General features: G+C 64.6%; 382 protein-coding genes, 5 tRNA genes, 3 rRNA genes, 1 other RNA gene, 9 pseudogenes and 1 riboswitch (2 of these 401 running past the window's edge). Of the genes and pseudogenes, 151 read left to right on the top strand and 249 right to left on the bottom strand.

Annotated elements, in window-relative coordinates; all coding sequences use genetic code 11:
- The 6 genes from sucB to FB389_RS02420 all read left to right on the top strand — a co-directional run.
- On the top strand, nt 1-1,425 hold the 3' portion of the coding sequence (sucB, locus tag FB389_RS02395; protein WP_142111194.1) for a 2-oxoglutarate dehydrogenase, E2 component, dihydrolipoamide succinyltransferase. The gene continues 387 nt to the left of window position 1, outside the view; only the last 1,425 of its 1,812 coding nucleotides appear in the window; the start codon falls outside the window, past its left edge; the stop codon is at nt 1,423-1,425.
- Nucleotides 1,426-1,564: 139 nt separating this feature from the next.
- On the top strand, nt 1,565-2,464 hold the full coding sequence (locus FB389_RS02400; protein ID WP_142111195.1) for a TIGR01777 family oxidoreductase: 900 nt from the start codon (nt 1,565-1,567) through the stop codon (nt 2,462-2,464).
- Between the two features lie 28 nt (nt 2,465-2,492).
- Nucleotides 2,493-3,455: an ADP-ribosylglycohydrolase family protein gene (locus tag FB389_RS02405; protein ID WP_142111196.1), complete on the top strand. Its 963-nt coding sequence runs from the start codon at nt 2,493-2,495 to the stop codon at nt 3,453-3,455.
- Between the two features lie 19 nt (nt 3,456-3,474).
- A complete protein-coding gene (gene lipB / locus FB389_RS02410; RefSeq protein ID WP_142111197.1) occupies nt 3,475-4,164 on the top strand; it encodes a lipoyl(octanoyl) transferase LipB in 690 nt (229 codons plus the stop codon).
- A 117-nt stretch (nt 4,165-4,281) separates the two neighbouring features.
- Nucleotides 4,282-5,259: a lipoyl synthase gene (gene lipA, locus FB389_RS02415; RefSeq protein WP_211345000.1), complete on the top strand. Its 978-nt coding sequence runs from the start codon at nt 4,282-4,284 to the stop codon at nt 5,257-5,259.
- A 32-nt stretch (nt 5,260-5,291) separates the two neighbouring features.
- Nucleotides 5,292-5,987 carry a DUF4191 domain-containing protein gene (locus tag FB389_RS02420; protein ID WP_142111199.1) on the top strand — a complete coding sequence of 232 codons (696 nt, stop codon included), beginning with the start codon at nt 5,292-5,294 and terminating at the stop codon, nt 5,985-5,987.
- Between the two features lie 34 nt (nt 5,988-6,021).
- Here FB389_RS02420 and FB389_RS02425 read toward each other — a convergent pair whose 3' ends face one another.
- Nucleotides 6,022-6,426, bottom strand: a complete 405-nt coding sequence (locus FB389_RS02425; RefSeq protein WP_142113446.1) for an RDD family protein — start codon at nt 6,424-6,426, stop codon at nt 6,022-6,024.
- Between the two features lie 209 nt (nt 6,427-6,635).
- On the opposite strand from FB389_RS02425, the gene glnA (FB389_RS02430) reads away from it, so the two are divergent.
- The 3 genes from glnA (FB389_RS02430) to FB389_RS02440 all read left to right on the top strand — a co-directional run bounded on the left by glnA (FB389_RS02430) (nt 6,636) and on the right by FB389_RS02440 (nt 10,077).
- Nucleotides 6,636-8,060: a type I glutamate--ammonia ligase gene (glnA, locus tag FB389_RS02430; protein WP_142111200.1), complete on the top strand. Its 1,425-nt coding sequence runs from the start codon at nt 6,636-6,638 to the stop codon at nt 8,058-8,060.
- A gap of 224 nt (nt 8,061-8,284) precedes the next feature.
- Complete coding sequence (locus FB389_RS02435; RefSeq protein ID WP_142111201.1) at nt 8,285-9,523, top strand: MFS transporter; 1,239 nt, start codon at nt 8,285-8,287, stop codon at nt 9,521-9,523.
- Between the two features lie 41 nt (nt 9,524-9,564).
- Entirely contained in the window at nt 9,565-10,077 is a 513-nt protein-coding gene (locus FB389_RS02440; RefSeq protein ID WP_142111202.1) for a methylated-DNA--[protein]-cysteine S-methyltransferase, read from the top strand.
- Here FB389_RS02440 and FB389_RS02445 read toward each other — a convergent pair.
- From FB389_RS02445 to glnA (FB389_RS02465), 5 genes are all read right to left on the bottom strand, one after another.
- Complete coding sequence (locus tag FB389_RS02445; protein ID WP_142111203.1) at nt 10,054-11,070, bottom strand: class C sortase; 1,017 nt, start codon at nt 11,068-11,070, stop codon at nt 10,054-10,056. The genes FB389_RS02440 and FB389_RS02445 overlap by 24 nt on opposite strands.
- Before the next feature lie 63 nt (nt 11,071-11,133).
- Complete coding sequence (locus FB389_RS02450; RefSeq protein WP_142113448.1) at nt 11,134-12,750, bottom strand: SpaH/EbpB family LPXTG-anchored major pilin; 1,617 nt, start codon at nt 12,748-12,750, stop codon at nt 11,134-11,136.
- An 80-nt stretch (nt 12,751-12,830) separates the two neighbouring features.
- Nucleotides 12,831-15,926, bottom strand: a complete 3,096-nt coding sequence (locus FB389_RS02455) for a DUF7507 domain-containing protein (RefSeq protein WP_142111204.1) — start codon at nt 15,924-15,926, stop codon at nt 12,831-12,833.
- 109 nt (nt 15,927-16,035) lie between these two features.
- The gene (locus FB389_RS02460) at nt 16,036-19,107 is read right to left on the bottom strand and encodes a bifunctional [glutamine synthetase] adenylyltransferase/[glutamine synthetase]-adenylyl-L-tyrosine phosphorylase (protein WP_142111205.1); all 3,072 of its coding nucleotides are present in this window, start codon (nt 19,105-19,107) and stop codon (nt 16,036-16,038) included.
- A gap of 3 nt (nt 19,108-19,110) precedes the next feature.
- Nucleotides 19,111-20,448: a type I glutamate--ammonia ligase gene (gene glnA, locus FB389_RS02465; RefSeq protein WP_142111206.1), complete on the bottom strand. Its 1,338-nt coding sequence runs from the start codon at nt 20,446-20,448 to the stop codon at nt 19,111-19,113.
- A gap of 374 nt (nt 20,449-20,822) precedes the next feature.
- Between glnA (FB389_RS02465) and FB389_RS02470 the strand changes: the two genes are divergently transcribed.
- Both FB389_RS02470 and panB read left to right on the top strand, forming a co-directional pair.
- On the top strand, nt 20,823-22,664 hold the full coding sequence (locus tag FB389_RS02470) for an NAD+ synthase (RefSeq protein ID WP_142111207.1): 1,842 nt from the start codon (nt 20,823-20,825) through the stop codon (nt 22,662-22,664).
- Nucleotides 22,661-23,491: a 3-methyl-2-oxobutanoate hydroxymethyltransferase gene (panB, locus tag FB389_RS02475; protein WP_142111208.1), complete on the top strand. Its 831-nt coding sequence runs from the start codon at nt 22,661-22,663 to the stop codon at nt 23,489-23,491. Before FB389_RS02470 ends, panB begins: the two co-directional genes overlap by 4 nt.
- Before the next feature lie 70 nt (nt 23,492-23,561).
- On the opposite strand, the gene FB389_RS02480 is transcribed toward panB, so the two are convergent.
- Nucleotides 23,562-23,762 (bottom strand): SPOR domain-containing protein, encoded by a 201-nt coding sequence (locus tag FB389_RS02480; RefSeq protein ID WP_142111209.1) that lies wholly within the window; start codon nt 23,760-23,762, stop codon nt 23,562-23,564.
- A gap of 117 nt (nt 23,763-23,879) precedes the next feature.
- Between FB389_RS02480 and map the strand changes: the two genes are divergently transcribed.
- The 5 genes from map (at nt 23,880) to FB389_RS02510 (ending at nt 27,977) form a co-directional block, all read left to right on the top strand.
- Nucleotides 23,880-24,755 (top strand): type I methionyl aminopeptidase, encoded by an 876-nt coding sequence (gene map, locus FB389_RS02485; protein WP_142111210.1) that lies wholly within the window; start codon nt 23,880-23,882, stop codon nt 24,753-24,755.
- Nucleotides 24,752-25,546, top strand: a complete 795-nt coding sequence (gene ppgK / locus FB389_RS02490; protein WP_142111211.1) for a polyphosphate--glucose phosphotransferase — start codon at nt 24,752-24,754, stop codon at nt 25,544-25,546. Before map ends, ppgK begins: the two co-directional genes overlap by 4 nt.
- A 304-nt stretch (nt 25,547-25,850) precedes the next feature.
- Nucleotides 25,851-26,227, top strand: an RNA gene (gene rnpB, locus FB389_RS02500) — RNase P RNA component class A.
- 220 nt (nt 26,228-26,447) lie between these two features.
- Complete coding sequence (locus tag FB389_RS02505; protein ID WP_142111212.1) at nt 26,448-26,891, top strand: STAS domain-containing protein; 444 nt, start codon at nt 26,448-26,450, stop codon at nt 26,889-26,891.
- 288 nt (nt 26,892-27,179) lie between these two features.
- Complete coding sequence (locus FB389_RS02510) at nt 27,180-27,977, top strand: YaaA family protein (RefSeq protein ID WP_170207838.1); 798 nt, start codon at nt 27,180-27,182, stop codon at nt 27,975-27,977.
- Nucleotides 27,978-28,025: 48 nt separating this feature from the next.
- On the opposite strand, the gene FB389_RS02515 is transcribed toward FB389_RS02510, so the two are convergent.
- Both FB389_RS02515 and FB389_RS02520 read right to left on the bottom strand, forming a co-directional pair.
- Nucleotides 28,026-28,769, bottom strand: coding sequence for a zinc ribbon domain-containing protein (locus FB389_RS02515; protein WP_142111214.1), 744 nt, complete (start codon nt 28,767-28,769; stop codon nt 28,026-28,028).
- A gap of 33 nt (nt 28,770-28,802) precedes the next feature.
- Nucleotides 28,803-29,960, bottom strand: a complete 1,158-nt coding sequence (locus FB389_RS02520; RefSeq protein ID WP_211344934.1) for a Nif3-like dinuclear metal center hexameric protein — start codon at nt 29,958-29,960, stop codon at nt 28,803-28,805.
- A gap of 89 nt (nt 29,961-30,049) precedes the next feature.
- Here FB389_RS02520 and FB389_RS02525 point away from each other — a divergent pair.
- Nucleotides 30,050-30,126: transfer RNA gene (locus FB389_RS02525), tRNA-Val, on the top strand.
- Nucleotides 30,127-30,296: 170 nt separating this feature from the next.
- Nucleotides 30,297-31,535 carry an IS256 family transposase gene (locus FB389_RS02530; RefSeq protein ID WP_425467265.1) on the top strand — a complete coding sequence of 413 codons (1,239 nt, stop codon included), beginning with the start codon at nt 30,297-30,299 and terminating at the stop codon, nt 31,533-31,535.
- Here the strand turns inward: FB389_RS02530 and FB389_RS10890 are convergent.
- The 5 genes from FB389_RS10890 to FB389_RS02560 form a co-directional block, all read right to left on the bottom strand.
- Entirely contained in the window at nt 31,528-32,415 is an 888-nt protein-coding gene (locus tag FB389_RS10890; protein ID WP_342776010.1) for an SCO6880 family protein, read from the bottom strand. The two genes, FB389_RS02530 and FB389_RS10890, sit on opposite strands and share 8 nt — an antisense overlap.
- A 295-nt stretch (nt 32,416-32,710) precedes the next feature.
- On the bottom strand, nt 32,711-33,322 hold the full coding sequence (locus tag FB389_RS02545) for a MarC family protein (protein WP_142111216.1): 612 nt from the start codon (nt 33,320-33,322) through the stop codon (nt 32,711-32,713).
- 170 nt (nt 33,323-33,492) lie between these two features.
- Nucleotides 33,493-33,855, bottom strand: coding sequence for a YrdB family protein (locus FB389_RS02550; protein ID WP_170207839.1), 363 nt, complete (start codon nt 33,853-33,855; stop codon nt 33,493-33,495).
- Nucleotides 33,856-33,943: 88 nt separating this feature from the next.
- Nucleotides 33,944-34,528 carry a TetR/AcrR family transcriptional regulator gene (locus FB389_RS02555; RefSeq protein WP_142111218.1) on the bottom strand — a complete coding sequence of 195 codons (585 nt, stop codon included), beginning with the start codon at nt 34,526-34,528 and terminating at the stop codon, nt 33,944-33,946.
- Nucleotides 34,528-35,103, bottom strand: a complete 576-nt coding sequence (locus FB389_RS02560) for a sugar O-acetyltransferase (protein ID WP_142111219.1) — start codon at nt 35,101-35,103, stop codon at nt 34,528-34,530. The genes FB389_RS02555 and FB389_RS02560 overlap by 1 nt, the downstream gene beginning before the upstream one ends.
- Nucleotides 35,104-35,141: 38 nt before the next feature.
- On the opposite strand from FB389_RS02560, the gene FB389_RS02565 reads away from it, so the two are divergent.
- From FB389_RS02565 to FB389_RS02575, 3 genes are all read left to right on the top strand, one after another.
- Nucleotides 35,142-36,344 (top strand): MFS transporter, encoded by a 1,203-nt coding sequence (locus tag FB389_RS02565; protein ID WP_142111220.1) that lies wholly within the window; start codon nt 35,142-35,144, stop codon nt 36,342-36,344.
- An 86-nt stretch (nt 36,345-36,430) separates the two neighbouring features.
- Entirely contained in the window at nt 36,431-38,164 is a 1,734-nt protein-coding gene (locus FB389_RS02570; RefSeq protein WP_142111221.1) for an ABC transporter ATP-binding protein, read from the top strand.
- Complete coding sequence (locus FB389_RS02575) at nt 38,164-40,137, top strand: ABC transporter ATP-binding protein (protein WP_142111222.1); 1,974 nt, start codon at nt 38,164-38,166, stop codon at nt 40,135-40,137. Before FB389_RS02570 ends, FB389_RS02575 begins: the two co-directional genes overlap by 1 nt.
- 212 nt (nt 40,138-40,349) lie before the next feature.
- Here the strand turns inward: FB389_RS02575 and FB389_RS02580 are convergent, their stop codons facing one another.
- Nucleotides 40,350-40,664 (bottom strand): DMT family transporter, encoded by a 315-nt coding sequence (locus FB389_RS02580; RefSeq protein WP_142111223.1) that lies wholly within the window; start codon nt 40,662-40,664, stop codon nt 40,350-40,352.
- A 10-nt stretch (nt 40,665-40,674) separates the two neighbouring features.
- Nucleotides 40,675-40,740, bottom strand: a riboswitch (guanidine-III (ykkC-III) riboswitch).
- Nucleotides 40,741-40,787: 47 nt separating this feature from the next.
- Here FB389_RS02580 and FB389_RS02585 point away from each other — a divergent pair.
- The gene (locus tag FB389_RS02585) at nt 40,788-41,603 is read left to right on the top strand and encodes a hypothetical protein (RefSeq protein WP_142111224.1); all 816 of its coding nucleotides are present in this window, start codon (nt 40,788-40,790) and stop codon (nt 41,601-41,603) included.
- Nucleotides 41,604-41,638: 35 nt separating this feature from the next.
- On the opposite strand, the gene FB389_RS02590 is transcribed toward FB389_RS02585, so the two are convergent.
- From FB389_RS02590 to FB389_RS10390, 9 genes are all read right to left on the bottom strand, one after another.
- A complete protein-coding gene (locus FB389_RS02590; protein ID WP_246043481.1) occupies nt 41,639-42,133 on the bottom strand; it encodes an NUDIX hydrolase in 495 nt (164 codons plus the stop codon).
- A gap of 38 nt (nt 42,134-42,171) precedes the next feature.
- On the bottom strand, nt 42,172-43,080 hold the full coding sequence (gene pdxS / locus FB389_RS02595) for a pyridoxal 5'-phosphate synthase lyase subunit PdxS (RefSeq protein ID WP_142111225.1): 909 nt from the start codon (nt 43,078-43,080) through the stop codon (nt 42,172-42,174).
- 96 nt (nt 43,081-43,176) lie between these two features.
- Nucleotides 43,177-43,854, bottom strand: a complete 678-nt coding sequence (locus FB389_RS02600; RefSeq protein ID WP_142111226.1) for a hypothetical protein — start codon at nt 43,852-43,854, stop codon at nt 43,177-43,179.
- Nucleotides 43,851-45,095 (bottom strand): glycosyltransferase family 4 protein, encoded by a 1,245-nt coding sequence (locus FB389_RS02605; protein ID WP_281282016.1) that lies wholly within the window; start codon nt 45,093-45,095, stop codon nt 43,851-43,853. Before FB389_RS02605 ends, FB389_RS02600 begins: the two co-directional genes overlap by 4 nt.
- Nucleotides 45,092-46,045: a phosphatidylinositol mannoside acyltransferase gene (locus FB389_RS02610; RefSeq protein WP_142111227.1), complete on the bottom strand. Its 954-nt coding sequence runs from the start codon at nt 46,043-46,045 to the stop codon at nt 45,092-45,094. The genes FB389_RS02605 and FB389_RS02610 overlap by 4 nt, the downstream gene beginning before the upstream one ends.
- Nucleotides 46,042-46,671, bottom strand: a complete 630-nt coding sequence (gene pgsA, locus FB389_RS02615; RefSeq protein ID WP_142111228.1) for a phosphatidylinositol phosphate synthase — start codon at nt 46,669-46,671, stop codon at nt 46,042-46,044. The genes FB389_RS02610 and pgsA overlap by 4 nt, the downstream gene beginning before the upstream one ends.
- Nucleotides 46,668-47,243: an HIT family protein gene (locus tag FB389_RS02620; protein WP_246043482.1), complete on the bottom strand. Its 576-nt coding sequence runs from the start codon at nt 47,241-47,243 to the stop codon at nt 46,668-46,670. Before FB389_RS02620 ends, pgsA begins: the two co-directional genes overlap by 4 nt.
- On the bottom strand, nt 47,240-49,231 hold the full coding sequence (gene thrS, locus FB389_RS02625) for a threonine--tRNA ligase (RefSeq protein ID WP_425467266.1): 1,992 nt from the start codon (nt 49,229-49,231) through the stop codon (nt 47,240-47,242). Before thrS ends, FB389_RS02620 begins: the two co-directional genes overlap by 4 nt.
- Nucleotides 49,232-49,347: 116 nt before the next feature.
- A complete protein-coding gene (locus FB389_RS10390) occupies nt 49,348-49,524 on the bottom strand; it encodes an Rv0909 family putative TA system antitoxin (protein WP_170207792.1) in 177 nt (58 codons plus the stop codon).
- Between the two features lie 149 nt (nt 49,525-49,673).
- Here FB389_RS10390 and glgX (FB389_RS02630) point away from each other — a divergent pair, with 149 nt between their 5' ends.
- Nucleotides 49,674-52,022 carry a glycogen debranching protein GlgX gene (gene glgX, locus FB389_RS02630; protein ID WP_142111230.1) on the top strand — a complete coding sequence of 783 codons (2,349 nt, stop codon included), beginning with the start codon at nt 49,674-49,676 and terminating at the stop codon, nt 52,020-52,022.
- Between the two features lie 191 nt (nt 52,023-52,213).
- On the opposite strand, the gene hisS is transcribed toward glgX (FB389_RS02630), so the two are convergent.
- Nucleotides 52,214-53,587: a histidine--tRNA ligase gene (gene hisS / locus FB389_RS02635; protein WP_142111231.1), complete on the bottom strand. Its 1,374-nt coding sequence runs from the start codon at nt 53,585-53,587 to the stop codon at nt 52,214-52,216.
- 41 nt (nt 53,588-53,628) lie between these two features.
- Nucleotides 53,629-54,372, bottom strand: coding sequence for an MBL fold metallo-hydrolase (locus tag FB389_RS02640; RefSeq protein WP_142111232.1), 744 nt, complete (start codon nt 54,370-54,372; stop codon nt 53,629-53,631).
- 203 nt (nt 54,373-54,575) lie between these two features.
- Between FB389_RS02640 and FB389_RS02645 the strand changes: the two genes are divergently transcribed.
- Together FB389_RS02645 and FB389_RS02650 are read left to right on the top strand one after the other, a co-directional pair.
- Nucleotides 54,576-56,072: a DUF349 domain-containing protein gene (locus tag FB389_RS02645; protein ID WP_170207840.1), complete on the top strand. Its 1,497-nt coding sequence runs from the start codon at nt 54,576-54,578 to the stop codon at nt 56,070-56,072.
- A gap of 74 nt (nt 56,073-56,146) precedes the next feature.
- Nucleotides 56,147-56,815, top strand: a complete 669-nt coding sequence (locus FB389_RS02650) for a hypothetical protein (protein WP_170207841.1) — start codon at nt 56,147-56,149, stop codon at nt 56,813-56,815.
- A 123-nt stretch (nt 56,816-56,938) separates the two neighbouring features.
- Here FB389_RS02650 and FB389_RS02655 read toward each other — a convergent pair whose 3' ends face one another.
- The 10 genes from FB389_RS02655 to pdxT form a co-directional block, all read right to left on the bottom strand.
- Complete coding sequence (locus FB389_RS02655; RefSeq protein ID WP_142111235.1) at nt 56,939-59,257, bottom strand: RelA/SpoT family protein; 2,319 nt, start codon at nt 59,255-59,257, stop codon at nt 56,939-56,941.
- A 62-nt stretch (nt 59,258-59,319) separates the two neighbouring features.
- Nucleotides 59,320-59,895, bottom strand: a complete 576-nt coding sequence (locus tag FB389_RS02660; protein ID WP_142111236.1) for an adenine phosphoribosyltransferase — start codon at nt 59,893-59,895, stop codon at nt 59,320-59,322.
- On the bottom strand, nt 59,895-60,992 hold the full coding sequence (secF, locus tag FB389_RS02665; protein ID WP_142111237.1) for a protein translocase subunit SecF: 1,098 nt from the start codon (nt 60,990-60,992) through the stop codon (nt 59,895-59,897). Before secF ends, FB389_RS02660 begins: the two co-directional genes overlap by 1 nt.
- Entirely contained in the window at nt 60,992-63,163 is a 2,172-nt protein-coding gene (secD, locus tag FB389_RS02670) for a protein translocase subunit SecD (RefSeq protein ID WP_211344935.1), read from the bottom strand. The genes secF and secD overlap by 1 nt, the downstream gene beginning before the upstream one ends.
- Nucleotides 63,164-63,256: 93 nt before the next feature.
- Nucleotides 63,257-63,673: a preprotein translocase subunit YajC gene (yajC, locus tag FB389_RS02675; RefSeq protein ID WP_142111238.1), complete on the bottom strand. Its 417-nt coding sequence runs from the start codon at nt 63,671-63,673 to the stop codon at nt 63,257-63,259.
- 92 nt (nt 63,674-63,765) lie between these two features.
- A complete protein-coding gene (gene ruvB / locus FB389_RS02680) occupies nt 63,766-64,830 on the bottom strand; it encodes a Holliday junction branch migration DNA helicase RuvB (RefSeq protein WP_142111239.1) in 1,065 nt (354 codons plus the stop codon).
- A complete protein-coding gene (gene ruvA / locus FB389_RS02685) occupies nt 64,823-65,428 on the bottom strand; it encodes a Holliday junction branch migration protein RuvA (RefSeq protein ID WP_142111240.1) in 606 nt (201 codons plus the stop codon). The genes ruvB and ruvA overlap by 8 nt, the downstream gene beginning before the upstream one ends.
- 62 nt (nt 65,429-65,490) lie before the next feature.
- On the bottom strand, nt 65,491-66,048 hold the full coding sequence (gene ruvC / locus FB389_RS02690) for a crossover junction endodeoxyribonuclease RuvC (protein ID WP_142111241.1): 558 nt from the start codon (nt 66,046-66,048) through the stop codon (nt 65,491-65,493).
- 37 nt (nt 66,049-66,085) lie between these two features.
- Nucleotides 66,086-66,844, bottom strand: coding sequence for a YebC/PmpR family DNA-binding transcriptional regulator (locus tag FB389_RS02695; protein WP_142111242.1), 759 nt, complete (start codon nt 66,842-66,844; stop codon nt 66,086-66,088).
- 5 nt (nt 66,845-66,849) lie between these two features.
- Nucleotides 66,850-67,452 (bottom strand): pyridoxal 5'-phosphate synthase glutaminase subunit PdxT, encoded by a 603-nt coding sequence (gene pdxT, locus FB389_RS02700; protein ID WP_246043483.1) that lies wholly within the window; start codon nt 67,450-67,452, stop codon nt 66,850-66,852.
- A gap of 17 nt (nt 67,453-67,469) precedes the next feature.
- On the opposite strand from pdxT, the gene rlmD reads away from it, so the two are divergent.
- The gene (gene rlmD / locus FB389_RS02705) at nt 67,470-68,621 is read left to right on the top strand and encodes a 23S rRNA (uracil(1939)-C(5))-methyltransferase RlmD (RefSeq protein WP_246043484.1); all 1,152 of its coding nucleotides are present in this window, start codon (nt 67,470-67,472) and stop codon (nt 68,619-68,621) included.
- A gap of 24 nt (nt 68,622-68,645) precedes the next feature.
- Here rlmD and FB389_RS02710 read toward each other — a convergent pair whose 3' ends face one another.
- Nucleotides 68,646-69,065 carry a DUF3052 domain-containing protein gene (locus tag FB389_RS02710; RefSeq protein ID WP_142111245.1) on the bottom strand — a complete coding sequence of 140 codons (420 nt, stop codon included), beginning with the start codon at nt 69,063-69,065 and terminating at the stop codon, nt 68,646-68,648.
- A 386-nt stretch (nt 69,066-69,451) separates the two neighbouring features.
- Between FB389_RS02710 and aceE the strand changes: the two genes are divergently transcribed.
- The 6 genes from aceE (at nt 69,452) to fabF (ending at nt 77,215) form a co-directional block, all read left to right on the top strand.
- A complete protein-coding gene (gene aceE / locus FB389_RS02715) occupies nt 69,452-72,196 on the top strand; it encodes a pyruvate dehydrogenase (acetyl-transferring), homodimeric type (RefSeq protein WP_142111246.1) in 2,745 nt (914 codons plus the stop codon).
- A 119-nt stretch (nt 72,197-72,315) separates the two neighbouring features.
- The gene (locus FB389_RS02720) at nt 72,316-73,566 is read left to right on the top strand and encodes a PucR family transcriptional regulator (RefSeq protein WP_142111247.1); all 1,251 of its coding nucleotides are present in this window, start codon (nt 72,316-72,318) and stop codon (nt 73,564-73,566) included.
- Between the two features lie 55 nt (nt 73,567-73,621).
- A complete protein-coding gene (locus tag FB389_RS02725; RefSeq protein ID WP_142111248.1) occupies nt 73,622-74,578 on the top strand; it encodes an ACP S-malonyltransferase in 957 nt (318 codons plus the stop codon).
- On the top strand, nt 74,575-75,570 hold the full coding sequence (locus FB389_RS02730) for a beta-ketoacyl-ACP synthase III (protein ID WP_142111249.1): 996 nt from the start codon (nt 74,575-74,577) through the stop codon (nt 75,568-75,570). The genes FB389_RS02725 and FB389_RS02730 overlap by 4 nt, the downstream gene beginning before the upstream one ends.
- Before the next feature lie 51 nt (nt 75,571-75,621).
- Nucleotides 75,622-75,870, top strand: a complete 249-nt coding sequence (locus tag FB389_RS02735; RefSeq protein ID WP_142111250.1) for an acyl carrier protein — start codon at nt 75,622-75,624, stop codon at nt 75,868-75,870.
- Between the two features lie 103 nt (nt 75,871-75,973).
- Entirely contained in the window at nt 75,974-77,215 is a 1,242-nt protein-coding gene (fabF, locus tag FB389_RS02740; RefSeq protein WP_142111251.1) for a beta-ketoacyl-ACP synthase II, read from the top strand.
- 238 nt (nt 77,216-77,453) lie between these two features.
- Here fabF and def read toward each other — a convergent pair whose 3' ends face one another.
- Both def and FB389_RS02750 read right to left on the bottom strand, forming a co-directional pair.
- Entirely contained in the window at nt 77,454-77,942 is a 489-nt protein-coding gene (def, locus tag FB389_RS02745; protein ID WP_142111252.1) for a peptide deformylase, read from the bottom strand.
- Between the two features lie 124 nt (nt 77,943-78,066).
- Nucleotides 78,067-78,139: transfer RNA gene (locus tag FB389_RS02750), tRNA-Asn, on the bottom strand.
- A 229-nt stretch (nt 78,140-78,368) separates the two neighbouring features.
- Between FB389_RS02750 and FB389_RS02755 the strand changes: the two genes are divergently transcribed.
- From FB389_RS02755 to FB389_RS02780, 5 genes are all read left to right on the top strand, one after another.
- The gene (locus tag FB389_RS02755) at nt 78,369-79,367 is read left to right on the top strand and encodes a bile acid:sodium symporter family protein (RefSeq protein ID WP_246043485.1); all 999 of its coding nucleotides are present in this window, start codon (nt 78,369-78,371) and stop codon (nt 79,365-79,367) included.
- A 150-nt stretch (nt 79,368-79,517) separates the two neighbouring features.
- Nucleotides 79,518-79,591, top strand: a tRNA-Ile gene (locus FB389_RS02760).
- Between the two features lie 964 nt (nt 79,592-80,555).
- Nucleotides 80,556-81,056 (top strand): DUF3145 domain-containing protein, encoded by a 501-nt coding sequence (locus tag FB389_RS02770; protein ID WP_142111254.1) that lies wholly within the window; start codon nt 80,556-80,558, stop codon nt 81,054-81,056.
- Nucleotides 81,057-81,311: 255 nt separating this feature from the next.
- Complete coding sequence (locus FB389_RS02775) at nt 81,312-81,518, top strand: CsbD family protein (RefSeq protein ID WP_142111255.1); 207 nt, start codon at nt 81,312-81,314, stop codon at nt 81,516-81,518.
- Between the two features lie 6 nt (nt 81,519-81,524).
- Nucleotides 81,525-81,788, top strand: coding sequence for a GlsB/YeaQ/YmgE family stress response membrane protein (locus FB389_RS02780; protein WP_142111256.1), 264 nt, complete (start codon nt 81,525-81,527; stop codon nt 81,786-81,788).
- Nucleotides 81,789-81,904: 116 nt separating this feature from the next.
- Here FB389_RS02780 and FB389_RS02785 read toward each other — a convergent pair whose 3' ends face one another.
- From FB389_RS02785 to FB389_RS02815, 7 genes are all read right to left on the bottom strand, one after another.
- A complete protein-coding gene (locus tag FB389_RS02785) occupies nt 81,905-82,462 on the bottom strand; it encodes a TetR/AcrR family transcriptional regulator (protein WP_142111257.1) in 558 nt (185 codons plus the stop codon).
- A 16-nt stretch (nt 82,463-82,478) separates the two neighbouring features.
- A complete protein-coding gene (locus tag FB389_RS02790; RefSeq protein WP_142111258.1) occupies nt 82,479-85,061 on the bottom strand; it encodes a YhgE/Pip domain-containing protein in 2,583 nt (860 codons plus the stop codon).
- 2 nt (nt 85,062-85,063) lie between these two features.
- Nucleotides 85,064-85,828, bottom strand: a complete 765-nt coding sequence (locus FB389_RS02795) for an ATP-binding cassette domain-containing protein (RefSeq protein ID WP_142111259.1) — start codon at nt 85,826-85,828, stop codon at nt 85,064-85,066.
- 293 nt (nt 85,829-86,121) lie between these two features.
- A complete protein-coding gene (gene dnaG, locus FB389_RS02800) occupies nt 86,122-88,008 on the bottom strand; it encodes a DNA primase (protein WP_142111260.1) in 1,887 nt (628 codons plus the stop codon).
- Nucleotides 88,009-88,036: 28 nt separating this feature from the next.
- Nucleotides 88,037-89,338 carry a deoxyguanosinetriphosphate triphosphohydrolase gene (locus FB389_RS02805; RefSeq protein ID WP_142111261.1) on the bottom strand — a complete coding sequence of 434 codons (1,302 nt, stop codon included), beginning with the start codon at nt 89,336-89,338 and terminating at the stop codon, nt 88,037-88,039.
- The gene (dusB, locus tag FB389_RS02810; protein WP_281282045.1) at nt 89,322-90,473 is read right to left on the bottom strand and encodes a tRNA dihydrouridine synthase DusB; all 1,152 of its coding nucleotides are present in this window, start codon (nt 90,471-90,473) and stop codon (nt 89,322-89,324) included. Before dusB ends, FB389_RS02805 begins: the two co-directional genes overlap by 17 nt.
- Before the next feature lie 43 nt (nt 90,474-90,516).
- On the bottom strand, nt 90,517-91,911 hold the full coding sequence (locus tag FB389_RS02815) for a glycine--tRNA ligase (RefSeq protein WP_211344936.1): 1,395 nt from the start codon (nt 91,909-91,911) through the stop codon (nt 90,517-90,519).
- 300 nt (nt 91,912-92,211) lie between these two features.
- On the opposite strand from FB389_RS02815, the gene FB389_RS02820 reads away from it, so the two are divergent.
- The 4 genes from FB389_RS02820 to FB389_RS02835 all read left to right on the top strand — a co-directional run bounded on the left by FB389_RS02820 (nt 92,212) and on the right by FB389_RS02835 (nt 97,653).
- Nucleotides 92,212-93,402 carry an ROK family transcriptional regulator gene (locus tag FB389_RS02820; RefSeq protein WP_142111263.1) on the top strand — a complete coding sequence of 397 codons (1,191 nt, stop codon included), beginning with the start codon at nt 92,212-92,214 and terminating at the stop codon, nt 93,400-93,402.
- Nucleotides 93,403-93,586: 184 nt separating this feature from the next.
- Nucleotides 93,587-95,161 carry an ATP-binding cassette domain-containing protein gene (locus FB389_RS02825; RefSeq protein ID WP_142111264.1) on the top strand — a complete coding sequence of 525 codons (1,575 nt, stop codon included), beginning with the start codon at nt 93,587-93,589 and terminating at the stop codon, nt 95,159-95,161.
- A gap of 34 nt (nt 95,162-95,195) precedes the next feature.
- A complete protein-coding gene (locus FB389_RS02830; protein ID WP_142111265.1) occupies nt 95,196-96,428 on the top strand; it encodes a sugar ABC transporter permease in 1,233 nt (410 codons plus the stop codon).
- Between the two features lie 94 nt (nt 96,429-96,522).
- A complete protein-coding gene (locus FB389_RS02835) occupies nt 96,523-97,653 on the top strand; it encodes a substrate-binding domain-containing protein (RefSeq protein WP_142111266.1) in 1,131 nt (376 codons plus the stop codon).
- Between the two features lie 135 nt (nt 97,654-97,788).
- Here FB389_RS02835 and FB389_RS02840 read toward each other — a convergent pair whose 3' ends face one another.
- The 16 genes from FB389_RS02840 to lepA form a co-directional block, all read right to left on the bottom strand.
- Nucleotides 97,789-98,574 carry an isoprenyl transferase gene (locus FB389_RS02840; RefSeq protein ID WP_142111267.1) on the bottom strand — a complete coding sequence of 262 codons (786 nt, stop codon included), beginning with the start codon at nt 98,572-98,574 and terminating at the stop codon, nt 97,789-97,791.
- Nucleotides 98,571-99,329 carry a DNA repair protein RecO gene (gene recO / locus FB389_RS02845; protein ID WP_142111268.1) on the bottom strand — a complete coding sequence of 253 codons (759 nt, stop codon included), beginning with the start codon at nt 99,327-99,329 and terminating at the stop codon, nt 98,571-98,573. Before recO ends, FB389_RS02840 begins: the two co-directional genes overlap by 4 nt.
- A 30-nt stretch (nt 99,330-99,359) precedes the next feature.
- Nucleotides 99,360-101,102 carry a 2-isopropylmalate synthase gene (gene leuA / locus FB389_RS02850; RefSeq protein ID WP_142111269.1) on the bottom strand — a complete coding sequence of 581 codons (1,743 nt, stop codon included), beginning with the start codon at nt 101,100-101,102 and terminating at the stop codon, nt 99,360-99,362.
- A gap of 208 nt (nt 101,103-101,310) precedes the next feature.
- On the bottom strand, nt 101,311-103,659 hold the full coding sequence (locus FB389_RS02855) for a variant leucine-rich repeat-containing protein (protein ID WP_142111270.1): 2,349 nt from the start codon (nt 103,657-103,659) through the stop codon (nt 101,311-101,313).
- 132 nt (nt 103,660-103,791) lie between these two features.
- Nucleotides 103,792-104,712, bottom strand: coding sequence for a GTPase Era (era, locus tag FB389_RS02860; RefSeq protein WP_142111271.1), 921 nt, complete (start codon nt 104,710-104,712; stop codon nt 103,792-103,794).
- Nucleotides 104,705-106,024, bottom strand: a complete 1,320-nt coding sequence (locus FB389_RS02865) for a hemolysin family protein (protein ID WP_142111272.1) — start codon at nt 106,022-106,024, stop codon at nt 104,705-104,707. Before FB389_RS02865 ends, era begins: the two co-directional genes overlap by 8 nt.
- Before the next feature lie 7 nt (nt 106,025-106,031).
- On the bottom strand, nt 106,032-106,484 hold the full coding sequence (ybeY, locus tag FB389_RS02870; protein WP_142111273.1) for an rRNA maturation RNase YbeY: 453 nt from the start codon (nt 106,482-106,484) through the stop codon (nt 106,032-106,034).
- Between the two features lie 8 nt (nt 106,485-106,492).
- Nucleotides 106,493-107,446 carry a PhoH family protein gene (locus FB389_RS02875; RefSeq protein ID WP_142113461.1) on the bottom strand — a complete coding sequence of 318 codons (954 nt, stop codon included), beginning with the start codon at nt 107,444-107,446 and terminating at the stop codon, nt 106,493-106,495.
- A gap of 53 nt (nt 107,447-107,499) precedes the next feature.
- On the bottom strand, nt 107,500-107,856 hold the full coding sequence (locus FB389_RS02880; RefSeq protein WP_142111274.1) for a histidine triad nucleotide-binding protein: 357 nt from the start codon (nt 107,854-107,856) through the stop codon (nt 107,500-107,502).
- Between the two features lie 18 nt (nt 107,857-107,874).
- Complete coding sequence (locus FB389_RS02885) at nt 107,875-108,633, bottom strand: 16S rRNA (uracil(1498)-N(3))-methyltransferase (protein WP_142111275.1); 759 nt, start codon at nt 108,631-108,633, stop codon at nt 107,875-107,877.
- The gene (gene dnaJ / locus FB389_RS02890; RefSeq protein ID WP_142111276.1) at nt 108,630-109,745 is read right to left on the bottom strand and encodes a molecular chaperone DnaJ; all 1,116 of its coding nucleotides are present in this window, start codon (nt 109,743-109,745) and stop codon (nt 108,630-108,632) included. The genes FB389_RS02885 and dnaJ overlap by 4 nt, the downstream gene beginning before the upstream one ends.
- A 35-nt stretch (nt 109,746-109,780) precedes the next feature.
- Nucleotides 109,781-110,821 (bottom strand): heat-inducible transcriptional repressor HrcA, encoded by a 1,041-nt coding sequence (hrcA, locus tag FB389_RS02895; RefSeq protein WP_246043486.1) that lies wholly within the window; start codon nt 110,819-110,821, stop codon nt 109,781-109,783.
- A 97-nt stretch (nt 110,822-110,918) separates the two neighbouring features.
- Nucleotides 110,919-111,788, bottom strand: a complete 870-nt coding sequence (locus tag FB389_RS02900) for a DUF3097 family protein (protein ID WP_142111278.1) — start codon at nt 111,786-111,788, stop codon at nt 110,919-110,921.
- A 5-nt stretch (nt 111,789-111,793) separates the two neighbouring features.
- A complete protein-coding gene (locus FB389_RS02905) occupies nt 111,794-113,731 on the bottom strand; it encodes an acyltransferase family protein (protein WP_142111279.1) in 1,938 nt (645 codons plus the stop codon).
- Between the two features lie 83 nt (nt 113,732-113,814).
- A complete protein-coding gene (gene hemW / locus FB389_RS02910; RefSeq protein ID WP_142111280.1) occupies nt 113,815-115,083 on the bottom strand; it encodes a radical SAM family heme chaperone HemW in 1,269 nt (422 codons plus the stop codon).
- The gene (gene lepA / locus FB389_RS02915; protein ID WP_281282017.1) at nt 115,080-116,972 is read right to left on the bottom strand and encodes a translation elongation factor 4; all 1,893 of its coding nucleotides are present in this window, start codon (nt 116,970-116,972) and stop codon (nt 115,080-115,082) included. The genes hemW and lepA overlap by 4 nt, the downstream gene beginning before the upstream one ends.
- A gap of 228 nt (nt 116,973-117,200) precedes the next feature.
- Between lepA and FB389_RS02920 the strand changes: the two genes are divergently transcribed.
- Nucleotides 117,201-117,983: a maleylpyruvate isomerase family mycothiol-dependent enzyme gene (locus FB389_RS02920; RefSeq protein ID WP_170207842.1), complete on the top strand. Its 783-nt coding sequence runs from the start codon at nt 117,201-117,203 to the stop codon at nt 117,981-117,983.
- Between the two features lie 48 nt (nt 117,984-118,031).
- On the opposite strand, the gene FB389_RS02925 is transcribed toward FB389_RS02920, so the two are convergent.
- The 4 genes from FB389_RS02925 to FB389_RS02940 all read right to left on the bottom strand — a co-directional run bounded on the left by FB389_RS02925 (nt 118,032) and on the right by FB389_RS02940 (nt 122,976).
- The gene (locus FB389_RS02925; protein WP_142111283.1) at nt 118,032-119,504 is read right to left on the bottom strand and encodes a glutamate synthase subunit beta; all 1,473 of its coding nucleotides are present in this window, start codon (nt 119,502-119,504) and stop codon (nt 118,032-118,034) included.
- A gap of 99 nt (nt 119,505-119,603) precedes the next feature.
- On the bottom strand, nt 119,604-120,449 hold the full coding sequence (locus FB389_RS02930; protein WP_142111284.1) for a transglutaminase family protein: 846 nt from the start codon (nt 120,447-120,449) through the stop codon (nt 119,604-119,606).
- A complete protein-coding gene (locus FB389_RS02935; RefSeq protein ID WP_142111285.1) occupies nt 120,446-121,378 on the bottom strand; it encodes an alpha-E domain-containing protein in 933 nt (310 codons plus the stop codon). Before FB389_RS02935 ends, FB389_RS02930 begins: the two co-directional genes overlap by 4 nt.
- Entirely contained in the window at nt 121,372-122,976 is a 1,605-nt protein-coding gene (locus FB389_RS02940) for a circularly permuted type 2 ATP-grasp protein (RefSeq protein WP_142111286.1), read from the bottom strand. Before FB389_RS02940 ends, FB389_RS02935 begins: the two co-directional genes overlap by 7 nt.
- A 231-nt stretch (nt 122,977-123,207) precedes the next feature.
- Between FB389_RS02940 and rpsT the strand changes: the two genes are divergently transcribed.
- Nucleotides 123,208-123,468 carry a 30S ribosomal protein S20 gene (gene rpsT, locus FB389_RS02945; RefSeq protein WP_142111287.1) on the top strand — a complete coding sequence of 87 codons (261 nt, stop codon included), beginning with the start codon at nt 123,208-123,210 and terminating at the stop codon, nt 123,466-123,468.
- An 89-nt stretch (nt 123,469-123,557) separates the two neighbouring features.
- Here rpsT and holA read toward each other — a convergent pair whose 3' ends face one another.
- The 8 genes from holA to FB389_RS02985 form a co-directional block, all read right to left on the bottom strand.
- Nucleotides 123,558-124,562, bottom strand: a complete 1,005-nt coding sequence (gene holA / locus FB389_RS02950) for a DNA polymerase III subunit delta (protein ID WP_142111288.1) — start codon at nt 124,560-124,562, stop codon at nt 123,558-123,560.
- Nucleotides 124,559-126,187 (bottom strand): ComEC/Rec2 family competence protein, encoded by a 1,629-nt coding sequence (locus tag FB389_RS02955; RefSeq protein ID WP_142111289.1) that lies wholly within the window; start codon nt 126,185-126,187, stop codon nt 124,559-124,561. Before FB389_RS02955 ends, holA begins: the two co-directional genes overlap by 4 nt.
- On the bottom strand, nt 126,184-127,107 hold the full coding sequence (locus tag FB389_RS02960; protein WP_142111290.1) for a ComEA family DNA-binding protein: 924 nt from the start codon (nt 127,105-127,107) through the stop codon (nt 126,184-126,186). Before FB389_RS02960 ends, FB389_RS02955 begins: the two co-directional genes overlap by 4 nt.
- A gap of 183 nt (nt 127,108-127,290) precedes the next feature.
- Nucleotides 127,291-128,148: a DegV family protein gene (locus tag FB389_RS02965; protein ID WP_142111291.1), complete on the bottom strand. Its 858-nt coding sequence runs from the start codon at nt 128,146-128,148 to the stop codon at nt 127,291-127,293.
- 7 nt (nt 128,149-128,155) lie between these two features.
- Entirely contained in the window at nt 128,156-131,110 is a 2,955-nt protein-coding gene (gene leuS / locus FB389_RS02970) for a leucine--tRNA ligase (RefSeq protein WP_142111292.1), read from the bottom strand.
- A 155-nt stretch (nt 131,111-131,265) separates the two neighbouring features.
- Nucleotides 131,266-131,865, bottom strand: a complete 600-nt coding sequence (locus FB389_RS02975; protein ID WP_170207843.1) for a vitamin K epoxide reductase family protein — start codon at nt 131,863-131,865, stop codon at nt 131,266-131,268.
- 92 nt (nt 131,866-131,957) lie between these two features.
- Nucleotides 131,958-133,166, bottom strand: coding sequence for an MFS transporter (locus tag FB389_RS02980; protein ID WP_246043488.1), 1,209 nt, complete (start codon nt 133,164-133,166; stop codon nt 131,958-131,960).
- Nucleotides 133,167-133,504: 338 nt separating this feature from the next.
- The gene (locus FB389_RS02985) at nt 133,505-135,184 is read right to left on the bottom strand and encodes a metallophosphoesterase family protein (protein WP_142111294.1); all 1,680 of its coding nucleotides are present in this window, start codon (nt 135,182-135,184) and stop codon (nt 133,505-133,507) included.
- Between the two features lie 286 nt (nt 135,185-135,470).
- On the opposite strand from FB389_RS02985, the gene mqo reads away from it, so the two are divergent.
- The 3 genes from mqo to FB389_RS03000 all read left to right on the top strand — a co-directional run bounded on the left by mqo (nt 135,471) and on the right by FB389_RS03000 (nt 137,917).
- Nucleotides 135,471-136,907: a malate dehydrogenase (quinone) gene (gene mqo / locus FB389_RS02990; RefSeq protein WP_142113465.1), complete on the top strand. Its 1,437-nt coding sequence runs from the start codon at nt 135,471-135,473 to the stop codon at nt 136,905-136,907.
- Nucleotides 136,900-137,352 carry a ribonuclease HI gene (rnhA, locus tag FB389_RS02995; protein ID WP_211344937.1) on the top strand — a complete coding sequence of 151 codons (453 nt, stop codon included), beginning with the start codon at nt 136,900-136,902 and terminating at the stop codon, nt 137,350-137,352. Before mqo ends, rnhA begins: the two co-directional genes overlap by 8 nt.
- 121 nt (nt 137,353-137,473) lie before the next feature.
- Nucleotides 137,474-137,917 (top strand): Dps family protein, encoded by a 444-nt coding sequence (locus FB389_RS03000; RefSeq protein ID WP_142111295.1) that lies wholly within the window; start codon nt 137,474-137,476, stop codon nt 137,915-137,917.
- Between the two features lie 93 nt (nt 137,918-138,010).
- Here FB389_RS03000 and FB389_RS03005 read toward each other — a convergent pair whose 3' ends face one another.
- Nucleotides 138,011-138,868 carry an aldo/keto reductase gene (locus tag FB389_RS03005; RefSeq protein ID WP_142111296.1) on the bottom strand — a complete coding sequence of 286 codons (858 nt, stop codon included), beginning with the start codon at nt 138,866-138,868 and terminating at the stop codon, nt 138,011-138,013.
- Nucleotides 138,869-139,032: 164 nt separating this feature from the next.
- Between FB389_RS03005 and FB389_RS03010 the strand changes: the two genes are divergently transcribed.
- Entirely contained in the window at nt 139,033-139,401 is a 369-nt protein-coding gene (locus FB389_RS03010) for a GntR family transcriptional regulator (RefSeq protein WP_246043489.1), read from the top strand.
- On the opposite strand, the gene FB389_RS03015 is transcribed toward FB389_RS03010, so the two are convergent.
- On the bottom strand, nt 139,398-139,613 hold the full coding sequence (locus tag FB389_RS03015) for an SCO4848 family membrane protein (protein ID WP_142111298.1): 216 nt from the start codon (nt 139,611-139,613) through the stop codon (nt 139,398-139,400). The genes FB389_RS03010 and FB389_RS03015 overlap by 4 nt on opposite strands.
- A 56-nt stretch (nt 139,614-139,669) precedes the next feature.
- Between FB389_RS03015 and FB389_RS10820 the strand changes: the two genes are divergently transcribed.
- Nucleotides 139,670-140,614, top strand: a complete 945-nt coding sequence (locus tag FB389_RS10820) for a GTP pyrophosphokinase (RefSeq protein ID WP_211344938.1) — start codon at nt 139,670-139,672, stop codon at nt 140,612-140,614.
- Here FB389_RS10820 and FB389_RS03025 read toward each other — a convergent pair.
- From FB389_RS03025 to FB389_RS03090, 14 genes are all read right to left on the bottom strand, one after another.
- Nucleotides 140,611-141,300, bottom strand: a complete 690-nt coding sequence (locus FB389_RS03025; RefSeq protein WP_246043490.1) for a CE1759 family FMN reductase — start codon at nt 141,298-141,300, stop codon at nt 140,611-140,613. The two genes, FB389_RS10820 and FB389_RS03025, sit on opposite strands and share 4 nt — an antisense overlap.
- Nucleotides 141,301-141,310: 10 nt before the next feature.
- Nucleotides 141,311-141,769: a MarR family winged helix-turn-helix transcriptional regulator gene (locus tag FB389_RS03030; protein ID WP_211344939.1), complete on the bottom strand. Its 459-nt coding sequence runs from the start codon at nt 141,767-141,769 to the stop codon at nt 141,311-141,313.
- A 28-nt stretch (nt 141,770-141,797) separates the two neighbouring features.
- Complete coding sequence (locus tag FB389_RS03035) at nt 141,798-142,985, bottom strand: CE1758 family FMN-dependent luciferase-like monooxygenase (protein WP_142111300.1); 1,188 nt, start codon at nt 142,983-142,985, stop codon at nt 141,798-141,800.
- Nucleotides 142,986-143,227: 242 nt separating this feature from the next.
- Nucleotides 143,228-144,172 carry a GGDEF domain-containing protein gene (locus FB389_RS03040; protein ID WP_142111301.1) on the bottom strand — a complete coding sequence of 315 codons (945 nt, stop codon included), beginning with the start codon at nt 144,170-144,172 and terminating at the stop codon, nt 143,228-143,230.
- A gap of 81 nt (nt 144,173-144,253) precedes the next feature.
- A complete protein-coding gene (locus FB389_RS03045; RefSeq protein WP_142111302.1) occupies nt 144,254-145,378 on the bottom strand; it encodes an ATP-dependent 6-phosphofructokinase in 1,125 nt (374 codons plus the stop codon).
- Nucleotides 145,379-145,440: 62 nt separating this feature from the next.
- A complete protein-coding gene (locus tag FB389_RS03050; protein ID WP_142111303.1) occupies nt 145,441-146,088 on the bottom strand; it encodes an NAD(P)H-binding protein in 648 nt (215 codons plus the stop codon).
- Between the two features lie 101 nt (nt 146,089-146,189).
- On the bottom strand, nt 146,190-146,621 hold the full coding sequence (locus FB389_RS03055) for an OsmC family peroxiredoxin (protein WP_142113470.1): 432 nt from the start codon (nt 146,619-146,621) through the stop codon (nt 146,190-146,192).
- Between the two features lie 115 nt (nt 146,622-146,736).
- On the bottom strand, nt 146,737-147,153 hold the full coding sequence (locus tag FB389_RS03060; RefSeq protein WP_246043491.1) for an acyl-CoA thioesterase: 417 nt from the start codon (nt 147,151-147,153) through the stop codon (nt 146,737-146,739).
- Between the two features lie 85 nt (nt 147,154-147,238).
- A complete protein-coding gene (locus FB389_RS03065; RefSeq protein ID WP_142113474.1) occupies nt 147,239-148,627 on the bottom strand; it encodes an MFS transporter in 1,389 nt (462 codons plus the stop codon).
- Between the two features lie 175 nt (nt 148,628-148,802).
- Nucleotides 148,803-150,722, bottom strand: coding sequence for a glycerophosphodiester phosphodiesterase (locus tag FB389_RS03070; RefSeq protein WP_170207844.1), 1,920 nt, complete (start codon nt 150,720-150,722; stop codon nt 148,803-148,805).
- Between the two features lie 68 nt (nt 150,723-150,790).
- Complete coding sequence (locus FB389_RS03075) at nt 150,791-151,978, bottom strand: pyridoxal phosphate-dependent aminotransferase (RefSeq protein WP_142111305.1); 1,188 nt, start codon at nt 151,976-151,978, stop codon at nt 150,791-150,793.
- Nucleotides 151,979-152,074: 96 nt separating this feature from the next.
- Nucleotides 152,075-153,802 carry a lipase family protein gene (locus FB389_RS03080; protein ID WP_142111306.1) on the bottom strand — a complete coding sequence of 576 codons (1,728 nt, stop codon included), beginning with the start codon at nt 153,800-153,802 and terminating at the stop codon, nt 152,075-152,077.
- A 20-nt stretch (nt 153,803-153,822) separates the two neighbouring features.
- Nucleotides 153,823-154,692: a histidine phosphatase family protein gene (locus tag FB389_RS03085; protein WP_142111307.1), complete on the bottom strand. Its 870-nt coding sequence runs from the start codon at nt 154,690-154,692 to the stop codon at nt 153,823-153,825.
- Nucleotides 154,693-154,911: 219 nt separating this feature from the next.
- Entirely contained in the window at nt 154,912-155,556 is a 645-nt protein-coding gene (locus FB389_RS03090) for a cysteine hydrolase family protein (protein WP_142111308.1), read from the bottom strand.
- A gap of 224 nt (nt 155,557-155,780) precedes the next feature.
- On the opposite strand from FB389_RS03090, the gene FB389_RS03095 reads away from it, so the two are divergent.
- Both FB389_RS03095 and FB389_RS03100 read left to right on the top strand, forming a co-directional pair.
- Nucleotides 155,781-156,536, top strand: coding sequence for a siderophore-interacting protein (locus tag FB389_RS03095; RefSeq protein ID WP_246043492.1), 756 nt, complete (start codon nt 155,781-155,783; stop codon nt 156,534-156,536).
- Nucleotides 156,537-156,710: 174 nt separating this feature from the next.
- A complete protein-coding gene (locus FB389_RS03100) occupies nt 156,711-158,450 on the top strand; it encodes an alpha/beta hydrolase (RefSeq protein ID WP_170207845.1) in 1,740 nt (579 codons plus the stop codon).
- Here FB389_RS03100 and FB389_RS03105 read toward each other — a convergent pair.
- The 3 genes from FB389_RS03105 to FB389_RS03115 form a co-directional block, all read right to left on the bottom strand.
- On the bottom strand, nt 158,428-159,096 hold the full coding sequence (locus FB389_RS03105) for a CueP family metal-binding protein (protein WP_142111310.1): 669 nt from the start codon (nt 159,094-159,096) through the stop codon (nt 158,428-158,430). The genes FB389_RS03100 and FB389_RS03105 overlap by 23 nt on opposite strands.
- Nucleotides 159,097-159,196: 100 nt before the next feature.
- Complete coding sequence (locus FB389_RS03110; protein ID WP_142111311.1) at nt 159,197-159,640, bottom strand: hypothetical protein; 444 nt, start codon at nt 159,638-159,640, stop codon at nt 159,197-159,199.
- 201 nt (nt 159,641-159,841) lie between these two features.
- The gene (locus FB389_RS03115; RefSeq protein ID WP_246043493.1) at nt 159,842-161,875 is read right to left on the bottom strand and encodes an amidase; all 2,034 of its coding nucleotides are present in this window, start codon (nt 161,873-161,875) and stop codon (nt 159,842-159,844) included.
- 352 nt (nt 161,876-162,227) lie between these two features.
- On the opposite strand from FB389_RS03115, the gene FB389_RS03120 reads away from it, so the two are divergent.
- A complete protein-coding gene (locus FB389_RS03120) occupies nt 162,228-163,256 on the top strand; it encodes a LysR family transcriptional regulator (RefSeq protein WP_142111312.1) in 1,029 nt (342 codons plus the stop codon).
- A gap of 97 nt (nt 163,257-163,353) precedes the next feature.
- Here FB389_RS03120 and FB389_RS03125 read toward each other — a convergent pair whose 3' ends face one another.
- From FB389_RS03125 to FB389_RS03165, 9 genes and pseudogenes are all read right to left on the bottom strand, one after another.
- The gene (locus FB389_RS03125) at nt 163,354-164,295 is read right to left on the bottom strand and encodes an NAD(P)-dependent alcohol dehydrogenase (protein WP_170207846.1); all 942 of its coding nucleotides are present in this window, start codon (nt 164,293-164,295) and stop codon (nt 163,354-163,356) included.
- Nucleotides 164,296-164,364: 69 nt separating this feature from the next.
- On the bottom strand, nt 164,365-165,390 hold the full coding sequence (locus tag FB389_RS03130) for an NADP-dependent oxidoreductase (RefSeq protein WP_142111314.1): 1,026 nt from the start codon (nt 165,388-165,390) through the stop codon (nt 164,365-164,367).
- 52 nt (nt 165,391-165,442) lie between these two features.
- On the bottom strand, nt 165,443-165,829 hold the full coding sequence (locus tag FB389_RS03135; RefSeq protein ID WP_142111315.1) for a DUF1304 domain-containing protein: 387 nt from the start codon (nt 165,827-165,829) through the stop codon (nt 165,443-165,445).
- A gap of 598 nt (nt 165,830-166,427) precedes the next feature.
- The gene (locus FB389_RS03140; protein ID WP_142111316.1) at nt 166,428-167,798 is read right to left on the bottom strand and encodes a CAP domain-containing protein; all 1,371 of its coding nucleotides are present in this window, start codon (nt 167,796-167,798) and stop codon (nt 166,428-166,430) included.
- 266 nt (nt 167,799-168,064) lie between these two features.
- Nucleotides 168,065-168,358 (bottom strand): annotated as a pseudogene (locus FB389_RS03145) (restriction system modified-DNA reader domain-containing protein); the annotation flags it as partial.
- A 51-nt stretch (nt 168,359-168,409) separates the two neighbouring features.
- Complete coding sequence (locus FB389_RS03150) at nt 168,410-169,345, bottom strand: HNH endonuclease family protein (protein ID WP_142111318.1); 936 nt, start codon at nt 169,343-169,345, stop codon at nt 168,410-168,412.
- Nucleotides 169,346-169,421: 76 nt separating this feature from the next.
- Nucleotides 169,422-171,725 (bottom strand): annotated as a pseudogene (gene mobF, locus FB389_RS03155) (MobF family relaxase); the annotation flags it as partial.
- 94 nt (nt 171,726-171,819) lie between these two features.
- Entirely contained in the window at nt 171,820-172,002 is a 183-nt protein-coding gene (locus FB389_RS10665; RefSeq protein ID WP_246043494.1) for a helix-turn-helix transcriptional regulator, read from the bottom strand.
- Nucleotides 172,003-172,130: 128 nt separating this feature from the next.
- A complete protein-coding gene (locus FB389_RS03165; RefSeq protein ID WP_142111319.1) occupies nt 172,131-172,811 on the bottom strand; it encodes a Crp/Fnr family transcriptional regulator in 681 nt (226 codons plus the stop codon).
- Between the two features lie 173 nt (nt 172,812-172,984).
- Between FB389_RS03165 and FB389_RS03170 the strand changes: the two genes are divergently transcribed.
- The 4 genes and pseudogenes from FB389_RS03170 (at nt 172,985) to FB389_RS03185 (ending at nt 176,876) form a co-directional block, all read left to right on the top strand.
- Nucleotides 172,985-173,224, top strand: coding sequence for a heavy-metal-associated domain-containing protein (locus tag FB389_RS03170; RefSeq protein ID WP_142111320.1), 240 nt, complete (start codon nt 172,985-172,987; stop codon nt 173,222-173,224).
- Nucleotides 173,225-173,325: 101 nt separating this feature from the next.
- A complete protein-coding gene (locus FB389_RS03175; RefSeq protein WP_142111321.1) occupies nt 173,326-175,341 on the top strand; it encodes a heavy metal translocating P-type ATPase in 2,016 nt (671 codons plus the stop codon).
- Nucleotides 175,342-175,435: 94 nt separating this feature from the next.
- Nucleotides 175,436-175,863, top strand: a pseudogene (locus FB389_RS03180) (cupin domain-containing protein).
- 107 nt (nt 175,864-175,970) lie between these two features.
- The gene (locus FB389_RS03185) at nt 175,971-176,876 is read left to right on the top strand and encodes an NADP-dependent oxidoreductase (RefSeq protein ID WP_142111322.1); all 906 of its coding nucleotides are present in this window, start codon (nt 175,971-175,973) and stop codon (nt 176,874-176,876) included.
- 587 nt (nt 176,877-177,463) lie between these two features.
- Here the strand turns inward: FB389_RS03185 and FB389_RS03190 are convergent.
- The 4 genes and pseudogenes from FB389_RS03190 to FB389_RS03205 form a co-directional block, all read right to left on the bottom strand.
- Entirely contained in the window at nt 177,464-177,835 is a 372-nt protein-coding gene (locus tag FB389_RS03190; protein ID WP_142111323.1) for a fluoride efflux transporter FluC, read from the bottom strand.
- Entirely contained in the window at nt 177,832-178,296 is a 465-nt protein-coding gene (locus tag FB389_RS03195; RefSeq protein WP_246043495.1) for a fluoride efflux transporter FluC, read from the bottom strand. The genes FB389_RS03190 and FB389_RS03195 overlap by 4 nt, the downstream gene beginning before the upstream one ends.
- Nucleotides 178,297-178,371: 75 nt before the next feature.
- A pseudogene (locus FB389_RS03200) lies at nt 178,372-179,562 on the bottom strand (IS3 family transposase).
- A gap of 199 nt (nt 179,563-179,761) precedes the next feature.
- Entirely contained in the window at nt 179,762-180,118 is a 357-nt protein-coding gene (locus FB389_RS03205) for a hypothetical protein (RefSeq protein ID WP_142111324.1), read from the bottom strand.
- Nucleotides 180,119-180,361: 243 nt separating this feature from the next.
- Here FB389_RS03205 and FB389_RS03210 point away from each other — a divergent pair, with 243 nt between their 5' ends.
- On the top strand, nt 180,362-181,453 hold the full coding sequence (locus FB389_RS03210; protein ID WP_142111325.1) for a Fic family protein: 1,092 nt from the start codon (nt 180,362-180,364) through the stop codon (nt 181,451-181,453).
- A 42-nt stretch (nt 181,454-181,495) separates the two neighbouring features.
- On the opposite strand, the pseudogene FB389_RS03215 reads toward FB389_RS03210, so the two are convergent.
- The 6 genes and pseudogenes from FB389_RS03215 to FB389_RS10965 all read right to left on the bottom strand — a co-directional run.
- A pseudogene (locus tag FB389_RS03215) lies at nt 181,496-181,997 on the bottom strand (IS30 family transposase); the annotation flags it as partial.
- A 210-nt stretch (nt 181,998-182,207) separates the two neighbouring features.
- Complete coding sequence (locus FB389_RS03220) at nt 182,208-183,350, bottom strand: Wadjet anti-phage system protein JetD domain-containing protein (RefSeq protein WP_142111327.1); 1,143 nt, start codon at nt 183,348-183,350, stop codon at nt 182,208-182,210.
- Entirely contained in the window at nt 183,347-186,739 is a 3,393-nt protein-coding gene (locus tag FB389_RS03225) for an ATP-binding protein (RefSeq protein ID WP_142111328.1), read from the bottom strand. The genes FB389_RS03220 and FB389_RS03225 overlap by 4 nt, the downstream gene beginning before the upstream one ends.
- Entirely contained in the window at nt 186,736-187,356 is a 621-nt protein-coding gene (locus FB389_RS03230; RefSeq protein ID WP_142111329.1) for a DUF4194 domain-containing protein, read from the bottom strand. The genes FB389_RS03225 and FB389_RS03230 overlap by 4 nt, the downstream gene beginning before the upstream one ends.
- Before the next feature lie 4 nt (nt 187,357-187,360).
- Complete coding sequence (locus FB389_RS03235; protein WP_142111330.1) at nt 187,361-188,821, bottom strand: DUF3375 domain-containing protein; 1,461 nt, start codon at nt 188,819-188,821, stop codon at nt 187,361-187,363.
- 39 nt (nt 188,822-188,860) lie between these two features.
- Nucleotides 188,861-189,121, bottom strand: a complete 261-nt coding sequence (locus FB389_RS10965; protein ID WP_425467267.1) for a type II toxin -antitoxin system TacA 1-like antitoxin — start codon at nt 189,119-189,121, stop codon at nt 188,861-188,863.
- A 531-nt stretch (nt 189,122-189,652) separates the two neighbouring features.
- Here FB389_RS10965 and FB389_RS03245 point away from each other — a divergent pair.
- Nucleotides 189,653-190,657: an ImmA/IrrE family metallo-endopeptidase gene (locus FB389_RS03245; protein ID WP_142111332.1), complete on the top strand. Its 1,005-nt coding sequence runs from the start codon at nt 189,653-189,655 to the stop codon at nt 190,655-190,657.
- Between the two features lie 541 nt (nt 190,658-191,198).
- Here the strand turns inward: FB389_RS03245 and FB389_RS03250 are convergent.
- The 6 genes and pseudogenes from FB389_RS03250 to FB389_RS03275 all read right to left on the bottom strand — a co-directional run bounded on the left by FB389_RS03250 (nt 191,199) and on the right by FB389_RS03275 (nt 196,434).
- Complete coding sequence (locus FB389_RS03250) at nt 191,199-191,930, bottom strand: YwaF family protein (RefSeq protein ID WP_142111333.1); 732 nt, start codon at nt 191,928-191,930, stop codon at nt 191,199-191,201.
- Between the two features lie 11 nt (nt 191,931-191,941).
- Nucleotides 191,942-193,048, bottom strand: coding sequence for an Ig-like domain-containing protein (locus tag FB389_RS03255; protein WP_142111334.1), 1,107 nt, complete (start codon nt 193,046-193,048; stop codon nt 191,942-191,944).
- Between the two features lie 176 nt (nt 193,049-193,224).
- Nucleotides 193,225-193,572, bottom strand: coding sequence for an AAA family ATPase (locus FB389_RS03260; RefSeq protein WP_142111335.1), 348 nt, complete (start codon nt 193,570-193,572; stop codon nt 193,225-193,227).
- Between the two features lie 20 nt (nt 193,573-193,592).
- Nucleotides 193,593-194,171, bottom strand: a complete 579-nt coding sequence (locus FB389_RS03265) for a type I restriction endonuclease subunit R, EcoR124 family (protein ID WP_342776042.1) — start codon at nt 194,169-194,171, stop codon at nt 193,593-193,595.
- A gap of 11 nt (nt 194,172-194,182) precedes the next feature.
- A pseudogene (locus tag FB389_RS03270) lies at nt 194,183-195,437 on the bottom strand (IS3 family transposase).
- 73 nt (nt 195,438-195,510) lie between these two features.
- A complete protein-coding gene (locus tag FB389_RS03275; protein WP_142111336.1) occupies nt 195,511-196,434 on the bottom strand; it encodes an Abi family protein in 924 nt (307 codons plus the stop codon).
- Between the two features lie 213 nt (nt 196,435-196,647).
- On the opposite strand from FB389_RS03275, the pseudogene FB389_RS10970 reads away from it, so the two are divergent.
- Nucleotides 196,648-197,516, top strand: a pseudogene (locus tag FB389_RS10970) (IS1/IS1595 family N-terminal zinc-binding domain-containing protein).
- 167 nt (nt 197,517-197,683) lie between these two features.
- Here FB389_RS10970 and FB389_RS03280 read toward each other — a convergent pair.
- The 14 genes from FB389_RS03280 to rplU all read right to left on the bottom strand — a co-directional run bounded on the left by FB389_RS03280 (nt 197,684) and on the right by rplU (nt 212,285).
- Nucleotides 197,684-197,756: transfer RNA gene (locus tag FB389_RS03280), tRNA-Ala, on the bottom strand.
- 292 nt (nt 197,757-198,048) lie between these two features.
- Nucleotides 198,049-199,107: a 2,3-butanediol dehydrogenase gene (locus tag FB389_RS03285; RefSeq protein ID WP_142111337.1), complete on the bottom strand. Its 1,059-nt coding sequence runs from the start codon at nt 199,105-199,107 to the stop codon at nt 198,049-198,051.
- Nucleotides 199,108-199,251: 144 nt separating this feature from the next.
- Nucleotides 199,252-201,129 (bottom strand): ATP-binding cassette domain-containing protein, encoded by a 1,878-nt coding sequence (locus FB389_RS03290; protein ID WP_142111338.1) that lies wholly within the window; start codon nt 201,127-201,129, stop codon nt 199,252-199,254.
- Nucleotides 201,130-202,044: 915 nt separating this feature from the next.
- On the bottom strand, nt 202,045-202,695 hold the full coding sequence (locus FB389_RS03295; RefSeq protein WP_246043496.1) for a histidine phosphatase family protein: 651 nt from the start codon (nt 202,693-202,695) through the stop codon (nt 202,045-202,047).
- Nucleotides 202,692-203,156 carry a ribosome silencing factor gene (gene rsfS / locus FB389_RS03300; RefSeq protein WP_142111339.1) on the bottom strand — a complete coding sequence of 155 codons (465 nt, stop codon included), beginning with the start codon at nt 203,154-203,156 and terminating at the stop codon, nt 202,692-202,694. The genes FB389_RS03295 and rsfS overlap by 4 nt, the downstream gene beginning before the upstream one ends.
- 96 nt (nt 203,157-203,252) lie before the next feature.
- Nucleotides 203,253-205,409 carry a hypothetical protein gene (locus tag FB389_RS10400; RefSeq protein ID WP_170207849.1) on the bottom strand — a complete coding sequence of 719 codons (2,157 nt, stop codon included), beginning with the start codon at nt 205,407-205,409 and terminating at the stop codon, nt 203,253-203,255.
- Between the two features lie 94 nt (nt 205,410-205,503).
- Complete coding sequence (gene nadD / locus FB389_RS03315; protein ID WP_281282019.1) at nt 205,504-206,100, bottom strand: nicotinate-nucleotide adenylyltransferase; 597 nt, start codon at nt 206,098-206,100, stop codon at nt 205,504-205,506.
- A gap of 54 nt (nt 206,101-206,154) precedes the next feature.
- Entirely contained in the window at nt 206,155-206,310 is a 156-nt protein-coding gene (locus FB389_RS10405; protein ID WP_170207793.1) for a hypothetical protein, read from the bottom strand.
- A gap of 150 nt (nt 206,311-206,460) precedes the next feature.
- Nucleotides 206,461-207,810: a glutamate-5-semialdehyde dehydrogenase gene (locus FB389_RS03320; protein ID WP_142111344.1), complete on the bottom strand. Its 1,350-nt coding sequence runs from the start codon at nt 207,808-207,810 to the stop codon at nt 206,461-206,463.
- A gap of 13 nt (nt 207,811-207,823) precedes the next feature.
- Nucleotides 207,824-209,050 carry a glutamate 5-kinase gene (proB, locus tag FB389_RS03325; RefSeq protein WP_142111345.1) on the bottom strand — a complete coding sequence of 409 codons (1,227 nt, stop codon included), beginning with the start codon at nt 209,048-209,050 and terminating at the stop codon, nt 207,824-207,826.
- 23 nt (nt 209,051-209,073) lie between these two features.
- Nucleotides 209,074-209,952 carry a nitroreductase family protein gene (locus tag FB389_RS03330; protein WP_142111346.1) on the bottom strand — a complete coding sequence of 293 codons (879 nt, stop codon included), beginning with the start codon at nt 209,950-209,952 and terminating at the stop codon, nt 209,074-209,076.
- A gap of 76 nt (nt 209,953-210,028) precedes the next feature.
- Complete coding sequence (obgE, locus tag FB389_RS03335; RefSeq protein WP_142111347.1) at nt 210,029-211,546, bottom strand: GTPase ObgE; 1,518 nt, start codon at nt 211,544-211,546, stop codon at nt 210,029-210,031.
- Between the two features lie 90 nt (nt 211,547-211,636).
- Nucleotides 211,637-211,894: a 50S ribosomal protein L27 gene (gene rpmA / locus FB389_RS03340; RefSeq protein WP_142111348.1), complete on the bottom strand. Its 258-nt coding sequence runs from the start codon at nt 211,892-211,894 to the stop codon at nt 211,637-211,639.
- A gap of 82 nt (nt 211,895-211,976) precedes the next feature.
- A complete protein-coding gene (rplU, locus tag FB389_RS03345; RefSeq protein ID WP_142111349.1) occupies nt 211,977-212,285 on the bottom strand; it encodes a 50S ribosomal protein L21 in 309 nt (102 codons plus the stop codon).
- Nucleotides 212,286-212,562: 277 nt separating this feature from the next.
- Between rplU and FB389_RS03350 the strand changes: the two genes are divergently transcribed.
- Nucleotides 212,563-213,486 (top strand): AEC family transporter, encoded by a 924-nt coding sequence (locus tag FB389_RS03350; RefSeq protein ID WP_170207850.1) that lies wholly within the window; start codon nt 212,563-212,565, stop codon nt 213,484-213,486.
- Between the two features lie 30 nt (nt 213,487-213,516).
- Here FB389_RS03350 and FB389_RS03355 read toward each other — a convergent pair whose 3' ends face one another.
- Nucleotides 213,517-216,573 carry an Rne/Rng family ribonuclease gene (locus FB389_RS03355; RefSeq protein WP_246043497.1) on the bottom strand — a complete coding sequence of 1,019 codons (3,057 nt, stop codon included), beginning with the start codon at nt 216,571-216,573 and terminating at the stop codon, nt 213,517-213,519.
- Between the two features lie 496 nt (nt 216,574-217,069).
- Between FB389_RS03355 and FB389_RS03360 the strand changes: the two genes are divergently transcribed.
- The 7 genes from FB389_RS03360 (at nt 217,070) to FB389_RS03390 (ending at nt 228,488) form a co-directional block, all read left to right on the top strand.
- Nucleotides 217,070-218,572: a cytochrome ubiquinol oxidase subunit I gene (locus FB389_RS03360; protein WP_142111351.1), complete on the top strand. Its 1,503-nt coding sequence runs from the start codon at nt 217,070-217,072 to the stop codon at nt 218,570-218,572.
- 39 nt (nt 218,573-218,611) lie between these two features.
- A complete protein-coding gene (gene cydB / locus FB389_RS03365) occupies nt 218,612-219,652 on the top strand; it encodes a cytochrome d ubiquinol oxidase subunit II (RefSeq protein WP_142111352.1) in 1,041 nt (346 codons plus the stop codon).
- 13 nt (nt 219,653-219,665) lie between these two features.
- A complete protein-coding gene (cydD, locus tag FB389_RS03370) occupies nt 219,666-221,357 on the top strand; it encodes a thiol reductant ABC exporter subunit CydD (protein WP_142111353.1) in 1,692 nt (563 codons plus the stop codon).
- Nucleotides 221,350-223,011, top strand: coding sequence for a thiol reductant ABC exporter subunit CydC (gene cydC / locus FB389_RS03375; RefSeq protein ID WP_142111354.1), 1,662 nt, complete (start codon nt 221,350-221,352; stop codon nt 223,009-223,011). The genes cydD and cydC overlap by 8 nt, the downstream gene beginning before the upstream one ends.
- Nucleotides 223,012-223,185: 174 nt before the next feature.
- Nucleotides 223,186-224,436, top strand: coding sequence for a GAF domain-containing sensor histidine kinase (locus FB389_RS03380; RefSeq protein ID WP_246043498.1), 1,251 nt, complete (start codon nt 223,186-223,188; stop codon nt 224,434-224,436).
- 219 nt (nt 224,437-224,655) lie between these two features.
- On the top strand, nt 224,656-227,505 hold the full coding sequence (locus tag FB389_RS03385) for a glycoside hydrolase family 76 protein (protein ID WP_170207851.1): 2,850 nt from the start codon (nt 224,656-224,658) through the stop codon (nt 227,503-227,505).
- Between the two features lie 92 nt (nt 227,506-227,597).
- Nucleotides 227,598-228,488, top strand: a complete 891-nt coding sequence (locus FB389_RS03390; RefSeq protein WP_142111357.1) for a hypothetical protein — start codon at nt 227,598-227,600, stop codon at nt 228,486-228,488.
- A gap of 51 nt (nt 228,489-228,539) precedes the next feature.
- Here FB389_RS03390 and FB389_RS03395 read toward each other — a convergent pair whose 3' ends face one another.
- The 8 genes from FB389_RS03395 to coaD form a co-directional block, all read right to left on the bottom strand.
- A complete protein-coding gene (locus FB389_RS03395; RefSeq protein WP_142113489.1) occupies nt 228,540-229,166 on the bottom strand; it encodes a response regulator in 627 nt (208 codons plus the stop codon).
- A 140-nt stretch (nt 229,167-229,306) separates the two neighbouring features.
- A complete protein-coding gene (gene mutM / locus FB389_RS03400; RefSeq protein ID WP_142111358.1) occupies nt 229,307-230,209 on the bottom strand; it encodes a bifunctional DNA-formamidopyrimidine glycosylase/DNA-(apurinic or apyrimidinic site) lyase in 903 nt (300 codons plus the stop codon).
- The gene (rnc, locus tag FB389_RS03405) at nt 230,202-230,933 is read right to left on the bottom strand and encodes a ribonuclease III (RefSeq protein ID WP_211345003.1); all 732 of its coding nucleotides are present in this window, start codon (nt 230,931-230,933) and stop codon (nt 230,202-230,204) included. The genes mutM and rnc overlap by 8 nt, the downstream gene beginning before the upstream one ends.
- 59 nt (nt 230,934-230,992) lie before the next feature.
- Entirely contained in the window at nt 230,993-231,184 is a 192-nt protein-coding gene (rpmF, locus tag FB389_RS03410; RefSeq protein WP_142111361.1) for a 50S ribosomal protein L32, read from the bottom strand.
- Nucleotides 231,185-231,186: 2 nt separating this feature from the next.
- Nucleotides 231,187-231,699 carry a YceD family protein gene (locus FB389_RS03415; protein ID WP_142111362.1) on the bottom strand — a complete coding sequence of 171 codons (513 nt, stop codon included), beginning with the start codon at nt 231,697-231,699 and terminating at the stop codon, nt 231,187-231,189.
- Between the two features lie 166 nt (nt 231,700-231,865).
- Nucleotides 231,866-233,089, bottom strand: a complete 1,224-nt coding sequence (locus tag FB389_RS03420; protein WP_142111363.1) for a hypothetical protein — start codon at nt 233,087-233,089, stop codon at nt 231,866-231,868.
- A 137-nt stretch (nt 233,090-233,226) separates the two neighbouring features.
- Nucleotides 233,227-233,772, bottom strand: a complete 546-nt coding sequence (locus FB389_RS03425) for an ATP synthase subunit B family protein (RefSeq protein WP_246043499.1) — start codon at nt 233,770-233,772, stop codon at nt 233,227-233,229.
- A gap of 2 nt (nt 233,773-233,774) precedes the next feature.
- The gene (gene coaD / locus FB389_RS03430) at nt 233,775-234,305 is read right to left on the bottom strand and encodes a pantetheine-phosphate adenylyltransferase (protein WP_342776012.1); all 531 of its coding nucleotides are present in this window, start codon (nt 234,303-234,305) and stop codon (nt 233,775-233,777) included.
- An 85-nt stretch (nt 234,306-234,390) separates the two neighbouring features.
- Between coaD and FB389_RS03435 the strand changes: the two genes are divergently transcribed.
- Nucleotides 234,391-235,128 carry an N-acetyltransferase gene (locus FB389_RS03435; RefSeq protein ID WP_142111366.1) on the top strand — a complete coding sequence of 246 codons (738 nt, stop codon included), beginning with the start codon at nt 234,391-234,393 and terminating at the stop codon, nt 235,126-235,128.
- A 61-nt stretch (nt 235,129-235,189) separates the two neighbouring features.
- Nucleotides 235,190-235,759: an NADPH-dependent FMN reductase gene (locus FB389_RS03440; protein ID WP_142111367.1), complete on the top strand. Its 570-nt coding sequence runs from the start codon at nt 235,190-235,192 to the stop codon at nt 235,757-235,759.
- A 28-nt stretch (nt 235,760-235,787) separates the two neighbouring features.
- Here FB389_RS03440 and rsmD read toward each other — a convergent pair whose 3' ends face one another.
- The 3 genes from rsmD to FB389_RS03455 are packed head-to-tail and all read right to left on the bottom strand — an operon-like array spanning nt 235,788 to nt 240,258.
- Entirely contained in the window at nt 235,788-236,363 is a 576-nt protein-coding gene (rsmD, locus tag FB389_RS03445; RefSeq protein ID WP_142111368.1) for a 16S rRNA (guanine(966)-N(2))-methyltransferase RsmD, read from the bottom strand.
- 18 nt (nt 236,364-236,381) lie between these two features.
- Entirely contained in the window at nt 236,382-238,655 is a 2,274-nt protein-coding gene (locus FB389_RS03450) for an ATP-dependent DNA helicase RecG (RefSeq protein WP_211344941.1), read from the bottom strand.
- Nucleotides 238,645-240,258, bottom strand: a complete 1,614-nt coding sequence (locus FB389_RS03455) for a DAK2 domain-containing protein (RefSeq protein WP_142111370.1) — start codon at nt 240,256-240,258, stop codon at nt 238,645-238,647. The genes FB389_RS03450 and FB389_RS03455 overlap by 11 nt, the downstream gene beginning before the upstream one ends.
- Nucleotides 240,259-240,584: 326 nt before the next feature.
- Here FB389_RS03455 and rpmB point away from each other — a divergent pair, with 326 nt between their 5' ends.
- A complete protein-coding gene (gene rpmB, locus FB389_RS03460) occupies nt 240,585-240,776 on the top strand; it encodes a 50S ribosomal protein L28 (protein ID WP_142111372.1) in 192 nt (63 codons plus the stop codon).
- 219 nt (nt 240,777-240,995) lie between these two features.
- Here rpmB and FB389_RS03465 read toward each other — a convergent pair whose 3' ends face one another.
- The 4 genes from FB389_RS03465 to FB389_RS03480 form a co-directional block, all read right to left on the bottom strand.
- On the bottom strand, nt 240,996-242,111 hold the full coding sequence (locus FB389_RS03465) for a branched-chain amino acid aminotransferase (protein ID WP_142111373.1): 1,116 nt from the start codon (nt 242,109-242,111) through the stop codon (nt 240,996-240,998).
- 126 nt (nt 242,112-242,237) lie between these two features.
- Nucleotides 242,238-243,281, bottom strand: a complete 1,044-nt coding sequence (locus tag FB389_RS03470; protein WP_142111376.1) for a 3-isopropylmalate dehydrogenase — start codon at nt 243,279-243,281, stop codon at nt 242,238-242,240.
- Nucleotides 243,282-243,336: 55 nt separating this feature from the next.
- Entirely contained in the window at nt 243,337-243,765 is a 429-nt protein-coding gene (locus tag FB389_RS03475) for a VOC family protein (protein WP_142111377.1), read from the bottom strand.
- Nucleotides 243,766-243,790: 25 nt separating this feature from the next.
- A complete protein-coding gene (locus tag FB389_RS03480; protein WP_142111378.1) occupies nt 243,791-244,630 on the bottom strand; it encodes an HAD family hydrolase in 840 nt (279 codons plus the stop codon).
- A gap of 80 nt (nt 244,631-244,710) precedes the next feature.
- On the opposite strand from FB389_RS03480, the gene ppk2 reads away from it, so the two are divergent.
- Nucleotides 244,711-245,514, top strand: a complete 804-nt coding sequence (ppk2, locus tag FB389_RS03485) for a polyphosphate kinase 2 (RefSeq protein ID WP_142111379.1) — start codon at nt 244,711-244,713, stop codon at nt 245,512-245,514.
- 31 nt (nt 245,515-245,545) lie between these two features.
- Here ppk2 and FB389_RS03490 read toward each other — a convergent pair whose 3' ends face one another.
- The 5 genes from FB389_RS03490 to FB389_RS03510 form a co-directional block, all read right to left on the bottom strand.
- Entirely contained in the window at nt 245,546-246,379 is an 834-nt protein-coding gene (locus tag FB389_RS03490; protein ID WP_170207852.1) for an alpha/beta hydrolase, read from the bottom strand.
- Between the two features lie 171 nt (nt 246,380-246,550).
- Entirely contained in the window at nt 246,551-247,579 is a 1,029-nt protein-coding gene (gene ilvC / locus FB389_RS03495; RefSeq protein WP_142111383.1) for a ketol-acid reductoisomerase, read from the bottom strand.
- Nucleotides 247,580-247,614: 35 nt separating this feature from the next.
- The gene (gene ilvN, locus FB389_RS03500; RefSeq protein ID WP_142111384.1) at nt 247,615-248,139 is read right to left on the bottom strand and encodes an acetolactate synthase small subunit; all 525 of its coding nucleotides are present in this window, start codon (nt 248,137-248,139) and stop codon (nt 247,615-247,617) included.
- 17 nt (nt 248,140-248,156) lie between these two features.
- Entirely contained in the window at nt 248,157-249,977 is a 1,821-nt protein-coding gene (locus tag FB389_RS03505) for an acetolactate synthase large subunit (protein WP_142111386.1), read from the bottom strand.
- A 491-nt stretch (nt 249,978-250,468) separates the two neighbouring features.
- Entirely contained in the window at nt 250,469-251,764 is a 1,296-nt protein-coding gene (locus FB389_RS03510; protein ID WP_142111389.1) for a hypothetical protein, read from the bottom strand.
- Nucleotides 251,765-252,064: 300 nt separating this feature from the next.
- Here FB389_RS03510 and FB389_RS03515 point away from each other — a divergent pair, with 300 nt between their 5' ends.
- Nucleotides 252,065-252,631, top strand: coding sequence for a hypothetical protein (locus FB389_RS03515; protein ID WP_142111391.1), 567 nt, complete (start codon nt 252,065-252,067; stop codon nt 252,629-252,631).
- A gap of 130 nt (nt 252,632-252,761) precedes the next feature.
- On the opposite strand, the gene FB389_RS03520 is transcribed toward FB389_RS03515, so the two are convergent.
- The 10 genes from FB389_RS03520 to FB389_RS03565 all read right to left on the bottom strand — a co-directional run bounded on the left by FB389_RS03520 (nt 252,762) and on the right by FB389_RS03565 (nt 267,211).
- Entirely contained in the window at nt 252,762-253,349 is a 588-nt protein-coding gene (locus FB389_RS03520; RefSeq protein WP_246043500.1) for a GNAT family N-acetyltransferase, read from the bottom strand.
- Nucleotides 253,349-254,854, bottom strand: coding sequence for an Asp-tRNA(Asn)/Glu-tRNA(Gln) amidotransferase subunit GatB (gatB, locus tag FB389_RS03525; protein ID WP_142111393.1), 1,506 nt, complete (start codon nt 254,852-254,854; stop codon nt 253,349-253,351). The genes FB389_RS03520 and gatB overlap by 1 nt, the downstream gene beginning before the upstream one ends.
- Nucleotides 254,855-256,369, bottom strand: a complete 1,515-nt coding sequence (gene gatA, locus FB389_RS03530) for an Asp-tRNA(Asn)/Glu-tRNA(Gln) amidotransferase subunit GatA (RefSeq protein WP_142111395.1) — start codon at nt 256,367-256,369, stop codon at nt 254,855-254,857.
- A 2-nt stretch (nt 256,370-256,371) separates the two neighbouring features.
- Nucleotides 256,372-256,665: an Asp-tRNA(Asn)/Glu-tRNA(Gln) amidotransferase subunit GatC gene (gene gatC / locus FB389_RS03535; RefSeq protein WP_142111397.1), complete on the bottom strand. Its 294-nt coding sequence runs from the start codon at nt 256,663-256,665 to the stop codon at nt 256,372-256,374.
- Nucleotides 256,666-256,909: 244 nt separating this feature from the next.
- Nucleotides 256,910-257,022 (bottom strand): 5S ribosomal RNA (gene rrf / locus FB389_RS03540).
- 90 nt (nt 257,023-257,112) lie between these two features.
- Nucleotides 257,113-260,231 (bottom strand): 23S ribosomal RNA (locus FB389_RS03545).
- 378 nt (nt 260,232-260,609) lie between these two features.
- Nucleotides 260,610-262,128 (bottom strand): 16S ribosomal RNA (locus FB389_RS03550).
- The 16S, 23S and 5S rRNA genes sit together here, the layout of an rRNA operon.
- A 591-nt stretch (nt 262,129-262,719) precedes the next feature.
- Nucleotides 262,720-265,146 carry an NAD-dependent DNA ligase LigA gene (ligA, locus tag FB389_RS03555; RefSeq protein ID WP_142111399.1) on the bottom strand — a complete coding sequence of 809 codons (2,427 nt, stop codon included), beginning with the start codon at nt 265,144-265,146 and terminating at the stop codon, nt 262,720-262,722.
- 68 nt (nt 265,147-265,214) lie between these two features.
- The gene (locus FB389_RS03560; RefSeq protein WP_425467243.1) at nt 265,215-266,867 is read right to left on the bottom strand and encodes a SulP family inorganic anion transporter; all 1,653 of its coding nucleotides are present in this window, start codon (nt 266,865-266,867) and stop codon (nt 265,215-265,217) included.
- Entirely contained in the window at nt 266,864-267,211 is a 348-nt protein-coding gene (locus tag FB389_RS03565) for an ArsR/SmtB family transcription factor (RefSeq protein WP_142111400.1), read from the bottom strand. Before FB389_RS03565 ends, FB389_RS03560 begins: the two co-directional genes overlap by 4 nt.
- Nucleotides 267,212-267,468: 257 nt before the next feature.
- On the opposite strand from FB389_RS03565, the gene gdhA reads away from it, so the two are divergent.
- The gene (gene gdhA, locus FB389_RS03570) at nt 267,469-268,833 is read left to right on the top strand and encodes an NADP-specific glutamate dehydrogenase (protein ID WP_142111402.1); all 1,365 of its coding nucleotides are present in this window, start codon (nt 267,469-267,471) and stop codon (nt 268,831-268,833) included.
- A gap of 104 nt (nt 268,834-268,937) precedes the next feature.
- On the opposite strand, the gene FB389_RS03575 is transcribed toward gdhA, so the two are convergent.
- The 5 genes from FB389_RS03575 to FB389_RS03595 are packed head-to-tail and all read right to left on the bottom strand — an operon-like array spanning nt 268,938 to nt 274,115.
- A complete protein-coding gene (locus tag FB389_RS03575; RefSeq protein ID WP_142111404.1) occupies nt 268,938-269,954 on the bottom strand; it encodes a uroporphyrinogen decarboxylase/cobalamine-independent methonine synthase family protein in 1,017 nt (338 codons plus the stop codon).
- Nucleotides 269,951-271,066, bottom strand: coding sequence for a tRNA 2-thiouridine(34) synthase MnmA (gene mnmA / locus FB389_RS03580; protein ID WP_211344942.1), 1,116 nt, complete (start codon nt 271,064-271,066; stop codon nt 269,951-269,953). The genes FB389_RS03575 and mnmA overlap by 4 nt, the downstream gene beginning before the upstream one ends.
- Nucleotides 271,063-272,262 (bottom strand): cysteine desulfurase family protein, encoded by a 1,200-nt coding sequence (locus tag FB389_RS03585; protein WP_142111405.1) that lies wholly within the window; start codon nt 272,260-272,262, stop codon nt 271,063-271,065. The genes mnmA and FB389_RS03585 overlap by 4 nt, the downstream gene beginning before the upstream one ends.
- A gap of 43 nt (nt 272,263-272,305) precedes the next feature.
- Nucleotides 272,306-273,289 (bottom strand): electron transfer flavoprotein subunit alpha/FixB family protein, encoded by a 984-nt coding sequence (locus FB389_RS03590; protein WP_142111406.1) that lies wholly within the window; start codon nt 273,287-273,289, stop codon nt 272,306-272,308.
- A gap of 22 nt (nt 273,290-273,311) precedes the next feature.
- A complete protein-coding gene (locus FB389_RS03595) occupies nt 273,312-274,115 on the bottom strand; it encodes an electron transfer flavoprotein subunit beta/FixA family protein (protein ID WP_142111407.1) in 804 nt (267 codons plus the stop codon).
- 109 nt (nt 274,116-274,224) lie between these two features.
- Between FB389_RS03595 and glgX (FB389_RS03600) the strand changes: the two genes are divergently transcribed.
- Complete coding sequence (glgX, locus tag FB389_RS03600; RefSeq protein WP_142111408.1) at nt 274,225-276,456, top strand: glycogen debranching protein GlgX; 2,232 nt, start codon at nt 274,225-274,227, stop codon at nt 276,454-276,456.
- Nucleotides 276,457-276,466: 10 nt separating this feature from the next.
- Nucleotides 276,467-277,213 carry an SOS response-associated peptidase gene (locus FB389_RS03605; RefSeq protein WP_142111409.1) on the top strand — a complete coding sequence of 249 codons (747 nt, stop codon included), beginning with the start codon at nt 276,467-276,469 and terminating at the stop codon, nt 277,211-277,213.
- On the opposite strand, the gene FB389_RS03610 is transcribed toward FB389_RS03605, so the two are convergent.
- Together FB389_RS03610 and FB389_RS03615 are read right to left on the bottom strand one after the other, a co-directional pair.
- Complete coding sequence (locus FB389_RS03610; protein ID WP_142111410.1) at nt 277,210-278,274, bottom strand: adenylate/guanylate cyclase domain-containing protein; 1,065 nt, start codon at nt 278,272-278,274, stop codon at nt 277,210-277,212. The two genes, FB389_RS03605 and FB389_RS03610, sit on opposite strands and share 4 nt — an antisense overlap.
- A gap of 42 nt (nt 278,275-278,316) precedes the next feature.
- Complete coding sequence (locus FB389_RS03615) at nt 278,317-279,186, bottom strand: biotin--[acetyl-CoA-carboxylase] ligase (RefSeq protein ID WP_142111411.1); 870 nt, start codon at nt 279,184-279,186, stop codon at nt 278,317-278,319.
- 116 nt (nt 279,187-279,302) lie between these two features.
- Here FB389_RS03615 and FB389_RS03620 point away from each other — a divergent pair, with 116 nt between their 5' ends.
- The 3 genes from FB389_RS03620 to FB389_RS03630 are packed head-to-tail and all read left to right on the top strand — an operon-like array spanning nt 279,303 to nt 281,691.
- A complete protein-coding gene (locus tag FB389_RS03620; protein ID WP_425467244.1) occupies nt 279,303-280,907 on the top strand; it encodes an acyl-CoA carboxylase subunit beta in 1,605 nt (534 codons plus the stop codon).
- The gene (locus tag FB389_RS03625; RefSeq protein ID WP_142111413.1) at nt 280,904-281,446 is read left to right on the top strand and encodes a hypothetical protein; all 543 of its coding nucleotides are present in this window, start codon (nt 280,904-280,906) and stop codon (nt 281,444-281,446) included. The genes FB389_RS03620 and FB389_RS03625 overlap by 4 nt, the downstream gene beginning before the upstream one ends.
- Nucleotides 281,443-281,691, top strand: a complete 249-nt coding sequence (locus tag FB389_RS03630) for an acyl-CoA carboxylase epsilon subunit (protein ID WP_142111414.1) — start codon at nt 281,443-281,445, stop codon at nt 281,689-281,691. The genes FB389_RS03625 and FB389_RS03630 overlap by 4 nt, the downstream gene beginning before the upstream one ends.
- 16 nt (nt 281,692-281,707) lie before the next feature.
- On the opposite strand, the gene FB389_RS03635 is transcribed toward FB389_RS03630, so the two are convergent.
- Nucleotides 281,708-282,388, bottom strand: coding sequence for a vitamin K epoxide reductase family protein (locus FB389_RS03635; protein WP_246043501.1), 681 nt, complete (start codon nt 282,386-282,388; stop codon nt 281,708-281,710).
- A gap of 316 nt (nt 282,389-282,704) precedes the next feature.
- Here FB389_RS03635 and FB389_RS03640 point away from each other — a divergent pair, with 316 nt between their 5' ends.
- The 3 genes from FB389_RS03640 to FB389_RS03650 all read left to right on the top strand — a co-directional run bounded on the left by FB389_RS03640 (nt 282,705) and on the right by FB389_RS03650 (nt 285,775).
- Nucleotides 282,705-283,316, top strand: a complete 612-nt coding sequence (locus FB389_RS03640; protein WP_142111416.1) for a Maf family protein — start codon at nt 282,705-282,707, stop codon at nt 283,314-283,316.
- 129 nt (nt 283,317-283,445) lie between these two features.
- Complete coding sequence (locus tag FB389_RS03645) at nt 283,446-285,257, top strand: acetyl/propionyl/methylcrotonyl-CoA carboxylase subunit alpha (RefSeq protein ID WP_246043502.1); 1,812 nt, start codon at nt 283,446-283,448, stop codon at nt 285,255-285,257.
- Nucleotides 285,258-285,259: 2 nt separating this feature from the next.
- Complete coding sequence (locus FB389_RS03650) at nt 285,260-285,775, top strand: NUDIX hydrolase (protein ID WP_142111417.1); 516 nt, start codon at nt 285,260-285,262, stop codon at nt 285,773-285,775.
- 14 nt (nt 285,776-285,789) lie between these two features.
- Here FB389_RS03650 and deoC read toward each other — a convergent pair whose 3' ends face one another.
- From deoC to cysC, 4 genes are all read right to left on the bottom strand, one after another.
- Entirely contained in the window at nt 285,790-286,467 is a 678-nt protein-coding gene (gene deoC, locus FB389_RS03655) for a deoxyribose-phosphate aldolase (RefSeq protein WP_142111418.1), read from the bottom strand.
- 105 nt (nt 286,468-286,572) lie between these two features.
- On the bottom strand, nt 286,573-287,460 hold the full coding sequence (locus FB389_RS03660; protein ID WP_142111419.1) for a hypothetical protein: 888 nt from the start codon (nt 287,458-287,460) through the stop codon (nt 286,573-286,575).
- Nucleotides 287,457-287,912 carry an RrF2 family transcriptional regulator gene (locus tag FB389_RS03665; protein ID WP_142111420.1) on the bottom strand — a complete coding sequence of 152 codons (456 nt, stop codon included), beginning with the start codon at nt 287,910-287,912 and terminating at the stop codon, nt 287,457-287,459. The genes FB389_RS03660 and FB389_RS03665 overlap by 4 nt, the downstream gene beginning before the upstream one ends.
- A gap of 52 nt (nt 287,913-287,964) precedes the next feature.
- A complete protein-coding gene (cysC, locus tag FB389_RS03670; RefSeq protein ID WP_211344943.1) occupies nt 287,965-289,167 on the bottom strand; it encodes an adenylyl-sulfate kinase in 1,203 nt (400 codons plus the stop codon).
- An 82-nt stretch (nt 289,168-289,249) separates the two neighbouring features.
- Between cysC and FB389_RS03675 the strand changes: the two genes are divergently transcribed.
- From FB389_RS03675 to FB389_RS03690, 4 genes are read left to right on the top strand one after another with little or no spacing between them, the layout of a single operon-like run.
- Nucleotides 289,250-290,560 carry a hypothetical protein gene (locus FB389_RS03675; RefSeq protein ID WP_142111421.1) on the top strand — a complete coding sequence of 437 codons (1,311 nt, stop codon included), beginning with the start codon at nt 289,250-289,252 and terminating at the stop codon, nt 290,558-290,560.
- 57 nt (nt 290,561-290,617) lie between these two features.
- On the top strand, nt 290,618-291,400 hold the full coding sequence (locus FB389_RS03680) for a 3'(2'),5'-bisphosphate nucleotidase CysQ (protein ID WP_142111422.1): 783 nt from the start codon (nt 290,618-290,620) through the stop codon (nt 291,398-291,400).
- Nucleotides 291,397-292,299, top strand: coding sequence for a sulfate adenylyltransferase subunit CysD (gene cysD / locus FB389_RS03685; RefSeq protein WP_142111423.1), 903 nt, complete (start codon nt 291,397-291,399; stop codon nt 292,297-292,299). Before FB389_RS03680 ends, cysD begins: the two co-directional genes overlap by 4 nt.
- A gap of 2 nt (nt 292,300-292,301) precedes the next feature.
- Entirely contained in the window at nt 292,302-293,555 is a 1,254-nt protein-coding gene (locus FB389_RS03690) for a sulfate adenylyltransferase subunit 1 (protein ID WP_142111424.1), read from the top strand.
- A 67-nt stretch (nt 293,556-293,622) separates the two neighbouring features.
- Here the strand turns inward: FB389_RS03690 and FB389_RS03695 are convergent, their stop codons facing one another.
- On the bottom strand, nt 293,623-294,849 hold the full coding sequence (locus tag FB389_RS03695) for an amidohydrolase (protein ID WP_142111425.1): 1,227 nt from the start codon (nt 294,847-294,849) through the stop codon (nt 293,623-293,625).
- A gap of 56 nt (nt 294,850-294,905) precedes the next feature.
- On the bottom strand, nt 294,906-296,027 hold the full coding sequence (locus FB389_RS03700; RefSeq protein WP_142111426.1) for a mannose-1-phosphate guanylyltransferase: 1,122 nt from the start codon (nt 296,025-296,027) through the stop codon (nt 294,906-294,908).
- Between the two features lie 202 nt (nt 296,028-296,229).
- On the opposite strand from FB389_RS03700, the gene sdhC reads away from it, so the two are divergent.
- From sdhC to FB389_RS03720, 4 genes are read left to right on the top strand one after another with little or no spacing between them, the layout of a single operon-like run.
- Nucleotides 296,230-296,610 (top strand): succinate dehydrogenase, cytochrome b556 subunit, encoded by a 381-nt coding sequence (gene sdhC, locus FB389_RS03705; protein ID WP_142111427.1) that lies wholly within the window; start codon nt 296,230-296,232, stop codon nt 296,608-296,610.
- A gap of 4 nt (nt 296,611-296,614) precedes the next feature.
- Nucleotides 296,615-297,064 (top strand): succinate dehydrogenase hydrophobic membrane anchor subunit, encoded by a 450-nt coding sequence (locus FB389_RS03710; protein WP_142111428.1) that lies wholly within the window; start codon nt 296,615-296,617, stop codon nt 297,062-297,064.
- A 48-nt stretch (nt 297,065-297,112) separates the two neighbouring features.
- Entirely contained in the window at nt 297,113-298,966 is a 1,854-nt protein-coding gene (gene sdhA / locus FB389_RS03715; RefSeq protein WP_142111429.1) for a succinate dehydrogenase flavoprotein subunit, read from the top strand.
- Nucleotides 298,966-299,733 (top strand): succinate dehydrogenase iron-sulfur subunit, encoded by a 768-nt coding sequence (locus FB389_RS03720; protein ID WP_142111430.1) that lies wholly within the window; start codon nt 298,966-298,968, stop codon nt 299,731-299,733. Before sdhA ends, FB389_RS03720 begins: the two co-directional genes overlap by 1 nt.
- On the opposite strand, the gene FB389_RS03725 is transcribed toward FB389_RS03720, so the two are convergent.
- Complete coding sequence (locus FB389_RS03725) at nt 299,730-300,635, bottom strand: YihY/virulence factor BrkB family protein (protein WP_142111431.1); 906 nt, start codon at nt 300,633-300,635, stop codon at nt 299,730-299,732. The two genes, FB389_RS03720 and FB389_RS03725, sit on opposite strands and share 4 nt — an antisense overlap.
- Before the next feature lie 56 nt (nt 300,636-300,691).
- On the opposite strand from FB389_RS03725, the gene FB389_RS03730 reads away from it, so the two are divergent.
- The gene (locus FB389_RS03730; RefSeq protein WP_142111432.1) at nt 300,692-300,937 is read left to right on the top strand and encodes a hypothetical protein; all 246 of its coding nucleotides are present in this window, start codon (nt 300,692-300,694) and stop codon (nt 300,935-300,937) included.
- Between the two features lie 92 nt (nt 300,938-301,029).
- Here the strand turns inward: FB389_RS03730 and FB389_RS03735 are convergent, their stop codons facing one another.
- The 3 genes from FB389_RS03735 to FB389_RS03745 all read right to left on the bottom strand — a co-directional run bounded on the left by FB389_RS03735 (nt 301,030) and on the right by FB389_RS03745 (nt 303,138).
- The gene (locus tag FB389_RS03735; protein WP_142111433.1) at nt 301,030-301,614 is read right to left on the bottom strand and encodes a 2'-5' RNA ligase family protein; all 585 of its coding nucleotides are present in this window, start codon (nt 301,612-301,614) and stop codon (nt 301,030-301,032) included.
- A gap of 3 nt (nt 301,615-301,617) precedes the next feature.
- A complete protein-coding gene (gene trpS / locus FB389_RS03740; RefSeq protein WP_425467245.1) occupies nt 301,618-302,655 on the bottom strand; it encodes a tryptophan--tRNA ligase in 1,038 nt (345 codons plus the stop codon).
- A 117-nt stretch (nt 302,656-302,772) separates the two neighbouring features.
- Entirely contained in the window at nt 302,773-303,138 is a 366-nt protein-coding gene (locus tag FB389_RS03745) for a twin-arginine translocase TatA/TatE family subunit (RefSeq protein WP_142111435.1), read from the bottom strand.
- Between the two features lie 119 nt (nt 303,139-303,257).
- Here FB389_RS03745 and FB389_RS03750 point away from each other — a divergent pair, with 119 nt between their 5' ends.
- The gene (locus FB389_RS03750; RefSeq protein ID WP_246043504.1) at nt 303,258-303,845 is read left to right on the top strand and encodes an O-methyltransferase; all 588 of its coding nucleotides are present in this window, start codon (nt 303,258-303,260) and stop codon (nt 303,843-303,845) included.
- Nucleotides 303,846-303,987: 142 nt separating this feature from the next.
- Here FB389_RS03750 and FB389_RS03755 read toward each other — a convergent pair whose 3' ends face one another.
- The 4 genes from FB389_RS03755 to dapE are packed head-to-tail and all read right to left on the bottom strand — an operon-like array spanning nt 303,988 to nt 307,718.
- Entirely contained in the window at nt 303,988-305,598 is a 1,611-nt protein-coding gene (locus tag FB389_RS03755) for a leucyl aminopeptidase family protein (protein WP_142111437.1), read from the bottom strand.
- 1 nt (nt 305,599) lies between these two features.
- Nucleotides 305,600-305,767, bottom strand: a complete 168-nt coding sequence (locus FB389_RS03760; protein WP_142111438.1) for a DUF3117 domain-containing protein — start codon at nt 305,765-305,767, stop codon at nt 305,600-305,602.
- A gap of 45 nt (nt 305,768-305,812) precedes the next feature.
- Nucleotides 305,813-306,577, bottom strand: a complete 765-nt coding sequence (locus FB389_RS03765; protein ID WP_142111439.1) for an LOG family protein — start codon at nt 306,575-306,577, stop codon at nt 305,813-305,815.
- Nucleotides 306,578-306,587: 10 nt separating this feature from the next.
- Nucleotides 306,588-307,718, bottom strand: a complete 1,131-nt coding sequence (gene dapE, locus FB389_RS03770) for a succinyl-diaminopimelate desuccinylase (protein WP_142111440.1) — start codon at nt 307,716-307,718, stop codon at nt 306,588-306,590.
- Nucleotides 307,719-307,811: 93 nt separating this feature from the next.
- Here dapE and dapD point away from each other — a divergent pair, with 93 nt between their 5' ends.
- Both dapD and FB389_RS03780 read left to right on the top strand, forming a co-directional pair.
- Nucleotides 307,812-308,789 carry a 2,3,4,5-tetrahydropyridine-2,6-dicarboxylate N-succinyltransferase gene (gene dapD, locus FB389_RS03775; RefSeq protein ID WP_142111441.1) on the top strand — a complete coding sequence of 326 codons (978 nt, stop codon included), beginning with the start codon at nt 307,812-307,814 and terminating at the stop codon, nt 308,787-308,789.
- Entirely contained in the window at nt 308,786-309,667 is an 882-nt protein-coding gene (locus FB389_RS03780; protein ID WP_142111442.1) for a hypothetical protein, read from the top strand. Before dapD ends, FB389_RS03780 begins: the two co-directional genes overlap by 4 nt.
- Before the next feature lie 8 nt (nt 309,668-309,675).
- Here FB389_RS03780 and FB389_RS03785 read toward each other — a convergent pair whose 3' ends face one another.
- From FB389_RS03785 to fdxA, 3 genes are all read right to left on the bottom strand, one after another.
- Complete coding sequence (locus FB389_RS03785; RefSeq protein ID WP_246043505.1) at nt 309,676-310,971, bottom strand: citrate synthase; 1,296 nt, start codon at nt 310,969-310,971, stop codon at nt 309,676-309,678.
- Between the two features lie 195 nt (nt 310,972-311,166).
- Entirely contained in the window at nt 311,167-312,294 is a 1,128-nt protein-coding gene (dapC, locus tag FB389_RS03790) for a succinyldiaminopimelate transaminase (protein WP_142111443.1), read from the bottom strand.
- Between the two features lie 37 nt (nt 312,295-312,331).
- The gene (gene fdxA, locus FB389_RS03795) at nt 312,332-312,649 is read right to left on the bottom strand and encodes a ferredoxin (protein ID WP_142111444.1); all 318 of its coding nucleotides are present in this window, start codon (nt 312,647-312,649) and stop codon (nt 312,332-312,334) included.
- 48 nt (nt 312,650-312,697) lie between these two features.
- Between fdxA and FB389_RS03800 the strand changes: the two genes are divergently transcribed.
- Nucleotides 312,698-312,973, top strand: a complete 276-nt coding sequence (locus tag FB389_RS03800) for a hypothetical protein (RefSeq protein ID WP_211344944.1) — start codon at nt 312,698-312,700, stop codon at nt 312,971-312,973.
- Here FB389_RS03800 and FB389_RS03805 read toward each other — a convergent pair.
- The 8 genes from FB389_RS03805 to FB389_RS03840 all read right to left on the bottom strand — a co-directional run bounded on the left by FB389_RS03805 (nt 312,970) and on the right by FB389_RS03840 (nt 323,025).
- Nucleotides 312,970-313,962 (bottom strand): prephenate dehydrogenase, encoded by a 993-nt coding sequence (locus FB389_RS03805; RefSeq protein ID WP_342776013.1) that lies wholly within the window; start codon nt 313,960-313,962, stop codon nt 312,970-312,972. The genes FB389_RS03800 and FB389_RS03805 overlap by 4 nt on opposite strands.
- Nucleotides 313,956-314,915 carry a prephenate dehydratase gene (locus FB389_RS03810; protein ID WP_142111446.1) on the bottom strand — a complete coding sequence of 320 codons (960 nt, stop codon included), beginning with the start codon at nt 314,913-314,915 and terminating at the stop codon, nt 313,956-313,958. The genes FB389_RS03805 and FB389_RS03810 overlap by 7 nt, the downstream gene beginning before the upstream one ends.
- Entirely contained in the window at nt 314,903-315,745 is an 843-nt protein-coding gene (locus tag FB389_RS03815; RefSeq protein ID WP_142111447.1) for an ACT domain-containing protein, read from the bottom strand. Before FB389_RS03815 ends, FB389_RS03810 begins: the two co-directional genes overlap by 13 nt.
- Before the next feature lie 4 nt (nt 315,746-315,749).
- A complete protein-coding gene (locus tag FB389_RS03820; protein WP_142111448.1) occupies nt 315,750-317,516 on the bottom strand; it encodes a VanW family protein in 1,767 nt (588 codons plus the stop codon).
- Complete coding sequence (locus FB389_RS03825) at nt 317,513-318,046, bottom strand: DUF6113 family protein (RefSeq protein WP_142111449.1); 534 nt, start codon at nt 318,044-318,046, stop codon at nt 317,513-317,515. Before FB389_RS03825 ends, FB389_RS03820 begins: the two co-directional genes overlap by 4 nt.
- On the bottom strand, nt 318,043-319,026 hold the full coding sequence (locus FB389_RS03830) for a PIG-L family deacetylase (protein WP_142111450.1): 984 nt from the start codon (nt 319,024-319,026) through the stop codon (nt 318,043-318,045). Before FB389_RS03830 ends, FB389_RS03825 begins: the two co-directional genes overlap by 4 nt.
- Entirely contained in the window at nt 319,027-320,937 is a 1,911-nt protein-coding gene (gene typA, locus FB389_RS03835) for a translational GTPase TypA (protein ID WP_142111451.1), read from the bottom strand. It lies immediately after the preceding gene.
- Nucleotides 320,938-321,231: 294 nt separating this feature from the next.
- Complete coding sequence (locus FB389_RS03840) at nt 321,232-323,025, bottom strand: ABC transporter ATP-binding protein (RefSeq protein ID WP_142111452.1); 1,794 nt, start codon at nt 323,023-323,025, stop codon at nt 321,232-321,234.
- Nucleotides 323,026-323,129: 104 nt separating this feature from the next.
- Between FB389_RS03840 and FB389_RS03845 the strand changes: the two genes are divergently transcribed.
- Complete coding sequence (locus FB389_RS03845; protein ID WP_142111453.1) at nt 323,130-323,561, top strand: hypothetical protein; 432 nt, start codon at nt 323,130-323,132, stop codon at nt 323,559-323,561.
- Nucleotides 323,562-323,565: 4 nt separating this feature from the next.
- On the opposite strand, the gene FB389_RS03850 is transcribed toward FB389_RS03845, so the two are convergent.
- The 3 genes from FB389_RS03850 to FB389_RS03860 form a co-directional block, all read right to left on the bottom strand.
- Nucleotides 323,566-324,678, bottom strand: coding sequence for an ABC transporter permease (locus FB389_RS03850; protein ID WP_142111454.1), 1,113 nt, complete (start codon nt 324,676-324,678; stop codon nt 323,566-323,568).
- Nucleotides 324,675-326,201: an ABC transporter permease gene (locus FB389_RS03855; RefSeq protein WP_142111455.1), complete on the bottom strand. Its 1,527-nt coding sequence runs from the start codon at nt 326,199-326,201 to the stop codon at nt 324,675-324,677. Before FB389_RS03855 ends, FB389_RS03850 begins: the two co-directional genes overlap by 4 nt.
- Nucleotides 326,202-326,389: 188 nt before the next feature.
- Nucleotides 326,390-328,240 carry an ABC transporter family substrate-binding protein gene (locus FB389_RS03860; RefSeq protein WP_246043506.1) on the bottom strand — a complete coding sequence of 617 codons (1,851 nt, stop codon included), beginning with the start codon at nt 328,238-328,240 and terminating at the stop codon, nt 326,390-326,392.
- A 490-nt stretch (nt 328,241-328,730) separates the two neighbouring features.
- Here FB389_RS03860 and FB389_RS03865 point away from each other — a divergent pair, with 490 nt between their 5' ends.
- The 4 genes from FB389_RS03865 to FB389_RS03880 all read left to right on the top strand — a co-directional run bounded on the left by FB389_RS03865 (nt 328,731) and on the right by FB389_RS03880 (nt 333,464).
- Complete coding sequence (locus FB389_RS03865) at nt 328,731-330,965, top strand: fibronectin type III domain-containing protein (RefSeq protein ID WP_246043657.1); 2,235 nt, start codon at nt 328,731-328,733, stop codon at nt 330,963-330,965.
- A gap of 258 nt (nt 330,966-331,223) precedes the next feature.
- Nucleotides 331,224-332,123: a sulfurtransferase gene (locus FB389_RS03870; protein WP_142111457.1), complete on the top strand. Its 900-nt coding sequence runs from the start codon at nt 331,224-331,226 to the stop codon at nt 332,121-332,123.
- 136 nt (nt 332,124-332,259) lie between these two features.
- Nucleotides 332,260-332,712, top strand: a complete 453-nt coding sequence (locus FB389_RS03875) for a SufE family protein (protein WP_142111458.1) — start codon at nt 332,260-332,262, stop codon at nt 332,710-332,712.
- A gap of 11 nt (nt 332,713-332,723) precedes the next feature.
- Nucleotides 332,724-333,464 carry a hypothetical protein gene (locus FB389_RS03880; protein WP_142111459.1) on the top strand — a complete coding sequence of 247 codons (741 nt, stop codon included), beginning with the start codon at nt 332,724-332,726 and terminating at the stop codon, nt 333,462-333,464.
- Nucleotides 333,465-333,634: 170 nt separating this feature from the next.
- Here FB389_RS03880 and FB389_RS03885 read toward each other — a convergent pair whose 3' ends face one another.
- Nucleotides 333,635-335,149, bottom strand: coding sequence for an NCS2 family permease (locus tag FB389_RS03885; RefSeq protein WP_142111460.1), 1,515 nt, complete (start codon nt 335,147-335,149; stop codon nt 333,635-333,637).
- A 106-nt stretch (nt 335,150-335,255) separates the two neighbouring features.
- On the opposite strand from FB389_RS03885, the gene FB389_RS03890 reads away from it, so the two are divergent.
- From FB389_RS03890 to FB389_RS03905, 4 genes are all read left to right on the top strand, one after another.
- On the top strand, nt 335,256-335,711 hold the full coding sequence (locus FB389_RS03890; protein WP_142113510.1) for an S-ribosylhomocysteine lyase: 456 nt from the start codon (nt 335,256-335,258) through the stop codon (nt 335,709-335,711).
- Entirely contained in the window at nt 335,704-336,384 is a 681-nt protein-coding gene (gene mtnN, locus FB389_RS03895; RefSeq protein WP_246043507.1) for a 5'-methylthioadenosine/S-adenosylhomocysteine nucleosidase, read from the top strand. Before FB389_RS03890 ends, mtnN begins: the two co-directional genes overlap by 8 nt.
- Before the next feature lie 95 nt (nt 336,385-336,479).
- On the top strand, nt 336,480-337,337 hold the full coding sequence (locus tag FB389_RS03900) for an ABC transporter ATP-binding protein (RefSeq protein WP_142111461.1): 858 nt from the start codon (nt 336,480-336,482) through the stop codon (nt 337,335-337,337).
- On the top strand, nt 337,334-338,122 hold the full coding sequence (locus FB389_RS03905) for an ABC transporter permease (protein WP_142111462.1): 789 nt from the start codon (nt 337,334-337,336) through the stop codon (nt 338,120-338,122). Before FB389_RS03900 ends, FB389_RS03905 begins: the two co-directional genes overlap by 4 nt.
- Here the strand turns inward: FB389_RS03905 and FB389_RS03910 are convergent.
- On the bottom strand, nt 338,112-339,230 hold the full coding sequence (locus FB389_RS03910; RefSeq protein WP_142111463.1) for a VanZ family protein: 1,119 nt from the start codon (nt 339,228-339,230) through the stop codon (nt 338,112-338,114). The genes FB389_RS03905 and FB389_RS03910 overlap by 11 nt on opposite strands.
- 46 nt (nt 339,231-339,276) lie before the next feature.
- Here FB389_RS03910 and FB389_RS03915 point away from each other — a divergent pair, with 46 nt between their 5' ends.
- On the top strand, nt 339,277-339,642 hold the full coding sequence (locus tag FB389_RS03915; RefSeq protein ID WP_211344945.1) for a DUF488 domain-containing protein: 366 nt from the start codon (nt 339,277-339,279) through the stop codon (nt 339,640-339,642).
- Here the strand turns inward: FB389_RS03915 and nrdI are convergent.
- Nucleotides 339,609-340,043, bottom strand: a complete 435-nt coding sequence (nrdI, locus tag FB389_RS03920; RefSeq protein WP_246043508.1) for a class Ib ribonucleoside-diphosphate reductase assembly flavoprotein NrdI — start codon at nt 340,041-340,043, stop codon at nt 339,609-339,611. The two genes, FB389_RS03915 and nrdI, sit on opposite strands and share 34 nt — an antisense overlap.
- Nucleotides 340,044-340,217: 174 nt before the next feature.
- Between nrdI and FB389_RS03925 the strand changes: the two genes are divergently transcribed.
- The 3 genes from FB389_RS03925 to FB389_RS03935 all read left to right on the top strand — a co-directional run bounded on the left by FB389_RS03925 (nt 340,218) and on the right by FB389_RS03935 (nt 341,894).
- Nucleotides 340,218-340,772 (top strand): fluoride efflux transporter FluC, encoded by a 555-nt coding sequence (locus FB389_RS03925; protein ID WP_142111464.1) that lies wholly within the window; start codon nt 340,218-340,220, stop codon nt 340,770-340,772.
- The gene (locus FB389_RS03930) at nt 340,769-341,134 is read left to right on the top strand and encodes a fluoride efflux transporter FluC (RefSeq protein ID WP_142111465.1); all 366 of its coding nucleotides are present in this window, start codon (nt 340,769-340,771) and stop codon (nt 341,132-341,134) included. The genes FB389_RS03925 and FB389_RS03930 overlap by 4 nt, the downstream gene beginning before the upstream one ends.
- Before the next feature lie 103 nt (nt 341,135-341,237).
- Nucleotides 341,238-341,894, top strand: coding sequence for an HAD-IA family hydrolase (locus FB389_RS03935; RefSeq protein ID WP_211344946.1), 657 nt, complete (start codon nt 341,238-341,240; stop codon nt 341,892-341,894).
- Nucleotides 341,895-342,014: 120 nt separating this feature from the next.
- Here FB389_RS03935 and FB389_RS03940 read toward each other — a convergent pair whose 3' ends face one another.
- A complete protein-coding gene (locus FB389_RS03940) occupies nt 342,015-343,271 on the bottom strand; it encodes a hypothetical protein (protein ID WP_142111466.1) in 1,257 nt (418 codons plus the stop codon).
- A 76-nt stretch (nt 343,272-343,347) separates the two neighbouring features.
- Between FB389_RS03940 and FB389_RS03945 the strand changes: the two genes are divergently transcribed.
- Together FB389_RS03945 and FB389_RS03950 are read left to right on the top strand one after the other, a co-directional pair.
- Nucleotides 343,348-343,836 (top strand): NUDIX hydrolase, encoded by a 489-nt coding sequence (locus FB389_RS03945; RefSeq protein WP_246043509.1) that lies wholly within the window; start codon nt 343,348-343,350, stop codon nt 343,834-343,836.
- A 136-nt stretch (nt 343,837-343,972) separates the two neighbouring features.
- Complete coding sequence (locus FB389_RS03950) at nt 343,973-344,836, top strand: hypothetical protein (protein ID WP_142111467.1); 864 nt, start codon at nt 343,973-343,975, stop codon at nt 344,834-344,836.
- Between the two features lie 165 nt (nt 344,837-345,001).
- Here the strand turns inward: FB389_RS03950 and FB389_RS03955 are convergent, their stop codons facing one another.
- Nucleotides 345,002-346,186 carry a M20/M25/M40 family metallo-hydrolase gene (locus FB389_RS03955; protein ID WP_142111468.1) on the bottom strand — a complete coding sequence of 395 codons (1,185 nt, stop codon included), beginning with the start codon at nt 346,184-346,186 and terminating at the stop codon, nt 345,002-345,004.
- Between the two features lie 98 nt (nt 346,187-346,284).
- Between FB389_RS03955 and FB389_RS03960 the strand changes: the two genes are divergently transcribed.
- The 4 genes from FB389_RS03960 (at nt 346,285) to FB389_RS03975 (ending at nt 349,887) form a co-directional block, all read left to right on the top strand.
- Nucleotides 346,285-347,109, top strand: a complete 825-nt coding sequence (locus tag FB389_RS03960) for a GNAT family N-acetyltransferase (RefSeq protein WP_142111469.1) — start codon at nt 346,285-346,287, stop codon at nt 347,107-347,109.
- Between the two features lie 4 nt (nt 347,110-347,113).
- Nucleotides 347,114-347,803, top strand: coding sequence for a MurR/RpiR family transcriptional regulator (locus tag FB389_RS03965; RefSeq protein WP_142111470.1), 690 nt, complete (start codon nt 347,114-347,116; stop codon nt 347,801-347,803).
- On the top strand, nt 347,800-348,927 hold the full coding sequence (gene menC, locus FB389_RS03970; RefSeq protein ID WP_142111471.1) for an o-succinylbenzoate synthase: 1,128 nt from the start codon (nt 347,800-347,802) through the stop codon (nt 348,925-348,927). Before FB389_RS03965 ends, menC begins: the two co-directional genes overlap by 4 nt.
- Nucleotides 348,928-349,011: 84 nt before the next feature.
- Nucleotides 349,012-349,887 carry an aminodeoxychorismate lyase gene (locus tag FB389_RS03975; RefSeq protein WP_142111472.1) on the top strand — a complete coding sequence of 292 codons (876 nt, stop codon included), beginning with the start codon at nt 349,012-349,014 and terminating at the stop codon, nt 349,885-349,887.
- Between the two features lie 3 nt (nt 349,888-349,890).
- Here the strand turns inward: FB389_RS03975 and FB389_RS03980 are convergent, their stop codons facing one another.
- Complete coding sequence (locus tag FB389_RS03980) at nt 349,891-350,340, bottom strand: GNAT family N-acetyltransferase (RefSeq protein ID WP_142111473.1); 450 nt, start codon at nt 350,338-350,340, stop codon at nt 349,891-349,893.
- Nucleotides 350,341-350,718: 378 nt separating this feature from the next.
- Here FB389_RS03980 and FB389_RS03985 point away from each other — a divergent pair, with 378 nt between their 5' ends.
- From FB389_RS03985 to FB389_RS03995, 3 genes and pseudogenes are all read left to right on the top strand, one after another.
- A complete protein-coding gene (locus FB389_RS03985) occupies nt 350,719-351,411 on the top strand; it encodes a MarR family winged helix-turn-helix transcriptional regulator (RefSeq protein ID WP_142111474.1) in 693 nt (230 codons plus the stop codon).
- Nucleotides 351,411-352,050, top strand: a pseudogene (locus FB389_RS10670) (ATP-binding cassette domain-containing protein). The gene FB389_RS03985 and the pseudogene FB389_RS10670 overlap by 1 nt, the downstream one beginning before the upstream one ends.
- A gap of 2 nt (nt 352,051-352,052) precedes the next feature.
- A complete protein-coding gene (locus FB389_RS03995; protein WP_142111475.1) occupies nt 352,053-352,868 on the top strand; it encodes an ABC transporter permease in 816 nt (271 codons plus the stop codon).
- 495 nt (nt 352,869-353,363) lie between these two features.
- On the opposite strand, the gene FB389_RS10410 is transcribed toward FB389_RS03995, so the two are convergent.
- Nucleotides 353,364-353,510 (bottom strand): hypothetical protein, encoded by a 147-nt coding sequence (locus FB389_RS10410; protein ID WP_170207856.1) that lies wholly within the window; start codon nt 353,508-353,510, stop codon nt 353,364-353,366.
- Nucleotides 353,511-353,560: 50 nt separating this feature from the next.
- Here FB389_RS10410 and FB389_RS04000 point away from each other — a divergent pair, with 50 nt between their 5' ends.
- A complete protein-coding gene (locus FB389_RS04000) occupies nt 353,561-354,439 on the top strand; it encodes a hypothetical protein (RefSeq protein ID WP_142111476.1) in 879 nt (292 codons plus the stop codon).
- 218 nt (nt 354,440-354,657) lie between these two features.
- Here FB389_RS04000 and ychF read toward each other — a convergent pair whose 3' ends face one another.
- On the bottom strand, nt 354,658-355,743 hold the full coding sequence (gene ychF, locus FB389_RS04005) for a redox-regulated ATPase YchF (protein ID WP_142111477.1): 1,086 nt from the start codon (nt 355,741-355,743) through the stop codon (nt 354,658-354,660).
- Between the two features lie 160 nt (nt 355,744-355,903).
- Here ychF and FB389_RS04010 point away from each other — a divergent pair, with 160 nt between their 5' ends.
- Nucleotides 355,904-357,403 carry a DNA recombination protein RmuC gene (locus tag FB389_RS04010; RefSeq protein ID WP_142111478.1) on the top strand — a complete coding sequence of 500 codons (1,500 nt, stop codon included), beginning with the start codon at nt 355,904-355,906 and terminating at the stop codon, nt 357,401-357,403.
- 278 nt (nt 357,404-357,681) lie between these two features.
- Here FB389_RS04010 and FB389_RS04015 read toward each other — a convergent pair whose 3' ends face one another.
- The 3 genes from FB389_RS04015 to FB389_RS04025 are packed head-to-tail and all read right to left on the bottom strand — an operon-like array spanning nt 357,682 to nt 360,919.
- A complete protein-coding gene (locus FB389_RS04015) occupies nt 357,682-359,220 on the bottom strand; it encodes a hypothetical protein (RefSeq protein WP_142111479.1) in 1,539 nt (512 codons plus the stop codon).
- The gene (locus FB389_RS04020; RefSeq protein ID WP_142111480.1) at nt 359,205-359,945 is read right to left on the bottom strand and encodes an ABC transporter ATP-binding protein; all 741 of its coding nucleotides are present in this window, start codon (nt 359,943-359,945) and stop codon (nt 359,205-359,207) included. The genes FB389_RS04015 and FB389_RS04020 overlap by 16 nt, the downstream gene beginning before the upstream one ends.
- Complete coding sequence (locus FB389_RS04025; protein WP_342776014.1) at nt 359,945-360,919, bottom strand: 4-hydroxy-3-methylbut-2-enyl diphosphate reductase; 975 nt, start codon at nt 360,917-360,919, stop codon at nt 359,945-359,947. Before FB389_RS04025 ends, FB389_RS04020 begins: the two co-directional genes overlap by 1 nt.
- Before the next feature lie 30 nt (nt 360,920-360,949).
- Between FB389_RS04025 and xseA the strand changes: the two genes are divergently transcribed.
- The 5 genes from xseA to FB389_RS04050 are packed head-to-tail and all read left to right on the top strand — an operon-like array spanning nt 360,950 to nt 365,419.
- Nucleotides 360,950-362,179 carry an exodeoxyribonuclease VII large subunit gene (gene xseA, locus FB389_RS04030; RefSeq protein WP_142111481.1) on the top strand — a complete coding sequence of 410 codons (1,230 nt, stop codon included), beginning with the start codon at nt 360,950-360,952 and terminating at the stop codon, nt 362,177-362,179.
- An 8-nt stretch (nt 362,180-362,187) separates the two neighbouring features.
- Nucleotides 362,188-362,427: an exodeoxyribonuclease VII small subunit gene (locus FB389_RS04035; RefSeq protein ID WP_142111482.1), complete on the top strand. Its 240-nt coding sequence runs from the start codon at nt 362,188-362,190 to the stop codon at nt 362,425-362,427.
- The gene (locus FB389_RS04040) at nt 362,424-363,419 is read left to right on the top strand and encodes a carbohydrate kinase family protein (RefSeq protein WP_170207858.1); all 996 of its coding nucleotides are present in this window, start codon (nt 362,424-362,426) and stop codon (nt 363,417-363,419) included. Before FB389_RS04035 ends, FB389_RS04040 begins: the two co-directional genes overlap by 4 nt.
- Entirely contained in the window at nt 363,412-364,038 is a 627-nt protein-coding gene (locus tag FB389_RS04045; protein WP_170207859.1) for a carbonic anhydrase, read from the top strand. The genes FB389_RS04040 and FB389_RS04045 overlap by 8 nt, the downstream gene beginning before the upstream one ends.
- Nucleotides 364,039-364,042: 4 nt before the next feature.
- A complete protein-coding gene (locus FB389_RS04050) occupies nt 364,043-365,419 on the top strand; it encodes a class II fumarate hydratase (protein ID WP_142111485.1) in 1,377 nt (458 codons plus the stop codon).
- On the opposite strand, the gene FB389_RS04055 is transcribed toward FB389_RS04050, so the two are convergent.
- Nucleotides 365,389-366,000 (bottom strand): alpha/beta hydrolase-fold protein, encoded by a 612-nt coding sequence (locus tag FB389_RS04055; RefSeq protein WP_170207860.1) that lies wholly within the window; start codon nt 365,998-366,000, stop codon nt 365,389-365,391. The two genes, FB389_RS04050 and FB389_RS04055, sit on opposite strands and share 31 nt — an antisense overlap.
- Here FB389_RS04055 and FB389_RS10415 point away from each other — a divergent pair.
- Entirely contained in the window at nt 365,965-366,813 is an 849-nt protein-coding gene (locus tag FB389_RS10415; RefSeq protein WP_170207794.1) for a hypothetical protein, read from the top strand. The two genes, FB389_RS04055 and FB389_RS10415, sit on opposite strands and share 36 nt — an antisense overlap.
- A gap of 146 nt (nt 366,814-366,959) precedes the next feature.
- On the opposite strand, the gene phoH2 is transcribed toward FB389_RS10415, so the two are convergent.
- Nucleotides 366,960-368,276, bottom strand: coding sequence for an RNA 5'-3' helicase PhoH2 (gene phoH2, locus FB389_RS04065; RefSeq protein WP_142111488.1), 1,317 nt, complete (start codon nt 368,274-368,276; stop codon nt 366,960-366,962).
- Between the two features lie 191 nt (nt 368,277-368,467).
- On the opposite strand from phoH2, the gene FB389_RS04070 reads away from it, so the two are divergent.
- The 3 genes from FB389_RS04070 to FB389_RS04080 all read left to right on the top strand — a co-directional run bounded on the left by FB389_RS04070 (nt 368,468) and on the right by FB389_RS04080 (nt 372,733).
- The gene (locus tag FB389_RS04070; RefSeq protein ID WP_142111489.1) at nt 368,468-369,268 is read left to right on the top strand and encodes a TetR/AcrR family transcriptional regulator; all 801 of its coding nucleotides are present in this window, start codon (nt 368,468-368,470) and stop codon (nt 369,266-369,268) included.
- Between the two features lie 26 nt (nt 369,269-369,294).
- A complete protein-coding gene (locus tag FB389_RS04075) occupies nt 369,295-371,847 on the top strand; it encodes an MMPL family transporter (protein ID WP_142111490.1) in 2,553 nt (850 codons plus the stop codon).
- A gap of 82 nt (nt 371,848-371,929) precedes the next feature.
- Nucleotides 371,930-372,733, top strand: coding sequence for a polysaccharide deacetylase family protein (locus FB389_RS04080; RefSeq protein ID WP_142113524.1), 804 nt, complete (start codon nt 371,930-371,932; stop codon nt 372,731-372,733).
- A 671-nt stretch (nt 372,734-373,404) separates the two neighbouring features.
- Here the strand turns inward: FB389_RS04080 and FB389_RS04085 are convergent.
- The 4 genes from FB389_RS04085 to FB389_RS04100 form a co-directional block, all read right to left on the bottom strand.
- A tRNA-Met gene (locus FB389_RS04085) sits at nt 373,405-373,481 on the bottom strand.
- Between the two features lie 201 nt (nt 373,482-373,682).
- The gene (locus FB389_RS04090; RefSeq protein ID WP_142111491.1) at nt 373,683-376,910 is read right to left on the bottom strand and encodes a UPF0182 family membrane protein; all 3,228 of its coding nucleotides are present in this window, start codon (nt 376,908-376,910) and stop codon (nt 373,683-373,685) included.
- 114 nt (nt 376,911-377,024) lie between these two features.
- The gene (locus tag FB389_RS04095; RefSeq protein ID WP_142111492.1) at nt 377,025-378,143 is read right to left on the bottom strand and encodes a YlbL family protein; all 1,119 of its coding nucleotides are present in this window, start codon (nt 378,141-378,143) and stop codon (nt 377,025-377,027) included.
- Nucleotides 378,140-379,129: a Rossmann-fold NAD(P)-binding domain-containing protein gene (locus FB389_RS04100; protein WP_142111493.1), complete on the bottom strand. Its 990-nt coding sequence runs from the start codon at nt 379,127-379,129 to the stop codon at nt 378,140-378,142. The genes FB389_RS04095 and FB389_RS04100 overlap by 4 nt, the downstream gene beginning before the upstream one ends.
- Nucleotides 379,130-379,270: 141 nt before the next feature.
- Here FB389_RS04100 and FB389_RS04105 point away from each other — a divergent pair, with 141 nt between their 5' ends.
- Nucleotides 379,271-380,668, top strand: a complete 1,398-nt coding sequence (locus tag FB389_RS04105; protein WP_142111494.1) for a zinc-dependent metalloprotease — start codon at nt 379,271-379,273, stop codon at nt 380,666-380,668.
- On the opposite strand, the gene FB389_RS04110 is transcribed toward FB389_RS04105, so the two are convergent.
- The 3 genes from FB389_RS04110 to FB389_RS04120 form a co-directional block, all read right to left on the bottom strand.
- Nucleotides 380,665-381,204 (bottom strand): M48 metallopeptidase family protein, encoded by a 540-nt coding sequence (locus FB389_RS04110; protein WP_142111495.1) that lies wholly within the window; start codon nt 381,202-381,204, stop codon nt 380,665-380,667. The two genes, FB389_RS04105 and FB389_RS04110, sit on opposite strands and share 4 nt — an antisense overlap.
- 159 nt (nt 381,205-381,363) lie before the next feature.
- The gene (locus FB389_RS10825; RefSeq protein WP_281282020.1) at nt 381,364-381,711 is read right to left on the bottom strand and encodes a WhiB family transcriptional regulator; all 348 of its coding nucleotides are present in this window, start codon (nt 381,709-381,711) and stop codon (nt 381,364-381,366) included.
- Nucleotides 381,712-382,283: 572 nt separating this feature from the next.
- Complete coding sequence (locus FB389_RS04120) at nt 382,284-384,317, bottom strand: ATP-dependent helicase (protein ID WP_142111496.1); 2,034 nt, start codon at nt 384,315-384,317, stop codon at nt 382,284-382,286.
- A 122-nt stretch (nt 384,318-384,439) separates the two neighbouring features.
- Here FB389_RS04120 and FB389_RS04125 point away from each other — a divergent pair, with 122 nt between their 5' ends.
- Nucleotides 384,440-384,712, top strand: a complete 273-nt coding sequence (locus FB389_RS04125) for a glutaredoxin domain-containing protein (RefSeq protein WP_342776015.1) — start codon at nt 384,440-384,442, stop codon at nt 384,710-384,712.
- Here FB389_RS04125 and nudC read toward each other — a convergent pair.
- Complete coding sequence (gene nudC / locus FB389_RS04130) at nt 384,709-385,773, bottom strand: NAD(+) diphosphatase (RefSeq protein ID WP_170207861.1); 1,065 nt, start codon at nt 385,771-385,773, stop codon at nt 384,709-384,711. The genes FB389_RS04125 and nudC overlap by 4 nt on opposite strands.
- 74 nt (nt 385,774-385,847) lie before the next feature.
- Between nudC and FB389_RS04135 the strand changes: the two genes are divergently transcribed.
- A complete protein-coding gene (locus tag FB389_RS04135; protein ID WP_142111499.1) occupies nt 385,848-387,023 on the top strand; it encodes a phosphotransferase in 1,176 nt (391 codons plus the stop codon).
- Here FB389_RS04135 and FB389_RS04140 read toward each other — a convergent pair.
- Entirely contained in the window at nt 387,017-390,334 is a 3,318-nt protein-coding gene (locus FB389_RS04140; protein ID WP_142111500.1) for an ATP-dependent helicase, read from the bottom strand. The genes FB389_RS04135 and FB389_RS04140 overlap by 7 nt on opposite strands.
- Complete coding sequence (locus FB389_RS04145) at nt 390,327-393,752, bottom strand: UrvD/REP family ATP-dependent DNA helicase (RefSeq protein ID WP_170207862.1); 3,426 nt, start codon at nt 393,750-393,752, stop codon at nt 390,327-390,329. The genes FB389_RS04140 and FB389_RS04145 overlap by 8 nt, the downstream gene beginning before the upstream one ends.
- Nucleotides 393,753-393,889: 137 nt before the next feature.
- Here FB389_RS04145 and FB389_RS04150 point away from each other — a divergent pair, with 137 nt between their 5' ends.
- From FB389_RS04150 to FB389_RS10420, 6 genes are all read left to right on the top strand, one after another.
- Nucleotides 393,890-394,345, top strand: a complete 456-nt coding sequence (locus FB389_RS04150; protein ID WP_142111502.1) for a DoxX family membrane protein — start codon at nt 393,890-393,892, stop codon at nt 394,343-394,345.
- A 37-nt stretch (nt 394,346-394,382) separates the two neighbouring features.
- Entirely contained in the window at nt 394,383-395,729 is a 1,347-nt protein-coding gene (gene aroA, locus FB389_RS04155; protein WP_246043510.1) for a 3-phosphoshikimate 1-carboxyvinyltransferase, read from the top strand.
- 5 nt (nt 395,730-395,734) lie between these two features.
- Nucleotides 395,735-396,796, top strand: a complete 1,062-nt coding sequence (gene rsgA / locus FB389_RS04160) for a ribosome small subunit-dependent GTPase A (RefSeq protein ID WP_246043511.1) — start codon at nt 395,735-395,737, stop codon at nt 396,794-396,796.
- A gap of 4 nt (nt 396,797-396,800) precedes the next feature.
- Complete coding sequence (hisN, locus tag FB389_RS04165) at nt 396,801-397,589, top strand: histidinol-phosphatase (protein WP_142111503.1); 789 nt, start codon at nt 396,801-396,803, stop codon at nt 397,587-397,589.
- Between the two features lie 198 nt (nt 397,590-397,787).
- The gene (locus FB389_RS04170) at nt 397,788-402,458 is read left to right on the top strand and encodes a GH92 family glycosyl hydrolase (RefSeq protein ID WP_142111504.1); all 4,671 of its coding nucleotides are present in this window, start codon (nt 397,788-397,790) and stop codon (nt 402,456-402,458) included.
- 220 nt (nt 402,459-402,678) lie between these two features.
- Nucleotides 402,679-405,429: a hypothetical protein gene (locus FB389_RS10420; RefSeq protein WP_170207863.1), complete on the top strand. Its 2,751-nt coding sequence runs from the start codon at nt 402,679-402,681 to the stop codon at nt 405,427-405,429.
- 122 nt (nt 405,430-405,551) lie between these two features.
- Here the strand turns inward: FB389_RS10420 and FB389_RS04180 are convergent, their stop codons facing one another.
- Nucleotides 405,552-406,022, bottom strand: a complete 471-nt coding sequence (locus tag FB389_RS04180; RefSeq protein ID WP_142111505.1) for a DUF6912 family protein — start codon at nt 406,020-406,022, stop codon at nt 405,552-405,554.
- On the opposite strand from FB389_RS04180, the gene FB389_RS10675 reads away from it, so the two are divergent.
- Complete coding sequence (locus FB389_RS10675; protein ID WP_246043512.1) at nt 405,915-406,616, top strand: Rv3235 family protein; 702 nt, start codon at nt 405,915-405,917, stop codon at nt 406,614-406,616. The genes FB389_RS04180 and FB389_RS10675 overlap by 108 nt on opposite strands.
- Nucleotides 406,617-406,684: 68 nt before the next feature.
- On the opposite strand, the gene FB389_RS10975 is transcribed toward FB389_RS10675, so the two are convergent.
- From FB389_RS10975 to mtrA, 7 genes and pseudogenes are all read right to left on the bottom strand, one after another.
- Nucleotides 406,685-407,038: an SEC-C metal-binding domain-containing protein gene (locus FB389_RS10975; protein ID WP_425467268.1), complete on the bottom strand. Its 354-nt coding sequence runs from the start codon at nt 407,036-407,038 to the stop codon at nt 406,685-406,687.
- A 6-nt stretch (nt 407,039-407,044) separates the two neighbouring features.
- Nucleotides 407,045-409,540: pseudogene (secA, locus tag FB389_RS04185) on the bottom strand (preprotein translocase subunit SecA); the annotation flags it as partial.
- Nucleotides 409,541-409,735: 195 nt separating this feature from the next.
- Entirely contained in the window at nt 409,736-410,371 is a 636-nt protein-coding gene (hpf, locus tag FB389_RS04190; RefSeq protein ID WP_142111507.1) for a ribosome hibernation-promoting factor, HPF/YfiA family, read from the bottom strand.
- Between the two features lie 146 nt (nt 410,372-410,517).
- Entirely contained in the window at nt 410,518-411,279 is a 762-nt protein-coding gene (locus FB389_RS04195; RefSeq protein ID WP_170207864.1) for a ComF family protein, read from the bottom strand.
- Nucleotides 411,280-411,347: 68 nt separating this feature from the next.
- Entirely contained in the window at nt 411,348-413,099 is a 1,752-nt protein-coding gene (locus tag FB389_RS04200) for an LpqB family beta-propeller domain-containing protein (protein ID WP_142111509.1), read from the bottom strand.
- Entirely contained in the window at nt 413,096-414,838 is a 1,743-nt protein-coding gene (gene mtrB / locus FB389_RS04205) for an MtrAB system histidine kinase MtrB (protein WP_142111510.1), read from the bottom strand. The genes FB389_RS04200 and mtrB overlap by 4 nt, the downstream gene beginning before the upstream one ends.
- Nucleotides 414,839-414,850: 12 nt before the next feature.
- The gene (mtrA, locus tag FB389_RS04210) at nt 414,851-415,546 is read right to left on the bottom strand and encodes an MtrAB system response regulator MtrA (protein WP_142111511.1); all 696 of its coding nucleotides are present in this window, start codon (nt 415,544-415,546) and stop codon (nt 414,851-414,853) included.
- Nucleotides 415,547-415,659: 113 nt separating this feature from the next.
- On the opposite strand from mtrA, the gene FB389_RS04215 reads away from it, so the two are divergent.
- The 5 genes from FB389_RS04215 (at nt 415,660) to FB389_RS04235 (ending at nt 421,296) form a co-directional block, all read left to right on the top strand.
- Complete coding sequence (locus FB389_RS04215; RefSeq protein WP_142111512.1) at nt 415,660-416,832, top strand: DUF7847 domain-containing protein; 1,173 nt, start codon at nt 415,660-415,662, stop codon at nt 416,830-416,832.
- Nucleotides 416,829-417,479 (top strand): DUF4129 domain-containing protein, encoded by a 651-nt coding sequence (locus tag FB389_RS04220; protein WP_142111513.1) that lies wholly within the window; start codon nt 416,829-416,831, stop codon nt 417,477-417,479. The genes FB389_RS04215 and FB389_RS04220 overlap by 4 nt, the downstream gene beginning before the upstream one ends.
- 107 nt (nt 417,480-417,586) lie before the next feature.
- A complete protein-coding gene (locus FB389_RS04225; RefSeq protein ID WP_142111514.1) occupies nt 417,587-418,669 on the top strand; it encodes a DUF4350 domain-containing protein in 1,083 nt (360 codons plus the stop codon).
- Nucleotides 418,666-419,904 carry an AAA family ATPase gene (locus tag FB389_RS04230; protein WP_142111515.1) on the top strand — a complete coding sequence of 413 codons (1,239 nt, stop codon included), beginning with the start codon at nt 418,666-418,668 and terminating at the stop codon, nt 419,902-419,904. The genes FB389_RS04225 and FB389_RS04230 overlap by 4 nt, the downstream gene beginning before the upstream one ends.
- 39 nt (nt 419,905-419,943) lie before the next feature.
- Nucleotides 419,944-421,296, top strand: coding sequence for a DUF58 domain-containing protein (locus tag FB389_RS04235; protein WP_142111516.1), 1,353 nt, complete (start codon nt 419,944-419,946; stop codon nt 421,294-421,296).
- Nucleotides 421,297-421,308: 12 nt separating this feature from the next.
- Here FB389_RS04235 and FB389_RS04240 read toward each other — a convergent pair whose 3' ends face one another.
- Nucleotides 421,309-422,298 carry a stage II sporulation protein M gene (locus tag FB389_RS04240; RefSeq protein WP_142111517.1) on the bottom strand — a complete coding sequence of 330 codons (990 nt, stop codon included), beginning with the start codon at nt 422,296-422,298 and terminating at the stop codon, nt 421,309-421,311.
- Between the two features lie 68 nt (nt 422,299-422,366).
- Between FB389_RS04240 and FB389_RS04245 the strand changes: the two genes are divergently transcribed.
- From FB389_RS04245 to FB389_RS04255, 3 genes are all read left to right on the top strand, one after another.
- Nucleotides 422,367-423,248 carry an RDD family protein gene (locus FB389_RS04245; RefSeq protein ID WP_142111518.1) on the top strand — a complete coding sequence of 294 codons (882 nt, stop codon included), beginning with the start codon at nt 422,367-422,369 and terminating at the stop codon, nt 423,246-423,248.
- A gap of 439 nt (nt 423,249-423,687) precedes the next feature.
- On the top strand, nt 423,688-425,097 hold the full coding sequence (locus FB389_RS04250; RefSeq protein ID WP_142111519.1) for a SpoIID/LytB domain-containing protein: 1,410 nt from the start codon (nt 423,688-423,690) through the stop codon (nt 425,095-425,097).
- A gap of 745 nt (nt 425,098-425,842) precedes the next feature.
- On the top strand, nt 425,843-426,922 hold the full coding sequence (locus FB389_RS04255) for a zinc-binding metallopeptidase family protein (protein WP_142111520.1): 1,080 nt from the start codon (nt 425,843-425,845) through the stop codon (nt 426,920-426,922).
- 114 nt (nt 426,923-427,036) lie between these two features.
- Here the strand turns inward: FB389_RS04255 and FB389_RS04260 are convergent, their stop codons facing one another.
- The 3 genes from FB389_RS04260 to FB389_RS04270 form a co-directional block, all read right to left on the bottom strand.
- Nucleotides 427,037-427,723, bottom strand: coding sequence for a phosphocholine cytidylyltransferase family protein (locus tag FB389_RS04260; RefSeq protein ID WP_246043513.1), 687 nt, complete (start codon nt 427,721-427,723; stop codon nt 427,037-427,039).
- Between the two features lie 69 nt (nt 427,724-427,792).
- Nucleotides 427,793-428,782, bottom strand: a complete 990-nt coding sequence (locus FB389_RS04265; RefSeq protein ID WP_142111521.1) for an ABC transporter ATP-binding protein — start codon at nt 428,780-428,782, stop codon at nt 427,793-427,795.
- Nucleotides 428,769-429,734 (bottom strand): ABC transporter permease, encoded by a 966-nt coding sequence (locus FB389_RS04270; protein WP_142111522.1) that lies wholly within the window; start codon nt 429,732-429,734, stop codon nt 428,769-428,771. Before FB389_RS04270 ends, FB389_RS04265 begins: the two co-directional genes overlap by 14 nt.
- A gap of 121 nt (nt 429,735-429,855) precedes the next feature.
- Here FB389_RS04270 and FB389_RS04275 point away from each other — a divergent pair, with 121 nt between their 5' ends.
- Nucleotides 429,856-431,148, top strand: coding sequence for a CDP-glycerol glycerophosphotransferase family protein (locus FB389_RS04275; RefSeq protein ID WP_170207867.1), 1,293 nt, complete (start codon nt 429,856-429,858; stop codon nt 431,146-431,148).
- A gap of 42 nt (nt 431,149-431,190) precedes the next feature.
- Here the strand turns inward: FB389_RS04275 and FB389_RS04280 are convergent, their stop codons facing one another.
- Nucleotides 431,191-432,465, bottom strand: coding sequence for a CDP-glycerol glycerophosphotransferase family protein (locus tag FB389_RS04280; protein ID WP_170207868.1), 1,275 nt, complete (start codon nt 432,463-432,465; stop codon nt 431,191-431,193).
- A 98-nt stretch (nt 432,466-432,563) separates the two neighbouring features.
- On the opposite strand from FB389_RS04280, the gene FB389_RS04285 reads away from it, so the two are divergent.
- A complete protein-coding gene (locus FB389_RS04285) occupies nt 432,564-433,667 on the top strand; it encodes a glycosyltransferase family 2 protein (RefSeq protein WP_142111525.1) in 1,104 nt (367 codons plus the stop codon).
- 106 nt (nt 433,668-433,773) lie between these two features.
- Here the strand turns inward: FB389_RS04285 and FB389_RS04290 are convergent, their stop codons facing one another.
- From FB389_RS04290 to FB389_RS04300, 3 genes are all read right to left on the bottom strand, one after another.
- On the bottom strand, nt 433,774-436,359 hold the full coding sequence (locus tag FB389_RS04290) for an N-acetylmuramoyl-L-alanine amidase (protein WP_170207869.1): 2,586 nt from the start codon (nt 436,357-436,359) through the stop codon (nt 433,774-433,776).
- Nucleotides 436,360-436,422: 63 nt separating this feature from the next.
- Nucleotides 436,423-436,554, bottom strand: a complete 132-nt coding sequence (locus tag FB389_RS10830; RefSeq protein WP_281282021.1) for a hypothetical protein — start codon at nt 436,552-436,554, stop codon at nt 436,423-436,425.
- A 52-nt stretch (nt 436,555-436,606) separates the two neighbouring features.
- A complete protein-coding gene (locus FB389_RS04300; protein ID WP_142111528.1) occupies nt 436,607-436,993 on the bottom strand; it encodes a DUF3499 domain-containing protein in 387 nt (128 codons plus the stop codon).
- Between the two features lie 169 nt (nt 436,994-437,162).
- On the opposite strand from FB389_RS04300, the gene FB389_RS04305 reads away from it, so the two are divergent.
- Nucleotides 437,163-437,597: a metallopeptidase family protein gene (locus FB389_RS04305; protein WP_142111529.1), complete on the top strand. Its 435-nt coding sequence runs from the start codon at nt 437,163-437,165 to the stop codon at nt 437,595-437,597.
- A 104-nt stretch (nt 437,598-437,701) separates the two neighbouring features.
- Here the strand turns inward: FB389_RS04305 and FB389_RS04310 are convergent, their stop codons facing one another.
- Genes FB389_RS04310 through FB389_RS04320 form a run of 3 tightly spaced genes read right to left on the bottom strand, consistent with a single transcriptional unit; the run spans nt 437,702 to nt 442,810 of the window.
- Nucleotides 437,702-439,390, bottom strand: a complete 1,689-nt coding sequence (locus FB389_RS04310; RefSeq protein WP_142111530.1) for a DUF5719 family protein — start codon at nt 439,388-439,390, stop codon at nt 437,702-437,704.
- Complete coding sequence (locus tag FB389_RS04315; RefSeq protein WP_142111531.1) at nt 439,387-442,587, bottom strand: glycosyltransferase; 3,201 nt, start codon at nt 442,585-442,587, stop codon at nt 439,387-439,389. Before FB389_RS04315 ends, FB389_RS04310 begins: the two co-directional genes overlap by 4 nt.
- Complete coding sequence (locus FB389_RS04320; protein WP_170207964.1) at nt 442,556-442,810, bottom strand: WhiB family transcriptional regulator; 255 nt, start codon at nt 442,808-442,810, stop codon at nt 442,556-442,558. Before FB389_RS04320 ends, FB389_RS04315 begins: the two co-directional genes overlap by 32 nt.
- A gap of 337 nt (nt 442,811-443,147) precedes the next feature.
- On the opposite strand from FB389_RS04320, the gene FB389_RS04325 reads away from it, so the two are divergent.
- A complete protein-coding gene (locus tag FB389_RS04325) occupies nt 443,148-443,864 on the top strand; it encodes a TIGR03089 family protein (protein ID WP_142111533.1) in 717 nt (238 codons plus the stop codon).
- Between the two features lie 136 nt (nt 443,865-444,000).
- Entirely contained in the window at nt 444,001-447,561 is a 3,561-nt protein-coding gene (locus FB389_RS04330; RefSeq protein ID WP_142111534.1) for a CDP-glycerol glycerophosphotransferase family protein, read from the top strand.
- Nucleotides 447,562-447,662: 101 nt separating this feature from the next.
- Here the strand turns inward: FB389_RS04330 and FB389_RS04335 are convergent, their stop codons facing one another.
- Nucleotides 447,663-449,417 (bottom strand): CDP-glycerol glycerophosphotransferase family protein, encoded by a 1,755-nt coding sequence (locus FB389_RS04335; RefSeq protein WP_142111535.1) that lies wholly within the window; start codon nt 449,415-449,417, stop codon nt 447,663-447,665.
- Nucleotides 449,418-449,627: 210 nt separating this feature from the next.
- Here FB389_RS04335 and FB389_RS04340 point away from each other — a divergent pair, with 210 nt between their 5' ends.
- A complete protein-coding gene (locus FB389_RS04340; RefSeq protein ID WP_142111536.1) occupies nt 449,628-450,554 on the top strand; it encodes a polysaccharide pyruvyl transferase family protein in 927 nt (308 codons plus the stop codon).
- Nucleotides 450,555-450,586: 32 nt separating this feature from the next.
- Here the strand turns inward: FB389_RS04340 and FB389_RS04345 are convergent, their stop codons facing one another.
- The 7 genes from FB389_RS04345 to wecB form a co-directional block, all read right to left on the bottom strand.
- The gene (locus FB389_RS04345) at nt 450,587-451,957 is read right to left on the bottom strand and encodes a bifunctional cytidylyltransferase/SDR family oxidoreductase (RefSeq protein WP_211344948.1); all 1,371 of its coding nucleotides are present in this window, start codon (nt 451,955-451,957) and stop codon (nt 450,587-450,589) included.
- A 270-nt stretch (nt 451,958-452,227) separates the two neighbouring features.
- Nucleotides 452,228-453,370, bottom strand: coding sequence for a glycosyltransferase (locus tag FB389_RS04350; RefSeq protein WP_170207870.1), 1,143 nt, complete (start codon nt 453,368-453,370; stop codon nt 452,228-452,230).
- Between the two features lie 401 nt (nt 453,371-453,771).
- Entirely contained in the window at nt 453,772-457,404 is a 3,633-nt protein-coding gene (locus FB389_RS04355) for a bifunctional glycosyltransferase/CDP-glycerol:glycerophosphate glycerophosphotransferase (RefSeq protein WP_142111539.1), read from the bottom strand.
- A gap of 179 nt (nt 457,405-457,583) precedes the next feature.
- Nucleotides 457,584-457,709, bottom strand: coding sequence for a hypothetical protein (locus FB389_RS10835; RefSeq protein WP_281282022.1), 126 nt, complete (start codon nt 457,707-457,709; stop codon nt 457,584-457,586).
- Between the two features lie 45 nt (nt 457,710-457,754).
- The gene (locus FB389_RS04360) at nt 457,755-458,825 is read right to left on the bottom strand and encodes an acyltransferase family protein (protein WP_142111540.1); all 1,071 of its coding nucleotides are present in this window, start codon (nt 458,823-458,825) and stop codon (nt 457,755-457,757) included.
- The gene (locus FB389_RS04365; protein WP_142111541.1) at nt 458,812-460,104 is read right to left on the bottom strand and encodes a nucleotide sugar dehydrogenase; all 1,293 of its coding nucleotides are present in this window, start codon (nt 460,102-460,104) and stop codon (nt 458,812-458,814) included. The genes FB389_RS04360 and FB389_RS04365 overlap by 14 nt, the downstream gene beginning before the upstream one ends.
- Nucleotides 460,101-461,168, bottom strand: coding sequence for a non-hydrolyzing UDP-N-acetylglucosamine 2-epimerase (wecB, locus tag FB389_RS04370; protein ID WP_211344949.1), 1,068 nt, complete (start codon nt 461,166-461,168; stop codon nt 460,101-460,103). Before wecB ends, FB389_RS04365 begins: the two co-directional genes overlap by 4 nt.
- 42 nt (nt 461,169-461,210) lie before the next feature.
- On the opposite strand from wecB, the gene FB389_RS04375 reads away from it, so the two are divergent.
- A protein-coding gene (locus FB389_RS04375; protein WP_246043514.1) for an acyltransferase family protein crosses the window boundary here: on the top strand, nt 461,211-461,373 show its start. It continues 935 nt past the right edge of the window; 163 of the gene's 1,098 nt are visible here — the first part of the coding sequence; the start codon lies at nt 461,211-461,213; the stop codon falls past the right edge of the window.

Consider the following 461,373-nt stretch of genomic DNA (forward strand, 5'->3'; position numbering starts at 1 on the left):
GCGGCTCCCGCCGCGGGCGGCGACGCGGAAGAAGTGCGCCTCCCCGCGCTCGGCGAGTCCGTGACAGAAGGAACCGTCACCCGCTGGCTGAAGGCCGTCGGAGACAGCGTCGAAGTGGATGAACCGCTCGTCGAAATCTCCACGGACAAGGTCGACACGGAGGTCCCGTCGCCCGTCGCCGGGATCATTCAGCAGATTCTCGTCCAAGAAGATGACGAGGTCCCCGTTGGCGCGGTTCTGGCCATCGTTGGTTCGGGTGCGCCCGCACCCGCACCCGCAACCGCTCCGGTCGCCGCGGCTCCCGCGCCGGCTGCCCCGGCACCGGTGGCGCCTGCTGCTCCCGCGGCTCCCCCGGCACCCGTGTCTCCCCCGGCACCCCCGGCACCGGTGGCTCCCCCGGCACCCGCACATGCGGCCCCGCCCGCACCGGCACCCGCCGCAGCGGCACCCTCCGCACCGGCTCCCGCAACGCTCGCGCCGATCCCCGCAAGCACCGCCGGATCGGGATACGTGACGCCCGTTGTCCGAAAGCTCGCATCGTCCAAGGGCGTGGACCTGTCCAAGGTCACCGGGACGGGTGTGGGCGGACGCATCCGCCGCGAGGACGTCCTGGCGGCCGCGGCCACCGCGGCTCCTGCGGAAAGCTCCGCGGCGCCGGCGCAGGCCTCGTCGGTACAAACACCGTCCACCATTTTGCCGGTGTCCCCGCTTCGCGGAACCACGGAAAAGGCCTCGCGACTGCGCAAGATCATCGCGGAGCGTATGGTCGAGGCGCTGCAAACCCAGGCGCAGCTGACCACCGTTGTCGAGGTCGACGTAACGCGGCTATACAAGTTGCGTGCGGCCAACAAGGAAGCCTTCAGGGCGAAGCACGGCGCGAACCTGACCTTCCTGCCGTTCTACGTGCAGGCAGCCACGGAGGCACTCAAGGCCTACCCCAAGGTGAACGGCGTGCTTGCCGACGGCATCATCACCTACCCGGGTTCCGAGAACATCGGAATCGCAGTCGACACCGAGCGCGGGCTGCTTGTTCCCGTCGTCCACGAGGCCGGGGAAAAGTCGCTGCCGCAGATCGCCGCGGCGATCGGCGACCTGGCCGGGCGCACCCGGAACAACAAGGTGACCCCCGATGAGCTTTCGGGTGCCACCTTCACGATCACCAACACGGGTTCGGGCGGCGCGTTGTTCGACACCCCGATCGTGCCCGCTGGAACATCGGCGATCCTGGGAACGGGAACCATCGTCAAGCGTCCGGCCGTCGTCAAGGGCCCGGACGGGGACGAGGTCATCGCTATCCGCCAGTTCACCTACCTCTCGCTGTCGTACGACCACCGCTTGGTCGATGGCGCCGATGCAGCCCGCTACCTCACCGCGGTCAAGAACCGCATCGAGGAGGCGGCATTCGAGGGTGACCTGGACCTCTAGGGCACGCCGGTTTAGCACCACTGCCGGGCGGAACCACGCGGTTCCGCCCGGCAGTTCTTTTTTACGAAGAGTGCGGCGGCCGCCCGTTCGTCCCCGGGCCGTCGGGCCGACAGACCGCATGCGCGGTAGCGTTGCATGCATGGCAACGATACTGATCGCCGGCGGTTCGGGATTCATCGGTTCGGCTCTGACCCGCGCCCTGCGCGAGCGCGGCGACCGGGCGATCATCCTCACTCGCGCGCCGCGCGGGTTCGCCGACCAGCGCGCCTGGGACCCGGCCCGGGCGGAACTCGACGCATCGGTGCTCGATGGCGTGGACGCCGTGGTGAACCTGGCGGGCGCCGGGATCGCCGATCGACGGTGGACCGCCGCCCGCAAAACCGAGTTGATCGCTTCGCGGGTGGGCCCCACCGATCTGCTGTCCCGCGCCATCGCTGCGCACCAGGGCGTAGGCGTCCTGGTGCAGGGATCGGCCATTGGCTACTACGGCGACAGGCCCGGCGAAACCCTTACCGAAGAGTCCGGGCCCGGCAAGGGGTTCATTGCGGACCTGGTGCGGTCTTGGGAGGGCGCGGCCGCGCCCGCGCGCGACTCCGGGATCCCCGTGGCATTCCTGCGCACGGGGATCGTGCTCGCCCCGCGCGGCGGAGCCCTGGCCAGGCTGCTCCCGCTCATTCGCTTGGGCCTGGGCGGCCCGCTGGCGGGCGGCCAAGCCCACTGGGGGTGGATCACCCTGCGCGACCACGTGCGCGCCATCATGCATGTGCTGGACCAAGGCACCGACGGGCCGGTCAACATCGTTGCTCCGACCCCGGCCACCAACGGCGAAGTTATCGGCGCATTGGCGCACGCGTTCAACCGCCCGGCTTGGTTGCGCGTACCAGCACCCGCCCTGCACCTGGTGATTGGGGAGTTTGCCGGCGAGATTTTGGCCGACCAGTTGACCCTCCCCCGGGTGTTGCTTGCCGCGGGCTTCCCGTTTCGCGATCCCACCCCGCAGGCGGCGGCGAAGTGGATCGCGCGTTCCGCGCCGCGGTGAACGTGCGCGCGTGGATACAATGCTTCCTATGACATTGCTGTCCGACCACTTTCGCCGCGACGCAACGGTCGGCAGCCTCATGGGATTGGCGATCGGCGACGCGCTCGGAACGACCATAGAATTCGCCTCCCGCGACCAAGTCCCCGAAGTCACGGATCTGGTCGGCGGCGGCCCGTTCGACCTGCAACCGGGACAGTGGACCGATGACACGTCGTTGGCGCTCTGTATCGCCTCCTCCCTGGCGGAAACCGGCGCATACGACCCGATCGATCAACTTGAGCGTTTCGTCGCGTGGCGCGATCACGGCTTCATGTCGAGCACGGGGGTTTGCTTCGACATCGGCTACCAAACTTCGCACGGACTCGATGAGTTCTTGCGCACCGGCAACCCGTACCGCAACAACGACAACGACAGGAGCGCGGGCAACGGGTCGCTGATGCGCCTGGCTCCGGTCGCCCTGGCCTTCACCGAAAGCCCCGCGCACGCGGCCCGGCTGGCGGCCGATTCATCGCGCACCACCCACCCCGCGACCGAATGCGTTGACGCGTGCTTTGGATTCGGTTGGTTGATTGCCGTCGCGACGCTCACCCGCAGCAAGGAAGCCGTCTTTGCCGCGGCCACGGAGGTGGCCACGATGATTAAATCGCCGACTATTGCGGCCATCCTCGGTGGGAGCTTCAAGGACAAGTCGCGCGACCAGATTTCATCGTCCGGGTATGTGGTCAACACGCTCGAAGCGGCGCTGTGGGCGCTGTGGGTAACCGAGAGCTTCGAGGAAGGGGCGGTGCTCGTCGTAAATCTTGCCGACGATTCGGACACCGTCGGGGCGGTGTATGGGCAGCTGGCGGGGGCAATCTACGGCATCGAGGCTATCCCCAAGCGGTGGATCGAGCGGGTCTATGCGCGTGAACTCATCGAAGACCTTGCGTTGGCGATCTATTCGCGCGGCGGCAATTTCACCGTTGCGCAATCGGCCGCAACCGTCGCCTAGACGCACTACCCTGGTGCGTATGGATGTCGTATCACTGCTGCCCGACGGCCCGCGCGACTACGAAGAGGTCTGGGATTTGCAACGGCAGATCCACGCGGAGGTTGCCGACGGCAAACGCGCAGACACCATCATTGCCGTCGAACACGAGGCGGTATTCACCGCAGGCAAGCGCACCAACAACTCGGACCGGCCCACCGACGGTTCCCGCGTCATCGACGTGGATCGCGGCGGCAGGATCACGTGGCACGGCCCGGGCCAACTGGTTCTCTACCCGATAGTGCGGCTCGCGGCGCCGATCGATGTCGTTGCCTACGTGCGCGCGCTCGAGCAGGCCGTCATGGACGTGTGTTCGCAGTTGGGAGCCGCAACGGTTCGCGTGGAGGGTCGCTCGGGTGTGTGGTTTCCAGCCAACCAGTTCATGCGCGATCGCAAGGTGTGCGCCATCGGGGTGCGGGTCGCCCGCGGCACGACCATGCACGGGATCGCTCTCAATTGCGACGCAAACCTGGCCGACTACGGGCGCATTGTGCCGTGCGGAATCACCGACGCAGGGGTGACGACGCTGACCCGCGAACTGCGCCGGCCGGTGTCGATCGCCGACGTCACCGAGCCCCTGCTCGCAGCGGTGAACCGCACCGTGGGACCGCTTGCTAAGGGCGGCGCAACCGCCCCCGCGGACGTTGCCCACGTCACACCGTCCGGTGCGTGAAATGTCACTCGCGCGCTCGGACACTGTCGTAGGCTAATCCCCATGGCTCCGCACTGTGGCTCTGGCCCCGTTTCCGCCCCGCCCGGCAGCACCGCGCACGCCCCTGGTGAGCGCAAAATGCTGCGCATCGAGGTTCGCAACGCCGAAACGCCGATCGAAAAGAAGCCGTCCTGGATCAAGACCAAGGCAACGATGGGCCCGGAGTATTCCGACATGAAGTCGCTGGTACGCGGCGGCAACCTGCACACCGTGTGCGAGGAGGCGGGCTGCCCGAACATCTTCGAATGCTGGGAGGACCGCGAGGCAACGTTCCTGATCGGCGGCGATCAGTGCACGCGGCGCTGCGACTTTTGCCAGATCGATACCGGCAAACCGGCCGACTTCGATGCGGATGAGCCGCGCCGCGTCGCCGAATCCGTGCGCGATTTGGGCCTGCGGTATTCGACCGTGACCGGGGTGGCGCGCGATGACCTGGCAGATGGTGGGGCGTGGCTGTACGCAGAGACCGTGCGGCAAATCCACGCGTTGAACCCCGAAACCGGCGTGGAACTGCTGATTCCGGACTTCAACGCGATCCCCGAGCTGCTGAACGTCGTCTTCGATTCGCGCCCCGAGGTCCTGGCCCACAACCTCGAAACCGTCCCGCGCATTTTCAAGCGCATCCGGCCCGGGTTCCGCTACGAGCGTTCCTTGTCGGTCATCACGCAGGCGCGCGAGGCGGGCCTCGTCACTAAATCGAACATTATTTTGGGGATGGGTGAAACTTTCGACGAGGCCGCCCAAACCTTGGCCGACCTGCACGAAGCGGGCTGTGACCTCATCACCATCACGCAGTACCTGCGCCCGTCGGTGCGCCACCACCCGGTTGACCGGTGGGTCAAGCCGGAGGAATTCGTTGCCCTCTCCGATGAGGCCGAACGCCTCGGGTTTCTGGGCGTCATGTCGGGGCCGCTGGTGCGTTCTTCCTACCGCGCGGGTCGCCTGTGGGGTCAGGCGATGAATCGACGAGGCCTGCCCATCCCCCCGCAGCTGTCTCACCTGGCGCAACCCATCACCGCCCGTCAAGAAGCTCGCTCGCTGCTCGCGGATTCCTAACGTGCGGCCGATCTCGACTAGGATGTTCCACCGTGGCTCGTAAAGACAAAGACGTAAGTGAAAAGAAACCACGCTGGTACAAACTGGTGTGGCAGGCGTACACGTTCACCCGTTCGCAAAATCCGGCGATCACCTGGCAAATCCTGGGGATCATTGTCGGGATCATCGCGCTCGGATTCGGGTTCGGATTCGCCGTTCACCAGGTGGCGTTCTGGGGCGCCCTGTCGATCCCGTTGGGGTTGCTGGCGGGGTTGATGTTCCTAACCAACCGTTTCACCAAGGCGCAATACGCCGCGCTCGACGGTGAGATCGGCGCGTCGCGGGCGGTGCTTGGGACGCTCGGCAAGGTGTGGACGTTCGCCGAGGAGCCGGTGGCCATCGACGCCAAGACCCAGGACATTGTTTTCCGCGGCGTGGGTCGGCCCGGGATCGTGCTCATCGGGGAGGCGCGCATTTCGCGCATTCAGAAGCTGATCGCCGACGAGAAGCGGCGCCTGGCGCGAGCAGTCAAAGAGGTGCCCGTGACCGTGCTGGTCGTGGGCGATCGCGAGGGGCAAGTCCCGCTGTCCAAGCTCCCCAAGACGGTGCGCAAGCTCAAGCCGAAGTTGACCAAGGCCGAGGTTGGCGAGGTCGAGCGGCGCCTGCGCGCGCTGGGCGGCATGCAGCTGCCGGTCCCCAAGGGGATGGATCCGACGCGCGCGCGCATCAGCCGCAAGGATGTGCGCTAAGCGCCGCTGCGAAAGCGACAAATCTGGCGAGCCGTCAGGACCGTACCAACACGGTCTTGGCGGCTTTGTCGTGCAAGCCGCGCCCATCCGCGTCCCACACTGCGGCGGGAATCACCAGGCACAACAGCGCGGTGCGGATCAGGGCGGCTAGGCCAGACGGGCGGACCAGCGTGGAGGGCGCGCGGCCTGCCAAGGCGCGCACTTGCATGGAGCATATTCGCTGCCCGAACGATGCCCCCATGGTCCAGATCAGCAGCCACTGCGTGAACGCAAAAATCCCCAGGACGGCCATTTCGTTGCCCCGAAATAGCAGGTATCCGACCAGCCACGAGGCCCACCAGTCGATGAACAGCGCGATGATGCGCCGGCCCAATCGGGCGCGCGAACCGGGCCCCTGCGGGGGAAGCCCGAGGGTGTTGGTTGACCCGCCCTCACCCATTGGCGTCCCGGTGATCCAATTCTGGATATCTTTACGTTCCACGGCTCAAGGGTAGCGAACGCGGCTGCGACCCACGCCTCGTCGATGTAACATTCACCGCACTGTCGTAACATTCCCGAAACATTCTAAGAATGAGGGCGAAACGGTGGGCGCGTAGTTTTGATGATGTCGCTCAAACTAGCGGTCCCCTCTACTCAAGGAGTACACGGATGTTCAAAACTGCGGAAGAGGCAATTGCCTTCACGCGGGAACAGGGCGTCGAGTTCGTTGACGTTCGGTTCACCGACCTTCCCGGCATTCAACAGCACTTCAACGTTCCTGCTGAAGAGTTTGCCGACACCGCCTTCACTGCGGGCCTTGCCTTCGACGGCTCGTCCATTCGCGGTTTCCAGGCGATCAACGAATCCGATATGAAGTTGATTCCTGACGTCACCACCGCCTATGTTGACCCTTTCCGTCGCCACAAGACGCTGATCGTCAACTTCTCGATCGTGGACCCGTTCACCGACGAGGCCTACTCGCGTGACCCCCGCAACGTCGCGCTCAAGGCTGAGGCTTACCTCAAGTCGACCGGGATCGCAGACACCGCGTTCTTCGCCCCCGAGGCAGAGTTCTACCTCTTCGATGACATCCGTTTCGCTACGTCGGCTCACGAATCGTTCTACTCGATCGATTCTGTCGAGGGCGCGTGGAACACCGGCGCCGAGGAAGCGGGCGGCAACCTCGGTTACAAGCCTCGCTACAAGGGTGGCTACTTCCCCGTATCCCCCACCGACCACTTCGCTGACATCCGCGACGACATGGTTGCGTCCCTGCAGGACGTCGGCCTGATCCTTGAGCGCGCCCACCACGAGGTTGGAACCGCTGGCCAGCAGGAAATCAACTACCGGTTCAACACGCTGACGGCGGCCGGCGACGACCTGATGAAGTTCAAGTACATCATCAAGAACGTTGCTTGGGAGCACGGCAAGTCGGCGACCTTCATGCCGAAGCCGATCTTCGGTGACAACGGTTCGGGTATGCACACCCACCAGTCGCTGTGGAAGGACGGCGAGCCGCTGTTCTACGACGAGTCCGGCTACGGCGGCCTGTCCGACTTGGCTCGCTGGTACATCGGTGGTCTGCTCAAGCACGCACCTTCGCTGCTGGCGTTCACCAACCCGTCGGTCAACTCTTATCACCGTTTGGTTCCAGGGTACGAGGCCCCCGTCAACCTGGTGTACTCGGCCCGTAACCGGTCCGCTTGCATCCGCATCCCGGTCACGGGAACGTCCGCCAAGGCCAAGCGCATCGAGTTCCGCGTGCCCGACCCGTCGAGCAACCCCTACCTGGCATTCGCGGCGCAGCTACTTGCCGGTCTGGACGGTATTGCCAACCGGATCGAGCCGCCGGAGCCCATCGACAAGGACCTGTACGAGCTGCCTCCCGAGGAGCACGCACAGATCCAGCAGGTTCCCGGGTCCCTTGAGGCCGTCATCAACAACTTGGAAGAGGACCACGAGTTCCTCACCGAGGGTGGCGTGTTCACCGAGGACCTGATCCAAACCTGGATCGACCTGAAGCGCGAAAAGGAAATCGACGCCCTGCGTCTGCGTCCGCACCCGCACGAATTTGAGCTGTACTACGACGTCTAAGCCGTAGCATCGCTGGCAAGCCGGCCCCTGACCTTCGAAAGCGAAGCGTCAGGGGCCGGTTTGTTTTAGGAGCCACGAGTGGTTCGTGGGTGGGTCCGCGTCTTTACGCACGGTGCGAAAAGTGCGAGCTCCGGGACGCCGCGGCCAACGTGTTGTAGGATCGAACAGTTTGCTAAACCGGTTTAGCACCGTCTCTCCCCCATGGCCACCGATAAGGAACATGGTTGTCAACTCCCCTCATGCACTCGCACCCGTCAGACCCGCAGGCGGTCGCCCGCCGCACCCAACGGATCGTCCTGGCGCAGTTTGCCATTTTTGGAGTCGCCCAAGCTGCCTGGTTCGCACGAATGCCCGCTACTAAGGCTCGTTTTGAGCTCACCGATTCGCAATTCGGGACGTTGCTACTGGTCATCTCGATCGGCGCGTTGATAGGAATGGTCACTTCCGGGGCGATCGTCGCCAGCATCGGCGTGCGCAAAACGGCATACCTGGGCGGGGGGCTACTCGCCCTGGGGATGGGGCTATCCGGAATTGCCCTGGCACAGCTCAGCATCACTATCTTGGTCGCCGGGTTCGCAGTTGCGGGACTGGCCGGGGCACTGGTCAATATACCGCTCAACATCGCCGCATCGATATCCGGTAAGGAACTGCGCAAAGAAAACCTGTCGCAGTTTCATGCTTTGTATTCGGTCGGCTCAGTAGCGGGATCGGCGGCGGCTTCCGTTTCAGCGCATGCCGGGATTTCGCCCGCCGCACACCTAATCGGGCTAGCGGTGCCGTGCGCTCTGGTGATAGTCGTGCTGGCACGCCAGATTCCCCCACCGAGCCCCACCAATAGCGCCGACGCGGGTGCGTCCCACGGCAACCGCGGGCCAGCAAAAGGAGCGCTTACTGCCTGGCGGGAAAAGCGGACCTTGCGGATCGGGGTGCTGATGTTCTGCGGTTCACTGTCAGAGGGCGCCGCGAATAGTTGGCTAGCCCTGGCGCTAATGACGGGGCTAGATGTTAGCGAGGCAACGGGAGCGTTGGCTCTTAGCGTCTTCACGGCGGCCATGACCGCGGGGCGATTTGCCGGGCCCTGGGTGATCGGCCGTTTGGGTCGGGTGCGCACGGTTGTCGTCACCGGATGCGTTGCGCTGATGGGCTTGGTCGGCGTCATCACCGCGCCCACGGTCACGCTGGCCTTCGCTGGGGCCGTGGCATGGGGTCTTGGAGCGGCGCTTTCCGGCCCGGTCGCCATTTCGGCTGCCGCGGATGATCCCCTGCACGCCCCGGCGCGAGTCGCCATGGCCTCCGCGTTTGGGGCCGCGGCGCAGATCGCTACTCCCCCGGTGTTCGGTGCTTTGGCAAACGTGATCGGGGCTCGTCCCATGCTTGGAACGATTTCCATCGGATTGCTTGCAACATTGGGATTGTCGAAATCGGTGGCTCCCGACTCCCGCACGCCCGGCATGGATGGGTAAACTGGTTGGGTCCGGTTCGATGGGTTTGAGGGGATGATTCGATGATCCGTCGGCATATCGTGGTTGCTTCGCCGCTGGGGGCGCTGACGCTGGTCGCGCAGGGCCAGGCGCTGGTGGGGCTGCACTTTGAGCGCCAGTCGCACTTCCCGGATGCGGCGTCGCTAGGGGAAGCCGCATCCTTGCAATCGGATTCGATACTGGCACACGTCGCAAACGAATTGGACGAGTATTTCGCGGGCGATCGCACCACATTTTCCTTCGAGGTTCAGACGTTCGGCGATGACTTTTCCGAACGGGTCTGGCGGCTGCTGCGCTCTATCCCCTACGGGGAAACCACGACCTACGGGCAACTGGCGCGGGCGATGGGGAACCCCGGGCTGGCGCAGCGGGTCGGCGGCGTGGTGGGCCGCAACCCGGTCGGGATCGTTATCCCGTGCCACCGGGTGATCGGCGCGGACGGGTTGCTGACGGGGTACGCGGGCGGCCTGGACCGCAAGCGTTGGCTGCTGGAGTTGGAGGAACCCGAGGCGCTACGCGCCTCGCGCCTCTTCTGACGGCTCCGCGTCGCGCTGGTCTGCGGGCTTCTTTTTGCGCTTGCGCGCAACGGGCACCCCGGCCCAGGCAACGTACCCGGCCCCCGCAACAACGATTGCTCCCATCCACACCGCCCACCAGGGGAACTTGGGCAGGTTGGACTTTTGCCCTTGCGTGTCAATAGCTTCTTGGGGTGTGGGAAGAACCCGTTCGCCTGTAACAAGAATGCGTTGGGTGTTGATCCCCAGCGGCGTGCAGGTCACCAGCGTGACGATATCGCGCCCGGGCTGCTGGCGCAGCGCCTTGGTTTCGTCCGGCTGGACGATCTTGATGTCGTCGACGCGATATTCCAGGACGCGACCAAAGACCTCGATCGTGAACGTGTCGCCGATCTTGACCTTATCGAGGTTGGTGAACAGCGTCGAACTGGCCAAACCCCGGTGACCGGTCAGGACTGCGTGCGTTCCCACGCCTCCAACCGGCAACGAGGTCCCCTGCAGGTGGCCGATGCCGTGTTCCAACGTGTCGTCGGCCGTCCCGTGGTAGATAGGCAGGTCAACGTCGATGGATGGGATCTCGATGCGAGCCATGACACCACTGGGGACTGCGTCCAACAGCTTCCAATAGTCCAGTGTGTTGTCGGTTGATGTCCCGTCGCCTTCTGGGATGCGCTTGTCACCATCGACAATGGCGCCCGCGCTTAGGGCCGCGTTGTATTCCTCGGCCTGGCGCAGCACAACCGTGGCGTCGGGGTTTGTGCCCTGTTCGACTTGCTGAGAGTAGGAGTCGACAAGCATGGACTGTTCGCGTTGCGCAAACCACGCCGCAGCCTGCGGATACGTGAAGGTAGATGCGCCACCTAGTCCCAGGATCGTGATGAGCAATGCCGACCACGACAGGGTCCACCGGCGCCGCGCGCTGCGGTGGCGTGGCCTGGGCTGATCCATGGTGGCTTGGTTGTTCCTTACGACGCTGAGTTCGGGTGGGAATGCGTAGGTGGTGACCGCCCGCATGGGGCGGCCACCACCTACGTCAGTACATGCCGCGCGGTATCTGCCTGCGCGGCACGGCTTGGGTTAGTTTGCCCGCACCTTACGGCTGCGACGAACAAAGACAAACCCGATGGCGATGGCGAACAGACCCGCGCCGATCGCCGTCATCAGAACCTGCCCGGCCGCACCGGTCAGCGGCAGGTTGGGTGACGTCTTGCGCGTGTTCGTGATTTCAATATCGATGCCTGCTGACGTACCTGTGGTCACAGCGACAGGGGTGTATTCACTTCCTCCAGCGGGCAACACGTACCCTGCGGGGGCCGTCACCTCTTTCAGGACATAGCAGCGCGAAGTTGCATTAGAGCCGTCCACGTCACTGCTCACAAACAGGCCGGGAATTGTGATCGTACCGTCGCTCAGTGAGGTGAAAGTTGAGTTTCCGCTTACCGTCAGCTTCGTGCCTGAGTAACTTACCGTCGAGCAGTTCGTGGCATAAGGGGTGTCTGCCGCGTAAACCTCAAATACGGCGTCCTTCAGGCCTGCAGAAGTCTGTCCCGCGTCTTCCTTCTTGATCGTCAGGTTGCCCCAGTTAGTCGTGGCGTCATCGGAAGAATTGGGAGTGTTGTAATCGGGCGTGCCGGGGGTCGTGGGAGTCGTTGCGGAGGTGATCGTGCTCGAATACACCTTGGCGGTGTTAGTGAGCGAACCGGTTCCGCTAACAGTGCCGGTGATCGTAACCGTAATATCCTTCTCAGCGTATGTGTTCTTCAACTTGCCCAACCCGGTCGCAGTGAACGCCAGTTTAAGGTCGCCTGCGTTCGGTGAACCGGACATAACCGTGTAGTCGGTCCCCGAAGTGAGTGTCGTGGCATCAGCCACAACGCTCGTTACAGCCAAGTTGGTCAATCCGGTGGGCGGTGCGTCCACGATCTCGTAATAGTCGAAATAGGCATCACTAGGGATCGTCGGTACGGAAGTCTTGACCGTGTAGGTTGCAGTTGAACCTAGGCCTAGTGCTGTCGCGGGTTGCGTGACCGGCGTCTTTTCGACCGGGTTGAGTAGGCCGTTCTTGGGGTAGACGTTAACGTCGTAAAGCCACGTTTCGGAAGCGGGCGTGGCTACCTTGTACGAGTACGGGATCGTCACGATAAAGGGCTGCGCCTTGTCGATGACGTTCGCGGGGGCGTCCGTTTCGCACACCAGGTAGGCGCCAACAGTCACGCCCGTAGTCCCGTCCGAAATAGTCGCCTTCCCTTGGGCATTTGTGGCCGATTCAGCTGGGATGCCACTTCCGAGTGTGTGGCTAGTGCCCCCGATATTCGACGTCGTTGGCGCGGCACATGCTGCGGCCAGATCCGCATTCGATGCACCTCCAACCACGCCGGTAGAAGCGACCAAATCCCAGCCACTGTTCGTCGTAAGATCAACGCCGGCAATTTTGTACGCGGTGAATGTGACCCCTGCAACCGGATCAGAAGTGATGGCACTTGTTGATCCATCCGGCTTGTCGCTGACGACGGTCCCGGTCTGTGTCTTGTGCTTGTGAATAATGATCGAACCGGTCTCAGTTCCATCGATGTTGCCGTAATCGGCCGCCTGCGCGCTGCCGGCGACCGCTACAGCGCCCACCAGCAACGAAGCGACGCCAAGGGCGCCGGCGACGCGCAACGCGCGCCCGGATCTATAGGTGTTTTGTATCATGATGTGTGTCCTTTCAATCGCGGCCGGAGGCTCCGGCTCGCTCTCCTAAACTGTGGTGCGGGCATCGAACTGGTAGTGATTTAGATGCGCCTCCTTCGCTGCCGGAGGCCACCGAGCAGGAGCGTCACAATGACCGTCCCCCCGCCCAAGATCAGGTAAAAGTCTGCGCTGTCGCCGCCGGTAAGCGGGATGGTGGGCGAGTTGCGCTGGTGGTTAACAATGCTGCCGAGGCTCACAATAACGCTCGACGCACCGATGGTGATAGCGCGCGACGTCGTATCGAGCGCATAGCCGGCAGGCGCCTTGGTTTCGGTGAGCGTGTAACTCCCCCACGCAAGACCCGTGATCGTAAACTGCCCGGCCACCGGATCCGTGTCATGGATGCCACTACCCGTGCAGGCGCCACCGCTCCCCGTCGCGCAGTCAGTAATGGTCGTTGTCGTCGATCCGCTTCCGCTGGGTCCGACAAGTTGCCATTCGGATGCGCCCAAAAGAGTTGAGGACGAGTCCGCCCCCACCTTCTTCCACGTCACCGTTCCGGGAATCCGTTCGTTGGTGATCGCGCCGAGCGCGACCCCATCGGCTGCGTTCGAACCGGAAATCGTGATCGAAGCCGTATTGGGGTTCGCCGTGTATCCCTGTGGCGCGGCCGACTCCGTGAGCGTGTAACTTCCCCACTCCAGGCCATCGACCTTAAACTGCCCGGCGACCGGATCAGTGTCATGGATGCCGCTGCCTGTGCAGGCGCCACCGCTACCCGCCGTGCAGTCACTGACCGCGACGGTCGCCGATGATCCATCTGTCGGCCCGGTGAGGGTCCAACTCGATCCACCGACCAACGCACCGGAGGTTGCGTCCGTCTTGCTCCAGGTTACGAAGCCCGGGATCCCGGTGTTGGTGATGCTGCATTCAATATCCATATCCTTCATGAGAATTACCTTGAACCACTGGTTCGTGGGGTCTACGCCGACCGAAGAGTTGTTGTGAGCCACATCGATGCAGTTCCAGTCCCCCGCGCTGTATCCGGGCGGTGCGGTGACATTCGACCATGCGGATGCCCCGCCATCCTTACCGGCCTCTTTCAAATAGAAGTCCCCCGGTTGTACCCGCGTTCGATCGACCCCGCCCAGGCCGTTCACAGGGACCTGTTCACCCCGGTACCAAACGGACCCGTTCGGTTCAAAACCGAGTTGCCATGCCGCCGGGAGCTGCGCACCAACCGTGCCGATTTTCGAATTGTCGACGATTTTTGTCAGCTTTATATACGCGGCGGGGAAGTTCAGGTCGTAAGTGTCGCCGTCATGCACCTGCTCAAGCGGCGATGCGGGGGTCCCGTAGGCAGTCACGGTGTTGGAACGGTGGCCCGCCGCCACATCGGAACCGGTCAGCGTGTATGTGCCGGTACAGGTCGTCTGGGCGCCCGGCGCCAGCGACGGCTGTCCGCAGGTATGCAGGCTCGACGACGTCCACCCCAACAGTTGGTCAGCGAGCCCGACGTTGTTCAAGGTCACGTTGCCCACGTTCTTAACCGTAAACGTGTAGGTGACCGTGTTCCCGGTCCGAGCAGCACCCCCGTACGTCGAATCTGCGTAAGGCCCATTGTTGTTGCGTATGCCGGTCTTTGTAACCTCAATCGCGGGATTTGGCGCAACCAACGTGGCGTTCACCGAACCGGTATCAGAAAACGCAGTGGTTCCGTAATAAGCTTTGGCGGTAGCGGTATTTGGAAGTTGATAACTATTAGATGCAGCATTCGCCGCTTCAGCTGCCGTAACCACGTGGGTCCCCCTACACGTCACAGTTGACCCCGACTCCCCCGATTTTGCCAACGTGGTCGACGGGCAACTGATATTGGCCACAAGTGGATCAGTTACCGTGAGACCAGTAAGCCCGACCGCGCCACCGTTGGTGACGGTGAAGGTGTAGGGGATGGTGTCGCCCTCTGCGTAGGCCGCTTTGTAATGGCTATCACTAGCATCGATGGACTTCACAAGTGTCAGGTTTGCGAGCGGGTCTACGGTTTCCACCTTGAGGTTGCGAATCAAGTGAATGTCGGTGCTGCCGCCGGTGGAGGCGGCGAATCCGAACTTATACAGTGAGGGGGCAGCCACCGTCGTCGTGTAGCTAAGGACGTTTGTCCACCCAAGAGAAGCACTTGGGCCGTCGAAATCAATGTCGACGGTGACGGTAGTGTATCCGTTGGAATCCGCGGGGCTCACAGTGATTCGAACGGTCCTGGCTGCATTATTTGCCCGCGTGCCCCCCGTACTAGCATCCGAATCGGAACCACGCAGACCGTAGGTCTTCAATTTGGGAACGACGGTCGCTGCTGTAGGAGTTGGCTGTTGATTGGCTGCTTTTGATTCCCCGACCGCCGTTTTCCAAAGGCAGTAACCTTTTAGCCATTTACCCTGATTGGTCCCGGCAGCCACCTGTTGACCTGGGCCTCGAATGCTCACATTCGGTCTGAAGTCGTTCACACTACTAGACGTTGCGTAGCCGCTAGATTGCGGGCTGGTGCAGCCATCGCCACGACCTTCGTCCCCGCGTGGGTAGTTACCCCACGCATCGAGAGCGACACCCAAGAATCCGCCCGTGACACCCTCGACACCGGTCTTTTGGGCGTAACCAAGTGATCCGCCGGTGGCACCCGTCGTTGTGAGATTGTAGGCACCATCCGACAGGAAAAAACTGATTCCGTCCGCTCCCGAACCGCCGTACTGAGCTTGTTCGAATTCAACGACCAGTCCGTTAGTAGCTGGCAGCGCCTGATTGTAAATGATGCCGCCCGAGCGACTATTTGCAACATCGGTGAACTGCAACCAGCCGGGTGTAGTTCCCCGTGGGGGAACCGATCCAACCGGGTGGGCCGAACAGTTGCTGAGTGCGCTCTGCCCCGGGGGAGCCGTTGACCCATCGGCTGCACCCGTCAGGCAGGCATCCCCCAACGGCTTGATGTTGGGGTCGGTTACCGACGTCCCCGTAAACGATTCGTTGATTAGGACAGTGCCCGCGGCGGCGGCTTCGGGCTGGCCGGAGGCCACCCCGGACACCAAAGACACCGCGATGAGGAGCGCGGTGGAAAGCAGCGCCGCCGCGCGGTGCAGCAACACCAATCCCCCGACGCCACCACCTCGGTGCGCGCCGGTTGGTCGATCCTGCCCCGTGCCGAACATGCCCCCCCTAATCGCAAGTATGGGTTTAGTGTCCCATCGAACAACTCGCGATATCAAGGGCAACCCATATGGCTCATGTCACAAACGGGCGCCGATTGGGTGATATCACCTATTCCGAGCCAGAATTATCATCGCCAACCCCGTAAAACAATCCATTTACAACGCCGCGGGCGCGCCTTGCCAACCGTAAATAGTGTTCCTCGAGCTCGTTGCCGTTCCCCGCGAAGCCCACCGTCTGCGCCAGGCCCGTCAGGTCCCGCCGATCCGTAGGCAACAGATCCAGCTTCTGGCCGGTTGTTCGCCCCGACCACAAAACCAACCCCGCGCGCAGTTGCGAAGCCAGCAACCAGGCGTCCCGCAACCGGTCGGCGTCCTCGGGATCCACCAACCCTGCCCGCACCGCCGCGTCAAGCGCCGCCAACGACCCCGTGGTGCGCAGCGCCGGGTGCTCACCGGCATGTTGCAATTGCAACAACTGCACCGTCCATTCGACGTCCACAATCGCCCCCGGCCCCAACTTCAGGTGCCGCTGCGGGGAAACACCGCGCGGCAACCGCTCGGCCTCGACGCGCGCCTTGATCCTACGGATCTCGCGCACGTGTGAGATGTCCAGCCCATCGGCCGGGTAGCGCAACGGCGCGATGAGGTCTAAGAAGTCCCCCTGCAGTTCGACGGACCCGGTCACGGGCCGGGCACGCAGTAGCGCCTGGCGTTCCCAAACCTCGGCCCACCGGTCGTAATACTCCCTGTATGACGCAAACGAACGCACCAGCGGCCCGTTCCTCCCCTCGGGGCGCAGGTCCACGTCAACTTCGAGGGTCGGCTCGGTGCCGTGCTTACCCAGCAGCGTCCCGACCCGTTGCGCGATAGCCTTGGCGTAGTCGTTCGCCTCCGCATCACCGACACCTGGCCGGGCCCGATAAACGAACATCACGTCCGCATCCGAACCGTACCCCATCTCCATGCCCCCCAGGCGACCCATCGCCACGATCATGAAGTCGACGGGCGCACCGTCCGCGGGCAGGGACTTTTCACCGAAAACGGAGAATTGGGCGATGCGCTGGGCGCCCACCAGCGCCATATCGGTGGCGCGGGCAATGGCAGCCTGTGCCTCGGATTCGCTAATGATCCCCAACAGTTCGCCGGCCGCGGTGCGACCAAGCTCCCGGCGCCGAATCGCGCGCAGCGAATTGATGGCGGCTTCCTCCGCGTCGGCGCGCGTCAGCACCGCGTCGACCTCACCGGTCAGCCGCTCCCAGGAAAGCGGTTGCAGGGACTCGTTGTCGGCAAGCCAGTGCACGGATTCCGGTGACCGCGCCAGCTGGTCGGCCATGTACTGCGAGTTGGACAAAACTTTGGCCAGATACACCGCGGCGGAAGGCGAATCGCGGAGCAGCTTCAGGTACCAGTGCGCAGAACCCAGTTCATCGGATAGCTTGCGGAACGCCAGCAGCCCGCGGTCCGGATCGGCGCCCTCCGCGAACCAACCAAGCATCACCGGCAGCAACTGGCGTTGTATCGACGCGCGCCTCGACAGTCCCTCGGTGAGCGCATCGATGTGCCGCATGGCCCCGGCCGGATCCCTGTAACCGATTGCGCCAAGCCGCTCGCGGGCAGCTTGCGGGGAGAGGGCGGCCTCGTCCGTCGAAAGCTGCGCAACCGCGGGAAGCAGCGGCCTGTAGAAGACCTCTTTGTGCAGCGCCCTGACCTCGCGGCGGGTGGCGCGCCACCGTTGCAGCAGGCCCTCGCTGCCGTCCAACCGCATCCCCGTGGCCCGCGCAAGGCGACGCAGATCGGATTCGCTGGTCGGCATCAGGTGCGTGCGGCGCAACTTCGATAGCTGAATACGGTGTTCAAGCACGCGCAAGAACCGGTAACACACCGCCAACTGGCTCGCGTCTGCCCTCCCCACATAGCCGGCAGCCGACAGCGCCGCCAGCGCGGTCAACGTGTTCGCGCTGCGGATCGATTCGTCGGCCCGCCCGTGCACCAATTGCAACAATTGCACGCTAAATTCGACGTCGCGCAGCCCGCCCTTGCCGAGCTTGATTTGTCGGTCTGCTTCCTGGGCGGGGACGTGGTCCTCGACGCGCCGGCGCATCGCGCGGGCATCTTCCACGAAGTTGTCGCGGCCCGCTGCCTGCCACACCATCGGCTGCAACTCATCGCGATATGCCTGCCCCAAAGCCATATCGCCGGCCACAGGACGCGCCTTGAGCAACGCTTGGAACTCCCAGGTCTTGGCCCAGCGTTCGTAATAAGCGACGTGTGAAGCCAGTGTCCGCACCAACGGACCCTGCTTACCCTCGGGGCGAAGCGCGGCGTCAACGGGCCACAGCGGCGGCTCCCCCGCCGTTCCGGAGCACGCGTGCGCCAAACCGCTCGCAAGCTTGGTGCCAACCGCCAGCGCATCCGCTTCCTCGACGCCCGCGGCCGGCTCGACCACGTAAATCACATCGACGTCGGAGACGTAGTTCAGTTCGCGCCCGCCCGTCTTGCCCATCCCGATCACGGCGATCCGCGCCTCCAGGCCGCCGCCAGGCTGAGCCGCCCGGGAAATGGCCAAGGCCGCTTCCAGCGCCGCCGCAGCCAAATCCGCCAGCGCCGCCGCCACCGCGGGAAGCAACGACAGCGGTTCGCGCGACGTCAGATCGGATGCGGCGATCCGCATCAGGCGCAGCCGGTAGGCAAGGCGCATAGCATCGATGGCCGCGGTGTCGCCGCTGGCGGCAACGGGCACCTCCGCACCTGGATCGGCCCCAACCCCCATCAGTAGTTCGGCCCGGACCTCATTGGCATCCGCGCCGATCGATAGGGTTGTGGCCGACAGCGCGGCAAGGGCCTGGGCCGGATGCCGCACGACCGTGTCCGCCAGCGGCCCGGAACCCCCGAACACGGCGATGAGGCGCGCGACATTTTCCGGGTCGGCGACAAAACGGTGCCATTGCGCGTTCGCCGCCGGGTGATCGGTGACCGCTTCGGCCATCCGCACCAACGCCAGCAGCGCGTCGTCGGGGCTGGCGGCATCGCCCAGCGCGTCCAACCATTCGGCGGCCGTCGGCCCACCGTCGAGCGCCAGCAGGTCCTGCAAAGTGCTGTCCTGCCACAGTGTTTCGGCGCGGCGCACGTCATCGAATCCGAGCCGGATCATCCGGCTGGACAGCTTCATTTCACGTGTCATCGCTCAGAGGGTGTTAAGCAGGCGCTGCAACTCGAACGGCGTCACCTGCGATCGGTAGTCCGCCCACTCCTGGCGCTTGTTGCGCAAGAAGTATTCAAAGACGTGCTCGCCCAGGGTTTCCGCGACAAGTTCCGAGGTCTCCATGATCTTCAGCGCGTTACCCAAGGAGGATGGCAACGGCTTGAATCCAAGCGCGTTGCGCTCAGCGTCGGTGAGTTCCGCGACGTCGTCCTCGGTCGGGTCAACCAGGTCGTACTGCTCCTCGATGCCCTTCAAACCGGCCGTGAGCACCAGCGCGAATGTGAGGTACGGGTTCGCGGCGGAATCAATCGCGCGGTATTCGATCCGCGAGGAATTCCCCTTGCCGGGCTTGTACATCGGGACCCGGACCAGAGCGGACCGGTTGTTGTGCCCCCAGGACACCCAGCTCGGGGCTTCGGCGCCGCCCCACAGTCGCTTGTACGAATTGACGTACTGATTGGTGACGGCGGTGATTTCGGCACTGTGATGCAAAATCCCGGAGATGAAGTGGCGGGCCGTACGCGAAAGCTCGAAGCGGGCGCCCGCCTCATGGAACGCGTTGCGATCGCCTTCGAACAAGGAAAGGTGGGTGTGCATGCCCGATCCGGGGTGCTGCGCCAGCGGCTTCGGCATGAAGGACGCGAAGAGGTTGTGTTCGATGGCGACCTCTTTGATGACCGTGCGGAACGTCATGAGGTTATCCGCCGTGGTCAGCGCGTCGGCGTAACGCAGGTCGATCTCGTTTTGGCCCGGCCCCGCCTCGTGGTGCGAAAATTCGACCGATATCCCCATCGATTCCAGCATCGTGATGGCGGCACGCCGGAAATCGTGGCCGGCCGCGCGCGCGACGTGATCGAAATAGCCGCCCTGGTCAACCGGAATCAGCGGCTTGTCGGGCGAAACGGGCTGTTCGAACAGGTAGAACTCGACCTCGGGGTGGGTGTAGAACGTGAACCCCATCTCCGCCGCCTTGGCCAGCGCCCGCTTGAGGACGTTGCGTGAATCGGCCAGCGACGGCTCCCCGTCGGGGGTCAAAATATCGCAGAACATCCGGGCGGTGCCCTGGGTCTCCCCGCGCCACGGGAGCAACTGGAACGTCGTGGGGTCGGGTTTTGCGATCATGTCGGCCTCGTACACGCGGGTAAGGCCCTCGATGGCCGACCCATCGAATCCGATGCCTTCAGCAAAGGCCGACTCCAACTCAGCGGGCGCAATGGCTACGGACTTCATCATCCCGAGCACATCGGTGAACCAGAGCCGGATGAACCGGACGTCGCGTTCCTCGATGGTGCGAAGCACAAACTCCTGCTGCCTGTCCATGAATACCATCCTGCCTAAAACGGTGTGGGCACATGACCGCGCGGCACGCCGACGTGGCGCGTCACAACGATTACTGCATACCTTAGCCGCCATAGATAACGGCCAGGTGAAGAATCGCCTACGTGGCTCCCAGCAGACTACCGGTTCTGAGGTAAATGCAGATGATGGACGAGGCCCGCGCGCCCCGATCAGCCCCCGCCGATAGGGATGCGCCCCGCCGCAAAGCGGCCGCGGCCGCGCGGGAGCACGCTGCCCGTGCCGGGAAGGTCGCCGTGCGCTCCCGCGCGCCGCGGCCACCGGCAAACCGGACGCGACCCCACCGGGCCCCGACTTCGCGTTCGTGGCGGCCCCCGTTCGGTAGGTAGGCTGGTGCCATGTCTGCACTGCGCATTGGTATGGCTCAGATCGATACAACCGTCGGGGACGTGGAAGGCAACTCCGCCGCCGTCATCGCGTGGTCGCGCCGGGCGCACGCCAAGGGATGCGACGTCGTCGTATTCCCGGAAATGACGCTGACCGGTTACCCGATCGAGGACCTGGCGCTGCGGGCATCGTTTCGCCGCGCCGCGCACCGAGCGGCCGATACCATCGCAGTCGATTTGCAGCGCGCCGGGCTCGGCGACCTGACGGTCGTCCTGGGCACCGTGGGCCCGGAACGTCCGAACAAAGACGGCCCGCACCCGCTGCCTACCAACCGGGCCGTGGTCATTCGCGGTGGGTCCGTCACAGAAACCTACGACAAGCACCACCTGCCGAACTACGGGGTCTTCGACGAGTTCCGCATCTTCGCCGCGGGCGACCAGGTCACGACGTTTGAGGTCGGCGGCCGCACCCTGGGCCTGGCGATCTGCGAGGACATCTGGCAAGAAGGCGGCCCCGTGGCGGCCCTAGCCGACGCCGGCATCGACGCCCTGCTGGTGCTGAACGGCTCCCCCTACGAGCAAGGGAAGGGGCACGTGCGCACCGAGTTGGCGGCCCGGCGCGCTGCGCAGGTGGAAGCGCCCCTGGTTTACGTGAACCTAGTCGGGGGGCAAGATGACCTCGTCTTTGATGGCGGTTCGTTTGTGATGAGCCCCACCGGGACCGAGCTGGTTCGCCTGCCTCAATTTGTCGAACACCTGGCGACCTGGGATCTGCCCGCCGCAGGTGATCGCGATGCGGACGCAAACGGCGCGCGCGGCGCGCTATTCCCTGCGCTTTCGGAACCCGAAGAGGTGTACCGGGCCGCGACGCTGGGCCTGCAAGGTTACATCCGTAAGAACGGCTTCAAGTCTGTAGTTCTGGGGCTGTCTGGGGGCATCGATTCGGCGCTGGTTGCCGCCATGTCGGCGGACGCGATCGGCGGGGAAAACGTAGTCGGGATTTCGATGCCTTCGGTCTACTCGTCACAGCATTCCAAGGATGATGCGTCGGATATGGCGCAGCGGATCGGCGCCGACTATCGCGTCGTGCCAATCGCCCCGATGGTCGAGGCCTTCCACTCCCAGCTCCCACTCGATGGGGTCGCGGCCGAGAACCTGCAAGCGCGCGTGCGCGGCATGATTCTGATGGGGCTGTCCAACCAAGAGGGGCACCTGACGCTCGCCACCGGCAACAAATCCGAGCTGGCGACGGGCTACTCGACGATCTACGGGGACGCCGTTGGCGGCTACGCGCCGCTGAAAGACATTGACAAGTCCCTGGTGTGGCAACTGGCGCGGTGGCGCAACAATGCCGCGATCGACGCCGGCCAAATCCCGCCGATCCCGGAGTCATCCATCACCAAGCCGCCGTCGGCGGAATTGCGTCCCGGACAGGTCGATCAAGATTCCCTTCCCCCCTACGACCTGCTCGACGAGGTGCTGGATGCCTACATTGAGCACGCCGAGGGACGGGCCGAGTTGCTGGCGCGCGAATTCGACCCGCACATCGTGGATAAGGTCGTCACGCTCGTTGATCGGGCCGAGTGGAAGCGGCGGCAATACCCGCTGGGGCCAAAGGTGACCGCGTTGGCGTTCGGGCGCGACCGGCGGTTGCCGATCACCAACCGGTGGCGCGAGCCCGCGGACGGCGCGGGGGCGTCCGCGGGGGCGTCCGCGGGGGCGTCCCCGTCGGGTTCCGTCGCCCATTCCGCGGCGCAACCACCCGTCGCCCATTCCGCGGCGCAACCACCCGCCGCCCATTCCACGCCGCAACCACCCGCCGCCCAGTCCGCAGCGCACAAGGAGAACCAGTGAACCAGCCGCAATCCCGCGCGATCGAGGACGTCGCAAAGGTGCGCGTGCACCACCTGCAGGCCGCGAAAGGCCAGGGCAAGAAAATTGCCATGCTCACCGCCTACGACGCGCTCTCGGCCGCGATTTTCGATGCGGCTGGCGTGGACATGTTGTTGGTCGGCGATTCGATCGGCGACAACATGCTGGGGCACGCGAACACGTTGCCGGTGACGCTCGACGAAATGATGCCGCCCGCCCGCGCGGTCGCGCGCGCCGCCAAGCGCGCCTTTGTCGTGGTGGATCTGCCGTTTGGCTCCTACGAGGACTCCCCCACCCGCGCATTTGAATCCGCCGTCCGCGTCATGAAGGAGACCGGCGCCGACGCTGTCAAAATCGAGGGCGGCACGCGCGTCGCCGACCAGGTCCGCCTGCTCACGCAATCGGGCATCCCGGTCGTAGGGCACCTGGGATTCACGCCGCAGTCGGAAAACATCCTGGGTGGCAAGCGGATTCAGGGACGAGGTGACTCAGCCGGACAATTACGCGCCGACGCGTTGGCGCTGCAAGCCGCGGGAGCCGTTGCGATTGTCCTGGAAATGGTTCCGGCACCGCTTGCCGGGCAGGTTACCGCGGAACTGGCGGTGCCCACCATTGGGATCGGCGCCGGCGCTGCGTGCGACGGCCAGGTTCTTGTCTGGACCGACATGGCGGGCATGCGCGAATGGTCGCCCCGCTTCGCGCGCCGCTTCGCGGAGCTTGGGGCGGCGCTCACCGCGACAGCCAGCGAATACGTGCAAGCCGTGCGCGCGAGCCAGTTCCCGGCTCCCGAGCATGGCTACGACTCGTAGCGGCTAGTCGTCTTGCCCGCAACCGCTGACGCTCTTCGCCCACAACAGTAAGTCGTCTTGCCCGCAGCCGCTAGTCGTCTTCCTCGTCGCCCCAGCGTTTGTCCTCGTCGTCCCAGTCCTTGGTTCGCTGGCGGGCCGTGTCGAATGCGTGCTGGGCCGCTTCGGGGCTGGGGTATGGGCCCATGAGGTGCGTCCAGGACGACAGCTGTCCCCGCTCGACTTTGCCCGTCAAGGTGTTGAAGTAGTACTCGTCCGTACTGGGTGAACCCATGGGGATCGCCTCCTTGATCATGTAACGGTAAAGATAGTGTCTCACTGCGCCCCATCGGGTTCGACCCGCCGGGCAGCGGTGTGCGCGGCACCACAAATACCTCGTAGACTCATACACATGCATGCTTCTTTACTTCATGGACGCAAGCCGGTATCGCCCGGCATCGTTGGCCCCGAACGATGCGTTCCAAAGAGTATCGAGAGACCGGAATACGTGGGACGCAGCGGCCCTCGTCCTTATAACGGACCTGACGTCGTAGACCCTGCAACTATTGAACGCATTCGGGAATCTTCCCGCATCGCCGCTCAGGCGCTCAAGCTCGTCGGGGAGGCCGTGGAACCGGGAGTTACCACTGACGAACTCGACCGCATCGGGCACGAATTCATGCTGGACAACGGCGCCTACCCCTCCACGCTCGGATACCGCGGGTTCCCAAAGTCGCTGTGCACGTCCATCAACGAAGTCATTTGTCACGGCATCCCGGACTCGACCGTCCTTGAGGAGGGGGACATCGTCAACATCGATGTCACCGCCTATAAAAACGGTGTCCACGGTGACAACAACGCCACGTTCGGTGTCGGCGAAATCAGCGAAGAAGCGCGGCTTCTCATCGAGCGTACGCACGAGGCGATGATGCGAGGCATCAAGACCGTCATGCCGGGACGCCAGGTCAATGTCATCGGGCGAGTCATAGAAAAATACGCTGCTCGCTTTGGCTACGCGTCCGTTCACGACTTCACCGGCCACGGCGTCGGCGAAGCCTTTCACAGCGGCCTGATCATCCCCCATTACGATTCCGCGCCGGCGTACGACACGACTATCGTCCCGGGGATGGTCTTCACCATTGAGCCTATGCTTACACTTGGTCTCGACGAGTGGGAGCAGTGGGATGACGGCTGGACTGTCGTTACCAAAGACCGCGGTTTGACCGCGCAGTTTGAACACACCCTATTAGTTACCGATTCCGGAGCGGAGATTCTTACGCTGCCATGAGCACTCACACATCTGATTCCTCGTCAACGCCGAACCAGGTCAAGGTAGCCCTCGGCATTGATATTGGGGGTACGGGCATCAAGGGCGCACCCGTGGACATCGCCACCGGTGAGCTGCTCAGCAAACGTCACCGCATACCGACCCCCGAGAATTCGACCCCCGACGCGGTCGGCGCGATCATCGCGGAGATGGTCAACTACTTCGACCTGCCGAGCGATGCGCCCGTCGGTGTCGCCTTCCCCGCGCCGATCCGTCACGGCGTAATAAAGTTCATCGCTAACCTCGACAAATCGTGGAAGGGCGTCAACCTCGAAGAGGTTGTTTCGCAGGCCGTCGGGCGGTCCGTGTCCGTCCTCAACGACGCAGACGCGGCTGGCTACGGCGAGGCTCTGTATGGGGCGGCGAAGGAGGAGGAGGGCACGATACTCGTCCTTACTCTTGGTACGGGCATTGGGTCGGCGCTCATCGTCAATGACACGCTGGTGCCGAACACAGAGTTTGGCCACCTCGAAATGAACGGCGGCGACGCTGAAAAGGAAGCGTCCGCGGTGTCGCGCGAACGCAATGAACTCGACTGGGATGTGTGGGCCAACGGACCGCTGCAACAGTATTTCTCGATGGTCGACATGCTGCTTTCGCCAGATCTGATCGTGGTTGGCGGCGGCGTTTCGAAGGCCCACGAAAAGTGGATGCCGCTGCTGAACGTCGAGTGCCCGATCATTCCCGCCGAGCTGCGCAATAACGCGGGTATCGCCGGCGCGGCCGCGTGGGCGGCGGAGCACATCGGGTAGCGCTGCGCCTCGCTGGTTGGTAGCGCGCGCTCGCCCCGCATACAGCGAGCGCGCGTATCGAGACCGCCCCCCGCACAAAACCCCGCTGGTCGAGTTGCCCGCGCAGCGGGCGTATCGAGACCGCACTCGGACCAAAACCCCCGCCGGTCGAGTTGCCCGCGCAGCGGGCGTATCGAGACCACCCCTGCACAAACCACCGCACTCGAACCAAAACCCCGCACTCGACGACCCCGGCCACCCCCGCACGCGCCGACCGCGCCCCTTTCAGTCACGCACCCCCACCGACTACACTTATGCAGGCGGATGAGTCGACCAGGCGGCCGCGTGCGGGCCCTCAGCAGCCCGCCCGAGGAACGTCCGGGCTCCACAGGGCACGGTGGTGGGTAACGCCCACCCGGGGTGACCCGCGGGAAAGTGCCACAGAAAGTAGACCGCCGCGCGCATGCGCGGTAAGGGTGAAAGGGTGGTGTAAGAGACCACCAGCGTCCCAGGTGACTGGGGCGGCTAGGTAAACCCCACCGGGAGCAAGACCAGACAGGGTGCGCTCGAGGGCTGCTCGCCCGAGCATCCGGGTAGGTCGCTAGAGGGTGTCGGCAACGGCAACCGTAGATGGATGGCCGTCCCCCGGCGGTTGGCAACGACTGCCGGGAACAGAACCCGGCGTATCGGTCGACTCGTCCGCTTCATATCGTTGCCCAATGATGCGATGTCGATTTTGACGACCGTTCAAAGCACACAAGAACGAGCGCCGCCAACGCCCTGAGCATGTCGACAATCGCACACAAAATATCGGGAGGCGCACCACCTTGCCTCCATTGGTTGCACATACTAGGGACACATGTTTCCGAAATGCTGACCGGATTGCTAGGTTTCTTCCAGGTTCAAGTGTCAAGATAAAGTCATGACAGAGCAAGGTAGCGGCCTCGACGTTGCGGCCCCATTGCACCCCGGATTCGATCGCAGGTCGACCAGCGATCCAGTCCACTCAACGTCAACCACAAACGTTCTCACCGCATCTTCGCGGGGCCTGCGACCCTCGGAGGGCTTTATTTCGCTTGGCGATGAGGGCCAGGCCCGACTCGTGCGCATGGCGGGCAACATCACCGTGACGCTCCGCGACCAGGCTAGTGCGGCACTGGTCGGCGTCGCCCTGTCTAGCCTGCCCTTGATCGTGGACATGCACGATGTGACAAGCATTGATGACTCGGGCATTGCCTTCGTGTACCAATTGGCAACTGTTGAAGCGGAAAACAGCCGCCCCGTCGTTCTTCGCGGCGCGCCTGCACAAGTTATAGACATGCTTGCCGATTTGGGAGTGCTCGACAGGTTTGTCGTTTCTGCTTGAAGTGACCTGTTCTGCCCGCACGGCCTTATGCCTCGCTCATCGCCGGCGACGTCCCAGGGAAGTTCCTGTCTCCGCGAGCGCGCCCCGGCGCACGCGGAAATGAGCCCGTGAAATTGTGCGGGCCCGGAGCGAGCCACGCACGCACACGCACGCACACACCCGCCGCGCATCGCGAACCACGCACGCACACACCCGCCGCGCATCGCGAACCACACACGCACACTCACGCGCACACCCGCCGCGCGCGCCCGCTCGAATAGCGCGGGGAACATTCGGTAGTGTGTGCTGGTGCTTGTACTGCTGCCGCCGTCCGAATCGAAGAACGTCCCGCCCGCAGGCACGCGCCTGTCCTTGCCGGAACTTAGCTTCCCCGAGCTGACGGCCGCGCGATCCGAAGTGATCGCGGACCTGGAGCAAGTCAGCGCCCGCGCCGACGCGCACAAGGTCCTCAAGGCGCCCGCGGCGGCCCAATCCCTCATCGACGGCAACCTGCGGTTGCGTACGGCGCCCGCGGGGCCCGCCGCCGCAATCTACTCGGGCGTGCTGTTCGACGCGGCCGGCATCGACGTATCAGATCCGCACGCCGATCGGATACTCGTGTTTTCCGCCCTGTGGGGCCCGCTATCGATCGCGGACGTCATCGCCCCCTACCGCCTATCTGCCGGCACTACCCTGCCGAACTGCGGGCGGATCGAATCCTACTGGCGCACGCTGCTAATGCGGGAAATGGCGGGTTTGGGGGACGGGGAACTCGTCATTGATTGTCGTTCTGCCGGCTATGCAAACATGTGGACACCGCCGGATCCGGCCCGCCACGTGGGAATTAGGGTCGAGCGCCAGGTCGGCGATAGGCGCGCGGTCGTTTCGCACCACGCGAAATACCTGCGCGGCATGCTGGCCGGCGCATTGGCGCGGGAGGCTGCCTCCCCCGCGACCGCCCAGGATCTGGCCGATGCGGCCCGCGATCTGACGCGGCCGCCCTTTCGGACGACCACGGGCGAATCGATCGTGGACATTGAAGTTCGCCGCGGCCCCAAATCAACGACGCTCACTTTCGTCGCTCTGCCGGATGAAGAAAGGCGCTAACGATTTCGAACCGTTAGCGCCTCTCCCCACTACTCGAGGTGGTTTGCTCTATGCGTCTTGGCCGATCGGCCGGACCAGCAGCCTGCCGCACTCCTCGCACCGCACCAAGGTTTCGGCCGAAGCCGCTGCGATCTTGCTCAGATCCACCGGGTTGAGCTCCATGCGGCAGCCCCCGCAGCGCCGTCCCTCCAGGCGCGCGGCGCCAAGCCCGCCCAGTTGGTCGCGGAGCCGCTCGTAGGTCGCAAGCAGCGTAACGTCTAAGCCTTCTACGGCCGCCGCCCGCTCACGTGCCACGTCCTTGCGCTGCGCGTCGATCGCCGCAACCTCATCGTCGCGTTCACGCACGGCGCGGTTGCGGTCGGCCACTGTGCCGTCGTAGGCCTGCTCCAGCTGCGCCAGGGTTGCCTGGTGCGCTTCGAGGCGCTCCATGACGTCGAGCTCTACCTCTTCGAGCCGCCCCTGACGCACCTTGAGCGAATCGAGTTCCGCAAGCAACGCCTGCGCTTCCTTCGCGGACACCTTCCCCGCGTCCAGCAGTGCCTGGTCGCGGACCGCGCGCTCGCGCACCAGCGCGACCTCGTGTTCGGCCTTTTTTGCCTCTAACGTCAGGTCCGCTGCCTCCGTGCGTGAAGCCACCAACGCCCGCTCCAGGTCGGCGAGCCGTTCGCCGTATTCGGCGATCTTCGCGTGAATCGGCAACGTGCGCCGCTGATGAACCAATTGCTGCGCACGAGTATCGAGCGCCTGCACTGCAAGAATCGTCTGCTGATCAGCGACGGAAGCGGTTGCCATCTCACGTACCTCTCATTGATTTGTGTAACTAGATCATACGGAAGGAAACACCGTGGTCCACGGATCGGTTCGCACCTCGCAGTGCGCGACCTCGAAAAGGGGTGCACCGGCCCCGCGCGCGGCGTGCGCGCGCAGGCGTTCGGCAAGTCTTGGGAGCCACACCGATTCGCTCGCAAAATGCGCGGTGTCGATCAAGAAGGGTTTGCCGCCGTGGGCCCGTTCGCGGGCCTCGGATGTCGGGTGGTGGCGCAGGTCGGAGGTCACGTACACGTCCGCCCCGGCCCGCTCAGCCAGGGCGATCATCGAATCCCCCGAACCGCCGACCGCGGCCACCGTGCTTATCAGTGCGTCAAGGTCGCCTGCGGCACGGATTCCCTGCGCCGTCGCGGGTAATGCTGCCGCCACGTGCCTCGCGAAATCACCGAGGGTCATGGGGACCGGCACCCGCCCGATGCGGCCCAGGCCAAGGCCGCTGTCCTGCGGGACCACTTCGGTGACGGTGAATGCTGGCTCCTCGTAGGGATGCGCGTCGCGCAGCGCCGCCTCGATCCGCGAGCGCAGTGCCGCGTCGGCGATCATTTCCACGCGCGACTCCGCAACCTGGGTGGTCTGCCCCGGCGCCCCGATCGCGGGCGAGGCGGCCGTCGACGCGGTGAATGTCCCCACCCCCGCGGTGTGCCACGAACAGTTCGAATACTCACCGATCTGCCCCGCCCCGGCCCGCGCCATCGCCGCCGTCACCAGTTCGGTGTCGCGAACCGGGACGTACACGGACCACAGGTGGCGCGCATCGGTTGTGGCCGGGTCAAGGGGCCGGACATCGACCAGTCCCAGCGCCTCGGCAAGGGAATCGGCCACCCCGCCTGCGGCGCGATCCGCGTTAGTGTGCGCGTTGAACAGGGCGCAACCGCCGCGAATCAATCGATGGACGAGCGCCCCCTTGTACGTCCCAGACGAAACCTGATGGACGGGTTTGAGGAAAAGCGGGTGGTGTGTCACCAAAAGATCGGCGCCGTACGCGAGCGCCTGCTCGACCGTGTCTTCGACCGGGTCCAGCGCGACCATGATCTTGCGGATCGGTGCGTCCAGGTCCCCGACGATCAAGCCCACCGAATCCCACGGTTCCGCCAGGTGCGGCGGGTACCACTCGTCAAGCAGGCGGACCATATCCCGTAGCTTCAGCGCTTCCACACGATCGACTTTAGTGCACGGCGCGTGCGCGCCGCCGACTAATTTCCGTTCGGTCGCGCAACCAGGTACTCTAGGTGGGCCCGCTTGAGGGGCCTATAGCTCAGTTGGCTAGAGCGCCACGTTTACACCGTGGATGTCGGGGGTTCGAGTCCCTCTGGGCCCACCACGATGCTCTTACTCGAACCCTCGACATGAGCAATGAACTGATCGGACAGTACGTCCAGGGAGAGCCCGCCGGTTTCGGCGGGCTTTTTCGTTTGCCCCGGGAGTGTCAGGAAAACGGTGGATCTGGGACTGGCCTGACCGAAAGGAAGGGCAATGAGTCAGGCTATCGAGATGATCGATCCTGTGACGGGAGAGATCATCGATCAGCAACAGATCGCCGAGCAGCTGCTTGCGCAGGCGAAGGAACAGGGCGTCAGCCTCGTCGGGCCGGGAGGCCTGCTCGGCGGGTTGACGAAGACGGTGCTCGAGACTGCGCTCGAGGCGGAAATGACCGAGCACCTCGGCTACGAGAAGCACACGGTCACCGAGAGCGAGAACGCCCGTAACGGGACCCGGTCCAAGACGGTGCTGACCGAGATCGGCGCCATCGAGATCGACGTCCCCAGGGACCGTGACGGGTCGTTCCAGCCCAAGATCGTCCGCAAGCGTCAGCGCCGCCTGGACGGGATCGACGAGATCGTGCTCTCGCTCACCGCCCGGGGGCTGACCACGGGTGAGGTCGCCGCGCACTTCGACGACGTCTATGGTGCCAGTGTCAGCAAGGACACGATCTCGAAGATCACCGACAAGGTCATCGAGGAGATGACCGAGTGGCAGAACCGTCCGCTGGATCGGGTGTACCCCGTCGTGTTCATCGACGCGATCGTGGTGAAGGTTCGGGACGGGCAGGTGCGGAACAAGCCGTTCTACGTCGCCATCGGCGTCACCACGACCGGGGAACGCGACATCCTCGGGATCTGGGCCGGCGACGGCGGTGAGGGCGCGAAGTTCTGGCTCGGCGTGCTCACAGATATCAAGAACCGCGGTGTCGAGGATGTCTGCATCGTGGTCTGTGACGGACTCAAGGGGCTGCCCGAGTCGATCAACACGACGTGGGAGTTCGCGACGGTGCAGACGTGCATCATCCACCTGATCCGCAACACCTTCAAGTTCGCGTCGCGGAAGTACTGGGACCAGATCGCCCGCGACCTGCGGCCCGTCTACACAGCTCCGACCGAGGCCGCCGCGAGGGCGAGGTTCGAGGAGTTCGCGGAGAAGTGGTGCACGATGTATCCGGCGATCCGGCAGCTGTGGGAGAACGCGTGGAGCGAGTTCATCCCATTCCTGGACTACGACGTCGAGATCCGCCGCATCATCTGCTCGACGAACGCGATCGAGTCCCTCAACGCCCGCTATCGTCGCGCGGTGCGGGCCCGCGGCCACTCCCCTAACGACGCGGCCGCGCTGAAGTGCCTCTACCTCGTGACGCGGTCGCTTGACCCGACCGGCCGGGGTCGGGCACGCTGGGTAACCAGGTGGAAGCCCGCACTCAACGCCTTCGCGATCACCTTCGAAGGCCGAATCAACTGAAATGTGCCAGGCCAGATCCACCGCTTATCTGACAGACCCACGGGGCTTGGATCGCAGCTTGCTCGATCGCGGCGACTGCGGCGTCGAGTTCCTCCACTGTGGGAGCGGAGACGGCGATTAGTCCGGTGTAGCGGAGGATGCCGTGGCCGGCGGTGAGGTCGGCTTCTTGTTGGAGCACGTCGTGGTATTCGGCGGTTTGGGAGGCGTCTTCGATCTGGCCGATCTTGGCTCGTTGGGCTTGGTCGGAGATGTGCTCAACCTTCTTCTTGCGGATGTCTCGGGCGGCTTGGTCGGAGCGATCGGGGTGCAGATCAGCGAAAACGGCCGCTGAGTGCCGGTGGACAGCAGCACCGGCGACAAGAACCCCGGATACACCAGCGACCTGGGCCATTCGCTGACCCACAGCATAGCGTGGTGGGCGGAGTCGGTGCGCGTCGGTGAGCAGCCGCAGCGAGTCGTGGAGGAACGCCCGCGCCCCCGAGTGGTGTTCGTCGTGCTGTGTGAGGCGATGCTTGATGTCGACGAGCCCGGCACGGATAGGGTCTTGGTGCCGTTTCAGCGTGGGCAGGTCGATGGCGTCGGCGAAGTGTGCCGCCAGCAGTTTGTCGCTTTCTCCTTCGAGCATGGCGCGGTTGGCGGTGAGGTCGGTGAGCTCCTGATCCCTACCGGCGCTCTGCTCGTCGAACGCCGCATCGACTTCGGCGGCGAGGTGCCGGTAGTCGGCTTCACTGATCGTGATGTCGCGGTAGGAGTCTTGGACCAGCCGCTCAGCGACCTGGACGGGGACGGCGCGTCGGGTGCAGGTGGTCTTCTTCGCTGCGCGCACCGAGCAAATGAAGTACGCGTAAGTCGTCCCGCGGGGGTTTGTCGCGAAGTCCAACAGCAGACCCCTGTGTCGATGGTGGTGGGTAGCCCGAGAGTGCAGTAACCCCGGAGACGTGCTCTCGCAAATGCCATCCGGGGTCTTCGCGAATGACGTTACCACCGGGTGCGGAAGTAACCGAGAGCGGCACCTGTGTGGCCCACGTGACCATCCTGCTCCCTACCGAGCAACTCGCCGCACCCACCACGGCGCTCCGGCCCGCACGCCCTCAGGAACGGGTTGTCCACCGCGTGCGGATCCACAAACGGGATCTCTCTGCCGACACCCTCGCCATCTACCGCGTGCTCCGCCGTCACGAGGAAAATGCGGCGCGGACTCCGTGGACCAGCAGTTCAACGCCGATGGCGAGGATGAGGAATCCCATCACCCGCGTCAGCGCGCCTATCCCCGTCGCGCCCATCCGGTCCACCAACGGCGTCGCGTACCGGAGGAAGACGGCGACGACAGCACCCAGGATGATGGCAGCCGCCACGATGCCGAGCCTTTGATCCCAATGCGTGTGCCGGGCGGCCAATCCTATGACCACACCGATGGCACCGGGCCCGGCGATGAGCGGCAGCGCCATGGGGGAGAAGCTCACGTCCTCCTTCGTGGTGGAATGAGCCTGTTCGGCGTCGGTGATCTTGGGGCGCAGGACGATCATGGAGAACCCGGAGTGCATCACCACCAGGCCGCCGGCGATCTGGAGGGCGGGGATGCTTATCCCGAACGCCTGCAGCGCTGTCGCCCCGAGCAGAGCGAAGACGACGAGGATTCCGGCGACATAGACGCCTGTCATCCATGCCTGCCGCCGCTGCTCGGATGCCGCCATTCGCTCGGTCATGCTCGCGTATGCGGCCACGGCGCCCAGCGGATTCGCGATCGGCAGCAGCGCGGCCAGTGAGGCGAGGAAAATCGAGAGCACGATTCCATCTTGGCATCCCGCGCGCGTGAAGTGTACGAGGATTAGGTCCGGTGAGCCGGAGCACGATGTCCTGGGCGCGTGATGTGTGTCGCGGCAACGATCCGCTGTAGCCTCCCGGCTGGCCGGTCCCGTCACTCAGGCCGGCGATTCCGCAGGCCCTGCTTTTCGCCTCAGCGCTGAAGCACCGCGAGCGCGATGCGGTCGGCGAGCCAGGCAGCGAAGCCGATCACGGCTAACGTTCCAGACCCCGTGAGGAACAGGGCCGTCCCCACACCGAGGAAAAGGATCGCTTCGATCAGCAGGGCGACGACCGGAGGTAGCGCGATCGGTGCCTTAGGGGAAAGGAACAGCCCCCAGACGGTCGCAACGGCTACGACGGCCAGCATTGCGGCAGGCAGGCGCCACCCACCTGACACATGCTGCCACGTAACAGCGGCCACCCCGGCAAGCAACGCGAGTTCGAGCAGGAACCGGACGATCAGTGCAAGCGCGAGCGGCCGACCCGCTCCAACGAACGGGTCGGTGTCACTCATAGCGACCATCCTAGGAGCGCGGTCGCGCAGACCCTGGTCTCAACGATCTCAACCAGCAGCGGGCGCGACCGCGTCACGCACGACCCCGTCAGTCCCCCAGCACCCGGTCCAGAGCGGCGGCGACCATCTCGCGCGGCTGCGGCTCGATGTCGAGCGCCCGGTGCAGGGTGAGTCCCTCGATCGTCGCATCCAGCACGCGCACGGTCAGCGGATCGAAGTGCTTCTCCAGTGCCACCCGGCTGCGCAGCATCCAGCGTGCCGTGAGGTCACGGAACGACTTGTTGCGAGCGGCGACCGCGTAGAGTTCGGTCGTCAGCACGAGGTCGCGGTCGTTTCCCAGCACGTCCTCGCTGATGATCGCCTCGATGGCAGCTCGCGCCTCGCGGGGATTCGCCGCGGCGGCCATCCGCCGCTCGAACCGGTCGGCGACGATGTCCGTGAACCGCCGGAACGACCGATGCAGCAGGACTTCCATGCTCTCGAAGTGATAGGTGATCGATCCGAGCGGTACGCCCGCCTGGGCTGCTACCCGCCGCGCCGAGGTACCGTCCACGCCACGCTCGGCGATGACGTCGAGGCAGGCGGCGACGATCCTCTCCCTCCGGTCCGGGTCGTAACGCGGGTTCGGGCCATGATTCTGAGCATCGTCGCGCCCCCGCCCTGGCGTCACCATCAGATGCTCCGAATCACTCGTGCGGGATTGCCGACCGCGACCACGTTCGCGGGAATGTCCCTCGTGACCACCGATCCCGCGCCGACAACCGAGTTCTCGCCGATCGTCACGCCCGGGCACACGATGACTCCCCCGCCGAGCCACACGTTGTCGTGCAGCGTGATCGGCGCGGCGGTCTCTAATCCGGCCCGGCGCGGTTCGGGCTCGATCGGATGAATCGGAGTGAGCAGTTGCACGTTGGGTCCGATCTGGCAGGCAGCCCCGATCGTGATCGGTGCGATGTCGAGAGCCATCAGGCCGAAGTTGATGAACGTTCCCTCCCCAACGGCGATGCGCTCGCCCAGATCCACGGTGATCGGAGGGCGAACGACAACGCCATCGCCCACATGCCCCAGCAGATCGCGCAGGATCCGCCCAGCTTCCGCTGGATCCGCGAGCCATGCCTCACCATAGGCGCGGGCCAGCCGCGCGGCGCGCAGGATTCTCGTATCTACCTCGGGATCTCCACCGCGGTACATCTCACCCGCGAGCAACTTCGCCAGGTTGGTCTTAGGCTCACGCCCGATCTCACTCATGGGTACGATCGTACACAATCACATGTACGATCGTACCCATGACCGGATCCATCCCCACCATCGTGGACCAGCAAAGCCGCCGCGCACGAGCCGCAGTAGCCGCCCTGTTCTTCACCAACGGAGCCCTGTTCGCCAATCTGCTCCCCCGCTACCCGGAGATCAAGGCGAGCCTCGGCCTGTCCAACACCAGCTTCGGAATCGCCGTCGCGGCGTTCCCCGTGGGTGCCATGGTCGCGGGGCTCGCGGCTGGTGTCCTGATCCGCCGCTTCGGCTCTGCCAAGGTCGCGGTAGCAGGGACGATTCTGACCGGACTCGGCGTGCTGCTCGCCGGTGTCGCCCCATCCTTCGCGATCTTAGCGCTCGGCCTGTTCGCGGGCGGGGCCATGGATTCGATCACCGACGTGGCGCAGAACGCACACGGCCTGCGCGTCCAGCGCCTCTATGGCCGCTCGATCCTCAATTCGTTCCACGCAGTCTGGTCCATCGGCGCCGTCACCGGCGGCGCAATGGCGGCTGGAGCCATCGCGCTTCACTTACAACTGTGGGTTCACCTGACAATCTCGGCCGTCGTCTTCACCGTCGTCGCGATCATCGCGCTGCGCTTCTGCCTCACCGGCCCGGACAGCGAGGCCGCGACGGAGGACTCGTCCGAAAGACTCGGTAAAGCCATTGCCCGCACCGCCGGGCGGCCCATCGCCCTGACCATGGCGGCGCTCGTTCTCATCGCGGTGGTCGCCACGATGGTCGAGGACGCGGGCAACTCCTGGGCGGCGCTCTACCTATCGAGCGACCTCGGCGCGGCGGCCGGCGTCGCCGCCATCGGCTACATCGCCCTGACGGGGGCACAGTTCATCGGCCGCCTGCTCGGCGACCGCATGGTCGATCGGTTCGGTCAGCGCGCAGTCGCCCGCGCGGGCGGCCTGATCGTCCTGGCGGGAATGGGCACGGCCCTCGCATTCCCCTCCCTGATCGGCACGATCCTCGGGTTCGCCGCCGCCGGGTTCGGTGTCGCGACGCTTGTCCCAGCCGCCATGCACGAGGCCGACGAACTCCCCGGACTGCGTCCCGGCACCGGCCTGACCGTGCTGTCGTGGCTGATGCGACTGGGATTCCTCGTCTCACCACCGCTCGTCGGCCTGATCGCCGACAACGCCGGGCTTCGGGCGGGACTGCTGACCGTCCCCGTCGCCGGAATCGTGGTCATTCTGCTCGCCGGGGTACTGCGCACGAAACGCCGATAGCGAACATTTCCACACCGCAGCGAAAATCCCAGGACGGCTCCGACACCGCGGCGTAGGATGGCCGTCATGCTTACGGTGGTTCACTCTTGACGCTCATCCGGCTCACAGGAAAGTACCTGCGCCCCCACTGGCACCTGCTCGCCGCGGTCATCGTCTTTCAGGCGATACAGACTCTCGCGTCGCTATACCTGCCAACCCTCACGGCCGACATCATCGACCGCGGCGTCGCCGTCGGAGACACCGGCTACGTGCTGCGCATGGGCGGCATCATGCTGATCTTCTCGGGCGTGCAGGTCGCCACCCAGGTGGCAGCGGTGTTCTTCGGCTCCATGGTGGCGATGCGTTTCGGACGAGATTCCCGCGCCGCGATCTTCAATCACGTCGGCGACTTCTCGGCGCGCGAGGTAGCGGCCTTCGGCACTCCGAGCCTGATCACGCGCACCACCAACGACATCCAGCAGGTGCAGACGCTCGTGCAGATGAGCACCACGTTCCTGATCTCGGCGCCGATCATGGCGGTCGGCGGCGTGATCATGGCCCTCCGGCTCGACATGAAACTGTCGTGGATCATCGCGATAGCCGTGCCGGTCCTGCTGGTGGGTGTGTCGCTCGTCATCTCGCGCATGGTGCCGTTGTTCCAGCGTCAGCAGCGACTCGTCGACAGCGTCAACCGCATCCTGCGCGAGCAGCTCACGGGCATGCGCGTGCTGCGCGCGTTCGTGCGAGAGCCGTACGAGGAGAATCGGTTCGACGAGACGAATCACGAACTCACGGACATCTCCACGCGTGCGGGACGCCTGTTCGCACTGATGTTCCCGTTCGTTCTGCTCACGCTCAACGTCTCAAGCGTGGCCGTGATCTGGTTCGGCGCATTCCGCGTCCGCGACGGCCTTGAGGTGGGAACGCTTTTCGCCTTCCTGTCCTACATCGTGCAGATCCTCATGGCGGTGATGATGACGACGATGCTCACCGCCATCGTGCCGCGCGCCGCCGTGTCGGCCGAGCGCGTGACCGAGGTGCTGGACACGAACACCTCCGTCCCCGACACCGTCGGTGCCGCCATCTCCGCTCGCGGCCCCGCGACGCTGGCGTTCGACCATGTGACCTACCGGTACCCCGGCGCCCAGGATCCCGTCCTCGTGGACGTGTCCTTCACCATCCCCGCGGGTTCCACGACGGCGATCATCGGCTCCACGGGCGCCGGCAAAACGACCATCGTCAATCTGATAGCGCGCCTCATGGACGCCACGGACGGCAGCATCCGGGTCGATGGCGAGGACGTCCGCGCACTCGAGCCCGAGTCGCTGTGGGCGCGGATCGGGCTCATTCCGCAAAAGCCGCTGTTGTTCTCCGGCACCGTCCGCTCGAATCTGCAGTACGGGAATGCCTCGGCGAGCGACGACGAGATCTCCGCCGCGCTTGAGATCGCCCAAGCCGATGGATTCGTAGCCGAGATGGACGGCGGTCTCGATGCCCCGATCAATCAGGGCGGTACCAACGTCTCGGGTGGCCAGCGTCAGCGCCTCGCCATCGCGCGGGCGCTGATCAAGCACCCGGACCTGTACGTGTTCGACGATTCCTTCTCGGCTCTCGACACGAGAACGGATGCCGCGCTGCGTGCGGCTCTCACCGAGCGCGTCCCGCACGTGACCAAGCTGATCGTGGCCCAGCGGGTCGCCACGATCACCGATGCCGACCAGATCATCGTGCTGGACGACGGCAGGATCCTCGCCATCGGAACGCACGAGGAACTGCTGGCCACCTCGCAGACGTACGCCGAGATCGTCTCCTCTCAGCTTCAAGCATCGGAGGCCAGCTGATGGCGGAACAGAAATCCGGTGCCCCTCGCCACCCGCGCCCCGGCGGCGGACCCGGGCACGGCGGTGCGGCCCTGGCCATGCCCGTCGAGCGTTCGGCGAACTTCTGGCCGATCATCAAACGCCTGATCGGCCTCCTCCGCCCCGAACGGCTCGGAATGATCACCGTGCTGGGCTTCACGGTCCTGTCGGTGACGCTGTCCGTGATCGGGCCGCGCATACTGGGGGCTGGTACCGACCTCATCTTCTCGGGCGTCGTCTCCGCCCGGCTTCCCGCCGGGACGACGAAGGAACAAGTGGTCGACCAGCTCCGTGCCGCTGGCGACACGATGAAGGCGGACATGATCCAGGGCATGGATCTGGTCCCCGGCGCAGGTATCGACTTCGGCCAGTTGCGGAATGTGCTGCTCGGCGTGCTGGCGATCTACGTCCTCGCATCGCTCTTCGGGTACCTGCAGGGCTACCTGCTGAACGGCGTGGTGCAGCGCACCATGTACCGGCTGCGACGGGACGTGGAAGCGACCCTCAACAAGGTGCCGCTGAGCTACACGGACCGGATGCAGCGCGGAGAACTGCTCAGCCGCGTGACGAACGACATCGACAACGTCGCGCAGTCACTTCAGCAGACGCTCGCGCAATTGCTGACGAGCGTGCTGACCGTGGTGGGAATCGTGGTCATGATGGTGGTGACCTCTCCCCTGCTGACGATCATCGCGGTCGTGAGCATCCCAATCATGCTCTTCGTGACGCGGGCGATAGCGAAGCGGTCCCAAAAGCACTTCATCGCGCAGTGGAAGCACACTGGGGAGCTCAACGCGCACGTCGAGGAGAACTACACTGGCCACTCGCTCGTGAAGGTGTTCGGTCACACCAAGACCTCGCGCAAGGAGTTCGCGGACCTCAACAGCGAGCTGTACGAGGCGAGTTTCAAGGCGCAGTTCATCTCCGGCATCATCATGCCCGCGATGATGTTCGTCGGGAACCTGGTCTACGTCGCGATCGCCGTGGTCGGCGGCATCCAGGTGGCAGGCGGCCACATGTCCCTGGGACGAGTGCAGGCCTTCATCCAGTACTCCCGCCAGTTCACGCAGCCGCTCAGCCAGATCGGCGCGATGATGAACCTGCTCCAGTCCGGCGTCGCCTCCGCCGAGCGCGTGTTCGAGGTCCTCGATGCCGAACCTCAGCGCCCAGATCCCGTGAACCCCGAGACAGCCGCGGGCACTCACGGCCATCTCGTGTTCGATCACGTGAAGTTCAGCTACACCCCGGATGAACCGCTCATCGAAGACCTGTCGTTCGAGGCCAAGCCCGGTCAGACCATCGCGATCGTCGGTCCAACGGGGGCCGGCAAGACGACACTCGTGAACCTCATCATGCGGTTCTACGAGCTGGACGGCGGCCGGATCACGCTCGACGACGTGGACATCTCGAAGATGACGCGCGCAGACCTGCGATCGCGCACCGGCATGGTGCTGCAGGACACATGGCTGTTCGCCGGAACGATCCGCGACAACATCGCGTACGGTCGCATCGACGCCACGGACGAGGAGATCATCGACGCCGCGCGCGCCACCTATGTCGATCGCTTCGTGCGCTCGCTGCCCGACGGCTACGACACCGTGCTGAACGACGAGGCCACGAACATATCGATCGGTCAGAAGCAGCTCATCACGATCGCTCGCGCGTACCTGGCTCGTCCGAGCATCCTGATTCTGGACGAGGCCACCTCGAGCGTGGACACGCGCACGGAAGTGCTCGTCCAAAAGGCGATGAACGCGCTCCGCGCGGACCGCACGAGCTTCGTGATCGCCCACCGGCTCTCCACGATCCGCGACGCGGACCTGATTCTCGTGATGAACCGCGGCGCCATCGTCGAACAGGGCACCCACGCAGAACTGATTGCACTCGGCGGCGCCTACGCCGACCTGTACGAGGCGCAGTTCGCCGCGCCTGCCACAGACGAGGTCACCGGGTAATACGCTTCTGCGCGTTTCAGACAGCCGCTCCGACCAGAGCAAGAAGCCCAGCCCTCCACGCAATGCCGCAAACACCCGTTACGGTTCCAGAACACCCGCTATAAAGGGTGTCGCAGAACCCCAACCGGTGTCCATCGGGGGACGGGGATGCGAGGTGTGGGCGTGAGGTGGGGACGCGTGCTGTGGCCGCGAGCGGCAAGCCCACGACAGTGCTAGTGCGCGAGTTTGAGGCCGACGACGCAGCCGACGATGCCCGCGACCAGCAGGATACGCACGACCGAGATGGCCTCGGCACCCGAGATCATCGAGTAGGCGGCAGTCAGCGTGGCACCGATGCCGACCCACACCGCATACGCGGTTGAGGTCGGCAGGTCGCGCATCGCGATGGCGAGCCCGAACATAGACGCCGCCAGCGCGATGAAGAAGGTGATGGTCGGGCCGAGTTTGCTCAGGCCGTCGCTACGGCCGAGGGCGAGTGCCCATACGGATTCGAGCACTCCAGAGACAATGAGAATGAGCCAGGACATGACAACTCCTTGAGGGTCGTCTTGTCGCTGGCCGGGTACGACACCGCTCGTCCGGGAGATCACTTCCGATCTCTTCATCAGGCTAGCACGCGGGAAATTCAACCGCCGCCTACCATGGTCGCTATGACGAACTACCCGCCGCCGCAGTACGGCACTCCACCGCCATTCGCTGGACCGCAAGCGCCCCCGAAGACGGCCACCGGCGCCGGAAAGGTCCTGACATTCATAGGCATCGCGCTCACGCTCGTGTGCATCGGCCTCATTGCGGTCATCATGGTGAACGTCACGGGGATGCCCAAGGAGATTCGCTCGGGCGCCGTCGCGGACTACGACAACGGCTACACGGCCAATGGTCTGCGCTCAGGGCGCACCTACGTCGTCTTCCCCTCCGTGTCGTCCTCGACCAGTTACGAGCGTGGCGGAGGTGAGAGCAGTTGGTCCAGTTACAACGCGTCGAACCTCGGCATCATCCTCGTGGATTCATCGTCCGACGCTGAACTCCCCGTCGCGAAGGCCGACTTCGCCACACTGGGCGGGATCATACAGGAGGTCCTGACCCCGCTCGGACAGTTCACGGCGTCCAGTGACGGCCGCGTTGACGTGTATTTCGAGTCATCGATCGATCCTCCCGCTGGCTTCGAACTCGCGTTTGTCGATCAGAGCACCGTCGACGGCATAGCCGCCAAGGCACGCACGGCCTTCATCGCCCTCATCGGAACAATCGTCGTGGGTTTCTTCGCCAGCATCTTCCTGATCTGGGGAATCATCCTGTGGGCCGTGCGCGCATCCCGCAAGCGCAAACTGGAACAGCAGGCTCGGATGTGGGGCGATGGGCCGCCGCCGGCCGGAAACTGGGTCGGACCGCAACCTCCCCAAGAAGGAACATGGGGCGGGGCGCCACCACCCGCAGAGCCTCAACCGCAGCCCTACAACGAATAGCCCACTGCCGCGGGGTGCGCGTGTGCTCTCGAACCCTAGTCCCGGGCCACCCCGAGTTCCCGGACCCGGCCGTCCCAGCCACTGGCAAGATCGTCGATGAGGTCAGGCAATTCGGCGGGAAAGTACTCAAGCCCTTGAGCGCGCAACTCGGCGCCACTCCACCAGGCGAGTTCATCGAGTACGTCGCGCTCGGCTTCCGTCCAGCCGGAATTATCCAACGCCGCAAGGGCGTCGTTGTCGAGCCACACGGCGAAGATCAGTTCGTGCTGGCGACATGTCTCGCGAAAGAAATCGAAGATTCCGGTCCTGCTCACGATCGGGCCGATGAGCGCATCGAGATTGAGGACGATGCCCGTCTCCTCGCGGACCTCGCGCACAGCAGCGGCGCGAGCATCTTCGCCGGGTTCGATCCCGCCGCCGACCGTGAACCACCACGATCGTTCGGGCTGGTCGGTGTCGTGGCCGCGAACAAGAAGAGCGCGCCCCCGAAGGTCCATGAGCACGACGCGAGCAGCCTCGCGTTCGCGCACACCGTCGGGGGCGACGCTCCAGGAATCTAGTGGGTGGGTCACCAACCGCGCTCGGCGAGCCGGTGCGGCACCGGAATGTCGTCAACGTTGATGCCGACCATGGCCTCACCAAGTCCGCGCGACACGTCCGCGATGACCTGCGGGTCGTCGAAGCAGGTTGTCGCCTTGACGATGGCGGCCGCGCGCTCGGCGGGGTTGCCGGACTTGAAGATGCCCGATCCGACAAAGACGCCCTCGGCCCCAAGTTGCATCATCATCGCGGCATCGGCTGGGGTCGCGATCCCGCCGGCGGTGAAGAGCACAACGGGCAGCTTGCCGGTGGTCGCGATCTCCTTGACCAGTTCGTAGGGGGCCTGGAGTTCCTTGGCAGCGACGTACAGTTCGTCCTCGGGAAGCGAGGTGAGGCGCCGGATCTCGTCGCGAATCTGGCGCATGTGGGTGGTGGCATTGGACACGTCGCCAGTCCCGGCCTCCCCCTTGGAGCGGATCATCGCCGCCCCCTCGGTGATGCGACGCAGCGCCTCGCCGAGGTTGGTCGCACCGCACACGAACGGAACGGTGAAGTTCCACTTGTCAATGTGGTTCGCGTAGTCCGCCGGAGTCAAAACCTCCGACTCGTCAATGTAGTCAACGCCAAGCGCTTGCAGCACCTGCGCCTCGACAAAGTGACCGATGCGCGCCTTCGCCATGACGGGGATCGAGACGGCGTCGATGATGCCCTGGATCATGTCGGGGTCGCTCATGCGGGCAACACCACCCTGCGCGCGGATATCGGCGGGCACGCGTTCTAGGGCCATAACGGCCACGGCACCTGCGTCTTCGGCGATCTTCGCCTGATCGGGCGTGACGACATCCATGATGACGCCGCCCTTGAGCATTTCCGCCATGCCCCGCTTCACGCGCGAGGTGCCGATCTCGACAACCGCCGATTCGTTGGTAACCGTCACTAGATCCTCATTTCACGATGATGTTCATTAGCCTCGGGTGCGCGGCACCCACGGTCACACATTCTACGCTGAACCGGCCAAGCATCCGCAGCGTGCTCACACCGTGGAGGCGCCGTCCGGCGACCGCAGGTTCTTGGGCCACGCATCGTCCAAATCGACGGACTGCGGAAGGGGGGCATGCCCCGCAAGGTGCAACGCGCGCACCACCAAACGCGCCCGCACCTGCTGCACCTGGGCGACCGATTCGTTATGGAACCGGCGAGCCAACTGGCTGCGGTACCAATAAGATGCGAGCGATTGCAGATCCCCCGAACTGTCGGGGCACCGGTCAAGGGCTGCGACCTCGCCCGCATCGCTCAGCGCCTCGCGCAGCGTCAACGACAGGTCGCTTTCCGCCTCGATGCGGCGTTGCGTGAAGCCGGTTTCCTCAAGGCCGGTCGCAACGGCTTCCCGCGATGGACCGTCGCCCGGGTGCGCGAGCCGTTGCGGGATATCCGGTCCCAGTTGATCGGGATCGATGGTGCCGCTTGAGGAAATCACCTCATCGGTGCATTCAAGGACGAGTACCGCCGTCACCGGATCAAAGTATCCGGCATGCGCCATGCGCGCGGCGCTGAGCGCCCGGCGCACCAGTTGCGCATCGAGTGCCATGCGCGAAGCCAGCACCTTGCGGTGCAGGCGGTCCAACCGCCGCGCGTACCGGCTCGCGCTGAGGCCCAGAATCAGCAGGACGATCAAGACTGCGAGCGTTATCTCGGCCCATCCCGCGTTCATCCGTTTTCCCCTTCGGGCTGCGCGCCGCGCAGATCACCGCGTCTGCGGACAAGTCCGACGCGCGCCGCCGGATCCTCCTTCACGGCTCCCAGTGCGGCGGCTCCCACCAACACGGTTTCGTAGACGTTGAGGATCTGCCCGGCGACCTGTGACCAGTCAAAACGTTGCGCGAACCGTGCGCCCAGCGCGGCGCGCGCCGCGCGCTCCCCCGGCTCGCGCAGCCACCTCACCAGCGTCCGCGCGAGCGCCTGCGAGTCCCCGTTGGGGAAAAGCACGCCAGCGGAGCCCTCGTCCAAAACCCGTTCGAACGCGGGGAGATCGCTCGCGACCACAAGGGTCTGCGCGCTCATCGCCTCGACAAGCACGATCCCGAAGCTCTCGCCGCCGGTCTGCGGGGCGACGTATGCGTCAACCGACCGCAGCAGGCTCGCCTTCTCGCTGTCGCTGACACCGCCCAGGAATTCGACGTGATCGGTCAGCGGTCCCAGCGCCGCGCGGGCAGCCTTCTCTCCCTCGTCTCCGCGCCCGGCTATCAAGAACCGCACGCCCGGTATCTGTTCGACGACGCTGCCGATCGCCTCGGTCAGGACGGGAAGCCCCTTGCGCGGTTCGTCCAAGCGTCCCAGGAACGCGACGGTGGGGCGGGTCGGGGTCCCGCTCCAGGCGGGATTGGGTTTCGCGGTGCGGAAATCGTCGACAAAGACTCCGTTGGGGATGACGATGGCGTCACCGCCCAGGTGATCGATGAGGGTGCGCCGCGCGTCTTCCGATACGGCGATGCGGGCGTCGATCTTCTCGAGCGCCGGGCGGACCCACGGCGACGCCACCTCCAGGGCACGCGATCGCGCCAGCGACGTGTGGAAGGTTGCGGTGATCGGCCCCTGGGCGATCCACAGCGCCAGCATCGACAACGATGGCGTCGCCGGCTCGTGCAGGTGCAGGATGTCGAAGTTCCCTTCGCGCAACCACCTGCGCACGCGCATCGCGGCCCTGGGGCCGAATGCCAACCGCGCCACCGACCCGTTGTACCGCACCGCGAAGGCGCCCCCGGCGCTTTCGACGTGCGCGGGAAGTTCCGTGTCGTCCTCGGCGGGTGCTAGCACCGACGCGTAGTGGCCCTCATCCGTGAGCGCCTTGGCGAGGTCGCGGACGTGGAATTGGACCCCACCAGGCGCGTCGAACGAGTAGGGGCACACGATGCCGATCCGCAGCTGCCTCCCCGGCCCCGATTCGCTCATCATGGTTCCCCCGTGATGGAACGGTACCGATCCGGGTCTAGGTCAGAGATGAACACCTTTTGGAGCATATGCCAATCCTGCGGGCTGCGCTCGATGCACGCTCCGAGCGCATCCACCCACCGCTGCGTCACGACGCGAACCTTCTCGCGGGTCGGCCCGGTCACGTCATCGACGGCGATCTGGTGCGAGAAGTCCAGGACGATTCCCCAACGGCTGGCGGCGGCCCTGCGCCGCGAGCCACGCAGCCTCTCGTAGCGGATCCCGAGAGCAAACAACGGGGCGCCGGTGCTGATGGCCAGCGCCGCGGGACCGGCCGCGACCCGCACCCGTTGGCCGGACAGCGTGGCCTCAACGCCGCTGCGCCCCAGGTCACGATCGGCCAGGAGCGGAACGATCCTGCCGCCGGCGCGCGCGGCGCGCTGCAACTCCCGGAACACGCCATCGTCGCCGAATGCGAGTATCTGCATGCCGAGCGATTCGCGAAACGCCACGAACTCATCGAAAACTTCGGCGGGTTTTAGCCGTTCGGCAACAGTCGTGACGGGCGCGAAATGGGTGGCAGACCATGCACCCGCCAGGTCCCAATTGCCCATGTGCCCCAGCGCAAGGACAACCGACTTTCCCTGCGCGATGTGTGCGCGCGCTGGCTCGATTCCGACCGGTCGCACCCGCGCCGCGATCTGCCCCGCGGACATGCCGGAGAGGGCGAACGCCTCGACAAAATACCTGAAGTACGAGCGCATCCCGCGCCGCGCCAACCACCGCACGCCGGAGCCTGCATCCGCCGGCCTGACCCGCGCCAGGTTCGCTTCGAGGCGTCTCACCCCCGTTCCGCGCGCCGCCCAGACAACGTCGGCCGCGACGTCGGCCAATGCCAAAGTGAAGTCGTGCGGAAGGCGCGGCAGTATCTTCCAAGCCAGGTGGAAGGCGGTTGCCGCCGAAGGCTTCCTCACGCCGCCTCGGCCGCTGCAGCGGCTGCCTGCTTGCGCACCGTCGCCATGCGCTGGCCCACGGTGATGATGCTTGCCACAGCGATCAGCGCCAGGACGACCACAAGCGAGATGACCGGCACGCCAATCCCGACGATTCCGGTCACGACCAGCGCGATGACCAGGCGCTCGGAACGCTCCGCGATCCCGACCGCGGCCTGGAACCCAAGCCCCTCGGCGCGGGCACGCGCGTAGGACACCGTGAAGCCGAATACGATGCACGCGGCCGCGCTCGCCGCCCCCGCGGTCGCCAGCGTCCCCTCCTGTTGGAGCAGGAAGTAGGCGGCGATCCCGCTAAATATCGCCCCGTCGGCGACCCGGTCGAGGGTCGAATCCAAGAAAGCTCCCCACGGACCGGAGCGACCGGAAAGCCTGGCCATGGTCCCGTCCAGGGCGTCGGACAGCGCGAACAGGCCAATCGCGGCCGCTCCCCAGAAAAGGTGTCCGCTGGGCAGCAGCGTGAGCGCCGCAACGACCACACCGATCGTCCCGGTGATCGTGACGGCGTCCGCCGTAACACCAATCTTGAGCAGCGCCCGCGCGATCGGCGTCATAACGCGCCCCATCACTCCCCGCAGCGATGTGATCACTTGTATTCCTTTTCGATATGCCACGCCTCGGCCAGCCGCCTGCGAGTGTCCGCCAAGAGCTGAGGCATCGCCTTAGTTTGGGCGATGATCGGGAAGAAGTTAGCATCTCCGGACCACCGCGGTACCACGTGCTGGTGCAGGTGCGCCGCGATGCCTGCTCCGGCAACATCGCCCTGGTTCATCCCGAGGTTGAACCCGTCGGGTCCCATCACGGACCGCACGACCACCATCGCCCGCTGCGTGAGTTCGGCAACCTCATCGCGCTCCGGCACGGTCAGATCCGTGTAGTCCGCAACGTGGCGATACGGGCAGATCAAGAGGTGCCCCGAGTTGTAGGGGAACAGGTTGCAAATGACGTAAGCGAGCTTCCCGCGCGCGACGACGAGGTGCCCCTCGTCGTCGTCCGCGTTGGCCGCGGCGCAAAACGGGCACTGGCGCTCGCTGCGGTCAGCGGGCTTGGCCTCGCCGTCGATGTAGGCCATCCGGTGAGGAGTCCACAGTCTCTCCAGGCCGTCCGCGTCCCCGGCGAATACAGCCGCGCGGTCAACCTGCGGGGCACGTTCCTTCGTCACACCTGCGTCCGATCCGCGATTGATGCGAGCACGATTTCGATGGCCTCGTCCTGCGGAATCCCGTTGCGCTGGGAGCCATCCCTGAATCGGAACGATACTGATCCGGCCTCCGCGTCCTCCCCGCCCGCAATAACGACAAACGGAACCTTCTCCTTGGAGGCGGTGCGGATCTTCTTCGGGAACCGGTCGGAGCCCTTGTCAACCTCGGCTCGCACTCCGCGCGCCCGTAGCTTCGCCACGAAATCGTCGAGGTACCCATCGAACGCCTCGGCCACGGGTATCGCCTTGACCTGAACGGGAGCCAACCAGGTCGGGAAGGCACCAGCGTAGTGTTCGACCAGGATCGCGAAGAACCGCTCGATCGACCCGAACAGAGCGCGGTGAATCATGACCGGGCGCTGGCGCGTGCCGTCGGGTGCGGCGTATTCGAGTTCGAAGAGTTCGGGTTCGAAGAAGTCCAACTGGATCGTAGAGAGCTGCCAGGTGCGGCCGATGGCGTCCTTCGCCTGCACCGAGATCTTTGGACCGTAGAAGGCGGCTCCACACGGGTCGTCGACCAAGTCAAGCCCGGACTCCGTGGCCACCTGACGCAAAGTCTCCGTGGCCTCTTCCCATGTCCGATCGTCGCCGACGGACTTTTCCGGGTCCCGCGTCGATAGCTCCAGGTAGAAATCGTTGAGGCCGTAGTCGCGCAACAAATCCAGCACGAAGGACAGCAAGGATGCCAGTTCCTCGCGCATCTGTTCGCGGGTTGTGTAGATGTGCGCGTCATCCTGGGTGAAACCGCGAGCGCGGGTCAGGCCGTGGACTACACCCGACTTCTCGTACCGGTACACCGTCCCGAATTCGAACAGCCGCAGGGGCAGTTCGCGGTAGGACCGCCCGCGGGAGGCGAAGATGAGGTTGTGCATGGGGCAGTTCATGGGCTTGAGGTAGTAGTCCTGGGCCGCCTTGCGGATGATTCCGTCCGCGTCGCGCTCCTCGTCAAGCTTCATCGGCGGGTACATGCCGTCCGCGTACCAGTCCAGGTGCTTGGAGGTTTCGAACAGCTTGGACTTGGTGATGTGCGGGGTGTTAACGAAGGAGTACCCCGCCTCCACGTGCCGCTTGCGCGAATACTCTTCCATGGCCATGCGGATGATCCCGCCCTTGGGGTGGAATACCGCCAGCCCGGATCCGATTTCGTCCGGGAAGCTGAAGAGGTCGAGCTCGGTTCCAAGGCGCCGGTGGTCGCGGCGTTCGGCTTCCGCCAACCGGTCCAGGTGGGCGCGCAGCTCGTCCTTGGTGGGCCAGGCCGTGCCGTAGATTCGTTGCAGTTGCGGGTTCTTCTCGCTGCCGCGCCAGTACGCGGCCGCCGACCGCATGAGCTTGACGCCGTTGGCAATCAGCCGCGTGTTCGGCAGGTGCGGGCCGCGACACAGGTCCTTCCAGGCAACGCTACCGTCGCGCCGAACGTTGTCGTATATGGTGAGTCCGCCGTCGCCCACCTCGACGCTGGCGCCCTCCCCGGCCGAATCGGCCGTAGACTTCAACCCGATGAGTTCGAGCTTGTAAGGCTCGTTCGCAAGCTCGGCGCGGGCCTCGTTATCGCTCACCTCGCGGCGGCGGAAGGTCTGCCCTTCCTTGACGATCCGCGCCATGGCCTTATCCAGGGCGGTCAGATCCTCCGGGGTGAACGGCGTCTCGACGTCGAAGTCGTAGTAGAAACCGTCGACGATCGGCGGCCCGATCCCCAGCTTTGCCGTCGGATTGATCTGCTGGACCGCCTGCGCCAGCACGTGTGCCGCCGAGTGTCGCAACACCGCAAGACCGTCTGGCTCGTCAATGCGCACCGGTGAAACGGAGTCTCCCGCGCTCAGCGGCGTGCTGAGGTCCCTTAGTTCTCCGTCGATCCTCGCCACGACGATGGCGCGATCACCTGCGAACAAGTCCGCAGCCGTCGATCCTGCCGGGACCTCACGCGACTCGCCGTCTACGGTGACGGTCAGGGCAGCATCAGTCGGCTCTAACGGGTTTGACACGGGAAAACTCCTTATTACGCGCTTGTTTGGCGGGCACTTGTCCGGTTTGGGAGCACCGGCCGGTGGACGGCGCGCCCTGCCTGCTAGTTGTTGAGGTCTTTCGCTTTGTCCGCGATTGAGTCGATCGTCGCGTCGATGTTGTCGGGTGCGACCTTCTTCAATGCGTCGGCCGCTTGCTCAATGCGTTCGTCGGTCGCCTGTTCTTTCGCCTGCGCAAGCAGGCCCTCGGCCTTGTTCTTCAGTTCGCCAAAGTCAACCACTGCCGTTCCCTTCGTTCGACCGGTGTGGTGCGCTCAGTGCGCACCTTTACACACTCTAGTCTTCCAGATACGGATGACACTCATCGCCACTCGCCGTGTTCGGCTCGGCGATGAAGACAAGAGGGCCCTCGGTAGTGCAATGTAGAAGCATGCAAATCTGGCCCGGTCATTCATACCCTCTCGGCGCCACGTTCGATGGCTCAGGCACGAACTTCGCGCTGTTTTCGGAAGTGGCCACGCGCGTGGAACTATGCCTGATCAACGACGACGGAAGCGAAACGCGCATCGACCTTCCTGAGGTGGACGTGTTCGTGTGGCACTGCTACATTCCCGGCATCCAACCCGGGCAACGCTACGGCTTCCGCGTATACGGCCCCTACGACCCCGCCAAGGGGCTGCGTTGCAATCCTTCCAAATTACTGCTCGATCCCTACGCAAAGGCCATCGACGGCCGCATCGACGGGCATCGATCGCTTTTTTCTTACGACTTCAATGATCCATCGCAGCGCAATGACGAGGACTCCGCCCCCCACACGATGGTTTCCGTGGTGGTGAACCCCTACTTCGATTGGGGTCAGGACCGTCCTCCGGGGCACGAATACCACCAGACGGTCATCTACGAGGCGCACATCAAGGGGCTCACTCAGACGCACCCGGATGTGCCCGACGAGTTGCGCGGCACCTACGCAGGGATGATGCATCCCTCGATCGTGAAGCACCTGAAGGACCTTGGCATCACCGCGGTCGAATTAATGCCGGTGCACCAGTTCGTTGACGATCCCAACCTCCAAGAGCGCGGTCTGCACAACTACTGGGGCTACAACACGATCGGCTTCTTCGCGCCGCATGGTGCCTATGCCGCCTATGGCTCGCGCGGCCAGCAGGTCCAGGAGTTCAAGACACTGGTCAAGACCCTCCACCAGGCCGACATCGAGGTCATTCTCGACGTCGTTTACAACCACACCGCCGAGGGCAACCACCTGGGACCGACGCTTTCGTTCCGCGGCATCGACAACCAGGCCTACTACCGCCTTGTGGATTCGTCGCCGGAACACTATTTCGACACGACGGGGACGGGGAACTCGTTATTGATGCGCAATCCCCAGGTGCTGCAGCTCATCATGGATTCGCTGCGCTACTGGGTGCAGGAGATGCACGTTGACGGGTTCCGATTCGACTTGGCGTCCACGCTCGCGCGGCAGTTTCACGAGGTCGACAGGCTGTCGGCCTTCTTCGACTTGGTGCACCAGGATCCGATCGTCGGGCGCGTCAAGCTGATCGCCGAGCCGTGGGATCTGGGCGACGGCGGTTACCAAGTCGGCGGTTTCCCCCCGCTATGGTCGGAGTGGAACGGGCACTACCGTGACACCGTGCGCGATTTCTGGCGCGGGGAACCCGCACAGTTGGGTGAGTTTGCGAGCCGTATCGCCGGGTCGTCGGATCTCTATTCGCACACGGGACGGACGCCGAGCGCGTCGGTGAACTTCGTCACCGCGCACGATGGTTTCACCCTGCGCGATCTGGTGAGCTACAACGAAAAGCACAACGAGGAGAACGGCGAAGGCAACAACGACGGCGAATCTCACAATCGGTCGTGGAACTGCGGGGTCGAGGGCCCCACCGACGACCCCGCCATCCAGGACCTGCGCTGGCGACAGATGCGCAATTTCTTGCTCACGCTCATGGTGTCGCAGGGCGTCCCCATGATCGTCCACGGGGACGAGTTGGGCCGGACCCAGGGCGGCAATAACAATACGTATTGCCAAGATAATCCGATTTCTTGGATCGATTGGGATCTGTCCGAGGCGGAGAAAGTGCACCTCGAGTTCACCCGTGCGATCGTCAAGTTGCGCAGGACGCACCCCGTCTTGCACCGCCGCCGGTTCTTTGCGGGAGATCAGGATCCCGCCGATGGGCTTCCGGGCGACATCGCCTGGCTGATGCCCGATGGCGAACAGATGCACGATGAGTCGTGGCGCGACGGCTACGCGCGCGCCATGGCGGTGTTCCTCAACGGGTCCGCCATCACTGAGACGGATGCGCGCGGCCAGCGAATCGTCGACGACTCATTCTTGGTGATGTTCAACGCGCACACCGAACCGGTCAGTTTCACCGTGCCGAACTCGACCTACGGCCATGCCTGGACGGTGAAGGCCTCGACCACCGCTCCCCTCCTGATGAAGCCGGGAAAGGAACACGGCCCCGCCCAGCCGAATCCAGGCGATGAAGACGCCCGCCCGCACGGTAGCGGGCCCGCATCGACGACCGAGCTGACCGATCCCTCCCCGCGCACGGTGGTTGAAGCCGGTCAAACGATCTCGATCGCCGCGAATTCGATCCTGCTGCTCTCAAGGCCGCCGGTGGCGGCCGCCGCAGCTCGCCCCTCGGCGGTGCCAGCCACGCAAGAACGTGTCGACTCGACGTCAGGCGCGGGGACCGCAGACGATGCGGTCCCACCCGTGGAATGCCTGGTCGACGAATCCGGTACTAGCGCGTAGGTCCGGGCCGCCAGGCCCGCAACGAAACGCCGGGCCACGCCACCGCGCGCAGGCCCGCAACGAAACGCCGGGCCACGCCACCGCGCGCAGGCCCGCAACGAAACGCCGGGCCACGCCACCGCGCGCAGGCCCGCAACGAAACGCCGGGCCACGCCACCGCGCGCAGGCCCGCGCCGCCCGTTCACGCTTTCTCAGCTGGGCTGGGCCGCCACGACCCGTGGTACCAGGTCCTCAGCCGCTGGAACCCATTCGGTCGCGACAGCGCGAACCTGGTCCCCGGAACGAATGTCCTTGACTTCGTCTGCACCCGAACCGTCCGTGGCGGGGAACCACACGTACGGGATCCCCCTGCGATCGGCGTATCGAATCTGCTTACCGAACTTTGCGGCGTCCGGCGAGGTTTCGGCCGCTATTCCCCGCGCCCGCAAGGCGACCGCAACCTCATTGGACCGTTCGCGGTGGGCCTCGTCGCAGACCGCCACGACCACCACCGTCGGAACCGACCGCGTGGTGGTCGTCAGGTCCGCGTTGATGAGGCGCGAGACCAACCGGGTGATACCGATCGACAATCCCACACCCGGGTACGTTTGCTTGCCATCGCTGGCCAACGTGTCGTAGCGACCACCCGAACATATCGAGCCTAGGTCTTCGTGACCAACCAGGACGGTCTCGTACACCGACCCCGTGTAGTAATCAAGCCCGCGCGCTATCTTCAGATCGGCAACGACGACGCCGGGGGCTCGCACGGATGCAGCCGCGATCAGTTGCTGCAATTCCACCAAACCGGTTGCGAGAAGATCGTTGTTCGCATCGAATTTCGCGGCTAGAGCACGAATCTGGTCGATCACGGATTCGTCGGCTCCGCTGATCGCCGCCAGTTCGATGCACGCCGCTGCCTGCTCGCTGCTCGCTCCGGCCTTTTGCTGCAGCAGTTCGCTGACCGCCGTTTCACCAATTTTGTCGAGCTTGTCGATCGAGCGCAGGACCTCTTGCGGATCGAAGAGCCCCAGTCCGACGTAGAACCCCTCGGCGACCTTCCGGTTGTTGACAAGGACCTTGACCGGCGGCAGCCCGATGGGTCGCAAGGCGGTGAGCGCTTCCGCCATGATCAGCGGCAGCTCGACCTCGTAGTGATACGGCAAGGACCCTTGCCCTACCACATCTATGTCCGCCTGCATGAACTCTCGGAAGCGACCGTCTTGCGGCCGCTCGCCGCGCCAAACCTTTTGTATCTGGTATCGCTTGAACGGGAACGCCAGATGCCCCGCATTCTCCACGACGTACCGCGCGAAGGGCACGGTGAGGTCGAAGTGAAGCCCAAGCCTCTTCGAATCGCTGTCACGGTGCGCGGCGGCCTCGTCCTGCAGGCGAGAGAGCAGGTAAATCTCTTTGGAGGTCTCCCCCTTTTTCAGAAGTTGCGAAACGGGCTCGACGGCCCGCGTCTCGATTCCCGCGAAGCCGTGCAGTTCAAAGGTTCGCCGGACAGTCTCGAGGACGTGGTTTTCAATGATCCGTCCGTTCGGAAGCCATTCGGGAAAGCCTGAAAGGGGTGTGGGTCGTGCCATGGTTCCTCATTTTGTCAGAATGTCGTGCGTCGCCACAAAGCCTAGGGCTGGTTCGGCTTGGGAAGATACGGGTTCGTACGGGACTCTAGTTCCATTGTCGTCGTCGGTCCGTGACCAGCGACGATCGTAGCCGCGGCGGGGATTGACCGCGAAAGCATGAAGAGCGTGTTCTTCATGACCGCGCTGTTGCCGCCCGGCAGGTCCGTTCTGCCGATGGACGACTTGAATATGACGTCACCGGTGCAAACCAGCGGGGAAGGTGCGTCCAGCCCGAACTCGTACACCGTCGAGCCGGGGGTGTGTCCAGGGGAGGCAATTTTGCGCCATCGCTTTTGCCAGATACTGTCCAGGTCCTTCTCGACGGCGATCGACGCTGTCGACCCCCACTCAACGATGTCGCGCGGAGTCCTGAACGATTCGGCGCGCAATCCGGCCGCACCAAAGGCGTGTACAAGCATGTCGTTGGGATCACGCCGCTCGGGCCTACTCGGGTTGAGTCCGAACGGATCGTCAAGGTAATACCGGTCGTGGGTGGAAATGACGACCGGAATGTCTAGGGAATCTTGGATCGTTGCGGCGTCCCAGGTGTGGTCCACATGCCCGTGCGTGATGAGCAGTGCCACGGGTTCCAAGCCCTTGTCGGCAACAGTCTGAATGACCTTATGCGCAACCCCCGCGCCGGCATCCACGATGACGGCCTTGCCGTCGCGTTCGGCAATAACGGTGTTGGTCGCGAACACGCGAGCCACGCGGATAGTCCATTCAACGCTGCGATCAGTGCCCATACATCGAGCCTAACCGCACCCACTGACATGCGCGGTCACCCATCAAGGCCTGTTCGCGAAAATGATGTGCCGATCACACCAGAAACATTCATACAATAGGCTTTGACAGTAACCGCAATTCATTCGTTTCCCATCGCCCGATCGGAAACCACTGCCGCAGGTCGCCGAGGGCGTCGTGCGCATGCATAGGAGTCATGACCGTCATGAGCGAAAGCCCCGAGACCGCCGCCAACACCGAAGTTACAGCGGACGTTTCAGCAGCCAATCCGGCGCCGGCACCAGAGCCTGTCGGCGATGCCGGGAACTCAGCGTCCCAGCCAACGGCAGCTCCGAAGCCTGCGATTCCGACCCCGCGCCCGATTCCCAAGCCCACCTCATTTAAGCCATCGCCGCGGCCGTCCGCAGCACCTGCCGCGCCCGCGCCCGCGCCCACCACCGACGATTCCGAACTCGTCGCCAAGGCCAGCGAGTTCGGATCGGTTGCCGCCGATGGAACCGTCTTTGTGCGCGACGGTGATTCCGAGCGAGTGGTCGGCCAGGTGACCGACGCGACGGCAACTAATCCCCTGGATCTCTATATCCGCCGCTACCTGGACCTGCGCACCAAAGTTCTGCTGTTCGAAACCCGCCTGCACGCCGGGTCCATCTCCGCAAACGATGCCCATTCCACGCTCGCTTCGCTGCACGAGGAACTCGCATCCCCCAACGCCGTGGGCGACCTGCAAGCGTTGCGCACCAAGGTGGAAGACTTGCGGTCTGTGGCGAAGGAGCAAGCGGCGAAGGCCGAAGCCGAACGCCAGGCTGCGCGAGAGGCGGCCATAGCCAAACGCACGAAGATCGTCGAGGAGGCGGAGGCCCTGGCGGCCCAGGATTCGGCTAACGTTCAGTGGAAGTCAGCGAGCGACACCATGCACGGCCTGCTGGAGCAGTGGAAGCGAGCGCAAAAAGAGGGTCCTCGCGTGGATCGGCCGACGGAAGACGCCCTTTGGAAGCGTTTCTCCCACGCTCGCACGACATTCGACCGCGAGCGTCGCCATTTCTTCGCGGCCCTCGAAGAGCAGCACTCGGCGGCGAAGGCCGCAAAAGAAAAACTCATTGCCGAAGCAGAAAAGCTCTCCACGTCAATCGCGTGGGGCGAAACCGCGGCGGCGTACCGCGAGTTGATGACCGAATGGAAGCGGGTCGGCCATGCCGGACGACGCGACGACGACGCCTTGTGGAGCCGTTTCCGTGCAGCGCAAGACAAGTTCTTCACCGCGCGGGATGCGGCCAACAAGGAAATCGACGCTGAGTACGCGGCCAACCTCGTGACGAAGGAGGCGCTACTCGCAGAAGCGGAAGCGCTCGTCCCCGTGAAGGATCTGGGGTTCGCGAAGTCGCGTCTCAGGGATGTGCAGGACCGTTGGGAGGCCGCCGGTAAGGTCCCTCGCGAGGCAATCCAGCGCGTAGAGTCGCGGTTGCGCGCTGTCGAGCAGGCGATCCGTTCCCACGAAGAGGACCAGTGGAAGAAGTCGAACCCTGAGGTGAAGGCGCGCGCAACCGGTCTATCCGCGCAATTGCATGATGCGATTGCCCGGCTCGAGGTGGACCTGGCGCAGGCGCAGGAAGCGGGCGACGACAAGGCTGTTCGTGAAATCGAGGAAGGCCTCAACGCTCGCCGTGCCTGGCTCGCGCAGATCGAGAAGGCTGCCACCGAATAGCTCGAGTCGGAAAGTTATCCACAGATTCGCGGTTGGGCGCTCGGCAACGCCATTTTTGCGACATAGTCGTTCGTGTGAAAGCGACATACGGCCCGCGCAGTGCGCTCGTACCAACCGTTCCGTTAGCGTTCAAGTCGGACTTCCTCGACCCCCGTGCGTGGGACTCGCTGGTGGCAACTGACCACCTAGTGCCGCTCACCGAGGACATCGCGCGGGCGGCATCAGCGGAAGCTACCGCGCGCTTGCGCGCAATAGCATTGGCCACGATGTGCCCGCCGCGAGCGGTCATCGGCACCTTTTCGGCAACGTGGGTTTACCTGCCACGGACCGGGGCCAAGCTGAGTGGGCTCATGCCCAAGGTGGTGACCGTGCCTCACCGTCGAGAGATGCACCGCGGACGTGTCACGTGCCTCTATCAGCGCGGCACTGCCGCGCCCGCGCGGTCGCGGCTAGGTGCGTGCACCCTGCGCCAGACGCGGTTGTGGAAGCGGGACGTGCGGGTCGTGGAAGACCCGGCACTCGAACTCGAGATCCGGATCACGACCCCCGAACGCACCCTGCTCGATATCGTGTGCGCGCAGGGACCATCGACGATGGCGCTCCTTGCCGCGATCCGCGCATTTTCAGAACTTGGGGTGGACCCCGGCGCGGTACGTGCGCGACTGGAGGCGTTGAACAATTGGCGCGGAAGGGTGCAGGGTCTAAGGGTCCTGCACCACTACCTGACGTTGAACCGGCTGTGACGCGCGATCGTCCGCCGGGGACGGCCTAGGCGATCCGTCCAAGCCCAGGCGGCACGGCACTGCGGAAGCTACCGGTCGGGATCATCGGTGGCTTTGTCATTGCGCGATGTGATCGGTCGCTTCTTACGTCAGCAAGTGCGGGGCATGATCCGAGGCCCGCGAGCCGGTTATTCGATACACGTCAAAGACGCCATCGATCTTCCTGACAGCAGCCAGGACCGTCTTCAGGTGCCCCGGCTCGGCCATTTCGAATACGAACCGCGAAATCGCCACCCGATCAGATGATGTTGTAACGGTCGCCGACAGGATATCGACGTGATGATCGGAAAGCACGCGGGTGACGTCCGACAGGAGCCGCGCGCGGTCAAGCGCCTCGACCTGGATTTGAACTAGGAAGGATGACCCACCCTCATCGGACCAAGCAACCTCAACGAGACGTTCGGGCTGGTTTCGCAAACCATCTACGTTGGCGCAGTCGGCGCGGTGGATGCTGACCCCACTACCGCGCGTAATGAAACCAACGATCTGGTCCCCGGGCACAGGCGTACAGCACCGCGCGAGCTTCACCCACACGTCGCCGACTCCCTTGACGATGACGCCGGGATCACCGCGGCGGTTGCCCCGGCGTTCCCGGGCTCCCGGGCGTGTAACCTCCGCGATGTCCTCTTCAGCGCTGGTGGTGCCGCCGATAGACTGGACCAGGCGGTGAACCACATTCGCAGACGAGATCAGGCCATCGCCGACCGCCGCGTACAGCGACGAAACATCCGCATACCGCAGCTCATTGGCAAGCGCCACCAAGGATTCGTGCGACAAGAGCCGCTGGATTGGCAGGTTCTGCTTGCGCATCGCCTTGGCGATGGCTTCCTTTCCCTGCTCAATCGCTTCCTCACGCCGTTCCTTCGAGAACCATTGCCTGATCTTGTTACGCGCGCGCGGGCTCTTGACGAAAGCCAGCCAATCGCGGCTGGGTCCCGCAGTTTGTGCCTTCGACGTCAGGATGTCGACCGTGTCACCATTTTCCAGCGTCGAATCGAGGGGCACAAGCTTGCCGTTGACTCGCGCGCCCATCGTCCGGTGACCGACCTCGGTGTGCACCGAGTAGGCAAAATCCACCGGGGTCGAGCCCTGCGGCAGCGCAATCACTTCGCCCCGGGGGGTGAAGACATACACCTCGGATCCCGATATCTCGAACCGAAGTGAATCCAAGAACTCCGTCGGATCGGCGGTCTCCTTTTGCCAGTCGACGAGCTGCCGCAACCACGTCATGTCACCAGTGCTGCCGACGGACGCCGTCTTCTCGCCGCGTCCATCCGCCTTGTATTTCCAGTGCGCCGCCACGCCGTATTCGGCGCGCCGGTGCATGTCGTACGTGCGAATCTGGATTTCTACCGGCTTGTTATTGGGACCGATGACCGTCGTATGCAGCGACTGATACATATTGAACTTCGGCATCGCGATGTAGTCCTTAAACCGCCCGGGCACGGGCTTCCACCGCTCATGCAGGATGCCAAGGACCGCGTAGCAGTCACGCACGCTTTCGACCAAAACTCGCGTCCCGACCAAGTCATATATTTCGCTGAATTCGTGCCCGCGAACGATCATCTTTTGGTACACGGAGTAGTAGTGCTTCGGGCGACCCGTGACTGTGGCCTTGATCTTGGCAGCGCGCAGGCTCTCCCCGATTTGGCCGCGTACCAGCGCCAGGTATTCCTCCCGCGCCGGGGCCCGTTCGGTAATCAGGTTCACGATCTCCGCGTAGATCTTCGGGTAGAGGGTTGCGAAGGCCAGATCCTCGAGCTCCCATTTGACGGTGTTCATACCGAGTCGGTGTGCGAGCGGCGCGTAGATCTGCAACGTTTCGTTCGCCTTCGCTTCGGCGGAGGCAGCCGGCACGAACTTCCAGGTGCGCGCGTTGTGCAACCGGTCAGCGAGTTTGATCACCAACACCCGGATGTCGCGCGCCATGGCCACAACCATCTTTCTGACGGTTTCTGCCTGCGCCGCGGACCCGTAGGTCACCTTATCGAGCTTTGTCACCCCATCGACCATCATTGCGATCTCGGGGCCAAAGTCATCGGTCAACTGGTCGAGCGTGTAATCCGTATCCTCGACAGTGTCGTGCAGGAGTGCGGCCGCGAGCGTTGTACCGGTCATGCCTAGCTCTGCGAGAATGGTCGCAACGGCTACGGGGTGCGTGATGTACGGGTCGCCGCTCTTGCGGTACTGCCCGCGGTGCGCCCGCTCGGCAACCGCGTAGGCGCGCTCGACCAGCGCGGTCTCTTCCTTGGGGTGGTGCTCACGCAACGCCCGCAACAGCGGTTCGATTTCCGGAGCCGCTGCGCCCTTAGTTCCGAAACGTACCAGGCGCTGCCGTATCCCGCTGGTTTGCTGTGAGACAGAGCCAACCTGCTCGGTGGGGGTCCGATCGTCACTGCTCATGTGTCCCTCCAGCGCAAATAGCTAGCTCCTCCGGCGATGCGTTCTAGTCCGGTGCAGATATCTTACGCTGGCAGCGTCAAGACACTGTGCACGGGCACCCCGCCCGCATCCGGATCGTCGACCAGAGATTCCCGACCGGCCAATCCGGTCAGTTCGACCAGGAAAGAGTATCCGAGTAGCTGCGCGCCGCATTGCCTGAGCAGCGAGCCCGCGGCGCGAGCCGTTCCGCCGGTCGCGAGTAGGTCATCAACGATCAGAACGCGCTGGCCGGCCTTGACCGCGTTGTCCCGCACCTCGAATGTGGCCGTGCCGTACTCCAAGTCGTAGGTTTGCGATCGAGTTGGTGGCGGCAGTTTCCCCGCCTTGCGCACCGGCACGAAACCGACGCCGAGTCGGGCCGCCACCGTTGCCCCGACGATGAAGCCCCTGGCGTCCAGGCCGGCGATCAGCTCAACCTCACTGGGGACCTCAGCGATGATGGCGCTCGCCATGTCCTGCAACCCATCGGCGTCGGCAAAGACTCCCGATAGATCACGGAACACTATCCCTGGCTGCGGGAAGTCGGGAACGGATCTGACCAACTGCCCGATCCGCTCCCGAAGCTCTTCGAGCCTGGTGGGATGCTCCCCGTGTTCCATTAGCGCTTGCGCCGCTTCGGCTGCGCCGCGCTGCCCAGGTGATGACCTGGAATGAGCTTCTTGCCGCCCACCTCTACCAGCTCATCAACGGTGGCGTCTCCGCCCTCCTCGATGCGTTGCCGCAGTTCGACGACCCGTTCGGTGTGCGCCCCGACACGCTTGTCGTTTCGCCGCAGCGTCACGTCAATGGGCGGCGCCAGGAAGATCGAAGAATAGGCGCCAACGGCCATACCGACAAATAGCGCGAGAGCAAGGTCACGGAGTGTGCCGGCTCCGAGTATGAACGCGCCGATGAACAAGATCGAGCTGACGGGCAGTAGGCCCAGGACTGAGGTGTTGATCGACCGCACAAGCGTCTGGTTTACTGCCAGGTTCGCGCGCTCCGCGTACGTCGATTTCGTCTGGTCAAAGAGGTCATCGGTGTTCTCACGGATCTTGTCGAAGACAACCACCTTGTCGTAGACCGAGTACGCGGCGATCGTCAGGAATCCGATGACCGTCGCCGGGGTGACTTCCCACCCGACTAGGGCATACACACCAGCGGTTATGACCAGATCGTGAACCAGCGAGATGATCGCCGACGCGGCAAGGCGCCAGCTGCGGAAGTACACGACCATGACGGCAGCAACCAGGACCATGAAGCCGACCATGCCCTGGAGCGCCTTCTTCGAAACATCGCTACCCCAGGTCGGGCCGATGAACGACTTCGACACCTCAGCGGTGTCGACGTTGTAGGCCTTCGCCAGCGCCTTTTGGACCTCGGTCTGCTCCGTCTCGCTGATGGTCGCGGTTTGGACGCGCACAGCTTGGTTTCCGACCGTGGCAACCCGGGGTGCCTCGTCGGGCACCACAGACTGCACTGCGGTGATCGCCGGATCCTGAGCGGTCGACGATACTCCCGAAATGGTGAACTCAACGCCGCCCTTGAAATCGATGCCGAGGTTGAACCCACCGCGCAGGACGATCAGCAAGATGCACAGCACCACGGCCGCGCCCGAAGCGATGTAGGTGCGCTTGCGCTTGCCGATAATGTCGTAGGAACGAGTGCCCGTGTAGAGGGCATTCGACCAGCCCGCGAAGTTTTGCTTGATCGCCATCACTTTTCTCCATTCTCAGAAGAATCGTCCGAGCCGGTCGAATCCTTATCGTCTGTTTCAGCAGTCGCAACCGTCGCCTCGGCCTGCTTTTGCGCGAGCGCGCGGCGCTCCGCAATGGTCATGCGCTCGCCCTTGGGGCTGGCCGACCGACTTACGGGCGCAACGGCCGCGTCGGCGTCAGCGTCGGCGTTCGCCGCGTGTTCCGGGTCCTTCGTGTCCGCGATCGACTTGGGCTTCCCAAACTTCCCGCGTCCGCGGTATTGCACCATCTCGACACCCAACTTGCGCGGATCGAGTCCGGACCACGGGTGTCCCTCGTAGAAGAACGGCCGCTTCGCCAGAAGAACCATGAGCGGGTGGGTGAACCAGAAGATCAAGATCACGTCGATGAGCGTGGTCAGGCCGAGCATGAACGCGAAGCCCTTCACGCCGCCGACCGCCAGTTGGTAGAGCACGATGGCAGCCGCGAAGTTGACCGCGTCCGACGCAAGAATCGTTCGCTTGGCGCGGTCCCATCCCGTGTCCAGCGCCGCATCCAGCGGACGGCCGTCGCGCAGCTCGTCCTTGATGCGCTCGAAGTAAACAACGAACGAGTCAGCCGTTATACCGATGGAAACGATCAAACCGGCGATCGCAGCGAGCGATAGACGCATTCCGAGCACCGAAGGCCACGAAAGAAGCGTCACCGTGAGATAGGCAAGAACGGCGGCCACCGCCAAGGATGCCATGACAACAAGGCCCAGAACGCGGTACTGGAACAACGCATAAATGAGAACCAGCAGCATTCCGATAGCGCCCGCGATCAGACCCTTTTCGAGCTGCTCCGAACCGAGCGTCGCGGAAATCTGCTGATCCGATTGAATCTCGAAGGTGAGTGGCAAGGCGCCGAACTTCAGCTGGTTCGCCAACGTGGTTGCGGACTGCCGCGTGAATGGATCGGCAGAAGAACCGGTAATGACGGCCTGACCACCGGTGATGCCGCTGGAAGAGAACTTCGATTCGACGGACGGCGCGGAAATAACGAGGCCATCCAGCACCATCGCAAATTGGTTGCGAGGTGAATCCAGTCCGGCGATGCGCTTCGTTACCTCGGCGAACAAGGTGCCGCCCTCGCTCGTGAAGGTCATGTTGACCTGCCACGAGTTCAGCGTCTGACCGCTGTCGGTGGTTTCGAGGCTCGATGATGCCGTCGCGATGTCAGATCCTTGGATCTCGACCGGGCCCAGCAGGTACTTCGCCGTACCGTCAGACGCACACGTCGCGAAGGGCTCATCCGGGTCGTCGTCGTTGGTTCCCTGCAAGGATGCGGCCTGGGTGCAGTCCAGGTCGGCGAAGGTCTGCCAGATCGGATCATCGTCCGCAGGAAGCGCCGACGCGCCCTCATCGGCGGTCGTCGTGGAATCATCCGACGTCGTCGAGTCATCGGACGTGGTGGAGTCATCCGTGGTCGCGCCGTCGGCGGGAACGGTGTCGTCGGTCACCGCGGAGTCGGTCCCGTTGGACGTGTCAGAAGTCGCGTCGTCTCCGGCCGTGTCGCCTGCCGTCTTCACGCCCGTGGTGAAGGATGCCGGCTCGATCGCCGCCTGCTCGGCGACCCCGGCCGCCTTATCGTCGGTCTTTGCATCGTCCGATCCGGAATCGGAGGACGCACCCGAGTCCGTTGCGGTCCCATCTTCGGTCGCCGTCTGATCGTCGGTCGCCGTCTGATCGGTGTCGTCCGCAGTCCCATCGGCGGTGGCGCTATCTTCCGCCTTGGTCGTGGTGGTCACACCGGGATCTGCGATCGTCAATACCGGACGGAATCGCATCAGCGCCGACTTGGTAACTAGGTCGCGGGTCTCGTCGCTGGGCTCGCCCGGCAACGCGACGACGATGTTTGTCCCACCCTGGCTCGTGATCTCGGCCTCGGATACACCAGATGCGTCGATGCGCTGGCGGATGATCGCGATTGCCTGGTCCAGGTCGGACTGGGTTACCGCCGCCCCGGTCGTCGTCTTCGGCGTCAAGATGAACTGCCGGCCACCTGCAAGGTCGATCGCCAGGCCGGGGGCCAGGCTCTGTCCCTTGGCAAGGTACCCCGTCGCCAAGATGCCTGCAACGACAAGCACAAGTACCAGCAGTGAAACCAATTTGCGCACCGGGTGGTGCTTTGTGTGGTTGGTGGAAGCCAACGTCGTTTCTCTTCTCTAATTGGGACCGCGACCGCATTCAACAGCGAAGTGCGGCACTGACGCCACGGCCATCACGGCGGCGTCGTAGCGATTCTACTTGTCGTTCTCGCGCTTGTTGTGTTCGGTGGTGTCGGTGTGCTTATCGACGATGGAGGTGTCCTCGCCGATGAGCTTGGCTACGTTGTCGGGGATTTCGACATCGGCCGCGGTTTCGGTCGCGGCCTGCTGCGGAACTCCGGGGACCCCAGCGCCTGGCTTACGGATCGCGGCCTTAACCCATTTGGTTTGCGCACCACCCGGCACCGACTCAAGAACGATGTAGTGGTCGTCGATCGACACTATCGTTCCCACATAGCCCGCGAGCGTCATAACCTCTTGCCCAGGCTCCAAAGAATCAACGAAATTCTGTGCCTCGCGCTGTGATTTGCGCTGCTTCGTCATCATCCAGACCATGCCGATTATCAGCAGGAACAGGACGATGATCATGGGGTCAAGCTTGAATTGCGACATGTGGTTTCCGATCGTCGAACACAGGACAATAAAGAAGTCTATGCCCTTGCGCCAATGATCGAAAATTCACGGGCGGCAAATCCCGGATGCCACTACGAGAACAGGGTCGCGCCGTCGGCTGGCGGCACCAGGCCAAGATGCTGCCAGGTGGCTGCCGTCGCCACCCGCCCCCGGGGTGAGCGCGCCATGAGTCCCTCGCGAACCAGGAACGGTTCAGCGACCGTCTCGACGGTCTCCGGCTCCTCCCCCACCGACACGGCGAGCGTGCTCAATCCGACCGGTCCCCCGCGAAACCGCGTGCACAGCGCGTGCAGCACGGCCCGGTCCAGCCGGTCCAGCCCCAGCTCATCCACCTCATAGACAGCAAGGGCCGCCCGCGCCGCCGCCAAATCCATGTGCCCGCTGCCGCGCACGTCGGCCCAGTCTCGCACCCGCCGCAGGAGGCGGTTTGCGATCCGGGGCGTGCCGCGCGAGCGGGACGCGATCTCCGCCGCAGCATCCTGATCGATGGTGATGTTCAGCAAACGCGCCGAACGCAGGATTACGCGCTCCAGGTCCTGGGCGTCGTAAAACTCCAGGTGCCCGGTGAAGCCGAATCGATCCCGCAGCGGCGCGGGCAGCAGCCCTGCGCGCGTTGTCGCACCCACGGCCGTGAACCGCGGAAGGCTCAAGGGAATCGCGCTGGCCCCGGCGCCCTTGCCTACCACGATGTCGACCCGAAAGTCCTCCATGGCCACATAGAGCAGTTCCTCGGCGGGCCGGGCCAGGCGATGAATCTCATCGATGAAAAGCACCTCGCCCTCGGTGAGGGACGACAGGACAGCGGCCAGATCCCCCGCGTGCTGAATCGCCGGTCCCGATGTCACCCGCAGCGACGTGCCGAGTTCGGCGGCGATAATCATGGCCAGGGTCGTTTTCCCCAGGCCGGGCGGGCCGGAAAGCAGCACGTGATCGGGGGTGGCGCCACGGTTCATCGCGGCGTGCAGGACCAGCGAAAGCTGATCGCGCACGACGGGCTGCCCTACGAATTCCTCGAGGCGCCGCGGGCGCAGCGCCGCCTCGGCGGCACGTTCTATGTCATCAGAATTGGCCGAGACGATGCGATCCGCGTGCTCCGCGTCATCGGCGCTTTCGCTTCCGGACCACGACTCAGTCATGCGCACCACCCAAGTACTTCAGGCCCGCGCGCAGCAGGTCCGCGGTTGAGCCTGCCGGGTTCTCGGCGGCAACCGCCGCGACCGCATCCTCCGCCAGCTTCACGGACCATCCCAGGCCCACAAGCGCATCGACGACCGCGTCGGCAACGCCGTGCGCCGCACCCGCGATCGCGGCCACGGGGGCCACCGCGCCGTCGGATGGGCCGAGTTTGCCCGCCAGTTCCAGCACCAGGCGCTGCGCACTCTTCTTGCCGATCCCGGGCACGCGCTGCAGCGCCGTCAGGTTCTCTTGATCCACGGCGGCGCGAATGGCGTCGGGCGTCAACACCGCCAGCATCCCGAGAGCTAGGCGCGGCCCAACCCCGGACACGGTTTGCAGCCTTTCGAACGTTGCTCGCTCATCGCTGTCCGCGAACCCGAAAAGCGTCATGGAGTCCTCGCGGACCACGAGCGAGGTGTGGGCGGTCACCGACTGGCCGACCGGCCATTGGCTCAAGGTAGCGGGGGTTGCATAGACCAGGTAGCCCACGCCATTGCACTCAATGACTGCACTGTCGAGCCGCGCGGCCTGAACCGTCCCGGTCAGTGATGCGATCATTCGCCAACCCTCCGTAAGCGTACATATGTTCTACCGGTCCGAGGATACCAGCCGCCCGCGACCTACTTGCGCCGCGCTGCCTGCTCGGCTGCGGCCCACGCACGCTGCGCGGCGGTCAGCGGCAGCGTGTCAGCACCCTCCAGCAGCCCGGCCGGTCGCCACAAGTGGCATATAGCAAGGGCCGCGGCGTCGGCCGCGTCGGCGGGTTTGGGGGCGGCCTCCAACCGCAGGATCCGCGCAACCATGAACTGAACCTGCTGCTTGGCGGCGGTGCCGCTCCCGGTCACCGCCGCCTTGACCTCGCTCGGCGTATGCTGCGCGACGGGAACCCGCCGGCGGCGGGCGGCGACCAGCGCCAAACCCGCGACCTGGGCCGTGGGAATGACGGTGGAAACGTTGTGTTGCGCAAACACTCGTTCAACAGCCAAAACGTCCGGAACGTACTGGTCGAACCAGCGCTCCAACCCCTCGGCGATGGTGAACAGGCGATCGTCAAGCGGGGAGGCGGGACTCGTCCTTATCACCCCAGCGGCAACGAGGTCGGCCCGCCGTCCCGCGCGTCCCTCCACGACGGCGACGCCGCAACGGGTCAGGCCGGGATCGACGCCAAGCACCCTCATCGCCGAGTTCCCAGGTCCCGCACGGCCGCGCAGCCGATCAGTCCTCCTCGAGCTCGGCCATGACCTCGTCGGATGCATCGAAGTTAGCGAATACGTTTTGCACGTCGTCGCTATCCTCGAGCGCCTCAATCAGGCGCAGAATCTTGCGGGCTCCCTCCGCGTCGACCTCGATCTGGGTCGCGGGAACGAACTGCACCTCTGCGGAATCGTAATCAATGCCGGCTTCCTGCAGCGCGGCTCGCACCGGCACCAGATCGGTGGCCTCGGAAATAACCTCCAGGGCGTCGCCCAGGTCGTTGATTTCCTCGGCGCCGGCATCCAGCGCGGCCTCGAATACTGCGTCCTCGGTCACGCCCTCGGAAACCGGAACGATCACGACACCCTTGCGCGTGAACAGGTAGGACACCGACCCCGGGTCCGCCATCTGCCCGCCGTTGCGGCTAAATGCGGTGCGCACCTCCGCGGCCGCACGGTTCCGGTTGTCGGTGAGGCACTCGACCAAGACGGCAATGCCGCCGTTTCCGTAGCCCTCGTACATGATCGTTTGGTAGTCGGCCCCACCGGCGACCAAACCCGCACCCCGCTTGACGGCATTGTCGATGTTGTTGTTGGGGACCGAGCTCTTCTTCGCCTTTTGGATAGCGTCGTAAAGCGTCGGGTTCCCCGCGGGATCACCGCCGCCGGTGCGCGCGGCGACCTCGATGTTCTTGATGAGCTTCGCGAATAGTTTTCCGCGCTTGGCGTCGATCGCCGCCTTCTTGTGCTTGGTGGTGGCCCATTTGGAGTGACCTGACATGCGCTCTATAGCTCCTTACGTGCAATTTTGACGAAAAGTTCGTGGATCCGGCGATCCCCCGTGACCTCCGGATGGAAGGACGTGGCCAAAAGGTTCCCGCTACGCACCGCTACGATTCTATCGCCCGCCGCACCGGCCGCAGTGCGACCGATCACATCGACGCCCTGCCCGACCTCCAAAACCGCCGGGGCGCGAATGAAAACGGCGCGCACGGGCGGCCCCTCGATTCCGGCAATGTCGATGTCTTCCTCGAAGGAATCGACCTGGCGGCCGAACGCATTGCGGCGGACCACGATGTCCAGTCCCCCGAACGTTTCCTGGTCGCTGGTTCCGCCCTCGATCCGGTCGGCGAGCAGTATCATTCCCGCGCACGATCCGTAGACGGGCATCCCCGCCGCGATCCGTTCGCGGATCAGGTCGCGCACCCCGAAGGCGCGCGCCAGCTTATCTATGGTCGTCGATTCGCCGCCCGGCAGGACGAGGGCCTGGCACCTACCCAGCTCCGCCGCGGTCCGCACGGCCATAGCATCCGCCCCGATCGCGCGCAGCGCTTGCAGGTGTTCCCTAAAATCGCCCTGCAAGGCCAGGACGCCGATGGTGTCATTCACTCGCACAATTCTACGCAATGGACTCGTACGATAGGCGGATGCAGTGCGACTACTACGCGGCCGGGCGGTGCCATTCGTGCCAATGGATGGACATTCCCTACCCCGCGCAGGTGCGCCGCAAGATTGAGCAGGTCGCATCGCTCATCCCAGCTTTCCCTGCGTCGCGGATCGAGGCCCACACCAGCGCTGAGTGGAATTTCCGCAATAAAGCAAAGATGGCGGTCGGGGGAACCCTCGATGAGCCGACTTTGGGACTAACGACGCTGCACGGCGATTCCACCGATTTGAGCCATTGCCCGCTCTACCCACCCCACATCCACGAGGCGTTTGCCCACATCAAGTGGTTCATCACGCTTGCGCGATTGACCCCGTACGACCTGCAAACGGGGCGCGGGGAACTGAAATTCGTGCTGGTCACGACCTCGCCCGCGGGCGACCTTTTGGTCCGTTTCGTTGTGCGCTCAACCGAATCACTGACGCGGGTTCGCAAGTTCCTGCCGCAATTTCAAGAACGAGTGCCGAGCTCCCGTGTGGTGACCATGAACGTTTTGCCGCAGCATAAGGCCGCAACGGAGGGCGATCGCGAGATCTATCTCACCCGGCGCCGCGAGCTTCCCATGCAGCTCGGGGGCATCACCCTGTATCTGCGGCCGCAAAGCTTCTTTCAGACAAACACCTCCATGGCCCAGGCGCTCTACCTTCGCGTGAGCCAGATCGTCGACGCCATCGCGCCCAAGGCCTTGTGGGATCTGTATTGCGGTGTCGGCGGGTTTGCTCTTCATGCGGCGCGCCCCGGACGCTCCGTTGTCGGTATCGAGATTTCCGAGTCGGCGATTGAATGCGCGCGCCTGAGCGCGGCCCAAGCCGGCCTCCAGGATGTCACGTTCATGGCCGGGGATGCGCCGGAGCGGGCGATCAGCGCGCTCAAGGCGGGTGCCGGTCCAGAGGTCGTTATCGTCAACCCGCCGCGTCGCGGGATCGGTGACGAACTTGCGCATGCGCTGCGCGCTGCAAAAATCCCCGCCGTTGTTTACTCGAGTTGTAATCCGGTGAGCCTTGCGCGCGACATTGAGGCCCTGGGCTGCTATCAGCCTGAATCGGTAGAGATCTTCGATATGTTCCCCCACACGGGACACACCGAGGTTCTTACGGTCCTGCGACGCCGGTGACCGGGCGGTACCAGCGGCGCGGGGCTACTGGAGGCGGCTGCGGCCGCGCGCGGCAAGCTTTGTCCCGCTCCACTGCGGGCACGCGGGGAACGTAGTCGTAGCATGCAGCCCGGCGGTTGCGGCCGCCTCCACGATGTCACCCTGCGAGACGTGTCCGGCGCGGCCCGCCTTCGGCGTCAGCACCCAAATCAGCCCCCCCTCGCGCAACAGCGTCTGCACGTCCACCAGGAAGTCCGTCAGGTCCTCGTCCCCGTCGCGATACCAGACGATCACTCCATCGACTACCGAGTCGTAGTCTTCATCGAGCAGCTCGCTGCCCGACAGCTCCTCAAGGGCCGCGCGAAGTTCGTTATCGGTGTCCTCGTCCCATCCAAATTCTTGGACTAGTTGACCCGGTGCAAACCCGAACGTGGTGACGTCGAGCGAGTTGGTGCCTGAAGCCACGACTGCGCTGTTCCTTCCGGTGAGGGCGATACCGCCCAGATTCTTTTACTTTCGATGTAAAGGCTATTACACCGATTCCTCACTGCATGTTATCCGTTTGCTTCGGCCTTGTAACACTGCGGGCCGGTGCTGCATCAGGTCGGTAATCAGAATGTAGCCTAAATCACGGACCTATTTTCCGCGCGCATGTGACTTTGGACCGCTTTGCGCGCAAGAATAGGCGCTACGTCGGATCGAAGCGCCGTAACGCTTGACCCTCGCTCAGCCAATGGCGCCTTAGTGTGGCCACACCCGGTTGCGCGGCCCTCATGACCGGTTCAATCCGACCAGACCGCTAATAATGTCTGCGTATCAGCGCGGACTCTGACAGACATCGAGGTTGCTACGTGGTTTCTCTTGAAGAGACTGGACCGCTCATCAACGGACTGCTGAGCCAGGTTCCCGACTATGACCCTGCGGAGACGGGCGAATGGCTCGAATCGCTAGATGGTCTTATTGCCGAAAAGGGCGGTCCTCGCGCGCGGTACATTTTGCTGAGCCTGCTGCGCCGCGCCCGCGAGCGCAATGTCGCGATTCCGACTTCGGTGAACACGCCGTACGTCAACACGATCGGCGTCCATGACGAGCCGTACTTCCCCGGCGACGAGGCCGTGGAACGCCGGTACCGCGGGTGGATCCGGTGGAACGCAGCAGTCATGGTTACGCGCGCCCAGAAGCCCGGTGTCGGGGTGGGCGGGCACATTTCTTCGTATGCGTCGGTTGCGACGTTGTACGAAGTGGGGCTGAACCACTTCTTCAAGGGCAAGGACCACCCCAGCGGTGGCGACCAGGTCTACTTCCAGGGTCACTCGGCTCCGGGACAGTACGCGCGCGCGCTGCTCGAAGGACGGCTGTCCGAGCACCAGCTCGATGGGTTCCGCCAGGAGCTATCGCACCCCGGTGGCGGCCTTCCCAGCTACCCGCACCCGCGCCTGATGCCGGACTTCTGGGAGTTCCCGACGGTCTCGATGGGTCTTGGCCCGGCCTCGGCGATTTACCAAGCCTGGACGAACAAGTACCTGCACAACCGCGGAATCAAGGACACTTCTCAGCAGCGCGTGTGGGCGTTCCTGGGTGACGGGGAAATGGACGAGCCCGAATCCCGCGGCGCGTTGCAGCTGGCCGCGCAGCAGGGTCTGGACAATCTGACCTTCGTCGTGAACTGCAACCTGCAGCGCCTGGACGGTCCCGTTCGCGGTAATGGCAAGATCATTCAGGAACTGGAGGCCCAGTTCCGCGGTGCCGGCTGGAACGTCATCAAGGTTATTTGGGGTCGCGAGTGGGACGTCTTGCTCAACGCCGATAAGGACCGCGCGCTGGTCAACCTCATGAACGTGACCCCCGACGGTGATTTCCAGACCTACCGCGCGGAGAACGGCGCGTTTATTCGCGAGCACTTCTTCGGGCGCGATCCGCGCACCAAGCAGTTGGTTGCGAACATGACCGACGACGAGATTTGGGCGCTCAAGCGCGGCGGGCACGACTACCGCAAGATCTACGCGGCGTACAAGGCCGCGTCCCAACACACCGGCCAGCCGACCGTCATTTTGGCGCACACCATCAAGGGATACTCGCTCGGGCCGAGCTTCGCGGGCCGCAATGCCACGCACCAGATGAAGAAGCTCAAGACCGACGACCTCAAGCTGCTGCGCGATTCGCTCCACATCCCACTGACGGACGCGCAGATCGGGGACAACCCCTACGAGGCGCCGTACTTCAACCCCGGGCCCAAGACTCCCGAAATCGAGTACCTCCTGGACCGCCGCCGCTCGTTGGGCGGCTTTGTCCCCGAGCGCCGCAGCAAGTACACGCACATCAACCTCCCGGACGAGAAGCACTACGAGCTTTTGAAGAAGGGATCGGGCACGCAAGAAGTCGCCACAACGATGGGTCTGGTCAGGTTGTTCAAGGACCTGATCAAGGACAAGGAGTTTGGTAAGCGCATAGTTCCGATCATTCCGGACGAGGCCCGCACATTCGGCCTCGATGCCATCTTCCCCAGCGCAAAGATCTTCAACACGCAGGGGCAAAACTACATGGCGGTTGACCGTGAATTGATGCTGAGCTACAAGGAGTCCGACGCGGGGCAGATCATGCACACCGGCATCAATGAAGCGGGATCCGCTGCCGCCTTCCAAGCCGTTGCCACGTCCTACGCGACCCACGGCGAACCGCTCATTCCGTTCTACATCTTCTACTCGATGTTCGGGTTCCAGCGCACGGCCGATCAGTTCTGGGCCGCAGGCGATCAAATGGCCCGCGGATTCCTGATCGGAGCGACCGCGGGTCGCACAACGCTCACCGGTGAAGGCCTGCAACACGCGGACGGGCACTCGCCCCTGATCGCGGGAACCAACACGGCCGTCGTCCAATACGACCCCGCGTACACGTACGAGATTCGACACATCGTGCGCGATGGTTTGCAGCGCATGTACGGCGAAGGCGACCCCCGCGACCCGAACGTCATGTACTACCTCACCGTCTACAACGAGCCCATCGTGCAGCCGGCGGAGCCGCAGGACGTGGATGTCGAGGGGATCCTCAAGGGAATCCACAAGATCTCGACAGCGAGCGGCGAGGGTCCCCGCGCGCAATTGCTCGCGTCCGGGGTCGGGGTGCCGTGGGCCCTCGAAGCCGCGCAGTTGCTCGCCCAGGACTGGGGCGTGCAGGCCGACGTGTGGTCCGTGACCAGTTGGAACGAGCTTCGCCGCGATGCGCTTGAGGCCGAGAGCGCGGCGTTCGGAGAGCCCGACGGTCCGCTAAGGGAGCCATACCTCACCGCGAAGCTACGTGGCGCTGCTGGTCCATTCGTCGCGACCTCCGACTACGACCACCTGGTCCCCGACCAGGTTCGCAAGTGGATTCCCGGCGACTACGCGGTGCTAGGCGCCGACGGGTTCGGGTTCTCCGACACCCGCCCCGCCGCCCGCCGCCACTTCAAGATCGACGGCCCTTCGGTCGTCGTCAAGGTACTCCAGGAGCTGGGCCGCCGCGGCGAGATCGACCCCGGCGCGCACCGCGCGGCGATCGCCAAGTACGACCTGCACAACGTCTTGGCGGGCACTTCCGGAAACTCGGGGGGCGACGCCTGACCTCGGGTCCGCGAGGAACAACCGGGTGAACCTCCGAACGTAGGGTGGGGGCGGATCGATATCGATCCGCCCCCACCCTATTTGTACGTAATGAACAACTTCGGCGTATGCTCGTGCCCATGTCGCGAACCGCCCCCCGCGCTCCCGGCCGCGCGCAACAGGTCGAGGCGCCGCCGCCCAAGCAGACCACCGGGACCCCGGAAAACCTGCAACGGCTCCGCGATGCCATCGGTCCGCTGACCACGGTTGCCATGCGCCGGCTCGAACAGGATCTGCCCTGGTACAGGTCGCTCAGTTCCGTGGATCGCTCCTACGTGGGGCTAGTCGCCCAAAGCGGCATCAACGCGTTTGTGACCTGGTACAACGACCCATCGCAACCCCCCAGCGCCGTCGGAGAGATGTTCGCCGCCGCGCCGCCGGAACTGACACGCTCGATTTCGCTTCAGCACACCCTGCACATTGTCCGATCGATCGTCGAAGTTGTCGAAGCTCACGCCGATCAGATAGCGCAGCCGGGCACGGAGCGCGACCTGCGCGAAGCCGTGCTGAGGTACTCGCGCGAGGTGGCGTTCTCGGCGGCGGAGGTGTACGCCCGCACGGCTGAGGCGCGCGGGGCCTGGGATGCCCGCCTGGAGGCCCTGGTGGTCGACGCGATCGTGCGCGGCGACACCAACGAGTCGGTGCAATCGCGAGCAGCGGCGCTCGGCTGGACGGGGCAGGGCAAGGTGTTGGTCGTGGTTGCCGGGGGTAACGACGCACTCGATGACATCAAGGTGGCGGACCTGCGCCGGGCGGCGCGTCGTTCCGCCCGCGATGCCCTGGTTTCTATGCAGGGTTCGCGTGCGGTGATCGTTCTGGGGGGCGAGGGAGACCTGGTCGCCGCGGCCAACCAGTTGGTTCCCAAGCTCGGTTCGGGCCCCATCGTGATCGGACCCGCGGCCGCGGACCTGGCAAGTGCATGCAATTCCGCGACCGCGGCGCTGCGAGGCATGGATGCGGTCGGCGCGTGGTCGCACGCCCCGCGGCCCGTTCTGGCCGATGACCTGCTCCCAGAGCGGGTCTTGATCGGCGATCAGCTGGCGCGTGCGACGCTGATTGCGTCCGCCTACGCCCCGCTGGCAAGGGCCGGTGGCACCGTGCTAGAGACACTGCGGGCGTACCTCGGCACGGGCCGTTCCCTAGAAGCGGCGGCGCGCGATCTATACATTCACCCCAATACGGTGCGGTATCGGTTGCGAAAGATATCGGAGATCACCGGATGGGATCCTTTGGAGCCGCGGGAGTCCTTTGTCCTGCACATCGCCCTCGCGATAGGCGAACTGACGGCCACCGAGACGACTTTTGTAGGAAACCCACAATCGAAATCGTAAGACTTGTGCGGGTCGTAAACGTGAAAACCGCCCCCCAATGGGGCACGCTTGTTTAGTGCTAGCCCTACTTAGCCCCGGACAGGGGTCGCAAACGCCCGGAATGCTGACCCCGTGGCTCGAAATCCCCGGCATTGCGGAGCTGGTCGACCAGTTCAGCGACGCGGCCCAGATCGATCTGCGCGCGCACGGCACCAGCTCGGACGCGGATACGATCAAGGACACCGCAATCGCCCAACCGCTGATCGTGGCGTCCTCCCTCATCGCGGCGCACGTCCTTTCTTCGCGCGGCGTCACGCCGGCAAGCATCGGCGCGACCGGCGGTCATTCTGTTGGAGAATTCGCGGCGGCGGCATTAGCTGGGGTTTTCACTGCCGCCTCGGCGGTGGCGTTAGTCGGCAAGCGGGCCACGGCCATGGCCCGGGCTGCGGCCGCCGCGCCCTCCGGAATGAGCGCGGTGCTAGGCGGAGACCGAGAAGCGGTGCTGGCCCGGTTACGCGAGCTGGGCCTGACGCCAGCGAATATGAACGGCGGCGGACAGATCGTCGCGGCCGGGTCCCTAACGGCGCTGGCGGAACTCGTCGCTAATCCCCCAGCGAAAGCGCGCGTGATCCCGCTCGCCGTGGCCGGGGCCTTTCACACCTCCTATATGGAACAAGCAAGGGACGAGTTCCGCGCCGCCGCCGCCGACTGGCCGGTTGCGCCACCGCGCGTCCCGCTGCTATCGAACGCGGATGGCGCCGTGCTGCACGCGGACACCACCGGTGCGCAGGTTCTGGAAAGACTCATCAACCAGGTCGCGTCGCCGGTGCGGTGGGATCTGTGCCAAGACGCGCTCCTGGCCACAGGCGTTTCGGGTATCGTCGAGTTGTTGCCCGGTGGGGTGCTGACGGGTCTGGCTCGCCGCAGCCTCAAGGGTGTGCCGGCGGTCGCAATCAAATCGCCCGACGACATCGACAAGGCAGTGTCACTCATCAATGAGGTGGCATCGGCAGAAATCGGAGAAGCTCAGTGACAGCCCTCAAGCAGGCGCCCACGACACAGTATTCACGCATTCTGGGCATCGGCGGGGTCCGCGGTGGCAACGTCGTGCCCAACGCGGACATTATCGGTCCGATCGACTCTTCCGACGAATGGATCCGGCAACGCACCGGGATAATCTCGCGCGTACGGGCCGGATCCGATGAAGACGTGTTGGACCTTTCCGAAGGTGCCGCACGCGCCGCCCTGGAGCACGCGGGCGTCCAAGCAGATGAGTTGGACACCGTCATCGTTTCGACCGTGACCTACTTCCGCCAAACGCCTGCCGCCGCCACCCAGATCGCCGATAGGATCGGCGCCACGCCCGCCGCAGCGTACGACATTTCCGCCGCGTGTGCCGGCTACACCTACGGGATCGCGCAGGCCGACGCGCTGGTGCGGTCGGGAGTCGCCCACAAGGTACTTGTCATCGGTGCCGAAAAGATGTCCGACTTCATCGATCCGACGGATCGGTCCATCTCCTTCCTTTTGGGGGACGGCGCGGGAGCGGCCGTCATCGGCGCATCCGACTTCCCCGGCATTGGGCCAACGGTCTGGGGGGCGGACGGCGGGCGAGCCGACCTGATATACCAAACACAAGGGTGGCGCGACGCCGTCGCCGATGGTCAATGGCCGACCCTGCGCCAAGAGGGGCCGGCCGTATTCAAATGGGCCAGCTTCCAAATGGCCAAGGTCGCGCAGCGCGCGATCGAGGCGGCGGGCCTGACCCCGAACGACATCAAGGCGTTCATTCCGCACCAGGCGAACATGCGGATCATCGATCAGATGGCCAAGCAGCTCAAACTTCCCGATGGCATCGCCATCGGGCGGGATATTGCCGAGACAGGGAACACCTCTGCCGCGTCAATTCCACTGGCAACCGAGCGACTGTATCGCGAGGGACTGGTCGCCTCCGGCGACCTAGCCCTTCAGATCGGGTTCGGCGCCGGACTTGCCTATGGCGCGCAGGTTGTCGTACTGCCCTGACGTGCACGGCTCTATCACTGAAGTCACCTTCCACAATCCAAGGAGAAACCCATGGCACTGTCCGAAAACGAAGTTCTTGCTGGCCTGACCGAGATCATCGTCGAGGAGACCGGCATCGATGCTGACGACGTCGAGCTCGGCAAGTCGTTCACCGACGACCTGGACATCGACTCGCTGTCGATGATGACCATCGTCGCCCAGGCCGAGGACAAGTTCAGCGTCACCATCCCCGACGACGAGGTGAAGAACCTCGCGACCGTCGGCGACGCCGTTTCGTTCATCACCGGCGCCCAGGCCTGATCGCGACGGGGCCGGTACGCCGACCGGCGGCCGGCCCCGTTTCGTTACCACCACACTTGTGCGCGGTCAGCACCGCTCACCCCCACTGCAGCAGGAGATCACCATGGAACGTCCCGACGTTGTTGTCACCGGCCTGGGTGCGACCACTCCCCTCGGCGGCGATATCGCATCGACCTGGAAAGCCGTGTTGGCGGGCACCCCCGGTGCCCGCACGATGGACAACGATTGGGCCGACAAATACGGCATACCAGTCAACTTCGCTGCCACCATCGCCGTGCAGCCGTCCGAGGTCCTTACCGTCCCCGAGACGAAGCGCATGGACCCATCCGCGCAGTATGCCCTGGTCGCGGCCCGCGAGGCGTGGGCGGATGCAGGCGCGCCCGAGGTAGACAAGACCCGCCTGGGAACCGTTGTGTCGAGCGGCATCGGCGGGATCTGGACGACCCTGAACGGCTGGGACACCCTGCGCGAACGCGGTGCGCGTCGCGTGCTTCCGATGACCGTTCCCATGCTCATGCCGAACTCCGCAACCGCGTACATCTCGCTCGAGTTTGGGGCCCAGGCCGGCGCCCATGCGCTCGTGTCGGCGTGCGCATCGGGCGCAGAGGCCATCGGCTATGCGGTCGATATGATCCGGTCCGGTCGCGCGGACATAGTTGTTGCCGGCGGGACCGAGGCGACCATCCACCCGCTGCCGATATCCGCATTCGCGGCTTCACGCACCCTATCGACCCGCAACGATGACCCGGCGGGAGCGTCGCGCCCCTACGACATCGATCGCGATGGCTTCGTGATCGGCGAGGGAGCCGCGATCGTCGTCCTGGAATCCGCTTCGCACGCCGCACAACGCGGCGCCAAGGTCTACGCCAAGGTTGCCGGTGTCGGCCTCACCTCGGACGGTTACCACATCACCTCGCCCGACCCCGAGGGCACCGGGCAGATCCGCGCCATGTCGGCGGCCCTACAGGACGCCGGTGTGAGCGCAAAGGATGTATCACACGTCAATGCGCACGCAACGTCAACTAAGGTCGGCGACCTCATTGAGGCCCGCTCGATCCGCGCCGTCTTGGGCGACGACGCCGACCACGTCGCGCTTTCCGCCACCAAGTCAATGACCGGGCACCTGTTGGGGGGCGCCGGCGCGCTGGAGACAGTTTTCACGGTGCTTGCCCTGCACGACCGCCAGGCTCCGCCGACAATCAATGTCGCCAACCCCGACCCGGAACTGACCCTCGATCTGGTTCGTGACACGCCGCGCGCATTACCGCAGACCGACACCGCGGCGATCAACAACTCCTTCGGATTCGGCGGGCACAACGTCGCACTGGTTGTGACGTCCGCGTAGCAGGAATCCGTTTTCCTGCACGAATGGGTGAGGGGGTGCGCAGCGCGCACCCCCTCACCCATTTTGAAGGCGGCCCGCGCCGTGTCGGTGGGCGGCCCGCGCCGTCGGTGGGCAAGCCGCGCCGTGTCGGTGGGCGGCCCGCGCCGTCGGTGGGCAAGCCGCGCCGTGTCGGTGGGCGGCCCGCGCCGTCGGTGGGCAAGCCGTGCCGTGTCGGTGGGCGGCCCGCGCCGAGAGGAACTCAGAGTTGCTCGCGGATGACCTTCATTGCCTTCTTGCGCACGGCTCGGTCCAAACGGTCTAGATACAACAGCCCATCCAAGTGGTCGCATTCGTGTTGCAACGCGCGCGCCATGAGTTCGGTGCCCTCGACAGTCACCTTGTTGCCATCAAGGTCAATGCCCTCGACCTTGGCGTACCAGGCCCTGCGGGTCGGGAACCACAGTCCCGGTACTGAAAGACAGCCCTCATAGCCATCTTGGTACTCGTCCTCAGAAAGATCGACGATTCTGGGGTTCAGTACGTATCCGATCTCGTCCTCGATGTTCCACGAAAAGGCTCGTAGCGACACGCCAATCTGGTTCGCCGCCAGGCCCGCACGGCCGTCGTCATCGACGGTGTCAAGCAGGTCCTGCACCAATGACCGCACCGAGTCGTCAATGGTGGTAATTTCCTCGCACTTTGTGCGCAGGACGGGGTCGGGGATCACGCGAATGTCACGAACAGCCATGGTGGATATTCTTCCACGTTGTCGCCCGATTCGACGAACCGCATCCCGTCTCGCGCGTGGCGCTCCAACCCGCTCAAATACGCGAGAACCCCCACCGCGGCTATGCCGGGGTGGGGGTTTTGGGCTCCTGCGACTGGACTTGAACCAGTGACCGTCCGATTAACAGTCGGATGCTCTGCCAACTGAGCTACGCAGGATCGCGTAGATAACTTTAGCAGGATTTTCGAGATGTCCAAATCGCCGATTTCACCGCGCACGTCGCCCAACCCCAAGGCGTCGCGCTGCCACTCGCGCTCCGCACTCGCGGTTCCGCGTTCCCCATTACGTCGCTGCGCTAGAATCGCCTACAGCGCTGAGCTCGCCGACCCATGTGAACACGTGCGGGGCCGGCGCCGCGACCCGATCCGGCAGTTGGGAACGACCACCTTGGCTAAGAGACTGAGCAACGCCATAGATCCATTTCTCATCGCCATGGTCGCCACGATCGCCATCGCCACCGTCTTGCCCGCGCGCGGCGGCGGCCTCGCTATCGCTCAGGGAGCGTCAAACATCGCGGTGGCCGGATTATTTCTTCTCTACGGCGCGCGCCTGTCGTTCGCAGAAACGATCGCGGGAATCCGGCACTGGCGACTGCACGCGACCGTGCTCGCGGCGACCTTTGTGCTCTTCCCTGCCTTGGGCCTGGCCGTGAAGGCCACCGCCGGCCCCCTCATGGGACGCGATTTGGCGCAGGGACTGCTGTACCTCACGCTCGTCCCGTCGACGGTGCAATCCTCGATTGCGTTCACCGCTATCGCCCGCGGAAATGTGCCCGGAGCAATTGTCAGCGCGTCGGTATCGAACGTGGCCGGGGTCTTCCTGACTCCGCTGCTCGTGGTCGCGCTGATGTCGAGCGTCGGTACCGCTCCCCCGCTTTCCGCGGACGCGGTCATCAAAATAGCGTTCCAGTTGCTGGTTCCGTTCGTGATCGGCCAACTCATCCACAGGTGGGTCGGATCGTGGCTGATCGCGCACAAGTCTCCCACCAAATTGGTCGAAAGAGGCTCGATTCTTTTGGTGATCTACGCGGCATTTAGCGCCGGGATGGCGCAGCACATCTGGTCGCAGGTATCCATTGGAAGGATGGTCGCACTCTTGGGCGCTTGCGCGGCGATTCTGGGAGTCGTGATGACGATCCTGTGGTGGGCCAGCGCCCGACTGGGGTTCGCCCGAGCCGACCGCATCGCGTTGTTCTTCTGCGGTTCGAAGAAGTCCTTGGCGTCGGGGATGCCCATGGCGGCAGTGTTGTTCAGCGCCAGCCAGCTGGGGATAGTCGTGCTGCCCCTCATGATGTTCCACCAGCTCCAGTTGCTGATTTGCGGCATCATCGCACCGCGTCTCGGCCGGTTCAGGGACGAGGCCCCCACCGCTCCACCAGCCGCCTAGCTCGTCTTGCCGCATTCCTTAGTTCCCACCGTTTCGCTCCGGAACCGCAAAGCGCCCAGCGGGCGACGAATCGGTTCGCGTTGGACCCCATGCGCTCGCACCGGGTAAGATTTCATGCGGCCCGGCAGCCAGTTGGAGGAGCCGGGCAGAGGGGCGATAGCTCAGTCGGTTAGAGCAGCGGACTCATAATCCGTCGGTCCTGGGTTCAAGTCCCAGTCGCCCCACTTGAAATTGCAACGGCTTCGGGGGTTGGCTACAGGGACTGTTGTAGCCAAAACTGTAGCCAATCGCAATATGCCCGCACCGAATGGGCGAGGGGAAGCATAGAGCAAAACAAGCCCCCGACCGCACGCGCCGAGCGCGCCCGCTCGCCGGTCGAGTACCGCGGATCCCCGCCGGTCGAGTACCGTGGATCCCCGCCGGTCGAGTACCGCGGATCCCCGCCGGTCGAGTACCGTGGATCCCCGCCGGTCGAGTACCGTGGATCCCCGCCGGTCGAGTACCGCGGATCCCCGCCGGTCGAGTACCGTGGATCCCCGCCGGTCGAGTACCGTGGATCCCCGCCGGTCGAGTACCGTGGATCCCCGCCGGTCGAGTACCGTGGATCCCCGCCGGTCGAGTACCGTGGATCCCCGCCGGTCGAGTACCGTGGATCCCCGCCGGTCGAGTGCGCGCGAAGCGCGCGTATCGAGACCACCACCGCACTCAAACCAAACCCCCGCACTCGGCGTCCCCGGGCACCCCCGCGCGCGCCGACCGCGCCCCTTTCAGTCAAAACCCCTGCACAAACCACCGCACTCGAACCAAAACCCCGCACTCGACGACCCCGGGCACACCCGCGCGCGCCGAGCGCGCCCCTTTCAGTCACACACCAGTGCAGGAAATCCCGTACTCGGACTAAACGGGCGCACTCGAACCAAAACCCCGCACTCGACGAGATCGCACCCCCGCACTCGGCGTCCCCGGGCACCCCCACTTGAGCCGACTGTACGCTCGATCAACGAGACCGTCCCGGCCCGCCATTCGCCCCGCGCAAGGCGCGGCGACACGCCGCCGAACTTTCGCTTCGCTTTGCCACCACGCTGCGGTAACCTTGCAACGTACGCCGTGTAAAGCCGCGAGCTGCACCTCGTGTTGAACGCCGAGAACGTTGGGGAAGACGACTCTCGGACCCAACAGGAGGCTCTCATGGCAGGTATTTTGACCCGCGGTGTTGTTTTCGTGCACTCTTCACCGCGTGCTTTGTGCCCACACCTAGAGTGGGCTGCGAGTAATTTGCTCGGTTACAGCGTTCACTTCGATTGGACTGACCAGCCAGCCGAGCCAGGCTCGATGCGTGCCGAATTGTCTTGGCGCGCCGAACAGGGCACGGGGGCAAAGCTGGCTTCCGCCATGCGCGGATGGGCGCACCTGCGGTACGAAATCACCGAAGACCCGTCGGCAAACTGCGACGGCGGTCGCTGGAGCCACACGCCCGAACTGGGCATCTTTCACACGCCGATCGACGTCGCCGGAAATGCTGTCATCCCAGAAGACCGGATTCGCTCCGCGATGTCCCACGCACAAGATCCCCGCCGCATGAAAGCAGAACTTGATCTGGCGCTGGGCACCGCGTGGGATGCCGAACTGGAACCGTTCCGTCATGCCGGGGCGGGGGCACCGGTTAGGTGGCTACATCGAGTCGGATAGGGCTCCCCTACACCTACGCAGACCGACACCAGCGCGGCGCAGGTGGCTACATCGACTCGGATACGGCTCCCCTGCACCCCAGCCCAGACTTGGGGCGCCTCGAAGCGCCTGACTCCACGATGTGAGCATCAGGCGCGGGTGGCCAGCGCAAATCCAAAAATACCGCAGCTCGGTTCGCTAAATAATGCGGGGTGTCCTGATACGCGGTAGCGTGAGGATCCCATATCGCCAGATATGAATCGAAAGGGGTCTGTCATGGGCTTTAAGGAGAAGTTCGAGAATGCCGCGGAAGACGCGCTTGGTAAAGCCAAAGAGTCGACCGGCAAAGTAACCGATAACTCTCAGTTAGAAGCAGAAGGCAAAGCCGACCAAGCAAAGGCATCCATCAAGGATGCAGTCGAGGGCGTCAAAGACAAGGCATCCGAACTGTTCAACAAGGCATCCGAGAGCGAAGGTAAGTGATCGAAAATGGGATTTCTAGCCTACATTTTCCTCGGCCTGATTTGCGGGTCAATAGCAAAGGCGATTCTGAGCGACCGCGCTGTCGGTGGCTGGGTCGCTAGCATCGTCATCGGCGTCATCGGCGCGGTAGTCGGCGGATGGATCGGCTCCGCAATTTTCGATGTTGGCCTAGGTGACCTCGGTGACTTCCGCACCTGGATCCTCGCACTTGTCGGTTCACTCGTCGTGCTGTTCGTGTTCACCGCGGTGACCGGCAAGCGGGCAAAGTAGTCGTCGCCCGCGTCAATTCCCCGAGAGGGCAGATGCGCGTGGGGGCGCGGGACCAGTGGGTCCCGCGCCCCCACGCGCTCTATGAGAATGACGTGGCGGGCCAGCGGCCCTCGTCCCTAAGCTCTTTCAAGCCCCGCGACGAGGATATCTATCGCCGCCTGGACGTCGTCGAACGACCTATCGGGCTGAAAAACGACCCATTCCAGGCCGGTCACCAGTATCGATCCGAAGACGGCCCCCGCCACCAAATCGGCGTCCAGGTCGGGTCGCATTTCAGAAATCACGCTAGAGAATTGGGAGATTGCCGAGGCGCGCACTTGGCCAACGGAATCCTCCCATTGCCTCCCGACCCGAAATACCTCGGCCGCGAGAATTTTCGCAAAATCGGTGTGGTTACGAATTTGCGCTAGCATTTCCCGGACCATTACCGCGAGAGCGGGCTGACCGCTCAGTCCGCGGCGCGCCTGCGCGAGGCTAGATCCCAGGCGCATAACACCGCGGTCCAAAACCGCCTCGATGACATTGCTTTTCGAACCGAAATTGTAAAATACGCTGCCCTTTGCGACTCCGGCTTTTGAAGCAATATCGTCGACAGAGGTCGCCGTATATCCATTCTCGGCAAAGAGCTTGGCAGCGGCATTCAGGATCTGGTCGCGCGTATCGGACCGACTCATCGCGCGCACTCCCGGGTCACAGTGACACCGACGGGTGCAAGCGGTCCAGGGACCAGGTGCGCATGCGCCCGGCGCGCACGCCCGTGACCACCCACGAAACCACCAGGAGCCCCACAAGGTAGGCGATCGACACCAGCAGCCTGGAATCTGCGCCACCGGTGATCAGTTGCCGAAGGCCCGTCACGGAGTAGCTCATCGGTAGCCACGGGTGCAGCGCTTGGAAGAACCCCGCCGTGGTGGGAACCGGGTAAGTTCCACCCGAAGATGCGAGCTGGAGCATCAAGAACGCGAGTATGACCACCTTGCCAGCGGCGGGACCGAACAGCGCTATGAACATTTGCTGTAGCGCCAGGAAAGCAGCGGCTATGAGCATCGTGAAGAGCACTACCCCCGCGGGGTTGGCGAGGTTGAGACCCAACCCGAAGTGGATGACTGCGAGCATGACCAGCACCTGACCGACGCCTATCGTGAAGGCTGGTAGGTAGCCTGCGAGCATGATTCGCCCGCCTGACACCGGGGCAGCGAGGCTGCGCGAAGGTATCGGGCGCAGCAGCAGCCAGGTGATGAGCGATCCTACGAAGAGCGCTAGGGAGATGAAGAACGGCGCGAATCCCTCGCCGAATCCCTCGGCCTTGGCAAGGTCGGTATCCGCAACAGAGACGGGCGCCGATATTGTCGTGGCGCGCGCCGCCCGCCGGGTGGCCGTATCGTCGGGTATCTGCTTGGTTCCGTCCGCGAGTTTGTCGGACAGTTCTTGGGCCCCAGCCGTCGCCTTTTCCGATCCGGTCTGCAACTTGTTGGCGCCCTCAGCAAGCGAGGTGATCCCGTCCGCCAGTGTGCCCGCGCCCTTGACGGCCGATGTCGTGCCGCTCGCCAGCTGGGACGCGCCGCTGGCCACTTTCGCCGCTCCCAAGGCTGCCGAGGACGCACCGGTCGCAAGTTTTCCGGTCGCGCCGCTCACCTTTGTCGCGCCTTTAGCCGCGGACGAGGCACCCGTCGCCAGTTTCTTAGCTCCACTTGACAGGGCCTGCGCGCCTGAATCGACGGTGGTAGCCCCAGCGGCAAGCTTCTTCGTGCCGGCCGCTAGGCTCGATGCCCCGGCGGCGCTTTGCGAAGCCCCGGTCGAAAGGGTCTTACTGCCGGCCGCCAGCTGATCAATGCCATCTCGCAGCGTCGGTGACGTGGTTGAGCCGGTGGAGGTAAGCTGCCCCTCGATTGTGCTGACTCCGCTCGATACCGCCTGCAACGACTGCGCAAGGTACGGCAGCCCTGCTGACTTATCCGCGAGCGCCTGCGCGCCCGCTACGGCAGCGTCGTACTTGGTATCGAGCCCCGATTGCGCCAGCTGCGAAAGCTGTTTCAGCGCGGCCGCGTTCTGCTGCCGCAGGGCGTTGGTGGCGGGAACGCCTGCACCCTCCAATGCCGCGTCGTTGGCGCTGATCAGCGTCGCGATGTTACCGAGTTGGGTCGGCAGTTGGTCCACGGTCGCCTGGCTTGCCGCGAGTCCCTCCGCTAGCTCCGTTGCACCCTTGCTTGCTTTCTTTGCGCCAGAAAGGATGCCGTTGTCGCTGGTGAAGCCCTGCGACATGGTCGATACGGCGACGCGCAGTTTTTCTGCGCCTTCCCGGGTGCTCGCTGCGCCGTCGCTGAGTTGCGATGCGCCGGAGGCAATCCGTTTGGTGCCGTCGGCCAGGCTGGATGCACCGGTGGCGGCCGATGAAGCGCCGGAGGACAGCGATGAGGTGCCTGCGGCCAGCTTTTTCGACCCGTCGGACGCGCTTGCCGCACCTGTCGACAATTTCTTCACGCCGCTAGCAAGTGAGGAGGTTCCCTTGTTGAGCGCGCTTGCGCCGCTGGAAAGCTGCGAGGTGCCGCTGGACAGCGATGATGCACCGGCGGCCAGTGTTTGCGCTCCCCTATTGAGCTTTCCGGCCCCGGTGGCGAGGCTGCCGGCGCCGTCCGCCGCCTTCGCGGATCCGTTTGCCAGTTGCGAGGCTCCGGCGGTGATTTTTTCGCCGGCGTCGGCCAGCTGCAGCGCGCCATCGGATCCCTGCGCGAACCCGTCGCGCGCATCCGAGAGCCCGACCAGAACCTTGTCGACCGCTTGATCCGATATCTTCTCCCGGACGGCGCTTTCGACCTGCGTCATGGCGCTGCGGCCCAAAGTCGTGGCCAGGAAAGAGTTTGCGTCGTTGTAGGTGACGTTAATCTTTGCCTGTGCGGGGTCATCACCGGCGGCCGACGCGATCTGCTGGGAGAAATCTTTCGGGATCGACACCGCGAAGTAGTACCTGCCGTCCTTGACCCCCTGCAGGGCTGTGGCGGCATCGGTTTCTTCCCATTTGAGGTCGCCCGATTTCACGAGCTCGTCGGTGACCTGGTCCCCGGCGTCGACGGTCGTCCCGTCGACTTCGACGGACTGATCCTCATTCACTAGCGCGACCGGGAGATTGTCGAGCCGCCCAGTCGGATCCCAGAACGCCCACAAATACAGCGCCCCGTACAGAAGCGGAATCAGGACCATCGCAATGATGGCGAGTTTCGGGACCAGGCCCTTGCGGAATCGCCGCAGCTCCGTCCCAGTGCTAAGCGCGGACATCCTTATTCTCCCTCCGAGCCCGTTGCGGACCCAACAAATTCATCACTTCCGGCCTTCCCGCGGCGCGGTATCACAATTGATAGGGGACGAGATCCGCGCCAGTCGACGCGATCAATCTCGCCGGCGGATGCTACTGCCGCAACGATGGTGAGTCCCTGCGCGGCCATCGCTTGGAGCCGATTCCAGATGTAGCATCGGCGTTCGAAGTCATGGACCTGGTCCAGGTCGTCCACGACCAGCAGCCGCGGCCTTTGCACCAGCGCGATAACGATTCGCAGCAGCATTTGATCGAGCTCGTCTAGATCCCAGATGTATGTCTCGAGTTTGGGGGGTTTGCGGTCGCCGAATACCGCGGCAGCGTAGTGCGCGTATGTGCGGTAATTGAGCCGCGGTGCGGGCCGGTACCACGGGCTGAGCCAATCGATCCTTTCGCGCAACGCCGCACCAACGGTCACTCCGCCGTCCACGGTGTCGATTCCGTCGAAACCGGCGATCGCCGCGACCCGCTGAACCTCCTTGCGCTGCGCGGGTAGGCGGTGGCCCAAGACGGTGAGTTCCGAACCCTTGTTGGGCTTCATACGGCCTGCGATGGTGAGCAGCAAGGAACTGCGTCCGCTTCCCTGCGGGCCGATAATGACGGAGAGTTCCCCTTCGGGTATTTCCAGGTCCAGGGGCCCGTACACGGGTCCGCGAGGACCGCTGAGCGTGACCGCTGTTGCGTGAACGGCTAGGCGCGCGTCGCTTGGCGACGAATCTTTATCAGGCATCTCTTCCTCATCAATACTGACCGGTCAGTACAATTCTACGCTCGGATGCAGTCGACATGCCCGCGCAGTGGTGTGAGATACCAGACAAAGCGGACCGCTAGCTCGCTCGGTCGGTGAGCGGCGCCCCAAGTCACACAGGCACGGCGCCGACGCCCCAAGTCACACGGGCACGGCGCCGACGCCCCAAGTCACACAGGCACGGCGGCGACGCCCCAAGTCACACAGGCAGGGCGGCGACCCTGGTCACGCGGCCGCCCGCCCGGGGCGGCGGCCGCCGCCCCGGTGGGTCGCGCCTAGTTCTGATCGCGCAACGCGCGGCGATGATTCTCCAGTGCGAAGAGCGACTCCATTGCCGCATCGAATTCCGCGGACCCCGGCCCAGAAAGCCGCCCCAGGCGGCCGCGTTGCTCGGCGATGCGCCGCGTCAGAACGACGTCAACCAGCTTCACGACCAACCCGTGCACGTAATCGGGAAGGCCGTCTTCGCGATCTTGCGGAAGTGGCGCCGCAGCCATCTGCGAAATGAGCGGGCGTATGGCCTCGGGGGCCTCGTCGGTCACCATCTCGAGCCAGTGTGCGACGTCCCCGCCGGCGCTTGACACTCCCCCGACGGACAGGATTGCCGCGTGCACGGCGCGCGCGGAGGGGACGGTAAAGGTGTCGAGGTCGATGGCGTCGTAGGTTTCCGCCGGGGCCAGATCCGGGTGTTGCAACACCGCGGCCAAGACATCGTATTCGAGCCTCGCTATCGGATCGCTCGCCGCGCGGCGGTGAGGTTGCTGCGCTGCCACCGAGCCGGCTTTGTGCCGCCTGCCTGCGCTGCGCCGCCGCTGCCCCACGATTTCGACAACTTCCGGTACCGGCATTCCGACTAGCCCCGCGAGGTTCCGCTCGTATTGCGGAAGCAGCGCGGCGTCGCGAATGTGCTCCAGGACCGGAGCCACCTCACGCACCGCGGCCGTCCTGCCTTCGGCAGTGTCAAGGTCGTGCTCCGCAACGATGCTGGAAATGACGAATTCAAACAGCGGCTTGCGGTGAGTGACAAGGTCCTGGACCGCACCCGGGCCGCGCTCCATCCGCAGTTCGCACGGGTCCATCCCGTCCGGCGTCATGGCGACGAACGTCTGCGCGAAGAACTTCTCGTCTTCCGCGAAGGCGCGTAGGGCCGCCTTTCGTCCGGCCGCGTCACCATCGAAGGTGAAGATCACCTCCCCGCCCATTGAGCCGCCGTCGGCTAGGCGCACCCCCGCCCCGCTCGTCGTATCTCCCATCATCCGGCGCACCACGCGCGCATGATCGGCGCCGAACGCCGTTCCGCAGGTGGCAACGGCGAAATCGACCCCCGATAGGTGCGCTGCCATAACATCGGTGTATCCCTCGACAACCACGATCTTGCGTTGCTTCGCGATCGGCCGCCGGGCAAGATCGATGCCATAAAGGACGGTGGACTTCTTGTAAAGCGGGGTCTCGGGGGTGTTGAGGTATTTCGGACCCGGATCCTCCTCGAACAGTTTGCGTGCGCCAAAACCGATGACCTCGCCGGTGACGTCCCGAATCGGCCAGATCAGCCGGCCCCGGAAGCGGTCGTAGATTCCCCGCTGCCCCTGGCTGACCAGCCCGCTCGCGGTCAGTTCCGCCTCGGTGAAACCACGTGAACGCAGGTGCCGCAGGAGATTGTCCCAGCCGTTGGGGGCGTAGCCGACCCCAAAAAGCTCGGCGGCGGACTTATCGAAACTCCGCTCGGCCAGGAAACGCCGCCCGGCCTTCGCCTCGGGCGTGGACAGGTGCTCGGCAAAGTACTGTTCCGCGACGCGATTGGCGTCGAGCAACCGCGACCGGGTACCCGGTTCGATGCCGCGGCGCTCGGTTCCTCCCGATTCGTATTCGACGGTCACGCCGTAGCGCCCGGCCAGGTATTCGACCGCGTCGGCGAACCCCATGGCGTCGATGCGCTGGACGAACGAAATCACGTCGCCGCCTTCGCCGCACCCGAAGCAGTGCCAGCGCCCGAGCTGCGGGCGGACGTTGAAGGACGGCGACTTTTCGTCGTGAAAGGGGCACAATCCCTTGAGGGCGCCGATCCCGGCGGGTTTGAGAGTGACATGTTCGGCCACGATCTCGTCAATGCGCGCGCGCTGGCGCACCGCATCGACCACCTCGCGCTTGATTAAACCGGCCACGGCTAAAGTCTAGTGCCGTCGGTCAGGCTTACTGGCCCGCCCACAGGCGTCCGTGCCACGCGACCGCGGACACATCGGTGAGCGACGCGACCTGATCGATTACGACCCGCAACCGTTCCGCATCCGATTGCGCGACCGCCCAATCCCCCGCGAAGGCCGGTTCAAGAACGCGCGGCGCGCGGTCCAGTACCACGTCAACCAGCTGCCGCAACAATGCGCGCTGCGCCGGGTAGACCGGTTCGTGTTCTCGCGGCGCCATAACGTAGGCGACGGCCGTACCCTTGAGCACAAGAATCTCCGCCTGCGTTTCGCGCGGCACAATCAAGTCGGCGCCGTACCTAGACAGCGGCCCTGCCCCGAACTCGCGGCGGGTGGCGGCTTCGGCGGCGTTCACAAATCTTCCGATAAGCGCGCTGGTGACGTTCTTGAGCTCTGCAAGCGCCGCCCGCGATCCGTCGAACCCGCGCAACAACAACCCCTCGTTGCTCAGCCGCACGATCGCGGCGCGCAATTCATCCGCCGGGATGATCCCGCCGTACCAGGCCTCGACCGCTTCGATGACCTTGGTCCGGCCCTCATCGGCCGCGAGCTCGGTCATGAGCATGCGCCCTGAAGCCACCGCATCTTCGACGTCGTGCACCGAATAGGCGACGTCATCGGCCAGATCCATGATCTGCGCCTCGAGGCACTTCTTGCCCGCGGCGGCACCTTCACGCAGCCAGGTGAACACCGGCAAGTCGTCCTGGTACACACCGAATTTCTGCGTGGGGCGACCGTTCAATCCCATAGGTCGATCAAAATACGACCACGGATACTTCACGGATGCGTCAAGGCTAGCCCTGGTGAGGTTCAGGCCCGCAGACCGGCCCTCGGCATCGATAACCTTCGGTTCCAGGCGCGTCAAGAGCCGCAGCGTCTGGGCGTTGCCCTCGAACCCGCCGATGCCGCTGGCCAGCTCGGAGAGGGCCTGCTCGCCGTTGTGCCCAAACGGTGGATGGCCCAGATCGTGGGCCAAGCACGCAGTGTCAACGACGTCCGGATCGCACCCCAGGGCCTTGCCCAATTCCCGCCCCACCTGCGCGACCTCGAGCGTGTGCGTGAGTCGGTTGCGCACAAAATCATCGCTTGCGGGCCCCAACACCTGGGTCTTCGCGCTGAGCCGCCGCAGCGCCGAGGAATGCACCAATCGCCCGCGATCGCGCTCAAATGCGGTGCGCGCCGGATTCTTGGCAGGCTCGGGAACCCACCGCGCAGTGTCATCGCGACCGTACTGCGCTCTCACGGCCGTAACAAACGCGGCGCCGCCCGGATCGCTAGCCACCTGAAACATCTAACTCTGCCTCGGCGAGCCTGCTGCGATGCTCCTCAGTCAATTCCCGAGAATCGAGCCAGCCGTACGGCAGGTGTGGCTGCTTCGGGGTACCGGCGCGCCCGCGCTGCCCCTCCGCGGCGGCGCCGGGGTAGGGCGAATCAAGGTCCAAATCGTCGAGCGTCCTGCGCAATTGCCGCAGTGATTCCACCATCGCCAGCGCCCGCCGGGCCTCGCCCCCGACGGGATATCCCTTGAAATACCAGGCCATATGCTTGCGCAGGTCGCGGCACGCCTTGTCCTCATCGCCGTAAAACTCCGCCATCAATTCGCCGTGGCGATAAACGGTGTCGGCGACGTACCGCAGATCGGGCCTGATGCGCTCTTGCGACCCGCGCATCGCCGCCTCCAGATCCGCAAACAACCAGGGCCGCCCCTGGCACCCGCGCCCGACAACCACACCGTCGCAGCCCGTTTGCTCGATCATCGCCACAGCGTCTTCCGCGGACCAAATGTCACCATTGCCAAGAACGGGTATTTTCGTTACGGCTTCTTTAAGTGTGCGAATCGCTTCCCAATCGGCGTGCCCCGAGTAATGCTGGGCCGCCGTCCTGCCGTGGAGAGCCACCGCGGCCACTCCCAATTCTTGCGCGACGAGGCCCGCCTCCACATAGGTTTCGTGATCGTCATCGATGCCCTTGCGCATCTTGATCGTCACCGGGACGTCCCGCTTGGCCCCGGCATCCACCGCAGCGGCGACAATGCGCTTGAACAGTTCGCGCTTCCACGGAAGCGCGGCGCCCCCGCCGCGTCGCGTCACCTTGGGCACGGGGCACCCGAAGTTGAGGTCAACATGGTCCGCGCGGTCCTCGTCGACAATGATCGCCACCGCTGCCGCCACGGTTGCGGGATCGACGCCGTACACCTGCGCGGAGCGGGGCGCCTCATCGTCGTCAAACGTAACGATGCGGACGGCGGCCGGGTTGCGCTCAACCAGCGCCCTAGACGTCACCATTTCGGCCACGTAGAGCCCGCCGCCGTGTTCTCGGCACAGGCGCCTAAACGCCGCGTTGGTGATCCCGGCCATGGGCGCCAACACCACCGGGACCTCGGCGGTGATGGAACCTATCCGCAGCGCAGGGCGCGCGGGGCCCAGCCCCGCGCGCGCGTCGTTTCCCGCGAAGCCGGTGCCAGATGCGTCACGCACCGAGGAGCCGCTCCCCCAAGTAGGCCGCAACCTTGTCAAGTCCGATCCGTTCCTGCTTCATGGTGTCGCGCTCGCGGATGGTCACGGCCTGATCCTCGAGCGTGTCGAAGTCCACCGTCACACAAAACGGCGTGCCGATTTCGTCTTGGCGCCGGTATCGCTTCCCGATCGCCTGCGTCACGTCGTAGTCCACGTTCCAGTGCTGGCGCAGTTCCTGCGCCAGCTTCTGCGCCGTAGGCAGCAGTTCGGCCGACTTCGAAAGCGGCAGAACCGCAGCCTTGACGGGCGCCAAACGCGGGTCCAGGCGCAGCACGGTCCGTTTGTCGACACCCCCCTTGGCGTTGGGGGCCTCGTCCTCTTCATATGCCTCAACAAGGAATGCCATGAGCGACCGCGTGAGCCCCGCGGCCGGCTCGATGACGTAGGGAACGTAGCGTTCCCCCGATGCGGGATCGAAGTAGGAAAGGTCCTTGCCGGAGTGCTTCGAGTGGGTCGAAAGGTCAAAGTCAGTGCGGTTGGCAATCCCCTCGAGCTCCCCCCACTCGGACCCCTGAAAGCCGAACCGGTACTCAATGTCGACAGTCCGCTTGGAATAGTGCGACAGCTTCTCTTGGGGGTGCTCGTAGTGGCGCAAGTTGTCACGGTTGATTCCCAGGCCGACGTACCAGTCAGTCCGGGCATCGATCCAGTACTGGTGCCATTCCTCGTCGGTACCGGGCTTGACGAAGAACTCCATTTCCATCTGCTCGAATTCGCGGGTGCGGAAGATGAAATTCCCGGGTGTGATTTCGTTGCGGAAGGATTTACCTATCTGCCCGATCCCGAACGGCGGTTTGCGCCGCGCGGCGCCCATCACGTTGGCAAAGTTTACGAATATGCCCTGCGCGGTTTCCGGTCGCAGGTAGTGCAGGCCCGACTCGTCCTCCACCGGCCCCAGGTATGTCTTGAGCATCATGTTGAATTCCCGCGGCTCCGTCCACTGGCCGCGGGTACCGCAGTGCGGGCACGGCAAGTCCGCGATGGGGATTGCCTCCGGGTCCGGCAGGCCCTTGCGCTCCGCGAATTCTTCCTGCATTTGATCGAGCCGGAAACGCTTGTGGCAGCTCAGGCACTCGGTGAGCGGATCGGTAAAGACGCCGACGTGCCCAGAGGCAACCCAGACCTGCCGCGGAAGTATGACCGATGAATCGATACCGACGATGTCGTCGCGCCCACGCACCATCATCTGCCACCACTGCCGCTTGATGTTCTCCTTGAGTTCGACGCCCAGTGGCCCGTAGTCCCAAGCGGACCGAGTACCGCCATAGATTTCTCCGGCGGGGAAAACGAACCCACGGCGCTTTGCCAAGGAAATGACGGAATCCAATTTGGAAGGTGCAGCGGCCACTATGAACTCACTCCATCGAGAAGAAGGCCGCGGTTGAGGCGGCACGAAAATCGGCTGGCATTGACAGGCAATCGGCCCCGGAACGAAACCGCGGCAGACATATGCTTCTAGATTACTCGGTTCTTGGAGCCGACTACGGAACCTGTGGGTATGCGAGGGATCCTGTGCGACCAGATCCGGCGCGACCGGATCCGCCGCGTCCCGCTCGGAACCGAAGCTTGCCCCAACTTATTACACACATCGAGCCCATTTGCGTTCACAACTTGACGCCAAGGGGGGTGCTGGTACAGACTTCCCGACATGACACGCGCAAAGGCCGGCGCAGCCCCCACATCACGCGACACAGGTTCCCAGCGCGCCTTGCGGCAGCTGAACACGCGCAAGGTAGTGGACACACTTTCGCGCGCAGGCGCCCAAACCCAAGCCAACCTGGCCCGCCTCACGGGCCTGTCGGCGGGGACGATTTCGAATATCGTTCGCGACCTCGTCGACGAGGGGCGCGTCGTAACGTCCTCCGTCATCGCGTCGGGACGCCGGTCCGCCATGGTCTCGCTGGTCCCGGACCCGCGCATCGTCGTCGGGCTCGATGTCGGGCGCAGGCACATGCGCGTCCTCGCCTCGGACACTAGCCACCGCGTCTTCGGGCGAATTGTCGAGCCCATCGGCGCGGACCTATCCCCCGAGCTGGCGTTCGCGCAGGCGCGCACGATGATCGACTCCCTGCAGGCCGAATACCGCATCCCGGAAAACCAGCTGGTGCAGGTCGGCATCTCGGTGCCCGCCTCCGTCGATCCCACCACCGGCAGGGTCGTGCAAGGATCGGTCCTGCCGCACTGGGCCGGGATGGACCTGACGCGGCTCGCGACCGAAATCCTGCGCATTCCGGCGATCATCGAGAACGACGCATCGCTCGGAGCGCTGGCCCAGCTGACGTTCGGGTCCCACCCCACCGACGGGACCGTTATCTACATCAAGGTCGCATCGGGCATCGGCACGGGGATCGCCGTCAACGGCAAGGTCTACCGTTCCAAATCGGGGCTCAACGGGGAAATAGGGCACATCCAGATCTTCGACGGCGGCGAGGTTTGCTACTGCGGAAATCGGGGCTGCCTGGAGACATTGGCCTCGTCCCGCAGGATCGTTGCGGACCTGGCCCACGTGCGTCGCGACACCAACATGACCCTCGACGACGTGATCGCGGGCGCCCACGCGGACGACCCCACGGTGCGCAGAATTCTATCGGAGGCCGGCAGTGCGCTCGGCAGAATCGTCGCGACGCTCGCGAACATTTTCGGCCCGGACGCAGTGGTGCTCGGCGGGCCACTTGCCCCCGCCGGCGACTCATTCCTCACCCCGGTCGTGCACGCTGCACGCCAGCACGCCCTGCCGGCCGCTGTCGCCAATACCACCTTCAGCCTGTCGACATTTGGCGACGAAGACGAGGTGCGCGGCGCTTGCGCCCTGGCGCTACAGAAGGTCTCGGAATCGTAGGCGCCGGGTCCCGAGCATGGGACCTTTCGGCCATCGAGACCCGCGATAGGTCTCAACTTTGTAACACTCTTCCCCATTCATGCCTCAATAGTTTGACCGCAGGCACCCGACGGCGATAGCGTCACCTATGGCGCCAAGGATGGCGCGTAAACCGCTGACATGCGATGGAGCGTGAGACAGATCGATGACTGAGAACCAAGAGTCGACTGGGAAACACCCTGTGATCCTTGAAATGCGTTCGATCACCAAGGAATTCCCCGGTGTGAAGGCGCTCGACAATGTCACCATTAAGGTGCGCGCCGGTGACATTCACTCCATATGTGGTGAGAATGGCGCTGGAAAGTCCACCCTGATGAAGGTCCTTTCGGGCGTGTACCCCCACGGGACCTACGAGGGCGACATCTTCTTCCAAGGCGAGGAAATGCGCTTTGCGAGCATCAAGGCCTCCGAGCACGCGGGCATTGTCATCATCCACCAGGAGTTGGCACTTATCCCCGAGCTCTCGGTAACCGAAAACATCTTCCTCGGTAACGAGGTCAAGAACCGCTTCGGCGGAATTGACTGGACGACCGCACACGCGAAGGCCTCTGAATGGATCGCCCGTGTTGGACTGGATGTTGACCCCGCCACGCCCATCAAGCAGCTCGGCGTCGGTCACCAGCAGCTTGTGGAAATCGCACGAGCGCTCGCCAAAGACGTGAAGCTGCTGGTTCTTGACGAGCCGACATCCGCTCTGAACGAAGAAGACTCCGCGCACCTGCTCGATCTGATGCGCGGCCTCAAGGCTCGCGGCATCACCTGCATCATGATCTCGCACAAGCTGAACGAGGTCGCAGCGGTATCCGATGGCATCACGATCATCCGTGACGGCCAGACCGTTGAGGCGTACGACACGATCCCCGGGCAAGTCGACGAGGACCGCATCATTCGCGGCATGGTTGGGCGCCCGCTGGACAACCGCTACCCGGACCACACGCCGAACATCGGCGAGGTCCTGTTCGAGGTCAAGGATTGGTCCATCGAAAGCCCCGTCGTTCCCGGGCGCATGGTTTGCAAGGGCTCCACATTCAACGTTCGCAAGGGCGAGGTCGTCGGATTCGCAGGCCTGATGGGTGCCGGTCGCACGGAACTGGCCCGGTCGATCTTCGGACACAGCTACGGCATCTACCACGGCGGCGAGGCGTTCCTGCACGGCAAGCGCCTCCACGTCAACAGCGTGCGCGAGGCAATTGACGAGGGCCTGTCCTACGTCTCCGAGGACCGCAAGATGCTGGGGCTCAACCTCCTTGATGACATCAAGGGAACGATCGTCTCGGCCGACATCAAGCGCATCTGCAAGCACAACTTCATTGACCTCGACCAAGAAACGCTGGTTGCCGAGGGATACCGCAAGTCTGTCCGGATTAAGACCCCTTCGGTCGATGAAGGCGTTTCCAAGCTCTCCGGTGGAAACCAGCAGAAAGTCGTCCTCGCAAAGTGGCTGTTCACGCAGCCAGAGGTTCTGATCCTCGACGAACCGACTCGCGGTATTGACGTCGGCGCCAAGTACGAGATCTACACGCTGATCCACCGTCTCGCTGATGAGGGCAAGGCCGTCGTGGTCATCTCGTCCGAGCTTCCCGAGCTTCTCGGGATCACCGACCGCATCTACACCATCTTTGAAGGTGCGATCACCGGTGAAATTCTTACCAAAGACGCGGACCAGGAAACCCTGCTGCGCCTGATGACCGGCACCGCTCCGGCCAAATCCACCAAGTAATCTCCGCTACACTCAACGGAAAGAAAGTTCGACGATGAAGTCTTTGAAGCAGGTGCTCGGGAATGACGTGCGTCAGTACGGCATGCTCCTCGCGCTGGTCGTTTTGGCACTGTTCTTCCACTGGAAGACAGACGGCAAGGTCCTAACGCAAACCAACGCCGCCAACATCCTCAACGGTAACGCCTACATTCTCGTTATGGCCCTAGGTATGTTGATGGTCATCGTGATCGGGCAGATCGACCTCTCGGTCGGTTCCGTCGCAGCGGTCGTCGGTATCGTGGTTGCCCTGTCGATCAAGAACTGGGGAATCACCTGGTGGATGGGTATTCTGATCGGTCTTGCCATCGGTATCGTCATCGGTGCATGGCAAGGTTTCTGGTTGGCCGTCGTCGGTGTTCCAGGGTTCATCACCACCCTTGCCGGCCAGCTCCTATTCCGCGGGTTGAACCAGTACATCGGTGACTCGGTCTCCACGGCCGTCCCCGCGCAGATCAAGTTCATCGGTGGTGGGTACCTGCCCAACTTCGGTGGATTGGCTATCAACGGTTCGACTCTCTTGCTGGGCATCATCGCGTTCGCGGCAGTTATCTTCGGCGAAATTCGCAAGGCAGCCAAGCAGGCTAAGCTCAACACCGCCCGCGGCCCGAAGTGGGTTCCGATCGTCCGCGTCGCACTCGTCGGAATCGTCATCGCCTACGCCGTCTACCTGTTCGGATACGGCGAGCCCGATAAGCTGTCGTTCCCCGTTACCGGGTTGATCCTGGCCGTTCTGACGATCATCTACTACCTCATCACTGAGCGCACCCCGTTCGGCCGCGCGGTCTACGCCGTTGGTGGTAACCGCGCAGCGGCAGCCCTTTCCGGTATCAACACCCGCGCCACCTACTTCTGGACGATGACGAACATGTCGTTCTTGGCAGCAATCGCCGCCATCATGTACATCGGTCGGGCCGGCGCCTCCGGTGGTCAGGACGGAACGAACTGGGAGTTCGATGCCATTACGGCCGTCTTCGTCGGTGGTGCCGCGGTCTCCGGTGGTATTGGTACCGTGGTCGGCTCCATCATCGGTGGTCTGGTCATCGCCGTCCTGAACAACGGTCTCCAGCTGCTCGGCGTCGGCGCCGACTGGCAGAAGATGATCAAGGGTCTTGTTATCCTGGCAGCCGTGTCCTTCGACATCTACTCGAAGACCCAGGGTAAGCCGTCGATCGTTGGTATGATTCAACGCGCGTTCAAGGGTGGCGACAAGGCAAAGGCTGCCGCGTAGTAACCTCCTCACACTTTCAATCCCGGAGAAGCTCAACAGCTTCTCGACACAAACCGCACCGCTACCAGGTGGTGCACAACCGAAAGATGGTCCCATGAAGAAAATCGCAGTTGCCTTTACGGCACTGGCAGCAGTGGGTGCTGTTGCGCTCGCCGGTTGTGGCGGCGGAAGCTCCTCCTCCACGACGTCCGCCGCTGGCGGCGACACCACCAGCGCTGCTGCTGGTGGCTTCGAGGCCGGCGCAACGATCGGTATCTCGCTGCCGCAGAAGACCTCGCAGAACTGGGTCGAAGCCGAGCAGATGTTCAACGAAGGCCTGAAGGCCGCTGGCTACAACCCCGTTGTGCAGTTCGCAAACAACGGTGCTTCCGAGCAGCAGTCGCAGATCGAGTCGATGATCCAGCAGGGCGCTAAGGTCATCGTTATCGGTGCTGTTGACGGTTCGCAGCTCTCGACTCAGGTCGAGAACGCTCAGAGCCAGGGTGTCAAGGTCATCGCGTACGACCGCCTGATCAAGGAAACCAAGGCTGTTGACCTCTACGTTGCATACGACAACGAGAAGGTTGGCGAGCTCCAGGGCCAGGCGCTCCTTGAGGGTCTTGCCGCTCGCAAGGGTTCGGGCCCGTACAACATCGAGCTGATCGCCGGTTCGAACGACGACGCTAACTCGAAGCCGTTCTTCGAGGGTGCAATGTCCGTTCTGCAGCCGAAGATCGACGACGGCACGCTGAAGATCCTGTCCGGCCAGACCACGCAGGACAAGGTCGCAACCGAGGGCTGGGACCCGGCCAAGGTGCAGACGCGTATGGACGCCATCATCTCGGGCTTCTACAAGTCTGAGCCGCTGGACGGCATCCTGTCCCCGAACGACACCCTGGGTCGCGCGGCCATCCAGTCGGCCACCGACGCTGGTCTCGACACCCCCGTCGTAACCGGCCAGGACTCCGAGGACGAGTCGGTCACCTCTGTTGCCGAGGGCAAGCAGTACCAGACGATCTACAAGGACACCCGCGGTCTGGTTGACGCTGTTCTGAAGCAGATCGAGCTCGCCAAGGACGGCAAGGCGTTCGAGTCGAACGGTTCCGCCAACAACGGCACCATCGACGTCCCGGCTGACTACCTGACCCCGGTCTCGGTCACCCAGGCGAACATCCTCCAGGCTTACGCGAACGACGCAACGCGTCTGAAGCTCGCTGAGGCTTCTTGCACCGACGCTTGCAAGTGATTCGCGTAGCCGGTTAGCGATTCATCGTTAGCCGTTCTACACAACACGGGCGGGGCCCGAACCAGAAATGGTTCGGGCCCCGCTCTCGTTGTTTTTTGTGTTATCCGGTGGATCAACGCGTGGCGGCAGCGCACCTCACTGGCTCGCCAGATCGACAGCTCCCCCAAAGCGGCGCTCGCGCCCCGCGTATTCCTCGATGGCGCGCCACAGGTGCCTTCGGTCCACATCGGGCCAGGGTTCGGGCAGGAAGATAAACTCGGCATACGCGGACTGCCAAAGCAGGAAGTTAGAGATCCGTTGCTCGCCCGAGCTTCGCAAGAACAGGTCGACATCGGGGATGTCGGGCTCGTCCAGGTGGTGCTGAATCGTTTTTTCCGAGATTCGATTCGCCTTGAGCTCGCCGCGGGCCACGCGGTCAGCTATCGCCCGGACCGCGTCGGTGATCTCCGCGCGACCTCCATAGTTGACGCACATGGTCAGGGTGCAAACATCGTTTGCGCGGGTCAGCTCTTCGGCCCTTTCGAGCTCTGAAACAACAGAGCGCCACAGGCGCGGTTCGCGCCCGGACCAGCGCACGCGCACCCCCCAACTGTTCAGTTGGTCTCTTCTCCTGCGGATGACGTCGCGATTGAATCCCATCAAGAATCTGACTTCTTCCGGGGAACGCTTCCAGTTCTCGGTCGAGAACGCATAGGCAGACACGTACTTGACCCCCATTTCTATGGCGCCAGCGACGACGTCCAGCAGGGCCGCCTCCCCGGCCTGGTGCCCCGCGGTGCGGGGCAGGCCGCGGGCGTTGGCCCAACGCCCATTTCCGTCCATCACAATGGCGACGTGCCTGGGGACGAGTGCCGGGTCGATCGAGGGAGCTTCGGCTCCCGAGGGATGAGCGAACGGCTTTTCAAATGCCTGTGGCGTCATGTGTTCTTGTCTCCACTAGTCGGGGCGATCGATTCGGCAAGTGGCAGCGACCGAAGGGAGCGCTCCAGGTGATATTGACAGTACGCCGCAACGAGGCCCGACACTCGCCGGGCATCTCGCTGATCGGCGCGGTCGATGGTGTCCCACTCCCCCGTGAGCAGCGCTGCCAGGAGCGCGAATTCTTCCCGGCCCGGCGCGGCCGAACCGCTCGGACGGCACTTGGCGCACACCGCGCCTCCCCACGCCGGCGAGAATCCGGTGAGCGGACCGGCGCTGCCGCACTTGGCGCACCTATCGAATGTGGGCGCGTAGCCCGCCACCGCCAAAGCGCGCAACAGGTAGGAATCCAGGATCGATCGCGGGGCGTGCGTTCCCGTCGCCAGTGATTTCAGGGCACCCACAACCAACCAGTACTGCGGCCTAGCCGCCTCACGCTCAGCCACCACTATCTTGTCGGCGGCTTCAAGTATTACCGTGCCGGCCGTGAACTTCTCGTAGTCGCGACTGATTGGGCCGGCGAACGCGTCGAGCGTTTCCACCTGTGTGACAGTGTCCAATGCGCGCCCGATGAAGAACTGCACATCCGCGTGCATGAATGGTTCAAGGCGCGCTCCATACCGAGAGGCGGTGCGACGCACACCCTTAGCCACCGCGCGGACCTTCCCGTGGTCCCTGGTCAGCAGTGTGATGATCCGGTCGGACTCACCCAGCTTATGGGTGCGCAGCACCACTCCTTCATCGCGAAAGAGCGGCACTAACGCATCCATCCATCGCGGATCAGGAGATTAGCTATTGCGACCACGCCGGTTTACCGCCGAGATGATGGCCTTGAGCGACGCTGTCGTAATGGATGGGTCGATCCCGACGCCCCACAGGACGTCTCCGTCGCCGACCTCGCATTCGACGTACGCGGCGGCCGTCGCATCCCCACCAGCCGACAACGCATGCTCGGCGTAGTCGAGGACCTTGACGTGGACACCGTGACCCTCCAGGGCGTCAACGAATGCGGCTATCGGTCCGTTGCCGGTACCACGCAGGTTAAGCTCCGCACCCTGGTCGACCAGGTCCACTTCGAGCGTGTCCGGGCCCTCGTCAGAGCTTACAGCGCGCGTGCCTCGCAACCGGAAGCGTCCCCACGGTTCCATATCCGAAGCCGGGGTAGCAGGCAGGTACTCGTCGGCGAAAATGCGCCAGATGTCGTCGCCTGTGAGCTCCTGCCCCTGGTCGTCGGTGACGTGCTGAACGACCCGCGAGAATTCGATTTGCAAGCGGCGAGGAAGATCCAGATCGCGTTCCGAACGCAGCAGATAGCTAATTCCGCCCTTGCCCGACTGTGAATTCACCCTGATCACGGCCTCGTAGCTGCGACCGACGTCCTTCGGATCGATCGGCAGGTACGGTACCGCCCACACCAGGTCATCTATCGATGCGTTGTTGGCCGTGGCCGCCTGCTGGAGACGCTCGAGTCCCTTCTTGATCGCGTCCTGGTGCGAACCCGAAAAGGCTGTGAAGACCAGGTCCCCCGCGTAGGGGTGCCGTTCGTGGACGTTGATCTGGGTGCATTCTTCGACCGTCCTGCGGATGTCGTCGATGCGTGAGAAGTCGATTTCCGGATCGATGCCCTGGCTGAACAGGTTCATTCCGAGAGTGACAAGGTCCACGTTTCCGGTTCGCTCGCCGTTTCCAAACAGGCACCCTTCGATGCGGTCAGCACCGGCAAGATACCCAAGTTCCGCGGCCGCCACCGCTGTGCCGCGATCGTTGTGCGGATGCAGGGAAACGATGAGAGATTCGCGGTTGCGCAGGTTGCGGCACATCCACTCGATCGAGTCGGCGTACACATTCGGCGTGATCATCTCAACCGTCGCGGGCAGATTGACGATCGCCTTGTGATCGGGTGTCGGTTCAAAGACACCCATGACTTCGTTGCAGATCCGGACCGCGAATTCCAGTTCCGTGCCGGTGTACGACTCCGGCGAGTATTCGTAGAAGATCTTGGTATCCGGAATAGTCTCTTCGAACTTACGGCAGCGCTTCGCGCCCTCGACGGCGATGTCGACGATCCCGTCCATGTCCTTGCCGAATACGACATCACGCTGCAAGATCGAGGTCGAGTTGTACAGGTGAACGATTGCTTGCTTGGCGCCGCGCAGCGATTCGTAGGTGCGGGCAATCAGGTGTTCGCGGGCCTGCGTCAGAACCTGAATGGTCACGTCGTCGGGAATCAACTCCCCCTCGATGAGCATCCGCACAAAGTCGTAGTCCGTCTGCGACGCCGCCGGGAAACCAACCTCGATTTCCTTGTAGCCCATCTCGACGAGCATCCGGAACATCCGGAGCTTTCGCTCGGCGTTCATCGGCTCGATAAGTGCTTGGTTGCCGTCGCGCAGATCGACCGCGCACCATTGTGGCGCCTTTGTCATGCGCTTGTCGGGCCACGTCCGATCCGGCAGATCGACGGAGATCTGCTGGTCGAATGGGAGGTACTTGTGGGTGGGCATTCCCGATGCCCGCTGAGGCTTAGACATGAAACATTCCTTTGGCTGAGATTGATTTGTCAGCCGGGCACACCTGCCACCGCGACGAGGGTCCGGCGGATCAAACCTCGTCGCGGCGAAGAAGTAGCAGAACCTCTCGGCGCGCGAACATGTATCAAGTTTACCCCGTTTGCGGCAGCGGGTGTGGCGCCGACGTCCTCGCGTCGGTCCCACATCCGCTGTCCGCGTGTCGCGCCGACTACGCGCCGCACATCATGGTGTCGGCGTAGTACTTGCCTTGGGCATCGATCGATCCTTGCACGAACGTCGTCGCATTGGGCATTTGGTACCCCCCAATGCAGTAGTCCTTCGGCCCGGTGTACGCCATGAACGCGATGGACATGTCGCTGGGTGCATCGAAGCCGTAGTCGGCCAGTTCCTGCGCATCGGGCCAGATGATGTCCTTCGAATCGGCAAGGTACTTCGCCGCCGCCTTGCGCGCCTGCGTCAGGTCCGATTCGAGTGACGCTGACGAGACGGATGCGTCGCCCGAATCGTCCGGGACGCCGAGGTCCGAAGCGGAATCATCCGCGTCCGGGTCGTCGGCACTCGGGAGCGTCCCGTCCTGTGGTTCTGAATCGGAATTCGATTCGTCATCGTCAAGCCCGCTCAGCTGGTCCTCAAGCGACGAAGCGGAAGCCGATGTGCCACCGAAAAGCTGCTGGAGGCCAGCGAAGTTGTCGGAGAACCATTGGGCGTTGAGGGTGCCTGCGTCGGCCAATTGGTACAGGTGAACGAAGACGACCGCGATCGCATCGTAGGCAGATACCGGCGTTGAGATGTACCAACCGCTACCCTCCTTGATCGCCACGAGTGAGAGATCGTCGATTCCCAGCGCGCGTAGCCCCTTGAATTCATCGTCCGCGAGGCAGAATTTCTCGCGACTCAGGTACTGTGCGAAAGCCGGAGACGAGAGGCATTCCCCCGCCCAGGTGCCCTCGATGCTCACCCCCGATGTCGTAACCTTCACGTCCGCCGTCGCCAGCTTGAGCCGGGCCAGGCCATCGTCCTGCCCGCGTTGCTCGAATGTCGCATTGGAGATCTCGATCGGAGGCACACTCCCCAGCGACTTTTCCAGTTCCGAGATATTCAATGCCTGCGGACCCGCAAACGCTATGGCGCGCGCTTCGGCGGTCGGCAGAACCTGCACCAACGCGTCGAGGGAGTGGGACGACGACAGCGCAGAGTTCACGGCACCGACGTAGGCCTCGGCGGCCGCTTGCGGAGAGTCCGCCCCCTTCCGCTTTGCAACATCGGCGATCGATCCTCGCTGCGCCGACGAATCCGATTCGGCGTAGGCGTAATCCACGGCAGTCAAGACGGGGCTGACGAACCAACGGCTCCCCTCCTTGACGGAAATGACCGACACACCATTGGGAGCCTCGGAGGTGGTTGCCTCACCCGATTTCGGCGTCGATGTCACGGATTTCCCCGAAATCTGAATCGTTGCCGGGAACTCCTTCGCGATTGATTCGCGCAGGTCGGCCTCGTCCTCGGCGGTGAACGCCGACTCGTCGGTTCCCACGTCCTGTCCGCCCAGGGTCCGGAATGCGGAGGCAACCTTGCCCGTGGCCTGCGCATTCTTCTTCACGAAGGCCACCGTCTTATCCGCATCCACGTCGACTTCGATCGTGCCTGCGTCGATGGTCGCGCGGGAGGTCTCGCCCTCCACCACGGTGGACTGCGAGTATTTCATCGACGACGCACTCAGCGCATACAATCCGGCCACGTCTTCGGGCTTGGCATTCGCGGTCACCTCGCTCAGGGCCGGCACCTGCGCAAATTGCTGCTCGATTGCCTTGACTATGTAGTTGGCATACGAAACCTCGACCGGCGAGACATTTGCCAGCAATCCCTTGGCGTCGTTGTTCGCCAGGGCGTCAACGGTTTGCTCCAGGGAGGCCGCGGGGCTGGCAGCGCCCGCCTTGTTGCCCAGCAGCTTGTACGCACCGAAGGCTCCGCCGGCAACTATCAGCGCACCGACGACGCTGAGTCCCACGATGACGGGTGCCTTGGACTTCTTGGGGGGATTGGCGCCCTCCGCCTGCACCGGGAATTGGGACGAGGCCCGCGTCTCCCCCACCGGCGTCCCGGTTGCGAATGCGGGGGACTGCTGAGGGTACTCGGCCCACTGGCCGACAGCGGGCGATGCCGGGCCGCCCAGCGGGCCCGCGTCAGGCGTTCCGGGCTGCGCCCACGCCTGCTCGCTCGATGGCGCAGGAGGCCCGGCGGGCGGCGCAGGAGGCCCGGCGGGCGACGCAGGAGGCCCAGCGGGCGACGCAGCCGACGCAACCGGCCCAGCGGGCGACGCAGCCGACGCAACCGGCCCAACGGGCGCCGCGGCGCGCCGAGCGAGGGCATCGAGGACCTGCGGGTTGCCCTGGCGCTCGAGCCACTGCAGCAGGTCCGCAGGGGCCGCGGGATTCGTCGCAAGCGCCGCGTGCAGGTCGGGGCGGGAGTTTGCTATGGCCGCAAGAACGTCGATTGGTGCGTGCGGATTCGCAGCGTCCTGCGGTCCCAAAGCGGTTGGATCGATGGGTTGTGACATGGTCTGGTCCTTTCGCGAACCTGTGTCGGCCGTGCACACAGATAGCTTCAAGGATTACCGCATTTGGGGACCAGCGCAACTGCGCATCACGCACCAACATTCATCCCACGAACCGCGCCCCGCTCCCGCCGGTTAGAAGCCGAGCCGACTCAGCTGCTTCGGATCGCGCTGCCAGTCCTTGGCGACCTTCACGTGCAGGTCGAGAAAGACTCGATCCCCCAGCAGGGCCTCGATCTCCTGCCGCGCGCGGCTACCCACCTCACGCAGCCGCGATCCCGCGCGACCGATCACTATGGCCTTTTGCGACGGGCGCTCGACGAAGAGGTTGACCCTGATGTCGACCAGCCGGTGCTGCTCGTCCCTACCGGGCCGCAGGCCCATTTCCTCCACCACAACCGCCAGCGAGTGTGGCAGCTCATCGCGGACGCCTTCCAGCGCCGCCTCGCGCACCAATTCGGCCACCATGACCGCTTCGGGTTCGTCCGTGAGCTCCCCATCGGGATACAGCTGCGGCCCCTCGGGCAGTTCGCCTATGACCAGGTCCGCGAGCGCCTGGACCTGGTAGCCTTCGCGGGCGCTGACCGGAATCACATGCGTCCACGGTCCCAATGCGTCGATGTCGAGCAGGTGGCGCGCCAGGCGGTCGCGATCCACCAGATCGGCCTTGGTTGCAACCGCAACGACTTTGGGGCCCCGCCTAGCGCGCGCCACATCGGCCAATTGCTGGGCTATGTACCTGTCACCCGGACCGACGTTTTGATCGGCAGGCAGGCAGAACACGATCACGTCCACCTCGGCGAGCGTGTCGGTTACCAAGGTATTGAGACGCTCTCCCAAGAGCGTGCGGGGCCGGTGCAGCCCCGGCGTGTCGATCAAGATCAGTTGCGTATCGGGCCGGGTGATGATTCCCCGCACCGTGTGTCGCGTCGTCTGCGGACGGCCGGACGTGATCGCCACCTTGGCCCCGATCAGAGCGTTCGTCAGTGTCGATTTGCCCGCGTTGGGCCTTCCGACCAGGCACGCAAACCCTGATCGATGCGCTGGCTTACTCATGGCGGTCTCCGGTCGTTTCGTGGTCGGGCAGCGGGGACTGGTCGGGCCGGGCCTGCACAGCGGTAAGCGATGCTATTACCGTCGAAAGCCTCTTGCGGCGCCCCTCCGAGCGTTCCGCCTGCAAGTGGATTCCGCTCACGTCGGCCTGCGAACCGGGGAGCGGGACTCGTCCCAAAGCCTTTGCAAGCAGGCCACCCACGGTGTCCACATCGTCGTCGTCAAGCTCGATATCGAAAAGCTCCCCTAGCTCGGAAACGGGGCACCGCGCGGGCACGCGGAAGCGCCCCTCACCGAGATCCTCGACCTCGGGCGCGGCCGTGTCGTGCTCATCGACCAGTTCTCCAACGATCTCCTCGACCGTGTCCTCGACGGTGACAAGGCCCGCTATCCCGCCGTATTCGTCCACGACCAAGGCAACATGCGAGGACGAGGAAGCCTGGAATTCGCGCAGCAATGCGTCAACCGGCTTCGATTCGGGAACGAACATGGGCGAACGCATGACTTCCTTGACCTGGCGTTCGTGCGCGCTGGAGCCGCTGCGGGATGAGCCCTCGTCCAGAACGCGCACCACGTCCTTGAAGTACAGCACGCCCAGCAAATCGTCGGTGGAATCTCCGATCACGGGAATCCGGGAGTAGCCCGACCGCAGAAACAACCGCTGCGCGCGCGGCAGGGTTTCTTCGGCATTGATCACGATCATGTCGGTGCGCGGGACCATGACCTCGCGCGTCATCGTGTTGGACAGCTCCACGACGCTGCGCAGCATGTCGCGTTCCAGTTCCTCAATCGCACCCGATTCCTCGGCCCGGTCGACCATTTCGACCAGTTCCCCACCGGGTCCACCCTCGCGGATGCCCGGACGGGTCGCGACCGCCCACGGCGCAGCCTTCGCAATCGTCAGCGCGACCCGCAGGATCCCGCTGGCCCAGCCCAGGGTGCGTCCCGGGCGATTGCGGCCCACCGTACGCGGGCTCAAACGCACTAACACCAGGGCAAACAGCACCGAGGCGAGCCCCGCGATGACAAGGACGAGCCACCAGGAGCTGACCAATCCCGACACCGCGATGGTGAGGCACACTGCCGCGATAGTCTCGGATATGACCCGCACGAGCGCGGCCGCTGAGGCGGTGCGTTGGGGATCGGCCATGATCGCCTCGATGCGCGATCTGCGCTGCGGGTGGCGGGCCACGGCGTCGGCAACCGCCGTGCGCGACGCGCGCAGAACCGCCGCCTCTCCGGCGCTCAGGGCGGCCGCCATGGCGTTGCCAAGGATCGTCACGATAAGCAGGACTGCTATGGGCGCGTCACTCATCGGCCATTCACCTGCCCGCTAAGAACGTGAGCAGCAGTTTTCGCTGCAGCGCAAACATTTCGCGTTCCTCTTCCGGCTCCGCGTGGTCGTAACCCAAGAGGTGCAAGATGCCGTGGGTGGTCAACAGCAGTAGTTCCTCGACCGTCGAGTGACCGGCGATCTGCGCCTGGCGCACCGCCACCTCGGGACACAAGACGATGTCTCCTAGCAGGCCCTCGGGAGCAGATTCCGCCTCCGAGCCCGGTCGCAGTTCGTCCATGGGGAACGATAGGACATCCGTGGGGCCGGGCTCGTCCATCCACTTGACATGCAAGTCGGTCATCGCGTCGGCGTCGACAAAGACAATTGCGAGTTCGGTTTGCGGGTGCAGGTGCATCTGCGCCATCACGTACTGCGCGAGCGCCGAAAACTCCGCCTCGTCCACCTCGAATCCGGACTCATTATTAACCTCAACGCCCACGCGCGCTACTACCTCCGACCAGAAACACGATTGATACGCCCATCACTTGATGTGACCTCCCACCTGCCGTATGCGTCGATGATGTCCGCCACGAGCCGATGCCGCACCACGTCCGAGGAGGTCAGATGGCAGAACGCCACATCGTCCACTCCCATCAGCACGTCCTCGATCGTGCGCAGCCCCGAGGCGATCCCGCCGGGAAGGTCCACCTGCGTCACGTCCCCGGTCACCACCATCCGCGAGTTGAAGCCCAGGCGTGTCAGGAACATCTTGAGCTGTTCGACTGAGGTGTTCTGCGCTTCATCGAGAATGATGAAGGCGTCGTTGAGGGTGCGCCCACGCATGTATGCGAGCGGAACCACGTCCACGGTGCCTTGCTCGATCAGCCGCGGCAAAAGGTCCGGGTCCATCATGTCACGCATCGCGTCATACAGCGGGCGCAGGTACGGGTCTATTTTCTCGGTCAGGGATCCGGGCAGGTATCCGAGGCGCTCACCGGCCTCCACCGCGGGCCTTGTCAGGACGATCCGACTGACCTGTTTGGCCTGCCAGGCCTGCACCGCCTTGGCGACCGCCAAGTAAGTCTTGCCGGTGCCCGCCGGGCCGATACCGAAGGTGATCGTATTGGCGTCGATCGCGTCGACGTATCGGCGTTGGCCGACGGTCTTGGGACGGATGGACTTGCCCCGGTTGGATACGATATCCATGCTCAGAACCTCGGCCGGCCGGATCGGCCGGTCGCCCCCGAGCATGGTGGCCGAACGCCGCACGACGTCGGGGTCCAGGGCCACGCCCGCCAGGACCAATTCGACCAGTTCGTCGATGAGACCGGCCGCCACCGGCACCTGATCGCGGGGACCGCGCAAGGAAAACTCGTTGCCCCGGACATGAAAATCGATGGCCGGGAAGCTGTCCTCAAGGGCCCGCAGCACGCTGTCCGAATGCCCCAGCAACGCCGCCATCGAGACGTGCGCGGGGACGGCGATGCTGTGGACGGACTGCGCAGACGACGAACTCACGCGGGTGACCACCCCAGTTGCTCACCGGCTATCACATGCGCGTGAACGTGGAAGACGCTTTGCCCGGCGCGCGGCCCGGAGTTGAATATCAGGCGGAATTGGCCGTCCGCGAGCGTCCCGGCGACCTGATCGGCCAGGCTGACCATCTCCGCGAGCAGATCGGCGTCACCGGCCGCGACCTGCGCGACGTCGCCGTAGTGCGCCCTGGGAACGACCAGGACGTGCACGGGAGCTTGCGGGTCGATATCGCGAAACGCGATCACGTTGTCGCTGGAGGCGACCACATCCGCCGGTAACTCGCCCGCGACGATGCGGCAGAACAGGCAGTTGGTGGAATCGGTGGGAGTCGTCATGGTTGTAAGCCTAGCGCGTCACGCCCATGCGCCACAGAGCGCGTTGGTTGCGGCTATGGCGGCCGCCCCGGCCGTCGAGGTGCGTAGCACGTTATCGCCGAGCTTGACTACCACGCCGCCGGCGGCGACCAGGCTTGCCGTTTCCGCGGTGCCGATGCCGCCCTCCGGACCCACCACCAACCACATCGGGGTAACGTCGGCATCGACAACACCAACGAGCGAGCGGGTCGCCTCCTCGTGGAGTACGAGGACCCGCACCCCGGTGGCTACTGCTTGCGCAACCTGCTGCGCCAATCCTCGCGAATCCACGACCGGGTGCACCCGCGGCAGCCACGACCTGCGCGACTGCTTGGTCGCCGCGCGAACCGCGTCGTGCCATTTCGCCTGGGACTTTTCCGTGCGGTCCCCGCGCCACCTCACTACGCAGTTCGCCGCCTGCCACGGGATCACCGCGCTCACGCCCAACTCGGTGGCCGTCGAGATCGCGAGTTCGGCGCGATCTGCCTTGGCTAGTGCCTGCACCAGGGTGATCTCTATCGCGGGCGGTGGCTCATGGGTCACTTGTGCGACGCGAACCGTCAACGACTTGCCGTGGTTTACCTCGACGCTCCCCGCGATTCGCAGTCCGTCCCCGTCTACCAGGTGGATGGATTCTCCCGCCCGCAGGCGTTGCACCATCGCGGCGTGGCGGCCCTCGTCCCCTCCCAGCACGATCGAGTCACCCGCGCTCGGCACGCCCCCGCCCACGGGCTTGTAAAAAAAGGTGGGCGCGCTCACTGGCGGCCAGAGAGCTTCTCACGCAGCCGCGAGAATACGCCCTTGGAAGTCGAGTGCACGCGCGCGGCCGGCCGCTCTTCGCCGCGCAGGCGCGCAAGTTCTCGCAGCAAGTCGCGTTGCTCATCGGTGAGTGCTTCGGCGATCTCGACCTCGACATGCACGTCCAGGTCACCGCGCGATTGAGAGTGCAGGCGCCCAACGCCCAATCCGTGCATCGTCAGCACCTCATCGGGTTGGGTGCCCGGTGGGATGTCGAGCGTCTGCGTGCCATCGAAGGTTTCGAGTTCGATAACGGTACCCAGTGCCGCGGCCGTCATGGGCAGCGTCACGGTGCAGTGCAGGTCATCTCCCTGGCGGGCGAAAACCTCGTGATCGAGCACGCGGATCTGCAGGTACAGGTCGCCGGCCGGTCCGCCGCCGGGACCCACCTCGCCCTTCTCGCGGAGCCGCACGCGGTTTCCGGTTTCCACCCCCGCAGGGATTTCGACCGTCAGGTCTGTCTCGGAACGCACGCGCCCCTGGCCAGCACATTCCTGGCAGGGGGAGGGCAGAACCGTGCCGTGTCCGTCGCACATGGCGCACGGCGCCGACGTCATGACCTGGCCCAGGATCGAACGCGCCACGCGATTGACCGATCCGCGCCCGTGGCATGCCTGGCAGGTTTGGGGGCTCGTCCCCGGTGCGCAGCACGAGCCCTGGCAGGCCGGGCACACTACCGCCGTGGTCAGCGGGACCGTTATCTGCGCACCGAACACGGCATCGCGCAGGTCAACCGCGACCTCCTTGAGCGCATCCTGGCCGCGACGGGTGCGCGGCACGGGCCCCTGCGAGGCGCCCCCGCCGCCGAAGAACGTCTCGAAGATGTCCTGGAAGCCAAAGCCTCCGGCGGCGCCGCCCCCCGGGGCACTGGGGTCAACGCCCATGTCGTACTGCTCGCGCTTTTGCGCGTTCGACAGTACCTCGTAGGCGTGGGTGACTTCCTTGAAGCGGTCCTCCGCCCCGGGGCCGGCGACATCGGGGTGCAGCTCGCGAGCGAGCTTGCGGTAAGCCTTCTTGATCTCTTCGAGCGATGCGGTGCGGGAAACCCCGAGCACGGAATAGTAATCAGTCACTGAGTCTTGCAGTCCTTTGTGTTGGCGTAAGTTCGCTATGCGGCGACGAATCGCGACAAGTAGCGGGCTATTGCGCGCACGGCGCTGATGGTCGAGGGATAGTTCATGTGCGTGGGCCCGATGGAGCTGATCGTGGCGACCAGATCAGCCCCGTGACCGTAACCGGAGGTCACCACCGACGCGTGGGCCAGCGCGTCAACCTGCGTTTCCTTACCGATGCGGACCGAAACCGGAGCCGTGTCGTGCGCCATCTCGGTCAAGAGGCGCAACAGCACGACCTGTTCTTCGAGGGCCTCAAGGACCGGCCCCAGCGTGCCACCGAATTCGATCTTGTCGGCCAGGTTCGCCGCCCCGGCCGCCACGATCCGTTCCTCGCGCTCCTCACCCAGGGCGTCCAGCACCGTTTGCGCCACCCCGAGAGCGAGCGGCCGGATGGCCGGGCGCACGGCCTGCGCGCATTCGTTGATCGCGGTCGCCAGTTCGGGCAGCCTCTTGCCGTCCGCGGCGCGATTCAGCTCCCCGCGCAGGTCGGCCAGGTCCTCCTCGGTTACCTGCGATTCGAGAGTAGTGATGCGTTGCTCGACCCGTCCGGTGTCCGTGATGATAACGACGAGCAACCTATCGGCGGACAACGCCACGAGCTCCAGGTGACGCAGCGAACTGCGCCGCAGGGACGGGTATTGGACGATCGCAAGCTGCCCGGTCAGCTGCGCCAGCAACTGGCTGGATCGCGCAATCACATCATCTAGATCGATGCCGCCGCCCAAGAATGCTTCCACCGCACGGCGTTCGGACGCCGACATGGGCTTGATGGTCGTGAGCCGGTCGACGAAAAGCCGGTATCCCTTGTCAGTCGGGACGCGGCCAGCAGAGGTGTGGGGCTGGGCGATGAGCCCCTCGTCTTCCAAAATCGCCATGTCGTTGCGGATGGTGGCAGGCGAGACGCCCAGCCGGTACCCCTCGGCCACCGATTTCGATCCGACCGGCTCGTGGGTTGCGACGTAGTGCTCGATGACGGCCCGCAAGACGCTAATGCGACGCTCGGCGGTCGTTAGACGCGGTCCTGTGTCCGTCACGAAGCTCCCTTCGGCGATTTTGCTTTGCGCTGGCTGCATGTTCTTGCAAGGACGAGGCCACCTCCCACCTGGCACTCACATCCTTAGAGTGCCAATCTTACGCCGGTTCCGGATCGGTAGTCACGAAATCGATGAGGTTTTCCACAGGCCCGAGCAGTTCGGGTTCGAGATCGCGATAACTGTTGACTCGCGAAAGGATGGCGCGCCAGCCGTCGGCAACGTCCTCCTGCGTCGCGTGGGCCAGTCCCAGATGCGCAAGAATTCCGCGCTTCCATTCGACAGTTCGCGGTATCTGCGGCCAGTTTTCCAGCCCCATAACCCCCGGCTTCACGGCCTGCCAAACATCGACATAGGGGTGCCCGACGACCAACAGCGCATCTTGCGGCCACTGCCGGCGAACATGCTCGACCATTATGGATTCCTTCGAGCCTGCGACCAGGTGATCTACCAAGACCCCCACGCGAGCATCGGGCGTCGGCGCGGTGACCTGCAAGACGGCCTCGAGGTGATCTACACCCCGCAATATCTCGACAACGACTCCCTCTATCCGCAGATCGTCGCCCCAAATGCGTTCGATGAGTTCCGCGTCGTGCGTGCCCTCGACCCAGATCCGCGAAGCCCTCGCCACGCGCTCGGGAGCATCGTGCACCGCCACCGACCCGGAGGCCGTACGCGTGGGGCGCGCTAGCGCTGTTCTAGTTCCGGGGGCAATCAATGTGACGGGCTTGCCGTCGATCCAAAATCCCGGGCCGAGCGGGAACGTGCGAACGCTGCCGCGCCTGTCCTGCAGGACGACAATGTGCTGTCCCCCGGACTTCTCGACGCGAACCACCGCCCCGACCCATCCGGTCATTACCTCCTCAACGACGAGCCCGCGCCGCGCGGGCACCTCAACGCTGACGGGTTTTCTTTTGTGATGCGGGGTGCGGCCCGAAAGCACGTCGGCCGAATACCGATCGAAACTCATACCCGTCAAAATACCGTCTCCGGCACTGCCTTGAGCGCGTCCACGACCAAGTCAGCGTAGATTCCGGTCTTGTTAGGGTACGGATGTATGCCGTCGGGCCCGAACGCGCCCGGGTGCTCGTTGGCAACAGCGTCCCAGTCCGCGACGAAGACGTTCTTGTATTTTTTCGGCGCGGCGCGCAACGCCCTATTTGTCGGTTTGATCCAACTGCGCTGTGCATGCCCCGTCAGAAATACGATCGCGCGGCCCTTACCTACAGCGCTTACGACGTCGGCAATGATCTCTGCGTCGATCGTGGAGTTTGTCGCCAAGGCAATGACGACATAGGGGCGCAATTCGCCGCTGTCGCGAAGATCCTTGATGATGCCGGGAGCGGCGTTCATGCTCCGTCCCACCTTTGCAAGGATTCCGATCTTGGGCAGTTCCTTTTCGAGTGCTTGGGCAGCGGCGAGCGTTACCGAATCGCCGATAATCGTGGTGTTCTTACCAATCGGTTTGGGAGCAACAGCGCTTTGTTGCGGTGCGCTCGTCTCGCCTTTCGCGGCGTCGCCTGTCTTCTTGGTGGAGCTATCCGCGGACCGGGCCCCAGCAGCGTCTTGTTCGCTCAGCGCCTCCACGAAAGCCTGCCCGGCGGCCAACTGCCGATCCAATTCCGTTTGCGTCGGGGCCGTAGCCACCGCGTGCGCCGTTCCCCCCACCGCGAGGATCGTGGCGGCCCCGATCGAGGCGACCACCCGGCGCGTGTGCGCGGGCGCGTTGGCCCGCAAGGCCTTGACCGCGCCGACGGCGGTCAGCTTGAACCCGAGCGTGCGAACGGGTTGCTCAACGAACCGATACGACAGGGCGGTGATCACGAACGTCAGCGTCACGATGAGGACCTGTCGGACCCATTCGGGCCAGCCGCCGAGGCCGTAATAGGCGATAACGACGAGCGGCCAGTGGTACAGGTAGAGGCCGTAGGAGCGCTGCCCAACCCACGCAAGCGCACCGCGTTCGGCCCGCTGCGCAAAATTGGGCAAGCACAGCAGCGCGGCGATGATCACGGCCGCGCTGAGGCTGGCGAGCGTGATTCCATAAATGTAGGTGGCCGCCGACGACCATTGCAGGTACGCCGCCGTGCCCGTAATGATGCCCGCCGCCGCGATCGCCGCCGCGCGGGCCGTCACGTGCGCCCGCGCCGTGCGCCGGGCGCGCAGAATCATGCGCCATCCGCTTCGAGACGATACCGCGGCGGCCAGAGCCGCCCCTAGCATCAAACCGGCAAGGTGCGTGTGGGTTCCGTAGTAGACCGCCGACGGGTCGTCCTTCACGCTCCCGGCGATGGCCATGGCGACTGCCGATAGGGCAGCGATGGAAAGCGAAGCCAACGCCACATACCGCAATGGTCTGGCATCGGTAGCGTCGCGCAGTCCGCGGCGCCGCCGCGAACGCATCACGCCGAGGACCACCGTGAGGATGAGCGGCCACACCAGGTAGAACTGTTCTTCCACCGCAAGCGACCACAGGTGGGTAAACATCTCGGGGCTAAAACCTGACGCATAGGACGACCCGGCCGCGATATACAACCAGTTCGAAGTGAACGTCAGCGCGCCGACGATCTGCCTGCCGATCCCGACCAGAATGTCCCCGCCGATCAGGCCCGCGATGGCCGTGCCCGCAAGCACCGCGGTCAGGAGTGCCGGCAGGAGCCTGCGGGCTCGTCGCAACCAAAAGCGACCCAGATCGATGCGCCCGTTCGCCTGCCATTCACGCAGAAGCAGGCCCGTGATCAGGAAGCCGGAAACGACGAAGAACACGTCGACCCCGATGAACCCGCCGGGCAGCCATTGCGGGAAGATGTGGTAGACCAACACCAGCACGACGGCGAGTGCGCGCATGGCATCGAGGCCGTAGATGCGCCCTGCGAAGGGGTGCGCTTCGTCTCGCTTGCTGCCTTGTTCCATCGCCGCGTTGTGCCCCCGTAGTCGCCCGCCTAAACCACCTCATGATAGGCGGGCCGTGCGACATTTCGGCGGAATTGCGGGCGTCAGTCGCGTGTCAGTCGCGTCACAACTCCGTCGGCGAGCAGCCGCCCCCTGCGGGTCAAAACCAGGAACCCCGCGATCGCCGCGTGCCCATCGATGAGCCCCTCGGCGATCAATGCGGGGATTTCCGCGCGAGCGGACGGGGGCAAGTCCTGAACCGGCATCCCCGCGCGAAGGCGTATGCCCAGCATCATGGACTCGAGTTCGCGCGCGGCTGGGTCGAGCCATTCCAGGCCCGCCGCAGGCGACAGCCCCGCCGTCACCCGCGCCGCATAGGCGCGCGGGTGCTTGACGTTCCACCAGCGGAGCCCTCGTCGGTCCTGATCGTCCCCCCTGGACAGGCCACCGAGGTAGGAATGCGCTCCCGGACCGACGCCCCACCAATCGTGCCCCCGCCAATACGCCATGTTGTGCAGGCAGCGGTGATCAGCCGCATCATCCGTGCGCGCCCAGTTGGAGATCTCGTACCAGCAATACCCCGCCGCGGTAAGCATGTCGTCCGCCAGCTCGTACTTGTCGGCCTGATCATCCGCGCTAGGCATGCCCACGGCGCCGCGCCGCACCTGCGCCGCCAACTTGGTGCCCGGCTCGACGGTCAGCGCGTAGGCGGAAATGTGGTCTGGTCCCGCCTCGATCGCGGCCCGCACGCTCGCTCGCCAATCGGCCAACGATTCACCCGGCGTGCCGTAAATCAGGTCGAGTGATACGTCCAGCCCCGCCTGCCGCGCCCACGACACGCACGGTCCGATGCGTTCGGGCGCATGGGTGCGTTCAAGGGTCGCAAGCACGTGCGGCACCGCGGACTGCATCCCGAACGACACCCGCGTGAACCCGCCGGCGGCCAGCTCTTGCAGGTAGCGCAGATCCACCGAATCCGGATTTGCTTCCGTGGTGACCTCCGCGCCGGGCGCAATGCCCCACTGCTGGCGGATCGCATCGAGCATGGCGACCAGGTCGGATGCGGGCAACAATGTGGGAGTCCCGCCGCCGAAGAACACGGTGCTTACCTGCCTGCCGGGGTATCCGGCCGCTCGCATCGCTTGCCCTGCCAGCTGGACTTCCAGGGCGGCCACCGTGGCATAGTCCCGCTGGCTCGCTCCCCCACCCAGTTCGGTCGCCGTGTATGTATTGAAGTCGCAGTACCCGCAACGCACGCGGCAAAACGGCACGTGGACGTAGACGCCGAAGGGATTGCTGGCATCGCCGAACTGACCGTCAGCCAACGGACCCCCCGCCGGAACCTCCTGGCCGGAGGGGAATGCGGGGCTCACTTCTTCTTAGCGTCCTTCGACTCTTTGGTCGATTGCTCGGAGGAAAGCGCGGCGATGAATGCTTCTTGGGGGACATCGACACGCCCGATCGTCTTCATCCGCTTCTTGCCTTCCTTCTGCTTTTCGAGCAGCTTGCGCTTACGCGAAATATCGCCGCCGTAGCACTTAGCCAACACGTCCTTGCGGATGGCGCGGATGGTTTCGCGGGCGATGACCCGCGAACCGATCGCGGCCTGCACCGGGACCTCGAATTGCTGGCGCGGGATCAGTTCCTTGAGCTTCGCCGTCATCATGACGCCGTATGCGTAGGCCTTGTCCTTGTGGACAATGGCGCTGAAGGCGTCGACCTGTTCGCCCTGCAGCAGGATGTCGACCTTGACCAGGTCGGCTACCTGCTCGCCGCTCGGTTCGTAATCGAGCGATGCGTATCCGCGCGTGCGCGACTTCAACTGGTCAAAGAAGTCGAAAACGATTTCGGCCAGCGGCAGTGTGTAGCGCATCTCGACGCGATCCGCCGACAGGTAGTCCATCCCCAGCAGGTCGCCGCGGCGCGTCTGGCACAGCTCCATGATGGCGCCGATGAACTCGCTGGGCGCCAGGATGGTCGCGCGGACCACCGGTTCGCGCACCTCCTTGATCTTACCCCCGGGGAACTCACTGGGATTGGTCACGTGTACCTCGGATTTGTCCTCCAAGACGACGTCGTAGATGACGTTGGGCGCGGTCGAGATTAGGTCCAGGCCGAACTCACGGTCCAACCGTTCGCGGACGATCTCCAGGTGCAGCAGGCCCAGGAACCCGACGCGGAAGCCGAATCCCAGCGCGACGGAGGTTTCCGGTTCGTAGTTGAGCGCGGCGTCGTTGAGCTTGAGCTTGTCCAATGCGTCGCGCAACGCCGGGTAGTCGGATCCATCGATGGGGTAGAGCCCGGAAAAAACCATCGGCTTGGGGTCGGAATAGCCGGAAAGCGGCTCGGTGGCCCCGGCCTGCAGGCTGGTGATCGTGTCGCCCACTTTGGACTGGCGAACGTCCTTGACGCCCGTGATGAGGTAGCCCACCTCGCCCACGCCCAGACCCGCCGTCGGGATCGGCTCCGGCGAAATGACACCAATCTCCAGCAGCTCGTGCGCGGCCTTGGTCGACATCATCGCGATGCGTTCGCGCGGGCGCAGCGCCCCATCGACGACGCGAACATAGGTAACGACGCCGCGGAATGTGTCGTACACGGAATCGAAAATCATGGCCCGGCACGGCCCCTCGGATTTACCCTGCGGCGCGGGCACCACCCGAACGATCTTGTCCAAGAGCGCCTCGACGCCCTCACCCGTCTTACCCGAAACCTTCAGGACATCGGCCGGATCGCATCCGACCAAACCGGCAATCTCCTCGGCGTACTTTTCGGGCTGCGCCGCCGGCAGGTCGATCTTGTTGAGGACCGGAATGATCTCCAGTTCGTTGTCGAGCGCCAGATACAGGTTCGCAAGCGTCTGCGCTTCGATGCCCTGCGCCGCATCTACCAAGAGCACCGCGCCCTCGCACGCCGCGAGCGACCTGGACACCTCGTAGGTGAAGTCCACGTGCCCGGGGGTGTCGATCATGTTGAGCGCGTACGCGCGCTCGGTGCCGTCTTCATCGCGCACCGCCCACGGCATCCGCACGGCCTGCGATTTGATCGTGATTCCGCGTTCACGCTCGATATCCATGCGATCGAGGTACTGCGCGCGCATGGCGCGTGCCTCAACCACGCCGGTGAGCTGGAGCATGCGGTCCGCCAGCGTGGACTTGCCGTGGTCGATGTGCGCGATGATGCAGAAGTTGCGCAGCAACTTAGGAGCCGTCGCGGCCGGTTGGATGGCGCGGGCGGTGGCGGGGCTCGGGATTGGTGACACGGTCTTTTCAGGCTCCGAATCGTGAGGGGTAAGGGCGACGGGCGCGCCATGCCGGTGGGCGGGCGACGCTATACGGCCTCCCATTCTTCCACGGAAAACCCGGCTCGGTCGCAACGCATTGCCGCGCGCTTACCAATGGCGCAACGCCGCCGACACCGAAATCCCGCCTCGGTCGTGGCGCCTTCGCGCGTTTGCGGTCGTGGGATGACTGGGCCGCATAATTGCCATATGACCGACGAGTTCCCCGCCTCCCCTCCCCCCGCCGCCACTGCACCCAGCACCTGGTCTGGGCCCGCTGCGCACCCCGCTGCCGCCGACCACCTATCGACGCTGCGCCTTGGCCAGTCATGGGTCCGGAACCTTCTTGGGGGTGCCGACCCCTCGGCCCCGGTGCCCTGGTGCGGAACCTGGCAGGTCGCCGACGTCGCGCTGCACCTTGGAACCGTCCACCTGTGGGCGGCCGCGATGATGCGCGGGGTTGACATCGGCGTGCACGATCCCGCAGCTCCGCGCGACCGCGAGTCGCTGGTCGACTTCTACGATTTCGCTGCGAACATTCTGTGGGATTCGTGCGTGAGCCTGGACGCGGATCGCCGCGCGCTCACCCTGGACGGTCCCGGCCCGCCGGGATACTGGTGGCGCAGGCAGGCCAACGAGACACTGATTCACGCCGCGGACATTGCCCGCAGCCTCGCCGCGGACGAAACGCTCAACCAGGTCAGCGCCGAGCAGTGGGACGATGTCACCGATGAGGTCGTGTCGTCGCTGGCGCCCCGCCAGGTGCGGTTGCAGCGGCTTGCTCCCCCGGCGACCGCCATCGCCTTCCAGTCGACCGACACTGCGGCGCGGTGGGTGTGGGGCCCCGGCGACCCGGTGGCGAAGGTCAGCGGGCCGTCCAAGGATGTGGCCCTGACCTTGTGGGGGCGCACCTCCCCGTGGTTCGCGGCCCCCGAGATCGAGGGCGATGAGGATGCGGCACGCCGAGCGCTCGCCTCGAAGCTAACGCCGTGATGCTCCCCCGCGATGGGTGAGGATCGCTTCGCGCTATCCGGCAAACTGCTACGCGCGCAGTGGCTGCTCCGTGGCGCCGATGGCGTGCGGCAGCTCCGTGCGCCCCATCAGGTACTTGTCCACCTCCGCGGCCGCAGACCGGCCCTCGGCGATCGCCCACACGATAAGCGACTGGCCGCGCCCGGCGTCCCCGGCGACGAACACGCCGTCGACCTGGGTCGAATAGTCGTCCGCGCGCTCCACGCGGCCGCGCTCATCGACGCCCAGGCCCCAGTCGCGGCCCATCTCGGCCCTATCGACACCGACGAATCCCATGGCCAGCACCACTAGCTGCGCCGGCAGCCGGATCGGGGCACTCGAAATGGGAACGAAACGTCCCGCGTCGAATTCGACCTGTTCTAGCTCGATATGCGTCACTGAGCCGGATTCGTCCCCCAGCAAACGACTGGTCGACACCTGGAAGAGCCTTTCGCCGCCCTCCTCGTGCGAGCTGGATACCTTGAAAATTGCTGGGTGGATCGGCCACGGTTGGTTAGCGGGGCGGCCGGCCGGCGGCTGCGGCATGATTTCCAATTGAGTGATGGATCGTGCGCCCTGGCGCACGGCGGTGCCGATGCAGTCCGATCCGGTGTCGCCGCCGCCGACGACGATCACGTCCAGGCCGTTTGCGTCGTAGTGCTCGGTCACGTCCTTGCCAAGCGCCTTGCGCGTCGCGGGGACCAGGTAGTCCATGGCCTGGATGACCCCACCCAGCTCTCGCCCGGGGACCGGCAGATCGCGCGGAGTCGGCGAACCGATCGCGATCACCACGGCTTCGTATTGCTCTCGCAACTGGGCGATCGTCGTGTCCTTGCCGACGTCGATTCCGCACCGGAACGCCGTCCCCTCGGCGATCATCTGATCGATGCGGCGGTCAATGACCGACGAGGCCATCTTGAACTCCGGTATCCCGTACCGCAAAAGCCCGCCGGGCGCGTCGGATCGTTCATACACGGTCACCTGGTGCCCTGCGCGCGTGAGTTGCTGGGCGGCCGCTAGGCCCGCGGGCCCGGAGCCGACCACGGCGACGCGGTTGCCGGTGTGCCGGTTGATCACCATCGGCGTTATCAGTCCGCGGCTGAAGCCCTCCTCCGCGATCGCCACCTCGATGTTGCGTATGGTCACCGCGGGGTCATTGATCGAAAGCACGCATCCGGATTCGCACAGCGCCGGGCACAGCCGACCGGTGACCTCGGGAAGATTGTTGGTCGCGTGCAGCCGCTCGACCGCATCCTCCCAGTGGCCGGTGCGCACCAGGTCATTCCATTCGGGCACCAGGTTGCCGAGCGGGCAGGAAAAGTGGCAGAACGGGACCCCGCAGTCCATACAGCGGCTGGCCTGCCGCCGGGTCATATCCAGGCCTGCCGCGCCCTCGGGCTTGCTGGGGTGCACCTCGGCAAAGTCGCGTATCCGCAAAGGTACGGGTCGGTCCAACGGCAACTCACGGTTGCGCGTCCGCAAGAACCCGCGCGGATCTGCCATCGAAGTACCCCTTTGCTAACGTGCGACTAATGTGGCAACGCTAGCGGGTGACTTGGGCGCAGGCGGGGAACGAAAGTCCCGGCGAGGGGGCTCTCGTCCCTAATTCTTTAGTGTCATGGCAACGGATACATCCAGTTCGGACCGGCCGCCGCCCGCAAACACTCCCTTGAACGGAGGGACGTCATCGTATTCGCGCCCGCGCCCGACCACGACGTGCTGGTCGCCCGCCACCACCCTGTTCGTCGGGTCGTAGGGGCGCCACGAACCGGCCCACCACTCGACCCAGGCGTGGGATTGGCCGACTACCGTTTCCTGGTCTAGATCCGCAGCCGCGCGCGGGTCGTAATAGCCGGACACATACAGCGCCGGAATTCCGACCGAGCGCAACGCCCCGACGGTCAGGTGTGCGATGTCCTGGCAGACGCCCTTGCGCTCCTGCCAGGCCTCGCTGGCCGGGGTGTGCACGGTGGTCACGCCCGGAACGTATTCCATCGCGTCGCGGATGGCGTCGCTGATCAGCAGCGCCGCCTGGTGGGGGGAATTGCCTTCGATGCAATCCAGCGCCAGCGCGCGCACGTCGTCGGGAACCACGGTGACGTGCGAATGCGTCAGGTATACCGACTGCCGGTCGCACAGCGCCGGATCGCGCAGGTCTTCCCAGGTCGCGCTCGGATCATCGAACCCCTCGGGGCCGGCCAGTTCCACCAACGATGCGGCGACGAGCGTGAGGTGATCGTGGGGGCGCAGGACCTCGAACGACACCACGCGCGTGCCCCAATAGTCCGTGTAGTCGTAGCGCGATGACAGCGGATCGATGTTGACGCTGACATCCACGATCCGTTGACCGCGTCCCGCAACGGGAATCATGCGCGCCTCGTTGTACGACGCGCGGACCGTGTCCTGGTACTTGAACGCGTTGGTGTGGACAACTTCGTAGCGGTTCACAGCGCCTCCTCCACCCATTCCATCGCGACTTCGGTCGGGAAATACCGCTTCCTGATGGCATCGGACGCGGCGGCGCACGCCAATTGGACGCGCTCCATTGCCGTCGGCAGCTCACTCATCAGCTCGTGTGGGCGCGCGTATTCCAAAGCGACCCGCGCCAGTCCGAGCTCACGCAAGGCCTCGTCCGTCACCCCGTATCGGTCTTCATTCGGGTTGAGCGCGCGCAGGCATTCCTCCGCCCGCGTCAGGGCATTCACGATCGACCTGGGAAACAACCGGTCCAGCACCAAGAATCCCGCGGCACGTTCGTCGCTGGCGCGGCCGCGGTAGGTGCGCAGGAACGCCTCGTAGGCGCCGCACGATCGCAGCATCGTCGTCCACCCCGGGCCGGTGGCACCCAGGTGAGCCTGGGAGGTGATCAGACGTGCCGTCATATCCGCTCGTTCGATGGAGCGGCCCAGGATCATAAACAACCAGGTTTCATCGTGGCTTGTGCCGGAATCCTGGACGCCGGCAACGACCGCAGCGCGTTCCCGCACCCAGGAAAAGTAGTCGTGCGGCGTCGAATTGCGGATCAAGCCCACGACGCCGTTGCGGGTGGTGTTGAGGCATTCCCACAGTTCTGTGGAAACGATTTCCCGGGCGCGCCTGGCATTTTCTCGCGCCGCGATCAACGCCCCGGCGATGGCGGATGGATTGTCGCGGTCGTGGGCAAGGATTTCCAGCAGGTCGGACTTCGTCACGAGCGTGCCGTCGAGCGGCACCGGCCGGTCCATGATCGTTAGCAACGATCGGCACGCCATGTCTTCTTCTGCCCACGGGTCCTCGGAGAGCAGCTGGACGTGCACGTCCAAGATCCGCGCCGTGTCGTCGGCGCGTTCGACGTACCTTCCGATCCAAAACAGCGATTCGGCGATGCGGCTCAGCATGTCGGCCCCCCAGATGCGATGTCGCTAGCTTGCTGTTGTTGTTGCTGCTGTTGGTTGAGAGCCAACGAGGCCACCGTCGAATCGTGCGGGTTGGTGGTCAGCGGCACGCTTTCGGCAACTCGCGAATACCCCGTTGCCGCGGGCTTATCGGGGCGCCGGCCCCGCCCCGTTCCCAGCACCCAGGTGTCCTTCGACCCGCCGCCCTGTGACGAGTTGACGACCAGTTGCCCCTCCGGCAGCGCCACGCGAGTCAGGCCGCCGGGCAGCACCCACACGTCGTCGCCGTCGTTGACCGCGAACGGGCGCAGATCGATGTGGCGGGGGGCCAGGTGCCCATCCACCCAGGTGGGTGCCGTCGACAGTTGGACGACCGGTTGCGCAATCCATCCGCGGGGGTCATCGACCAGCTTTGCGCGCAACTCATCGAGTTCTTTTCGTGAGGCGGCGGGGCCGACGACGATACCCTTTCCTCCGGATCCGTCGACCGGCTTGACGACCAATTCATCCAACCGGTCCAGCACCTCGGACAAGGATTGCGGTTCTTGGAGGCGCCATGTCTGAACGTTCGGGATAATCGGTTCCTCCGCCAGGTAGTAGCGGATCAGGTCCGGGACGTAGGTGTAAACGAGCTTGTCGTCGGCGACCCCGTTGCCTACGGCGTTCGCAATGGTGACGTTGCCCTGGCGGGCAACGTTGAGGAGCCCCGGCACGCCCAGCAGTGAATCCGCACGGAAATGTACCGGATCGAGAAATTCGTCGTCCACGCGCCGATAGATGACGTCGACACGGCGGCGCCCCTCCGTGGTGCGCATCCACACGCGGTTCGAGGCCACGAAGAGGTCCGAGCCTTCGACCAGTTCAACGCCCATGAGTCGTGCCAGCAGGGAGTGTTCGAAGTAGGCGGAGTTGAAGACGCCCGGGGTGAGGACCACGACCGTCGGTTCCGCGCTCGCGGCCGCAGGGGCCGCCTTGGTCAGGGCCTGCAAGAGATGGCGCGGGTACCCATCGACGGGCCGGATGCGCAGCTGCGCGAAGAGTTCGGGGAACGACTGCGCCATCGCCCGCCGGTTGGAAACGACGTAAGAGACGCCCGACGGGATGCGCACGTTGTCTTCGAGAACCCGAAACTGTCCGTCGGCATCTCGGATCAGATCGATTCCCGAAACGTGGGCCCTGACCCCATTCGCGGGGATCACACCGAATGCTTCGCGGTGAAACTCCGAACAGGATTGAATCAATGTGAGCGGAACGACGCCGTCGCGCACGCACTGTTGCTGCCCGTAGACGTCATCGAGAAAGGCCTCGAGCGCGCGCACGCGCTGGGCGACGCCCGACTCGATCGTCTGCCATTCGACGGCGTCAATGACCCTAGGCACAACGTCGAGGGGGAATGGTCGCTCTTCGCCCGCAAAGTCAAAAGTCACGCCCTGGTTCACGTAGCTGCGGGCAAGCGCGTCCGCGCGAGCCTGGATTTCGCCCGGCGATAGGGCCTGCAAAATCCGGTGCAGCGGCACGCTGGCGCGGTGCGGTTTCGCGTCGCGGGAGAACATTTCGTCCCAGGGCGCACCCTGTTCGTAACGATCGAAGACGGCTGCCATAGTTAGACGGTAACCCGTGTGTGTAACATCCGAGTACCAAAATCGTTTCGTGGCGCAACCGCGGGACAAACAAATACTTCCGTGCTAACATTTACCGCTGTGTGCCCGCTGGGTCGGCTGGCACAACACCGCTTCCTCTCCACGGGTTCCCCACCCCAGTCCCGGAAGCGGGAGAGCCTTCAATGACCTGTCAGATTTCGCACCCGCGAAAACACACAAGAGAGTCCAAACGTGGCGAACATTAAGTCCCAGATCAAGCGGATCAAGACCAACGAGAAGGCGCGCCTGCGCAACAAGGCGGTCAAGTCCGAACTCAAGACGCACGTCCGCAAGGTGCGCGAAGCTGTCGAGGCCGGCGACAAGGAAGCCGCCACGGCGGCTCTGACCGCTGCCTCGCGCAAGCTCGACAAGGCTGTGTCGAAGGGTGTTATTCACTCCAACCAGGCTGCGAACCGGAAGTCGGCTCTTGCCAAGGCAGTGAACAACGCCTGACACTCGGTTCCTGGCTTGTGAGGTCGGGGTCGTGAACGCTTGTTCGCGGCCCCGACCTCTCTGTTTCTGCTATCCGGTCCGGCGGGCCGTCAGCGCCGCCTCGCTTGTGCGCCAGCGCGCGCCGCAACGGCCAGGACAGCGCGCTCGACGGCGAAAACGGGATCCCGCGACATCCCTTTAACCTCGGCGTCGGCCCGCGCCGTCAGGACGATTGCTTCGGCCAAACCTGTGGGCGTCCAGTGGCGCAGATCGCGCCGGGATCGTTCCACCTGCCAGGGCGCTAGACCCAAGTCCTTGGCCGCGGAAGCGGGGCTGCCCGCGTGCGAGGCGACGAGAGCCAAGGTCCGCAGCTTCGATGCCAGCGCTCCAACCAACGGGACGGGGTCGGATCCGGTAGCCAATGCGTGCCGCAGCGCGACAATCGCGGCCGCGGGTTGCCCGGCGACGGCCGCATCCGCCACGCGGAACGAGCTGACCTCCACCCGACCGCCGTAGTATCGTTCGACGCTCGTGAGATCAACCATGCCCTCGGTGTCGTTGATGAGCTGGGCGCACGCGGCTGCGAGCTCGCGCAGGTCGGATCCCACCGCCTGCACCAACATGTCGACGGCATCGCTCGAGGCCCGACGCTTGCTGCGCTTGAATTCACTGGCAACGAATTGTGCCTTGTCCGCGTCCTTCTTAATCGCATCGCATACGACCCGCGGCACCTTGGCGGCCTTGAGCGCGTCCAGTAGCTTCTTGCCACGCACGCCACCACGGTGGACCAGGACCAGATACACGTCGGGTTCGGTCGAGCCAAGGTAGGCGATGACGTCCGGGATGAGGGGATCGGTGCAGGCTTGCACATTGTCGATGACGATGAAGCGTGGTTCGCCGAATAACGACGGGCTGGTGAGGACCTCCAGGTTCCCGCCCTGGTATGCGGCGGCATCGACGGTTGTGCGCTCCAATTCCGGATTCGCGAAGACGGCTTGCTCCCGCAACTGCGCCACCGCACGATCGACCAAGAGGCCCTCGGCACCGCTGACCAACACCACGGGGGCTAGCACGGCCTTGTCCCACGAGGTCGCGGACGGAGTCGCTGCGTTCATCGGTTAAGCCTAGCGCTTCGGGCATGGCGGCCGGAACGCTCCGATCGGGGTTGTTGACACACTCGTTTCCCCGACTCCCCGCCATACCAACGCAGCAGTGGCATCACATAGGCTTGCGTGTACCATTTCACGGCAGGCGCCTGGCGGACGATAAGAAAGCACCCGACGGCGACCACGGCCAGGAGCAGCATTCCTGCGACACCGCCGAGCCAACGGACCTCAGCCCACGGAAGATAGCGCGTCGCCCTAGCCACCCACGCAATCCACAATGCGGGCCATTGCGCCAGCCAGGCCAATCCGACCGCGATCTGTGGCACGAAGGGTGAAAGGGCCACCACAGCGGCGCTGAGCAACGTGAGCGGAACAACGAGCGGCGCCGCGGCAACATTTGCCAGCACCGCCCACGGATAGAGACTCGGCGCAATGAGGATCACCACGGGCGCGCACACCAAGTATGCCGCCAGGGCTACCGCGACCTCCGAGCGCAACCGAGTAGGCAGTAAATGGCAGCGTTCCTCAATGACGGGGGCGGCGTGAACCAAACCAAAGGTGGCCAATGCCGAAAGCGCGAAACCGATACTGACAGCAAGGGTCGGATCCGCGAGCAGTAACACCAGCGTCGTCGTTGCAAGTGCGGGGGTCGGGGTGGATCGGCGCCGCGCAAGCATTCCGACCACAGAGACGAGTGCCATCCCCGCGGCCCTGACGACCGACGCCTCGGGCCGGACCAAGATGACTAGGCCCGCGATCAGCACGACCACCGCTAGTGCCCGCACCCGTGGACCCGCCCTCGCAAACCCCAACACGCTCCACAGCATCGACGCTAGGATCGCGAAATGCGCACCCGATACGGCCGTCAGATGGGTCAGGCCCGCCCTCTTCATATCGGCAGAGAGCTGATCGCTTACTTCCGACGTATCGCCAATTGCAACACCGGGGACGAGCGCCCGCGCATCGTCCGGAAGTCCCGCGCTGGCCTGACGCGTGGCCGCTCGCGCGATGTTGGACCACCTTGTCCACGAGGGGGGACCCCGCACGACGCGCACGGTGCTAGCGCGCAGCGAATCGGTCGCCCCGCCCGGATTGACGCTGAAAGTGCCGGTACATTCCACCCATGCCAGCCAGGCAGGGGTGGGCCCAGTTCCAAAAACCGTCAGCGGGACGCTGGCGCGCAGTACCGATGCGGACCTGCCGCGTTGATCGGTTGAAGCGGCGGCCACATCGATCCGCGCCCACCAGGACGTTTTAGTTCCCGCGCGGATTCCGCCGACGTGACGCGGCTCCGTGACCACTCGCGCGATGACCGTTACGGGGTCGGCCGGTGGATTTGCCCGCAGTTGGACAAGCCACGGGTCGAGCCGCCATACGCCCAGGCCTGCGATCACTGCCACCGCCAGCAGCGCCGCGACGCAATGACCCTTGATGCCGCCGCAGGGCACTCGTGCCCACCGGCGTCGCTGCCCGACGACGCGGGACAACAACGCCGCCGCGCAGAGCAACGACGCCGCCGCGCAGACCATGAGTGCGCGGGGACCCGGCCGCACCGTAACGAGAATCGCCGACGCACCCCACGCAACGAGTGCCGTCGGTATTAGCCGCATGTCGTGCCACAGCGAGCGTCTCACGCGCCACCACCGCAGGTAATCAGGTCCTTAATCGCCTCCAGCCTGGCGTCCCCGATGCCGCTCACGGCAAGAAGGTCTGAGATGGCCTTGCACCCGCCGGTGTCCTTCCGCCACGCGATGATCCGTTCCGCCATTGCCGGGCCGATTCCCGGCAATCGCTGTAGTTGTGCGGCATCAGCATTATTGATATCGACAAGTTCTGTTCCCCCCTCACTCGCCTGACCCGATCCACTAGCGACTCCTTCGCTTCCGGCGCTGGAACTCGTCGCGTTGGATCCCGTCCCGGCCGCCTCGCCTCGCTTAGGAACAACGACTTGTTGCCCATCGCTGACGGGCTGTGCGAGATTGATCCGGCGCGCATCTGCGTTCGCCTTGAGTCCACCGGCAGCCGCCACGGCATCAACGCCACGCGCACCCGACCGCAAGTAGACCACCCCCGGCTTATTTACCGCCCCCACGACGTGGACCGCGATGGTTTCGACGGCGGAACCTGCGGTGCCCGCGCTGAGCGCGTCTTGATCTGAAATGCCGCTACTCCCAGCGGCCGGGTCGGCGGCCATGCTCCCGCTTCCGCCTTGGCCCGCGTCATCGCCCTGGGCGGTTTCGCCGGCTCCCTGGGCGGTGTCCCCCGTTGATGCCCCGGCTCCCCCGTACACCGAAATCGGCGGATCGGCCCGCCCCACCCACCACGCAAATACGGCACTTCCGGCCAGAATGAAGGCAACCGCAACTAACGCTATACGGCCCAGAGACCACCGAGAGCCGACAGCGTAGGAACGCCCGAGGGAGCGGTTATCGCGGTCGAGATCGGAATCGCTATCGGCCCCCGCAGACCCCCACCGATCACCAGCGGAATCGCTATCGACCCCCGCAGACCCCCACCGATCAGCATCGGCCGCACCGTGAGACATGTGTTTCATGACAGGAATCTAGTGGTCCCCGCCGCCCACCAGATGCGCCACCGCCGGCTGTGGATAACATCTCTCCGACCGATCTGCCCACTGCCCGCACGCAAGCATCCCGCACGCGCGGCACCTCCAACGAATCAGGAGCCACAAAGACCAAGCACCGGGAACCGCGGCCAAAAGCCAGAACGACCACGCCTAAGCACCGGGAACGACCGCGACCCCCGTCAGTCCGGGTCCCACGTGGGCACCCAAGACTCCACCGACATCGACGATCGACACCGGCAAGCCAAAACGATCGCGCAACGCAGCGGCCAACGGCTCGACCGAGCTCGGATCGGCGCAATGATATGCGATCAACGACCAATCCCCCTGCCTTTGGAGTGGCCGCTCGACGACATCCACAAGGCGCCGCTGCGCCCCCATTCGCGACCGCGCGATGTGATCCACTTCGATTTTCCCGTCACGCAAAATCAGCACAGGCCGCACCCCCAGCGCCGAGCCGACGACCGCCTGCGCGCGGGTGATGCGGCCCCCGCGGCGCAGGTGTTCCATGGACCCGACCGCGAAATACGTCACGCTGGCGCGCGCAGCGCGCAACGCCGCCTGGGTGACACTCGCGGCGCTACCGCCCAGATCGGCGGCGCGCAGCGCCGCCGTGGCCGCCACCGCCAGCCCCGCACCCGCAGTGCGCGAGTCAACGACAGTCACCGGGACATCGGCCGCGCTGGCCGCCAACGCCGCCGCGTGTACCGTGCCAGACAGTCCCCCCGAAATATGCACCGACACGACGGTGTCGCAAGTCTTCGCCGCCTCGCGATATGCGGCGGCGAAGGCCTGCGCGGACGGCTGAGATGTGCTGACAGGCAGGCCCTCCCCCAATGCCGCGAGCACCCGCGCGCTGACCGCCGAACCGGAGTCGGGGAACTCGTCCCCGCCAGCGATGATGGTCAGCGGCACGACGCGCAGATTCGGCGAGGCAGCCAGGGGCCCGGCCGCGGTCGAATCCGTTACGACACCGACCCGCGGGACCGAGCCGTCGTAGCTGGGCAGCACCGCGAAATCAGGCGGGGACGATGTTCACAAGCTTCGGCGCGCGCACGATCACCTTGCGCACCTCCGCGCCGTCCAGCGTGCGCTGCACGCCGGGATCCGCCAACGCCAACGCCTCCAACGCGGCCTCCGCTATGTCCGGGGACACATCGGCACGACCGCGCACCTTGCCCTTGACCTGGAACACGCACGTCACGGTTTCCTGTACCAGGTATTCCTCGTCGTATTCGGGGAACGGAGCGTGCGCCAACGATTCCGTGTGGCCGAGGCGCGCCCACAATTCCTCGGCAATGTGGGGCGCGAAAGGCGCCACCATCAAAATCAGGGACTCGACGACCTCGCGCGGCTTCACATCCAGCGATGTCAGGTGGTTGTTGAGCCCGATCAGCTTGGCGATTGCCGTGTTGGGTCGCATCGCTTCCATCTCGGCCTGCACGTCGGCGATGGTGCGGTGCAAGATCTTGCGCGTCTCGATCTCGGCTGCCGCATCCGCCACAATGACGTCACCGGTCCCCTCATCGAGCACGTTCCGCCACAGTCGCTGCAAGAAGCGCTGCGACCCCACGACAGCGCGCGTCTCCCACGGCCTTGACAGGTCCAACGGGCCCATCGACATCTCGTACAAACGGAACGTGTCGGCCCCGTAATCGCGGTACATGTCGTCGGGCGTCACCACATTCTTCAGCGACTTGCCCATCTTGCCGTACTCGCGGTTCACGGGTTCGCCGCGCCACGTCCAGCTCACGGACCCATCGGCCGCGGTGACTTCTTCCACTTCGTCTGCCGGGACATACATGCCGCGGGCATCGGTGTAGGCGTATGCCTGAACGTATCCCTGGTTGAACAGCTTGTGGAACGGTTCGCGGGAGGCGACATGCCCCAAGTCGTACAGGACCTTGTGCCAAAAGCGCGCGTACAGCAGGTGCAGGACGGCGTGCTCAACGCCGCCGACGTACAGGTCCACCCCGCCCGCGGCACCGGCCGTAGCATTGTGTTGGGGGCCCATCCAGTATTCCTCGAGCTGCGGGTCGACCAACGCCGCGGCGTTGTGCGGATCCAGGTAGCGCAGGTAGTACCAGCAAGATCCCGCCCAGTTCGGCATGGTGTTGGTGTCGCGCTTGTAGGCGCGCGGCCCGTCGCCCAGATCGAGTGTGACATTGACCCAATCCTGGTTGCGTCCCAGGGGCGGTTCCGGTTCGGAATCAGCGTCATTCGGGTCGAACGTTCGCGGTGAGTAGTCCGGGACCTCGGGTAGGTCGATCGGCAACATCGAGTCGGGGACCGCCACGGCGTGACCGGATTCGTCGTAGACGATGGGGAATGGTTCGCCCCAGTACCGCTGACGGCTAAAGAGCCAGTCGCGCAAGCGGTAGGTGACCGTGCGCGTCCCGGCGGCATGTTCCTCGAGCCAGGCAAGCATTCGCGCCTTCGCCTCAGGCACATCCAAACCGTTGAGGTCAAGGGTGTCGTTCGCGGAGTTGATGACCAGCCCATCGCCCGTCCACGCGCCACCGGCGAAGTCCGCGGGGGGTTGCACGGTGTAAACGACCGGCAACTCGAATTGGGTTGCGAAATCGAAGTCGCGGGTATCGCCACCGGGCACTGCCATAATCGCTCCGGTGCCATACCCCATCAGCACGTAGTCGGCCACGAAGATCGGAAGCCGGTGGCCGTTGACCGGGTTGACTGCGTAGCCGCCGGTGAACACTCCCGTCTTTGTCCCGGCTTCGGCCTGCCGCTCCAACGGTGTCTTGGCGGCCGCTGCCGCACGGTACTCAAGAACCGCCTGCGCGGGCGTCTGCGCGCCGCCGCGCCACGAACCTGGAACCTCCGCCGCAAATTCGGAGTCACCGCTTGCGATCAGCGAATCGACCAGCGGGTGCTCTGGTGCAACAACAACATAGGTGGCACCGAATAGCGTGTCGGGGCGGGTAGTGAAAACGGTAAGCGGTTCGGCGACGCCCGGCACCTCGAACGTGACGTGCGCACCCTCCGAGCGGCCGATCCAGTGGCGCTGCATCGACCGCACCTTGTCTGGCCAGTCGATCAGGTCCAGATCCTCCGCGAGCCGGTCTGCGTACGCGGTGATTCGCATGTTCCACTGCTGCAACGACTTGACGAATACGGGGAAATTCCCACGCTCGGACCGCCCCTCGGCGGTGACTTCCTCGTTGGCGAGCACGGTGCCCAGACCGGGGCACCAGTTCACGGGAGATTTGGACGTGTAGGCGAGCCGGTGGTGGTCGATCACCGCCGCCTGTTCGGCCTCGCTCAGGTCCGCCCATTGCGTCCCGCTCACGCCTTCAATGCCGCCGGGAACCGCCACCTCGCCGGATTCCAACTTGGCGCGCAGCTCCGAGATTGGCCTGGCGCTGCCGATCCCGCCATCGGGTCGCACGGCCTGCGGGTCGTACCAGGCGTTGAAAATCTGCAGGAATATCCATTGCGTCCAACGCACATAGTCGGAGTCTGTTGTGGCAAACGACCGCCTTGAATCGTGGCCCAACCCCAGGCGCCGCAGCTGCCGACGCATGTTGGCGATGTTAGCTTCCGTGGTCACTCGCGGGTGCTGACCGGTTTGCACCGCGTACTGCTCGGCTGGCAGCCCGAACGCGTCGTATCCCAGCGCGTGCAGGACGTTGTCGCCGCGCATGCGCCGGTAGCGCCCGGTGACATCGGTCGCGATGTAGCCAAGGGGGTGGCCGACGTGTAGGCCCGCCCCCGAGGGGTACGGGAACATGTCCATGACAAAGAACGAGGAATCGGTGCGCGCACCGTGGCCTTCGCCGTCGCGCAGATCACCGGATTGGGGGTCCGCGGCGAAGAACGTGCCGTGATCCTCCCAGTATTGCTGCCACTTGAGTTCGATCTTCTCCGCGAGCGCTGGCGTGTAGCGCCATGCGGGTTCGGTTGAAGAGGTTGAGGTGCCGGCCGGTTCAAAATCGTGCGTGCTCACACGCCCCATCGTATCGCCTGGCACGGTGGGGTCGGGAGTTCGGCGCGGAGCCCTCGTCCCTAATCATCGATTATTCACGGACGAGCGCCCCGCATCCCCGCCACCCGCGGAACGTACGCGAACGGCGCGCAAGCCTCGCTAGCGACAAGCGCCCCGCATCCCGGCTAGCCGGCGATGAGGCTCCACATACCGATGACGATCCACAGCGCGACGGCCACATACGTCCCGAGGATGAAAAAGGAGCGGTACGTGACGACGATCTCGCGCGCCCGCTTTGGCGCACCCAGGAACCCGCGGTCCATTGCGTACGCAACCAAGATCCACCACAGCGGGATCATCATGGCCCACACCACCATGCAATACGGGCACAATCGCTCAATCGTGTGCACGGACGTGAAGATGAGGAAGACGACGAGCGCCAGCGCCGCGGTCGAAACCACCGTAAAGGTTCGCCACAGCCATGCCGGCGGGCGCCACCCACCCGCCATGATGATCCCGATGGTCATCACGACCGGAAATGCTCCCAGACCCAAGTACGGGTTAGGGAAGCCAAAGATCGCGCCCTGCGCGGATCCCATCGCGGGTGCGCAATCCACGAAGATACTGACCGAACAACTCGGGATGTAGTTCGGGTCGATGAGCGCCCGGTAACGTTCGATGGCTAGATCGGCCGATGCCCACAGCGCGATGGTTCCCAGGATGGCGAGCCAGATTCCCGTCCGCTTGCCGTTCATGATTTCCAGAGCGCCCTTGTTTTCCGACACGTGCAATCCTGTCTGCGTGCGCGGCTGGGGCCGCTGATCTTTGGTAGTTACCTGCCCGATCGCCGCTGCGGCGTCGCAGGGTCTACTGTGCGCTAGCTTTCTGAAGGCAACCCGGGAATCGGTTGCGGGGCCTTGAGGCGTTGCACACCAAGCATGATCGCGAATCCGATGATAGTGAGTATCACGCCCAGCCATGCCAGCGCCGGATATCCCATTCCCGCGGTCAGCACCATACCGCCCAAGAACGCGCCGTTAGCGTTGCCAAGGTTCAGCGCGGAGTGGCATAGCGAGGCGCCGAGCGAGGGTGCGTTGGGGCTGAGGTCCATCAATGCGGTTTGCAGCGCCACGCCCAGGATCTGGGAGGCGAGCCCGACCAGGAATAGGCCCACCATTGCGCCCACAACCGACCCCATGGCCAGACCGAAGATCAGGAGCGAGGCCGCCGTGAGAATGAAGCCGATTCTTGTCGCCGATTTCACGGAGCGGTCCGACAGCCTGCCGCCAACAATGGCACCGACGGTCATGCCGGCGCCGAAGGAGGCAAGCGCGAACGAGACGATGACGTCGCTGGCACCCAAGCCGCGCACAAAGATTGGTTTCACGTAGCTGTAGGCGGCGAACATTCCCCCGAAGCCGACCGCGCCAGCCAGCATTCCGAGCCAGAGCGGACCATTTCCGAGTGCTTTGAATTCGGTCTTGGGTGAGGCGCCGGCAAGCGGTGGAACTTTGGGGACGTTCAAAATGACGCCAACGATTGTCACTATTCCCAGGATCCCGACGAGGCGGAACGTCCATTCCCACCCAAGCTGGTCTCCCACGATCGACGAGAGCGGCACGCCGACCACGTTTGCCACGGTGAGGCCGGCCATCATCATTGACACCGCGAACCCGCGCCGCGCGACGCCAACGACCGCGGTTCCCACCACCGCGCCGACGCCGAAGAACACTCCGTGTGACAGGCCGGTGACGAACCGCCCGGCGATGAGGACGGCGAGGTTGGGGGCGAAGGATGAGGCGATGTTACCGACCGTGTACAGGGCCATGAGTGCGATTAGCAGCGTCTTGCGTTGCATCCGTGCCGTCGTGACTGTGAGCAGCGGGCCGCCCAGCACCACACCGACCGCGTAGGCGCTGATCATGTGCCCCGCCACCGCATCCGTGACGTGGAATGCCGACGAAACGTTCGTCAGGACTCCCATCGCCGCGAACTCGGTGGTCCCGATCGTGAAGCCGCCTATCGCGAGCGCGAAAAGAGCGAGTCCGGGATGGCGGGCGATGGAGGCAGCACTCGACTGAGTCACGGGGAAACTCCCTGGAAAGTGGCGGCGTGGGAACTTTATATAACCTTACGCCCAAATATGGGACGAATGGCCCAAGGCGGAACACAAAAGGCTCACATCCGCGCAAATCCGCACCGGATCGGCGCTTTGCCCCAGCATTTTTACCCTTTTAGAGCGCCAAACATCCAAAAAGTCCGGAAGATGACCGCGGGGGGTGCACAATACCTGTGCCGCGGTCCCTGTGCCGCAGCGCTCCCTTCCTCCTCGGAATCGTCGCCCGCGCCCGCGCCCGCGCCTTTGCATACTGCGAAGACATCCGACCCGTTGCGATCTGAGTGCTCACCCACCCACCAACGCACCTACGCGAACTGCGAAGGTAGCGGGAACGCAGTTACCTCGCCGATGTCGACGGACGCATCGGTGTGAACCGTAACGACACGGTAGTCGACGATTCGCCGCTGCACTCGATCGAACGTGAGCACCGTCATTTCCGCGTCGCCGCGCAGCGGACCCAACGTTGGTTCGCCCTCCGTGGCCCCCGCCGATGACGCGTTGACGTACTCCACGCCCGACCCCCGCGCTTCAGGCCCCACGCGACGGTGCATGTGCCCCGAGATGAGGTACGGCGCGCACCCGGCGTCAAGGGCGGGACGCCCCTCGTACGGAGTGTGAATCAACAGGAGGTCGGGGGCCTCGTCGCAAGCTGTTTTTATGATCCGGGATTGAAAATCGCTTGCGCTCTCGCTCCGCGCGAGTGAAGTACCGGAACCGAAGTTGGTCTTCCATGGGTCCAGATCGCCAAGGATTCTCACCCCATCGACGCTCACGGTTTGGCCCCGCAGCACTGTCGCTCCGGCGGCCTCGAACTGGTCGGCCGTCAGGTCGGAATCGTGATTCCCGCCCGCGTACACGAGCGTTGCCTCCTTCGGAACGGCGCGCATCAAGGATTCGGGGCACGTCTGCTCGACCGCGGTGCCATCGATCGTCGCATCGCCCGCGTTCAAGATGATGCTCGCGCCCGATTCGCGCGCCAGTGTCCCGACCAACGGACTCATGGAGATATTGCAGTGCATGTCACTTATCACCAGCATCGTGACAAGATCCACGTCATTTTCCGACGAGGCCATCTCTCCCCCCGCGGCGCCGGACGGCGCCGCGGACCCCTGCGACCCAGAAGCAGCCGCATCCCCCGCGCCCGACTGCCCAGACAGACCCTGCGAACCAGAAGCAGCCGCATCGCCTGCGCCCGCGGCGTTCCCGGCGGGGCTGATCGTCGGCGTCGCCGCGGCCAGCTGCCACTGCCGTTCGAGATTGGTGTTCGCTTCGCTGTAGAACTCGTCGTTCTCTTTGAACGCGTCTATGACCTGTCCGCCGTACTGTTCGAGGACGCCGCCGAGGCGACCTGTGATCCTGGTTCCGGCGAGGGCCGTTCCGGCAAATACAGTGGCTCCCGGCACCGACCGCGCCCTCACCGCGTCGCGGCTGGCCGCCGCGGCAACGCCTGTGCCGATGAGCAGTGCGCCGACGCACACCCAAGGAGCGGTCAGCGCGGCGGCGCGCCGCACCGACGCTCCGCGCCTTCGTCCGACCAGCACCGCGACGGCACCGACCGCGACAGCCAACCAAACCGTGTCCAGAAGAAAGGTCCGGCCCGCATCGCGGATGAGGCCGGTCGCAACGAGTTGCAGGGTGTCTTGTGGGCTCGCGAAGAGGGTCAGGTACCGTTGCAGGTCGCCTGTCAGGCTCGTCGCAACATCGGTGCGTTCGAGTCCCGTGTAACTCTCCGGAATCTCGTGGACCTGCACACCTATGCCGATCGGCCCGGGGGCCGGGGAGGGGCGTTGGATAGTTCCAAGCGGCCCCAGATCGATCGTCAAAGTTCCGGACGTGGTCACGGCGTACGTCGCCATATGGGGCCCGAACGGAGCGACTGTTGTCGCGGTCAGCGCCGCGTGCAGTGCCGCCGCGATGACGAGCGCAAGCGCCACTAACAGGCCCGAAAGCCAGCGCCGGCGCGGTTTGCGGATCGATGCCATCATCCCATTGTCGCAAATCGGTGTGATAGATCCCGAATTGCCCCCAGGCGCGGCGCGCTCGGTTTGTTTAGATCGCAACTTGCCATTTCGAACGGCCGCCCCAAACCCCGAGCACAGGTCCCTACCGCGCCTAGCCGCACGGATCCACCTGGGCGGACCGCCGCCACAGGCGCCCCACTCCAGAACTCAGGAATGACCTGCAAGGGTCCAAAGGACTACGATTGCCGACATGCCCGGCAATGTTCTGGCGCCCGCGAGCGCCGCCTCACTCACCGATGAGCGCCCCATCATGTTCAACGACGATGTACCCCTAGCGGGCCAGCATTTCGATGCAGTCCTGGTGGGCGGCGGAATTATGAGCGCGACGCTCGGCACCTTCTTGTCAATTGTCGAGCCCGGCTGGCGCATCCTGCTGGTCGAGAGGCTCGATGATGTGGCACTCGAAAGCTCGAACCCGTGGAACAACGCCGGGACCGGGCACGCGGCCCTGTGCGAGCTGAATTACACCCCGCAGCGCCCGGATGGATCCATCGACGTTACTAAGGCCCTGGCGATCAACCGGCAGTTCGAACTGTCGCGACAATTCTGGGCTTCGTTAGTGCGCCGCGGTCTCTTGACGGACCCGACCAGGTTCCTGTCGGTAACCCCGCACATGACCTTGGTGCACGGGCAGGACAACGTCGACTACCTAGCTCGCAGGCACGCGGCGCTTTCAGTTCACCCGGGCTTTTCCGCGATGGAATACTCGGCCGATCCAGAGCAGATTCGCCAGTGGGCGCCTTTGCTCGTCGATGGACGCACCACCAGCACGCCGATCGCCGCAACGAGGGTTGCGCAGGGCACGGACGTCAATTTTGGCGCTCTCACGCACGACCTGATCTCGATACTGAAATCACGAGGCGCGAACGTGCTGACCGGGCACGAGGTCAAGGGACTGCGAAAGGTCGGGGATCGGTGGCGCGTGCGCCTGCGCGACGGATCGTGGAACGCCCGCCGCCGCCGGGTGGACATCACCGCGAATTTCGTGTTCGTGGGCGCTGGCGGGTACGCCTTGCCGCTGCTACAACGATCCGGGATCAAGGAGATCCGCGGCTACGGCGGGTTCCCGATTTCAGGCAAGTTCCTGCGCACGTTCAACCCGCAAGTCGTCGCGGCCCACCAGGCAAAGGTCTACGGCAAAGCGGCCGTGGGCTCCCCGCCCATGTCCGTCCCGCACTTAGACACGCGCGTCGTCGATGGCCGCGAAGCGCTCCTTTTCGGCCCCTATGCGGGCTTCAGCCCGCGGTACCTGAAATCGGGTTCCGTCTTTGACCTTGTCCGTTCCCTGCGACCATCCAACATCGTCTCAATGCTGGGCGCGGGACTGCACAACGTCGACTTGACCGGATACCTCATTGGGCAGTTGGCGGCACGCGACGAAACCCAGTTCAAGGCTCTTATGGAGTTCTATCCGCGGGCACGACCCGCTGACTGGGAATGGATCACGGCGGGTCAGCGCGTCCAGGTGATCAAGCGGGACAAGAAGGACGGTGGCCGGTTGGAGTTCGGCACTGAGTTGGTCCTCGGTGACGAAGGGTCGATCGCGGGGCTGCTCGGTGCATCTCCGGGGGCATCGACCGCCGTATCGACGATGATCGATGTCTTGCAACGCTGCTTCGTAGACCGCATCGACGCATGGCGGCCCCAGCTCGCGGAACTGGTTCCCGCGGCCTTCGGCGATGAGTGAGGAGAAGGCACCACCGCAGGTCGAAATGTGGACAGATGGTGCGTGCAAGGGGAACCCGGGCCCCGGCGGGTGGGGTGCACTGCTCAAGTCCGGGCCGCACGTCAAGGAACTGTGGGGTGGAGAGGCGGTCACCACGAACAATCGCATGGAGTTGACCGCCGTCATCAAGGCCCTTGGCGCGCTCAAGAGTCCCAGCCGTGTCACCTTGCACGTTGATTCGACCTACGTCATGAACGGCACCACCAAGTGGATTCATGGTTGGAAGCGCAACGGGTGGCGAACCAGCGACAAAAAGCCGGTCAAGAACGAGGACCTGTGGCGTCAACTCGATGCAGCGCTCGCCACGCATCAGGTCGTTTGGAAGTGGGTCAAGGGACATGCGGGTGACCCCGGCAATGAAAAGGCGGACGAGCTGGCCAACCGGGGTGTTGCCGAAATCCGCTAGGGCAATCCAGGCCTTCCCAAAGCCCCACCAAAGCCGCCCCGAATCCGCATATAAGGTGTTCCTGACCGCCGCGCCGCGGCGATCCTCGATATGCTGGATCGACCCTATCTAGGAGGTAACCATGCCAACCGCTTCGCCGCGAACCGCGGAAATTCTGCAGGCCACCCTCGTCGATCTGATCGATCTTTCGTTGCTCGGCAAACAGGCCCATTGGAATGTGCACGGACCACACTTTCGCTCGATTCACCTCGAATTGGACGAGATAGTCACCGACGTCCGCAACTCCTACGACACGGTCGCCGAGCGCCTGGCGCAGTTGGGCGTCTCCCCAGACGGTCGCGCCGCAACGATTGCTTCGTCTTCCCAGGTGGACGACATCGGCGCGGGCCCCATCGGTTCCGACAAGGTGGTGCGGATCTTCTCCGAACGCATTGATGCTGTCAGCGACCGCATCAAGGCCGTGCTTCCGGAACTGGACGAGGACATGCTCACGCAGGACCACCTGATAGCAATCGGCCAGAATCTGGACCAGCACGCCTGGTTCCTGCGCTCGCAGATCAAGTAGCAGGTAGACCGGCAAAGAGCAGCGAGGGGGCGCACCGAGCATTCGGTGCGCCCCCTCGCTGCGTCTCAACGCGAGCGTAATGCCAAAGGATTCTCAGAATTCCTCGTAGACAGCCGGATCCTGGTTCGCAAGACGCCCATCTTCGCGGCCCAGTGAGGTAATGGCGGCGATGTCCTCGTCGCTCAATGTGAAATCGAAAATGCTGAGGTTTTCCAATTGGCGCGACGGTGTGGCCGACTTCGGCAGCGGGATCGTACCAAGCTGCGTGTGCCAGCGCAGAATCACCTGCACCGGGGATTTGCCGTGCTTTGCCGCGATCTGTTGCACGATAGGCTCGCTCGCCACCGTGTTGCCGCGCCCCACGGGACTCCACGACTCCGTCTGGATGCCCAATTCCCGGTGCACCTTGATGGCATCGATCTGCGGGAAGTAGGGGTGAAATTCGATCTGGTTGATGACGGGGACCACTCCCGTCGCATCGATGACGGCGTGCAGGTGCTCGGGCAGAAAGTTGGAGACGCCCACGGCCTTGATGAGTCCGTCTTTCATCAGGTCAACCAGCGCGCGGTACGCCTCAACGTACTTGCCGACCTGCGGGTTCGGCCAGTGAATCAGGTACAGGTCGATGTAGTCCAACCCGGTGCGATACACCGATTCCTGGACGGTGGTGATCGCCTGGTCGTACTGCTGGTGGCGGCCGGGGAGCTTGGAGGTGACGAAAATCTGGTCCCTGGGAACCTGCGACGTTCGCACGGCGTGGCCGACCGTGCCCTCGTTTTCGTAGTTGAACGCGGAGTCAACCAGCCGGTATCCGACGTCCAGCGCCGAACCGATCGCTTTCGAACCATCGACACCATTCAATTTGTAGGTGCCAAGGCCAACGGCGGGGATTTGCGTACCGTTGTTGAGTCGCACGGCGGGTACAAAGGGTTGCGCGGGGGAAGTTGTCATGTTTTTCAGGTTACGCCCCTTGCGAGGATCCGGCGATGCGATGGCGAGTCCACTGCGGCCCGCACCGCCGGGCGAGTACCCGAAATATTGGCATGGCACCCGCCCACACCGCCACCGCGCGCGGGCTAAGGTTGAACCACACCCCACACGAAAGGTCGCGAACCGTGGACATCGGATACGACCCGGCCAGCCCCCTGTCCCCCTTCGAGCAGGTGCGCACGAGGATCGCCGCGATGGTCACCGGCGGGGACCTACGCGCAGGCGAACGCCTGCCCACCGTCCGCACCCTGGCTTCCGAACTGGGCCTGGCCGTCAACACGGTGGCGCGGTCCTACCGCGAGCTCGAAGCCGCGGGCATCATCGAAACTCGCGGGCGGCAAGGCACATTCGTCAGCTCGGCAGCCGACCACGCGGATCAGGCCCAGCGGCGGGCAGTCGCCGATTTCGTGCGGATTGCAACAGATCTTAACCTCGGCTGCGACCAGGCATTGACGCTGGTCGCCGAGGAGTTTGCCGCGCGAGGAGGCGACTAGGCGACAAGCGCCGCGACGACGCCCGCCAGCGAGACCAGGGTCACGACCCCGACCGCCGCGAACAGCACCCGGTGCACGCGCAGGAACTTCGTGGGCCTGCCCGCGGCATCCCGGGAGCGCTCGTCCGCATTGACTCTGCGCACAAACTGCGGCCAAACCGCGCAGTTGAAGGCGACATTGAGGGCGAGCAGGATTATCAGGACCGTGTGCATGGCCCCACCCTACTGGCATGCGCGGGCCACCCAGCAAACGTGCCTACGATAGTGACATGAGCGACACCGAAGTACCCACTCCGGCCGATCTACTCGATTTTTTCGGCGCGCCGGATGGCTTGGAGCAACTCGAATCCCTGCGCGACGAATTCACGCGCTTCATGCTCCAATACAAGTTCGCGATTGACGAAATCCTCACCAAGGTCAACATTCTTAGGGACGAGTTCTCTCATCTACACAACGAAAACCCCATCGAACACATCACCTCGCGCGTAAAATCGCCCGCCTCAGTGTTGGGGAAGATCGAGCGCAAGGGGTGCGCGGCCAATTTTGATGCGATCAAGAGGTCGATCTTTGATATCGCCGGGGTGCGAATCGTGTGCTCCTTTGTTCCCGATATCTACCGGGTTCTCGAGGCGCTAAGCATGCAGGACGATCTGACCATTTTGGAAGTCAAGGACTACATCGCGAACCCGAAACCGAATGGGTACCGCAGTCTGCACCTGATCTGCACGGTGCCGGTGTTTTTGTCGTCTGGGACGGAACACGTGCCGGTCGAAATCCAGATTCGCACGATCGCGATGGACTTTTGGGCGTCCTTGGAACACAAGATCTACTACAAATACGAACGCCAGGTGCCGCCCGAAATCGTGGCGGGTCTTACCGATTCGGCGCGCGTGGCCGCCGATCTGGACGACAAGATGATGAGCTTACGCGACCAGGTCCGCAGCCTCGCCCCCCCGCCGGGGAAGGCCGCGGCACGCCCGGATCGGACGGTGGCGCCGCACCAGGCCCTGGTCCCGCAGCTCCAGTTGGTGGAGCGCTTGGCGCAGCTGCGCCGCGCCCGCGGCGTGGGCGCGGGCACGGGCACGGGCGCAGGCGCAGGCACAGGCACAGGCACAGGCACAGGCACAGGCACAAGCACAAGCACAAGCACAAGCACAAGCACAAGCACAGGCACAAGCACAGGCACAAGCACAGGCACAGGCACAGGCAGCTAGTTAGCGGAACCGCCCGTTGCGAGCCGCATCAAATCGGTGTCAAAGTCTATGGCGTCTACTTCCCCGCGTTCGGCGGCAACAGACTCGAACGAGCGACCGTAGGCGGTGCGGTTGACGTCCAACACTCGTGCCCGAACGCCCGCGCCCACCAAGACCGCAAATTCGCCGGCGGCACGCTTGATCCGCTCGGTCAGTGCCGAGGGGCGCGCCCAATCTTCCGTAGCGGCGAATACACCGGTCGGCACGGTGAACGCCCGCAAGTAGGAAAACAGCGGCCGCATGGCCGATTCGATGACGAGCGCATGGCGCGGCGTGCCCGCGGTGGCGGCAAGCAGAACCGGCATCGCGATGAGGCTATCGTCGTCGGCGATGTCGAAGAATGACTTGAACAGCCCCGTCATCCCTGCCTTGAACACGGGCGAAACGGCGATGAGCCCGTCGGCGCCGCGGACTGCATCCATGGCGTCCCGCAAGGCTTGGGAGGTGATACCACCGGCGGCGGCAGCCGCGATATCCGCGGCGAGCGGCCGCAGGTCAATGACGCGAAAATCGACCCGCGCATCCGCGTCGCGGCTCACAATGTGGTCGCGGGCCGCAAGGCCGATTCGCTCGGCGAGCATCCGGGTGGTCGAGGGGTCGGACACACCCGCGCTTACAGCCACCAACGATAGTGTCTTCGGATCCACAGTAATTCTCCTAGGTCAGTTTCGCGGCGAGCGCGGTCAGGGTCGCCATTTCTTCTCGGTCCAGATGCTGCCACATGCGTTCGGCAACGATCTTCCCGTGCCGTGTTCCAACCGCGCGCTGCAGCTCGCGCCCGCGGTCGCTCAGTCCCAGCAGCACCGACCTGCGGTCGTCCGGATCGTCGGCTCTGGTCACCAGCCCGCGGCACACCAGGCGGTCGATCAGGCGCGACAGCGCGGGCTGGCTGAGCACGACGCCGCGCAGCACTTCGGACTGGCGCACCGGGCCGCGCGCCTTCGACAGCGTGTAGAGCACGTCGTATTCGCGCGCGCTTATCTGGTCCCAAATGTCGTCGGCCAGAAACCCGCGCATCATCGAGGCGTGCGCGCGCAGCAGGGTTTCCCAGGCCAGGTTCGCAATTTTGATCGCCTCGCGATCGAGGCCCCCTTGCGCAACCGCGGGATCAGGCATTCGTGTGTCGGAGGTAGTCATCGGCGTCTCACAGCGCCGGCATGACGGCTGGCTTCGCGGGGTCCGAATCCTGGTAGGGAGAGGTTCCGGTCACGTTATCGCCGCGATTGGCGTTGGGGCGCGGCTGGCGAGCCGGCTTGTCCCCATATTTTTTATGGACGAGTTCCCCGTGCGTCGGGGCCTCCGCCACCCCATCGGCGCGCCGCGCCGCCATTTCCTTCCGCACGACGGGGAGGATCTGCTCACCGATGATGTCGAGCTGTTCCAGGACGGTCTTGACGGGCAGCCCGCCGTGGTCGACCAGGAACATCTGGCGTTGGTAGTCACCAAAGTACTCGGGCAACTCCATGATCCGGTCGATGACCTGCTGCGGACTGCCGACAAACAATGGTGTCGCCTCGCTTACGGTTTCCAAGTCGGGACCGCCACCATAGACGGGCGACGAATCGAAGTAGGGGCGGAACTCGTTCATCGCATCTTGCGAATTGGGGCGGACAAACAGTTGCGACCCCACGCCAACAATCGCCTGCTTTTGGGTGCCGTGACCGTAGTGCTCGAAGCGGCGCCTGTAAAGCTCGATGAGTTTTTGGAAGTGGCGCATGGGCCAGAAGATCCCGTTGGCGAAGAATCCGTCGCCGTAGTAGGCGGCCTGCTCGGCGATTTCCGGGGTGCGGATCGAGCCGTGCCAGACGAACGGCGGCACGTCGTCAAGGGGGCGCGGCGTCGAGGTGAACCCCTGCAACGGCGTCCTGTAGCGCCCCTCGAAATCGACCACGTCGTTGTGCCACAGCTTGTGCAGCAGGTTGTAGTTTTCGAGGGCAAGCGGGAGCGATTCGCGAATGTCCTTGCCGAACCAGGGATACACCGGGGCGGTGTTCCCGCGGCCGAGCATCAGGTCCATCCGCCCGCCGGAGAGGTGCTGGAGCATCGAGTATTCTTCGGCGATGCGCACCGGGTCGTTCGTTGTGATCAGGGTGGTCGAGGTCGACAGAACGATTTTTTCTGTCTGCGCCGCGATGTACGCCAGGAAGGTTGTCGGCGCCGAGGTGTAGAACGGCGAGTTGTGGTGTTCGCCGGTGGCGTAGACGTCGAAGCCTGCATCTTCGGCCTTCTTGGCGATCGCCACCGCGTTGCGGATCCGTTCGGCCTCCGATGGAGTAATGCCGCTGACCGGGTCGCGCGTTACGTCGCCCACTGTGAAAATCCCGAACTGCATTGCAACCACTCCATCCGAGCGCGAGACTGCGTTCTTGTATGCGTTTGCATACAATCATACGTAACCGCGCGCGGATCAGAAATGTTCCCGGAATAATGTGGCGCTGGTCACCTTCACGCGATCATCGGGTCGCGCATCCCGGCCGGGGCCGGACCGCTGGGCCGCGCTGCCCCCGGCCCGGTTGGCTGGCTGGCCAGTTGGCTGGCTGGACAGCCAGGCGCATCAGCGCAGGTGACGGCGGGTCAGCGGCGGCGATCCGCCCGCAGCCGTTCCTCGGCCACCCTCATCAAGTCATCCGCGCTCGTGATCGTTCCGCTCGTCCAGCTCACTCCAAAATTGAAGTCCGGCCACACTGACTGCGGAATTCCCCGCGGGACGCAAGCCAAACCGCGAACCTGCGACTCCCGGATCGCGTCAACGCTCGCCGCTATGGTCAATTCGTCGGCGTCGGGGAGGGAGACTGCCACGGAAAAGACGCGGCCCGATATCCTTCCGACTTCGGCCCCCGGCGCCCGGTGATTCCCCAACGATTCACTCACCGCTCGCAGCACCGCGTCGCCCCCGTTGCTCCCGTATGCGGCATTGATCTTCCCAAGTGCACGCACGCGCACCAGCAAGAGTGCGATGCGGGCGCGCCCGCCCGCCGCCTTCTCGCACCGGCGAGCGAGGTCCGCCATAACGGCCAGCCTCGTGGGGATTCCCGTCAAGGCGTCGCGGCGCGTGCGGGCGGACAAAGCGGATACGAGCGCCCTCGTCACGTCGCCCGACTCGGCGTATCGCCACTGCTCCCCCGCCACGACAATCGGGTCGTACCGCCGTTTGAAGCCGCGCGCCATGGCCCGCGCCGCAGCGTCCGCAATAAGCACCTCGGGCCCCAGCACCAGGGGTGCAAAGTCGGTGATCTCTTCCACCCGGCGCCGCGAGTGCACGGCCCGGCCGTAGCCCAGCCGACCCGTCAACATCATCCCGTAGTGGGCGCGCGTGATGAGGCCAAAGCTGTTCGGATCGTTCCCGGCGACGCCGACGAATCGCAGGCGTTCGGCTCGAAACAGCAGTTCGAGTTCGCTCACCGGCATTTCGGCGCTGACCACGTGCAGATCCTGCGCGATTTGCCCCAGGGATCGCACTCCACCCACGGCAATCGACGGTTCCGTAAGGGGGCTATTCGCATATGTTTCGTGAAGCACCCGCCCAGTTTCGCATCGCCGCGGGGAGCCATCGGCCCAGGTCAGCGACAGTTTGGTGAGTGTTCACGATCGCTTCAAGGCCTAGTCACCTAACCCGGTGCCAACCTTCCTGGCGGCCTGGACCCACGCGTGATCCGGCGGAACCAACTTCGTCTTTCCGGAAACCTTTGCCAACGGCACCGGCACCGCTTCTTCTCCCTTGGCGGCCACCATCACACCAAATTCGCCGTCGGCTACCAGATCAGCGGCGGCAGCACCCAGTCGAGTCGCGAGGACGCGGTCCGCGGCCGATGGCGACCCGCCACGCTGGACGTACCCCAAAATCGTCACCCGCGCCTCGAGCCCCGTCGCGGCCTCGAGCTCACGCGCCAGCGTGAACGTGTGCTCCCGCTGGGTATCCTCGACATTTCGCAGGTGCGCCCGCGCGGCCCGCTGCTGCTCGGGCGTCTTCGCCGCCTTCACTAAAAGGCGCGCTGCTTCGTAGTCCGCGGAATCCTTCACGTCGCGCGCGCCCTCCGCCACCGCGACGACGGAGAAGCTGGACCCCCGCCGCGTGCGCTCCCCGATGGTGCGTGCGACCGACTCAACCGTGTACGGGATCTCGGGGATCAAGATGATGTCGGCCCCGCCAGCGATCCCCGCGCCCAGCGTCAGCCATCCGGCGCGGTGCCCCATGATCTCGGTGAGGATGATCCGGTGGTGCGAGTGCGCGGTCGAATGGACGCGGTCGATCGCGTCCGTGGCAATTTCCATCGCGGTGGCGAATCCAAACGTCGTATCCGTCTCGGCAATGTCGTTGTCGATTGTTTTCGGCAAGTGGATGACGTTGAGCCCGGCGTCGACCAGGCGCTTCGCGTTCTTCGCGGTGCCGCCGCCGCCAAGCATAATGAGGCCGTCGAGGCCCTCCCGCTCGTAGTTCTCTACGACCGTCGGCACCATGTCGACGGGGCCATCCGGGGTCGTGAACTTGTGCACCTTTTCACGCGAGGTGCCCAGGATTGTGCCGCCAATAGTCAAGATGCCCGCCAGGGCCCGGCCGTCCAGGGGTTCGTGTCGGTCCTCGACAAGCCCGGTGATGCCGTCGCGAAACCCCAGCAGCTCCATGTGGTAGTGGCCGACCGCGGTCTTCCCGAATCCGCGAATGGCCGCATTCAGTCCCGGGCTATCGCCGCCAGCAGTGAGAATCCCAACCTTCTTGGCAGCCATGGCGCTCTCCTCTTTGTGGTAAACGTGGTGGTCGAGATTCTATGCGACCGCAGACACAGCGCCTACACGGCAGCGGCGGCCTGCGCGATCGGGGTCTCCCCTGAAACCACGTCGAATTGCCGACGCTCGCCGTGCCCGGTGACCGCAAGCTCGCAAAGAAGGTCGGCGACATCCGCCCTCGTTATCTCCCCCCGCGCCAAGTCTTGGCCCAACGTTATGCGCCCGGTGGCCGCCCCGTCCGTGAGCCTGCCCGGGCGCACGATGGTCCAGGCAAGGTCGCGGGCTCGCACCGACGCATCGGCTTCGGCCTTGGCTCGCAAATAGATTTGAAACACGTCGGTGCTGCCCGGGTCCGCTAGGTCCGCTCCCATCGCGGAGACCACGATGAGCCGCGCCACTCCAGCTATTTCCGACGCGTCTGCGGCCAGCATCGCACCATCGCGGTCGACCGACCACTTCCTTTCGGCACCGGAGCCGGCGCCCGCTCCCGCGGCGAATACGACGACATCTGCTCCCCGCACGGTTTCGGTCACCTCGCCAAGGCTCGCATTCTCGATATCGAGAAGCACCCCCGTCGCACCGACCCGCTCCACGTCTGCGACGTGAAGCGGGTTACGGACGGCACTCACAACGCGCTGTCCGCGGTCCGCCAGCGCGCGCGCAAGGAGCAAGGCGACTTTCCCGTGGCCACCGATGATCACTACCTTCATAGCCACCGAGACTACCCGCATGGCCGCCGCTGTGTGGCCACCGGCGACCGCGCGAACAGCCGAAACCACCAGCGGGCGCGCAACGCCGACCGACCGCGCGGTCAGTCCTGCGCGAGCGTCGCCTGGAGCGTTATGTCGATGCCGGACAGTGCGACCGAGACAGGGCACCCCGATTTCGCTTCCGCGGCAATTCGCTGGAAATCCTGCTCCGAAATGCCCGGGACGCTTGCCGTCACCGTCAGTGCGCTGCCGGTGATGCCTACACCCGGCTTGAAACCGACGGATGCGGCGACATCGACGGAGGTGGGAGGGGTACCGAACTCCGTCAGCGCGTTGCTGAATGCCATGGCGAAACACGCCGAATGCGCCGCCGCAATCAGTTCCTCGGGAGTAGTTGTCTTGTCGGAGCCCTCTGAACGCGCCTTCCAATCGACAGGCAGGTCAGCTGCGCCCGAACTCACCAGATTCACCCGACCGGATCCCTCGAACAGGGTTCCCTGCCACTTTGTTGCAGCCTTGCTCACGACCATGATGGCCTCCTTCAATCGGTTCGGTTGTTGCATGACCACTGTTGCACACTTGTCCGGATTTATCCCGATTGCCGGGGCACCTGCGCAAAGCGGCCCGGCGGACGGCGCAACCTAACAGTTAGAAGGCGTGCAACTGCGGAACGTCCCCGCAAAACTGCTCGAACGCGGCGCGTTCCTCGGCGGTGAAGGCCCTCGGTGCGCGGGACGCGTGATCCAGCTGCACCATGCGCGACCGCGCGCGCAGGTAGGTGGTCCCAGCGGAGCCCTCGTCCATAATCTCGTATGCAAAGTCCACCGACGATGTCCCGATTCTGGGCACCCAGACCGAAACCACGAACGGCTGTTGCCGAAACGTCAACGGCGACACGTAGTCAATTTCATGCTTGACGACCACAAGCAGCGACGCCGTCATCGCCCCGGACGCGTCAACACCCATATTCGGAAACAGCGCGAAACGCGCATCATCGAGATACCTCAGAAACGCCCCGTTGTTGACGTGCCCGAATAGGTCAACGTCGGACCACCGGACCCTCATCAGGACTCGACCGGGTTCGCATTTTCTCTCCCCGCAACCTCGATCAACTTGCGGAAAGTCCTGCTTTTCCATGGTTGCCACACCCCTATTCTTTTGCCCGCGGCGCCCGCCGCCGGGCGCCCATGTCAACTAGCGCGATCAGCAGGGCCAGCGCCAAGAACCCGGACACCGCCAGCATTCCGAACCGATACCCGTCCCGGAAGACACCCAGATCGCGTGCCTGGTGGCCGCCCTCGTGGTAGATGGTCGCGTAGAAGATCGCGAGGGCGACGGCGCTGCCGATCGCGGTCCCGATGCGCTGGCCAAGTTGTCCCACGGAACCCGCCAACCCACCATCGCGGATCGGCACGTGTCCCAGCGTCAATGCCTGGTTCGGGGCAACGACCAGGCCGCCGCCGGCCCCGGCAAGCGCCATGATCCCGGCCATCACCCATTCAACTATGCCCGCGGGAGCCCACGCCGCGGCCGCACCCATGCCCACCGTCGCGGCAAGTATCACGACAAGCCCGACAACGACCACGGGCCGACCGTGGTTGATAACCAACCGCCCCCCGTACCACGCGGAAACGGCGCTGACCAGCGCGAATCCGATGCTGACCATCCCGGCGTAGACCGGTTCGACGCCGACGCCCAACTGCAAGAAGAGCGTGGTCAGCAAGAACATGGCCGGAATCGCGGAGAAATACGCCGCGATCACCAAAGTCCCGTTCCGAAACGAGGAAATGCGGAAGAGCTTCAACGGGATCAGCGGCGCCTTGCCCGCAACCGCGTAGCGCCCCTCCCACCCCACGAAGACGGCAGCGGCCAGCGCGGCAACAGCCAGCAACCACCACCGCCGTGGGTCATCCGTGCTGGCGCCCGTGGTCAGCAGGAACGGCGTCATCAGCGCCGTCACCGTCACGCCGAACAAGAGGATGCCGACGGGATCGAGCGACAGCTTTTGTTTGGGACCGGCCTGCGAGTTTGGCAGCAGCCAGATCACCCCGGCTATGACCAGGAGCGCTAGCGGAACGTTCATCCAGAACACCCAACGCCACCCGTCACGCGCGCCACCCAGCGCGATCATGAGGCCACCAAGAGTGGGGCCAAACGCGGTGGAAACACCGATCACCGACCCGAACAACCCGAACGCCTTTGCGCGCGCGGGCCCCGTGAATACCTGCTGGATGGTCCCGACGACTTGCGGCATTTGGATACCCGCCGCAACGCCCTGCGCCAGGCGCGCCAGCAGCAGTTGCTCGGGAGTTTGCGCCAGGGCGCACGCGGCGCTCATGACCGCGAACAGCGGCAGACCGACCAGGAACAGCGTGCGCCTGGACCGCTGGTCCCCGAGGCGCCCCATCGGCACAAGCGCCAGCCCGAACGCCAGCACATACCCGGAAACGATCAGTTGCAGCTGGCTCGATGAAGCCCCCAGCGACGCTTCGACGGAGGGCAGTGTGACGTTGACCTTGCTGAGGTCGAGAATGGTCATTGCCGCCACCGACGCGGCAACGGCGAATGATCGCCACTGGTGAGTTGCTGATGTCGCGGCGGCTTGATTCACCCGACCAGCCTACTGGCACCCAACGCGGACCACCCGGTCACAGCGGTGTCTAGCGCGTCACGAACCCGTGGTTTCGCTCATTGAGGAACGAGGCCCGCCCCCCTTACGACCCTTGCACGTGCGACCAGACGGACCACGGATCATCGGACGAGAATCCGCCGAAGTCTGATCGTCCGATGAGCCCGATGACCTGTCCGGATTCGGTAACGCCGTAGGGAATCACGGACCCCCCGCCGTTCTTTTCCAGATACGGCAGCACGGTCGCCGCCATGTTCTTATACGAGCACCCCAACAGATCGCGGTACCCACCAGCGAACAAGGATTTCAGGCGCGCATTGACGGTGGCCGCGGGCGCTTGGAAGAAATCGGCGGCAAGGAGGCGGCGCGCGTTGATGTTCACGCCGCGCTGTTCTCCCTGCGCAAGGGCGTTGCGCACGCCCTCATCGCTGGTCGACTGCAAAATGGCGGTGTCCGCCAGGCCGCGGTCGGCAAGCTTGTTGACGACCTGTTTGACCAGCGCGGACGATTTTATATCGGCGATAAAGAGCACCCGACCGCCGAATTCGTCAAGGAACTGGTCGAAGGTCAACGGGGTGCCCGTCGGCCCGCCCTCGTATGCGGGCCCCGTTTCCAGCCGCGACCAGGTGGCCAAGTCGATGTCTTTGAGCGCGTATGAAGCACCCGGCGCCGCGGGGTCGTAAAGCGTGCGCCCTGTGGTCGTGTCGTGGTTCACGACAAGCGTGCCGTCTGCCAGGACGCGCAGATCCACCTCGACAGCAAATCCGGCCGCCGCGGCGGCCGCGTACCCCTCTTTCGATGACTCGGGGTACCTTGCGGGGCCGCCGCGGTGCGCCACGACAAAGGGCGCCGCCAGCGATCGCGCGCTCGCGTAGCTGTCGATCCCGAGCAACGGCCCGTTGGCTTCCAGCGTCGTTGTCGCGGTCACGGACGAGGACGCTCCGCTGGTTCCGGTACCAAGCTTTTCGGGCACCTGGATCCGCCACGAACTGGTTCCAGCCGGACGTTCGGGAAGCGTGAATGTCACCTTGCTGGCCCCGGCCTGGGGGCCCGCCTTCTTGGTTTTCTGGGTGACCCACCTGCCCAACCGAACCGAATACTCCTGCAGGTTGACCGTCCTTGACCGACTGGGGTTGATAACGGCGCTCACCGTGCCGGGGGTCCGGGACGTTGCGGAAATCTGTGACGTATTCGCTGCGACGCGTGAGATTGGCAGCGGCGCCACCTCAACCGTGAAGGCGGCGACTTCGCTGCGCGCCAACGTCGTCTTGTTGGCTGTCACCCGCCAGCGGGTCTGCCCGGGGGTTGAGGCTGCCACCTGGAATTTGACGGTTGCGCGTTTCGAACCGCTGATGCGCCGGACCTGTGCGGTTTGCCATCGGCTCCCCGCCAGTCGTTGTAACTTCACGACCCGTGCGCGCGCGGGCAGCACAGAAATAGACACGGCGAGTGGCCGACCCCGCACGGTGGAGAAGTTGCGTCCGGTCGCCAGCGTATCGCCCGCGCGCGGGCCCTTCTTCTTGACGGTGACCTGTTTTCCGCGCACCTGCGCCGAGACGACTGCCACGGGTCGAAACCGCGACGTGACAGCGAATGACCCCCGGTAGGCACCCGATTTCCACGTGAGCCTGACACTGCGCGCGCCTTGGCGCCAACGTTTGGCGGGTTTCGATGACTTGCGGACGGCGACCCGCACGGTCTTGTACTTGCCCGCGTGCTTGGCGTTCACGCTGACCGAGTATCGAGACTTAATTGCTCCGCTCTTGGCGATGCGGGATGTCGCGGAAACCTCAATTGCGGGACGAGGCCCCGCCTGCGCGTTCCCCGCCGCCGCAACGTGCAGCGCCCATATTCCCGCCAGTGCAACCACGGCTACGGCCACCGCCGTAAAAAGGCGTGCGCATCGCGCGGAGCGGAAGCGGGCCGGCACGCCATGCGCCGCGCGCGGCGTCAACTGGAGTCGGGGGTTGGGCCCCAAAACTCGCGGGGTTTGGGAAGGTGGCACCCGGATAGTGTAGCCAGTGCGCCTCGCGGACTGCATTCGGGTCCGGCGGTGCAAGCGCACACGTGCCTTCACACACTTCGCGCCGGTGATAGCTCACGGCTCATCCGGGCGCGGTCCAACGCTGCGAGCAGCCGCCTGAGCCCCTCGCGGAGGGTCCCCGGCGAGGCTGTCAACGAGATACGCAGCCACCCCTGCCCGCGCTCACCGAAGGCCGTTCCCGGAGCGACGGCGACCTTGTCCCGTTCAATGAGGTCCATGGACCACCCGTAGACATCGCCGCCGCACCAATCTCGCACATCAACCCACACGTAGATGCCGCCCCCGTCTGTTGCGTAGGAGATTCCTGCCTGGTCGAGGGTGTCGCACACCAAGCGGCGGCGTTCCTCGATGGCGTTGGCAGCCGCCCCGACCGCATCCTGCGGGCCGCGCAGCGCGGCCAGCGCGGCGTATTGGGCCGGCAGATTCACGCAGGAAATCAGGGATTCCTGCAGCATCGGCATATACCGGTTGAGGGACGAGGGAACCACCAGGGTGCCCACGCGGACTCCGGTCATCGCGTAGGTCTTGGAGAATGATTCCAAGCAAAGCACTCGTCCATCATCGTCGTGCTGCAACGCGGACGCGAAGGTTCCCGCGCCCGGGAACGCGGAATAACATTCGTCGGAAAACACCCACAGGTCGTACCGGCGAGCCAGGTCGAGCAGGCGGCGCATCAGTTCCGGATCGATCACTGCGCCCAGCGGATTGGAGGGCGAATTGAGGATCAATACGCGCGTTTCGTTCGTTATGAGGGCTTCGAGCGCGGCGGGATCAGGTAAGAATCCGCCCGCGGCGGTCAGCGGATAGGGAACAACGATCCCGCCCAGCAGCGTGGTCGTGGTGGCGAATGGTGGGTAGCCCGGGTCCGGCACCAAGACCTGCGACCCGCGAGTGACGGTAGCCATGAGTGCCAGGGCGATCCCCTGCGCTCCCCCCGCGGTCACCCACACGCGCGACGAATCTATGTCCACGCCCAGCCGTTCGCTTCGCTCGCGCGCCACTTCCTTGCGTAGGTCCGCGATCCCGCCACTGGGCGTGTAGTGAGTGGCGTCGCGCTGGTAGGCGGCCATCCCGGCTTCGCGAATGTGGGCGGGAACCGCCCAATCGGGTTCGCCGACGGACAAGATCGATACGCCTGGGACCGTCCACGCCTTTTCCGTGACGTCGCGGATCTGTGAGGCGGAGGCGGTCGATAGGTGTGAAGCGGGTGCGGGCATGACCCGAGGCTAGTCGGGCAAGCGCTCATGCTTGTGGCGAGAACGTAACAGGCAGGTGTCGCGGGAGGCCAGCATCGCCACGGTGACCGCGGGCCCCTATTCGCAATGGCTCGCGCCGGAGATGTGGGCACCGTCCGGGTCCTCGAGCCAGGCGATCAGGTCGTCTACCAGCGGCGATGACTCTGAGATCACTCCCATGTGGTCGTACCCGGCGTACTCGACGGCGGTGGTGGTGGTACCCGCCTGGCAGGCCCGCTCCTTCATCGCGCGCTGGATCGCGATCGGAACCACTTGATCGTCGGTCCCCTGCCCCAGGAATAGCGGGGCGGCCATCTTTCCGCTCGCGATGTTTTGGGCTAATCGGTCGTGGACGGGGCCTGTATCAAAGTCGATCGAATACAGGCCCGTCGAATCAAACGCCGTCACCCCGGCCACCGACAGCGCCGCCGCCGTCATGAGCGGATCGGTGGCGCACCTGCTAGCCACCTGGTCAACGATGACCCGCGCCCCCGGCCGCACCATGCCCGGCAAGGAAACATCCGCGTATTCTTGCGCGTACGGCACCAGAACATAGGGTGCGACAACGCTGCCGATCAACGATCCTTTGTCGCCCATGATGTCGCGGGAAAGCGTGAGCGGGTCCGCCGCGGCGGAGAGTGCGGCGACGGCCCGGATCGTGAACTCCGGCGCGTAGGTGCCCGCAATCTGGGCCGCCCACAGCGTGGCATGGCCGCCCTGCGAATGGCCGGCCAGGTAGACCTGGTCGGTCGCCGCGACCTGCGGCAGTTCTTGCACCGCGCGCACCGCGTCCAGGGTGGCCCGACCCTCGCCTTCGCCGATCAGATACGGATACCTGCCCGCCGTTCCCTGCCCCGGGTAGTCCGTGGCGACCACGGTGTACCCGCGGTCGATGAGCTGCCCTATGCCAGGAATTGCGGTTTCCGACAGCGCCGTTGCGGTCAGGCTCGGTGCGCACTCGCGCGAGACGCCGGTCGTGCCGTGCTGCCACGCCAAGATCCGGGATTCCCCCGACTCGGCGCTGCGCGGGATCGCCGCGACGGCGCTGGCCGTGGCCGCGCTGCCGTCCGCCCGGGTTGTCGCGTAAATGAGCAGGAAGGCGTCCGCGTCCGCGGGGGCTTGTCCCGCATATGGCTCGTACGCAAGCAGCGTTCCCGGCAAGGAATTACCGGGTTGCAGCCCGTACGCCTCTGGAATGGATGGGCGGTCGGCGGCAGCGCGGATGACAACGCCAGCCGCGGCCAGCGAAATTACAAGGACGAGTCCCGCCACCGCCCACGCTGCTGTCTGCCAGACGATGCGGCGGATTCTGCGAGGCGGGCGGTCCGCCGGGACGCTGGCGGGCGCCAGCGCTAACGCAATAGCCCCGAGCGCAATGGCGTAGCTGCACGCCAGCGTCATGGCATCGGGCACCCACACGGCAAGGACCGCCCACGTCGCCGCCGTCGCGGTCCACACCCAGGCTCGCGCCCTGGCGGAAGCGGAGGTCGCGGCGGAAGCGGAAGCGGGGGCGGCGGCGGTCACGGCGGAAGCGGAGGCGGCGGCGGTCGCGGCGGAAGCAGCGGTCGCGGCGGAAGCGGAGGTCGCGGGGGCGGATCGCAGTGCTCTGTGCACCCCCACCACTGCTCCTATAGCGCCGAGCGCAACCGGGAGAAGGCGGGAGAACTCGTCCTCAAATCTGCCGGGTACAACCCAGGTTCCCGCGGCCGCAAGCGTGAGGGGTCGCACGATCAGCACGCCGGCGGCAGCGACAAGCAGCACTCGATCGATCACCCGCGACCACGGGATAGGGCGGGTATGCTGCATCGTTTAGGTCCCTCTTCGTTCTATCGTTGACGTTGCGCGTCGGCCCCATCACGCGCCACACACAAATCATCCGGCTGCGCCAACAAGTGTTCAGCTTCCGCTATCGCACCCAGCAGGTCATCATCCGTGTAGCGGCGCCGCGCGAAGTCCTGCCATTCGCTAACGTGGGTCCCCCACGTGCCGTCCGCCTCTTGCACGGGGTACGCCGACCGAACCCACCGTAACCGGTTTGCCTGTTCACCCGTGACGGGGTCAAGGCGCGTGTAGTGGAAGACGTGACAGTTGTGGATTTTGTAAGCGGGGTCCTTGTCATGCCGAACGAAGCGTTCATCGCTCCACCGCTGCAAGACTAGCCGCGTTGCCCAGATGAATTCGCCGTGCGATACAACGATGACCTTATCGCCGGAGCTTTCGCGATGCAGGGTACTGAGCAGGTTGCGCACCCTATTCTCAGCGACGTCGGCGATCGATTCCCCGCCCTCGGGCGCCCAATACAGCGGGTCCGCCTCACGCAGGGCGTAGGAGCGGGGGCGCTCCTCAATGAACTGCGACCAGGCCATGGTGCCGATGACTCCCCAGTCGCGTTCACGCACGGACCGGTTGAGTTCCCAGGCGCCGCTTAGGCGTAGGTTGCCTGCGGTTTCACGCGTACGCACGTAGGGAGAAACGATGTACCTGTCGAACCCGTCGCCGAATTCTCCCACCAGCCACCGCCCGATCTGCTGGGCCTGCGCAACACCCTGCGGCGTCAAGCGCCAGGACCTGTCGGGGAGGGTAACTAGTTGCTCGGAGTTTTCATAGAAGCTGTCGTCTCCGCGTTTGGACGCCGATTGGACAATGTTCGCTTCCGATTGTCCGTGGCGCACCAGGACTAGGTCATTGGGCATCATGAGGTCAGGCTCCTTTCTCCGCGATTCTTTCACGGTTGGATCGAAAGGAACCGGACCTTAGGTGCGGGCCAACGTCGCGTCACGTCACGTCACGATATATCGCGTCGCGCCACGTCACGTCATATCGCGTCGCATCGCATCACGACATATCGCGTCACGTCGCAAGCAAACCCGGATTGGAACCGAACTCAAGCGAAAGCCCCACCCCCGGGGCGCGGGTCAGTAACCGCGGGTTGCGTCCGCGATTTTTTCGCCGCTAAGCGAGGCGATGAAGTCGGCTGTCTCCATCGGGTTCGAAAACATCGGGTAAGTGAAGGACGTTGCCGCTTCCTGCTCGGCAAGGGAAGTGGCGGCCGTCGCATCAGTGAGAGTGACGACCTTGTACCCCTTTTCGTACGCGGACCGCATCGTTGACTCGACACAACAGTTGGTCAAAAATCCCGCCAACGCAATTTCTGTTATTCCCTTCGAACGCAAAATGAAGTCGAGGTCGGTGGACCAAAATGCGTCCAACCCCCGTTTGCCCTCGATGAGGATGTCGCCCGGTTGCGGCGAAAGCTCCTCGATGATCTCCACGCCCCAGGTGCCCTTGACAAAGGATGACGAGTCAACAACGCCTTTCAAGATTCCGTACGGGTGTTTAGTTAGCTCGCCGTACCCTTCGGCGAAGCTGATTGGGGTGTGAAACACCGTGCCACCGGCTGCGCGCACGGCCTCGGCCGCGGCCACCGCGTGATCCACCATCCCCGTCGTTTCCATGACTTCTTTCACCGCGTCATGCAGGGAGCCTCCCGGGGAAGCAAAATCGTTCTGGAATTCAATGAGGACCAGACCCAGGTCCGGTCGCTGTTGCGTGTGAGACATCGAAAACCGCCCTCGAAATATTACGGCCCTGATGCATCCGGCATCGTTGCCGTCACTTGTACTTTTCAGCATATGCCGCGAAGTCCCGCCGCGCCAGACCGAAATCGCAGGCGAATCAACACCGCAACCACCCCGCCGCAGAACCCAGGACACGACTACGTGCTTCACCCTGCGGTACGCTCAGTAACAAAGGCTTACCTAACTATTGACGATGAGGTACCGAAGTGGCTGAAACCCTCAACCTCGGCTCCGCACCCGCGGGATTCCGCTTTGAGCGCCGCCCCGCTGAGATGCGCCGACGTCTGGTGACGTTGAGTGAACGCACGTTGATTGCCCGCGATTGCGTCCGGGTCCGTGTTGCGGGCAGCGACCTGCGCGGATTCGGCGCGAACAGTGGCATCGATGACCACGTTCGGATCTTTTTTCCGGGGGATGCTGCCTCCGCCTCGGATCCGGGTGATTGGCCGAGCCGAGAGTACACCCCGGTTGCGTGGGCGGATGACTGGTTGGATTTGGAGTTTGTGCTGCACGGATCCGGCGTTGCGAGCGAATGGGCCGGCGCCGCGCCGATTGGTTCACAAGTCGTATTGGGTGGCCCGCGCGGTTCCGTTCACTTTTCCGGCAATCCCGCGCAATGGTTGATCGCGGGCGATGAATCCGCGGTCGCACAAATTCGGCGCTACGCGGCAGCGATGCCGCCTGGCGCCGACGCACGCATCGTGATCGAGGTGGCCGATTCGAACCACGAAGTACCAGTCGAAGCCCCGTGCGCCATCACCTATGTCCACCGCGGTACCCGCCCCCCGGGCGACGCGCTGGTGGCCGCACTCCGCGAAACATCGCCGCTACCCCGCGCCGAATCATTTGCCTTCGTCGCCGGCGAGCAGTCTGTGGTTTCCCCCGCCCGAAACCTCGTCTTCGACGACTGGGGTCTGTCGGACACGCAAGCTATCGTCAAGGGCTACTGGCGCCGCGCCTGACCCGAGCGGCGCTGCAAATACTGTCTACACGACGCCGTACTTGACCGATCCCTGTTCCCGGTAGGATCGGAAGTGTCTTGCACCCTCCACACGGCACAGTTGTGGCGGTGAATCCGGACCTTGATGGCCCCATCTCCCACTCCAGCAACTAGCGCCTCCGTGAGGAAATCGCCCGTGACGCCTTCCCCGCAAACAGCTTCCCCCGCGCCGGGCGCGCGCCTGCGCATCCGCTACTTCGAATACCTGCACCGGCTCAGCGTCACCGGCCTGGTGTTTGCGGCGCTGGCCGGGTTGTGGTCGTTCACTCCGTCGCTGCTGCCGCGCACGTGGTGGGTGCAGGGGCTTGTCACGGGCCTTGCGGCCATCACCGCGTATGGAATCGGAACGCTGAGCGTGTGGGTCGTGCGCGGCTTCGATATCCGCGACCGGCTGGACAGGCCCCGAGCGCGGCGAGTCGCGTTTCGGACCGTCGCCGCCGGGCTGCCCGTCCTTCTCATCCCGGTGCTGATCCTGTCGCTCACCTGGCAGATTCGCCAGCGCGAGCTTTTGAGCATGCCCGCCGTTTCGACGCTGGGTGTGATCGCGTATTTCGCGAGCGTCCTGATCGTGCCCGCGGTATTTGTGCCGGTGCTGGGTTTAGCGCGCGCGATTCGCAGATGGTCGGTTCGCTTGGGGCATTACTTCCGACGAGCGCTCCCCGCCCGGCTCGCTACCGTCACTGCCGCGATTGTGGTCGCTTCGCTCACCTATGGTGTCATTTCCGGGGTTCTGGTGCGTTCGATCGTGCGCGGTTTGGACGGCTCCTTTCAGGCGGCCGCGCACCTGGTCGACCCGGGTCTGACCGCGCCAACCAGCGCCCTGAAATCGGGCGGCCCAGACTCTGTAGTGAATTGGTCCGACCTGGGCCGGGAGGGCCGCCGTTTCGTTACCCGCGGCCCGTCCAGCGCGGACATAGCTTCGTTCGAACAGGAACGGACGGCGCCCGCAGCCGCGGCGAGCGTATCCGAACCCATCCGCGCGTACGCGGGCCTGACGGATTCCATCGATTCCGCGGCAGCCCTGGTCGTTGCGGAACTCGATCGGACCAAGGCATGGGACAGGGCCGCCATCCTGGTCGTAACAACGACCGGGTCGGGCTGGATCGACGAATCCCTGGTGTCATCTTTCGAATACCTGCATGCCGGGAACACGGCAACGGCCGCGATGCAGTATTCGTATCTGCCGAGTTGGATGGCGTTCCTGGGTGACCGAGAGACTCCCCCCGAGGCCAGCTCGGCGCTGTTTTCGGCCATCTGGGAGCGTTGGTCCCAGCTGCCAGAGTCTACGCGCCCGCGTCTCTACGTCGCCGGATTGTCGCTGGGATCGTACGGGATGCAGGCGGCGTTCTCGTCGGTGGATGACTTGGTGGCCCGAACTGACGGTGCCGTCTTTGCCGGCACGCCCTACTTTGTGCCGATGTGGAAAGACCTCACCGCCGAGAGGGACCCGGGCACGACGCAGGCCGAGCCGATAGTCGACGGAGGTACGCGGGTCAGGTTCTACACCGGCGACGCCGACCAATTGGCGGGAACGTGGCATTCCCCGCGCATCGCCTACCTGCAACACGGCACGGACGGGACCACCTGGTGGTCCCCGTCGATCATGTTCACCGAACCAGCATGGATGAACGAGCCGCGCGCTCCCGGTGTCATGCCGCAAACCCGCTGGTTCCCGGTGGCGAGCTTTTGGCAGGTAGCGTTCGATCTCTTCTTCGCTGCGGGGTCGGACGTACCGATGGGAGCGGGGCATCACTTCCAGCTCGAATACGTGGACGCGTTTGCCAAGGTGTGCCAGCCAGCAGGGTGGACCGATGCCGATTCCACCCTGCTGCGCCGGCACATTGGCGCGGAGCCTACGACAGTTTCAGAGTCGTGAGGCAGGTCAGATCCTCATCGCTCGTTGTTGCGAGCGTTGCGGTTGCCTTGCCCTGCGCCGCCTCGATCACCAGGTCGTACGATCCACCCTTCGGCAGCCAGATTCCAACGAATCCGTTGTCGTAGGTGGTCGCGTCCTCATCGATGACGGTTTGCCCCGATGCGGCGTCGGTCACCGTGACGTGAACTGGCTCATTCGCCAGCTCGCCCTTGCACGTTGCCAGGTTGTGGAAATAGCAGTCGTGATTCTTGTTCACGTACGGCGCCAGGGATACGTAGGTCTTGTCGCTGGGCATGTCGACCGTGTCTTCACCCGTCGCATCCGTGATGACAATGTTTGCGGGGCGCACCGATACGCTCAGGCCCTCCGGCCGCTGGGAGACCGGGAGCTTGTCCAGCCAGGCGATGATCTGGTCGGCGGGCAGCGCCGCGATGTTCTCGCGCGTGACGGCTTTGCCGTCGGTGGCCGCATCCGGGGCGCTGTCAGTCTGCGCCGCCGCGGGCGATGATGCTGTGGCGGCCGCCGATCCGGCGTCGCTGGCAGTCGGTTCTTGCGACCCGCATCCGGTCAGGACTGCGCCACCGAGCGCGAGTGCGATTGCGATCGTGCCCAGGCGTAGGCGCGCGGGTGTGGTTGAAAATGACATGAGAGTTCCTTTGCATAAGTTCTTGTTGACGGAAAGATCGCTCGCTGCCCCGCCGCGCTTCGACCGTGTGTCGAGGCGCCCTTGCGGGGCACGCAGCGGCCTACGTCCTGCTAATGCAAAGGTCCGCGAGGTCGGGCGCTTGCCGATCGGGTTGTTGTTCGCCGCGTCCCCGGGTGTCAGCTACGGGGCGCGGTTCGTAAAACCGCAGCCGGAATTCGCGCGGCGGCGCGACGTGAACCGGGGCGGGAGTCGACGCGGTCTGAACGCATCCACCAACCTGAGCCGATTCGCGAACCGTGCAGTTTCCGCACACATGCCCCGGGGCGTCATTTCCGGTTTGCATCCCCTCGCCTGCCCCCACGCCGTGGTGGGACGCCGCGACGGTCATGCCAGTGAGGGAAGACGCGGCTGCGGCTTGCGGCGAGGCATGCATGGTAAGCAACCCCATCACGGCAAGCGCGCCCAACATCAGACCGGCGAACAGCACGAGGTTGCGGGTCGCCTCGACCCGCAACCTCACGAAAGCCGTGCCGTAGCGCCTCATGCCGGCGAGTCTAATCCCTAGCGCTGACATCACCGTGGGGCCAACGTCCACCGCGCGTGATGCTGCCACCGCACCCGCGGCCACGCCAAACGCTCGGCGCACCCGGCCACCACACCCGGCCACCGCACCCGCGGCCACGCCCAACGCTCGGCGCACCCGGCCACCGCACCCGCGGCCACGCCAAACGCTCGGCCCACCCGACTACGGCACCTGGGGCAGCGCGATGGTGAGAATACGGGCATCCGTGTGGCCCGCCTTCACCACGACCATCACCTCGGCAAAGAGCCGGTCGCGGGCCAGGGAAACTCGTCCGCTAAAGACACCTGGATCGCCTTCCACCGGCGCCAGAATGTGACCGTCCGCCCACACGCGGATGCCTTCACCCCTCGCTCCGCTCACCTCCACGCTGACGACCCACGATCTGCCCTCCGCGCGCACGCTACCGCTGACGGAAAGGTCGGGGGCGGGGGCGGGGGCCTCGTCGGAGGTAATGACCTCGATGTGGTTGCTGGGCAGTGTAGGTGTCAGGAACGCCGGTTGCCGGTTGCGAGTCGCGGATTCGTAGGCGGCTGCGTAATCGAGCAGGGAATCGTCGCTGTAGGCGGGGCCCGCGAAGGTGAGATTCACCGGCATCTGGATGTCCTCCATGAACCCCATCGGCACCGAAACGGTCGGGATTCCCAGGTGACGGATGACCCGGTTGCCGTTCGAATACACCACCCCGTTGCGCGATGCGTCCGCAAGCGATGCGGCATTTGTGAACAGATCGACCCGGCCAACATCGCCGTTGGCGGGGAAGACGATCAGATCAAGATTCTGGTCCGTCATCCACTGCTCGAAATCGACCTTTCGCGCCTGCTCCAGGCCGCGCAGCAGGTGGTCAAAGCCCTCGATGTCCGCGAGCGAATCGGGTATACCCGCCTTGACGATTTCGGCCAGGCGCTGCCAATCGAACCCTCCCTTGGCCCGGGTGATCCACACCGACCACGGTTCGTCCGCGATCGGAAATACGGTGTCGCCGTCAACGTCGGCCCAGGTGTGCAGGTTGGGGTCGTTATTGATCCGCAAGAAGTCGTCCAGCACCTTCGCTGTCACCTCCCCGCCCTCCAGCGAACGCCAGTTTGGCGGGACCAACCCGCGGGCCGCGAGGCCCTGCGCACCCGGGCGGTCCTCTTCGTAGTTCTGCATCGCGGGGAAGTCGACCTCAATCACTTCCGCGCCCAGGGCACGCAGGTCGTCCGCCGCTGCGTCCCACAGGCGTCGCACCGTGGGGCGGATCACCGGTGGGTCGATGGGGACAAGGTCGGCACCGATGAAAATCTTCGGCACGCCGATGCGCAGGCCGTCAAGGCGTTCGGGGCGCGGGCGGGCGATCGGTTTGCTGAACACGTCCTCGGGGCGCGGCAGCGGCACGACTTGTTGTTCGCGCCAAAAGTCTCCCTCGGCCACCGGATCGGTCACCGCGAGTACCTCGAGCAACTGTTCCAAATCGTCCACCGTGCGGGTGTGGGTGACCACGACGTCGCAGGTGGGGCGAAGCGGCCAGTTGCCGCGGATCGATAGGACGCCGCGGGACGGCGTGTAGGCGACAAGCGCGTTGTTCGATGCGGGCGCGCGGCCGGAGGAAACCGTCTCTTCCGCCATGCCGAATGCGCACATGCTGGCCGCCGTGGCGGTACCCGACCCGTTCGAGGAACCGGACCCGTATGCCGCGGTGAGGTATTGAGGGTTGTACGGACTGCGCGCGTAGTCATAGAGTCCCGGCTGCATTCCACCCGCGGCCATGGGCGGCATATTCGTCTTGCCGATCAAAATTGCGCCCGCCTCCTTGAGTTGCGCAACCGTGGCGGCATCGTCGGTGGCGATCAGGTCGGCGAGCGCGGGACTGCCCGAAGCGACCGTCAGGCCCTTCGCCTTGTAGCTGTCCTTGATCGTAAATGGGATGCCTTCTAACCTGCCGATTGCCCCGGTGCGGCGGCGGCGATCCGATTCCGCGGCCTCTTCGAGGCAGTGCGGGTTGAGCACCGCGATCGCGTGCAGGCACGGTCCAGTGCGGTCGTAGTACGCGATGCGGTTCAAGTACGCGCACACCAGGTCGACGGAGGTGATCCGTCCGGCGTCAAGTTCTTGGAGCATGTCGGCGATGCTCATTTCTACGACATCGATGCGGGTCACTGCGTGGTGCCTTCCCGCCCGGCGCGCATCGCCGGGCTTGCCTGCCGCACCGAGTTTCATGTCACGCCTGCTCGGTGCGTTGTGTGGATCGGGTCGTGGCTGCCCGTGGGCCCCGTGTCACGGGCCTGCTATCGATCCTATGAATCGCAATGGCACGGTTGTGCAAGGATCGTGTTAAATCTTCGCTTCCTGCGGCTGTGGGTGGCTTGGCGCACGGGGACGCGGAGCGATGCGGCAGATGGGTGCGCGGGCGTGCCGGCTCCGAGCATCTCGCATCACGGGCACACAACACCAACAATTACCCTACTGACTTAGTATGGAATAGCATGAGGCAGCCGCCCCGACCAGGAGCCCCTATGAATCATCCGCCTTCCACCAGCGTATTGCGCATGCTGCCCGACGCTGCCTCCGCATGAGCAAATCACTGGAACTGCCCCACCTGCGCAGCCTTGTTGCCGTTGCCGATCACGGCGGGTTTTCACGCGCAGCGACGGCCCTGCACGTGAGCCAATCGACGATTAGCCAACACGTGCGGTCCTTGGAACGCGCGACCAACGCTGCCGTCGTCGAAAAGCAGGGGCGCAACGCCCGCTTCACCACACACGGTCAGCGGCTCCTCACCGAGGCCCGCAACATCCTTGCCGTGCACGATGAGGCGCTAGGAAGACTTACCGCGGCCGCTGCGCCTACCCTAGTAATCGGCGCTACCGATACCGGGTCCGACCATCTGCTCGCCACAACACTGCGAGCGCTTCACAGCGCGTACCCGCACCGAGCGATACAGGTCATCGTTGACCGCCCGGCGGCGATCGCCGCAGCGGCCGCCAGGGGAACTATCGATTTGGCTGTGGGGTTGGGCTTCCCGGGCGATTTTGCCCAGCCGACCGGGACGGTCGCGCTCCGGTGGTACCAATCCGCCTACACGCCGCCCCGGCGCGGCAAGGATCCGACGGATGGGCGACAAATAGGCGCGGAACCACCGGGCATACAAGCGGCCGATGAAACCGTCGTCGGCGCAGATCCGCAAAGTGAACCAACCGCCGGTTCGCTAGCACTGGCAACCGCTCCCCGCGCCAGCATTGCACTCGTTACACACTTCGAACCATGCAGCATCCGCCGCCTTGCAGTGGCCGCGCTCAGTGCTGCGGGATATGCGATCGAATTCACTGCAGAATCCGCTACGAGCGTCGGTGTCATCGCTGCCGCACGCGCCGGGCTCGGGGTCGCGGTGTTACCTGCGACGGAACGTATTCCAACCGGACTGGAACCGGTCGAATCGCTCCCACCACTGGGTGAAATCAGCCTGTATCTGCAGATCCGTGAGGGGTTGGATCCGGCAATCGCCGCCACCGTTCGGTCCGCTATTTCCGGCACCCTTTCAAAGTCGGCAAATTTTACCGACCTGGGTGAGCGCCGCGGCGTCGCCTCGCAAACCGTCTAACTTCACGCACCAACGCCGGCCCACCTGCCAATAACACGTGCCAATGACACCTGCCGCTGACCCGATTCCGCTGACACCAAGACGATCGACGCGCCAATCAGCCGCCTGTTTTAGGCACCCGCGCCACCAACGCGAGTTTGCCGCGCACCTTGCCTTGTTCCAACACGGCGTAGGCGTCTTGCGCCGCAGCCAACGGGAAATCACGCTCGATCCGCACGCCCAGCTTGCCGGTCGCCATCCACTCAGCCAGGGTCGCAAGGTCGGCGTGATTGACCCGGGTCATGATGGTCTTTGCCTTAAAGCCGCGCACCTTTGCTCCTAGTGCACGGCGAATAATTGGACCGCCCGGACCAAGCAACCTGCCGCCGCTCAGCGCCCCAATGGTCACGACGGTCCCGCCGGGGCGCAGCATCGAACGAAGTGTGCGCGCGGATGCGGTGCAAACCGTGTCGATGACTAGATCGTAGGGACCAATTGGGGTCTCGCCACGGGTGTAATCGAACACCGCGTCGGCGCCCAGTTCCTCCATCATGTCGACATTTCGGGACGAGCACACCGCCTCCACAGCCCCAGCCCCCATGAGGTGCGCGATTTGCACGGCCAGGTGCCCGACTCCGCCGGAACCTCCCCACACCAGCACGCGATGGCCGGGACGCATTGCGCCCGCATCACGCAGTGCCTGCAGCGCGGTCAGACCCGCGAGCGCCACTGCGGCACCGTCTTGGTCCGGGACCGAATGCGGAAGACGCGCAATCCACTGGGGTTGCGCAACCACAAAGTCCGCGATCGCACCGGCGACCTGCACTGCTGCGGGTATTGTCCCAAAAACGCGCTCGCCGACCCGGTATTCGCTGACCCCCGGTCCAATTTCAGTGATGATGCCAGCGAAGTCTTCACCAACGCCGCGCGGCTCCCCCGCCTTTGACCGTGTTTTGAGGCGAAGCACCCACGGGTCCCCGCGGTAGATGTGCCAGTCGACGGGGTTGACGGAGGCCGCGCCTACGCGCACCAGGACCTGACCCGGCCCGGGTACTGGCATTGGTAGCTCACGCCACGAAAGGCCGCGCGGATCGGTGTAATTCGCGAACGTCAGTGCCCGCATCGCGCGCTACTTTTCGGCATCACCGACGCGCACCAGCATCTTGCCGGTGTTGGCCCCGCGCATCATGGTGACGAACGCGTCCACGGTGTTGTCGATGCCGTCAACGATGGTCTCGTCGAATGAAATCTTCCCTGCGCTGAACCACGCGGTCATTTTTTCCTGGAATTCCGGCGCCAGCCCAAGATATGCGGCCAACGTGAAGCCCTTGAGGGTGAGTCCGCGGGTGATGATGTTTGACATATTGTCGGGGCCAACCGCGCGCTCGGTGGTGTTATAGGACGAGATCGCCCCGCACAGTGCGGCGCGTCCTTTGTCATTGAAAGCGTCCAAGGCTGCCTCAAGATGGTCGCCGCCGACGTTGTCGAAGAACACGTCGATGCCTTCCGGCGCCGCCTTCGCTAGTTGTCCTCGCACATCGCCGTCCTTGTAATTGAACGCCCGGTCGTAGCCGTACTTTTCGGTCAGCAAAGCCACCTTTTGTGCGCTGCCCGCCGACCCGATGACCCGCTTTGCGCCCAGGAGCTTAGCGATCTGACCGGCGGCGGTGCCCACTGCCCCGGCCGCACCGGAGATGAACACCGTTTCGCCCGGCTTCATGCCGGCCACCGCGGTCAGACCCGCGTACGCGGTCATGCCGGTCATGCCCAAGATGTGCAGGCGCAGCGAGAGGGACAGGCCGGGCACATCAGGGACGGCGCGGAACGAGTCTGCGGGGCCCTGTGCCAGATCGGACCATCCGTGCTGGTGCAAGACGGCTGTTCCGACGGGCAACTGACCCGAGCGCGATTCGATGACCCTGCCCACGGCCCCACCGGTTATCTGGGCGCCGATTGCGTAGGGAGCGACGTAGCTGCGGGTGTCGTTCATGCGCCCTCGCATATACGGGTCAACGGAGACGAACTCGTTGCGCACGCGGACCTGCCCCGCTTCCAGGTCGGGAAGGTCAACGCTGGCGACGGTGAAATTGTCGGGGGTGGGCCAGCCCTGCGGGCGAGATGCTAGTTGGATCGAGGTGCTGCGCGCGTGTGACATTCGGACAAAATTCCTTCAATTGTTGTTTGGTGGATTAGCGGGCGGTTTGCCACTAGGCGACGAGTCCGATTACGACCGCTATCACCCCGAGCGCAGGGATCACTCCCTGCTTGAGTGCGGCGCCGCGCTTCGAAGGGCTGGACAGATACAAGACCGTCGCAGCCGCGGCCATGGACCCCGCACCCGCCAGCACCAGCGCCGCGCCAACCGCTGCGCTGCCGGTGAACGCGATGACGCCGCCGACTACGACCGCGAGCGCCAGGAACAGGTTGTAGAACCCCTGGTTATACGCCATTTCCTTCGTGTCGATCGCTTCCTGTTCACTCATCCCAAACGTTGCGCGTGTCTTTTGAGAGGTCCACGCGATCGACTCCATGTAGAAGATGTAGACGTGGACCAGTGCAGCGATGAGGGCCAGGACTATTCCTGCTGTCAGCATGATTGATTCCTTGAGGGTGTTCTGTTGGTGGGTGCGGGTGGGCGGCTGCGTGTGCGGGTGTTTAGGCTGTCGGCCGTTTCAGCGGGTGGCCCGCCATCCGTTGTTGCGGGCGGGGCCACCCCGGAAACGAGTTTGTCCGGGGACGCTCTCAATGCCAACGCCGGGCATGCGCAAATAATTCCTGGGACGACTCCCCCATCGCCGGTCGAGTGGCCCGCGCTTCGCCGGTCAAGCAGCCCGCACATCCGCCGGTCGAGTGCGCCCTCAATTCGCCGGTCGAGTGCGCCCTCAATTCGCCGGTCGAGTGCGCCCTCAATTCGCCGGTCGAGTGCGAGCAAAGCTCGCGTATCGAGACCAAGCAACGCAACGATCTCGATACACGCCTCCGGCGCACTCGATCAACGAGACCAAGCAACGCAACCCGCCGGCCGAGTGCGCCCTCAATTCGACGGTCGAGTGCGAGCAAAGCTCGCGTATCGAGACCAAGCAACGCAACGATCTCGATACACGCCTACGGCGCACTCGATCAACGGGCGACGACACACTCGGTCGGCGCCGCCGTCGCGGCCCACCGCGCTGCGGGGACGCGGATCTCGTCCTATTTGCCCGCCTTGAAAAGCTTGACGGTGTACGTCACGGGCGCAATTTTGTAGGCGCCGCGCACGCTGACCCCGCTGACGGTGACCTTGACGCTCGTGGTGGCGCGGCCTTTGACCCTGCGAATCGACTTGGGCACGGTGAAACTCAACCCCCAGGTGTGGCCCAGAATCGAGGTGCCGCCGGTGCCGTACGTCGAACCTGAGCGGTAGATTATCCTCGCTCGTTTCGCCTTCCCGACCGCCGACACTTTCACCGTCGCCTTGGAAAAGTCCAGGTCAGAGCGCGTGTAATGGAAGCTCCAACGCCCGTCCGGTTCCAATTCGACCGGAAAATAGCCCGGCGTCGGCCACGCGATGGTTGCGGGGGTGGTGTTGTTTTCGCTGCCGGGGGCCATGACGTACAGCGCGCCGTACGAGCCCGCGAAGCCGACTCCCATGGTCTTTTGCTGCGGGTCGAGTATCCAGCGCCGGTGCCCGACCGCGTAGTTGTTTTCGCCGAAATCGTCCATGTATTGGGCGATATTCGCGGCGCCGATTGCTCCCATCGACAGGTTGGATGAGCTCGACGCGGTCGCCCCCAGCGACGATTTACAACGTTTATCGATGGGGAAATGGCTCAGGTATCCGTTTGAAAACTGCACGCGAGCGGCCTGGCTTGCCGCCGAATTTAGCTTCTTCGTGAAGGTAACGGAGCCAACCCCCGCCATCGCCCGCATGAAGTTGACTGCGCTGAGCGTGCGCTTTCGGGTGCCCGCCGAGGTCGCCGCGACCCTACACCCCATGACTTTCGGCATCTTCTCGGCCCTGACCTGCGCCGCATAGCGCTTGCGATACGCTTTCTTGACCTTCTTTTTAGACGAGGTTTTGATGGACGAGGCCGCCCTCCCCCGCTTCGCGGTCGACCTAAGGCGGTACGTCCCGAGGTCTTGGTTCTTGCCGGCCTGCACCGTGATTTCCTCAGTGGCAGGAAGGTCGTCGAACACAGCCGAGGTATCCCAGTAGACCAGGCTCACCGTATTCAGATTCGAGTACCACGCTCCTGGATCTGCGCTGGCGATCACTGCAACCTGGAACGTGAACCTGCCGTTCTTGTCGGTGATTGCGGTCCGTTGGACGCTATCGAGGTTGTCGCCCCACAGGGAGTCTGCCGCAATCTCGCGGTCGAAGAGTGTGGCCTCAATGCCCGGAACCGGCCAGCCGTTTTCGTCTACGAACCGCGCCGTGATGACCGATTGCCCGGTCACGCTAAGTCCGCCTTCTGTGACGCCTTGCGCGTCCTGCGCAACTGCCTGCGGGGCCGCCAGGCTCGCTGCGACAATCGCTGCGGCAAGTATCACTGCGATTCTCCGAAAACGACTGCTTGTTTCCATAGGGAGATCTTAGCGATGGTGGCGCGCCCACCCGCCGGTCGCACTCAACCGCCGGTCGCGCTCAACCGCCGGTCGCGCCCGCCCGCCGGCCGAGTGCGCCCTCAATTCGCCGGTCGAGTGCGAGCAAAGCTCCCGTATCGAGACCAAGCAACGCAACCATCTCGATACACGCCTACGGCGCACTCGATCAACGAGACCACAACCCCAACCCGCCGGTCGAGTGCGAGCGCCAGCGAGCGTATCGAGATCCGCCCGCTCACTTCGCGCTAGTCGTCTGCGCCGAGGCTCGCCAGGTAGTCGCTGCGCAGGTCGGCGAGGCTCTTCCCCGTCCCTTCCACCGCCCACCAAAACCACCCATTGATACTGCGCTGCGTGTAGGCATGAGCGGCACCCGAGGGCGTGTCGTACGCGCGCCCGTCCACATGCAGCCTCCCGTCTTGGGCGACGGTCGCCAGCGCGGCGGGGAACTCGTCCTTCATTTGGCAATTACGCAACCGCGCGCCCGGCGCCAGCCACCCGGCACTGACCAACTGTGCGACGTCGACGGTCATGACTGTGCGTGCGGTGCGCGGGGCGACCTCTAAGAGCCCGACGTGGCCGGTGGGGGCGGGTCAGACTTGCAGGATCTGGTCGATCATGGCGGACGTACGGGCTGCAATCGTGGTTTCGTCCCATACCTCGCCTGCATTCAGCGCGTCTTTTGTGATGAGGATGTCGTCGGAATGCAGGAAGTGGTTGCGCTTACTTTCCCATGACCCATTACTAACCTTGCTATTGAGTTTCTGGGTAACGAGCGTGAGGTTACCTAGCTGCTGCAGCGTGCGATCTCGGGCGACTTGCTGTTCTTCAGTGAGGTCAGCTTCCCAGTGCTCGCGCCACTTTTGCGGCATCAGGTGTTCAATCGTGCCCTTGCCGCGCACGACAGGCCCCATGGCGAGTCGCTGGCCGTTCGGATACCCGCGCTTGAGGTCTTCCAGGGCTTCAAGCACCATGCGCAGGCGGCTTTGCCGGTAGCGCCAATAGGCGGTCGCGCCGGTGAGGGCCTCACGCACCTCCTCGTCGCCGGGCCAGTACCCGACCGCGGTGTGGTTGTCGACCAGGTAGGCGTGCGCGGCGGTAGCGACCTCGCCGCCCGGCTGCCGGCTGAGGTGTTGCATCAGGTCAACGATGAACCGATTGGAACCCTGCGACGGCGCCTTGACCAGAGCGCGGCGCACGAACCAACTTTCCAGCGCGGCGAGGATCTGCGCGCGATCGGCGGCGGGAATCGCGCTTTGCTCCGGCTCTTCTAGCCAGATCAAGAGTGGACGGGCGACCTCCGAATCGAGCGTGCCAACCCGGTAACTGAATAGCTCCTCACGGGAAAGCTCGCCGCCCGCGCGCTCCGCGCCCTCGATGATCGCGCGATAGCGCACGGCGGCGGGCTTGATGCGCGGCAGCAGCGCGGCGATGCCCTCGCCGCTGGTGGTGACGTAGTACTTGAACTGGGAGAACAGTTCCCGGATGGGAAAGTCCTCGAGTGTGCGGGCGGTCAGCCACTGCCACAAAAATAGTGAGGCGCGGGAGTTCTTGATGCGACCGGAGATGATTTCTTCTTCCCACCAAGGTGTTTCAAACTCAGCCCTCCCTGCCCGGTGTCAGGGTGCCGTCGAGGATCAAGTCAGCGCGGGCGCGAATGTTCAGGGCGGTCACATCCTCGCGGCTCTCAGCGATCAGCACCGACACCAGTCCTCCGTCGCGGTCGGCGCGCCAGGCGGCGTACGCGGCCTTGGTCATTGCCTCCGCGTCACCGCCGTGGATGCGGTCATGGTCGAGGTAGGTGTCGATCACCTCGGTTCGTCCATGCCGCAAGGCAAGGGAGACCGCCTTCTCCCACTGCTGCTCGAACCGGTGCACGTCGACCAGCTCGGGCGCATCGTCACGGTCACCGACGAGCAGGGAGAAGGCGCCGCCGGCGTCGACGGACTGGAGTTGGGCGTAGTCACCGACCAGCAACATCTTCGCACCCGCATCGGCCGCGAGGGCGGTGATCCGGTCCAAGGACAGAGTTCCGGCTAGGGACGCCTCATCGACGATCACAAGCTGCCTCGCCTCGAATGTCTCACCCCGGGTGAGGTGGTTGGTCTACCACTTCGCCGTGTTCTCCGTGGCGATCCCGAGGTCGTCGGCCAAGACTTGCGCGGCCACTGCGGAGGGCGCCAGCGCGACCACCGAGCCCGAGCCGTGCTCGGCCTCCCACGCCCGCCGCAGCGCGTTCATCGCGGTGGTCTTGCCCGCATCCGCGGGGCGAACCAGCACGTCCACCACTCGGCCAGACACCGCGATCTTGGTCAGGGCGTCTGCCTGGTCCTCACCGAGCATCAATCCGTCGGCGCCGGGACGGGAAGTCATGCTCTCCACCGTCGCCATCGCAACCGTCGGCCCGGTGAGCGCGCGGGAGCGGGCAAGTAGTCGATCTTCAGCCGCGAGGAGTTCTTCGGAGGACAACACTGTGGAGTGCTTCGGCCGGAAGACGCTCGTCCCGTCGATGCGGCGGAATGCCGCTGGTGAGGTGGCGAGGTCGGGCGGGGTGAGCCGCAGCGAGGCGCTCTGGGCGGTGTCGGTGATCATCCCCACGATCGTCTCGCGATCCCGTGTGCTTGCGAACCGCCAGCCCATCGTCTGCCGTGAGGCTTCCGCGTGCAGGTTCCAGCGCCGCCACGTTGACCGCGTCTCACCCACCATGGTCACGACCGAGGCGCCGAGTTCAGCAATCAGTTCCAGCGGCGCGTCATCGGCGCGCAGGACGGACAGCGTCTCGTTGCTCATCGAGCGGCCAGCCCACGATGTTGCGTTGTCTCCGAGGATGGTGGTGGCGCGGGTGCGCCACCCAGCAGTGAGGTCAGCCAGCGACCGCACCTCTTTGTCTGGTCGGGTGGCGAGGGTGGCTTGGGCACGGAGCTTCACGATCGTCGCCGCTGACGGCCGCCGCCCATGCTTGGCCACGTGGTCGGCGATGAGCCGGTCAGCCTCTGCCTCTATGTCGTGGGAGCGGGTTGAGAACACTGCGATCAGCTCATCGGGGACGGCCGCGATTTCCCATGACGGGTTCCGGTCCCGGCCCCGCTCCCGGGCCTCCCAGCCGACGGCCAAAGTATGGGTGAGCCGATCGGCGAAAACCGCGTTGTAATGCTCGGACAGGGCGACCACGGCGGCGTGCATCGGCCGCCCGTCCAGGGACCGCCACTTCCCATCGAACGCGGTCTGAATCTTGTTGCTCACCACGACATGGGTGTGGAGCTGCGGGTCGCCGGCGCGGGAATCGTAGTGATCGAACCCGGTGGCGATCAGCCCGGTGACGTCGACCTGAGCGACCGCCCCGTCACCGGCGGTTACGCCGGTGCGGGTGGCGGCGACCTCACGCTCCATGAAGTCCACCACCTCGGCAACCGCGTCGTCGTGGGCTTCGGCGATCAACGCCTGGATTCCGGCATCGGCCACAGCCCACAGCACCGAGACGGACTTCGGGACCGAGAATGTGTAGTCGAAACCGGCCACCGCGCGCCGGGTGCCGCGCGCGACTTCTTCGGCCTCGATCAGCGGAACCGCCTCCGCCCGGCCCGCTGGCCCCAGCTCGTTGGGCAACTGTTCGACGCGCTGCCTGATCCGTTCAGCGACCGGCGCGTACTGCGGGAAGGCTCTGCCCATCGGCTCGTCGGTGATCGGGTCGCGGCCCATCCCGATCAGCAACTGAAGCTGCGCCTCCGACACGTGATCCCCGGTCGCGAGCCGGCCGCCGCCGAGGCCGGAGCCGAGCCACCGCCTAGGCGGGGTACCTTCCTCCGCGTAATAGCGCGTCAAGGGTGTCGACAACGAACGGTCACCGTCGCCAGCGGCCACGGAGCGCAGCAAGTACTTGTAGCCGTCACCGGCACTCATCACCCGCATCGACACCGTCGTGCGATGCAGGTGCGCCGCGGGCTTGCGGGTGAGGAAGGTACGTGTCGAACGACATTCGTCCAGATGCGCTGAGCGCGACGTGCTAGACCCGCTTGTCAGCCGGGCTGTCCATGACGACAGCCAGACTCGTTTCGCGCAACAGGCGGGCCAGGTGCTCCGCGCGTAGGGTCGCCAGGTAGGTCATCTTCTTCGTGCCGTAGACATCGACGAAGATCCGGCCGAACTGGGACGGCGACAGGTGCACGACGCCAATGAACTCGTGCAAGATCCACCGCCGGGGGGTGACCAGGAGGTGGGCCGTGGTGCGGGGATCGGCCCTCCGGGGGGCGGATCGGCAATGGTGTGGGAGGCCGGGGGTCGCATCGATTGGCGTACCGCTGGGGTGACCCAGCTTCAGGGGGCGGCGGTGCGTTCGAGCGCGTCGATGTCAAGGATGGTGATGTCACGGCGTCCGTGGAGTTCGATGATGCCGGAGGCGGCCAGTGCGGCGAGGCGTCGGCTCAGGGTTTCCGGTGTCGTGCCCAGGTAGGCGCTGATTTCCCGCTTGGCCATCGGTAGCCGCACTGTGGCCACGCCGTCGCGCATGTCGCCCGGTAGATCCAGCAGGTAGGCCGCGATGCGGGCGCTGACATCACTGGATGTGATCGCGGTCAGGAGCCGCTCGACGGAGGAGAGCCGGTCAGACAGGGTGCGCAGCATCCGCTGACTGATGTCGGGGTAGTCGCGCAGCAAGGCCGAGAGGTCGGAGTGGTCGAAGACGCACATCCGGCTCTCCTCCAGCGCGACGGCGAAGTCGTCCGGTTGGTGGCCCGTCAGGAAGGCCCGCTCCCCTACGACATCGCCGTCGGTCACCGTTCGCAGGATCTGTTCTTGGCCATTGGCTGCCGTATGGCTGACCTTGAGTTGGCCACTGTGTATCACCAGCAACCGGCGCGCCGGCTGCCCGGGGGCATAGACGGTTTGCCCCTTGGCTACGACCACGGGGCGCGCGAACCGCGCGACCTGCAACTGTTCCGAGCGGGTTAGCCCCTGGAAGATCGGGACGCGGGCTACGCACAGCTCATCCTCGGACATGCCTCAAGTTTATCGCGCCACGGCCGGGCACCACCGTGGCAAGCCTGCGGAACGCAACCGGGGGTCCCGGCAACCATTCGCCCGGGAATTGATCTGGGTCAAGGAGTTCCGTGCGTGCCGAACCTACAGTGAAGGCGTCAGCAAAGGAACACGAATACGAAAGGGACCCCCTGATGACTGCCTCAACCCATACTCCCACGCACACCGTCCTGAGGGCCGAGGGCTTCTCCTGCCCGTCCTGTGTCGCGAAGATCGAGAAGCAGGTCGGTCGCCTCAAGGGCGTCGAGAGCGTGAAGGTCCGCTTCGCCTCCGCCCGCATCGAGGTCGACCACGACGCAGAGCGCGTCTCCGTAGATGACCTCGTGGCCGCCGTGGCAAAGGCTGGCTACAAGGCCACTCCTACCGCCTTCTGAGGCTTCTAGGGACCTGCGCTGGCGGCCCGTGCGCCGTCGCGCTCCTCCCTCGTTGCACTCTCGGTCCGCTGGCACCAGCAGCAGAAAGGTCGTACTCGAAAGTGAACAGGCTCCAGAAATGGGTCAACGGGAACTGGTCGGTTCCCGTGGTGTCCGGCGTGCTCATCATCATCTCGTTCGCCGTCCAGCGGCTGGCCGGGGGTGCCGCCAACCTCACCGTCAGCCCCCAGTGGTGGCTCGATGCCGGTGCCCACGCCACCCACGCCAGCGCGGTCTTCACCCTCGCGGACGTCTTCATGCTCGCCGCCGCCGTGGTCGCCGGCTATGGGATCGTGGTCAAGGCGGTTCGTGCCCTACTGAGCCGCGTGATTGGGATCGACTTACTCGTCTCGGTCGCGGCCATCGGCGCGGTCATCATCGGCAACTTCTGGGAGGCCGCGGCGGTCACATTCCTGTTTGCCATCGGCCACGCCCTGGAAGCGGCCACCCTGAACAAGACCCGCTCGGCACTGGCCGAACTGGTCGCCGTAGCCCCGGATTTCGCCGTCGTCCTACGCGACGGCGAGCAGCTGGAGGTCCCCGCCGGACAGGTGAGGATGGGCGAGATCGTCCTGGTCAAGAACGGTGCGAAGGTTCCCGTGGACGGCCAGGTCGTCGCCGGCACTGGCGCCATCGACGAGGCCTCCATCACCGGTGAATCCATCCCGGTCGAGAAGGTCAAGTCGGACCAGGTCTTCGCCGGCACCGCCTCCCGAGGCGGGTTCCTACAGGTGATGGCCACTGGCATCGGCGCGGACACCACCCTGGCCCGCATCATCCACCGTGTGGAGGAGGCCCAGGACGCCAAGGCCAAGACCCAGGCCTTCATCGACCGCTTCTCCCGCTGGTACACCCCCGCGGTCATGGTGCTGGCCCTCGCGGCCGGCCTGATCAGCCGAGACGTAGTGCTGGCCCTGACCCTGCTGGTCATCGGCTGCCCCGGCGCCCTGGTCATCTCCATTCCGGTTGCAATCGTGGCCGGCATCGGCCGCGCCGCCCGCAACGGCATCCTGATCAAGGGCGGCGAGTACCTGGAGACCTCGGCGAAGATCACGGCCGTCGCCGTGGACAAGACCGGCACCCTCACCGAGGGCCGTCCTCAACTGACCGACATTGTCGTACTCGATCCCGCACTGAACCGCACCGAGGTGCTGCGATGGGCCGCAGCCGCCGAAGCCGGGTCCGAGCACCCGCTCGCCCGCCCAATCCTGGACACCGCCCGCGCCGAGGGCGTCGCCCCAGAGGGCATCCCCGGCACCGTCACCCCGGTCCCCGGCAAAGGCATCGTGTCCGACGTGGGCGGCCAGCAGGTGTTGATCGGCAACCCGCCGCTGCTGGACCAGTATGGCGTCCACGACGACAGCGACGCCGCCCAGGCGTCGGAGTCGCTGGCCTCAGCCGGCAAGACCCCGATGATCGTGGCCGTGGACGGGACGGCAATCGGTGTGGTGGCCGTGGCCGACCAGATCCGCCAGGACGCCCCCGAGATGGTTGCCCGACTGCACGATGCCGGCGTCGAGAAGGTCGTCATGCTCACCGGTGACACCCGACTGGTGGCCGAGGCTATCGGGAAGGCCACGGGGATTGATGAGATCCATGCGAGCCTGCTACCCGAGGACAAGCTGGACGTGGTCGCGCAGTTGCAACGCGAGGGCCATGTGATCGCCATGGTCGGCGACGGCGTCAACGACGCCCCGGCCCTGGCCACCGCGAACATCGGCGTGGCCATGGGCGCGGCCGGCTCGGCCGTGGCGGTGGAGACCGCGGACATCGCCCTGATGGGCGACAACCTACTCAAGCTGCCCGAGTCAATTGGCCTGGCCAAGCGAACCGTGGCCGTGATGCGGCAGAACATCACGATCGCCCTCATCACCGTGGTGGTGCTCCTGGCCGGCGTCTTCGCCGGCGGGGTGACCATGTCCGTCGGCATGCTCGTCCACGAAGCCTCCGTGCTGGTGGTCATCGCCAACGCGATGAGGCTGACGCGGAACGACAAACACTCGACCGCGATGCCGAAGTCCCAGCGCACCCGCATCAAGGAGCGCGAAACAGCAGGCGAGGCCGTCGACGCTGCCTGACGGCCGCGCCGAGGACCCGGGCCTCTGTCCGTCCCAGGCTCTCGTTCACATGAGTAACTAGCAAACGACAACGCAAATCAGAAGGGCAGAGAAAATGACCGAGACGCATTTCAGCATCCAGGGAAACGTCGAGCACTTCACCATCGCGGACATCGCGAAGGAGAACCGGGACTTCCGGAAGGTCCTCTGGACCGGTGAACACTCCCAGATCCTCCTCATGACCGTCCCGTCGGGCGGGGAGATCGGGGACGAGGTGCATGAGCACACGGACCAGATCCTGACCTTCATCTCCGGCAACGGCGAGGCCGATCTAAACGGCGAGACCCACCCGATCGACGCCGGAGACACCAGTGCGCGGTGCCTGCCGGCACCCAACACAACTTCCGCAACACCGGGGAGGAACCACTGGTGCTCTACACGATCTACTCCCCGCCGGAGCACGCCATGGACGGCGCCTACGCCACCAAGGAAGCAGCCGACGCGGCCGAGGCCGCCGGCGAGGACGATCCGCCGCAATCCTGAGCGCCATAGTGCCGTACGCGAGAGACTCGCCGGTTCCCGGCGGGGGTCCGCGTCGAAGCAGCAAACGAGAATCGCTCAGTCGTCAGCAGGAAACAGGAGGAACACAGATGTCCACAGCGCTGGTCTTCACAGACTACGGCGGCCCCGAAACCCAGGAACTCATCGACCGGCAGCAACCGGTCCCGGGGCCCGGTGAGGTGGCGATCGAGGTGAAGGCGGCCGGTGTGAACCCGGCGGATTGGAAGATCCGCGAGGGCCGGCTCGGACACCATTGGAAGCTGCCGGCACCGATGGGCCGCGAGGCCTCCGGCGTGGTCACCGCGGTCGGTGAGGGCGTGGAGGACTTCGCCGTGGGCGACGAGGTCCTCGGCCTGCCCGCCACAGGCCACGGTGGCATCGCCCAGCACACGGTGCTGTCGGCCGAGAACACCGTGCTGAAACCCGAGGAGATCTCCTTCGCCGACGCCGCGGCGATCCCCGTCGCCGGCGCTACCGCCTACGACGTCACCCACCAGATCGAGCTGGAGGCCGGACAGAGCCTGCTGATTCTCGGTGCCGGCGGCGGCGTCGGGCTGATGGCCGCCCAGATCGGCAAGGTCCACCAGTTCACCGTGCTCGGCGTGGCTAGCGCCTCGAAGAAGGAACTGGTGGAGTCCACCGGCGCCACATTCATCGAGTCGGGCGACGGCGTCAACGACCGCGTGCGCCGCCTCGCTCCGGAGGGCGTGGACCTCATCGTGGACCTCGTCGGCGGGGACGCTCTGCGAGACATTGCGTCGGTGGCCAAGGACCCGCAGAACATCGTCAGCACCGCCGACCCGGCCACCGCCACCGAACTGGGCGGCGCCGGTGTTGAGCTGAGCGGTGAGGGGTTGGCGAAGATCACCGAGGTGATCAAGTACGGGCTGGTCAGTCCAAACGTTCGCGAACGATTCAGCCTGGCCGACGCGCGGGAGGCGATGGCCGTCGTCGAGACCGGGCACACCGCCGGGAAAGTGGTCGTGGAGCCATGACGACGCCCCTCATGATCATTAGTAGGACCATACCGGGTGAACTACACATCACGCCGGTGACTTCACCGACGCTGCCGATTCGTTCAAGACGGTCTTCTTGAAAGGCGTGCAAGCGCTGATGCCCTCCACGTGGCCTAATTGGAGGGGTTGCATACGGTCATCCGAGGGCGGCGTGCGCAACTTTCTGCACGTCCACATGGCGCTCACTCGCCACCGCAGACCCGCTCGACGTTCTCGGCCCGCACGTGCCTATGCTTGCCCCGCGGCGCTAATCGCTTCGTCTGTGAACCGGGCAAGAGGGAAGTCGCGCCACCGAAAACCCAACTGTACGGCCCACCGTTCGTTCCCGGGCACCTGGCGGGCAGGTTAGACATCGAAGTCGGACTTTGGGACGTTCCCGCGACGACGCCGGAGTTCCGCGCTCCTGGGGCGACGAGCGTCCGGAAGTTCCGAGGTCGTCCGCACCCTCCCAAGCTCATACTGTAGATAGCGGACCTTGGCCTCTATCGCGGCAGCCTCTATCGGTGCAGTGGACGTATTCGAGAGGGATGAATGGGCCAGGGTACGGGGCGGCGATAGTGCGCCCGTCATCGTGCGGTGATGGCGAGCCCAAGGGTCGCCAGGGCGACGCACGCAGCGAGAACTCCGAGACTGTTGCGCGCGGTGGCTCGACGACGCCGGTCGTGAAGGAGCCGGATGGTTTCGAGGCTGGCGGTGCTGTAGGTGGTGTAGCCGCCGATGAGTCCGGTGCCGAGGATCGTGAGCCAGTCGTGGGGCAGCCAGGTGGTCGCAGTACCGGTGAGGGCTCCGAGGACGAACGAGCCAGTGAGGTTCACGATGGCGGTGCCCCAGGGAAAGGTTTGTCGGACTCGGGCGAGCAGGGCGTTATCGGTGAGGTAGCGCAGGGCCGAGCCGATCCTGCCCGCAGCAGCGACGGCCAGCACGAGCAGCGGGGTCACGCGTTGGCTCCGGGCTTGCAGGGAAGGTGTCGTCCCACGGCGATCCCGACAATGGTGGCCACGGCGCCGAGCAGGACGGTGCCGAGGCTGTGAGCGGCCGCGAGCCATGGGGTGCCGTCGCGCAGGAGGACGGCCGTGTCGGCGGCAAGAGCGCTGTAGGTGGTGAACCCACCGATGACTCCGGTGCCCAGCAGCAGCCGCAGGTCGCGCCGTCGGCCGGAATCGGGGCCGTAGCGAGCGAGGGCTTCGATGGGCCAGCCGAGCGGGAAGGCGCCGGTCAGGTTGATGGCGAAGATCCCAAATGGCGTCCCGGCTACATCGGAGATCGTCTCACCGAGCAGGTAGCGGGCCGTGGTGCTAGCGGCCCCGCCGAGGGCGACCAGCACGAGCGGACGCAGCAGCAGGCGTCGCGGGCCGCTGTCAGGGTCGAGGGGTTCGTTGCGGTCAAGCTCATCGGTCACGGAGACTCCTATCTCGGGGCGCGTGTGGGCGCAGGATGAGATAGTGAAGCGCCCTGGGTTTGTTGGAGACTCAGTTCATTTGATTTCAACCAGTTCTTTGGCGCTGGCAACACCAGCATAGAACGTGGCGTCGGACTCTGCAGGCGTCACGTCGCCGAGGTATCCATGGAGGCGCTGAGTGTTGTGCCAGTACACCCAGCCCAGCGTCGCGAGTTCGAGATCATCAATCGTTTTCCACGGCCCAGACTTCGCTGGCCCGCGCACCAACTCAGCCTTGTAATACCCGTTCACCGTCTCAGCGAGAGCGTTGTCGTAGCTGTCGCCGACAGTCCCGATCGAGGGCGTCGCCCCGATCTCTGCGAGGCGTTCGCGGTAGCGAATAGACGTGAATTGGCTCCCCGCATCGCTATGGCAGCGCAGTTCAGGGAGATGCTTCCCGCGTGACCCGCGCGTCATCTCGATCGCGTCGAGCACCGTCTCGGTCTTCATATTCGACGCGCACCGCCAACCCACGATCGCGCGACTATACGCGTCGATGATGAAGCACACGTAGGCGACGCCCTGCCACGTCGGCACGAACGTCAGATCGGTCACCCACAATTGGTTCGGCGCATCGGCCTTGAAGACCCGGTTCACGAGATCAGGATGCCTCGGCATCCTAGGGTCAGGCTTCGTAGTCTTCACCCGCTTCTCACGGCGTGCTCCCTCGATCTTGAGCACTTTCATCAGCCTGGCAACCTGATCACGACCGATATTGATGCCTGCCCGCTGCGCTGCTTTCCAGAGCTTGCGCACCCCATAAACGCAGTAGTTGTCTTCCCAGATCTTGAGCAGCATGGGCGCGACCTCTGCATCTCTGATTTGACGAGCAGAGGCTGGTCTGCTGTTCGCGGCATAGTACGTGGACGGGGCCACCTGCACAACCTTGCAGATGCGCTCGACCCCGAGCCTTCGACCGGCCACGATATCGTCTTTGTTCGCGTTGATGAATCGCACTAGCTCCGGTGGTGGCGGTCGAGCTCCGCCCCGAAGAAAGACGCCGCACGCTTGAGGATTTCATTCGCGCGTTTGAGTTCACGCACCTCTTGCTCGAGTTCTCGCATGCGAGCTTGCTCGTTGGTCGTAACTCCGGCTTTCACACCGTCATCGATATCGGGCCTGGCGCACCCAGGAGCGCACTGACTCAACGCCGTAGCCGAGCTGCTCAGCCACACGCGTCGTCGTTCCCTGACTCGTGCCGATCTCCGCGCGGAGAGTACGCACCATCCAGACCGCAGTAGCTTTCTCTTCAGCCGAATAGCAGCGTCCTATGCTCTTGCGTCGGGGGATGAATCCACTCTCGTTCCATAACTCTGGAGTCTCCAACAAACCCAGGGCGCTCCAGACGGAGAAGATGCCGCGTTGTCGAATGCATTTGGCCATCGCGTGCGGTTACACAAAGAGCGGCGAAGTGGAGACAACGCGCTCACCATCGACGGGCCCCGTCCTTGGCAACTGGCTCAGTCCCCGTTTTGCCTCGAAAGTGTGTCTTCGCAGCCTGCCCAAGCTTGATCATGAGCGAGTCGCCAGCCTCCTGCGCAATCTCACTGTCGAAGTACGCCAGTTCGCACCGCGTGGGGCGGCAGGACGCCATCGGCACGTTCGTGGGCGACTTGGTAACTGATCGCGAGCTGTGTAACACCGAATCGTGCGGCGATGACACGTTGCGATTCGCCTTGACAAATTCCGCTTCGCCCAACATGGCGCGCAGCGCGGGCACACGGCGCAGCCGCGCGATCTCGGCATCATGCGTGGCACGTTCGTACTCGACCACCAGGCTCATAGATCGATCTTATGAGCGCAACTTGGAATGCAACCCGCGCGTCCCTCCAGCGCGACTCCCCTCAGTCACCACAAGGAGCGCTAGCGGCGGAGCAGCAACGGGGAACTCGTCCTCCGCGCGAACGCCGAAGACCAGGTTGAACCAAATAGCGCCCCGCGCCCTGAAATGTAAACCCGCTTTACACGTTCCGCGAACCTGCAAACTTTTCTGCCAATTTCTTACAGGTTCGGCTATCGTGTTGGAATGCCTTGGTCGCCGAACTCCGCGTACGACTCGCTGCCGCCGCTACCACCAGCGGCCGCCGTGGAGACTCACGCTGTGCTCAAGGCGGTCATCGAAAGCCGCGCAGCACTGGCAACCTTGAGCGCATCGGCGGCCCATCTTCCCAACGCTTCCATCATCATCAATGCCATTCCACTTCTCGAGGCCCAAGCGAGTTCTGCGATCGAGAACATCGTTACGACCACAGATGACCTCTTCGCCGCCGCCGCCGCTCCCGCTCTGGAGACCTCGGCCACGCGCGAGACGCTGCGGTACCGATCCGCGCTTCGCATCGGGTGGGACGAGGTGCGTGCAAGGCCGCTCACTGCCGCCACCACCGAGCGCATCTGCGCCCAAATCCGCGGGCACGCGGTTAGCGCCCGTACCACTCCGGTCGTCATCGGCGACCCTGTATCGCAAACACGGGTGTACACGCCACCGGCCGCCCCCACAGCGATCAAGGACTTGCTGGACAACTGGTCGCGCTTCGTCAACGCCGATCTGCCCGGCACACGCGACCTAGATCCGGTGCTCGCAATGGCGATCGCGCACTATCAATTCGAGGCAATTCACCCGTTTACGGACGGCAACGGTCGCACGGGGCGCATCGTCAACGTACTCATGCTCTGCGCGGCCGGCATTCTCCCTCTTCCACTGCTATACCTTTCTCGCGAAATCATCGAAACTAAGGACGAGTACTACCGGCGCCTACTAGCTGTAACGGCCGAGAGGGACTGGGAGGGCTGGCTAGTCTACATGGCACTCCAAGTGGAGCGGAGCGCCAAGCGAACCGTTGCGCTCATTAGTCAAGTCTTCGCCGTGGAGACCGAACTGACTGACGCGTGCCGCGCGCATCTTGGCGCTGTGAATGCGGACTTTGTTCGCACCCTCATGGAGCAGCCATACACGCGTGTTCGGAACGTCATGGAGATCGCACGGGTTTCCCGGCCAACAGCGACAAAGTGGCTCAAGGAACTCACGAACGCCGACGTGCTAGACGAACGTCGCGTCGGGCGCGAGGTCCTCTACATCAATCGCTCCCTGCTCCGCACCCTCGCTTCGCACGGCGACTGATTCCCTTCGGCGAGTTTTAGCGGTAGCTGCAACACCTGCAGGTTAGCAGTTTTTGTTGATGAGTTCGGGTATAGCATCGGCGGATTTTCGCCAGCCGGTGGTCTTGCGTGGGCGGTCATTGAGTTCGTCGGCGACCGCGTCGAAGTAGCTTTCGGAGTAGGCGCTCAAGTTGGTGCTTCTTAGGAAGTATTGTTGTAAGAGCCTGTTGGTGTTCTCGTTCGCGCCACGCTGCCAGGGTGAGTGCGGGCCACCGAAGTCGACATCGAGATCAAGTGCGTTGCTGATGTCTTTATGGAGGGCAAACTCGCTGCCTCGATCCCAGGCAAGCGAGTTGCATAGGAACTCGGGCAGGTTCGCCATTTTTGGCGATGATGGCTTTTTCGACAGCTTCACAATCGTGGTGGTCAGGAAAGCCGTGCAGGAGCGCGAATCTGGTGGCGCGTTCGAAGAGCGTACCGATTGCGGATTGGTTTCGCGTCCCGGTGATGAGGTCACTTTCCCAGTTGCCGAGTCTGGCCGCGCGTCTCTCGATCGCGGCTCTCCGCAGTCACCATAAGGTGCACTAGCGGCGCAGCAGTGACAGAGAACTCGTCCTCCCCGCGAACGCCGAAGACCAGATTCAAACCAATGACGCCCGCGCCCTGACATGTAAACCCGCTTTACACATTCCGCGAACCTGTAAATTTTTCCGGCCGATTTTTACAGGTTCGGCTTTGGCGCCGGAGGTGGCGGTCTTGCGGCAAAAGCAGCGCGCTCAAAGCGCGGCCAGCACCCACTGCCACCCGATAAGTTCCTGCTCAAGGCGCACTGCCGGCCCGAACCGATCCGAGACGAGGTCGGAATACAGCGCCCGCTCGGCCGCGGTGAGCCAGGGAAGATCCGCGCGGCTCGGTGCCGGCTCGCGTACCCACCGCGCGCGGTGCTCCAACAACGTGGCCCGGTCCATCAGTACCGATTCGGCGTGCGGCACACGTGCGCGCAAGCGGCTGAGGATGCCGAAGCCCGCCGTATCAAGGTCGCCCCAGTACCGCACCTCGATTCCCGACAGCCACGGCAGGCTTCCGGCTTGCGCCACGTCGAAACCCCTGCCCCACAGGACCACGCCGTCGTCCGGCACGGGCACGCTGAGATAGGTGACCTCGTTCTCAACGATGAGCGCACGGGCCGGTGCAAGGGGCACCTGCGCAAGTTCCGCAGTGCGCACCGCCGCCTCGCTGAGCCCCAGCGGCCAACCGGGCACGCCTGCGCCCACGCGCATCCGCACGAGGCCCGGACGCGCGGCCAGCCCCAGTTCGGCGATGAATCCGTCCGCGGCACCGGAGACGCCCAGCATCTGCGCAAGCACCCTGCGGTGCCGCTCGGCGAACTTGGTATCGACACCCGGCGCACTGATCTCGCGCAGGTAGCGCGCCGATCCGCGGTGAGCGTCCAACCACACGTACGCGGCGACAATGTCTCGAAACTCGTCCGCCACATCAAGCGCCCTCAGGGGGTGCTGCACCACCCACTCGAACACCGCGGGGTGCGGGCGCGACACGCGAAGCACGGCCTCGAATCGTTCGATCGCGGCGCCCTCCCCGAGCAGATCCCACGCCTGGTCGAACGAACCAACCACCGCGCGCGTGGGGACCCGGTTGCGGCCGAAGTTACGCCCGCCGATCTGCCCCCAGACCAAGTCATACCGCCGCCCCGCACGCCCACCCGCCTCGACGGCGGCGATCCAGGCGCGCACCGCGGCCACGTCGTCTCCGATCTCGGACGCGCGGGGCCCGCGCAAGGGCACCTCGATCGGATCCAGCGCATCCCCGCGCGCCAGCGCCCGCAGGAGCGTGCCGTCGGCCCACCGGCGCCGCACCCGGGCAGCAACGTCGCCCGGGCTCGTCCATCGATCGCTCACTCGCTCCCACCCTGCCGTTCCCGGTAGTCCTCGATCGTCATGGTGCGCAGGCGCGACGCGCTCCCGGTGGGGTTGTCGACGAACCCGATCGCGCGCACGTACGGCTCTATCACGTGCACCTTTTGCAGCGGCGTCACGATCAGCAATTGCAGGCCTAGCTTCGCGAAGAGTTCCAGCGCGTATCGCGTCGATGCGTCAGACCCGCGCCCGAATGCCTCGTCGATCACCGCGAACCGGAAATCTTTCGATTTGGCCGCTCCCCATTCGAGCCCGAACTGGTACGCCAACGACGCCGCCAGGATCGTGTACGCCAATTTCTCCTTCTGCCCGCCGGATTTCCCATCCGAATCGGAATAGTGCTCAACTTCCAGGTCGCCATCCTGCTCGCGCTCGGAGGCCGCGAAGACAAACCAATTGCGCACATCCGTGACCTGCTTGGTCCATCGCTTATCCGCCTCGGCGAATCCCTCGCGCCCACGGAACCGCTCGATAATGCGCCGCACGTCAAGGAAGCGTTGCTCGGAATACTGCCCATCGGCGTCGGCCAGGGCGTCATCTGTCAGCGCCCGCAGGTCCGATTTGAACTGCACCACATCGTGGTTGGTCGTCAGTTCCTTTTCCAGGCGAATGAACCGCCCCGGGTTGAAAGGCACCGCGCTGAGCGCCTCGTTCACGGTCCTGATCCGGTCATCGATCTGTCCGGCCTGTCGCCCCAACCAGTTACTGAAACCCGCCAGTTCCTGGATGGCGTTGGTATTGAGTTGCCGCTTGAACTCATCTTCGAATCCGGGCAGGTCATCGGTGGCCACCTGGTTGCGGAAGGCGACGAATGCGCCGCGCGCGTTGACGTCCACGTCCAATTCGGCTCGCAGTTCCGGCCACCGCTCCAGCACGGTGCGCATGTGCTGCGTCAGGTTCAGGCTGTGCCCATTGAGCTCGCTGGACAGCCTTTCAATCCGGCGGTGGAGGTCCTCGGTGAGCGCCGCCTCGACCGATTCGCACTGATCCGCTAGCGCGGGGACTTCCCGGCCGAGCCGCTGCCGGATCGAATCGTATTCGGCCCGCGCCTGCGCCAGGCTCTCCTGCGACGCACGGGAGATCACCGCGAGGTCATTCGAGCAATCTTGCCGGGCGCGGTCGGCGGCCGCCAACGTCGTGGCGATGGCGGACGTGAGCGCGTTGGCTTGCACGGTGAGGCCTTTGGCCTTGGTCGCCAGGCGGACGAGTTCCGCCTCGATCTCCGCGAGCCGCGTCGACCCGGAAAGAAGCCGTTCCCTTTCCGCGACGCATTCCGCGCCCTGGTCCTCTGCCTCGGCCGCGTCCAGATCCTGCCAGCGCTCGAACCCGTCAAGATCCCGCAATGCGTCGCGTTGTTCTTGCAGTGCGCGCAAGCGCACATCCAACTCGGCTTCCCGCGCTCGCGCCACCACCAGATCCTTCTCGAGTTGCTCTCGGTCCGATTCGTGTGCGGCAATTTTGGGTTCGTTCGCCCAGCCCAGCACCCAGCGGCGGGGGTCGTTCACGGCATACCTGTCGTCCTTTTCGTGCCTCTCCCGGGACCGCACCTGGCCTTCGCGAGTCACTGCGCGCTCGGCCTGCCGAAACTCCTCGATCGTCCGCGCGCACAGGTGGTCGGCGCGCCGGGCCAATTCGTCCACCAGGTAGCCCTTAAACGGCCCCTCTTTGGTTTCCAGGCAGTCAGCAAGGACGAGTTCTGCGTTGCTCTGGCGCCGGGTCGCGATTCGTCGTTCCGGGACACGTTCGAAGACGAGTTTCGCTCCGATCGTGCCGCCACGCCGCCGCACGGTGAGGGCGCGTTCGTTGACCCACGAGGTGACGGCCGCATAGTGTCGCTGCGGGACGAGGAGGGAAAGCGCAAACCCGCGCAGCACGCGCTCCGCGGCCCCCCGCCACTGCGCGTGATCTTCGGCGACGTCGATCAGTTCCCCTGTGTAGGGCAGGTCGTTCGCGGTGAGCCCAAGATCGGCGCACAGCTGGTCGCGGAGCTGCACCTGATCATCCGGGAGGTTGCTTGCCCGTCCGCGCAGGCTGTCGATCAGGGACTTGAGCGCCCCGACTTGGGTTTTTAGATCCTCCCCGGCCGCGATCGCCGCCCAATTCTGCGCGCGGGTTTCTTCCAACGCGGTAGCCACCCGGTTTGTCTCGGCGGGCCGGCGCGCAAGGAGGGCGTGGAACTCGTCCTTCCCGGTGACGGGGCCAAACCCCGAGCGCTGCACGGCAGCGTCGAACGTGGCGCGGGAGGCCCGGCGAGTCTCGGCGAGCGCACGTGCCTGCCCGATGAGTCGTTCGAGTTCCGCGATCCGGTCGCCGCCGCTGCGCGCCCGTTCCTCAATCAGCGCTTCGCGGCGGGCGGTGAGATCCGCCGTGGCGGCTTCAGCGTCGGATCGATCCCGTTCGAGGCCGGCGATTTTGGCCTCGAATTCGGCGATCTCCCGTGCGAGGAGTTCCGCACGCAATTCCGCCATGAACAGGCGCACGGCGTCGCGCTCGCGTCCCAGCGCCGCCCTGCGGTCGATCGCATCCTCGTATTTTGCGGCAGATTCGACGACGGGAGCGAGCGCCTCGAGCTGATCCCGCGCCCGTTTGACTGCCTCGTACGCCTTCGTCAGATTATCGAAGTGACCGATGATCTCTGCGACTCGCGTGTCCGTATCGGCGGGTTCGAGCATGTGGTCGCGCACGAAGTCGTTGAGGTTCCCGACCGATTTCATGGAGACCGTCTGGTGGAAGAGTTCGAGCGCCTGGGGGGACCGCACGCCAAGCAGGCGCCGCAACTCCGTCGAGTACTTTGGAAAGTCGTCAAATATCTGTGCACCATCGCCGCGCAGCCGCTTGCGCAGGTCTTTGAGATCATTGCCGAAGTCAGCGAAATCGTCCTCGATCGACAGCGCGCGCTTCGCGGTGACGTAGAACCGATGCGGCGGCTTCCCGGGTTCGCGCTGCTGAAAGACCTGCGCGATCGTGACCTGTTCGCCGTGGCCCTCATTGACAAAGACCGCGAGCACTACCGAGTATGTACGGGCGCCTTCGCGCAGTCCGCGGGCCCGCGAGCGCCCTGACGATTCGATCCGCTCCGATTTATAGTGCCCTTCCACATAGGAACGCAGCGTGCGTTCGCGGGAGTCCGCCCCGGCCGCCCGGTTGTAGGCAACCCTGCCAGCGGGGATCAGGAGCGTGGTCATCGCGTCGACAAGTGTCGATTTGCCCGACCCGATGTCACCGGTCAGCAATGCGGTATCCCCGCCGAGCGTGAAACGCCACGCCGCTTCGTGGAACGTCCCCCAGTTGAAGACCTCCAGGTCGTGTAGCCGGTAGCCGGCGCGTGATTCGCCGCTCAATTCGACCGTCGAAAACAGACCCTCGCTCATCGCGGCCCCCGCTCATCCGCAGTGGCTTGGACCCTAGCCCTTGAGTCGTGGCCCGCGACGCCCGCGTATTCGCGCAGTGTCGCGGCGAAGTCGTTCAGGGTCTGCGCGTCAACGTACGCCTTGAGGATGCGCTTGACTTCCCAATGATCGGATTGCCCGCGGATCAACCGCAAGAAACCGAGTTCTGCCGCCTTCTTGATGGTCGTCTCCGCCTGATCAACCAAGCGGGCCTCGTTGGTGGATTCGGTTTGGAAGACGCGGATCATCTCCACGATCTGCTCCGTAGTCAGGACGAGCTTACCGTCGCCGTCCGTCGTCTCGAATTCCAAGAGCCGCTTGCGTAGCAGGATCAGCAGCAGGCTCACGTTGTAGGTCAGGGCGCGGCGGTGCACGAGCCGCCGGAACTCGTCCTCGTCCGCCTCAGGTGGCCGCGAACGCAAAAACGCGTACCCCTCGGAGTCGTCCATCACTATCTCGACGCCAATGGTCGCGAAGTGATCGCGCACCGCGCCCCCGGCGCGTTCCAATGTCAGCCAGACCGACTCGTCCGCATCCTTGTACACCACACCGCGCATGAGTTTGATGGCTGCCTCGGCCACTGCTCGCTCGTCTGTCATCGGTTCATCCTCGCTTCACCGTCACTCGGGGTAGCCGTGCCCTCTTCGTTCCGTCCGGCCTGTTCGGGTCCCGGTATTCGAGCACCGAACGCTCGGATTCGTCCATTTCCACGCTGACCTCGTCATCCGTGATGGCCAGGTAGCCCACGATCTCCGCCGCCCCCTGCTCAATCGGGTAGAGCGAGACCACGTCAGTTAGATCCGCCTCGGTGCGCGGAGATAGCAGTCCGCGAATGTTCGCGACTAGCCGTGCCTGATCGATGTAGGTCTGAGTGAAGAGCGCGTCGGCGTCGGCGGCCTGTTTCGCACCCTCGACGTGACTGTCCACGGTGACAGGCGCGGGAACCTTGTAAAGAGGGCGTTCGAATGGCAATGCGATTTCTATTCCCGGCAGATCGATTTCTATCCCGGCCGCGGGTGGGTCCTCGCGCGCGGCCAAGGCGAGCGATTCGATTTCTCGCACCAAGTCCAGCACCCGGCGGTTTTCCAGCCACACCTGGTCATCGAGGAATCGTCGCAGTTGATCGGATATCTGTCTGACAGTGCGCTGGGTGCGCTCGGCCGCTTCGGACCAGTCGTGGTGGATCGTCTGGATACGCGGTTCCACGACGATGCTGTCAAGAGTGGACACCTTGGCCAAGAGATCGGCTAGTTCCTCCTGGCGGGCGTGCGAGAGCAGGAAATCGTAGAAGGCTTGGAAGCTACGTCCCTGGTCAGAACCGGCGATTTGGGACCGTGTCCCGATGAGGTCGCCCAGCAGTTCGCCCTTAGCTCCGTCCCAGGCGGCAATCTTTTCCCGCGCACTGCGATCAAGCTGACGGAAATTCGCTTCCACCTCGCGGAAGTCTGCGAGTAGGTCGCGGGCAGTGGTGGACAGTTGTTGGTAGCGATCACGGATTCCGGTTTCATCCAAGATAGCGACGTCGCCTGCCTCAACCGAGGCGATCTCGGCGTCAATTTCGGCCCGCCGACGGTGCAGTTCGGCAAGTCGCGTCTGCGGGTCGGTTTCGGTCCCGTGTGCGATCTGGCGGAGCAATTCCACCACGGTGTGCAAGCGTGACTCAGTTCCAACGAAGGGTCGTGTCAACAGGGAATTGACCCACTGGTAGGCCTTCTCGAAGGCCGGGGTGACTTCGAAGTGGACCTCCTCGAGTTGCTGCGGATAGAACCGCCGCAGCATTCCCGCGGCTGCCCAGTCGTCCAGGTACGATGTGGCTTCCTTGGGGTAGCGCAGCGGCGCGCGGTCCGCGGCAGCCTCCCCGGTTCGGCCAAGGTCCACTCGCGTGTTCAGGTCGTAAAGATGATCGTCGAGGGCGGCAGCTATCTGGCTAACGGGCGCCGCCCCGCGGTTGTCATCGACGAAGAAGGAACCGAGGAACGACAGGATGAGGAGTGCGTTATCCGCACGCAGCACGCGCCAGGCAGCGCTGTGCTCACGCAGTCTCTCCAGTGAATCGTGGTCCATGACCATGAGTCTATGGGCGTCCACCGACATACCCTTACCTCAAGCCCCCCGCGAAGCCCGCACCAAGGCGAATTGTGCGCCCCGCAGTGCTGCGCTTGCGCCCGCTGGGTCAGCCCGGGAGCCGCCAGCGCGGCATCGAGTTGATCGCCTTTCTTCAAGCGACAGGCGCAAGAGCAGATCCTCCATGAGAACGGACCGCGCGAGGTCCAGCGCCGCCCCCAGCACGAATGAGGTCACGTCTTGGGACTGTGCGCAAGCCGCTTCGCGGAGGGTGTCAAGCGCCTCTGGAGTAATACGCATGTTGAGCCGCGCGGGACGATCGGTCGCGGCACTCGAAGATGTCGGTGTAGTCACAGTGTTTCTCTAATCTGCGCCTCGCGATTTTGGTCTCTGATGTCTTGAGCCAGTCGTCAAGGACGAGTTCTCCCGAGTGACATTCGCTGTGCTTGACTATTGATTTCTCAAACGAACGGATAACGATCATCGATCGCCTTCACTCGTCGAGCATCACGAATGCTGAGGGCCCTCCGATGCGCTCCGCGCGCACCCCGCCTAGGACAAGGTTGCCTGCCGGATCCGCAGGGTTTCCGCTCTGCCTCCAAAGTGGCCGCGCGCATCAGCTACCCGAGCTTTCACCTTCGATCCCGTGAAACGACCCACCCGCGCTCGGAATGTAGGCGCCCATGCTGCGACGGGGCACTCGTCCATATGCGATGTTTGCTGCGCGCCCCCGCACCTGAATGTCAGAGGGTCGCGGGAGCATGAGTGCGTTGGGCGGCTATTTGGAGGACAGTTGTTCCTCCGGCCGCGGGCACCCGAAAGGAACTGACCATGGGCTATGAGCATCAGGGCAGGCTCGACTTCGATGCGACACCTCTGGAAGATCCGAGCCAGATCACAGCGGGCGAACCTGCCGATTTCACCGCGGAAAGCGCGCAGGCTTCCATCGACGCGCTGGTTTCGGGGACGAGCACCTTTAGTGACCCAGCCGACTTCCGCGATTTGATCCGATTTGCGGCCCAGTTCCGGGGGTATTCGCCCTTTAACCGCATGCTGATTCAAATCCAGGACCGCGGCGCGCACTTCGTGGCAACCGACGCGGTGTGGAAACGCCGGTTCAATCGGCGTGTTCGCAGCGACGCGCGAGCAATCGTTTTGTTGCAGCCCCGCGGCCCCGTGCTCATCGTCTTCGACGTGCGCGGCACCGAACCGATCGATGAGACCACGCCGGCGCTCCCCCCGGAGGTGGTGAATCCCACCAAAGTCACCTACTGCATGTCCGAAGGAGAATTATTTGAACGCTGGATGAATACAATCCATAACGCTGCACGCGATGGGATCCGCGTGACCCTCGCCGATCAGGCGACCTGCTACTGCGGCAGCGCCAGGTACATCGGTATGAATTGCCCCGAGGTGGTGACCCGTCAGGTGCAGACCCAATCTCCCAAGCTCAGGCGCACAGAGCGCTTCCAGGTGTACTACGAGGTCACGATCAATAAGAACCTGCCGCTCAAGGACCAGTATTCGACCCTGGTGCACGAGCTGGCGCACATATTCTGCGGGCATACCGGAACGCATAACGCAAAACTGTGGCCAGACCGGAGCGTTATGCCGCACGAGGTAGTGGAAACCGAAGCGGAATCCGTTGCCCACATGCTGCTATTCAAGATCGACTCGAATGTGCAAATGGGCGATTACCTCCAAGGACACCTCGACAAGGAAGGACGGGTCCCGCCAGGCGTCAGCCTCAACGCGATGATGCGGGCCGCGGGAGAGATCGAAAGGATGGGCAACGGGCACCTAACCAAGCGCCGCGACCCAAAGGATGGTAAGTGACCGCAGTGGCGGGCCGCCCGGTCCCCGACGGACCGCATCGTGCTGATCTCGATCCGACCGGGCGCAGCCCTTCGACGGGCCCGAGCCCGCGCGGCCGCCCTGTGAGTCCCGCACGCTGACAAAAGCGAACGAGTTCACTGAAGCGATCCGAGTATCGCTGGCGAATTCGACGGCTGGCTCGCTCTTTGATTGCCCCTTCGGACGCCCAGCCCAACTTAGCGCCTACAAGCCTCAGCAACAGCTCGACGCCAAATCCGGGCCCCTCCTGGGCGGCCACCGAGCCCACGCCAGTCGGCCTTACGCCCACAGATTCGCGAATATGAATAGTGCCGGTCGCGGTTGATCCATTTGAGGCCAAGACCTACCTTTTGCACCACCGAAGGACCGAAATGGATTGAGTTCCTGCTACCGCCACCTACGGGTCTTTCCACGGTGTGGCCGACGGGGATCCGAAATCCTGCCAACCCCTCACAATAACCAAGACATCAGCGGGGCGAACGAGCCCCAGATGGTTCGCTTGATCGATCACCTGAGTGATCGATCATCCAGACCGACGTGTATCCCACCGCCGCAGCGCCCAATCGCCCGCAAACCAGGCCAGCAGCCCAACCACCAGAACGGTCAGCGCCGAAGCCAACGTGGCAATGATCCGCGCAGCCCCGGTGTAGTGCGTCAGAAATGTGAAGATCCCCCCCGGGTTACGAGAAACGAACATGTAGTCGGCTCCCCAGCGTGCGTTTGCGTACAGCGACGGTGGCACCAGCACCGCGGTCGCCACGATGACCGGTATCAGAGACCCCCACGAAGGGCGCACGCCTTCTCCGGCCCAGACCTCCAGCCCCAGCAGCACGAGTTGGATGTGAAACGTCAGTGTGTATAGCGGCGCAGGGTGCGGCAGCGCGTACCCGAACGTGTCGGGTAGCAATAATGTCACCACGCCCCCCAGGAACGCCCAGTAGAACACGATCTGTCCGATCCACCGGCGCTTCCACAACACCCACGCGAGCCCCGCAAAGATCGACGCGTCACAGGTATAGAGCGGCAAAAGATCCCCACCATGCGCAAATCCTGTGCGCAGGGCCCAGGCTACCCAGGCGGCGTGCACCACAACCATGGAGGCAACAATCCACACATCCAGCCACACCCGACGGGCCGACGTTCGGAATAGCAGCAGGTTTACGCAGGCGAGCAATGCGATGCCTAGAACGATCAGGTGTTGCGGACCGAACTGCTGCCATAGCGGGGGCGTGGCATAGGTGATCCCTGCCGGCATCACCGTCGTGATCAGCGTTTCTTGACCTTTACCTTGACGACGGCACGCTTTGCTCCGTCACGCGTGGTAGCCGTGATGGTCGCTTTACCGACGCGCTTCGCGGTGATCTTGCCGCCCTTGGATACCTTTGCGACGCGCGTATTCGACGACGTCCACGTCACCTTCTTGTCACTCGCATTGGAGGGCGTCACCTTCGCCTTGATTTTGATGGTCCGCTTATTCTTTTTTAGTCGCAGCGTGACCTTTTTCTTCGACAGTTTGACCTTCTTGACTGCGACGTACGGCTGCTTCTTGGCAATCTTGATCGAAAACTTGCCCGTCGTCTTCCCGGCTACCATAACTTGGAACAGGCCATCGAACGGAATCTTGTAATCCGCTATCTGAGCTGTGCCGTTCCAATCGGATTTGTACGTCAGCTGATTTCGGAATGAGTCATATAGGGTGACGGTGGCTTCGGTGTCAGTAACTTTTTTGAAAGTGATCGTAACCGTGTCGCCCTTGCGAGCGTTGAACGCGACACCATCGGAGTAGTTGGTGTACTTACCCGAGATCCGCCGAGTGCTCTTGTCGGTGAATTCGCCTTTCGTCGTCGAGCCAAGTGAGACAATCTTCAAAGTGTTCGGGATCGTGAAGGCGTACAGGCCGTAGACTAGTTGGTAATTGCTGCCCACGACGAGAGTGTACCTGCCAGAGCGTAGGACCGGGGTGACGCCAAGCCCGACGGTGTCGTCGTTCTCGACGGAGAAGTTGGCCCAGTCGGAGGAATTGGCACTGCTCGAAACAACATCCGTTTCGGTTTTGAATGAGTCATAGAGCTTCAGCGTGAGACTGTTGGTCGGGTTGATCGTCTGGAACTGCACTACGGAGCCAGCAGAGAGCGTCACATTGTAGCTTGCGCAGTAGTCAGCGAAGTCACACGACGGCAGCGCCTTGGTTATGGAGGCTTGCGGCACGTCCAGTAGCTTCGTCACACCGGCAATTGCGCTGTCGGCGGCCTGCGGCGGAGCGGCAAGGAGCGCCCCGACTGCCAGGACTGTCACCGCAAGGCTCGCGGTCATGAATGTCCACCGGCGACGCAGGCGAGCGGACGGCTCGGCGGTCGGGACGACTTCAGACATAACAATCCTCACAGTGCAGACAACATTTACCCTTGAATATACTCAAGGCACTTTGTTCTGTCCAAGGGCGCGGGACAAAGCACTGGGGAGTGAGCTTGCGCAGCAATTGTCGCGCTCTGACTTCGTTTGGTCTTCGCGTTCCCTAAGTTTGCTCGCCAGTTCCTTGCGGAGCGTTTCTAGCTGGCGCTCTGCGTCGGCGGGCTTTCTCCGATTGTCAGCAAGTCGGGCACATCAGCGCTACCCGCGGTGAAGTTGCGGCTACGTGCAACATAATGCTCGCTAAAGACGTGGATTCGATCAACCAAATCGTCGTCGTTGCCTCCCATCGTTTGCACTACGTCGTCGTCAATTGACAAAGAGAAACGTCGAAATCCTACGGCGTCTACCGCATTTCGTAGTCCGTCAAAGGCCCCGGCCAGCGAGGTCTTGCCTGTACCGTTCGGTCCATAGATGACGTTGATACGTGCGAGGTCGGGCAGCTTCGTGTCCCACTGGTAATTCTCGAAGAATCCACAGTTCTTCATCCACTCGATTCGCTGCTGCGTCAGTCTCCGCCCCCGGCACCCAGCCCGAAGAACCGTTCGAAGAACGCGCCGAGCCTGTGGATCATGCGTTGTTTCTTCTCGCCGTGGCCGCCGCCTGCGGCGAACCGCGACACCGGCGGCAGTATCTTCGTGATCGTGGTGCCGCTGGTGCGCAGTTGTCCGTCTCGGAACGCGGTCTCGACGAATACGCGGGTCGCTTCGGGGCGCAGGCTCTCATCGGTGATGATCGTGTCTAGTTCGGCCTCACACTTGGCGGTGATGAACGCGTTCCATTCCTGATCGATCTCACCGTCCACCGAGAGTGAGTCGACGAAATCCTCGATGAGGTCCTTCTTGTTGCGCAGGGTCGGGCTGGCGTCCACGGCGCGGGTGATCTCGGCGCGGATCTCTTTATCGTCTCCGTCCCCGCGCTGGGCGCGGTACTTGGCCACGAGCATGAGGATGTAGTCGACGTTGATCTCGACCTGCTTGATCAACTCGATCTCGAAGACGACGTCGTCGTCGATCTGTTCCTTGTCGGCGTCCTTGTCCTTGCGGAATTCCGCGTACAGGTCGAGGTGAAGCGCCCTGGGTTTAATGGAGGCTCAGTTCATTTGATTTCAACCAGTTCTTTGGCGCTGGCAACACCAGCATAGAACGTGGCCTCGAACTCTGCAGGCGTCACGTCGCCGAGGTATCCATGGAGGCGCTGAGTGTTGTGCCAGTACACCCAGCCCAGCGTCGCGAGTTCGAGATCATCAATCGTTTTCCACGGCCCAGACTTCGCTGGCCCGCGCACCACCTCAGCCTTGTAATACCCGGTCACCGTCTCAGCGAGAGCGTTGTCGTAGCTGTCGCCGACAGTCCCGATCGAGGGCGTCGCCCCGATCTCTGCGATGCGTTCCCCGTAACGAATAGACGTGAATTGGCTCCCCGCATCGCTATGGCAGCGCAGCTCCGGGAGATGCTTCCCGCGTGACCAGCGCGCCATCTCGATCGCATCCAGCACCGTCTCGGTCTTCATATTCGACGCGCACCGCCACCCTACGATCGCGCGACTATACGCGTCGATGATGAAGCACATGTAGGCGACGCCCTGCCACGTCGGCACGAACGTCAGGTCGGTCACCCACAATTGGTTCAGCGCATCGGCCTTGAAGACCCGGTTCACGAGATCAGGATGCCTCGGCATCCTAGGGTCAGGCTTCGTAGTCTTCACCCGCTTCTCACGGCGTGCTCCCTCGATCTTGAGCACTTTCATCAGCCTGGCAACCTGATCACGACCGATATTGATGCCTGACCGCTGCGCTGCTTTCCAGAGCTTGCGCACTCCATAAACCGAGTAGTTCGATTCCCAGATCTTGAGCAGCATGGGCGCGACCTCTGCATCTCTGATTTGACGAGCAGAGGCTGGTCTGCTGTTCGCGGCATAGTACGTGGACGGGGCCACCTGCAGAACCTTGCAGATGCGCTCGACCCCGAGCCTTCGGCCGGCCACGATATCGTCTTTGTTCTGGTTGATGAATGTGACTACATCTTGTGTTGGCGGTCGAGCTCCACCCCGAAGAAAGACGCCGCACGCTTGAGGATTTCATTCGCGCGTTTGAGTTCACGCACCTCTTGCTCGAGTTCTCGCATGCGAGCTTGCTCGTTGGTCGTAACTCCGGCTTTTACACCGTCATCGATGTCGGCCTGGCGCACCCAGGAGCGCACAGACTCAACGCCGTAGCCGAGCTGCTCGGCCACACGCGTGACGTCGTTCCTTGGCTGGTGCCAAGCTCGGCCCGGAGCGTACGCACCATCCTGACCGCTGCAGCTTTCTCTCCAGCGGAGTAGCGGCGTCCCTTGTTCTTGTGTTGGGGCATGAGTCCATTCTCGTTCCATAACTCTGGAGTCTCCAACAAACCCAGGGCGCTTCAGCCCTACGGCTTGCGTACGTTAGCGCAGGGACCAGAGGTCAGAGTTCTGCCAGCCCTCGAGTGCACCGATTCGCTTGAACGGTACGATCTCGTTCTCTGGGTATGTCACCAACAAGGCCGGTAAGTCGGTGGCTGCTGACAGATTCAGCTCATGGTGCAGATACTGGATCAGCGTGAGTTGGGTGAAAACACGGTTCTCGCTGCCTTTAGCAACAGCCAGCCGTGAATCGTCACTGAGCCTTGGTTTGATATCGAAAACACGGTTGAACAGCCGGGCATGGTGCGCGGAGTAGTTCCGCACGATATTCAATGACTTCAACCAAGACTCAAGTTGTGGCGCTCTTAACCCACACGCGTCAGCTACTGGGTTTCGTGCGCGCCCTGGTGCCATGCCATAGAGATGAGAAAGGGTGCCCCAGTCCATCACTTCGACAGCCGCCCAGATCGGCAGCTTGCCACCGTACATGTTCTCGTGATGGGCAACGAAATCTTCGCGTGAAGTAAGCAGCGCCGTCTCGTATTTCTTCAACCACACTTCGTAGCGAGTGTCGCCCTGCTTCGAAACGACCTGATGGGCGGGCGCTCCCAGCAGTTCCGGTTTCAAGTGGATGAATGGATCTATTGCACCGAGTTCGTGCCCGAGTAGTGCCCGAACTGCCAGCTCGATCCGCGCAAGCGAACCTAAAGCGACATGTCGGAGTTGCTCGTCGAACAAATACAGCTCGTGAACAAGATTGAATGACGCACCCGGACGAAACTCATCCAGACTCTGCCCCGTGGCGGGATCAAATCTCCGCATGGGGTGCCAGTAGCCAGAGAGACGATAGTAGTTGAGCTGGCGCAGCAGCGCTTCTGCTGAGGCTGGGTCTTCGATGGTCATGCCGCGCTGTTCAAGAAGCGCAAGCTGCTGCGCGTATGTCTTGAACTGCTTGGATTCTGCCATCGTAACCGCCTGGGAAGAAAAACGAGGACCGGCCCTGGACTCCCACCGAAGCGGGCAGCGGAACCGGTCTTGTTACCCATAAAACTAGCACAGACGCGACCACAAATGAAGACCGACTCTGGGGTTATAGGCCAGATCGTGTGGATGGGATCTGCTGGGAGCGTTGGGATGTAAGGGCTGCGGGGGTGTTGTTATGCCCTTGGACCCTTAGGTGTGACTGGTGCTTCGAATTCGACGCGTTGTGGTGTATGTGGTGCGGGCCTGATCAAGAACGGTCGCACGGCCGCGGGCATGCAGCGGTGGATCTGTCCACGGTGCAAAGCCTCCAGCGTCCGCCGACGCCCTGATGTGACCCGGGTAGGGCAACTCGAGGCGTTCGTAAGCCGGTTGACAAGTAAGGGTTCTCAAAGCGAGGTGGGGTCCTCGGCCAGGACTTTTCGGCGCACCCATCGGTGGTGTTGGAACGTGGAACCAGTGATCTCTGCCACCGCAGGGGTCCTCGATGAGATCTAAGTCGATGGGACCTACCTGCATGGCGGGTGGTGCTTGCTGGTGGCCGTCAACGGTCGTGATGGCACGGTGCTGGCCTGGCAGTGGTGCGACACCGAAAAGAAGGCCGCCTGGAAGGCCTTGCTCGAGCAGGTCCCTCCCCCGTGTGTGGTCGGCACTGACGGGGGTTCAGGGCTGACCTCAGCGCTCCGTGAGTGCTGGCCCGCCTCGCGGGTCAAGGAGCGCTCTTCATTTACCTCCAAGAAGAACTCGACGGGCTCGCGATCAACTCCACGACCGACATCATCGAAGGCGGCACCAACGCCGGCCTCAAAGCCCTGCTGCGCCAACACCGGGGAATGCCAGCCGACCACTGACGTCGCGCGTGTGAATGGTGGTGCTACCAACACTCCACCAATCCCGTACCACCACGAACCCTGATCAGGCCCGAACACACCCAGCCATCAAGGCCAGGACGCAACTCCACAAGGCACAACGAAAACGATCACCCCAAACCAGCGGAATACGACACTAACCCCACCGCTGAAGAAGGCCTCTCGGCCAGAAAAGGATGGGCCGCACGAAGTCACTAGCCCCCGCCCGAAAAGCGAAGAAAATCCCCATCAAACCACCCGCGACACGCCCAACCCATCCACACGTTTTGGCCTATAACCCCAACACAGGCGCCACCGCGGATACAGCGAAGGGCCCCGGAAACCGGGGCCCTTCGCTTACGAGTTACGTCTCAACCGTTACTCCGTGGAGCTAAGGGGACTCGAACCCCTGACCCCCTGCATGCCATGCAGGTGCGCTACCAGCTGCGCCATAGCCCCAACCTCGCCGCGCGGGCAAGATCCAACCCGCACCGCGGGCCGCGTAACACTCTAGCCGATAACAGCGATCAAATGCCAATCGCGGCCCGCGCACCGCGAACCCCACCGACGGAGCGCGGCGGGCGCGCGGATTAACGCGCGACGGGCGCGCGGATTAGAGCGCGGCGGGCGCGCGGGTGACACGCATCAAGGAAACGCTTCCCGGTTCCCCCGCGCCACCGCACCGATGTCGTACTACTGAGGGGAGGGTGCGCGGGCCTCGTCCGTAAAATCACAGCGAAACCGCGGCGCCTCACATTTCGGCGATGATCTTGACCTGCGTGTCCTTGTTGGCTGCTAGGAACTCATACCCGTCGCGCACAATATCCTGCGCCTTGATCCGCTTGGTAATGAACTGCGAAAGGTCGATCTTGCCATCTTGGACCAGCTTGATCATCCGCTCGTGGTCATTGCAGTACCCCATGGTTCCGCCGATGTTGCGCTCCAGGTACAGCAGCGAACCCATGTCGAGCGTTGGATTGTGGCTAAACAGCGCGATCACTTGCAGCCTCCCGCCCGGACGCAACGCGTCCAACAGGGCATCGAAGACGACCGGCACCCCGGCACATTCCAGCGCCACATCGGCCCCGGCGCCGCCGGTCAACTCCATGACCCGCGCGTGCAGGTCTTCCTTGGCGGGGTCAACAACGTAGTCGGCAACGCCGCTGGACAAGGCCTTGTCCTTGCGGGCCTGCGAGACCTCGGAAACGATCGTGGTAACCCCGATTGCCTTCAAGACCGCGGCCGCCAGCAACCCGATCGGCCCCGCCCCTCCCACGACCGCCACGTCGCCAGCCTTAGCCCCCGACAGCCGCACGCCGTGGCCAGCAACCGACAGCGGTTCGATCAAGGCCGCCTGATCAAGGGGGATGTCACCGATGTGGTGCACCCACCTTTGCTCGACAACGATCGCCTCCGATAGGCCGCCGCCGCGCCCCGATATCCCAATGAATCCCATCTTCTCGCAACAGTTGTACATCCCCGCCTTACATGCCGGGCACTGCCCACACACCATGAACGGCTCAACGACGACGTGATCGCCAACGGACAGGCCGCTCACATCGTCGGCCACTTCGGTGACGACGCCGGAAAACTCGTGCCCAAACACGACCGGAAGCGTCTCACCCGATAGTGGGTGCGGTTGGGAATCCGTGGGCGCCGGGGGGATTGGCCCCTCGAAGTAAAGGTGCAGGTCGGACCCGCAGATACCGCACCACGCTGGCTTGATTTTGACGGTTCCGGGTTGCAGAACGGGGTCCGGGACGTCCTCGTAACGCACGTCCTGCTTACCGTAATACCGAATGGCCTTCATCGTGACCTCCTCATCACGGCGGCGCGTGTGCCCGCATCGCGGCCCGCCCCGGCAAACGCGGCACCACCACACCGTCGAGGTCGGACCAAACGGGCCATCGGGGATCTATCCCGATTTTCCGCCTGATTCCACTTTACGCCGACTTCAGCCGTTTTGCGGGGGCCAGTCGAGGTTGATTCGCTGCCCCGTCCACGCGCTTTGCAACCACGGGTCGTGCGACGCTACGACCAGCGCGCCCGGCCAGTCCTGGAACGCGATCACCAGGTCATCGATCAGCGGAATCGACAGATGGTTCGTCGGTTCGTCAAGCAGCAATACGTCTGGGTTTTGGCTGATCACCATGGCCAAAAGCACGCGTCGCTGCTGCCCGATCGACAGTTCCCGCACGGGCCTATCCGCATCGCGTGGCGCAATCAGTGCGCCCAGGTTTTGCGCCGACGAGGCCCCCTCCCCCGCCGCCAGCTCCACCAGGACGCGCGCGCTTCGCGACTCTGCTCCAAGGGGTGTTTCTTGTTCCAGTAGCCCGACGCGCACGCGCTCCGCGCGCCCCACCACCCCGGTGCTGCCAGGCGGCAGCTCATCGCCCGCAAGCGCATGCAGCAGCGTCGACTTTCCGGTCCCATTCGCGCCCGTGATGAGCAAACGCGTGCCCGCCATGACCGCTACGCGGTCCCCGGTGGAGGCCCGCAGATCCAATCTGGGCGCGGCGATTCCGGGGATCAGCAGGTCGTCGGCCCACAGCAGTGTGCGCGATTGTGCACCCGCGGGCTGTCGCGCGGCCCGCGCTTCCGCCGGTCGAGCGGCCCGCGCAGCGGAGGCATCGAGGCCACCACCCCCAGCCCCTGACTCCGACACGCGCCCACGGCGCACTCGGTCACCGCCGAACCCGTCACCCGCGGGTTCCAACTGCAATCTGAGTTGCGAAGGCGGTCGCGGCACTTGGGCCGCCTCCAGCGCGACCAGTTTCGATTCAACGGACCTCACCCGCTTAGACACCTCGGCTTCGGTGCGAGCCGCCCGATACTTGGTAACGAATTTGTCGTTGTCGGTAGCGGCACGCCGGTGCGAGACCCGCCGCGCCGCAGTCCCCGACGCCCTACGCAGCCGCCCCAGCTCGGCCTGTTCCTCTTCGTAGCGCACCTGCCAAGCGGCTCGTTTCGCCCGCTTGTCCTGCAGGTACTGCTCTATCGTTCCGCCGTACCAGATGCCGCCGTCCCCGGCGGGCCGGCCCGGGCGCAGCTCGTCGGGCAGCCGGTGTGCGCCCCGCCCCACGGCGACCTGGTCCAGATCCACGATCGCGGTAGCGGCTTGTCCGATGAAAGCACGATCGTGGCTGGCAAACAGCACGGGGCCCGGCCAGTCGCTTATCACGGACGCCAGATATTCGCACGCGGGTTGGTCGAGGTGGTTGGTGGGCTCGTCCATAATCAGTCCGCACGGACGCCAGGCCAGCGTCAACACCAGTGCGAGGCGGCGGCGTTGACCGCCTGAAAGGCTCCGCAGAGTCCGCGCGGGCGCAATTTCCGCAAGCCCCAGCCCAGCCAGCATTGCCCCCAAATCGGCGTCGCTAGTCCACGCCCGCAGCGCGTCGGCGCGGTCGATCGCTGTTGCCAGTCTACGTTCCGCGATCGCGTCGCCGGGCCGGGTGGCGATCATGGACGAGGCCCGCTCCACCTCGCGCACGGCCTCACGCGCGGGCGCAAGCGCCGCGTCGAGCGCGTCACCGAAGGTATCCCAGGCAAGTTCGTCGACTTCCTGCGGCAGGTATCCGACCTGCGGTCGCAACACGGTACCCGCGTCGGGACTGAGGGCACCGACTGCCGCCCTGAGCAGCGTCGACTTCCCGGATCCATTTTCGCCGATCAACGCGACCGTCGCACCGGGGCCGACGGTGAATGTGACGTCGGCGAGGGCGCGGCGAATGCCGGCGAGGGTGGCAAAACTATGGGAAAGGCTTGCGATCTGGATCGCCGGCGATGGTGGATCTGATGCGGGGACCAAAAGTTGAGGGATGTGGGGCATGACGCGGCTCCGGCCTTGTGAAGGGGTAGGGGTTTCGGCGCGCGTCAGTTATCCATACGTCCCAGGCTACGTCATCTGCCGCTCGCCGGTCGAGTGGCGTGCGTTTCCGCCCGTTCGTTGGCGTGCGTTTCCGCCCGTTCGTTGGCGTGCGTTTCCGCCGAGCGCGCCCCTTTCAGTCACACACCCCGCAGAAAACCCCGCACTCGAACCAAACCACCGCACTCGGCGTCCCCGGGCACCCCCGCAAGCGCCGACCGCGCCCCTTTCAGTCAAAACCCCTGCTCAAACCGGCGCACTCGGACCAAAACCCCGCACTCGGCGTCCCCGGGCACCCCCGCAAGCGCCGACCGCGCCCCTTTCAGTCACACACCCCGCAGAAAACCCCGCACTCGAACCAAACCACCGCACTCGGCGTCCCCGGACACCCCCACGCGCGCCCAGCGCGCCCCTTTCAGTCACACACCCCGCAGAAAACCCCGCACTCGAACCAAACCACCGCACTCGGCGTCCCCGGACACCCCCACGCGCGCCGACCGCGCCCCTTTCAGTCACACACCCCGCAGAAAACCCCGCACTCGAACCAAACCACCGCACTCGGCGTCCCCGGACACCCCCACGCGCGCCGACCGCGCCCCTTTCAGTCACACACCCCGCAGAAAACCCCGCACTCGAACCAAACCACCGCACTCGGCGTCCCCAGGCACCCCCACGCGCGCCGACCGCGCCCCTTTCAGTCAAAACCACTGCGGCCAAGTGGCGTGCGTAGCGGGCGTATCGATACCAAGCCTGCGGTGGGTGGTCTCGGCACACGCCTTTGGCGGACTCGATCAACGGTGGGGCCCAGCCCTCAGCAAACAATGAAGAACGCAAAGCCCCAGCACTCAGCGAACAATGAAGGACGCGATGCCCCAGCCCTCAGTGAACGTTGAAGGCGGTGAGGCGCCAGTCGGGCATCGCTTCCGGGCGCGACCTTTCCAAACGGGCCCAGTGCACGTTGTTCATGCCGGTGAGCCCGCGCCAAGCTGACGCCTGCAGGCCGAGCATGTTGGTGATCCCGGCGGAAATGGCGGCGCCGTGCGAAACAACGACGAGCACGCCACCATCGACGGTTTGCGCAGCGTGATCCCGCAGGGCCTCGGCGATGCGCGCGGCGGCATCGTCGCGCGGTTCGGCGCCGATGATCGGCGAATCCATTCCGGCCCGCCAGCGGGCAAACTCTTCGGGGAATTCCTCGGCGAGTTCGGTGCCGGACTTGCCTTCCCAACTGCCGAACCCGCGTTCACGCAACCGTTCGTCCACGATCGGCTCAATGCCTGTCGCCGCGGTGTACGCGGCGGCGGTCTGGCGCGCACGCGTCAGGTCCGAGGTCACAAACCTATCGGCGCGGTACTGCTGCGCCAGGGCCGCCATGCCCACGGCCGCTTGCTCAAGACCGGCCTCATCGAGTTCGATGTCCACCTGCCCTTGCAGGCGACCCTCCGCGTTGTAGTGGGTGCGGCCGTGCCGCACAAGGATGATCTTCGCGGCGCCCTGCTCCTGCCACGCTTGCGCGGCCAGGCTGCTCACTCGGCAGCTCCGGGTTCCTCGCCGCCTGCCTGGTACGTGCCGGCGTAGAAGCCGAATTGGTCGTAGTCGTCGTACTCAGAAGTATCCCCGTCACCGCCGCGCGCGTCCTCGGGTAATTCCACCTCGGGGCAGTCTTTCCACAGGCGTTCGAGAGCATAAAACTCGCGGTCCGCCTCCTGCTGGACGTGCACCACAATGTCGCCGAAGTCCAGCAGCACCCAGTGTGCCTCCGCCAGTCCCTCGCGGCGGATGGGTTTCGCCCCGAGCTTGTGCAACGCCTCTTCTACGGCATCGACGATCGCCTTCACCTGGCGCTGGTTGCGCCCCGATGCGATCACGAACACGTCAGTCAGCACCAAGACTTCAGACACGTCCAGGGCGATGACCTGCTGTGCCTTCTTCTCGGATGCCGCACGCGCGGCGGCAATGGTCAGTTCAATGGCGCGATCGGTCGCAGTCACAGGTGTACCTCAATGGTTTCGGGGCGCGCTCCAGCTGTGGCGGGCACGCGGATTCTCCCCCAACTTTACGCTGATTAGCCGCGTTCCCGCGCGCACCTACGCTGTCAGCGCAAGATCAGTGCCGGGTGCAAGCAAAGATAACCGAGCCGCACTCACGACATTCGCGGACGAGGCCATCGCAATCGAATCGAAGTCGCCCTTCCAGATAACGAGCGCGAGTATCAACGCGCAGGCGACGATGATCGCCCAATGCAGCCAGTTGAGGTGCTTGTGATCCTCATCATCTAGGTCGTCGTGATCGCCGTCGGGCCTTTCCGTCGCCTCAACGCGCGCGGGGGCGACCACGGGAACGGATCCGGTTGGTGGCGACACTCGAATGACCGGAATCGACCCGGTCGCGAGGGTGTCGAGCATTGAACGCTGCGGGATTTCTTCAAGGATTGGTTCTGCGGGGATGGCCGGAGCGGCGCTCGGGCGTGCTTGTTTCGGCGCTGGCACCGTCGCCTCGGTCGCGTGCCCCGCCGCTTGCGCGGCCGACTCCGTGGGAAGTCCGGGCTGCTGCCGAACGGCCGGCTCCGCGGGAAGTCCGGGCTGCTGCCGCGGGGTCGGGGGCCCTGCCGAATCGGATTCTTGGCCGCTCGCCACCGGCAACCCGAGGGGCCGGGCGGCAGGTTGCTGCGCACGGTGCTGCTGCGGGACGGACCCCTGTGCGGAGCGACCATCCGGCGACCATTGTTTCGCGCTCTTTGCGGGAGATTGCGCAGCAGGCGGCTGAGCCCGTTGCGCCCCCGCTGCGGAAACCTCATCTGCACCCACCTGCTTGGGAGCCGGCGCCTGCACGCCGGACGGCATCCGCCCACCCGCGGGCTCACCGAATGGCGCCCCCGCTGCAGAAACCTCATCTGCACCCACCTGCTTGGGAGCCGGCGCCTGCACGCCGGACGGCATCCGCCCACCCGCGGGCTCACCGAATGGCGCCCCCGCTGCCGCTTTGGGTTCGGCGCCGCGCGTTGGCAATCCGGAATCGGCCGCAAGCTGCGCCCATTGCTCCGCGATGGCGTGAGAAGTTCCGGTACGACCCGCGATCGGCAATGCCTGCGAAGGCGGCTGGCTCACGGGGAGAACCGGCGTCAGGTTCCCTGTTTCGTCGACCGCCCGGATGGCGCCGGTCGTCGCGGGCGGTTCGACCGTGATCTCGGGAGCGGCCTGTGGGACGATCGGCAACTGACCCGTCAGCGCGAGTTCGCGGCGCGCGCGCCGCGTCGTCGGACCCGGTCGCTGCGGTGCTGCACCGGCGGTGCTGGATGCGTCCACCCGGGGCGAGCCTTGCGGGCCGGCCCCGTCGGGAACCGAACCCGATCCGGCTTCGCTACGTAAATCCGTCGGGGCGGCATTCGAGTGTTCCCGCGACGGCACAGCGCGGCTGGTCCGCTCGCCCGCAGGACCCACTCCCCCCGCAGGCTGTTCACTGAACGGTTGCGTTCGCAGCGATGCGCGCGCCCTTCGCCCGCGCCGCGTCTCGGCACGCGCGGAGGGCGGCGGCGTCGGGGCGCCTGCGTCGGGTTCGGGTGCGCTATGCGCGTCAGCGCCGGGGACCGGCTCCACGGAACCGGCGCCTGCACCCGCCGCGCCCGCGGCCTCACCGAATGCTGCAACATCGCCACCGCGACCAGAACCCCCAGCTGCAGCAGAATCCGTTGCGGCGTTACCCTGTGCGGCGCGGCGCGCCCGCCGTGTCGGCGCCGCGGGCACTCCCGTTGCCGCGGGCACTCCCGTTGCCGCAGGCACTCCCGTTGCCGCAGGCACTCCCGTTGCCGCAGGCACTCCCGTTGCCGCAGGTGCCGCGGGCACTCCCGTTGCCGCAGGTGCCGCGGGCACTCCCGTTGCCGCAGGTGCCGCGGGCACTCCCGTTGCCGCAGGTGCCGCTGGCGCTCCCGTTGCCGCAGGCGCCGCGGGCGCACCGTGACGGGACCGCGCGACGGGCTGCTCCACCGCGGCTGCATTTGCCCGCGGGGCCGGTGCCCCCTTGCCGGTTTGCCTTCCGGCGGGCTGCGTCGCGCGGCGCGCGCGCCGCGCACCGGCGGCAGCAGGCGTAGCGCCGTGCGCCGAGGCGCCAGCGGAATGCGATCCGCGGCGCGTGGCTACCGCTGCCGCCGGGCTGCCTGGCGAACCGGAGGCGGAGGCCTCGTCGGTCCCTGAGCTGTCGGCCAAACGTGCGGCGCGTTCGCGCATCTGTTTGCGAGTAAAAGGCACGCCTCCATCAGCCGCCGAAGCGCGACGTGCACGTCGCGTGGGCAACTCGATGATCTCTGGCAGGCTCCCCTGCCCCGGAGCCCCACCTTGCTCGCTAGTCACTGATCCCCCGATACAGCCCGTGCTTGCCAATGTACTGAACGACCCCGTCGGGCACCAGATACCAAACGGGCAAACCTGAATGCGCCCGCGCCCGGATCTGCGTGGACGAAATTGCCATGGCGGGAACCTCGACCATCGAAACCCGATCCGCCGGCAGACCCTCCAGACTCAGTTCATGCCCCGGCCGCGTGACACCCACAAAGCGCGCCAGCGACCACAATTCATCGACGTTGCGCCAGGTGGTGATCTGCATCAACGCATCCGCGCCCGTTATGAAGTACAGATCAGCGTCGGGCAGAGCCACGGCCAAATCCCGCAACGTATCTATGGTGTACGTCAAACCTGGACGTTCGATGTCAACGCGACTCACCATGAAACGCGGATTCGACGCCGTCGCGATCACCGTCATCAGGTAACGGTGTTCCGCCTCGGTGACCGCCCGGTCCTGTTTGAACCCCGGCCTGCCCGTCGGCACAAACAGAACCTGATCGAGATCGAACTGCGAGGCGACCTCGCTCGCCGCGACCAGGTGACCGTGGTGGATGGGGTCGAAGGTGCCACCCATGACCCCAATACGCGGTTGCGGCACGCCTACTCCATTTCCTCGGTCCCGATTGTTGCGCCAGGCGCGGTCAGTCAAACGCTAATGGCGCGAACCAACGTGCCGGAACGCGAAGGTGACCGCGAGCAGCGCGATGAGCGCCGAGAACGCGATGATCCCGAAGGCGATCGGGGGGAACGGCAATTCGTTCGTCTTCTCCGCGGCCTCGGCCAGGACGGTAACAGCTGCTGCGCTCACAAGATCCTCCAGTTGCGGCGGTACCCCGCCCTTAGAAACTACCTGCGCCGCAGGCTTCGACCAGCGGCACCGAATATGTATCGGCACGCCCGCATGGAATGTGAATCGCCCGATTGCGATACCCATGCGCCGATGCGGGCGCAATCACACCTATTGTCGTATTTGCCCCTGCCCAAAGACAACCCACTTCGACGTGGTCAATTCTCCCAATCCCATCGGCCCGCGAGCGTGCAGCTTCTGGGTGGATATCCCGATTTCCGCCCCCAAACCAAATTCGCCACCGTCCGTGAACCGCGTGGAAGCGTTCACAATAACGCACGCCGAATCGAGTTCGGCCACGAACTTGTCAGCCGCATTGACGTCGTTGGTGACGATCGCCTCGGTGTGCCCCGACGTCCACGCACGGATGTGATCGATGGCCTGGTCGATCGAGTCAACAATGCGAACCGCCAAATCCAATCCGTGGTATTCCTTGGCCCAGTCCTCATCCGTCGCGGATTCGAAGGACAGCCCCGCGGGGATTGCCGCCTTCGCGCCCGCATCCCCGTGAATGGTCACCTTTTCTTCCCGCAACGTCTCGAAGACTCGTGGCAGGAATTGTGCGGCGACATCGCGGTGCACCAGCAGGGTTTCGGCCGCGTTGCACACGGAGGGGCGCTGCACCTTCGCGTTGAGCACAATGTCATGCGCCCAATCGAGGTTCGCGGCGGAGTCAACGTAGACGTGGCAGTTTCCAACACCGGTTTCGATCACTGGCACCTTGGCCTCACGCACCACGGTCTGGATCAGGCCTGCGCCGCCGCGCGGCACCAAAAGGTCTACCAGCCCGCGCGCCCCCATCAGAGCCACGGCCCCGGGTCGCCCGTATTCGTCGACGCTCTGCACGAGGTCAGCGGGCAGGCCCGCCTCCACGAGCGCATCTCGCAGAACGTTCACAATGACCTTGTTCGATTCGGCGGCCGCCGAACCACCGCGCAGGATCACGGAGTTTCCGGACTTCAGGGCCAGACCCGCCGCATCGACGGTCACGTTTGGGCGGGCCTCATAGATCATCCCGACCACGCCCATGGGAACGCGCACCTGGCGTAGCGTCAGGCCGTTGGGCAGGCGGGAGCCCCGGATCACCTCACCAACAGGATCCGGCAGCGCGGCGACCTGCCGCAGCGCATCCGCAATCGCCTCGATCCGCTGCGTCGTCAGCGCCAACCGATCAAGCGTCGACTCGCTCATGCCGCCCGCGCGTTCGCGGTCGATGTCAACGGCGTTCGCAGCCAATATCCTGCCGCCGTGCGCGACCAGAGCATCCGCCAAGATCGCCAATGCGGCGTCCTTGGTTCCACGGGTCGCCGTGGCCAGCACCCGGCCCGCGACCTTGGAACGCCGCGCAATATCGTGCACGGCCGCCGTCACGTCAGATTCGTTGGTCTGTTCCAACGCAGCGGCCACCAGGTCGTTGGCTTGTCCGGGCACGGGAAACTCGCATTCGTTCGTCAGGCTCATCGCTTAAGGGTAACTATCTTATGGCTCCGGTGGGAACAACCCCCGCCTCGGCCCGCGGGCGGGTCCTTTCACCGTCACCGCCCGCGGGGGCGTCCGCATTGGCTGGGGCCCGCTTGCGCCCGCGTCGCAACAGGACCAGGTCGTCGCGATGGACCAGGGCCCGGTCGAACCCGTCACCGAGGCGCGCCCGCAGGTACGACGTGTGCCGACCCAGCAGGGCGGGAATGTCGGCGGAATCGTAGGCAACCAGGCCCCGGGCGATCACCTTCCCAGCCGGGTTGACCAACTCCACGGGTTCACCCGCCTCGAACGCACCCTCGACATCCAAAACCCCGGCGGGTAGCAGCGAGGCAAGCCCGCCCTGCACGGCGCGGGCGGCGCCCTCGTCCAAAATCAAACGCCCCTTGGGCGCGGCGGCGAAAGCCAGCCACAAGCGCTTGCGCGTCGTCCGCTTCCCGGTGGGTGTGAAGTAGGTCCCAACGGGTTCCCCCGCCAGGGCCGCGCGTGCGTTGCCCGCGGTCGTCAGCACGACCGGGGTGCCGCTGGCCGTGGCGATGCGCACGGATTCGAGTTTGGTCACCATGCCGCCGGTACCCACCGCGGTCCCGCGCGCCGTCACCTCGATGCCCGTCAAGTCCTCGGGCCCGCGCACAAGCGGAATATGCCGCGAACCGGGCCGGTCGGGAGGAGCGGTGAACAGCCCGTCGACGTCGGTCAAAAGCACCAGCGCGTCGGCGCGCGCCACGTGGCTGACCAGCGCCGCCAAGCGGTCGTTGTCGCCGAAACGGATTTCGTCGGTTGCCACCGCGTCGTTTTCGTTAATGACGGGCACCACACCCAGCTCCAGGAGCCGCTCTATCGAACGCTGCGCATTGCGGTAGTGATCGCGGCGCAGCGTGTCGGCGGCGGTGAGCAGCAACTGCCCCACCCTCAGCCCGTGGTCGGCGAACGCGGCGGTGTACCGGGCTATCAGCAGCCCCTGGCCTACAGATGCCGCCGCCTGCGCGGTAGCCAGGTCGCGCGGGCGACCGGGCAATCCAAGCGGAGCAATGGCGGCCGCGATCGCGCCGCTGGTGACCAAGATGACCTCGTGCCCCGCGTCTCGCCGTTCGGCCAAAACGGCCACCAGCGCCTCCAGGGCGGGAACGTTGAGCCGGCCATCGGTGCCGGTCAGGGACGACGATCCGATCTTGACGACGGTGCGGCGGGCCTGGGCGATGGCGGTGCGGGAATCACTCACCTAACCATTATCGCCCCTCGGCCCTATTTGCTGCCCATGCCGCGGTTACGCAGCCACAGCTGCATCCACGTGCGCGCGCCGATGGCGCCGCTCTTGAACAGGCGCACAAAGTTGCGTTGGATCCAACTCGGCGCCATTCCTTGGCCGGTGTAGAAGGCGCGCGCGGCGTGCTCGTACTTCAAAACCTGTTCGCGTTGACCGGCCAAATCGTAGGTTTCTTTGTGCCAAACCGCGGCGATCGGTAGGCGGGTCTTGATGCGTGTTGGCCGCTCGGGATTGGGGTGCCCCACCGTCATCCCGACCGCCGCGAACGAGTGCTCCGGCAGCCCCAGTTCCTTCGCGATCGCGGGCACGTCGTTGCGAATCGAACCCAGGTAGCAGATTCCTAGCCCCATGGATTCGGCCGCAACGGCGGCATTTTGCGCGGCGATAAGCGCGTCCCCGAACGCCACCATCGTGGTTTCCAGATTCTGCGACTCGCGCACGCTCGATTCGGCGACGAGGTCCGCCCCCACCTCGGGAACCTGGACCGCGCCGGTTGCGACATCGGCGAACACCTGGGTGGCCCGCGCCAGGTCCGCGATGAAGAACAGTACGACCGGCGCGCTGGCAAGGTGCGCGCCGTCGGTTCCCGCCAATTGGGCGATGCGTTGCTTCTTTTCGTCGTCGCGCACCTCAACGACGGACCACAGTTGCAGGTTCGATGAACTCGACGCGCTCTGGGCCGCGGCGATCATTGTCGCCAGTTCCCGGTCGGTGACGGGCCGGTCTATGTAGCGCCGCACCGAACGATGCGCAAGCAGAACGTCCACAGTCGGGTTGCCGCGGACGACCTGCGGGAACGGCCCCTCTAGGTATCGCTCGGTGAGGATCTGTTCGTGGGAAACGCTGTCATTGCTCATATAACCATTGTGCGCCGCCCCCGCCGGTGTCTACCGGGCCCAAAGTGCCAAGGTCCGGCGCTGTGCGGCCCATCGGCTAGTCCTGGTCGGGTTCGTTCCACACCCCGGATTCGCGTTCCATCCACAGTTCTTCGCGCGCTGCCGCCTTCGCATCCATCCGCTCGGTGTATTCGCGCCGCTTCTCCTTGCGGGTGGGCCGCAGGCTCTCCTGGAGTCGCTGGTCCGTCCCGCGCGGGCCGCCAAGCAGTTCCGCACCGGTCCTCATGGTCGGCTCCCAATCGAAGACGACGCAGTTTTCCGGGCGCCCGATGCGCACCTCGTCACCGGGAACTGCGCCGCGCCGGAACAGTTCCTCTTCGACGCCGAGCTTTTCGAGCCGGTCGGCCAGGTAGCCAACCGCCTCATCGTTGGTGAAGTCCGTCTGCACGACCCACCGCTCGGGTTTGCGGCCGCGCACTTCAAAGAAGTAGCCATCCGTCTCTTGCACGCGGGTGACCGTGAACTTCGAGTCGTCCGCCGCCGCGGGGCGCAACACCACGCGGGTTGGCGCCGGGGCCGGTTCGGCCGCCCGTGCGCGGGCCACAAGCTGGCCCAGCGCGAACGACAACTGCTTGAGGCCCTCATGGGTAACCGCCGAAACCTCGAACACCGGGTACCCGCGCGCCTCCAGCTCGGGGCGCACCATGTCTGCCAGGTCGCGACCGTCCGGCACATCCACCTTTGAAAGCACTACGACCCGGGGGCGTTCTAGAAGCGGCAGGCGCCCTTGCATGTCGTTGGCCGCGCTGTATTCGGCCAGTTCGTTCTCGATGACGTCAAGGTCGGTCAGCGGGTCGCGATCCGACTCCAAAGCGGCGGAATCGAGGACGTGGACCAGCACGGCGCAACGCTCAACGTGCCGCAGGAATTCAAGCCCCAGGCCCTTACCCTCGCTAGCGCCCGGGATGAGGCCAGGAACGTCGGCGATCGTGTACCGGTAGTCACCGGCCTGGACCACGCCGAGATTGGGCACCAGGGTCGTGAACGGATAGTCCGCGATCTTCGGGCGGGCCGCCGACATAGCGGCGATCAGGGATGACTTGCCCGCACTCGGGTAGCCGACCAGCGCCACGTCCGCAATCGACTTCAGCTCGAGGGAAACTGTCACCTCCTCGCCCGGTTCCCCCAGCAGCGCGAAGCCGGGAGCCTTCCGCTTTTGCGAGGATAGGGCGGCGTTGCCGAGTCCGCCCATTCCCCCGCGAGCTATCACCAACTCGGCCCCGGCGCCGACCAGGTCGGCAAGGGTTTCGCCGGCCTCGTCCTTGACAACGGTGCCGTCGGGGACGCCAATGATCAGGTCCTGGCCATTCGCGCCCTGGCGCATGTCACCCATCCCGGGGGCCCCATTGGGCGCGGCCCGGTGCGGCAGGTGATGGAAGTCGAGCAGCGTGGTCACCTGCGGATCCACGCGAACTATGACCGAGCCACCGTTGCCGCCGTTGGCGCCGTCGGGCCCGCCCAGGGGTTTGAACTTCTCGCGCCGCACGGATGCGCAACCGTGGCCGCCGTTCCCCCCGCGGGCGTAAATTACTGCGCGATCAACGAACGTGGCCATGGCGAGTTCCCCTCGTAACTTCTCTTGACAAAAACGAAGGGGCGCACCACGGATGCGTGGCGCGCCCCTTCGGCAAAACTAGCTGTCTGCTCAGGCAGACGCCTCGACGATGTCGATGACCTTGCGCTCGCGACGCTGACCGAACTGAACGGTCCCATCCTTGAGGGCAAAAAGCGTGTCGTCGCCGCCGCGGCCGACGTTGTGGCCCGGGTGGAAGTGGGTTCCGCGCTGGCGGACGATGATTTCGCCTGCCTTCACCAGTTGCCCACCGAAACGCTTGACACCAAGGCGCTGTGCGTTCGAATCCCGGCCGTTACGCGAGGAGCTCGCGCCCTTCTTGTGTGCCATTTCTGGTCCTACCTCTACTGTCGATGAAAAGTGTCAGTGACGGTGCCGACGTTCAGCCGTTCCGTCGCAAAGTCCTTGACGATCAGGCGATCGCCGTGATCTTCAGGCGGGTCAGCTTCGCGCGGTGACCCTGGCGACGGCGGTAGCCAGTCTTGTTTTTGTAACGCAGGATGTCGATCTTCGGACCCTTCTCATCCCGCACGACCTCGGCCGTCACCTTGACCTCGCCGAGCTTTGCCGCGTCGGTGGTCACAACCTCACCGTCGACAAGCAGAAGCGCGGGAAGCTCCACGCTGTCGCCCGGCTTCGAGGCCAGACGGTCGACGACGACGATGTCGCCTACAGACACCTTCTCCTGGCGCCCGCCAGCTTTAACGATCGCGTAAACCACTTTTGCTGCCCATTCTCTCTTGGATGACTGCGGAGATGCCGCCTGCGCACCACCCAGCACGTGCCTAACGGCGCCGTGGGGGTGCAAAACTTGATGGCATCCACAAAGAAGTGCGCACGGTCGCGCACCGACGTTCCACTTTACGTGGTATTCGCAGCAGGGTCAAATGCGCCTCGCATCGAATGCGCGGGCCTTAGCAGCCGCACCCGCCCCCGCCGCACGCCGATGTGACATGCGTCCTAGCTAGGTGCCGGCCTCGTCCTGAACAATGATGGCCGTGGCGGGAGTTTTATTTGGATTCGGCGTCATCGGAATTGTCATTTTTGTTGGCTATGCCGTCGCTCGCCGCCGCGTTTTGGGGCCGGACGGGCAGCGGACGCTTGCAAAACTGGCGTTCTCGATTGCGATGCCAGCACTGCTTTTCACGCAGATCGCGACCGCGGACCTGGGCAGGATTTTTTCGCGTTCCTTGATCGTGACGGCCGGGTCTGTGGTTGTTGTCGTGGCGCTCTACGTCGCGGTCGCCCGATTTGTCTGGCACCGGCCGGCGGACGAGGTCATCATAGGATCGCTCGCATCCGGCTACGTCAACGGCGGCAACCTGGGAATCCCCATCGCCGTTTACGTCCTGGGCAGCGCAACCTATGCGATCCCGGTGATGCTGTGGCAGCTATGCGTGCTGGCACCCGCGTCGATGGCGATCATAGAGCGGCTGCGCAACCGGGATGCGCGCGGCCTGCGCGCCGTGGTGCGCCCGGTGTTCCGCAATCCGCTGGTGATCGCCGCCGCCGCCGGGATAGCCGCGGCGCTGCTGCCGTGGGGCGTCCCCGAGGTCATCATGCAGCCGCTGGACCTCTTGGCCGGACTGGCCGTGCCATCCGCGTTGCTGGCCTTCGGGATGTCCCTGCACGGCGGATCGGTGCCCGGCGCGGCTCCGGTGCGCCCCGCGATATTCGCCATCGTGATCCTGAAGAACATCGTGCAGCCAGCCGCGGCGTACGCCGTAGCGCGCTACGGCGTGCACCTGGAGGGCGTCGACCTCTTCGCGGCCACCTTGTTCGCGGCCCTGCCCACGGCCCAGAACGTGTTCGTATACGCGATGCGCGCGGGGACCGGGGTGCAACTAGCCCGCGACTCGATCGTGATCACCAGCGCAATCTCGATTCCGATCGTGGTCGCGCTCGCCGCCGTTATGGTCTAAACCCAGCGACGAGCCCCCCTCTCCCGCGCCCTACGGCGCCGCAGGCGAATCGGTTCCGTCGGCATCGGGACTGTCGTTTTCCGCAACGACCTCCGCCTCGATCACGACTGCCTCGATCGCGGCCGGTTCGACGATCTCGCCCTCCGCAACCTCGCCGTCGCCGTGTTGTTCGTCGTGCGCGTGCGCGGCCGCCGCGGCTATCTGCGCCAGGGTCGCCTTGACCGCCTCGCGCTCCTTGGTCGATGACCCCGGAAGCACCGGCACCGGCGCTGCGGTCCCGCTCTCCTGATGCCCGGAGCTCTTGCGCCTGCGCGACGACTTCTTCGGCACGGGCTCTTCATCCGCTGCCTGGCTACCGTGCGACTTGCTGTGTTCGTTCGGCTCGGTGTGCACAATGAACCCACGCCCCAGGCAGTGCGAGCAGGTCTCCGAGAAGGCCTCGACGAGTCCCTGCCCAACGCGCTTGCGGGTCATTTGCACCAGGCCGAGCGACGTGACCTCCGCCACCTGGTGCCGGGTGCGGTCCCGCCCGAGGCACTCCACGAGCCTGCGCAACACAAGATCGCGGTTCGATTCGAGCACCATGTCGATGAAGTCAACGACAACGATTCCACCAATGTCACGCAGCCGCAGTTGCCGCACAATCTCTTCGGCGGCTTCCAGGTTGTTGCGCGTGACCGTCTCTTCCAGGGTTCCGCCCGTGCCGGTGAATTTACCGGTGTTGACGTCGATGACTGTCATGGCCTCGGTGCGGTCGATCACCAAGGAACCGCCCGACGGCAACCAGACCTTCCGGTCCATTCCCTTCGCCAGTTGCTCGTCGATGCGGTGCTGGGCGAAGACATCGGTGGGGTTCACCCACTTCGTCATTTTCGATTCGAGGTCGGGTGCCAACTCGTGGATATACGACGTCAATTCCTTGTAGACGCCCTTGCCGGAAACGATGAGTTCCTTGAAATCATCGTTGAAAATGTCGCGCACGACCCTGATCGCCATATCGGGTTCGCCCTGCAAAAGGCTGGGCGCGCTGGCGGTCTTCGACTTCTTCTCGATCGATTCCCACTGCGACTGCAACCTGGCGATATCCGCGGTCAGTTCCTCCTCGGAGGCGCCCTCGGCGGCGGTCCGCACAATCACACCCGCACCGTCGGGAACCACCGCGCGCAGAATCCGCTTGAGCCGCGAGCGCTCCGTGTCCGGCAGCTTGCGGGATATACCCGTCATGCCGCCGCCGGGAACGAATACGAGGTAGCGCCCGGCGAGCGTCACTTGCGACGTCAGGCGCGCACCCTTGTGCCCGATGGGGTCCTTGGTGACCTGCACAACGACGGTGTCCCCGGACTTCAGCGCCTGCTCGATCCGGCGCGGTTGACCGTCGGCCAGGCCTGCCGCGTCCCAGTTGACCTCACCCGCGTACAGCACGGCGTTGCGGCCCTTGCCGATGTCAACGAACGCGGCCTCCATGCTGGGGAGCACGTTTTGCACGCGCCCCAGGTACACGTTGCCGGCCATTGATGCCTGGGACTGCTGGGAGACGTAGTGTTCAACCAGGACGCCGTCTTCAAGTACGGCGATCTGCGTGCGGCCGTCCTTTTCGCGCACGACCATGGTCCGGTCCACCGATTCGCGGCGCGCCAGGAATTCCGCCTCGGTAATGATCTGCCTGCGTCGACCGGCGTCCCGCCCCTCGCGGCGGCGCTGCCGCTTCGCCTCCAGGCGGGTGGAGCCCTTCAGCGCCGTGACTTGGTCATTGAGAGAACGGCCCGATCCGGAATCTGCCTCCGCGTCGTTGCCGCGCGCGCCGCGCCTGCGCCGCCTGCGACGGCGCGACGAGCTGTCCGCGTCATCGTCCTTATCCCCGTCATCGCCTGCGTCCGCGGCGGCCTCCCCGTCGCCCTGCTCAGGCGCATCGGCTGCGGACTCTTCCGCATCGGCGTCCGCATTCGAATTGGTCTTGCGGCGACCGCGACCTCCGCGCCGACGGCGGCGCTTGCGCGCACCGGCGTCGTCGTCGCCGTCGTCATCGCTGTCATCGCTGTCATCGACATCGTCGGCGTCGCTGCCACCCGCGGCATCTACATGCTGCTCTTCGTCCGCTGGGGACACGTGCGCACCGGAGTCGGCGACCAGGTCTTCGGCGGCGGCGTCCTCACTCGGCTCCTCGGCAAGGGGCTCCGGGGTCGCCTTGCGTCGACGGGCGCGGGGCGATACGTCGGGTGCCTGGAACAGCAGCGTCGTCGCGGCGAGCCGAATCGGCTGGTCAGCGGGCGACTCTTCTTCCTCGGTCTCGTCGGCGGTGTCCGCGGCGCTAAACAGGGGCGCAGCCGGCGGCTTCTTCTTGCCGCGCGTTTGGCGTCGCTGCGCCTTGGCGCGGGGTGCGCCTTCTTCTTTGGGGGCGTCCGCGTCCGCGATCGGCGCGTCCTTTGCCTCATCCGCCTCATCACCAGGGTGCAAGGCACGGCTGAGCGAGTCCAGGTCGGCCTCGATCAATGAAGCAACCGCGCTGTGCTGATCGCCCTCCGCGGCCGCGCCCGCCTGCGCCGCCTTCGGAGCGCGCGCACCGCGGCGCTTGCGGGACGGCTTTTCGGCCGCCGCTTCATGGTCGACCGAAGCGCCCGCGCCGTCCTGGTCTGCCGAAGCGCCCGGGCCGTCCTGTTCCTCCGCCTGCTCGCGGACCGCCTTCTTCGGCGCGCGCTTGGATGCGCGGCGCTTCGTTACCCCTTCGAGTTCCGCGAACACGTCCAATGTCGGCTTGCCGGGGTCAGCGGCCGCAGGGTTTTGCGCGGATTGCGCGCCGGAACCGTCCGCACCCGCACCATCGGTGCCACCGCCCTCCGCCTCCGCGGATCGTTGTGACTTGCGCCCGGTCCGGTCGTCTGCGGGCCGCGTCGCCGCTTGCGGCTCGACGGCGTCCTGCCGCGCGGCGCTGGCCGCACCGGCCGCTTCGGGCGCCTTCTTGGAGCCCGCCGGGCGGGTCACGCGCCGTCGCGTCTTGCGCGCGGGGGCCGCCTCGGTGGCGTTGCCGGAACCGCGTTCGCCTTCCGGGGTGGCTGCGTTCGGTGTTGGGGTGAACTCGTCGTTATTCAATGTTTTGCTCCAGGTAGCACCGGTCCCACACGCCCGGTCCACCCACGGTGGGATCGTGCCACGCGGACACGGAAGTCTTCACGGGTGCCGCGCGAGCAAAACTCGGGCGTCAGCCAGCATCCATTTGCGGAGCGGCGACGGACCTTGAACAAGCTAGTTCGCGACCGGCACTTGGGAGGTTCCCGACGGGTGTGGACCACCGGGAGCCACTTACAAGTATGCCACACGGTGGTAAAGATATGCCGTTGGCAGGTAAAGAATATCGACGAGGCCCGCTCCCCCGCCGCCCGGCAGCCCGCATCGGAACCGCCTCTCGATGGTGCAGACACTATCCGCGGCAGTGTCATATCGAGCCCATTTCGGGACCTTAGTCCCGCCCCCAATGCGGCAGTCCGACTAGCGTCGAATGTGGAGAACGGACCACATATGTCCGGATTCGTCGCCCCCGGAACCAGGCGGGCGGTTTGGCCCTTCAACAGTTCCCAGGAGGCTCCACGTGGACGTCCTCGATCTCGCCCGCTGGCAGTTCGGCATCACGACCGTCTACCACTTCATCTTCGTGCCACTCACGATCGGGCTCGCCCCCCTGGTCGCAATCATGCAGACCGTGTGGGTGAAGACCGGGGATGACAAGTGGCTCAAGCTCACCAAGTTCTTCGGCAAGTTGCTGCTGATCAACTTCGCGCTCGGCGTGGCAACGGGAATCGTCCAAGAGTTCCAATTCGGCATGACGTGGTCTGAGTATTCGCGCTTCGTGGGCGACATATTCGGTGCGCCGCTGGCAATGGAGGCGTTGGCCGCGTTCTTCATCGAATCGACGTTCTTGGGCCTATGGATCTTCGGCTGGGACCGCCTGCCGAAGAAAATCCACCTCGCCATGATCTGGGCCGTGGCCGTCGCCGTGAACCTCTCCGCCCTGTTCATCCTCGCCGCGAACTCGTGGATGCAGCACCCGGTCGGCGCGACGTTCAATGAGACCACCGGACGCGCCGGAATGACCTCGATCGGCGACATCCTCACCAACAACACGTTGTGGGCCGCGTTCCCGCACACCGTGACCGCTTCGTTCCTCACGGCCGCGACATTCGTGGCCGGGATCAGCGCCTGGTGGATGGTGAAGAAGGCCCGCACCGGGGTCGCTAAGGACGGGACCACCGCCAAGAGCGTGTACCGAACCGGCCTGCGGTTCGGCTGCTGGATCATGATCATCGCCGGGATCGGCGTCATCTGGTCAGGTGATTCCCAAGCCAAGTTGATGTTCCAACAACAGCCCATGAAGATGGCCGCCGCCGAGGCGCTGTGCCACACCGAAGATGGTGCGGCCTTCTCGATCCTGACTATCGGCGACGTAAACAACGACTGCGAAGGCGTCACCCGCCTCATCTCGGTGCCGGGCGTGACGTCCTTCCTCGCCAACGGGAACTTCAACTCAACCCTCCAGGGCGTCCCCGAACTGCAAGCGCAATACGAACAAAAGTACGGGTACACGGACGAGGCCGGCAACGCCATCAGCTACTCGCCGAACCTCATGGTCACCTACTGGAGCTTCCGCCTCATGATCGGCTTTGCCGCTGGCTCGGTCGCCCTTGCCCTGGCCGGGATCTGGCTCACCCGCAAGGGCCGGGTTTCCGACAACAAGTGGCTGGCAAGGCTCGGCATCATCGCGATACCGACTCCGTTCCTTGCCTCCTCCTTCGGCTGGATCTTCACCGAAATCGGTCGCCAGCCGTGGGTCGTTGCCCCGAACCCAACGGGCGTAGACGGAGTGTGGTTGCTGACGGCGCGCGGCGTTTCGCCCATCGCGCCCTGGCTCGTGCTGACGTCAATGATCGTGTTCACCCTGCTGTACGGCGTGCTTGCAGTTGTTTGGTACAAGCTCATGCACCGCTACACGATCGAGGGCGCACCCGAACACGTCGAAGACGTGTCCCCGACCAAGATCGGCGGCAAACCGCGCACCGCGGACGGTGACGACGGCCCGCTGTCATTCGCATACTGATCCCGGATTCGAAAAGAAACTAGAGGGGAATAGACAACCATGGATCTCCCACTGATCTGGTTCCTGCTGATCGCAGTCCTGTGGATCGGCTACCTTGTGCTCGAAGGCTTCGACTTCGGCGTCGGCATGCTCATCCCGATCCTGGGACGCAACGACAAAGAGCGACGAGTTCTCATCAACACCATCGGCCCGGTTTGGGACGGCAACGAGGTGTGGCTCCTCACGGCCGGCGGCGCCACGTTCGCCGCCTTCCCGGAGTGGTACGCGACCCTGTTTTCGGGCTTCTACCTGCCGCTCCTGTTGATCCTGGTCGCGCTCATCGTGCGAATCTGCGGATTCGAATACCGCGGCAAGATCAACGACGCGAAGTGGACCGCATGGTGGGACCGCGCCATCATCTTCGGCTCGTGGTTGCCGGCGGTGCTGTGGGGCGTAGCCTTCGCGAACATCGTTCGCGGCGTCAACTTGGACGCCAACCACAACTACGTCGGCGGATTCTTCGCGCTTCTCAACCCGTTCGCGCTCCTCGGCGGGGTTGTCACCGCGCTGTTGTTCCTGATGCACGGCGCCGTGTTCCTGGCGCTCAAGGTGGACGGGGACCTGCGCGTGCGCGCCAACCGTTTCGCCGGAAAGGCCGCCATAGCGGCAACCGTCGCTGCAGGCGTGTGGGCCGTGTGGGCGCAGGCGGCGTTCGCAAACAGGGCCTGGACGTGGGCCATTGTCGCCGTCGCAGCGATCAGCCTGCTTGCGGTGATCTTCACGAACGCGAAGGGACGCGAAGGGCTGGCATTCATTTTCTCGGCCGTCGCCATTGCCGCCGCGGTCGTGCTGATCTTCGGCGCCATTTTCCCGAACGTCATGCCCGCGACCAACCCCGACTACTCCCTGACCATCCGCAACGCGTCCTCGACTGACTACACGCTGACGGTCATGACTTGGGTTGCGGTGGCGCTGGTTCCCATCGTCCTCATCTACCAGAGCTGGACGTACTGGGTATTCCGCAAGCGCCTGCGCACCGAACACATTCCGGCGCCAGCGGGGCTGTCGCTCACCAAGCAGACCTCCCAGGCTGCGGTGTGACACTGTTGACCTTGTGAAGCCACTCGATCCTCGGTTACTGCACGTAGCGGCGCCAGCGCGCCGCTACGTTGCTGTTACGACCGGGCTGGGCATCGCCACGGCCGCGTTGGTGATAGCGCAATGCCTGCTCATAGCCCACGCCCTCGCGCCGGTCGTGGACGGCACCGCCGACCTTTCCGCGGTCCTGCCGACGGTTTGCTGGCTCGCTGGCGTCCTGGCGCTGCGGGTCGCCGCAAGCTTTCTCCAGGAATACCTGGGGCAACGCGCCGGGACGATGGTCGTCGCGGATCTTCGCCACCAGGTGGTGCAACGCGCGGTCGCTTTGGGCCCGCGCTGGCTGTCCGGAAACAACAGCGCCGAGGTCGTGACGCTCACCACGCGCGGGCTCGATGATCTCCAGCCCTATCTGACTAGGTACTTGCCCCAGCTGTTCCTCGCGGCGACCGTTACGCCCGCGGCCCTGCTGGTGGTGCTCAAACTCGATTGGCTCGCGGCGGTCATCATCGTTGTGACGCTGCCACTCGTGCCGCTATTCATGTGGCTGGTCGGCGTCATGACGCAGGGTGTCACCGAAAAGCGGCAGGCGGCGATGAGTCGCCTCGGCGCGCAGGTGCTTGACCTTATCGCCGGCATCCCCACGCTCAAGGCCCTGCACCGCGAAAACGGCCCCGCAGCCCGCGTCGCTCAGCTTTCCGCCAGCTACCGAAAATCGACAATGGGAACGCTGCGGGTCGCGTTTCTGTCGGGCATGGTGTTAGAACTGCTCACCACGCTGTCCGTCGCGATCGTCGCAGTTGCGGTCGGCTTGCGCCTAGTCAACGGCGGGTTGGACCTCACCACCGGGCTCGCCATCATCATGTTGGCCCCCGAGGTATACCTGCCAATCCGCCAGGTCGGGACGCACTTTCACGCATCGGCGGACGGGATCGCCGCGGCCGGGCGCGCATTCTCGGTGTTAGAGGCCCCCGCACCCGACGCGGCCGCTGCCGCCCGCATCACCGCCGATAGCGCACGCGACGCGGCCTGCGGCCCCATACAGGCACTTGTTGACCCCACGATCGAGGTCGACGACGTCAGCATCCCGGTTCCGAATTCCGATTCCTACGCGCCCGCGGGGCTCTCGTTCCGCCTCTCACCGGGCGAAATCGTGGCGCTGACCGGCCCCAATGGCGCCGGCAAATCGACGGCTCTACTGGCGGTCATGGGAATGATCTCGGTCTCCCGCGGGTCGATCACGGTGGGAGGCGGCGCGGCGCGCCCGCTGTCGCAGGTCGATCCGGACCAGTGGCGAGCCACCATCACCTGGCTGCCGCAACGCCCGTGGATCGCCCCGGGGACGATCGGGGAGAATCTGCGGCTGCAAAACCCCGCCGCCAGCGACGAACTCATCGCGCAGGTCGCTCGCCTCACGGGACTTGACCGGGTGCTGCGCGAACGCGACGGCCTGGACACAAGGGTCGCCATGGGAGGCGTGGGGCTCAGCGTCGGCCAGCGGCAACGCGTTGCGCTCACGCGCGCGCTGCTATCGGCGGGCTCCGTCATCGTTATGGACGAGCCCACCGCCCACCTCGACGAGGAATCCGCACAGGTGGTCGCCGACTGCCTCGGGTTCCTGCGCGACCGCGGCAAGGCGGTGCTGCTGGTGACCCACCGGCCCGAACTCGTCGCCGTCGCCGACAGGGCCGTGGAGGTGCACCGTGGGTGACATCAGGGTGTTGCGGTGGGCGCTGTCGCTCGTCACCATCAGCTGGGCGCGGGTCGCGCGCGCGGTCCTGCTGGGGACGGCCGCTCTCGGCAGCGCGGTGGCGCTCGGCGCGTTTTCGGCGTGGCTCATCGCCTGGGCGTCGAAAATGCCCCCCGTGTTGGCCCTGTCGACGATTGTCGTTGCCGTGCGCGCCTTCGGCATCTCCCGCGGGGTGTTTCGCTACCTGGAGCGGCTCGCCTCCCACCACGTCGCGCTGACGACCATGGGGCAACTGCGCACCAAGCTCTACGAACGCCTCGCCGCCGCCCCCATCGGCGCGGTCACGGCGCTGCGCCGCGGCGACCTACTGGCGCGCGTCGGCGCCGACGTCGATACGGTCGGCGAGGTGGTCGTGCGAGCAATGATCCCCGCCGGCATCTCGCTGTGCGTGTCTGCGGCAACGGTCATTGCCATGGCAGTGCTGCTGCCCGCGGCGGGCTGGTGGTTGGCGATCGGGCTTGCCGTTGCCTCCGTGCTGGGACCCTACCTGACCGCGCTCGGAGCCCGCAGCGCCGCCCGCGCCGGCGCCCAGGCGCACGCGGACACTGCCGCGGCGGCGCTCGACCTGATCGACCATGCCACCGACATCACCGTCGCGGGCAAGACCCGCGCCTACCTTTCCGGCATCCGCGAATCGGACCGCCGGTGGATCAAGGCAACCGACCGCGGCGCCCGCGCGCTGGGCGCCGGCGCCGCAGCCGGAACCCTGGGGTTGGCCGTCGCCGTGTTGGGCGCACTAATCTGCGGCATCCCGGCCGTCTCCTCCGGGAAGCTCAGCGACATTGCGCTGGCGGTCGTGGTGCTGACCCCCCTTGCGGCATTCGAGTCGACGATGGTGCTGCCGGCCGCGGCCCTCCAGGTCTTCCAGTCGGCGGCGGCAGCGCGCAGGCTCCGCGAGCTGTGGGACAATTCGGCGCCGCGCGCCGCGCATCCGGCGGCGCAACCCCTGGTGGACCCGGACCTTCCATGCGCGCTGCGCACGCGGAATCTCGCGGTCGGTTGGGATGGCTCGCGGTCCGCCATAACCATCGGCGACGTGGACCTGCCCGTGGGGGCGTCCTTGCTGGTCACGGGCGCATCCGGGAGCGGCAAGACCACCCTGCTCGCGACGCTGGCGGGGCTGATCGCCCCGGTTCGCGGCAGTGTCGAGCGGCGCGCGGCCACCCTCATGACCGCCGAGGACGCGCACATTTTCAACACGACCGTGCTCGAAAATCTGCGCGTGGCGCGCGGCGACATCACCAGGGACGAGGCCCGCGCCGCCCTGCGCCTGGTGGGCCTGGATTCTTGGTTCGCCGCGCAGCCCGAGGGTCTGGACACCATGCTGGGCAACGACGGAATCAGCGTTTCCGGCGGCGAGAGGCGGCGGCTGCTCATCGCCCGCGCCCTGCTGGCGCGCGCGCCCATCCTAGTCATCGACGAACCCGCAGAACACCTGGACAGCGCCAGCGCCTACCGGCTGCTCGACGATCTGCTGCGGCTCCCGGCCGCGACCGCCGGATCGCGGTTCCCGGTGCTTGCGGTCGTCATCGCCTCGCATCACGTCGGGGCCCGACCGGCAGGCGTTCCCGTTGTGTCCCTGCACATCCCCGGCCTCGCGGCCAGCGCCCACTAGCGCGCCCGGCGCGCCGCCGGGGTCCCGGCGCCGCGAACCTTGCGGGTGGGGCGCTGCGGGGACGGGGGAACTCGTCCCGAAAAAGACGGATGCCCGCGAAAGCGCGCATTTTGCCGCCGACGCAAATCCGCGTACGGTGAATCTGCTTGCCCACCTCTGCGTCGAAGGAGCATCGTGCCCACCGAACCGGTTCTTGACGGACAGCGCCCCACCCGTGCCGATTACGAGGCTGCGACCCGCGAACGGTGGATCAGCGCGGGGGCGGAAATCACCACCATGCTGTTGCAGGGCGCGGACGAGGAAGATGTTCTTGAACACATCGTCAATGTCGCGATGGAGATTGGCTCGGCCGACACCGCCGCGCTGATTCTGCCGGGCTTGCAGGGCGAATTGACCGCAGAAATCGTCCACGGAAACGGCGCCGGTAACCTCCTGGGTCTGGTCATGCCGCGCGAGGGCATGTCGTGGAACGCGCTTCGCACCGGAGAGGGTCACCTGGTCGATTCGCTGGCGGCGAAACCGGATCTGCACACCGAGGCGCTGCGCGCGTACGGGCCGGCGCTGTATGCCCCCATGGGCACCGCGGAACAGCCCGTGGGCGTGCTGCTGCTCATGCGCAGCGTCGGGGGGCACGTCTTCGATGCCGCCGACCTGCGCCGCGCGCAGTCATTTGCGAAGCAAGCGGCGCTGGCCCTGGTGCTGGCCGATGCGCGGCAGGCGCAGGCCCAGGCCCGCCTGGTCGAGGAGCGCGAGCGCATCGCACGTGACCTGCACGATTTGGCCATACAGCAGCTGTTCGCCACCGGCATGCAGTTGGAAGTCGTGCGGCGGCGCGCCGGGCGGGGCCTGGACAAGGCTGGCCTGATCGCGATCGTGGACGAGGCGCTGACTTCGGTCGATTCCTCCGTCCGCGAAATCCGTTCGGTCGTGCGCTCGCTGCGGGACCCCGACGCGGCCTCCGGGGTCGTGGAACGGTTGCGCCGCGAATCGTCGCTGGCGCGCACGGGCCTGGGGTTTGCGCCCTCGCTGTTGATCACGCTCGATGGGCGGTCGGTCGGTGACGACGCCGAAGACGAAGAACTGTTCGATTCGGTGATCGTCGGGGCGCTGGCCGATGACGTTGTTGCGGTTGTGCGCGAGGGGCTGGCCAATGCCGCGCGCCACGCGCAGGCATCCTCCGTTTCCGCGCGGATTTCGCTTTCCACCCAGGGGGGCGGCGTCACTGTCGAGGTCGAGGACGACGGCATCGGGCTGGGAAACGTCTCCGGGCGCAAGTCGGGCACGTGGAACCTCGCGGCGCGCGCCCGCCAACACGCCGGGGAATCGGTGGTGCGCGATGCCCCCAGCGGGCACGGAACCCTACTGCACTGGCACGCACCGGTCACGCTGGATCCCGCTCAAGGCGCGCCGTCGCCGCGCCCCTGACCGGCAAATCGGCCCCGGGGCACGCGGGCTGGTTTTGAATCGTTCACAGGGAGTTCACCTCCCGGCCGGGTCCCTGCGGCTGCGCGCCCATGGGCGCGCGAAAGGTCACATCCGGTCCAATTATCTAGGCGTCTTCACGGCCCGAAGGCCGGCGTCTTCCGGGTAGAATCGGCGTATCCCGACAACGATGTCATGGCGAGACGAAAGCAGAGGACCACGATGAGCTCTCCATCGCGATACCCCGGCGAGGCCGTGCCCCACCACCACTTCGACCGTGCCGCTTCCGGCCGCCAACGCCCACCGCGGCGCTCGCAGCCACCTCGCTGGACCCGGCGCGGCGCTGCGCGGGTGATCGGCGGCCTGCTCTCCGCGTCCCTCCTGGCCCAACCGGCCGCCGCGATTGCGGCCCCCGCGGCGCCTGCCGCTAGCCAGGCCGCCGCCAGCGTCGAACGCATCGCCGCCACGTTTTCGGAACAGGGTCGAACCGTCAGCCTCATCATCGACGATGAGGCTCGCACCGGGCGCGTGCGGGTGACCGGCGCGCAAGGCGGGGACGCCGCCTGGATGGACTATTCGACCACGGGGTTCACCACTCACACCGGCCGGGTTAACTACACAAACCAGATTGCTAACGGGACGCTGACCTCCGCGCCGAGATCTGACCACGCGGGCACCACTGCGGGGCTCTTGCGTGCCTGCGCCAACATCAACAACCAGGCGTTTTGCACCGGCGGATCCCGCAGTGCCACGACTGATCTGGTCGCGGCGGTCAACGGGATCGACTACTTCTACGATTCGTCGACGGGCCTTTTCGACGCCGACCCCACCGGCAAGCAACCGGCTGGCGCATGGGTCAAGTGGTGGCAATCGGCCGTCGCCGTGTCCGCCCTGGTGCAGAGCGCGAAGCTGCTTCCCGAGGCCGATCGCGCGCCCGTGCTGGCCCGAATCGACCAGGTGTATCAGGCGAATAGGGGCAAGGACACCCACGGTTTCGGCGACAACTTCCGCAACGATTTCATCGACGACACCGGCTGGTGGGCAATTGCCTGGTTCGACGCCTACCAGCTCACGGGAAACCAGGACTATCTGGCCACGAGCAAGGTCGCGGCCGATTTCATGTCCCAGTGGTGGAACACCGATAGCGCTTGCGGCGGCCTGTATTGGCAGCTGGAGAAGAAGGACGGCGTGTGGGTCGGCAAAAGCCACCTTTCGGCTATTTCCAACTCACTCTATCTGCGGATCAACGCCGAACTTTTCCGTGCTACGGGCGAACAGAAGTACCTAGACCGCGCCACCCAGGAGTGGCAGTGGTTCACCGGGTCCGGGCTGATCGGCGCCGACGGGCTGGTCAAGGACGGCGTTAACCGAGATAGCTGCGAAGCCGGCGGGACGGCCTACACGTACAACCAGGGGTCATTCATTTCCGGGGCGGTCGAATACTACCGCGCCACCGGGGACCAGGTGGCCCTGGACAAGGCCCGCCAGGTGGCGAACGCCACGACGACCAGCACCGCGCTTAACCTGGACGGCTATCTGTTCGACGATTGCGAGAAACGGACCCAGGAGGAGATCGACGCTAGCCCCAACGAATACTTCGGCTACCGCTGCAAGAATGACGGCCCGACGTTCAAGGGACCGGCCATCCGCGGGCTCGGCGAACTCAACCAGATACTGGCCGACCAGCCGTTCAGCGCCTACATAGCCAGGCAGTGGGATTCGGCCCGCTCATCCAGCGTCAGCCCGCGGCTTTCCACCACGGAAGAAGGCGCCGCTGTCTTCGGGTTGCGCTGGTTCGACGGCACAAAGGCCCCCACCAACGACACCGATACCTCCAACGCGGCGCTTGCGCACATCGGGAATCAGGCAGCGGCGCTGATGCTCGCCAATGCGGCCGATGCTCCGGCAGCTTTGCTACCGACTTTGGCCGTCTCGGCATCGCAGGCCGCGTCGGCATCCGGATGGTACCCGCTAGGCGCGTCATTTTCCGCGACGAGTTCCCTGCCCGGCACGGTTAGCATGTTGCAAGACGGAGCCTGGGTGCCGTTGAGCTCGCCCAAGACATACTCCGAAGGCGGCGAATACCAGCTGACGCTGCGCGCCCCCGACTCCTCGCGAGTCGTGAACGCGCAAATCAAGATCGACGGCACCGCCCCGGTCGCGACCGCCCAGGCCGATGCCGCGCGGCACACGTTCACGATATCGGCGAGCGACGGACAAAGCGGAGTGGCCGCCATCGAATACAGCATTGCCCAGGGCCCATGGAAGACGTATTCAACGCCGGTGCACGTCCCCGAGGCGAATACTTCTATCGCCTATCGGGCGATCGACCAGGTGGGCAACGTCTCGGCTACCAAGAGCGTCACGACCGCGGACGTGCTCGAAACCTCGATCACGGTTTCGGCGACGACGGTCGAGGCGGGCACAAGCGCGAAGCTCGGCATAACGGTGGCCGCAATCGGCAGCAGCGTCGTGCCGACGGGGACGGTCGAAGTGTCCGCGGGGGCAACACGCCTGGGAGCCGCGGAGCTGTCGAACGGGAAGGCGACCATTTCGCTGCCGCGGACCCTTGCCCAAGGAACGCACCGGCTCACCGTCTACTACGGCGGCAGCAGCACCGTGGCCGCCACATCCGTCACCGTTGATGTGGTGATCAAACCGGCCAGCGACCCCGGGACAGGATCCGCGGGCGTCATCACCATTATCGTCAATGGCGGCGCCGCATCCCAGGTGGGACAAACGACCGCCCGCGCGAATGTGGCTCTCACGGTGCGGGCCCCGAAGTCGGTGCGGGCATCCAAGCGCGCCAAGGTGCGCATCAGCGCAAAGGCGAAGGGAACGAAGGTCACGGGCAAGGTGACGGTGCGCGTCAAGAGGATCGCGATCGCGAAGGGCCAAACGAAGACGGGGCGCTCGTCCTTCGTGTTCAGGGTGAAGCTACGCAAGCAAGCCGCGACCCTGAAACTGCCGCGGCTCAAGCCCGGCACCTACCAGGTCACCGCCAGCGTGAAAAAGTCGTCGAGCCACAAGAAGGCGACCAGCAAGACGATCAAGGTTCGCGTCAAGCGCTAGCGTTCGGCGCTAATTGCACGCAAAGTCCCACGGTGCAGTAAGATCGTGATCAAATCGTGATCAACGTTGACCACCACCGATGAGGACCTCGCATGACGCTTCCACGGCGTTTCGGGCGACCGGCGCGCGCCTTGCGCCGCCAGGCCAGCCCGGCCGGAACCTGGATATTCGTCGCTGGGTTGTGCCTCATAGCGGTCGCCGCGACGTTCGCAATCGTCGGCGCACTCGATACGTACCGGCACTCCGCGAGCCAGAGCATCGCCGCGGGGAGCCAACCACGGGCCGACGCGGCCCCGTACTCAACGCTGACCTCCCAGGCCCGAGGCGAGTCATCGACGACCGTGATCTCGCTGGTGCTACCGGCCCCGCACGCCGCCACCGCGGCATCGGTCGCGGCCACCGCCGCCGCGCGCCAGGGCGTCACCGCAAGCACCATCGCGGCCACCACGGGATCAGATCAGGCAACCCAAATCGCCCGCCTGACTGAGGATCAATCGATTGGCGGGTTGATCATCGAGCCGAGCGACGAACATGTGTCCGCGGCCGCGATCGCCCGGGCCAAGGAGGCCGGTAAGGCCGTCGTGATGCTGGCGATTGAACCGGGCACCGACCAAATCCAATACAGCGATGCGGACGCCATCGTCGGGTTTACGGCCGTGGCAAGCGTCGCAACTGCCGATTCGCCCGCGACGAAGCGGCGCGCTTCCCGGCAGCTCCAGGTGGCGACGGACATCGACCAGGCGATAGCGATCCTGCCCGATCTAGCGGAGGGCACGCGCGATTCGTTCCTCTACTACGATCGGGACGCGCTGATAACCCGCGCAGTTTCCGTCGCCGCCGACCTCATCAGCACCGCGCAGAACGCCACGCAACGCCACTCGACGGCGATAACGACGATCGACCCGGTGGTGGTGACAACGCAAAACGCGGCAACGGTGTTCGCCGATAGCCCGCTCGCCCTTCGCGCATTCGGGGGCGGTTAGGCCGCGACCGCCGCGCCCCGCCACACTTCGGGACGCAACCCGACGCGTCGCTCAGGCGTTATCGGAGGCGCTCCACGCGCGGTTACGTCGCGCGGCCGCCCACGCCGCAACTTGGGTTCGCCGCTGCAGCCCCATCTTCGCCAGCAGCGACGTGATGTGGTTCTTGACCGTCTTCTCGGCGATCGAAAGCCGCTCCGCGATTTCCCGGTTGGAAAGCCCCTCACCGATCAGGTTGACCACCTTCAGCTCGGAGGGAGTCAGGTCCTCGGTGGGGTCGTCGTGGTCCTTGCGGCGCCGGGTCACGGTCTTTTCGTCGAGCAGGACGCGCCCGGCACCCACCGCGCGCACCACGTCCGCGATTTCCGCGCCGCGCACCGATTTCAGGACGTACGCCACCGCGCCTGCGTCCAGCGCCGCTGCCAGAGCCACGTCGTCGTCGAACGACGTCAAGACAATGGCGCGCACCGACTCGTCGCGGGCGTGGACCGCCTTGATGAGATCGATGCCGGTGCCGTCAGGCAGTTGCAGGTCCACCAGCATGACCGCGGGATGCACCAGTTCGGCGCGGCGCAGACCTTCCGCCACGCTCCCCGCTTCGGCCACGATCGACATGCCCTCCGAGCGGTCGATGACCTCGGCAATACCCCTACGGACGACCTCGTGGTCGTCAATGATCATGACGGTCAGATCCGTGCTCTCGGCACCCTGATTTGCATCCACGGTAATAGTCTAAGCGGCGCCGGGAGCGAACCCGCACATTTCGCCTAACGATGCGGATACCCACCGAATCGGCCCTATGGATTTTCCGAAGATCACCGTCACCGCCGTCGCTGGCAGCGCGGGCAGATGTGCGAGGATCGGCCGCCGACTACAATCCGCCGGATCGGGGTGCCGCACCGCGGGCACGGCTCCCCCGTGCGCCCGTAGGCCTGCAAACTCCTGCTGAAGTACCCCGATTCGCCGTTCACGTTGACGTACAGGGCGTCGAAACTGGTGCCGCCAACCTCGAGCGCGGCCGCCATGACCGCCGCTGCGCTTTCCAGCACAAGCCTCATTTTTTCGGACGAGATCTGCCTCGCACTTTGCGCCGGATGCACCCGAGCGCGCCACAGCGCCTCATCAGCGTAGATATTGCCGATACCGGAGACGGTCTGCTGCCCCAAAAGCAGCGACTTGATCGCGGATGACCGCGTGCGCAGCGACCCGGCTACCGCGTCAATATCGAAGTGCGGGTCGAGTATGTCGCGGGCGATGTGGCTGACCCTTCGCGGGATCAGCGCCGCACCGGTGCCGGCGCCGGCCGCCAAGTGATCGCTCGTTCCGATCACATCGTCGACCACGAGGTAGCCGAAGGTGCGCTGATCGATGAAGTCGAGTTCGGTGCGGCTCGCGCCGCTGCCCAGCAGCATTGTTACCCGGGCGTGCGGATGGAGGGGGCGGGCCTCGTTCTCAAAAAATCGAAACTGACCGCTCATGCCCAGGTGAGCGACCAAGGCAACGGGCGCGGATCCGTCTTTCCTGGCGGTCATCCACAAGAACTTGCCCCGCCGCGCCACCTCACACAATGTCGATCCGACCAGCCGGTCGCGGAATTCTTGCGCGCCGCCAACCTGGTGCCTGATCGAGTAATCGCGCAAAATCGCGACGTCAAGAACCGTGTTGCCCACGACCCGCGGTGCAAGGCCCCGGCGAACCGACTCGACTTCCGGGAGCTCAGGCACCCGTGGTTGTCGCGTCCGCGGATGCCGCATCGCCGCCCTGTCGGCGTTGCAGTTCCTTGTAGGCGGCCTCGGCGGCGGCCTGCTCCGCGTGCTTCTTGGCGCTGCCGACTCCCGTGCCGTAAATCTCTTTGTCGATGCGGATAACGGCCGTGAACTCGCGCGCGTGGTCCGGGCCGATGCCCTCCACGCAGTAGTGCGGCGCCGTTCCGAATCGTTCGGCGACGGCCTCTTGCAAGGAAGTCTTCCAGTCGAGGCCGGCACCCAGGTGCGCCGCCTGGTCGATGAGCGGATCGACCAGCGCCAGGACCACCCGCCGCGATTCATCCAACCCGTGGCAAAGGTAGGTGGCGCCCAAAAGCGCTTCGACGGTGTCCGACAGTATCGAATCCTTATCGCCGCCGCCGGAGGCCGCCTCCCCCCTGCCCAGCAGGATGTATTCGCCCAGACCGATGGAGCGGGCCACCGTCGCGAGCGCGCGCTGCGAAACGGTCGCCGCGCGCATCCGCGCCAGGTCGCCTTCAGGCAGGTCTGGGAAGCGCCGGTAGAGGCGTTCCGTGACCACCAGCCCCAAAACGGTATCGCCCAGGAACTCTAGGCGTTCGTTGGTGGGGATACCGCCCGCTTCGTGCGCGAAGGAACGGTGGGTCAGAGCCAACACGACAAGCTCGGGGTCGATGGTGACCCCGAGCTTGTCGTATAGACGGGCAATCGCTCCCTGATCCAGCTGCGCTGCCTGGGAGCGTTGACCGCGATGATTGTTGCGACCAGTCACGCCAAAACTGCTCAGGCGTGCTCGCTGCGCAGCGCCTCGACGTACTGGCGACCCTTGTAGGTGCCGCAAGTCGGGCAGGCCACGTGGGACTGCTTCGGCGACTTGCACTGCGGGCACGTCGCGAGGCTCACAGCAGTTGCCTTCCATTGCGAACGGCGCGCACGGGTGTTGCTGCGCGACATCTTGCGCTTGGGAACAGCCACAGCTAGCTCTCTTTCGTCTCGTCGGCGTTCTTCGCTTCTCGAAGAACGTCCTGCAACACGGCCCATCGCGAATCGATGGACTCATGCTGGTGGTCTGGATCGTCGGCTAAACGAAAGCCACATTCGGGGCACAGCCCCATGCAGTCCGCCTGACACAACGGTTGAAATGGTAATGCAGTTACCAGCGAATCTCGAATTAGCGGCTCCAGATCGATAAGGTCGTGGTCGATGGCGTACACCTCGTCCTCGTCCTCATCGCCGGCGTCCGCGGCCGCCTGCGCGCGCTGCGGATACGCGAACAAACCCGAAAAAAGGACCAGTAGGTCATCTTCGATGTCTGCAAGGCACCGCACGCACTCGCCCGTGGCCCGAGCTTGCGCTGATCCCGTCACCAGGATTCCTTCCAGGACCGACTCGACGCGCATGCGCGCCGCGATGCTGGTCCCCGCAGGAATCGCGATGACGCTCGTCCCCCACTGCTCCGAATTGGTGAAGCGACGTTCAACCTCAATCATTTCGCCGGGGCGGCGCGGCAACTCACGGGTATTGAACGTGAACGTGCCACTGTCTCCTAGTGAAATGTCAAAGCCTCACTCTTCATCAACCGCAACCGGCGGAACGGGGCACTCGTCGATAAACGTGAGCCGACCAAACATCATACCGCAGGCGCGCCCCAATCCGCTACCCGCGGCGACGGCGCAGGGTGCGCCGTGCGCGCCTGGTCACCTCGCGCAACAGCGCACGGTTGCTGACCCGTTCGAGCGGTGGCTCCGCCGCGGCGCGGGCAAACTCATCGGCCTGTTCGGCAGGCCCGCTTTCGCTGCGCCGATCTAAATCCTGCATCTCGTGGATGACCAGCGGCGCCAATGCCGCGGTCGCGACATCGATCGGTATTACCTGCGCGCTTTGGGCCACGGGCCCGCGCGCCACGAGCGGCCGGGCAAGCGCATCCAAGTCGCCCACCACGCGCACCGACATGCCCTTGATTTCCGCCACCTGACGAGCGGCGCGCGCGATCATGACGTCCATGGCCCATGCTGGAACCCCAATGCGCGGTTCGTCGGGGGCCGGCACGCGGTTTCCCAGGATCGCGTGCACCACCCGCTTGCGGTGGACCTCGATGAACGAATCCCAGCGCAGATCCTCTTCCTTCATGACTTCGCGATTGAGCGCCCTGATCAATTCAGCTTCGGGCAGCGTCATGGACCGATTGTGATCGCGACCGGAAAGTTCCATTTCGCCGAGGGTGTTTTCGCGCAGGCCCAGCATCTGCTCGAACGCGCGAAACACGCGGAGGCGATCGCCCGGATCCAAGACAATGAGCGTGACGTTGTCGGACCCAACCACGGACGCCCACTTCTCGACCTGCATCGCCAGATTCGTGCGCTGCGCAAATAATGACGCGTTGGGCCCGTCGGGATCGGCAAGCACTTCCCGGGACCATTCATCGATATTCTTGCGCACCCCGCTCTTGAGCCGTTGCTGCCACGCGGAACGCAATACCGAGGCTTGATTCCGCAGGGTAAATACAACGTGCGCCGGCCTGCCGGCTTCCGCGACCATTCTTTCCACGGTTGCAGCAGGCAGCTCCGCAAAGAACTCATGACTAATAAAAACGCGGTCGCAGGCGGCCGACCTGATTTCCGAGGCAAGTTTGTCCCAGTGCTTTCGACCGGGAACGGCCGCCGCCTTATCCCCGCTGCTCCACCCGCGCGGGCGCTTGCTCAGAGCAAAAGAGGCATGGGAATGGTTGATTCTTTGTCCGGGGTAAAGCACCCCTTGGTCCAGCAGCTCGGGACGCTTGCCCGCGGCAGCCCGCTGCACCGCGGTCGTTGCCGATTTGGGCATCCCGACGTGGATCAACAGCGATCCGGCAGGAATTGGCGGAAGGGTTTGAGTAGACACTGCGGAATTCCGATCGGTTCTTCGGTTACGTATACAGCCCCCCGCTATTCAATTGTGTGGTTGGTTATCAACCGCGAAATAGTCTACAAAGAAATGCGCGTCTTGGCACAAGATAGGGTCTCACCGCGACATGATCGTCACGAATTGTCGAGCATTGTCGCGAGCTTTGCGCGACCCGCCTGCACCTGGGTCAAAACCCGGCCCAGGTCGATCTCAAAATCCGCGAGCCTGCGATCACAATAGTCATCCGCCTCGTGGCGCAGCCGGTCCGCGACCTCCTGCGCCTGCCGCTCGATCTCCTCCGCCCGCGCCTGCGCGGCCACCATGATCTGGTGCTTGGCAACCATCTCTTCGGCCTCCTCTCGCGCCTGGGCTAGGATGCGCTGCGCCTGGTTGTTGGCCGCGTTCAGCGCCTCGTCCGCGTCCGAAAGCACCCGGTCGGCGTGTGTCAGCTGACCCGGCAGCGCCTCGTAGATCGCATCGACGAGGTTCAGCGCATCGGTCTTATTGACCAACACCGATGACGACATAGGCATCGCCCGGGACCGCTCAATCAGATCCGTCAGCGCGTCGAGCAAGGCAGGCAGACCCCGCTGCGCACCATCATCGCCGTCCTCCTGGCCGGTAGACGCCTGCACGGCCCGCCCCTTGCCTACAGATTCCTCATTGAGGGCATTCGACATATTCATTCCTCACTCGTGTCGATGTTCGGCGCGCTGGTTGCCGCCCCCGCGCCACGGGACCCGCCGGGAAACAGCGCGGCCATGACCGCGGCCGCGACCTCCGGGGTAACCAGCCCGCCGATCTCGCCGCCATGCCTGGCGACGTCCTTGACCAAAGACGAAGCCACGTGCCCCAATCCGCCGTCGGCCGGCAAGAACAGCGTCTCGACGCCGGTCAGGTGCCGGTTCATCGCCGCCATTGGAAGCTCATCGTCCAGGTCCGATCCCGACCGCAGCCCCTTGACGATGACGTCTGCGCCCTTTTCCGCGCAAAACGCCGCGAGCAGTCCCGGCACCTCCGAAACCGTCGCACCATCGATACCCGCCACCGCGAGCGCGGCCAGGCGCAAGCGTTCGTCGAGTGGCAGCAGCGCAGACTTCGCGGCATTGCGTCCCACGGCCACGATGACCGTGTCGAAAATACCGGCGGCGCGGCGGACAACGTCCAGGTGCCCCACGGTGATGGGATCGAAGGATCCGGGAAATACAGCCACACTCACCCAACCAACGTAGACCACCACAATGTGCATTCCCCGGTGACACCCGCCGGTTGCGCGAATTCGTAGAAGAATGAGGGGCATGACCGATCCGCATGGCATCGAGCGCCTGCATGCACGCGCCGATTTCGACGATATATATGAACGAGTCCTGGTCCCTAGCTTCCCGGCCCACGAATTAGAGCAGCCGGAATCCCTGTGGCAACAAATCGCCGCCGGCGGCCTGCATGCGTTCGCCGCGCGCGGGGCGGGCGGCCGGTTCGACTCGGTGGTGATGGTGGCAGACCACGCGCCGGTCGCGCTTGTGCTCTACCTGGCCATCGACCCAACGGGGCGCGGATCGGGAACCGGCAGCCGCCTGATACGCTTCGCCACCGATTTCGCCGCGCGCGATTTGCGCGCCGATTACGTTCTTGCGGAAGTCGAAAGCCCTGCGCGCCACGGCCCGCACCCGACGTACGGCGATCCGCGCGCGCGGCTGCGGTTCTATGCGAGGCAGGGTATGCGCCTGCTCGACGCGCCCTACTTTCAACCCGGCATCGGCCCGGGCGCCCCGCGGGTTCCCGCGCTCCTGCTCGGTCTGCTTGCGGCCAAAGACGCCGTGCGCACCGATGCGGGGGTCTTGGCGCCCCCGCTGGCCGCCTTCATGCGGTCGTACCTAGTCGCAAGCGAAGGAAGGCTCGGCGACGATGGCGCAACGGTGCGGCTGCTCGCGGCCCTGGATCGGCCGGTTGTAAGGACGCTGCCCGCAAACGACTACCGGGAAGTGGCGCACGGCGACCTCGTCGGTGAGGCCGAAACCCACGCGCCCGCGCCATAAAATGTAGGTGCGTTTATCCCCGCGGGGTACTAATCACAACCGTCCTGGTAAGGAAATTGGAATGACAAAAGTAATGATCATCGTCGGATCGGTGCGCCCCGGACGCATCGGCCTACCCATCGCGCGGTGGGTCAACGAAATCGCCGAGAACGACGGCCGCTTCGAGATCGATTTCGCGGATCTGGCCGACATTGCCCTGCCGCTGATGGACGAACCCAAGCACCCGCGCCTGCGGCAATACGAACACGAGCACACGATCGCATGGTCAAAGCGCGTCGCAGCCGCGGATGCATTCATCCTGGTCACCCCGGAATACAATCACTCGTTCTCGCCCGCGATCAAGAACGCGCTCGACTATCTTTCGGTCGAATGGAATCGCAAGCCGGTTGCATTCGTAGCGTACGGCGGCGTTTCGGGTGGAACCCGCGGGGTCGTCGCGTTGGCGGAGGTGCTGGCGTGCCTGGGGATGGTCAAGACTCACGCCAACGTGGAACTGCACCTGGCAATGACGAAGGTCACCGACGGCGCTTTTGCCGGGGACGAGCGCCAAGCCGCGGGCGTCAAGGCCATTTTGGACGAGTTCTCTCAGCTCGCACCCGCGCTCGCCGAACTGCGAGCCGAAGCCAAGTAGAGCCCCATCGGCGCGGGCCCCGGACACCCTAATCGGCGTGCGCGGGGTCCGCCGCGGGGATCTCCGCGATGTGCATGGTAGTTGTGCCGTATTCGCGCATTCGCAGCGCGTTCCACGCCTGCGGCCACGCCGGGGCCGGCGAGTGGCCGTCGCGCTCGACGACGACGATTCCGTCCGCCGCTATCGCGCCGTCCAGGGCGCCCAGCAGCGCGTTGACCTGGGCGGCCGAAACGTCGTACGGCGGGTCGATGAAGACCAGATCCCACTTGCGCGGCGGCGGGGTCGCGGCGAACGATTCGGCCCGCTGCTGGGCCACAAGGGTAAGGTCCTGGACTCCCAGCGCGGACGCGTTGGCGGCAATCAGCCTCGCCGCCGCGGGCGAAGATTCCACGAGCGTTGCCGCCCGCGCTCCCCTGCTCAACGCCTCGAACCCCAAGGCCCCGGACCCGGCATAGAGGTCCAGGACGTTTGCATCCGCGATCGCACCCCAGTGCTCCAGGACGCCGAACAGGGATTCTCGCACCCGCTCCGAAGTCGGGCGGGTTCCCTTCGGGGGCACCTTGATGATGCGCCCCGACAGGCGACCGGCAACGATTCTGCTCACGCACCAACCGTAGCCGGATCAGGCCCGTTCGATGAATTCGGCGCGGCCGGCCAGCATCTCCGCGATCGCGGCCGCGAGGGCGCGGTGCCCCTCCAACGTCGGATCGTTCTGCACAATCGCGCGCGCGTCCGCGCGGGCTTGGGCGATGATTTGCGCATCGTCGATGACCCGCAGCGAGCGCAGCGACGAGGCGTACCCGGCCTGCGACTGCCCCAGCACGTCGCCCTCCCTGCGCAACGTAACGTCCACGTTCGCCAGCTCGAACCCGTCGTCGCTCGCGGCGACCGCGGCTATTCGCTTGCCGGCGGGGCTATCCGGCGCCACCGGGGAAACTAGCAGGCAGATGCCGGGCGCCTGACCGCGCCCCACCCGTCCGCGCAGTTGGTGCAACTGCGAGATCCCGAACCGGTCGGCGTCCATGACGACCATGATGGTCGCCTCCGGCACGTCGATCCCCACCTCGATGACGGTGGTGCTGACAACGACATCGATGGATCCGGCGGCGAGAGCCGCCATGATTGCGTCCTTTTCATCGCCGTTCATTCGCCCGTGCAGCGCCGCGATCCGCACGCCGGCAAGCGCCGGCAGTGCACCCAGGTACTGCACCATTTGCTCGACGCTGTGCAGGTCGCGGGGGGCCTCGTCCGCAATATCGCTTTGCTGGTCGGGTTGATCCTGCTCGCCGCTATCGACCGCTTCGCCCGGGTCGATCCGCGGGCACACCACGAACCCGCGCCGCCCCTGGCGGATCTCGTCGGCCAATCGTTGCCACGTCCGTTCCATCCAACGGGGCCTCCGCTCGTCGACCACGAACGTGGCCCGGTCGTGGCTGCGCGCCGGGGTGCCGCGCAGCACGGACACCTCCAGGTCGCCGAAGACGGTCATCGCCACCGTGCGCGGAATCGGCGTTGCGGTCATCACGAGCGTGTGCGGGACGGTTTCCCCCCTGGCACGCAGGGCGTCGCGTTGATCCACCCCGAATCGGTGCTGCTCGTCAACCACCACCAGCCCAAGATCGGCGAAGTGCACCTGGTCGCCCAGGAGCGCGTGGGTGCCCACCACGATCCCGGCCTGACCGCTCGCGATGTCCAGCAGGGCCTTCTTGCGCGCCGCCGCCCCGAGCGATCCCGTCAGCAGCGTCACGCGGGTGGCGGGCTCCGGTGCCATCAGCGTTCCGCCGCGCGCCAGATCCCCCATCAGCGATCCTATCGACGCCGCGTGCTGAGCCGCCAGCACCTCCGTGGGGGCGAGCAGTGCCGCCTGCCCGCCTGCGTCCACGACTTGCAGCATCGCGCGCAGCGCGACCACGGTCTTTCCAGCCCCGACGTCCCCCTGCAGCAATCGAAGCATGGGTGTGGTGCCGGCGATGTCCGCGGCGAGGGTGCCACCGACCTCAAGCTGGCCGCTGGTGAGGGGAAAGGGCAGCTGATCGTCGAACGCGTCGAGCAGCCGGCCCGGCCGCAGGTGCCGCGCGATGGCCTTATGGGAGCGAATGTCGGCCCGCCGACGCGCCAGCTCGGCCTGCAAGATGAAAGCCTCTTCGAATTTGGCGCGCCGTTGCCCCGCGTTCTTCTGCGCGAAGTTGCGCGGTTGGTGGATCAAACGGTACCCCTGCGCCAGCGAAACCAGGTTGCGTTCCTTGCGCACTGCGGCGGGGATCGGGTCGGCGTCGTCGAGCTCGGGCATCTGGCCGACAACGTCCCGCACGATGTGCGAGATTGCCCGGCTCGTCACCTTGCCCTTACCGCGGTAAACGGTGATGAGGTCGCTTGCCTGGGCGATGCGTTCGTTGCTGTACTCGGTGTCTTCGTCCAGCAGTTCCCAGTCGGGGCTGGTGAGTTGGACCATGTTGCGATACATCTTGGTCGGCCCCGTGAAGAGCCCCAATGCACCCGGCCGCAGCAATCTTTCCCAGTCCCGCGCCATGTAGGCGGACCCCGTGAACAGTGAAACCGCAAGCCTGCCGCCGCGGTCATCGCGCAGCATGACCGAGATGACGATCATCCGACCGTCCGCCGCGCGCCGAGAGGTGAAGGTATCGACGTGCGCGATGACGGTGACTTCCTCGCCGGGAACGATCGCCGCCAGGTCGGTGGGAACGCTGCGATCCAGGTAGCGGCGCGGGGTGTGCGCCAGCAGGTCGCGAACCGTCACGATGCCCATGGAGCGCAAACCCTTGAGGCCCTGCGCGATGGTGGCAGCGCGTTGCTGCTGCGCCGGGGTGGTCGCGTCGGGCACGCGCACAATCGAGGTGACGACCCTGTCGAGGAACGGCGTCGGGTCACTCGCCACTTGCGCGCTCCTGCCCGCCGGGCGCCTCGTCGTCCCATCCGCGGATCACGACAGCCGTCGCCGTGTTTCCGGGATTTCCCGTGGGAATCTGGATGATGTCAGCCGCTTCATCAAGGACGAGCGCCCCCCGCCCCGCGCTTCGCGCCCACCCATCGTCGTAGGCCTCGATGACCAGGTCGCTGCCGGTGACCGGCATCGCTGGGCGCGCGGTCAGCGGCGCGGTGCCCGCGGCCATCCGCTCCAGGGCGTGATGCGCCGAACCGAGTGGGAGATGGGCGACGTGGGGAACGGCGGTAATCAATGCGGCGAGGCCAGCATCGTGGCCGCGCGAGCACGAGACCACCCGCGCATCGCGCGACCCGGCGCGGGTGCGCGCCGCGGAAATCGTTTGCCTGGAAACGCGCGCATCGCCGATGAGCACCAGGCAGCTTGGCGCGTCGATGTCCCCTATGGCGCGTGCCAGGTCCGCGGTATCTATTGCCGGTCCGCCGGGGGGCTCCCACAGCCCGATCCCGCCCGCGGCGGCGATGTGGGCAAGGAACCCGGGCGAACGCGTGACGCCCACCCACGCCCAATCCCTATTCGTCCACAGGGGGTCTAGCGAGTGACACACGAACTGCGCGGGCGCCCACCCGGTCATCGCCCGCGCAACCGCGGCGGGGTCATCGGTGTGAATGTGCACCCGCGCCTGGTCCGTGACGGCAAGATCGTCGGAGGGAGAAACGACGAGGACGGAGTCGCCCAAGTCTCCCAATGCAGCCCGCAGATCCGCGAGCTCCTGGCGGGTGCGATGGCGGTCGGCGCCGACCAGGCACATCACTTCGAATGCGGCATCGCCGCGATGGGCGGTGTCGTGGGGAGCGATGCAGCCGGCTTCCCCGTGCGCATGCATGTGGTCGCCGCGCGCGGCGTCGTCCCCGGTGACGCCCCACGCCTCGGCGCGCAGGTCCAGGCGGATGTCGGGGCAGGGTTCGCCCGCCACCGCCGCGCGCAGCGCGGCTAGCAGCAGCAGCATCCCGGCGGCGCCCGAATCGACCACCCGCGCCCGCTGCAACGCATCAAGTTCGTTGGCCCCCCCGGCAATCGCTTGGCGTGCGGCGGCCACGGCGGCGTCGACAAGGCGCGCCGCGCTGGCGGCGTCGCTGGCGCTGGCGCCCGCATCCGCCGACGACCGCGCGGCGCCCGCTGCCGCCTTCGCCGCGGTGAGGATGGTTCCGGGCGCAGGGTGCGACACGGCGGCAGACGCACATGCGGATCCCTGCTCCAGGCCGCGCGCGATTTGCGGCGCCCCAAGCTCATCGGGCGCGCCGCCGCGAACGCCCAAGGAGAACCCGCGCAAGAATTCGCACAGTATGACCCCCGAATTTCCGCGGGCGCCGATCATGGCGCCCCGGCACAGCGCCGCAAGCGTTTCGTCTCGGTTCCCGTCCGCCGGCATCGCTTCGATGCCGTGCGCGAGGGTCCTGGTCATGTTCGTTCCCGTATCCGAATCCGATACGGGGAACACGTTTGCCCGGTTCAGGGGACCGGCATTGGCCTCGATAAGCGCGTGGGCGTACTGCGCCCATTGCCGCACGACGGCGCCAGCAGGTCCACCATGCACGGTGCCAACCTCCTGCTCGTCCCCTCGCGGCCCACGGCGGGCCGCCTCCTTCTACACGTATACCGTATCGCGCCCGGTTGAAGCGCTCCTGGCAACGAGCCCGGTCCGCGCGCGCTGGATCCGCCGCCGCTTCGCACATTTGTCGCCTACCCGGCGTGCGCGCCAGCCACCCCGCTTTGATTTTTCCTTCCCCCATGCCGTATTCTGTTGTGGTTGCCCGAACCGTATCCGGGCCGTCGGCACTGACATCAACCGGTCATGCCGACGACAGACCTTCATTCCGCAGGTGTTTTTGAGCGCCTGCGCACAGATATACAGGAGTTAACGTGGCTGCCAACTGCGACGTCTGCGGCAAGAGCCCCAGCTTCGGGTACAGCGTCTCGCACTCCCACGTGCGCACCAAGCGCCGGTGGAACCCGAACATTCAGCGTGTGCGGGCAGTTGTGAACGGAACCCCCAAGCGAGTCAACGCATGCACTTCATGCCTCAAGGCGAACAAGGTGACGCGCGCTATCTGAGCGAATCCCTAGTATGCCTTCCGAAAGAGGGGGCGCAGAGACGACAGTCTCCGCGCCCCCTCTTTCGTACCCGCCTAAGATTTTGCGCCCACTAGAGATGCGCGCCCGCTGGGAACCGGCTGGCTGCACAAAAGACGGTGATGCGCGGCGCGTTCCCGAACCGGAAGGCACCGCGCATCACCGACCACAATCAGTCCGCGCCGCAAGTCACAGCAATGGTCACGCCAGACGCGTCAGCCAACCGTAACGGTCCTCGACCTTTCCGGTCTGGATACCCGTCAATTCCTCGCGCAGAGCCATGGTGAGCTCGCCCGCGGCGCCACCGGAGACTACCTCATCGAAGTTCACGCCCTTGAACCGACCAATCGGGGTGATGACCGCCGCAGTCCCGCACGCGAAGACCTCGCTGACGGACCCGTCCCGCAGGCCCGCGAGCAGCTCCGCCAGAGAAATACGCCGTTCGACGACCTCGTGCCCGCGGTCGCGGGCCAACTGCAGGATCGAAGAACGCGTCACGCCCTCCAAGATCGTTCCCGTCAGTTCGGGCGTTTCGACGGTTCCATCGGACCGCACGACGAAAAGGTTCATGCCGCCGAGTTCCTCGAGGTACGTGTCGGTGACGTCGTCGAGGAATGCAACCTGCTCGCAACCTTGCTCGTAGGCTTCGATCTGCGGCAGCAGGCTCGCCGCATAGTTGCCACCGCACTTTGCAGACCCCGTCCCGCCCTTGCCGGCGCGGTGATAGTCCTGCGCTATCCATATCGACACGGGCTTGACGCCATCCGCGAAGTAGGAGCCGACCGGCGACGCGATTACCAAATACTCAACCTCGTGGCTGGACCTTACGCCCAGGAAGGATTCGGATGCGTACATGAACGGCCGTAGGTAAAGGCTGAATCCATCCGCGGACGGAACCCATTCGATGTCTTTGCGCACCAACGCCGCAAGCGACCCGATGAAGTCATCGGTGCTCAACTCCGGCAGGGCCAAACGCTTGGCGGATCGTTGGAACCGTGCGGCGTTCGCCTCCGGCCTGAAAGTCCAGATCGAACCGTCAGCGTGCCTATATGCCTTGAGGCCCTCGAATATCTCTTGCGCGTAGTGCAGCACCGCGGCCGCGGGGTCCAGCGCGAGCGGGCCGTACTCCACAACGCGCCGGTCCTGCCATCCGGAGTCCTTGCGCCAGGTGATCCGGCTCATGTGGTCGGTGAAGACCGTCCCAAAGCGGGGTGCCGCCAATTCCGCGGCGCGTTCCCCCGGCGGCGTGGGGTTACTAGTGGGGTACACCTCGAATGCCTCGACTAGGCCATCGAGGTCTTGCACGTTCTTACTCATTTTCTGGCCTTTCACCATGTGTCGGCGCATCGCGACAATGCACCGTCTACGACTTTACTGGTGAAGGCGACCGAGGGTGAAACCCTGCTGGCGTGCGGCGCCGGTGGCCATGCCACCGCGCCTGACCTAACCGTTCAGGCGCGCGACCAGGTCGGATCCGACCTCGGTCGTTGAGCGCACTCGGTCGCCTCGCTCCGCCAGGTCGGCCGCGATCGCGGCTTCGACGCGGGCGGCCTCGTCCACCAGCCCAAGGTGGTCGAGCAGCAGCTTCACCGACGCGACGGTTGCGGTCGGGTCTGCCTTGCCGGTTCCGGCGATGTCCGGCGCGGAACCGTGCACGGGTTCAAACATGGACGGCGCGGTGCGGTCGGCGTTGATGTTCGCCGAGGCAGCCAGCCCGATTCCGCCGACGATCGCGGCGGCCTGATCCGTGAGGATGTCACCGAACAGGTTGTCGGTGACGATCACGTCGAACCGAGACGGGTTCGTCGTGAGGAAAATTGTTGCCGCGTCCACGTGCAGGTAGTCCGTGGTCACGTCGGGGAATTCCGCATTCACCCGCTCGACGGTGCGGCGCCACAGGTGGCCCGCGTTCACCAGCACGTTGTGCTTGTGGACGAGCGTCAGGTGCTTGCGCTCGCGCGCCGCTGCGCGCGAGAATGCGTCGCGCACGACCCGCTCCACGCCGAACGCGGTATTGACCGAAACCTCGTTCGCCACTTCGTGCGGTGTTCCCACCCGGATGGCGCCGCCGTTGCCCACGTAGGGGCCTTCGGTGCCCTCGCGGACCACGACAAAGTCGATGTTTCCCGGGTTTGCCAGCGGCGAGGTCACGCCCTGGTACAGCTTCGCGGGGCGCAGGTTGACGTACTGGTCGAGACTGAACCGCAGCTTGAGCAGAAGGCCACGCTCCAAGACGCCCGAGGGAACGCTCGGATCGCCGATAGCCCCCAGGAGGATTGCGTCGTGCCCGCGGATCGCTTCCAGATCCCCGTCGGTGAGGGTTTCGCCCGTGCGGTGCCACCGCGCGGCGCCCAGGTCGAACGTCGTCGGGTCGATCCGCACGTCGGTGCCTGCGACGGCGGCCTCCAGGACACGCAGCCCCTGTTCCACAACCTCGATACCGATTCCGTCACCAGGGATTACTGCCAGTTTGATGCTGCGAGTCATATCAATGATTCTAGACCTCATACCGCCCACCGGACACACTCGTCTCACATTGTGGCTATGCGCCTATGATGGAGAACCTATTGCCCTCGGGATCCGACAGCTCGGCCCAGGCGGCCTCGTCCCCCTCCCCCGTCTTCACGACGGTCGCGCCCAATTCCACGATGCGCCCGACCTCGGCGTCGAAATCCTGCGGGTCTTGCGGCGAAAACTCGATCGCCAACGCCACCCCGACCCCGGCCGCATTGGGCGCGCGGAAGAACTCGATGCGCGGCGGCAGCTTACGCGTAAGGTTCCGCACGGCAAGTTCCAAGGTACCCGGCGGCACCAAGACAACGCCGTCCTCCGATTCGCTCAGGACCTCCCACACCAGCGCATCCGCCCACCAACGCCCCAGCTTTTGCGGGTCCAACGCGCCGACCGAAATTGAATGCCACCGCAACGACATGCCGTCCTCCTCGTAATAAATGCTTGCCTCTATCGTCACACGGATTCGTGCGCGCCTGCCGCCATCAGGCACCGCCAACCCACGCATCGAGGACGCGCGCCACCGCATCGTCATCGTTGGATCCGGCGTAGTGCATGGCGCGCGCCAGCACGTCCGGATGAGCCCTACCCACCGCGAAGGATCGCCCCGCCCATTCCAGCATCGGTATGTCCGCCGGCATATCGCCGAATGCCCAAACCCGCTCGCGCGGGATAGCGCGGGCCGTGCACCACCTCGCCAACCCGACCGCCTTGGTCACCCCGGGCGGATAGAGCTCCACCAGATGGGGCACCCCAGAATCAGCGAACTGCGCGCCATCCCCCGCGGCGGCGCGCACCCGCCGCCGCAGCGCGTCGGGGCTCATCCGTGGGTGTCGCACCAGAATCTTCGCGGCGCCGTTCGCGCGCTCTGCGGCCAGTTCCACTCGCCCCCGCGGCACATCGTCACGCCCCACAACCGAGCCGGTGGGTGAGGAAAGCACGGGGAACTCGTCATCGAAAACTGGACCGCTCGGCCATTCCGCCCCAATCAACACGCCGGGCAGGTCCCGGCGCAGCCTCGATGCGATCCGCACGAGCGCGTCATGCGCAAATCCGCGGGATTCGCTGACGCGGAATCCTCCGCGATCGGCCACCGCCACGCAGGCACCGCCCAGGCAAATCACCGACGCTCCCTGCGGGACCACGGGGGCGATATCGGTAAGCCACCGCAGCGGTCGCGCGGTCACGCACACCGTTTCGATGCCCGCCGCCGCCGCCCGCGCCAGGACCGCCCGCGTGAACGCGGAGATTGAACCGTCCGAACGCAGCAGGGTGCCGTCCAGGTCCGTGGCCACCACGCGCGGTTTGGCCGTTGCGCACTCCATCGCCCCATCATTGATCCTCGCGGGCGAGGTCGCAAGCCTGCGCCCGCGCCGCCGGCACTGCCCGGCGGTACGCTCGGACCATGGCTGATGAATTCCCCAAGCGGATCTATGAAAAGGAGCTGCTGAGGCTCCAGGCGCGGCTTGTCGACATGCAGGCCTGGGTGCAGGCGAGCGGCGCCCGCATCATCGTCATCTTCGAGGGCCGGGACGCCGCGGGTAAGGGATCGACGATCGCGCGCGTCTCGCAGTATCTCAATCCCCGCGTCACCCGCACGGTCGCGCTGCCCACCCCCACGGACCGCGAGCGCACCCAGTGGTACTTCCAACGCTACGTGGCGCACCTTCCCGCCGCCGGTGAAATCGTGCTCATGGACAGGTCCTGGTACAACCGCGCGGGCGTCGAGAGGGTCATGGGTTACTGCACGGAACAGGAGTATCAGCGATTCTTGCGGCAGGCCCCCGTCTTCGAACGGATGCTGGTCGAGGACGGCATAATGGTGTTCAAGTACTGGTTCTCCATCTCGGATGTGGAGCAGGAACGCCGATTCGCCTCACGCAACAACGACCCGATGCGTCGCTGGAAGCTATCCCCCAACGACGTTTCCTCCATCACCAAGTGGCAGGATTATTCGCGCGCAAAGGACGCCATGATCGCGCACACCGACATACCTGAGGCGCGTTGGTTTGAGGTCGACAACGAGGACAAGAGGCGCGGGCGGCTCAACATGATCGCGCACCTGCTCGACCACGTCCCCTACGAATTGGTCGAGCGCGATCCCATCGCCATACCTCCCAGGCCCAAACTCGGCGACTACCAACGCCCGCCGCGCGACCAGCTCAACTATGTTCCCGACTATGCGGCGACACTGCTCGCTAAGGATTAGTTAAGGGATCGTAGATTTCCGACGAGGCCCGCTACCCCCGCGCAGCGCATGCGAGGAGGAATTCGGTCATCTGCGAGAGGTTCCGTGCCCCTGCCTTGGAACTGAGATCGAACTGGTATTCGTGACCGGTGCGCGGTCGCGCGGAACGCGAAAAGAACAGCGCGCTCACCTCGACCCCGTGCTCGGTCAGCTTGGCCGCGAGCGCCTTCGACTGCGGCGTCAGATCATCGTTGTTTCCCGCTGAGATGAAAGTCGGCGGGAAGTCGCCCGAAACGTTGCCAAGGACCGATTCGCGCGCAAACGCGCTCCTCTCGTCATCGGCCCACTGCGCGGTGCCGCAGTATGCGGTCACCATATCGCGGACGACGGCCGCGAACGACCCCGTGGCTTCTCGCATCATCCGCGCATCGTAGACGCCGCACTGCAGAGCCGTGGCCACGGGACGCGCGCCGGCGGTGTGCAGGTTCCGGGTGATGCGTGATGTGCCAAGCTCTTCGGAGTAGGAGGCATCGACCAGTGCGAGCGCTGCCTGCGCGGCGATATTCGCCCCGGCGGAATCTCCGCCAAGTATGAGTTTGTCCGGTGCGAGGCGGAACTCGTCCTTCTTCGCGGCAATAAAGGCGATTGCCTCCAGCATTTCGCGCACCGGGGTGGGGTACAACGCCTCGGGGGCCAACGTGTAGTCGAAACCAACCACGTTGAAGCCTGCCCGCGCCAACTCGGCGAAGTACCCGCCGATGTCAACCTTGCTGCCGCCGATCCATCCCCCACCGTGCGCCCACACTATCGTCGGGCCGCCAGGAGGTCCGGGATACACATCGAGCAACTGCGCTGACGCCGCCCCGTATCGAATGTCTTGGTGCACGTCATCCATTGTCGCGCGCCGCGCCGCCGAGTCGCTGCCCGGCGCGCCCGACGCGAACGCCGAGGGGCCGCCGCCCGCATGTCTGCGAACGGCGGCCCCGGGGACTCACGTGACTGAGAGGCGCGGATGCCGCTAAGGCTCAGCGCGCGGCCCGACAGCGCGGGTCGTGCCTCAGCGAGCGGCAGAACCCTCGACGTAGTCGGCGTCGCGGGAGTTGCGCCACGCGAACAGCTTGCGCAGCTCGCGGCCGGTCGCCTCGATCGGGTGGGATTCGCCCTTCTTGCGCAGTTCCTTGAACTCCGGGGCCCCGGCGTCCTGGTCGGCGATGAACCGCTCGGCGAAGGCGCCGCTTTGGATGTCGGCGAGAACGGCCTTCATGTTCTCCTTGACGCGCGGGTCGATGACGCGCGGGCCGGAAACGTAGTCCCCGTACTCCGCGGTGTCGGAGATGGACCAACGCTGCTTGGTGATGCCGCCTTCCCAGATCAGATCGACGATCAGCTTCATCTCGTGCAGAACCTCGAAGTAGGCAATCTCCGGCTGGTAGCCCGCCTCGGTGAGGGTTTCGAAGCCGTACTCGATGAGCTGCGAAACGCCACCGCACAGCACCGCCTGCTCACCGAACAGGTCGGTTTCGGTCTCCTCGGTGAAGGTCGTCTTGATGCCGGCGGCGCGCAGGCCACCGATCGCCTTGGCGTAGGACAGCGCGAGCGGCCAGGCCTGCCCGGACGCATCCTGCTCGACGGCGACGATGACGGGAACCCCGCGGCCGTCCAGGAACTCCCGGCGCACGGTGTGGCCCGGTCCCTTGGGGGCTACCATCGCGATGTCGTGGCCCTCGCCCGGCTTGATGTAGCCGAACCGGATGTTGAAGCCGTGCGCGAAGAACAGGGCGGCGTCCGGCTTCAGGTTCGGGGCGATCTGCTCCGCGTAGAGCTTGCGCTGGTGCTGGTCGGGAGCCAGGATCATGACGACGTCCGCCTGGGCTACCGCGTCGGGGATGTCGGCGACCTTGAGGCCCGCCTCTTCCGCCTTCGCCCGCGAGGACGAACCCGGGCGCAGGCCCACGGTCACGTCGACGCCCGAGTCGCGCAGGTTCAGCGCGTGCGCGTGTCCCTGGCTGCCATAACCAATGATGGCGACCTTTTTCGACTGGATGATTGACAGGTCTGCATCGTCGTCGTAGAACAACTCAGCCACGGTGATTCTCCTTGAATTTGTGATGTGATTGGAACTTAGGCACTGCGGGTTGCGCGATCCAACGCGCGTTCCGTCATGGACCGCGAGCCGCGGGCAATGCCTACGATTCCCGACTTGACGATCTCACGAACCCCGAAGGGCTCTAGGGCCGCAAGCAACGCGGACAGTTTATCCGGATTGCCTGTGGCTTCTATGGTGAGCGCATCCGGTTGCAGGTCAACGACGTGCGCCCGGAACAGCTCGACGACTTCTAGGACGTGTGTGCGCACCGAAAGGTCGGCGCGCACCTTGACCAGCATGAGTTCGCGCTGCACGGATGCGTGCTCGTCGAGCTCGATGATCTTGATGACGTTGAGCAGCTTGTTCAGTTGCTTCGTCACCTGCTCCAAGGGCTGTTCGTCCACGTCGACGACGACGGTCACGCGGGAAAACCCCTCGTGTTCGGTCGGGCCAACGGCCAGCGAATGGATATTGAACGCGCGCCGGGCAAACAATCCGGCGACGCGGGTAAGGACGCCCGGTTTGTTTTCCACAAGGACGGCAAGGGTGTGTCGTGTCATCTTGCGTTACCTTCCGCTCACTCTTCGCGATCCCACGCGGGCGAGATGCCGCGGGCGTATTGGATATCGTCGTTGCTTACCCCGGCGGCGACCATCGGCCACACCATGGCATCGCGCGAAACGTTGAAGTCTATGACAACCGGCTGATCGTTGATTTCTTGCGCTCGCTTGATCGTCGCGTCGACATCGGATGCGTGCTCGACGCGCAGGCCGGCGCATCCGTATGCTGCGGCCAGCTTCACAAAGTCGGGGATGCGACGAGTCCCGTGCCCCGTGTGCAAGTCCGTGTTGGAATACCGCTTGTCGTAGAAAAGAGTCTGCCACTGCCGCACCATGCCCAGCGACGAATTGTTGATGAGCGCTACCTTGATCGGTATTTCATTTATCACGCAGGTCGCTAGTTCTTGGTTTGTCATCTGGAAACATCCGTCGCCATCGATCGCCCAGACTTCGCGGTCCGGTTCGCCTACCTTGGCGCCCATCGCCGCGGGGATGGAGAAGCCCATGGTGCCCAGCCCACCGGAGTTGATCCAGGTGTTCGGCCGTTCGTAGCGGATGAACTGGGACGCCCACATCTGGTGCTGCCCCACCCCGGCCACGTAAATGGCGTCGGGTCCGGCCAACTGGCCCAGCCTCTCTATAACGTGCTGCGGCGCGAGCAGCCCGTCCGCGGTTGGCGTGTAACCCAGCGGGTAGGTTTCCCGCCAGTCGTCGATCTGCCGCCACCACGCACCCAGGTCTGGTTTGCCGTGCAGCTCGTGCTCACGGGCCAGTTCGGGAAGCAGATCCGTGATGACTTCCTTGAGGTCGCCGACGATCGGCACATCGACCTCGCGGTTCTTGCCGATCTCCGCGGGGTCAATGTCCGCGTGAATGATGGCCGCCCGCGGCGCGAAGCTGGAAAGCTTGCCCGTAACTCGGTCATCGAACCGAGCACCGAGCGCAACGACCAAGTCGGCCTTTTGCAGCGCGGCGACTGCGGCGACCGTGCCGTGCATGCCGGGCATGCCGAGGTTCTGCGGGTGGGAATCGGGCAGCGCCCCGCGTGCCATGAGGGTGGTCACAACCGCCGCACCGGACTCGTCGGTGAGCTTGCGTAGCACCTGCGACGCACCCGAGCGGATGATGCCTCCGCCGACGTACAAGACGGGGCGTTTCGCCGCCGCGAGCAACCTCGCGGCCTCGCGGATCTGCTTTCCGTGGGGCTTGGTGACGGGCCGGTACCCCGGAAGCACGAGTTCGTTGGGCCAGGAAAACTTGGTCGTGGCCTGCAACGCCGATTTGGCCACGTCGACCAGGACCGGTCCCGGGCGTCCCGTCGCGGCAATGTGGAATGCCTCGGCGATAACGCGGGGGATGTCGGCTGCGTCCGTCACAAGGAAGTTGTGCTTGGTGACCGGAAGAGTTATGCCAACAATGTCCGCTTCCTGAAACGCGTCGGTACCGATCATGGAGGCGCCGACCTGCCCGGTGATAGCGACCATGGGGATCGAGTCCATGTTCGCGTCGGCGAGCGGCGTGACCAGGTTAGTGGCGCCGGGTCCCGATGTCGCTATGGTGACCCCGACGCGTCCGGTTGCGTGCGCGTACCCCGAAGCTGCGTGGCCGCCTGCTTGCTCGTGTCGCACCAGTATGTGCCGCAGCTTGGTGGAATCCATCAGCGGGTCGTACGCGGGAAGAATTGCCCCGCCCGGCAATCCGAAGATCACGTCCGTGCCGGTGGCCTCGATCGATTTGATGAGCGATTGTGCGCCGGTCATTTCCTGCGGGCGCACTGAATCCGCTACCGTCGCGGCGCTCGGCCCTGGCCTCGCGTTTGCGGATGCGGTGTTTGTCATGTCCTGCTCCTGGTTCTCACGTTTGCTATGCCACGGCACCGGCCGGTCCCGGCGGATACTCGCCGACCCCAGCGAGCCGATCTGGTGATCGATCGCGGCACCGAATGCAAGGTGTCTTGTGAACAACCCCTGTCACGGTCCTGCAAAGGGTGGCGCAGTATTCGTGACATGAAAAAACCCCTCGTTCCCGGTGGGGAGTATTCGAGGGGTGAGCGCGCAGTCGGTGACCTGAATCGGCAGCCTCAGGCTGCGCGCTCAGTAACTACTAGTAGTACGACCGTCTGCATGGTCACCAAGCATACGGCAAAGCTCGATGAAAGTCATATCCGCCTGCGACCCTAAGCGACCGGTCCCCGCAGAAAGACCGTGTGCGCGGCCCGCGCCGCTCGATCGCGCGCATCGCAACCCGCCCAGAATGCGGGACCGCGTAACGATCGCACCACATCCACATCGCCCCACCTTGGCCTTCGCTCCACCGCAACCGGTGCGTCCTACCGACGCGCGACCCTTGTCGTTGCCCTAGATTTGGCAACGGCGCTCGCATACCCCGCACGCTTCCACGTGATGCGCACGCGGACGGTCGCGCCTGCTTGCGGCGCGCGCAACTTCAGGGCGCGCTTTGTCGCTCCGGGGATTTTCTTTCCGTTCGCATACCACTGGTAGCTCACAGACGCCTTCTTCACCTTCGCGTGCACGGCCCGCAGCGTGCGCCCGACCCGCGCCGCGCCGCGCACCTTTGGACGCGACACCTTTCCCAGGCTTCGCGCCGCCAGGTATTGGCTCGCCGACTGCGTTGCGGTCGTGAACTTCGCCCCGCGCCCCGTCACCTCAACGACCAAATGCTTACCCCGCGCCCCGGTCGGTACGCGGTAGCTGGCGGACGTCGCCTTCTTGATCCGCTTCCCGTTCAGCAGCCACCGATAGGTCAACGTGACACCGCTGGGCCAGGTGCTGACGTCCGCACGCGCAACCGCTCCGGCGCGAGGTGTCTTTGCCCATTGCACCGAGGTCGGCACCAGCGTGCGCGGCTTTGAGCACTTATTTGCCTGCGATCGCGCGGTGTGCCCATAGGAGCGCGAACCATTCGGCACCGAGGCGGTGATCTCGAGCCGCGTCGAGGTCACGACGACCTGACGCCCGGATGCGGCGATCATGAAGCCGCATTCCAGCCCCACTCCTCCGCCCATCGGGGTGGACCAGCTCCCGTATCCGGTCACCGACTCCCGACCCGCTGCCATGAGGACAACACCGTCCTGATTCACCAGGCGCGCCGCGATCCACGGCTTCTTGGCAGACTCAGCGAAGGAATAGCCGTAGGCACCCATCCAGCTGTAATTCCACCCGCGGTCGGTTCCCTTCCGGCGCGACCACGTGACGGGGAAGGCTTCCACGGAATTCACGGGGTTAGTAAGCTTCGGAACGAGCACCAAGCGCGCCGTCGCTTGCGCCTCCGGATCGGTGACCGTTATGCGATGCGCGTCCGGGTCGGTCCGATCGCATTGTGCCCGATACTCACCGGACTCCGCGGCGCAAACGTAGTAGGTGCCGGGGCTAAACCCGAAGTGGACCTCCCCTAGCGCATCGGCCCAGTTGTTCATGCAAAACGATGCGGTTTCATCCGCGAAGTCACTGGGGCTGCAATACACGACCACGAGCACGCCGGCCGCATGCGCTCCGCCCAGATCCACTACCGCGTTGTATTCAGATGCAAGCGCCCGCGGAACGCTCACGCCGCCGATCACGGTGAGCACGGCGGCCAGCAATCCCGCTAGTGAGTTTCGCAACATCCCAAGAATCGTAGCAAGTCGGCATATTTCGCGCCCGATCACCTCGCCTTCGCCGAACCCGATTGGCCCCAACCCACCAAATCCCCGGATCGCAACGATGTCGCGCCGCGCTTTCGCACCCATCGCGTGACGAGGAACATAATATGGTCACAAAGTCTGGATAATTGGGCCTCACGGGCAATGCGGACACTTCGCGCAAATGGGACCAATTTCCCAAATACTGCGGCTTGTTATTGGGAACGATAGGTCCATGCCTTCGATAGGCATAACTGATTGCCTGCTTCAAACACGGAGGATTCCATGGACCGCAAATCGCTTGACAAACTCATATCCGCGACCGGCGCCGTTCTCGCCTTGGTTCTTTTGCTCGGCGGCGCGCTGCTGGTGTGGGCCGGTCAATTCGTTGACGCCCAGGTCGGAAGCCAGCTTTCGGCGCAAGACATCACGATGCCGCAGGGCGAGGCGATCTCTAAACTGGCGAACGAAAGCGACCGCGCCGCGCTTGAGCCGTACGCGGGCCAAAAACTCGACGGTCCGCAACAGGCGAAGGCCTTCGCCGACCACTACATCCTGGCGCACATGAATGCCGCATCGGATGGCCGCACCTACGAAGAGGTCAGCGGCGAATACACCAAGTTGAGCGCCGAAGAGAAGGCCACCGACGAGGGCAAGGCGCTCGGAGACCTGCGCCAGACGCTGTTCATGGGCAACACGTTGCGTGGCACCCTGCTGACCGCATACGCATTCGGAACCATCGGCCAGATCGCGCTCATTGCCGCGGGCGTCGCGTTCGCGGGCGCGGTCGTGCTCGGTGCTCTCTCATTCCTTGGCTTCCGGCACGCCCGGGTTGCCGCACCGACCGCCTAACCAGGCCTCCCGGTCACAGCGAGAAGGCTCTTTGCCGCCCGGAACACCCGGGCGGCAAAGAGCCTTCTCGCGCGCGGGCCGCGGTACGGCCACGCTGCCGAGTTGTCTTTACGCGGGCGGCGGGCGCGCGCTACGCCCCGGCGTGCGTTCTCGGTGTGTAGATGCTGCGGGAGGCGTCGAATTCGTCAGCGAGCAGCGACATCACGGTGGCATTCGTATAGCTCTCGCCATCGCGGGCATAGTCCCGCAAGGTTCCTTCCTCTTGGAACCCATACGATTCGTAGAGTTCCTTGGCGCGGGGATTGAGCGCCAGAACAACCAATCCCACGCGGTGCAGGCCATACCCGTGCGGGTGCGGAGCAAACGCCAACTCCAGCAGGCGGAACACGGCCTCGCGCCCGTAGCCACGTCCCCGGTGCCCGGGCAGCATCGACATTCGCATGTCAGCCCGCCCCGCAAACTCGTCCATCTGCGTGAACACGGCGTGCCCGATCAGATCATCGCAGTTCGGCGTCGTGATGGCGAAGTCGACACGATCTGCGCGTTGCCGCAGCCGCTTGGTCCAGTCATCGAAGGCTTCCCTGGACCCGGCCGGGACCAACCCGGTCAGGCGCGAGGTGACCGGATCGTGCGCGGCGTCCCACAATGCGTCATGGTCCCGGTCGGTGAGCGGGCGCAGACACACCAACTCGCCGACAGCGACCATTCCCTCGCTCACTACGCGTTCACCCGCTCCATTACGAGCTGCCGCGCGCGCCCGGCGTCGGCCTGCCCCTTCGTGGCCTTCATGACGGCACCGATGATAGCTCCGATCGGCCCCATGTTGCCGCCACGAATCTTCTCCACGATGTCAGGTTGTGCGGCAAGCGTTTCGTCGATCACCCGGAGCAACAGCGAATCGTCCGAGACGACCTCGAGCCCCCGCGCCGCCACGACCGCGGCCGGCCCGCCCTCACCGGACAGCACACCCGCGATCACCTGCCGGGCCAGCTTGTCATTGATCTTTCCTGCATCAATGAGTTCTTGCAGTTCGACGACCTGTTGCGGACTGATCGCTAGGTCGCCTAGCGCCAGATCCTGTTCCTTCGCGAGGCGGGCCAACTCACCCATCCACCACTTGCGGGCCGCGGCCGGTGTCGTGCCGGCCGCGACGGTCGACTCGATGAGGTCCAGGGCCCCCGCGTTGATAACGTCGCGCATCTCGGGGTCGGAATACCCCCAATCTGTTTGCAACCGCCGGCGCCGCGCGGCGGGCAGTTCGGGCAGCGATTCGCGAATCTGCTCAACCCACTGGCGGCTGGGGCTGACCGGAGCCAGGTCGGGCTCCGGGAAGTACCGGTAGTCCTCAGCGTCCGATTTTGGGCGCCCTGACGATGTTTCGCCCGTGTCCTCGTGCCAGTGTCGGGTTTCCTGGATGACCTTCTCGCCGGCGTCAAGGATCGCTGCCTGCCGCGAGACCTCGTAACGGACGGCTCGCTCGATCGAACGGAAGGAGTTGACGTTCTTCGTCTCGGAGCGCACGCCGAGTGGGGATTGCGGCGTCGGCCGCAACGACAGGTTGATGTCCGCGCGGACGTTGCCCTGCTCCATTTTCGCCTCGGACACTTCCAGCGCCCGGAAAATGTCACGCAGCGTCTGCACGTAAGCGCGGGCCACCTCCGGTGCGCGCGCCCCGGCGCCCTCAATGGGCCGGGTCACGATCTCGACCAGCGGGATGCCCGCTCGGTTGTAGTCAACCAGCGAGTAGGTCGCGCCGTGAATGCGGCCACCGTCCCCGCCCACGTGGGTGTTCTTTCCCGCGTCTTCCTCCATGTGCGCGCGCTCAATGTCCACCCGGAAGATCGTGCCGTCTTCCAGTTCCACGTCCAGGTAGCCGTCGAACGCAATGGGCTCGTCGTACTGCGAGATCTGGTAGTTCTTCGGGACGTCTGGATAGAAATAGTTCTTGCGAGCGAACCGGCACGTTTCAGCGATCGTGCAGTTGAGCGCCAACCCAATTTTGATGGCGTACTCGACGGCCTGCGCGTTTACTACTGGAAGAGATCCGGGCAGCCCCAGCGACACCGGTGTCGTTTCGGAGTTTGGTCGTGCCCCGAAGCTCCCCTCCGCCGGGCAGAACATCTTGGTGCGCGTCCCCAACTCGACGTGCACCTCGATCCCCAAAACCGGATCATACGACGCGATGGCCTCGTCATAATCGACTAAATCAACGACCTTCGACATTTACTTACCCTCCAACGCTGGGGCCTTGGCCAGGAGCGGTCCGCCCCACGAATCCTCGAGTAGCACTTCAAGCGCCGCACCGACGCGATACAGCCGATCGTCTGCCTTGACCGGCGCAAGAATCTGGAACCCAACCGGAAGACCGTCATCCGACAGCCCCGATGGCAGAGACATGCCGGGCACTCCTGCCAGATTCGCTGGGATCGTCGCGACGTCGTTCAGGTACATCGCGAGCGGGTCGTCGAGTTTCTCACCGAATTTGAACGCTGTCGTCGGCGCGGTGGGCGACACCAAGACGTCAACGTCGCCAAACGCGGCCAGGAAATCGCGCTGAATGAGCGTGCGCACCTTCTGCGCGCTCCCGTAGTAGGCATCGTAGTATCCGGCCGACAACGCATACGTCCCCAGAATGATCCGGCGCTTGACCTCATCGCCAAACCCGGCGCCACGAGTCGCCGCCATCACGCGTTCTGCGGTAACGGGGCCGGATTCCGGTTCAACCCGCAGCCCAAAGCGCATCCCGTCAAACTTCGCAAGGTTGCTGGATGCTTCCGAGGGCATGATGAGGTAATACGCGCTCAGCGCGAGCGGGAAGTTCGGGCAGGATACCTCTCGAATCTCGGCGCCGGCCGTGCGCAACAGGTCCAACGCTTGGTTGAAGGACGAGGCCACCCCGTCCTGGTAGCCCTCGCCCGTCAGCTCCTTGACGACACCGATGCGCACCCCGCGCAGGTCACCCGCAGCGCCGCTGCGCGCCGCTGCGACCAGCTCACCCACGGGGGCATCTAGCGAGGTCGAATCACGGTGGTCGTACCCGCCGATCACTTCGTGCAGGAGCGCGGAGTCCAAAACCGTCCGCGTGACCGGACCTGCCTGGTCCAAAGAGCTTGCCATCGCAATCAGACCGTAACGTGAAACGCCGCCGTAGGTCGGCTTGACGCCAACGGTCCCGGTTACGGATGCCGGCTGCCTAATCGACCCGCCGGTATCGGTTCCAATCGCCAGCGGAGCCTCGTACGCGCCGACAGCCGCCGCGGAACCACCACCCGAGCCGCCGGGAATCCTGTCCAGGTCCCATGGGTTGCGAGTATTGCCGTAGGCGGAGTGCTCTGTCGAAGACCCCATTGCGAACTCATCGAGATTCGTCTTGCCGAGGATCGGCAGCCCGGCAGCCTTGATCTTCTCGACTATCGTCGCGTCGTACGGGGGGACCCAATTCTCCAAGATCTTCGATCCCGCGGTGGTCTGGATGCCGTCCGTCACGACGATGTCCTTGACCGCGATCGGCACGCCCGCAAGCGGCCCCAGCACCTCTCCCGCGGCGCGCCGCGCGTCGGCGTCCGCCGCCTGCTGCATCGCCGCCTCGGCGCTCACCGTGATGAATGCGTTCAATTGCGGCTCGACCAGTTCGATCCGGTCCAGGTGCGCACGCGTCAACTCGACGCTAGAGACCTCACCCGAAGCGAACAGCGCGCCTTGGTCTGCGGCTGATAGCCGCACGACATCGTTGCTCATGCTCACTCCTCACCAAGGATCTGCGGAACCAAGAACCGGTCATCCTGGCTCGCGGGTGCCCCGCTGAGCGCCTGCTCCACGGTGAGCGGGCGCTCCGGCACATCCGGGCGGAATACGTTCGAGATGGGCAGTGGGTGGCTGGTCGCCGGAACATCGGCGGGAACTGCGCTGACTTGCGCTACCGACTCCACGATGACGTCGAGGTCACCAGCCAACTTCGCTATTGCTTCGGGACTGAGTTCAATTCGAGCCAGGGCCGCGACGCGCGCGACCTCATCTACAGAAATGGAGGACATGCATACGATTCTACGATGCCTACCCCGCGTCGCCTGCCATCGGTTGGCTGTGGTGCGGTGTGTGGTGCGTGTTGCACCGGTGCGGGCTGTGGCGCTGGTTGCGTTGCGTCGGTGCCATAGTCGCCCGTGTTGTGGTGCGGCGGCCCGTGTTATGCCGACACGTGTTGCGCGGGTGGGTGGTGTGTTTTGTTGTGGGATGCGCGAAGGCCCACCAGTGTGTGGTGGGCCTTCGTGTTTGGTTAGTGTTCGGCGGTGTCCTGCTCTCCCACCCCTAGGGGCAGTACCATCGGCGCTGAAGGGCTTAGCTTCCGGGTTCGGAATGGGGCCGGGCGTTTCCCCTTCGCTATGACCGCCGTAACATTTGTCAGAGTGTAGCAAACCATGTTTGTGTTTGGTTTGGTGGTTCTCTGGGAACCGTATAGTGGACGCTTACGTTTGTTTTGTGTTGTGTTGAGGTTGTTGGCTGATTAGTACCGGTCAGCTCCACAGGTCGTTAGTCCCTGCTTCCACGTCCGGCCTATCTACCCAGTGGTCTAGCTGGGTGCCTTCCACCATTACTGGTGTGGAAACCTTATCTTGAAGCAGGCTTCCCGCTTAGATGCTTTCAGCGGTTATCCCTTCCGAACGTAGCTAACCAGCCGTGCCACTGGCGTGACAACTGGCATACCAGAGGTTCGTCCGTCCCGGTCCTCTCGTACTAGGGACAGCCCTTCTCAAGTTTCCTACGCGCGCAGCGGATAGGGACCGAACTGTCTCACGACGTTCTAAACCCAGCTCGCGTACCGCTTTAATGGGCGAACAGCCCAACCCTTGGGACCTACTCCAGCCCCAGGATGCGACGAGCCGACATCGAGGTGCCAAACCATGCCGTCGATATGGACTCTTGGGCAAGATCAGCCTGTTATCCCCGGGGTACCTTTTATCCGTTGAGCGACCACGCTTCCACTTGCCGTGGCCGGATCACTAGTTCCGACTTTCGTCCCTGCTCGACCTGTCAGTCTCACAGTCAAGCTCCCTTGTGCACTTACACTCAACACCTGATTGCCAACCAGGCTGAGGGAACCTTTGAGCGCCTCCGTTACTCTTTGGGAGGCAACCGCCCCAGTTAAACTACCCACCAGGCACTGTCCCTGAACCAGATCATGGTCCGAGGTTAGGAGCCCAGCCCGATCAGAGTGGTATTTCAACATTGACTCCACAACCACTGGCGTGGCCGCTTCATAGTCTCCCACCTATCCTACACAAACCGGACCGAACACCAATACCAAGCTATAGTAAAGGTCCCGGGGTCTTTCCGTCCTGCTGCGCGTAACGAGCATCTTTACTCGTAATGCAATTTCGCCGAGTTCGTGGTTGAGACAGTAGAGAAGTCGTTACGCCATTCGTGCAGGTCGGAACTTACCCGACAAGGAATTTCGCTACCTTAGGATGGTTATAGTTACCACCGCCGTTTACTGGGGCTTAAATTCTCAGCTTCGCTCTCAAGAGAGCTAACCGGTCCTCTTAACCTTCCAGCACCGGGCAGGCGTCAGTCCGTATACATCGTCTTGCGACTTCGCACGGACCTGTGTTTTTAGTAAACAGTCGCTTCTCCCTGGTCTCTGCGGCCCTTACCCGCTTCCCACCGCATGGATGGTAACGGTCCGGGCCCCCCTTCTCCCGAAGTTACGGGGGCATTTTGCCGAGTTCCTTAACCACGATTCTCTCGATCGCCTTAGTATTCTCTACCTGACCACCTGTGTCGGTTTAGGGTACGGGCGGCTAGAACCTCACGTCGCGGCTTTTCTAGGCAGCATAGGATCACCCGCTTCACCCCCCAATGGGGCTCCCCATCAGTTCTCAGGCACATGAATGGCGGATTTGCCTACCATTCGCCCTACAACCTTAGACCTGGTCAACCATCGCCAGGCACGGACTACCTTCCTGCGTCACCACTGTTAACACGTTTACCTACTACAAGTTCAGTTCCCAGCCCACCACAACAAGAACAACCCCGAAGGGAAGTACCTGACGCGGTGAGGTGGTTAGTATCACAAGCCTTGGTATGGGCGGTTCTTCGCCGGTAGCAGAATATCAACTGCTTGTCCATCGACTACGCCTGTCGGCCTCGCCTTAGGTCCCGACTTACCCAGGGAAGATTAGCTTGACCCTGGAACCCTTGGTCATCCGGCGGACGGGTTTCTCACCCGTCTTTCGCTACTCATGCCTGCATTCTCACTCGTGTAGGCTCCACCACTGGGTTACCCCGCAGCTTCACTGCCCACACGACGCTCCCCTACCCATCCACGCACCTGGACCACAAAGGCCTAGCATACGCGTGAATGTCACGGCTTCGGCGGTGTACTTGAGCCCCGCTACATTATCGGCGCGGAATCACTTGACCAGTGAGCTATTACGCACTCTTTCAAGGGTGGCTGCTTCTAAGCCAACCTCCTGGTTGTCTATGCAACTCCACATCCTTTCCCACTTAGCACACGCTTAGGGGCCTTAGCCGGTGATCTGGGCTGTTTCCCTCTCGACTACGAAGCTTATCCCCCGCAGTCTCACTGCCACGTTCTCACTTACCGGCATTCGGAGTTTGGCTGACGTCAGTAACCTGGTGAGGCCCATTAGCCATCCAGTAGCTCTACCTCCGGTAAGAAACACGTGACGCTGCACCTAAATGCATTTCGGGGAGAACCAGCTATCACGGAGTTTGATTGGCCTTTCACCCCTATCCACAGGTCATCCCCCCAGTTTTCAACCTAGGTGGGTTCGGTCCTCCACGCGGTCTTACCCGCGCTTCAACCTGCCCATGGATAGATCACTCCGCTTCGGGTCTAGACCCAGCGACTATAACGCCCTATTCGGACTCGCTTTCGCTACGGCTTCCCCACACGGGTTAACCTCGCCACTGAGCACTAACTCGCAGGCTCATTCTTCAAAAGGCACGCCGTCACCCCAACTAAGAAGGCTCCGACGGATTGTAAGCACACGGTTTCAGGTACTATTTCACTCCCCTCCCGGGGTACTTTTCACCTTTCCCTCACGGTACTAGTCCGCTATCGGTCACTAGGTAGTATTTAGGCTTACACAGTGGTCTGTGCAGATTCACACCAGATTTCACGGGCCCGGTGCTACTTGGGATCCTCAAAAGGAGGCCATGAGATTTCGTTTACGGGACTACCACCCTCTATGGTCGGCCTTTCAATACCGTTCAACTATCAACACGACTTTCTCACTCCACGGGTAACTGTCAGATCACCCAATCAAGTCCCACAACCCCACACACGCAACGCCTGACAACTTGACACGCGCATGGTTTGGCCTGATCCGCTTTCGCTCGCCACTACTCACGGAATATCTCTTCCTGCCGGTACTGAGATGTTTCACTTCCCGACGTTCCCTCCACTTACCCTATATATTCAGGTAAGGGTAACTAGGCATAACCCTAGCTGGGTTCCCCCATTCGGACACCCTCGGATCACAGTTCGTTTGCCAACTCCCCGAGGCTTATCGCAGGCTACAACGTCCTTCATCGGCTCCTAGTGCCAAGGCATCCACCCTGTGCTCTTAAAAACTTCAACAAAACCAAGAAAACAACAACAAAACATGTCATCAAACTCGATCACACAAAAACAAGATGCTCGCGTCCACTATACAGTTCTCAAACAACCAACGAACCAACCAGCCCCACCCCCAAAAACAAAGGAAGCAAGACCAACACGCCGCCAAGAAACAACCACACGTGATTGCCTCAGGACCCAATAGTGTGTCCACACCATCACCACACCACCCAAGCACCCTCCACAACCCCCACCAAAATGAGGACCGGTACTAGAAACTCGAACAACGCGATAACAGCAATAGTTGATGTTCCACCCAATGAGCAACTACCCCGGCACACACTCGGCACCGAAAGATAGCCACCACCCCAAAAACCGGGGCGATCAAAAGCTCCTTAGAAAGGAGGTGATCCAGCCGCACCTTCCGGTACGGCTACCTTGTTACGACTTAGTCCCAATCGCCAGTCCCACCTTCGACGGCTCCCCCCACAAGGGTTAGGCCACCGGCTTCGGGTGTTACCGACTTTCGTGACTTGACGGGCGGTGTGTACAAGGCCCGGGAACGTATTCACCGCAGCGTTGCTGATCTGCGATTACTAGCGACTCCGACTTCATGGGGTCGAGTTGCAGACCCCAATCCGAACTGAGACCGGCTTTTTCCGATTCGCTCCCCCTCACGAGATCGCAACGGTTTGTACCGGCCATTGTAGCATGCGTGAAGCCCAAGACATAAGGGGCATGATGATTTGACGTCATCCCCACCTTCCTCCGAGTTGACCCCGGCAGTCTCCCATGAGTCCCCGGCATAACCCGCTGGCAACATAGGACAAGGGTTGCGCTCGTTGCGGGACTTAACCCAACATCTCACGACACGAGCTGACGACAACCATGCACCACCTGTACACCAGTCCGAAGACGCACCCATCTCTGAGCGATTCCGGTGTATGTCAAGCCTTGGTAAGGTTCTTCGCGTTGCATCGAATTAATCCGCATGCTCCGCCGCTTGTGCGGGCCCCCGTCAATTCCTTTGAGTTTTAGCCTTGCGGCCGTACTCCCCAGGCGGGGCACTTAATGCGTTAGCTACGGCGCAGAACTCGTGGAAAGAGCCCCACACCTAGTGCCCAACGTTTACGGCATGGACTACCAGGGTATCTAATCCTGTTCGCTCCCCATGCTTTCGCTCCTCAGCGTCAGTAGCGGCCCAGAGACCTGCCTTCGCCATCGGTGTTCCTCCTGATATCTGCGCATTCCACCGCTACACCAGGAATTCCAGTCTCCCCTACCGCACTCTAGTCTGCCCGTACCCAATGCAAGCTCACGGTTGAGCCGTGAGATTTCACACCAGACGCGACAAACCACCTACGAGCTCTTTACGCCCAATAATTCCGGACAACGCTTGCGCCCTACGTATTACCGCGGCTGCTGGCACGTAGTTAGCCGGCGCTTCTTCTGCAGGTACCGTCACTTACGCTTCTTCCCTACTGAAAGAGGTTTACAACCCGAAGGCCGTCATCCCTCACGCGGCGTCGCTGCATCAGGGTTTCCCCCATTGTGCAATATTCCCCACTGCTGCCTCCCGTAGGAGTCTGGGCCGTGTCTCAGTCCCAGTGTGGCCGGTCGCCCTCTCAGGCCGGCTACCCGTCGAAGCCTTGGTAGGCCATTACCCCACCAACAAGCTGATAGGCCGCGAGCCCATCTTCCACCGAAAAACTTTCCACCCCCAACCATGCGGAAGAAGGTCATATCTGGTATTAGCAGCCGTTTCCAACTGTTATCCCAAAGTGAAAGGCAGGTTGCTCACGTGTTACTCACCCGTTCGCCACTAATCCAGAAAGCAAGCTTTCCTTCATCGTTCGACTTGCATGTGTTAAGCACGCCGCCAGCGTTCGTCCTGAGCCAGGATCAAACTCTCCGTAAAAAACAAATCGCCACACCCACAGGTGTAACAACAATACGAAGGAACCAAAGCTCCAAAAAACCCAACACCCCAAAAAGAGCGCCAGGACAAACAAAAGACAATCAAACAACCAAACCACCACAAAAGCAGCCCAGCCATCCAACCATCATGGCATCAACTATCAAACACACTATTGAGTTCTCAAACAACCACCACACCCACAACCAACCAGAACCAAACAGTCCCAACCAGCCACGAGGCAACCTAACAACCCTACCCCACCAACCCCACCCAGTCAAACCACCAGGCAAAACCAGCAAGAACAGGGCGCCACAAAGCACGAAGCTCAAAGAGTGACTTCCCCCGGGTCCGGCCAAGACCAGCAAACCCAGTTCGCAAGTCCCGTCCGCGTCTCCCTGTCGGGGCAACGAGATAAAACATTACGCCCATGTCTCGGTTCAAGTCAAATCCGGTGGCACCGCTACGGAAACGCTGTGGTTGCAAGTGTCGGGAGCGCGCTCGATCCGCACGTCCCGCCGCCCGATCGTGTGACGCGCGACACGTCGAAGGGCGCGGCCAGCGAAGCCGCCAGGGCGCGCTACGCGGTTCCGATCATCCCTCCCTGGCGACCGGACTGTCCCCGGCGATCGCGACCGGGCTGCCCCCATCCACTGCGACAGGCCCGTTCCCGCTCAGGGCGGCCGGGCCGCCGGCGATGAGTGCCTCGAACCCGGCCTCGTCGAGCACCGCAACGCCCAACTCGCGGGCCTTGGCCTCCTTTGCCCCGGCGTTTTCCCCCGCGACGACAAAATCGGTCTTCTTGGACACCGATCCCGCCGCCTTACCGCCGCGTGCAACGATCGCCTCCTTCGCCGAATCCCGGGTGAAGCGCTGCAAGGTTCCGGTAACGACAATGGTGAGTCCGGCAAGGGTGGCGGGGGCCTCGTCCTTAATTTCTTCTTGCATCCGCACCCCGGCGGCGCGCCAGCGCTCGATCACCTCGCCATGCCAACCAGCGTCGGCCCCGTCGAACCAATCGCGCACCGCGGAAGCGATGATGTCTCCGACCCCCTCCACCTCGCTGAGTTCCGCATGCGAGGCTGAGCGGATGGCATCGATGGAGCGGAAACGGGCGGCGATCGCCCGGGCCGCCGTCGGCCCGACGTGCCGAATGGAAAGCGCCACCAGGACGCGCCAAAGAGGTTGCGTCTTCGCCTTGTCGAGTTCGGCCAGCAGCCGCGTCGTGTTCGCCCCTACCAGCGACGGTTTACCGGCGGGATTGGCCTTGGTCGGCGCGCCCGGCTTGGTCCAAAAGTACAGGCGGGGTTCGAACAAGCCCGTGGCCCTTCCGCGCGATTTGATCTCGCGCCAAACCCGCACGTCGCGCAGCTGATCCGCTGTGAGATCGAACAACTGCGCCTCATTGGTCAAAACCGGTTCCTGACGCGGCGGCAACGCCTCGGGCGGAGCCGACGATACCTTCCCGTCCAAGCGAATCTGTGCGGCCGCGGACGGCCGTCCCGCGTCTGGATCGGTCAACGCGATCGCCGCTTCCGCCCCGAGGGCCTCGATGTCGAACGCCCCGCGCGACCCCGCGTGAAATACCCGCTCGCGCAGCTGCGCCGGACAGGACCTTGCGTTGGGGCACCGCAGGTCGACGTCCCCGTCCTTCATCGGCCGCAGGGGCGTGCCGCACTCGGGGCAGTTTCGCGGCATCACGAACTCACTGCGGGGGAACCCGTCGCCACGCAATGCCACGACCGGTCCGACCACCTCCGGAATGACGTCCCCGGCCTTTCGCACCACGACAACGTCACCGATCAGCACGCCCTTGGCGCGCACGACGTCTTGGTTATGGAGCGTCGCCCGCGACACCGTGCTGCCGGAAACGACGACGGGCTCCATCACCGCAAACGGTGTCGCCCTGCCGGTGCGCCCGACACCGATCTCGATGGCCAGGAGCCTGGTATTGACCTCCTCCGGCGGATACTTGTAGGCGACCGCCCAACGCGGGACGCGGCTCGTGAACCCCAAGGTGGCCTGGAGCGCAAACTCGTCCACCTTGACGACGATGCCGTCGAGTTCGTGCTCGATGTCGTGGCGATGCTCACCGTAGAATTCGATCATCTCGCGAACCTGCGAAAGCGATTGACAAACCCTGTTGTGCGGCGAGATAGGAATGCCCCAGCGCGCGAAGAGACTGTACGCGTGCGATTGCCTGTCAAATGCCGCCGGGGCCGCGCCCGCCCACTCGACATCGCCGATACCGTGCGCATAGAAATTCAGGGGGCGCGAAGCGCTTACCCGCGGATCCTTTTGCCGCAACGACCCCGCCGCCGCGTTGCGTGGGTTCGCGAAGGGGGCCTTGCCCGCGGCGACTTGGGCCTCGTTCATTGCTGAAAAGTCGGCGACGGGGATGAAAACCTCGCCACGTATTTCTATCGTCACGGGATGGTGCGCCGGATCGCCTCCAAGCACCTGCGGTATCGCGGCAATGGTGCGCGCGTTGAGCGTGACGTCCTCACCGGTTATGCCGTCGCCGCGCGTCGAGGCGCGTGCCAGTTTGCCACCCACGTACAGGAGGTTGAGCGCAAGCCCGTCGATCTTGACCTCGGTGAGCCAATCGATGTGGGCTCCGTCGCTATCGCGCATCACCCGCGAGGCCCACTCGTCGACCTCGCCCACGGAAAACACATCCTGGAGCGAATACATCTGCTGGAGGTGACGCACGGGCGCGAAGTCCGTGGAATAGGTGCCGCCAACGCGCTGCGTCGGGGATTCGGGGGTGCGCAGGGCGGGGTAGGTGCTTTCTAGGCTCTCAAGGTCCCGGAACCACCGGTCGTATTCTGAGTCTGGGACAGTGGGTTGATCCCTGACATAGTAAGCAAATTGGGCATCGTCGATCAGATTGACGAGTTCCGCCCAACGCGTGCGAACGCTGCCGGGCAATCCGCCGCTGGTTTCGTCGCTAGCCGCGCGGTCGCAGGCTTTAGGCGCATCCGAAGTCGCGGCCTCGTCGTTGGCACCCTGTGAGTTCATGCCTCAATAATGCCAAGTATTGCCGCCGACGGTGACTTGCGGCGGCCCGAAAGGTTGCGGCCCGGCCTTCATCCTCGGGTCGGTTCACCCGTGCGCAGGTGCGAGCGGGCGGCCGCGACCGCGGGAGCGAGGTCTTCGAAGAGGTGGTTCGGGTGCCGCAGAGCTGCCACCGCGCCCACCCGCGTCATTACTTGCCGGTGGGCTGGTTTGATGCCCTTGATGAACACGGTGACATTCCGGCGTTCCAGATCGCTCACCAGTTCGGCCAGCGTGTGCGCACCCGTGGCGTCGATGTGTTGCAGGTGGGATAGGCGCAGGATCACGATCTCGACACCGCGCTGCTGCTGAACCCTTTGCACGACGCGATCGGCAACACCGAAGAACAGGGAGCCGTCCAGCCTAAAGATGGCGATCCTCTCGTCCCCGGGCTGCGCCTCGCCGGGGATTTCCTGGCGGTGGACGCCGCACGATCTACTCAGCGCGCGCAGTGCGAAGAACGCCGCTACCGCAACGCCGATTCCGACGGCGACTATCAGGTCGAAGCTCACCGTGACGACCGCCGTCACGATGAAAACTGTGGCAGCCGAACGCGTCGAAGTGACCACCTGGCGCAACGCGCCCACGTCTATCATTTTGACGGCCGTGACCATCAGGACACCGCTGAGTGCAGCGAGCGGAATACCCGAAACAAGGTTCGAGGCCAGGTAGACGACGGCGATGAGCGCGATCGCATGAACGATGGCCGCGGCGCGCGTGCGCGCACCTGCCCGAACGTTCACCGCGGTGCGAGCGATAGCACCGGTTGCGGGCATGCCGCCAAACAGGCCCGAAGCGATCGAGGCGAGCCCCTGCCCGACTAACTCACGATCGGCGTTGAACGGTCCTGTGTCGGCCATCGACGCGGCAACCCTGCCGGACAGAAGAGATTCGATCGCCGCCAGGGCCGCCACCGCGAGAATGGGACCGGCCAGGTCGCCCAGCATTGACAGGCTCAGTGCCGGCAGGTGGGGCGCTGGCAGGGAACTGGGCAGTTCCCCGATCGATTGCACCGGTACCCGGGCGAGCATGACCGCGCCGCTGACAACGACGATGGCCACGAACGAGGCCGGAATCGCCCTGCTGACCAGGCGGCTGGCCAGCATGAGCGCCACGGTCGCCGCAACGACGGCGAGCGGAATGAGCGCGTCGGGCCAATTCGCCGCCAGCGCGGCCTGCACGGCCGCGACCGCCGCATTCGTCGAATGCGGAAGCGAGGAACTCACACCCAGTGCGGTCGGGACCTGCTGCAAGAAAATGATGATCGCGATGCCGGCCGTGAATCCCTCGATGACCGGCCACGGAATGTACGAGATTGTGCGGCCGAGCCGCAACAGGCCGGCAGCGCACACCACGACCCCGGCGAGCAAAGAAACCACCACCACCGCGCTCACACCGTGCTGCGCCACGACCGGCGCCAGGACGACGACCATGGCTCCCGTGGGGCCGGACACCTGCACGTTCGAACCGCCGAAGACCGCGGCAACGATGCCGGCAACGATCGCGGTGACCAGGCCGGCCGCCGCCCCCACCCCAGCGCTGACGCCAAAGGCCAGGGCCAATGGCAAGGCGACGATGCCAACGGTGATACCCGCGACCAGATCCACCCGCCACGTTTTCGGCAAGGCCCGGTAATCCGCCGCCCCCGGCGCCAGGTCCGCGACCGCGGACCACACGCGGCTCACGCCTCCACCTGCGCGTCGAGTTGCTGCCGCGTTTGGTCGAGGATGCCGGCCAGCAGCGTCCGCGCGACGCCCAGCAGATCGGCGACTTCTGGGAACGCGAGCCTGTAGTACACCACCGAAGCGCGCCGCTGCGAAGTCACTAACCTGTGTTTGCGCAACACGGACAGGTGCTGGGACAGGTGCGAGGCTTCCAAACCCGTTTCCTCGATCAGGCTACCCACGGCGACCTCACTTGCGGGATCCACGGACAGCAGTTCCAAAATGCGAATCCGATAGGGGTGGGCCAAACCCTTGAAGAGGTTCGCCTTGATTTCGTACAGCGGTCGCTGCTGCTCTTGAATCACCGTGGTTTCACCAGTTCCGTTGCAAAATGCCACGGTGTCTGTGGGGTCCGCAGCCGATCGTCAGCCCACGACTTGATGGCTTGACACATCCATCATCCCACACCAATGCACCTCGTCAGCGCGGCGCGAGGCGTACGACGCACTTGACCGCGGGCCACGCGGGGACGAAAATTACGAACGCATTGCCATTGCGTTATCAGCATGTTGCGAACTCGCGTGGCATGCACCCATTCCTACCGAACACTTGGAGCCGATCCATGACAGCTGCCGCGCAGTCCATATCCGCCGTCTATGACACCGTCCTGCGGCGAAACCCCGGGGAACTGGAGTTCCACCAGGCAGCTAAGGAGGTGCTGGATTCCCTAACGCCCGTGGTTGAACGGCACCCCGAATACCTCGACGCCGCGATCCTCGAACGCATTTGCGAGCCCGAGCGGCAGATCATTTTCCGGGTGCCGTGGGTCGACGACTCCGGCCGCGTTCAGCTCAACCGCGGATTCCGCGTGCAATACAACTCGGCGCTGGGGCCCTACAAAGGCGGGTTGCGCTTTCACCCGTCCGTCCGCCTCGGAACGATCAAGTTCCTGGGGTTCGAACAGATTTTCAAGAACGCCCTGACCGGGCTGCCGATCGGCGGCGGCAAGGGCGGCTCGGACTTCGACCCGAAGGGTAAGTCCGATGCCGAGGTCATGCGGTTTTGCCAATCATTCATGATGGAACTGCACCGCCACATCGGAGCCGAAACGGACGTTCCCGCTGGAGACATCGGCGTCGGCGGGCGGGAAATCGGTTACCTCTTTGGCCAGTACAAGCGCCTGCACAACCGCTACGAATCCGGCGTCCTCACGGGAAAGTCCCCGGCGTGGGGCGGTTCGCTCGCGCGCACGGAAGCAACGGGCTACGGCACCGTCATCTTCGCTCGTGAAATGCTAGCGACCCGCAACGAGAGCTTCGATAGGGCTCGCGTCATCGTGTCCGGATCGGGCAACGTCGCGATTTATGCGATCGAGAAGGTCCAGCAACTAGGCGGCAACGTCGTGGCGGTATCCGATTCGTCGGGCTACGTGTACGACCCGGATGGCATCGATCTCGACCTCCTCAAGCAGGTCAAGGAGGTTGAACGCGGCCGCATATCCGATTACGTCTCTCGCCGCGGCGGGCGGGCGGAGCTTCGCACGAATGGAAGGGTCTGGGACGTCGCCACCGAGGACGGAGGCATCCAGGTGGCGCTGCCATGCGCGACGCAGAACGAACTCGACGAGAACGATGCGGCCGCGCTGATCGCGGGAGGGTGCCTGGCCGTCGCCGAAGGCGCAAACATGCCCTGCACGCCCGCCGCCGTCACCGCGCTGCAGGCCGCCGGGGTACTCTTCGCGCCAGGCAAGGCCGCTAACGCCGGAGGCGTGGCCACCTCGGCCCTGGAGATGCAGCAGAACGCATCGCGGGACACCTGGACCTTCGATTACACCGCCGATCGGCTCGAACAGATCATGATCAACGTCCACAACCAGTGCAAGGAGACCGCAGAGGTCTACGGGGCCGCGGGCAACTACGTGCTCGGGGCGAACATCGCCGGATTCGTTCGCGTGGCGGACGCGATGCTCGCGCTGGGCGTGATCTGACCGCAGGCGCCGAGCGCCGATAGGCCCCGGGAATCGCGCGGGTGGGGTCCCTTCGATAACTCGAAGGGACCCCACCGACCTCATCGGTGCCGGGCACGACCGATCTACGAGTCGGCGCGGTCCGAAAGTTCCGCCGCGACGTCAACAAGCGTGGACAACTGCGCGCCAACTTCTTCCGCGGTGGTCGCTAGCGCCAGATCCTTGGCGATGAGTCCGGTGTTGGCCAGTTGCGCACCCGTGAGGCCGACTGCGCGCCAAGGGCGCCACAGCAGGTCGGCCGTCGCGGACACCGGGGCGCCCGCGCACTGCGAACGAGCGGGCGCCGAGACCGCCCACCACAGCCGGATACCGCTTTCAACGGCTTGCGCGATCATTTCCCAACGCCGGGCGTCGTATCGACCTGCATTGAGGCCGACGGCCATGCCGCCCACCTCGCAAACCGTTTCGATGCCAGCGACCACGGGCCCCAAATTCACGACAACGTCAGCGCCGATCCGATCCCGCACTATCGCCAGTACCGCGCGAATAACCTCCCGCGGCACCCGCCGGATCCTCGACATCCCCGAGAAGTTGGGGATGGTGCCGGCCATGGCGGCTCCCAGCATCGATTCATCCATAACGAGCGTCAGGGCGTCGATCCCGGGCGCGTATTCGCGCAGCGAATCGATGTGCAAGGCGATCCCCTCCGCGAGGGAATGCGCCACGGCCTCAATTGCCGCAAAGTCGCTGACGGCCAGGTCCCCTCGTCCCAAATACAAGCGGCTCGCAAGGGTTACCGGCCCCGTTGCGGCCACCGAGAACCGGCCCCGATATCCCGCGAGCGCGATGATCGTCGCCTCGCGTTGGCGCTCCACCTCCCGCATGGCCGCGCGCACATCGCGGCCCGGGCGATCCGCCATCTTCCACCCGTGCGGCCCCAGCTCGGTGGGGAGTTGGTCCAAGAGCGCGCAGGCGCGCGCCGTGCTCGCAACGTTCGCCGGCCCCGTTCCGCGCAATTGGGCTTCGAACGGGATTCCGATGCCCTGCCCGGCGCGGCCGCGGCTGAGATCATCGAGAATGCGCAGCTGGGCGGCCAGCGGATCCGTCCCCCACAGCGGGCCGGTGCCCGTCAATGCGATCATCGCGAGCGGTGGGCGCCGACGACCGTCCCCTGCGCCAGGACCCGCGTGCCGTCGTAGAACACCAGCGATTGCCCCGGCGCGACCCCGCGCAAGGACGCATCGGTGAGGCGCGCGATCAGTCCGTCTTTCGACGTCGCACGCACCAATGCGTTCACCGGCTCGCCGTGGGCGCGCACCTGCACCTGCCCGGTGATTCCGTCGGCGGCCGCCGCGGCGAGGTCTGCATCGAACCAGCAGGCCCTATCGCATTCGATGGTGTCGACGGTCAGTAGCTCGGCCGGACCGACGATCACTTGTCCGCGCGCGGGTTGCGTGGCCACGACGTAGCGGGGTTTGCCGTCCGGCGCGGGGCGGCCCAGGTTGAGCCCCTTGCGCTGGCCGATGGTGTAGGCGTACGCGCCCTGGTGCGTACCGACCACGTTGCCATCGGTATCGACAATTTCCCCCGGTTGCTCACCGAGCCGCTCGCGCAAGAACCCCCCGGTGTCACCGTCGGCGACGAAGCAAATGTCGTATGAATCGGGCTTGTTCGAAACTGATAGGCCCCGGCGGGCGGCCTCGGCGCGCACCTCGTCCTTCGATGCGAACCCGCCGAGCGGGAAAATGGCTCGCTCCAAGTGCCGCGGACCCATGACCGCCAGCACGTACGACTGGTCCTTAGCGGTGTTGGGCGAACGGTGGAGTTCGCGCACGACCCGTCCCGCGGAATCCTCAATCATTTCAACGCGCGCGTAGTGCCCCGTTGCCACGGCGTCGAATCCAAGCGCGCTCGCCCGTTCCAACAGCGCTTCGAACTTGATGAACTCGTTGCATCTCACGCAAGGATTCGGGGTGCGCCCCGCCGCATACTCGCTCAGGAAGTCCGCGACGACGGTTTCTTCGAATTCCTCCGACAGGTCCCACACGTAGTACGGAATACCGATGATGTCCGCGGCCCGACGGGCGTCCGAGGCGTCCTCGATCGAACAGCAGCCGCGCGATCCGGTGCGGAACTGGTTGCGGCTGCGGCTTAGCGCCATGTGGACACCCACAACGTCGTGTCCGGCCTCCACCGCCAGCGCCGCCGCCACGGCCGAATCGACGCCGCCGGACATTGCCGCCAAGACCCTCACGCCACCGTCTCCTTCTTCATTCGCCCGACCTGCCCGGCCCGCCGGGCGCGTTCGATCGCCCCGGGCAGCACGGCCAGGAGGCCATCGATATCATCCTTCGTTGAGGCGCATCCGAGCGAGAATCGCAACGCGCCGCGGGCCTCGTCCTCGCTCAGCCCCATCGCCATGAGGACGTGCGATGGCTGCGGCACCCCGGCCTGGCACGCGGAACCGGTGGACGCCGAGACCCCGCTGGAATCGAGCGCGAAGAGCAGCGAATCGCCCTCGCATCCGTCAAATGTGAAAAGCGCGTTCCCAGACAATCGCCGGGTGGCATCGACCCGCGGATCAACACCACGCAGGTGAGCGTGGGGAATCTCGGCAAGAACGCGGTCGATGAGGTAGTCACGGATCTGGCGCTGCCGCGTGACCTGCGATTCCCGCCCGGCCGCCGCCTGCTCGAGGGCCGCCGCAAACCCGGCGATGGCGGGAGCATCCAGGGTCCCCGATCGCACGGCGCGCTCCTGACCGCCGCCGGACATGATCTCGACGAGCGGAAAGTCGCGGGTTGCGACCAGTGCGCCGACGCCGATGGGGCCACCGACCTTGTGCGCGGCTATCGTCATGGCGCCCAACTGCGTCTTCCCAAAATCGATGGGACACAAGCCGAGCGCTTGGACCGCATCGCTGTGCGAGGCCACCGCGCGTGCGCGGCATTCGGCAGCGATTTCAGCGATGGGTGAGATTGTCCCCACTTCGTTGTTTACCCACATCAATGAGGCGATCGCGACCCGGCCATCCGCTTCGTCGAGCACCCTGGCCAGGTCCCCCGCGTCCGTGCCGCCGTCGCCGCTGACCGGCACGTAACGCACCTGCGCACCCGCGTAGGTGGCGAGCCAGCGCGCGGAGTCCAGGACGGCGTGGTGTTCCGCCTCCCCCACCACGACCACGTCCCTGCGCGGCTGAGCGAAGAAAGCTCCCTTGACCGCCAGGTTGTCCGCCTCGGTGCCCCCCGCGGTGAAGATGACCTCCGATGGACGAGCGCCGACAATCGCGGCAATGCGCTCGCGCGATTCCTCAACGATTCGGCGGGCTACGCGGCCGCGAGCGTGCTGTGAGGATGCGTTGGCGCCGCGGCGGGCGGCATCGGCGTATGCGGCTAGGGCCTCCTGCGTCATGGGAGTCGTCGCCGCGTGGTCAAGGTAGATGTCAGTCATGGCTGGCTTTCTGTACGGGGGCAGCACACCACCGGAACCAACATCACTTGGCGGCGCGATATTCCCTGATCCGCTGCGCCGCCTGCGGCAGGACCGCGGCCAGGTCGCCCACCACGGCGAAATCGCAGATGTCGAACAGCGGCGTCTCCGCGTCGACGTTCACCGCCACGATCGTCTGCGCCGCCTGCATGCCACCGCGGTGGTGCGGCGCGCCGGAAATGCCTGCGCCGATGTAGACGAGCGGGGCGACCGTCACACCGGTCTGTCCGATTTGCGCGTCGTGATCCACCCAGCCCTCATCGACGGCGTCCCGGGTGGCGCCGACGGCCGCACCCAGCGCGTCCGCCAGGGTATTGATCGGCCCAAAGTCACCTTCCGTTCCGCGCCCGCCGGCGACCACGTAGGCGGCCTCGCTGAGCGTCGGACGCGAGGCGTCGCCGGCCGGGTGCACACTGCGCCTGGTGGTCGTGACGGCCGCTGCGCGGGCGGGAGCTTTGACGCTCAGCGACACCACGTTGAGGTTCGCCGCGTCCCCCGGGGCAGCCTGGATGGAATTGGCGCGCACGGTGATGACCGCGACGTCGGTTGTGAAGGCGGAATAGATGTCCCAGGTGCCCGCAAAAACTCGTTTGAAGGCAAGCAGGTTGCCGGCTTCGTCGAGTTGCGGCTGCGCGTCCGCGACCAGGCCCGCCCCCAGCTCCTGCGCCGCGAGCGCGGCAATCTCGCGGTTGGCGAAGGTGGTCGTTGTCAGGGCCAGATCCGCACCGACATGCCGCACGCCGGCAGCGAAACCGTGTGCGGCCGCCGGGGTGATTGTGAAGGGCACGTCGCTTTCCACCTCGACAAGCGTAGTCACGCCGTAGCGGGCCAACTCGTCTTTGGCCTTAGGCGTGAGTTCGCCGCCTGCCACGGCCGCAACGCCTCCCAGCCCACGGGCCAGGGTGATCACCTCAAGGTCGGCCGGGCGAATCCGGTCGTTCGCCGCATCGATGAGAACCGCAACGGTTCGCTTACCATGGTTCGTCATTTGTGTCTTTTCCGTTCGCCCGTCACACCAAGCCGCGTGAGATCAAAAAGTCCGCCAACGCAGTTCCGCCGTCGCCGTCGTCAACGTGAATGACGACCGGCGCCTTGGGCTCCCGGGGCTGGGCGCTGATCACCCGCGTGCCGGCGGCACCGGCGCCAACTTCCAGGTCGCCAACGCCCAGGTCCGCGAGGGACAGCGTGTCGATTGCCTTGGTGCGGGCGGCAATAATCGATGAGAAATTTGGGTACCGCGGGGCGGCTATGTGGTCGTTGACGGATACGACGACGGGCAGCGGTGCGCTCTGAAACTCCGATACGCCATCGAGTTCGCGTTCGATCGAGGCGACGCCGCCATCGACGGTGAGTTCGCGGGCTATCAGCAACTGCGGCCAGTCGAGGTTCGCAGCGAGCAACGATGGCACCACCGAACCCAGCGAGTCCAGGGCCGCCATGCCAGTAATGACGATATCGACCGGCTCGTCCTGGGCCAGGCGCCCGACCGCGGCGGATAGGACCGCGGCCGTCGAAAAGTAGTCGGAGCCCGCAATCGCGTCGTCTACCACGTGCACCGCGTTGTCGACCCCAAGTTGGTAGGCCTTGCGCAAGGCCAGTTCGGCGTCCGCCGGGCCGACGGTGAGCGCGATGACCTGGTGATCCGTCCGTTCCCCGGGTGCTGCTTCAACGAGCCTGAGAGCGGCTTCGACGGCCACCTCATCGAGTTCGTTGAGGGTTCCGTCCGTTGAACTGCGCACGACGACGCCGTCGGGGTCGAATCGTCGATCGGATTGAATGTCGGGGACATATTTCACCGGCACCACTACGCGCATACTCAAAACTCCTTGGGGTATCAAAGAAACGATACCCCTTTCGGGTACAGGTCATGACATTTCACCCCGTATCGACAGGTCCGGTGCCGAAATGCGAGACAATAGGCGCATGGCTGGCCAAGTTGTAAAGACACATGATCGTTTCCCCCCGCTCGGCGTCCGTCTGGTGGACAGCGGTGTCGAGGTTGCGGTGGTCGCCGCGCACGCCACGAAGGTGGAATTCTGCGCGCTGACCGTCACGCCCGAGGGCCTGCGCGAGGCTCGCTACGAACTTGACCACTACGACTGGGGGGTTTTCAGCGGGCACATTCCCGGCATCAAGGCCGGGCAACGATACGGTTTTCGCGTCCACGGTCCGTGGGATCCCGCGAGCGGTCTGCGCCACAATCCCGCGAAGCTCCTGATTGACCCCTATGCCCGGGGTTTCGTTGGCGAATTACGCAACGTTCCTCAAACACGCGATTTTGTTACCACGGACGATGGCCCCGCAGACGATCCTTACGGCCCCCCGGATCCGCGCGACGACGCGGAATTTGTCCCGCACAGCGTCGTCGTCGAGCCGCTCGCACCGCACCCGGACGTCCACCGTCCGCGGGTTGCGTGGGCGGACACCATTATCTATGAGGCACACGTCAAGGGTCTGACGCATTCGCTGCCCGACGTTCCACCCGAATTGCGCGGCACGTACGCCGGCGTTGCGCACCCGGCCGTGATCAACCACTTGAAGTCACTGGGTGTGACGACCCTGGAACTCCTGCCGATACACGCCTCTGCGTCGGAGACTCATCTCGACGGACTTGGCCTAAGTAACTATTGGGGATACAACACACTCGGGTTCTTTGCGCCGCACGCGGCGTACGCAACCGCCGCCGCGCAGGCGGCCGGGCCGACCGCCGTCCTCGACGAGGTTCGCGGCATGGTCCACATCCTCCACGAAGCGGGCATCGAGGTCGTGCTGGACGTCGTCTACAACCACACGTGCGAGGGCGGGGTCGACGGTCCCACTATCGGATGGCGCGGCCTGGACAACCGCTCCTACTATTTGCACGACGGCGGCTCACCCGTGCGGTACGCGGACGTCACGGGAACGGGTAACTCGTTGGATTTCCGGCGTCCGCGGGTGATTCAAATGGCGCTGGATTCGCTGCGCTACTGGGTCACGGAGGTCGGTGTGGACGGTTTTCGTTTCGACCTAGCCGTCACGCTGGCGCGCGGCAACGACGGTTTCGACCGTTTCCACCCCTTCCTGGTCGCGCTGCAAACCGATCCGGTTCTGCGCAGCGTCAAGCTGATCGCCGAACCGTGGGATGTCGGCCCGGGCGGCTGGCGCACGGGCCAGTTCCCCTCACCTTTCGCCGAGTGGAACGACCGATTCCGCGATGCCATGCGGGGGTTTTGGGTACACGACCTGGGCTCGCTCGTGCACGGCGGCCCGGCCTCGAGCTTCCGTGAATTGGCAACGCGCCTGGCCGGCTCGGCCGATCTCTTTGGCATGTCGGACCCGCCGCTGCTGCGCGGCCCCGTCGCGTCCGTCAATTACGTCACCGCCCACGACGGATTCACGATGGCGGACGTGGTCAGCTACAACGAAAAGCACAACGAGGCCAACGGCGAGGAAAACCGCGACGGGACCAGCAACAATGTCTCGTGGAACCACGGTGTCGAGGGGCCCATCGCCGTCGATACGACCGCCGACAATGGGGTCAACGCGGCCGCCATGCGCCGCAAGTCCCTGCGGAATCTGTGGGGCATGTTGATGCTGTCGGCGGGTACCCCCATGATCACCGCCGGGGACGAGTTCGGGCGGACGCAGAAGGGAAACAACAACGCCTATTGCCAGGACAGCGACATCTCGTGGATCGACTGGAACCTGGCGCAGTGGCAACGTGATCTGCTGGCTCACGTCAGGTTCCTGGGCCGTTTGCGGACGCAACACGCCGTCCTCAAGGTTGATGATTTCTTCCTCGGCGCGCCGCGGCCCAATGAGGCGCCGGAGAAGGTCGACCTGAGTTGGTTTTCTTCTCAGGCGGAACCGTTGACCCATCAGGATTGGCACGATCCCGCGCTGCGTTGCCTGCAAATGCTGCGCCGCGGATCTGACGCCGACGCCCATGTGCTCCTGGTCGTCAATGGCGAGTTGGACGACCGAAAGGTGGTCATAGCCGGAGCCCCCGTCACAGAGCGATCGTGGCAGTTGGCGTGGGATTCGGCCGCCGAAGTGCCCCTGGAGGACCCCGCCGCGGGCCCGCAACGGCGCGGCGGCGACAAGGTCAAGGTGGCGGGATTCTCGATACAGGTGTACCTGGCGCACCCGCCAGCGACTCAACTCGAGCAGCGTTAGGGGTTCTTCCGTGTGCGGACGATACGCGGATTTCAAGGCGAGCGACGAGTTGGCCGCGCTTTTCGCCGTCGACCCCGCGTGGATATCCGAGAGTGCGGCCGCGCATCGGCCGAATTGGAACGTTGCGCCGACCCGCGACGTGCGGGTCGTGGTGTCGGGCCCGGCCGACGACCCCGGTGCGGTTTCCGGGTCCAGTTCGCCGGCGCCGATGTACGTGCGCCGGCTCAACACAGCGCGCTGGGGGCTGGTTCCCGCATGGTCGGCGGATCTGTCGATCGGCGCGCGCATGATCAACGCGCGGGCCGAAACGGTCGCGACGAAGAGGAGCTTCAAGGCCGCTGCCAACAAACGGCGCTGCATCATCCCGGCGGATGCGTACTACGAGTGGCAAAGGCGCGAAGGGGGGAAGGTTCCGTTCGCGATCGCCCCGGCGGGGGCTGCTGTCTTCGCGTTCGCCGGGCTCTACGAGTTCTGGTCGCCGCGCGGCGGCGGCCCCGCGATCGCGACCTGCACCATCATCACCACCGCGGCCGCCGGCGACCTGGCACGCATCCACGATCGGCGCCCCGTGATGCTCGCAGGCGGCGACTACGGGCGATGGCTCGACCCCACCCGCGCCTTTCTCGACGTCGAGCCCCTGTTGCACACCCCGCAGCCCCCAGTTCGCTCCTGGCGGGTAAGCCCGCTGGTCGGCAACGTTCGCAACAACGGACCCGAACTCCTGCGCCCGGATCCGCCGCTCGCGCGCGACCATTAGGCGCCGGTGCGGTCCAACTCCCAGGGCGTGATGAGTCCCAACCCGGTCACCGACTTCGGTTCGTGGCGGACCGTCGTGAATTTTCCGAACGGCCGCAATGCGGTGACGGTGGCCTCGTCGATATAGACCCGGCCGGGCTGGGCGATGGACACCAACCGCGACGCGAGGTTCACCGAGGGACCAAACACATCTCCGAATCGGGACAGCACCCTGCCCCAAACAAGGGAGATGCGAACCGCCATCGGCTCATCCGACACGGCCGTACCGTGCGCCGACCAGTAGTCCCGCAACGCGAGCGCAATGTTCGCGCCCTCGCGCGCGTCGTCCGCGATGAACAAGAACGCGTCCCCGATGGTCTTGACAACGCGCCCCCCGTTGGCGGTGATCAGGTTGCGGGTCACGGATTCGAAGGTTTGTACCAGATCGGCCAGTTCGCTGGCCCGCAGGTGGGTCGTGCGCTCCGTGAACTGGACTATGTCAATGAACCCGACGGCCCGCGGCAGCGGCAATTCGACCTCGCTCGCGTCGAGTTGCGCCGCCCCGCCCCGCGTGTCCGAAAACTCCACGGAGTACCGCTGCGCCCACGCGGCAAATTGCAGGCGCCAGGCGTGGACGACCTGGGTTTGCAGGACGTGAACCAGGGCGGGCAGGTTCCTGACCACCTCCAGGCGGGCGGCGCTGCCCGGTATGTCGTTTTGGCGCGCAACATGATCGACGAGCGCCTCGATCTGCCACAACGCCAGGCGATCCATGGTGTGGCCCACGGATCTGACCAGGGTGCTGACCGTCGGCTCGTCCCACTGATGGGCGCACGCAGCGGCGGATATCTCCGCGATGGCCTGCGCATCCAGTTCCGTGAACCCCACCAGATCCGGCGCCTCGACGGGGAGGCCAAGGGCGTGCCAGTAATTATCCACAAAGCTCTGGTCAACGCCCGTTTCGGCCGCCAGTTCCGCGGCATTCAGGCTCGGCGCTTGACCGACGATAGCCTGCGCTATGTCGCGGGGTGAAAGCGGCTGCGAATGGGCCGTGTCGTCCTCGGTATTAGGGTTTGCTGCCACACCCACGAGTGTAGGGCAAACCCGCGACGTTAGTGACCTGCGTCACGTTGCCCGTGCTGAGAGCGAGGATTTCTTGGGGTGTTCGGCGGGGCGCACGTGGACAACGTCGCCCTCGGTGACGGCCACGATTTCGCCGTTGTCGCATTTCAGGACGAGTTCCCCGTCGCTCGCGAGGCCCACGGCCGTGCCGGTCAGGACATCGCCGCTGCCGCGCTCAACCCGGATCCGCATGCCGATGGTCACCATGGCACCCAGGATCCGATCCGCTTGCTCCCGATCCGCCCCCGCGGCGGCGGCACGCAGGATCGCTAGCAACCGCCCCGCGATCTGCCCCGCGAGTTCGCACCGGGAGGGGACGGCGGTTCCCGGTTCTGCGGCCAGGAGCAGCGACGTCGCATCGGGGGTGGGCAGTTGGGCCGCGCGAATCGTGGTATTCAGTCCCACGCCGATCACCGCCCTGCCCGCACCCGGCGCGGGCACGCGCTGCGCCAAAAGGCCCGCGACCTTGCGCCACCGCGCGGGTTCGCCGCTGCCGACGGAAAGCAGAATGTCGTTCGGCCACTTGATGGCGGGACGCAGCCCCCGCACCGCGGCGATCGTGTCATAGACGGCCAGACCCGCCAACAAAGGCGCGCGGCGCAAAACGTTTTCGGGGGCATCTACCAGCACCGACATAGTCAGCGCGGCTCCGGCCGGCGTCACCCATGCCCGCCCGAGACGACCGCGCCCGCCCACCTGGTGATGGGCAACCACGACGCTGCCGTGCCCCCACGTTTCGCGGTCGGCGGCGCGCGCCGCCAGGTAGCTGTTCGTGGAATCCACGGATTCCAATACCTCGACGCGCCCCGCGCGGTACCCGTGCGCGAGAATTGTCCTGCGAATCTGGTCCGCGTCGAGGTCGTTAGATGGCATCCCATCACGATAGTGCTCGCGGTCGCCGCAATTGTAGTGGCGCGCCAATCAATGAAACGTCCCTTGTGAGGGAATCGATAGAGCCACAACGCCGCGCAGCGTTTAGGCTCGTACCTGTGACAGATTCCTCACCGGCACATCGCGCCAGCACGACCACGACCAGCGCCAAGATAGACGATCTGCGGTCTCGTCTCGCGGACCTCACGGCGGAACGCGAAAACCACGCGCAGGCGAAGCAACATGCCCGTGGCAAAAAATCCGCGCGCGAACGGATCACCCAATTGCTGGACGATGGTTCGTTCGTGGAGATGGATGCCTTCGCCTCCCATCGCGCGACCAGGTTCGGCATGGGCGCCAAGGTCGCCCCCGGCGATGGCGTTGTCGTGGGGCACGGCACGATCGACGGCCGCCAGGTGTGCGTGTATTCGCAGGACTTCACGGTCTTTGGTGGATCGCTGGGCGAAGTGCACGGGCAAAAGATCACCAAGGTCATGGATCTGGCGCTGCGCACGGGCGTGCCGCTCATCGGCATATCGGATGGCGGCGGCGCCCGCATCCAAGAGGGCGTGGCGGCGCTGACGCAGTTCGCAGAGATCTTTCGCCGCAACGTCGCCGCTTCGGGGGTCATCCCCCAGATCTCGTTGATCCTTGGCCCCTCGGCCGGCGGGGCGGTGTATTCCCCGGCGCTCACCGACGTGATCGTCATGGCGGACGGCACGTCCAACATGTTCATCACCGGTCCCGACGTGATACGCGCGGTGACCGGCGAGGACGTCGGATTCGAGGAACTCGGCGGAGCTCAGACCCACAACGAGCGGTCGGGCGTGGCGCACTACCTGGCCGCCGACGAGGACGATGCATTCGAGTACGTGCACCACCTCCTGACGTTCTTGCCGCAAAACAACCTGTCGGATCCTCCCGTGTATCCGTTCGATCCCGCGGAAGCGGCGACGCAGGCCGACGAGGCCCTCAACACCCTGATCCCGGACTCCATATCGCAGCCCTACGACATGCGGACCCTGATCGAGACCGTAGTCGATGACGCGGAATTCCTTGAGATTCAACCGCTTTTCGCTCCGAACGTGCTGATCGGGTACGGGCGGGTCGAAGGCCATTCCGTGGGCATCGTCGCGAACCAGCCCCTGTCCATGGCGGGGACCTTGGACATCAACGCGGCGGAGAAGGCGGCACGCTTTGTCCGCACGTGCGACGCCTTCAACATCCCCATCCTCACGCTCGTAGACGTGCCGGGTTTCCTGCCGGGAACCGATCAGGAATGGAACGGGATCATTCGCCGCGGCGCGAAGCTCATCTACGCGTATGCAGAAGCAACGGTCCCACTGGTGACCGTGATCACGCGCAAGGCCTACGGCGGCGCCTACATCGTGATGGGGTCCAAGCAACTCGGTGCCGACATCAACCTGGCGTGGCCGACCGCTCAGATCGCGGTGATGGGAGCCGCGGGGGCGGTCAACATCTTGCAGCGCCGGGCCCTGAGCGAGGTGGCGGCGGCAGGCGGCGACGTCGAATCCGCCCGCGCCAACCTCATCGAGGAATACGAAGAAGAGGTCGTCAACCCCTGGGATGCCGCCGCGCGCGGGTACATCGACGGGGTGATCGAGCCGAAGCAAACACGCATGGAAATCACCCGGGCGCTGCGCGCATTGCGCACCAAACGCGGCACGCTACCCCCGAAAAAACATGGGAACATTCCACTATGAGCGAGTTTGAAAACCCCGAGAACGCCAACCCGGACGGCGGCGAGAACCCGGCCGACGACGCGCCGCTTGCCGTCGACGCGACCGGATTGCACGCGCTCGTGGACCAGTTGGCGGGTGCCCTGCACGACTACGTGGACACCGCCGTCGGCGTGCGTTCGGAATTCGACGCCAACACGGCAGACGACGACCCCCGGGTCGAGGCCGCGGAACGGGCCGTCGAACGGTGCAATACCGCATTCGATTCCCGGTTCGAAAAGGCGCTGGGCATGGTTTGCGCGCACACCGGGTTTGCCGACGACGATGACGACGAGGAGGACGATTCCGACGACGTGGACGAGGAGTCCGTCATCCTGGAGCTCACGTTCGGCCCCGCCACCCGCGGCGCCGACACGGCGACCATGGGCATCATTCAAGAAGCAATGGAACGGCTCGATGCGATGGCCCGCGAGTTGGCCACGGAATTCGAGCACCGCGGTGTCACGATCTCTCACTGGTCCTGCGTGCACGAGATGTACATCGATGACGAGGATGACGAATGAGCGAATCACCCTTCGCCGATGTCAGGATTCTCAGCGGTCAGCCGACCGAGGATGAGGTCGTTGCGCTAATCGCCGGGCTGGCGGCCGCGGCGCTGGCCGTGGAACCCGAACCCGAGGAGGTGACCCGCCCGCGCGTGCGGTGGCGCGACCCGGGCCGCGGATTGCGCCTCAGCCCCCTGGGGCGCAAGGGCGGCCGCGGGCCCGATGAGTGGCGTTGGTCGCTGCGGAGCATGCAGAACTGGTAGATGCGGGCCTTGTCGGTCACATGCCGAGCACCCGCGCACCGTACTTCAGGAAGATGGTTGCGGTGATCACGGTGAGCAGCACGACGGTGACGAGGGTGTCGAGGTTCATGCGCAACGCCGCACGGGCCCTTTCGTGCCACCGCGCGCTGAGGTAGAAATTGTTGTCGCGCAGGTTGACGTGCAAGAGCGTCATGAACACCGCCGTCGTGCCGAAGGTAATGACCAGGCACCAGGGGCACAGTGCGTGGATAACGAAGCTCGACTGGTAGAACAGCCAGTAGGCGAAGGTCAGGCCCAGCAGGTAGATCACCTGCGCGCTGAGCATGAACCATCGCGGAAATCTTACCCCCGCCAGGCTGGCGACCGCGATCGTTATCACAACGGGTTCGCACGCCAAGCCCAAGAAGGAATTGGGGAACCCAAATAGTTGGGCCTGATCGGATAGCGCAACCGTTCCGCAACTCAGAACCGAGTTGATGTCGCATGCCAGCACGGCGTCAGGAGTGGCGGCGAGCACCACCGCGTCGATCGAAAGGACGAATGCCGCGAGCAATGACAGCGCCGCCGACGCCAGCATCGTCCCGAACAGGTACCCATTCGAGTGGCGGAATCCGCGCAGCGGGATGCTTGCGAGCCCCCCTGCTCCGATTGCAGAATCCTCGGTCGGCACGTCAGCAACGACTTCGTTGGTAGTCACAGGTGGCCCTTTCGGTTGCTCGTTCAACCACAATAGTGCCTGGGAAAAAACGGTCATGTCGGGACATACGTCCCCAATAGGAAAGGCGCGCGCGGCGCGGCCGGGATCCAGCGGGCGAAAAAGATGACGGGCGCGTCGGCGTGAGGAGGGGGTTACACGCCGACGCGCCCGAGCACGACGAGCCGAGTTCTCGATCCCAGGAGGCACGGCTACAACAATCAGTATCGGCCCCAATTACGGTCCACCGGGTGGGCCCATCGTCCCTGCGATCCCGGCGCGCACCGCGCGCCGCGCGCGGGTGGGTTAGGCTTCGGCCGTGGTCGAGTTCATTTTGGCATCAGCATCCCCCGCCCGCCTTGCGCTGCTGCGCGCCGCCGGGATCGCACCGATAGTCCACGTTTCCGGCGTCGATGAGGATGCCGTACTGAGTTCCTTGGCGGACGCAGACCCCACGGCCGACGCAGCTACCCAGGTCCTCACTCTCAGTGAACACAAGGCCGCCGATGTTGCGCGTTTTCACGCCGGGGCGCTGGTAGTCGGGTGCGACTCCATGCTCGAAGTGGGCGGGGACGTCGTCGGCAAACCGCGCACGCCCCACGTCGCGATTCGCCGATGGCGCGACATGCGGGGCAAGACCGGCACGCTGCACACGGGACACTCGATTGTCGGTCCGGACGGCGCCACGCTGAGCCGAACCGCCTCCACCCTGATTCGGTTCGCCAACCCCAGCGATGACGAGATAGCCGCCTACGTTGCCACGGGCGAACCGCTCGGTGTCGCGGGCGGATTCACCATAGACGGCAAGGGCGGTGCGTTCATAGACGCGATTGAGGGAGACCACCACAACGTCGTAGGTATCAGCATCCCGCTATTGCGGACAATGACGGCGCAGATCGGGATAAAGTGGACGCAACTGTGGGCCGACTAGGCCACCTTCCACAAACCGTTTGTAGGTTACCTACAAACAATCGGGCACCCCATTGAGGTAGCAAGCAAAACTGCCCACCCCCACCTATGTCCGCCTGCGCACACTAAGCCGCGCGCGATAGATTAAGCCGTGACTTCATTGCAAACCGCGCCCGCGTCGCCCAAGCGAACGATCACGAAGATCCTTGTAGCCAACCGCGGCGAGATTGCGGTGCGGGTCATCCGCGCCTGCCGCGACAGCGGCATCGGTTCGGTCGCCATCTACGCGGATTCGGACCGCGATGCGCTCCACGTCAACCTCGCCGACGAAGCGTTTTCTCTCGAGGGCGAACGCGCCACCGACACGTACCTGGACATTGCGAAGATCATCGCGATCGCTCGCCGATCGCAGGCGGACGCGGTGCACCCCGGTTACGGATTCCTGGCAGAAAACGCCGAATTCGCGCGAGCCGTCATCGACGCCGGGATGACCTGGATCGGCCCCAGCCCTGCCGCGATCGAGGCTCTCGGCGACAAGGTTTCCGCGCGCCACATCGCGCTTTCAGCGGGTGCGCCACTGGCACCGGGCACCGCGGACCCGATCACGGATGCGGCCCAGCTCCACGATTTCGTACGCGAGTACGGCCTCCCCGTTGCCATCAAGGCCGCGTTCGGCGGGGGCGGTCGCGGCATCAAGGTGGCCCGCAGTGAAGAAGAAATCGACGAGCTGTACGAATCCGCGGTGCGCGAGGCCGTCGCCTCGTTCGGCCGCGGCGAGTGCTTCCTCGAACGTTTCTTGGACAAACCGCGCCACGTCGAAACGCAGTGCCTCGCCGATGAGTTCGGCACGGTCGTGGTCGTCTCGACGCGCGACTGCTCGTTGCAGCGGCGGCACCAAAAGCTAGTCGAAGAGGCTCCCGCGCCGTTTGTCACCGCAGATCAGCACGCCCAATTGGTCAGCGCATCGCAGGCAATCCTGAAAAAGGCCGGATACGTTGGAGCGGGCACCTGCGAGTTCCTGATCGGCGCGGACGGGATGATCTCGTTCTTGGAGGTCAATACGCGCCTCCAGGTCGAGCACCCGGTCTCCGAGGAGATCACCGGAATCGACCTGGTGCGCGAGCAAATTCGCATCGCCGCCGGTGAACCGCTCGGCTACACGGCGGTCGCCCCCCGCGGGCACTCGATCGAGTTCCGCATCAACGGCGAGGACCCCGCCAAGGGGTTCATCCCGACGCCCGGAACAATCACGGAATTGGTCTTCCCGCAGGGGCCTGGCGTGCGCATCGATTCCGGGGTCCGGCAGGGCGATGTCATCTCCGGCTCGTTCGATTCGATGCTGGCGAAGGTCATCATCACCGGCGCCGACCGCAAGCAGGCGCTCGCCCGCGCGCGCCGTGCGCTCCGGGAAATGACTGTCTGCGGCATCCCAACCGTGCTGCCTTTCCACCAGGCCGTGCTCGAGTCGCCCGCGTTCGCTCCACCGGGGGACGAACCCTTCACCATCTACACGTCGTGGATCGAGGACGAGTTCTCCGCCCACCTGCGCGACCTGGCCCAGGCGGAGCCCTCATTCGCGCAAGACGACGCGCCCTCGTCCCCCTCGACCGAGCGAGTGGTCGTCGAAGTCGGGGGCAAGCGGCTCGAGGTTGTCATCCCGGCGGGGCTCGGCTTTGGTGGCGGCGCGCGCCCGGCGCACCACAAGCGGGCGGCCCCCCGCCGGTCGGCCGCCGCGAAGGCCGCCAGCTCCAACGCGCTCGCCTCGCCGATGCAGGGAACTATCGTGAAGGTTGCGGCGCGCGATGGAGACGCGGTCGCCGAGGGCGACCTGATCGTCGTCCTCGAGGCAATGAAGATGGAACAGCCCTTGGTCGCGCACCGCGCCGGGAAGATCAAGAATCTCGCGGCCACCGTCGGCGAGCAGGTGACCGCAGGCACCCCCATTTGCGAGATAGTCGACTAGAAATGGGCGACGACCAGCGGCCGAGCCACAATCCCGGTGACGGATGGGTTTCGTGCCGCTGCGGGCACCAACACTGGGGGCTGCACGGGGCGGCGGGGCTGTTCGTGATCCGTCGCCGCGAAGAGCACATCGATGTTCTCTTGCAGCACCGTGCGGCGTGGAGCCACCAGGGCGGCACCTGGGGTGTGCCAGGCGGCGCGGTGGCCACGGGTGAGACGCCATTGCAGGGCGCACTGCGCGAGGCACGCGAGGAGGCCGGCGTGATTCAAGGCGATGTGCAGGTGATCGGCGGACTCGTCCTTGATCACACAGATTGGCGGTATTCGACGTTTCTTGCGGTGGTTCGCCCCGGGCGCGACATCGCTGCCGTCGCCACCGACGCGGAAAGCCAGGAAATGCGGTGGACCCCGTTGGCGCGCGTGGCATCGCTGCCGCTACTGCCCGCCTTCGCGGAACAGCTGCCGCTCTACCGCGCCGCTCTGCGCCGAGCTTTGGGAAGATCGCTCCTGCCGCGATAGCCGCCCCGCGGTTTCTACACCAGGATCGCCGCGGTGCTCGTGGTGCCGATCCGCGTGGCACCCGCCTCTATCATGGCGATTGCGTCGTCGCGCGTGCGGATCGAACCGGCGGCCTTGATTCCCATCGCACCCGCAACCGTCTGCGCGATGAGGCGCACCGCGTGGGTCGTCGCGCCGCCGGCGCGGTGGAATCCCGTCGAGGTCTTCACCATGTCGGCCCCCGCAGCCGCGACGGCATGGCAGGCACGGACTATCTCCTGATCCGTCAGGATGGCCGTTTCGATGATCGCTTTGACCAGGGGCATTGGCAAGCCCTGGTCGGCGGCCGCTTCCGCCAGCGCCAATCGAACGATCTCGATCCCATCGCAGACCCTGCCCCACTCGCCGGCCTTCGCCGCCCCGAGGTTGATGACGACGTCGATTTCCTGTGCCCCGTTGCGCATGGCGGTCACCGCCTCGACGGCCTTGACCTGCGCTGAATGGGCACCGCTTGGGAACCCGCACACGGTCACGAGCGTGGGCCCAGGGCTGGGCAGGTGCGCGCGTTCCAGGCGCGAGGGCGAGATGCACACTCCGCGCACGCCGTAGGCGCTGGCGAGTTCGATCGCTCGCTGCGCATCGGCCGCGGTAGCCGCGGGTTGCAACTCGGTGTGCTCAATGTATGCCGCGAGGTCGTGGGCGTTTGCCGCCATGAAACGAGCTCCTCGTCGTAAGCGCATGCGTTTAGGGCATGTGTGACCGGTGCGTGGCGGTGCCGCCGCTTGTCATATCCTACCCAACGATGCGGACTTCACACTCTATGTTCGCGGTAACACAAGCCACGTCAGATGCGACCACCCTCCGAAGAGTTCTCGCGCAAGGGTCGGGCCCGCGAGCGCGTCCCAAGTCGTTGCGAAGATGCGACCCGCCGCCGGCTCGAAGACGAGCGGGCCGCGAAAGGGATCGCTGGCGGGCGCCAGCAGAACGGCGTGGCGGGGCACGGCCGATCCGTATCCGTCGCGCGAGTCGCCACCGGCGTAGGCAATGACGGGTTTGCTCCTGCTCACCGCCCTCTCGATCGCGCGCCCCGCCCGCTCGCGCGCGGACGCGTCGAGATCGTTGACCATGCGGCTGCAATAGCGGCGCCCCGGGGTGCTGGCAACGCGGGCCGCGTCCCACGGCGCTACTCCCCACGCGTGCGGCCAGACCCGCACGGGTCCACGCTTGGTGGCCGCTCGCGCCAGATGCGCCACGGCCGCGGACCACCTTTGCGAACCTGACTCGCGGGCCCGTTCGGCCAGCGCGCCCCGCCCGGATGCGAACGACGGTTCACCGCGCCCGGTGGCGATCCAGGCGGCGAACACCGGATTGGTGGTGAGCATCAGCACGGCAAGGCAGGTGGGAACGCACGAGCGCTGATCCGGTTGGATCAGGTCGATGCCTGCGAAAGTCGCGGGGCCCGGGGCGAAAGTCGGGCGCACAGTGGACCGCTTTGCCCCGCCTCCCGCGCCAGCCGCGGCGTCCAATGCCTCCATCTGTTCCTGAGTCAGACCCGCCGCGCGCCCGATCGCGGCAAGGGTTTCGTGCGATTTGGTCGCCACGACCGTCGGCTCGGTCAGCGGGTACGCGCGCGGCGTCACCCCGAATGCGTCGAGCAGGGCCGTCAGTTGCGCTCCCGGCCTTGCGGATTGTTCCGGCCTTGTCACCGCCGCCGCTTCCACGCGTCATCGGTGAGCATCGCGGTGACCGCGGGCGGTATCTCACCGGCGGCAACGTCGGCGATCGTCGTTTGTTCCAACACCGCCCGCATGGCGGCCCGCACCGCAACCCACACGGTCGTCAGCGCGGTCGCGGCGCCCTGGTAGGCCACGTCCTCCCGCGGCAGCCCCCTGACGGCCGCAAGCGGCCCATCCACCGCTCGCACCACATCCGCTATCGAGATGCGGTCGGCAGGCACTCCGAATGCGTAACCTCCGAATCTGCCGCGCTGGGAAACGACCAACCCGTCGCGCTTCAAATCCCGCATGATCGATTCCAGGAATTTCGCTGGAATGTCCTGCGCCTCGGCTATCTGCGGGCCGGTGACGGAGTCGCCACCGCGCGTCGCCAACTCGACGAGCGCCCGCACGGCGTAGTCAACTCTGGCTGTGATCTGCATATTTCCCCCGTATCAATGTGCCGACAGCGAGTCCTCGCAAAGCGGCGCACGCCTACCCCACATGCATTTTCGCAGATACGGCCGCCATCACTGAATCGACAGCCGTCTCAACGTCCATGCGCGAGGTGTCCACGACGACGTCCGCGTCGAGCGGAACTTCATACGGCGACGATATTCCGGTGAAGTCTGCGATCTCTCCGGCTCGCGCCCTGGCGTAGAGTCCCTTGCGGTCGCGCTCCTCGCACACCTCCAGCGGCGTGGCAACGTGCACGAGCACGTACGAGCCCACCCGTTCGGCGCGTTCGCGGACCTGCGCCCTAGCCGCCGCGAAGGGCGCGATGGGCGCAAGGATGGCCACCCCCTTCACCCGCGACACCGCCGTGGCGACGTAGCCGAGCCTTTCGACATTGAGATCCCGCGACGCCCGATCGAATCCGAGCCCGGCGGTGAGCATCTGACGCGCCTCATCGCCATCGATCAGCACCGAACTGACGCCGTCGTGTTCGAGCCGCGACGCCAACGCCTTGGCCACCGTCGATTTACCGGACCCCGAAAGGCCCGAGAACAGCACGACGCATCCCCGCGCCGCGCGCCTGCTGCGAGAGCCGATCCACCCGTCAACAACGGCGCCAGGCGCTTGTTGGCAAGTCCAAGCGCCCAGCGTTCCCTTGACCGCGCGGACGGGTGCGGCGAGCAAACGCGCGAGCGTCGACTCTATGGTGTGCGCGGTCCCGTCCGCGCCGACGACCTTGACCAGGTCCCCGCGAGCGCGAATGAAATCGGGCACGGTGACCACAGAGCCCACAAGCTCACCATCGTCCACCGCTCGCTGCAGGCAAAGCGCGAGCCGGTCTCCCCGCTCCGCATTATCGGTGTCCCTAGAAACGGGCACGACCCACACGGGCGGCGCCGCTGCGTCCTGGAAGGCGGCGAGGTCGCGGTAGGTGGGGAATCCATCGACGACGACGATGGGGCGGTGCGAGGCCGCGGCCAGCGCACCCGCATCGGGCGACCAAGCGGATACGCCGATCGCTGCCGGAACCGGCCGTCGGATCATTTCCACGGAGCCCACCGCGCCGTATCCCGGGGAACCCGGCCGAATTCCGCCCGCGGCTAAAGCGACCCGCGCAAAGGGCGTGTTCTCGGGATCACATAAAACCAGGCATTCCTCCCTGGCGTTCGCGAGACGCAAATCTTGGGGACGCACGAAACCCAAAACAGCCGCCTCGATCAAGTCGACTTCGGACCACGACACCACTAACTCGCGATTATGCACAGTAACCTCTCAGGACGCCGGTGCGGAAATACCAATAGAAATGCGGTACGGTCTTTAATTGATGACAAAGGAACAGTTTACCGAGACACGACCGAAACTCGCGCCGATACCGCCGGAAAGCGTCCTTCTTCACGTCGGAATGCCCAAGAGCGGCACCACCGCCATCCAGTTCTCGGCGGCGAAGTTACGGCCCGAGTTGTTGCAGCACGGCGTGCGGTATCCCGGCACCGGGCACAATCATTCACTGGCCTCCTTCGCGGTGGCACGAAAGCGGCGCGGGTGGCAAAGCGGCGCGGGACGGTTGCCCATTGTACCAATGGAACACTGGAATTCCTTGGTCACCGAGATATCCGAAGACCCCGGAAATCGCATATTCGTATCGCATGAGTATTTCGCCGAAAGGTCAATAGACGTTGGCAGTAAAATTGTCAGCGATATACCCCGAGGCGTGCACGTCGTATTCACGATCAGGAATCAACCCTCGCTGCTCAGTTCCGCGTGGCAGGAATATCTAAAATCGGGTGCGACCGAAACAATAGATGAATGGCTGGAAATCGTCCTCAACGGTGCACCACATAAACACGGATATCCCAGTTTTGCGCGCCGCTCAAATCTCAGTGAAAATGTTAGTAAGTGGGCTGCACTGGTGGGCCCCGAAAACGTCACCGTCGTGGTTCTAGACAAGAAGGACCGCGGCCTGCTGAACAGGTCGTTCGAACAGCTCCTCGCCTTGCCGCAGGGATTCTTCGAGCGGGCCAAGCTGAGCGGCCGGCAAGAGAACCGATCGATGACGCGCATCGAAGCGGATCTTGTGCGCGCTGCTAATAGCCGCATAGTTGAGACGCCCGGACTCGACTGGGCAACATTTCGCGATTTCCACAAATTCGGCGCCGTGTTCTCACTCTTGCGGGACCGCGTTCCCCCCAAGGATGAATCGCGCATCATGCCCGACCGCTGGGCGCTCGAACTCATGGCACAGCGCGCGCGTGAGCACGCGCTGCAAATAGAGTCCTTAGGGGTCACCGTTGTCGGCGACCTCGCAAACGTGTACGCCCTCCCACACGATTCCGGCGTGCGGCAGCCGCCAACCACAAATGTCCCCATAGATTTGGCGGCGCAGGTGGAATTCGGCGCGTTCGTTGCCGCCCAAAAGTGGCGCGCAAAGCAGGCGCTGAGTGGAAAGGACTTCGCGCGATTCGAACCGTTGGCCACCGCGACTCGTTCCGCCGGGTCCCAGGCGGCATCCACGGACGAAATGCAGATCGCGCTTACGCAGGCACTGGGCGGGGTCCCGACTTTGGCCCTGGGTCGCTACCTCGCATCTCGTGCAGTGCGGTCGGCTACTCGAAGACTGCGCCGACGGGTTCGCTAGCCGCAGCGAACTCGCGGCAACGACTCACCTTGACTACCGATTCGGGAATGTATCTCAATGAATGACCATGAACTCGCGTCAGACCTGGCATTGCAGGCGGGCGGCGCGCTGCTCGAACTGCGCGACCGGATCGGCGACGGTGCCTACGATCCCGCGCGGCTTCGCGCGCAGGCCGACCGCGCCGCCCAAAGCGTGTTGGCCGCGGCACTGGCGCGCCACGCGCCCGGCGATGCGGTCCTTTCGGAGGAAGCCGCCGATGACCGCTCCCGCCTCTCGCGCGATCGCGTCTGGATCATCGACCCCCTCGACGGAACGCGGGAGTATTCGACAAGAACGGACGGGGCGTGGCGCGACGACTGGGCCGTGCACGTCGCTCTGTGGACGCGCGGTGGCGGTTTGACGGCTGGCGCCGTCGCCGAACCCGCCCGCGAGCGGCTGTTCAGCACCGCCTGCGATCCCGTCGCCCGCCTAGCACCCAAGACTCCCCTCCGCATCGCAGTGAGCCGCTCGCACCCCAGCGACTTTGTCCGCGCGGTGCTGGGCGAACTCGATGCGATTCCCGTTGCCATGGGATCCGCGGGCGTCAAGGCCATGGCGGTTGTCGACGGCACGGTCGACGCCTACGTGCACGCGGGCGGCCAATACCAGTGGGACTCCGCCGCGCCGGTGGCCGTCGCGCGTCACTGCGGGATGTTCACATCGCGGATCGATGGCGCGCCGATCGAATATAACCGCGAAGATCTATCAGTTCCGGATCTCATCGTGTGTCATCCGGACATTCAAGAAAGCGTGCAAGCGGCCGTAGCCCGCACGCTCAATGGGAAAGGGAAGCTTCCGTGACCGCACGAATACTCGACCAGTGGAAGACACTGGAATCCGAGAGCATTCACATCATCCGGGAGGTCGCTGCGGAAATGCAGCGACCCTGCCTGCTGTTCTCCGGGGGCAAGGACTCCATCGTCATGCTCTGGCTGGCCGTCAAGGCGTTTGCCCCGGCCCGCGTGCCCTTCCCGGTCATGCACATCGACACGGGCCTGAATTTTCCCGAGGTTTTGGAGTTTCGCGACTCCCTGGTCTCCGACCTGGGAGTTGAACTCATCGTCGCGTCAGTTCCCGACGCGATCGAACGCGGGCTGGTGAGGGAGGATTCGAGCGGGTCCAGGAATCGGATCCAGACCCCGGTCCTGCTGGAAGCGACCGAGCAGCACGGATTCGATGCCCTGTTCGGCGGCGCGCGCCGCGATGAGGAAAAGGCCCGTGCCAAAGAGCGAGTGTTTTCGTTCCGCGACGACTTTGGCCAGTGGGATCCGAAGAATCAGCGCCCGGAGCTGTGGAGCCTCTACAACGGTCGCGTGAGCCCGGGGGAACACATCCGCGTGTTCCCGCTCTCGAACTGGACGGAACTCGACATCTGGAACTACATCGAGGCGCAGAACATCCCGATCCCGTCGCTCTACTTGGCGCACGAACGCGAGGTCGTGGACCGGCAGGGAATGCTCTACGCAGTCGGCGATTTCATTGAATTGCGCGATGGCGAATCATCGAGCATCCGCACCGTTCGGTATCGGACCATGGGTGACGCCAATCTCACCGCCGCGGTCGAGTCGGACGCGGATACGGTCGCGAAGGTTGTCGAAGAGATCGAGACGGTGCGCCTAACGGAGCGGGGCGCGACCCGTGGGGACGACAAAGTGTCCGAAACGTCCATGGAAGACCGCAAGCGCGAAGGATATTTCTAAACATGGCTGACTTACTTCGGTTCGCTACGGCGGGCTCGGTTGACGACGGCAAGAGCACTCTCATCGGACGCCTCTTGTTCGATTCCAAGGGGCTTTTCACCGATCAGCTCGAAGACGTCGAGCGCATCTCTAAGCGACGCGGCAACGATTACGTTGACCTTTCGCTGCTTACCGATGGATTGCGGGCGGAACGCGAACAGGGCATCACGATCGACGTCGCCTACAGGTACTTCGCGACCCCGCGCCGCAAATTCATCATCGCCGACACCCCCGGCCACGTGCAGTACACCAGGAACATGGTCACGGGCGCGTCCACCGCGGATGTGGCCCTGATCCTCATCGATGCGCGCCACGGTGTCACGGAGCAATCGCGGCGCCACGCGTTCCTTGCCACGCTGCTTGGGGTATCGCACATTGTCTTGTGCGTGAACAAGATGGACTTAGTGCAGTGGTCACAGGATCGCTTCGATGAGATATGCGACGAGTTCCGCGAATTCGCGGCAAAGCTCACCATCCGCGACTTGACGTTCATTCCGGTCTCGGCGTTACTCGGCGATAACGTGGTGGAACGATCCGCGAACACCCCGTGGTTCGCGGGCGCCACGCTCCTGTCCTACCTCGAAAACGTCCACGTGGGGTCCGATCGCAATCTGGTCGACGTCCGCTTCCCGGTGCAATATGTCATCCGGCCGCAAACTGCCAGCCACCCGGATTACCGGGGCTACGCGGGGATGCTGGCCAGCGGAATTGTCCGCGTCGGCGACCCGGTCAGGGTCCTGCCGAGCGGCCTCGAAACCACCGTCACCGCGATTGACGGCCCCGACGGTCCGCTCACGGAGGCGTTCCCACCCATGTCCGTGACCATTCGGCTGGAAGAAGACATCGACATTTCCCGCGGCGACATGTTGGTCCGCCCCCGTAACGTGCCTCATTCATCGCAGGACATCGAGGCGATGGTGTGCTGGATGGACGACAGCGCGGAACTGGTACCCGGCAAGAAGTACGCGCTCAAGCACACGACGAAGTGGGCGCGCATGGTCGTCCGCGAGATCGAGTACCGGGTCGATGTCAATACCTTGCACCGCGACCTGGACGCGTCCTCGCTGGGGCTCAATGAGATTGGCAGGGTCAGATTGCGTTCGACTGTGCCGCTCTTCTGCGACCCGTACACGGAGAACCGGGCGACCGGATCGTTCATCATCGTTGACGAGCAAACCAACAACACGGTGGGCGCTGGGATGATCCTTCGCCGCTAGAGGCCTAACGCGGGTGGTTGGACGCTCATGCGCGGCGTCCAACCACCCGCCCCGGCACCCTCGAATTTCAGCCCAACGGGTTGTCGCTGACCAGGTCGACACCCGGACCATTGAGCGTCACGGTGCGCGCCAGCACCTTGATGCCGTTGGCGATCGCGCGCTCGTCGATGTTGAGATCGCCCTGATGTATGTCGCAGCGGCGCGAACCCGGAGTGTGCACGCCCAGGCGAACCATCGCGCCACCGACCTTGTTGAGTATCCAGGCAAAGTCTTCCCCACCCAAAGATTGTTCGGTCAGGCGCACTGCGTCGCCCCCGAGCATCTCCCTCGCGGCCATATCAACGAGGTGGACGGCGGCCTCGTCATTAACCACTGGCGGGACCCCGCGAATGTGCTGAATCTTCACGCCGACCTCGAACGGCGCGGCCACCTGCTGCACAGCGCTTTCGAGCAACTCGCCCGCGGCCTCCCATGCCCGCACGTCGAGGCAGCGCAGGGTTCCCTTCAGGGTTCCCGTCGCGGGTATTGCGTTCGCGGCGTGGCCCGCCTGCACCATCCCCCACGTCAAATTCACGCCGAATCGGGGATCCAGCCTGCGACCGATGATTGCCGGCACCTGCGTGACGATCTCGCCGAGCGCGTAAACCACGTCGCCGGTAAGGTGCGGGCGCGACGTGTGGCCCCCCGTTGAAGACACCGTCACGACAACCTGGTCGGAGGCCGAGGTAATGGCGCCGATTCGGCTGCCGATGTGGCCGACATCGAATCGCGGATCGCAGTGCAGCGCGTACGCACGCCCGACCCCCTCCAGGACCCCCTGCTCGATCACGTCCAAGGCGCCGCCGGGCATGACCTCCTCGGCGGGTTGAAACAGCAGGCGCACGGGCCGCGATAGCCTCCCCAGCCTATCGAGGTCGTGCAATACGAGCCCCGCGCCAAGGACCACGGTGGTATGCACATCGTGGCCGCATGCGTGCGAAACGCCAGGAACCGTGGAAGCGAATTCCAGGCCGGTTGTCTCTTGTATCGCAAGCGCATCCATGTCCGCGCGCAGGGCCACCCGCCGCTCGCCGCCGGAGGCGTCACCTATGTCGCAGGTCAGCCCCGTGCCGCGCAGCAGGCGCGGCTCCAAGCCGGCAGCGCGCAACGCGTCGGCCACCTTCGCGGTGGTGCGGGATTCTGTTCGCGCCAGCTCCGGGTAGGCATGCAGATCCCGGCGCAGCGCTATGAGGTCCGAATTGTGCGCCTGGACCCTTTGCTCGATGAGGGAAGCGATCGAAATGTGGTCGTTCACATCACAGAGCCTAGTACCGCTTCCCCGCCACCGGCGCCGCCGGCGAGTACGCGCGCCTACACCGGGGCATCCGGCACATCCGCCGCCACCATGGTCACGATGTCCTTCACTGCCTGCGCACGCGCACGGGTCGTGACCAGCACCGCATCGGGCGTGTCGATCACCACAACGTCGTCGAGGCCAAGCACGGCGACCACGCGTCCAGCACTTGCCGAGACTATCGATCCCGCCACCCCGTCGCGAACGATCAGCGACGAGTTCCCCAGTGCTTTGTTTCCAGCGCGATCGACGGACGGCAACAGCGCCGCGAGCGAGTTGAAATCGCCCACGTCGTCCCACCCGAATCCGGCAAGAACGATCGCCGCCTTCCCCTCCGCGGCGACCGGTTCGGCGATCGCCACATCAATGGGCACCTTTTCGAGTTGCGGCCACAGCCGGGACATGGCCTCGTCCCGCCCGTCGGTGTCCCACACGGTCGCCAGCTGGGTCAGGATGTCGTGCATCTCGGGCTTGATTCGTTGCAGGTGCCCCAGCAGCACATCGGTGCGCACGACAAACATCCCCGCGTTCCAACGGTATTTCCCGGTTGCGAGGTATTGCATGGCGGTTTCGGCGTCGGGCTTTTCCTTGAACGCCTCGACGTGGCGCGCCCGCGAACCGGGCTGGTCGCTGAGCTTTTCGCCGGACCGGACGTAGCCGAAGGCCGTGGAGGGACGCGTGGCCGGTATTCCGATCGTGACGAGATAGCCGTGGTGCGCAGCTTCGATCGCCTGCCGCACGGTTTCGTGGAACTCGTCCAAACCGCGGATGACGTGGTCGGCCGCGAACGATCCGACGACGGTGGGGCCGTGCCGGTGGTGGACAACGGCGGCAGCCAGGCCGATCGCCGCCATCGAGTCGCGCGGCGCGGATTCGACCAGCACGTTGTGGGCCACCGAGGGCACCTGCGCACGCACGGCCGGCGCGTGCGCGCCTCCCGTTACCACGAAGATTCTGTCCGGCGCGCAAAGCCCATCCATGCGATCGACCGTGGCCTGCAACAAGGACCGCCCGCTTCCCAGCAAATCGAGCAGGAACTTGGGGCGGTCCTGGCGCGAGAGGGGCCACAGGCGGGTCCCCGCCCCACCGGCGGGAATGATCGCGGTGAAACCGTCAAATGCGCTGCGAAGATCGTCCATTCGCCCAGCATATCGGCATAGTAAATCCATTGACCAATCCCAATATAGGTCCACCTAACATGGTGTGGCGAACACTACAGTGTAAGTTGGATCATACGAACCTATCGCCGGGTGTGATACGCCGAAAAAGCATGTGCCGCGGGCAACCGCGAACATGCGCGGCCAATGATCGCCCACGTAATCCCGTCACAGGAGGCGCACTGTGCCCAGCGCACCAGTCGGCACGTTGTACCGCGGCCGAGAAGGGATGTGGTCGTGGGTCGCTCACCGCGTCACAGGCCTGCTTCTTTTCTTGTTTCTTGTCGTTCACGTCCTCGACACCGCACTCGTGCGGGTTTCGCCCGAGGCCTACGACGCCGTAATCGGAACCTACAAGACGCCGATCCTGGGGCTGGGCGAGGCTGGCCTGGTGGCGGCGGTCGTCTTTCACGCCTTCAATGGTCTCCGTATCATTCTGGTCGATTTCCTGGCCAAGGGACCCCGCTACCAACGGGTCATGCTGTGGATCGTGGTCGGCCTGTTCTTCGTAACGATGGCGGGTTTCCTGCCTCGCCACCTCATGAACGTCTTCGGGGGTCACTAAAGTCATGAGCTCGACAGTCATTGCATCGCCTCGCGAAAAGTACACCCGAAAGAAGTCCACGCGCGGCAACTTCGAGTTATACACCTGGGTCTTCATGCGCATCTCGGGCGTTGTCCTGGTAGTCCTGATCTTCGGGCACCTGTTCGTCAACCTCATGCTCGGCAAGGGCGTCCACGCCATCGATTTCGCATTCGTGGGCGGAAAGTGGTCAAATCCGCTGTGGCAGGTGTGGGATTTGCTCATGCTGTGGCTCGCGATGTTGCACGGCAACAACGGCGTGCGCACCATCATCAACGACTACGTTGCCAAGGACCTACCGCGCCTGTGGCTCAAGATCGTCTTGTATGCGGTCACCGCTGTGGTCGTCGTCCTGGGAACGCTCGTCATTCTCACGTTCAGCCCCTGCCCCACCGGGGCTGCGGCGGATTTGTTGCCGAGCTTCTGCACGGCCTAGTCACCGGAACCACCGTCAGTATCAGTATCAAAGGAGAAGGCCGCAACGATGCAGACTCACAGTTTTGACGTTGTGATTGTCGGTGCAGGTGGCGCGGGCATGCGCGCAGCCCTCGAATCCTCGGCCGAGGCAAGCACGGCCGTGATCTCGAAGCTCTACCCCACCCGCTCGCACACGGGAGCCGCGCAGGGCGGAATGTGCGCGGCGCTCGCCAACGTCGAAGACGACAACTGGGAATGGCACACCTTCGACACCGTCAAGGGCGGCGATTACCTTGTCGACCAGGATGCCGCTGAGGTCATGGCAAAGGAAGCTATCGAGGCGGTAGTCGATCTCGAACACATGGGCTTGCCGTTCAACCGCACCCCCGATGGCCGGATCGACCAGCGCCGCTTCGGCGGTCACACGCGCAATCACGGTGAAGCCGCGGTGCGCCGCGCCTGCTACGCCGCGGACCGCACCGGTCACATGATCCTGCAAACGCTCTACCAAAACTGCGTGAAGCAAAAGGTCGAGTTCTTCAACGAGTTCTACGTCCTGGACCTACTAGTGGACCACGACCTGTCCCAAGGGCACGTCCCCGAGGGAGAAGACGTCAATGTCGTCGGGGTCGTCGCGTACGATCTGGCGACCGGTGAAATTCACGTCTTCCGCGCCAAGTCCGTGATTCTGGCTACGGGCGGCGCCGGCAAGATCTACAAGACGACATCGAATGCGCACACCCTCACCGGTGATGGCATGGCCCTGGCACTGCGCCGCGGCATCCCGCTGGAGGACATGGAGTTCTTCCAGTTTCACCCGACCGGCCTGGCGGGCCTCGGCATTCTCCTTTCCGAGGCCGCTCGCGGCGAGGGCGCCATCCTGCGAAACGGCAACGGTGAGCGCTTCATGGAGCGTTACGCGCCGACCATCAAGGATCTGGCCCCACGGGACATTGTCGCCCGCTCCATGGCTAACGAGGTTCGCGAGGGCCGCGGCGCAGGTCCGAACAAGGACTACGTGCTGCTGGACCTGACCCACCTGGAACCGGCGCATATCGATGCCAAGCTGCCTGACATCACCGAGTTCGCTCGCACCTACCTCGGCGTCGAGCCGTACACCGAGCCCGTGCCCGTGTACCCGACAGCACACTACGCCATGGGTGGAATCCCGACCAATATCAAAACCGAGGTCTTGCGCGATGACGAACACGTCATCCGCGGCTTGTACGCGGCGGGCGAAGTCGCTTGCGTTTCCGTGCACGGCTCGAACAGGCTAGGTACCAATTCCCTGCTGGACATCAACGTTTTCGGCAAACGCGCCGGCCGCTTTGCCGCGGCCTACGCGAAGACGGTCGGGTTCCGGGAGGTACCCGCCGACGCGATCGATGCCACCGTCCACGAACTCGAGCAAATGCGATCGCGGCCCGAAGGCGAGCGGGTCGCCGACGTGCGCAGGGAACTGCAAGAAACGATGGACCGCGATGCGCAGGTGTTCCGCACCCAGGAATCGCTGACCGATGCGCTGGCAAAGATCCGCGACCTGCAAGGCCGGTATCGAAATGTTTCGGTGCAGGACAAGGGAAAGCTCTTCAATACCGATTTGCTCGAGGCCATCGAACTGGGCTTCTTGCTGGACCTGGCCGAGGTAGTTGTGGTCGGTGCACTTTCGCGGCGCGAATCTCGCGGCGGTCACTTCCGCGAGGACTACCCCCAGCGGGACGACGCGCACTACATGCAGCACACCATGGTCTACCGGCGCCCGCTGGCCGACCACGATGCCGACTCGCCACTGATTCCCGCGGACGCACTGACACCCGAGAACGCGTTCGACCTGATCCGCGTGTTCGACGGGTACAAGTTGGTTCTCGGTTCCAAACCCGTCACCGTAACCCGCTACGAGCCGATGGAGCGTAAGTACTGATGACTGCGACAATCGAGACCGCAAGCGCCGGCCAGGCCGTGGAGGCGGTGCCCAGCTTCACTGTCACCTTGCGTATCTTGCGGTTTGACCCCGAGAACCACGGGCCGGACGCTTACTGGGACGATTTCGATGTCGAAGTGCACGGAACCGACCGAGTGCTCGATGCCCTGCACAAGATCAAGTGGGAGCAGGATGGCTCGCTCACGTTCCGGCGTTCATGCGCGCACGGAATCTGCGGCTCGGACGCCATGCGGATCAACGGCCGTAACCGGCTCGCGTGCAAGACGCTGCTCAAGGACGTTAATCCCGCGAAGCCCATCACGGTCGAACCGATCAAGGGGCTGCCTGTCATCAAGGACCTGGTCGTCGACATGGAACCGTTCTTCGCTTCCTACCGTGACATCATGCCGTTCCTGGTCGTCACGGACGGAAAGCACCCGAGCTCGGAGCGGCGCCAGAGCCCCGCGGAACGCGAGCGATTCGACGACACCACCAAGTGCATTCTGTGCGCCGCGTGCACGTCGTCTTGCCCCGTCTTTTGGACGGACGGCCAGTACTTTGGCCCGGCGGCGATCGTCAACGCGCACCGCTTCATCTTCGATTCGCGGGACGAGGGAGCCGCCCAGCGCCTCGAGATCCTCAACGACAAGGAAGGCGTTTGGCGGTGCCGGACGACTTTCAACTGCTCCGAGGCGTGCCCCCGCGGCATCGAAGTCACCCGCGCGATTCAGCAGGTCAAGCGCGCGATGATCACGCGCGCGTTCTAACGGGTCGCCTGGGCCGAGTCGGCTATCCGCCCGGAATCGTCCTCGCTGAGCCAGGCGGCCGCGTAGAGCACCGTCTGCGTGAGCAGATTCACGAGCATCAGCAGCGTGATCATGACGGCGAACGAGGCCAGCAGCGCATTCTTGCTGATCGATCCGGTGATGACTTGCGTCCCCAGGATGCGAAGTGTCTCCACCACCGCCGAAACTGCGACCGCGGAGGCGAACAGGGGGCGCCGCGCGCCCCGGTATTTGCCCATCACCCGCAAAACGTATAGGAACACGGCGACGTCGATCAGCAATCCGAAGAGGACCCCTGCGGCGGTTGCGCCCGGCCCAGCCGCGGTACCAAGGTGTTCCTGTATCCACGATTGCGCGGCCGCGATGGCGATGCTCACGCCGGCGCTGACAATGACCGCCACCGCGAGTATGACGTAGCCGCCCAGATCCTTGGCCTTCGCGATCAAGAAATTCTCGCTGACCGGTTCGGCGTGCATGACGGTTTGCACCGCGGTCCGCAGCCCGCCCATGAACGAAATCGCGCTCCAGAGCAACACGGCGCCCGCGATGACCGTTGCCACCGCGCTGCCCTTTTCTAGCAGAAGTTGCGAGGGGGTGAGCACGCCGCCGTTGCCAGTATCCACCAGCCCCGGAACGTACTGGTCGACGAGCCCAAGGGCGCGGTTTCGCAGTTCGATATGCCCACCGACGACGCGTATGAGGACGGTGTAGCCGATGACGAGCCCGGCGAACAGTGAAAACGCGGCGGAGTAGGCAACTCCCCCGGCAAGCAGGCCCCCGGCCGCGGCACCGTAGCGCTTGAGGGCGCGCCCGATTCGCGTCGAGTTCCACCACGCCATGACGGCGGCAACCCATCCGGTGAGGCGTTCGTAGGCGGACTTCATGCGGTAATCTCCGATGGTCTCAGGGTCGATAGGGGCATCGATGCTAGGTTTGGGGTATGAGTTCTGACGACGAGAACACCTCTCCCGCGACGCCGCCCGCCGTCGATGCGGACGGTGGCATCCTTCCGCCCGCCCCGATGCTTCCGGACCCCGAAGCCGAGGGCGAGGGACCGGAACTGGTGTCGGACGAAGAGGACAATCCGTGGGGCGAGCCGCAGCCGAAATGGATTCAGCGACTGGCGCTGGCGACGTCCCTCACGTGTCTGGCTGCGGCATTCATCATCATATTAGTCGTCATGTAGCAACAGCGCAGGGCGGGCAACCCGCACCGCGCTCGTTAGGCGGCGCGGGCAGCGGATCCCAATGCCCGGGCGCATCCCCCACGCCACGCACGCTAGTCGGAGGGTGCGACCTGCATTGTGGGGAAGTCGTCGTCGAACGAGGATCCCAGCGGGAATGACTCCATGGGGCGCCAGATCCCGTCCGCTCCGTGCTCATACAAAATGACGTCGTTGACCACGAAGCTCGCCTCGTAGGCTCCCATATCCGCGAACGCGACATTGAGCGCCGAGTCGGCGACGTCGTGGGCAACCGTGACGTGCGGGTGGTAGTGGAACCGAGCGGGACTTGCCAGCGGACCGGACCTAACCAGAGCTTCCAGCTTCTCGCACTCCGCTATGCCCTGCGCAACCTGGACGAACACGACTTGGGACACGGGGCGAAACGTCCCCGCCGACCGCAGGTAGACAAGGAAAGGGTCTATCTGGCATGCCATATCCCGCAGGTGCTGGTGGATGCCCGGCAACTCGGCGGAAGATACCTCGGTTGGTCCCAGAATCGTGATGTGGGGCGGGATGGCGCGGGCCTGCGTGTCCCCGAACGATTCGCGCGCGGCCGCCAGCTCCTGCGCAAACGGCGCGGGTACCGCAAGCGCCACGCCGATCTGCACGGTGTCCGTCGGCTCCGCGGTGGCACCCATCCCCTAAGCCCCCTTCTGGTCTAGGCCGACGGGCGCCAAGAGTCCGACCCTGTCGTACACGCGCTCGAGCGTGACCTGGGCAATTCGCCGAGCGCGGGCGGCTCCGTTTGCCAAGATGCGGTCCAGCTCTGCCGGATCCTCCAGGTATTCACGCGCCCTGGCCTGGAAAGGAATCAGGAAATCGACCACGATATCGGCGAGCGCCACCTTGAGCGCCCCGTATTGTTTTCCCTCATATTCGGCCACGATATCCGCGATGGGCCGGTTGGTGAGCGAGGAATAGATGGAAAGCAGATTCGAGATTCCCGGCTTTTCCGCGGGGTCGTAAGCTATCTCGTTGCCGGCATCGGTGACCGCGGACCGAATTGCCTTCGCGGCCTTCTTCGGGTCATCGAGCAACCAGATAGTTCCCTTGGAAGCGGAAACCGACTTGCTCATCTTGGCCGTGGGATTTTGCAGGTCGTAGATTTTTGCTATCGACTTCACGATGTGCGGCTCCGGCACAACGAAAGTGTCCGCACCGAACCTTGAGTTCACCCGCTCCGCGATATTCCGCGTCAGCTCCAAGTGCTGGCGCTGGTCCTCCCCCACCGGAACCAGGGCGGCGTCGTAGAGCAGAATATCGGCAGCCATCAGCACCGGATAGGTGAACAAACCAACGGTGGTGCCCTCGCTGCCGCGTTTGGCGCTCTTGTCCTTGAACTGCGTCATGCGACCAGCCTCACCGTATCCGGTTTGGCAGGCAAGCACCCAGGACAGTTCGGCGTGCTGCGGAACGTGGGACTGCGCAAAGAGCGTCGCCCGGTTGGGATCCAACCCGCCAGCGAGGTACTGCGCCGCAGTGCGCCGCGTACGCGCCCGCAGGGCGGCCGGGTCCGGGTTCACCGTCAGCGCATGCAGGTCGGCAAGCATGTAGAAGGCATCGTAGTCATCTTGCAGAGCCACCCACTGCGTCATCGCACCAACGTAGTTTCCAAGGTGCAGTGAATCTTGCGTGGGCTGCATCCCAGAGAGAATCCTGGGTCGTGACTGTTCAGGCATAACCACCATAGTGTCACTTTCGCGCCCCGGAATCGAACCGGCACGGTTCGATCGGGCCCAACTCGGGACTCCTGCTCGGGCGCCGACTATCCGCGGGTTCGCAACCGCCAGCCGCTGTCAGGTCGCGTCAACGTCCCAGGGGGGCAACTCGCCCGGGCCGAGCAAACCGCCCGCGGTGCGCACTGCCGTGCGCGGCTCGTGGCCCATCTCCCCGGCCGGCGAACGCTCTTGCGCGGGTTCGGTCAGCGCCTCGCGGACGATGCGACGCGGGTCGTATTTGCGCGGATCAAGCTGGGACCAATCGATATCGGAATCGGTGGATCCGGCGGCGGAGAACTCGTCCTTGAAACTACCGAGCTGCCCGCGCAGGCTCTTGACCAAGGATGCAAGCTGCTCGGCGTACTGCGGCAGGCGCTGCGGTCCGACCACGATCGCCACCACCACGAGCAGGACTAGGAATTCACCCCCGTTTATTCCGAACACGATCCCTCTTCGCCAGTCAGTAAGATAGAGCCAGTCAAGTCTACGACGAGTGGTTCAGCAATAGGGAGACGATCATCGCAATCGACAAGGCTCTGAGTTGGGCATTCGCGGAGGACTACGTGACGGACGCCCCCGGCATCGAGGCCGCCCGCGAGCGCGCCGGAGAATACGGAATGGCCGCAATCAGCCGGGCCACGGGCGCCGTTTTGCGGGTCATCGCGGCGGCCATGGGTGCGCGGACCGTAGTTGAGGTGGGAACCGGAGCGGGAATCACCGCGCAGTATCTGCTCGAGGCGATGCCCGCCGATGGTGTTGTTACCACCATCGATGCCGAGGCGGAGCACCAGCGTCAGGCAAAGGTGGCGCTGCGGGAAGCCGGCATAGGGGTGAACCGCACGCGCCCTATCCTTGGCCGCCCCCTGGAGGTGCTTCCGCGCCTCGCGGATGCCGCTTACGACATCGTCGTTCTCAGCGAGCGCCCCGAGATGCTCGCCGCTTACACCGACCACGTCCTGCGGATCCTGCGGCCGGGCGGAGCGGTGATCGTGCTCAATGCCCTGTGGCACGATGCCGTCGCCGATCCGGCCCGCCGCGACGAGCCCGTCGTCGCGCTGCGCCAAGTCATTCGCTCCCTGCACGATGATGAGCGGTTGTTTTCCGCAATCGTGCCAGTGGGCGCAGGGATACTAGTGGGCACCAAGCGGTGATTCGGGCGCGGCCGCGGGCGCTTGCGCGCGGTTGCCGCGACGATGCTGTTCGCAATTTGGGTCGGGCGGCGGGCACCCGCCTGCGCCGTGGCCTGCCTGCCGACGGGTACCGACCGCCGGGGCGGCCCCGCGGGGGTACTTTCTACTTCAGCTGCGCGGCAAGCAGGTTCGCGACGGTGGCGACCCCGAAGCCGGTAGCGTCCGGGGCCTCCCAGTCCGCGGGGCTCTTTGCGCGGGCGGGCCCGGCGACATCGAGGTGAACCCACGGGATTTCCCCCACGAAATGCTCAATGAACAAAGCCGCCGTGATGGTGCCTGCGCTCACCGCCGAGGTGCTTGTCGAACAGCGGTCAGCGACCGGCGACCGCAGCGAACTGCGATAGCCCTCGTGCAGGGGCAAACGCCACATCGGTTCGTGTGCCACCCCCGCGGATGCGAGGACGCCATTTGCCAGGTCGTCATCGTTCGACAGCAGTGCACCCATCTTGGTACCGAGCGCAGTTTTTGCGGCCCCCGTCAGCGTGGCAACGTCTATTATCGCGTTCGGCGACAGCGCCGTGCGCGCCCAGGCAATGGCATCGGCCAGCACCAAACGGCCCTCGGCGTCCGTATTCGCGACCTCGACACTCGAACCATCCGCCATCCAAAGTACATCTCCGGGCCGCAGCGCGGAACCCGACGGCATGTTCTCCGCCAAAGGCATCACGGCGGTAACCTCGACGGGTGCGCAGTTGAGAGCCGCTGCAACCACCGCGCCCAGCACGGTCGCCGCTCCCGCCATGTCGGTCTTCATCGCGGGCATGGTCGTGCGCGGTTTGAGGCTCAAGCCACCCGAATCGAAGGTGATCCCCTTGCCCACAAGGACCACATGCGCAAGGGATGCGGCCGGAGCGTCGGATTCGCCGGGCCGATAATGGGCCGTCACGAACCGCGGGGGCGTTGCGGCGCCAGCACCGACGGCCAGCACCCCACCGAATCCGTTTGCGGCAAGCCACTGCTCGTCCCGCACCTCCACGTCCAGGCCAATCTCGCTGCCGATGCTCTGGCAGGCGGCGGCGAAGGCCGTTGGCGTCACGACGTTGGCGGGAGCACTTCCGAGGGATCGCGCGATCCACACCCCGCGCGCAATGTTGCGCTGCACCGTGATGGCGCGTTCCAACGGCTCAAGCGCGTGCTTGCCGCACAACAAAACGACGCCGGGCACCTCGCTGCCCGTGGGGGCGAAGCCGCTCCGCGCTGCCGACCACGGACGGTAGAGCGCGGATAGGTAACCGCGGGCAAAGCTAGCGAACGCGCCAGGGCTGGTCGGGACCCCCAGGTCCACCACGACCGTGCCGTTTCCTCTCACCGCGCCGGCCAGAGCCGCCCCGGCGAGCGCAAGATCATCATCGCGCCCCGATCCCAGACCAAGGAAACCGAGCCGCCGGGTCAGGCCGTCCCAGGGTAGCTTCGCCCCCCGTCCGCCGTGAACGCGCGGCAGGGTCAGGGCCTCGCATTCCCCCGCGCGCCCCGTGATTCCCAGCGATTCGCCAAGATCCGCCAGATCGACTCCGTAGCGCAGCGATGCCGCCGTCGCGCCGCGGCTAGGCCGCACCGAATCGTCGCCGTCGGCGGGTTGGACGGTGACGAAGGCCTGCACGTCGGGTTGCGATAGCAGCCCCGTCGATTGCATGGTGCCCGGAGCCAACAGGATCTCCGGGGGTTGATTCCCATACAAGCTCGCAGCGGGCGTGGCCCGCGATTGGAACCGCACGCTACTGGACGACACCCTCAAGTGCGGCCTTCAGCGCGGTGGCCTCGTCGGCATTCATTTCAATGACGAGCCTTCCGCCGCCCTCGGCCGGGATCTTCATAACGAGGCTGCGTCCCTCCTTGACAACCTCCATCGGCCCCTCGCCGGTTCGTGGCTTCATTGCCGCCATGGACTTGTCCTCACTCTCGCGTTACGAAAACCCGTCTTCAAAGCCCTATTCTAGTCCATTAGCCGCATCACGTGCTGAAAGGAGGAACTCCACGGCCTGTTCCGGGTCGTCGACAACGGTGAATAGATCGACGTCCGAAGCCTTAATTGTCCCCCGCTCAACCAGCGAGGTTCGCAGCCAGTCGAGCAGGCCACCCCAGTACGCGGAATCGACCAAAACGATCGGGAAAGCGCCAACCTTGCGCGTCTGCACGAGGGTGAGGGCCTCGAACAGCTCGTCCAGGGTCCCAAAGCCGCCGGGGAGCACAACGAAGCCGCTGGCGTACTTGACGAACATCGTCTTGCGAGCGAAGAAATACCGGAAGTGGACTCCCAGGTTGACGTACTCGTTCATGCCCTGTTCGAAGGGCAGCTCGATGCCCAGCCCCACCGAGGTGCCACCCGCCAACGAAGCGCCCCTGTTGGCGGCCTCCATCACGCCGGGTCCGCCACCGGTTATGACCGCGTACCCCGAATCGACCAGCCTGCGTCCGATTTCCTCCGCCGCGCGGTAGTCCCAGTGATCGCGGCTAGTGCGGGCGGAACCGAAGACAGAAATTGCGGGGCCGAGTTCCGCCAGCGCCCCGAAACCCTCGACAAATTCGGATTGAATTCGCAGGACCCTCCACGGGTCGCCGTGCAGCCAATCGGCCGATTCGCTGGTGCTCAGGAGCCGTTCGTCGCTAGTCGTCAGCGGAACCTGCTCTCCCCTCAGCAGAATCGGGCCCTTTCGGTATCCACCCTCTTGGCCGGTCGTGGCATCGCTACTCATGCCATAGACACTAGCGCGTGAAATCTGCCGCGTTCGTTAGCCACGAGTGAAGCGCCGCGTAACAGTCGATGACTTGCCGAACGCTCACGCGTTCCTGGTCGTGGTGCGCAAGGGTCGGATCCCCCGGCCCGAAGTTGACGGCCGGAACGCCGAGGACGCTGAACCGTGCCACATCCGTCCATCCGACCTTCGCGACGGCACCCTTGCCGGTTGCCGCGCCGACGGCGTCGACGAATTCGCGCGCGATTGGCGCGTCGAGTCCGGGGCGCGCGCCGTCGGCCTCGTCGTCCACCTGCACCTCGTAGGGGGAAAAGAAATCACGCAGGAAGGCGATGGCCTGCGCTGCCGGCATCGACGGAGCAAACCTGTAATTGACGGTCACGGTGCACGCATCCGGAATGACGTTTCCGGCGATGCCACCCACGATCTTTACCGCGTTGAGGGACTCGCGATAGTCGAGCCCGTCCACGCAGATGGTTGCTGGCTTGTAGTCGCGCAGCCGATTGAGAACCTCGGCCGCCCCATGGATCGCGTTCACCCCCATCCATGCGCGCGCCGAATGCGCCGCGACGCCGGGGACCATGACGTGGACCCGGACGGTTCCGTTGCATCCGCCTTCGATGCCCCCGGCCGAAGGCTCCCCCAGCACCGCGAAATCGCCCGCAAGCAGTTCCGGGTACTCGGCCACCAGGTGGCCCAGGCCGTTCAGTTCCGACGCGACCTCTTCGTTGTCGTACGCCACGAGCGTCAGCTCGTGCAACGGGCGTTCACTCGCGGATACGATGTCGGCGAAAACCTGCATCATCACGGCCAGCCCGGCCTTCATATCGACCGTGCCTCGGCCCCAAATCATCGTCTCACCGCCCTCCTCAATCTCGCGAGTGGGCAGATTGTCCGCGACGGGCACCGTGTCCAGGTGCCCCGCCAAGATAACTCGGCGCGCCCCAGCCCCATTGGTCCTAGCGATGATGTTGTTGCCCAGGCGCGTCACCACGACCCGGTCCGCGGGCAGGGCACGCAGCGCGTCCTCGACCGCGTCGGCCAACTCACGCTCGTCGCCGCTCACCGATCGCGTGTCGCACAGGGCACGCACCAGGGCGGTGAGGCCACTGGAACCCCGCGTCAAATCTAGACTTGGCATGATCTCGATGCTACCGCACCGGGCGACCGCCAATTCGGGGACTTTACCTTTCCAATACCGCTCATTTGCTCAAGTGCGGTTAGGCTTGTATCTATGTCTGTCACTTCCGCAAATGACTCAACTTCGACCGGATCCGCGTGGGCTTTCGGGTTGGCCTCCGTCGACATAACGGGCGCCACTTTGGATGTCTGGTACCCAAAGCCACAACTCGGCGAACCCCTGGCGGGGGCCACGGCCGCGGATGCCCCCCAGGCACTCCACGATCTGGCCACGACCGACGATGCCCGCCGCGTCGCCACGCGCGTCGTCTTGACCCACATCGACCTCGCGGCCCCGCCCGCCAATGCGGCGGACGCCTACCTGCGGCTGCACCTCCTGTCGCACCGATTGATCAAACCCCACGGACAGAACCTGGACGGCATCTTTGGGGTGCTCACCAACGTCGTGTGGACAAGCGCGGGACCGGCATCGGTCCACGGTTTCGAAGAAACGCGCCTGCGGCTGCGCCCGCGCGGCCCCGTCACGGTGTACGGCATCGACAAGTTCCCCCGCATGGTCGACTACGTGATTCCCGACGGCGTGCGCATCGCCGATGCGGATCGCGTGCGTCTCGGCGCCTACCTGGCCGCCGGCACGACCGTGATGCACGAGGGATTCGTCAACTTCAATGCGGGCACCCTCGGGGCATCGATGGTAGAGGGACGAATCTCGGCCGGAGTCACGGTCGGAGACGGTTCGGACGTGGGCGGCGGCGCCTCGATCATGGGCACCCTGTCCGGAGGCGGCAAGCAAACGATCACGATCGGGCAACGGTCGCTGCTCGGCGCCAACGCGGGGCTGGGGATCAGCCTCGGCAACGACTGCATCGTTGAGGCGGGGCTGTACATTACCGCCGGCACCAAGGTCACGTTCGCGGGTGGTGAGCGCGCAGGCACAACCGCCAAGGCGCTCGAGCTCTCAGGCAAGGACAATCTGCTATTCCGCCGCAACTCGCTGACGGGCGGCGTCGAGGTGGTGGAGCGCGCTGGCGTCGGCATTGAACTCAATGCCGCGCTCCACGCAAACGTGTGAAACGCTTCCTTGTTTCTTTCACCGCCTTCGCTCTCGTGGCGTGCCTAGCGGTCGCCGGTGTCATTGTTTTGCTCAACAAAGTCTCCACACCGGCGACCGCCGCGCAGCGGTGCACCGCGCAGGCGCAGGGCCAGTCGTGGTCGTTGGATCCCGACCAGTCACGCTTGGCAGCGCTGATCGGAATCCGCGCCATGGAGCGCGGCATGCCGGCCCGCGCCGCAACGATCGCGCTCGCGACCGCCTACCAAGAGTCGAAGATCACCAACATCAACTACGGTGACCGCGACTCCCTGGGGATCTTCCAGCAACGCCCTTCGCAGGGATGGGGAACCCGCGAGGAGGTGACGGATCCGGTCTATGCGACCGACGCTTTCTACGACGTGCTAGCCAAGGTGGATGGGTACGAATCCATGGCGGTCACGAAGGCGGCGCAAGCCGTGCAGCGCTCCGCCTTCCCTGACGCTTACGCGGATCACGAAGACATGGGCCGCGTGTGGGCATCCGCGCTCAACGGCTACAGTCAGGCATCGCTGACGTGCATCCTGGATCCCGTGGCGGACGGCGACCCGCACACCCCGGCCGAGTTCAAGAAGATCCTCAAGACCGACCTACCGCAGGCGACAGCTTCCACCATCGATGCGCAGGAGGGCCAATTAGCCGTCGAGGTCGATCCCGAACGCGCGGCGAAGAAGCTCAACCTGGGCGCCACCCAAGCGTCGCGCGTGGGATGGGCTATAGCCCAGTGGGCGGTGGCCACCGCCCACGCAACGGGAGCCACCTCGGTCAGCTTCGAGGACATGCGCTGGGATCGCGATGGCGGCACCTGGTCGGTGGTGACGAACACGACCGACCGCGTCGTTGTCGCCTTCTCGCGGTAGCCGCCGGATCAGCGTTCGCCGATATCCACGTAGTCGCGCGTGGTTGCGCCGGTGTAGATCTGCCGGGGGCGGCCGATTTTGCTCTTGGGATCCCTCATCATTTCGCGCCACTGAGCGATCCAGCCCGGCATGCGCCCGAGCGCGAAAAGCGGGGTGAACATCGCGGGCTCGAAGCCCATCGCTTTGTAAATGATGCCGGTGTAAAAGTCGACATTCGGGTAGAGCCGGCGCTCCGCGAAGTAATCATCGCTCAGGGCGATCTCCTCGAGTTCCATCGCGATTTCGAGCAACGGATCGTCGATTCCCAGCGTCGATAGGACCGCGTGCGCCCTGCCCTTGACGATGGCGGCGCGCGGGTCATAATTCTTATAGACGCGGTGCCCGAATCCCATCAGGCGCACGCCTTCTTCCTTCGCCTTCACTCGCTTGATGAACGTCTTGACGTCGTCATCCGAATCGCGAATCGCGGTCAGCATCTTCAACACCGCCTCGTTGGCGCCACCGTGCAGCGGCCCCGAAAGCGCGCTGATTCCGGCGGAGACTGAGGCATAGAGGTTGGCGTGCGCCGACCCGGTGATGCGGACCACCGACGCCGAGCAGTTTTGCTCGTGGTCGGCGTGCAAAATCAGCAACTTATCGAGGGCCTCGACCAAAATGGGATTCGCGTCGTACTGCTCGTAGGGCACCGCGAAGGTCATGCGCAGGAAGTCCTCGACGTAGCCCCTTGAATAGTCGGGGTACAGCAAGGGTTCCCCGACGCGCCGCCGGTGCAAGTACGAGGTGATCGTCCGCGCCTTCGCGAGCAGCAGCACGGTCGCCAGTTCGACGGTGTCCTCGTCGAACGGGTCAAGCGATTCCGGATAGAACGTTGCCAGGGCGCTCACGGCCGATGACATGACCGCCATGGGGTGACTGGTGCGCGGGAACGTCCCCATGAACGTCCTAAAATCCTCGTGCACCAGCGTGTGCCGGTTGACCCGCTCGATGAACCCATCGCGCTCCGACTCGGTCGGGAGTTCGCCGTGAATGAGCAGGTACGCAACCTCCAGGAAGGACGAGTTCTTCGCCAACTGATCGATCGGATACCCGCGGTAGAGCAGTACACCCTCGTTGCCGTCAATGAAGGTGATCTTTGACTCGCACTGCGCGGTGTTCATGAAGCCCGGATCGTATGTAACGTACCCGGTCTTATTCATCAAGTCGGCGACGACAATTCCGTCGTTGCCCTCGGTGGCAGGCTGAACGGGTAGATCTACGGCGGCGCTTGACGTCGTTACTGTCACCGTGCGTGCGTGTTCCTTCACGAACGTTCCCTTCATGAGCTGCGAGACGCAACGACAGTCGAACGCGACTGCCTGCCGCATCATTGCCCGGACTTGACTCGAGATATTGGCACAATCTGCCCCAGACTGTACCCGGTCACGGCGGAACTCGGCCACCTTCGTGGCGAGAACAAAGCCTTGATTTTACAGATTCTATACCCTAGCCAGGCAATCCGATCATCTTTTGCGCAGCGCCGCTATTCGCTGCGCCGCCGCCGCAATCTGCCCATCGGTCGCGGTCAGGGAGATGCGCACGTTGCGCCGCCCGCCCTCGCCATAGAACGCCCCAGGTCCGGCGACGATCCCCGCGCGCGCCAACGCCTCGATGAGCCCCCAGCCGTCCAGCCTGCTGCGGCCATCTCGAACCCACAGGTAAAGACCCGCCTGGGAATCACAGATCTCGAGGTCCGCCTCGGCGCACGCGGAAACGAGCAGGTCACGGCGGCGCTTATAGGTGGCGCGCTGGACTCGTACATGATCGTCATCGCCTAAGGCAACCGTCATCGCGTGCTGCACCGGCGCCGGAACGATCATGCCGAGGTGGCGGCGCAGGCGAACCAGGTCGCCGATCACCCGGGAATCTCCTGCCACGAACGCCGCGCGATACCCGGCAATGTTCGACTGCTTCGACAGGGAGTATGCGGCGAGCAGGCCGGTCCGGTCGCCGTCGCACACGGCATCGTCGAGGATCGAGGGGGTCGTGGTTCCGACGTCGCACCAGTTCAGTTCGGCGTAACACTCGTCGCTGACCACGACAGCCCCGCGCTTGCGGGCCGCCTGGACAACCCGGCGCAGGTGGGCAACGCTGAGCACGCTGCCGGTGGGATTGCCCGGTGAATTGATCCAGACTAGGCGCACCGACGGGTCCGCCTCCCAGTCGCCAATCTCGTTGGTGGCCAGCGGGTGGGCCCCGGCCAGCAGCGCCCCAACCCGGTAGGTGGGGTAGGCAACCTCGGGGAATACCACCGTGTCGCCGGCGCCTAGCCCCAGCAACGACGGCAGCAACCCCACCAGTTCCTTGGAACCGATTGTCGGCAGAACCTGTTCGGCGCCCAGGCCGGTTGCGCCGCGGCGCCGACCAAACCAATCGACGACCGCCTGCCGCAGCGCCGCGGTCCCGACGGTAAGCGGGTACCCGGGCGCATTCGCCGCCTCCCGCAGCGCTTCCTGCACCACCTGCGGGGTGTCGTCGACCGGCGTCCCGATCGATAGGTCGATCGCCCCACCCGGATGCCCCGCGGCGATCTGCCTGTAGGACGCCATTTGGTCCCACGGGTAGTCTTCGGTGAACGATTCGAAGCCCACGTTGTTCCCGTCGTCGATTACAGAGCGCTGAGTCCGGTTAGGCCTGCGGCGGAAGCGCCGCAATCATCGGATCGTCGTGGTCGATCTGACCGAGCTTTGCCGCTCCGCCCGGTGAGCCAACCTCGTCGAAGAAATCGACGTTGGCCCGCGTATAGTCCGTCCACTCATCGGGGACGTCATCTTCGTAGTAGATGGCTTCGACCGGGCATACCGGCTCGCACGCGCCGCAGTCAACGCACTCGTCGGGATGGATATAGAGCGAGCGTTTACCCTCATAGATGCAGTCGACAGGACACTCCTCGATGCATGCCTTGTCTTTGACATCGACGCATGGTTGAGCGATGACGTACGTCATAGCGGTGTCCTTTCTGATTGGGTAACCCCTCTAGCCTAGTATCCAATTGTGACGAATCCTGATGCGGTCCGAAATTCGGACGTTCCCGGTCGAATTCTGCACCCCAGCGAACCGTGGCCCGTCGGGGTGCGGGTCATGGTGCGGATCATGATCGACGATCCGCGGCATAAGTTCACGGACCTGCTGGGGTACGTCCGCGCCGACGGCCCGCTCAGCGTCACCGTCGAAACGCGGTCGGGCCTGCGTACCGTTCCGCGCCGGCTGATCGAGACCGCAAAGATCATTCCGCCGCCACCGCCCGCCCGCAAACGCTCGATGAATTAAGGACGAGCGCCCCCCGCTTCTTTCGCAAGCGGTTCCAGGACGTATCCGTCCGCGTCGATCCCGACGACGGCCTCGCCCGTCCTGCCCGCCGCCCGCAGTTCCCGCGCCCAGGCGGGCCCGGCGGCGATGCTCCGTGCGCCGGGCCCGCCCGGGCGCGCTTGCTCGCCGGGCGGCGCGTGGAAGAACCACGCCGTATCCCGCCCATCCGCCAAGTCGGCGGCGAGGCGCTGCAGCCTGGCAGCGACCTCTAACAGGCAGATCGCAACCGCCTCGCCGTTGGCCTCCACCATCGCCTGCGATCGGCGCCAGTCCCCCCGCGCGACGCGGGTCCCGTCCCGGAAACTCCCGGCCGCCAACGCGCGCGCCACACTGGGGTCGCTTCCGCCGGTTGCCAGCGTCAGCAAACCCGCGGCGAGCGCGTGCGGCACGTGAGAGATCTTCGCCACGGCCGCATCGTGGACCGCGTCGTCCAGCACCAACGCCCGGGAATTCGTGCCATCGGTGACGAGTTCCACCACCCGCCTAAAGCTCCCGCTCGCCGTGTCGTCATCGATCGTGATCGCCCACACGACGCCGCGCAGCAACTGCGGCGACGTGGCCGCGAATCCGCTGCGTTCGGTGCCCGCCATGGGATGCGCCCCCACGTAGCGAGCGCCGAGTCCCGCCTGCCGGGCCAACCCCCGCACGGGCGCCTTGACGCTGCCGACGTCGCACACCGTGGTCGTATCGTCGGTGCACGCAGCAATCTGCGCGAATAGCTCGCCCATCTCGCGCAACGGCGCCGCCACGACGATCAGAGCGCCGGGCTCGCCGCACGCGCTGTCGACCGATTCCGCGATCTCGATTCCGCACTCGCGCGCTGCGCTTCGCACATCGGGATCGGGATCCCACCCGCGCACTCGCCAGTGCGCGCGCACGAGGGTCTTAGCCAATGACCCACCTATGAGCCCGAGGCCAAGGATAACCACACCGCGTGGCGGGTTCACCACAGCAGCCCCCTGGTGCGCTCCGCCGCGGTGCTCGCGGCAACAACCGACCCGGGAGGAATGCGGTCGCTGGATACTTGCGCTTGCAGGTCCTCTACCGATGGGAAGACGCCGAGAGTCTTCACCGAATCACCCGCGTCCAGCAGTTGCGCGATGAGGGAGGCAACCGGTGGATCGCCGGGCTTGCCGTCGCAGGTCACGATGAAAACATACTTGCCGGAGAGCGCCTTGAGCGGGCGAGTGATCAGGCTCGACATATTGACCCCGCGCGCGCCGAAGGCGCCGGCGATCCGCGCTAGTACCCCGGGACCCGTGACCACCGGAGTGATTGCGAGCATCGTCGACCACCCGAGGGCGGGTTCGGCGCCCGCCCCGGCCCCGCGCGTCCCCAAGCGCTCGCGGGCCGCATCCCGGCGGGTCACCAACAGGAACCGCGTCCGCGCCCCCGCGAAGTCCTGCACCGACGTCGCCACGGTCGTCAGCCCGTACAGTTCGCCGCAGATGCGCGGTCCCAGGGCGACCGCCTCATCGTCGAGGTCGCGGCAGGCCGCCGCGTTGGATGAAGCCGGAACCGGGGTCAGATGGTGGTCGCGGATGAAGTTCTTGCATTGCGCCAGGCCGTGGGGATGCGCGGTGACGCGGCTGACCCCATCCGCGCCGGAGCGCACAAAGGCATCGAACTCGATTGGCAGGTCCAGTTGATCGACCGCCACCGCGTTGCCCGCACCGATCAGCGAATCGAGCGACGGCGTCACGTAACCCTCGACGCTGTTCTCGATGGCGATCACCCCGGCGGACCACCGTCCGTCTTCGATTCCCGCTACGATCACCGGTACGCTGTCGGCGGCGATAAGGTCGCGCGGCGAAGCCCAGTGGCGCGCGGCGGCGTAGGTGAATGAACCCTCCGGGCCCAGGTACGCGGTGGCGTTCGGCCCGCTTGCGGCTACGGCAGCCACACCGGTTCCAATGCGGACGGGTCGGGCGTCGCGACCACGCGCGGAAGAACGGCGATCACGCGATGCGACACCTCCATCGCGCGGAAGGCTCCGACCAATGCGTCGAGTTCCGCTGCGGCGCTCACGTCGAAGGCACAGAAGAACACGTGCGGGCCGTCATGCGTCGGATGCGAGCGCAGATGCACCAGATTCAGCCCGACATCCGCCACGGAACCCAGCACCGAGTGAAGCGATCCGCGGTGGTCGGCGGTCGGGCCGAATGCCAGCCAAATTCGCGACGGCTCGGTCACGCGTACCTCGCCGTCGCGACGGACGAGCCCGTACCACTGGGGGCGACCACCGAGCTGATCCGAGCCTGGTATGTCGACGTATCCGGCCGGGACGTTATCGCGCTCCACAACCAACAAACCGTCGACCCCGGCCAGCGCGATTCGGTCGTCGACCGGCATCGCGGTGGGCACCAGGTGGGGGTGCACGCCCATGGCGCGCAACGTATGCCGGCAATCGCGCATGCCGGCTTCGTCGACAACCGTATGCCCCGACGCCGCCGCCGATTGCCCCACCCACGCCCAGGAGGAGGGCACGGACCGCGCCGCGACGATTCGCACCCCGGCGGGGCTCGACAAGAGCGCGTGTTCCAAATTCGGGTCCGGGCGCGAGGGGTTGCCGATGTGGACCACGGCGGCCAAGTGCGCAATGGATCCGACCGTCTGCAACGTGGCTGTCGTGCTCCCCAGGTCCAGAAGGCCCGTTTCGTCGACGAGCCAGCCGCCCTCGACTGCTGCCCGCCAGGCGGTTGACGCGGATTCCCTCGACGTTCTTCCTAGCATGACCTCAGTCGTCCTTGCTCGCGGACTTGGTCGGCTCCTTGCCGCAAACAATCGCGTTGGTTGCCTTGTAAGTCCATGTCTTCGATTCGTCTATGACAGTCTTTTTGGATGCTATTTCGGTCACCTTGCGAGATACCGTCACGGTGAATCCCGAATTACCTGCGTTGGATGCGACACAGCCCGCGGCCTGGGTGTAAACCCGCCGCGGCGCAACGATGTTCCGCTTCGGCGATGTCGTGGTTTCAACCTTGTAATACTTGGTGCTCCATGCCTGGACGTAGAAGCGCCCGTTGGCGATCCAGCCTCGCAAGAGCACTCCGTACGGCGACTCATTTCGCCACTTCATATCGAGCGTGCCGGTGTAGATCGTTGCTTCACGGCCCATCGGATATCGCGAGAACCACTCGGTGTGCGGCCGGTGCTCCACATCGACCATCCCCGCAAAGAAGCCAACGTTGTAGGTAGTGGTCGCCACCTGCGATAGGCCGCCACCCATCCCCTGCGAGTGGAATCCGTTGACGACAACACCCGCCTCCACGTATCCGCCCGCGGCAGTGACTGGTCCGACGGCTTTTTCCAGGGAGAAGGTCTCGCCGGGCTTGACTAGCGTCCCGGTCAACCGTTTGCCGGCGTTGGCTATGTTCTTGGTGCGAATTGGCTCGGAGGTCAGCGGGGTCGAGAACTCCGCGACCACTTCCTTGATACCGAGTTCCGCAAGATCGTCCGCCGTGACCTCGGGATCGGTCTGCGTCAGTTCCACCGTTCCGCTGCGGTCATCTGTGAGAGCTGCCGCCAGCACCGCCTGGGCCGCAGTTGCGCCGTCGAGGGATTTTCCCGTCGTGCCGGCCTTGATCTTTGGTTTGTTCTTCTTGTTGAAGGTGAATGACGCGTTCTTTGCCTTCTTTTCCAGGTCCTTGGTGCGCGAAACGATCGCTTTCTTGATCGCGGTCGCATCGAGCGCGGGCTTCAGTTCGCTACCATCGGCGGTGTACGACAGCGCCCCGGCGACAACGTCCTGCGGTATTTCCACCTTTTGCCCGGCGGCGTCGACCCACACGGCTCCGGACACAATCGTGTTCGCGCTCTGCATTGCCGCATCCACGGTCTGCTGCGTAATCGCCGGCGCGACCTCCTTGGTCGGCAGCGAGATCGCGTCCTTGGTGCGCATCCAGGAGTCGGCCACGCTCTGTTGCGCCTTGGTTAGGTCGACGGCGGTTCCGGATTGCGCATCGGTTGCCACGGGCTTTCCATCGACGACGGTGATCGCGCCGTTGGTTGCCTCGGTGGTCAGGGTGGGCTCGAGAGCCTCCAGCGCCGAGTACAGGGCGCTGCCGTCGATCTTCGTGTCAACGTTCATTTCCTTGGACCCGAAGATGTGCGCGATCAACCGCGCTGGGTTCAACGAGAAACCTGCCAGGTTGGCGGTCGTCGCATCGACATCGATGCGCAGGCCCGCGGTGGCCGGGTCGAGCGTGGCCTGCTTCTTGCCCGCTGTCACGATGACGGGTGTGGCCGCATCGTCGGTAAGCGCGCTCGTCAGGCTGGCCCTGGCCTGCGCAAGGGTCTGCCCGCCGATCTCGACACCGCTGACTTTAGTGCCCGCGGGCACGCGATCGGACAATGCAAATTGCGCTCCGACGTAGGCTGCCCCTAGAACCAGCACCACCGTCGTGGCGATGACCGCACCCTTTACCCGCTTGGACCGACGCGAACGCTCGGGAGCGAATCCATCGAGCGGGTCGGGTGAATCCGTTGGAATGTTGCTCGTCACTTCTTTGCGTCCTCTTTTTCGAGATCGTTTTGTGATTCCGCACGAACTTCGTCGTCCCCAGGATAGGGAACCGGATCAGATTCAATTGCGGGGCGCGCCGCTGACCGCGCACGGGTCCACCGATCGAAGCGTTTCAGCAGCAAAACCCCAGGCAGGAAGGCGCATATCGAGCCGCCGTTCATCCAGATCACTCCGGCCGCGACGGGTGCGGCCCCGAGATCGGTTCCGGCGACCAACACGTCACCGCCCGGGCCGGTTCCCGCAAGCACGAGCGCGGCCACAGACCAGCCCACGGCGTAGCCGACCAGCGCCGCGCCTCGCCGCCAGGTCACCATCCAGGTCGCCCCCAGCAGGGTCGCGAGCAGCGCAGCGACAAGCAGATAGGGGAACCATTGGCGATGGACCAGCGTCCCCAAGGTGGCAACCACCACGCCCAAGGCCGCGCCACCCAGAAGGCCAACCGCGGCGGCCGGAACCGCGCGCACCCGGGGTGATGCCCCGCTAGATTCGTGTGTTTCGCTACCCGTCACGGTGCCACGCTAACCTTTCCATCTGTGTGATCGCACGGCATGACGACAAACGACTCGCTTGCGGGCACGGCACGCAGCAATCCATCGCTCAGCGCGTAGGTCGCAATCACCGCGCGCGAGGGCGCGGGCACCCGGGCGACGCATTGCACCTGTGATCGATGCGCACGAAGCGCCTCCAGCACCCTTGCCAGCACCGGGGCAACGGGGACGTTGCGCCGGTGGCCCCGCGCCGCCGGGCCGCCGGGCGGCGGGACCTGGACACCGCGCAGCAGCTCGCGGTGACCGCCCCGCGTCTTTTCGGCGACCGGGGTTCGCTGCCACGCGGCACCGAGTTCTCGCACCAACGCGTCACCGTCCCCACCATCGCCTCCCGCCTCCGCGCGCTGCCAAATCTCGGGGCGCGGGCTTTGCGGCAGACGCGGGCCTCGTCCTTGCTCGGAGCCATTCCACGCTTCGACGATGCCGTGCACGCGAACGTGATCAGGGTGCCCGTATCCGCCGTCCGGGCCATAGGTGACCACAACCGATGGACGCTCGATGTCCAAGATCGCCGCCAGGGCCCGCACCTGCGCGCCCAGATCTCCCGCCACCAGCGACCCTGGAGGCGGGTCCACAAGTTCGCGCGCGCGGCCCGGCTGCGCATCGGACCACTCCATGCCCGAATCCGTCCAACGCTCGCCGGCCGCCGGCGATTCGTCGAGGAACCAGTGGCCGCTCACACCCAGGGCCCCCAGCGCGCGCGATAGCTCGGCGAGTCGCAGCGGCACCAGGTCGCGCGATCCCTCCAGATCGGCCAGATCGTCGCCTATAGTCTCCCCGCGTTCCCCGCGCGTTGCAGTGACCACCACGGCACGCCCGCCCGCCTCGGCCCACGCCGCGAGCACCCCGCCCGTTGAAAGGGTTTCATCGTCGGGGTGGGCGTGAACGGCCACGAGCGTGCCGCGACCAAACTCAGTGCGGTCGCGCTGCGGGTCGAGCATCTAGGAACGCCTGGCCCTCGCAGTGGCCTTGGCGCGCTCGGAGGAATCGAGGATGACCTTGCGGATTCTCACGACCTGGGGGGTAACCTCGACGCACTCGTCCTCGCGTGCGAATTCCAAAGATTCCTCGAGCGTCAGGTGACGCGGGGGAACAAGGGATTCGAAGTTGTCGGCGGTCGAGGACCGCATGTTCGTCAGCTTCTTTTCCTTGGTGATGTTGACGTCCATGTCCTCGTTGCGGGAATTTTCGCCAACTATCATGCCCTCGTAAACCTCCTGCGTGGGGTCGACGAAGAAGGAGCCGCGCTCCTGGAGGTTGATCATCGCATACGGGGTCACCACCCCGGCGCGGTCCGCGACGAGCGAACCGGTGGTTCGCGTCTCGATGGGGCCGGCCCACGGTTCGTAGCCTTCCGCGATGGACGAGGCGATACCCGTGCCGCGAGTGTCGGTCAGGAAGCGTGAGCGGAAGCCGATCAGACCGCGCGCGGGCACCAGGAATTCCATGCGGACCCAACCGGTGCCGTGGTTAGTCATGGTTTCCATGCGCCCCTTGCGCTGGGCCATGAGTTGGGTAACTGAGCCCAAATACTCCTCGGGAACGTCGATGGTCATGCGCTCCATCGGCTCGTTTATCTTGCCGTCGATGGTCTTGGTGACCACCTGCGGCTTGCCGACGGTGAGTTCAAACCCCTCACGACGCATAGTCTCGACCAGGATGGCGAGCGCCAACTCTCCGCGCCCCTGCACCTCCCAGGCATCGGGGCGGTCGGTCGGCAGAACGCGCAACGAAACGTTACCGATGAGTTCGGAATCCAGGCGGTCCTTGACCTGCCGGGCCGTCACCTTGTGCCCCTTGCCGCCCTTACCCGCGAGCGGCGAAGTGTTGATACCGATCGTCATGGAGATCGCGGGATCGTCCACGGTAATCAGCGGCAGCGGGCGCGGATCCTCGGGGTCGGTCAGGGTCTCCCCGATCGTGATGTCGGCGATACCCGCAACCGCAACAATGTCGCCCGGGCCCGCCTGCTCCATCGGCACTCGTTCAAGCGCCTTCGTTTCGAGCAGTTCGGTGACCTTGACGTTGGAGATTGTCCCGTCGTGGCGCGCCCACGCAACATTTTGGCCCTTGCGCAGTGTCCCGTTGAAGACGCGCAGCAGCGCCAGGCGGCCCAGGAACGGGGAAGCGTCGAGGTTTGTGACGTGCGCCTGCAACGGAGCGTCCTCGTCGTAGTGGGGCGCGGGAATCTTCTCCAGGATCGTGGCGAACAGCGGTTCCAAGTTCTCGTTGTCCGGCAGGCTCGCGTCGGCCGGACGTTCCAGGCTCGCGCGCCCGGCCTTGGCCGCCGCGTACACGACGGGAACGTCCAAAACGCTGTCGAGGTCGATGTCGGGAACCTCATCGGCCAAGTCGGATGCCAGGCCGAGCAAAAGATCGGTTGTCTCCGAGACGACCTCTTCGATGCGCGAGTCGGCGCGGTCAACCTTGTTGACGACGAGGATGACGGGGAGCTTCGCGGCGAGCGCCTTGCGCAGCACGAATCGCGTCTGCGGCAGCGGCCCCTCGGACGCGTCGACGAGTAGGACGACGCCGTCGACCATCGACAACCCGCGCTCAACCTCTCCGCCGAAATCGGCGTGGCCGGGGGTGTCGATCACGTTGATCGTGATGCCGTCGGGCTCCCCGACTTTGCCCGCCGAGGGTCCGGTGTAGTGCACGGCCGTGTTCTTGGCCAGGATCGTGATGCCCTTTTCGCGTTCCAGATCACCCGAATCCATGACACGGTCATCGACGTGCTGATGCGAGCCGAATGCACCCGACTGCTTGAGCATGGCATCGACGAGCGTCGTCTTGCCGTGGTCTACGTGGGCAACGATGGCAACATTGCGCAAATTGGAGCGCAGCGGCATGGGCGATTCTCGATTCACTGTGGGGTCTAGTACGGAGGGCGGTGCGGGCGACCGCTCGCCGCGACGCCCCGTGGGGCCGCCGTTATGCCACGAGCGGGGCGACCCACATCAGTCGCAACCTACCAATCTTACCAGGAGTACGGAATTACCCGTCTATGTCGCTGACCGCACCACCCGCACCGGCGCAATGCGGGCGCCGAAGGTCCGTATCCGGCCGCGCGCATCCCCGCGCGGGGGCACGGGGGCGCGGGCGCGCGGCTGCGGCGCTCGGCGCGCCCCCGCGGCGCGCCGTGTTCAGCGCGCCTTCGCCGCCAGCAGCTCCATGCGGGCCTCGCGCCGAATCCGCTGCTGCTCGGGGTTCGGGACCGGTACCGCTGCCAACAGTTCCTGCGTGTACGGATCGCGGGGCCGCTCAACGACCTGTCGCGAGGTTCCGACCTCGACGATCTTGCCGTGGTGCATGACGGCGATGCGATCAGAGAGCATCTCGACGACGGCAAGGTCGTGCGAAACGAACAGGCAGGCAAAGCCGTGTTCCCGCTGCAGGCCCTGGAATAGATCCAGCACCTTTGCCTGCACCGAAACGTCGAGCGCGGAGGTAGGCTCGTCGGCCACGAGCAGTTGCGGTTCGAGCGATAGCGCGCGCGCTATCCCAACGCGCTGGCGCTGTCCGCCGGACAGCTCATGCGGGTACCTGTTGCGCATGTGCCGCGGCAGTTCGACTTGATCCAGCAACTCCTCGACACGCTTGTTCAGCGGCGTCCCCTTGAGCCCGCGGTGCAGGTACAGCGGCTCGCCTATCGACTCGCCGATCGGCAACCGCGGGTTGAGCGAGGACCCGGGGTCCTGGAACACGATTCCGACCCGGCTGCGCAGGGGCTGCAATTGGCGGCGGCTGGCACCGACCATGTTCACGCCATCGATTTCGAGCGACCCGGCGCTCACGGGCAGCAGCCCCACGACCGCGCGCCCGATCGTCGTTTTTCCCGACCCCGACTCGCCCACAAGGCCGACTACCTCGCCCTGCACAATGTCGAGGTCCGCGTTGATGACGGCCTTGAACGGCGCACGCCTGCCCTGCTTCGGGTAGGTGATTTCCATTCCACGGGCGCTGAGGACCACGGGCCGTTCGAACACCGGCGGCGTTTGGGCGCTGCCGTCGAAGACCCGCGCCGTCACGCGCCCGTACTTGTCCGTTTCGCCCTCGCTGCCGCCTGCCGGCGCCTCCTCGGCGGCACCCGCGTGCGCACCGAGGTGCGGCACGGCAGCGAGCAGCCGCTTGGTGTAGGGATGTTGCGGATCGTGGAAGATTTGGTCGCTCGTTCCCCGTTCGACGACGCGCCCGTCTTTCATCACCATGATGTAGTCGGCCATATCCGCGACGACGCCCATATCGTGGGTGATCAGCACGATTCCGGAGTTGATTCGCGTCCGCAGATCCCGCATCAGCGACAGGATTTCGGCTTGCACGGTTACGTCGAGCGCCGTGGTGGGCTCATCCGCGATCAGTAGTCGCGGGTCGCACGCCAATGCCTGAGCGATCATCGCGCGTTGGCGCTGCCCGCCGGAGAGCTGGTGCGGATAGGAATTGATCCGCACCTCCGGTTCCGGGATTTCGACCAGGCGCAGCAGTTCGAGCGCACGCGCGCGCGCCTCGTGCGGGCCGATGTCGAAGTGGGTGCGCAGCGTCTCCTCAATTTGGAAGCCGATCGTGTAGACCGGGTTCAGGGCGGTCATCGGCTCCTGGAAAATGACCGCGATCTCCTTGCCGCGGATCTGCCTCATCTTGCGCGCTGGCATTCCGATGAGCTCGCGACCGTCCAGTTTGGCGCTCCCGGTCGTGCGCCCGTTCGGCGGCAGCAACCCGACCAGCGACATGGAGGACTGCGTCTTGCCCGATCCGGATTCACCGACGATCGCCAGCACCTCACCGGGCCTGACATCGTAGGAGACGTCGACCGCGGCCGGATACCACTGCCCGTCCACGAAGAAGTCCACCGACAGTCCGCGAACCTGCAAAACCGGCTCAGCTACCCCGCCCTGCGCGGTTTGCGCGGGGCGCTCGTCATTGGCACGCGTGTCAGGCATCGTGATTCCCTTCAGGACTTCCTGGCATTATCTGAAAGACTATGTGGGTGCCACTGATATACCGCACCCGATTTTCGAGGGTCATCGCCGTAGTCTGCGCCGCGGTGGCGACCCTGACGCCTATCACTCTCGCACTCGCCGCACTTCCGGGGGCGCTCGACAGCATTTCCCTGGTGCTACCAGCCGCGATCGTGTGGGTGTTGTTTTTTGACCCCGCCGTGATTATCGACGAGCACCGCGTCACGTTGATCGGTGTCGTGCGAACGGTGCGGATTCCCCTTTCCCGCATCCGGTTGGCCCGGGTCAGGTACTCGTTCGAGGTCGTGACCGATGCCGATGAGGTGTTCGAGGCGTGGGCGCTGCCGCGCGGTGCGCGGATGCGCGAATCAATCGCCGACGAGGCCGCCAGCGAGGTCAATGAACGCATCGCGATTGCGGAACCATCATCCGCGCCGCTCACGCGATCGTGGAACGTGCGTTCGATCCTCATAGTCGCCAGCGCGTTGGCTGTCGCCGCTGTCTCTTTGCAGCTGTAGCCCCTCATCGATTTCCGCTTTCGGCGGCGGTCGCTGCAACGATCGCAGCGGGGGTAGCGCTTTGCTTGCGAGCCGCCTTCTCCATCTTGCGGGCGGAGGGTATGCGACGCTGACGCGGGTCGAAGGCGTCGCGCAAACCATCGCCGATGAAGTTGATGCACAGTGCAATCAGGACAATGAAGAGGCCGGGCCACCAGAACAACCACGGGCGCGTGGCGAAGGCCTCCTGGTATTGGTTGATGAGCTGGCCGAGCGAGATGTTCGGGTACTTGATTCCCAAACCGATGAAGCTCAGCGAGGTTTCGAGCAGAATCGCCGAACTCATCAGGAGAGTCTGGTTGACGATGATGACGCCCACGGAGTTGGGGAGCATGTGCTTGAACATGATCCGCAGGTCGCTTGCCCCGGCCACGCGCGCGGCGTCGACGAATTCGCGCTCGCGCAGGGTGAGGAAGTCGCCGCGCACAAGCCTGGCGAGGGTCGTCCAGGACACCAGACCGAGAAAGACGGCCAGCATCAGGGCGCTCGATTTGTTCGAGGCGAGGGCACCCAGCACCGCTCCCAAAACGATGACCGGGATGGTGATGACCAAATCCGTCATCCGCATCAAGATCGCGTCGAGCTTTCCCCTGTAAAAACCGGCCAGTGCGCCGACGACGACACCGATGAGCGAAGAGACGATTCCCACCACGAACATGACGATGAGTGAGGTTTGGGTACCGCGCATGACGCGGGCAAATACGTCGCGCCCGGATTCGTCGCGACCGAACGGATAATCACCCCACACGAATCCCTCGCCGCCTAACCACGTAGGTAGGCGCAGCGTCGGGTTGCCCCCCGTCTCCGCGACGCTACCGGTTTCGAGCGGGGTGTGCTTCCACCATCCGGTCCACGATCCGATTCCCACCGAGGTGAACGCCAGCAGAACGATCAGGAAGAAAATGATGAGGGCGGCGACGGCGCCCTTGTGGCGGAAGAATCGCCGTACCACGATCTGGCCCTGCGACAGGCCCTCAACTTCTTTCAGCGCGATGTCGACGTTTTGAGATTCGGCCAATTCGGCCAGTTCTTGCTCGGTGACCTGCGGGTCGACGGGCTCTTGCGGTGTCAATGTCATGAGTTCACCCGAATCCTTGGGTCAAGGGCAGCGTAGATGAGATCGGCGACGATATTTGCGAGCACCGCGAGGGCGGCTGTCACCACCAAATAGGCCATCACGGGATCGATTTCTGCCATGCTCAACGATTTAACGAATAGCTGACCCATGCCGGGTCGGCCGAATACCTGCTCGGTAATAATCGCTCCACCGAACACCGCCACAAGGTCCATGGGGACGATGGTCGCGAGCGGAATTAGCGAGTTACGGAAGGCGTGTCGCATGACGACCGTCCGCTCGGTGAGTCCCTTGGCGCGTGCGGTGCGAATGTAGTCCTGGTTCATCACTTCGAGCATGCTGGCTCGCGAGTAGCGGGTGTATGCGGCGAAGCTGATCAGCATCAGCGCGACCGTCGGAAGCAACAGGTGCGTATACGTATCGAGGGTGGAGATCCAGAAGTCGCCGCCGAGGTTGGGGGTCCGGTCACCGACTGTCGCGATTGGCCTACCCCGTATTTGCGACATCTTTAGGTAGTCGCCCCAATACAGCATGGCCTGGTCGACGAAGGTCAGGCCACCCATCGTGATCGCGGTCAGGGCGGCGGCACGCGAAGACTGGCGCCAATCGGGCCCTCCCCACAACCGGCCGATCAAGATGCCGATGCCGGCGGCCAGGGCAGCCAACCCCAGGAGCCACCACCAGTTGAACGACTCGTTGTAAAAGACGTACTGCAGCGGGAAGTAGGCAATGACTCCGATGACGACCGTGGTGCCCGCCGCGCCCAACGCGCGGCGGTTCCGAAGCCCCGTAGACAGCAGCGTGAATCCGACCGCCGCGCCCGCCCCGAGGACGGCGAGCAGGATCGGGTTGATGTTCGGCTCCAACCACCAGTTACTGACCTGCAAGTAGGTGTAGAGGGCAGCGGTGATGCCGGCGGCGCCCGCAAAATTGATCAGGCGCCTGCGCGCATCGCCGCCGACCGCCAGCATCCAAAGCACCCCGAAGATGACGGCCATGCCGGCGATCCCAAGCGCCGACAGATAGGGGTCCTTGAGGAAGTCGTTGAAGCCGATCGCTCCCCACTGCTTGAGCAGGACGGCCACCCAGAACGCCGGCAGGGAGTAAAGCAGAAAGGACGTGAACGTGATGATGTAGTCGAATGTGCTGTATTGCCGCAATGCCGAGATGATGCCGACGCCGACACCGAGGATGATCGCCAGGACCGACGCCGCAAGGACCAGCTGGATGGTAGACACCATCGCGGTTCCGAGCTGCGAGTTCACGTGCTGACCCGTGCGCCACGCTGTTCCGAAGTCACCTTGGACAAAACTCGCCAACCACTTGAAGAACCGCACGATTACGGGCGTGTTCAGGTCCAGCAGTTCGGTCCGCTGCGCGATGAGCTGCTGCTTATTCGGCGCGCTCGATTCGATCAGGTCGTCCAATGGACGTATCGAGACGCTGACAAGCAAATACATCAAGAACGTCGACACAAATAGTGTCGCTAGCCCGGCAAAGAGGCGGCGGGCAATAAATCTAAGCATCGGCACATTTCCCCGGTGAGACTAAACACCATGTCTAAGTGGCAATCATACGCTGACTGCCGGACTCGCCCGGGACATCCTTGCTCCGGACGTATTGCACTCAAACAGGTGTCCCCGGTGGGCGCGATTGCTCCCACCGGGGACACCTGCTATTTCATGCTGTGTTTTTCTGCGCTCGACCTAGCGGACTAGGCGGCGGCCTTCCAGTTCCAGTACTGGTTGAAAATGGTCGGCGAGATGGTGCTTGCTTCGATGCCGTCGATCGCGGGGTTCCACGCCTGAATGGCGGGGAACTGGAACAGAACCGTACCGAAGGCGTCAGCCCACAATTGTTTCTCTACCTGCAATTGGATGTCGAACTGCTTGGCAGGGTCAATTTCGACTTGCAATTGATCGAACAGGGCATCGACCTTCTTGTTCGAGTACAGGCTGTAGTTGTTCACTCCGCCGGTGCGGTAGTTGGCATCCGATTCGGTCACGGCGGTCGAGGTCGACTGCCAGCCGAACAGCGATGCGTCGTACTCGCCCTGTTTCGTGGCAAGCATAGGTCCCCAATCGGTAGTTGGGGCCGAAGCGTCGACCAGGTCGAAGCCCGCCTGCTTGGCCGCATCCTGGATCAAAGCGAATTCGGAGACGCGGCGCGCGTTGTCCGCGTTGAACGCGAACCGAACCTTCACGGGGGTTTCGACGCCCGCGTCCGCCAGCAACGCCTTTGCCTTCTCGATGTCACCGGCGTCCGGGTAGGTGGACGAACCGTTGTCGGCAACCATCTTGTCGTAGTCGGGCGATCCGGGCATCAGGATGAACGAGTTGCGCACTGTCGCATCCGGGTTCGACGACTTGATCAGGTTGTCCACGATCGACTGACGCGGGATCATCTGCAGGAACGCCTGGCGCACCTTCAGGGCCTTTGCATCGTCGCCACCGTAGGTTGCTGCCGAGAACGGGCTGCCCTTCTTGAAGACCAGGTCGATGTGCTCGTAGGTGCCTTCGGTGCCGAAGTTCGTCTTGACCTTGTCGCCCAGCTTCTCGAGGGCGGAGCGGACGTCGGCGGATGCCTGCGGGCCGATCAAGTCGACCTCACCGTTTTGCAGCGCCGTGACCTGCGCCATCGGGTCCGTGATGTAGCGAACGGTCACGTTGGGCACCGAGGCCTTGTGGTCGCCCTTGTAGTTGGGGTTCGCTTCCAGCGTCAGGTACTGATCCTTGACGTAGTCCTTGAGAACGTAGGCGCCCTGCGATACGTACAGTTCGGGGTCGGTCGGCAACTGAGTGAAGTTGAAGTCGTTGTTCCAGACCTTGGAGACCTTCGCCAGCGCGGCCTTGTCGTTGTCTTTGAACGCCTTGATCAGTGCCTTGTTGGCCTCGGTCGCGTCGTCAATGCCCAAAGCGCGCTTCGCAACTACGTGCGCGGGCAGCGTCCTGCCATCGAACGAGTATTGCCAGTCGGCGTACTTCTTGGAGTACGTGAAGGTGATCGACTTGCCGTCCTCGCTGATTTCGGGGAAGTCCTTGATCAACTGCGACGATGGCACAGCGGAGTTGAACGCGACGTCGGAATCGCCGGCCTTGAGGTTCCCCTCGTCATCCAGGGCCTCGTCAATGTTGATCGTGTTGTAGTGGGTTGACGTCGCCGCCCATTCGAGCAACAGATCCGTGGCGTCCACGGGGACACCGTCAGACCAGTTTGTGTCCGCCCCGAACGTGTACTTGACCTGCAGCGGGTCGTCGGACACCTTCTCGAAGGTTCCGAACGACTCGTCGCGCTGCAGTTCGAGGTTCGAGTCGTACCAAACGAAAGAGCCATCGAGCAAAGATGCGATGACCGCGTTCTGGGTCGCATTGCCGGTGTTCGACGTGAGGTTCAGGGAGTTCAGTGGCGCTTCCCAGGCGATGGAAATCGAATCGAGGCTCGTCGCCGCGGTGCCGGTTGCCGCACCGGTCGTTTCTGCCTTCTTGCCGCCGCCGGAGCACCCGGCCAATGCCATCGCGCCCGCGGCAACAAGCGCAACCGCGCCTAGTGCTGTTTTTCTTCTCACCTTACGTTCCTCCTTGGAATTTTTTCGGTGGCTAGGAAAAGTTGCGGGAAGATTCCCCGCACATCGGACCCCAACCGACCAACGGCGGATAAATCCGAATGTACCGATGCCAATGGCCGCCTGCACCCGATCCACGAAACTGCGGAGCTATCGTTATCGACTTGATACCTAACAGATACATAGATCTCATACAGGGCGTGACCAGGGTCACGATGATATAAGGCCTATCCCCCAACCACGATACTGGCGCCGGCCGACTTCGCAACGCGGACTATTTGTCCCACATTCCCGGCGGGTCGCCATCGGACACGCGACACCGGATTCTCACATCGCGTTATCCACACCCCTCGGCAGGGCCGCTGGCACCTCGCTAGACTGGCGAAACGATGCCAAGTCAAGCCCGCTCGGCGTCGCCGGCGTGCAATGCGGCAGACCATCTGCGTACCGCCGGTTCACGACCGGACAAAAAGGGGAATGACACGTGCGCCATATGCTGGCGGGCCTCACGGCATCCGCAGTCATCATTGCCGGGGCGCTGTCGCCCGGTGCGACCCGCGCGAATGCGACCGATCTGACCCTCGCCGGCAACACCGGTCAATCTGGTTTGATGGCGGCCCCCATCGATAGTTCTGCAACCGAGCTACTGGATCTGCCGACCCCAGCATCACCCGATTCGGGTGCCGCGGCGAGGGTGAGCGCTGCCGCGCCGCAGGCGCCCTCGTCCCTCGCCTCGCTAGCCACACCGGCCGGGGAGGCTAGCAACCTGGAGGCAAGCGGCTACCAACCCGTTGTTGCGGCTTCGACGTATGGTCAAGCCGAACGGATCGTGGCGAAGCTCACTCCAAAGAAGGCAAAGAAGAAGTTACGCACGCTGATCATCCGGGTCTATTCGAAGAAGAAGAACGCGGTCGGGGCCTCCCTGATTCGCAAGCTCGCAAAGAACACGGACAAGGCGTTGCGCGCCCAGACCAACGGGAAGTGGGGACTCAAGGCCACCCAGACGCCTTGGGTGAGGGTCAGGGGAGGGTCTTGCACGGACTTCTCGGAGCTGGCGACGCAGGCGAAGCGAGCCGCCGCAAGGAAATCGGGCAAGTACAGGGCATCGAAATACGACCGCGTCGTCATCTACATGCCCACGTCCGCGCGGTGCTATTGGGCGGGGCTCGCGGAAATAGGCGGCAAGACCGTGTGGCTCAATGGCGACACGCACGCGCTGATACTGACCCACGAGTTGGGGCACACATTCGGCGCGGGCCACGCAAACTACTTGAGTTGTTCCAAAAACCGCACGATCACGTCCCGCGGCAAGGGATGCAAGATACTCGAATACGGCGACCTGGGCGACCTGATGGGGGCCGGCGCGTCGACGGGCATGATGCAGGGCGTGATCGCCCGCGCGACGCGCTGGACCAGCGCGAAGAGAATCGTGACCGTAAGGAAGCGAAACGCCACGGTGACCATAGTTCCCCGCGCCGCCACTTCGGGCAAGCGGGCCATCAAGGTGAGCGGCAAGAAGGGCACGTACTGGATCGAGTATCGCACCCGGGCCAAGCTCGACACCGTCCTCACAAAGGACCTGACCGGCGTCGTGGTGACAGTCAAATACAAGACCCGCGGGACCGGATCGGTCGCCATGGATATGCAGCCGCAGAACGACTACCAAGCGGTTTCGCTGCCGCTCGGAGCTTCCTGGACGTCACCCGACGGCGTGCGTCTCACGCTGCGCAAAATGAATGCCGACTCGGCGACGATACAGATCCAACGACGAGCGCCCCGCGCCACCAAGCCCGCCGTACAACCCGCACCGAGGGTCGTTGCGGGCGATCAATCGGCCGCCATCACGGTGACAAAGGGTGCCGACGGCGGCGCCCCGATCCAGCGGTGGCTCGTGACGGTAAGGCCCACGGCGGGCGGCAACACCATCACGCGGACAATCACCGCCACCGCCAGCACGTCTCGCACGGGGTACCTCGACGGGCTGCGAAACGGGACCAGCTACGACGTCCGGGTGCAGGCATATAACGAAAAGGGATGGTCCGCGAAGTCGGCGCCGACCCGCGTGACCCCTGCGCCCGTCGCACCGCAACTCACCGTGGCTTCCCCCGCGGACAACGCCGTGGTCGCCGCCACGCTGCCGATCACCGCGAGCGCGAAGATTCTTCCGATCTCGGGCGCATCGATCGCTTCCTTGGACGCCTACCTGGATGTGCCGTGGTCAGACCAATCGGGCTACTACGGACGCACCGGGGGCGTCGGGACCCGGTCGCTGAGCCTCAACGGCGCAATACCGCTGACCAATATGCCCGATGGCGTGTATACCGTGCGGATCGTGGCAACGGACACCTACGGGCGCACATCGGCTTCCTCGCGGAGCATTCGCGTGAGCGGCCAATCGCCCCAGCCGGTTATTGACGCCGTAGCGCCGACTGAATCCGGCGTTACCGTGACGGCGCGTGTGAACCAGGCGGTGCACCGCGCGGCCAGCGTCAGACTCTGGCTCGTCAGTCAGGCAGATGGAACTGCTGTCGAAATTGCGGGCGGTTCGGCGAATCCGCAGTCCGGTCAGGCCTTGGTGTGGGACATCGACCGCGATGCCGTGGCCGCGGGAACCTACCGCATCGTTGTACTTGCGTTCGACCAATTTGCCTACGCCCCCAACGGGGGCGCCTTTCCCTACACAACGGCCTGGGGTGTGACGCGCGCGCAGGCGACGGTCGGTTTGTGAGGAATGTGGCCTGAGCGGACGACCGCCGGCTCTCGGCGGCGGCCGCGGGCAGCGGTCCGGGGGCCACAACCGCAAATCTCACATGGTGGACACCTGGCAACCGGCGACACGGGCTCTAAATCCTACGATTGCACCGGATTGAGGGCGCTCGTCCCAGAAAGTAAGACAAACGTCCCACATGCGCGACACCGCGAGTGCGGGGCCGTAGGGTGAGTGGCGAACACTTCACAACGTTCCGCACACCTTGGAGGGGATACCATGACCGCACCAATCGATTCCGACGCCAGAATCCAGGAATACGCGCACCCTGAACGCCTCGTTACGACCCAATGGCTGGCCCAGCACCTGGGTGACGAGGGCATTGTCGTCGTCGAATCCGACGAGGACGTTCTGCTTTACGAAACAGGGCACATTCCGGGCGCAGTCAAGATCGACTGGCACACCGACCTCAACGATCCGGAAATCCGCGAGTACATCGACGGCGACCAATTCGCCGAGTTGTTGAGTTCGAAAGGCATCTCGAAAGACACCACCATTGTCCTGTATGGGGACAAGAACAATTGGTGGGCTGCCTACGCCGCCTGGGTCTTCACCATCTATGGCCACGAGGACGTGCGGCTCCTCGACGGGGGCCGCGGCAAGTGGATAGCGGAGGGTCGTGAACTCACGACGGATGTCCCGGCCCCGACCCCGGGCACCTACCCGGTCGCCACGCGCGACGACGTTACGTTCCGGATATTCAAGGATGACGTGCAAAAGCACATCGGATCCGGCCCCCTGGTCGACATCCGATCCTTCCCGGAATACACCGGAGAGCGCCTGCACATCCCCGACTACCCCGAAGAGGGTGTTCTGCGCGGCGGCCACATCCCCACCGCGCGCAACGTCCCCTGGGCGACCGCCGTAGCCGAGGACGGGACATACAAGCCGCGCGCCGAACTCGAGGCGATCTACCAGGCCGGGGGCCTGGGGCTGACCAACGACGATGCGATCGTCACCTACTGCCGCATCGGGGAGCGTTCCAGCCACACCTGGTTCGCGTTGCACTTCCTGCTGGGTCTCGACAACGTCAAGAACTACGACGGTTCATGGACCGAATGGGGCAACGCCGTCCGCGTCCCCATCGTCAAGGGCGAAGAGGCCGGGGCGCTCGTTTAGCGCACCGCGAGGGCCCTGCATCGGGTGGTCCCGGCGGTCGTCGGCCGGGACCACCCTTTTCGTCCCTGACTGTCCCATCGCCGCGCTCGCCGGTCCACCCGTGTACCAAACTCGGGATATCTGAAAGACTGTACCCATGACCCCACCTGCGACGGCCGCCGAGTTGCCACCCGTCCTCGCCGAAATCCGGGAGGACTTTCTAGCGCTCCCGGAACGAGACCGGCCCCAATTGCTGCTCGAATTCTCGCGCGAGTTGCCCGAATTGCCGGACCGCTTCAAGTTCGCGCCCGGCCTGTTGGAGCGCGTGGAAGAATGCCAGTCCCCCGTCCGCGCTTTCGCGGAGGTTGCAGACGATAACACCGTCCATCTCTATGCGACGGCCCCGCTGGAGGCGCCCACGACGCGCGGGTTCGCGTCGATCCTTGTCCAGGGCATCGCCGGACTATCGCCGCACCAGGTCCTGGCGATCCCGGACGACTACCCCAGCTGGCTCGGACTCGATCGCGCCATTTCACCGCTTCGGCTTCGCGGCATGGCAGGCATTCTTAGCCGCACCAAGCGGCAGGTCAGAGAGCAAATTTCAGCGTAAGGAACACCACCGTGGGGACTCGCACCGACCAACTCGCGACGTCACTGATCGCAGCCACCGACGCGATAGAACGGGAACTGGCCGCCCGCTGCGAACTGGACCGCGTGCACGGCCTTGGACCGGTCACGCGCGCCGCCATAGCGGCCGGCGACCCCGTGGCCACCTACTACGCGACCGCGCTGTGGCGCCTGACGGCCCACCGCGAGGCGGCCACCCACGAGCACCTGGACATAGCCGACCCCCTCGGCGTGCTCAGCGAATCGGTCGTGCACCGCGCGGAACGGATTCTGCAAGAAATCGTGCGCCCGAGCCGCGCCGTGCGGCTAGCCGCTAGCGCGATCGCCCGCGCTGCCAGCGCCGACCCCCTGGGCCGGTGGCTGACTATCATGCGATCGCGGGATATCTCGCAGCTTCCCGTGTATGACCGAGGAACGTTCGCGGGTTTGCTCACAACGAACGGGGTGGCTCGGTGGCTGGCGGACCACGTCGACGAGAACGGGGACGCCCTCATCGAGTCGGCGCGCGTGCGCGATGTGCTTCCGTTCACGGAGGTCACCGAAACCGTTGAGTTCTATCCAGTTACTGCCTCGGTTGCGCAGATTCTCGCCGTGCTGCGCCGGGTTGATGCGCCCAAGGCCGTCATCCTGACTGCGTCTGGCCGCGATGTCGATCCGCCCCAGGGGATACTGGTCCGCGCGGATCTGGGTGAGCTGGAGGCGGCGTTAGCGCTCGACGAAAGCCCCGCGGCATAACGGGAACGAGGCCCGCTCGCGCCCCCGCCACAGGGCCCGGCGGCGCATCATCGCGCCCCGGCCATCCACCGGACCTGCCCCGGCGAGCGGCCCCACCACCGGCCGCGCGAAGGGGGCGCCGATCCCGCGGGATCGGCGCCCCCTTCCCTACGGACAGGACAACAGGCGGATCAGATTCCGACCGCGTGCTTGATCGGACCGATCAGGAAGTAGAGCACGAACATCACGGTCGCCACCCACATCAGCGGGTGGATGGTCTTGATCTTGCCGACCGAAACCTTGATCAGGGTCCAGGCGATGATGCCCGCACCGATACCAGCGGTGATCGAGTAGGTGAAGGGCATCATGGCGAGCGTCAGGAACGCTGGAATGCCAACCTCGTAGCTCTTCCAATTGATTTCGAGCACCTGGGTAACCATCAAGAACCCGACGACCACCAGCGCGGGAGCGGCGGCCTCCGAAGGAATGATGTTCACGAGCGGGGCAAGGAACGTTGCCAGCAGGAACGCAACACCAGTGGTGACCGAGGCAAGGCCCGTGCGGGCACCGTCGCCGACGCCCGCGGTCGATTCGATGTAGCTCGTGTTCGACGACACCGAAGCAGCACCACCGGCGGCGGCGGCGATCGAGTCGACGATCAGAATTTCCTTCGACTTCGGGGGGTTGCCCTCCGCGTCGAGCAGCTTAGCTTCGGCGCCCACGGCCACCATGGTTCCCATGGTGTCGAAGAAGTCAGCCAACAGCAGCGAGAACACGAGAAGGATCACTGCGACGATCCCGATCTTGCCGATCGAGCCGAACAGCGAGAACTGACCAACCAGCGAGAAGTCGGGGGTGGCGACGACCGACTCGGGGGTCGAGGGCACGTTGAGGGCCCACCCGGCGGGGTTGTCTCCTCCGTTGCGGCCACCGATCTTCCCGATGGCCTCAATGATCATCGCAAGGATCGTGGAAGCCACGATCGAGATGAGGATCGCGCCCTTGACCTTGCGGACCATGAGAATGAACGCCAGCAGCAGCCCGAACGCGAAAACAAGCAACGGCCAGGCGCCAAGCGAACCGCTGATGCCCAACTCCACCGGGGTGCTCATCGACTGCGGGATGCGAACGAAACCGGCGTCGAACAAGCCAATGAGGGCGATGAACAGGCCGATGCCGACGCTGATCGCGGTCTTGATGGACCGCGGAACCGCCTTGAACACCGCGTTACGGAAACCGGTAAGGACCAGGATCAAAATGATCAGACCCTCGAGGACGACGATTCCCATCGCGTCGGCCCAGGTCATGCCCGGCAGCGCCGCGATCGAGTAAGCGACCACCGCGTTCAGGCCCAGCCCCGCCGCCAAAGCGATCGGGAAGTTGGCAAACACGCCCATCAGGATCGACATGATCCCAGCGACGAGGGCCGTGGTCGCCGCTATCACCGCGGTGTTGGGTTCGTCGCCGCCGCCCAGGTACTTGCCCGTGCCATCTTGGACGTTACCGATGATGATCGGGTTCAAGACGATGATGTAGCTCATCGTGAAGAACGTGACAAGGCCACCGCGGATTTCGGTGCCGATCGAAGAGCCACGCTCGGAAATCTTAAAGAAACGGTCTAGGAAATTGGTGGGTGTCGCCGCAGCGCTCTTGGAACTGTTTTTCGCTGGCCCCGACTTGGCGGGGCTGGGGGACTTAGAAGCCATGCATTCTAGTATTCCATCCTGATGAAGTGCTGAATGCAGACTTTCGGGTTACGAACGTAACATCTATGTGAAACTGGTGGATGTGACGAACCCAGAAACGAAACACATGAACGTCGAGTCGTTCAACCTTGACCATCGCACCGTCGCCGCCCCCTACATCCGGGTGGCCGACCGCAAGACGCTCCCGCACGGCGATGAACTGACAAAGTTCGACGTGCGTTTCACGCAACCGAACGTCGCGCATCTGCAGATGCCCGCCGTCCACTCGCTCGAGCACCTCTTCGCGGAATACTCCCGCAACCACAGCGGCCAGGTCGTCGATTTTTCACCCATGGGTTGCCAAACCGGGTTCTACCTTTTGCTGTCGGGCCACTGGGAGAGCGCGCAGGCGGCCCAGTTGGTCGCCGACACGCTGACCGACATCCTCGGCGCCGACCAGGTACCTGCCGCCAACGAGATCCAATGCGGTTGGGGCGCCAACCACTCCCTGGCCGGGGCCCAGGCCGCGGCGCGCTCCTTCTTGTCCAAGCGCGCGCAGTGGTTGGAGGTCACCCGTGGCTAGCAACGTGGACGCGATCGTCGTCGTCGCCATGGATGAAGAGGCCGCGCCGTTCTTGGCCGCGGGCGACGTCGTGAACGAAAAAATCGCCGGCAACGCGTTGCTGCGCTGGTTGCGGTATCGGGACCGGACGATCCTGCTGGTGCGTTCGGGGATCAGCTACGCGAACTCGGTCAGCGGGCTAGTCGCCGCCCTGTACGAGGCGCCGCAGACCCGAGTCGTGTTCAGCGCCGGCACCGCCGGCGGGCTTGCCGCGGGCGTGGGGCTGGGCGATGTGGTCGTCGGAGAGACATACATTCACTGCCAGGTCGACGCGACTGCGTTTGGTTATGCCCCGGGCCAGGTGCCCCAAATGCCCGCGTCATACCGGGGGGACGGGGAACTCGTCGCTGCGGCCACAAGCCAGGACTACCGCATCCATCGCGGGCTCATTCTTGCCGGGGACAGCTTCGCGTCGCCCGCTTTCGCGGCGCAACTGCTCAAGCAGTGGCCCGATGCGCTGTGCGTGGACATGGAATCGACCGCGCTGGCGCAGGTGGCCTACAACTTTGGGCTTCGCTTCGTATCGGTCAGGGCAATTTCGGACCTTTGCGCACCCGACGAGTTCGACGAGCACGTCGATGACGCCGCGCAGCGATCGGCATCGGTAGTGCTGGACCTGATCCAGAATCGCTAATCGCCCGATTGCGGGCCGGCCGAAGGACCGCAGCGCGCGGGGGCGTGGCTGGCGCCCGGTCGCCGAAGGCCGCCCGAACTGGGATGCTGGGAACCATGGACGACGCACATGTGGAGGTCGCGGGCCTGACCAAGAGGTACGGCGACAAGACGGCGATATCCGGCGTGTCCTTTCGGATCGACGCCGGGGAATCGGTCGCGCTGCTGGGGCCCAACGGCGCGGGCAAGACCACCACTATCGAAATCCTGGAGGGTTTCAGGCGGGCGACGGCCGGCCGCGTGCGGGTGCTCGGCTGCGATCCCGATCGCGCGGGGCCGACGTGGCGCGCCCGGGTGGGGATCGTGCTGCAGCAAACCGGGACTTTCGACGAGGCAACAGTCGGCGAGCTGCTGCGCCAGTTTGCCGCCTACTACCCGGCTCCGCGCGATGTTGCGGAACTCATCGAGGCCGTGGGGCTCACCGCGCAGGCGGGCACGCGCATCTCGCGGCTGTCGGGCGGGCAGCGCCGCCGGGTCGACGTGGCGCTCGGGGTGATCGGGAATCCTAGTATTTTGTTCCTGGACGAGCCGACCACCGGTTTCGACCCCGAGGCGCGACGCGAGTTCTGGGCCTTGATCCGCGCTATTCGTTCCCGCGGCACAACGATTTTGCTCACGACCCACTACCTCGATGAGGCCGCCGAACTTTCGGATCGAGCGATCGTGATCGCCGCCGGGACGGTCCTGGCGGACAGCCCGCTGGCGCAACTGGGAGGTCCCGACGCGCACAAGCCCCACGTAAGGTGGACCGATCCGTCCGGGGATCACTTGGAGATCACCGCTGATCCCGGGGCAGTGGTGACCGCGATTCACGCCCGCGGCAACTACTCAGATCTGTCGGTGACGACACCGTCGCTGGAGCAGACCTACCTGGACGTTATCGACCGAGCGCGCACCGGCGGGGTGCGGCAATGAACCCGATCCGCTTGGGGCTGGCGCGCGCGGCCTACGAAATCACGATCTATTTCCGGCGGACCGACGAAGTGTTTTTCACGTTCCTGTTCCCCGTGATGATGCTCACTGTCTTCGCCGTTGCGTTCTCGAAGACCACGTGGGAGGGAGGAATCAGCGCCGCTGAATACTACCTGCCGGCCATGCTCGCCGCCGGTATGTTCATATCCGGCACCCAGGCATTGGGAATCGAGGTGGCCACCGAGCGCCTGGACGGCACGCTCAAGCGCCTAGCGGGCACCCCTTTGACTCCCGCAGCCTATTTCACCGGGAAGCTGATCAAGGTCCTGGTGACCGGCATTGCGCAGGCCGCGCTGCTGATCCTGGTCGCCTCCCTCGCCTTCGGGGTGGGCCTGCCCTCCGCGCCCGGAAAGTGGATAGCTTTTGCGTGGCTGCTCGTGCTCGGCCTGATCACATCCAGTTGGCTGGGCATCGCGTTAGCCCGCATCCCCCGCAATCGCAAGAGCGCATCCGCGGTAGTCTTGCCCTTCGTATTAATCTTGCAGTTCATCTCCGGGGTGTATCTCCCCTTTTCGGCGCTGCCCGATTCCCTGCGGAGCGTCGCTTCCGTGTTCCCACTCAAGTGGTTCGCGCAGGGGATGCGGTCGGTTTTCCTGCCCGATTCGTACGCCGCGATCGAGCAGGGCGGAGCCTGGCATCTGGGTCAGATTGCCGTCGTGACCTGTGCGTGGCTCGTGGTCGGGGCGGTTGCGACGCGGCTGACATTCAGGTGGATCGTCAAGGAGTAGGCTGCACCGGACGCTGCAAACCGCCCGCAGAAGCGCGAGGATCGACGAGTTCTACCCGCGCCAGCCGATACGAGATTCCACGCGCGCTCTTGTCGGCGATCACGCCAATGCCAGCTAGGAGCAGCCAACAGGTTCCGAGCGCCGCAGGGATTCCCGGATCGACGTGGGGAGCGGCCGCCCACAACTGCGCCGCCGCGAACGGGGCAAAACCCGTCAGATAGCGCACCGCACGGCGCGGTCGCCCGCGCCACCGCGGCTCCAGCCAAACGAGCCTTTGCCCCACCGATGCCCCCGATCCGAGCAGGGACGGAGCCGCCATGAGGGCGGCAACGATCGCCATCGGCACGAATGAGAACATCCACGATTGCCCGGACGGAAGCGGCCTGCCGAACCCGTAGAGCCCTACCGCGCGATAGACGATGGCGAGGATGTAGGTCCCGATCCAAAACGTTGCAAGATCCAGGCCCATACCGACCAGTCTGCGCGGACGCGCGACGCGACGGGCACGATCGCGGGTCGCCTCCAGTTGCCTGGCTTGGGGCATCCATCCCAGAATGAGCGGTGCCAGCGCCGCGCCCAAAACCGCACCCGTCGTATTGGTGATGACATCGTCGATATCGGCGACCCGGTAGGCGCAACCCACCAATCCCCACACGCCCGTCAGTTGCGTGGCTTCGATCGCAAGGGACATCGCCAACCCCGAGAACGAAGCGAACGCGAACGACCTGCCGAAGTAGCGGCGTACAAGAATGCCCCACGGCACGAACAGAATGACGTTGAACACCACCTGTAGGGTCGCCGTGCTCGTCAGCGCTTGGGGTAGGGGCAGGCCGGCCGTCGCGCGCGCGATGTCATCGATCGAATGCAACGGCACGAATTCGGGACGGATCGAGTGGTTGAGGTTGCACCACTGGGGGCTGGGCATGGGGAACATCGTGTAGGAAACCAGGGCGGCCCCGTAGATTGCAACCGCGGCGGCGCCCACGATTCTGCGCGCGTTCAGGGCGCCGAATTTGCGGAACTGGACGATCAGGAGCGGCACAAAGATCAGCGCGAAGGCAATGACTCCCAGGATCACACCGATGTATGCCGACCAAACCCATGTCATGCCTCAACCATGGCACGCCCGCACGCGCGGGTACAAAATGGTAGTTATGCTACGAATCAAGCGAGTTTACGAGGCCGCCGTCCCCGCGGACGGTTTCCGGGTGCTGGTCGATCGACTGTGGCCGCGCGGCGTGACCAAGGCGCGCGCCGCCGTAGACTTGTGGGCGAAGTCGGTCGCGCCCAGCACCGAGCTTCGCCGCTGGTGGGGCCACGATCCGGCAACCTTTCCGGAATTTGCGCGCAGGTACCGTGCGGAGTTGGACGGCGACGATCTGACCGCAATACGCGCGGCAATGCGCGATCACGACCAGGTCACCTTGCTGTACGCGGCGCACGATCCGGCGGTCAATCACGCGGTCGTGCTCCGCGACTACCTCACTCAGGCCGATTCGGATTCACCGGATAGCGCCTGATCCAATTCCGTGAGGATCCGTTGGGCGTCCTGGACATCCCACTGGGTTCCCTGCAGCTCGAATTCCAGCAGCATGGGACGCCCCGACGCCTTCGCGACGCTGCGTGCCGCCGCCTGATAGTGCGCGCCGAAGTTCCGGTTCCCGGACCCAATGACGCCGACCAGCCGGCGCCTGGTCACAGCATCCCCAAGAAACCGCTTGACCGGTTCGGGGACTGTATCGTTCTCGGAATTGCCCGTCTTGTAGGACGGGGTGAGCAGCACCCATGGGCCGTCCGGAACGGTGGTGCGCACCTCGCGGTCGGCAAGGTCGAAGATCGGTCGGCACAGGCGGTGCGCGAAATCACGGACCATTCCCGACGCCGAAGAATAGTAATAAACCGGTACCTGCCGAACGCTCACTCGGTTAGCGTATCGCGCCCGCGGCCCGCGGGCGGGCCGACGCGGTCGGCGGTCGTATAATTGGGGTGCGCCCAGGCGCCCGGCGGTGGGGCTCACCGGAACCAACCTCGGCAATGCCGACAACAGTCCCTGCTTTTCGACCTCGATCTCGCGTGTCCGAAAGGTGGGCCCACCGTGCCTCACACTCCCCTGGTTTCTCCCGTGCGCAAGGCGTCAAGGCACGCTTTTGCGGTATCCGTCTCGCTAGTCTTCGCCGGCGGCGCCTGCGGCGCGATGCTCCGCGACATCGTCACGCTGATAGTTCCCGCCTACCGGTTCCCGGTCGCGATTTTCGCCATCAACATTGTCGGCGCGTTCATCCTGGGGTGGCTGGGGGAACACCTGCTTGGCAAAGTGCCCGATCCCGTTCGCCGCGAGCGCCTGCGCTTGACGTTCGGCACGGGCGTCATGGGCGGATTCACGACGTATAGTTCGTTCGCGGCGGATTCCGCTCACCTTGTGGCCCAGGGTTACCTTGACATTGCGGTCCTGTACGCATTGGCAAGCGTCGTCACCGGGCTCGCCGCGTGCGCGCTCGGCGTGTGGGCCGGCGCTCGAACCGGTCGCATCACCCCTGCGCTGACGCCCGTCAACGATGCTGACGAGCCAACGAGTGAATTGCTTGAAGAGGCAGCGGATAGGGACGAGTTCGCCGCCCCCGCCGCCCGGTCTAATGGAGAAGAATCATGAACGCCTTGGCACTGGTACTCCTCATTGGGCTGTGCGGCGGGATCGGATCGGCGCTTCGCTATCTCACCGACATCTCGTTCCCGAAGGCCTGGCGCGAACGCTACCCCTGGGGTACCACCACGGTGAACCTAGTCGGTTCGTTCTGCATGGGTCTGCTGGTTGGCGCGCCGTCATTTCTGGGTCCGTGGCACGCCGTCGTCGCGGCGGGGCTGCTCGGCGGGTTCACGACCTTTTCCTCCGCGATGGCAGATTCTATTTCCCTCATTCGCACCGGGCGGATCACGCGCGCGGTCGTGAACACCTTCGTCCAGCTCATTGCGGCCGTGGCGCTAGCCGGGCTCGGCATTGCGCTCGTGAGCTAGTTTCACCCGGCGCCGCCCCCGCCGCCTTCGGCGGGGGCGAGTCGCAGCGTTCCACGGACTTCTGACCCCGCCGCGCCACGCGGTGCGGTGACAGAATGCTTGGGTGGTCAATGTTATCTGGGACATGGGCGGAACCCTGATCGACACCTATCCAGAGGTCGACAGGGCGTTGGCCGCCGCCGTGTGGGGCACGGCCCCCACCGCGCAGCAGTTGCGACATGTGCAGGCGCTGCGAACAGTATCGATCGCACATGCCATAGATGCACTTAGCGCTGAATATGCGGTCCCGCCCCAGACCCTGCAACAGGCCTATCGAGACCTCAAGGCGCGTTGGCAAACGCATCCCGCTCCGCTCATGCCGTGCGCGCGCGATCTGCTGACGGCGGTGAGCGCAAGCGGCGGCCTGAATTTGGTCGCAACCCACCGCGATCGCGCGTCGGCCACGGCGCTATTGGATGCCCTAGGCATCCGCGTCGATGACTTGGTGTGCGCCCCGGACGGCCTGGCCCGCAAGCCTGACCCGGCGATGAACCTAATGTTGCTCTCCCGCCACCACCTCGCACCGCGTGATGTGGTCTGCATCGGCGACCGCGCCATCGATATGCAGGCGGCCGCCGCCGCGGGGTTGCGCGGTATCCTTCTCGATCAAGACGCCGCGGCCAACGGGGCGCGAGCGCCGAAGCACGAGCGGGTGCAGACCCACCAAACTCGCGTCGACGTCGTCGCTTCATTGTGCGAGGCATTGGCGCTTCTCGATTGACGGTGCGCGGTCACGGCGCGGTCACGGCGCGGTCGGCGAAACGGCGGGCGGTCCCTGCAAGGGCGGGGCACTCGTGCCTCTTCGCGATTCCGTAGGCCCCCTCACTAGCAGCACCGATGCCTACCGATTGACACGAATGTACGTGACCGAGGCCACCGCCCTCTTTGTGGTCGCCGACCCCGCGTAGGTCACGCGAACCGCGTAGTTCCCCTTGCGCTTGAATCTTTTCAGCTTTATGGAGGCCTTCCCGGCCGACCCCAGCGTCGCTTTGTAGGTGCGGCCGCCGGCTTTCACCGTCACGGTTCCGAGAGGGACGATGCCGCTGGCGCCGACCTTGATTTTCACCCTCGCCCGCTTCGATCTGGATAGCGTCCGCGGCGAGGTCACGGAGACAGTGGCCGTTGCCTTGCCCACGCGCTTATCGACCGTCGGCACTACGCCGATCGCGCCGTGGCCCGCGAGCACCGGCACGACGCGGACGGAGACCAGCTTCCCCTTGTCAGCCGCCGTCAGGGTGTAGGTCGGGGCCGAGGCTCCCGCTATCGCCGCTCCCGCTCGCAGCCACTGATAACGAAATGCGGTGGGGCGCGGCGACCACGCCCCCGTGCGCACTGAAAGGGTCGATCCGACCTGCGGCGATCCCACCAGCGTTGGCGTCATGACCGGGAATGGGGGTGTCCCCAGGGCCACGGTTGCCTGGAGGCTGTCGGCAAACGTTCCCGTCACCGCGATGCTCGCGTGGCCCGCCTGCCGGACCACGATCGTGAGCCGCGGACTGGTGCCCAACGCCAGCGCGGGCAGCGTAACGTAACGCTGCGTTCCAAAGATCTCGGCGCCATTCGACCAATAGTAGGAAAGGGAAATCTGTTGCGGATCCACCTGCGCCAGTCCGCTCAGCGAAGCTGAAACCGTCGCCCCCACGCGGCTTTCACCCGCGAGTTCCACTGTCGGCTCCGCAGGCGCCTGAGCTGGCTGGGCGCGCAACACCGTGGGTTCGTCAACCGCGCGCAGTTCCCGTCCTTCGCCGACCAACTCGGCGACCGAAATCTCACCTTCGGCATTCCCTCCTTGCAGGCCCTGGACAAAATAGACGTCCTGGTCTCGCGTTGCGATGCTCACTGCCAGACCGCCCGCCGCATCCGTGAGGGCGCTGGTAGAGAGCCTCTCGCCCGTGGTGAGGTTCACGGTCACGACGTCGAGAGGGCTTTCTGCAGCGAAGCCCGCGAAGGTGACCTGCGACGCGTCCGCGATCGCCCCACTCGAGTGCAACGCGATTGTGGGCGCGTTGGCTGTGGCTGCGGTGGCGCCAGCCAGCGACGCCGCCAGGGCGGCGGCCGCAATCGGCGCGAACCAGCGATGATTTCCGGAAAATTGCATGAGAAGTGCCCTCTGTTCGATCCAGCGCCCCCCGCACACCGCCATCCTGCCATTGCCGCGGCGATAGTATCGAACTATGTCCGAGGGAACCATGGACCGTTTTGCCGATCCGCTCGCAGTCGATTCGGTCCCATCGCCCGCCGATGCCGGGTTGATCAAAGTGGCAGCGGTGGTGCTGCTGAGCGAGGCGGCAGCCTTGACCGTCAGAAAGCGATCCAGTTCGCTGTTCCAGCTTCCCGGCGGGAAAGCCGAGCGAGGCGAGACCTGGCTCCAGACCGCTATCCGCGAGTGCCGCGAAGAAACCGGCATCGAACTCGATCCCCGCGAACTGACGTACCTTGGGCGATTCGACGCAACAGCGGCGAACGAACCCGGGATGCGGGTCGAATCGACCGTTTACCTGAGCCGGGTCGACCGCGCGCGGCTGAGCCCGACTCCGCAGGCAGAAATTGCCGAACTCCGGTGGACTCCGCTCGGCGCAGACCCCGCGGATTTGGCTCCTTTGCTCGCGACCCGCATATTTCCCGCCCTGATTGGCACCCAATGCGGCGATGTCGAACTTTAATGCGTAAGTTACGGACGCGTCTGCGCAGGTTGTCATAAAAGAGATCAAATGAGTGGGCCCGAGGCTTGTTGTCGAAGATTACGCCTTGCTACCCTGATGACACGCGAAGTAAGACAACGAAGTCTGAGGAGCGGTCATGGGAATCTTTTCTCGAACGAAGAAGTTCGATTTAGCGACCGAGATGGTCAACGGAATCGTCGCGACCATACCCCGACCCGCTTTTCCGCACGCCGTTGCGGAAAAGCGACGCTTTCCACTTGGGGTCGCGGGGTCGACAAATGCGGTGTGGGATACAACGCAGCGCCCGAATCTTTTCGCCGTCGGGGCGGGCAAACTGGGCCGCAGCACCCTGGTACGTACGCTCGCGGCCCACGGGTACGAATTCGCGGATTCATGGGAGATCCGGATCATTCACAGCGCAAAGGCGGCGGACAACGCGGCCAGGACCATCGAGTACCAATCGGAATATGCCGCGCGCGTTGAGTCCTACACCGACAACCAGGACTTTTCGCGCAAGGTGATGGCCCTGCGCCGCCTGGTTGCCGATCGCTCGGCGCACATGCACACGCCTGGCAGTTCGCCGCTGTTCCCGATCCTGGTGATCATCGACGACCTGGATCTGTTCATTCACCCCGATTTCAGCCGGGAGGGATACGAGTCGGTGGAGGTGGCACACCAACTTTACGAGCTGATCCCGAACGCCAACGCGGTCAACATCCACTTCGCGATCCTCAACAAGGGCGCGGCATTGGACCGCATCGTTGGCTCCGATCTGGCGGCGTCCTTCATGCCGGTATCGCTCTCCAGCACGAACGAACGCGATTCGCTGATGTTGTTCAAGGACTACATTGCCGCGCGGGTTCCGAGCCGCAACTACTTCCGCGAGCGCGACAAGTCGCTTCCGCCCTTGCTGGGTCGTGGCGTGACGCTGCTCCCGTCCGGGGAACCGGCGGAAACGCAGTTCTACAAGACGATGGCCGAAGAAGAAGTCTGGGTTTAGGCGTCCGCGGGCAGCTTCCGCCGCGGACCAGAGAGCGGGAAACGGGCGGCCGCGTCCAGGCGATCGGGGTTCTTGGCCCGCCGGCAATTCACGGAGTGTCGGCGGGCGACGCTCTGCGGCGCGAGGGCGCGAGGCCGCCGCCCCTTCGCCTCCCCACACGCAAGGTTACGAGGTTGCCGCGGCCGTTCGGGTGAGGTAGGTCGCCAGCGCGAGCGCCCGCTCGGCCATTGAGCGGGCGCTCGCGTGTTCCCCCGCCGCGTGTGCTCCCGCCCCGTGCGGGCCGAATCCGTCCACCGTCGCAACGCCCATCGCGCCAAGATTGTTGGCGTCGCCCGCGCCCGCGGCGGGCCGCCCGCCAAGTTCCAGGCCTGCTTCGTGAGCACTAATCGCCAGGTCCGACATCAGACGCAGATCCTGCTCGCTGGCCTTCCACGCCGGCCGATGACTGAGGACCTCGACCTCGACGTGCGCGCCGGGGCGCACCGCGTGTAGATTCCCGACAGCATCCAGGACGGCGCGCTCGGTTTCCGCATCAACGAACCGGAAGCCAATTTCCGCCTCGGCGTGGGCGGCGATGACGTTCGCGCGGGTTCCCCCCGCTAGGGTCCCGATGTTGCATAGCACCTCGCTAGATCCCCCACCTGCCCCTGCAGCGATCGTTCGCACGTGGGCCAGTTGGTCGATGATCTCGTCAATCGCAGATACCCCCTTGTCGGGATCGAGCGCCGCGTGCGCGGGCACGCCGGCAACGCTCAGGCGCACGCGCGTGCTACCGCGCCGCCCGACCTTCAGCGCGCCGTCGGGGTGCGGGCACTCGAACCCCACCGCGCACGCAGCATCGCGCGCGGTTTCCCGCAAAAGCCCCGCGCTCGACGGCGAACCGATCTCCTCATCGCACACCAGGATCACCCTCACCGCCCGGTGATCCATTCGCGCGATCATCGCCATCGCTTGAAACATGATGACGATGCCGGATTTCATATCGAGCACCCCCGGCCCGCTGACGCGGTCGCCCTCGACGCGCCAGGGTACCTGCTCCGCCAGCGCGCCCACGGGCCACACCGTATCCGTGTGCCCCACCAAGAGAACCGGATTCTCCCCGCCCCGACCGCCCCAATCGGCGATGAGGTTGGTTCCCTGCTCCGACTCGACCAGACGCACGGCGGCCCCGATGCTCCCGAACCACCGCGCCAGGACGTCGGCGATCAGCGCGCTGGCGCCGCGGTCACCCGACGGCGTTTCGATCCGCACCAGATCCTCTAACCGATCAACCATGTCTTCGGCGCGGGGAAGGATTAGTACGCGACCGGCATCCGCGCAGTCGGCGCGCAACTGGTTATCAATAGGCATATCCGTACCATAACGCATGCACGCTTGGGAGCGGAACCCGCATCACTCGCGCCACAGCCCGTCACAAACCCGAAACATATGTAACGTATCCTGACTGCATGACAGCAGCCGCGACCAGCGACCTACCGGCCCCGCAGGGCACCAGCGCCGATTCCGCCTCCATCGAGTGGAGCGGCGACCTCAACACATTCGAGTCGTTCCGCGAGGCCGGCGACCTGTACCGCCGAGTATTCGGATACTACGACCCCGACCTATCCATAAACGCTAATCTGATGTCCGCCCTGGTGATGAACGGCGGCAGCGTGGTCGGCGCCCGCGACGCGGAAGGAACCCTGGTCGGATTCGCGTACGGCTTCCCCGCTATCGAAGACGGGCGGGTCTATCACTACTCCCAGGCCGCCGTCGTCGATCGCGCGTGCCAAGGCAAGGGCGTGGGCCGCACACTTAAGAACCGCCAGCGCGAATCCGCGCTGGCGCATGGGCAGACGGCCATGCGGTGGGCGTTCGATCCGCTCCTGGCCCGCAATGCGCACTTCAATCTGGACGTGCTCGGGGCTAGCGCTATCCGGTTCGTGCACGACTTCTACGCGCGCACGTCCTCTGATCGGCTCCTGATCGAATGGGACCTCACCGCCGCAGAAGCCGACCGCTCTGCCGGCCTTGCAGCGTCGCAGCCGCCGCCCGACATGAGCCAGGTTCCGTGGTGCGAACCGCTCGTTGACAACGCCGGTAGCACCTGGATTCGCATGCCGTCCAGCATCGGGATCGCCGAGAAAACGCGCGACGTGGCGGACCTGCGCGCGGTCCTTCGCCGCACCCTCGACGGGGTGTACGCGCAAGGGCAAAGCATCGTTTCCTGCCGCCGCCTGGACGCTTCCTCCTCGCTGTTCCTCGCGGCTCCCGGGGCAGCCTCGCTAGCCTAAGACCATGTCGATCGACCGCAGCATTGCCCCGTCTCACGCACTGTCATCGCCCGCCGACAGGTTCGGGGCTAGGCTCCGCACCAACGTTTCCGCGGAGAATTTGCAGGCGGATGTTATGGCGGCCGAGGCGAACTCGCTTGCGCACACGTTCGCACAGCTGGCCGCATCCGCAAGCGTGCCCGCGGCATCGCAGATCCTGCTCGGCGCCCGCCGCCGGTACTTTTCCGGGGCCGGGAAATCATCCGCCTACGCGAACCTGCTCACCCACGATCTCTCGTCGACGCTGGCCAACGTGTTCCTCGTCGATGGGCACGCGCTAAGTTCCCTCACCGTGCTCTCGGACGTGCGTGCAACCGACGCGTTGGTGCTGTTTTCCGTGCGGCGTTACCGGGAGGAGACTGTCAAGTTCGGTACGGAGTTCGCTCGCGCGGGTGGCAGCGTTGTGCTCGTGACGGATTCAGCGGACTCGCCCCTGGCTGGTATCGCCGCTGTGGTCATCACCGTCGACACGGGATCGGTGTCCTACGCCGATTCACCGACCGCGATCGCGGCCGTCTGCCACCTACTGAGCACCTTGACCGCGGCCAGCGCCAAGGGCGCGCGCCGACGCCTGGCCGCCCGTGAAGAAATCGCAATCCGGCTTGGTCTCTACCATCACGACGAGTCCGCCTCCCCCGACCCCCAGGAGCCATGAAGGTGCACATATCCACAATTCGCCTGCACCAGGTGACGCTGCCGCTGGTGCATTCGTTCCAGACCAGTTCACATCGCAAGTCCTCGCTAACCCACATACTGGTGGAGGCGTCCGACAAGGACGGAAATACCGGCTGGGGCGAGATCGCCTCGCCAACCGACCCGTTTTTTTGCGGCGAAACGACGCACGGCGCGTGGGACATCAGCGTGCGGCACTTAGTTCCGCGGATGCTCGGCGCGCAATGGGAACACCCCAGTGAAATCGATGCGGCATTCGCGAAGATCCGCGGCAACGAGTTCGCCAAGGCGGGGTTCATCGCGGCGGCCTGGGCGTTGTGGGCGACAGCCAGTGAGATTCCGCTGGCGGCGGCGCTCGGGGCGACCCGCAGCGAGGTGGCGGCCGGGGTTTCTTTGGGCATCGAACCAACAATCGATGCGCTATTGGCGCAGGTGGACCGCCACCTTTCCGACGGCTACAGGCGGGTCAAGCTCAAGATCGCCCCGGGCTGGGACATCGCGCCCGTGCGCGCCGTGCGCGCGGCCTACCCGGACGCCGACCTGCACGTTGACGCCAACGGTGCGTATCCGTCTACTCCCGAGGCGGCGGCCCTGCTGGCGCAGTTGGACGAATTTGGGCTCACCATGATCGAGCAGCCCTTTTCGCCCCGCGACTTCCTGGCCCATGCGGCATTGCAGTCGCGTATCGCGACCCCGATCTGCCTGGACGAATCGGTCGTCGACGTGGCGGACCTGGCGACCATGATCCACCTGGATGCGGGGCGCGTCCTCAACATCAAGGTTTCGCGTATGGGCGGCCTGACGCAGGCACTCGCGGCGCACGACGCCGCGCAGCGGGCGGGCATCCCGGTGTGGTGCGGCGGAATGCACGAATTCGGCGTGGGCCGCGCGGCCAACGTCGCCCTCAGCGCGTTGCCCGGATTCACGCTGCCGTCCGACGTGTCGGGCAGCGACAAGTACTTCGCGCGGGACGTCATCACCGCGCCCGTGGTGGCGGTATCCGGCATGGTCACAGTGCCGCAGGCCGCGGGCCTGGGCTTCGAAGTGGACCGAGAATGGATAGCGGCCAACCGCAACGCCTTCTTCGACACCGCGACCGCTAGATAGCAGGGCAGCGCGCGCCGGGCCCCCACCAACCAAACTAGTATCCCAACGATTTTCACAAACAGTCGGAACCGAATCGAGCATCACATGTCACAGCAAGCATTGGTCCTAGTCACGACGCCGGTCGCGGGGATCGAATCCGCATCCGCGTTCAAGGTTGTAGACCCTGCGACTTTCCACATCAGCGCCATGGACCTTGCCGTCACTCGCGGCGACGGCATCTTCGACGTATTCGGCGTGCGCGATGGCGCCCCGGTGAACATGGACGCCCACCTCGCGCGCTTCGCGCGGTCGGCCGCGATGTTGGATCTGCCCGCACCCTTGGAATCCGCCTGGCGGCCGGCCATCGAGGCGGCCATCGAGGCGTTCGGCCCGGGTTACGGTGCCGTCAAGCTCGTGATGTCGCGCGGGATTGAGGGCTGTGGAGTGCCCACCGGCTTCATCTATGTTTGGTCAGTTGAGGACGAGGCCGCCCTGGATCTTTCCGGAGGCATTTCGGTGGTGACGCTCGACCGCGGCTACCGTCACGATGTGGCGCTGACCTCTCCGTGGCTGTTACAGGGCGCGAAGACGTTGTCGTATGCGGTGAACAAGTCTGCCCTGCGGGAGGCCGCCCGGCGCGGCTTCGACGATGTCCTGTTCGTTAGCTCGGACGGGTACCTGCTGGAGGGGCCGACCTCGTCCCTAATCTTGCGCATCGACGGTGAGCTGTTCACCCCCAAACACGACCTGGGAATTTTGCCCGGTACCACTCAGATCGCAAGTTTCCAGGTCGCGAACTCGCTCGGTCTGACGGCGCGCGAGGAGTTGCTTGCGGTCGATGCATTGGATCGGGCGGATGCGGCGTGGCTCACCTCGTCGATTCGCGGCGCCGTACCGCTGCGCAAGGTGGACGACCGCGAGTACGAGATCGACTCGGACCTGACCGCCCGGCTGAACGCCACAGTCATCCGCCCCAGCTGATGCTCAGTTGGGCACGTCGAGGCGGAAATGGTGCGAGATGATCGCCATTCGGTTCGTCAGGTAGAAGCGGTGCGCAGCGAATCGCTGCACACCCGAATCCAGGTCGAGCGCCGCCGCCCCCGCATAATGCGCCCGCCGGCGCATTTCGGCAAGCATCTTCGCCCCGAAGCCGGCGGAGCGGCGGGTTGAGTCGACCACCAGATCATCGACGTACAGGACCAGCCGCGCGTCCGTTTTCGCCATGAGCCGCCAGCCCGCCACCGCCGCGCACCGGTCCTCGACCATGAGCGCGGTGAAGGTGGGTCGCTGCCCGATCTGGCTTTCGAGCACGGCCCTCACATCAGTCATGGTGATGCCGATGCGAAGCTGACCAAGCACCGGCAGCACGGCTTCCCACAATGGATCATCGCCGTCGATCACGTCGACGAACCGGCTTGTGTTGTTAGCGGGCATCGGTTCCCCTTCGGTGGCGCCAGCGCCGGTGGCTGCGGCTTATTCGCGAGCGCGATTCCCGCTCGCCCCCGCTCGTATATAAGACAAGTATGCCCGCTAATTCGCGGGCGCCTCCCTGCGCACCGCCGCGCGGTGCCTGTCTTCGAGGCGCGCCAGGCCGGCGGGGAAGGTCGTGGCGCTTCGCGCGCGGCATGGCCTTCCCCCACATTCCCGGCCCCCATCGAAGCGATGCGCGCCCCCGATGACACGTCGGGGCTGCCACGACGGCTCCTGCACCCGGAAAATAAAGGTAGGTACCTGTTGACTTTGCGTAGGAACCTGCACATACCAGGAGGGTCGTAGGTGAGAAGGATCCTACGCAACTAGAGAGGCGGTCACATGACCGAACACGACAAAACGCCGCTGCAGGCACATTCTCCTGCCAGCGCCAACACCGAAGTGCCGTCACCGCTGAACATCCTGGGTCGCTTGATGTACCTAACGATTCTGATGCGCGTGACCGATGGGCGCTTCCGCCACGGGCACGGCCGTTCGGCTGGGGTGCTGAAGGGCCAAGGACGAGCGCTCCGCATCCTGCAATTGCAGTCACCCATATCGCAAAAGGAACTCGCGTACCTGCTCGGGATCAGGTCCCAGTCACTCAGCGAACTGATTACGAAGCTTGAGGACGGCGGGCTTGTGAAGCGGTCCCCCGACCCCGGCGACGGGCGGACGTGGCTTGTCGAGATCACCGAGCTGGGCCGCGAGGCCGCGGGCGCGCAGCCCAATACGCTCGAGGAGGACCCGACCTTTGGCCTCAGCGACGACGAGGCGGCGCAACTGACCGCGCTGCTCGACAAGGTCATCGAAAACGTCGAGGAGTCGGCGCCCATAGGGGCGGACCGCCGCATCCAAAAGATGCGACAAATGTGGTTCGAGGCGGGCGCCAGCGGCGACCGGCGGGCGGGCGGGTTCGGCCCCGGGTTCGGTCCCGATTACGGCGAGGCGTTCATGGGCGCGCACCCCGGCCGCCCGCGCGGACGCGGCCGCCAGGGGCGCTCCCGCAAGGCAGCTGAAGGGTATTGGTTCTGATGGGGGCGGAGTTGGCCGTCGAGGCGGCCGGGTTAGTGAAGGTGTTCGGAGACAATCGTGCGGTTGACGGCGTGGATCTGCGGGTTGGCGCCGGAACCGTCTACGGGGTACTCGGGCCGAACGGGGCGGGTAAGACGACGACCATCTCGATGCTCGCCACCCTGCTGCGACCGGACGGCGGGAGCGCGCGGCCAAATGTGGGACACGATCCGAGAGTTGGTGCGCACCGGCTCAACGGTCCTACTGACCACCCAGTACCTGGACGAGGCGGACCAGTTGGCCGATCGGATTGCCGTGATCGATCGCGGGCGCGTGGTCGCCGAAGGCACCCCCGACGATCTGAAGGCGAGCGTCGGCTCCGCCGCCCTCATTTTGACGGTCGCGGATGGAACTCGTTCGCATGAGGCCCAGCAACTGATCGGCAAAACCCTCGGCACCCGCGCCACATTGACCCCGGAGGCGGGGCGCCTGACCGCGCCGCTGACCGACCCCAACGCCGTCACCGACCTGCTTGTCGCGCTGCGCGGGGCCAGCATTTCGCTGCTAGACATCAGCGTCCAAAAACCCACACTCGATGAGGTATTCCTGGCGCTGACAGGCCACGACGCCGCCGCATCGGCAACGACTCAAGGAGCCTGACAATGACAACATCGACCATCATCCCCCCGGCACAGCGCGCTCTGCGCCACCGCCCGTCGCTGGCACAGAGCGTGCGCAACTCCTTGACCATGGCGGGCCGCGGGCTGATCAAGATCCGCCGCACACCGGAGCAGCTCTTCGATGTGGTCTTCCAGCCCATCGTCTTCACGATCATGTTCGCGTACATATTCGGGGGCGCAATTGCCGGAAACGTGGCAAATTACCTGCCGTATCTGATCCCCGGCATCCTGGTGCAAACCGTCATTACGACGTCCGTGGTGACCGGAACACAGCTGCGCGAGGACATGGACAAGGGCGTTTTCGACCGGTTCCGATCCCTGCCAATCGCTAGAATCTCGCCCCTTGCGGGAGCCTTGCTGGCGGACACGGTGCGTTACGGAATCGCGACGGTATTGACGTTTGCCGTCGGATACGCAATCGGATACCGCCCCGCGGGAGGAATCGGCATGGTGGCGATAGCTGCGCTGCTGGTGATCTTTTCGGCGTGGGCGGTGAGCTGGATCTTCGCGTTCTTCGGTGTCATTGCGCGCACGGCGTCAAGCGTCCAGGGGATATCGATGCTGATCCTGTTCCCGCTGACGTTCCTGTCCAACGCCTACGTCCAACTCGACACGCTGCCGACGGGCCTGAAGTGGTTTGCCACCATCAACCCCGTATCCCACCTGGTCACGGCGGTGCGGGAAATCGCGAACGACGGGATTATTACCAACGAGGTCACCGCAACCGTCGTCGGCGCCCTTCTTATCGTTGCCGTCTTCGCGCCGCTGACCGTGCGGGCGTACATGCGCAAGGCGTAGGCGGTGGCGCCGCCCTTTACCGCCGAGCAAGTCGCGCACAAGGCGAGTACCGATATCACCCCGCCGCCGAGTGCACCTACTAACGCTTTCGCACGAGGAACAGGAACTCCTCGTTGTTAGAAGGGCTCGCTGATGCTGCCTAGTGCGACAACCAGCCGAAACACTTCCTGAACTGCACGGATTTCGATTCCGCGGTGCCGTGGGATGCGGCGAAATGGCCCCATGTGTATCAATTGTCGTGGGGCTTGCGTTGGGTCGGGCGCCGCACCGGCGGTGATGCTGGCGTGCCCGGGGCAACCGAGGGCACCGGAACCTAAGTGGCACGGCTGGCAGGCACCATCCTCGCGGAATCGATACACCTGCCCGGAAAACTCCGGCCACATTCAAAGGTTTCGCGACCTACCAGCGAACGTGCGAGAACAGGAAACTTGCGCTGACTTGGACCGACAAGAAGAATACGAAGTCGAAGGCTGCCGACGTCCACGTGACCATCGACTATTCAGGATGTGTCATCGCGTTGCTTTCTTCCACGCCAGTATCAACATTGGCAAGCGGAACATAGCAAATTTCAGCAGAGAGCAAGGCGTGATTTCTACAGTGCTCGACTTTTGACATGTGACCGGAAGTGATGCTGATCGTCAAGCGCTGATGATGACGCCCGCTGGCACGACGTCTTGGCATGGAGGCCTGGAATGAAAGCCGATGTGTTGGATGGTCCAGTTGGGCAGTTGGCGGTGGCGGAACTCGTCCTGGGTGAACGGGCGATGGCGCTCGACTATGCACTCAGCGCGCTGGCGGACCCGGAGGCGTTTCGCCGCAGGCTGGCGGATACCGCACATTCCAGGTTCGAGGAACTCCGCGATCTCGTGCTCGGCGATCCGTTGCGGGTCGTAGGGGTCTTTGGCAAATTTGTTGAATCCGTCCACCACGGCTACGCGCCGCAGGGCCACGACCGATTCGGGGTGCTCGCCTCCTGCACGGGTATACTTCGACCAGTCGCACGGTTACTCTCGGAAGCGCCCGAACTGTCATGGTGGTGGTCCCCGGTCGGCAGTGTGCAACGTGTGACAGAGTCGGGTGAGGGCCGTCGCGTCGATGTCGCCCAACTCAACGACGAGGCTGCGATGAACTGGTGGACCGCGCCGATGACCTCGCGAACACTGCAAACGACCAGGGGTCCGATCTTGGGTGCACCGAGCGTGAGCGCAGTGATGGCGGAGGACCTGGCAACTGCCAGGCCGGACACCTGGGAGTATGCCCCGCCGCTCGGCGATGTCGTCGAACTCTCACATCCGAGGGATTGGGCAGGCCTGGTCGCCCAATTCCCGATGCGTGTCGCGCCCGCCGTCGCCGACTGGTCGCAGATAACGGGCCGACCGGGCCCCTGGTACCAACCGGACTGGGCGCGAGTGGCGGAGTGCTATTCGGGCGCCCACCTGAGCGTTGCCGCGTACCTTGCCACCGCGTACCGTGCCATCGAGTTCAGGGACGGGTGGACCGTCCTCTCCGGATGGAACCCCGACGCCACCGTGTGGTTCGACACCGACTGGCCGCCTAAGTCGACTACGTAAATCCCGATGCTCGTGCCGTGGTCCCGATCCTTCGGCGCGCGCGGTGGCGCTCAATGCTCACCTGCCATCGCGCTTTCCCGACACGCGCGAGATATCCGCGACGATTGCCGCAACCGTGTCGGGTTCCATCGCGCCCGCTTCTCAGCGTCCAATAGCTTCCAGTAGCTACCCCCTCCAACGGGCTCGTACTGGGCTAGGATCGTTGAAATATCAAAGGCTCACACGTTAAACCGGAACTCGACCACGTCCCCGTCCTTCATGACGTAGTCTTTGCCCTCCATGCGGGCCTTGCCCGCGGCGCGGGCGGCCGCAACGGACCCAGTCTCGATCAGGTCCTCGAAGGAAATAACCTCGGCCTTGATAAAGCCGCGCTCGAAGTCAGTGTGGATGACGCCGGCGGCCTGGGGTGCAGTCCACCCCTGCCGAATCGTCCACGCGCGAGCTTCCTTGGGCCCGGCCGTCAGGTACGTTTGCAGCCCCAACGTGTGGAACCCAACCCGGGCCAGCTGATCCAATCCCGATTCCGCCTGCCCGGCGTCTGCGAGCATTTCGGCGGCCTCGTCCTCATCCAATTCGACCAGTTCCGACTCAAACTGCGCGTCCAGGAATATCGCGTCGGCGGGCGCAACGAGCTCGCGCAGCTTTTCCTGCGTGGACTGGTCGGCCAGGCCCGCGTCGTCCGTGTTGAAGACGTAGATGAACGGCTTCGCGGTCATGAGCTGGAGCGATGCTATTTCCGCCAGGTCTAACTTGGCGCCGGCCGCACCGGCGAACAGCGTTGTGCCCGATTCTAGAATCGACACCGCCGTGTTCATCGCCTCAAGGAGTTTGGGGTCGCCCTTCTTAATCTTCACTTCCTTTTCGACGCGCGGAATCGCCTTTTCCAGCGTCTGCAGGTCAGCAAGGATCAGTTCGGTGTTGATCGTCTCGATATCCGAGGACGGATCCACCTTCCCATCGACGTGCACCACGTCGGGATCGGAGAACACGCGCGTGACCTGGCAAATCGCGTCCGCCTCGCGGATGTTGGCGAGGAATTTGTTGCCCAGCCCCTCGCCTTCCGACGCACCCTTGACGATGCCGGCGATATCAACGAAGGACACGGTCGCGGGCACCAGGCGTTCCGAACCGAAGACCTCGGCCAGCTTGCCAAGCCTTTCATCCGGCAGCGGCACCACACCAACGTTCGGTTCGATGGTTGCGAACGGGTAGTTCGCGGCCAGAACCTGGTTGCGAGTGAGCGCGTTGAACAGTGTTGATTTGCCGACGTTGGGAAGTCCGACGATTCCGATTGTTAAAGCCACGGGGTCAAGTCTAGGCGGTCCCACTCGCACCTGGGGTCGCTAACACTGCACAGCAACTGGATCGCGCCGATGGGTTTTGCGGGACGAGGCCCCCGCGCCCGCGGCCCGCTCATTCGCGTGTGTAGCGTCCAATGTCACAGGCTCATGATGTGCTTGGCGCATGGAGACTCTCATTGGAATTGCGGTCGGGTTAGCGCTTGGGGCGGTGGTCGGTTGGTTCGTGGGCCGTTCGGGCTCCGCGCAGGTGCGCGCGGAGCTTGCAAGCCAACGCCAGCAAGCTCAAGCCGCCTTGGATCAGGCGCAGCGAGCCGCGCAGGATCAGCTAGCCCAGGAACGTGCGGCAACGCAGGCGCTCCTTGAACAAAAGCAGAGGGATTCGGACACTCTCATTGAGAACGAGCGCCGCGCCTCCCGCGAGCAGGCCGAACGCACTGCGGCTCAACACGAGGCGTTGGTCGAGCGGTTGCAAGCCGCTGCCCAACAGCGGTATGTCGAAGCGAAACAGTCCGGTGAACGGTTGGTCGAGGCAGAACGCGCCGCCGCCGCGAAACAGATAGAGGAAATGAAGGCCGACCGCAAACGGTTGGCGGATGAGTTCGAGGCGCTCTCCGTCAAGGTATTGGACCAGTCTAAGAAGACGCTGTTGGAAGCGGCCGAGGAACGTTTCAAGCGGGCCCAGCTGAGTTCGGACGCCGAACTGGCGAAGCGCGAACAGGCCATCAAATCGATGGTCGATCCGATGACCAAGACCCTCACCGAGGTCAAGAAAGAGGTCGCCACGGCGGAGACCTCGCGGCGGGAGGCGCATGCCGCGTTGAATGAACAGTTGACGATGATGAAGGGGGCATCGGAAAAGCTCTTCAACGAAACGTCCCAGCTGGTTTCCGCCTTGCGCGCGCCGCAAACCCGCGGCAGGTGGGGCGAAATCCAGCTGCGGACCGTCGTCGAGGCGGCAGGCATGATGAATCACGTCGATTTCGACGAGCAGGTATCGGTCGATGACCAACGCCCCGACATGGTCGTCCACCTCCCCGGTAGCAAGGACATAGTTGTCGATGCGAAGGTGTCCTTCACGGGGTTCCTCGACGCGATCAATGCCCCAGACGAGAAGGAGCGCGCCAAGAAGCTCGCCTCGCACGCGCGGCACGTGCGCAATCACGTGGACCAGCTTGGCAGCAAGGAGTACTGGGAGAAGTTCCCCTCGCCCGAATTCGTCGTCATGTTCCTACCTGCCGAAAATTTCCTGCAGGCCGCATTGGAGCAGGACCCGAACCTGCTTGAGCACTCATTTAGCAAGAACGTTGTGATGGCAACGCCCGCAACGTTGGTTGCGCTGCTGCGCACGGTCGCCTATACCTGGCGCCAGGAGCAGTTGGCCGCCAACGCACGGCAGGTGTTCGATCTGGCTCGCGAACTACACAAGAGGCTCGGCACCATGGGCGGACATCTGGTGACGATGAGCAAACGCCTCAACGACACGGTGGAGGCTTTCAACAAGTTCAACAGTTCGCTCGACCGCAACGTTGTCACTCAGGCACGCAGGTTTTCCGAGTTGCAGGGCCTTACGGAAATAGCCTCGCCCCCGCCACTTGAAGTCCAAGCCGTGCCAGCCCAAAAGCCCGATCTGTACGCGCTGCCGGAGCCGGATACCGACGCGTAGCGAAGCAGCGACGCCAAGCCAGGGCGCAATCCGGGCAAGGGCGACGCGGGAAGGAACGCGAAGCCAGGACACAATCCGGGCCGGGGCGACGCGGGAAGGAACGCGATGCGGGAAGTGGCGGTTCGCCACGGGCACCGGTGGGCCCCGTCCACCGCCGACTGGGAACACCGGGTTGCAGGCCAGCTACGATCGCCAGTGCGCAGATGTGCCCTGGTCCCCGCCCTCTGGGAACACCGGGTTGCAGGCCAGCTACGATCGCCAGCGCGCAGATGTGCCCCTCACCGCACCGCGATGACCTTCGCCAAGAGTTCGGGGCCGTTGCGGTCGATCAGGCGACCGCCCCAACGCAGGCCCGCCCAGCATGCACCGCCGCCCACGGCGACCGCGAGCGCCAAGCTCACCCAGCCCAGCGCCACTCCCCCGTGCCAGATCGCTACGATAGCGGGGATCGCAAACGGCACGCAAACCACCATCAGGGCGGCCCACCCAGCAAGCTGGGTGAGCAAATTGACGGCAGAGGTCCCCGATGGTGCGGAAAACGGGTTCTCGCCCGCGGCGGGCACCGGATAGACGAACACGGCCGACAGCACCGAGGCGAGTCCGGCGCTCGCGCCCAATGTCCCCACCGTCACGGCTATCGCGGGCGCGGCCAGGTCCCACCTACCGGTCGACCACAAGCTGCCCACGACCGATGCGACCCCCAACGGAATCGCCAGCGCACTGGCCGCGATGACTCGTCCCGCGCGATCCACGAATCCCGGCAGACCGATCTGCATCCAAAAGGCGCTGCCGTCGTATCCCACGTCCGCAGAGATAGACCACATCACCAAGAACACCAATGCGGGACCGAGCGCTAGCATCGCCAAGCCGCGCCCGCCGGTGGCGAGCACGAACATGATCGGAACGATCGGGGCCATCGCCAAGCCCGCCGCGTAGCGGGCATCGCGCAGCCAGTACGTCAAGCATCGCGCCGCAACCGCGCCCAACGCGGAGCGCGTCCGCCACACCCCAGATAGCCTCCCCGAACGCAAGGCGGTGCGCGACTGCGCCGGGTTTTCCATGGCCCGGCGCAAACCGTCCCACCAAGCCCATACCAAGAGCGCGAACGCCGTGACCGTGATCCCGCTCCGCGCTATCGCGACGCCCCACTCGCCCCGGGCGATCGAGACCGTCACCGCCCACGGGGCGCCGATCGGCGTCCATCCCAAAACGTCGCCGACGCGCGGCGCCACCGTCGCATCGAAGCGGACCGGACCGTGCGCGCTGACTGCGGCGGCGACGATAACCGGCACAGCGACCGCCGCGCCGATCGCCCAGCGCGCGGCGCGCGACCCCAGCAGGCGGCCCACCCAAATCGTGGTCACTCGCGACGCCACCACGCACAACGCGACCCCGGCAAGCGCGCACGGGGCCGCCACGTACCAAAGCTGCTTCCACACGAACGCATTAGCCACCGCCACAACAAGCGTCACGGCACCGGGGACACCGACCAGCGTTGCGATTCCCAACCCCGGCAGCATCCGCCCGGCGGACACCCCAAAGGGCGCGAAGCGGCGCGGGTCGAGCGTCATATCCGCCCCCATCGAAAAGATGGGGACCAACGCCCATCCCGCGACGGCTAGGGACCCGGCGATCACCCACGAGCTCTCGATGAACTCCGCGTCCTGACGGGCCAGCACCGGAATCGAAGCCAGTTGCGCCGTCACCAGGGACAGTCCGTACACCAACGCCAGCACCAGACCCACCACCTGCCAAACCGAACGTCGAAACGCATTGGCCAGCAACGACAGCTTGAGTCGGACTAGGACAGCAACCACGACAATTCCGATCGCTGGGGCAAACCGCCCACGAGTTCCACGAAGCGTTCCTCCAGGCTCACCCCGGCGCGTACCTGTTCCAGGGTCCCCGCCGCGCGCACGCTACCGCCCGCGATGATGGCAACGTGGTCGCACATGCGCTGCACCAGGTCCATGACGTGGCTGGAAACGACGACCGTTCCGCCGGCCGCCGCAAAATCGGTCAGTATCGACCTGATCACCGTCGCGGATACGGGGTCGACGGCCTCGAAGGGCTCGTCCAAAAGCAAAATCTTGGGCGCATGGACCAGCGCACACGCCAGCGAGATCTTCTTCGTCATACCGGCCGAATAGTCGACGACCAGCTGCCCCGCGGCCTCGCTCAACCCCAGGACGTCCAACAACTCATCGCGGCGCAGATCCACATCCTTGCGGGGCACGCCCTGGAGCAGCCCCGCGTAGGTGACGAGCTGCGCCCCGGTGAGGCGATCGAAGAGTCGGGCCCCGTCGGGCAGGATCCCGATCTGGCGCTTGCCGCGGGCCACGTCTGCCCACAGCGATTGCCCCTCAACGTACACATCCCCGGAAGTGGGGCGCAGCAGGCCGGAGGCCATCGACAGGGTCGTGGTCTTGCCCGCCCCGTTCGGCCCCACAAGACCGTAAAAGGAGCCCGGCGGAATGACCAATGAAATGTTGCTAACTGCGCACTTTCGACCGTAGAACTTGGTCAAGGAGCGCAGTTCCACTACACAGCCTCAATCGGCAGCGACCTGCGTGGCGCGCGGCGCGGCCCGGAGCGCAGTTCGCGCGGGAGCGAGAAGAGCAGATCTTCGGTGGCGGTCCGGATCTCTTCCACCGCGCCAAATCCCCGCGCGGCAAGTGATTCGAGCAACTCATCCACCAGTACCTCGGGAACCGATGCGCCGGAGGTCACACCGACGGTTTCGACGGAAGCGAACCAGGATTCTTCAAGTTCGCCCGCACCGTCCACCCGGTGCGCGGTGCGCGCACCGGCCTCGAGCGCGACCTCGACCAATCGCACGGAATTCGACGAATTGGCCGAACCCACCACGATCACCAGATCGCACTGGGGGGCAAGCTTTTTGACGGCAACCTGCCTGTTTTGCGTCGCATAGCAGATATCGTCGCTGGGCGGATCCTGCAAGGCGGGGAACCGTTCGCGCAGCCTGCGCACGGTCTCCATGGTTTCATCGACCGACAGCGTGGTTTGGGAAATCCAGATGACCTTGTTCGGGTCACGCACTACTACGCCATCGACATCCGCCGGGGAATTGACGATCTGGATGTGCTCGGGAGCCTCGCCGTAGGTGCCCTCGACTTCCTCGTGGCCGGCGTGACCGATGAGAAGGATGTCGAAATCATCCTTGGCGAACCGCACCGCCTCCTTGTGCACCTTGGACACCAATGGACAGGTCGCATCGATCGTCGCGAGGTTACGGGCTTCGGCCGCGTCCTTGACCGCGGGCGACACGCCGTGCGCGGAGAACACAACCCTGGCGCCTTCAGGGACCTCGTCCGTATCGTCTACAAAGATCGCGCCGCGCTGCGCCAGCGTGCTGACCACGTACTTATTGTGAACGATCTCCTTGCGCACATAAATGGGCGCACCATATTGTTCCAACGCCTTTTCGACAGCGACAACCGCCCGATCGACGCCGGCACAATAACCGCGCGGGGCGGCGAGAAGAACTTTTTTCACCCGTCCACTGTATCGGGGAATAATGAAGGAATGCTTCCCGCCCGCGCAGCCGACACCACCGAACAAGACCCGTGGCCAGTGCGGCTGCTGTCCGCGAAAATCGAGGAATACATCACGCGGATGTCGGTGGTGTGGATCGAAGGTCAGATTGTCCAGCTCAACCGCCGCCCCGGCGCCGGGATGGCGTTCTTAACCCTGCGAGATGCCGATGTCAACGAATCGCTTCCCGTATCGATCTACGCCAGGGTCCTGGACGCCGGGCCCAAGCTCAACGAGGGCGACCGGGTCGTGGTGCGCGCCAAGGCCACCTTCTGGCGCCAACGCGGCAGCTTTCAGCTCCAGGCCGACAGGATCCGCCCCGTCGGCGTCGGCGACCTCCTCGCGCGCATCGAGCAGCTCAAGCGCGCCCTGGCGGGCGAAGGGCTCTTCGCGCCGGATAAGAAAAAGCCCTTACCGTTCCTGCCAAGGGTGGTCGGGCTCATCTGCGGACGAGAATCGAAGGCCGAACACGACGTGACCGTCAATGCGAGCGCCCGCTGGCCGGGCGTCCAGTTCGAGATTCGGGAGGTTGCGGTTCAGGGCACGCAGGCGGTAGCCCAGGTCACCCGGGCCCTGGCCGAGTTGGACGCCATGGACGGCGTCGACGTCATCGTGCTGGCTCGCGGCGGCGGTTCCGTCGAAGACCTGCTCCCGTTTTCCAACGAGACCCTGGTGCGGGCCGTTGCGGATGCGATCACGCCCGTGGTGAGCGCCATTGGCCACGAAACCGACAACCCGCTCGTGGACTTCGCAGCCGATTTGCGGGCCTCGACGCCAACCGACGCGGCCAAGCGGATAGTCCCCGACTACGAAGACGAGGTGCGCGGGCTGGCCAATGCGCGCAGTCGAATCGACCACGCGATCGATACCTCGCTGGCGCGAGAGGCAAGCACCATCGCGGCTCTACGCGCCACGCTGAGTTCACCGTTCGCGATCGTTGAACGCGAAGAGCAACGCGTCAAGGAATTAACGGAGCGACAGCGGTCCCTGCTAGAGGCCACCATCTTGCGTGCCGACCGCGACATATCGACGCTATCCGCGCAGGTCACGGCCCTATCACCGGCTCAGACCCTGAATCGCGGATACGCGATCATCCGCGACGAAAACGGCGTCATTGTGCGCACGGGCGCCACCATTTCGCCCGGAACTCGCATCACAGCGCGTTTGCGCGATGGGACTCTCGATGCAACCGTCCGCGGGTTCCGCCCGACCAGTGGTTAACTTAGACGATGAGTAACGTTGCGGATCTGACCTACGAACAAGCCAGGGATGAACTTGTGACCGTTGTGGGCAAGCTGGAATCCGGCGCCGGGTCCCTGGATGAATCGCTGGCTCTATGGGAACGGGGCGAAGCCTTGGCCGCGCATTGCCAGCGATGGCTCGATCAGGCACGCGCACGGCTCGAGAAGGCTCGCGCCGCCAGTGCGGGCGACGCAGGACTGGAAGATCCAGCAGGAGGCGAATCGTGAACGCACCCAACACCGCGGTGTTCGGATCGGCACCCGACCCCTACAAGGTCCTGGTCGTCGGCGAATCCCTCATTGACGTCGTGCAAAAGACCGACGGCTCGGTCCGCGAGCACTGCGGCGGTTCGCCAGCAAACGTCGCGATCGCCCTCGGCAGGCTGGGCCACGAGGTAAACCTGGTGACGTGGCTAGGCAAGGACGCCTACGCCGATATCCTGCGCGATTGGTTGAACGACTCCGGGGTCAACATCGCGGCGGGCTTAGGGGATGCGCCCTACACCCCGCTCGCCTCCGCCGTGATCGACAAGGACGGTTCGGCAACCTACACGTTCGACCTGACCTGGGATCTGTCAACGAGCGCGCGCGTTCCCGACCAGACTTCCGTCATCCACGTTGGTTCCCTGGCGGCGACGCTCGAACCGGGCAGCGACAAGGTTTACGAATTCATGCGGTCGGCGCGGGAAGCAACAACCGTCTTCGATCCGAACATTCGCCCCAGCATCGTGGACGATCCCGAGAGCATCCGCCATCGCGTCGAGCGCTTCTTTGACGCATCCGATGTCGTGCGGGCCTCCGACGTGGACCTGCTGTGGCTCTACCCGTACACGGACCCGATCGACGTGGCGCGCCGCCTCGTGCGCGAGCGCAGGCCCTCGCTGGTGGTTATCACTCAGGGGCCGCAGGGCGCCACCGCGATCACCAAGAACCACGAAGTGCACACGCCGACCGCTGCCTTCTCGGTCGTCGATAGGGTTGGCGCGGGCGATGCCGCCACCGGCGGCCTGATCGACGGGTTGAGCCAGGCCGGCCTGCTCACGAAGGCTAACCGCGAGCGGCTCGCCGACATCGACGAGCCGACGCTGCAGGCCATTTTGGACTGGTGTGCCCAGCTTTGCGCGTATTGTCTGTCAAAGGAGGGTGCCACCATGGCACGGCGGTCCGATCTTTCGGTATCGCTCAATCTCCCTTGTCACGATGGAGCAAACGATGGTTAAGACCCCGGCGCAAGCCTGGCAGGATCTACATGCGGGCAACGCGAGGTTCATGGCGGGAACGATGCACCACCCGTCGCAGGACGTTCAGCGCCGGCACGAACTCGCGGCAGCGCAATCGCCGTTTGCAGTGATCTTCGGCTGCTCCGATTCGCGCGTTGCCGCGGAAATCATCTTCGATCAGGGCCTGGGCGACGTCTTCGTCGTGCGCACCGCGGGACACGTCCTCGACACGACCGTCATCGGCTCAATCGAGTACGGCATCGACGTATTGGGGGCCTCCCTGATCGTCGTGTTGGCCCACGACCACTGCGGCGCAGTAGCCGCCGCGCACCACACGCTGACCACCGGCGAACAACCCACCGGCTTTGTGCGAGCGATCGTTGACCGCGTCCTGCCCTCGATCGTAAAGACGGGGGGCCCCGGCAAGGAACCGGGCCTGGCCATCAACGCGGAGGAACTGGGCCGCGAGCACGTGCGCCACACCGTCGACATGCTGTACGGCTATTCGGCGCACCTGGCCGCGGCAGTCGATGAGGGCCGCTGCGCGATCGTCGGCGTCGAATACGAACTGCACGACGGAAGAGCTTCCGTGATCGATTCAAGAGGCGACATAAGGTAGGGACATGGAATACCGCATCGAACACGACACCATGGGCGAAGTCAAGGTTCCAGCGACGGCGCTGTACCGGGCCCAGACCCAGCGCGCCGCCGAGAACTTCCCGATTTCGGGAACGCCGCTGGAGCGCGCGCACATCGCGGCGCTGGCGCAGATTAAGAAGGCGGCCGCGCGGGCGAACGCCGAACTGGGTGTGCTGGACCCCGCCATCGCGCAGGCAATAGTCGATGCGGCGGACGCCGTCGCCGCGGGGCACTACGACGGCGATTTCCCAGTGGATGTGTTCCAAACGGGGTCGGGGACCTCGTCCAATATGAACGCCAATGAGGTGATCGCCACCCTTGCCACGCGCGCATTGGGCCGCGAGGTACACCCCAATGACCACGTCAACGCGTCGCAATCGTCGAACGACGTGTTCCCGACCTCCGTGCACATCGCCGCCACCGCCGGAGTCATGCACGACCTGATTCCGGCGCTCGCCCACCTGGCGGACGCGCTGGCCGACAAGTCCCAGGAATTTGCGGTCGTGGTCAAGTCTGGGCGCACGCACCTCATGGATGCCACGCCCGTGACGCTGGGGCAAGAATTCGGCGGATACGCGGCCGCGATCGGCTACGGCATCGAGCGTTTGCAGGCTGCCCTGCCGCGGGTCGCGGAGGTGCCCCTTGGCGGCACCGCGGTCGGTACCGGAATCAACACGCCGAAGGGGTTTCCGCAACGCGTCATCGCGCTGCTGCGCGAGGACACCGGCCTGCCGCTGACAGAGGCGCGCAACCATTTCGAGGCCCAATCGGCGCGCGACGGGCTGGTCGAACTGTCCGGCGCGCTGCGCACCATCGCCGTTTCCCTGACCAAAATATGCAACGACCTGCGCTGGATGGGTTCGGGGCCCAACACGGGACTAGGCGAGATCGCCATCCCGGACCTACAGCCCGGCTCGTCGATCATGCCCGGCAAGGTCAACCCCGTGATTCCGGAGGCGGTCCTGATGGTGGCCGCGCGCGTTATCGGTAACGACGCGACGGTCGCGTGGGCGGGCGCCTCGGGTGCGTTCGAGCTGAACGTGCAAATCCCCGTGATCGCGCTGGGCGTTTTGGAATCGTTGCGCCTGCTCACCAACGCATCGGTGGTGCTGGCGGACAAGACCGTGGCGGGCCTGACGGCACACGTCGATCGCTGCCGCACCCTGGCTGAGTCCTCGCCATCGATCGTGACCCCGCTGAACCGGGTGATTGGGTACGAGGCCGCCGCCAAGGTCGCCAAGCACGCCGTAAAAGATGGCGTCACGGTGCGCCAGGCGGTCATTGACCTGGGCTTCGTTGAGCGCGGGGAACTGACCATCGAGCAGCTCGATCAGGCGCTCGACGTCCTGTCGATGACCTGAGCCAAGCCCCGCGCAATTCCCCCGCGCCAGCAGGCGTCGTCGTGACCACCATCGAATTCGTGGTACATCACCCCCGGGTATCGGGCGACGGTTTGCCGGTGCAGCGGCGCAAGCACCCATTCTCGCTCCCCCACCTCCGCGTAGAGGTGGGTGGCGTTTGTGGCCGGCGGTTTCACCGCTGGTTCCATCCATAGGGACGAGGACTGCGCCACCGCGCTTGCCGCCCCGCTTTCCCACACCCGCAGGGCCGTGAGGCCGCCCAGCGACTGGCCCGCCACGACCGTGCGTGCGGGGTCGGTCGTGATGCGCGGATCGGCGAGACGGGCCCACGCAATGAGCGTGTCGGCGATGTAGCGGGCGGCATCCGGGGAACCGAGATGCCGCCACCGGTTGCTGCGATCCCCGGCCGGCACCAAGACCAGCACGCAGGCGGGCAGCACCTTGGCTCCCACCATCGCGTCAATGACGCCCGGCAGCACCGGCGCCCAGGTTTCGCCGTCCAGCGCAACGATGAGCGGAGCGTTGGGTTGGAGTTCGCCGGAGACGTGCCACCACCCCGTTTGCCCGCCGGGCAGCCGCACCCGCGCGGGCAGCGGCCCGCGCTGCAGGTACGGCCGCTGGACGCGATCGCGGCCGTGGGCTTCAAGGCGGCAACGCTGTCCGTCGAAGGCGACGCTTACCCCGGTGCCACCGTGACGCTGAAGGGCGCCGGATGGGTCAACAAGGCGAGCACCGCCGGATCGAAGATCGCGATCAAGCTCGCCAAGGACGCGAACGCGAACCCGCAATCGGAGTTCTTCGCACCGAACCCGTTCACGACGATTCAGGCGAGTGAAAATGGCACATTCTCGCAAGCAATCACCCTGCCAAAGGAAGGCGTCGTTGCGGGTTCAGTCATCGGAATCCGGGCGCTGTCCGGATCGCTGGCCGACGACGACGTGAATCGATCGGTCGTCACTGCCGTGACGGTGGTCGCCACGCCAACCAACCCGTCCGACCCGACCGACCCGACCGACCCGACCGACCCGTCGAACCCGTCGCAGCCCACCAACCCGTCCGGGACGGGGAGCAACGCGGGAACGTCAGGATCAAAGGCCAAGGCACCCACGAAGAAGGCGCTCAAGAAGGCCGTGAAGAAGGCCCTGAAGGGTAAGGCCAAGGTCGGTAAGAAGGTCACGGTCAAGCTCAGCGGCAAGAAGTTCGCCAAGAATGCCAAGGTTACGGTCCGCTGGGTCGTAGGCAAGAAGGCGGTCAAGGGCAAGAAGGGCACCAACAAGACCTACAAGGTTCGCAAGTCGAACGTTGGTAAGGCCCTGCGCGTGCGCGTCACCGTCAAGGTGCCCGGCGTCAAGAAGGTGACCACGACAGTCCTGGTCGAGAAGCGTATCCGCTAGCGCCTGCGCAACAGCCGGACACGTATTTTCCCGCGAGGCAAGGGGTGTCCGGCCGGTTTCCAACCGGCCGGGCACCCCCATTTTTGTCGATTCGGTCGGGTCGGGACGCGGAGCCCTCGTCCCCTATTCCCCGACGCGTTGAGAGACTACGCAACCTCCAGGGATTCGAGCATTTCGGTGACCAGAGCCGCGACCGCGGATCGCTCCGGGCGCACCAGTGTGGTGTGCGAAAACAGCGGCTGCCCCTTGAGCGATTCGACGACGGATGCAACCCCATCGTGCCTGCCCACGCGCAGATTATCGCGCTGCGCGACGTCGTGAGTCAGGACCACCTTGGCATTCTTACCTATGCGCGAGAGCACGGTCAACAACACGTTGCGTTCCAGCGATTGGGCCTCGTCGACGATCACGAACGCGTCATGGAGCGACCTGCCGCGAATGTGGGTCAGCGGCAGGACTTCGAGCATCCCGCGGTCGACTATTTCCTCCACCACGGTCGGCGAAACCAACGATCCGAGCGTGTCGAAGACGGCCTGTCCCCAGGGGTTCATTTTCTCGGCCTCGGCTCCCGGCAGGTAGCCGAGTTCTTGCCCACCGACGGCAAACAGCGGCCTGAATACGATGACCTTGCGGAATACCTGCTGTTCCATGACCTGTTCTATCCCCGCGGCGAGCGCAAGCGCGGATTTTCCGGTGCCTGCGCGCCCGCCGATCGACACTATGCCGACGGCGGGATCCAGCAGTGCGGCGATCGCAAGTCGTTGTTCGGCCGAGCGCCCGTGCAGGCCGAATACTTGTTGGTCGCCGCGCACCAGTTCGAGGTGCTTATCGGCGCTCAGCCGCGCGAGCGCCGAACCGCTATCGCAGTGCAATACCACCCCGGCGTTGCAGGGCCAGGCCTGCGCCGCAGCGCGCGCCTCATCGTGCAGATCGGCGAGTGCCAGCGCGTCGTTCTGCCACAGGGCGTCGAGTTCCGCGCCAAGGACTTCCAGGTGCTCGACTCCGGTCCAACCCGAATTCGGCGCCGATTGAGCCCGATATTCCTCAGCATTGAGCCCCAGCGCGGCGGCCTTGACACGCATGGGCAAGTCCTTGGAAACGACCGTCACCCCTTCGCCGTCGGCGGCGAGGTTGGCGGCGACCGCAAGTATCCGCGAATCGTTGTCGCCGAGCCTAAATCCCGCGGGGAGCACGCCCTGATCGATGTGGTTCAGCTCGATGCGGATACTCCCGCCCTGGTCCCCCACCGGCACCGCGGTGTCGAGCCTGCCGTGCTTGATGCGCAGATCGTCCAGGTAACGCAGCGCCGACCTGGCAAAGTATCCCAGGTCCGGATGGTGGCGTTTGGCCTCTAGCTCCGTTACAACAACAACGGGGACGACCACGTGGTGTTCCGCGAATCGGTCGAATGCACGCGGGTCCGAAAGCAACACCGACGTGTCGATGACGTATGTCAGAGCCATGATTTCCTCCTCGCGGCACCCTCGCGCCGCTTTCGTTGCGATGCGTCTGGTTAGGTTTCGCGAGCGGGTTGTCCCGTCATGTTCAGTAAATTACATCCGCGTAGTTTGGTCCGCTACCTGGTGTTCCAAGGTTTTACCAGGTGTTCACGCCGGGCCGTGCACTGAGTGCAACTTCGCCGTAGGATTGCCGTGTGAGAAGCGATCGCGAACGACGCTCGAGTGCGTGCCTCGCCGCGCGCGGGAGCGCGGGTGGGGGCGCGGGCACGGCGGTTGCGGATCCCGGCGACGGGACATCCGCGGTCACGAATCCGGCCACGGGCACGGCGGGCGCGGGCGCGGCGTTCGCGGATCCGGGCGGCGGGACACCCGCGGGCGCGGGCGCGGCGGTCGCGCCGAGGCGCCGCTTAGACCGCGAGCGCTGTCACGCAGCACTGCTCGCAGCGGCATTCGACCTCACGCGCACCCGCGGCCCCGACGCTTACTCGTTTTCGGACATCGCCGCGCGTGCGGGCGTCTCCCGGCGCACGGTCTTCAACCACTTCCCGACGCGGGAATCGCTCACGCTCGAAATGTGCGGCCACGTGCTCGCCGCGGCGGTTGATCGCATCGAAGTGACGCTGGCCCGCGACTCGCCAATGAATAAGGACGAGTTCTTCGCCTCCCTCACTAGCGCCCTTCTTGCCGCGGATCTGCCAGCCGCTGCCGCGGACATCACCACTGTCGTGGGAACCGATGCCAGCCCCGCCAAGCAAAACGCGATCTTGCGCCTGGTTCTGGAGCGCGTCAACCAGATATTTGCGGACCATGCGCGCAGGGCGTTCCCGGCGGTCAGCGACTTTGCGATAGCGCTCCTGGTCAGCCAGATCACCAGCGGCATAGTGACCGCCTCGACCTATTGGCATGAAACTTACCGGCCCACCGATTGGCCGGGACACGTCCGCCTGCTCGTCGCAGGCATCGCGACGGGTCACCCCGCATCACCAGCACACTGATCGCACCGATCCGGAAAGGCACTCCCTTGGCTTCATTTCTCTATCGCATCGGTGGCGTCAGCGCCCGCAGGCCGTGGCTCGTGGTCACGGCTTGGATGGTGGTCGTGGCGATCGCCGCAGCGACTTACAGCGCCTTCGCCGGGGCGATGACGTCTCAAATCACGATCCCAAATACGCCCACCTCCAAAGTCACCGACATGCTCGCCAGCGAGTTCCCGTCTGCGTCCGGTGGGAGCGGCACCGTCGTGGTCACCACAGAAGACGGGTCCGCCTTCACCGACGCGCAACGCGCGGCAGTATCGGCTGTCGTCACCGAAATAGGCGACGTCGCCGGGGTCGCCGGCGCGGTCGATCCGTTCACGGTCGAAGAGCAAAAGTCCCAACAGCAAGAACAGCTGGCCGCGGGGCAGAAACAGGCGCAAGAGGCCAGCGAGCAGATCAAAGAATCTCAGGCCACGATCGACGAGGGCCGGGCGGCAATCACCGCCGGGCGCACCGAGTTGGGAAACCAGATCGCACAGGCAAAGGCCGCCGGCCTCTATGAGGCGAACAAGTCCGAGTTCAACCGCCAGCAAGAGGCCCTCGATGATAAGACCACGGAGCTAGACCAGGCGCAGGCCAAGGTCGATGCGTCGACTGCCGCCATCGCCGCTTCCACGCCCAAGGCCGACGCGGGCGCGCAGTTGCTCGCAGCCGCTCGGGAATTCCGCACCGTGGCCGCCGATGGCAGCACTGCAATCATCACGGTGCAGTTCACCGACCGCGCGATGGCCGTTCCGCAGTCCGTGATCGACTCGGTAGTCGGGATCGTGAACACGGCGAACATCGGCGGTGTCAGCTTCTACGCCTCGAACGACCTGGTGCAAACCATTCCGAAGATTCTGGGGCCAGCGGAAATAATCGGTGTCCTGATCGCCGCGATAGTTCTGGTGGTGATGCTTGGAACTGTGATCGGCGCGGGTCTTCCCATCGGCGCCGCTCTCATGGGAGTCGCCGTCGCGACCCTGGGGTCGCTATCCCTTTCCGGCGTCATCGATTTCATCTCAGTGACACCAGTGCTAGGGATCATGCTGGGGTTGGCGGTCGGGATCGACTACTCCTTGTTCATCTTGAGCAGGCACCGTCGTCAGCTCAAAGCTGGGATGGGAGCGGCTGAATCCATCGCATTAGCGAACGGCACGTCCGGCAACGCCGTTGGGTTCGCGGGAACGACCGTAATCATCGCACTACTGGGCCTGAACTTGACAAGGATTCCGTTCCTGGCACTGATGGGCAATGTTGCGGCGTTCGCGGTGCTCGTCGCTATTCTCATTGCTGTAACGCTCACACCAGCGCTGCTGTCGCTGATCGGGAAGCGGATCCTGCGGCGATCGGAGCGCGCCACCATAGGCCACGAGGAGCACGTCGCCCAGACCAATCGCCCCATGAACACCTGGCGCGCGCTGGCGACCGTGCTGCTGGGCGCCGTGGGACTGATCGTGATAGCGCTCCCCGCGACTACCATGCGCCTGGGCCTGCCGGATGGTTCGGCGGAGCCTGTCGGCTCCAGTGCCTACAACGCATACAACGTGGTTGCCGACAAATTCGGGGCCGGCTTCGATGCGCGGCTACTTGTAGTCGCGACCATGCCACAGGCCGTGGACGACGAGTCCGCAACGCTGGCGCAGGCGGCGATGACCACGCAGATCATGAAGTACCCCGATGTCGTGGCCGTCGTCCCGATCGGTGTTTCTGATAGCGGGAAGGTCATCGCCTACCAGGTCATTCCCCGCGAGGGACCCAACGCCGAGTCAACGTTCACCCTGGTCAGCGACCTGCGTGCGGCTTCTCCGCTGACGGTATCGGACCAGAGCATTTCCATAGGCGTGGCCGGATCGACCAGCGCAACGATCGATGTGTCGAACCGGCTCGCCGACGTGTTGCCCATGTACCTATCCGTGGTGGTGGGGTTATCGTTCCTCATCTTGATGATCGCGTTCCGGTCAATACTTGTGCCGCTGATAGCATCCGCCGGGTTCGTTTTGTCGCTGCTCGCATCGTTCGGTGGCATTACGGCGATCTACCAGTGGGGCTGGTTCGCCGGCGTGTTCGACGTCAACTCCCCCGGACCGATTCTGGCATTCCTGCCGGTCCTGACCATCGGAATTCTGTTCGGCTTGGCCATGGATTATCAACTCTTCATCGCTGCGGGTATGCGCGAATCTTTCGTGCACGGGGCGAGCCCGCGAATCGCGGTGCGACGCGGTTACCTAGCGGGAAGGTCCGTCGTCGCGGCCGCGGCCGTGATCATGATTTCGGTATTTGGCGGGTTCGTCTTCGCTGACTCGCACATGATCCGGTCTATCGGATTCGCACTCGCGTTCGGGGTGTTGCTTGATGCCTTTGTGGTTCGCATGATGATAATCCCGGCGGCGATGCACCTTTTGGGAGGCGCCGCGTGGTGGATACCGCGGTGGCTGGACCGCCTGCTGCCCGACGCGGACATCGAGGGGGCCAAGCTCGAGCGCGAGCACCCGCCGGTCGAGCAGGAATCGCCGGTCGAGAGTAACCCGCGCTTCCCCCGGTCGCCGGTCGAGTAAGCCGCGCAGCGGGCATATCGAGGCCACCGCCCCACACCGATTCGGGTAGGCTACAGGTTCTGTCATCTATCACTTTGGGGGCATGGTGAGACGGATAGACCGGCGTGGGTTCCTTAAGCTATCTGGCGCTGCTGCGGTCGGCACTGCAATCGGCGCAGGCGGCTTAGCTGCCACCGAGAAGGTGGCCGCCCGCGGTCACTTGGACTTTTACCACAGCTATGCCGCCAGCATCCACGCTGGCCGCGTAACGCCACCGAAGCACCGCGATGTGTCGGTTGTGTGGGCCGGTCCCGCGGTCAATGAGGTGGCGCTCACCTTTGACGACGGCCCCGCGCCGGACTGGACCCCGCGAGTATTGCGGGCGCTCGCCGATGCACAAGCGCCCGCAACGTTCTTCGTGCAGGGAAATCGTCTGCTTGAAAACGGGCACATCTTGGCGGGAGCAATAACGGATCACGAGATTGGAATCCACACCTGGGATCATTCCGACATGGGGCGAATGTCGCTCGAGGAAGTCACAAACCAACTGGTCCGTATGCGGGATCTGATTGTGGATCGGCTCGCCGTAACTCCCACGCTTATGCGCCCACCCTACGGCCATATCGCAGGATCGACCCTGCTGGCTTGTAACGAACTTGGGCTTACTCCGGTCCTGTGGAACCTGCAAATGCTCGACGCTAACTTCCGTTCCGATCCCGCGGGCCTGACACGATACATAGGTTCGGCGGTGTCCGCCGGCTCGATAGTGCTCGCACACGACGTGGGCAATAGTCAATACCTTGTCACGATCGACGAGTTACCCGCCATCATCGCCGCGATACGCGCCCGCGGGTTCAAACTCGTGACCGTATCGCAGTTGCTCCGCGCGCATTCGCCGGTCGGCTAGCCCGCGCAGCGGGCGTATCGAGACCACCCCCACGCGCGCCGACCCCGCTGGTCGAGTTGCCCGCGCAGCGGGCGTATCGAGACCACCCCCGCACGCGCCGACCCCGCTGGTCGAGTTGCCCGCGCAGCGGGCGTATCGAGACCACCCCCGCACCAAAGATTGATCTCGATACACGCCTCCGGCGCACTCGATCAACGAACACAAACCACCGCACTCAGCGACCCCGCTGGTCGAGTTGCCCGCACAGCGGGCGTATCGAGACCACCCCCGCACGCGCCGAGCGCGCCCCTTCCGGTCAAAACCCCTGCTCAAACCACCGCACTCGAACCAAAACCCCGCACTCGACGTCCCCGGACACCCCCGCAAGCGCCGAGCGCGCCCATTTCAGTCACAACCCCCGCACAAACCACCGCACTCGGACCAAAACCCCGCACTCGACGACCCCGGACACTCCCGCGCGCGCCGAGCGCGCCCCTTCCAGTCAAAACCCCTGCACAAACCACCGCACTCGGACCAAAACCCCGCACTCGACGACCCCGACGTCGCGGACACATTGGACACGTTTATTGCACCCTGAATCGTTTTCGCGGGGGTAAACGGGGATTTGCCATTCTAGACGGGAAATAGACAACGGCCCCTGACCAAGTTTTCCCAGGTCAGGGGCCGTTTCATGGTAGCGGGGGCAGGATTTGAACCTGCGACCTCTGGGTTATGAGCCCAGCGAGCTACCGAGCTGCTCCACCCCGCGTCGCTCGTACTACTTTACTAGACCCGCCCCCAATGTCCAAATTCAAGAACGGGACTTGTCCCTGCCTGAGCACACGCGAACCGCTGCCGACGAAGAAGCTGCTGGGCGGCACACGGCCCGCATAGATGTCAAAGAGCCATCGCACGTGTGCCTCGCGACGCGGGCGGGCAGCCAAAGACACCGGCGCCCGCCCGCCGGCAGCTACTTCCCAGAGGCCGCCTTCGCTGCGCTCTCGGCAGCAACAGCACGGTCCAGTGCATCCTGCAGCGCATCCTGCGCTTTGCCGTATGCGGTGAAGTCGCCCTTCTCCAGCGCCTGCTGCCCCTGATCCCAGGCCGTCTGCATGTCGGTGAGCGCCTGACTCAGTTGCGCGTCGGAATCGGTGTCACCGGTGCCTGAATTTGCATCCGTACCACCGCCGGTACCGTCAGTCGCACCACCCGACCCGGTCGTGTCGGAACCGCCAGAACCACCGTCAGTCGCACCACCCGACCCGGTCGTGTCGGAACCGCCAGAACCACCGTCAGTCGCACCACCCGACCCGGTCGTGTCGGAACCGCCAGAACCACCGTCGGTCGCACCACCCGCCGTACCATCGGTAGCCGTACCATCGGTAGTCGTTCCATCGCCGGTACCCCCCGCGCTAGACGACGCCGTCGCGCCGTCATTATCGGACGTCTCCGCACCGGAATCCCCACCGAATACCTGATCCAAGGCATCCGACAGCGACGTTCCGAAGCCAATCTTGTCGCCGAAGGAAACCATCACGTACCGCAGCAGCGGATATGTCGAACCTTGCGACGAATACGCGTACACGGGCTGGACATACATGAGCCCCCCACCAACGGGCAGCGTCAGCAGGTTACCCAATTCGATCGTTGAGTTGCCCTGCTTCAAATAGGTGAAGGCCTGCGCAACTGCGGAATCGGTATTGAACTGTGTTTGCACCTGGCCCGGACCTGGGACGGTTGCGTTTCGCGGAAGCACCAAAAGGCGCAGTTTTCCGTATCCGGATCCCTTGACGCCCGCGGTATTGCCGGCATCAGCATCGGCGGCCAAGAACCCAGTCAAGATCTGCCTGTCCGAATTACCACCGGGGATAAACGTCGAGGTCAGCGAGAACGAAGACGACTCCTGCCCCGGCATTTGCAAGGTTACGTAGTAAGGAGGCTGCCTTTTGGCGTTTGCGCTATTACCGCTCGTCGAAGTGGTCGGGTCCGCCGGCACCTGCCAAAAGTCCTGCGTGGTGAAGAAGGACGCGGCATCGGTTACGTGGTACCGCGACAGCACGGTGCGTTGCACCTTGAACAAGTCCTCCGGGTAGCGAATGTGCGACATCAGATCGCCAGAGATTTCGCTGATCGGTTTGATGGTGTTCGGGTAGATCTTTTGCCATACCTTCAACACTGGGTCCTGGTCGTCCCACGCGTACAGCGTGACCTCACCGGTGAACGCATCGACAGTTGCCTTCACCGAGTTGCGAATGTAGTTGACCTTCGCCGGGGCGAGCGCGCTGACGGTGCTCGAACTGGCGGTGAGCGAGTCGGTCGTGGCATCGTCGAGCGCCTGCGAGGTGGCATAAGGATACGTCGAGGATGTGGTGTAACCGTCAACCATCCACAGAACTCGTCCATCTACCACCGCCGGATAAACGCGCCCGTCCAGCGTCAGGTACGGCGCCACCTTCTTCACCCGCTCGGCCGGGCTGCGGTCATACAGAATTTGCGAATTCGCGTTCACCCGATCCGAGAAAAGGATCTGCTCGGACCGCATCTCAACCGCGTAAAGCAGTCGGGAAAAGAACGAGTCCAGCTTCGGCCCCGCCGACACAGACGTTGTTGGGTAGGTCGTCTTGACTTGCCCCGTGGCGGAATCGTCCGGGTAGTCCAGTTCCCATGCTTCGGTGCCCTGCGCCGCCCCCACGATGGAGTACTCGGGAGCGTTGGGGCTGAAGTAGATACGTTCCTCGTAGGGCGTTTCCCCGTCGTCGCTCAGCTTTCCGGTCGATGGGATGTCACTTTCGAAGAATGCCGGCGAGCCATCGGATCGGACCTGGTTGCCGTATGCCGCGACAACCCCGAACCCGTGGGTGAAGACCGTGTGCTGGTTCACCCAGTTTCGCTGATCGTTGCCGAGCCCGTTGAGGTTCAATTCGCGCACGCCGATGACGGTGTCATGCGAGGAGCCGTCGAAAGTGTACTTGTCGACGGCTAGGGTCGATTCGAAGTTGTAGTACTGCTTGTTTTGCTGCAACTGGCGGAAAGCCGGCGAGACGATATTGGGGTCCAGTAGGCGAATGGATGCGGTGGTTTCGGCGTCGGATCGCAGCGCCCCCTTTTCCGCGGTCGTCTTTGCGTCGTATTCCTTGACGTCGATGTCATCGAGCCCGAATCCGGCCCGCGTCGCGTTGATGTTGCGTTGGATGTAGGGCGCTTCCAATTCCTGCGCGTTGGGCTGAACCTGGAACCGCGCGACGATGGCCGGATACACAACGCCGATTATCACGCCGGTGACGATCATCAGGCCCACGCCGATCGCGGGGAGCCGCCAGTTGCCGCGCGTCGCGCACGCCACGAACAGCAGGGCGACCAGAACCGCGACCGCCGCCAAGATGGTGCGGGCGGGGATGCCTGCGTGCACGTCGGTGTAATCTGCACCCTGGGCGACCGAGGTGGTCGACAGCAGCGTTTCGTAACGCGAGAACCAAATCTGCACCGCGATCAGCGCCATCACGACGGCGGCGGTGACGTTGATCTGGATGCGGGCCTGGCGCGTCGCTACGAACGACACCTTATTGCTAGCCCGCTGCTGAATCCGCACGCCACCGTACAGGTACTGCAACACCACCGCCGCGATCAGGCTGAAGATCGCAGCGACTAAAACGAATCCGAGGACAAATCGCAACGCGGGCACGGCGAATACATAGAACCCGATGTCGAGGCCGAACTGCGGATCCTTCTCACCGAATTTCTCGGCATTGAGCCACACCTGAAAGAGCTGCCACTGCGCGCCCGCTGACGCGCCAGCGAAAAGCCCGATGAGGGCGGGAATACCGATCGTCGCGACCTTGCGGATCGGTTCGAACGCCTCGCGGTATTGGTCCATGGGGCCGCGCCGCGAGGTCATGGGAGCGTAGACCGGCCGCCCGCGGAACGCGAGGTGCGCGCTCAGCCACACTGGCAGCGCCATCAGCGCAAAGCCGACGACGAACAGGACCGCGGTGGTTCCCCATTGCGTGACGATCACGCGGGTGAATCCGGCCTGCGAAAACCACCAGAACTGTGTCAGGTAACGCGAGGCAGCGAGCGTCGCAACGACCACGACCGCGAGGAAAATCAGCGTGATCCCGAAGGGTCCTAGCCTGCGCTTTGTTCCGTCTCCCTCCCCTCGGGGGGCACGACGGGGCGGATTGGCGGCGGTTGACGTCATCGGTGAATAGCCTCTTCGTTATGGGACAGGCGGCAGCAGAATTCACTGGCTACCGCACCAGCCTTGCACACCCCGCTGAGTTTGTGCACAAAGTTCGCGACGGGCTAAAGAGCTTCACCCGACTCCGGCACACCGCGGCAGATCGTCCGTCTTACCCGCCTTGATGTCACCGAGCACGTCGACGGCTTGCGACAGCGTTTTCACGGCGACGATGCTGATCCCCTTGGGCGGGTTCTGCGTGATATCGGTGCAGTTCGACTCCGGCGCCAGGAACCAGGTCGCCCCCGCCTTCGACGCTCCAACGATTTTGTGATCGATGCCGCCAATCGCCCCCACGTTGCCCTGCACATCGATGGTTCCCGTCCCGGCGATTATTGCGCCGCCGGTCAGATCTTCCTTGCCCAGTTCGTCGACGATCCCCAACGCAAACATCATTCCGGCGCTCGGGCCGCCAACATTTTGCGCGTTGATTGTCACCGAAACCGGCAGGTCATAGTCGGGTTCCAGCAGAACACCAAGCTTTATGGACGAGGCCCCCTCGCCCGCCGAGCCGTCCGCGTAGGGCGCGAAGCGCACCGTCACATCCTTGCCGCCGCGTTGGACCACAACGTCGATGGGGGTATCTGCCTGCAAGGATGCTATGCGCGTGAGAACGGCCTGGTAGGTCGTCACCTTGTGCCCATCCACGGATTTCAGCACGTCACCATCCTTGAGGACATCCATGGCACGCGGGATCGTGTCGTTTGCCGCAAGCCCGGCCTGTTCCCTGGTGACGGTTCCCTTGACCGTCAAAGTCACCGGGACCGTGTAGCCGAGCTCGGTCAGCGCCGCAACGGCCGCATTGTGCTGGGACGACTCCATTTCGGCTTGGCTTTCTTGCTGCACCTGTTCGGTGGTGCTGTCGGCGGGAAAGTAGGCCTCGACGGGAGAAACGGTTTGCTCGGGGTTGATCCATGCCCGCAAGACATCCATCGCGGCGAGCGGCGTATCGGGCGATCCCGTGACGCCCACGGTCGTGAAGAGCAGTTGGCCCGACCCCGCGGGCGAGGCGGTTCCCTCTATCGTGATCACAGGAACAACCTCTCCCTTGGCCGATTCCATGGTGCCCAGGACGTTCCGAGTTTCCCCGGGGCCGACCGTGACGTACGGCATGGGAGCGACAAGCATCCCGATGATCAGCAGCGCCGTCGAGAAGCTTGCGATGTCCTTCAACGTTGGGCGGGGGCGCTTCATGTAACTCCTTTGGAACGGCGAACCGCCATGATCGTACCGGCTGCCGCGACGGCGGCGCCGACGGCTCCGGCCGCGATCGCGCCGCGGCCTGCGAGCAATTTACTGCCAACACCTGGGTGGTTCGCCAGTGCGCCGACCACCGATCTCACGCATTCCGCGGTCGATACCTGGGGCCGCCAACCCGCGTGAAGGAGTTTGCTGGGCATGACGACCCACGAGTCGAGGGTGAATGCCAAGTCCGACACCGGCCCGGGCAGCATTCCCGCGCGATCGAGCCGGAGCGCGATCGACGCGGCCGCCTTATCGCTCAAGGAGAGCGTCCGCCGGCCCGCAATCCGCGCCACCGTCTCCGTCGATTCGGTGTCCGGTTCCCATCCACCCGCCGATTCGCGCGCGGCTCCCGCGACCACGGTCCCGCACAGGCCGGATTCGCCGACCACGACAAGGGCGGATACAAGGTCGCGCACGTGCAAGAACTGCCAACGCTTGGTGTGCTGCGCGGATCGCAGCAGGCGCGGGGCCCCGAAGTTTCGTGTCATCGCCGTATCGATGTCCTGCCCGACCAACGGCGCGGTGCGCACGACGGTAAGGCGCGGGAGGCGATCGGGGTCGGCGTGGTTGCCGGATGCGACCAGCTCCTTGACCAGCGACTCGCCGGCGGCCGCGGTTCCGACCCACCCCAGATCCCCTTGCATCACGGCGAGATCGGCGTCGGTGATATCGGGTCGCTGCGGCCAGGCGCCGCACACCGCGGCAGATGAAACGACGATGACGTGGCCGCCTCCGCCCGCGGCCTGGATGGCGTGCTCCGCATCGACCGTGAGAGCCTCGAGGCGCGCCAGCGATCGGGCCGCACCCGTCGCGTGCGGGCTCCCGGATTCGATGACCACAATCGCCACGAGGCCTGCCCGCCCCTGCTCCCCGCGAGCGTTCAAAACCCCGAGCTGCGCCGAAATGGCGTCCGGCAGCGGACCGCTTCCGAACACTCGGTACGATCGTGAGGCTGTGCGCCCTGAGCGAATTCCGGCCGATGCCACCGTTATTTTGTTCCCCTTGCCAGGTAGTGCGGTTACGGTAAAACTCACTGTTAGCCTATATCCCGCCTCTGACAATGCAGGGAGTTTGTGATGAACCCGACCCCCGACCCATCTGACCCACTCAAGGCTTGGGAACAGGCGCTGCGCGCCGCCTTCGGCCCCAACGCCGACGCGATCATCGAACAGATGCGCGCGTCCGGGGTCGACATGGCCGAATTGATGCGGCAATCGGAGGCTCTCCAAGCAAATCCGCAGATGCTGGACATGATCATGCGTCAGGCGGCAACATTTCTGGCGGCCGACCCGCACGATCCCGTCAACGCACCGCTAGCGAAGAACATCGCTCGCCAGGTGACGTCGTCTCTCGGCCCCGATCCGTCGATGACGGACGCCGATCAGCGAGCGGTGCGGAACATCTTTAGCGCGTGCGAGCTGTGGCTGGACGTCGCAACAACGCTGCCCCCCGCCACGGTCAGCGCGCACGCGTGGAGCCGCGCCGAATGGGTCGAGGCGACGATCTCGACCTGGGAATCCCTCACCTCCCCCGTCGCCGGCGCCGTCGCATCCGCACTGACGCAGCTATTCCGCGACGAAGCGATCGCCGACGCGACGATCGACCCGGCCGGCGGGTTTGCCCCAGATTCCGTCCTGCGTTCGATGGCATCGGCAGCTTTCGGGATGCAGGTGGGGCAGGCGACCGGAGAACTGGCGGCAGAAGTATTCGGCACCACCGATGTCGGCATACCGTTGGTGGATACGCAGACCGTGGCGATGGTCATAAAGAACGTGGACGAGTTCGCCGCCGGCTTAGACTCCCCGCGCGATGAGGTGCGGCATTTCCTGGCGGTTCGCGAGGCGACCGCAGCCCGCCTTTTCGCCTCGGTTCCGTGGCTGCGCGCGCACGTGCGCGCGCTCGTGGACGAATATGCCCGTGGCGTTGTCATCGATCGGGAGGCACTCGAAGAAACGCTCCGGGACGTGGACCCTAGCAACATTGAGGCGATCCGCCAGGCAATGTCTGGCGGAATTTTCGCGGTTCCAACAACCAGCGATCAAAAGGCCACGTTGGCGCGCCTGGAAACCGTTCTGGCCCTCATCGAGGGATGGGTCGATACCGTTAGCACGCAAGCTGCCATCCCCCACCTGCGATCCGTTGTTTCCTTGCGCGAGATGATGCGCCGGCGGCGCGCGGCGGGCGGTCCCGCGGAGCAGACCTTCGCGAAGCTCGTCGGCCTGGAACTGCGCCCGCGCCGCGCGCGGGAGGCGGCCGCGTTGTGGGAACTACTGCATGCGCGCTGCGGCGTCGACGGGCGCGACCAGGTCTGGGACCACCCGGATTTCCTGCCCGAGGGAACCGATCTGGACGATCCCCACGCGTTCGTCGAACGCTGGAGCAACGGCCCCACCGCGTCCACCGACGACGTGGACGCGGCTCTCAGTGCCATCTTCGCCGAAGCGGACCGGGACGACGGCCAGTCCCAGGACTAGTGCGAGGTCACGTCCGGATCGTTGCCGCCCCCGTTGTCGACGAAGTCCAGACCCTGCAAGAAGCCGCGAGCTCGTTCGGTGTAGGGGTACGCGGACAGCAACGTCCAGAACTGGGAATCGTGGTCGACAAATAGCGTGTGAGTCATTTCGTGGAGCAGAACGTAGTCCAGCACCCACGTCGGCAGACCCCGCAGGCGGGTCGAAATCCTGATATCGCCCGTCTCGACCGAGCACGATCCCCAGCGGCGCTGCTGCCGATCGGACCACTGCACCGATCCGATGCGGACCGAATCGGGTAGGTACGCGGCCGCGAGTTGCCGGGCGCGTTTCAGTAACTCACTGTCCGAGGGCCGGGTCCGGCGTTGCCGCACCTGAAAGCGTTTGGCCATTTTCTCGACCCAAAACTGCTCCTCATCGGCCGACAATCCCGCCGGCATGAGCACGACTAGCTCATCGCCATCGATGCGGGCGCTGATGGTGCGTCGCCGCCTGGTGCTGCGTTGAATGCGCACACGGGTCACTCCGTGCAATTCCATGACTCGACGGTAGCGGTTTACGACGCGCATGGCACCCCCATCGCCGGTAATTGTGGATAACAAGTTCCCACAGCCCGCTATGACCGCCCCCCACAGGGCACGGATACACGATCGCGGGACCTACGCGGCCGGTCTCCGCCGGCGCAGCGACGAAGAACGCTAGCCAGCAAGCGAGAGTTGGTTCTTGGGCGGGCGGCCTCGTCCTCGCTTGTTCTTTATTACAACCCCGTCGGCCAGCGATTCGCCGCCCCACACCCCCCACGGTTCCGCGCGTTCGAGTGCCCCACGCAGGCACGCCGCCCGCAGGGGGCAGGGCGCACACAACGCCTTGGCCCGCTCGATGTCGTGGCTTTGCTCGGCGAACCACAGGTCTTCGTCCGACTCGCGGCACGGCGTGGTCGCGACGGAAGCGAAGGAGAAATCCGTCGTTGCGGTGGCGATTTGGGGACCCGGCGCAGGCGATGCGACTCCCATTGAGCGTGGCGATTCCTTCGTCACGGCGTTCATGTTTTCGACTCCAAAGCAGGTGTAAAGCGGGGTCGAGGGGAGGCCGCGTCGCCTATCCGGACGCAAAAAAGGGCCGTCACCCTCGTTGAATGTGAGCGGTGCGGCCGACGGCAGTCCGGTAGCGAACTACCCGATCGTGGCGCCGACGTCGCACCCGCGCGAAGGCCGCGGGCGAACCGCGGCGAAGGCGGGGGCAGCACCGCCGCATGCACCACGGAACGCAGCCGACCGGCCGGTCGCGAACTGCTTTATTGAAATCATCGTGGTGCACCTCCTTCGCTTATCTGGGCGCCTTGCGGGCGACGCGGACTCGAACTGTCCCAGCCTACGGCGCAGCGCGCCGCGGCGCCACTTTATTTTCCCGAGTTCCTAATACCGCGCGATTCGCGTGGCGCTGGCGGGCTGTGCGGGGCCGACCGAGCACCGCGCGGTCGCTGCCCTGACTGCACGCGGTAGACCGGACGGTCAAAAACGGCCAATCGCGCACCTGCCCCGCTAGCGTTCCCGCGCTCGTCGGTGGAACGGACGGTCAAAAACGGCCAATCGCGCACCGCGCGGTCGCGCCTTTCGGGTCAGGCGCGCAGGTGGTCGACGACAATAGCAACAATCGATTCACCGAATTGCTCGAGCTTTGTCGGCCCGATCCCGCGTATGCGCGCAAGCTCCGCCATCGTCGTGGGGCGCGCCTGCGCGATCTCCACGAGGGAGATGTTTCCCAGGATGACGAATGCGGGCTTGCTCATTTCTTTGGCAAGATCCGCCCGCCACTGCCGCAGTCGCTCGAAGAGTTGCGGGTCGACGTCCTCGCCGGTTGCGAGCGCGCTCGTGCGCGCACGGCGCTCCTTTGCGAGCGGCGAGACGTCCGGGGCGGGCCAGATGCCGTCCAGAAACCGCGAGCTTTTCCGCGTGCCGCGCCCTCCAGCCCGGCGCGACTTTGCGTACGAGAGTTCCAGGTTGCGCTTTGCCCGCGTGATACCGACGTAGAGCAGGCGTCGCTCCTCGGCAATCGCCTCGTCGGTTTCCGCCAACGAGATGGGGATCAGGCCCTCGCTGACCCCGATCAAGAACACCGATTCCCACTCAAGACCCTTGGCCGCGTGGAGCGACGCGAGCGTGACGCCGTCGACGGTCGGTGCGTGCTGGTTGGCCGCGCGCTCTTGCAGTTCCTGGACGTATGCGCCCATGTCCGCGCCGCGGGTTTCTGCCAGGGCATCCGCCAGTTCGACCAGCGCTTGCATGGCATCCCATCGCTCCCGCGCCGCTCCCTGCGCCGTCGGTGCCTGCGCGGACCATCCCACATCGCCAAGGATGTCGCGGACCACCTCCGGCATTGAACGGTCCGGGGCATGGTGCACGTTCGCGCGCAGGAGCATGGTCGCGTCGCGCACGTCCTTACGCTGAAAGAAGCGCTCACCGCCCCGAATCACGACGCCGACCCCGGCCTCCTGGAAAGCCTGCTCGAGGGCCTCCGCCTGCGCGTTAGTGCGGTACAGAACCGCGATATCGGCGGGTCGTTCGCCCGCACTGATCAGCGCGCGGGCGCGGGCGGCGACCCCCGCCGCCTCGGCCTCATCGTGGTCGTACGTAGTGAACGACACCGCGGGCCCGCGCCCTACCTGGGAAATCAGTTTCAAAGGCTTGACGCGCGCCGGGTCCAGTTTGCGGCCGCGCTCCAGGACCGAGTTAGCGAGCCCAACAATCGCGGTGGTCGAACGGTAGTCACGAACCAGCGAAACGACCGTGGCGCCCGGGTACTCGCGTTTGAATTCCATCAGGTAACTGGGCGTGGCCCCCGCAAACGAGTAGATCGTCTGGCTCGGATCGCCCACCACGCACAACTCTTGTCTGTTACCGAGCCACTGCCTGAGCAAAGTGTGTTGGATCGGGGACACATCCTGGAATTCATCGACGACGAAGTGCTTGTATTGGGATCGAATCGTCTTGGCTACGTCGGGGTGGTCGGCGATCATTTGCGCGGTCAGGGCCAGGACATCCTCGAAGTCCATGACGGCGCGTTCGGTCTTCAGTTCTTCGTATCGCGAGTAGAGGCGAGCCACGGTCTGCTCGGAAAACCCTGCCGGCATCTCGCGGGATTGCCTCTCGACGACGGCCGCGAAATCATCCGGGCGCACCAGCGTGACCTTCGCCCACTCGATCTGCGATGCCAGGTCGCGCACCGCTATCCTGTCAACGCTCATTGCGAGCGACCGGGCGGCCGCGGCCACCAGTTGCGCCTTGTGCTCGACGACCTGCCAGGGGCGCCCGCCGATCACTTTGGGCCAAAAGTGCCCCAATTGCCGCATCGCGGCCGAGTGAAAGGTGCGCGCCTGCACCCCGGGAACGCCCAGATCGCGCAGGCGCGAGCGCATTTCGCTGGCGGCCCGCGCGGTGAAGGTGACCGCCAGCACGCTGGTCGGTGCGTAGCGTCCGGTTCGCACCCCGTACGCGATGCGATGGGTGATCGCGCGGGTCTTGCCCGTGCCCGCCCCCGCCAGCACGCACACCGGACCGGTGACCGCCAAAGCGACCTCGCGCTGTTCGGGGTCGAGTGCGTCTATGAGTTGGTCCGCCCCGGGGACCTTCGCGACCTTCTCATCTGGCGACATCAACCGAGCGCATCCTCCCTATCGTCCTAACTGCGAAACTACACTGTCTAACAACCATGTCAGCGCCGTGTGACATCCCCGCGCCGCCCCGACCCGCACATTCGACCCGAAGGACCACGCTCGTGACCGATTTTCCACAGCTTCCCGCCGCCGGCGAGGTGGTCATGCTCTCGACTCCCTGGTGCGGCTACTGCAAACGTCTCAAGACACAACTCGCTTCGGCCCGCATCCCCTTTAGCGACATCGATATCGAGCAACACAGCCACCTGATCCCCTTCGTGGAGCGCGCCAATGGCGGGAACCGAACGGTCCCAACCGTCGTCTTCCCAGACGGTTCAACGCTGACGAATCCGACGCTCAATCAGGTCCAGGACAGGCTCCGTGTGAACTCCTAATCGCCCGCGGCGCGCCACTGGTTGATCAGGACGCGGGCAATGGACGAGGCCGCCGGAAGTTCCACCGCCCCGGTCTCGAGCGCTGCCTCCAGTTCCTCCCTGCTGAACCAGCGCGCGTCCGTTATCTCCTCTCCGTCGACTCGGATGCCCCCGCGTATATGCTCCGCGGTGAACGCGAGCATCAGCGAGGATGGAAACGGCCACGGCTGACTCGCCGCGTATCGCACGGTCCCGACGGCGATTCCCGTCTCTTCAAACACCTCGCGGATGACGGCCTGCTCCGCGCTTTCGCCGGGCTCGACGAATCCCGCCAGGAGGGAATACCTGGCGGGCGGCCACGCGCTTGCGTGCGCCAGCAGAATTCGATCGCTGCTATCGGTGACGGTCACAATCATCGCCGGATCGGTCCGCGGGTAAGCGAGCCGCTCGCAGCGGGCACAAATCCGTATCCATCCCCATTCGGCGATGCGCGTGCTGGCCCCGCACCCAACGCAGTACCCCTCCCGCGAGTGCCAGTTCGCCAGCGCCACCGCCGTTACCCCAAGCGCCGTGTCGGTAGCGTCGAGCCCGTCTCCAATCGCCCGCAGATTCGCAAAGAGATCGGCGTCGATCCCCGCCAACTGGGCCGTCGTCTCGCGCGAAATGTCGGAACGGACCACCGCTGCGGCACCGACCAGCGCCGCCGCGAGGAGCGGGTCTCGTCCCGAAATGTCGATGGCAAACACGGCCGCGTTCTCGCCCCGCATGGGTGCTTGGGCGGGCGCGCGCGTCGCCGGATCCCAGGCATCCCCGGTGGCCCCCAGGAACCACGCGAGATCGGGGCCCACCTCGCCCAATGCAGCGACCACCGCCTGCGGGGTCACCATCGCCAGAGCGGGATGGATCGGGTCGCGATTCCAGGCGATTTCGCCGTCGCGAACAAGCACGACGCGGGTCGTAGGTAGCCCTGCCAAATCGCGCCACAGATCGCGATTCTGCCGCCATGCAGCGGCCCGTCCAACCCCCTGCCCCGCAAGCGGGAACGGTCGTTGCGCGGGCGTGGGATCGGCTGATTCCATCATGTTCTTCCCCTCAGCATCGGGCTGGTCGCGTGGCGCTGCACGCGTTCGCATGCCCGACAACGTAGCGTTGAATCGTGCATCGTTCACCCTATGCCCTGGCCGCTCTCGCAACGCAGGCCATCCCCGGTCTTGACGCGCGGCAGGTGGCGCCGATCGATGAAGGCGTCGAGGGTTTTGACTGCGCGCTGGTCATCGACGCCGAGGCACGGCACTGGGTTGTGCGCGCCCCGTTGAGCCCGCAGGCGGGCGCTGGCCTGGAGGCGGAAATCGCCTTCCTTTCCGCGCTGGTTCCCTACATTGATCGCGGCGATTTGCCGTTCATCGTTCCGCGAGTTGCCGGAACCGCCGCACTGCGCGAGGGCGGGCGCGCCCTGGTCCATTCCGAGCTTCCCGGCTACGCGATTGCGATGGAGAAGTTGGCTCCCGGCCCCGGCCTGGCGGCCGCGCTGGGCCGCGCTCTCGGCGCCATCCATGAACTGCCCGTAGCGATCTTGGAGGAGACCGGCCACCCCGCATACACCGCGGAACAATACCGCGAGCGCCGTCTCGCGGAGGTCGATGAGGCTGCCAAGACCGGACTCGTGCCGGTTTCCTTGCTTTCGCGCTGGGAGCGGCAGCTGGAGGATGTTGGCCTCTGGCGCTTCATACCGACGGTCACCCACGGGGCGTTGGCCGCCGACGCGATCCTGGTGCAGGCGGGCAACGTCGCGGCCGTGCGCGATTGGTCGGAGGTCAAGATTGCCGATCCCGCCGACGATCTGGCCTGGGTGCTGGCGGCGGCGCCTCACGATTGCATCGATTCGATCATGGAGGCCTACCAACTTCGGCGCACCGAACTGCCCGATCCGAACATTGTGGCGCGCGCCTCCCTGGCAAGCGAGTTGGCGCTCCTGCGGTGGCTATTGCACGGAACTCGCAACAATTTGCCGGATGTTGTGGCGGATGCGGTGGAGATGCTCGCCGATTTGGACGTTGCCACCGCGGCACAAGAGGGGGAACTGGTGCGGTTCCCGCGCTACGGCGGCACGGGTGAAACTTCCTACCAGGACGAGGTGGCCACGTCCGCACTCGGAACAGTCCCCGCCAGTTCCGGCGAAGAATCCGCGCAGGCGGCTTCCGCTTCCCCGCGCCAGGGCGGGTCGGCTGGTGCTGATCCCGGTCCCAGCGAGCTCGATTCCCTACCCGTTTCCGGGGTCACCGAACCCATCGACTACGTCGATGAATCCACTGCCGATCGCGTCGATCAGTAACGAGCGCTCCGCGCCAGTATTTCGGCGATTTCCCTTTCGTCCGGCAGGTCGGCCACCCGCTTGGTTTCGCCGGTTAGCAGGTAGACGAATGCGGCACCTACTTGGTCCAGCGGCTTCCCGCTGGCCCGCGACCAAGCGATACGGTAGATGGCCAGTTGCAGCGACCGGGACCGGAGTTCTTCCGCGGTCAGCGAGGGCTTGCCGGTCTTCCAATCGATGACGATGTCGCCGTCCGGCCGGTCGGGGTCGCGGAAGATGGCGTCTATGCGCGTGCGAATCGATATGCCACCGACCGTCGTCTCCACCGGGTATTCGAGTGCCACGGGAGTCAGATCGGCCCACCGGGAGGCCAGGAAGTTCGCGGTGAGATGCAGCATTTCATTATCGTCGCCGACCCCCTGGTAAAGATCGGTCTCATCGATGTCGAGCATGACGGGAACGGCATAGTGCTGCTCGATCCACTGGTGAACCCTGGTGCCCGTCGTCGCGCGCGCACTGGGCCGGGCGGGCACGGGCCGCAGCCAGTTGAGCCTCGCTGCCTGCGGATCCTTAGCGAAGGAAACCAGGGCGGAGGCGCTCATGTGATCGGGCATGCCCGCGGTCTCAACGTGCGGGCTCGCGGACGCGGCCGATTCCGCCAGGAGCACCGTTGCCAGCCACTGCGCGACGCGGGGATCTCGGTCGAGGTCGGCCGGGTCGCGGGCCCCCAAGCCGTCCACGAGCCCCGCCGCGCCCGCGCCCGGCTGCGGCGCAGCGCTATCTTCGCACTTGGCGGCGGATTTCGCGGACGCACCATCTTGCGGCGACGAGCCGGTAGCGGCCTCGCCGCCCGGGAACCCACTCATTTCCTCGGTAACGGCCCGCGCTAGCCGCAACGTGCCCGCCGCGTCTTGCTCGTTGGTGCCGATTCGCGGCCACCATCCGATCTCTACCCCGTCATCGAGCGGATTGGTGGCTGGGGAATCCCCCAATGGAGCCGATCCCGCCAGTTGATCCGCCAAGCCCAGGTCGACTATCTCTTCGAGGAACGGTGAGGGCGGCGCGGGACTCTTGCGGCCCTGCCGCCAACCCGCCCCCGAGACGAGCAGGGACGAGCGAGCGCGGGTCAGCGCGACGTAGGCGAGTCGACGCTCCTCGTACTCCGCGGTTACTCCCGCCGCCAAGCGAAACTCCGCGATGTTCTGCGCCATCTCGACCGCGTCATCAGCGACCAGGTTGAAGGCGGGCAGATCTTTGGCGTCTCCGCGCAGCGGATAGGGAAGATTGCCCTCCCCCACGAGCCAGCCGGCCGAGGTCGGTTCCTTTTCCCGGTAATCCACGGACGGAAAGCTGCCGATCGCTAGACCCGCGACGGCGACGCTATCCCACTCCAGGCCCTTTGCGCCATGCACCGTGATCAGTTGCACCGCCCCCGGATCGGGGTCAGCAACGGGACGGTCTAGTCCGCGTTCCTCTGCCTGCGCAACCGCCAACCAGGACAAGAAACTGCCGACCGTAGCGTCGGGGGTCGACGCCGCGAACCCGGAAGCCACCTGACTCAGGGCATCGAGGTGGACTCGCGCGGGTCCACCGCCACGATTGATCACGACCTGCAGGTCCACGCCGAGAATTTCCTCAGCGCGGTGCAGTATCTCCGGCAGCCCGTGGCCCAGGTACGTGCGCAGTTCTTGGACCATCCGCCCCAGCTCGGTGAGCCGCAACCTGCCGGTCTGCGACATGCGAACGCGCGACGGGAGCTGCGCCTGCCGCACCAGCCAGTCCAGGGCCTCGATCAAGGTGTGCCGCTCCCCGCCGCGGATCTCGGCGGCGGCATCGAGGCACCGGGCCGCGTCCCGTAACCCGCCCACGTCAGCGGGACCGATGTTGAACCGCGGTCCGAGCAGCAACCTCGCCACCGCGTCCCCGCGCGATGGATCGTGCGCGACCGTGAGCAGGGCAATGACGTCAGCGACCTCCGGCACGTCGAGCAGACCACCCAGCCCGACGATTTCAATGGGTATGCCGGCCGCTTCGAGGCTCTGCGCGATGGGAACAAAATCGCGTCTTGCGCGGCACAGAACCGCCGCACTGGTTGTCCCGCCGGGAAGCCAGTGGTCCTTGATCCACGTTGCGATGGCGTCGGCCTCGGCCAGGCTCGTTTGCGACCAGTTCCAGTCGACGGAGCCGGGCAAGGCACCCGCGCGCGGCGCTAGCCGCGGCACCGAAACGGTTGTCAGAGAATCGCGCAGGGGGCGCGCAACCGCATTCGCCGCTTCCAGAATCGCGGAGTCGTTGCGCCACGATGTCGACAGCGTCAATGCCGTCGCTCGCTGCCCGTTCGCGGACGCGAATTGGTCGCGAAACCGCGCCAGCGACGATGCGCTGGCGCCACGCCACCCGTAGATGGACTGGTGCGGGTCCCCCACCGCCATCACGCTGTGCCCGTTTCCAAACAGCGAAGTGAGCATCGTCACCTGGGCGTACGACGTGTCCTGGTATTCGTCCAGCAGAACCGCCTTGAACCTCGACCTCTCGATGGCTGCAACGTCGGGGCAGGTGGCTGCTATCCGGGCGGCAAGAGCGATTTGGTCGCCAAACGACAGCGCGCCCGCGTTGTTTTTCTCCGCGCGCAGCGCCATCGCGATATCGATGAGGGCCGCGCGCAGGCGCAGCGATTCGCGCAGCGAGGCCACGTCCTTGGCGAGGACTCGCCGCCGCGGCCCAAGCGGAAGCGCATCGATTGCCTCGACCGCATCCTCCAGCCACCGCTGGGCCTGGCGCGGGTCGCACAGGTGCTCGGTCAGGGACGATTCCAGCTTCATCACCGCGGCGACCACGCTCGATACCGCCTTTGTGGTTTGCAGGTCGTGCGGCCAGGTTTCGACAAGACGCGACGTGATTTGCCAGATGCCGGCGTCGGTCAGCAAGGTGGCGTCGGGTTCGATCCCGATGCGCAACCCGTGTTCGCTCACCAACGATCCGGCGTACGCGTTGTACGTGGAGACCGTGGGACGATCCGCGAGCGATGCCATCGCAGCGGTACCCGTCGTGCGAGCTCGCAGCGCGGCCAACCTGCGATCGATTCGGTGCGCCAGCTCGCTCGCGGCCTTCTTGGTGAAGGTGAGCCCCAGGATTTCATCGGCCGCCACCTTCCGGTTCGCGATCAGCCAGACAACCCGCGCCGCCATCGTTTCGGTCTTCCCCGAGCCGGCTCCCGCCACCACGATTACGGGATCTAACGGCGCCTCGATAACTTCAATCTGTTCCCCGGTTGGCTGCGGCAGCCCCAGGATCGTGGCGATGCGGCTCGCGGACAAGGTCTTCTCATTCATGCGCGTCGTCCTCTAGTTTCCGTTCGGCAGAAGCGACGAGGCCAGCCTGCGCCCGGCGATCGTCTGCGCTACCGAACTCACTGTGCGGTGCCCGGTTCGCCCGGTCGTCCGTCCCGGGCACATCGGTCAGCTGACGGCCCTGGTCCATCACTGGGCACGATGTGCGGATGGGACAGCTGCGGCACACCGCACCGGGGCGTGCCCACAGTTGCCCGGCGGCCATGATGCTCCCCGCCTGCGCGATCATTCGTTCCGCCCAGCTCGGGTCGGGAAAGTCCGCGAGCGCACGCTGCGTGCGGATCGAAACTGACTTTGTGGGTGCCCCAAGGTAGACCAGTTGGGCGCCGGCAAGGCTGTCCCGTGCAGCGCAGTCGGCGCTGCGAACCGCCTGCGGCCCGGCATCCGCGTCCGCGGTTCCGGCGTGCCCCTTGTCGTATGCGACCTGATACGCGGCAAGTTGCGGATCGACCTCCGCGTCAGCCTGACTCGCCGCCACCTTTCCCGTCTTGAAGTCGGTGATCAGCGGCCTGGCGCCCCGCGAATCTATGCGGTCGATGGAACCGCGCACACGCACCCCCGCGACCTCGACGTCGATAGCCCGTTCGACGGCCCGCGGAGCCGGATTGTCGGCTTCGAATTGCGCGAGCTTCGCGACCATAGCCCGCGCCTCCTGCTCGCTTTGCATGGACGGCCACCCGTCGACGAGGCCCAGGTCGGGCCAGCGCCGGTGCAGCTCGGCCGCGAGGCTAGCGGCGCTGGCCGCGGGGTGGTCTTTGGCAATTTCGTGGATGAGCGTTCCCAGGTGCGTCGAAAACGTCCCGGAGGGGACTGCCCCGAGCATTTCGCCCGCCCATCGCAACGAGCACGCGTGCGCCAGCGCGATGCGCGAGGGCGAGACTGCGACCACCTCATCCGCCGAGTGCAGCGGCGCGACCGTGGAGACGGGCTGGATGCCGTACCACGTTTGGGGCTGCGCCTCGCGTACCCCGCTGCCCGCCAGGCGACCGAGGAGCTCCACCCACGCCGTGGCGTTCGCGGACCCACCCTCCTGCGCTAGGGCCGCGGCCCCGGCGACCCGGGCCCGCAACGCAAGCCCGCGCAGGTCGAGGGGCGGCGGGGCGGCGATCGGCGGGCCCGCCGGGGGTGGCGCCACCAGGTCGCACATCGCCGACGGCTGATCGTCGTCGCTGCTCACCGCGGTCACGTGGACGCATTGCGTCGCCCTGGATACGGCCACCAAGAAGAGCCGCAGTTCGTCGTCGAGCACCGCCCGACGTTGCCCCCGGACGTCGCTCGCGCCGACGCGCCCGTCCACAAGATCCGCGAGCCGCTGCGCCCCCAGCAGTGAATCCCGCAGGCGAAGGTCGGGCCACACGCCGTACTGCAACCCGCTGACGATGACGAATGACCACTGCCGCCCGGTCGCCTGCGCAGGCGTAAGGACCTCGACCACGTCGCGGCGCTGTCCCGTCGCCGCCAAGGTATCCGCGGGTATGTCGAACGAGCGGATCTGCTCTACGAACTGGTCGATCGTTGCCAGCGCGGCGCGTTCGGTGAACGTATCAGCCTTCTTGAACAGCGTCATCAGCGCATCGAGCTGAGCGTGCGCCTGAGCGGCGTGCGGCCCCCCGCGCAGCGCCGCCTGTTGCCAGCGCTGCGCGCATTTCGATGCATCCCACACCGCCCACAGGACGGTGCCGGGGTTGGTCTCGTCAGCGGTGTCCCGGGCCGCTGAGATCATTGCCGCGAGCCGGTACATAGCGGCCGCTAAAGGCGTCCCGCCGATGCTTGAATCGCGCAATCCGCGCAACCCTCCCGGCCGTGTCAGGCAGGTCAAGAGCGGATGGCGGCCGCCCTCGTCGTCGGCGCAGAGCTTCGCTGTCAGCTGGGCGGCGATACGCCGGACCGCACGCACCGCAACGGGATCCAGGTCAAAGTAGGGCGAAGAGAGCACCGCCAGCAAAGAGGCCTCGTCCCAATCCTGCGCCCTCGTACGCTGGACTATTTCGCAGAGCGCGCGCACTGCGGGTTCTGCCCGCAGCGCCCGATCGGCACCGCCGGTGACCGCGGGGACGCCCGCCCGCTGCAATGCACCGGCGAACGCGGCGGCCTGCGCGCCCGAACGGACGATGACCGCGCACCGGGACCACGGCACCTGCTGGGTGTAGTGGCGCCAGCGAACCATCCACGCGGCCCACGCCATTTCGTCGTTAAACGACCGCAGGTGCCAACGCGCAACCGGATCCACGAGCCGCGGTCGATACTCGCCGACGCTCGGCCCCGCCTCCGCATCGGGCGAATCATGGTCGTCTTCTACTGCCGCCCCTGCCCCCGGGTCCCCGCTGGGCCCACCAGCGAATCGGTGCCTGGTCCCGGCGGCTGTCCCGATGCTCTGCGCGATGCCTGCGATCGCGCGCGTGACCTCCGGCGCCGTCCGATGCGCCGTCGTGAGGACGAATGGCAGCGCGTCGAACTGCCCCACCTCGAGCGACCGCGGTGAGGGCGGCGTCGCGGCCAAGCGGGCCAGATCGGGGCGCGAACCACGAAACCCCTGCACCGCCTGGTCGGGATCGCTGAGCAACACCAATTGGGCGCCGTCCGCCGCGAGCGCAGCAAGCAACTGCGCGGTCGCCGCCGATGCGTCCTGGTACTCGTCGACGACGACTAGCGAAAACCGCAGCCGTCCCGGCGCGTCCTGCACCCGCAGCCGCTCGGCCACGACGGCCGCCTGCGCAACGATCCCGGCCGAATCGAACCTATCGCCGCGGTCCGGCGTCATCCGCGCAAGCTCGTTGACGTTCTCGTACTCGCGGTAGAGCGCGGCCGCGGCGATCCACGCCGGCTCGTCGTGTTCGCGGCCCAAACGTTCCAGGTCCGCGGGGGCAATCGCACGCTCCGCGCACCGCATCATGAGGTCGCGCAGCTCGGACCGAAAGCCCGCCAAACCCAACGTTTCTGGCGGGATCGCCGCCGGCCACGGCACGTCCACCCCCATTCCGGCCAGGTGACCCGCGAGGAGCTCAGCGATCTCGCGGTCCTGTTCCGGGCCGGTCGTTAGCACCGGCGCCGGACGCCCGTTCATCCGCGCGTCGTTGCTCAAGATGGCGAACGCCAGCGAAGCGGCCGACCGCACAGCCGCGGTACGCCTGGTCCCGCCGCCCGCAGCGGTGACCCGATCGCGCAGCCTCGCGGCCGAACCGCGCGACGCGGTGAGCAGCACGACCCGGTCCGCATCCACGCCGCTGGCAATCGCATCGGTGACGATGTGCAGCGCCAGGGTGGTCTTTCCGGTTCCCGGCGCGCCGGTCACAACGATGTGCCTTCCGGTCGCCACCGCCGCAACCACCGCATCTTGCTGCGAATCGAGTCGCGGGTGCGCGGGGACCTCGTCCTTACCCTCCGGCATTGCTAACGTCATGGTTTTCATACTGCCAGGACCGTCCGACACCGCATATTCCGGTGCGCCCCGCGCGCGAATCACACGCATTATTCAGGCGATAGCGCTAGGTTAGATACCTCAGACATAGTGGCTCGACAGATCGGAAGGCTCATCCCATGGCCGCCCTAGGATTCCTCGCCCGCGCGCTCGTGTCAGTTCCCTTCATCGTCGACTCCGCGCAGGCGCTCAAGAACAGCGACGAGCACTCCGCCCGCGCTGCCATGTTTGCGACGCACTGCCCTCTCGCCGAGCACGCGCCGACGCTCACCCCCGGCCAATGGAAGCTCGCGGTGCGGGGGCACGCGGTTGCAACCATCGTGTGTTCGCTGGGGCTCGTCGGCGGCAAGGCTCCGCGCCTGCACGCGCTGATGCTGGCGGCACTCACCGCACCGCGCGTGGCGATCTCAATGCCGCGCAAAGACAGCGGGACACCGTTCGCGGCCGGTACCGCGACGCCGTGGAAGTCGCTGGCCAGTTCCCTGGGGCAGGTCGGAGCCGCGCTCGCAATCGCGGCCGACAGGCACGGCAAGCCATCGCGGCAGTGGCTGCACGAGCACCAGAGCGATGCATAATTACGCGCCCGTTAGAGGGCCCCGGTAGGCTGGTCGCGTGACCGATAATGCGAAGACTATTCCGTCCGACTCAGTGCCAGCGAGCCAGGGTGACTGGGCAGCTCCGCTGGCCCCGGTGGGCGGGTTTCGCGCCGAGGTGTCGGTCCCGGGATCGAAGTCACTGTCGAACCGCTACCTGGTTTTGGCCGCACTCGCCGCCGGGCCGGCCGTGATCCGAGGGCTGTTGCGCAGCCGCGACACCGAACTCATGATGGCGGCGTTGACGGCGCTGGGCGCGTCGTTTTCCCCCGGGACCGCGCCGGGTGAATGGCGATCGGTCCCTCTTTCGCCCGTGACTGGCGACATCGAGATAGATACCGGGTTGGCGGGAACCGTGATGCGCTTCTTGCCGCCCGTCGCCGCGCAGGTTGCGGCCAGCGTTAGGTTCGACGGAGACGAGGGGGCACGCGTGCGCCCCATGGCTCCGATCATCGACGCGCTGCGGGCCCTGGGTGTGCGGGTCGATGACGGCGGGGACGGGTTACTGCCCTTCACGGTTCACGGCAACCCGCACCTGCGCGGTGGGCACGTGGATGTGGACGCATCGAAGTCAAGCCAATTCGTTTCTGGACTGCTCCTCGCGGCGCCGCGCATGAGCGAGGGCCTGACCGTGCGCCACATCGGGCCAACGCTGCCGAGCCTGCCCCACATCGCCATGACGGTCGCCGTCTTGCGCCAGTTCGGCATCCAGGTTGACGATTCGCGCGACGCTATCTGGCGCGTGTACCCCGGCCCGGTCCAGGCGGAACAAATCCGGGTGGAACCGGACCTGTCCAACGCCGGGGCGTTCATGTGCGCGGCGGCCGCCGCGCCCGCCGGGTCATCCGTAACGATCCCGGGGTGGCCGCGTGCAACCACCCAGCCCGGCGACATGATGCCCGGAATCCTTGAGCAGATGGGCGCGCGCACCTCCCTGGACGGCGACCGCCTCACGGTGACATCGAGCGGGCAGCTGCGCGGCATCGACGCGGACCTGGCGGCAGGGGGCGAATTGGCGCCGCAAATCGCCGCGCTGGCCACCCTGGCCGATTCGCCCACGCGGCTGCGCGGAATCGCGCACCTGCGCGGGCACGAAACCGACCGCCTGGCGGCGCTGGCAACCGAGATAAACCGCCTCGGCGGGCGCGCGGAGCAGACATCCGACGGGCTAGTCATCACCCCCCTGCCGTTGCGAGGCGGGCTGTGGCGCACCTATCACGATCACCGCATGGCGCACGCGGGTGCCATCGTGGGCCTTGCGACACCGGGCGTCGTGGTTCAGGACATTGCGACGACCGCCAAGACGATGCCCGGGTTTGCGGGCATGTGGGAAGACATGCTCGGTACGGGCATCAAGGAGCAATAGAGACCGTGGGGCACGGGGGCAAGTGGGACGAATCATCGTTTACCGACCGGCCGTCGCGGCGCGGCTCGCGGCCGCGCACGAAGAACCGCCCGACCCACGATGATGCCACGCTCGCCATGGTGATCGGCGTCGACCGGGGCCGCTACACGCTGGTCGCGGATGACGGCCTGCCCGCCGAACGCCGCGTGGTTGCGATGCGTGCGCGGGAGCTGGGCCGCACCCGTATCGTCTGCGCAGACCGCGTCGCAATCGTCGGGGACACCAGTGGTGCCGCCGGGACGCTCGCCAGAATCGTGCGCGTCGAGGACCGCAAGACGGTTCTGCGGCGCACCGCCGACGACACGGATCCCTACGAACGGATCATCGTCGCCAATGCGGATCAGCTGGTGATCGTCACGGCCTGCGCGGACCCGACCCCGCGCCCCCGCATGATCGACAGGTGCATCGTTGCCGCGTTCGACGCTGGCATGGATGTGCTGCTTTGTATGACGAAGGCCGACCTGGCGGATCCCGAGCCGATCATTGCTCCTTACCGCGACATCGGCGTCGAATCCATTATCACCCGGCGCGCGGACGGCCGGATCGAGGGCCTACCGGCCCTGATCGAACTGCTGCGGGGCAGGGTTTCGGTGCTGGTTGGTCATTCCGGAGTCGGCAAATCTACTCTGGTCAATGCGTTGGTGCCGGGCGCCGATCGCGCCACGGGACACGTCAATGCGGTCACCGGCCGCGGCCGGCAAACGTCGACTTCGGCGGTCGCGTTGCGTTTGATGGATGAAGCGCACGCGCCCGCCGGATGGGTCATCGACACCCCCGGCGTGCGCTCGTTCGGCCTGGCCCACGTCGGGGTGGACAGCGTCATCGCCGCGTTTGACGATCTCACCGAGGTCGTGGCGCGATGCCCGCGCGGCTGCACGCACCTTGCGGGTGCCCCCGACTGCGAACTGGATGCGTGGGTCGCGACCGCGAGCGACGGCGAAGGCATCCGCCGGTCTCACCGCGTCGACTCGCTGCGCCGCCTGCTCGCCGCGCGCGGCGCCACCACCACCGCGGATCGACTAGCGTAGAGCTATGCCCTCAGCCCGCTACGAAGACGACCTGCGCCTGGCCCTGGTCCTCGCAGACCAGGTAGACGCAATTACCACATCGCGCTTTCGGGCCCAGGACCTGCGGGTCGAAACCAAGCCGGACCTGACGCCCGTATCGGACGCCGACCGCAGCGCCGAAGAGGTGATCCGCTCGCAACTGGCCCGATCCCGGGGCCGCGACGCGATCGTCGGCGAGGAGTTCGGCTCCACGGGGCATTCGGACCGCAGATGGATCATCGACCCCATCGATGGCACCAAGAACTTTGTCCGGGGCGTGCCCGTGTGGGCGACGCTGATCGCGCTGATGGAGGGCGATCAGGTCGTCGTTGGCGTGGTCTCGGCTCCGGCCCTCAACCGCAGGTGGTGGGCCGCGAAGGGAACCGGCGCGTACACGGGCAAGTCGCTGGCACGCGCCCGCAGGCTGGCCGTGTCCCAGGTGGCGACGCTCGCAGACGCGTCGATGTCGTATTCCTCGCTGACCGGCTGGCGCGATGCGGGGCGCCTGCACCAATTCGTCGATCTCACGCTCGATGTCTGGCGCACCCGGGCGTATGGCGATTTTTGGTCATACATGCTCGTCGCCGAGGGCGCCGTCGACTTTGCCTGCGAGCCCGAGCTGGCGCTGTACGATATGGCGGCGCTCGTCCCTATTGTTACGGAAGCCGGCGGAAAGTTCACCTCACTGGCGGGTGTGCCGGGGCCGCTGGGAGCTAATGGCATAGCGAGTAATGGGCTATTGCACGATGACGTTCTGGGACGCATTGGTTTCTAAGGTTTTGGCCGACGAGGCCCCCGTCCCCGCGCAGCGGGCCTGCGCGAGATTGATTCTTCGCCCGGGGCTGTGCGCGCTGTTTGCCGCCGTCCACGAAGCGCGGTAACCTAAGACAAATTGACAACGATGTCAGGCTGGTCGACGAGCCACTACCGTGGCGGTCCGCATCGTAGCGACGTCATACGAAAAGGGAGATTCATGCGACTCAACCGTCCACAACCGCGCGCACACACGCCCGGCGCGCCGCTTTCACGCAAAGTCCTCGCGGGGCTGACTGCGCTGGCCGTCGCGGCGACGGGATTGGCTGCCGCCGCGCCCGCCAACGCTGCCGCCCAAACCATCACGGGTTCGCAGGCGGTTGGCCTGGTGAACACGTTCATCGGATCGCTCGACGACGGTAATACGTTCCCGGGGGCGACGACCCCGTTCGGTATGGTCCAGCTGTCCCCCGACAACGGTCACAACGTCGGCTACTACTCGACAAACGATGCCGTTCGAGGGTTCTCGCAGGTGCACCTGTCGGGCGTTGGCTGCGGCCTGGGAGGATTTGTTCCAGTTCTCCCGACTACGGATTCGCCCACCGGCAGCGGGTTCAACTCGGACTATGCGTCCGGGAACTATTCACGTTCCGTGCTCAATAAGGGCCAAGAGGGCGCCGAGGTTGCCAGCCCCGGCTACTACAAGACTGTGCTGAGCTCGGGTGCGGCCAACAACATCACCGCCGAACTCACGGCAACAACCCGCACCGGGGTGCAAAAGTACTCGTTCAGCTCGGGCGATGACGTCAAATCGTATGTTCGCATCAACGCCGGCCAGGCACTATCGAGCGTACGCAGCTCCAAGGTGACGATCGACGCCGCGAATCGCACCGTGGCCACGGAAACCACCGTGTACGGCTTCTGCCAGGACACGCCCGATTTCACGGTCTACTCGATCTCCAAGTTCAACCAGGCTTTCCAGGGCTACGGGACGTGGACGGGCAACACCTACACCGCCAACAAGACTTCCGCATCGTCGACGGACCGCACGGGCGCCTCTCTCGAATTCGCGCGCAACGCGACCGTTGAGGTGCAGACGGCGATCAGCTACGTCAGCGCTGCGGGCGCTCAGGCGAATCTCACGGCGGAGTCGAACACCTTCAACGGCGCCCGCACCGCGGCGAATGCCGCGTGGGCAGACCAGTTGGGGAAGGTCTCGGTGACCCAAAGCGACGCCAATGCGCAGGGCACCGATAAGCAAACGCAACTCAAGACGTTCTACTCGGCCCTCTACCGATCGTTCGTCGCCCCCAACGTCGGCTCGGACGTCGACGGCAAGTACCGTGGCTGGGACACGCAGATCCACCAGGTCTCGGACGATGGTCTCGGCGCCTACTATCAGGACTTCTCCCTGTGGGACACCTACCGAACGCAACAACAGTGGCTCTATCTCACCGAACCTAAGAAGTCCGCTGACATGGCCAAATCGATTGTGTTGCAGGCAGAGCAGTCCGGCTGGACCCCGCGTTGGGGCTATGGGCCGGTTGAAACGAACGTCATGACAGGCGATCCCGCCACGCCGTTCTTGGTGTCCGCCTGGGACCAGGGCCTGCTCACCGGAACGTGGGAGGAGCGGACCTACGCGGTACTCAAGCACAATGCGGACAACCAGCCGGCAGCCGACGTCTACGTCAACGGGCGCGCCGACAACGACCGGTACATTGCGCGCGGTTACGTGACGCAAAACAAGAAGGCAAAGTTCCGCAACACCGACTACGACATGGACCACGGCGGCTCCGCCACGCTCGAGTACGCGCTAGCCGACGGAACGCTCGCCTACATGGCGAAGAAGCTCGGGCACACCGCGGATGCCGAGCGCTACGCGCTGCGCGGCCAGAACTTCCGCAGCGAATGGGATCCTGCCACCAAAACCTTCCGTGCCCGCGACAAGAACGGAATCTACCTGACCAAGGGCACCGATGAGGAAAAGAGTGCCTTCCACGAGGGAACCTCCGCTCAGTACGAGTGGCTCGTTTCGCAGGACGTGCCGAGCCTCATTTCGCTCATGGGTGGCAAGCAGGCGACCAACGACCGCCTCGACACGTTCTTCGCGTACAACTCGATCGATCTCGAGTCGAACCCCGGCCGGGTCGCCAAGAACTCTGGCAGCAACACGGCCTGGTGGGTTACCGGCACGTACGACTACTACGGGACCAAGACCTACAACCCCAACAATGAGCCCGACCTCAACTCCGCCTACACCTACCTGTGGACCGGGCAGCCGTGGAAGACCACCGACATTGTTCGCGAAGCTCTGACCCTGTTCACCGACACGCCTAACGGCGTCACCGGCAACGACGACCTCGGAACGATGGCCGCGTGGCAGGTAATGTCCACCATCGGCATCTACCCGATCATCCCGGGCAAGGACGTGTGGGGCTTGACCACCCCGGTGTTTGACAAGGTCGAGATCGCCCTCGACAAGGACGTTTTCGGCAAAGATGAGCTCACCATCTCCGCCGACGGCGCGTCCATGACGAACCGCTACACGCAGTCGGTAGCGATCGGGACGCAGCAGCTTGATCGCGCCTACCTTTCGGGCACCGAACTCACCAGCGCAGGGACGCTGTCCTACACGGTCGGTAGTTCGCATTCTCAGTGGGCAACAAGCGACGAGGCCTCCCCTGGTTCGCTGGCCACCGTCACCGACCTGCCGACGCGCCTCGTTGTGCAACCGACGACCTCGGTCTACGAACGCGCATCGCAATCGCGGGCAATCGTATCCGCGGGAAGCTCGACCGCCGTGCCCGTATCGCTCCAGTTCACGGGGACCAAGGCAGTCGCCGGTGACGTGACTGTGACGGCTCCTGCGGGGCTGACGGCGAGTGTCACCCAGGGCGCAACGGTTTCCGTCAACCCGCAGGGCGGCACGGTGATGGCTAACGCGACGGTTCAGATCAGCGCCGACGCGTCGGTAACCGCGGGCACGTACAACGTCGCCGTTAGCGTCGGATCCGGTAGCGATGCGGTGGCCTCGTCCCTAGCAGTGTCCGTGGCCACGACGGAGCAGACCCTGCTCGGGACCGCTGGCGCGCTGAACAACCAGGCTATCGCCAGCTCAACCAATTCTGCCGACTCGGCAAATGCCAAGTTCAACAAGTACGAATCGGACGGTCGCGATATCAGCGGACAAGAGTTCTTCTTGCGTGACCAAGCGACCGCGGCCGGATTCCCCCTGGGGGTCTACTCGACCTACCCCGGCGACGCGTCGATGTCGTTCCGCATCACGAATGCGGTGGCGCAAAACGATAACCTCATCGCGCTCGGGCAAACCACGAACGTGGCCGGGAAGCTGCCAAATGCCACCAAGATCGCGTTCGTCGTCGCCGGTAACAACGGCAATGCGAGCGGGAACGTCACGCTGAATTTCAAGGACGGCACCTCCAAGTCGGAATCCATCAGCGCGACCGACTGGTGCTCCGATTGGTCTTCGCAGGCCGGCAATAATGTGCCGCTCGGCAGGGCGACGCAGCGGTACTCCAGCGGTGTCCAGGACCTTTCGTGCGGCATAGCAGTAACCCAAGTGATCTCGCTGGGGGGCAAGGAACTCACCTCGATCACGTGGCCCACGGCAAAGAACATGCACGTCTTTGCGATAGCGTCGGATGCCGCCGCCGTGGCATCCGCCGCGCCAGCAATCACTGGGGGCACTTCGGTCGGGACGCAGTTGCAGGGCGCAGTGCCTGACTTCGGCTCCGCGGCGACGGTTTCGAAGCAGTGGCTGCGCGACGGTGTGCCGATTGCCGGGGCTACCGGCGACACCTACACCGTTTCGTCCGCTGATGAAGGCACCACCATCACCTTCCAGGTCACCGCCGTGGTCGCGGGGATCAACCCGACGACCGTGACGTCGCAGCCGTTCGCGATCTTGGCGCCGACGGAGCCGGTTATCATCACCGCGACCCAGCAACCGACCGTCACCGGTACGGCGCAGGTGGGTAAGACCCTCACCGCCAACCCCGGCGAATACGAACCCGCGGATGCGGCAGTGTCCTTGCAGTGGCTTGCTGACGGTGTTGCAATCCCGGGTGCGACCAGCCCAACACTGCTGCTCGATGAGGCCCTGCTCGGCAAGTCAATCTCCGTGCGGGCGACGGTGACCAGGCAGGATGCGGAGACCAAGCAATTTACCTCTGCTGCAACTAGTGCCGTTTCCGCCGCCGACGACAACGGAGGTGGCGATGGCGGCGGCGACAATGGCGGCGGCGCGGGCACCAAGGACCCGATCACCTTGAATGTGACCGCGTTCGTGAATGGGGTTCCAGCCACGGCCTCCTCGATCCTGCAGATCGGCCAGTCGCTCACCGTGAACCCTGGCGCCTCCGGGATCCAAGGAACCTCGGTCGCGGTGACATACCAGTGGTACGCAGGCGGCAAAGCAATCGCCGGGGCGGTGGGACCGTCGTACGCGCCCGAACCGGCGGATGCAAAGAAGGCGATCACCGTGCGGATCACCGCTGCGGGTGACGGCTACAAGACGGTGACCGCGCTGATCCCCTTCGGCACGGTGAAGCTCGGCACGATTCGCGGAGTGGGGAAGACGTCGCTGAAGGTCGGTTCCAAGAAGGTGACCAAGAAGACGAAGATACGCGTCGGGAAGCGGATCAAGGCGCGCGCCAGCAAGGCGACCGCGCCCGGATCACCGGTCAAGGTCAGCTACAAGTGGTACGCCGGAAAGAAGGCGATCAAGGGAAAGGCCGGCAAGAAGGCCACGCTCAAGGTCACCAAGAAGCTTGCAGGCAAGAGGCTGAAGGTGAAGGTCACCTACTCGGCCGCTGGCTATGCTTCCAAGAGCTCGACTTCGATCAAGACGAGCAAGGTTAAGCGGTGAGCTCCTAACCATCCGAAAGGCGGCGGGGCGTCCGAGTTCGGACGCCCCGCCGCCTTTTTCCATCCGCCCCGTGGACAGGGTACTCAAACTATTTGACCACCCCCTGCGGTGGCATTATGGTTGATGCATCCCGACAACGGTGTCAGGAAATAGCCACCGTCGGGTAGATCCCACCGTGGGAAGGCTCCCGCCTCCCCCGATCGATTCGGAGTTTCCCTGCATGAAAACGCCCACGTCTCTGCCACCGCGCCGCAATCGGCGCGCTACATCTTTGCTTGCGCTTACGGCCGCCGGAGCGTTGTCGCTCGCTGCCCTAGCAGCCGCTCCCGGCGCCCTTGCCGCCGAGGCGGAACAACCCGCCACGTCCGCTAACTGGCTCGAAGGCTACTTCAACAACGTCGCGATCGGCGATAGCGGCTCAACCGCCGCGAATTTCGATGGCCTTGGCTATTACTTCCTCCGCGATTCGCAAGGCGCGCTGCCGACTAATACCCCGCTCACCATCGATGGGGAGGGCGGCACCGAGCTCTCGTACACCCTGGCGGGCGGAACCGAAGGCGCGGCCGACAACATCTCGATTGCGCCCGAAGATACGTTCACGATCGACAACACCTCGCTCGGCCTCGGATCCCTGGCCAGCACGAAAGCCACTCAGATCCGGCTGATAGGGGCAGGCTCCGGGGGCACCACCGAAGCGAGGGTGACCCTCAACTACGCCAGCGACAATAACGATGAGACATCGGATTCCTCCACGGAAACCTCCGTCAATCTATTCGACTGGTGCAGCCCCGGCGGAACAACCGATTCAACCAGCATCACCAATAAGTGGAACCGTTCGGGCGACAACCTCGGTTGCGGACTATCGGCCACCAAGACCCTGCACGTCGATGAGGGACGCGCCGTGGACAGCATCACTGTCAAGGTTCCCGTCCAGAATTCCTCGTGGCGCTTCCACATCTTCGCGATCGCGTCCGATGCCGTGGTTGACACCGATGCGATCACGCTGAAGTCGACATCCGGGGCCGCAACTATCGGCAATATCCCCGAAGGCAACAAATATTCAGATTCAATGGAATCACTGACGGCATCGAATACCGTGGCGTGGTCACAGGCACCCGACTCGGTCACCTACGTCTGGAGGGTCGCCGGAAAGACAGTTCAGGTTGGCCCATCAGACTCCTACGCCTTCCGGGCCGCGGATGCTGGTAAGTCGATTGTCGTATCGGCTGTCGCGAAGAAGAAGGGCTACGTCTCCGGCGCCGTGACCAGCGATTCGGTCACTATCGCGAAGGGCGATTTCACCTCCACCACGGACCCACAGTTGGGCGGAACAGCCCGCGTTGGCGACCAGCTAACAGCAACCCCCGGCGCCGTCACACCCACGGGGGCGACCGTGTCATACGCATGGTTTGCTGACGGCCAAGAGATCGCCGGCGCCAGCGCCTCCTCGTTGCTGTTGTCCGCGAACGAACTCGGTAAGAAGATTAGCGTCAAGGTCACGTACTCCAAAGCGGGTTTCAACGATTTGACGGCACAGGCAAGCATTGATGATCCCGTAGCCAAGGGCACGATCACAACCACGACGCAACCATCCATTGCGGGTTCGTTCACCACGGGCAGCCAGCTGACAGCGTCGGCGGGATCGTACTCCCCCACCGGAGTTACCGAGTCCCACCAATGGCTCGCGGACGGCGAGGAGATCGCGGGCGCCACGGCATCCACCTACACGGTCACACCAAATGATGTGAACAAGACCATCGGACTGCGAGTTACCGCTTCGCGCGACGGGTTCGAAGACGCAGTCGCGACCGTGTCTGGTGAGGAAGTCACCAAGGCTGACCTTGCCGCCACGGCGGATCCGACGGTCTCGACCAACCCGGCATTCGGCTCCGAGGTCGTCGTTTTGCCTGGAACATACGTCCCGGAATCGGCCGTCGAATCGTACGAGTGGCTGCTGGACGGCACCCCGATCGAGAACGCCGCCGGAGCGCAATACACGCCCAGCACGCAGGACATCGGCAAGGTCCTTTCCGTTCGCGTGACCGCAGCCGCAGACGGATACAACGCCTACGCAAGGGAGCTTGTTTCTGGCAAAATCGCCTTGGCCGAGCTCGCGGTCACCGTGGCGCCCAGTCTCACTCCAAAATCAGGCGTCATCGGAACCGCGGCTCGCGTCGTCCCCGGCACGTACGCCGCCGGAAGCGACGGCGCAGCGGCCGTGCAATTGTCCTACCAGTGGTCTGTGGATGGCGCGGACATCCCCAAGGCAACGACCGCAACGTACACCCCCGTTGCCGCGGATCTGGGAAAGACCCTGCGAGTGGTCGTCACCGCTACTTTGCCCGGCTACGCGGATAGCGTGACCACGCTCGAGGCAGGCAAGGTCTCGCGCGGCGCACTCGTTGCGGCGAAGGCACCGGCGATCACCGGATCGGTTGTCCGAGTCGGGCAAGCGGTGAAGGCAACGCCCGGGACATACAACGTCGCGGGCGCAAGCTACACGTACCAATGGCTGCGAAACGGTGCAGCCATCTCGAAAGCGACGGGCGCGACCTACACCCCTGTCGCCGCCGACTACAGGGCCGGGCTCGCTGTTCGCGTGACCGCCACTCTCAACGGCTACGCTTCGGTGACAACCGTCTCGGCGCAGCGCACCGTGGGGATCGGCATCATCAGCGTGAAGAAGAAGGCATCTCTGAAGGTCGGCAAGAAGAAGGCGATCAAGAAGAAGATCAAGGCTGGCAAGAAGGTCAAGGTAGTCAAGCCCAAGCTTTCGACCGGCGGCGTGAAGCTAACCTATCGCTGGTACGTGGGCAAGAAAAAGGTCTCCGGAAAGAAGGGCGCTAAGAAGACCTACAAGGTGACCCGCAAGGACGTCAAGAAGAAGCTCTTCGTGAAGATCACGCTGAAGAAGAGCGGCTACAAGACGGTGACGATCAAGACGGCAAAGACCGGCAAGGTCAAGCGGTAACGCTCCTCCCGAACTGGCGGTGCGACCCGAATGGCGGGTCGTCGGAGAATCGATCTCCGGCGACCCGCCATCGTCGTTCGTCGGTGGGTGCGCAGCCGCACATGCGCGCGGCGCCGGGTCGCCTACGGCGCGAGCGGAATGTCGCCCAGCTCAGATACGTCGTACCACAGGAGGTCAGCGCCCTCCAGCGCCCCGGCACCGTCATCACCGGCGATGGCCGCCGACCGCACTAGCCCGGCCGCCTGGGGCTCGTCTACGTGCGCGCACACCGCCGTGCATTCCAGGGGAGACGAGATCACCCCGATGAACAGGTCGCCCGCAACCGCGCCACTGTTCGGCGCTTCCTCGGCCTCCACCGTAAGCACCGCGCGCAAAGCGGGCGCGTGACCAGCGTCCCGGGCGATCGCCTCCAAGCTGAATCCCGCCGCGGCGTAGAGCGCTTGAAACTCCGCCTCTTCGCGGTCGTCAGCTGAATCGAAAGCAGCATGCGGATCGACCGCCGCGAACGGCGTCCCGGGTCCCACGGCGACCGAGTTCGGCGTAGGCCCAATTCCCGCGAGTTCGCCGATCGACCATGGCAGGTACATACGCATGCCCGCATTGTCGCAGCACCGCCCGCATGCACGGCAACGACGCGCCGAAGTTATCCACAGTTTTCGCTTAGCACCTCCCCAGCGGCGTCAAAACTTGCCATAATACCTAGCACCTGCTGTCCCAGCTTCGAGGAGACAACGTTGTCACGACCACGCCGCAGTCCGCAACCGAATCCCTATCCGCGTCGGTGTCGATGTGTCCCGACCGATCACGACGCACGCCGGTGCACCCACGTGCCCGTGCCGACTCCGCAGGCCCCCGCTGCCACCGGCATCGATCCTGGCCAGTTGGCGGCGCTGTCCGCCCTGAAGGCGGTCGAGGCGGTATACGGAGGGGCGTCGCTCAACGCGCTACGACCGGTGGTCCAATCATCCGTCCTACGGAGGCTGTCGCAGCGATGCAACTGGAGGGGGGAGGGACCGCCAGGGGTCCGCCCGATCATCAAGCTTGTCGGCCATCGGGCGTCGAGTCCCACAGCCAGCTGCCGCGAGGTGTCCGTGGCGGTATCAGTGGGCGCCCGCTGCCTGGCCGCCGCCGTCCGCGTCGAACAGATCAGCGGCCGCTGGCAGGTGAGCGCGCTGGAGGTGGGATAGCAAGCGGGCGGGGCGGGCGCCACATTTCGTGGTGCCCGCCCCACCCGTCGGCGAGTCATCGCCGGACGCTATGCCTCGTTACGACCGTGACATACCTTGTACTTCTTGCCGGAACCGCATGGGCACGGTTCGTTGCGTCCCGTTCCGGGATAGGTGCGCTTGTCGTCCGGGTTGGCTCCGGCGGCGCGACTCGTTTGCACCTCACCGTCCTCTCCGGCCGATGAGTATTCGAGCGGGACTGCCTTCTTCGGTTCGTCGAGGCCCTTGCCCACGAGCTTGGGTTTGCTGGCGGCGGTAACGGTCGCCTTGGACACGAATGCGGATGCCGTCGTGGTAACCGCTGGCCCGCCTTCGCCGTCCTCATCCTCTATCTCGAATTCTTCGATGCCCTCGACCTCTACCTCTACCTCGTCCTCCTCCACCTGCTGGACTTCGACCTTCAAGAAGAACAGGAACCCTACCGACTCCTCCTTGATCGCGTCGGTCATGGCCTTGAAGAGCTGGTAGCCCTCGTTTTGGTATTCAACGAGCGGGTCACGCTGGGCCATCGCCCGCAGGCCAATGCCCTCCTTGAGGTAATCCATCTCGTAGAGGTGTTCGCGCCACTTGCGGTCCAGTACCGACAGAACGACCCGTCGTTCCAGGTCGCGCATCGCTTCCGACCCGAGCTCCTCTTCGCGCTTGCGGTACTGGTGCTCCGCATCGGAGATGATCTCATCAAGCAGCAGCTTTGTTGTCAGGAGCTTCGGACCACCAGCCTGCTCGATGACCTCGTCGATCTCGATCGACACGGGGTAGACCGACTTCAGAGCCGTCCACAGCGTTTCCAGATCCCACTCGTCGGGCGCATCGGAAACGGTTGCGGCCTCAATGTACGAGGTGAGTACCTCGTGCATGAAGTTCTGCACCTCGTCCTGCATGTTGGCGCCAGCCAGCACCGCACCGCGTTCGCGGTAGATGACCTCGCGTTGGCGCGACATGACGTCGTCGTACTTCAGGACGTTCTTGCGGATTTCGAAGTTCTGCGCCTCGACCTGTGCCTGCGCGCTCTGAATGGCCTTCGTGACGATCTTGAATTCGAGAGGCATGTCGTCGGGGAACCCGGTGCGCTGCATGATCGATTCCGCCATACCCGATTTGAACCGCTTCATCAGGTGGTCTTCGAGCGAAAGATAGAACCGCGATTCCCCCGGGTCGCCCTGGCGTCCGGACCGGCCACGCAGCTGGTTATCGATGCGGCGGGATTCGTGGCGCTCGGTGCCGAGGACATAGAGCCCCCCAAGCTCGACGACCTCGTCGTGCTCCGCGGCAACCGATTCCTTGACCTCTTGCAGAACTTCCGGCCACCGAGCCTCGAATTCTTCGGGGGTATCGGCGGGGTCGAGACCCAAGTCCTTCATTCGGGCGTTGGCCAGGAATTCCACGTTTCCGCCAAGCATGATGTCGGTACCGCGTCCGGCCATGTTGGTCGACACGGTGACGGCTCCCTTGCGCCCGGCCATGGAGACGACCGCGGCTTCCCGCTCGTGCTGCTTGGCGTTCAACACCTCGTGACGGACGCCCCGCTTCTTGAGCATGTCCGACAAGAGCTCCGACTTCTCGACGCTGGTGGTACCGACGAGGACCGGCTGACCCTTCTCGTTGCGCTCGATAATGTCATCGACCACCGCTTCGAACTTCGCCAGTTCCGTCTTGTAGACGATGTCGGGCTGGTCGACGCGTTGCATGGTGAGATTGGTCGGGATGGGGACAACACCCAACTTGTAGGTGCTCAGGAACTCCGCGGCTTCGGTCTCAGCCGTACCCGTCATACCGGCGAGTTTGTCGTAGAGACGGAAGTAGTTCTGCAAGGTGATAGTCGCCAGGGTCTGGTTCTCGGCCTTGATCTGGACGCCTTCTTTTGCCTCGATGGCCTGGTGCATGCCCTCGTTGTACCGGCGGCCGGGCAAAACGCGCCCGGTGTGCTCGTCAACGATCAGGACCTCGCCGCGCGTGACGATGTAGTCCTTATCGCGGCGGAACAATTCCTTCGCCTTGATCGCATTGTTCAGGAAGCCGACCAGGGAGGTGTTGAGCGAGTCGTAGAGGTTGTCGATACCTAGCTGGTCCTCGACCTTCTCGATACCGGGTTCCAAAACGCCGACGGTGTGCTTCTTCTCATCGACCTCATAGTCGACATCCCGAGTCAAACGGCGGGCCACGCGGGCGAACTCCTGGTACCAGCGAATCTGATCGCCATCCGCGGGTCCCGAGATGATCAGCGGGGTGCGAGCCTCATCGATCAGGATGGAGTCGACCTCATCCACGATCGCAAAGTTGTGCCCGCGCTGAACCAGGTCCTCTTCGCGCCAGGCCATGTTGTCGCGCAGGTAATCGAACCCGAATTCGTTGTTCGTGCCGTAGGTGATGTCACACGCGTACTGCTCGCGGCGTTGCGCCGGATTCTGCTTGCTCAAGATGCACCCGGTCGTCAACCCCAGGAACCTGAACACGCGCCCCATGAGTTCACTTTGGTATTCGGCAAGGTAGTCATTGACGGTGATGATGTGCACGCCCTTACCGGACAGCGCGTTGAGGTACGCCGGCAACGTCGCGACGAGCGTCTTGCCCTCACCGGTCTTCATCTCGGCGATGTTGCCCTGGTGCAGGGCCGCACCACCCATGAGCTGCACATCGAAGTGACGCTGCCCGAGTGTGCGGCGCGCGGCCTCGCGCACTACCGCGAAGGCCTCGGCAGCTATGTCGTCGAGCGTTTCACCGTCCGCCAACCGGGCCCTGAAGCGATCAGTCTCCTCCCGCAGCTCCTCATCGGTGAGGGCCGTGAAGCTATCTTCGAGCGCGTTGACCTGTTTGGCTAGGGCGCTCAGCTTTTTGAGGATCCTGCCCTCACCCAGTCGCAGGACCTTTTCGAGGATTGCAGGCACGCATATCTCCTGGTGTCGTATGTTTCGCGGCAAGCGCCGCCGTCGCACAGCACAATGGCGCTATGCGTACCGGCCTATCTTAGACGAGACTTCTCAAAGAATCTCCCCGCAGCGACCCCATTTTCTCCAGAAGAGAAAAGCCTGGGGTGGCAACCGTATCGGCGCCACCCCAGGCCGGTTCCCTGGAGGTTCGTGCTATCCGCAGTTCGTATCCAAAGCGATCACGCCGTAGTCCCACCCGCGGCGCCGGTACGCCACCGACGGACGCGAAGTAGCGGTGTCAACGAAGAGGAAGAAGTCGTGCCCGACTAATTCCATTTCGTCGATCGCTTCCTCGACGGACATGGGCGATGCCTGATGCAGCTTGTTCCGGATGACCACCGGCGATCCCGAGACATGGAACTCGACGGCCTCTCCGTGCTCATGGGGCACCAAGTCATCGGCGGGCTCATCGGTCGCCACCGCGGGGACCTCGTCTAGCGGCGGCAGGCTCGCGGCAACCGCGTTGATTCCCTCGCCACGCCGGCGCGTCCTGGTCCGGCGGTCATGCGCGCGGCGAAGCCGCTCATTGAGCTTGTCGAGCGCCAAGTCGAGGGCCCCGTAGCGGTCGTCTGCCGCGGCCTCCGCCCGCACCACCGGGCCCTTGGCCCGCACCGTCAGCTCGACCTTCTCGCACACATCGGCAAGCCGGGGGTTGTTTTCGTGCGTCACTTCCACATCGATTCGCTGCACTCCCGGAGCCAGCTGGCCGACCTTCGCTAACTTATCTTCAGCGTGTCGGCGGAACCGTTCCGCTATATCCGTGTGACGACCAACGACGACGATCTCCATTTTGACCTCCGAGCGTGTGAGGTGCGCAGCGCGCACAGCTTCCAAGAAATCCCGCGGGCCACCAGGCCCCGGGGGTGTAACGTCAACACCTCCTGAATTCCCTGCGTAGGTTCACCAGCACCGCCACTTTGCGGTGTGATCCAAGACTAGCCGCTCTTGCTGAGCGATGCATACACCGACCCTCCGGGCGCGACTGCGCACGCGAGCACCACCGCGCCCACTACCCGCACATTCGCGCGCCCCAGCACCAGTTGGCATTCGCGCAGCGTCGCACCGGTGGTCACGATGTCATCGACCAGGATCACGTCGCGGCCCACCGGCAGCGCACCCGCGCGCACAGATACCGATCCCGCCTGGTTGCGGGCCCGGCCCGCAGCACCCAAGCCGACCTGATCCGCGCGCCTGTTGTGGGCGCGCAGCGCCGGGGCGCACCCCATCGCGCCCGCGCTGGCGACGTGGCGCGCCAGCGCGGCCGTCAGATCCGCTCCGCGCCGCCGAATGGTGGCGGGTCGAGAGGGAACGGGGACGGCCGCCAGCATCCGTCCCCCGCCCACGTGCGCGCGGGCTGCTTTCCCCGCGCGGACCGCAGCCAGCCCCAATAGCGCGTGCAGGTCGTGACGCCCGCCTTCCTTGGCGGCCAGAATGACCTCACGCGGCTCGTCGCGGTAATGACTCAGCGCCCACACGGGCATTGCGTGGCCGCCATCGGCCAGGTCCAGGCGTCCCGCGAACTGCTCGCAGCGAAATGGCTTGCGTTCCCACATCGCACGGCACGGGGCGCACAGTTGCGTGTCGTAGAGCCCGCATCCGGCGCACCTAACAGGCACCACGACGTGTCCAATCGCGGTGCAGATCGCGCGCCATGACGGACCCGCGCGCCGCTGGTCATCACCCGCAAACGTTCCCATAGCGAATTTGTACGCGACCAAGGGGCGGGCCTCGTCCATCCTTGTCCGCTGTGGAAAACAAGACGGTACTACCCCGGGTACGCGACCGCGGCGATCCCCGTTGCGGCCTGCCTCCAGCTCGCACCCGTGGCACTGCGCGACATCAAGACGCCGTCGGTGCGCAGCACGTACAGCGAACGGATGTCCCAGTCGCCCGCCAGGGCCTTGGCCTGCCCGACCGCGGGTTGCGCCTGGTTCGCGTCACCAAGCGGAGCCTCGAACACGGTCGCATCCGACGACGCGGCCCCATCGGACAGCACCGCCACGGTCGCTTCCCCAATCCAGGTGACGTCCTCGGCCCCCGCAATCCCGCCGCCCGCAACGATTCCCTGCACCAGCTGGCTGGGTGCGCCGCCGTCATCGCGCACGACGGCAGCGATATCCACTCGGGACGCCTCAGCTGAGTCCTGCGCCGAACGCGACACGATCGCGACCCGCGCGCCGTCGCGCGAGACTCGCACCGCCAACACCGAGCGTCCCTCCAGCCAGCGCGCGGCGGGCCGCACGGTCCCTGCCTGCGATATGGCAACTATCTTGCCGTTGGCGGCGGTCCACACCCACCCGTGCCGGTCGATGCTGGGATTAGAGACCGTCTTCGCCTTCAGCAACGGCGTTGCCCCCGCGGCGACCCCCGCCGCGCGGATCTGGTACAGCGCCCCCGCGCCGACGCGCACTATTGCGGTTCTGCCTCGCTGCACCCCGTCGGCGGCCTCTACCGCGAGGCCCGTCACTTTGCCGACGGTGATCGCCCCGAACGCATCGTCGGCATGGAAACCACCATCGCGGATCGACCCCAGGCGTCCGTCCTTGACGAGGCTCACGGAAACCCCGGCGGTCGGATCCCGCATCAGCGTCGCGGGGCTCACCGTCAGGTCGGTGGCGCCCGACATGATCCGCACGGACCTTACCTGCGGAACCTGGTAGAGCGTCTCCGCGAATTGGGCCATCATTTCCGCGCGCGCCGTGGCGTCCAAGGCAAGAATCGTCTGGTCAAGGTCGATCGCGACCTGCCCGTCGGCGTCGATTTGCACCGAGCCAGCGACGTTCAGCGCCGTCTTTGGCGGAATGGCCGTCGCCACGGCGTCCTGCAGCCACTGCGCAGGTCCTGCCAGCAGGCCTTCCGCAACGTATCCCGCCAGGTTCTTTACCGGGTACCAGCGGACATCGGGGACGAGGTAGGTGCGGTCCGGCGACAGGAACTGCAGCGCGACCCGGCGATGCGTGGACGTGAAGTTCGGCATCGAAATGAGGGTGCCCTCCGGGGATGTCGAAATCCGCCACTGCCCATCCTCGCGGACCATCCTCATCGAAACCACCTGTTCGGCGTCGGCGGATTCCTCTGCGAACTGCCCCGTGGAATCCACCCGCGCGGCGAGGGCGATTGGCCCGCTCACGTCGACGTACTCCGCCGCGGCCCCGCTCGCTGTGGTATCCGCCGGCGTGCCATCGGGACCGAGCGCGGAAAACGCCGGCTCGCCCGTGTACACAATCGTTTCCGTTCCCGGATCCCACGATTGCGCGCGGGCGCTCGTCAGGAACTCCTTGGCGACGCGGTAGTCGTCGTAGACGCCCACGGCCTGCGCCCGGATGAATCCGCGCGCGATGTCGAGCGGGGACGCGTCCTGCGTCGGCCCGTCGGCCTCGATGTACACGGTTTCGTTACCGGTGGCCGGCAGCGAGGCGGACATGACCGACCCCGATGTGGGGATGGAGGCACACCCCGCGAGCGCCAATGCCGCTAGGACCGCCAGCAACCCGCAGAGCGTTCTGCGCGCCATCATGCTTGTTCCTCCTGATCATCATCATCAGTGACGAGGGCCGCCGGCGCGGCTGCGTCGCCCGCAGCCGCGCCGTCGAAAACGGTCAGCGCCGTGCCAGGCAGGTAACCGCGCGCGTCGGCCTCGTCCCTGTCATGAGTCAATATCAGGGCGCGGCGCACGTTGCGCGAATGAGCGCTGCGCGGCAGTGTCAGCAAGAACGTCGCGCCCCGGCCAGGTTCTCCATCCACTTCCAAGGTACCCCCGTGCAGCAGTGTGTCCTCCAACGAGATCGATAGCCCCAATCCGGTTCCGCCAGTGGTGCGGGCGCGGGCCGGATCGGCCCGCCAGAACCGATCGAACACGCGCGGAAGATCGTCCGGCGATAGCCCGATACCGTGGTCTCGCACCCGGATGGAGACCGAATCGGGGGTGGCGCCTATGGCGACCTCGACCGATCCGGACAACGCGTGTTCGATGGCATTGGCCAACAGGTTGCGCACGATTCGCTCGAAACGGACGGTGTCCACCTCGCATACGACCCGGTCCACGGGAACGCGCAGGGTGACCCGCACGCCCATGCCGCGGGCCAACGGCATCATCTGCGAAATGACCGTGGTGATAGTTGCACCGATGTCGCGCGGCTCGGAATCGAGCTTCGCAGCGCCCGCATCGAAGCGGCTAATCTCAAGCAGGTCCGTCAGCAGCAGTTCGAAGCGATCGATCTGCTCCTTGAGCAGTTCGACTGATCGCCTCGCGGGCGCCGGAAAGTCGGTGCGGGAGTCGTGGAGTATGTCCGCCGCCATGCGGATCGTGGTCAGGGGCGTGCGAAGCTCGTGCGAGACGTCGGAGACGAAGCGGCGTTGCAGGTTCGACAGGTTTGCCAGCCGCTCAATTTGCTCTTGCAGGCTCGCGGCCATGGCGTTGAACGATTCTTCGAGCGCGGCGACCTCATCGGAGCCGTCCACCGGGATCCGTTCGTCGAGGTGTCCATCCGCGATCCTCTTGGCCGCGGTTGAGACGGTCACGATCGGACGCACCATCTGCCTCGCCACAAGCCACATGATCAGCACCAAGACAGCCGCGAGCGAGGCCAACGACGCCCACACCACCCGCTGGATGAATGTGAGTGTCCGCTGTTCTGGCTCCAGGGAATACACCAGATAGAGTTCGAACGAGCCTGCCAGCGGCACCTCGACCGACGATCCCACCACGACTCCCGGTTCGGCCCGGCCCGTGGCCGGAAGCGCCACCGACTGCCAGTGGGCTTCTTCGCGGTCGTTGGCGACGCTCGCCCGCAGTTCCGGGGTGATAACGGAACCGAGGTCGGGGCTCGATGAGACATCGTTGATGGTGGAGCCCGCGGCGGTGGCCGCCGGAGTCCGCCACAAGAAGACCTGCCGACCGTCGGCGGCAGACGATTGCAAGGTGCCGACCGTATCGGTGAGCAGTTGCTGGACCTGGGTACTGTTTGCCGCGGCCGAGGAGTTGAGCAGCACCTGGGTGTTGGCGATGCTTCGCGTGGCCTCCGTCAGGATTACTTGGCGCCGCTGGGAGACGATTCCGTCGCGAATCGTTGAGGCCATCAGCGCAGAAAGCACGGCGAGGGACAAGATGGTCATGACAACGACCGACGCGACGACCTTGGTTTGCAGGGACGAGCGCCACCTCTCCCCCAAGGCCGCGGCGATCCGCACGGCCATGCGCGACGCCCAGCTGTCGGGGTGATCGGTGCGCGCTACCACGTTATCGCCACGGGGCACTAGGCCGGCGGATCACCTGTGCGCCTCATCGGGGCTGGCGCCCGCCCTGTAACCGACGCCGCGAACGGTGAGCACGACCTGCGGGTTTTCGGGATCCAACTCCACCTTGGCCCGCAGGCGTTGCACGTGCACGTTGACCAGGCGAGTGTCGGCCGCGTGGCGGTACCCCCACACCTGTTCGAGCAGCTGTTCGCGGGTGAAGACCTGCCACGGCCGCCGCGCCAAGGCGACCAACAGGTCGAATTCCAACGGGGTCAGCGTCAGCGGCTCTTCGCCGCGCACGACGCTGTGCCCCGTGACGTCGATGGTCAGGTCAGCGACCTGCAGGATTTGGGTTGCGCTGTCCTCGCGGCGCCGCAGGCGCGTGCGAATGCGAGCGATTAGTTCCTTGGGTTTGAAGGGCTTGACGACGTAGTCATCGGCTCCCGCTTCCAACCCCGCCACGACATCGACGGTGTCCGACTTCGCGGTCAGCATGATGATAGGCACATCACTGAGCGCACGGATCCGGTGGCATACCGCGACCCCGTCCAGCCCTGGAAGCATGACGTCGAGAAGGATAAGGTCCGGGTGATCGTGTTCGGCGGCCTTGACCGCCGTCTCGCCGTCCCCCACCAGCAGTGGCTCGTAGCCCTCTGACCGCAGGACGATTCCGATCATCTCGGCCAGAGCCGCGTCATCGTCTACTACCAGAATGCGTGAAGTCATAGGCTTTAGTTTGCCACCTATGCCTGGAATCGTCGGCTGGGGCTCCGTGCGGCGCGCAGGAGCGTGTGGGAGCATATGCAGTGGTAACGATCGACACATTGGGGGTACGACACATGACCGAGCCCGGACCAGGCAGTTCAGAGCCGCCGCTTGGGGCTCCGCAGGAAGGCCAGCCCCAGTACGGCCAACCCCAATACGGGCAGTACGGCCAACCACAATACGGGCAGTACGGCCAAACCCAATACGGGCAGTACGGCCAACCCCAATACGGGCAGTACGGCCAACCCCAATACGGGCAGTACGACCCAACGCAACTGCCGACTCCGGGCCCGGCACAACCCGGCGCCGCGCGGCTCGGGGCGAAGCCCGGAATCATTCCGCTGCGACCGCTTTCCCTCGGGGAGGTCCTGGACGGCGCCTTCAACGCGGTACGCCGAAACTTCGCGACGACCATGGGGCTGACGCTCATCATCGTTGCGATTTGTGTCGCAGTGACGACTACAATCGGCACCCTCGCCATGCCCGCGATTTCCGCTCGGCTCGGCACCTGGACGTCCATGCTCGACGAGGGAGAAACCAGCATTGGCTCCCTCGGGTACCTAGACCAGCAGGGAATTAGCATGTTCTCGTCGGTCGGTGCCGCCCTCGCCGGGATCCCCATCACGGGGACGCTGGTTTACGCGATCGGGCAACTCGTTCTTGGACGAAAGATCACTGCGGGCCAGGTGTGGAGCCAGGTGCGGCCGCGACTGTGGGCGCTCGTAGGCCTGACCGCCATCACCAGCGCAATCATCCTGGTCATCGTCGCCGGACCGATCGCGATCATGGTCCCGATGCTCTCTAATGCGTCGGCGGGGTGGCTACTGGTGTGGGTTCCGCTGTACTTCGTCGCGCTCGTCGCGGCGGCCGTGGTGAGCGTGCTGCTCAGTTTTGCTCCCGCGGTGTTGATACTCGAGGAGGCCGGGGTGGTGGCCTCGGTGAAGCGCAGTTGGAACCTGGTCAAGACCCGGTTTTGGCCGATATTCGGCACGGAGGCGCTGGTCTATGTGATCGTGTCGTTCCTGTCGCAGATCATCGCGGTTCCGCTGGTGCTCGTCGCAACGATCGTCGGTACGCAAACTGGCAGCGCGCCAGCGTGGATCGTCTTGATGACAGTGGCCACGCTGCTGGCTTCCGCCATATCCGCGGTCTTTACGGCGTGCGTGAATTCGATTCTGTATGTCGATGTGCGCATGCGCAAAGAGGGCCTAGACGTCGAACTCGCGGATCAGGCGGGGCGCCCGTGAAGTTCGCGGTTCCCGTCACACCGGATGCTGCGACGGCACAAAAATGGGCGCGCGACGAATTGAGCCAGCCCATCTACAACGAGCACGAGGACCCACTGACGTGGCTCATGCGTAAGCTCTCAGAGTTTTTCTCCGAGCTGGTCAGCCGCGCCGGTGGCGGAACGTTGGGGCTGTGGCTCGTCGCCGGGGTAATTATTGCCGTCGTCTTGGCCGTCATCGTGATCGCTGGACCGCTGCGCACCATACGGCGCAAGACGCAAAGCGCCGCATCGCTGGACGACCGCACTGTGAGCGCGCGGGACCTGCGCGACGGGGCGCGCGCCGCGCTGCGCGAAGAAGACTGGAACCAAGCCATCATTCTCGGCTACCGAGCAATGGTTCAAGATGGGGTCGAACGAACGATCATTGTCGCGCCGACGGGCATGACCGCCCACGAGGCGGCCGAGCAGCTTTGCCCCGCATTCCCAGAATTCACGGCGGGCATTACCGCGTTCGCGACTCTGTTCGACGCGGTGTGCTACTCCGACCTGCAAGCCGACGCCCAGCAGGCACGATCGTGCGTGCAGCTAACGCTCGATGCGGCCGCTGCGCGGCCGCAGTGGCAGGACGACTCGGCCCACGACACCGCCGTGGAGTTGGTCCCGTGACGCTGCCGACCAGCACAGACTCGCCACCGCGCGCATGGACGGCAGCCCCTGTAACCCCTCCCGTGGCGGTGCGCCGAGGGCGGGCACCCCGCCTGTGGATCACGGTCGTGGTGCTTCTGATTGCGGCCGTCGCTATCGTCGCCGCATTGACCCCGCGCACGTCGAGCACCCCGTTCGCGCCCGACAATCCGAGTGCGACGGGCGGACGCGCGCTGGCGCAGGTTTTGCGCGCGCAGGGCGTGCAGATTCAGTACGTCACCACAAATGAAGAAGCACTATCGGCCCTGGCGAAAGGCGGCGCCGAGACGACCCTCCTGGTCGCGAAAGACTTCGGAATGTCGCGGTCGCAGGCCAAGGAACTGGCAGGCTCGTCCGCGTCGTCGATCCTCGCTATCGATCCAGGCCCCGAACTCATGGAGGCGCTGCTTCCCGGAACATCGGCTGGCGACTCCGGCGCCTACGGTGACGTGCTCCGCGCCGGATGCGATGACGCCGACGCGGTCGCCGCGCAGACCTACGGTCCGGCAGCACGTGGTCTGTCGACAACCGCCGACGGCGTCACGCGGTGCTTCGGGGCGGGCGGAACGTATTCCATGATCGTGGGCGGCGATAGCCGGGTCACGCTACTCGATGCGGCCGCACCGCTGACGAATGAGCACTTGGCGAGTAACGGCAACGCTGCGCTCGGCCTGCGATTGGCGGGTAAGCACCGAAGCCTCGTGTGGATGGTTCCCGATATGCTCAAGATGCAACAGGGGGCGGCGGACTCGTCCATCGTCGCGACCCGGCCATGGCTGATCTCAACGCCTTTTGCAGCCTTCCTGGCAGTGCTGCTGGCGGCGCTTTGGCGCGGGCGACGCTTCGGGCCGTTGATCGCCGAACGGCTCCAGGTCGTTGTCGGACCTGAGGAAATCGCGCGCGGGCGTGCGCGCATGTACCGTTCATCGCGAGACTATGAACACTGCGCTGCGCTGTTGCGGGCGGCGACGCTGTCGCGGATATCCGCGCAGGGCCTGGTGCCGCGGGGAGCCCACCGCGAGCAAGTGGTACAGGAACTCGCCAGGGCCAGCACCATTCCGGCGCAGTGGATCGACGCGATGTTCTACGGGTCGGCTCCCGGATCGCCAAACGAACTGCAAGAACTAGCAAACCAACTGCAACAACTCGAAAATGAGGTGCGCAAGCTATGACGAACGATGGATTTGGCCCCGCGGACAATCACTTCGCCAACGCACAATCCGCGGCAGTCGAGGACGCCACCGGCAAAGACCAACGGTTCGGTCCAGCCCCTACCGGGGCTGCGGCCGGGCCTGATCCTGCGCCTGCGGCCGGGGCCGCGCCTGACCCTGTGCCTGCGTCCGGGGCGGGAGTGGGGGCTGCGGGCGGGGCCGCGCCTGACCCTGACCCTGCGCCTGCGCCTGCGTCACCCCCGACCCGGAGCTCCCTTGCCCGCGAGCGCGCGGCCGAGGACGAGTCGGCCCTCGTGCGGGAACGCCTCGCGGCCGTGCGCACAGAGGTCGGCAAGGCAGTCGTTGGGCAAGACGGGGCGGTGACGACCCTGCTCATTGGCCTGCTGACGCGCGGGCACGTGCTCCTTGAGGGGGTCCCCGGGGTCGCGAAGACGCTCCTGGTGCGCGCGCTTGCCCACAGCCTCAGCCTGGAAACCAAGCGAATACAGTTCACGCCCGACCTTATGCCCGGAGACGTGACCGGATCGCTCATATACGACTCTCGGTCGGCGGAATTCTCGTTCCGTCCTGGGCCCGTTTTCACCAATTTGCTCTTGGCAGACGAAATCAACCGCACCCCACCGAAGACTCAATCGGCGTTGCTCGAGGCGATGGAGGAACGCCAGGTGACCGTCGATGGCGAGCCACGCCCATTGCCCGACCCATTCATCGTCATTGCGACTCAGAACCCCATCGAATACGAGGGCACCTACGCCCTGCCGGAGGCGCAACTCGACCGGTTCCTACTCAAGGCGACGTTGCCGTTGCCGGCCCGCGATTCCGAAACCGAGATACTCGCGCGGCATGCAGCGGGGTTCAACCCGCGTGATCTCGATGCCGCCGGGGTGCAGCGGGTGGCGGGTCGCGACGATTTGGCCGCCGCCAGGACCCAGATCGATCGGGTGGCCGTCCACCCCGCCGTCATCGCATACATGGTCGACATTTGCAGGGCGACGCGCAACTCGCCCTCGATAGCGCTCGGCGTCTCGCCACGCGGCGCAACGGCACTGCTCGCGACATCGCGCGCGTGGGCTTGGCTAGTGGGACGCAATTTCGTGACCCCCGATGACGTCAAGGCGCTGACGCATGCGACCCTGGCGCACCGCATCTCCTTGCGACCGGAATCTGCGATGGAGGGGGTCACGGTCGATTCCGTCCTGTCAACGATCCTGAACTCGATTCCGGTGCCGCGCTGATGGTGCGGGCGTCAATCGACCTATTGCCGGGAATGCGACATGGTCATTAGCGGGCGGCTGGTTCTCTTACAGCTGCTGGGAATCATCCCGGCGGTCATTTGGCCGACTCCAAACGTCGTCTTTGGTTGGTTCGCGGCGGTGGTTGCGCTGGGCATTGTCGATGCCATGGCGGCCGCTTCCCCAAAGAAGTTGCTGGTCAAACGCAACGAACCGGTTGCAACCCGCGTCGGCCAGCACACGGAATCGCAGATCGTATTGCGGAACCCCACCTCGAGGCGGTTGCGGGCGGTTGTTCGCGACGCCTGGACTCCCTCGGCCCACGCCGCCGATTCGCGCCACCGCGTTGCGCTGCGGCCCGGGGACGGGGCTCGCATAGCGACGGGCCTGCAACCGACGCGCCGGGGAATCCTGGAATCCGGGCCTGTCGTTGTCCGCTCTTACGGTCCGCTGGGGTTGATTGGGCGCCAGCGCAGCCTGCCCGTGACATCGCAGGTGCGAGTCCTGCCCGCCTTCCACTCGCGGCGGCACCTGCCTAGCAAACTAGCCCGGCTGCGCGAACTGGATGGGCATTCTGCGGTGCAGATCCGCGGCGAGGGGACGGAATTCGATTCGCTGCGGGAGTACGTCATCGGCGATGATGTGCGCTCCATCGACTGGCGCGCGTCCGCCAGGCGCGCCGACGTCGTCGTCCGCACGTGGCGGCCCGAACGCGACCGTCGCGTCTTGATCATTGTCGATACGGGACGGACGAGCGCCATGCGAACCGAAGACGGGACCCGACTGGAGGCGGGTATCGAGGCGACTCTGTTGCTGTCTGCGTTGGCAGCGCACGCGGGAGATCACGTCGAGGTCCTGGCCTTCGACTCCGCGCGCCGCGCCGCGATCCACACCGACACAACCCACGACGTGCTTGCGACCGTGGCCAATGGCCTGATGTCGCTGGAGCCTGCGCTGGTCGAGACGAACTGGGAAAAGGTCGCGGGTTGGGTCGCGCAGCACCACCGGCAGCGCTCTCTTGTGGTTCTGGTGACAGGTTTGGAACCTGCCCCACTCGAAGCGGGGCTGCTGCCGGTCATCGGCCACTTGACGCGCCGGCACACGGTGATCCTGGCGTCGGCGACGGCGGGAGGTGGGCCGAAGGCCGCGGGTGGTGACCCTGCTACGGCAGCGCCGAAGGAAGCCCTCCCGGCATCCTCGGACGCATTTGTGTCCAATGCCTTTGTGCCCGACGCATTCGATACGGCAGCGAACGCGCGATGGGAGTTGGATCGAGCGGGAGTATCGGCGCAGTTGCAACAAGCCGGGGTGCATGTTGTCGATCGTCCCGCCTCGGACCTGGCGTCAGCGCTCAGCGACCGCTACCTCGACCTGAAATCGATGGGTGAACTGTAGTAGCGGGGTCTTTCACCCGGCGTAAGCAACGCTATACCCGGCCTCGTCCTGCCGCAGGTCCCCCGTCTCGCCGCGCTTGATTGCCCGGCGCCCAAATATCGCGATGTACGCCACGACCGCCCCAAATACCGCGGAACCGATAACAATCTTGGCCCAGGTGGGTAACGCGGTCCCGGTGACGAATCCCTCGACGATGCCGGACAACAGGAGCGTGCAAGACAGCCCGATCGCAACCGTAAACAGTGAGCGGCCTTCCTGTGCCAGCGCCAGGGATCGCGGCCGCGGTCCCGGATCGACGATGGTCCAAAAGAGCTTCAAACCAGCGCCGCCGGCCATGAAGACGGACCCTAATTCCAGGAGCCCGTGCGGAGTGATGAGCGAAAAGAAGGTTCCGAGTTCTCCGTATGCGGCCATGAGTCCCGCAACGGCACCGATATTGACCGCGTTCTGGAAAAGCGCCCAGATGGGCCACAGGCCGGTAATCCCAAAGGCAACGCATTGCGTGGCGATCCACGCGTTGTTTGTCCACACCTTAGAGGCGAACCCAAACCCGGGCTCGTAGTAGCTAGCGAATTGGTTATAGACGTAGTTTTCTCGTTCTTGCGCGCTTCCGATCGAGGCCAACCCTTCGGGAGTGTTTGCAACCCAGATCGCGACGATCACGGCAATCGCGCTCACGCCCACGGTAACGGCTAGGGTCCACCAGCGGACCCGGTACATCGCCGCGGGCAAAGACACCGCGAAGAACCGGGAAACATCGGACCAGGTGGCGCTCCGCGATCCGGCGATGCGCGCGCGGGCCCGCAAGAGCCGTTCCGATAGTTGCGTAATTGTTCCCGGGTCCGCGGCCCGCGAACGAACCACCGACAGATCCGTGGCGACCTGTTGATAGAGAGACACCAATTCATCCGACTCACGGCCGGTCAGGCGCCGCGACTTCGCAAGCACGTCCAGTCTTTCCCAACGCGGTTTGCGCACGGCAATGAAGGCGTCCAAATCCATGACTTAACTTTGACACATGCGTCCGTCTCTCAGCGCGCCCCAGGCATGCGCCGTGCCACAATCGATGCATGCCAGTACGCACCGAGCCAGCGCCTAGTCTCGACGATTCTCACGCTGCGTCACTCGAAGGAACGGTCCTTGCGGAGGGGGTCGTCGCTGATTCCCGCCCGGTATCATTCGCCGTCCGGATGGTTTCGGGCGCGATAGATGGCCTCGTCCAAAGCGCGGTCTTTTTTATTCTCCTGTGGGCGTTATGGGCATTTGTCGCCGCCAGCCAGGGAAACTTCGATGGCGACGCCGCTTCCATCCTCATAATCGTCTTCACGGTGCTGGCACTTGTAGCCGTTCCTGCTGGAGTCGAAACGATGACGCGAGGGCGATCCCTCGGGAAGCTGGTTATGGGAATACGGGTCGTGCGCGACGACGGCGGCCCGGTCCGATTCCGCCACTGCCTCGTACGCGCGCTGACCGGCGTATTCGAGTTGTGGTTCACCTTCGGTTCGGTCGCGACCGTGGTCGCATTCTTCAATTCCAAGGGAAAGCGCATCGGCGATCTGTTGGCGGGAACCTACGCCATACGCGTGCGCGGTGCTCGCATCGCGACGCTGCGCCTCCAAGTGCCACCAGATCTGGCAATGTGGGCGTCGCATTCGGATATGCGCCCCCTCCCAGATTCCGTCGCGTTGGCGGCCCGCCAGTTTCTCTCGCGCGCAGGGCAATTCACTCCAGACGCCCGAATGCGGCTCGCGCAACAAATCGCGGCTTCACTCGAACCGTACGTCGCTCCCGGGCCTCCCGCCGGCACCCACCCGGAGGCCTTCATAGCGGCCGTACTGGCGACCCGCATGGAACGCGACCTGGCCCGCGCAACCGCGCAGGAACACATGGCGGTGCAGCGCCGCGAACAGCTCTCGCGCCTCCCTTTCGGAATCATCGATGCCCCCAAATAGCGCATCCGCCGGTCGGTTCGCTGATCGCGCGATTCGGACGGCGGGGGTCTTCTAGGCGTTGCCGCTACCGAGCATTCGGCCACAAGCTCGCGCTCGCGCCGCCACCGGGACACGCAGGGCGCGCCGACGCTACCGAGCATTCGGCCACAAGCTCGCGCTCGCGCCGCCAAAGCGGTGCCTCCACCGACCACCCCCACTCTGCTGCGGCACCACGCACTCGCGATAGCACGACCCCGGCGCAGGCTCGGGGAGCACTGATCCTCGTCCGCCCCGAGACCGGGTTGCCGGATCGACACGCCGCCGACCTGTGACTAGTGTTGCTTGTGTTACATATGTTCCTGCAGGCGTTGGATCGGGCGCGGCAATGTCGCCACGCTTTGAGCAGCGACAAAAGCACCGGAGATGAATCATGCACCCGTTTACCCCCATGCGTCGTATCGTGGCCACCACTCTAGTTGTCGTGCTTGCGGCGGCGACCGGTGCCACAGATTCGGCGGCCGCTGGCGCAGCGGCGAGCGGCCCCTCCACGAAGTCAGGTTTGGCTCTCGATCTCGCTCGAAGGACCGTTGGCGACGATGCGGCTACCCAGGCCGTGCGCAAAAAGCGCGCAGCGAAGTCATTTCGGATTACGGGGGCAGGCTACGGACACGGCGTAGGCATGTCTCAATACGGGGCCTACCAACTGGCGCGGCAGGGAAAATCCGCCGCGAAGATTCTGCAGTATTACTACAAGAACACTTCGGTAGAGGCAGTCAAGGTTCCCCGGACCATCTCGGTCCAGGTATTCGGTCCCGAACCTTACGCCTTTAGCGGCTATGCCGACCGGGCCCGCGTCACAACCGTGAGCGTGCGGAAGGGTGAATGGCGACTCGTCGATCGCGACGGTGACATCATCTACCCGCGCGACGGCGTCGCTAGCAGGAAGCTCTCAGTGCGCTTCAACGCTACGGGAACAAAGGTACGCGCAACCGTCTATGCCGGATCGAAAAAGAAAGAGTCCTTCACCGCGCGGGAGATCCGTTTCCAGTGGACCGGGACAGAATCACTCGAAGGAAGTGACGCCGTGGCCGTGGTGCAGGGGGCGAACGGCACCTATCGGCACGGAGAACTAGTCGCGACTTCCATTCGCAAGCGGATCAATATAACGAATCGGCTCGCGTTGACGCACTACCTCTACGGCATATCAGAGATGCCGTCACTGTGGGGCACCGATGCGAATCGGGGCATCGCGGCGCTTTCCGCCCAAGCGATCACCGCTCGCAGCTATGCATTGGTGCGCATGCGCGTGTCAGCATCAGCTCCCGCGGGCAAGCTGCGCAAGGGCTGCAATTGTCATCTGGTCGATGACGTGCGGGATCAAAATTACACCGGATGGAAGAAGGAGGGAGAGAAGTCCGCGAATACCAATGTCGGCAGGCTGTGGACTTCCGCAGTCGATTCGACGGTAAACAAAGACGGGGAACAGGTGCTGCTGTACGCCGGGAAGCCGATCGCTACGTACTATTACTCGTCCTCCGGTGGGGCAACCGCGAACGTCGGGGACGTTTGGGGTGGTTCCGTTCCCTATCTTCGCTCCGTCCCGGACAAGGCAAGCCTGTCCGCGCCCGGTAACAGGATGAAGAAATGGAAGCGAACGGTACCCGCCCGCACCGTCGCCGCAGCCTTCGGCCTGAAGTCAGTGGTCAGCGTCAAGGTCATCCGCCGGTACAAGTCGGGCCAGGTAAAGACATTGCTCGCGACATCCCCCAGCGGCAAGCGAGTAAAGCTAACCGCGAAATCCGACCAGTTCCGTTCCCGCCTCGGATCATTGCCGTCTGCCTGGATATCCTCCCTCAAGCCCGGATATTGATTCGAGGCGCGATAGCGGCCACCTCCGCCGGCTGCGATCCGTTGTGTTAGAAGCGGAAAGGAGCACGTTGTGGTGCTTTGTGGCGAACTCATTGACGGGGATGCGGGGCCGGATTCTGCGGGTGGGGGGTGGCCACGCGGTTGTGGAGGCGAGGCTGAGCGGCAGGGCGAGCGGTAGGTGTCACAAACTGCTCGTTGTGGACGCGTATGTGGACGCGATCTGTGACCGTGCTGCTGGTGGGGCCGGTGGCTGGCGGCTGTGCGCTGTGGCGGCGTGACTTTACCTGTCACCTATCCGTGCCGCAGTCCCCCGAGCGCAAGGAACGACCCGTAGGCTCGTAGGCTCGTAGGCTCGTAGGCTCGCAGGCTCGCAGGCTCGCAGGCCCGCAGGCTCGCAGGCCCGTGGGTTCGTGGGTTCGTGGGTTCGTGGGTTCGTATGCTCGTATGCCCACGGCCCCCCTACTCGGGCTATCGCGGCGCGCTCAAACGCGCAGCCGCAGTGGTAGGTGAAGCCACGATCCCGGTCGGAAGCGTAACCAAAGTCGAGACTGTGAATGCGACTGCGAGTATGACAGGGCTCCGATAGCACCACTGCCACCAACATGACCACCACCGCGATAGCACCACTGCCACGAGCATGACGAAACTGCGGCGGCAAGTGTCCCATCGCACCGATAACCGATTCCGCGCGCGGGAAGGAATGCAGGGTGACGAAGCGCTTGACCAAGTACAGGTAGGCTCGATACGTGCGAGTCTTTTCATGTTCCCGCTGCGGGAGTCTTGTCAATTTCGAAGATGCCAGGTGCCTGACCTGCGGTGCGGCGCTAGGGTATGTTCACGGCGTCGACCGTATGCGCGCTCTCGGAACGGACGGGCAGGCTACGTGGGCGGGTGCCCAGTGGCGCCGCTGCGCGGAATCCGACGGCGGTTGCAATTGGCTCGTTCGCACATCGGACCCGGATCCTGAATGCGCCGCATGTCGGCTGATTCGCCGCCGACCCGCCGATAATGACGAAACCGGTCAGGGGCTCCTATCTCAGGCGAAAGTCGCGGAGCGCAGGCTCCTGTTCCAGCTCCTCGAGCACTCTCTCCCGATCACCTCAGCCCGCGAAGCCGAGGGAGGGCTAGCATTCGATCTTCTATCGTCCACTTCTGAGGGTGAGAAGGTGGTGACCGGCCACGCCGACGGGATCGTCACCATTGACTTGGACGAGGTCGGGGACGCCTACAGAGAATCGATTCGCGTTGAGTTCGGCGAGCCATATAGGACGATGCTCGGTCACTTCCGCCACGAAATTGGGCACTACTACTGGCAAGTTATCGTCGCAGACTCCCCCGTGATTGACGAGTTCCGGGACATCTTTGGTGACGAGCGCGAATCGTACGCCGATGCGATCGAGCGCCACTACTCCGAAGGCACTCCCCCGAACTGGCAGGACAATTTCATTTCGGAATACGCCACGATGCACCCATGGGAAGACTTCGCGGAATCCTGGGCCCATTACCTGCACATCACAGATACACTGCAGACGGCAGCATCGTTCCGGATGCGCCTTGGCGGGCTAGTCGGCGACAAGTTGGCCGATTCGCTCAAGGGAACCTTGACCACCGCGCCGGATCTGTCCATGACCGGATACCACAACGTCGATTTCGGACGGATCCTCGATACCTGGCACCCGCTCGCGCTTGCGTTCAACCAAATCAACAGGTCCATGGGCAAGGCAGATTTGTACCCTTTCGTCATTCCTGCACCAGTGCGCAAGAAAATGACATTTGTGCACGAGGTTATCGGCGCCTATGTCCGCTTGCACCAAACGGAGCAGTAAGCCTAAAACCAGCCAAGGGACCGCGCGCGACACAACGGTGTGCTGCAGAGCAGCAACCGTTGAACCGATCAGTCGGCAGGTCCACGCGCCGTGCGCCAAACACGCGGCGCGGAATTAGGAAACGTGCTCGTTCGCCCGAATCAAGTCTTCGGCGAAGTCGACCTCGACCGCATAAAGATCGGAAATGTCCACGGGAGTCACCTTCATGCCGTCCTTCTCGATTGACAATTCGATCCCTCCCTCGAAGTATTCCTGATCCGCAACCTCTTCGAGGCGCTTAATAAGGGCGGCCTTATCGCCGCTTCCCACGTAGTTGATGCCGATTGCTTCTCCCAATCCGCCGACGACCTGCTTCGATAGCTTCGCGATGAACCCATCGGCGTCAACGGTGTACTTGACTTCTTCCTCGGCTACCTGAGAGGTGTTGACCGCAACGACGGATTCATCGCGCTCAATGTAAGGACGGAGGCGTTCAAGGATCGCCGGGTCGAAGACAACGTCGCCGTTCATCCACAACAGCCCGCCGGGAGCACTTGCCCGCAACAGCCGCATCAGCGACTTGGAGGTATTTGTGCGGTCGAACTCCTCATTATAAACGAATACGGCCCGAGGGTGTGACTCCATGATCATCTCGAGCTTGAATCCCACAACGACATACACCTGTGCATCCGGGAAGACCTCCGCGATGTTACCGAACTGCTGACCCATGATGGTCCGGCCATCGTTGAGCGGTGTCAACGACTTAGGGAACGGTTTACCCAAACGAGTTCCCATACCAGCAGCCAGAATTCCAACCTGCATATGCCTCATCCTCACCTTGGAGGCCCCAAGGGCCCGAGTGTTGTTCGTCACGCTTGTCGGCGCACAACCCTAAACTTTACCGGATTCCCATTTCTCGGCCTCGGCCGCGCGGCGCGCCCGCCGTTCCATCCGCTTCCGCCGCTTCTCTCGTCGCAACTCCAAGACGTGCTTGCGGTATGCCTCGGCGACCTCGTCCACGTCGCCGTCCATGCGGATCTCGCCCTTGTCGAGCCAGATGGCGCGGGTACACATTTCCGAAATGGTCTTCGCCGAGTGACTGACGATGAACACGGTCCCCGCGGACTCGCGAATAGCAGTGATACGGCGTTCGCACTTCTCACGGAAGGCGGCATCGCCGGTGGCGAGGGCCTCGTCCACAACCAAGATGTCTGGTACTACTGCCGTCGAAATCGCGAATCGCAATCGAGCGCCCATCCCGCTCGAATACGTCGACATGGGCAGGTAGACGGCATCGCCAATCTCCGAAAATCGAACGATCTGGCGGAACTTCTTTTTCACCTCGGACCGCTTCATACCGAGCGCCAAGCAACCCAGCATCACGTTGCGTTCCCCCGTGAGGTTGCGCATCAATGCAGCCCCCACGCCCATCAAGGAGATAGTGCCGCGGGCATAGACTCTGCCCTGGGACAGCGGTTGCAGTCCGCAGATTGCGCGCAGCAGCGTCGATTTGCCCGACCCATTCGACCCCAAGATACCGATCGATTCACCGTCGTAGGCTGTGAACGACACACCGCGGACTGCGTGGACCTCGGTGGTGCCAACCGACGACAGCTTCATCCCGCGCCGAGCTATGCGTTTCCACAGCGGGTCATTGCGATGCGCGCGAACTTTGCCGCCTTTGGAACCAATGATCAAGTAGTTGACGTGCACGTCGTCCAGGATTACGGAGGGAACGCGCGGCTTGCCCTCGCCCTGCGCGGTCGGCGCACCCTGCGCGACGGCGGCGTCCTGTGCAACGGCGGCGTCCTGGGCAACGGCGGCACCCTGCGCGGTCGGCGCACCGATCACGGCGTCGCGCGGGGACTCATTCGCGGCCATAGCGTGCCTCCGCTCGCCAGAAGTAGATGAGGCCGATGACCATTGCCGCGGCGGCCCAACCCACACCCCACAGCCACAGCGACCACTCGAATGGAATTGTCGGCTCGTTGAGTGTCACCTGTCGCACCAGCTCCAGCAAGACGGCCACCGGCTGGTACTTCAAAATTGCCACGATCGTGGGGTTGCTGAAGTAGTGCATCACCGGGAATATGGCGCCGGAACCGTACATGACGAGTCGCAAGCAAAATGGGACGAGGCGCGCCAGATCCGGGATGAACGCCACCCAACGGGCAACAATGAATGCGCAGCCCAGGGAGAAGAAGAATGCGATGATCAACGCAACGGGGAGCAGCAACAGATCCCAGCCCCAGTGGACTGGTTTCGCGTTGTGCAGCGCGCCCGAGAGTTTGATGATTATCAGCATCGCCACCATCTCGGGGATGAAGAACGCGAACTCCGTGATCGTCTGCGAAATCGGCAGCACGGCCCGGGGAAACGGCAGCGACTTCATCAAACCGCTGCCCTTGCGGATCGATTTGCCGCCGTTGCCAATCACGTCACCAAAGAACCGGAAGGTGAACACGCCGGTGACAATGAAGGCAACGACGTTTTCGACGCCACGCGTCGTCCCCAGCATGACGCCGAAGACCAAGATGTAAACGAGGGAATTGAGAATCGGATTGAGGAAGTTCCAGATCTGCCCCAGGTAGGAATTGCGGTTCAAGGATGACGCCTGGGCGAACCCCAGTTCACCCGCGAACGGCAACCATTTGCCGATGCTACGGACATAGGCGGGCAATGACTCCCGTCGGCCCACCGGATGAAGCCCGTAGCGAGCCGCTAGTTGAGCCGGCGATAGATCCTCGTCGCGTTTCGCAGCGAGAGCGGCGCTACCCGCACTGTGCGCGGCGTCAGCCCCAGCGGCTCGCGCCTCACCCGAATCACGGTTCAAAGTTTCTTTGTTCCCGTCTCAGTCATGGTCGCGTCACCGCGACCCCGCCATGTTTTCCGCCCCTGCGGCGTTTGCGTACCCTACAGCGTACAAGACCCAGGGCACTGGGTATGCTGAGAGCGTGCCAAACCCGATTCATGCGATCCGCGAGGCGGGCGCGGCAACAGCTTCGCGGCTCGCGGCCGCGACCCGCCGCAATCCCCGCATACGCGCCTTACTTGCTCGCGCGCGCGAATCCGCGCTCAAGCTTCGCGACGACGTCGTGCCAGTCGAAATCGACAAGGATCTGGTCTTCTTCGCTTCTTTCTCCGGCAGATCGGTCGGCGGATCCCCGCTCGCGGTCTTCCTGGAATTGGCCAATGATGGGTCTCGAGCTGATCTGCGATTCGTGTGGGCGGTGCGCGACCGCGCCGAGGCACTGCGCCAGCATCCCTACTTAGACTCGCCCCGCGTATCGCTAGTGCAATACGGGTCGCGCCGCTGCGCTGCCGCGATGCGCAGGGCCGGAGTGTGGGTGTCATCCACAACGCTGCCCGAACACATTCGTTTGCGACCCGGGCAGCAGTATATTCAAACGTGGCATGGCACTCCCTTCAAGCGCCTCGGCCGCGACATCGCTGGCACATCCGCCGGGGCCAACGGTCACGACTTCGCGCGCCGCTACGCGCGCGACGCGGCGCGGATGTCCATACTCGTATCGGGATCGCAATTCACCGATCGAGTCTTTACAACCGCCTTCTCGCTCGACACGATGGGCAACGAGCGGATACTCGCGCACACCGGGAACCCTCGTAACGACCCATTGGTTCGTGTGGCTGATGCAACCCCCGCCCAAGCGCGCGCCGCACGGGACGCCGCACGAGCGAAACTGGGGCTGCCACGCGACGGGGCGCTCGTCCTTTATGCCCCCACGTGGCGCGACGATATGCCCGCAACCTCGCGCGGTTACCGTTTCACGGTGCCCCTCGATGTAAAGGCGCTGCGCGCGGCATGGGGAAACGACGTATCCTTCATCTTCCGCGCGCACTACCTCATGGCGGCCGCGTGGGACTTGGACGGGTTGGAAGGAATTGTGTACGACAGGTCCGCCGCCGACGATGTCAACGACGTGATGGTGGCCGCGGACGCGTTGATAACCGACTATTCGAGCATCTTTTTCGACTACGCCCTACTGCAACGCCCCATGTATTTCTTCGCCCCGGACCTGCAGCACTACGCGCAGGTTTCACGCGGGCTGTATTTCCCTCCCGAACAATTGCCCGGGCCGGTGGCAACCACAATGGACGAACTAGCGTCCTGTACCGCGCCCGATCAAGCGGGACGCACCGATACCTCGGCGTTCACCCGCGAATTCGCCACCTACGAGCGCGGCACGGCCAGTCGGCAAATCATCGAACGGGTCTGGCCCCGGTAGCGGCCGGGCACCGCCGCGCGGCGGCCGCGCCGAGCGTTTCCGTTACGGTGTGGCCCCGGTAGCGGCCGGGCACCGCAGCACGATCTGTTCGTAGACCCTTTGCGCGCTTTGGCCATCGCGGAAGGAATGCGCGCGTTCGCGCAGTCGGTCGGTGTGGGTCAGATTCGACGTGCGCGCGGTCCCGTCTTCCAGCAGGCTACCGAGTGCCGCAACGGTCTGCTGCCACGTGGCCGTGGCGGCCGGCCCCGCGAACTCGGTCCAAGGCTCGTAGGTCCCGCGCGTGGCCGCGTATTGGGATGCGTCCGGAGCGAAGAAAACGATGGGGCGTCGCAACAGGGAAAAATCGTAGGCGATCGATGAATAGTCCGTGATCAGCACGTCGATGCCGGTTAGATGCGGCGTGATCTCGTGGATGACGTCGTTTCCGCACAGGGCGATCCTGTCGCTACACGCCGGCCCGGCATCATAATTGCCGTCGCCGAGCGGATGGGATCTGATGAGTAGCGTGGCGTCCGCGTCGCGCAAAAACCGGGCTATTTCTTGCCACTGCGAATCAGTGGGCACGGCGGGGTCGCGCCCACCATCGCGCCACGTCGGCGCGTACAGGATCGTAGTTGCGCGGGAATGTTCGTCGCCGCATAGGCCCCGGACCAGCGCAGACCCTGTTCCCGCCATCCCCGCTTGCGGACTTGCCGCGAAACGGGCCAGTGCATCGTCGCGCGGGTCGCCGGTGACGGCAACGTTGTCGCCGGCTACGCCCAGGGCGCTACGCATTCGCTCGGCAGCCATTGGCGAGGACGAAGTGACCAGACCCAATCCGCGGCCAGCGCGGCGATAGGCAGCCGCCATGATCGACCGCACCAGGGCGTTGCTGCCGAGGAGCGGCAGGCGCAGCGCTTGCCGCGAATCGAGGTGGAGCTTCTTCATGGGGATGCCGTGCCATAACTGCACCACGTAGCCTCCCCTGACCGCGTACCTGTTGACGTCCCCGTACCCGTGGGTGACGACGATGACGGCGGCGCTAGCCGTGGCGCGCCACCCATCGCGGCCACGCTTGAGCACTGCATCTATCCCCGCCGCCTGCGCGACGCGCAGTTCCTCGTCCGATCCGGCGAGCCACAGGCAACGTATCTCGGGATGATGCGCGCGAACATAGTCGTGCAATACCAGTGCGCCTTCACCGATCCCGGCTCCCGAGCCGAACACCCAATGCCCCGGGCGCCGGGGCACAAATCGAGTCGCGATCGCACCCGCCACGTACTTGGGTAGAGCAAGAATTTTGCCCAGATTCCCCGAACCGAATTCAAAGCGCGCCACACCCTGCACACTACCAGTCGACCGCGCGCGCACGGCGCGCCAATCGAAGCATCGTAGGATCGGGGGCGACACCGCACGCACACAAGGACGGCTTAGTTATGACTTCTGTTCCCGGCGCCGCTGCCAACGGGCAGCCCACCGCGGCGCTTTGCCCCGTTCCCGATCCGTGCGACATCAGCTTCATCATGCCGGTCCTGAACGAGGGCGACTACCTTCGTTCGGCAATCGATTCGGTCCTGCGCCAACAGGTCCCCGGGCGCAGCGAACTGGTACTCGCGTTGGGACCGTCGACGGACAATACGGACGACATCGCCCTCGATGCGGCCCGCAGTGACGCGCGCATCAGAATCGTGCGAAACCCCGAACCGAATATCCCCGCGGGCCTAAACAAGGCAATCCTCGCCGCGCGCTATCCCGTGGTGGTGCGCGTGGATGCGCACTGCGAGCTGCCGATCGGATACGTCCTGGCAGCTCTCGACGCGTTGCGCCGCACGGGCGCGGCGAATGTTGGCGGGTTGATGCATGCGGCCGGGGATTCGCGCATGCAGCGAGCGATCGCCAGGGCGTACAACTCCCCCCTCGGTTTGGGCGGCCCCGCGTACCACGTTGGCGGTCAAGAGGGCCCCTCCGAATCGGCGTACTTGGGCGTGTTCCGCAAGGAGGCGCTGCTTGCGGTCGGGATGTACGACACGAACGTGAAGCGCGGGGAGGACTGGGAACTGAACCTGCGGCTGCGAAACGCAGGATACTTGGTATGGTTCGTGCCGCAACTGGTGGTCACCTACCGGCCCCGCGCATCGTTGGGAGCGTTGGCGCGCCAATTCTTCGCGACCGGTTCGTGGCGCGGCGAACTGGCGCGCAGGGACCTGCGCCACACCTCCGTGCGGTATTTCGCGCCCCCGCTACTCATTGGCGGGCTGGCGGCCGGTGTGATCGCGGTGGCGTGCGCGCCACTCGCTGGACGCACTGCGGCGGGTGTCACCGCGACGTGTTTGGCGCTGACTCCCACCGCACTCTATGCCGCGGCCCTGATTGCTGCCTGCGCCGGGCGCGCGGGCGGGGAATCGCTGCGGGACCGCGCAGCGACATTGGCGGTCCTCCCGACAATGCACCTGTCCTGGGGCGCGGGGTTTTGGCGCGGCTTCATAGCCGGGGCCGGTGGCGCGGATGACACCTCGCGGGTTACGACGACCAATACCTAGGCCGTAAAGCGCGACCCGACACCGACACCGACGCGCAACCCGATACCAATACGCGACCCGACACCGACGCGTGACCCGACACCAACGCGCGACCGGACATACCGAGCTACCGCAGCGGGGCCACCGCCCGCAGCGACACGATTGCGTCAGCATCCGTGGTCAACGAAACGGCGCCGACCGCCGGCCGGCTGAAGGTGATGGTGCCGGGGCCGTCCCCGCCCTGGGAACCCACATCAACCAGGGCAAGGCGTCCCTTAGTGTCGCGCACGGTCACAACGCCCTGCCGGGTGGCGGTGGCATCCGCGCCCGGCTCCGCGCCGTCGCCCGATTCCGGCGTATCGGCGTACTCGATCGCAAGTCCGGTAACGCCCGCGGTCGTTGGCAGCTGTGCGGTTCCGGCCGCGGATTTGGAGCCCAAAACAAGTGTCCCGTCGGCGCCCGGACTCACGCTCCAGCCGCCGCTTAGCGTCGCCAACGACAAATCAACCGACCGCGCAACGCTCACGATTTGGGCGGCCGCGGATGTCCCCTGCGCATTGCGGGCCAGCACGGCGACCTGCGCGAATTCCCCCGGATCCAATGCGATTTCAGCCTGTTTTTTGGTGGTGGACGAGCTTTGCCACGACCCCAGCTCCGTGCCCTTGGCGGTGAGCCTGCGCACGTAGACGACGTAGCTGGTCGCCCCCGCCGAGGCGGGCCAGCTCACGGTCTGCTTGCCGCTGCGCAGGTAGCCCGCCGCGGGCACCACGGCCGCCGCCGGCGCGGTGGGGATCGCGAGCCTGGCGGCCACCGTTGCGCGCTTGGTGCGCCCCAGCCCGATCCCGGAAATGTAGACCTTTTTCTTCGACAGGGTCTTGATCGTCAGCGTCCCGGACCTCGCCTTGTCTAGCTTGATAACTATCGATGCCTTCTTGCTTGCCGTGCCGCTCGCCAGATTCACCGTCTTGCTCCAGCCGCCCAGCGAGACTCGCACCGTGCCAGCGCCGGCACCGCGCACGCCACGCAGGACGACGTACCTGGCAGATTTGATGGATTTGACCCGCAGGGTGCGGCCCGCGGACGTGGAGCGCAGCGCCGACTTCCCCCAATACTTGGAGCTCTTGACTTTCTTCCATCCGGATGATCGCAGTATGGATCCCGCCAGCACTGGCCTGCTTGATGTCGCCAGCACCCGGATCGGGCCGCGCCGCCCGTCCTTGTCGATGGCTCGCACGCCGATCACTTTGGTTGCAGTGCTGGCGATTTTGACGCTAGCGCTGGTCCCCTTCACGCTCTTGTATACGGTCCAGGTGGAATTGCTCGGATAGCCCGATCGATAGGAACTCGACCCCTGCGTAACGATTTGATAGGACGAGGCCCCCGTCACCGGCTTCCACTTGTACGTGGCGCTGGCCGCCCACTGCACGGGGGTTGTCGCTGCCGACGCAGAGATGCCGACGGGCGCCGGTGCGTCATCGATGGGCGTTCCGGAGCTGATGGTGGCCTCGTCCATAAGCTCTTTGGCATCGCTGCGAATCTGCGCCAGCTTCGTATACAGGTACTTCCCGGGGCACGACGTGTAATTCGTATCCCGGTGACCCTGCACCGTCCGCACGGTCACCTTCTGCCCGAACGCCGCGCGGGTCGTGCTCTTGGAACTGGTACCTGTCGTCAGCTTGGTTTTCGCGGTCGGATCGATTCCGTACTGGTAGGCCTTCCAGGCCACCACCCGCGTAATCGATGTCATCAAGGCGCTGGTTGGCTGCACTGTTTCGTAGTTGCCCATGGCGCTGATGCCGATCGTGCCGGTGTTGTAGCCGCCCGCCTGCGCCCCAATCGGCGTGTCATAGACGGCGGTTCGGCGACCCTGATAGATGTTGCCGAACTTATCGACCAGGAACTGGTAGCCGATATCCGCCCACTTCATCCCGGAGGTGTGGTAAGTGTATATGCCGCGCACGAGCGCGGGAGCCTGCGCCTCGGTGTAGGAATTGGCGCCCGCGGTGTGGTGAATGTAGATCGATTTGACGCCATTGGAGGTCGCGTTCCACGCGCCGCCCAGCTTCTCATTTGCGCCCCATTGGCTGCGGGTAATTACCTGCGGCTGCAAGACGTCGCGTGAGTCCGCCGCCTGCGCCGCAGCCCCGGTTGCATCCGCAACCACCGCGGCATCGGCCTGCGTGACGTGCGGATCGATCAGCTCGATTTGTAGGTTGCTTGGGGCGATTCCGTCCGCGGTCATCACTCGCACCTGGTATCCCGTTGCGCCAGCGCTGGTTAGCGGCTCCGTGCCGTGGCGCGCGGGATCGGCGCCCCCAGAGGTGTCGCTGTCGTCATCGGACACCGGAAGATTGGTCCAAGATCCCCACGATTCGTTCTCCCGCAGGCGCAACGCTACCTGGGTGACTTCCGCTGCACCATCCCAGGTGACACCCGCAACCATGAAGTTCCCCGTCTGGACCTGTGCGGTCAAAGCGGTGAGCCTGCCTGCCTGCTCGGGGGCGGCATCCGGCGCAAGATCCGCCGATTCCTCGCTCACGGCGGCCAGGGCGAGCGGGTCCTTGCTGGCCCGGCTATCGATCCCCGCGATGGCCTTGGTGGTAATGGTTGGTTCCGCGTTTTGCGCGATGGTGCGCGGAAGGACCGCAACGGGAACCGCCAACGCGCCCGCAGTCAGGATGAAAGTGGACAGGAGGGAGGTGAATCGCCGCATACACTGCATAGTAACAACGGACACACCAGTAACATCAGTAACAGATATACGGCGAGTCTCAAATCACTTGCGCGCCGCGGCGAATAACTGGTCCTTGGTCCACCTGGCACCGTCGGCGTCCACCCACACATTGGATTCGCACACGTGGCACGTCACAAAGGTCATGTCCCGCCCGTCGGGCAACGTCAGCGGCATTGTTGTCACCGTGCGCCCGGAGCAACGTGCGCACTCGTAGCGCACCGGCGCCTCAGGCATTCTCCCCACGCAACATCCGCAAGTGACCGCGGCGCGTTATCTCGGTTGCCTGAACGACCGGGTCGGGTGCCTTGTGCCGCGGGGCTGGCGGTTCGCGGATTGCGTCAACGACGCGCGTGAGGTCATCCGAACCCCGCTGCGGGGCCTGTTCGGCGGCGGGCTGATCGGCCATTGTCTCGGGCCTTTCCAGGCGCACGACCTCCCAGCCGCGCGGGGCGGTCAGCCGTCCGGCGTGGACCTCACACAAATCGTAACTATGCGGTTCCGCCTGGGTCGCCAGCGGCCCCAACACAACGGTGGAATCCGCGTACACGTAGGTGAGCGTCGAAACTGCGGGCCGACCACAAGCCGAACGGGAACACGGCCGATTCACTATCACAGCACTGACGTTACCCGCTCAAGTGTGACGACCTTCGCAACCACGCCACCTTTCGGGCGAAATATGTCGGGTTTTGGTGGTGCGCGCGGGGAAAGTTGGCGCGGGAACGACGCTCGCGGGGAAAACTCGCGCGGCGCCGTGCGGGCCGCACCGGTCTACACTCAAACGTATGACATTTCGCCCCTCGACCAGGTCGTTGCGCGACCGCCGCGGCAGGGGCATTCGCGGACCGCTGATCCCGCCTGCCCTACCCGCGTATCGCACGCGCGCCGAACGATTCGACGATACCGTCGTGGCTGTAGTCACCGACATTGAACGTAGATGGTCCAAGGAGTTGCGGCGCACGGAATTCGCCGTCGAAGACGTCCCCGCATCCGATCCAGCACCCTGGGAGAGCCAGGGCGTGCCCCTCGCGCGGCTTTTCCCCGCAGAACCCGGGCAGGCCGCGCGCATTGTGCTGTACCGGCGCCCCATCGAAACGAGAGCGCCGAACCGCCACGACCTCGCCGACATCGTGCGGGCCCTCGTGGTCGAGCAGGTCGCTGTCCTGCTCGGTGTCGCCCCCTGCGACATCGACCCGACGTACCCGCAGGACGACCGCTAGCGCGGTCCCCGCCTCGACCCCAGCCAACAGCAGCAAACCGCCACCCCGGCGCACCGCGCGATGCGACTCGATCGCGATTCAGTTCAGCGGCGGACGACGCGCCGCTAGCCCAGCGTCCCCCGAGTCACGGCAATGGACGTTTCGGTATCGGGGGTGGCAGAAGCCTGCATGGATGCGATCGTTCCCTGCGTGTCGGCCGCCGCGACCACCCCGGAAATGGCGAACACCTCATCGCCGGCGCTCGCCGCGATGGCAGGGGACGTCACCCGAATAGCGGCGATCTGCCCGCCTGAACCTAGCGATGACATCGAAACGGTCACTATCCCGCCATACCCGAGCTTCGCGGCCGTCTTACCCAGCGCTGCGCCGCCGGCATCGTAGGCCTGGATTTCGACATCGCGGCGCTCGACCCCCTGCGCGCCGGTCTTCGCATCGTCGTCACCAACGATGGGAAGCTTACTTATCGACGAGGCCGCCGCATCCGCATTGGCATTGACGCGGGTTAGGACAAGGTCGCCGGTCAGGCCCGGTGGTATTGCCAGCACCTGCGAGACGGCCGCAGTTCCCGTTGCCGGCGTGGACCCAACCCACGCGAAGTCCCCCGAGGTGCCGATATCGACCTGCAAGGAGCCCTCGCCGGACGTGACCTGGGGGCCCTTGACCACAGACTTCGCGCCGGCGACCACCTGGCGGTCGGCGACGATCACCACCGAGTACAGGCCCTGCGCCAAGCCTCCCAGGGAGATGTCCGTCACCTCTCCCGCGGTTAGCGTCGCTTCTTGCGCGCCGCGCAGGATACGAAGACCCTGTGCCGTCAGCAACGAGATCTTGACGTGGGTATCGGCGTTTGGGGCGAGCAGGCGGAGCGTGGCCGCCCGGGCGGAACCTATCTCGCTGTCGTCGACCCGCACCCCGCTTAGGACTTGCACGCGGGACGGTGTTGCACCCGACAGCGCCGTATCTATGCCGAGCGGGACCAGACCGTCGAGAGTCGTTTGGGAAATCGAGGCATCAACGTAACCGCCGTCGGTCGTGACGTGCGCGACTATGCGGCGTTCGCCGGGAGCAACCGCGGCGAGCAGCATCGTCTGGCTCGCTCCCGGGGCAACCGCGAATGCGGACGGCCCGGATAGGGCGATCGGACCGCTGCTGCCCCACAGTTCGACGTTGACGGTCACGGACGTCAAACCAGGGTTGTCGATTACGAGGTTAGAGGTCGTGCCCGGTTCGGTGTCGCCGGCGACGATCCAGTGCTCATCGCTCGAATACCGGCAGTTGGCGGCCACCAATCCGCGTTGATCGCCCGAGTTCGCCCACGATGCGGTCGCGGCCGCCGGCCGAGCCGACGGCGCCCCCGCCGCCTTGTCGGATGCTGATCCGATTGCCGTCATCGCTACCAGCGGTGAACTTGCTGCGAGCTGCGAGGCCACGGCAATCGGCGCCTTGCCGGTAACGGCCGGGTTCGTCGCGGTATCCGCGCCGTCCTGCCCGCGGTCGGCCAGCGGCGCGAGGGTGGTTACCGCCCCCGGGGTAGATTCAGCGACCACCCACGACGAGACCGGGTGGGATTCTCCCTGCTCGCCGTCGGCGTCCGATGTCCCGGTTACTTCGGGCACGGGGCCGGGGCACGTGATGACGCGGTCCGAGGGCGTGACCTCAACCGAGGTCGTGCCAAGCTCCGTCTTGCCATCCCACGCGTGCCCAGTCGCCTGCTCGACATAGGGGATCACCGCCGCGACGCCCGCCAGCGCAAGGAGACCGATTCCTGCTGCAACCGATTTCAAACTCGTCATGATCGCTCACCGATCCGCCGTCGGACAGGCACCGCGAGCAGGACGAACACCAAGAAGACACCCGCCTGCGCCGCGAGCCACGGGCGCTTCGATTCTCTTTCGTAGGAAAGCCGGAGCGTGCCACCGTCGGCGCCGACCGCGAATCCGAGCAGGCCGTCCGCCCGCTCCACCTGCTCTAGGGCGCGACCGTTGAGAGTCGCGTGCCACCCGGGCGCTGCGGCCTCGGCAACCTGCAGAACCCTTCTAGCATCGCCCGGCTCGATTGTCGCGGTCACGCCCAGTCCCGCGGCCGGCAATGCGGTCAGGATGGCCCCATCGATGCTATCGGCGAGCGTCGCCCAGGCTATGGTCGATTCGCCATCGGAGGCATTGACGACACGCCACACGACGTTCTTCTTGCCTTGTGTCACGCGTTGCATGCCGACCGCCGAATCCACCCGATCCGCGATAACAGAGGACTGCCCGCTTGCTTTGTCGAGCAGCACCGCGCCGATCCCGAATCTACTCAAGTCCGCCACTACGTCCGCCCCCGCGGATCCTGCCAGGCTGCCCACCGCCGCGGCCAGTGGATCGGATTCGGCGCGCAGGCGCGACACGGCAACGACGGCTGACGATTGCGTGAGTTGGGGCCCGTCGTAGCGCAATAGCTGGTAGGTCAGGTGCGACTTTGAGCCGGACAGTGCGAGCACTCGTACCTGCTTGTCGGATTGCTGCATAGCCTGAGCGATCGCCGGAACCTGCGCCCGTTCAACGGCGGCCACCGCCGGGTCCGTTTGCAGTGCGCGGCTTTGCACCGCCCCCAGTGCCAGGGGACCCGCGATGCAGGCCACGGCCAGGGTCCCCACGCTCACCTGCCGCCACCCGAACGGGAACCGTGACGCCGCCACACCCAGGCCGGTTGCGCCACCGGCGGCGGCGATCGCGACCCCCGCCGCCGCCAGCGACAGGCCCGGTCCCGGCTGCCCGACGACGAATGAGGTTCCGGATACGGTGATGACGGTTGCGGATGATATCGAACCGATCGCCAGTCCCAACGCCGCCAACGCCCACCCGCGGCGTGCCGTCGCGGCGTGCTGCCCGCCACGGAACAACCCCACCGCGGCGAGCGCAATCGTGAGGACGCCGGTGAGGATGGCAAGCACCAAAGCGGGGGTGTTGAGCGCGGCGGTGCCGTTTTCCGGTAGCACCACCCCAACGAGTCGCTGCCACCACACGGCGAGTTCGGGGGGCTGCTGCGCGCCGGGCGATGCCAGGAGGATGCGCCATCCCTCCGCCCGCCAGGTCACGGCTGCCCGCAACAACAGCGGGGCCAAGAGCGCCAGTGACGGCAGGGGCACCAGCCACCATCCGCCCCGGCCCGCCAACGAATTGCGGCGGGCGCCGATGCCGGTCGCGAACACGACGATGAGTAACGGAACGAAAAGCACGGGGGCCGCGGCGCACACCAGCGCCATGAATAGCCCCGCGCCGCCCACGGCGACGAGTGAGCCGCGACCGGCACCCGCCCACGCTTCGACGCCGCGCTCATCCGGGTCCCTGGCAGCCACCCCCACGGCATTGGCGAAGGCCAATGCGAACCAGGGCAGGGTGGCGTGAACAAGCGTTGCTCCCAGATTTCCCGTCGCCAGGCCGCCGAAGAGCAGAGGTGAAGTACCCCAAACGGCGGTGAGCCAGACGCGAACCGGCAACGATCTACTCACCGCTCCCGCGGCGAACCATGCTCCGATGGCTCCGATGATCGGCGCTGCAATGAGCAGCAGGGCAACCGCGGCCCTCATCGAACCGCCGGTCAGCACCATGGCGGGCGCCAGCGCGGCGATGATTGGATCTGCGGGGGCTGCCGAGCCCAAAGACTGCGTATTCCACCCGGACGACACCGTGGTCCACCACTGCGACCACCCACCGGTAACCGGGAGCAGGTCCCCGCCCGTCACCGTGGCGCCCGACCACAACGCCGGGATCAGGTTCCATTGGCCCCACACCGCGTACACGATGAGCGAAGCAATCGTCGCCGCCATTGCCGTCCGCCTGCGCCGAGCGCGGCTCACGTGCGCCGTCCACTCCAATTCGTTTCCGCGTCGCAGCCGCTGGCGTTCCGCCGCCCGCGCCAGTCTTTGGTCTCTGTCCGCGGCAGCTATCTGCCAGGATTTGGCGAAAAGCGGGCGCAGTGAACGACGCGGGACGCGGGCGGTGCGCGCCGCCGAGTGCCGCGCTAACACGATTCGCGGAAGCTGGGTGAGGAACCATAGCGGGGCAAGGACCTCGTCGATTGCCTCCAGGGGTTGCTTGACGGTAACCCGCCACAGTGCCCGTGGTATGGCGCACAGCAGGAACCACGCGGGCAGTAGCCAGGCCACGATCGCGGGAGCGTGAACCGCCCGCACGTACATCCACGCCCGCAACCGGGCACCAAACGAGCGGGATAGTGCCTCTTCGTTGCGCGGTTGGGGACCGTGCGTGCCCAGCAACGCGAGCTGCGCGTGTTCGACCATCGCGCGTGGCACGACGATGACCCGACGGCCCATCCTGCGTACCCGCAGGCTGATATCCAGGGAGTCGCGGAACGGCCCCAAGGCGGGGTCCGTCCCGCGCAGTTCGTCCCATACGTCGCGGCGTATCAGGCTCCCTGCCAGCCCGACCGCCAACACGTCTTCGCGGTCGTCGTGCTGGCCCTGGTCGATTTCACCCGGTTCTATTCCGGTCAGTCGCCGGCCCGCCCCCGAAACCGTGTAGCCCGCTTCGATGAGCCGGTCGGGCTGATTCCACACGACCTGTTTGGATCCAGCCAATCCCACGTGGTCGGAGCCCTCAACCGCCTCGAGCAACCTTTCGAGCGCATCGGGAAGGGGCGCCGAATCCGCGTGCAGCAGCCACAACCATCCGTCCGCGGGCGCCGCGGCCCCGGCGGCACGCATTCCGGCTCGAACCCCGGAGCCGAAGTTCTTGGAACCCGCCCCGGTGGCGGCGATCACCGCGACGCCATCCGGGACTTTCAGGTCGGCCAGCACCGCCTCGGGGCGCGGATCGTCGGCCACATCGACCACGATAATGGTGCCCGGCAGGAGTGTCTGGTTGAAGGTTGCACGGATCGTCCGCCGCGCGTAGGGGGACACCCCGCGTGCGACGATAATGGCAGCGACGCGCTGGTCGATACGCTGAGTGCCGTCAGGCGCGACGCTTAAGCTTGCGGCGCTCACGCTCGGACAAGCCCCCCCAAATCCCGAATCGCTCGTCGTGCTCGAGTGCGTATTCGAGGCACTCCGCCTTCACTTCGCAGCGCACGCATACCCGCTTCGCTTCGCGCGTCGACCCGCCCTTTTCGGGGAAGAAAGCCTCGGGATCCGTCTGCGCGCACAGCGCGCGATCCTGCCACGACTCGACGGTGTCGTATCCCTCATCGCCGTGAATCAGGGAGAGTATGTTGAGTTGCGCGGGGGTTGCGGGGCGGTCGGCATCGGATGGCAATGGCCCGTTTGGGTCAAGAATGTTCCACACGCGCACACTCCCCTTTCGTTAGCCCTGAGTCCGCACCCGCCGGCGGCGCGCACCGCTGCCCGCCGCGAAGTCGAGCGAGATGATACGCAGGATGTCATCTTAGCCGCCAAATTACATCTATGTCATCTTTGCCCTACTCGATCGAATTCGCAACCGCTGCGGGTACTTTGTCCTAGAGAATGTCGTTGCGGGCATCACATCGCGAAAGGGCCCTTTGCGTCCCGACCCCGATCATTTTCACAGCGAACTATCATGGTTTCCCGTGGCTACCAAGATCCTCATCGACGCAGTTCGCACCCTGCAATCGCTTGGCCAGCGCCCGGCACTTTCCTGGTATGGACACGGCGGCGAACGCATCGAGCTTTCGGGCTCGGTTCTACTGAACTGGCGCAACAAGACAACCAACTTTCTCATCGACGAGTTCGACGCCCACCCCGGAACCCACATCGCGGTTGACATCCCGCCCCACTGGCGGGCCGTGGTGTGGTACCTCAGCGCGTGGACGTGCGGCGCGACCGTCATCGCGAACGGCGATGCCCCGATCGCCGTCACATCGAATCCTGCGGCGTGGGTCGAGCGGGCCGACGAAATCGTGGCCGTCCCGCTGCCGTCTCTTGCACGGCGGTTCGAGGAGGACCTGCCCCCCGGGGCCATAGACGCCGGCCCGGCCGTCATGGGAAGCGCGGACGCGCTCGGGTACGTCCCGCAAACGAATGCCGACCTGACCGCCGTGCGGCACGGCGGGGTCGACACGTCCTTTTGGGATCTGGACGACTGGGGGCGCTCGTCGCTGCACGACCTCGAATCGGAACGCGTTGTTATCGACGCGCGGACGGCTCCGACGGCGTCCGTCGTTCGCTCCGTCATCTCGACGTGGGCGCGCGGAGCGGCGGCGGTGGTGGTTTCGGATCAGGCGCTGGACGACCCCGCGATCGAGAGCGTTGCCCGGGTCGAAAACGCGGCTCTGCATCTAGGATAAGGCCACCGAAGTAGACTGGGCGGGGCGGGTTCGCGGCACGAACAGGTGCGCCCATAGGAAGCCCTTCGGTGCAGTTCGGCACCGCGCCGCGCCCCGCCCCGCACGACGTTTCTAAATCCCGTAGCAAGGACCACCAGTGCTTCACATTCGCCCACACCAGGCCGAGCCTGAATCCGCCCCAAGCCCGGCGCGTCAAATCGTCCCGCTGTTGGCCGTGCTCCTCACCGTTGTTGTCGGGGCCGGATTCGGCATCTATGCCGTGTGGCTGGCCGCGATCGGCGCGCCTGCCCAGTGGGTCAGCGCGTGCGGGCCCCTATTGCTGCTCGCGGGCGTCGCCCTGAACATTTATGGGACGGAACGCGAAACCGGTGGCGTGACGCAACTGGCATCGTTTTCGGCGAACGCGCTGACCGGCTTCGCCGCGGCGCAGATGGCCGGCGGATCGCAGCGGGTCGCGGCCGCTGTCCTTATCTGCGTCGTCCTGCTGTTGCAGGTGGGCGGTCCCGCCATCGTTACCGCGTCCAGGCGCTCCACCATCTGGGTGCGCCACCTGCCCGGGTATAAGGACAGCAAGAACCCGGTGAACTGGCGCGACGCACTGCTCATCATTGAATGGATCGCACCGCTGGCCGGAATCGGCACGTTGTGTACCGGTTCCGCGCTGTGGTGGCTGACCGGGGCCGCGCTGGCAACGGCATTGGGACTAGCCACCGCCGGCCACATCGCGTGGACCAACCTACGCCTGGGGCGCACCCAGGCGCAGCTGATCCGGAGCATCAGGGCCTACGACCCCGAGTTCATTTTGTACACCGCGCGTCCCGACGACGCGAGCTATCAACTTGCCATGTGGCTTCCCTACTTTGAGCGAACGGGTAAGCGCTTCCTGATAGTCGCGCGGAGCGTTGACGCAGCCGAACCCATCGCCGCCATGACCGCGGCCCCCGTTCTCCAGCTGCGCACCCAACGCTCCTTGGAATGGGTCCTGACCCCCTCCATGGGCGCCGCCTTCTACGTAAATGCCTCGTCGGGTAACAACGCCTTCGTGCGGCACCCGGGCGTGGCCCACGTCTACATCGGGCACGGCGACTCCGACAAGCCGCCGTCGTACAACCCGACCCACGCCATGTACGACCGCGTCTTCGCGGCCGGGGAGGGCGCCATCGACCGCTACGCGGCGCACGGGGTGTCAATCCCGCGGGATAAGTTCGTGATAGTCGGCCGGCCCCAGGCCACTGACATCGACGTCGTGTCGGGCCCGGGGATGCCGGCCGGCAAGCGACCGACGGTGCTCTACGCGCCGACCTGGCGCGGGCACGTCGGCGCGACGGCCTTCCAGTCGCTGCACCTGGGCGAGGGGATCGTGCGCGCCTTGATCGCGCGCGACGTCAACGTCCTCTTCCGCCCCCACCCCTTCAGCTACGAATTCCCGGAAGACGCCGCCACAATCGCGCGAATCCACGAGATTCTGGCGTCCGATCAGCAATCGAGTGAGCGAAAGCACACGTTCGGGGCGCCCGCGGAAAAGCACTTGAACGCCATCGAGTGCATGAACGAGTCCGATGCCATGATTTCGGATGTGTCGTCGGTCGTCTCCGACTACCTGTATTCGGGTAAGCCGTTCGCGATGGTGGCAATCAGCGAGCCGCCGGACGCCTTCGCGAGGACGTATCCGATCGCGCAGGGCGCGTACGTGATCGATGACGCCCTGACCAACATTGACGATGTCCTGACGCACATGCTCGGGACCGATGAGAAGTTCGCTGCCCGCTGGCAGACCCGCTCGTACTACCTCGGTGATTTCCCGGCGGAAACCTACGACCAGGTTTTCCCGCAGGCGGTCATCGACGCCATAGCCTTGGGCGTTGCAAAGCAAAACTCCGCCGCCCCGGACGACCTCGATTCGGATGCATCCGATTCGCCCGACCAAGGCGCAGATGATGAGGACGAGGCCGCCGCATCCGGCGCCACCACCGCCGTCGGCAGATTGCTACTCATGGCCCGCGGCGGGCTGCGCCTGACCGTCATGCGCAATTTCTTGCGGCAGATCCTTCCCGTCACAATCGCCTCCGCGTCCGTTGTGCATCCATCCTGGCTGTGGAGTGCGGCGGCGACGGTCTTCGTATTGGGCGGGTTGATCGAGGTTGCCCGCCGCCACCGCACCCGCTCGGTGCCCCTGCGCACGCTATACGGCACCCAGGCAGCGTCCTGGTTGGCAATCGCGCTCTCCTTCTCGCTCGCGCTGCCGGGCGACGTGGCTCTTCGAGCCGATAAGTTCTTCGCGTTCCCGGCGCTGGCCCTGGTTGTGGCCTGCGCCGCGTTCCTTGTTGATTTTCGCGGCGCCGTCGCCTCCGGGCTGCCGGGGCTCAGGGTTCCGGCGACCTCCGGCCCCCTCATTGTTGCGCTCGCGGGCATCACAACACTGGTTGCCTATTTGGTGGCCTTGGTAACTCTCGCGGTCGGCGCCCTTTCCTCGAGCGGATTGCCTCCGACGCTGGTCGGCATTTTAGTTGTCTTGGCGGCGCTGGCTAACGCCTCGGTATTCGGTTACGGGATCGTGCAGGCGTGGCGGTCGGCGACGGACAGGGTGCAACTGCACGATCTCGTGGAAAGCTACGGGCCTCAGTTCGCGGTGTATTTCGGGGCGACGACCGGTGCCGATTACCAGTATGGAATGTGGGCGAACTACTTCGACCGGATCGATAGAAAGTACGTCGTCGTCACGCGCAGCGAACGCATGCGGCAGTTGATCGCGTCGATGACAAGCGCTCCGGTCGTCTTGAGCCCCACCCTGCGCTCACTGGACGATGTGGATGCCGCCTCGCTCTCGACGGTGTTCTACGTCAACAACGCGGTCCGCAACACCCACATGGTGGAGCGCGCGCAACTGGTCAACGTCTGGCTCAATCACGGCGACTCCGAGAAGCCCGCCTGCTTCAATCCCGTCCACGCCATCTACTCATACATTTTTGCGGCCGGGCAGGCGGGCATCGATCGCTATGCGCGCCACGGGGTGTCGATCCCGCGCGACAAGTTCAAGATCGTTGGCCGCCCGCAGGTCGAGAACATCGAGCCGGTGCGCGCAGAGCGCGACGAATCTCTGCCACGAACCGTGTTGTACGCGCCGACCTGGATCGGGCCGTACTCCGACACCGACGTTTACTCGCTCCCGGTCGCCGCCGCGTTGATCGAACGCCTACTACAGCGCAACGTGCGCGTCATCTTCCGCGCGCACCCGCTGAATTACACCAAGCCCGTCGCCTGCGGGCTAATCGAGGACGTGCAAGAAGTCCTGGCGCGTGACGCTGGGGAAACAGGACGCGAGCACCTGTGGGGCCGCACCGCGGAATCCGACATGTCGATTGTTGACTGCTTCAACGCTTCCGACGCGATGATATGCGACATCTCCGCCGTGATCTCGGACTATCTTCAGTCGGTCAAGCCGTTCGCCGTCATGGCGATGGGCGCTTCGCGCGAGGAGCTTCTCGCGAAGGTGCCCGCGGCGCAGAGCGGCTACGTGGTCGACGGTAGTTTGAATAATCTCGACGAGATCCTGGACCAGTTGCTCGGCCCAGACCCGCTGGCCTCCGATCGCGTCGCAATGCGTAAGTACTACCTCGGGGACTACCCGCCAGAAAACTACGCCAACCACTTCCTCGACGAAGCCCGCCGCCTGATCGATGCCGGCCGCCGCCCCTGACCCCGGGCGGCGCCTGCGGGAACCCGTCGCGCCTTCGGCATCCGCGCCGGCCGCCGCCCCCAAACGCCAGGCGGCGCCTGCGGGCTCATTAGGCGCTCGTTTCAGCTGTTGAACCCCGAGGGGTCGAGGGTAATCGGTTGGTCGTTGGCGAGTTCGTTGAGAAGCCCGACGAAGGCTTGGCTCGGCTGCAAGTCGCCGTTGAATCCGCCCAGGTAGTAATCGCGCTGACGCCATCGCAGGTCGTGCAGGGTGTCGGGACCGAACATGTCATCGAGTGCCGACTCCATGGTTTGCGGCTCGACCAGCGAGATCACGTAGGCGCCGCGCGAGGTTGGGTATTGCGCGCGGAACTGCTCGACAGTGCAGTTCGTCGTGACCATGGCGAAGGGCTTGCCTGACTGCATATAGTCGGTGACGATTCCCGATACGTCCGATACCATCGCGTCGGATGCATTGGTGACCTCGGTTACGCCCCACTGCGTTTCCGCTTGTGCGCCATAGATATGTTCGATACCGGTGGTCGCAGTTGCCCGCTCCAGCATTTTCTCGATCGATTCGATGATCGCACGGGAGTCATGCGCGCGCCGGCTCACGGGGTGCGGCCGAAAAATGATCCGTGCCCCGCGATCGAGTAGCTGTTGGACTATCCGCGGCCCCCAGGGCAGCGAGGAAAAGTGATCATTCGGTGGCCGACCCGCCCACGTCGGGGCGTACAGTACGGTCGGCACTTGCAGCCCTAAGATTCCCCGATCGGCGACTTCAATTGTTTCCGTCTGCGGGCGACCGCCTATAACGAATTTCTCGCGCGGGATATTTATTCCGCGCATCGCGTATCGATCTATTGCCCCCTGCCCCGCGACGTACAAGATGTCGTACTTTCGCGACTTCGGGTTGGAACTGGACTGCTTATCGCCGTCCCCGTGATGCAGGAACACATCGACCACGCCGGGAGCCGCCGCAAAGAAGAGGGTATTGAGGCCGGAATTGTGCACATAGAATGCGGCCTTGAGGGAGGCGGGCATGGTCTCGCGGACCGCCAAAACGCTCGCTTCGGCCGGCACGATGATTGGGACATCGGTCGCCTCGGCCAAGAGGTCCAGCGTTCGTTCCTGCATCGTGACGATGATGTATGGCAGACCCGCGGCGCGAATGTATCGCTCCCACATCTCGATGTGGAAAATGGCACCACCCGCGTACGGCATGGCAAAGACGGGGGAATACGCGTCCAACGCCCGGCGAATCGACCGTCCGGCCGCGCGATTTCGAACGCCCTGGATGACCGCAGGGAGCGCCATGGCGAGGCACCACCCGGCGCCCCACGCGAAACCGGCTGTCCCCGCGCCGACAAGTGCGCACAGGGCCGTTCCCCACACTCCGGCGGCAAGGCCCCACCGTGTGAACGCCCGCACGGTTGCGGGAAATTGCGGAACGGAACGGCTGTCGGCACCCGGGAGATTTCGCACCAACGGCGGCACCGGCGCATGGAAATCCTGGCACCAGGCGGCGATCGCGATCAGCAGGCAGAAAGCCAGTGCCAACGCAGGCACCGCGGTCTTTACGAAAGCCAGAAACACCAGGCCTACGATCGCGGGCAGGACGCCAAGAAGGGTGCCGAAACGGTCCCGCAGCCTTTCGGGCGATCCCAGGGCGATCGCCCCGCAACAGATGACGGCCAAGGCCGCACCGATGCGGGCCGTAACCGGCCCGCCAGATATGGTGCACGCCACCCCCATAGCCACGCAGACCGCAATCAGCACGACCGATGCGTCCCAGCGCGTGGTGGCCCGGCGCAACCCGCGCTGCAGAATCCGACGCAGGGTCTTACTTGCTTTGCGAACCATTGATGGGGCAGCCATTCGTGTCTTTCGTAGATTCCGACCTTGCTAAGTTGCCATGAGCGACGCCACTAGCGTATCTTGCGGGCGCGGGCGCCCGCGAGTTTCCTGTGCGTTAGGATCGAGTGCGCAGGGGGCTGCACAGCATCGTTTAGACCCCCTCCATTTCCGCTAAACCCGACTTGTTTAGTAGGGTAAAGTTGCTTCGTCCGAACCGCATGGGGGAACCGAGTGAACCGCTTTTTCAGCCGCGCCTTGACCAAGGCCGGCAACACGCTAATACGCCTCGCCAAGCCGCAGCCGCGGATCCGCGACAATTCACGTGGCGGGTCGCTCTTGCACCAAGATCTGCTGGACCGCTATCAGGTGTCAAGGTCGCTGCTGGTTGACGCGGACGGCAACGTACCCGCCCGGTGGTGGCTAGTCAACGACAACTTTGGGGACCTGCTCTCGCCCTGGATTCTCGAGCAGATCAGCGGCCGCAAGGTCGTGTTGGCGGACCGCACCATCCCGCATTACGTCGCGATTGGATCGATTGCGAAGCACATACGACCCAACTCCGTAGTGTGGGGGACGGGTTCCTTCGGCACCGAGGGCGAGGAAGACATCTGCCCATCGGCCACCTACGCGGCCGTGCGCGGACCTTTGACTCGCTCGCGCCTACAGCACTTCGGCGCCAAGATCCCGGCAATCTACGGCGACCCCGCCCTGCTGACGCCCGCCTTCTACTTCCCTCGGGTGGAGATTACGCATGAGGTCGGAATGGTGACCCGTTGGTCCGAACGGAACCGCCAGGCAGCGGAATTTGGGCCCGGCGTCGCGCACATAACGCTCGACACCACCGATATCGAAGGTACGCTGCGGCAGATTCTGGCGTGCAAGCGCATCGTTACGTCGTCGCTGCATGGCCTGATTATCGCCGACGCCTACGGTATCCCGAGCGCGTGGATTTCGTCGGGGACGCCACGGGGCGGAGAATTCAAGTTCTACGATTACTTCGCGACAGTCAATAAGTTCCGCAAAGTCCAACACTTCTCATTCACGAGTGCCCCCGTCACCGTCAAGCGAGTACTCGCAAAGCTCTGCTTCGACGGGCGACCGATTCAGTTCAACTTCAAGGCACTGCTCGACACATGCCCGCTACTTGAACGTAAGTAGGGCCAAGCGCGGGCGGGCCCAGCGGACCGCGCCTAATCCTCGCGGCGCACGTCGACGACGACCCCGGTCGACTGCGTAGTCAGGACCGCGAGCGCACTGTCCGCCACCTGTTCCGCCGACAGCAGCGTGCCGGGAGGTTCTTCGCCGAATGCGTTCGACCGCATTGGCGTCGCCGTCCGCTCGGGGTTGATGACGTTGACCTTGATGCCAACCGGCGCCCACTCCTCACTGAGCGCCTGGGTGAGGTTGACCACCGCGGCCTTCGTCGAGGAATACAGCGAGTAATTCTCGCGCCCCCGCGTATACGACGAGGAGGTGAAGAACAGGAGGTGTCCGCGGGACTCCTTCAGGTACGGATACGCGGCCTGCGCCACCCGGATCGGAGCCAGGAAGTTAACCTCGACGGTTTGCGCGACCTCTTCGGGGGTCGTCTCGTTCAGGCGCCCCATACGCAATACCCCGGCCGTGAGCACCACCGCATCGATCCTCCCGTGCGCGTCGTGCGCCGCTTGGAATGCGGCAGCGATCGACTGCTCCGATTCGACGTGCAGGCCGGTGGTCGAACGACCGTGCGCTTCGACGATCGCACCCGCGGATCGCGCAATGCGAGCCATCTCGGCGCCGATTCCATACGATCCGCCGAGGACGACGATGACCTTGCCGCTTAGCTCCGAAAGATCCACCTGCGCCGCGGGTTGGCTCGCCAACTGGAAGAGCTTATCGGCGATGTACAGGTCGATCGGGTGGGTGACTTTCATATTGTGCTCTGCACCCTCGACAGTCTTAATCGGCACGTCGGGGCGGTACGTCAGGACGACACCGCAGTCATCGGTGGCCGCAAAGTCCGGATCGTTCGCCGCCAATTCGTATGCGCTCTTCAGAACGCTGTACAGGAACGATTGCGGGGTTTGCCCGCGCCGCAAGCGGCCGCGCGGCGGGATGGACGTGATGACCTCGTCCTCATCGACCTCGACGATCGTGTCGGAGGAGGGGATGACTACGTCGACCGCCCCGAATTCGTCAAGTGCGGCCACCGAGGCCGCGATCATCCGGTTGTCGACTAACGGGCGCACGGCATCGTGCAGGACGAGTTTGAGCTCTCCCTCACTCGCGGCGTCCTCGGCGAGCGCGTCGATAAGTCGCTGGGTGGTCTCGTTCCTAGTGTTGCCACCCTCCAGGATCCGGGTCAGCTTGCCGAAGCGTTCGCCAAGCAGCGTCGCCACGTTCTCGGACCATCCCGGGGTGATCATGACGATTAATTCGTCGATCTCGGGGGACTCGTTGAGAGCGTTGACTGTGTGCTCGAGAATGGTCTTTCCGGCGATCTTGACCAGTTGCTTGGGAACGCTCAGCCCCAAACGAGATCCGATCCCGCCCGCCAGCACTACTCCGATTGTCCGCACGATATAGGCCTCACTATTAGACTTCTGGCGCCCCCGGTGGCGCCTCGTTGCAGGTCCATCGTAGTGGACAAGCCTGGAGTGCCGCGCGTGCGCCGAAACCCAAACGCCCACTGATCGCCGTAGAGGTAGTCCCGATACAATCGGGAACCAGCCCCGCGCGGGATCGCCGATGCGCCCCCGGGCGCCCCCGACACATGTGGCCCCTTCCCCGTGCTGTGACAACGCCATACCGCAAACCCTGCGCTACAACTATCGCGGGGGTTTGGGGGTTCAGCCCGTTGCCCCTTTACGGGCATCTAATTCCTCGAATATAGACAGCCACGTAGCAAAAACCCGCGACTCCCCCCGCGCCCGTAAAACCCACTGACGTCCCTGCACCCCAAGCCTCCGCGCACGGGCAGGATCCGCCATCAGCGCACAGAGCGCGTCGGAAAGCGCCGCGAAGTCAAGATAAGGAACGAGCAACCCACCAAAATCCCCCAACTGTGCACGGGGACCGTAGGGCAGATCGAACGACACGACAGGAGTCTCTTGAATTAATGACTCGCCAATTGTCATTGCGTAGCCTTCGAAGTCCGAGGCAACCACCATCATCCCCGCCGCAGCGAGTTCGGCTTCGGCTCGCGGCAACCACCCGCGGAAGGTCACTCTGTCAACGAGTTCAAGCTCAGCGACGGCCGCCTCCACGTCTTCCCAGGTTGGCCCGCTGCCGACGATCACGAGTTCCGCTTGTGGAAAGCGCCGGGCAACAGGCGCGAAAGCGTGAACTATTTCAACGACACGCTTTTCAGGGGCAAGGCGTCCTAAAAATATAACTCGATATGGATTTCGCACCCCTGCATCTGATACGCGGTCGGTGAAGTGCAGTGAATGCGGCACGACGAAAATAGGTGGGGCGCTCGGATATTCCGCACGAATATCTGCAGCCTGCTGCGGAGTTAATGCGACAATTCCGTCGATGTCACCGCCCGCCCGCAGGACACGCAAGTGGTCGCTCTTGACGCGAGCTCCCAGTGCGCGACTGCCTGAGTAGTGGTTGCTATGAAAGAACATGAGACGAATCGTCTTCTGCGAGGGCAACAGGCGCAAACTGTCCACGCTCCCAATCCCGTCACCGACAAAAACAGGCAAACCATCGGAACCCTCTGAAATGAGAGAATAAATGTGAGCCTGCAATTCAGCCTGCGACTTAAACTCGATCGCGCTCAACGACATCAGTGGAAATATAAAAGCCCGATCGACTTGGCCGTTAGAGACGTTGAACCACCGCGTTATGAAAGGAATGCCCGAGCGAGTGAAAAACCGATCTTGACGAATTCTCGAGCCGTCGGCGTCAAAGTCTGATTGACGCCACGGGGCACCGGAATGATCATATTCGATACGAGAAAGGCGACGATGTGAATAATCAAACACGTCCCGAAATCTCAGCCTTCCTGAGCGATCGTAGTCCCAGTACTCCCGATAGACGTTTGTACCCTTCTCAAAATAGCGGAGGCTAGCAGTATCCCCACCTATTGGGACTCCGAACCAGTCATTCGAAGCAGAAGGGACCGGAGCTGCGCCTTCTGGATGTGGCTCGTAGTATGACCGTGCAAAGTCCCAAATATTTATGATCGTGGCGCCGTCCGATAACTCCCCGCGATCGGCGAAAACCCTGGCCACGTGATCGTATCCAGGCCTCGGCTCCGTCGTTATCACCGCGGCCCTCCAACCGTGCTTCGCGAAGAGAGAGGCTCTTCTCAGCATAGAGAGCGTCATACCTCCCGCTTCGAGACCCAGCTTGTGGATAGTCATACCTATGAACCGGCTCATCTTTACAGATTCCCCCAGACTCGATCGACGAACCTTGCGCTTGCGTTCCCGTCTTCCAACGGCATGTATTCCTTCACGAATGCCCGGCGATCCTGCCCATGTGGATCTCGCCCGTTATAAATCTCAACGAGCGCCTCGATGAGTTCCGCGCGATCGGTAACTATGTCACCCGGCGCAGTATTGAGATACGGAAGTAGCGACGACCGCCCTGCCAAATATTCATCGAGATCTGGAACCAAGAAGACCATAGGTTTTCCCGTTAAGGCGTAGTCAAAGCGCAGGGAGGAGTAGTCAAGAACTGCGACGTCCGACGCGACTATGAGGTCTCCGATCTCGGGATAGTGCGTAACATCGATCACATTCGGCGCACTTTGCAAGCGTGTCGAAACCCTCGCATTCATGTGGTGTCCGCGCACTAGAAATACGGTATTTGAACTGACCGCCGAGGCAATGTCTGCATAATCAACGAAATGATTCATCGTCGATTGAAATTCGTTTGTCGATGACGCGTCCCTATAAGTAGGCGCGTATAGAACCACATTTGCATCATCGGCTATGCCGAGACGTCCACGCAAAAACTGACGTTCTCCGACTTTCGGACCTCGAACAAGTCTGTCGTTTCTTGGGTATCCGATTTCGAGCGTCTCACCATCAAACCCAAACTCTTTACGAAGAAGCGGGGTAGCGTATGGCGCGGGGGACACAAAAAAATCCCATTCGGCGGAGCGTCGAAGGAATGACTCGATTCGCTGCTCGCTATATCCGAAATGCCGCCAATACGAAAGACCCATTTCTTTGAACGGGTATCCGTGCATGGTTTCAACAAAAATTTGCCCTGGCCGTTTGCGCGAGTAATCGGGTTGATGCACGTTATCGATGTAGACTCCGGCTGATCCGAAAATCTCGTACCACTCGCGCGTTCCTATTAAAACTGGAATCCCACCTTCAGGGACAGCAACCGCTGGGCTTTGTACGCCCCAATAGAGCCGAAGGTCGGCTCCGCGGCGATAGAGCTCCTCATGAATCGCTAGTGCATTACAGGTGCTTTTCTCGCCGTAATAGCTTCGGAACAAGACCGCGTCCTGCTGAACACCGGTGTCGATTGCCTTTTGGTATCGGGAGATGTTACGCTGTTGGTTTCTTGTGCCACGATCACCGGGTTCGAGGTAACTGTTCACATCCAGGTTTGCCTGCACGCGGCAACTGTTAAACGTGATCGCCCCAGGTGACAACGGCGGCGATACGACGAATGTGTCCGCGAGATGCTCCGCGATATCCAGTCTAGTAAAGAGATCGCCATCGCTATCCGCGAATTGCAGCGTGTACGCGCCGGGATCGAGCGCCTTCAACGGCGAACCCCAGCGATCGGAACTAAGATCGAGCTTCACTCGAAAACGCTCGCCATCGCGTACTGCTCGGGCCACGGATCGGATTCGTTGCCCTTCGATGATCACGCTCAGTTCGTTACGGAAATGGGGCGGGTACTCCCCTTCAATGAGAATTGATCCATCGTCTGCCTGAGCCACGTCATCAATGCTTATGGCTGCGGGCAACGCAACGATCCGGGCGGTGCGTCCCCTGTAGCGCTCGGCGGCAAGGTAGGCGCCCAAGTTCGATGTGCCCTCCATCGGCACACCAACTGGCCAGGATCGACCGTCCTGTGAAACCGCCGAAAGTGTCATTCCCATAGAGGGATCAGCCCAATTTACCGACGCACCGTTGATAGCACGCACTCGATCCCACTCTTCGACGAAACCAGCGGGGATTTTCACCACGTGATCGGAATCGGATCCCTCGAACCGCATCCAGTCGCTCTCAAAGACACTATCCTTGTCAATTTCGACCCGTAGCAAGCACTTCTCGGCGTGTTGGGCCCCACGTAGCAAGACAGCGATGTCGCCCAAAGCCGAGCGCGCCACGGATTCGACCAATAGCCTTAGGGGTCTGACGTTGATGGCCAGGCCATATTTGGCGCTCAATCTGAGATCGTAAGCGCGATCCCCATAGTCGATCGCTAACCGGCGATCGACCGGAAAGGAGGTGTTGCCATAAACGGGAGCGTCGAAGACGTAACCCCCTTGTGAGATGATCAGGTGCAGCCTCCAGGAGCCGCTTGAGGTCAGCTGCCGGCAGTCCACGACCAATTCGACCGCGCTATCGACCGAAGGAACCTGCGCGATCGCCCCTTCCACGCTTGCGGACGGATCAGCCACCCTACGCGCATCGACGACAACCGTCTCTCCGGTCCGAGCATTCACGGCAGTGGCCTTGTAATGAGGCGGATTATTGGCGCTTGAAACACCGGCAATCCTTGCATGCGCCCGTATGCGAATAGCATGGTCAGAAAAGACAACACTACGCACATGCACATGACCACGCCGGGCACGCGCAGGCAACCGCATGTCCAGATTTGCCTCGTCTGCAATCCGTTGGAATCTCGGCGACAGGCGCAAAACAGTCTCACCGCTATCAGATAACTTCACCGCGCTGTCATGCAGCGATCCTTGCGCCCATTTCATCAGACGCCAATATTCAGCGTACGAACGATTCTGGAGCAGATAATACGCGAGCCGAACGGTCGCCCAAATATCTGTGTCGGAGTCCAGCGTGACGTGAGCCAGGTATCGGCGAACTGCATCAGCTATTGTCCGAAGATATTCCGAAGTCACAGATTCTCTGTTCAGCGGCAAAAGGCGCGGAATGTCGTTCTGGAGAATCTGGAGTCGGCGAATATTCGCGACCTCAGATCCCTTGAGTCTTTGATACACTTTGAGAGAGTCATCCCAGGCGGCGATTTGATGCCGCAGGTTATCTACCTCGCGGGCCCGCTGCGTGATTGAGCTATTTTCCTCGTCTCTGATTCGCCAGTTCACAAAACGTTGTTCGATAATGTCAATGGATTTTGCCAAAGAGTAGGCTCTCGCAGCCACAACCTGATCTTCATAAAGTTTGCCAACCGGAAACTTGAGTCTCGCGCTATTCCAAAAACTACGACGATACAGTTTGCTCCAAGCTACAACGTTCACCATAATCGAAGGGCGGTCAGAAGGCGAGACACGCGATTCACCGAATTTCATAGCGTCCACGATCCATGAACCGGGGTTAACGGTACGTCCTGCCCGCTGGCGCTGATACCCACAAACCGCGAAATCTGATTTACTGGCCTTCAACGATTTGACGAGGGTTGAAATCGCGGATCGGTGAAGGGTGTCGTCCGAATCAATGAACATCAGATACTCGCCACTCGCTACGCGAACACCATTATTACGTGCGGCACTCAACCCTTGGTTCGACTGACGCCGATATTTTATGGAGCTATGCTCACTTGCGTAGTTCTTAGCAATCGCTGTTGACCCGTCTTTAGAACCATCATCGATCAAAACGATTTCAATATTTTTATACGTTTGGTCGAGCAGGCTATCGAGACATTCCGCAAGATATTTCTCTACGTTATAAACGGGAACCACGATAGAAACACGACCGGGCGCCTGGTGGCCACCTAGTCGTAATCGCATAGATTTGACGAACCGATATTTCAGCAGTTTTTGTCGTGCAGGACCGGCTTTTCTTCGTGCACGGCGATAGATTCCCCTAGCCTTCGTTTCGATGCGTTTGAATGCCGTTCCTGATTTCATTGCTACTCTCGTTGATCTTCGGATTTATCCGATTCTACGTTGTCATATTTCCAAGCGCGACGGCACGCTCGTACGATGTGAGACTTTCCATAAATAGCTTGTTAAACGAGCACATATCTTCGTTCGCTTATCGGTTGCGCCGCCTCAAACGTCTTGTTCACTGTAGCGGTTATGTGCCGTTAGATACCGGCGACGAACCGCGAAATATAGTCGTGTTCGGCGCAGGTGCTGTTGTAGACCGCCTGGGCGGCAGAGAAATCAGGGAAGTCTGATAACGCATGGGCGCGGCGGATCGATAGCGACACGGAGCAACGCTATCAATGTTCGCCCGCCAATGAAAGCGCAGGTCTTCAGTCGTACCGTACCAACCACGTGAGCCGCGGGCGGATGAGTGGCCGCAACAAACGGTCCAGGCTACGAGCGGAAAGCATCACGCTGAGTACGATCGCCGCCAACACCAAAATCGCAAACTTCCACGCGGAGTCAAACCATCCGAATGCCGCTTCCCACGTCGTGAACGCTACGATCACAAAGAGGTGAGCAATATAGACCGTCATTGTGCGTGTTCCCCAATCCGCTAGACGCGGCGCACGGCGCGGAGTGAGGGACAGTGCCGCGAATATCAGAACAAACGCAAGCATCATCAACGCCAACCGGAGGGCGCCCGCCCATGCCGGATTCCAGTCCAGATTCACATACGGTGTGGCGCCTTGCACGCCGGGTCGCAGTGCGAGCGCGTCCGCCTGCGGCGCCCACACGTAACAAGCGGCGGCAGCCATCGGTAAAAGCGCGGCTGCAGCAATCTTCGCCACGGGCCCCGCCAGGAATCCCCGGTGCAGGCGCAGACCGCCAGATGTGCGCCACCCCGCCACAAAAAATGGCAAGAAAACCAGGGTCCGCGAAATGGCCATGTGCCAATCTGCGGCGGGAAAATACCCCGCGGCCACCGCGATAATCACTGCCACTGTCACCGGAAATCGGATGACCGCAAATAAGGGCAATGTCAGGCGCCAGGCCACCAATGCGACAAGAAACCACAGGTACCAGTACGGTGCGGTCAGATCGAACGCATGCGGTTTATCACTGACGTGTCCAAAGAACCACCAGATCACGCTGAAGATGACGTACGGCGCGATAAGGGTACGGATCATCGAACGCGCCGAGCGCGCGGTGAGGCCCGCGGAACTAGAAAATCTGCCCGAAATGAACGCAAACATCGGCATGTGAAACGAATAGATAAAGAGGTACAGCGCGTACATCAGGCGCGAGTCTGCATACCTCTCGATCGTGTGCCCCACCACAACCAGGGTTATCGCGATGAACTTTGCGGTGTCCCAGACGGGGTCGCGGGGGCGCGCCACCGGCGCGGCTCCGCCGCCGGGCGCCATCGCGGCGAGACCCGGCGGATCAGCCGCGGCCAACGACTATCCTGGCGACGCCTTGCCAGCGGGCGGCATCGGTAATGTTTCTCCCGTCGACCAGCAGGCGGATGCCGGGGAAGTCTCCCGCGGCGATCTCGCGGTAGGCCACGTGGTCGGTCTGCACGATCACGACGTCCACCGGATCGCCCGGGTGATACGGGTCCCACCCAAAACCGGCAAGCTCGTCATCGCTATACAGCGGGTCGGATACGACGACCCGGGCGCCGCGGGCGCGAAGCGCCTCCACGACGGCAAACACCCCAGAAAACGCCGTTTCCTTGACACCGCCGCGGTATGCGGCCCCCAATACGGCGACCCGCAAACCGTCCAGGGACCCCAGCAGCTCGGTGGCCCGGTCGACCACATGCGCGGGCATGGCGGCGTTGACCGCGCGGGCCGTGCGCACAATCTGCGCCGACGGATCCACGGATAGGTAGAGGCGCGGATACACCGGGATACAATGCCCGCCGACCGCGATGCCGGGCCGGTGGATGTGCGAATACGGTTGGGAGTTGCACGCATCGATGACGGCATAAATATCGATGCCGTGGGATTCGGCAAACATCGCAAACTCATTCGCCAACCCGATGTTGACATCCCGGTAGGTGGTTTCAGCGAGTTTGGCCATCTCGGCGGCCTCGGCCGACCCCAGATCCCACACGCCATTGGGGCGCGGGAGGTCGGGGCGCTCGTCGAATGTTAAGACCGACTGATAGAAGGCGGTGGCGCGCTGCGCGCCCTCGGGCGACAACCCGCCGATCAACTTGGGATATTTGCGCAGGTCGGCAAACACGCGCCCGGTCAGCACGCGTTCGGGGGAAAACACCAGATGGAAATCGGTGCCTTCGCGTAGCCCGGAATCGGCCTCGAGCAGGGGCTTCCAGCGACCGCGCGTGGTGCCAACCGGCAGCGTCGTCTCGAAAATGACCAAGGTGCCGGGTGTCAGGTGCTGCCCGATCGAATGGGTTGCGGCGTCCATCCAACCGAAGTTGGGGGCGGCGGTGGCCTCGTCCACAAATAATGGGACGACAACGACGACCGCATCGCTGCCGGGGATCGCATCGGCGTAGTCGGTCGTTGCGCGCAAGCGGCCGGCGGGTACGGTTTCGCGCAGCGCCGAGCCCAGGCCGGACTCCCCCGGGAACGGTTCGCGCGCCTCGTTGACCGCCCGGACCGTGTCGGCGTTGATGTCGACGCCGACGACATTGTGCCCCGCGAGCGCGAATTGGGCCGCAAGCGGCAAACCGATTTTCCCCAGTGCTACGACCGATATTTTCACAGATGCAATTCTATTGCCTCGATGACGCGGCCGGCTGCCCGGCCGTCCCCGTACGGGGTGGCGGAAACGTCGGTGGGGCGCGGCCGCGTAAGTCCCGCAAGGATCTGCGGACCCGTGTGCGCCAGCACGTTCCACCCCAGGTCGACAGTCTCCACCCACTCGGTTTCATCGCGCACGGTCGTGCACGGCACGCGCAGCAAGAAGGCCTCCTTTTGCAGGCCCCCCGAATCCGTGACGATTCCGCGCGCCCCCAGCGCCGCCCGCACCAGGTCCGGGTAGGCCAGCGGGTCGCGTGCCCGCAGCGCGCCGCGCGTCAGGTCGATCCCCGCCTCGCGCGCCCTAGCCGCCACCCGGGGATGGGCCAGCAAGATCACCGGCGCGTCCGCCGCCGCCAGCGCCTCCACAATTTCCGCTAAGCGGGTGGGATTATCCGTGTTATCGGCGCGATGGATGGTCGCAAGATAGTAGCCTTCCGCGCCCAGGCCCCATTGCGGGACGAGGCCCGCCCCCTCCCGCAAGACCCTATCCCGCGTCGCGAACAGCACGTCGGTCATCACGTCGCCGACCACGACCGTGCGGCCCGCCAGCCCCTCATCGCGCAGGTGTTCGGCGGCCACGTGCGTGGGCGCCAGCAGCAGATCGGCCGCGTGATCGGTCAGGACCCTATTGTGTTCTTCTGGCATGCGGCGGTTGAACGATCGCAGGCCTGCTTCCAGGTGCGTGACGTGCATGTGTTGCTTGACGGCGCTCAGCGTTGCGGCCAGCGTCGAATTCGTGTCGCCGTAGACCAGGACGGTGTCGGGCTCCAGGTCGGCGAGCACGCCGTCCAGTTCGGCAAGCATCGCCCCGGTCTGTTGCCCGTGCGTTCCCGATCCGATCCCGAGGTGCACGTCGGGGGCGGGGATTCCCAGATCCGAAAAGAACACGTCCGACAGCAGCGGATCGTAGTGCTGGCCCGTGTGGACAATCCTGTGGTCGATTCCGGCGGCCCGCGCCGCCTGCGCGATGGGGGCGAGCTTGACGAATTGGGGCCTGGCGCCAACGACGCTCACGATTCTTGACACCTGCCGATCCTAGCGAATCCCCGCCCGGTACACTTGCGGATCGTGAACGTTCAGCGCGGTCCCATCGAGCCGGTGCGGCTCGACGCGCTCACCGGGCTGCGCTGGTGGGCCGCCTTGGCAGTGTTTGCCTACCACTGCGAGAATCTGGTGGAATTCCCCGCCTTCATTGCGCGGTGGCTGCAGTGGGGCTATCTGGGCGTCACGT

The organism is Rarobacter incanus (genome assembly GCF_006715765.1).
Classification (GTDB): Bacteria; Actinomycetota; Actinomycetes; order Actinomycetales; family Cellulomonadaceae; genus Rarobacter; species Rarobacter incanus.

What these genes read in the sequence shown, in the direction of transcription:
- FB389_RS10830 (WP_281282021.1), bottom strand. Translation starts at nt 436,554, where the DNA reads ATGCCGCTGACGTTGCCCGACGGGCGGGACATGACCTTTGTGACGTGC.
- def (WP_142111252.1), bottom strand. Translation starts at nt 77,942, where the DNA reads ATGGCTGTTCGTGACATTCGCGTGATCCCCGACCCCGTCCTGCGCACA.
- gatB (WP_142111393.1), bottom strand. Translation starts at nt 254,854, where the DNA reads ATGTCGAAGGTCGTTGATTTAGTCGATTATGACGAGGCCATCGCGTCG.
- hisS (WP_142111231.1), bottom strand. Translation starts at nt 53,587, where the DNA reads ATGGCACGACCCACACCCCTTTCAGGCTTTCCCGAATGGCTTCCGAAC.
- yajC (WP_142111238.1), bottom strand. Translation starts at nt 63,673, where the DNA reads ATGTCGCAATTCAAGCTTGACCCCATGATCATCGTCCTGTTCCTGCTG.
- FB389_RS10820 (WP_211344938.1), top strand. Translation starts at nt 139,670, where the DNA reads ATGAGCGACACCGAAGTACCCACTCCGGCCGATCTACTCGATTTTTTC.
- ligA (WP_142111399.1), bottom strand. Translation starts at nt 265,146, where the DNA reads ATGAACTCACAGGGTGCCAACGACGAGGCCGCGACTTCGGATGCGCCT.
- hpf (WP_142111507.1), bottom strand. Translation starts at nt 410,371, where the DNA reads ATGGAGATCGTCGTCGTTGGTCGTCACACGGATATAGCGGAACGGTTC.
- gatC (WP_142111397.1), bottom strand. Translation starts at nt 256,665, where the DNA reads ATGTCCTCCATTTCTGTAGATGAGGTCGCGCGCGTCGCGGCCCTGGCT.
- FB389_RS04195 (WP_170207864.1), bottom strand. Translation starts at nt 411,279, where the DNA reads ATGGGAACGTTTGCGGGTGATGACCAGCGGCGCGCGGGTCCGTCATGG.
- FB389_RS03120 (WP_142111312.1), top strand. Translation starts at nt 162,228, where the DNA reads ATGAGCAAATCACTGGAACTGCCCCACCTGCGCAGCCTTGTTGCCGTT.
- FB389_RS02805 (WP_142111261.1), bottom strand. Translation starts at nt 89,338, where the DNA reads ATGTTTCAGGTGGCTAGCGATCCGGGCGGCGCCGCGTTTGTTACGGCC.
- FB389_RS03165 (WP_142111319.1), bottom strand. Translation starts at nt 172,811, where the DNA reads ATGTCCGAGGATGAGCTGTGCGTAGCCCGCGTCCCGATCTTCCAGGGG.
- nudC (WP_170207861.1), bottom strand. Translation starts at nt 385,773, where the DNA reads ATGATGGAATCAGCCGATCCCACGCCCGCGCAACGACCGTTCCCGCTT.
- FB389_RS03615 (WP_142111411.1), bottom strand. Translation starts at nt 279,186, where the DNA reads ATGCCATCTAACGACCTCGACGCGGACCAGATTCGCAGGACAATTCTC.
- FB389_RS03390 (WP_142111357.1), top strand. Translation starts at nt 227,598, where the DNA reads ATGACGCTTCCACGGCGTTTCGGGCGACCGGCGCGCGCCTTGCGCCGC.
- FB389_RS03085 (WP_142111307.1), bottom strand. Translation starts at nt 154,692, where the DNA reads ATGATGCCCAATGACCTAGTCCTGGTGCGCCACGGACAATCGGAAGCG.
- FB389_RS02645 (WP_170207840.1), top strand. Translation starts at nt 54,576, where the DNA reads ATGAGCGAAAGCCCCGAGACCGCCGCCAACACCGAAGTTACAGCGGAC.
- FB389_RS02580 (WP_142111223.1), bottom strand. Translation starts at nt 40,664, where the DNA reads ATGTCCTGGCTCATTCTCATTGTCTCTGGAGTGCTCGAATCCGTATGG.
- FB389_RS04230 (WP_142111515.1), top strand. Translation starts at nt 418,666, where the DNA reads ATGACGAACGATGGATTTGGCCCCGCGGACAATCACTTCGCCAACGCA.
- FB389_RS03630 (WP_142111414.1), top strand. Translation starts at nt 281,443, where the DNA reads ATGAGCGAATCACCCTTCGCCGATGTCAGGATTCTCAGCGGTCAGCCG.
- FB389_RS03975 (WP_142111472.1), top strand. Translation starts at nt 349,012, where the DNA reads ATGTCACAGCAAGCATTGGTCCTAGTCACGACGCCGGTCGCGGGGATC.
- FB389_RS03980 (WP_142111473.1), bottom strand. Translation starts at nt 350,340, where the DNA reads ATGCCCGCTAACAACACAAGCCGGTTCGTCGACGTGATCGACGGCGAT.
- lipB (WP_142111197.1), top strand. Translation starts at nt 3,475, where the DNA reads ATGGATGTCGTATCACTGCTGCCCGACGGCCCGCGCGACTACGAAGAG.
- cydB (WP_142111352.1), top strand. Translation starts at nt 218,612, where the DNA reads ATGGATCTCCCACTGATCTGGTTCCTGCTGATCGCAGTCCTGTGGATC.
- FB389_RS03945 (WP_246043509.1), top strand. Translation starts at nt 343,348, where the DNA reads ATGTCCGAGGGAACCATGGACCGTTTTGCCGATCCGCTCGCAGTCGAT.
- gdhA (WP_142111402.1), top strand. Translation starts at nt 267,469, where the DNA reads ATGACAGCTGCCGCGCAGTCCATATCCGCCGTCTATGACACCGTCCTG.
- FB389_RS02905 (WP_142111279.1), bottom strand. Translation starts at nt 113,731, where the DNA reads ATGGAACAAGGCAGCAAGCGAGACGAAGCGCACCCCTTCGCAGGGCGC.
- FB389_RS04285 (WP_142111525.1), top strand. Translation starts at nt 432,564, where the DNA reads ATGACTTCTGTTCCCGGCGCCGCTGCCAACGGGCAGCCCACCGCGGCG.
- FB389_RS02480 (WP_142111209.1), bottom strand. Translation starts at nt 23,762, where the DNA reads ATGGGTTCACCCAGTACGGACGAGTACTACTTCAACACCTTGACGGGC.
- FB389_RS03030 (WP_211344939.1), bottom strand. Translation starts at nt 141,769, where the DNA reads ATGCCTGATCCCGCGGTTGCGCAAGGGGGCCTCGATCGCGAGGCGATC.
- FB389_RS02445 (WP_142111203.1), bottom strand. Translation starts at nt 11,070, where the DNA reads ATGCGGGCGGTCACCACCTACGCATTCCCACCCGAACTCAGCGTCGTA.
- FB389_RS02790 (WP_142111258.1), bottom strand. Translation starts at nt 85,061, where the DNA reads ATGTCCGCGCTTAGCACTGGGACGGAGCTGCGGCGATTCCGCAAGGGC.
- FB389_RS03680 (WP_142111422.1), top strand. Translation starts at nt 290,618, where the DNA reads ATGAATGACCATGAACTCGCGTCAGACCTGGCATTGCAGGCGGGCGGC.
- FB389_RS02825 (WP_142111264.1), top strand. Translation starts at nt 93,587, where the DNA reads ATGACTGAGAACCAAGAGTCGACTGGGAAACACCCTGTGATCCTTGAA.
- FB389_RS03255 (WP_142111334.1), bottom strand. Translation starts at nt 193,048, where the DNA reads ATGTCTGAAGTCGTCCCGACCGCCGAGCCGTCCGCTCGCCTGCGTCGC.
- FB389_RS04105 (WP_142111494.1), top strand. Translation starts at nt 379,271, where the DNA reads ATGAACCCGACCCCCGACCCATCTGACCCACTCAAGGCTTGGGAACAG.
- FB389_RS03765 (WP_142111439.1), bottom strand. Translation starts at nt 306,577, where the DNA reads ATGAGTAGCGATGCCACGACCGGCCAAGAGGGTGGATACCGAAAGGGC.
- map (WP_142111210.1), top strand. Translation starts at nt 23,880, where the DNA reads ATGCATGCTTCTTTACTTCATGGACGCAAGCCGGTATCGCCCGGCATC.
- FB389_RS02640 (WP_142111232.1), bottom strand. Translation starts at nt 54,372, where the DNA reads ATGGGCACTGATCGCAGCGTTGAATGGACTATCCGCGTGGCTCGCGTG.
- FB389_RS10420 (WP_170207863.1), top strand. Translation starts at nt 402,679, where the DNA reads ATGAAAACGCCCACGTCTCTGCCACCGCGCCGCAATCGGCGCGCTACA.
- FB389_RS03955 (WP_142111468.1), bottom strand. Translation starts at nt 346,186, where the DNA reads ATGCCTATTGATAACCAGTTGCGCGCCGACTGCGCGGATGCCGGTCGC.
- FB389_RS02455 (WP_142111204.1), bottom strand. Translation starts at nt 15,926, where the DNA reads ATGTTCGGCACGGGGCAGGATCGACCAACCGGCGCGCACCGAGGTGGT.
- FB389_RS02900 (WP_142111278.1), bottom strand. Translation starts at nt 111,788, where the DNA reads ATGAGTTTCGATCGGTATTCGGCCGACGTGCTTTCGGGCCGCACCCCG.
- FB389_RS03480 (WP_142111378.1), bottom strand. Translation starts at nt 244,630, where the DNA reads ATGGAGTGCGCAACGGCCAAACCGCGCGTGGTGGCCACGGACCTGGAC.
- FB389_RS03395 (WP_142113489.1), bottom strand. Translation starts at nt 229,166, where the DNA reads ATGATCATTGACGACCACGAGGTCGTCCGTAGGGGTATTGCCGAGGTC.
- FB389_RS04090 (WP_142111491.1), bottom strand. Translation starts at nt 376,910, where the DNA reads ATGACGTCAACCGCCGCCAATCCGCCCCGTCGTGCCCCCCGAGGGGAG.
- FB389_RS04290 (WP_170207869.1), bottom strand. Translation starts at nt 436,359, where the DNA reads ATGCGGCGATTCACCTCCCTCCTGTCCACTTTCATCCTGACTGCGGGC.
- FB389_RS02940 (WP_142111286.1), bottom strand. Translation starts at nt 122,976, where the DNA reads ATGGCAGCCGTCTTCGATCGTTACGAACAGGGTGCGCCCTGGGACGAA.
- FB389_RS03710 (WP_142111428.1), top strand. Translation starts at nt 296,615, where the DNA reads ATGAGCTCGACAGTCATTGCATCGCCTCGCGAAAAGTACACCCGAAAG.
- fdxA (WP_142111444.1), bottom strand. Translation starts at nt 312,649, where the DNA reads ATGACGTACGTCATCGCTCAACCATGCGTCGATGTCAAAGACAAGGCA.
- FB389_RS02855 (WP_142111270.1), bottom strand. Translation starts at nt 103,659, where the DNA reads ATGTCACAACCCATCGATCCAACCGCTTTGGGACCGCAGGACGCTGCG.
- FB389_RS03260 (WP_142111335.1), bottom strand. Translation starts at nt 193,572, where the DNA reads ATGAAGAACTGTGGATTCTTCGAGAATTACCAGTGGGACACGAAGCTG.
- FB389_RS03075 (WP_142111305.1), bottom strand. Translation starts at nt 151,978, where the DNA reads ATGCCCGCACCCGCTTCACACCTATCGACCGCCTCCGCCTCACAGATC.
- mqo (WP_142113465.1), top strand. Translation starts at nt 135,471, where the DNA reads ATGTTCAACGACGATGTACCCCTAGCGGGCCAGCATTTCGATGCAGTC.
- FB389_RS03505 (WP_142111386.1), bottom strand. Translation starts at nt 249,977, where the DNA reads ATGACAAACACCGCATCCGCAAACGCGAGGCCAGGGCCGAGCGCCGCG.
- FB389_RS03915 (WP_211344945.1), top strand. Translation starts at nt 339,277, where the DNA reads ATGCTACGAATCAAGCGAGTTTACGAGGCCGCCGTCCCCGCGGACGGT.
- secF (WP_142111237.1), bottom strand. Translation starts at nt 60,992, where the DNA reads ATGGCGATCAAGCAAAACTTCGCGGGCTGGTCGAATGCCCTCTACACG.
- FB389_RS02605 (WP_281282016.1), bottom strand. Translation starts at nt 45,095, where the DNA reads ATGATGAGCGAATCGGGGCCGGGGAGGCAGCTGCGGATCGGCATCGTG.
- FB389_RS02920 (WP_170207842.1), top strand. Translation starts at nt 117,201, where the DNA reads ATGACCGACGAGTTCCCCGCCTCCCCTCCCCCCGCCGCCACTGCACCC.
- FB389_RS03875 (WP_142111458.1), top strand. Translation starts at nt 332,260, where the DNA reads ATGACCCCACCTGCGACGGCCGCCGAGTTGCCACCCGTCCTCGCCGAA.
- FB389_RS02555 (WP_142111218.1), bottom strand. Translation starts at nt 34,528, where the DNA reads ATGGTGACGCCAGGGCGGGGGCGCGACGATGCTCAGAATCATGGCCCG.
- FB389_RS03865 (WP_246043657.1), top strand. Translation starts at nt 328,731, where the DNA reads ATGCTGGCGGGCCTCACGGCATCCGCAGTCATCATTGCCGGGGCGCTG.
- FB389_RS04050 (WP_142111485.1), top strand. Translation starts at nt 364,043, where the DNA reads ATGGAATACCGCATCGAACACGACACCATGGGCGAAGTCAAGGTTCCA.
- FB389_RS03125 (WP_170207846.1), bottom strand. Translation starts at nt 164,295, where the DNA reads ATGCCAGTACCCGGGCCGGGTCAGGTCCTGGTGCGCGTAGGCGCGGCC.
- FB389_RS04140 (WP_142111500.1), bottom strand. Translation starts at nt 390,334, where the DNA reads ATGAATGAGAAGACCTTGTCCGCGAGCCGCATCGCCACGATCCTGGGG.
- FB389_RS02470 (WP_142111207.1), top strand. Translation starts at nt 20,823, where the DNA reads ATGTCTGCACTGCGCATTGGTATGGCTCAGATCGATACAACCGTCGGG.
- FB389_RS02425 (WP_142113446.1), bottom strand. Translation starts at nt 6,426, where the DNA reads ATGGGTGAGGGCGGGTCAACCAACACCCTCGGGCTTCCCCCGCAGGGG.
- dapE (WP_142111440.1), bottom strand. Translation starts at nt 307,718, where the DNA reads ATGCCAAGTCTAGATTTGACGCGGGGTTCCAGTGGCCTCACCGCCCTG.
- FB389_RS03130 (WP_142111314.1), bottom strand. Translation starts at nt 165,390, where the DNA reads ATGTCACACGCGCGCAGCACCTCGATCCAACTAGCATCTCGCCCGCAG.
- glnA (WP_142111206.1), bottom strand. Translation starts at nt 20,448, where the DNA reads ATGGACAGGCAGCAGGAGTTTGTGCTTCGCACCATCGAGGAACGCGAC.
- FB389_RS04215 (WP_142111512.1), top strand. Translation starts at nt 415,660, where the DNA reads ATGACCGAGCCCGGACCAGGCAGTTCAGAGCCGCCGCTTGGGGCTCCG.
- FB389_RS04110 (WP_142111495.1), bottom strand. Translation starts at nt 381,204, where the DNA reads ATGGAATTGCACGGAGTGACCCGTGTGCGCATTCAACGCAGCACCAGG.
- FB389_RS03870 (WP_142111457.1), top strand. Translation starts at nt 331,224, where the DNA reads ATGACCGCACCAATCGATTCCGACGCCAGAATCCAGGAATACGCGCAC.
- obgE (WP_142111347.1), bottom strand. Translation starts at nt 211,546, where the DNA reads ATGGCCACGTTCGTTGATCGCGCAGTAATTTACGCCCGCGGGGGGAAC.
- FB389_RS02960 (WP_142111290.1), bottom strand. Translation starts at nt 127,107, where the DNA reads ATGAAACACATGTCTCACGGTGCGGCCGATGCTGATCGGTGGGGGTCT.
- FB389_RS02460 (WP_142111205.1), bottom strand. Translation starts at nt 19,107, where the DNA reads ATGACACGTGAAATGAAGCTGTCCAGCCGGATGATCCGGCTCGGATTC.
- FB389_RS03700 (WP_142111426.1), bottom strand. Translation starts at nt 296,027, where the DNA reads ATGGACGATCTTCGCAGCGCATTTGACGGTTTCACCGCGATCATTCCC.
- FB389_RS02880 (WP_142111274.1), bottom strand. Translation starts at nt 107,856, where the DNA reads ATGACGACTCCCACCGATTCCACCAACTGCCTGTTCTGCCGCATCGTC.
- FB389_RS03725 (WP_142111431.1), bottom strand. Translation starts at nt 300,635, where the DNA reads ATGAAGTCCGCCTACGAACGCCTCACCGGATGGGTTGCCGCCGTCATG.
- FB389_RS02505 (WP_142111212.1), top strand. Translation starts at nt 26,448, where the DNA reads ATGACAGAGCAAGGTAGCGGCCTCGACGTTGCGGCCCCATTGCACCCC.
- FB389_RS03720 (WP_142111430.1), top strand. Translation starts at nt 298,966, where the DNA reads ATGACTGCGACAATCGAGACCGCAAGCGCCGGCCAGGCCGTGGAGGCG.
- glgX (WP_142111408.1), top strand. Translation starts at nt 274,225, where the DNA reads ATGGCTGGCCAAGTTGTAAAGACACATGATCGTTTCCCCCCGCTCGGC.
- mtrA (WP_142111511.1), bottom strand. Translation starts at nt 415,546, where the DNA reads ATGACTTCACGCATTCTGGTAGTAGACGATGACGCGGCTCTGGCCGAG.
- FB389_RS03965 (WP_142111470.1), top strand. Translation starts at nt 347,114, where the DNA reads ATGTCGATCGACCGCAGCATTGCCCCGTCTCACGCACTGTCATCGCCC.
- FB389_RS03065 (WP_142113474.1), bottom strand. Translation starts at nt 148,627, where the DNA reads ATGACCATTCTCGACCTCAGCAAGGTCAACGTCACACTGCCCTCCGTC.
- FB389_RS03590 (WP_142111406.1), bottom strand. Translation starts at nt 273,289, where the DNA reads ATGACGAACCATGGTAAGCGAACCGTTGCGGTTCTCATCGATGCGGCG.
- rnhA (WP_211344937.1), top strand. Translation starts at nt 136,900, where the DNA reads ATGAGTGAGGAGAAGGCACCACCGCAGGTCGAAATGTGGACAGATGGT.
- leuA (WP_142111269.1), bottom strand. Translation starts at nt 101,102, where the DNA reads ATGTCTAAGCCTCAGCGGGCATCGGGAATGCCCACCCACAAGTACCTC.
- FB389_RS03690 (WP_142111424.1), top strand. Translation starts at nt 292,302, where the DNA reads ATGGCTGACTTACTTCGGTTCGCTACGGCGGGCTCGGTTGACGACGGC.
- FB389_RS04180 (WP_142111505.1), bottom strand. Translation starts at nt 406,022, where the DNA reads ATGCGTATGTACCTGCCATGGTCGATCGGCGAACTCGCGGGAATTGGG.
- FB389_RS03985 (WP_142111474.1), top strand. Translation starts at nt 350,719, where the DNA reads ATGACCGAACACGACAAAACGCCGCTGCAGGCACATTCTCCTGCCAGC.
- ppgK (WP_142111211.1), top strand. Translation starts at nt 24,752, where the DNA reads ATGAGCACTCACACATCTGATTCCTCGTCAACGCCGAACCAGGTCAAG.
- FB389_RS03090 (WP_142111308.1), bottom strand. Translation starts at nt 155,556, where the DNA reads ATGTCTCACACGCAACAGCGACCGGACCTGGGTCTGGTCCTCATTGAA.
- trpS (WP_425467245.1), bottom strand. Translation starts at nt 302,655, where the DNA reads ATGCCTGAACAGTCACGACCCAGGATTCTCTCTGGGATGCAGCCCACG.
- FB389_RS03890 (WP_142113510.1), top strand. Translation starts at nt 335,256, where the DNA reads ATGAACGTCGAGTCGTTCAACCTTGACCATCGCACCGTCGCCGCCCCC.
- FB389_RS02830 (WP_142111265.1), top strand. Translation starts at nt 95,196, where the DNA reads ATGAAGTCTTTGAAGCAGGTGCTCGGGAATGACGTGCGTCAGTACGGC.
- FB389_RS03230 (WP_142111329.1), bottom strand. Translation starts at nt 187,356, where the DNA reads ATGACAGACGAGCGAGCAGTGGCCGAGGCAGCCATCAAACTCATGCGC.
- ruvC (WP_142111241.1), bottom strand. Translation starts at nt 66,048, where the DNA reads ATGAGGGTGCTTGGCGTCGATCCCGGCCTGACCCGTTGCGGCGTCGCC.
- FB389_RS03815 (WP_142111447.1), bottom strand. Translation starts at nt 315,745, where the DNA reads ATGCTAGGAAGAACGTCGAGGGAATCCGCGTCAACCGCCTGGCGGGCA.
- FB389_RS02985 (WP_142111294.1), bottom strand. Translation starts at nt 135,184, where the DNA reads ATGATGGCATCGATCCGCAAACCGCGCCGGCGCTGGCTTTCGGGCCTG.
- glgX (WP_142111230.1), top strand. Translation starts at nt 49,674, where the DNA reads ATGCAAATCTGGCCCGGTCATTCATACCCTCTCGGCGCCACGTTCGAT.
- FB389_RS03960 (WP_142111469.1), top strand. Translation starts at nt 346,285, where the DNA reads ATGACAGCAGCCGCGACCAGCGACCTACCGGCCCCGCAGGGCACCAGC.
- FB389_RS03950 (WP_142111467.1), top strand. Translation starts at nt 343,973, where the DNA reads ATGGGAATCTTTTCTCGAACGAAGAAGTTCGATTTAGCGACCGAGATG.
- FB389_RS03585 (WP_142111405.1), bottom strand. Translation starts at nt 272,262, where the DNA reads ATGACTGACATCTACCTTGACCACGCGGCGACGACTCCCATGACGCAG.
- FB389_RS03000 (WP_142111295.1), top strand. Translation starts at nt 137,474, where the DNA reads ATGCCAACCGCTTCGCCGCGAACCGCGGAAATTCTGCAGGCCACCCTC.
- FB389_RS04095 (WP_142111492.1), bottom strand. Translation starts at nt 378,143, where the DNA reads ATGAAGCGCCCCCGCCCAACGTTGAAGGACATCGCAAGCTTCTCGACG.
- FB389_RS02695 (WP_142111242.1), bottom strand. Translation starts at nt 66,844, where the DNA reads ATGTCAGGTCACTCCAAATGGGCCACCACCAAGCACAAGAAGGCGGCG.
- FB389_RS02785 (WP_142111257.1), bottom strand. Translation starts at nt 82,462, where the DNA reads ATGAGTCGGTCCGATACGCGCGACCAGATCCTGAATGCCGCTGCCAAG.
- xseA (WP_142111481.1), top strand. Translation starts at nt 360,950, where the DNA reads ATGCTTCCCGCCCGCGCAGCCGACACCACCGAACAAGACCCGTGGCCA.
- FB389_RS03510 (WP_142111389.1), bottom strand. Translation starts at nt 251,764, where the DNA reads ATGTTGCGAAACTCACTAGCGGGATTGCTGGCCGCCGTGCTCACCGTG.
- FB389_RS03135 (WP_142111315.1), bottom strand. Translation starts at nt 165,829, where the DNA reads ATGCTGACAGCAGGAATAGTCCTGGCCCTCATCGCTGCACTGGTCCAC.
- ruvB (WP_142111239.1), bottom strand. Translation starts at nt 64,830, where the DNA reads ATGACTGAGTCGTGGTCCGGAAGCGAAAGCGCCGATGACGCGGAGCAC.
- FB389_RS04200 (WP_142111509.1), bottom strand. Translation starts at nt 413,099, where the DNA reads ATGATGGCGCGCAGAACGCTCTGCGGGTTGCTGGCGGTCCTAGCGGCA.
- FB389_RS03425 (WP_246043499.1), bottom strand. Translation starts at nt 233,772, where the DNA reads ATGTCGAATGCCCTCAATGAGGAATCTGTAGGCAAGGGGCGGGCCGTG.
- FB389_RS02720 (WP_142111247.1), top strand. Translation starts at nt 72,316, where the DNA reads ATGTCGCGAACCGCCCCCCGCGCTCCCGGCCGCGCGCAACAGGTCGAG.
- FB389_RS02560 (WP_142111219.1), bottom strand. Translation starts at nt 35,103, where the DNA reads ATGAGTGAGATCGGGCGTGAGCCTAAGACCAACCTGGCGAAGTTGCTC.
- FB389_RS02795 (WP_142111259.1), bottom strand. Translation starts at nt 85,828, where the DNA reads ATGCCTGATAAAGATTCGTCGCCAAGCGACGCGCGCCTAGCCGTTCAC.
- FB389_RS04170 (WP_142111504.1), top strand. Translation starts at nt 397,788, where the DNA reads ATGCGACTCAACCGTCCACAACCGCGCGCACACACGCCCGGCGCGCCG.
- FB389_RS02660 (WP_142111236.1), bottom strand. Translation starts at nt 59,895, where the DNA reads ATGGAACACGGGGAGCATCCCACCAGGCTCGAAGAGCTTCGGGAGCGG.
- FB389_RS02780 (WP_142111256.1), top strand. Translation starts at nt 81,525, where the DNA reads ATGGGATTTCTAGCCTACATTTTCCTCGGCCTGATTTGCGGGTCAATA.
- typA (WP_142111451.1), bottom strand. Translation starts at nt 320,937, where the DNA reads ATGCCGCTGCGCTCCAATTTGCGCAATGTTGCCATCGTTGCCCACGTA.
- phoH2 (WP_142111488.1), bottom strand. Translation starts at nt 368,276, where the DNA reads ATGGCTCTGACATACGTCATCGACACGTCGGTGTTGCTTTCGGACCCG.
- FB389_RS02775 (WP_142111255.1), top strand. Translation starts at nt 81,312, where the DNA reads ATGGGCTTTAAGGAGAAGTTCGAGAATGCCGCGGAAGACGCGCTTGGT.
- sdhA (WP_142111429.1), top strand. Translation starts at nt 297,113, where the DNA reads ATGCAGACTCACAGTTTTGACGTTGTGATTGTCGGTGCAGGTGGCGCG.
- FB389_RS02770 (WP_142111254.1), top strand. Translation starts at nt 80,556, where the DNA reads ATGGCAGGTATTTTGACCCGCGGTGTTGTTTTCGTGCACTCTTCACCG.
- FB389_RS04150 (WP_142111502.1), top strand. Translation starts at nt 393,890, where the DNA reads ATGGCCGCCCTAGGATTCCTCGCCCGCGCGCTCGTGTCAGTTCCCTTC.
- FB389_RS04260 (WP_246043513.1), bottom strand. Translation starts at nt 427,723, where the DNA reads ATGCAGGTTGGAATTCTGGCTGCTGGTATGGGAACTCGTTTGGGTAAA.
- FB389_RS03735 (WP_142111433.1), bottom strand. Translation starts at nt 301,614, where the DNA reads ATGGGTGCCACCGCGGAGCCGACGGACACCGTGCAGATCGGCGTGGCG.
- FB389_RS03465 (WP_142111373.1), bottom strand. Translation starts at nt 242,111, where the DNA reads ATGAGTAAGAACGTGCAAGACCTCGATGGCCTAGTCGAGGCATTCGAG.
- FB389_RS03080 (WP_142111306.1), bottom strand. Translation starts at nt 153,802, where the DNA reads ATGCAGCATACCCGCCCTATCCCGTGGTCGCGGGTGATCGATCGAGTG.
- FB389_RS02575 (WP_142111222.1), top strand. Translation starts at nt 38,164, where the DNA reads ATGGCGGAACAGAAATCCGGTGCCCCTCGCCACCCGCGCCCCGGCGGC.
- FB389_RS04335 (WP_142111535.1), bottom strand. Translation starts at nt 449,417, where the DNA reads ATGGCTGCCCCATCAATGGTTCGCAAAGCAAGTAAGACCCTGCGTCGG.
- rlmD (WP_246043484.1), top strand. Translation starts at nt 67,470, where the DNA reads ATGGACTCGTACGATAGGCGGATGCAGTGCGACTACTACGCGGCCGGG.
- FB389_RS04305 (WP_142111529.1), top strand. Translation starts at nt 437,163, where the DNA reads ATGACATTTCGCCCCTCGACCAGGTCGTTGCGCGACCGCCGCGGCAGG.
- leuS (WP_142111292.1), bottom strand. Translation starts at nt 131,110, where the DNA reads ATGGGGCGTGTGAGCACGCACGATTTTGAACCGGCCGGCACCTCAACC.
- FB389_RS02450 (WP_142113448.1), bottom strand. Translation starts at nt 12,750, where the DNA reads ATGATACAAAACACCTATAGATCCGGGCGCGCGTTGCGCGTCGCCGGC.
- FB389_RS02865 (WP_142111272.1), bottom strand. Translation starts at nt 106,024, where the DNA reads ATGAGTGACGCGCCCATAGCAGTCCTGCTTATCGTGACGATCCTTGGC.
- FB389_RS03625 (WP_142111413.1), top strand. Translation starts at nt 280,904, where the DNA reads ATGAGCGAGTTTGAAAACCCCGAGAACGCCAACCCGGACGGCGGCGAG.
- FB389_RS02530 (WP_425467265.1), top strand. Translation starts at nt 30,297, where the DNA reads ATGATCGATCCTGTGACGGGAGAGATCATCGATCAGCAACAGATCGCC.
- FB389_RS04235 (WP_142111516.1), top strand. Translation starts at nt 419,944, where the DNA reads ATGGTCATTAGCGGGCGGCTGGTTCTCTTACAGCTGCTGGGAATCATC.
- FB389_RS02925 (WP_142111283.1), bottom strand. Translation starts at nt 119,504, where the DNA reads ATGGCAGATCCGCGCGGGTTCTTGCGGACGCGCAACCGTGAGTTGCCG.
- hisN (WP_142111503.1), top strand. Translation starts at nt 396,801, where the DNA reads ATGCCCTCAGCCCGCTACGAAGACGACCTGCGCCTGGCCCTGGTCCTC.
- FB389_RS10675 (WP_246043512.1), top strand. Translation starts at nt 405,915, where the DNA reads ATGCGGATCGACCGCCGCGAACGGCGTCCCGGGTCCCACGGCGACCGA.
- FB389_RS03275 (WP_142111336.1), bottom strand. Translation starts at nt 196,434, where the DNA reads ATGGCAGAATCCAAGCAGTTCAAGACATACGCGCAGCAGCTTGCGCTT.
- FB389_RS03105 (WP_142111310.1), bottom strand. Translation starts at nt 159,096, where the DNA reads ATGTCATTTTCAACCACACCCGCGCGCCTACGCCTGGGCACGATCGCA.
- glnA (WP_142111200.1), top strand. Translation starts at nt 6,636, where the DNA reads ATGTTCAAAACTGCGGAAGAGGCAATTGCCTTCACGCGGGAACAGGGC.
- FB389_RS03045 (WP_142111302.1), bottom strand. Translation starts at nt 145,378, where the DNA reads ATGGCTGCCAAGAAGGTTGGGATTCTCACTGCTGGCGGCGATAGCCCG.
- deoC (WP_142111418.1), bottom strand. Translation starts at nt 286,467, where the DNA reads ATGGCGGCAAACGCCCACGACCTCGCGGCATACATTGAGCACACCGAG.
- FB389_RS02840 (WP_142111267.1), bottom strand. Translation starts at nt 98,574, where the DNA reads ATGACGCCACAGGCATTTGAAAAGCCGTTCGCTCATCCCTCGGGAGCC.
- FB389_RS03250 (WP_142111333.1), bottom strand. Translation starts at nt 191,930, where the DNA reads ATGCCGGCAGGGATCACCTATGCCACGCCCCCGCTATGGCAGCAGTTC.
- gatA (WP_142111395.1), bottom strand. Translation starts at nt 256,369, where the DNA reads ATGAGCAACGATGTCGTGCGGCTATCAGCCGCAGACCAAGGCGCGCTG.
- FB389_RS04240 (WP_142111517.1), bottom strand. Translation starts at nt 422,298, where the DNA reads ATGGATTTGGACGCCTTCATTGCCGTGCGCAAACCGCGTTGGGAAAGA.
- FB389_RS03110 (WP_142111311.1), bottom strand. Translation starts at nt 159,640, where the DNA reads ATGAGGCGCTACGGCACGGCTTTCGTGAGGTTGCGGGTCGAGGCGACC.
- FB389_RS03940 (WP_142111466.1), bottom strand. Translation starts at nt 343,271, where the DNA reads ATGCAATTTTCCGGAAATCATCGCTGGTTCGCGCCGATTGCGGCCGCC.
- FB389_RS03115 (WP_246043493.1), bottom strand. Translation starts at nt 161,875, where the DNA reads ATGAAACTCGGTGCGGCAGGCAAGCCCGGCGATGCGCGCCGGGCGGGA.
- FB389_RS03435 (WP_142111366.1), top strand. Translation starts at nt 234,391, where the DNA reads ATGACCGATCCGCATGGCATCGAGCGCCTGCATGCACGCGCCGATTTC.
- FB389_RS03060 (WP_246043491.1), bottom strand. Translation starts at nt 147,153, where the DNA reads ATGAGGGTCCGGTGGTCCGACGTTGACCTATTCGGGCACGTCAACAAC.
- FB389_RS04265 (WP_142111521.1), bottom strand. Translation starts at nt 428,782, where the DNA reads ATGGCCGCGAATGAGTCCCCGCGCGACGCCGTGATCGGTGCGCCGACC.
- FB389_RS03830 (WP_142111450.1), bottom strand. Translation starts at nt 319,026, where the DNA reads ATGCTCGACCCGCAGCGCGACCGCACTGAGTTTGGTCGCGGCACGCTC.
- FB389_RS03840 (WP_142111452.1), bottom strand. Translation starts at nt 323,025, where the DNA reads ATGCCTGACACGCGTGCCAATGACGAGCGCCCCGCGCAAACCGCGCAG.
- FB389_RS02935 (WP_142111285.1), bottom strand. Translation starts at nt 121,378, where the DNA reads ATGCTGAGCCGCATCGCCGAATCGCTGTTTTGGATCGGAAGGTACGTC.
- FB389_RS03035 (WP_142111300.1), bottom strand. Translation starts at nt 142,985, where the DNA reads ATGCAGTTCGGGATTTTCACAGTGGGCGACGTAACGCGCGACCCGGTC.
- FB389_RS02515 (WP_142111214.1), bottom strand. Translation starts at nt 28,769, where the DNA reads ATGGCAACCGCTTCCGTCGCTGATCAGCAGACGATTCTTGCAGTGCAG.
- FB389_RS03855 (WP_142111455.1), bottom strand. Translation starts at nt 326,201, where the DNA reads ATGCTTAGATTTATTGCCCGCCGCCTCTTTGCCGGGCTAGCGACACTA.
- FB389_RS03235 (WP_142111330.1), bottom strand. Translation starts at nt 188,821, where the DNA reads ATGGACCACGATTCACTGGAGAGACTGCGTGAGCACAGCGCTGCCTGG.
- FB389_RS03185 (WP_142111322.1), top strand. Translation starts at nt 175,971, where the DNA reads ATGTCCACAGCGCTGGTCTTCACAGACTACGGCGGCCCCGAAACCCAG.
- FB389_RS03730 (WP_142111432.1), top strand. Translation starts at nt 300,692, where the DNA reads ATGAGTTCTGACGACGAGAACACCTCTCCCGCGACGCCGCCCGCCGTC.
- FB389_RS02820 (WP_142111263.1), top strand. Translation starts at nt 92,212, where the DNA reads ATGACACGCGCAAAGGCCGGCGCAGCCCCCACATCACGCGACACAGGT.
- FB389_RS04145 (WP_170207862.1), bottom strand. Translation starts at nt 393,752, where the DNA reads ATGACGTTAGCAATGCCGGAGGGTAAGGACGAGGTCCCCGCGCACCCG.
- FB389_RS03050 (WP_142111303.1), bottom strand. Translation starts at nt 146,088, where the DNA reads ATGAAGGTAGTGATCATCGGTGGCCACGGGAAAGTCGCCTTGCTCCTT.
- FB389_RS02600 (WP_142111226.1), bottom strand. Translation starts at nt 43,854, where the DNA reads ATGAACGCGGGATGGGCCGAGATAACGCTCGCAGTCTTGATCGTCCTG.
- lipA (WP_211345000.1), top strand. Translation starts at nt 4,282, where the DNA reads ATGCTGCGCATCGAGGTTCGCAACGCCGAAACGCCGATCGAAAAGAAG.
- dapD (WP_142111441.1), top strand. Translation starts at nt 307,812, where the DNA reads ATGTCTGTCACTTCCGCAAATGACTCAACTTCGACCGGATCCGCGTGG.
- FB389_RS04355 (WP_142111539.1), bottom strand. Translation starts at nt 457,404, where the DNA reads ATGAAATCAGGAACGGCATTCAAACGCATCGAAACGAAGGCTAGGGGA.
- FB389_RS03170 (WP_142111320.1), top strand. Translation starts at nt 172,985, where the DNA reads ATGACTGCCTCAACCCATACTCCCACGCACACCGTCCTGAGGGCCGAG.
- FB389_RS03595 (WP_142111407.1), bottom strand. Translation starts at nt 274,115, where the DNA reads ATGCGCGTAGTGGTGCCGGTGAAATATGTCCCCGACATTCAATCCGAT.
- FB389_RS03515 (WP_142111391.1), top strand. Translation starts at nt 252,065, where the DNA reads ATGGACCGCAAATCGCTTGACAAACTCATATCCGCGACCGGCGCCGTT.
- ruvA (WP_142111240.1), bottom strand. Translation starts at nt 65,428, where the DNA reads ATGATCGCATCACTGACCGGGACGGTTCAGGCCGCGCGGCTCGACAGT.
- FB389_RS04080 (WP_142113524.1), top strand. Translation starts at nt 371,930, where the DNA reads ATGGTGAGACGGATAGACCGGCGTGGGTTCCTTAAGCTATCTGGCGCT.
- FB389_RS03205 (WP_142111324.1), bottom strand. Translation starts at nt 180,118, where the DNA reads ATGAGCCTGGTGGTCGAGTACGAACGTGCCACGCATGATGCCGAGATC.
- FB389_RS04245 (WP_142111518.1), top strand. Translation starts at nt 422,367, where the DNA reads ATGCCAGTACGCACCGAGCCAGCGCCTAGTCTCGACGATTCTCACGCT.
- FB389_RS02655 (WP_142111235.1), bottom strand. Translation starts at nt 59,257, where the DNA reads ATGAGCAGTGACGATCGGACCCCCACCGAGCAGGTTGGCTCTGTCTCA.
- FB389_RS03470 (WP_142111376.1), bottom strand. Translation starts at nt 243,281, where the DNA reads ATGACTCGCAGCATCAAACTGGCAGTAATCCCTGGTGACGGAATCGGT.
- FB389_RS03675 (WP_142111421.1), top strand. Translation starts at nt 289,250, where the DNA reads ATGACAAAGGAACAGTTTACCGAGACACGACCGAAACTCGCGCCGATA.
- FB389_RS04000 (WP_142111476.1), top strand. Translation starts at nt 353,561, where the DNA reads ATGAAAGCCGATGTGTTGGATGGTCCAGTTGGGCAGTTGGCGGTGGCG.
- FB389_RS03885 (WP_142111460.1), bottom strand. Translation starts at nt 335,149, where the DNA reads ATGGCTTCTAAGTCCCCCAGCCCCGCCAAGTCGGGGCCAGCGAAAAAC.
- FB389_RS03330 (WP_142111346.1), bottom strand. Translation starts at nt 209,952, where the DNA reads ATGAGCAATGACAGCGTTTCCCACGAACAGATCCTCACCGAGCGATAC.
- FB389_RS02400 (WP_142111195.1), top strand. Translation starts at nt 1,565, where the DNA reads ATGGCAACGATACTGATCGCCGGCGGTTCGGGATTCATCGGTTCGGCT.
- holA (WP_142111288.1), bottom strand. Translation starts at nt 124,562, where the DNA reads ATGAACGCAGCGACTCCGTCCGCGACCTCGTGGGACAAGGCCGTGCTA.
- FB389_RS04045 (WP_170207859.1), top strand. Translation starts at nt 363,412, where the DNA reads ATGGTTAAGACCCCGGCGCAAGCCTGGCAGGATCTACATGCGGGCAAC.
- FB389_RS02565 (WP_142111220.1), top strand. Translation starts at nt 35,142, where the DNA reads ATGACCGGATCCATCCCCACCATCGTGGACCAGCAAAGCCGCCGCGCA.
- FB389_RS02550 (WP_170207839.1), bottom strand. Translation starts at nt 33,855, where the DNA reads ATGAGTGACACCGACCCGTTCGTTGGAGCGGGTCGGCCGCTCGCGCTT.
- FB389_RS02735 (WP_142111250.1), top strand. Translation starts at nt 75,622, where the DNA reads ATGGCACTGTCCGAAAACGAAGTTCTTGCTGGCCTGACCGAGATCATC.
- FB389_RS04035 (WP_142111482.1), top strand. Translation starts at nt 362,188, where the DNA reads ATGAGTAACGTTGCGGATCTGACCTACGAACAAGCCAGGGATGAACTT.
- rpmA (WP_142111348.1), bottom strand. Translation starts at nt 211,894, where the DNA reads ATGGCACACAAGAAGGGCGCGAGCTCCTCGCGTAACGGCCGGGATTCG.
- FB389_RS03665 (WP_142111420.1), bottom strand. Translation starts at nt 287,912, where the DNA reads ATGCAGATCACAGCCAGAGTTGACTACGCCGTGCGGGCGCTCGTCGAG.
- FB389_RS04310 (WP_142111530.1), bottom strand. Translation starts at nt 439,390, where the DNA reads ATGACGAGTTTGAAATCGGTTGCAGCAGGAATCGGTCTCCTTGCGCTG.
- FB389_RS03290 (WP_142111338.1), bottom strand. Translation starts at nt 201,129, where the DNA reads ATGCCCCACATCCCTCAACTTTTGGTCCCCGCATCAGATCCACCATCG.
- era (WP_142111271.1), bottom strand. Translation starts at nt 104,712, where the DNA reads ATGAGTAAGCCAGCGCATCGATCAGGGTTTGCGTGCCTGGTCGGAAGG.
- FB389_RS04010 (WP_142111478.1), top strand. Translation starts at nt 355,904, where the DNA reads ATGGAGACTCTCATTGGAATTGCGGTCGGGTTAGCGCTTGGGGCGGTG.
- FB389_RS03995 (WP_142111475.1), top strand. Translation starts at nt 352,053, where the DNA reads ATGACAACATCGACCATCATCCCCCCGGCACAGCGCGCTCTGCGCCAC.
- FB389_RS03900 (WP_142111461.1), top strand. Translation starts at nt 336,480, where the DNA reads ATGGACGACGCACATGTGGAGGTCGCGGGCCTGACCAAGAGGTACGGC.
- FB389_RS02585 (WP_142111224.1), top strand. Translation starts at nt 40,788, where the DNA reads ATGACGAACTACCCGCCGCCGCAGTACGGCACTCCACCGCCATTCGCT.
- FB389_RS03005 (WP_142111296.1), bottom strand. Translation starts at nt 138,868, where the DNA reads ATGACAACTTCCCCCGCGCAACCCTTTGTACCCGCCGTGCGACTCAAC.
- FB389_RS02405 (WP_142111196.1), top strand. Translation starts at nt 2,493, where the DNA reads ATGACATTGCTGTCCGACCACTTTCGCCGCGACGCAACGGTCGGCAGC.
- FB389_RS03930 (WP_142111465.1), top strand. Translation starts at nt 340,769, where the DNA reads ATGAACGCCTTGGCACTGGTACTCCTCATTGGGCTGTGCGGCGGGATC.
- FB389_RS03385 (WP_170207851.1), top strand. Translation starts at nt 224,656, where the DNA reads ATGAGCTCTCCATCGCGATACCCCGGCGAGGCCGTGCCCCACCACCAC.
- FB389_RS03905 (WP_142111462.1), top strand. Translation starts at nt 337,334, where the DNA reads ATGAACCCGATCCGCTTGGGGCTGGCGCGCGCGGCCTACGAAATCACG.
- ilvN (WP_142111384.1), bottom strand. Translation starts at nt 248,139, where the DNA reads ATGACACGACACACCCTTGCCGTCCTTGTGGAAAACAAACCGGGCGTC.
- FB389_RS02440 (WP_142111202.1), top strand. Translation starts at nt 9,565, where the DNA reads ATGATCCGTCGGCATATCGTGGTTGCTTCGCCGCTGGGGGCGCTGACG.
- FB389_RS03575 (WP_142111404.1), bottom strand. Translation starts at nt 269,954, where the DNA reads ATGATCGCATTGACGGGCACCGGCCCGCTGTGGGGGACGGATCCGCTG.
- FB389_RS03225 (WP_142111328.1), bottom strand. Translation starts at nt 186,739, where the DNA reads ATGAGCGAGGGTCTGTTTTCGACGGTCGAATTGAGCGGCGAATCACGC.
- FB389_RS03850 (WP_142111454.1), bottom strand. Translation starts at nt 324,678, where the DNA reads ATGACATTGACACCGCAAGAGCCCGTCGACCCGCAGGTCACCGAGCAA.
- FB389_RS03910 (WP_142111463.1), bottom strand. Translation starts at nt 339,230, where the DNA reads ATGACATGGGTTTGGTCGGCATACATCGGTGTGATCCTGGGAGTCATT.
- FB389_RS03140 (WP_142111316.1), bottom strand. Translation starts at nt 167,798, where the DNA reads ATGGAAACAAGCAGTCGTTTTCGGAGAATCGCAGTGATACTTGCCGCA.
- FB389_RS03320 (WP_142111344.1), bottom strand. Translation starts at nt 207,810, where the DNA reads ATGAGCCTGACGAACGAATGCGAGTTTCCCGTGCCCGGACAAGCCAAC.
- FB389_RS03245 (WP_142111332.1), top strand. Translation starts at nt 189,653, where the DNA reads ATGGGCTATGAGCATCAGGGCAGGCTCGACTTCGATGCGACACCTCTG.
- FB389_RS03415 (WP_142111362.1), bottom strand. Translation starts at nt 231,699, where the DNA reads ATGATTGAGGTTGAACGTCGCTTCACCAATTCGGAGCAGTGGGGGACG.
- FB389_RS03285 (WP_142111337.1), bottom strand. Translation starts at nt 199,107, where the DNA reads ATGAAGGCCATTCGGTATTACGGTAAGCAGGACGTGCGTTACGAGGAC.
- FB389_RS03760 (WP_142111438.1), bottom strand. Translation starts at nt 305,767, where the DNA reads ATGGCGGCAATGAAGCCACGAACCGGCGAGGGGCCGATGGAGGTTGTC.
- FB389_RS04120 (WP_142111496.1), bottom strand. Translation starts at nt 384,317, where the DNA reads ATGTCGCCAGATGAGAAGGTCGCGAAGGTCCCCGGGGCGGACCAACTC.
- FB389_RS03650 (WP_142111417.1), top strand. Translation starts at nt 285,260, where the DNA reads ATGGGCGACGACCAGCGGCCGAGCCACAATCCCGGTGACGGATGGGTT.
- fabF (WP_142111251.1), top strand. Translation starts at nt 75,974, where the DNA reads ATGGAACGTCCCGACGTTGTTGTCACCGGCCTGGGTGCGACCACTCCC.
- FB389_RS10965 (WP_425467267.1), bottom strand. Translation starts at nt 189,121, where the DNA reads ATGCGTATTACTCCAGAGGCGCTTGACACCCTCCGCGAAGCGGCTTGC.
- menC (WP_142111471.1), top strand. Translation starts at nt 347,800, where the DNA reads ATGAAGGTGCACATATCCACAATTCGCCTGCACCAGGTGACGCTGCCG.
- FB389_RS02835 (WP_142111266.1), top strand. Translation starts at nt 96,523, where the DNA reads ATGAAGAAAATCGCAGTTGCCTTTACGGCACTGGCAGCAGTGGGTGCT.
- FB389_RS03210 (WP_142111325.1), top strand. Translation starts at nt 180,362, where the DNA reads ATGCCTTGGTCGCCGAACTCCGCGTACGACTCGCTGCCGCCGCTACCA.
- FB389_RS03015 (WP_142111298.1), bottom strand. Translation starts at nt 139,613, where the DNA reads ATGCACACGGTCCTGATAATCCTGCTCGCCCTCAATGTCGCCTTCAAC.
- FB389_RS03440 (WP_142111367.1), top strand. Translation starts at nt 235,190, where the DNA reads ATGACAAAAGTAATGATCATCGTCGGATCGGTGCGCCCCGGACGCATC.
- ppk2 (WP_142111379.1), top strand. Translation starts at nt 244,711, where the DNA reads ATGGCTGATGAATTCCCCAAGCGGATCTATGAAAAGGAGCTGCTGAGG.
- FB389_RS02875 (WP_142113461.1), bottom strand. Translation starts at nt 107,446, where the DNA reads ATGGCGGCGTTGCTGGGGCATTCGGACAGCGTGCTGCGGGCCCTTGAG.
- FB389_RS10825 (WP_281282020.1), bottom strand. Translation starts at nt 381,711, where the DNA reads ATGAACGCCGTGACGAAGGAATCGCCACGCTCAATGGGAGTCGCATCG.